Genomic DNA, 370,457 nt, shown 5'->3' with positions numbered 1-370,457 from the left:
TCCCCGGTCACTGAGCTTGTCGAAGTGCCCACGAGGACGCCTCATCGTCCCGGGCACACCTCTCCCGGTCACTGAGCTTGTCCTCCCCGGTCACTGAGCTTGTCGAAGTGCCCACGAGGACGCCTCATCGTCCCGGGCACACCTCTCCCGGTCACTGAGCCTGTCGAAGTGCGGCACAGCTCGGGGACCGAAGCGGTGCGACAGACTTCTCCCGGTCACTGAGCTTGTCGAAGTGCCCACGAGGACCCACCCCCTTCGACAGGCTCAGGGAGCAAAACTGGTCAGAAGGGCGCGGGATCGGGTTCGGTCCGATACGGCTTCCCGTCAGGTGTCGTCCACTCGAGCACCCCACCGGGACCGTGGTCGAGGTTCCACCCTGGGAGATGCTTCATCCGATGGTGATGTCGACAGAGACACGCGAGATTCCCGCCATCCGTGGCGCCGCCGTCCTCCCACGCGACCGAATGGTCGAGATCGCAGGCCCTGGCGCGTCTGCCGCAGCCAGGTGCCCGACAGGTGCCGTCCCGCAGGCGAACTGCCCGTTGCAGATCGGCCGGAATGCGGTACTGATTCCGCCCGACGGAGAGCACCGCGCCGGTCTCGGGTTGGACGAGGATCCGGGTGAAGCTCGGCGCGTTCACCGCGATGCGCGCGGCGGTCTCGGGGTCGATCGGCCCGTATCCGTCGAGCGTGGCCGGGGCGTCGAGACGCCGGCCATGGTCAGCGCTGGGACCGTGATCTGCACGGTCGGCGTGATGTGCTCCTGCACCTCGATCGGGTGCGGGACCACCGGGCTCGACATGACGTCTTCCGGCGTGACACCGGTCAGTGCGAGTGCTGCAAGGGCGTCCGCCTGGAGCTGTCCGCAGGTGCGGGAGTCGCCGGCCTGGCGTGACTCTGCGGCGGCCGCTTCGACTCGCTCGGAGATGCCCTGCGCGATGGGTGCGGTGGTGAACGAGTGCACCCACGCCATGCCGTCGGCTGCGGGTTCGAACTCGACCCGGCGGTCTGCTTCCGAGCGGGTTGCGCGGGCGGTGATGGACTCGGGGTGAAGACCCTCGCGCAGGACGCGGGCGCGCCTGCGGAGGTTCGCATTGGTCAGCTGCTCCGCGGCCGGCAATACCGCCTCCAGGAACACAGCCCGCCCGGCAGTCGGGACGTCGCCGAGTTGGTCGATGATCGTCTGCGCGTGCCGCGCCGAGATGCGGCCTGCCTCGAGTGATTCGAGCACGGCCGGCGCTTCGTTCACGAGGCGTTCCGCGTCGTTCGTCGCACGCTGCACGGTCCGCTCGGGCGTGCGGGTCGCCATCGCGAGCGCCGCACACGTCGAGCGGTGTGAGAGCGCCTGGCGCTCCGCCGGCGGGAAGATCGCCGGGACCGTGGCGTCGGCGAAGGCGTCCGCGTAGGCGGCGGAGCGGGCCAGGAGCCGGGCCTCACGCGCGTCGAGGGCCGCCCGCAGCCGATGGATCTCTGCGTACTCGTCCGAGAACTCCGCGAGCTGCGCGGCGTACTCGTCGCCGACACGGGTCGCGGTGAGGGTGGTCTCGGTCATGGGACAAGTCCATCATGGGCCACTGACATTCCAGATGCCGAGTCGAGGCGTTTGTGGAAGTGTCCTCGTGTGCCCTTCGACAGGCTCAGGGACCGGGGGAACAGCGCCGGATTCGTGAGGTTCGTCGTATGCCCTCGACAGGCTCAGGGACCGGGGAAGGCGACTCAGGGACCGGGGGAATTGGCTCAGGGACCGGCGGAGGTGGCTCAGGGACCGGGGACGGGTTCGCGGATCAGGAGGTCCGGAGCGGCAGCACACCGCGTCCAGCCCGATACGATGGAGGGCTGATGTCCGACCTCCGAATCTCCTACCCGCCCGAGCTGCCGGTCAGTGCCGCCCGCGCGGACATCGCGCGTGCCATCAGCGAGCACCAGGTCGTCATCGTCGCCGGGGCGACGGGTTCCGGCAAGACCACCCAGCTGCCGAAGATCTGCCTCGAGCTCGGTCGCGAATCCATCGGGCACACGCAGCCCCGACGACTGGCCGCGCGCACGATCGCCGAACGCATCTCGGAGGAGCTCGGCCAGGAGCTCGGTGGCATCGTCGGCTACCAGGTCCGCTTCACCGATCAGGCGTCGAAGGCGACGAAGATCAAGCTGATGACCGACGGCATCCTGCTGAACGAGATCCACCGCGACCGGATGCTGCGCAAGTACGACACGATCATCATCGACGAGGCGCACGAGCGCAGCCTCAACATCGACTTCCTGCTCGGCTACCTCAAGCAGCTCCTCCCCCAGCGCCCCGACCTCAAGGTCATCATCACGTCCGCGACGATCGACCCGGAGAGCTTCTCGAAGCACTTCGACGGAGCGCCCATCGTCGAGGTCTCCGGCCGCACGTACCCGGTCGAGATCCGCTACCGGCCGCTCGTGGCCGACGAGCCCACGGACGACGATGAGGACGCCCCCGAGTCCGAGGCCGCCGACCGCGACTACCTCGAAGGCATCAATGCGGCCCTCGACGAGCTGGCGCGGGAGTCGATGGGCGACGTCCTCGTCTTCCTGTCCGGTGAGACGGAGATCCGCGACGCCGCCGACGCCATCCGCGGGCGCAACCTGCCCGGCACCGAGGTGCTGCCGCTCTACGGCCGGCTCTCCTCCGCCGACCAGCACCGCGTGTTCCAGCCGTCGACCGTGGCAGGCCTCCGCCGGCGCATCATCCTCGCGACGAACGTGGCCGAGACGAGCCTCACGGTGCCCGGCATCAAGTACGTGATCGACGCCGGAACCGCCCGCATCTCGCGCTACAGCGTGCGATCCAAGGTGCAGCGGCTCCCCATCGAGGCGATCTCGCAGGCGTCGGCGAACCAGCGTTCGGGTCGCTCCGGCCGCACGAGCGACGGCATCGCCATCCGGCTCTACTCGGAGGACGACTTCGCGAAGCGCCCGGAGTTCACCGAACCGGAGATCCTCCGCACGAACCTCGCCGCGGTGATCCTCCAGATGATCTCCCTCGGCCTCGGCGACATCGCCGCCTTCCCCTTCCTCCAACCACCGGACGCCCGCGGCATCAAGGACGGCGTCGACCTGCTGTCCGAACTCGGCGCGATCGAGACGCGCACCTTCGCCGACGGCTCACCTCGCGGCGGCGGTCCACGCCTCACGCGGGTGGGGCGCGACCTCAGCCGCCTGCCGATCGATCCGCGGTTCGCGCGCATGGTCGTGGAGTCGAAGCGGCACGGGGTGTCGCGGGAGGTGCTCGCGATCGTCGCGGCGCTCACCATCCAGGACCCACGCGAACGACCGCTCGAGCACCGGCAGAAGGCGGACGAACTGCACCGCCGGTTCGTCGACCCCACGAGCGACTTCCTCGCCCTCCTGAACCTCTGGAACTACCTCGAGGAGAAACAGGACGAGCTGTCGTCGAGCGCGTTCCGCCGGCTCTGCAAGAACGAGTTCCTCAACTATCTCCGCGTCCACGAGTGGCACGACGTCTACCGCCAGCTGCGCCAGCTCGCGAAGCCCCTCGGCCTGACGATCAACGAGCCGGCGGTGAACCCCGACGGCATCCACAAGTCGCTCCTCGCGGGGCTCCTCTCCCACATCGGGCTGAAGGACCAGACCGTCGCTCCGGTCGTGAAGGGCCGGAACGCTCCACCCGCGACGAAGACCGCGAAGAAGGGCGACTACATCGGCGCCCGCCAGACGCGCTTCGTCCTCTTCCCCGGGTCCGCGCTCGCGAAGAAGCAGCCGAACGCCGTGATGAGTGCGGAACTCGTGGAGACGAGTCGGCTGTTCGCCCGCACCAACGCCTCGATCGACCCGGCGTGGGCTGAACAGATCGCCGGCGACCTCTGCAAGCGGTCGTACAGCGAGCCGCACTGGGAGAAGAACCAGGGTTCCGCCGTCGCCTTCGAGAAGGTGACCCTCTTCGGCGTGCCGATCGTGCCGCGCCGCCGGGTGCAGTTCGGTCGCATCGACCAGGAGCAGGCCCGTGAACTGTTCCTGCGGCACGCGCTCGTCGACGGCGAGTGGACCCACGACATCGGTCGCGACAAGCTGTTCGACTTCCACCGCGCGAACCGACGACTGCGCAAGGAGCTGAGTGAGCTCGAGGAGCGGACGCGACGCCGCGACATCCTCTTCGACGACGAAGCCGTCTTCGACTTCTACGACGCCCGCGTCCCTGCCGAGATCTCGACGACGCGGGGCTTCGAGTCCTGGTGGCGCAAGACGCGCGTCGAGCAGCCCGAGCTGCTCACGATGCGGCAGGAGGATCTCCTCCCCGAGGACGCTCCGGCGGTGGATGAGGACCGCTTCCCCGCCGAGTGGGTGCAGGCCGATCAGCGGTTGAAGCTCAGCTATCGTTTCGAGCCCGGAAGCGACGACGACGGCGTGACGGTCATCGTCCCGCTCGCCCTGCTCGACCGGCTCTCGCCCGCCGGTTTCGACTGGCAGGTCCCCGGTCTCCGTCGGGACCTCATCACGGCGATGATCAAAGCGCTCCCGAAGGCCCTGCGTCGGAACATCGTGCCTGCGGCCGACTGGGCGGCGAAGCTGCTCGCCGAGCTCCCCGCCGACGTCCCGGCGGTCGCCCCCGGCAGTCCCGCCGCCGAGGACTCGTTCGCCACCCGTCTCGCGAACGCGATCAAGCGGCTCTCCTACATGGACATCACCGCCTCGGACTTCGAGATGGAACGCGTCCCCGAGCACCTGCTCGTGACCTTCCGGGTCATCGACGAGCGCGGCCGCACGCTCGCCAGCGGCAAGGACCTCGTCGAGCTGCAGCAGCGCCTCAAGCAGCGCACGCGGGCGAGCGTCGCCAAGGTCGCGGCCGCCAGAGTGCCCAACGCCATCGAACGGTCCGGGTTCACCAGGTGGGACTTCGACGACCTCCCCCGCTTCATCGACATCCGCCAGGAGGACGGCGTGATCCGCGGCTACCCGGCGATCGTCGACGACGGCACGAGCGTGTCGATCCGGATCATGAGCACGGAGGCCGACCAGGCCCGCGCCATGCCCGCGGGGGTGCGCCGCCTCCTCCTGCTCGCGATCCCGTCCCCGACGGCCTATGTGCAGCAGCACCTCAAGGCCAACGAGAAGCTCGCGCTCGCGACGAGCCCCTACCGGTCGACGCCGGCGTTGTTCGAGGACTGCCTCGCCGCCTGCATCGACGACGTCCTGTTCCGGGTGGTGCCCGACGGCCAGGTGTTCTCCCGGCTCCAGTACGAGACGCTGCGCGACCGCGTGTCCGCCTCGGTCATGGACCGCATGTTCCAGACGGTCGCCATCGTCGCCCGCATCCTGCAGGCCGCGCGCGACACCGAGAAGGCCATGAAGGCGGCGACGAGCATGACGCTGCTCGCGGCCCTCACCGACATGCGGGGCCAGCTCGACGGACTGGTCTTCCCGGGCTTCGTCTCCCGGACGGGCTCAGCACGACTCGAACATCTGCCGCGCTACCTCGCCGGCATCCGTTACCGCGCCGAGCGACTGACGGACAACCCGAACCGCGACCGGGTGTGGATGACGGAGGCGCAGACGGCGTTGTCACGGTTCGAGGCCGCCGGCGGCACCATCCCGCTGCCCGCCGAGGCTCCGGAGCACCTCGTGAAGGCCCGGTGGATGCTCGAGGAGCTCCGGGTCAGCCTGTTCGCCCAGCAACTGGGCACGGCCGAGTCGGTGTCGTTGCAGCGCCTGCAGAAGGTCCTCGCGGGCTAGCGCTCACTGGTCCTTGAGCTTGTCGAAGGGCCCCGCTCGCGATCCCCGGTCCCTGAGCCTGTCGAAGGGCGCATCTCGACAAGCTCGATGACCGGACGCACGCACCACCCGAAACGACGGCTCAGGCTCCGGGACCCGTCGCCACCGGACGCTCCGGGTGGTTCGCCCATTCGCTCCACGACCCCGGGTACAGCACCGGTTCGAAGCCGGCCAGGGTGAGTGCGACCGCGTTGTGCGCCGCGGTCACCCCGCTGCCGCAGTAGGTCGCGACCGTCGCGTCCTCAGGCACGCCCGCGGCGAGGAACTGCTCGCGGAGGGCCTCAGGCGACAGGAATCGGCCGTCGGCGCCGACGTTGGCGGTCGTCGGCGTGCTGAGCGCGCCCGGGATGTGACCGGCCCGAGGGTCGATCGGTTCGACCTCGCCCCGGTACCGTTCGCCGGCGCGCGCGTCGAGCAGCACCCGTCCCTCGCCCGCCCACGTCGCGGCCGTGTCGATGTCGATGGTCGGCAGGACACCCGTCGTCAACGTGACCGTCCCGGGTTCCGGGACGACCTCGCCGCGCTCCACGGGCAGTCCGGCGTCCGTCCACGCCCGGAACGCGCCGTCGAGGATGCGGACGTCCGCGATGCCCGCGTTCCGCAGCACCCACCAGGCTCGTGCCGCCGACAGGCTCTTGAGATCGTCGTACACCACGACCACGTCGCCGTCGTCGACGCCCCACGATCGCGCGGACGCCTGGAGCGCTTCGCGATCGGGCAGGGGGTGACGGCCTCGGACGGCCGGTTCTCCGGTCGGCACGTGGTCGGCCAGCTCGTGGTCGAGATCGACGTATACCGCGCCGGGCACGTGCGCCTCGAGGTAGGCGGGCCGTCCGTCCGGTGCGTCGAGTCGCCACCGCACGTCCAGGACGCGCACCGGCGTCCCGGAGGCGATCAGAGCGGCGAGGTCGTCCGGGGCGATGAGGATGGGCATGCGTCCAGCGTACGCACGCGAGGTCGACGGGACCTGCGCCCGACCGGTCGGTCACCGTCACACCGGGTAACAGAGTTGCAGCTCCGGCCGGATGAGCGAAACGTAGCCTGTGCAGCGTCCACCGAATCGGCGTTGCAGCAGTCGTCCACAGCCGTTCGAAGGATCCCCCGTGAGCTCAGTCCACCCGGCAGCCGCCTCCGTGACCACCTTGCCGTCCCCCGTCGACGGTGGCGAGGTCGCCCCCGGTTTCGCCTCCCTGTCCCCCGACGACTTCAAGGCGGCGTTCCGTCAGCACCCGGCCGGCGTCTCGGTCATCACCGCGGACGACGGCAGCGGGCCGGTGGGACTCACCGCCACCTCGGTCTTCTCCGTCAGTGCGGAACCGCCGCTCCTCGTCTTCTCCGTGTCGTCGCTGTCCTCGAGCGCGCCGACGATCACCGCGTCCGACACCGTCGTCGTCCACCTCCTGGGTTCCGAGCAGCTGCACATCGCGAAGCTCTGCGCGACGAGCGGGATCGACCGTTTCGCCGACACCTCCATCTGGGACCGCCTGCCGACGGGCGAGCCGTACTTCACGGGCAACGGCGTCTGGATCCGCGGACGCATCGTCAACCGCATGGAGGCGGGCACCTCGACGGTCATCGCGGTGCACGCGCTGGAGTCGAGCGTCTCGCAGCTGCAAGCGGCCGAGGAGCCGGTCCGGGCCGAGCCTGCCGCCGAGGCGCCCGCTCCCGCCGCCCCGACGTTCAGCCCCAGCTTCGACGGCGCGCCGCTCGTCTACCACAACCGCACCTGGCACCGTCTCGACGCGAACTCGCAGATCGACGGCTGAGCGGCCTGCTGCTGGACATCTGTGCACTCGCAACCCACCGTCGGTCCACCGATCTCCGGATAGCGTGGTGACATCACCATCGTCGAGAGGACCATCATGGCTGGATCGAAAGCCCGCACCGCCGCACGTCTGCTGCTCGGAGGCGCACTCGTGTTCGCCGGCATCAGCCACCTGACCTTCGCTCGGAAGGACTTCCAGGCGCAGGTACCGGAATGGGTCCCGATCGACGAGGACACGACCGTGCTCGCCTCGGGCGTCGTCGAGATCGCCCTGGGTGCGGCGCTCGCCTCAGGCGTCAAGCGGACGGCCGTCGGCAACCTCGCCGCGGCGTTCTTCACCGCGATCTTCCCGGGCAACCTCTCCCAGTGGCTCAACCGCCGCGACGCCTTCGGCCTCGACACCGACAGCCGCCGGTTCACCCGCCTCTTCTTCCAGCCCGTGCTCATCGCCTGGGCCCTCTGGTCCACCCGCCGCTGAGCACCCGCCGTCGCTGAGTCGCCCGAATCTGCGCGTTTCCGCGTCGGATTCGAACATCCTCGGGCGAGTCAGCGGCTCGCGGCGGCTCTCCAGGTAGGGTCGAGGACACCAGAACCACAGGGAGAACGATGCTGACGACCGAAGCGACCATGGACGAGCTGCTCATCGCCGAACCCGTCGAGGCTCCGAGCGCAGGACGCAACGGTGTGGTCAGCCTGGTCGCGCTCGTCGCCATCCTCACGATCGTGGTCACCGCGATCGCGGTGCTCTTCTTCCCCGTCGTCCAGGGCGCGACCGCGTTCTTCTACTTCTTCCTCGCGGCCGGCGGCGGCCTCGGCGGCTGACGGCTCTACACGCTGAACGCACGAGGGCCGGATGGAATCGTGGATTCCATCCGGCCCTCGTGTGTTCAGCGCAGTTGCGCGGTGACTAGAAGTCCCAGTCCTCGTCTTCCGTGACCACGGCCTTGCCGATCACGTAGGAGGAGCCCGAGCCCGAGAAGAAGTCGTGGTTCTCGTCGGCGTTCGGGGAGAGCGCCGACAGGATCGCCGGGTTCACGTCCGTGACCGTCTTCGGGAACATGGCCTCGTAGCCGAGGTTCATGAGCGCCTTGTTGGCGTTGTAGTGCAGGAACTTCTTGACGTCCTCGGTGAGACCGACCTCGTCGTAGAGGTCCTGCGTGTACTGCACCTCGTTGTCGTAGAGCTCGTAGAGCAGCGAGAACGTGTAGTCCTTGACGTCGTCGCGCTCAGCCTGCGTCAGCTTCTCGAGGCCCTTCTGGAACTTGTAGCCGATGTAGTACCCGTGCACGGCCTCATCGCGGATGATCAGGCGGATCATGTCGGCGGTGTTGGTGAGCTTCGCGCGGCTCGACCAGTGCATCGGGAGGTAGAAGCCCGAGTAGAAGAGGAAGGACTCGAGGAGGGTCGAGGCGGCCTTCCGCTTCAGCGGGTCGTCACCGTGATAGCGGTCGAGGACGATGGACGCCTTCTTCTGCAGGTTCGGGTTCTCGACCGACCAACGGAACGCCTCGTCGATCTCCTTCGTGCTGCTGAGCGTGGAGAAGATCGAGGAGTAGCTCTTCGCGTGCACCGACTCCATGAACGCGATGTTCGTGTAGACGGCCTCCTCGTGCGGGGTGATCGCATCGGGGATGAGGGCGACGGCGCCGACGGTGCCCTGGATCGTGTCGAGGAGCGTGAGGCCCGTGAACACGCGCATCGTGAGCTGCTGCTCCTGCGGCGTCAGGGTGTTCCACGACTGGACGTCGTTCGACAGCGGGATCTTCTCGGGCAGCCAGAAGTTGTTGACGAGGCGGTTCCAGACCTCGACGTCCTTCTCGTCCTCGATCTTGTTCCAGTTGATCGCCTGGACGCGGTCGACCAGCTTGAGCTTCTCTGACATGAATTGGTGTCCTCTATCGGGAAGTGGGGTTGGCCCTTCGACAGGCTCAGGGACCGGTGATGCTGATGGCCCTCGACGGACCGGTGATGCTGATGGCCCTCGACGGACCGGTGATGCTGATGGCCCTCGACGGACCGGTGATGCTGATGCCCTTCGACAGGCTCAGGGACCGGGGTCGGGCTCAGGGACCGGAATACCGGTCACTGAGCCTGTCGAAGTGCAGATGACGAAGCGCGAAGCTCCTTAGAGCATGCAGCTGACGCAGCCGTCGACTTCCGTGCCCTCGAGCGCGAGCTGGCGGAGACGGATGTAGTAGATGGTCTTGATGCCCTTCTTCCACGCGTAGATCTGCGCCTTGTTGATGTCGCGCGTGGTGGCGGTGTCCTTGAAGAACAGCGTCAGCGACAGCCCCTGGTCGACGTGCTGCGTCGCCGCGGCGTACGTGTCGATGATCTTCTCGGCACCGATCTCGTAGGCGTCCTCGTAGTACTCCAGGTTGTCGTTCGTCATGAACGGAGCCGGGTAGTACACGCGACCGAGCTTGCCTTCCTTGCGGATCTCGATCTTCGACGCGATCGGGTGGATCGACGACGTGGAGTTGTTGATGTAGGAGATCGAACCGGTCGGCGGGACGGCCTGGAGGTTCTGGTTGTAGATGCCGTACTCCTGGATGGACGCCTTGAGGGCCGTCCAGTCCGCCTGCGTCGGGATCTGCACGCCGGCCTGCTCGAAGAGCTCGCGGCCACGAGCCGTCTCGGGCTCCCAGACCTGGTCGATGTACTTGTCGAAGAACTCACCCGACGCGTACTGCGAGTCGGCGAAACCGTCGAAGGTCTCCCCGCGCTCCTTGGCGATGAGGTTCGAGGCACGCAGCGCGTGGAACACCACCGTGTAGAAGTAGATGTTCGTGAAGTCGATGCCCTCGGGGCTGCCGTAGTGCACGCGCTCGCGGGCGAGGTAGCCGTGGAGGTTCATCTGGCCGAGGCCGATGGCGTGCGACTTGTCGTTGCCGTCCTCGATCGAACGCACCGAGGAGATGTGGCTCTGGTCGGACACGGAGGTGAGGCCGCGGATGGCGGTCTCGACCGTGCGACCGAAGTCGGGCGAGTCCATCGTGAGCGCGATGTTCAGCGAGCCGAGGTTGCAGGAGATGTCCTTGCCGATCTCCTTGTACGAGAGGTCCTCGTTGTAGGTGGTCGGCGTGTTGACCTGGAGGATCTCCGAGCAGAGGTTCGACATGTTGATGCGGCCCTTGATGGGGTTCGCCTTGTTCACCGTGTCTTCGAACACGATGTACGGGTAGCCGGACTCGAACTGGATCTCCGCGATGGTCTGGAAGAACTCGCGGGCGTTGATCTTCGTCTTCTTGATGCGGGAGTCGTCGACCATCTCGTGGTACTTCTCGCTCACCGAGATGTCGCCGAAGGGCACACCGTAGACGCGCTCGACGTCGTACGGCGAGAACAGGTACATGTCCTCGCCCTTCTTCGCCAGGTCGAAGGTGATGTCGGGGACGACGACGCCGAGGGACAGCGTCTTGATCCGGATCTTCTCGTCGGCGTTCTCACGCTTGGTGTCGAGGAAGCGCAGGATGTCGGGGTGGTGTGCGTTGAGGTACACCGCACCGGCGCCCTGACGCGCGCCGAGCTGGTTCGCGTAGCTGAAGGAGTCCTCGAGGAGCTTCATCACGGGGATGATGCCGCTCGACTGGTTCTCGATCTGCTTGATCGGTGCGCCGGACTCACGGATGTTCGACAGCGAGAGCGCCACACCGCCGCCACGCTTCGAGAGCTGGAGCGCGGAGTTGATGCCACGGGCGATCGACTCCATGTTGTCCTCGATGCGGAGGAGGAAGCAGGAGACGAGCTCGCCGCGCTGGGCCTTGCCCGAGTTGAGGAAGGTGGGCGTCGCCGGCTGGAACCGACCCGCGATGATCTCCTCGACGAGCGCGACCGCGAGCTGCTGGTCGCCGTCGGCGAGACCGAGGGCGGTCATGACGACGCGGTCCTCGAAGCGCTCGAGGTAGCGCTTGCCGTCGAAGGTCTTCAGCGTGTACGAGGTGTAGTACTTGAACGCGCCGAGGAAGGTCTGGAAGCGGAACTTCTTGGAGTAGGCCAGGTCGTTGAGTTCCTGGATGAAGTCGAACGAGTACTTGTCGAGCACTGCCTGCTCGTAGTACTCCTTCTCGACGAGGTAGTCGAGCCGTTCCTTCAGCGAGTGGAAGAAGACGGTGTTCTGGTTGACGTGCTGGAGGAAGTACTCCCGCGCGGCCTCACGGTCCTTGTCGAACTGGATCTCGCCGTTCGGGCCGTAGAGGTTGAGCATCGCGTTGAGCGAGTGGTAGTCCATCTGGCTCGTCGACGGTGCGTCGATCACTGAAACTGGCGCTGCTGCCAAAATGATTCCAATCCATTGTGGACGGTGGTGACATCGTCCTGGGTTCCGAAGAGTTCGAAGCGGTACAGGTGCGGGACCTTGCATTTGCTGGCGATCACGTCGCCGGCGAGCCCATAGGCCTCGCCGAAGTTCGTGTTGCCGGCGGCGATGACCCCGCGGATCAGGGAGCGGTTGGCCTCCACGTTGAGGAACCGGATCACCTGTTTGGGCACCGCTCCGTCGCCGTTGCCCCCGCCGTAGGTGGGGGTCACGAGGACGTAGGGTGCCGTGGCGTGCACGGCTTCGTCTTTCGCATACAGCGGGATCTGCAACGAGGGCAGGTCGAGCTTCTGCATGAAGCGATGCGTGTTGCCGGAAATGCTGGAGAAGTAGATCAGCCGTGGTTGCACGGGAGGCCTCCTCGTCGCCGTCCGGACGGGCGGATGGTGCGGTGCTGCTGGAGCCGGCTCATGATGACGCCTGCGACCGTGGGCTCAAGCCAGACGTGCGGCGAGCTCTTCGATCTTGTCGGGGCGGAAGCCCGACCAGTGGTCTTCCTCGGTGATGACGACCGGTGCCTGCAGGTAGCCGAGGGCCTTGACCTGCTCGAGTGCGTTCTCGTCGACCGAGAGGTCGAGGATGTTGTACTCGATGCCCTTGTTGTCGAGTGCGCGGTACGTCGCGGTGCACTGCACGCAACTGGGCTTCGTGTAGACCGTGATTGCCATAGCTCTTCGTGCCTTCCCCTCAAAATCTGGTGATTCCCGCGGCGTCCTGCGCCGGGGTTCCAATACTACATATAGTTGGCGACGTTCAGGCCAACCCCAAGGGCTAGTAGTTACAGCCCTGTAGTTTTCCACCGGGTTCTCCACCGTTTCGGGCGAGTTATCCACCGGTTCTCCACTGGGTACAACGCCCGTGGGCGACGCGAAAATCCCGGATTGACGGCCTTTTCTCCCCCGTCTGAGGGATATCTATCCACAGGTCAGATTCTCCTCCGCACCTCCGACATCCGTTGTCGGTTTGGGCGTGTCGCGGGCGTGTCGCGCGTGTCGGAACCGGTCCCTAGACTGGTGTCCTTGTGAGCAGCTACCGTGACCTTCTTCGTACCCCCGGCGTCGCCCGGATCATCGCGGCGCAGCTCACCGCACGCTTCCCGTTCGGGATGCTCTCGCTGGCCTTCCTGCTCCACATCGAGCAGGTCACCGGGTCCTACGGGGCCGCTGGGCTCGTCCTCGCCGCGACGAGCATCGGGCAGGCGATCGCCGGCCCCCTCACGAGTCGGTGGATGGGCGTCTGGGGCATCCGCAAGGTGCTCCTCCTCACCCTCGCGGTCTGTGCCGTCTCCGTCACGACCATCGCCCTCGTCACCATGACCGTCCCCGCGTACATGGCGGTCGGATTCGTCGCCGGGCTGAGCACGCCGCCCGTCCAGCCCGCGGTCCGCACCATCTACCCGAAGCTCGTCACCTCCCAGCAGCTCACCCCGTTGTTCTCCCTCGACGCCTCGGCCCAAGAGATCATCTGGGTGCTCGGGCCCGTCGTGACCACCTTCGTGTCCACCCAGGTCCGCACGGTCTGGGGCATCGCCCTGGCGGCGGTGATCATGGTCGTCGGCTGCCTGTGGTTCATCTCCTCACCGGAGGTCGGGCGCGTCCGCATCCCGAGGAGCCGTCGCAAGCTCGGGCAGGTGCTCAAGCGCCCGCCGGTCCTCCTCGCCACCGTCGTCGGCTTCCTCCTCATCGGCGCCTGTTCGGCCGTCGAGGCGGGCGTCGTCGCGACCTTCGGGCACGACGGCCTCGAGGCCGGTATCGTCCTTGCGATCTTCTCGGTCGGCTCGCTGGCCGGCGGCCTCGCCCTCGGACACACGCCGATCGGTCCCTACGCGCTGGCACGCCGCATCTTCATCGTCTTCGCCGGACTCGCCGTTGCGAGCCTCTTCCTCAACGCCTGGTGGCTGTCGGTCACCCTCTTCGTCGCCGGCATCGGTATCGCTCCGGCCCTCGCCGTGCTGTTCGCCATCGTCTCGGCGAGCGTGAAGTTCAGCGACACGGCCGAGGCCTACGGCTGGGTCGGCACCGGTCAGCTCATCGGTGCCGCGATGGGGTCGGCGGCAGCCGGCTTCCTCATCGACGGCTCCGGAGCGGTCGGCGCGTTCTGGGTCGCCGGCGTGTTCGCGCTGTTCGGCTTCGTCATCCCGTGGATCGGTCACCGGTGGCACCCCGACCTCCGCGGCCGCGACGCGAGCCCGATCCCCGACACCGAGCCGATCAACACCCACCCGTCCTGAGCCGCCCCGCTTCAGTCGGCGGCGCGCAGCGGCGCAAGGGCCCCGTCGAGTGCGGCCAGTTCGCCCAGCAGCATCGGCAACATGGTCGTCTGGCGGTCGTTGGGTGTGAACACCCCGTCGGCGATCTGCCGTGAGACGTACGGGATCTCCACGTTCGCACCGGTACTGACGAGGCCGAGTGCCTGCAGGACAGGTCGAAGCGCGACGACGCCGCGGGTTCCGCCAGACAGCCCGCCGTAGCTGACGATCCCGACCGGCTTCCGCGCCCACTCGTGCATGAGGTAGTCGAGCGCGTTCTTGAGGGCGGGCGCGTAGCTGTAGTTGTACTCGGGCGTCACGAACACGAAGGCGTCCGTCCGGTCGACCCGCTCGCTCCAGGCGATCGTGTGCGGGTGGACGTAGGCACGCTTCCGCGGGTGCGCGGGCTCGTCCATGAACGGCAACGCCAGCTCCCGGAGATCGACCGCGTCGACGGTGAACCGCTCGTCCGTCTCTGCCACGCCGGCGACCCAGTCGGCGACGGCACCGCCCACCCGCTCGGGACGGACGCTCCCGGTGACGATCATGAGTTGCGGCATGGGCTCCCTTTCGACGGTGACGGTGGCCCTGTCGAGGATACTGGTGCCATGGCAGACAGCACCCCGACCGTCCTCCTCAACGACGGGCACACGATCCCCCAGCTCGGCTTCGGCGTCTACAAGGTCCCGGACCTTGCCAGCACCGAGATCGTGCGGACGGCGCTGGAGGTCGGGTACCGCCATATCGACACCGCTTCGCTGTACGGCAACGAGCGCGGCACCGGCGTCGCGATCCGCGAGTCGGGCATCCCCCGCGACGAGCTCTTCGTCACGACGAAGGTCTGGAACACCGATCAGGGGTACGAGGAGACGCTACGCGCGTTCGACACGAGCCTCGACCTCCTCGGCCTCGACCACGTCGACCTGTACCTCATCCACTGGCCGGCCCCGCGGCAGGGCCGGTACCGCGAGACCTGGCGCGCGCTCGAGCGGTTGCGGGCCGCGGGACGTACGCGCTCCATCGGCGTCTCCAACTTCCAACGCAGCCATCTCGAACGACTCCTGGAGTCGGCGGACGTCACCCCGGCCGTCAACCAGGTCGAACTCCACCCGTTCCTCCCCCAGCGGGAGTTGCGCGCCGTCAACGCGGCACACGGCATCGCGACGGAGGCCTGGTCGCCACTCGCCCGCGGCCGCTTCTTCACGCCGTCCGCGGACGGGTCCGACGCCACCTCCGACCTCGGGGCCATCGCACAGAAGCACGGGCGCACGGTCGCGCAGGTGGTGCTGCGCTGGCACCTGCAGCTCGGCAACATCGTCATCCCCAAGTCGGCCACACCGGCGCGGATCGCGGAGAACTTCGCGGTGTTCGACTTCACCCTCGACGCCGACGACCTGGCCGCCATCTCGGCGCTCGAGAACGGCGAGCGCACCGGCACCGACCCGGATCGGCTCGACTGACGCGAGACCGTAGGCTGAACGCATGACCGAGCCCGTCGTCGACACCGCTTCCAGCCTCGCCGCCCGCACGATCACGCCCGTGGAGCTCCCGCGTCACCGCTGGGGTCGTCACGACGCGCCGGCTCGGGCGCTCGTGGTCCACGGACTCGGCAGCAACGGTCCGAGCACCTGGCGCATCTGCGCCGCCCTGGCCGATCGCGGTTGGCTCGTGGAGGCGGTCGACCTCCGCGGCCACGGTGTCGCCCCTCGTGCGTTGGACTACCGGGTCGAGGCCTACGCCGCCGATCTGCTGGCCACCAGGCCGACCACCGTGCCCGGCGTCGGGCACGCCGCGTGGGACCTCGTCGTCGGACACTCGCTCGGAGGCGCCGCCACCGCGGTCGCCGCCGCAGCCGATCCCCGATGGGCGGCGGCGGTCGTGCTGCTCGACCCCGCCATCGCGCTCGACGACCACGACGCCGAGATCATCCGGGCCAGCCAGGAGGCCGCCTTCGCCGACAACACGATCGCATCCGTCCGCGCGAAGAACCCCGAGTGGCACCCGCTCGACGTGGAGATCAAGGTCCAGGCCGTGTCCGAGGCGAGCCGATGGGCGATCGAGCAGACGAGCGAACAGAACCATCCGTGGGACGTCCGCCCCGCTGCGGCCGCTCTGCGCAACCCGACCTTCGTGATCGCCTCCGACCCGGAGGTGTACAGCCTCTTCCGCGGCGCGCTCGCTGCCGAGGTCCTCGCCAACCGCCAGGTCAGCCTGACGATCATCCAGGGCGCCGGTCACAACGTGCACCGGGATCGCCCGGCGGAGACCACGAAGGCCATCGGCGATTGGGCCGAGCTGCAACTCGAACAGCGGTCGCGTCGTCGGACCTGATCGCGACCCGCTTCCCAGGCTCCCTGCACCTCCGCGGTGCGGCCGCTCCCTCGGGTGATGCGGGTCGCGAGACCTGATCGTGACCCGCTTCCCAGGGTCCCTGCACCTCCGCGGTGCGGTGGCTCCCTAGGGTGATGCCATGACGCGCTCCGCAGTGACCCGCACCACCACCGTGTTCGTCTCCGCCGTCCTCGTCGGGCTCGTCCTCTCGGGCTGCTCGGCCGGGTCGAGTACCGAGGCCGGCAGCGACTCGCGAGCTGCGATGCCCGCGCCCGGCCAGGTCGCCGGCGACGCGCAGGTCGGCGTCGACGGCGCCGCCTCCCCCGACCTCACGCAACAGCAGGTGGTCACGACCGGTTCACTCACCGTCACTGCTGACGACCCGATCAGCACCGCGACGGACGCCACCCGGATCGTCACCGAGGCGGGCGGGCGCGTCGACAGCCGCGACGAGACTCCGGGCACCTCCGACCAGGCCGCGCAGGCGACGCTGACGGTCCGCATCCCCGCCGACGACTTCGACGACGTGCTCGCGCGGCTGCAGGCGCTCGGCACGGTGAACAACCTCTCCGTGTCCGCGGTGGACATCACCGCACAGGCCGCCGACCTCGACGCGCGGGTCACCGCCCTCCAGGCCTCGGTCGACCGCCTGCTCGGACTCATGGCGGCTTCGACCACGACGGCCGACCTCCTCGCCGCCGAGACCAGCCTGTCCCAGCGGCAGGCGGAACTGGACGGGCTCGTCGCCCAGCGCGACGCGCTCGCCGATCAGGTCGACTTCTCCTCCGTGTTCGTGAGCTTCGTGGCCCCCGGCTCGGTCGCGCCGGGTGTGCCCACGGACTTCTGGGGCGGTGTGGTCGCCGGGTGGAACGCGCTCGTCGCCGCCGCCTCGGGACTCGTCATCGTGGTCGGCGTCCTGGTGCCGTGGCTGCTCCCCCTCGCGGTCGTCGCCGCGGTCGTGGTCCTCCTCGTCAGGTCGGGCCGTCGGCGCGCTGCTCGCCGCTCGCAGACACCTGCCACCTCGGCCGGGCCCGATGCGACAATGGACCGGTGACCGCTCAAGCGCAGCACCACTCATCCGATCGATCGTTCGACCCCGCCTCGATCCTCAGTGACGGGCTCGTCGAGCGCATCCGCGAACGTGCCGCCGTGGCGGACCGCGAGAACGCCTTCTTCGACGAGGACCTCGCCGAGCTGCGAGCGTGCGGTTATCTCCGGGCGTTCGTCCCCGAGGAGTTCGGCGGCCTCGGCCTCGGCCTCGGCGAGGTCACGCTGCTCCAATCCCGGCTCGCCACCGCCGCCCCGGCGACCGCCCTCGCAATCAACATGCACCTCGTGTGGACGGGGGTCGCGCGACTGCTCCACACCCGAGGAGACGACTCGCTCCGCTTCGTCCTCGAGGGAGCTGCCGGGGACGAGCTCTACGCGTTCGGGGTGAGCGAGGCGGGCAACGACCTCGTACTCTTCGGATCCGACACCGAAGCCCGTCCGGGCCCCGACGGTTCCTATCGGTTCCACGGCCGGAAGATCTTCACCTCGCTGTCGCCCGCGTGGACCTGGCTGGGGACGACCGGGGTCGACACGACCTCGGCCGACGGTCCGAAGGTCGTCTACGGCTTCATCGATCGCTCGCGCGGCGGTTTCGAGATCCTCGACGACTGGGACACCGTCGGGATGCGCGCCAGCCAGAGCAGGACGACCCTGCTCCAGGGGGCCGAGTCGACGGCGGAGCACATCGTCCGACGCCTCGATCCGGGGCCCAACCCGGACCCCATCGTCTTCGGGATCTTCGCCTGCTTCGAGACCCTCATCGCCGCCGTGTACACGGGCATCGGCGAACGCGCCCTCCGGCTGGCGGTCGAGACCGCCCACCGGAAGACGTCGAAGAAGGCCGGTGGCGCGAGCTACGCGGCCGATCCCGACATCCGCCGTCGGATCGCCTCGGCCGCCATCGCGTACGACGGCATGCTGCCGCAGCTCGCCGGCATCGCCCGGGACCTCGACGACGGCATCGACCACGGCGCGCTCTGGTTCCCGAAGCTCGTCGGGCTCAAGGTCCGTGCGACGGAGACCGCTCGCGAGGTCGTCGATCAGGCGATCCGGGTCGCCGGCGGCGGCAGCTACTTCGCCGCGAGCGAATTGGGCCGGCTGTACCGCGACGTCCTCGCCGGGATGTTCCATCCCTCCGACGACGAGTCCGCCCACGCCACGGTCGCGAACGCTTGGCTCGGGCCCGTGTGACGGCTCGGGCCGGCCTGACGACTCGGCTCAGCCGCGGTTGTTGCTGAGCTCGAAGATCCGCAGGAGTTCGCCGACCGCGGCGTCCTTGCTGTCCCCACCCTCCTCGAACATCTGCGTGACATGCGTCAGCAGGTGGTTCTCGACGAGCAGTTTGTTGAGGGATCCCAGCGACTTCTGGATGGCGAGCGACTGCGTGATGATGTCCATGCAGTAGTCCTCGTTCTCGATCATCTTCTCGAGGCCACGCATCTGGCCCTCGAGGATCTTCGTCCGGTGCAGGGCCCGCTTCTTGATGTCTTCGATCACCGGCTCAGGGTACCACCAGGGGGTACGGTGCCCTCCTCCTCCATCGGACCGGAGGGCACGGTCGACGAGCCTAGGATGGGCGGATGACGAGCTCCCCCACACTCGAACTCACCGCCGCCGACGCGGACCGCGCGCGAGCCCTGCGCTCGATGAAGCGCCTGGCCACCGGACTGCTCCTCGTCATGGCGGTCATCTTCGCCGTCGCGTTCGCGCTCGAGGGACGCTACCCGTGGTTGGCGTATGTCAGGGCCGCTGCGGAAGGCGGCATGGTCGGGGCGCTCGCGGACTGGTTCGCCGTCACCGCCCTCTTCCGGCACCCGCTCGGCATCCCGATCCCCCACACGGCGATCATCCCGAAGCGGAAGGACGAGATCGGCGTCAGCCTCGGCGAGTTCGTGGAGACCAACTTCCTCTCCGAGGAGGTCGTGCGGCAGAAGCTCGCGTCCGTCTCCGTCTCGGAGAAGCTCGGCGGATGGTTGTCCGAGCCCGCGAACGCCGAGCGGGTCACCGCCGAGGGGTCCATCGCCGTGCGGGGTCTCCTGGAGACGCTGTCCGACGACGACGTCCGCGAAGTCATCGAGGCGTTGGCGTCCAAACACCTCATCGACCCACAGTGGGCACCGAACATCGGCCGTTGGGTCGAGCACATCGTCGGCGTCGGCGCGCACCACGACGCGGTCGACCTCCTCCTCGACCGCACGGGTGAGTGGCTCAGCACGAACCCGAAGGCGTTCGAACGCCTGGTCTCGAGCCGTCTGCCGACCTGGGTGCCATCCTTCGTCGACCGGCTCGTGGACGACAAGCTCTACCGGGAGGCCGTGTCCTTCGTCCAGGCCGTCCGCGCGGACCCCGACCACCAGCTCCGTCATGCCCTCGACGGCTACCTCGGCGAGCTCGCGGAGCAGCTGCAGCACGACGACGCGACCATCACCCGCTTCGAGAACGCCAAGCACGAGGTCATCGACAGTCCTCGTGTCCGGGAGGTCGCCGGTAAGACCTGGACGGCCGCGAAGAGCGCGTTCCTGGAAGCCCTCGACGCTCCCGACAGCGACCTCCGTGTGCGGATCTCCGGCACCATCGCGGACTTCGGCCGGCGACTGTCGACCGACCGGGCGTTCTCCACCCGCGTCGACACCCGCGTCGCGGACGCCCTGTCCTACGTCGTCACCCGCTACCGGCACGACATCGCGAGCATCATCACCGAGACCGTCGAGCGTTGGGACGCCCGCGAGACCACCCAGAAGATCGAGCTGCTCGTGGGGCGCGACCTGCAGTTCATCCGCTTGAACGGCACCATCGTCGGCGCGCTCGCCGGCCTCGCGATCTTCACGGTCGCGCAGGCGGTCCTCCGCGCGTTCTGACGACGGGACCGGTCAGCGCTTCGGGAGCAGCTCCACGGAGATGAGGTTCACGACGTCGTTCGCGAGCAGGTCGAGCGACCCCTGGTCCTTGCACGTGAAGGTGAAGACGACGAGGATCCCCATCTTCGTGAGCGACCGGACGCCCCAGTACGTGCGCTCCCCCGAGGGCTGGGTCCACGACAGGACCCGGAACTCGATGAGGCCCCCGCCACTGTTGTAGTTCAGCTGTTCCGTCGTGCCGTCCGCCTTGACGTAGTCGGCCCCGACGTACTTCGCCATGTAGGCGTCGCTCGACTTCTCGTCGTCTCCGACCGCGATCTCGTCAGGCGTCAGCGCGATGTCGCCGAGTCCGACGTCGCAGGAGGTCGCCGCGTTCCGGTAGATCTCGACGCCGTTCCGGTCCGGACCGATCGCCGCCCAGGACGAATCCAGGTCGTTCGTCAGGTAGGCCGTCCATTCGGCGGGGACGTCCTGCCCGGCCGCGAAGTCGAGGTCGGGAGGGATGGAGACGTAGGTCTTCGTCGGCTCGGGCGTCGAGTCCGTCTCGGTGGGCGTCGGCGACGCGGTCTTCGTCGGGGTGGCCGAGCGGGTGGGGCTCGGGTCCGCGACCGGTGCGCCACCCTGCGTGAGGACGAGGGCGACGACGGTGATGATCGCCGCCAACACGAGCGGGACACCGACGGCGAGGGCGATGATGAGCCCCGTCCGCTTGCGCTTCGGGGCACCGGGAGGCGGCGGCTGCTGACCGTACCCTGGAGGGCCCTGCGGTGGCTGCTGCTGGTACGGGGTCTGCTGCGGCTGATACGGCTGCTGCGGCTGCCCGCCGGAGGGGCTCTGCTGCCCGCCATACGGGTTCTGCTGGTACGGGTTCTGCTGGTACGGGTTCTGCTGGTACGGGTTCTGCTGCTGTCCGTGCGGGTTCTGCTGCTGCGGTCCCTGCCCGTACTGCGGCTGCGGCTGTCCGTATGGGTTCTGCTGCTGCGGTCCCTGTCCATACGGCTGCTGCGGCTGCTGACCGGAGGGGTGCTGCTGCTGCTGACCCGTCGGCCATTGCGGCGGGCGGCCGTCAGGCTGCTGCGGGTCGGGAGGCGGTACATCGGTCACGGGAGTGGCCTTTCGACGGAACGGCGGGCGGAGCGGGTGAACTGCCCGGCCGCACGCCTGCAGTTCGTGCCGTCAGCCTATCTGCGACGGACCGACGCCGGTGGGCACATCCTGCACCAGAATGGTGACGTGTCCACCGCCCCCACCACACCCCGCACCCGCAGCGAGCGCCTCGACGCGCTCCCGTTCACCAAGGCCCACGGGCGACTGCTCGTCGGTTCCGGCGTCGGCTGGGCCCTCGACGCCATGGACGTCGGACTCGTGTCCTTCGTCCTCGCCCAGCTCGCCGTGCAGTGGCAGCTCGGGAACACGGAGCTCTCCTGGATCGCCTCAGCCGGGTTCCTCGGCATGGCCATCGGTGCGACGCTCGGGGGCTTGCTCGCCGACCGGGTCGGTCGGCGCCACGTCTTCGCGATCACCCTGCTCGTGTTCGGCATCGCGACGGGCGCGTCGGCCCTCGCCTGGGGACTCGGCGTGCTCATCGTGCTGCGGTTCATCGTCGGCCTCGGACTCGGCGCCGAGCTGCCCGTCGCCTCGACCCTCATGAGCGAGTTCGCCCCGCCACGGATCCGCGGGCGGATCATCGTGTTCCTGGAGGCGTTCTGGGCCATCGGGTGGATCGCCGCCGCCCTCATCGGCTACCTGGTCGTGCCGACGAGCGACGACGGTTGGCGTTGGGCCCTCGCCATCGGCGCGTTGCCCGCGGTCTACGCGGCCATCGTGCGGACGCGTCTCCCAGAGTCGGTGCGCTTCCTCGAGTCGCGTGGACGTCACCGCGAGGCCGAGGCCGTCGTCCGCGAGTTCGAGGCATCGGCCGGCGTCGCCCACCCGGAAGCCGCCGACGACACCACCACCGACACCCCCGTGAGCATCGGTCTCTCCGCCGGCGAGCGCCTCCGTGGGCTGTGGGTGCCCACGCATCGCCGCGACACCGGATCGCTCTGGATCGTGTGGTTCTGCGTCAACTTCTCCTACTACGGCGCGTTCATCTGGATCCCGACGATCCTCGTCGCCTCCGGGTTCTCCCTCGTCCGGTCCTTCGGTTTCACGCTGATCATCACCCTCGCCCAGATCCCGGGCTACGCCGTCTCAGCGTGGTTGATCGAGGCCTGGGGCCGGAAGCAGACGCTCGCGACCTTCCTCGCGGGCTCCGCGGTGTCGGCGGTCCTGTTCGGCACGGCGACGACCGAACCGATGATCATCGTGTTCGGGATGTGCCTGTCCTTCTGCAACCTCGGCGCCTGGGGCGCCCTGTACGCGACGACCCCGGAGCTGTATCCGACGGCGCTCCGTGCGACCGGGGCGGGGTGGGCCGCCGGCATCGGCCGCATCGCCTCGATCATCGCCCCGCTGTCGGTCCCGGTGCTCCTCCTCGCAGGACAGGCCCTGCTCTTCTCCGTGTTCGCCGCCTTCTTCGTCGTCGCCGCGGTCGCCGCACTGTTCCTCTCGGACATGCGCGGCCGCTCCCTCGGCTGAGCCGCGTCCCACCGCTCACCCCGCACCGCCAGTCGGCCGGGTCGGTCGGCGTCGATGCGACAGAATGGGGCCGTGACCGAATCCACCAGCGCCGTGTCCCCGTCCGCCTCCGTCGACCGACGTCCGATCTCGGGACGGCGTGTCGATCTCGAGCACGGTGCGTACACCGCGTCGATCGCCTCGGTCGGTGCCTCACTGCGGTTCCTGCGACACGACGGCCGGGACCTCGTCGTCCCGTTCGACGCCGAGGAGGTCCGTCCGGCGTTCCGCGGCGCCATGCTCGCCCCGTGGCCCAACCGCGTCGTCGACGGCCGGTACACCTTCGCGGGCGTCGACCACGAGCTCGCACTCACGGAACCCGCTCGCGGTCACGCCCTCCACGGGCTCGCCGCCTGGTCGGAGTGGGACCTCGTGTCGTCGAGCATGGCGTCGGCAGCGTTCCGTGTGGTCATCGAGGCGCAGGAGGGCTATCCGTTCCGCGTCCAGGTCACGGCGACCTACACGCTCGACGACGACGGACTCCGCACCGACGTCGAGGCGCTGAACCTCGGCGACGTCGACGCACCCTACGGCACCGGACCGCACCCGTACCTCGTCGCGGGTGAGGGCCGTGTCGACGACTGGACGCTCGAACTGCCCGCCGCCGAGGTGCTCACCGTCACGCCGGACCGGCTCATCCCGGTCTCGCTGGAGCCCGTCGACACGGAGGCGACGGAGCACTTCGACTTCCGCGCACCCCGGACCATCGGCGACACCTTCATCGATCACGCGTACACGGCGCTCGATCGCGACGTCGACGGCCGGGTCACGGTGCGCGTGACGACGCCATCCGGCAGCGGCGTCGCCATGCACTGGGGTGATGGTCTGCCCTGGGTCCAGGTGCACACGGCCGATCAGCCCGTCGCGGAGCTGAACCGACTGGGGCTCGCCGTCGAGCCGATGACCTGTCCCCCTGACGCCTTCTCGACCGGGACCGATCTCGTCGTCCTGGCTCCCAATACACCACACCGGGTGTCCTGGACCATCGCAGCACTCTGACAGTCGTCGGGGCTAGGCTGGCGACATGTCACAGACTCTTGCGAAACTCACCGGTGGCCCGCTCGACAGCGAGATCATCCCGCTCGAAGACGGTCAGGACGGCGAGCTCGTCCTGCCCTACGGCGAAGGCCAGCTCATCTACCGTCCCGTCGGCGAAGCGACGAACACCGGCGACCACGACGGCCCGACGACGACCGACTACGAGTACGTCGAGTCGACGGAGGACATCTCCCCGACGAACCGTAACGGCAACGGCGACGACGACTCGATCGGCTGAACCGAACCACCCTGTTCCACCTGAACGCCGGTAGCTGAGCCTCAGCTGCCGGCGTTCGGCGTTCACTCGCCCTGGTCGTCGACCGTCACCGTGAAGGTCTGGACCCGGAGCGGAAGCACGGGTGTCATCCGGACCTCCAGGCGGAGGCGCCCCTCCGTCCCCTCGACGAACCAGACCAGGTGGTCCGGCGAATCGCAGATCGGCGTCGCGCGCCCCGAAGCCACCTCGGCGATGCCACCGACGGCGGTGACAGCGGCGTCGACCGCCTCGCGTCGCTCCTCCAGTGGCCGGTCGAGGGCGACGTTCTCAGCGAACAGCGACGTGGCGACGCGGTCGTCCCAGTGCGACAGCAGCCCGGTCGCAGTCATGGACGCCACGAGGGTCTCCGGCCAGGGGCGGATCGCCGGTTCCGGCAGCTCGCCGGAGGCCTGGGCGCCGGCGATCGCCAGCCGCAAGGCCTGTTCGGCGGGCTTCGCCACGGCCGCGTAGCCGGCGTTCTCGAAGGCGACGACGCCCAACCCGGATGTCGGGTGCCACCGCATGTGGGCGCTGTAGCCGGGGTAGCCGCCCGAGTGCGAGACGAGCGTCCCGAGGTCGGCGTCCTCCTCGACGAAGAGGCCGAAGCCATAGCCGAGCGCGAGTCTCGGCGGCACGCCGTCGAGGGTGGGCCGCGACGGAGCGAGCCGGTGCAGCTGCTGCATCTCGCGGCGGCTGGCGCTCGACAGCGGTCCGGTCTCGTCCCCGGTCCAGGCGCCGTCGAGCCAGCGCACCCATCCGATCAGGGTGGAGGCCGAGGCGAAGAGCCCGCCGATCGAGGAGAAGACCCCGGGGCCGGAGAACGGGACCTCGACGAATCGGCCGTCTTCATCGACGGCCCGTTCGCGGCGGACACGATGACCGGTCGCCGTGACCGCCCCGTCGCCTTCGGGGCGCTCGAACACGGCGCCGAGCCCGAGCGGCTCCAGCAGGAGCGAGGTCACCGCATCGATGTAGGAGCCACCGGTCACACGCTCGATGACCTGCCCGAGCAGCGCATAGCCGAGGTTCGAGTAGGAGAACGCCGTCCCGGGTGTCGTGACGCATCGGACGCCGCGCACGAGCAGCCGCCGGAACTCGTCCACGCTGATCGACTCCTGGCGGTCACCCCACGGATCGTCCGTTCCGAGCCCACCCGACATCGTCAGGAGCATCCGCACGGTCGGCCGGACGGCGATCCCGTCAGGGAGCACCGGTGCGAACTCCGGCACGAACCCGTCCACTGGCGCGTCCAGGTCGAGGCGGCCGGCATCGCGGAGGATGAGGAGCACGGCGGCGGTGAAGCTCTTCGTGCAGGAGGCGATGCGGAACAGCGTGTCGGCGTCCGGCACCGGACCGCCCAAGGCGACCCCGCCGAACCCCTGCTCGAACCGGACCCGCTCGCGGTCGAACACGGCGACGTACGATCCCGGGGCGACGCCGGAGGTGATCCGGTCCTGGAAGACCCGCGTGATGTCCGTCTCGGTGCTGTCCTCGACCAGGTGCATGCCGCCTCCTCCTCGACGGCCCTCGGCAGCCGTCCGCGATCTCGTCGCGCTTCGAGCGTACGACCATTCCGCGCCACCGGGCGCCATCGCACGGGGTGCCGGGCGTAGGGTGCTCCTCCGCCAGGACGAAGTCAAGGGGCACCGATCAGCGACGTCCGATGCCCGCCGCGGGAGTAGCGTCATCTCCCGGATCGACCGTCGACGGGACGGCCGTGGAAGGAGTCATTCCATGTCGAACACGTCGACCTCCGGGCGACCTGCCCCGGTGCGGAGCCTCGTCCCCGCCAGGATGGACCGATTGCCGTGGACCCGGTTCCACTGGATGATCGTCGTCGGTCTCGGCTTCTCATGGGTGCTGGACGGTCTCGAGATCCAGATCGTCGCCTCCGCCGGATTCCAGAAGTCGCTGGGGCTGTCGGCGGCGGAGGTCGGACTCCTCGGGACGATCTATCTGCTCGGCCAGGTGACGGGTGCCCTCGTCTTCGGCCGCATGGCGGACCGCCTCGGCCGCAAGAAGCTCTTCATCCTGACCCTCGCGATCTACCTCGTCGCGAGCGGCATCGCGGGCTTGTCCCCCACGTTCTGGTTCCTCGCCATCTTCCGGTTCTTCGCCGGCATGGGCATCGGCGGCGAGTACGCGGCGATCAACTCGGCCATCGACGAGCTCATCCCGTCGAAGTACCGCGGGCACGTCGACATCGCCATCAACGGCACCTACTGGGGTGGCGCCGCCCTCGGATCGGCGGCGAACCTGTTCCTGCTGAACACCGACTACTTTGCCGAGGACGTCGGCTGGCGCATCGGGTTCTTCATCGGGCCGGTCCTCGGTCTCGCCATCATCTTCCTGCGACGCCACATCCCCGAGAGTCCGCGGTGGCTCATGACGCACGGTCGGGAACAGGAGGCGGAGGCCACGGTCGACGACATCGAGGCGACCGTCCGCAAGCAGGGCGGGACGATCGAGCCGGTCGACGAGTCGAAGGCGCTCACGGTGCAGGCCCAGGGCCACATCCCGATCCGGACCATCTTCGGCGTCCTCTTCTCGAAATACCCGAAGCGCACCTTCGTCGGCCTCGCGATGATGATCACCCAGTCGTTCCTGTACAACGCGATCTTCTTCACCTACGCGCTGGTGCTGCAGAACTTCTACGGCACGAGCCCCTCGTCGACGCAGTACTACTTCTTCCCCTTCGCGATCGGCAACCTGCTCGGCCCGCTCCTCCTCGGCAGGCTGTTCGACACCTGGGGTCGTCGCCAGATGATCTTCCTCACCTACGGGGTCTCCGGGGCGGTCCTGGCGGTTTCGGCGGTGCTCTTCAACGCCGGTGCGCTCGACGCGACGACCCAGACGATCTTCTGGTGCGTCTCGTTCTTCTTCGCCTCCGCCGGTGCGTCCAGCGCCTACCTGACCGTGAGCGAGATCTTCCCGCTCGAGCTCCGCAGCCAGGTGATCGGCTACTTCTTCGCGATCGGACAGATCGCGGGTTCGGTCGCGCCCCTGCTCTACGGGATCCTGATCGGTGATGGCACGGACCGCGGTCCGCTCACCGTGGGCTACTTCGTCGGTGCAGGCGTGATGGTCCTCGGCGGGTTGATCGCCCTCATCTTCGGGGTCGACGCCGCGCGGAAGTCACTCGAGGACATCACGGAACCCCTGTCGATCGTGCGCGACGAGCAAGGCTCGGGACGCTGAGCCCGGTCCGCGCTCAGTCCTCGTCGGAGACGTAGACCCCGAGCGTCTCGGCGAGGCGCTCCCGCTCCACCGCCCGACGGCCGGCGCCCTTGGCGCTGGCCGTCGTGAGCGTGGCGAGGATGTGCAGGGTGAGCGCGATCCCGATCGAGGAACTCGGGTGGCCGTCCTCGGCACGGCCGAGCACGATCGTCTCGTCGGCGTACGGGGTCAGCGGGGCGTCCGGCGCGTCGGTGATGAGCACGAGGCTGCCTCCCGCCTCGGCGAACGGGACGACGGAGTCGATCGTGTACTTCCGGTACCTCTGCAGCGACACGGCGATCATGACGTCGCTCGTCCGCACGTCGCTGAGGACGTCGAGCGGCCGCACGATGGTGCCGTCGATGAGCGTGACGTTCGCGAGGCCGTAGCTGAGGTCCGCGGCGAGGAGGGACGCGTAGGTGAACGACTTCGACGCCCCGATGAGGAAACGTCGCCGCGCGGAGACGATGAGGGCCGCTGCGCGTTCGAGGGCGCCGTCCGCCTTCGCCGAGGCGAGGGACTCCTCGAACTGCTTCCGTTCCTGTTCGAGGAGCCGGTGCTTCAGGACGGACGCGGAGCGTCGTTCGAGACGCTGCTCCGGGCGTTCGCCGGGGACGGCGGTGTCCTCATCGGTGAGGAAGAGGGTGTCGTCGTTCACGCGCGGTCTCCTTCGCATGCCGTCGCCGGGGTTCGGGCCGGCGCCGTCCGTTCGTGTCGGCAGCAGCACCGACGGCCCGCCGGCAGGTCACCCGGCGAGGTTCCCTTGATGGTAGCGACGGGAAGCGCATACAGGATCTCCGGAACGACAACGATTCGGTGCACACGCGTCCGGTCGGGCGACGGTCAGCGTTCGGGCTCGTCGTCCAGGTCGGGCAGGGTGATCGAGGAGGTGAAGAGGCTCGCGCGCTGCTCGGCCTCGGCACTGCCGCTGAACAGCCCGACCGGCTCGGTGACCGGCCCGCCGCGCTTCGGCACCGGGCGAGGCTCCTGCTCGACCATCTGCACGCGGTTGCGCGGGATCGCCGACGGGTTCTGCGCGAGGATCCACTCGACCATCTGCTCGCGCACGAGGCACCGGAGGTCGAAGAGGGTCGGCGCGTCCACCGCGGTGACGAGGATGCGGATGCGCACGTAGCCGCCGACGGCGTCCGTGACCTGCAGGACCTGTGCCCGGCCGTCCCAGAGGTCGGTGCGGTCGAGGATGCGCTCCAGCTCGGTCCGCATGACCGCGGGGCTCACCCACCAGTCGAGGTCGAACTCGACGGACCCGAGCAGCTCGCTCGTGTTCCGTGTCCAATTCTGGAAGGGCGTGGAGGTGAAGTAGGTGGACGGGAGCACCATGCGGCGATCGTCCCAGATGCCGACGACGACGTAGGTGAGGGTGATCTCCTCGATCCGGCCCCACTCCCCCTCGACGATGACGACGTCGTCGACCCGGATCGCATCGCTGAAGGCGAGCTGGATCCCGGCGAACACGTTCCCGAGGACGGACTGCGCCGCGAGGCCGGCGACGATGCTCACGACCCCGGCGGAGGCCAGCACGCTCGCCCCGACGCCCTGGACGCCGGGGAACGTCAGGAGGATCGACGCGACACCGACGATGACGACGACCGCGATCGCCAAGCGACGGACGAGCGCGAGCTGTGTCTGCATGCGGCGGGCGACCTTGTTGTTCGGGACGTCGATGCGGTACCGGGCCTGGCCGAGCCCGATGACGAAGGCGAGCAGCGCGGCGACCAGCCATGTCGCTGCGGCGATGACGGCGATCCGGAAGGTCTGGTCGATGAACCCACGGGCGGTCTCATCGGGAAGCGTCGCCGCAACCGCCGGCCACACGGCGACCAGGATCACGAGGGCCCGGAAGGGGTGCCTGGCACTTCCGGCGAGCGCACCCGGCCAGTCGCTCCGCCGCGCCGCCATCCGGAAGGAGACCGACACGATCACGATGACGACGAGCGCTGCGATCAGCGCTATCCCGGCCGCTGCGGCGACACCCCACCAGCTCTGCCAAACGAACATCCATGCCTCCTCGAGCCGGTCGTGCACCATGTGTTCCTCCGCCGACCGATGCCGTACGGCGCAAGCGTCCAGCGTAGGGGCGGGTGCATGCCGCGCTCGACCGCTTGCGCGGCCTGCCACGAACCTCTCAGGCCGAGTTCACGTGGCCGGCGCGTCCCACGTGAACGGAGCGAACCTCCCCGTTCACCGAGGTGACGCGGCCCAGACTGCCCTTCGACAGGCTCAGGGACCGAGACATGGCGGGCAAACCTCTTCCGGTCACTGAGCCTGTCGAAGTGCCCACGAGGACGCCTCATCATTCCGGGCACACCTCCCCCGATCACTGAGCTTGTCGAAGTGCCCACGAACAGGCCTCATCGTTCCGATTCAGTGCGGGTGCACCTCTTCCGGTCACTGAGCTTGTCGAAGTGCCTACGAATGCTCTTCGACAGGCTCAGGGACCGGAGGGGGCCGCTCAGGGACCGGAGGGGGCTGCTCAGGGACGGCGAGGGTTGCTCGGGGACCGGAGGGGGCTGCTCAGGGACGGCGAGGGTTGCTCCTCGGGGACCGGGGTGAAGCCGGGTGCACCTCTCCCGGTCACTGAGCCTGTCGGAGTGCTCGCGAGAGGCCTCCCGGGCGGGGTGCCTCCGTCAGCGGTACACCGAGAGGCCCGCCGCGGCCCCACTGCTTGAACGGTCCGCCGAGAACCGATCAGCCCGGCAGGACCTCGTGCGGATACTCGGCCGACCGGTGCTGGAACTCGGTGATCGCCGGGTTGAGGATGACGCCGTCCTGGATCTCGACGGCCCGCTGGACGGTCAGGCTGTCAACCCAGGCGGCCGGTCCGGCCAGGACGGTGGGCAGGAACGGCAGCAACGCCTCGCTGTTCTCCCAGCTGGACGAGTTCCACAGCAGCGAGGGGCTGTGGTCGACCGCGTAGTAGTTGATCTCCCCGGGCCCGACGGTGAACATCGGGTCGTCGAACCCGGTCGTGCGCGCCCACTCGAAGGCCATCCCCTCGTCGCAGGAGACGTCCACGATGAGGCTCCCGGGCCGGAACGCACCGAGGTCGTCCTCGCGGAGGTAGAGCAGTGGTGCGTTGGGGTCCTGCAGCGTGCAGTTGACGACGATGTCACTCTCGGCCAGGAAGGGCGCGAGTGGCACGCGACCCTCGTCGGTGATGACCTCGCTCAGGTACGGGCCGTCGTCGTGGTCGAACTGGATCATGCGGGCGGAGTGGATGGGCGCCGCGACCGCCGCGACCCGGCGGTTGGTGAGCACGCGCACGTCGTGGATCCCATGGGCGTTGAGCGCGGTCACGGCACCTCGGGCGGTCGCGCCGAAGCCGATGACCACGGCGGTCAGGCGACGGCCGTAGCTGCCGGTGGAGCCGCAGAGCTCCAACGCGTGGATCACCGAGCTGTAGCCGGCGAGTTCGTTGTTCTTGTGGAAGACGTGCAACCCGAAGCTGCCGTCGGCGGCCCAGTGGTTCATCGCCTCGAAGGCGATCAGCGTGAGCCGTTTGTCGATCGCGAGCTGCGTCAGCGCGGAGTCCTGGACGCAGTGCGGCCAACCCCAGAGCGTCTGCCCGTCGCGGAGCTCCTGGACGTCCTCGAGCTGCGGTTTCGGCAGGAGGACGACGTCGGCCTGCTCGATGACCTCGGCGCGCGTCGCGAACGAGCGGACGTAGGGGGCGATCTCTTCGTCGGAGACGCCGAACCGGGCACCGTAGCCGTGCTCCACGACGATCCGAGACCGGAACTCCTCCGGGATGCGCTCGAAGTGCGCCGGGTGGATCGGCACGCGTCGTTCGTCAGGTTTCAGCGAGGTGCCGATCACCCCGAGGACGGCGTCGTGCTGCACGGTCGGTTCGGATGCTGCTGGCATGACTGCTCGTCCCGTTCACGGGAACCGAAGCGGCGCCGTGCTCCCGACCGTACAGGACGCGGGGCGCCGCCGACACGGGACAGGGAGCTGCCGACACCCGGAAACACGACAACCCCACACCGTGAGGTGCGGGGTTGTCGTTGCAGCTGGTGGACCCAAGGGGATTCGAACCCCTGACCCCCTCGATGCGAACGAGGTGCGCTACCGGACTGCGCCATGGGCCCAACTACTCGTCCAGGCTAGCAGAACCGGCGAGCCGTTTCGAACCGGCCGCGCTAGTCCTCGTAGGGGTTCGGGCCGTCGTCGACCGGCATGCTGCCGTCCTTCGGATTGGCGGCGATGAGGGCAGCGAGGTCGAGATCGCGGAACCAGCGGAGCCGCTGGCTCCGGGCACGCCGATAGTGCTCGTCGACGACCGGCTCGTCGAGGACCCGGTCGAGCTTCGCCTGGATGGCGCGCTCCAGGTCGCCCCACGCACGCTCACGAGCGGATTCCGCGATCGCCGCGACGAACTCCTCGTCCTTGCTCACCCGACGGAGTTCGGCGGCGAGCCCCGAGTACACCTCGCGGCGACGGGATAAGGCGCTCAGGTCACCCGCGCGGTAGTCGTGCTGGTGACGAGCACTCCCCCGCCGCTGGAACGCCGTCTGGCGCGCCTCCCGTGCGAGGTCGGCGTACTCCTCCTGCTCGTCAGCCATGCGACCCAGCTCGCGCCGGACCGCCGCCTGCGTCGCCTCGGCGTCGTAGGACGCGCCGTCGCGGAGTGCTCGCTCGATGATCCAGTTCGTGACCTCGACCACGGTCCAGGACCGCGCGATGAGGAGGCCCTCCTCGACCGCGTGCTCGACCGGCGGCGGAGCCACCTCAGGGGGCGCGACGTAGGGCTTCATCGGCTTCCGCCGGCTCTTCCGCCACACGCCCATGGTCACCTTTCGCGTTCCAGGGCGTCGACGAGAACCGAGCGACGAACCCCCTCCACGAGTCTATCCGTCGCCGGTGACCGGTTCATGAACGACCGGTCGGGCGCGTTCGGGGCTCAGCCCGCGGCGCGGCGACGCTGCAACAGGGTGGATCCGCCGGCGGCGATCTCGCCCTCGTCGATGACACCCATCGAGGCGAAACGGCTCGGGGCCGGCTGCGGTTCGACGCGCTCGGGCTGCGGAGCGGCGACGGGCTCCGGACGACGAACGATCGTCGGCACGACCGGCGCGAGACGCTCGGCGCGGGACGCGATGGCCTCCTGCATGGCCGCCTGGCGCAGGCGGTCGTAGGCGTCGGCCTTGGCCAGCTCGGCGGCAGCCGAGGAACCCTCGGAGAGGTGGAGCGGCTTCGGGATGGACGTCGGGGTCCACGTCTGCGCCTGCGACGCCGCCTTGACGGGCTCGTTGTACTCGAAGAGCGCCGACTCGACACGCCTGGTCGTGACCGCGACCGCCGGTACCGGCGCGACGGCACGGTGGGCGATGCGCGACATCCGAGAGAGCGCAGAGAGTGCGAGCAGACCGACGACCGTTGACGAAATACCGAGGACGAGACCGCCACCCGCGAGGAACGCGGTCACGCCGGAGCAGAACCCGATGATGGAGGCGACCAACACGGTGGTCGCGAGCAGCCTGGAGCGACGACGGCTTCGCGCGAGCTTCGCCGCTCGGGCGTTGCGCTGCACGGCACGGGATGCGGCAGCGGCCGCACGACGAGCATCCTCCGCGGCACGGGCGGCGGCTTCGGCCTGCACGGCCCTGGCCTCCTCCTCGCGGCGGATGCGATCGGCTTCGGCGAGTTCGACGCGCGCCGCGGCCTCGGCCGTCGCCTTCGTCCTGGCCTCGAGCTGCTTGAGGAGCTTGCGCTGCGCGGCGACCTCACGCGACGTCGCCTCGAGCCGGACGGCCTCCGGGACCTCAGCCGTCTCGGCGAGCACACGGAGCGTCTGCTGCAGCCGGATCGCGTTGCGCTCGCTGGCGGAGAACTGACTGTCACGCACCCACGACGGCACCAGGTACACCAGCCACAGCATCGCTGCGACCAGAATGATCACCCCACCGCTCAGGAATCCGCCGTCCATGTCCCTGACCGTAGCGGGTCGATGACCTGAGACCGATCAACAGGTGGGTGTGTCCCCGGATGGAGGGGGAAAACGGCTACCGGGTCAGCGGGTGGGGAAGGGTGCCGCGGCCGCGAGACGGTCGGCCTCGGGGATCACGCACGCGTCCTTCGGGACCTGTCCGTCCAACCACCGGTTCAGGACGCCGCCCGGGACCTCTTCACGGACGAGGCCGAAACAGAAGTGGTCGCGCCAGTCGCCGTCGATGTGGATGAAGCGGCGTCGCAGTCCCTCGTACCGGAACCCGAGCTTCTCGACGACCCGCAGGCTCGGAGCGTTCTCGGGCCGGATGCAGATCTCCAGACGATGGAGCTGCAGGGCGGTGAAGCAGTGGTCGGTGGCCAGGGCAGTCGCGATCGGTGTGGCACCGAGACCCGCGAACCGCTGGGAGACCCAGTAGCCGATCGACGCCGAGGCCAACGAACCGTAGGTGATGCCGGAGACGTTGAGCTGGCCGGCGAACTCACCATCGACCTCGATGACGAACGGGAGGCCGGCACCCGAGCGCGCGTGGTTCTGCAGCGACCGGATCGCCGCACGGCTGTCGGCCGGGACCGGGCCGTAGGGGCTCGTCGCCTCCCAGCGGCGCAACCAGGCACGGTTCTCCGCGAGCTCGCGCTCGAGCGGCCTCGCGTCACGGACCTTGATCGGCCGGATGCTCACTCGCCCACTGCTCAGAACGGGTACGACCTGCGCCACCGTGCCACCCCTCTCGCGTTCTGTGGTGAGCCTAGTGGAGCGCTCACCGATGCACCGACACGACCGCGCCCCGAGATCCGCTGCTGCGGAGCCGGGGCGCGTCGTGTGTCGTCGGGTGGACTCAGTCGAGGTCCCCGGCGAAGTCCTTGAGCCACGGACGCAGCTCGGGACCGAGGTCTTCGCGGTCGACGGCGAGCTGCACGATCGCCTTGATGTAGTCGAGGCGGTCGCCCGTGTCGTAGCGACGGCCACGGAAGATGACGCCGTAGACGCCGCCCGTGCCCTCGACGTCGGCGGCCATCTCCTGGAGCGCGTCGGTCAGCTGGATCTCGCCGCCCTTGCCCGGCTCGGTGCGCTCGAGGATCTCGAACACCTCGGGCTTCAGCACGTAGCGGCCGATGATGGCGAGGTTGGACGGGGCGTCCTCCTTCGCAGGCTTCTCGACGAGGCCGGTCACCCGCACGACGTCGGCGTCGTCGGTGGCCTCGACGGCCGCCGCACCGTACATGTGGATCGAATCGGGGTCGACCTCCATGAGGGCGATGATCGTCGCGTTCCGCTTGTCCTGCTCGTCGAGCATGCGCTCGAGGAGGACGTCGCGGGCGTCGATCAGGTCGTCGCCGAGGAGCACGGCGAAGGGCTCGTTGCCGACGTGGCGCTTGGCCCGCAGGACGGCGTGGCCGAGGCCCTTCGGGTCTCCCTGGCGCAGGAAGTGGATGTCGGCGAGCTCACTCGACTCGTTGACCTTCTCGAGGCGCTGGGTGTCGCCCTTCTTCGCGAGGTTGAGCTCGAGCTCGGTCACGCGGTCGAAGTGGTTGGCGAGGGCGTTCTTGTTGCGGCCGATGATCATGAGCACATCGGCGAGCCCGGCGCTGACGGCCTCCTCGACGACGTACTGGATGGCCGGCTTGTCGACGACGGGGAGCATCTCCTTCGGCAGGGCCTTCGTCGCCGGAAGGAACCGGGTGCCGAGACCTGCTGCGGGGATGACTGCTTTGGTAACACGAGTGGTCATGAGGGAAAACCTATCGTGTGGAGTCGGGGAAGTCGCCGAATACCCCCTCGATCGAGGGTGAAATCCCCTGAACCCCTGGACGAGGCGACGGATGTCGGCTATGACGTCGGGCAACGAGCCGGGCGCGACGACGAGCCGTTTAGAATGGGTCGCATGACGAGCCCCGCCGAACACGAGAAACGAGCGCTGCGCGCCGAGCTCCGTGAGCGGCGGGAGCTGCTCACCTCCCTGGAGAAGGAGCGGTCGACCACCGGCCTGACGGACAACCTCCGAGCCCTCGTCTCCCGCTTCGGCGCGACCTCCATCGCCTGCTACCTCTCCTCCCCGAGCGAGCCCGACACCCGTCCCTTCCTCCAGTGGGCGCAGGAGGCGGGCATCCGCATCCTGTTCCCCATCACCCGCACCGACGGGCTCCTCGACTGGACGATCGGCGAGGAGGGCATCGAGACGGTGGGATTCGCCGGCACCCCCGAGGTCGTGGGTACCACCCTCGGTCCCATCGCGATCAACGACGTCGACCTCATCCTCGTCCCCGCGGCCGCCGTCGACGCCCACGGCATGCGCATGGGCTGGGGTCGCGGGTACTTCGACAAGACGCTCGGCTCGATGGAGCGCTGCCCACCCGTCTACGCCGTGCTGTACGACACCGAGATCCTCGACGAGGTCCCGAGCGAGATCCACGACGAACCCGTCGGCGGTGCCGTGACCCCGAGCCGCATCCTCGACTTCGACCAGGTCCGACCGCGCCGCTGAGCGCGCCGACCCACCACATCCCAGGAGACCCCGTGCCCACCTACGCCTACCGCTGCACCGAGTGCGGCAACGCCTTCGACGTCCAGCAGTCCTTCACCGACGACTCCCTCACCGAGTGCCCGGCGTGCTCCGGCAAGCTGCGCAAGCTGTTCAGCGCGGTCGGTGTCACGTTCAACGGCTCCGGCTTCTACCGCACGGACTCCCGCGCCGGTGCCGTCAAGGGCTCGAGCTCCATCCCGGCCTCCTCGAAGTCCTCGGAGGGGTCGTCGAGCTCGTCCTCCTCGGACACCAAGGGCGGATCCTCCTCCTCGGGCGGCTCCTCCAGCTCCGGCTCCAGCGCCACACCGGCCTCCGCCGGGAGCGCCACGTCCTGAGCCGGTAGCGTAGCCAGGGTCCTGCCCATCCCCGATCCTCAGGGAGACCCCATGCTCAAAGGCTTCAAGGAGTTCATCCTCCGCGGCAACGTGATCGACCTGGCCGTGGCCGTCGTGATCGGGGCCGCGTTCACCGCCATCGTCAACTCGCTCGTCGAGAACATCTTCAACCCGCTGCTCGGAGCACTCTTCAAGGCGGAGAGCCTGAAGGAAGCCTTCGTCGTCTCGATCCCGACCCTCGATGGGAAGACGGCCGATCTGCAGTTCGGTGCGTTCCTCGGCGCGGCGATCCAGTTCGTGCTCGTCGCCGCCGTCGTCTACTTCGTCATCGTCCTGCCGATGAACCACTTCAAGCGCATCACGACGAAGCCGACCGTCGCCGACGAGCCGGCAGCACCGAGCGAGCTGTCGCTCCTCACCGAGATCCGCGACGTCCTGAAGACGGGCACGAGCGCTCCGCTGCCGCCCGCACGCGACGACACGACCGACGGCCGCTAGTCCGGCTCGTCCAGCAGCACCGACGTCCCGTCCCGCTCACCAGTGGGGCGGGACGTTGCGTTGCAGCTCGTCGTCGTTGCCACCGCCGCCCGCGGGCTTGGCGGTGCCACCCCAGGCGGCGTCAGTGTCCTCCGCCGCCTTGACGGGATCGGCCGGCAGCTGCGGCGCGGGATCCGTCCCGGGAGCACCGGGCCGGATCGCCCGCCTCGATCCTCGGGGACGGACGATCCGTGGCTCCTGATCGTCCTGCATGATCAGTGTCCGACCATCAGTGGCGTGGGACCTGCACGGCGATCGGCGCGGTGTCGAGGTGCTCGGTCGTGTTCAGCCCGAGCACACCGGCCACGCGCTGCGCGACCGCCTCGGCGTCGGCGAAGAGGTCGAAGCTGTGCACGCGGACGTAGTGCCAGCCGAGGCGGCGCAGGACGTCGGGACGGAGCCGCAGCGACTCCCGGAGGCTCGCGTCACCCAGTTCCTCGTCGCACTCGACGACGACGGCTCGGCCACCCCACGAGGCGACCAGGGCGAGCTTGCCGCGGTAGCCCATGTCGACCCGCATCCCGAGCGTCTCCAGGCGCGTCGCGAGGTCGACGAGCATCGGCTCGGCCTCGTGCGTCGCCTGATCCTCGGAGGCGCGTCGCGACGTGTCCGTGAGGATGCGTGCGAGCGCGAGGATGCCGTGCTGGATCCGGTTCTGGTCGAGGTCCTCGGGGCGGACACACGAGACGATCACCATGGACCGCCGTGCGCGTGTCATGCCGACCGCGAGCAGCCGGTCGCCGCCGGGCTGACCCAGCGCGCCGAAGTCGGACAGGACCCGTCCGTGCGGCGTGAGGCCGTACCCGATCGAGAAGATGACGCGGTCGCGGCTCTCGGCCACGGACTGCTCGAGCGTCAGGACGGTGAACGGTTCCGCCCGCTCGCGCAGGAGGAAGTCGGAGAGGTCGGCACGACGGGAGAACGCTGCGAGGACCGCCTGCTGGACCCGGACCGCGTGCTTGTCGCTCGCGGTCACGACCATCAGGGATTCCTTCGGCCGGTTCGAGGCGTGCTCGAGGACGAGTTCCACGACCCGTTCGACCTCGACGTCGACGCTCTCCACCGCTCCGGTGACCGGGTCGGGCATGCCGAGCCCGCCGGGCACGTAGTCGAGGCTCAGGCTGCCGTGGCCCAGGAACGAACCCGCCCAGGGCAGGGAGTCGATCTGGCCGCCGTAGAACCGCTCGTTGACGAGTTCTGCGAGGTCCTCGCCTCCCGCGCGGTAGGAGCGCGTGAGCATGAGGGTCGGCAGGACCGAGCTCAGCTGTTCGAGCGCCGACTCACGGTGCAGTTCGGCGATGTCGGCGTGCTGCTCGGGGGTCGCCTCCTGATCCGTCAGACGGATCTCGAAGGGCGACGGACTCTGCGTGACGGGGTCACCGAAGGCGACGACCTGACGCGCACGACGGATGGCGTCCACGTTCTCGGCGAGGAGCGTCGCCCCCGCGTCGACGAGGAAGACGGCGTCGAAAGACGCGCTCTCGGGGATGCGAGGCACCTCGTACGGCGAGACGAGCCAGACCGGCGCGAGGACGCGCGACAGCGTCGGGGCCGCCTGCTCGAGCTCGGCCGCTCGGAGCGGTCGATCGCGCTTGAGGAGCGATCGGAGCGCCATGCCTTCGGTGGCGTGGTCGACGAGACCGATCTTCCAGGTGTCGGCCAGGAGCGAGGCGAGGAGCTGCCCGGAGGCGGAGGCGTGCGCCTCGTCCACCAGCCGGAAGTCGGACTCGAGACGCTCGACGACGCTCGTGTTCGCGCCGAGCAGACCGCGATCCTCGGTGAGCACGAGTTCGAGCATCGACTGCCACCACGCGAGTTCGAGCTCGTCGGCGAGCCGCGTCCGCGGCACATGCCGCTGGGACAGGTCGATGATGAGCTCGCCGAGACCCTGCTCGCGGAGGCCGGCGAGGATCGCGGTGCGCTCCTGGAGGTTGTGGAGGACCTCCGACTCGGCGGCGAGTTCGGAGATCGTGCGGACGAGACTCGGGATCGCGAGGCGTCCGAGGCGGTCCGGGGTGTCGGCGATGCCGAGCGGCTGGTCGACCAGCTCGAGCTTCGCGGCGACCGTCTGGTACGCCTGCTCGACGTCCGCGATGCCGAGCGGCACCTCGGGCGGCGCGCCGGTCGTCACGTAACGCTGCCACAGGGTGCGCTGCTGCTGGATCCGACGGAGGGCGGCGTTCATGTCGGGCACGTGTGCGCCGGGCCGCAGGTACTCCTTCGCCAGGGCTTTCAGTCGCCGACGGCTCGCCGACGACATCGCGGCGGAGTCTTTCCGCGGGCTCGTCGCGACGATCAGGTCGGCGAGCGACCGGTCGAAGACGTCGGGCTGGAAGCGGTCGAGCGTCTCCCGGATGTCCGCGAGGAGTCGCAGGTAGATGCCCAGCTCGTCGATGGACTCGAACGGCCGCATCTGCGTCTGCCCGATGAGCCCGTACGCGCGCTCCAGGAGCTGCGGCAGGTCCTTACGGTGCAGGCGCTTGGCGAGGTCGTGGGTCTCCTGGGCTTCCGCGGTCGTGTCGAACGACGCGCCGTACCAGGGCGAGTCGCCCGGTCCGTAGCGGAATTCACCGAGGGCGGCCGCGCCTTCGAGCGCCTCCGCCGCGCGGGAGCGGCCCGCTGCGAGTCCGACGAGCGTCTGGCGGTCGAGTCGGACCAGGGTTCCCGGAGGGTGCGGCAGCTTGGAGAGCTTCGAGAGCGCTTCGAGTGCGTCGATGACCGAGACCCGCAGATCGGGGTCCTTCGCCTGCAGCGAGGTGCGGTAGTCGATGAGGACCCGACGCAGCCGGACGAGCGCGTCGTCGACCTCGCCGACCTGCGGCGGGATCGCCCGCTCGTTACGCGTGATCGCCTGGATGAGGTCGCGGCGGAGGGTCGACGGCGAGGCGCACAGCCCGGGCAGACCGACCTTGGTCAGGCGGTGGCGGATGCCCTCGAGCGTGGAGCGGCGCGGGCTGACGACGAGGACGCGCTTGTGCTGCGACGCGAGCACGCCGATCGCGTTCACGATGGTCTGCGTGCCGCCCGTGCCCGGAAGCGTCGTGACGACGAGCGAGTTGCCGGCACCGATCTGCGCGATGACGTTCTCCTGCTCGACGTCCGCGTCGAGCAGCAGGGTGTCGGTCGACGGCGGGCGGTCGTCCTGGCCCGGCGCGTCGACGGGCGTGAAGCTGCTGCGCACGAGGCCGACCGCACCCTCGTCGCCGGCGACGGCGTCGAGGATCGGGTGGTCGAGCTTGGCGGCATCGTCGAGCAGGGAGTGACCGACGGCGGCGAACGACGAGACGAGCAGACGCGGCTGGACGGTGAACCATTCGAGCCCCGCGGCGAGCGAGCGGAGGCGGTCGATGACGGGCTGCGGCTTGAAGACCCCGCCCGATTCGCTCAGCGCGACGAACTCGTCGGGATCGAGGACGATGCCGAACTGCTCGCGGAGGGCGCGGACGAGTTCCGGGTTCGCGGTCGTGGCGCCGCGCAGCTTGACCTCGTAGTCGCGACCGTACCGGCGGATGGCCAGCGGCCGGAGCAGGACCGGCGCGCTGAAGTCCTCACCCTGGTGCGTCCACTGGGCGAGACCGACGGCGAGGTGGACGGCGTCGATGCCGCGGACGGTGGAGAGCTCGATGCCCTTCGTCGTGATGCGGTCGGCGGCGCGCTTCGCACCGCGGAGCGCGATCTCGTCGCGGATGAGGTTCGACAGCAGCGTCGACTTGCCCGAGATGAACTGCGGCAGACCACCGGGATGCGTCGAGCTGAGCTCCACCCGGGTCGTCGGGGCGTCCACGAAGTGGAGCAGCGGCGATGGGCCGCCGACCGTGCTGAGCTGCCGACGCCAGGCGTGCAGCGCCGTGTCGACCACGCCTGCCGATGCCGCCACGGGACCCTCGCGGAGTTGCGCCTCCGCTGCTTCCCGTTCGACTCCGGACGTCACGTCGCCGTCATCCCGTCTCTTCTCTAGCCGCCACACACTTGCACCATACGTGCCCGGTAGTGGAAACACCGGGAAGCGGTGCGGTTTTTCGCCGAGTCCGCCGAGGAAATGTGCGACGCGCGCGTCGTCCGAGGGTCAGGAGACGCCGAGGAGGCCGGAGAGCACCATCACCGCGGTGCCGCGCAGGACGATGTCGGCGCCCTGCTCGCTCATCCGGATCTGCACGCCGCCGTGGAACTCGGTCATCGTGCGCGCCCGCACGGTCTCGATCGCCGCGTCGAGGAGCACGCCGGCGAGCAACTCCTCCGGGCCGCTCACGACGATCTCCGAGAGGTTCAGCGCACCGACGATCGCGGCGAGCGAGACACCGAGGCGCTCCCCCGCGGCGCGCAGGATCTCCTCGCGACGCTGCTCGACCTCCGCGGTCGGAAGATCGCTCGCCTCGGCCGCCGCGAGGAGCTCGCGCAGGTGCGGCACGGCGAGCCAGGCCTCGAGGCACCCGCGCTTCCCGCAGGCGCACAGCGGCCCGCCGTCGGTGCCGACGACCACGTGGCCGATCTCACCGGCGGCGAACCGGCTCCCGAAGAGCGGGTGGCCACCCACGAGCAGCCCCGCCCCGACGCCGTTCCCGACGCTCACGAGCATGAGGTCGCCGTCCGCCCCGCCGAAGCTGTACTCCGCGAGCACCGCGGCATTGGCGTCGTTCGCGACGAGGACCGGCACCTGGGCGACCTGCTCGATCGCCCCCTGGAGGTCGACGTCGGTCCAGCCGAGGTTCGGGGCGCTGCGGACCGTGCCGGTCATGTCGACGACGCCGGGCGAACCGACCCCGATGCCCAGCACCTCGACCGTCGCCTCCTCGACGAGGTCTGCGGCGAGCGCGACGGCCTTCGCGATCGCGTCCACCCCCGTGGCACCGTCGAGCGGCACCTCGAGCATCGTCACGACCTCGCCGTCGAGGGTCAGCACAGCACCTCTGAACACCTCGGTGTCGGAGAGGTCGAGGCCGACGATCTGGAACTCGTCGCGGTTGATGTCGATGAGCGTGGCGGGCTTGCCCGGGCGAGAGGTCTCGCGGAGGCCGACCTCGACGATGAGGTTGTCCGCGATGAGCGAGGCGACGAGGTCGGAGATGCTCACCCGGGTCAGGCCGGTGGCTCGGGCGATGTCGGCGCGACTCATGGCCCCGCTGGCGAAGAGGGTCTGGAGGACGAGCGCCCGGTTGTGACCACGGGCGTGCTCCGGCAGGACCTTCGCATTCGGCCGCAGCCGCCGCGCCGGGGTGTACGAGAAGGATTCGATCCGCTCCGACGCGATCCCGCCGCCGCTTCCGAATCCACCAGCACTCATGCGATAAGTAAAGCAGGCTGCGCCTCATCGTGCGGCACCGCGATGTCACCCGATGGTCACCGACACGTCGCCCGCCGGGCACCGCTGCGACCCGTACGACGCGGAGCATCATGGGTGTGAGGATCGCAATCGTGACCGAGTCGTTCCTGCCGCAGATGAACGGCGTCACCCACTCCCTGCTCCGCATCATGGAGCACTTCGCGGACCGAGGGGACGAGGTGCTCGTCATCGCCCCCGGCGCCGGAGCCTCGACGCCGCGACTCCACGAGGGCTTCCGGGTGGACGGCGTCCCGTCGATCCCGCTCCCCCGCTACCGGAACGTGCGGGTCGCCGCCGGCGGGGTCGGCCGGATCACGGAGCTCCTCCGCGGCTTCCGCCCCGACGTGGTGCACCTGGCCTCGCCGTTCGTCCTCGGCTGGCGCGGTGTCCAAGCCGCCGAGCGCCTAGGCGTCCCGACCGTCGCCGTGTACCAGACCGACATCCCGGCCTACGCCGGACGGTACGGATTCCCGGTCGCCGAAGCGTTGCTGTGGCAGCACGTCGAGCGCCTCCACGGCCGGTCGACGCTCACGCTCGCGCCGTCACGGCAGTCGATCGCTCAGCTGGAGGCGCACGCCATCCCGCGGGTCCGCCTGTGGGTGCGCGGCGTCGACGCCGTGCGGTTCTCCCCGGAGCGGCGCAGCGAGGCCTGGCGTCGTTCCGTCGCTCCCGGCGGCGAACGGATCGTGGGCTACGTCGGTCGGCTCGCGGCCGAGAAGCAGGTCGAGGACCTCGCTGTGCTCGGTGGGCTCCCGGGCGTCAAGCTCGTCATCGTCGGCGAGGGGCCGCTGCGTGCCTCGCTCGAACAGCGGCTCCCGAACGCGGTCTTCACCGGATTCCTGGGCGGCGAGGAGCTGGCGGTCGCGATGGCGGGACTGGACGTGTTCGTCCACCCCGGCGAGTCGGAGACCTTCTGCCAGACCATCCAGGAGGCGATGGCCTCTGGCGTACCCGTCGTCGCGACCGGTCGAGGTGGGCCGGTCGACCTCGTGGACTCCAGCCGCACCGGGTGGCTCTACGAACCCGGCAGGCTCGAACAGCTGCGCGGGTTCGTCCAGGACCTCGTTGGCGACGAGGTGAAGCGGGCGGCGTTCGGTGCCGCGGCTCGGGCAGGCGTCCTGCCGCGCAGCTGGAAGAGCGTCAGCAGCGCCCTGATCGGGCACTACAGTGACGCCATCGAGCTGCACGAGGGCGCTCGGGCACGGCGGAGTGGTCTCGACCCGCGTGTTCAGGTGCCTCGGGTCACTCGCCCGGGTACCGGACGCCGATCTGGCGCCTGACCTCGTCGAGGGTCTCCATGATCGCGACCGTCTCGGCGAGCGGCATGATGTCACCGGAGAGGCGGCCCTCGGAGGCGAGCCGTTCGAGCTCCCACGCCTGGAAGTGCATCCCACGGCCGTCCACCTCGGAACGGTAGGTCTCCACGACCTCGCCGTCGGTGCCGAACACCCGGAAGGTCGTCGCCGTGTACCAGACGCGGTCGAACTCGATCCAGCCGTCGGTCCCGACGATGGCCGCGCGGTTCGGGCCGACGGTGTTGCTCGCCGACAGGGTGTTCGCCACCTGGCCGTCCGCGTAGCCGAAGAGGGTCGCGACCTGCATGTCCGCCCCCGTGTCGCGGAGCGCGGCCGTGGCCTGGATCGTCGTCGGGGTCCCGAAGACGGACGATGCGAAGGAGACCGGGTACACGCCGAGGTCGAGCAGCGCGCCGCCGCCCAGCTCGAGGTTGTTCATGCGGTGCTCCGGGTCGTCCGAGAGCAGTTGGGTGTGATCGGCGACGAGGCTGCGCGGCTGCCCGATGACGCCGTCGGCAAGCAGCTCGCGGAGCCGGACCATGTGCGGGAGGAACCGGGTCCACATCGCCTCGAGGACGACCAGGCCACGCTCCGCGGCGAGCGCCACGACCGCCTGCGCCTCGGCGGCGTTGAGGGTGAAGGGCTTCTCGATGAGGACGTGCTTCCCGGCGTCGAGCGCCAACACCGCCTGCTCGGCGTGGAACGGGTGCGGGGTCGCGATGTAGATCACGTCGACCTCGGGGTCGGCGGCGAGTGCCTCGTACCCCACGTGGACGTTCGGGATGTCGAACTCGGCGGCGAACGAGGCGGCGGTCTCGGCGGATCGCGAGGCGACGGCTCGGACGTCGAATCCGTGCCGTCGGAGGTCGGCGGTGAAGCTCTTCGCGACGCCGGCGGGGCCGAGGATGCCCCATCGCAAGCCGGTGGACGGTTCTGCCGCGGGGGTTCCCGTTCCGGTCCGGTCGATGTCCTGCTCCGTCATGGCTCTCCTTCGATGCGCGTTCCAGCAGCCTACTGGAGGGCCTCCGGCGCTCGGGATTTCGGGGCTAGCCCTGCTCGGGCTCGCGGCGCCTCGCCGTAGGCTGAGGGTTCGACCGAGCCCCGCCGACCGCGCTGAGGCCCGGTCCATCCTGGGGGGATGCGTTGTGGGGCCGAAGGAATCGACCGGACGTCGACGTGCGCTGTCGCACGCCCGGAACCTCGCGATCGGCGTCGTCGGTCTCCTCGCCCTGAGCGGCTGCGTCTCGGAGCCGGCCCCGCCTCCGGTGACGGTCGTCGTCACCCAGCAGCCCGACCCGTCGCCCTCGGTCGCCCCGGTCCCCACCTCGACCGCGCGCGACGCCCTGCCTCCTGAACCGGCGCCGATCGTGCCGAACGCGCCGGCGGAACCGGCGGAACCCCTTCCGGAGGGCCCCGCGTTCGACCTCGGGCCGCGGGACGGCGCGCTCGGTCCGGTCGTCTCGGACGCCGATGGCAACCCGCTCACCTACACGGTGGTCGCCGGCGACGTGTTCTTCGACATCGCGCAGCGCTTCGACCTGCCGCAGCAGCAGCTGCTCCGCATGAACCCGTCGATCCCCGGCCTCGGACTCGACATCTACATCGGCGACATCGTCAACCTCGACTGGACGACCACGCGTTGAGCCTCGGCGCCCGCCGGTGTCAGCCGAACGGGATGGTGCCGACGAGCACGCCGACGACGAGCATCACGAGCGAGACGATCGCGGCGCGCCACAGGACCTTCTTGTGGTGGTCGCCGAGGTTCACGCTGGCGAGCGAGACGAGCAGGAGGATGGCCGGCACGAGCGGGCTCTGCAGGTGGACCGGCTGACCGGTGATCGACGCACGCGCCATCTCGACCGGTTCGATGCCGAAGGTCGAGGCGCTCTCGGCCAGCACCGGCAGGATGCCGAAGTAGAACGCGTCGTTGCTCATGAAGAACGTCATCGGGATACTGAGCACCCCGGTGATGACCGCGAGGAACGGACCGAGCTCCGTCGGGATGATGTCGACGATCCAGTCGGCCATGGCGGTGACCATGCCGGTCCCGTTGAGGACACCGATCAGCACACCGGCCGCGAGCACCATCGATACCACGCCGACGATGCTCGGGGCGTGTGCGACGATCTCCTTGGACTGCTGCGCGAGCCTCGGGAAGTTCACCAGGAGGGCGATGGCGGTGCCGACCATGAACACGTAGGGCAACGGGACGAGGTCGAGCACGAGCAACGTCATGACCGCGACCGTGAGCACGAGGTTGACCCAGATGAGTCGCGGGCGCAGGGTGTCGCGCTCGGGGTCGAGCATCGTGTCGGCCATGGCCGTGTCGTCGGGGCGGACGAGGGTCGCGAGGCGCCCACGGGCACTGGTCGAGAAGGTCGTCGACATGCCACCGGTGAGCGGGTGGTCGGCGGGCCCGGAACCCGAAGCCGGTGCTGCGACGCCGGAGGCACCGTCGCCGAGGAGGTCGACGCCCGCGAGGCGCTTGCGCTCCCCCAGCCCCAGGAACCAGGCGAAGGCGAACACGAGGACGAGGCCGGCGGCGAGCGACGGCAGCATCGGGACGAAGATCTCGGTGGGCGAGACGCCCAGGGCCGAGGCAGCGCGGACGGTCGGCCCACCCCACGGGACGATGTTGAGCGTGCCGTTCGCGAGCCCGGCGACGCAGGTGAGGACGACCGGGTTCATGCCGAGCCGCAGGTAGATCGGCAGCATCGCGGCGGTCGTCACGATGAAGGTCGTCGACCCGTCGCCGTCGAGTGACACCGCGCCCGCCAGGAGGGCCGTACCGACGACGATCTTCGCCGGGTCGTTGCCCAGCGCACGGACGATGAACCGGACGAGCGGGTCGAAGAGCCCGACGTCGATCATGATCCCGAAGTACATGATCGCGAACATCAACAGGGCGGCGGTCGGAGCGAGGCTGCCGATCGCCTCGATGACCATGTCGCCGAGCCCGAGTCCGGCGCCGGCGAACAGCCCGAAGACCGTGGGGACGATGATGAGCGCCACCATCGGGGTGAGGCGCTTCGTCATGATCAGCACCATGAAGGTGAGGATCATCGCGAATCCGAGAATGACCAGCATGTCGACTCCTTCGTCTGCGTGCACCGCGGTGTGCACGACGGGACGCCGCGCGGCGACACGGGCGATGGACCGAGCGCGGCGGGCGTTCCCGGAACCGTACGGGAGCGGCACGGAGCTGTCTCGCTTGTGGGCGTTCGGCTCGGATCTGCGGGTTACACCACCTTCTGCGCATTCTGCTCATCACGCGGTCGACGCCGCCCATCGCCCCGGCGACGTACGATCGGAGCCATGATCGGCGAGGAAGCGGAGCTGCCAGGTCGGCGACGGGGCGGGCGCTCCAGCTTCGCGGCGCAGGTGCTCGTGCTGCAGCTGGTCGTCGTCATCGCGGTCGTCGCCGTGTGCACGGGCGTGTTCGCCTGGATGAGCAGCGAGCGCCTCGTGCACGAAGCCCAGTCCACCGCCCTCGCGATCGCCCAGAGTGTCGCGAGCGATCCCGACGTCCGCACCGCCGTGACGCTCGAGGCGCGCACCCCGGGGACGCCGGCGGCGGCCGACCTCCGGACGGGCCCCCTGCAGGAGCTCGGCAGTGAGGTCAGCGCACGGACCGGGGCGCTGTTCGTGGTCATCACCGACGAGCGCGGGATCCGTCTGGCGCACCCCGACCCCGACCAGCTCGGGCTCCGGGTGAGCACCAGTGCGGAAGCGGCCCTGGCCGGGACGGAGTCGGTCTCGTGGGAGACCGGCACCCTCGGCCCGTCCGCGCGCGCCAAGGTGCCCGTCTTCGCCGCCGAGTCCTCCGACACCGGTGGGGCCGTGGTTTCGTCCGGCGCCGGCGAGGTCGTCGGCGAGATCAGCGTCGGGTTCGCTCCACAGCGCGTGTTCGCCGACGTCGTGGGAGAGACCCTGCTGGTCGCGGGCGCAGCGCTGCTCGCGCTGACGATCGGTTTGATCGCTTCGATGCTCATCCGGCGGCGGCTGCGGCGGCTGACTCTGGGCGTCGGACCGGAGGAACTCGCCGCGCTCGTGCAGAACCAGGCCGCGGTCCTCGGTGGGGTCGGCGAAGGCGTCCTCGGTGTCTCGCCGGACGGCATCGTGACGGTGTGCACCGATCAGGCGGCCAGGCTCCTCGACATCGGGGCGGTCGTGGGGCGCCGGTTCGGCGACCCCGACCTGCCCGAGCGACTGGTGGACCTCGTCGTGGACGACTCCGCGACCCCGACCTCGGCCCAGCTCGTCGTCGGGTCCCGCGTCCTCTTCGTCGACGTCCGGCCCGTGTCCCGGGACGGCGTCGACCTCGGGCGGGTGGTCGTCGTCCGCGACCGCACCGACGTCGAAGCGCTCACCCGGCGGCTCGACGCGGTCGCGACGATGACGACCGCCCTCCGCGCACAGCGGCACGAGTTCGCGAACCGGTTGCACGCGATCTCCGGCCTCCTCGAGACCGGGCAGGACGCCGAGGCCCGCGACTATCTCGCCAACGTGCTCGACCACGGACCGCTGAAGTACCCCGTCCAACACGCGGACCGCCTCACCGAGCCCTACCTCCAGGCCTTCCTCGGTGCGAAGGGGGTCGAAGCCGCAGAACGCGGGGTGCTGGTCACCATCGGCTCCGAGACCCTCGTCACCGGCTCCCTGTGCGATCCTGAGGACGTGACCACCGTCCTCGGCAACCTGCTCGACAATGCGGTGAACGCGGCCGTCGCGGGCCGCGTCCGACCGGCCTGGGTGGAGGTCGAGGTCCTCGACCACGGCACCGAGCTGCACTGCTCCGTGATGGACTCGGGCGACGGCGTCGCGGCGACCGGCCAGGACGACGCTCCACCCGCTGCCCCGACCATCGACCACGGCGACCTGGACGACGTCCACGGCCACGGGTTCGGTCTGCCCCTCTCACGCGACATCGCCCGTCGTCGAGGCGGGGACGTCTGGTTGGCCTCCCCCGGCGTCCGTGGCGAACACGGAGCGGTCTTCTGCGCGCGGCTCCCCGGGACGGTCGAGCCGGCGCCGTCCATGGCGGGAGACCGATGATGGCGGCCGATCTCACCGTGCTCGTCGTCGACGACGACTTCCACGTCGCCCGCCTGCACTGCCGGATCGTCGACGAGGTCGACGGGTTCCGTGCGCTCAGTCCTGCCGGGTCGGCAGCCGAGGCCGCACGGAGCATCGCCGCCGAGCCACCCGACCTCGTGCTCCTCGACGGCTACCTTCCCGATCGGAACGGGCTCGAGCTCCTCGTGGACCTCCCGATCGACACCATCGTCGTCTCCGCAGCGTCGGACGGTGCGTCCGTGCGCCGAGCGCTTCGTGCAGGAGCCCTCGGGTACCTGGTGAAACCGTTCCCGCCTCAGGTACTCCAGGACCGGCTCGCCGCCTACGCCCGGTTCCGGAACGTCCTCGACGAGGCGGTGAACGCCGATCAGGAGACGATCGAGCGCGCCCTGCGCATCCTGCACTCCGGCGACGCCGGGGCGACGACCCGGTCGAGATCCGCGACGGAGACGGCCGTCCTCGAAGCGGTGTCGGAGGCGGACGGCGAGCGCTCGGCCGCCGAAGTGGCCGAGCTGGTCGGCGTCTCACGCGCGACGGCGCAACGGTATCTCTCCGCGCTGGCCGCCCGAGGTCTCTTGACGACGCAGCTGCGGTACGGGACCACGGGGCGTCCAGAGCACCGGTACGCGCCGTCAGCCATCGGCCGCTGAGCCGTCCACACGCCGTCGGCTGGGCGATCCCCCCACGACATCGCCCAGCCCGGCACGTGAACCAACTCTTCGCCGATGGAACGCGGGATGCCCCCGCACACCGTGATCCATCCGTCGTCGCACGACGATCAGCAAAGTGAGTTAATCACCCGATTCAGTTTAGGGTGACCTCACGGCGTATGCGTCAGGGCTACCCCCTAACGTGCACCCGACCGCTCAGGCGTCCTGCGCGTCGAAGGCGGCGTCGAGGACGGCGAGCACCTCGGCCTGGCGATCCGCGACGATGACCGCCGCGATGAGGATCCGCCACATGGTGTCGACCGCGTTGAGGAGGTCGGTCCGGCCGGCCAGCAAATTCGAGATGAGCTGCGTGCCGGTGAAGAACGCGACGAAGGACCTCGCCAGTTCCGCCGGCTCGAGCGGAGACCGCAACTCACCGAGCTCGATCGAGGCCTGCACGCGCTCCTCGACGCTCGCGATCCACTGCTCGTGGAACGCGGTCGTCGGAGCCTGGATGACGCCCTGCTCGAGCGACAGCCGCAGGCCGGCGCGCGTGATGGGGTCGGTGAGCAGCTGCTCGGTGATGAGGCGGGAGGCCTGGACCAGCCCGCCGAACGGCGAGGGCGCGGTGGTCGGCGCGGTCAACGCAGCGATCGAGCGCGTGCTCTGCTCGTTGATGACGGCGATCGCCAGTTCCTCTTTCGAGGGGAAGTAGAAGTAAAGCGAACCCTGCGTCGTCCCCGCCTCGCGGGCGATGTCCGACAGGCTCGCCTGTCCGTAGCCGACCCGGTCGAACATGCGGGCGGCACCTTCGACGACGGTCTGGCGTCGTTCATGACCTCGTTGCTGCTGTGGTCGTCGTTCGGGCATGTGCGTTTCCTGCTTCTGTCATCCCCCGATTCAGGGATAAGCGTACCCACTCCGAGCTGAGAAGACGGTGTCGAACGCGGCAGAAATTCGGAACAAGTCGACCGACTTGATCGCGAGAAGATCCCGGTCGGGTCGCAAAAGGGCGCATCGAGGGTGTCATCACCGACCGCGACCGAGCGGACTCACTCGCGTCGGGTGACCAGGGCGAACCGCTCGCGGAGCTCAGGCGCGTCGGCGAACGGCCGCCAGCACAGGCCGTCGCCTTCCCGCATCGCGGCCACCGGACGGAGGGCGACGAGTCGCTCACCGAAGCGCAGGGCGTCGAGGAACAGGGTGTCGTTCCCGGCATCGATCGTCAGCGAGCGCGGGTACCAACCGCGCGCCGCGAGCGCGCCGGCCAGCCAGGCCGAGTACGCCGGGTCCTTGCCGGGCTCGGGACGGAGCAGCTCCTGGTCGGCGAGATCGGACCACTCGATGACGTCCTTCGCCGACAGCGGGTGCGCCGCGCGCATGACGACGCCGAGCGGCAGCGCAGCGATCTCCTCGGCGGCGAGCTCGGCCGGTAGCTCGATCGGGAGACGCACGATGGTGGCGTCGAGACGGCCGGTGGTGACGAGGTGCAGCTGCTCGACCGGTTCGATCGCGACGGCGACCGCCGGGACGTCGATGCGGCGGCCGGCCTCGGAGACGACCGCGTCCCACGTCGTCGGCGGCCGGCCGACCCGGATGTGCCGAGCCGGTGACGCGGGATCCATGTCGGCGACGACGTCGATGAAGGTACGGACCTTCAACAGGAAGCGCTGCCCCTCACGCGTCGGGCGGTACTCCTCCCCCAGGACGCTGAACAGCTCGACCCCGAGCGCGGCCTCGAGCCGCCGCAGCTGCTGCGCGAGACTCGGCTGCGCGACCCCGAGCAGGTTCGCCGCGGCGCCGAGTGTCCGAGCATCCGCGACGACCACGGCCGACCGCAGCTGACGAAGGGTGATGGCGTCGCGTTCGAGTTGGCGGTGGAGGTCGTGCGTCATGCTTCGAGCCTACGGCGTGCTCGCAGCCCTACCCGACATGCGAAGCCGTGCTCGCATGGACGACCGTACCTCCGATAGTGCCCCTGGAGGGACTCGAACCCCCAACCCTTTCCTTAGGACGGAACTGCTCTTCCATTGAGCTACAGAGGCTGACCCATCGAGTTTAGCCGGTCGCTCAGGCGGCAGGCGCCAGGTACTGCTCCCAGTCGGGCTCCGAGCGCTCGACGCCCCGCACCATCCACTGCGAGCCGTGCGGCGTCCCCGGTGAGACCCGGAGGCTCCAGTTCATCTCCACCGGCGTGCGGTCGCCCTTCACGTTGTTGCAGCGCAGGCAGCAGGCCACGAGGTTCTCCCAGCTGTCCACACCCCCGCGCGAGCGCGGTTGCACGTGGTCGATCGTCGTCGCAGCCTTCCCGCAGTAGGCGCAGCGGTGGCCGTCACGGCGCAGCACCCCGCGGCGGGTCACGGGCACCCTGCGTGCGTTCGGGATCCGGATGTATCTGGTGAGCAGGATGACCGACGGCCGATCGAACGATCCGCTCGTCGCCACCACGGGATGCGAGGAGTCGATCTCGACGACGGTCGCCTTGTGATGCATCACGAGCACGAGGGCCCGCTTGAACGAGACGATCGCGAGCGGCTCATAGCCCGCGTTCAACACCAGTGTGCGCATGCACGTTCCCTTCCGAAGGGCCACGACGGCTGCCGCGACCGGTCGACGATCACCACCTGCAGCGTCCCTGACGCGCCGGATCGAGTCGTTTCCGGGGAACAAAAAAGGGCACTGTCATGACGACAGCACCCTCTTGACCCACGGCGGAGCCGCGGCACGCTTGGCTGGAATGCCGCAGCACGTAGAGGCCGCGACCATTCGCGACCACGTGGCGACGTATAGCGTGCATCAGCTCCTGAACCTCTCCGAGTTGCAGAGCACCAGATTAACCCACACCGACCGGATTTCCGCACGTTGCAGGAGAATTCCCCTCCGCGCCATCTCGGCTTCGGACGACGGACATCGCATGGTCGCGAACGGTCACGGCGCATCGACGACGAATCGCGTCCCTCCGATGGAGGGACGCGATCCAGGTCGAGCGGGTCGGATCAGCCGACGCCCGGCGGGTAGAGGTAGAGCGCCACGGCGCTGGCGGCGATGGTGCGCGTGTTGTAGCTGTGACGCGCGGATCCCCAGTTGTACTCCTCCAGGGTGACCGTCCCGTCGGCGTTGACCGACTGTACGTAGGCCACGTGGTTGTAGTTGAACCATGCGACGGAGCCGGCGATGGCGTTCGTCCCCTTGTTGTACTGCCACGAGTCGGCCCAGCCGTAGGCACTGCTCGGCGGCAGGCCGTTGCCCCAGGTGAAGGCCCAGTTCCCGCTCGGCGTGCCCGCGTCGCGGTTGAGTCGCCAGGCGACGAAGTCCACGCACTCGCGGTAGTAGTAGCGCAGGGGCGAGAGCCCGCCACCCTCGTCGTCGGAAGCCTGATCGAACCAGGGGTAGTCGTCGCCCGCCTGGCGTGCACCGACCGTGATCGAGTAGGTGGCGTTGCTGGCAGCTGCAGCGGCATCGAGCTGCCGCTGGCGCTCGGCGAGCTCGTCCGGCGTCGTCGCGGAGTAGAGATCGCGCGAGATCGGAGCGTCGGCGACCTTGTCGGAAGCGACGACGCTCTGGGCACCTGAGGTCTTCAACTGCTCCGAGGCGGAGGTCCCGTACTCGGTCTGCGCGCTGCTGCTCGCCGCGTACGCGGGGAGGGCGACGGTGGCGACCAGGGCCGGCACGAGGAAGGCCATGGTGGCGACGCCACGGACGGAGCCGGGTCGGGCTCCGGACGGCTTCGGCTTGCGCACGGCGACCGTCGACGCAGTCGGCTTGATGGGGGGCTTACTGCGGGCGACGCGGTCCGCACCGGTGCGGAGCGGGGCGACGGTCGCGAACGAGGTGTCGGTGGCGGACGTCACGGTGAAGGATTGCGGGGCCGTCGGCTCCGGCGCGGCGGGCTTCGTCAGCGGCCGCTCGTCCAGACGGACCTCACCGGTCGTGACGGCCGCGTCGGCCTCCTCGACCACGGCATCGTCGAGGACGATCTCGGGGTGCTCGACGGGTGCGTCCGGTGCGACGTCGGCGACGAGCGCGTCGTCGGTTGCCGACTGGGACGGGGTGGTCGCCTCCGCCTGCGTCGCGGCCTGCTCCTGGAGTCGGAGCTGCTTCCGGGTGAGGGGGACGTTCGGGGTCGTCTCGGCCTGGTCGGGGCCGCTCTCGCCAGCTGCAGTCAAGTGGATTCCTCCGGCACCCCGCATGAGCGACGACGATCGCGGTGTGGCGATCGGCATAGCGCAGCCCCATCCGACGATTGATGTCGGTTCGTGTGGCCGAGGGACGGGCTAGGGGGTGCCTCGGTCGTCTTCCTTGAGCCAGATCATGGCCTTCAGGACGAGTGACAGCCTACGGGTTACCCCTCAGAAAGTCACGTTTCGATCACGGGAAAACGGGCACATGAGGGAATCCTCATGCGCGTCTCATGCTCACGCGGCAGGGGTCTCCACGAAGATGTGCGTCGCGAGCTCATTGGGCAGCTCGAGGCCGCCCTCGACACCGTCGATGGTGACGAGCACGTAGCCGCCCGCTGCCGCGAAGGTTCCGGCGCGACCCGGCATGACGCCGGCCTGCTTGAGCTGCAGGAGCAGTTCGGGGTCGACCTGCGCCGGTTCGCCGAGACGTCGGACCGTCGCCGTGACCGGCTCGGAGCGTCCTTCGACGAGGCCGACGATGTTGATGACGCCCTGCGAGAAGGCGACGGCGGGGCTGTCGCCGAACTCGTCGAGTCCGGGGATCGGGGTGCCGTACGGCGACTCGGTGGGGTGGTTGAGCATGTCGAGCAGCTTGCGCTCGACCTGCTCACTCATGACGTGTTCCCAGCGACAGGCTTCCTCGTGGACGAACTCCCACTCGAGCCCGATGACGTCGCTCAGGAGGCGCTCAGCCAGGCGGTGCTTCCGCATGACGTGGACCGCCTTGCGTCGGCCCGGTTCGGTGAGCTCGAGGTGTCGGTCGCCCGACACGACGACGAGCCCGTCGCGCTCCATCCGACCGACCGTCTGCGAGACCGTCGGTCCGGAGTGCCCGAGGCGCTCGGAGATCCGCGCACGAAGCGGGATGATGTTCTCCTCCTCGAGCTCCAGAATGGTGCGGAGATACATCTCTGTGGTGTCAATCAAATCGGTCATCGACGCCCTCCCTGCCCGATTGCACGTTCCCGGTAAGCCTAGTGCGCGGCGGCGACGTTCCCGCGCCAAGCCACTCCGCCCCGCGTGGACGCATCCGGGCACCGTGGCACGACGCCATGAGGCCCCCGCCTCTAGAATCGCCGTATGCCGGAGATCACGATTCCCACGTCCCTTCTGCCCGCCGATGGTCGATTCGGCTGCGGCCCCTCCAAGATCCGACCCGAGCAGATCGCAGCGCTCTCCGAGGCCGGCCTGTCCCTCCTCGGCACCTCCCACCGTCAGGCTCCCGTCAAGCAGCTCGTCGGCCGCGTGCGCGCCGGCCTGGCCGACTTGTTCCGCGCCCCCGAGGGCTACGAGATCATCGTCGGCAACGGCGGCTCGACCGCGTTCTGGGACGCGGCCGCCTTCGGCCTCATCGAGCAGCGCAGCCAGAACCTCGTCTTCGGCGAGTTCGGCGGCAAGTTCGCCAAGGCGGCGGGTGCCCCATGGCTCACCGCTCCGGACGTCCGTGAGGTACCGGGTGGATCCCGCATCGATCCCGAGGTGGTCGAGGGCGTCGACGTGTACGCCTGGCCGCACAACGAGACCTCGACCGGCGTCATGGCCCCGGTGCGACGCGTGTCCGGCGACGCCGGCGCCCTCACGGTGATCGACGCGACGAGCGCCGCGGGTGGTGTGGACTTCGACGCGAGCCAGGCGGACGTCTACTACTTCGCACCGCAGAAGAACTTCGCATCCGACGGCGGCCTGTGGTTCGCGCTCTGCTCCCCCGCGGCGATCGAGCGCATCGAACGGATCGCGGCGAGCGGCCGCTACATCCCGGAGTTCCTGAGCCTGAAGAACGCGGTCGACAACTCCCGACTCGAGCAGACGCTCAACACTCCCGCGTTGTCGACGCTCGTACTCCTCGAGGAGCAGATCTCGTGGATCAACGGCAACGGCGGCCTCGCCTGGGCATCGGCACGGACGGCCGAGTCCTCCGGCGCCCTGTACGAGTGGGCCGAGCGCACCTCCTACACGACGCCGTTCGTGACGAACCCCGACCACCGCTCGCAGGTCGTCGTCACGATCGACTTCGACGACGCCATCGACGCCGCGCTGGTCGCGAAGACCCTGCGGGCGAACGGCATCGTCGACACCGAGCCCTACCGCAAGCTCGGCCGCAACCAGCTGCGCGTCGCGACCTTCACGGCGATCGACCCCGCAGACGTCCGTCAGCTCATCGCGAGCATCGAACACGTCGTCGGGGCGCTCTGATCCGTCTCCCCCGCTGAACGCCGAACGGGCGGTCGAACCCTCTCGAGGTTCGGCCGCCCGTTCGTCTTTCTCGCGGTGTGCGAGTGCTACTCGTCCTCGAACCGGTCGTCGTCCTCGTCGGAGTCCTCGTCCTCGTCCGAGTCGTCCTCGTCCTCGTCCTCGTCCGAGTCGTCGTCATCCGAGTCGTCCGACGCCGCATCGACGTCGTCCTCGTCGTACTCGAGTTCGATGCCGTCGCGGTCGCGGTCGCGGGGGTCCCCGGACAGCGCGACATCGTCGTCGTCGAACTCGTCGGTGTCATCCGCGTCGTCGAGCGCGTCGTCAGCCGCAGCCGCTGCCGCTGCCTCCTGCGCGGCGCGGTAGTCCGCGAGGCGCTCCGACCACGGCACCCACTGCGGAGCCAGCAACGCGCCGTCGCCGGGCATCAGCTCCGTCTCGAGCACGTTGGGTGCGGCGTCGTCGGCGGTCCGCGAGAGCGTCACCGTCCAGAACCATCCGGGGTAGCCCGCCATCGTGTTCGCGAACAGCAGCGAGACGACGTGATCATCGACCACGACGTGCCCGGCCGGCTCACCGACCGTGCTCGCGGGCGTGATCTCCTGCAGCGCTTCGCGCGCGAGCTCCACGGCGGCGATCAGGGTCTCGTCCGGCACGGGTGCCGGCGTCGACTCGCCATCGGTGCCGGCGTCCGAGCGATGCTCGTCCGACTCGGCTCGTGTGTCCGTGTCGGCTGTGACGTCGCGATCCTCGACGGGGGTCTCCTGATCGGCGTCAGGCATCCAGCTCGTCCGCGACCTTGCGCAGCACAGCAGCGATCTTCGTGCTGTGACTGCTGTTCGGGTACTTGCCGCGGCGCAGGTCGCCACCGATGCCGTCGAGAAGCTTCACGAGGTCCTCGACGATGATCGCCATGTCGTCGGCCGGCTTGCGCTTCAGCTTGACGAGGCTGGGCGGTGCCTCGAGGACGCGCACGGACAGCGCCTGGGCGCCGCGCTTGCCGTCGGCGATGCCGAACTCGAGCCGCGTCCCCGGCTTCACGCCGGCCGTGCCCGCGGGCAGTGCGGAAGCGTGCAGGAAGACCTCCTGGCCGTCATCAGAGCTGATGAAGCCGAAGCCCTTCTCCTCGTCGTAGAACTTGACCTTGCCGGTGGGCATGGGAACCTCGCTGTGTGTCGTGCGCAGAAATGCAGCGCCGTGCGGTGATCGCGCAGGAAGCGCGATCGAGAGGACCATCGGTCCTCGGCCCCCAGCCTATTCGGTGCAGCAGCCGCGTGCCTCTATCCTGGGAGCGTGACTGATGAGCAGACGCCGAGCATCTCGCGGCCCGAACGGATCCTGGCCTACATGGTCGTGACGATCGTCGCCGTGTCGATCGCCGCGTTCGTCGCGGTGATGGTCGGCACCGCCACCGGCCTCGAGCAGGGCGACTTCGCCGTCGGCGTCTGGCCGGTCGTGACGATCCTGCCGCTCGTCGGACTCCCGATCGCCTTCCTGATGCTGATCACGCTCATCATCGTGGGTGCCGTACGACGGTCCCGCGAGTCCCGCGGTCAGTCGCCGCGCTGACGACCATGGGCGAGGCCTTCGCGATCGCGCGCCGCCTCCGGGAGCTCCCGGACGACGCGCTCCGCCGGCTGACGCCCGACCGCAGGGCCTCCTCCGCCCGCATAGCGGACTTCTTCGACTTCGCCGAGGCCCTGTTGGACGATGCGAGCGTCGCCCGCCGGATGGCACTGCTCGACCGGGACACCCTCGCGGTGCTCGCCGCCGCGCTGGACGGGACCGAGCGCCGATCGCTCGCGACCACGCTCGAACGCGAGCAGTCGGAGGTGGATGCCGCCCTGGAGCGGCTGGAGCGGGACATCCTCGTGCTGGACGACGGAGCCGGTCCGATCAGACCGGTGAGCGCGGTGGCCGCGGTGTTCGAGGAGTGGGCGGCGAGCGGCAGACCAGGCCGTGCAGAACTCCAACTTCCGGCGGCGGCGCCGACGTCCCACGCGACCCGCCCCTCGCCCGACACGGACGCCCTCGCGAGCGAGCGAGCGGCCGGCGCGGTCGGCATCGTCGGCGAGAGCCTCCATGAACTCGACCGCGAGCCCGCACGCCTGCTCGGCCGTGGAGCCCCGTCCATGCCGGACCTCAAACGGCTCTCAGCCGCGGCGGCGAGCACGCCCGACCAGATCGAGCTCGCCCTGTCCGTGGCGTCGGCTGCCGGGCTCACCGACGCGATCGGCTCCGCCATCCGCCTGAGCGAGGTCGGCGAGGCCTGGCTGGCGTCGGCCACCGCGGAACGCTGGCTCCGCCTCGCGACGGCCTGGCGCGACGCGATCCCGGCCACGGTCCGCGATCACATCCTGACGGCGTACCGGCGCGGTTCCGTCGACCTGGTCGAGGAGCTCAGCTGGTGGTACCCGTTGGCGGAGGATGCCGTCGTGGCGCCGACGCGGGCGGTCGACGCGGTCGCCGAGCTGCTCGGGGTCACCGTCGACGGGGTGACCAGCGGGTTCGGACGACTCCTCGTCGACGACCACGCGGCCGACGCGGCCTCGACGCTCGCGTCCATGCTCCCCGCCGAGGTGTCGCAGGTCGTCCTCCAGGACGACCTTACGGTCATCGCGCTCGGTCCCCCGACGGCGGAACTCGACGTGCGACTCCGGGCCCTCGCGGAGCCGGAGGGGCGCGCTCAGGCGTCGAGGTACCGCATCACGACCGCGAGCGTCACCCGGGCCCTCGCCGACGGAGACACCGCCGAGGACCTGCTCGCGTACCTCGAGTCGATCTCCCTGACCGGCGTCCCTCAACCTCTGCGGTATCTCGTGTCCGAGGCCGCATCCCGATTCGGCCTCGTCCGCGTCGGGACGATCCGCGCGTCGGCCGACGCCTCGGCTGACCCTGGACGCAGCAGCTACATCCGCTCCGACGACGCCGGCCTGATCGCGGCGATGTCGGTCGACCAGAGCCTCGTGGCGCTCGGTCTCCGTCCGAGCGACGAGCACCGGCTCACCAGCCGCATCGAGGCGGCGACGGTCTACTGGGCCCTCCACGACGCGCGCTACCCGGTGGTCGCGGAGGACGACGGCGGCGCACCGCTCCGGATCCGCCGGCAGCCGGTCATGCGCACCGGCCTCTCCGCTCCGGCCGCCTCGACGGAACCGGATCTGGTGTCGCGGCTCCGCGCCGACGACAGCGGCGACACGAGCAGCGCATGGTTGGCCAAGCAGCTGGAGATCGCCGTCCGCGACCACACGCCGGTCACCGTGCAGCTGCAGCACGGCGAGCGCCGATCCACGTTCACGATCGAACCGGTGAGCCTCGCCGGCGGTCGCCTGCGCGGTCTGGACCGGTCGGCCGACGTCGAACGCACCCTGCCGCTCGCGATGATCACCGAGGTCCGGATCGCCGGCTGAGCGCTCGCTCAGGGGGTTGCTCACCGGATCCGCCGGTAGACTCGACCGTTATGTCTGATGGACCACTGATCGTCCAAAGCGACCGCACCGTGCTGCTCGAGGTCGCCCACCCGCTCGCCGAGGACGCCCGCCACGATCTCTCGGTGTTCGCCGAGCTCGAGCGCGCGCCGGAGCACATCCACACCTACCGGATCACCCGTCTCGGACTGTGGAATGCACGGGCCGCCGGGCACGATGCCGACCAGATGATCGAGACGCTGGAGCGGTATTCGAAGTTCTCCATCCCCGCGTCCGTGACGATCGACATGCGCGAGACCGTCAACCGCTACGGCCGGCTCGTGATCGAACGCTCCGAGGAGGGCGAGCTCGTCCTCCGCTCCACGGACCTCCCGATCCTGACCGAGGTGGCCGGCGCCAAGCGGATCGCGCCCCTCCTCATCGGGCACCCGACGCCGGACACCTTCCTCGTCGAGCCCTGGGCACGCGGCGCGCTCAAGCAAGAACTCGTGAAGCTGGGCTGGCCCGCCGAGGACCTCGCCGGGTACACCGCCGGCACGCCGCACCAGATCGACCTGGTCGAGGACGGCTGGCACCTCCGCGACTATCAGCAGCAGGCGGTCGACAACTTCTTCTCCGGTGGTTCCGGTGTCGTGGTGCTCCCCTGTGGTGCGGGCAAGACCCTGGTCGGCGCCGGGGCGATGGCGACGGCGTCCACCAACACCCTGATCCTCGTCACGAACACCGTGTCGGCACGGCAGTGGCGCGACGAGCTGTTGAAGCGCACCTCGCTCACCGCCGAGGAGATCGGCGAGTACTCGGGGCAGGTGAAGGAGGTCAAGCCGGTCACGATCGCGACCTACCAGATCCTCACGGCCAAGCGGAAGGGCGAGTACGCCCACCTCGCGCTGCTCGACGCCATGGACTGGGGCCTCGTGGTCTACGACGAGGTGCACCTGCTCCCGGCACCCGTCTTCAAGCTCACCGCCGAGCTGCAGGCGCGGCGTCGCCTCGGCCTGACGGCGACGCTCATCCGGGAGGACGGCCGCGAGGGCGACGTCTTCTCGCTCATCGGCCCGAAGCGGTTCGACGCCCCGTGGAAGGAGATCGAGGCGCAGGGCTTCATCTCCCCCGCCGCGTGCTTCGAGGTGCGCGTCGACCTGCCTCAGGCCGACCGACTCACCTACGCCGCATCCGCCGACGACGAGCGGTACCGCCTCGCGGCGACCGCTCCGGCGAAGCTCGACGTCGTCCGCCAGCTCGTCGAACGGCACCGCGGTGAGCAGATCCTCGTCATCGGGCAGTACCTCGACCAGATCGAGGAGCTGGCAGAGACGCTGGGTGCCCCGCAGTTGACCGGCGCAACACCGGTCGACGAGCGAGAACGGCTCTATCAGGCCTTCCGCGACGGCACCGAGCAGGTGCTCGTCGTCTCGAAGGTCGCGAACTTCTCGGTCGACCTGCCCGAAGCGACCGTCGCCATCCAGGTGTCGGGTTCGTTCGGTTCACGACAGGAAGAGGCGCAGCGTCTCGGCCGTCTGTTGCGCCCGAAGTCCACGGGACTCACCGCGAGCTTCTACACCCTGGTGTCGCGCGACACGGTCGATCAGGAGTTCGCACAGAACCGGCAGCGCTTCCTCGCTGAACAGGGCTACAGCTACACGATCCTCGACGCCCACGCCCTGCAGAACGCGTGAAACAGGCTCTCAGAAAAGTCTCAAGAAACGTGCAGATAATGGTGTCATGACCGGACCCCGCATCCTCATCGTCGACGACGAACCGAACATCCGCGACCTCCTCACCACGAGCCTGCGATTCGCCGGCTTCGCCGTCCGTGCCGTGGGCAACGGCGCAGCCGCCATCTCGGCGGTCCTCGAGGAGGAGCCCGACCTCATCATCCTCGACGTGATGCTGCCGGACATGAACGGCTTCGGCGTCACCAAGCGCCTCCGCAGCGCCGGCTACACGGCGCCCATCCTCTTCCTCACCGCGAAGGACGACACCGAGGACAAGATCACGGGCCTCACCGTCGGCGGCGACGACTACGTCACCAAGCCCTTCAGCCTTGACGAGATCGTGGCGCGCATCAAGGCGATCCTCCGCCGGACGATGCAGGCCGACGAGGATGCGGTGATCCGCACCGGCGAGCTGACGATGGACCAGGACACCCACGAGGTCCTCGTCGGCGACACCCCCATCGACCTCAGCCCGACCGAGTTCAAGCTCCTCCGCTACCTCATGCTCAACCCGAACCGTGTCCTGTCGAAGGCCCAGATCCTCGACCACGTCTGGGAGTACGACTTCAACGGCGACGCCGGAATCGTCGAGAGCTACATCTCCTACCTGCGCCGGAAGCTCGACCAGTTCTCCAGCGAGCCGCTCATCCAGACCAAGCGCGGATTCGGCTACATGCTCAAGGCCGGAAAGGCGTAGCCCCCACCCGATGGCCGATTCCCTGTCCACCTGGTGGAGCAGCGTCTCACTCCGGACGAAGATCACCGGGGTGACGGTGCTCGTCCTCGCCTTCGGTCTGCTCGTCGCGGGCATGGGGACGACCCCGCTCCTCAAAGAGGTCCTCACCCAGCAGGCGAACGACAGTCTGATCACTGCCGCCAAGGGCAAGATCGTCGGTGAGATCTCCGAGGACGGACAGCTCCAGCTCGACGCCCCCTCGACGCTGTTCGTCGCCGTGTACGACACGAACGGCGAGCTCCGGGCCTCGTCCGGGTGGGACGACAGCATCGCTCCCGAACACCCGGCGCACCTCAGCGCGAACGACGTCGCCGCGAGCGGGACCCAGATCTACACGACCACCAACGCGAGCGGCACGATCGTCTACCACGCGGTCTCCGTCCCGGTCACCCTCGACGGGTTCCGCACGGGAGCGGCGTGGGTCGCCATCTCGATGCAGGGCACCGACAACACGATCGCGACCTACCTTACGATCTTCTTCGTCCTCGGCGTGCTCATCATCGTGGTCGGAGCGCTCCTCACCCGGTGGCTGGTGACCGGCACGTTCGAACCGCTCCGCCAGGTGGAACGGACGGCCGCCGCGTTCGCCGACGGCGACTTCAGCCAGCGACTCGCGGGCTCCACACCGAACACCGAGGTGGGGCGACTCAGCCGATCACTCAACACGATGCTGGCTCGCATCGACCGCGCGTACTCGGATCGCGGGAAGACCATCGAGCAGATGCGGAACTTCGTCGGGGACGCGAGCCACGAGCTCCGCACCCCGCTCGTCTCCGTGCGCGGCTACGCCGAGCTCTACCGGATGGGTGCCCTCCAGACGCCGCAGGACGTGGCGCAGGCCATGGAGCGCATCGAGAAGGAGGCCATCCGCATGGGTGCGCTCGTCGAGGACCTCCTCCAGCTCGCCCGCCTCGATGAGACGCGACCGCTGAACGTCGCCCCCGTCGACCTGCTTCCGATCGCGCGCGACGCCGCGCTCGACACCACGGCCCAGGCCCCCGGGCGTACGGTCCAGGTCGTCCGCGACGAGCGCATGGCGCGAGCCGTCGACGACGATGCCTCCGAGACCACCGGCGAGTCCCCGTCCGCTACCGACACACCAGCCCAGACGAACTCGACCGGGCCGATCTTCGGCGCGACGTTCAACCGCTTCCGGCGTCGGCCGAAGCCCTCCGGCGACGCCACCACGCCCGACACGAAGCCCATCGCCGAACCACTGACCCTGGCTGTGCCACCGATCGTCCTCGGCGAGGAGAACAAGATCCGGCAGGTCGTCACGAACCTCATCGGAAACGCCCTGCGCTTCACGCCCGCCGACAGTCCGATCGAGCTCGCGGTCGGCACGGACGCCCGTGCCGGGACCGCCAGTATCGCCATCGTCGACCACGGCGAGGGTATCCCGCCACAGATCCGCGAGAAGATCTTCCAGCGCTTCTGGCGTGCCGACAGTTCGCGGACCCGCGAGACGGGCGGCAGCGGCCTCGGACTAGCCATCGTCGCCTCCATCGTCGCGGCGCACGGTGGCACGGTCGACGTGACCGAGACCCCCGGCGGCGGCGCGACGTTCCGCGTCATCCTGCCGCTCGCACCGTCAGCGGCCACGAGCCCCATCGTCATCGCGGGCCCTCCGGCCTGACCCGCCGGCGGGCTGGCTCGACCCTCCTCCACAGGCTCCGGTCTGCTCCGGAGTGCGCGCCCGAGTCCTTCCTGGCCGGTTCCGGCCGGTGGCGAGCACCTACCGTCTCGGTAGCGGCGATGACAGGCATCGCCCGGACGAACGGAGTTCCCGATGGCCACTTTCCAGGTCGACAGCGACGCGGTCGAGCGCGCTTCCACGGCGGCACGCGTCACGATCGAGCAGATCCAGAACGAGGTAGCCCGCCTGCACACGCAGCTGGCGGCACTCGACGGCCAATGGACCGGCGCTGCAGCGGCCGCGTTCCACGGTGTCGTCGAGCGCTGGAGGGGCACCCAGCGTCAGGTCGAGGAGAACCTCGGCGAGATCAGCCGAGCGCTCGCCGTCGCGGGCACGCAGTACGCCGAGATCGAGCGGGCGAACGCGAGCATGTTCAGCGGGTGACGCTCCGGCGGCGGCTGGAACGACTCGATCGACGTCAGGCCGCCGCCATGGCCGTCGCCAGCGCGATGACCCGCTCCGTGGCCGTGAGCGACCCGTCTCCCAGCATCGACGCTCCACCGACCGTGATCGTGACCCAGGTTCCGCGGAGGTTCATCTCGAGCTCAGCCCGATCGGTGATCGTCGGACTGACGCGCACGAACGCGCTATCGCCCGTCGATCTCGACGACCGAGACGCCGGGGGCAGTTCGCTCGAGCGTCAGCGAGTCCGCAAACGCGGGTCCAGCGCCGCGGAGCGTGTCGATCGATCCGGTTCGTCCGGACTCCGCGCCGGCGAAGCCGCACGTCTGGCCCCCAGCGACGAGCACCGCACCGTAGGAGACGTTGCTGGACCGATAGCTGAAGCCCGGTTCCCAGCTGGGCGAAGTGAGATCAAGGGTGGACTCGAGCGTTTCGGCGGATACGACTTCGGCACACGTACTCGGCCAGTCAGAACGTTCCGGCGAGAGCGAGTCGTGTCATGGTTCGGGCTGAAAGACGCACTGGCCCCGTCCTGCGGGCGTCCAGTCACGGCTTCACAACGTTTCGTCCGAACATGCCGCGAGGCACATACACGCTCCAGAGCCACCTCCCCCCCCCTCCCACAGCGATGCAGGCGAAACGACGCAGGGCGCCTCCCGAAGGAGACGCCCTGCGCAGGTGTTGCTGTCGGACTTAGAAGTCCATGCCACCGGTCGGGTCGCCGGCCGGAGCCGGGTTCTTCTCCGGCTTGTCGGCGACGACGGCCTCGGTGGTGAGGAACAGACCGGCGATCGATGCTGCGTTGAGCAGCGCGGAGCGCGTGACCTTCACCGGGTCGTTGATGCCGGCAGCGAGCATGTCGACGTACTCTCCGGTCGCGGCGTTGAGGCCGTGTCCGACGGGCAGGTTGCGGACCTTGTCGGCGACGACGCCGGGCTCGAGGCCCGCGTTGAGCGCGATCTGCTTGAGCGGAGCGTCGATGGCGACCTTGACGATGTTCGCACCGGTCGCCTCGTCACCGACGAGCTCGAGCTTCTCGAACGCGGTCTTGCCGGCCTGGATCAGGGCGACGCCACCACCGGCGACGATGCCCTCTTCGACGGCAGCCTTCGCGTTGCGAACAGCGTCCTCGATGCGGTGCTTCCGCTCCTTGAGCTCGACCTCGGTCGCTGCACCGGCCTTGATGACCGCCACACCGCCCGCGAGCTTGGCGAGACGCTCCTGGAGCTTCTCGCGGTCGTAGTCGCTGTCGGTGTTGTCGATCTCCTTGCGGATCTGCGAGACACGACCGGCGATGGCGTCGGCGTCGCCGGCACCCTCGACGATGGTGGTCTCATCCTTGGTGATGACGACCTTGCGGGCACGGCCGAGCAGGTCGAGTGTGACGGTCTCGAGCTTGAGGCCGACCTCCTCGGAGATGACCTGGCCACCGGTGAGGATGGCGATGTCCTGCAGCTGAGCCTTGCGGCGGTCGCCGAAGCCCGGAGCCTTGACGGCGACGGACTTGAAGATGCCACGGATCTTGTTGACGACGAGCGTCGCGAGAGCTTCGCCGTCGACGTCCTCAGCGATGATGAGGAGCTGCTTGCCCGACTGGATGACCTGGTCGACGATCGGCAGGAGGTCCTTGATCGCGGAGATCTTCTGGTTGGCGATGAGGATGTAGGGGTCCTCGAACACCGCTTCCTGGCGGTCGGGGTCGGTCACGAAGTACTGCGACAGGTAGCCCTTGTCGAAGCGCATGCCCTCGGTGAGCTCGAGCTCGGTGCCGAAGGTGTTCGACTCCTCGACGGTGACGACACCCTCCTTGCCGACCTTGTCGATCGCCTCGGCGATGATCTCGCCGATGGTGGTGTCGCCGGCGGAGATGGAAGCGGTCGCAGCGATCTCCTCCTTGGTCTCCACCTCCTTGGCGTTGGCGATGAGCTCGACCGTGACGGCCTCGACGGCCTTCTCGATGCCGCGCTTGAGGCTGATGGGGTCGGCGCCTGCGGCGACGTTGCGGAGGCCCTCGCGGACGAGCGCCTGTGCCAGCACGGTCGCCGTGGTGGTGCCGTCGCCGGCGACGTCGTCGGTCTTCTTGGCGACCTCCTTGACGAGCTCCGCGCCGATCTTCTCGTACGGGTCGTCGAGTTCGATCTCCTTGGCGATGGACACGCCGTCGTTGGTGATCGTGGGGGCGCCCCACTTCTTCTCGAGGACAACGTTGCGACCGCGCGGCCCAAGGGTGACCTTGACCGTGTCAGCAAGAATGTTCAGTCCACGCTCGAGGCCGCGACGGGCCTCCTCGTCGAAAGCAATGATCTTAGCCATGTGTGTTTTTCGTCCCTCCCGGACGTCATGAACGTTGTTAGCACTCAATGAGTACGAGTGCTAAGTCGATTCTGGCACTCAGGGGGTGGGAGTGCAAGTGAGCACCGGCGCCCTGAGCGAACTCCCGGGAACAGCCCCGGAACGACGAACGACGCCGCCCACCGAAGTGGACGGCGTCGCAGGAATCGCGTACCTGATCAGCGGCTACGCCAGGCGCACACCCTCGGCCTGAGGCCCCTTTGCTCCAGTGCCGACCTCGAAGACGACCGCCTGGCCCTCTTCCAAGGACTTGTAGCCGCTCATGTCGATCGCCGAGTAGTGGACGAAGACATCCTGTCCACCGTCGTCGACCGTGATGAAGCCGAAGCCCTTCTCAGCGTTGAACCACTTGACGGTTCCGTTCGCCATTTCATACTCCCATTGCTGCGTGCTCGCAGGCATCGACTGTTGCCGAACCCGGACCTGCCATCCGGGATCGGGACCCCGGTGACCACCCTGCGCCGAAGTGGACCCGGGGGCGAGTCGAGACGGGACGGGATGAGCGGCCAGTTCCAGATACTAATCCGGAGCACCGCGCGGATTCACCCCGAAATCGACAAACGGGGCGGAGTGATACGACAACTCAACATGGAGGAAACACTCCGGAAACACGGCGTGCCGGCGACCCGAGCGATCGACCCGCTCCAGCCGCGCTCAGGCGGCAGGCTGGTAGTCCGCGCCGACCACGACGACGATGCGGAGGACCGGCGCCTCGCCCTCCTCGACGGGGATCGCGTACGTGTCCGTGATCTGGATCGGGATGCCGCCGAGCGCGTTCGCGATGGCGCGGGCGACGCCCTCCTGCGACGGATCCTGGTAGTAGACGCCGCTCGTCGTGACGTCCTCCGTGCTGGCGTCGCTCGTCCCGATCTGCTGCGTGAAGCCGGCAGCCGCGATCGCTGCCGCCGCCGATGCGGCGAGGCCGGCGGTGGGTGTGCCGTTCAGGACGAGGATGCTGGCCGCGGGGTCGACGACGGGGGCAGCCTCGGTCGGGGTGGGGGTCGGCGTGGGCGTGGCGCTCGGGCTCTGCGAGCCGCCGAAGAAGTCGATCCGGTCGTTCAACCCGAACAGGGCGAAGGTGCCGACCCCCACGAGTACGAGCGTGGCGACCACGGCGACGAGGAAGGCGATCCAGCCGCGTCCCTTGGGAGCAGGGGCACGGTGCGCGCCGACGCGCTTGAGGTCGGGGACCTCGTCGAAGCGGTCGGGCGGGAAGGATTCAGCCATGGTGTGGTCTCCGAGAGCTGCTCAGCCGTCGGTGCGGGGAGCCGAGGCTCCTCGCGCCGAGAGTCGGGCGTCGCGGGTGCGCTGCAGCCGCTTGATCAGCATGGGGTCGTGGGCGAGGGCGGACGGCGAGTCGATGAGCGCGCCGAGCAGTTGATAGTACCGGGCCGGGGACAGGGCGAAGCGGTCGCGGATGGCGGCCTCCTTGGCCCCGACGTGCTGCATCCAGTGGGACTCGAACTCGAGGATCTCGAGCTCGCGCTGGTCGAGGCCTCCCGTCGGCGTCGACGCGTCGTCATCGGCAGGCGTGCGCGACGCTGGCTGCATGCTCATCTCCTGCCGATCGGTGCCGATGCGGCGACCGTGGAGTCATGCTCCGGTCCGCCGTCGTCCAAGTCTATTCAGCCGATGCCCGCCGGGCCGCATCCACCCCGGCGAGGGCCGACGTTCACCGGGAAGGATCAGGCTCGGTGCAGTGTTATGGAATACGTCGGGAGCCGCATGCACGAGGCAGCCCCGCACGTAGGATGACCGAGACGAATGGAGCAGCATGACGTACGACGTGTCGAAGACCGATGAGCAGTGGCGCGAGGAACTCACGCCGGAGCAGTATCAGGTCCTCCGCGGAGCGGCGACCGAGCGGGCCTGGACCGGTGAGCTCCTCGACGAGTCGCGCGCGGGCCTCTACACCTGTGCCGCCTGCAACGCCGAACTCTTCAAGAGTGGTACCAAGTTCGATTCCGGCTGTGGATGGCCGAGCTTCTACGAGTCCGTGAACCCCGAGGCGGTGCAGCTCATCGAGGACCGCACCCTCGGCATGGTGCGTACCGAGGTCCGGTGCGCCAACTGCGGCTCGCACCTCGGCCACGTGTTCGACGACGGCTTCGGGACGCCCACCGGCGACCGCTACTGCATGAACTCGATCGCGCTCAACTTCGCCGCGGCCGACACCGCCGAGCCGACGGAGTGACCGAACCGGTCGAGCGTCCAGTCCTCGCCGCCGTCGCCGGGCGCCGTTCGTGGTCCAAGGTCACCGACGTCGCTCCGAGTGACGCGGAACTCCTCGAGGTCCTCGGGGCGGCCGGTCGAGTGGCCGACCACAGTGCCCTGCGTCCGTGGCGGGTCATCACCCTCCGCGGCGACGACCGGGTGAAGCTCGGCCGGGCGCTCGCGAAGGCGGAGGGCGACTCGAAGCCCTCGACGAAGCCGCTCCGCGCGCCCCTGTTGCTCGCGGTCGTCGTCAGCGTGAAGAAGTCGAAGGTGCCCGCCTGGGAGCAGGAGGCGGTCGCGGCCGGAGTGGCCCACATGGTCAGCCTCCTGCTCGACGACGCCGGGTGGGGCGTGTTCTGGCGCACGGGCGGCGCCACTCGCGCCAAAGCGGTCCGGAAGGCACACGGTCTGAAGAAGGGCGAGGAGCTCCTCGGCTGGTTGTACGTCGGAGGGAAGCCGGGTAACGCTCGCACAGGGCGCCGCAAGACGATCAACGCGAAGGCGCACCTCAGCTCCATGCCCTGAGGACGGAGTCGCTCACGGCATCCGACGGCTCGACTCAGTCGGCGGTTGACGATGCCGTGGGACGACGCCTGAACCGCGCCGATGCGATCGCCACGGCGGCGAACGCGAGGAGTGTCCCGATGACCGTCGCGACATGCACGCCGCCGTCGTCGGTGGGCAGGAGCACGTCGAGGGCGAGCGCACTCAGGGTCTGACCGGCCACCGTGCCGAGGCCGAGGATGAGCACGCCCGTGTGCTGCACGAGGAACGCCGCCACGGCGATGAACACGCATCCGATCGGGCCGCCGAGGTAGAGCCACCACTCCCCCGGGAGCGGTCCGGGCGGCGCCACGATGACCGCGTGGAGCACGGCGGCGATGACCAGCACGACCGTTCCCACGATGAAGTTGATGAACGTGGCGGCGAGCGTGCTCTGCGCCCGCATCTTGACCCGTCCGTTGACCGCCTGCTGCCAGCCGATCCCGATGCCGGCGAGGAGCGGGAGGACGAGCAGTCCGAGTGGGATGCTCCCGCCGAGCTCGCCCGAGACCGCGACGCCGACTGCGACGAGGGCGACGACCGCCCCGAGGACGCGCTGGACGCTGAACCCGACGACACCTCCCGGGCCGAAACCGATCCGGTCGAGCACGAGTCCGCTCGCCGTCTGGCCGGCGACGACCGCGACCGTGAAGAGGGCGACGCCGAGCGTGGCGGCGGTGAGCCCCTGCGAGAGCACGAGGAACGCGCCGGCACACCCACCGAGCACCGTCCACCAGGGCATCTCCCTGCGTCGGACGGCACCGGCCACCGTGGAGAGACCGCGACGACCGGTACGGGACAGCGCCAGTCCGACGGTGAGGATGATCAACCCGCCGCCGAACGAGATCGCAGCTGCGGTGAACCCATCGCCGAGTCGCGCGCCGAGCTCGCCGTTCAACCGGGCCTGCACCGCGATGAAGGCACCGCTGACGACGGCGATGAGGAGCGCGAGCGGCGCTGGGACACGGGTCACGGGAGGGTTCCTTCCAATGAGGAACCGCCCACTCAGCAGGCTGAGCGGGCGGTTCTCGGCTGGAGCCGACGACGGGACTTGAACCCGTAACCTACGCTTTACAAGAGCGTTGCGCTACCAATTGCGCCACGTCGGCCGACAGGGGCTGGCCCCGGTCCCGTCCATCCTACGATGACGGCGGATCAGCCGTTGGTCACGGGCGACTCGCTGGCACCCGGCGTCGGCGTTCCGGTGGAGTAGCTCTCGCTTGAGACGGCGAGGACGAAGGCCGCGAACTGCTCGGCATCGGTGAGCGAACCCGTGTACTGCTTGCCGTTCACCAGGATGGTCGGCGTCCCCTCGACCTTGGCGACGTCGGTGCCGGGCAGCGGGCCGCTGCGCGCACGGTCGGTCGAGTCCTTCACCCACGACTTGTAGGTGCCGTCGTCGATGCAGGCGTTGATCTTCTTCTCGCCGCCGGAGATGACTCCCTTGGCGATCGACTTCAGCTCGGCGTCGGTCAGGCCCTCGGTGTTCTCCTTGGGCTGGTTCTCGAACAGTGCGGTGTTGAAGGAGAAGAAGTCGTTCGGCGAGTACTCCGCGACGCAGGCGGCCGCGTTCGAAGCGCGCAGCGAGTACTGCGTCCCGAGCGACAAGTTGCTCAGCGTTGCGAGGGGGTGCACCGTGTACGTCGCGGCGCCGGCCTCGAGCCAGCCCTTGACCTGCTCCGCGTTCGTGGTCTCGAACTGACCGCAGTAGGGGCAGAGGAAGTCCTGGTAGACGGAGATCTCGACGCCGTCGGCGGCGGGGGTCTCGGTGGCTGCCGGCGTCTCAGCCGGGGCGGGCTCCGCGGGGGCGGCCGGATCGGTCGCGCTCGGCGTCGGCGTGGACGCACTGGCCGGGGCTCCGACCAGCTGCAAGCCGGCGGAGACGGTGAAGCCGTCGTTCTTCGCCGCGGTCGGGACCGGTCCGGCGGGCTTGATCGACGTCACGATGATGACCGCCACCACCGCCACGATCGCGAGCGCACCGAGCACGATGCCGCCCTGAAGCAGCACCCGGTTGCGGCGGTCGCGGCGCTTCTGCTGCTCGCGCAGCACCCGCGCCTTCTCGCGTGCCGCGTCGCGTCGTTCGTTCTTGGTCGGTCGGTTCTGCGATCCAGCGCCAGACATTGATCCTCGTTTCGGGGGGCTCGCGCTGCGGAGACGAGGCAGCGCCAAACAGAGTAATCGTAGACCTGCCGCCTGAGAGAGGCCCAAACCAGGCCGGGAGCCGGCTGTGCGTCCACCGAGAGATCCGCTGGTCGCTGGACCTTCCATTCACAGGTGGTCGTGGCATACTGGAACGGCGAACCGGCCATCGATGACGGGTTCGCGTCCATTCACAACGGATCGTCCGGCACGTACCTGCCGGTGAAGGAGAACAACCATGGCGTCTGTGACGTTCGACAACGCAACCCGTTTCTACCCGGGTGGCACTCGCCCCGCGGTCGACAAGCTGAACCTCGAGGTCGCCGACGGCGAATTCCTCGTCCTCGTCGGCCCGTCCGGCTGCGGCAAGTCAACCTCCCTCCGCATGCTCGCCGGCCTCGAAGAGGTCAACGACGGCCACATCTTCATCGGCGACCGCGACGTCACCGACGTGCCGCCGAAGGACCGCGACATCGCGATGGTGTTCCAGAACTACGCGCTCTACCCGCACATGACCGTCGCCGAGAACATGGGCTTCGCGCTCAAGATCGCCGGTGTCGGCAAGGAAGAGCGCGCCACCCGCGTGCTCGAAGCCGCCAAGCTCCTCGACCTCGAGGACTACCTGACCCGCAAGCCGAAGGCGCTCTCCGGTGGTCAGCGTCAGCGCGTCGCGATGGGTCGAGCCATCGTCCGTCAGCCCCAGGTCTTCCTCATGGACGAGCCGCTGTCGAACCTCGATGCCAAGCTCCGCGTCCAGACCCGCACCCAGATCGCGTCGCTGCAGCGTCGTCTCGGCGTCACCACCGTCTACGTCACCCACGACCAGACCGAGGCGCTCACCATGGGCGACCGCATCGCGGTCCTCAAGGACGGCATCCTGCAGCAGGTCGGCACCCCGCGGGACCTCTACGAGAAGCCGAACAACGTCTTCGTCGCCGGCTTCATCGGCAGCCCGGCCATGAACCTGTTCGAGGGTGAGATCGCCGACGGCGGCATCAAGCTCGGCGGATTCATCATCCCGGTCGAGCGCGAGATCACCGATGCCGCTCCGTCGAAGAACGTCACGGTCGGCGTGCGCCCCGAGGACATCACCGTGTCCAGCAACTCGGGCTCCGGCATCGAGGTGACCGTCGACCTCGTCGAGGAGCTCGGCGCCGACGGCTACCTCTACGGCCACACCGACGTCTCCGGCAAGCGCACCGACATCGTCGCCCGCGTCGACGGTCGCAACCACGCGCACATCGGCGACACCGTGTTCCTCGCGCCGACGCCGCACCACGTGCACGCGTTCGACTCGGCATCGGGTGAGCGTCTGGGCAACAAGCCGGTCGTGTCCTCCTCGATCTAGTTTCCCGCCGACGATGGTCGAGCGGTCGGTCTCCGATCGCTCGGCCATCGTCGTTTTCGCTTGTCCAGTCTCAGCACGACGATCCCCGAGGAGCGCTCCGCACCATGTCCGGCGCATTGAACATCACCGCTGCCACCGTCGACCCGGCGCTGCTCGACCTCCCCTGGGAGCTCCCCCTCGAGAACTGGCCGAATGAGGCCATCGCCTCGCTCCCGAAGGGCATCTCGCGCCACCTGGTCCGGTTCGCGAACCTGTCCGGCTACGTCATCGCCGTCAAGGAGACGACCGCGGAGATGGCGAAGGGTGAGTACGACATGCTGCGCACCCTGCAGCGCCTCGACATCCCCTGCGTCGACCCGCTCGCGGTCATCACGAACCGGAGCGACCGCAAGGGCCGCGAGCTGCCGAGTGTGCTCGTGACGCGGCACCTGAAGTTCTCACTCCCCTACCGTGCGCTCTTCCAGGGCACCCTCCGGCCCGACACCGCGACCCGCCTCGTCGACGCGCTCGCCGTCCTCCTCGTCCGCCTGCACATCGTCGGCTTCTTCTGGGGCGACGTGTCGCTGTCGAACACCCTCTTCCGACGCGACGCGGGCGCTTTCGCGGCCTATCTCGTCGACGCCGAGACGGGCAAGCTCTACGAGGGCGGGCTGTCGAACGGGCAGCGTGAGAACGACCTCGAGATCGCCCGGGTGAACATCGCCGGCGAGCTCCTCGATCTCGAGGCCGGCGGACGAGCCGACGCCGAACTCGACCCCGTCACCGTGAGTAACGGCATCGTCGCCGCCTACCGGTCCCTCTGGAAGGAGCTCACGGGCTCCGAGTCGTTCGACGCGTCCGAGCGCTGGCGCATCACCGAGCGCGTCCACCGCCTGAACGAACTTGGCTTCGACATCGAAGAACTCGCGATCAAGACGACCGACGAGGGCTCGACCGTGCGGATCCAGCCGAAGGTCGTCGACGCCGGGCATCACCAGCGCCGCCTCCTGCGGCTCACCGGGCTCGACGCGGGCGAGAACCAGGCGAGGCGGCTGCTCAACGACCTCGACGCCTACTCGGCCTCGTTCGGGAAGGACGGGTTCGACGAGGAGATGGCGGCGCACGAGTGGCTCATCCGCGTGTTCGAACCGGTGGTGAAGGCGATCCCCCGCGAACTCCGCGGCAAGCTCGAGCCCGCCGAGATCTTCCACCAGCTCCTGGAGCACCGCTGGTTCCTCGCGCAGAACGAGGGTCGCGACATCCCTCTGGCGGAAGCCGTCGGTTCCTACGTGAACACCGTCCTGCGGCACCGCCGCGACGAGGCGACCATGATCGTGCCACCGACCGAGGCGATCAGCATCCCCGCCGCCATGACCGGACCAGTGGACTGGCGAGACCTCGTCTGATCGGGTCCGTCACCTCGGCTGACGCCAGACAGGCCCTCGGAACGGAGATCCGTTCCGAGGGCCTGTCCTCGTTCGTGCGACGCGAGCGCCGGTCGCCTACTCGGCGTTACGGCGACGCGCGATCTCGTACAGCGTCACGCTGGCCGCGATCCCGGCGTTGAGCGATTCGGTCGAGGCCGAGATCGGGATCGACACGACCGCGTCGCAGGTCTCGGTGACGAGGCGGGACAGACCCTTGCCCTCGCTGCCGACGACCACGAGGATCGGCTGGTCGGCGAGTTCGAGCCCGGGAAGGGAGACGTCGCCGTCGCCGTCGAGACCGATCACGAAGACGCCGCGCTCCTTGAACGCCTTGAGCGTCTGGGTGAGGTTGGCGGCCATCGCGACCGGCGTCCGAGCCGCCGCGCCGGCCGAGGTCTTCCACGCGGAGGCGGTGAGGCCCACGCTCCGGCGCTGCGGCAGGATCACTCCGTGACCGCCGAAGGCTGCGGTCGATCGGATGATCGCACCCAGGTTGCGGGGGTCGGTGATGCCGTCGAGGGCGATGAACAACGGGTTCTCGCCACGGGAGATGACCTGGTCGAGCAGCTCCATGGGGTGCGCGTACTCGTAGGGCGGCACCTTGATGGCGAGGCCCTGGTGCACGCCGTCGAACCCGGCCATGCGGTCGAGCTCCGGACGCATGACCTCGAGCACCGGGATCCCGCGTCGGGTGGCGATGCTGAGCGCCTCCTTCACCCGGTCGTCCATCTCGATGCGGGTCGCGACGTACAGCGTGGTGGCGGGGATCTTCGCGCGGAGCGCTTCGAGGACGGAGTTGCGGCCGGTGACGACCTCGGACTCGTCGCTCGACTTCTGCTTGGTCCGGCCGTTCGTGGACGGGCGTCCGTTCTGTCCGGCCGCCTGCTTCGGCTTACCGGTGCCACCGGAGGCCGCGTAGCGCTCCTGCGCAGCCTTCCGCTTGCCGGCCGGGTGCCAGGCGCGGTCCTCGGCCTTGGGGGTCGGTCCACGACCCTCGAGCGCCTTGCGGCCGAGGCCACCGGTGCCCTTGGTGGGACCCTTCTTCGCTTTCTTCGGCCCGGTCGGGCGGGAAGGCTTACTTGCCACTGATACTCCAATGTGCTCCGGACGGGGTGTCTTCGATGGTGATCCCAGCCGCTGTGAGTTCGTCGCGGATCCGGTCGGCCGCTGCGAAGTCCTTGGCGACCCTGGCGTCCGCGCGATCGACGAGCAGACGCTCGACGAGTGCGGACAGGGATCGGTGAGTGACGGGGTCGGTGCCCGACGACCACGAGGGGTCGGTCGGGTCGATGCCGAGCACCCGGGTCATGTCGAGGACGGCGACCGCACGCTCGCGGGCTGTCGCCAGGTCGTCGCCGCCATCGAGGGCGGCGTTGCCGACGCGCACGGCGTCATGCAACACGGCGAGCGCGCGGGGGATGTTCAGGTCGTCGTCCATCGCCTCGACGAAGGCGGCCGGAAGCGTCGCTCGACTGGCGGCCGTGCCCGTCTCGGTGAGCAGGTCGGCGCGGGCGGCGCGATCGAGGAAGCCCTCGATTCGTCCGAGTGCGGCTTCGGCCTCGGCGAGTGCGCCCGGATGGAATTCAAGCGTCGATCGGTACTGCGCTGCACCGAGGTAGTACCGGACGACGAGCGGCCGGGCTGCTGCCAGGAGGTCGGCGGCGTAGACGGAGTTGCCGAGGGACTTCGACATCTTCTGCCCGCCCGTGACGGCGACCAGCCCGTTGTGCAGCCAGTACCGCGCGAAGGGGTCGCCGGCTGCGCTCGACTGGGCGAGCTCGTTCTCGTGGTGGGGGAACCGGAGGTCGAGTCCGCCGCCGTGGATGTCGAACTCCTCACCGAGGTACTTGGTCGACATCGCCGAGCACTCGATGTGCCAGCCGGGCCGTCCCTCGCCCCACGGAGACATCCAACTCGCCGAGCGCGGCTCCCCAGGCTTGGTGCCCTTCCAGAGCGCGAAATCGCGGGGATCCCGCTTGCCGCGCGGGTCGGCGTCGGTCGCGGCCTCCATGTGCTCGGCGCTCTGCCGGGTGAGTTCGCCGTAGCGGCTCCATGAGGCGGTGTCGAAGTAGACGTCGCCGGAGTCGTCGGGAGCCGGGTACGCGTGCCCGGCGTCGATGAGCCGCTCGATGAGCTCTTGCATCTCGGGGATGCTCGCCGTCGCGCGGGGCTCGTAGCTCGGGGGCAGGATACCCAGGGCACCGTAGGCGGCGGTGAACTCGAGTTCGTACCGGTAGGCGAGCGCCCACCACTCCTCGCCGGGCTGGGCGAAGCCGCCCTCGACGCCGGCGGCGGCGTTCGCGAGGATCTTGTCGTCGATGTCGGTGACGTTGCGGACGAGCGTCACGCGGACCCCGGAGGCCGTCAGCCAGCGTCGCAACTGGTCGTAGACGAGCGCGCTGCGCAGATGTCCGATGTGCGGAGAGGACTGCACGGTCGGTCCGCAGACGTACAGCCCCGCCTCGGCTTCGCGGAGCGGCACGAAGTCCCGGAGGGACTGCGTTTTCGAATCGTAGAGTCGGAGGGCCACGAGACCAGACTAGCCGCCGTCGTCCGGGCATGATGGTCCCATGACCACGGGACGCGACGACCAGCAGGTTCTCCGCGCGCGACTCGCGGCCCAGCTCCTCGACGGAGCCGATCACCGCTCCCCCACGGGTGTCGTCTCTCGGCTGCTCGCGATCCAGGCCCAAGACCTCGCTTCGTCGCTGTGGGCGGTCGGCGTCAGGTCGACCGACACCACGATGGACGAGGTGCTCGCGGCGCTCGAGGACGGCTCGATCGTCCGGTCCTGGCCGATGCGCGGCACCCTGCATCTCGTCGCCGCAGAGGACCTCGGGTGGCTGCTCGGACTCGGTGTCCCGCGGGTCCGCTCGACGATCGCGGCCAGACACCGTCAACTCGAGCTCGACGCTGAGACCTTCTCGCGCTCCCGCGCGCTCACCGAGGGACTGCTCAGCGGGCATCGGCGCGTGACGAGGGATGAGCTGTTGACGGCCCACACCGACGCCGGGATCCCGATCGACGGTCAACGAGGCTCACACCTCATCATGGAACTCGCGATGTCGGGTGTGGTCTGCTGGGGACCTCCCGCCGGGAGACAGCAGGCACTCGTCCTGACTGAGGAGTGGATCCGTGCACCGCGGGTGCTCGAGGCGGACGAGGCGCTCGGCGAGTTCGTCGTCCGCTATCTCACCGGCCACGGCCCGTCGACGATCGCCGACCTCACGTGGTGGTCGAAGCTCACCGTCGCCCAGGCGAAACGCGGCGTCGAGGTGGCCGCCGGTCGGCTGTTCTCCGAATCGCGCGACGGGGTCACCCGCTGGTCGACCGCCGAGGGCATCGAACCGCCATCTGCTCCACGACCACCGCGGGTGCTCGCGCTTCCCGGATTCGACGAGTTGCTCCTCGGCTACCGCGACCGCGAGCTGACGCTCCCTGCGGCGTTCGCGGACCGCATCGTGCCCGGCGCGAACGGCATCTTCCTCCCGATGATCGCCGTCGACGGGCGCGTCGTCGGCACCTGGCGCCGACGGACGAGTGCGACCGGCGTCGTCGTCACCCCGACGCCGTTCCAACCGCTGTCGCAGCGGGTGCAGGCCGGGTTCCGACGAGCCGCTGGTGAATACGGCCGGTTCCTCGGACTCAGTGCGTCGGTCGACGAGGCGACGTCCACCGACTGAGGGTCGAACCGTCAGCGGCGCTCGATGAGGGCGGTGGCGATGGCTGCGACACCCTCGCCACGGCCGGTGAACCCGAGCGCATCGGTGGTCGTCGCCGCGATACTGACCGGCCCGTGGACCAGCGCGCTCAGCACGCCCTCGGCCTCCGTCCGACGTGGCGCGAACCGAGGGCGGTTGCCGACGAGCTGCACCGCGACGTTGACGACGACGAAGCCCGCGGCGTGCAGCCGTTCGACAGCTGCTCGCAGGAAGACCTCGCCGCTCGCCCCGGCGAAGCGGGGGTCGTCGATTCCGAACATGGAGCCGATGTCGCCGAGGCCGGCAGCGGACAGCAGGGCGTCGACGATGGCATGGGCGACCGCATCCCCGTCGCTGTGTCCGGCCAGCGGCCGTTCCCCCGGCCACCTGAGGCCGGCGAGGCTCAGCTCGCCGTCGTCGGCGAAGGCGTGGACGTCGATGCCGATGCCGGTCCTGATCGAGGAGGTCGGCCGTGCGCCCACCTCCTGCTGCTGAACCCGGTCCCGGTCCGCCAGGAGTCGCTCCGCACGCTGGGCGTCCCACGGGGTCGTGATCTTGAACGCCGCCTCCGACCCGTCGACGGTGAGGACGGGGTGTCCGGCGTCCGCGTAGAGTGCCGCGTCGTCGGTGGCCGCCGCGAGGCGGTCCTCGGCGACGCGAAAGGCCGCGACGAGGGCATCACGCGGGAACGCCTGCGGTGTCTGGACGGCTCTGAGGGCGGCCCGATCCACGGTCTGCTCGACGAGGGCGCTCGCATCGACCCGTTTGATCGTGTCGGTCACCGGAAGCCCCGGTACGACCCCCCACCCCGTCCGCGCGGCGGCGTCGATCACCCGTTCGAACTGTTCGGTCGGGGTGAGTGCCCGTGCGGCGTCGTGGACGAGTACCGTCCGCACTCCCGGCCACAGGGCGGCGAGTCCGGCGAGGACGGAGGACTGTCTCGTGTCGCCTCCGACGACGACGCGGAGGTGGTCGGCCGCCTTCCCCGCGGCGCGACGACCGATCGTCTCCGCCTCACCGACGCGATCGGCGGGGACGACGACGACGACCTGGACCGCGTCCCGCAGGCGGAAGACCGGGGCGAGCGCGTGTTCGAGCACGGTACTGCCGGCGAGCGACACGAACGCCTTGGGGATCCCGGCACCGAGGCGCGTCCCACTACCCGCCGCCACGATGATCACGCCGACCGCCGGGCCGTCCAGGGATGGATCGGCGATAGCACCCGGTTCGTCGATGGCAGTCATGCCACGAGCCTACTTCTCGGGCGACACGTCCGAACGAACGCTCGGCTCAGGAGGCGAGGACCTCGTCGAGGACCGACGACGCCCGCTCCTCGTCGGTCTGCTCCGCCAGCGCCAGTTCGGAGACCAGGATCTGGCGAGCCTTCGCGAGCATCCGCTTCTCTCCAGCGGAGAGGCCTCGGTCCTGGTCGCGACGCCACAGGTCGCGGACCACCTCGGAGACCTTGATGACGTCGCCCGAGGCCAGCTTCTCGAGGTTCGCCTTGTAGCGGCGGGACCAGTTCGTCGGCTCCTCGGTGAACGGCGCACGGAGCACGTCGAACACGCGGTCGACGCCCTCGCGCCCGATGACGTCGCGTACCCCGACCAGGTCGACGTTCTCAGCCGGGACCTCGATCACGAGATCGCCCTGGGTGACGCGGAGCTTCAGGTAGAGCTTCTCCTCGCCCTTGATGATCCGGGTCTTCACCTCGGTGATGGTCGCGGCGCCATGGTGCGGGTAGACGACGGTCTCGCCAACTTCGAAGATCATGGGTCTCGGTCCCTTCAGCGTCTCCCAGAATACCACGGCACCCCTGATCAGAGCCGGGTACCGGGTGCCCAGCGAACCGGGTGGTGCACCGGCCGATCACGGGTCCACGACCCGGCCACACCCCTTCGCAGCCGTGGGCTAGACTCGAATCCGGATCCCGGGACACCTGTCACTCGTCTGCGCCCGGGGCCACCACATCTTGGAGGGTTCTGTGAAGGCGCGTCTCATCGCTTCCATCGTCGTCGCGGGTGCTGTCGCACTCGGCATGAGCGGTTGCAACCTCATCGCGCCGCAGGCGACCCTGAAGCAGTACGACGCCTCGGACGGCGTCGGTGTCACCGTCGGCTCGGTGGCTGTCCGGAACGCCATCGTCGTCTCCGACGACGGCGAGACCGGCAACCTCGTCTTCAGCGTCGCGAACCGCGACGACCGCGCCCACACGGTGCTGATCGAGATCGAGGGCAAGGACGAGCAGTTCCAGGTCCTCGCGGAGCCCGGCCTGACGACGTTCGACGGCTCGGGAGCGAACGACCCGCTGCGCATCGAGTCCCTCGGTGTCCAGCCTGGAGCCATCCTGGACGTCTTCTTCCAGTACGGCGACGAGACGGGCGCCACCGCGAGCGTCCCGGTCCTCACCGGCCAGCTGCTCGAGTACTCCACGCTCGTCCCGACGCCGCTGCCGACGGATGAGCCCACCGAGACGCCGACGCCGCTCGCGACGCCCACCACGGAGCCGACCGAATAACGCTCCGTCGCCCCACACGACCGAACGCCCCGCACCTCTTCGGAGGTGCGGGGCGTTCGTCCGTCTGGACCTGCGTCAGGCCTCGAAGCGGTAGCCGAGCCCACGCACGGTGACGAGCATCACCGGTTCCGAGGGGTTCGCCTCGATCCGGGAACGGATGCGTTTGATGTGGACGTCGAGCGTCTTGGTGTCGCCGTAGTAGTCGCTCCCCCACACCCGGTCGATCAGCTGACCACGGGTCAGAACCCGTCCGGCGTTCCGCAGGAGCAGCTCGAGCAGCTCGTACTCCTTGAGCGGCATCGGGATCGGCGCCCCGTTGACCTCGACGACATGGCGCTCGGTGTCCATCCGGACCGTGCCGGCCTCGAGCAGCACCTCCTCCTGCGCCTGGTCCGCCTCGACACGGCGTCGCAGCACCGCCCTGATCCGCGCGAGGAGCTCGCGGGTCGAGTAGGGCTTCGTGACGTAGTCGTCGGCGCCCAGCTCGAGCCCGACGACGATGTCGACCTCGGAGTCCTTCGCGGTGAGCATGATGATCGGTGTGCTCGAGACCGCGCGGATCTGACGGCAGACCTCCGTCCCGGGGATGCCGGGGAGCATGAGGTCGAGCAACACGAGGTCCGCGCCGCGAGCCGTGAAGGCCTGAACCGCCGAGGGACCGTCCTCCGCCACCTCGACCTCGTACCCCTCCCGTTCGAGCAGATAGCTCAATGGTTCGCTGAGGGACGCTTCGTCTTCGACGAGCAGGATGCGGGTCACGGGGTACTCCTTGCCGTGCCGGTGGAGAGGTCCTCCGGCGGGGTCGTTGCTCTGGGGAGGCGGATGGTGAACGTCGAGCCACGGCCCAGCTGCGACCAGACCTTCACTTCGCCGCCGTGGTTCTGGACGGTGTGCTTGACGATGCTGAGGCCGAGTCCGGTGCCGCCCGTGTGGCGGGACCGCGCCTGGTCGACGCGGAAGAACCGTTCGAAGACCCGGTCGCGGTCCTCTTCGGCGATCCCGACGCCCTGATCGGTGACGGCGATCTCGACGACGTCGTCGACCGCCCGGACGCCGACACCCACGTGCGCGCCGGTGGGCGAGTAGTGGATGGCGTTCGAGATGAGGTTGTGCACGGCGACGACGAGCATCGCCTCGTCACCGTACACCTCGAGGTTCTTGCCGCCTTTGAGGGAGAGCCCCACCCCGGTCGCCTCGGCCGGCACGCGGTTCTGATCCACCGCCGCGGCGATGACCCGATCGAGGCGGACGAGTTCCGGCTGGTGGAGGGCGTCGGCCGCCTGCAACCGCGAGAGGTCGATGATCTCGGCGGTCATCCGGGTGAGTCGCTGTGACTCGGTCGCGAGCCGGCTGGCGAACCGCTTCACCCGTTCCGGGTCGTCGGCCGCCGTGTCGAGTGCTTCCGAGAGGAGCCCGATGGCGCCGATCGGCGTCTTCAACTCGTGGCTGATGTTCGCGATGAAGTCCCTGCGGACCTCGTCGAGGCGACGCGCCTCGGTGTGGTCCTCGGCCAGGAGGAGGATGAAGCGAGAGCCGAGCGGCGCTGCCCGCACGCGCAGATGCCGGGTGGCCTCACCGAAGCGCCCGAGCGCGAGTTCCAGATCGCTCGTGACGGCCTCGCCGGTGCGTCGGACCTCGAGCGCGAGGTCGATGAACTCCTGGTTGTCGAGCACGCGGTCGCGCACCAGCCCGAGCGCGAACGCCCCCGGGGAGGCCTTCAGCACGTTGTTGGACGGGTCGACGACGATGCCCGCGCTGTCGAGGGCTTCGAGCACCTGGTCGACCCCGTCGGGCACGACCGGGTTGACGACCGTCGCGGCGCGCTCTCCGCGGCGGAAGGCGAGCGAGGTGAGGGCGACGAAACCGCCCCCGACGATGAGGCCGAGTGCCAGGGCGATCAGCACCAACCACATGGTGTCCATGGGTACTACGTTACTCAGTCCGCCGAACGCCGAACTCGCGAATACCCCGCCACTTCGACGACTGTTCACGCTTGGGGCCCCAACTGTTAACCTTGGTTCGGCATCATCGGCGGAGCGGGCATCTGCCTGCCCACCGCCAGGTCACGGAAGGACGGCACCCAGAGCCATGCGCGAGGTATTCCAGCAGTCATTGCGAGAGGTCCAGGATCGCCTGGTCGAGATCGCCGAACTCGTCACGATCTCCATCGAGAAGGCGACGCAGTCCTTCGGCAACTCGGACGTCGCGGTCGCTGAAGAGGTCATCGCCAACGACAACCGCATCGACCAGCTCGCGATCGAACTCGACGAGCTCGCCATCGACATCCTCGCCCGTCAGCAGCCGGTCGCGCGCGACCTGCGCATCGTCGTGAGCGCGCTTCGGATCAGCGCGTCGCTCGAGCGCATGGGCGACATGGCCGAGCACATCGCCCAGCTGTCGCGGTACCGCTTCCCCGACAAGGCCGTGCCGAAGGGCCTGCGGACCACCTTCGCCGAGATGGGTCGACTCGACGTCTCGATCGCCCGCAAACTGACGGAACTGCTGCGCACCCAGGACCCGCGCATCGCCGACGAGATCCGCAACGACGACGACGACGTCGACGAGCTGCACGCCAGCGTCTTCGAGAAGGTCCTCGGCGACACCTGGAAGGGTGAGCCCGTCGCGACCGTCGACGCCACCCTCGCTTCCCGGTACCACGAGCGCTTCGCCGACCACGCCGTCTCCATCGCCAAGAAGGTCCAGTACCTCGCGACCGGCGACTGGATCCCCGAGGCGACCACGCCGGTGCACCACTGACCAGCTGATCCCGGACACCCCGACGAGCGGTGTCGACCCGAGACCGGGTCGGCACCGCTCGTCCGTTCGTGCGGGACTAGCTCATCCGACGACGGGTGATCGCGCCGCCTGCCAGGAGCAGGAGGCCGAGGACCGTTGCGAGGCCGGCGAGCGGCAGGAGCTGACCCGCGACGCTGCCGGTGTCGGCGAGCGTCGGCTCAGCTGAACGCGCGGCCGAGGCCGTCGTGTTCGAGCCGGTCGAGGACGCCGCCGTCGCGGTGGTGATCACCGTGGCGGGGACCGTCGGCACGACGGGGGTCACCGGGGTGGTGGGGTCCGTCGGGTCGGTCGGGTCGGTCGGGTCCGTCGGGTCGACCGGGTTGGTGGGATCGGTCGTCCCGGGACCACCGGTCTCGCTGTCCCCGATCACGGAGATCGCGTTGCCGCCGATCGTGACCGGCAGCTCCAGGCCGAGGTCGATCTGGTTCCCACCGCCGAGGCTGTCGTCACCGCCGGTGGTCGACGTGCCGCCGCCGGACGATGCCGGAGCCGAGGCCGAGGTGCCCGTCGACTCGGAGTCGCCGATCACGCTGACGGCGTTGCCGACCACGGAGATCGGGAGCCCGACGTCGCCGAGGACCTGGTTGCCACCGGCGACACTGTCGTCACCGGTCGTCGTCGACGGCGCTGCCGGAACAGCCGCACCACCCGACGTGGCAGGTGCACTCGCCTGCTCGCTGCTCGAATCACCGAACAGCGAGATGGCGTTCCCACCGACCGTGACCGGAACGGTCACCACCGGCGACACCTGGTTCCCACCGGCGACACTGTCGTCACCGGTCGTCGTCGCCGACGCCGCCGGAACAGCCGCACCACCCGACGTGGCAGACGCACCCGCCTGCTCACTGCTCGAATCACCGAACAGCGAGATGGCGTTCCCACCGACCGTGACCGGAACGGTCACCACCGGCGACACCTGGTTCCCACCGGCGACACTGTCGTCACCGGACGTCGTCGCCTCGTCGGTGACCGGCGAGGCGGACTCCCCCGCCACCGGTCCGGACGTCGAACCCGACTGCTCGGCATCGCCGATGATCGAGATCGCGTTGTCCTCGACCGTCACCGGGATGGAGACGGGCAACTGGACCTGGTTCCCACCCGCGACACTGTCGTCACCACTGGTGGTGGCGGCCGGTGCGGGCTCGGGTACCGGTGCGGGCTCCGGCGCAGGTGCCGGCTCCGGTGCTGGTGCCGGCTCAGGCGCGGGTGCCGGCTCAGGTGCGGGTGCCGGCTCAGGCGCCGGTACCGCCTCCGGTGCGGACGTCGCCGTTGAATCGCCGACGACGCTCACCGCGGTGTCGACGATCTCGACGGGGGCCTCGAGGACCACGTCGACGAGGGTTCCGCCGAGGATGCTGTCGTCCCCGGACGTGTCGGCGTTGGCCGCCGTAGCGCCGAGGAACGTGAGTCCCGCGACGAACAGGCCACAGTAGAGGCCTTTCTTGACATACGAATTCATGATTCCTGCTCCTTGCAGAGTGACTGATGTGCTCCCGTGGTCGGGAGGCTTCGGACCGTTGAACCGCCCAGGGGGCGGGTCTCCGCCGCGAACGGCAGAGTGGTCCGGGGTCAGTCAGGAGAGGTATCGGAGGGGAACGTGGGTGAAGCCGGGAGGTCTTCGTCTCGCGCGGGTCCGCGACGGTCGTCACCGGGCGCAGGGAGGATGACGGAGATCGACTGTTCGGCCGCTGCGGGACCGCCGACGGCACCACCGGAGCCGGAAGACCCGGAGCCGCTCGGCGTGACGGCCCAGCGACCGTCGGCGTCCGGCAGCAGCGGAAGGTTCGCAGGGGTGGCGGGGAGGCTGGACGATCCGACGGTGGCGGCGGGTACGGCCGTGGTGAACGACGTGTCTTCGCGATCCTGGCCGCCCGACACGATCGTCGAGTCGCCCTGCTGGACGGACGGCGGTCCGAGGACCGTCGTCGGGGCGATCCCGCCGACGGCGGTCGAGTCAGAGGCGGACACGTCCGCTGCCGGGCCCTGCGGAAGCGCTGGGACGACCGGATCGATGATCGGCGTGCTGGGGACCGGGACCGCGGCGACGACGTCGGCGACGCCGGTCAACGTCTGGTCGACCGTTTGCACGACCGGATCGACGATCGCGGCGACGGGTGCTGCTCCGACGGTCTCCTCGACCACATCGTTCACCACCGGTACCGCTGCGACGGTCTCGTCGACGACATCGACCACCGGTTCGAGCACGGTCGTGTCGACGACGTCGACGACCTCGGCCACAGCACTGACGGGCTGTTCGAGCGAGCCGACGACCTCGGTCACCGCGCCCAGGAGCGACGGATCGGTGGCACCGTCGTCGGCATGCGCGGAGGACGGCGACCCGAAGAGGGCCACCGCCGTGAACGCTGCGGCGGCGAAGCCACCGAGCGCCAGGGCGCGCCACAGGGGGAAACGGGTGCCGTCGGTCGACTGCTCCATGCGTATCCCCCCAATCGGGTTACAGTGCAGTCACTGTACGCCCAACCCCGAGGCGGTTCAACCCCTTTTTTGCGACATGGAAAACCCCGGCCAGGAGCACTTTCGGCGACGATGTCGCCAAGCCGCACTCCCGACCGGGGTGGTGGTTTGGTGGGGTTTCCGCTACTTCTTCCCCTGCGCCGCGACGGCGGCGGCGCCTGCTGCTGCGGCCTCGGGATCGAGGTACCGGGCCGGTGCGACCGGACGGAAGTCCGCGTCGAGCTCGTAGACGAGCGGGATGCCGGTGGGGATGTTCAGCTCGGCGATCTCGTCGTCCGAGATGTCGTCGAGGTGCTTCACGAGTGCGCGGAGCGAGTTGCCGTGCGCCGTCACGAGGACGGTCTTGCCGGCAGCCAGGTCGACCGTGATGTCGGACTCCCAGTAGGGCAACATCCGGTCGATGACATCCTTCAGGCACTCGGTGCGGGGCAGTTCGCCGTCGATCCCGACATACCGGGGGTCATCGGCCTGCGACCACTCGTTGTCGTCTTCGATCGGCGGCGGCGGCACGTCGAAGGAACGACGCCAGGTCTGGAACTGCTCCGGGCCGTACTCGGCGAGCGTCTGCGCCTTGTCCTTGCCCTGCAGCGCGCCGTAGTGACGCTCGTTGAGGCGCCAGCTGCGCTTGACCGGGATCCACATGCGGTCGGCGGTCTCGAGGGCGAGGTTCGCCGTTTGGATCGCTCGGGAGAGGACCGAGGTGTACAGCACGTCCGGGGTGATGCCGGAGTCGGCGAGCAGTTCGCCCGCACGCTTGGCCTCGGTGACGCCGAGTTCGCTGAGTCGGACGTCGACCCAACCGGTGAACAGGTTCTTCTGATTCCAGTCGCTGTTGCCGTGGCGCAGCAGGACGAGGGTGTAAGTCTCAGGCATGTCCCCAGCATACCGACGGCGCATGACCGCGAGGTGGACGATGACCCTGCTCCGTGAGGGAGAATGGGTCCATGCCCGTCGGATCGATCACCCGCGGGACGACGGGTACGAACCGGCTCCGGCGGGTGGACCGCTGGATCGCGACCCACCCCTCGCTCAGACGGACGACGAACCCGCTGGTGGTGGACCTCGGCTACGGCGCGAGCGGCGTCACGGCGTTGGAACTGCACGACCGACTGCTCGCCGTCCGCCCCGACGTACGGGTCATCGGATTCGAGATCGAACCGGGGCGCGTCCGCACCGCTGACGCGCAGCTGCAGCAGGTGCGCGCTGGCACGACCCGGTTCACGCCGATGGCTGCGGTCTCCTTCGCGCGCGGCGGGTTCGAGGTGCCGACCGGCGACGACCGTCCCACGGTGATCCGGGCGTTCAACGTGCTCCGGCAGTACGACGAAGCCGAGGTCACGGGGGCCTGGCGTCTCATGGCGTCGCGGCTGCAGCCCGGCGGTGTGCTCGTCGAAGGGACGTGCGACGAGATCGGACGGGTGTCCAGCTGGATCGCCGTCGACGACCAGGGGCGTGCGGAGTCGTTCTCGATCAGTCTGCGGCTCGCCGACCTCGAGCTGCCGTCCATCGTGGCCGAACGACTGCCGAAGGCGCTGATCCATCACAACGTGCCGGGCGAACGTGTCCATGCGCTCATGACGGACCTCGACCGCGCGTGGCGGGTGCATGCACCCCTGGCGGTCTACAGCCCGGTCCAGCGCTGGTCGGCGACCGTCCGGACACTTCGCGACAACGGGTGGCCTGTGCTGGCCGGTCGCAGCCGCTGGCGCCTCGGCGAGCTGACGCTGCCGTGGTCGGCTGTCGCCCCGAATCCCTCCTCGACGGACTGAGTGTCGGGGATCGCTCCCGTCAGAGCGAGGGCAGCGCCGCCTGCGCCTCCGGCGTCGGCAGACCCGTGGCCGTGAGCAGGTCGACGAGGTACGGCCGGAGCACGAGCACGAGCGCCTGCTCGGAGACCGAGGCGTCGGGGAGGACGGCCACCGGCTCGAGGTGCTTCGCGATCTCCAGCAGGGACTGCCTCGCGACCGGCTGCTGGGCGATGTCGCCGATCGACTGCGACAGGATGCCGAGCGCGACGGAGGTCCGCGCGAGCAGGTCCGCGAGCTCGGGGCGGCTCGTGGCATCGCGCGACACGTAGTCGATGCGCCGGGCGATCACCCGGAGGTTGCGGGTCGCGAGGTCCATGCCGTCGAGCATGGTCCGCTGCCGTTCGAGGTCGAACACCGCCTTGCGGAGGAACGGCGAGATGCGCGCGATGGCGAGCCCTGAGTCGAGGGTTCCGCGCCACGCGTCCAGGGCCGGCTGGGTGGCCCGCGCCCGTGCGAGCGCGCGGTCCGCCTCCTCGAGGTCGCCGAGACGGAGGGCGGCGACGAGCGAGGCGAGGGTCCGGACATGTTCGTCGATGAGCCGCTGGCCGTCCCGGCGAGCGCTCCGGCGCGGGTCGCGCGGGATGAGCGCGGTCGCGAGCAGGGCGAAGACCCCGCCGATCAGTCCGTCGAGGGTACGCACGAACGGGCCGCCGTCAGGCACGGGCAGGAGCATGACGAGGACGGACTGCACCGCCGCCGCGATCGCGAACGACGCCGCCGGCGACAGGAACCGGGCGACGAGCAATGTGAGCACGAGCGCGACCGCGAGTTGCCACGTCCCCTGACCGAAGCCGAGGAGCAGGATCTCGGCCAGCGCGATTCCGACGCTCATCCCGACGGCCGTCTCGAGGACCCGGATCGGGCGGGCGTCGCGAACGAACCCGAGACTCGAGATCGTCACGGTCAAGGCGAGGAGTGGCACGGCGTGCCCGAGCACGTAGTGGGAGAACGCGTACGCGCCGATCGCCGTGGCGCTGACCTGCAGCACCGCCGGCACGGATCCGACGAGACGATGCCAGGCGTCGCCGAGTGCGATGCGGCGACGAACCGCGGCGGTCCATCGGTCGACCCGTACGCCCGGGTCCGAGGCGTCGTCCTTCCCCACCGGGGTCAGCGCCGGACGGCGCCGAGTCGCGGCAGCCGCGGCACGTTCGCCGTGGCCCCGGCATCCGCCGGCACGACGATCTCCTGCGACGCCGCGACATCGATGCCGTCGGCCTCCACCGTCAGCACGGCCGCCGGATCCGCGGAGCGCTTGACGATCGCCAACGCCACCGGGCCCAACTCGTGGTGGATCGCGCTCGAGGTGATGCGTCCGACGGGTTTCCGGGTCGTGTCGTCGCCGTCGCCGACGAGCACCACGTTCGAACCGGCCGGCGGCAGGACCGCGTCGGAGCCGTCGAGGAGGAGCATGACGAGGCGACGCGGCGGGTGCCCGAGGTTGTGCACCTTGGCGACCGTCTCCTGACCGCGATAGCAGCCCTTGTTCAAGTGGACTGCCGAGCGCAGCCAGTCGAGCTCGTGCGGGATGCTCCGCTCGTCGACCTCGGACTGCAACCGCGGGCGCCAGGCGGCGATCCGCAGGGCCTCGGCGGCCAGCGAACCCGCGGCGGAGAACGTCCCCGCACGGACCTGCTGCACGAGCGACCCGAGCTGCTCGCGCGCGACGATCGTCTCGGTCCATGTCCACGCTGCACCCGGGTGCTCACCCGTCGCGTACTGATGCCCGCCGACCGCGACCTCGGACCACGGATCGTGCCAGACGAGCGGCATGCCGTTCGGCGCTGCAGCCTGAACCCCGAGACCCGCCGCCGCACCGATCACGGCGTACTGCTCGGTCGCGATGGCCACCTCGACGCGCAGCATGAACCGCATCCGGTCGAGCCAGGCGTGGAGTGGCGCAGCATCGGCTGCCTCGGTGACGAGCCACGTGGTCGTGCCGTCGTCGAGCAGCTTGACCGCGTGCTCGATCCGGCCGCTCTGGTCGAGGAAGAGGGTCTCCGTCGAGATGCCGGCCGACAGCGAGCGCAGCTCCTGGCTCGTGATGGAGTTGAGCCAGCTCAGCCGATCGGGGCCGGTGACCGTCACGATGCCACGGTTCGACAGGTCGACGATCGCCTTACCGTTGGCGATGAGGCGCTGCTCGATGTTCGGGCTGCCGTAATGGGAGGGGACGCCGTGGTCGACGGCATCCGCCTGTTCGACGGCACCCGGCAGCGTGAGGAAGGGCGAGCCCGGAATCGTTTCCGGTGCGACCGCTCCGTTGGGAATGGTCACGTCAGTCGGCTTTGGCCAGGCGCGCCGAGGCGTGCGTCCGGAGGTCCTGTCCCAGGGCGGCGATGTCCCAGGCCCAGAGCAGGTGGTTCTCGACGAGACCGTACAGGCGGGTCGCGGCGGCGTACTCCTTGGCTCCAGCGGTCCGGACGACGGCGTCGGTCGCGAGGTCGATCCGCGGGCCGTCGATCTGGCCGAGGTAGAGCTCGCTCACACCGTTCGGGTGGACGATCGAGACCTGCAGGGGGAAGGCGCCGGTCGACGTACGCAGGGTCTCGACCGACTGCGCGGTGCCGAACGGGCGGGGGCCTTGCCCTGGGAGCATGCCCGGGCCCGGGTCGCCCTCGATCAGCGGGCGTTCGAGGCGCCAGTAGCCCGTCTCGGTGACGAGCGGCTCGGGCACACCGGACTCGTCCGTCGAGGCTCCGTCAGGCGCGACGTCCGCAGCGGTGTCGTCCGACAGGGCGTCCGCGTCCGTGGACGAGGCCCCCTCGGCGTCGCGCGGGGGCTGCTCGGGCAGGAGCCAGGTGTAGGAGTTGTAGTTCAAGTACGGCAGGCCGTCGTGGCTGAAGCTCACGCGCTGACCGAACTCGCGGGTCACGGTCTCGTCGCCGACCTGGTAGTCGATGACGCCGGTGCCCTCCCAGACGCCGATGAGCCACGACAGCGGGACCAGTTCGCTCGGCAGGCCGCTCGGGATCTCGATCATCGAGGGACCCGGACTAGCGCTGACCGCGGTACAGGTTCTTCAGCACGACCACCGCGGTGAACGCGATGGCGAGGCTGGCGAGGACGAGCAAGCCGATGAAGAAGATTTCGAGAGCGAGCAGCATGGGGAAAGTCTACCCCGAGGCCAGGGCGATGAGGCCATACACGGCACCGCCGATGGCGAGGATGAGGACGGCGCCGGTGACGCTCGTCGACATCCGATCGACGAATCCCACCTTCTGTCGCGTCAGCAGCTGTGCCGAGAACGCGGCCAGGGTGCAGAGGCCGAGCGTGGCCGACAGCCCGAAGAAGGTCTCCCCCGGGCTCCAGAGCAAGCCGGACACGACGACGCCGACGAGCGCGAGCGCCCAGATGGAGACGACACTGATCCAGCGCAGCCGGGGGGAGAGAGTGGTTTCGCTCACGGACCCATTGTCACAGAGCGGACGCCATCGGACCACCAGGCGGAGCCCGGTGCGACGTGGGGTGCGGTCGTTCGCCTAATATGGTTCCAAACTCAGTCGGGAGGATGCGCGTGGCGCAAATTTTGGTCTTGACCTCCATGGTCGGCACCGAGGTCCTCCCATCCCTCGGGCTCTTGAGCCACCGCACCCGGCAGATCCCCGCCGACCCCGCACAACTCGTGAACGCTCCGAGTTCGGACCTCGTCCTCGTCGACGCCCGCCAGGATCTCGCGAGTGCCAAGTCGCTCTGCAAGATCCTCGGTGCGTCCGGGCTGTCGGTCCCGCTCCTCCTCATCCTGACCGAGGGCGGCCTCACGGCCGTCAGCGCCGACTGGGGCGTGAACGACGTCATCCTCGAATCCGCCGGGCCGGCCGAGGTCGACGCGCGGATCCGGCTCGCCATCGGTCGCGCCTCGCAGGAGCACTCGGCGAGCAAGATCCAGGCGTCGGGCGTCGTCATCGACGAGGCCAGCTACTCCGCGAAGGTCCACGGCAAGCCGCTCGACCTCACCTTCAAGGAGTTCGAACTGCTCCGCTTCTTCGCGACCCACCCCTCCCGGGTGTTCACGCGCGAGCAGTTGCTGAGCGAGGTGTGGGGCTACGACTACTTCGGTGGCACGCGAACCGTCGACGTCCACGTCCGCCGGTTGCGCGCCAAGCTCGGCGACCTCGAGCAGCTCATCGGCACCGTGCGCAACGTCGGCTACCGCTTCAACGTCTACGAGGACGATCATGCCCCGGCTGACGCTGTCGGTTCGTAACGTCGACGACGCCCGCACCCGGGATGCGCTCGAGCGCGTCGTGCGCACGGCGTCGCTCGTCGACGGCCAGCCGCCGTTCAGCGACCAGTCGCTCATCGACGTCGCCTCCGGCGCCCGGACGCTGATCCTCGCCGTCGAACCACAGGACCCGCCGGTCGACCCCGACGACTTCGCCGTCGTGGGTGCGGCCATCCTCGGCCATGGCGAGCTCGAGTTCGTCGTCGAGCCCGAGTGGCGGGGTCACGGCTACGGTCGCGCCGCACTGCGCGGCGTCCTCGCCAACTGTCCCCCACAGGTGCGCATCTGGGCACACGGCGACCACCCCGCCTCCCGGGTGCTCGCACAGGAGTTCGGCTTCTCGCCGATCAGGACGCTGCTGCAGCTCCGCCTGACCAAGGCACCGGCGAGCCGCACGCGACCGGCCACCGCCGGGCACGCTGATGTCACGGTCGGCACGTTCCGGCCGGGAGTCGACGAGCAGGAGTGGCTCGAGGTCAACGCGCTCGCCTTCGCCGACCACCCCGAGCAGGGACGCATGACCCTCGACGATCTCCGCGCTCGAGAGGCCGAGTCCTGGTTCGACGCCGACGACTTCCTGCTCGCACGAGGCTCCGACGGCGACCTCCTCGGGTTCATCTGGTTGAAGGTCGAGGACACGGTCGGCGAGGTGTACGCGGTCGGCGTGCACCCTGCGGCCAGCGGCCGAGGGCTCGGGCGACTCCTGATGGAGGCCGGCCTGGCCCGCCTGCGGGATCGACGGGTGGAGGCGGTCACGCTCTACGTCGAAGCCGACAACCTCCCCGCGGTGTCGCTGTACCGCTCGCTCGGATTCACCGACCACACCATCGACGTGCAGTACGCGAGAACCGACGCCTGATCCCCTCCACAGCGGTGTGGCGCTGCGGCATTTACACAGTGTTCACCGCAGTCGTCGCGACCACCCCCGCCACGGTGTCATGATGAAGGCATGCCAGCAGACCCAACCGTGCTCGATGTCGGCCTCGATGGAGACGAAGAGGACTTCGACCCCGCCTTCGAGCGGAACGATCCCGCGCTGCCCGAACACCGCTACCTCGACCGCGAACTCAGCTGGCTCGCCTTCAACCAGCGTGTGCTCGAGCTCGCCGAAGACCCGGCGCTGCCCGTCCTCGAACGCGCCAACTTCCTCGCGATCTTCGCCTCGAACCTCGACGAGTTCTTCATGGTGCGGGTCGCCGGCCTGAAGCGCCGCATCCTCACGGGCCTGGCGGTCCCGACGAACGTCGGCAACGCGCCGGCCGACGTCCTGTCCGAGATCTCGCAGCAGGCGCACGTCCTGCAGGAACGGCACGCCCGCGCCTGGCACGACCTCGTCCGTCCCGACCTCGCCGAACGCGGCGTCACGGTCGTCACCTGGGACTCACTCGACGCAGCCGACCGCGAGTACCTCAGCGAGTACTTCAGCAACCAGGTCTTCCCGGTGCTCATGCCGCTCGCGGTGGACCCGGCCCACCCGTTCCCCTACATCTCCGGCCTGTCGTTGAACCTCGCGGTCCGAGTGCGGAACACCCGCACCGGGCGCGAGGAGTTCGCCCGGCTCAAGGTCCCGCAGATGATGCCGCGCTTCGTCCGCGTCGGTCCGGCGGAGCGCCGTTCCGCGTCGCTGGACACCGCTCCAAGCGTGCGCTACATCGCCCTCGAGGAGGTCATCGCCAACCACCTCGGCCACCTCTTCCCCGGCATGGAGATCGTCGACCACCACGTCTTCCGCGTCACGCGAAACGAGGACATGGTGATCGAGGAGGACGAGACCGAGAACCTCATCCAGGCCCTCGAGAAGGAGCTGCTGCGCCGTCGGTTCGGGCCGCCCATCCGGCTCGAGATCACCGACGACATGGACGATGTCACCCTCGGACTCCTCGTCCGCGAACTCGACATCACCGAGCAGGAGGTCTACCGCCTGCCCTCGCCGCTCGACCTCGGCGGACTCTTCAGCCTCGCCGGCATCGACCGCCCGGACCTCCAGTACCCGAAGCGCGTCCCGACCACGGCGCTGCAGTTCCAGCCCGACGAGCCGAACGGCAAGCCCGACCTCTTCCGGTCGATCGCCCGCGAGGACGTCCTGGTCCACCACCCGTACGAGTCCTTCGCAACGAGCGTGCAGGCGTTCATCGAGCAGGCCGCCGCCGACCCGCACGTGCTCGCGATCAAGCAGACCCTGTATCGGACGTCGGGCGACAGCCCGATCGTCGAAGCACTCATCGACGCGGCTGAGGCCGGCAAGCAGGTCCTGGCGCTGGTCGAGATCAAGGCCCGGTTCGACGAGCAGAACAACATCTCCTGGGCCAGGAAGCTCGAGAAGGCCGGCGTCCACGTCGTCTACGGCCTCGTCGGACTGAAGACGCACTGCAAGCTCGCGCTCGTCGTCCGACAGGAGCGCGGGGTCCTGCGCCACTACAGCCACATCGGCACGGGCAACTACAACCCGAAGACGAGCCGCATCTACGAGGACCTCGGTCTGTTCACGGCCGACGACCAGGTCGGCAAAGACCTCACCCGCCTCTTCAACGAGCTGTCCGGGTACGCGATCGAGAAGAAGTTCAAGCGACTCCTGGTCGCGCCGCGACACCTGCGCAAGGGCCTCCTCAAGCACATCGAGCAGGAGCGCACGAACGCCGAAGAGGGCAAGCCCTCGGGGATCCGCATCAAGGTCAACTCGATGGTGGACGAGTCGATCATCGACGCGCTCTACCGGGCCAGCCAGGCGGGGGTCCCGGTCGACCTGTGGGTTCGCGGGATCTGCGCGCTGAAGCCCGGCCAGCCGGGGATGAGCGAGACGATCCGCGTGCGCTCCATCCTCGGGCGGTACCTCGAACACTCGCGCATCTTCTCGTTCCACAACGACGGCGACCCGCACGTGTTCATCGGCAGCGCCGACATGATGCACCGCAACCTCGACCGCCGCGTCGAGGCGCTCGTCAGGCTCACCGACCCGAAGCACCTCGAGGCGACCGCCGCGATGTTCGAGCAGGCCCTCGACGAGCAGACGTCGTCGTGGTGGCTCGACGCCGACGGCGTCTGGACGCGCCACGCGGTCGACGCTGACGGACGACCGCTCACGGATCTGCAAGACTCCCTCATGCTCGAGACCGCGGCCCGCCGCCGGCCGAGGAACCGTCGCTGACGACTTCGCACCGCGACCCACCCGAGCACCACGACACGACGAGGCACTGACTATGACGACGACGGCAATCTATGCAGCCGGTGCCGTGTGCTGGCGCCTCATCGACGGCAAGGTCCACCTCCTCGTCATCCACCGGACGGTGTACGGCGACGTCACCATCCCCAAGGGCAAGGTCGATCCCGGGGAGACGCTCGCGCAGACGGCCGTGCGGGAGATCAAGGAGGAGACCGGCCTGAGCGTCCACCTCGGCGTGCCGCTCGGCGTCTCCACGTACCCCCTGTCGAGCGGTCGCGAGAAGATCGTCCACTACTGGTCCGCTGAGGTCACCGACCAGGCCGTCCGCGAGAGCACGTTCATCCCGAACGGCGAGGTCGCAGCGCTGGAGTGGGTCACCATCAAACGGGCACGGAGCTACCTCAGCTACGAGCGCGACGTGGAGATCCTCGACGCCTTCGCCGCGCTGGTCGACGAAGGCGTCACAGCCACCTTCGCCCTCATCGCGATGCGCCACGGGAAAGCCATGTCCCCCTCCGAATGGTCGGGCGAGGACGCGACCAGGCCGCTGGCGCCGCGCGGCGTCAAGCAGGCCGCGGGGAACGTCCCGACCCTGCTGGCCTTCGGCCCTCGCAAGATCGTGACGAGCACGGCCGTGCGCTGCGTCAGCACCGTCAGTCCGATCGCCGCGGCCGCGGGCATCGAGCCGAAACGCTCCGACCTCATCAGCCAGGACGCCTACGAGCGGGGCGAATCGGATGTCCGCCGGGTCGTCGGCCGCCGCGTCCGGGCGCTCAAGACGGCGATCCTCTGCAGCCACGGGCCGGTCCTCCCCGAGATCCTGCACGAGATCGCGCTCGCCACCGGGTCCACCCGAGGCTCCTACCTCGGCAGCGCCGCCGCACTCGAGACCGGGGCGTTCTCCATCGTGCACCTCTCCCGGACGAATCCGAGCTCCGGCATCATCGCGATCGAGACGCACGAACCCCGCGTCTGACCCGTCCGTGCGCCCCCCCCCCCCCCCTGGACAGGGGCCGTTCGTGGTGCATTCGCGGCGTCGCCACGTCGGCCGCCATGAAGCCGTCGATATCCGTTCACCCGTTGTTTACCATCACGGGGGATGCTCGTCATGCCGCGTGGTTAGCGTCACTGACGAGCCAGCACCGGCTCGCACCCACACCAATGAATGGACACCCCTGTGAAGTTCTCACGTTTCGGCCGCGTCGCGGTCGTAGCAGCAGTCGCAGCCGTCGCACTGACCTCCTGCGCGGCCAACGAAGGCGGCGCCACCGCCACGAGCGCAGCCGCCAGCGACCTCAAGGGCAGCCTCGCCGGTAGCGGCGCGTCGTCGCAGGGCAGCGCCCAGGAAGCCTGGGTCGCCGCCTTCCAGACGTCGAACCCGGACGTCACCATCAACTACTCCCCCGACGGCTCCGGCGCCGGCCGCAAGGCGTTCATCGCCGGCGGTGTGCAGTTCGCCGGTTCCGACTCGGCGCTGTCCGACGAGGAGCTCACGAGCACCTTCGCCGCATGCGCAGCGGACACCAAGGCGATCGACCTCCCGGTCTACATCTCCCCCATCGCGGTCATCTTCAACATCGAGGGCGTCGACGAGCTCAACCTCGACGCCTCGACCATCGCGAAGATCTTCGCGGGTCAGATCACCAGCTGGGACGACCCGGCGATCGTCGCACTGAACCCCGACGCGAAGCTCCCCTCCACGGCCATCACCGCCGTCCACCGCTCCGACGACTCGGGTACGACGAAGAACTTCGCCGACTACCTGGGCAAGAACGCACCCGACGTGTGGACCGCTGAGCCGGCCGACACCTTCCCGTTCCAGTCGGGTGAGGGCGCCAAGGGCACCTCCGGTGTCGTCGACACCGTCAAGGGAGGCACCGGCACCATCGGCTACGCCGACGCATCGAAGGCCGGCGACCTCGGTGTCGCGAAGATCAAGGTCGGCGAGGAGTTCGTCGAGTACAGCGCCGAGGGTGCTGCCGCCGTCGTCGAGGGCTCGCCGCTCGTCGAAGGCCGCGAGGCGAACGACATCGCCATCAAGCTCGACCGCGAGACCACGGACGCGACCCACTACCCGATCGTGCTCGTGAGCTACCTCATCGCCTGCCAGGAGTACGCCGACCCGAAGGTCGCCGACCTCGTCAAGGCGTACGCCGGCTACATCGCCAGCGACGCCGGCCAGGAAGAGGCTGCGAAGTCGGCCGGTGCTGCGCCGCTCTCCGCCGACCTCGCCAAGAAGGTCCAGGACGCGATCGCGACCATCAAGTAGTCCAACGGTCGAGCGTGCCGGGTCCTGCCCGGCACGCTCGACCTGCGTCACCAGCATCCGCAGTACCCGCTCCCCGAGCCTGTCGAGGGGCACCACCATCGCATCGAGAGAACGGGAACCAATGGCTGTCGAGGCCCTAGCTGCGAGACCCAAAGCCAAGCAACGAGTCGGCGACCGCGTCTTCTCGACGCTCTCCCTCGTCTCGGGATCACTCATCCTCGTCATTCTGGCGGCGGTCGCGATCTTCCTCATCGTCCAGGCGTTCCCCGCCCTCACGGCCGACTCGTCGTCGTTCACGGGTGCCCCGACGAGCTTCTGGGCCTACGTCGGCCCCTTCGTCTTCGGAACCATCTGGGCGGCCATCCTCGCCCTCGCGATCGCCGTGCCGCTCTCGCTCGGGATCGCCCTCTTCATCACGCACTACGCGCCGCGTCGCCTCGCGGTCGCCCTCGGCTACGTCATCGACCTCCTGGCCGCCGTGCCGTCGGTGGTCTACGGCCTCTGGGGCGCGCTCGTGCTCGCGCCGTTCGTCCAGCCCTTCTTCGCCTGGCTGTCCGAGAACCTCGGATGGATCCCGCTCTTCGGTGGCACGGTGTCCGGCACCGGTCGCACGATCCTCACCGTCGCCCTCGTGCTCGCGGTCATGATCATCCCGATCATCACCGCCATCTCCCGGGAGATCTTCCTCCAGACTCCGAAGCTCCACGAGGAGGCCGCACTCGCGCTCGGCGCGACGCGCTGGGAGATGATCCAGATGGCGGTCCTGCCGTTCGGCCGTCCCGGCATCGTGTCCGCCTCCATGCTGGGCCTCGGACGAGCACTCGGCGAGACGATGGCAGTGGCCCTCGTCCTCTCCCCCGCCGCCGTCTACTCGTTCTTCCTGCTCACCTCGAGCAACCCGAACACCATCGCGGCGAACATCGCCCTGAACTTCCCCGAGTCCTTCGGCATCGACGTGAACAAGCTCATCGCCACCGGCCTGATCCTGTTCATCATCACCTTCGTGGTGAACTTCATCGCCAGACTCATCGTCAACCGTCGTAAAGAATTCTCGGGAGCGAACTGATGACCGCCACGACCGACCGCCGTCAGGCGTCCATCGCCACGCCGTTCTCCAACTCGCTCACCGCGGGCAAGCTGCCGAAGTTCGCACCGCTCACGATCCTCGCGGGCAGCCTCATCGTCAGCGGTGTCATCTTCCTGCTGCTGCAGCAGTCGACCGCCGACAAGAGCTACAACGTCCCCGGGGCCGTCGTGCTCGGCGCCGCACTTTACGCGGTCACCGTGTACGTCGCGTCACTCATGGTCGAGGGTCGCCGGAAGGCCAAGGACCGCCTGCTCACCACCCTGGTGACCGCGGCCTTCGTCATCGCGCTCCTGCCGCTCGTCTCGGTCGCCATCACGGTGATCTCGGCCGGCGCCGCCCGGTTCGACCTCAACTACTTCTCGCTGTCGATGCGGAACGTCGTCGGTGAGGGCGGTGGCGCACTGCACGCCATCACCGGCACGCTGCTCATCACACTGGCCACGTCGGTCATCTCGATCCCGATCGGCATCCTGACCGCCATCTACCTCGTCGAGTACGGCCGTGGACGGCTGGCACAGGGCATCACCTTCCTGGTCGACGTCATGACCGGCATCCCGTCGATCGTCGCCGGCCTGTTCGCGTTCGCCCTCCTCGCGATCTTCTTCGGCCCGGGCGTCCGGCTCGGCATCGGCGGTGCCATCGCGCTGTCGCTGCTCATGATCCCCGTCGTCGTGCGGTCGAGCGAGGAGATGCTGAAGCTCGTTCCGAACGAACTGCGCGAGGCCTCGTACGCGCTCGGTGTGCCGAAGTGGCTGACCATCCTCAAGATCGTCCTCCCGACCTCGATCGCCGGCATCATCACCGGCGTGACGCTCGCCGTCGCCCGCGTCATCGGTGAGACCGCGCCCCTCCTGATCATCGCCGGCTTCACCCAGAGCATGAACTACAACCTCTTCGACGGCCCGATGATGACCCTCCCGGTCTTCGTGTACACCCAGTACGCGAACCAGGGCACCGACGGGGCCTCCTACGTGGACCGCGCCTGGACCGGCGCGCTCGTCCTCATCCTCATCGTCATGGCGCTGAACCTCATCGCCCGACTCATCGCCAAGATCTTCGCCCCCAAGTTCGGCCGATAGGCCGCGAGCAAAGGAACCCCGTGTCCAAGAGCATCGAAGTCAACGACCTCAACGTCTTCTACGGCAGCTTCATGGCTGTCGAGGGCGTCTCCCTCCAGATCCAGCCCCGCACGGTCACCGCGTTCATCGGCCCCTCCGGCTGCGGGAAGTCGACCTTCCTCCGCACCCTGAACCGCATGCACGAGGTCATCCCCGGCGCACGCGTCGAGGGTGAGGTCCTGATCGACGGCAACAACCTCTACGGCCCGGGCGTCGACCCGGTCCTCGTCCGCCGTCAGGTCGGCATGGTCTTCCAGCGCCCGAACCCGTTCCCGACGATGAGCATCAAGGAGAACGTGCTCGCGGGCGTCAAGCTCAACAACCGGAAGATGTCGAAGTCCGACCAGGACGCGCTCGTCGAGCGTTCGCTCCAGGGCGCCAACCTCTGGAACGAGGTGAAGGACCGCCTCGACAAGCCGGGCTCCGGTCTCTCCGGTGGTCAGCAGCAGCGTCTCTGCATCGCCCGCGCCATCGCCGTCTCCCCCGACGTCGTGCTGATGGACGAGCCGTGCTCGGCCCTCGACCCGATCTCCACGCTCGCCATCGAAGACCTCATCGAGGAACTCAAGCAGGAGTACACGATCGTGATCGTGACGCACAACATGCAGCAGGCGAGCCGCGTCAGCGACAAGACCGCGTTCTTCAACATCGCGGGCACCGGCAAGCCGGGCAAGCTCATCGAGTACGACGACACCACCACGATGTTCTCGAAGCCGTCCGTCCAGGCGACCGAGGACTACGTCTCGGGTCGCTTCGGTTGATCTGACGCCGGCATCACGACAGCCCCGCCCGGGAATCCCGGGCGGGGCTGTCGTCGTCTGCAGCAGGTCGGTGAGTCTGTCGAAGTCCGCGCTTCGACAGGCTCAGGGCCGAGGGAACGGACTACGCCGTCTCGATGACCATGATCGGGTCTGTGGTGGGCTGCTTGGAGCCACCCTGCGGCTCGACCGTCACGCCGACCTTGTCGCCTGCGCTCATGGCGCCGTCGAGGACCCGCCAGGTGGTGCCGTTCGCTGCGGAGAAGGTGCCGGCCGAGACCGGGCCTCCCTCGCCGATGTACCAGAGTTCGTAGACCTTGTCTGACGGCAGTGAGCCGAGTCCGTCGACGAGCAGGGCGGACTTGCCGAGCTCGCCCGACCAGACGAGGGTCGCCGTCGCATCGTCCATGGACACCTTGGCGCGCTGGACGTCGGATGCCGCGTTGATCTCCGCGAGCGCGACCGTCTGCGTGAGGGATCCGCCACCGAAGGTGTTCGCGAGTCCGACACCGCCGAAGATGAGGCCGACCGCTGCTGCTGCGCCGACGACCATGCCGACGGCACTGCGACGCCACCGTGAGGCGGCCTTGCGCTCCGCTGCGCCGGCCACCGGGGTGGTCGCTGCTGCAGGGGCCGGCGTGGCGGTCGGTGTCGACACCGGCGTCTCGTCGACCTCTGGGAGCGCGGTCGGGAGCGGCTGCACCTCGGCGACAGGAGCATCGACGGGGGCGTCAGCGGACAGCTGCGGCAGGTTCTGGATCGCGGCCATGAGCGAGTTCTTGAGCGCCGCCGACGGCTGCACGGGAGGTGCTGCGAGGTCGAGCATGGCGACGGTCTCCTCGAATTCCGCCGCTTCCTCGCGGACGGACTCGTGTTCGGCGCGCAGGCGGTCGAACCGCTCTTGCTCGCGCGGGGTCAGGGTGTGCAGCGCGTTTCCGGCTGCCAGGTCTGTTGCATCGTCTCGCTCGGTCATGTACGCACCCCCAACTCGTCTCGAAGTCTGATCATTCCGTCTCGCAACCTGGTCTTCACCGTACCGATGGGCACGCCGAGCAGGTTCGAGATCTCGCTGTGACTGTAGCCGCCGTAGTAGGCGAGCGAAACAGCCTCGCGTTGCAGCTCGCTCAACCGGACGAAGGCCCGCTTGACGCGTTCGTGCTCGATCCGGATCTCGACCGTCTCCTGCACGTTGTCGACACGCTCGTCGAAGTCGCGGATGCCGATCTTGAGATCGCGGTCACGTCCGGCCTGTGAAGCCCGCACGCGGTCGATCGCACGACGGTGGGCCATGGTGAGCACCCAGGTCGTGGCCGTGCCCTTGCCCGCCTCGAACTTCTGGGCGTTCTGCCAGACCTCCAGGAACACCTCCTGGGTGACCTCTTCGGACTGCGCGTAGTCGACGAGCACCCGCTTGACGAGTCCGAGGACCCGCGGCGCGATGTGATCGTACAGCTCGCTGAAGGCGACCTGGTCGCCGCCTGCCACGCGGATGAGGAGCGCGTCGAGCACGTTCGCCAAAGACACCTGCGGTGCAGCGTCGGCTTCCGGTCCCGTGGTCACAAGTCTTAGCTTCTCACGGACACCGGCCGTTTGCGCGACGCCCACCCGAGGTCGGGTCTGCGTGTACAGTGCGGCGGTCATACACGGAGTTCGGTGCCGACCCGGGATCCGATTGGAGGAATCGACCGGATTCGCCACCCCAGTTCCGGTGTCATCACGGAACAGGCGGCAGGAGGGCGAAGACCTCCGGAGAAAATAAGTGCCAGGCCGCAGAAACGCCTCTCGGCGCAAGGCCGCTCGAAGCGGCGATTTTTGGAGCCCGGGGTTACTGCGGCCCGGCTTGAACAGTGTAGCAAGGGATCACCTGTGGACATTCCCAGGTCGAAGGCCTTGACCAGGGCGCCTGGATCAGTCGAGGGAGTCGGTGCGCCACAGTCGGGCGCAGCCGGCGAGCTCCTCGGCGATGGTGCTGAACCGTGCGGCCTTCGTGGTGAGTCTCGCGGCGTCTGCGGGGTCGACCGCGTCCCGGTCGTTCGCGAGTGAGGTGCAGCCGACCGCGTTGATCCGGCAGAAGGACGCCGCCCGCTCGAGGGCGATCGCGAAGTCGCCGGTGTACAGCCCACGGAGGATCTGGTCGGCGAGGACGATGATCTCCTCCGGCCCGGTCGGCTCGGCCGCGCCGGCGATCACGGGGTCGACGGTGGTGATGAGCTCGGTGCCCCGCTGGAAGCTGAAGCTCGTCCCCACCGGGTCCTGCCGGATGAGCAGGCGTAGCAGGTAGATCCGCCAGAGGGCTCCGGGAAGGCTCCGCGGACTGGCGTGCGACCAGAGTTCGGCGATCGCGTCGATCCCGTGCTCGTCGGTGTACGTCACGAGGCGGTCGACCACGGCAGGGTCCGGATCCGCCCGCACCCGGGTGAGGAGGGCGACGGCCGTCTCATGGGTGATCCTCGAGACGGCCTCCGGGTCGAGACCGCCCTGGATCGCTTCGAGCATCGACGGCGGGAGCTTCGTCGGACGATGGAATCCCTCGGTCATGCCTGCTCCTCCCTGCGACGCGCTTCGCGCACCCGACAACGGTACTCGCCTCGTGGGGCGATACTCCCCCTGTGGCCCCGACCTGCTCGTCAACGGGTGCCGTCGAAATCTCGTAGAGTAGAGCGCGTATGGGCCTGTAGCTCAGTTGGCAGAGCATCGGACTTTTAATCCGCGGGTCGTGGGTTCGAGCCCCACCGGGCCCACCCATGATCCTCAGGCACAGGCCGATCTCGGACGCCGTCTCGATCCCGGTTGGCACTCCTAAAGCACTCCGACCACGAACTCGTTGACGGCCGTCCGAACATGTGGAACATTGGAGTAGTTGGCGCGCGCGAGCGTGGGAGGCCCAGGAGCCCCTGACACATTGGATCGGCATGCGATCCAAAGCGAACAGTTTTCGTGTGTGTTTGGAGAGGCGATGGATCCGACCAGCAATGTGCCGCCGACATCGGAGGCAGAAGCCGCGCTTCGAGCGTCGGAAGGCGGCTGGAGCGTGACCATGCGTTACCTCCTTCTCCTATTGGCACGGAACAAGATTTTCGCCACCGCTCCCGCGCTCGGCATAGTGCTAATGGCCACTTGGCGAATCCTGCACGGGTAGATCGTCACGGGGCCGCTCGCGTGTCGCTGCGGCGAGGGCGGACTTTCGTGGCAGAGTCCGATTGGACTAGTGAAAGAGAGCGCCCTCTTGACGGATTCAGATTTCAACGAACGCATCGAACGCGTTCGCAAAGCGGCAGAGGTGATCGGAAGTCTCCCCACCAAAGCGTTGCAGACCGAAGCATTCCACTTCCTGATCGGAACACGGTCCGGTCAGCCGACTTCGCCTGGACTTCACTTCGAGCCACACAAAGTTAACCTCGATGGCCCCGCCGCCGGAGCCACGACGGAGCAAAATCCCGATACGGCCAAGCCTGAACAGAAGAAGTCGACGCCGAAGAAGAGCAAACCCGCAAGTGTGAATCCTGATAAGCAGCTTGAGCTGTCACCTCACGGTAAGCAATCTTTTGCAGATTTCGTGGCCGAGAAGAAGCCACAGACCCACATGGAGAAGTACACTGCCGCTGTCTTTTGGATTCTCGAGATTGCAGAACAGCCGAAAGCTACAATCGCGCAAATCGTCACCTGTTACCACTCTCAGAAATGGAACTTGCCAACTGACGTTAGAAATACGGCTTCCCAAGCCGGGAAGAAGGAGCTCGATAACTCGGAAGGGCTCGACGACATCAGACTCTCCAATCTGGGAAGGAATCTCATCACCGGCCTTCCGCAGGCGGAGAAGAAGTAGGCCGTGAGCCTGGTCGAATTTCTGGCAGCCGCCGGTGCAACGACGTGGCGGGACCGTTCCCTTCTCGTTCTCTACTGGCACGCCCACTTTCGCGACCAACGAGCGCTCTCAGGTGCGCAGATCAAGGCAGCTCTGCAGGCTTCGCGCGTGCCCAAGGCCAAACAGGCGAACATTGCCGATGTCATGCTGAAGGCGGGGGCGCTCGTTGACGTTGCTTCCCACGCCCCTGGCGGCGCGCGGCTGTGGACACTTACACCAACGGGCGAAGCTGCAGTCCGAGCGATGGCCAACATTCCCGAGACACAGCCTGACATCGAACACGGCGTGGAGATGTTGCGCCGGGTGGTGTCGAAGGTCGGTGATTCCGGCGCACGGGCGTACCTCGAGGAGGCTGTCCTCTGCCTGAGCGTCAACGCGCTCCGTGCTGGCATCGTCTTCACGTGGGTAGGCGCGGTTCAGGTGTTGCAGGCGCGCGTTTGGACGCACGGAGCGCAGGCTGTGGAAGCTGCAGCACAGAAGTACTTTCCAAAGTCACGAATAGTGAAACTCGACGACCTCTCGACGCTCAGAGAGTCAACCCTCTTGGACGTTGCACGGGACCTAGGTGAGATCGATAAGGCGCAGCGCACGGTGCTGGGGCAATGCCTCGATACACGGAACCAGTGTGGCCACCCCAACAAGTACGACCCTGGTGTCGCGAAAGCTCAGGCTCACATTGAGGACGTCGTCGGCATTCTCTTCTAAAGAACGCCGATGAACGCATCGAACCGGGCTACGTGCTCGGTGTAGTCGCTGGGGTAGAGGTGCGCGTAGATGCTGTCGGTGGTGGTGATGTTCGCGTGGCCGAGCCACCGGCTCACCTCGTAGGGCTTGAACCCAGCCGCCAGCCACAGCGACGCCGCCGTGTGGCGGAGGTCGTGGACACGCATGTCTGGCATCTCTAGCGCGCGCAGAGCAGGGCGGAAGTAGTTCCGGCGGAAGCTGCCGACGTCGAGGACGTGGTCGTAGTTCAGTACGTGCGAGCCGACGTTACGTCCCGGCCACAGCAGCGCGTCGCCGTCGCCAGAGCGCGGGTGGCTCATCTTGTACCGACGCAAATCCGCGATCAGTCCGCTGTGCATGAGAGGCACGTCGCGGGTGGACCGTCGCGACTTCGGCGTTCCGACGACCCACTCCCCTGCGATCCGCTGCATCGTCTGCCGCACGGACACATGGCCGGCCGCAAGGTCGAGGTCCCGCACCCTCAGTCCAGCCAGCTCCGCCGCCCGGAGTCCGGTGTATGCGGCGAACCGCACCAGTAGGTCATACGGCGCCACAGGGTCCAGCCGGGTCGCGAGACGTTCGACCTGCACAGCCGTCAGGAACACCACTGAAGGCTCCTCGGTGGCGTGCGTCTTCGGGAGCGTTACGCCGTCGCACGGGTTGTGGTCGATGAGCCGATCGTGGAGAGCGTGCTTGAACGCCTTCTTCAGGGCGACGTAATGGTGGTGCACTGTTGCCTGCGACAACCCGTCAGCGTGGAGCTTCACTACCCAGGCCTGCACTTCGGCTCGGGTGACCGTCGAGGCGCGGCGCTTGCCGAACGTCGGCAGAATTCGATTGCGGTAGATGGTCTCGTAGCTCTGCCGAGTGCGCGGCTTCAACCCGGGAGCGCTCGCCGTCATCGAGGCGGCGACGATCTCCGCAACCGTCTTCGAATTCTTGACGAGCCGGTCGGTGCTCTGGCCTTCGGCTAGGTCCGACTCGACTTTCAGCGCAAAGCGTTCGGCCTCGCGCTTCACCTTGAACGAGCGTTGCTTGAAGCCGTTGTCGCGCCACCGGACGATGTAGCTCGGCTTCCCGCCCGCGCGCTCGACTTCCTTGACGTGCGCCATTACTTCACCGCCTTCAGGATCGGGGTCGCCGGGGCGAACTTGCCGAGGCTCCAGTCCGGTTCGACAGGGCGTTGCCAGATGTATCGACAACGCAGATAGACCTGTCCGGTCGCGCCGGTCTGGTGGACGGACGTCACTGTGGCCGGGTGCTCGTAGCTCTCCAGAACAATGTCGCCGACCCGGATCAGGTCCGCGCGGGTGGGCCGGGTCTTCGGGCGGAACGGGTTCGGCTCCGGTGGCGTAGGTTTCAGGTCGTCGCTCATGCTGATTCCTTCCATCTCCGCACAACGCCGCCGATGACCGTGTGTGTCCACTGGCCTGCGCCGGTCTGAGTGGGTGTGCCGTCCTCGTTGAGGCGGCGGGCGATAGCCGAAAGCGACAGACCAGCCGTGTGTTGCTGGAGGATGCGCGATTGAATTTCGGCTGGGACCTGGGAGGGCTTACCGAGCTGGGCACCCTCGGCCTTCTTCACGGCGAGCGCCGCCTTCGTGCGCTCCCCGATCACCTCCCGCTCGAACTGGGCGAACTGGACCATGACACCGGCGAGCATCCGCCCTACCGCAGTGCTGGTATCGAGGTCGAAGTCGAGCACGACGATGGACCAGCGCTGGCGTCGGGATCGCTCCAACAGCTCGCCGAAGTCGATGACCGAGCGTGAGAGCCGGTCGAGCTTGGCGGCAACGAGTCCGTCAGCGTTGCGCTTGCCATGGCGACGCAATGCGGCGAGCGCGGCGGTCAGGCCGGGTCGGTTGGTGTCCTTGCCGGACAGCCCGTCGTCCTCGAACCACTCAACGATGGTCCAGCCCTTCGCCTCCGCAGCTCGGGTGATCGCGCTACGTTGAGCCTCGATGCCGAGGCTCGTGTCCCGTGTGCGGTCAGCCTTGCTCACGCGAACGTAGCCGAGTACGCGCTTGTTCATAGGGTCTCCTTGTGGTCGTTCCGATCGGTGTCGTTCGTCACCGCTCTGAAGAACTCTCGTGGTCCCCCTGAGCGGTCCGCTTGAGCCACTGAGGAATCAGAGCCTGCCGAGAGAAAACGAGTCGGAATAGCCCGGTCTACCGGCCTCGGGGTGTTCTCTCGGCAGAGCTCAGACGCTGGGCTGCTCCGGTAGCAGCGCGTCGGGAGCCGGGCCAAACGCGTCGTTGAAGATGTCGTGCGCTCGATCTACGTTGCGGAGGTCGGCCTCGGGAATACGACCCTCGTCGCTCGTGCTCGATAGGACGTCCTCGATCACGTGCTTACCCCAGGCGACGTCCTGTCTCCGGGCGCTCATGCCCGGCGTCCTGTTCGCTTCTGTACTCGGCGCGGCTCGACGCGACGTTCGATAGCTCGTCGCTCCATCAGCTCGTCTGCGTCGGCTTCGTCGTTGTCGTGAACAAGCTCGGCGTCGATGATGTCCTCTTCGGTTGCGACGTCGACCAGGATCTCTGCGTCGATCGCGTCCCACTTCGATACCGATACCTCGACGCTCAGCTCTGCCTTGCTCACGAGTCCGGCTCTGTCGAGCAGGTCCCTCGCCGCCGACACACGCACAGCCGGAGGGATGGTCACGTCTTGCATCATCTGCACCAGCGCGAATGCAGCCTTGTCGCTGGCCTCCAGAATCCGCTGCTGAGCGCGCCGCTTGACCTGCGGCGCTGCCCCTCCGTGCATCCGACACACAGAGCTACCGAGCATCGGTGCGTTCCCACACGGCTGTCCGCTTCGCTTCCTGGCTGTGCATAGGGTCTTCTCGTGCATCAGGTCGTTCATGTCAGTCTCCAGTTCTCTTCTTCGTGCTTCTCCATGAGGGTGGTCAAGTCAACCCGCCTCCCTAAGGGACGGAGGCGAGGCGGGTTGGTTACCCGCCCTCGTCCCTTCTGATGCCCGGGGTCAGTGAGTCGCCTCCAAGTAGCCCCGGAACCGAGGTGACTTGATTCCCCAGGTGCCGCCTGAGGATGCGGCCCTCCGCCAGAGGAAGTCGCCTCCGCCCGGGGCGGGTTCGGGGCTGGTTGCCGCGGAGCCGGAATCAAGTCGCCTCTGAGAGAGCGAGCCGGGGTGGTCATTTCTCGGCCTCCGGGGTGAGGCGGAGCGGCGCATTACCGACACCGGACACGCGCCAGCGAGGCCGGATCTTGCCCTCGCTGCCGGGAGCGGACTCAGAGACGACCCGCCCAGCCGCGACCAGCTCGTCCCACACCTGCTTGAAGCGAGTCTCACCGACGCGGGCGCGCTCCTTCACAGCCTCCTTCACCGCCGTCACAGTGAACTCGAGGGGCTCCTGCTCCAGGAGGTGGATGATGTGAGAGGCGACGTTGTTGTCTTTCTCGGCGACGGCCGAAGACTTCGCTCCCCACGCCACGGGTGACACTGAGTAGCTGAGGTCGCCGATGTGCTCTCCGGAATCGGGGTCGAATCGGCCGAGTGACCAGTTGACGAGGTACTGCTGACCGCCCCACTGCCGCGACCCGAATGCCGCCCCGAGCGCGAACTCACCCTCGTCTACGCGTGGCGGAGTGTCGTGTTTCTGCAGAATCCAGCTGTCAGCCCACTGGCCCACACCCGACTGCGCAATGGAGTCGAGGTCAAGATCGACGTTGCCGGTCTTGCGGAAGTGGTCGGCAATCAGGAACGCGCACCCTGCCGGGACCATCTGCTGCATCTCCGGCCAGCATTGCACCGCGTGCGTACAGATTCTGAGCTTCGATCTCGGGAGGGTGATACGCGTACAACGGGTCAACGATCACAAGACCAGGGCTGTCCTCTCGCACCGCGACGTCGAACGCGGTCAGGAACTCCTCGCTCGTCAGATCGCCTGCATCGAACACCATCCGCAACGGCAACGCCGCCAGGTCCACGCCCATGGTCTTCGCGATGCGCTGCAACCGATGCTGCGTCGGCCCCTTGCCACCCTCGCCGAGATACATCAGCACCGAGCGGGGCTTGGGAACCTCGAATTCACCCAGGAACGGTTCTCCGCTCGCTACCGCCAAAGCAAAGGCCAGACCGTTGTAGGTCTTCAGGGTCTTCTTCTCCCCAGCAAGCACCCCATACGATCCCTCCGGCCACACCCCCTTTACCAGCCACCGCATCGGCGGCACAGCCTCCGCAAGCTCCGCAGCCGAGACCGTCTTGAAGCGCTCTCGGGTCTGAGACCGGAGGCGCTCCATTTCGGAGGCAAGACGCTCGGCGGTCCCGGCGTACTTCACGAAGAAATCGGTAACGTCCTCTTTCGAGTCAGGCGAGACACCGAGTCGTGTCAGGTCGAGGACGCGAGCACGCGCACCGGCCTGATTCAGCCGAGTTGCGACCTTCTCGGCTCCCGCTCGACCGGCCTCGTCCGCATCGTAGGCAACGAACACCTCTCGACCGCTGAGAGGGCTCAGGTCTCGCGGGGGCGTCTGCGCTCCGCCCGTCCCTGTTACGGCGACGTATAGACCTTCCGACTCCTGATTCGCAAGCAGTGCGTCCCACTCCCCCTCGCACAGCAACACCGGCAGCGTCGGATGGTCGGACAGGAACTCCTGCGGCCAAATCATCGACACCGAGCCCGGCGACTGATTCACGACCTTCGATGAACCATCCTCCGGATACGTGATGAACTTGATCTGGAGCCACGGGCCTCCGCCGGAAGCGCGCTGCGGAATCGTAAGCGACCGTCCGTCAGTGCCCACGTGCACCCGTTCCCAGGTCTCACGCCGGATGGCTCGTTCAGCAAGCAAGTTGCGGTGACGTTTGATGGACGAGTGGTCGCTCTGAGTGAGCTGCTGACTCCATTCGTACGGTTTGTCCTGGTTCGAATAGGGCTCACGCTCGGCGGACCGCTTTACGCTCGGAAGCTTGAAGGTGTTCGATGCCGGCAGCCGACGGAGCCTGCGGGTTGATAGCCCGGTTGCCTTCAGTCCCCGTCGAACCCCTTCACTGTCGTCGCAGCCGAGACAGTTCCACACGACCGGCAGCTTCTTTCTCGCCCGGAAGCCGAAAGACTCGTTCTCATCGGGGTGATCGGGGTTCGGGCAGTGCGCGGCCCATTGGTTCGAGCCCGTCCGCCTTGCTCCCAGAGCTTCGGCGTACGCCTTGACAGCGGATGGCGGCTCTGGCCAATCGTCGTTGTTCACCGTGGCCACCGTCAGCGCTTTGGTGCGTCGGAACGCGACCCGAGGATGTAGTTCTCGATGTCCTCGCTCGTGAGCAGCACGATCAGTCCACCGGGCCGGGCGTAACTGATTCGTCCTGACTGTACAGCCCTGCGGAACTGGCGCTCGGAAATCTCGTACTTCCTGGCAAGGGGATGCTCCGGCGCTTCGGAGAGTCGGTACACCTCGCGGTTGTTCTTACTGCTCATGGCTGATCCTGCACCTTCTATTGGGTGGGTCAGCCAGGGCAGGAGGGCACAAAAAATAGGACCTTCCTAATCCGACCAACCCTTGACTGGTTGGTTCGCGATTTCGGGGTCCTTTCCCTCACGAGTTTTGAAACTATTCAGTTATGGCAATTCCGTGGCGGGTCCTACCGCGCTTGTCACGAGAACTACTTTACCGCACCGAGCTTGTTCGCCGCTGGCCGAGACGATCCGCCGTGGCATTCGATCGAAAGAACAAATGTCGAACTTCATCGCTTCGCACTGTCGACACCTCGCCAAGACGAGCTGGGTCGATGACGATCTCATCGGTGGCCCAGTAGGACAGCAGCCCGAGGGCGTCGAGAGAAACGATGCTGCGTCCAGTCGCCATGAGGACCTGTTCCGGTTCGATGACCATGCTGTACCATCCCCACTCGGGGAGGCCAACCGTCAATATCTCGAACGCCTGATCTGGGCTGAGTCCTGTGAACCGGAACGGCTCGGTGAGGAGGGTCCGCGGGTCTGTCGTCCAAGACCACCCCGCCGCGTCACCGGCAAGAGCGTGACGATACACCCTCAACGGTCCGGTTGGGAGGGGTCGGTTGAGCGCTATTGGTCCTGTTGTAGCGAAGATCGACCGCCACATTTCAGGGCTCAGGAGCACGGTGGGAGTGAGCGTGGTGATCCACACGTGCGCGACGGCGTCGTGAAGATCGCCGATGACGCCGTCCTTTCGGTCTGCAACGAATGCAGCCAGCTCTGAGGCTAACGCTGCGAATGCAGGATGGGCAGGAGCGCACGGGGTGCCGAATCTCCGATAGATCGCAGCCACCCGATATACCCAGTGGTCGACAGACATCACATCACCTCGGATGTTCGGTCGCGCAGCCGGACGCCTCGGCGATAGCCGCTACCGTCGAGCGCGAGCGCATCAAGGGTGACAACGACGCCGTGGAGCTCGGATGTTGCGTCGACCGCTCGCAGAAGCTCCCATCCTTTCCAGCTGGTCCGTCCTGCTGTGTGCGGGTAGAAGAACACGGCGAGTCCCTGCGCCAGTTGCCATCCAGACAGATGGATACCGCGGTCGTGCCAAACGGCGATCCGCATGGCTGCCTCAATGGGCTCGCCGTACTCGGTGAATGTGATGGTGGCTGGCGTCGGAGCTGAGACACGGATCGTGGCGAGCTCGACAGGGTTCAGCTTCCGCATCGGGGTTTCTGATGGTGGCAGGATCTCGAATCGGTTGAGCGAGGCCGCCGGCACTGCCTGCCAGTAGGGGTCGATCGGTGGCGCGAGCGGGGCGCTCAGAGCCGGAAGTAGGGTAGTTGACGTGTTCATCGTGAGGCCTCCTTGGGGGTTCGCAGGGCTCCGGATTCGTCGCCGGAGCCCTGCACTGGTTTCGGGGTCAGATGCTCGGTCGCAGCATCGGATACTTCCGTGTCATGTCGACGTAGCTGCCGTAGGGGTCTTCGGCCTTCGCCTGGTGCCACGCCGCTTCGCGCTCGGAGCGTCGCAGCGCGTCGATGGCGGAGTAGGCGGCGGATCGCAGATCCTTAAGACGGCCTGCGGTGGCCGCGTCGGCGGTCGCTCCTCGCTTGTCCAGGGCATATGTGACCTGCTCTGGCAGCTGCTCACAGATTTCCTCAGCCGCCATCAGATGCACGGACTGCTCGTCGAGGAAGGCCTCTGCTGCGGCGACGATGTGGTCCTCGTACACCCGGACCTTGTCAAAGACAGCTCGGTCGACGGCGGTGACCGCGTCTTTCTCGGATTGTGTGTTCGGATAGGCGGCCTCGCGGATGCTGATGCGAAGCTGTTCGGGATCAGGGCTCAGTGCGCTGCTGCTCATGATTCGGGTCCGTTCTATCCGCGCGGAACGCGCTGGGTGTGCTTGGCAGTGAGGACGTTGATACGGTCGCGGTTCTGTTCCCGACGTTCCTGCTCGTCGAGGATCGCGATGAAGGCCTCTTCGGCGTCCGCGATCACCTTCTCTAGGGCGACAATGCTGCCCTCGTAGAGGTGACGCTGATTCTGGATCCGCTGGGCCACGGCGTTACTGCGGCGCGGAACGTAGGGTGGCAGCTGAATCGTCATGATGTTCTCCTTCGGGGTGATGCCGGTCGCTGAATCGGACGGCCAGCCGTTCTGGTGGGGTGCAGTCGCTCAGTCACTTCGGGATAAACGAGGCCGATTGAGGTCAACATGTCGAGCAGTGCCTTCCGAACGAAGGTCGCCCTGCTCTTGCCGCCTGACAACTCAACGAGTTGTGCCAGAGCGGCGTCGATCTCTGGTGTAATCGTTGTCCGCAACTCAATGTCGTTGCCGAGCGGCGTTGGCCCGCGCTTTCCCATTCGTGATGCCTCCGTACCTTGGGTAGAGAAACTTTACCGCGTAATGTTTCACTGCCGCTGCTGGGGTCAGCGGAGAAATTTGACGTTCATATTCGAGAGTCGACCTGCACCTTTCGTCGCACGATATTCGCTCGCAATCTCAACGAGTAGACGTAGCCTTTCGGGACCCACGAGAACAGGAGAAGTTATGCACCGCCGAGATGACCTCGATATCGACCCCGAGAACGCGCGCGTCTACACAGACCAGACTGAGTACGGAGGCGGCCCCCGCGAAGGCGGCCCGAAGCTCTACGACCGACTCGCCCGCGGCACCACCGCCGAACGAGCCCGCGAGATGCGCAGGCAAGGGCAGCGCGACGAGCCACCCGCTCGCGGCAGCCGCATGGGTGACGCGCCGCCCGTCGGCAAGGGCGACCGCATTCACTGGTAGCCGACAGAGAACCCCGGCGATCATCCCCTCCCAAGGACCGCCGGGGTTCTCGTGCGTCTACTCAGACAGAGCGACGCACGGTGAGCGTCCTGGGCGACGGTCGCCTCGATGTCGGTGGTGGTGAGCAGAATGTGCCTAGCGTTCGCGCTGTGCGGGCGCACTCACCCTAGGGAGCAACATGTCCATCGAAATTACCCACGTCAGATTCGGCAGCACTCCTCACACTCACGAGGCGATCGTGAAGTACAAGTGGCGCGAAATTGAGTCAGGAGACGTTGGCGAAAACGACAAGCCGTCACTCGTTGCCTGGGTCGACAAGCCCAACGCCCTCGCGTTCGTCGGGAGCGGAGCAAGTCGGGTTCGGGTCGGCAGCGTTCACCCCGACTCCGGTCAGCCTTACCTCCGCACGTATGCAGACAAGACGTGGACCAACAACCTGTTGAGCCTGCCGACCTTCTAGGCCCTCCCGAAGCACTCCACCCGCGCTCCGCCGGGGCGATCCGGACTACCCCGAACTAGTCCGTTCGCCCCGGCGGAGTATCCTGTACTCGCCTGGAATTCCGGCCTGGATCGGATCATCCCGGCTCAGATCAGATCACCACCGCACCACTGAGAACACCGTCTTTTAATCCGCGGGTCGTGGGTTCGAGCCCCACCGGGCCCACCACGACGCACGACGCCGGCGGATGAGATCTCGTCGTCACGAGGGGGACCCGTGAACGGTGAGCAGCAGCTGATTCCGGACCCGAGATTCGTGTCAGGCCCGACCCCGGTCGATCTGGCGGACCGGCTCGCGGTCGCGATCGGCCTCGACGCGGGCGACCTGCTCATCAAACGCGACGATCTCATCGGGCTCGGCGGCGGCGGGAACAAAGCGCGGAAGCTGCAGATCACCATGGGCGAGGCGTTACGGTCCGGTGCGGACTCCGTCCTTACGACCGGCGCCCCACAGAGCAACCACGCCAGGTTGACGGCCGCCGCGGCCGCCCGCGTCGGCCTCCGGTGTGTGCTGGTCCTGCAGGGAGACGCACCGCCGAGGTCGCTCGGCAACGTCCTCCTCGATGAGTTGTTCGGCGCGCACATCGTCTGGTCCGGTGACGAGTCGGCGGAAACCGTCGCCGATCGCCTCCAGACCGCGGGTTCCTTCGGATCGATCTCTCGCATCCCGTTCGGCGGGTCGAGCGCTGCCAGCGCGAAGGCGTACATCGACGCCGCCGGGGAACTCCGGAACCAGGTCCCCGACGTCCGCCACGTCGTGGTGGCTATCGGTTCCGGCGGCACGATGGCGGGGCTCGTCTCCGGTCTCGGAGCGGAGGTCGTACTCGGAGTCGACTGCGGCGCCGTGCCGGACGGACGCGCGACCGTCGCTGGACTCCTCGCCGCCATGGGCCACGGCGACCAGTATCCCGCTGAGTCCCTCCGGGTCGATCGCTCGCAAATCGGCGCAGGGTACGAACACCTCACGGACGGCACCCGAGCTGCACTCACGCTCGCCGCGGAGCGTGAAGGACTGCTCCTCGACCCCACCTACACCGGTCGTGCATGCAGCGGACTCGTCGATGCCGTCGCGCGTGGTGACATCCGGCCGGGCGAGCGGACGGTGTTCCTGCACACCGGTGGGTTGCCCGGGCTGTTCGGTCACCCGGCGTTCGCCGGATCCGACGCAGAACCGCCAGTCTGAGTTCCGTCTCGGGTCAGCACATGAAGGTCGCCGGTGTGTGGTCGTCGTTTCCTCCGGCTCGGCGCGCGTCTTTCTGGAACCATCGCCGTCGTGACGCCGGTGCTGTGCGGGTGTTCCTGTCGCAGGTAGGTTCGATGCATGGCTCAGACGCAGAACATCCAAGCGTTCCGGAAGGTGGTCGATGAGCCGTTGGCCACTTGGCCGAGTGCCTTCGTGGTGCTCCTGGCGGTGTTGGGCGTCGGCTTCGTCACGGCGGCAGCGTATGTCGGCCCCTTGGACGGCTATTCGGAGGAAGAGCTGGCGGAGACGCTGCCGATCTTCGTGTCCTCGTTCGGGGCGTTCGTCTTGGCCGCCGGGGTCGTCGTCCAGCAGGGTGCAGGAACGGTGCAAGTCCGGATCGACGCCGTCGTGCGTGCAGTGGAGCGTCTGACCGAGCCGACTTTCGCGCCGTCTCCGGGGACTCCTGCAGACGAGGCACTGCTTCGCTGCTTCGGCGCGGAGATGGCGGGGTACATCGAAACCGTGACACGGCTGCGTCGACGCCTCGGACTCGCCAAACGGACGAGCGCGGGCCTCGTCGGCAGTGCCGTGGTGATACTCGGTAGTGGTGCGGCGCTGAGTTGCTGGGCGCTACCGGTGCTCACCTGACACGAGTCCAGTGGAGGGAGGGCTGGCCGAGCCTTGCGTCGCGTCGCGCGCAGCCCGACCTAGAGGCCGAAAGCGTCCTCCCGGACGCGCGTCGCCGCTGACCGCCGCGCCTCGGGGACGATGGCGTCGATCGCGAGCCGCCACATGCGGTCCACCGACGCTCCGATGTCCGAGCGCCCGACCGTCGCCTGGGCGGTGAGCTGGACACCGGTGAAGAATCCGATCAGCGTGCGGGCCAGCTCCGGTGCCGACATCGAACTCTCCAGGTCCCCGGCCTGCAGCGCCACGTCGAGCTGAGCGGCCGTCCCCGAGATCCAATCCTCGTAGAACGCACCGGCCGGCTGGCTCAGCGAACCCTCATCGAGCGTGAGTCTGATCCCGGCACGGACCACCGGGTCGTTCTCGAGTTGATCGACGATGGCGCGCGACACCCGGATGAGCCGCTCGAGGACCCCGTCGTACTGTTCCGACACCCGTGCCATCAGGGGCATCGACCGGTCGTGCTGCTCGTGGATGACCGCGAGGGCGATCTGCTCTTTCGACTTGAAGTGGAAGTACATGGACCCTTGCGAGATCCCGGATGCTTCCGCGATCATCGACAGACTCGCGTTCCCGTAGCCGATGCGGTCGAAGACGGTCGCGGCTCCCTCGACGATCGCATCCTGCGTCACCTGTCCGCGTTCCTGCGTGGGCGTTCGTCGCGTCCCCGGCATCCTGACCTCCTCGGGCAGCCTGTGCTCCGGCTCCGATCCATCGGCGCCGTGTCCGTCGACCGTGGCCGGTCGGGGCCTCAGCCTAGAGGCTCGGAGCTCGCACAGCCGACCTCTTTTCGATAACTGGTACGAACGACTTATTCATGTCACACTGGTGGAGGTGATGCCGCCGCAGTCCACGCCTCAGTGGGCTGCGTATTCGCGACGGGGGTTTGCGACGCTCACCGCCTCGACCGGTGGGTCACGCAGGGATCGGGGGATCCAGCACTGCGTGATCCACCCGGTCACACACGCGCCGTGATCAGCGCGCGAGCAGCTCCGGGAGGCCGGCCACCGTCGCTTCGTCCGCAAGGCTCGCGTCGACCGAGACGAACGACAGGACCGTGACGGGGACGCCGAGACGCGCGGCTGCCTCCAGTTTGTGGTGGCCGTCGAGCACGATGTGCACGAGACCCGTGTGGGCGTCAGCGCTGTCGAACGGCTGCGTCCGGTCCAGCACGGAGACCGCGAGCACGGTCGCCGCTCCCCCGGTGCGAAGCCGCTCCTCGTACGAGGCCACGCGCTCGCGGTCGTTCCAACCGGGCGGCACCATCGGCACCAGGAACTCGAAGAGGGTCTCGTGATCGCCGGTCGTCCGGGTCGGGCCGCGGTAGTAGCCGGTCGCCGGGTCCTCCGGTGCACCAAGCGTGGGGTCGATGCCGCGGTGCGCGACCTGTTCCCGCGAGAAGTAGTCGTGATCGTCACCCGGAGCAACCAGGACGGGCTCGATGGACAGCAGGAGCGGCAGATAGGTCCCCTCAGGCAGGATCGTCGACACGAGGTCGCGTAACGACGGATCATCGATCGCGGGCACGCCCTCGTCCAGGTGATCGTGCAGTACGTCTGCGGCGAGCGCCCGGGCACCCTCGTCCAGACGACGGAACAGCAGCGCGCAGCTTCCGCACGGGAAGCTCAACTCGAACGCCTCTGCGCCATCGACGATGAGGTGGCGCCCACCGGGCTCGCGGAAACCAGTGAAGCGCAGTGGGGCGTCCGGTGTCCCGAGGTGGACCGGTGCCGCGCGATCGAGCAGCCCGGTTCGAGATCGGGCGGGTCCGCCGGTCATCGAGCTACTTCCGGACGGCCGGGATGATGACGCCGTCGATCACCGAGATGAGGAAGTCACGTGTCACCGGCTCCCGCAGCATGAGGACGCGATAGCTCACCATCGCCTGGCTGATCAGCGCAAGGGTCTCCACATCGGCGTCCGCACGGATCTCTCCGCGGTCGATCGCGCGCTGCAACAGGAAGCGGTTGACGGCCATGCGCGGCTCCACGATCGCCGCATGGATGGACTCGGTGAGCTCCGGGGCATCCGAGATCATCGACATCACGCCGGCGAACACGCGCATCTTGCGCTCGCCCTCGGCGATGGACGGCGCCTTGATCATCGCGACGAGGTCGCCGCGGAGTGAGCCGGTGTCGGGCAGCTTCGAGAAGTCGGGATCGATCTGCTTCATGCAGGCGACCGCGTCGATCACGAGTTCGGACTTCGACGCCCATCGGCGGTAGAGCGTCGCCTTGCCGGCCTTCGCCCGCGCGGCGACCATGTCGACCGTCATCCCGGCGTAGCCCGTGTCGGCCAGGACGTCGAGCGCGGCGTCGAGGATCTCGGCGTCCCGCGTGTGATCGCGCTTCCGGCCAAGCTTCGGCGCTGCGGGTGGGGTCTCGAGCTGCGTCATCGCGGCTCACCTCCCTTTCGTCTCCCGGAACAGCATAGTTCAGGAACTCGAACGTTCAGGAACTATTCGGTTCCGAAACTGTCCAGTTCCGTATAGAGTCCTCAGCATGACTTCGAACCTCGCCGCCGGAACCCCGGCAGTCTCCTCACGCCGCTGGTGGACGCTCGTCACCGTCGGCCTCGCCCAGCTCATGGTCGTGCTCGACGCCACCGTCGTGAACATCGCGATGCCCGCCGCCCAGGCCGACCTCGGATTCTCCGACGGCGACCGCCAGTGGATCGTCACCGCCTACTCCCTCGCCTTCGGCAGCCTGCTGCTGCTCGGCGGACGCCTGTCCGACCTCATGGGCCGGAAGCGGGCGTTCATCATCGGGCTCGTCGGGTTCGCGATCGCCTCGGCCCTCGGAGGCGCCGCGGACTCGTTCGGCACCCTCGTCGCCGCGCGGGCGCTGCAGGGCGTCTTCGCCGCCCTCCTCGCACCGACCGCGCTCGCGATGCTCACGACCACCTTCACGATCCCGAAGGAGCGCGCCCGAGCGTTCGGCGTCTTCGGTGCGATCGCCGGCGCGGGTGGCGCGGTCGGACTCCTCCTCGGCGGATTCCTCACCGAGCAGTTCGACTGGCGTTGGAACCTGTACATCAACGTCGTGATCGCCGTGGTCGCCATCGTCGGGGCGGTCCTCTTCATCACCACCCCGAAGACGACCGGCCCCCGCCCCAAGCTCGACGTTCCGGGCACCGTCCTCGTCTCAGGTGCGTTGTTCAGCCTCGTCTACGGCTTCGCCAATGCCGAGACCGACGGCTGGGACTCGCCGCTCAGCTGGGCCTTCCTCGCTGCCGCAGCCGTCCTCCTCGTCGCGTTCGTCCTCTGGCAGCGCCGGGCCGCGCACCCGCTCCTCCCGTTGTCGATCGTCCTCGACCGCAACCGCGGTGCCGCGTTCATCTCGGTCATGATCGCCGGAGCCGGCATGTTCGGCATCTTCCTCTTCGTCACGTACTACCTGCAGGCCTCGCTCGGCTACTCACCGCAGCAGACGGGCTTCGCCTTCCTCCCGATGATCGCGATGCTCGTACTCGCCGCACAGCTGGGGACCAACCTCCTCGTCCCCCGCTTCGGCCCGAAGGTCATGGTGCCGTTCGGCATGACGCTCGGGGCGATCGGCATGCTCCTCCTCACCCGACTCGACCTCGACAGTTCCTATGTCGGCAACGTCATGCCGGCGCTCATGGTGCTCGGCTTCGCGATGGGATCGATCATGCCCGCCTCGATGCAGACCGCGACGCTCGGTGTCGACCGGGCGTTCGCCGGGGTCGCCTCGGCGACGGTCAACACCAGCCAGCAGGTCGGCGGGTCGATCGGTGTGGCGCTGCTCAACACCCTCGCGGCGAGCGCCGCCACGGCCTACGTGACCGACAACACGCCGCCCACCCCCGAGGTGCTCGCGCAGGCCGCGATCCAGAGCTACCAGACCGCCTACTTCTGGGGTGCCGGGTTCTTCGCGGTGGGCGCCGTGACGGCGGCACTGCTGTTCCGCCGACGCAATCAGGGACTCGCCCTGCACCACGCCCCGGAGGCGTCCGCAGAGCCGGTGCTCGCGCACTGATCCCACCGGGTTCCGAGCACACGGCCGTCGCGCACTCGCGCGGCGGCCGTCTGCGTCATGGGAGGGCCACGCGGTCGGCGGTCAGACGGAGACGCGGAGGATCGACGTCATCTTCTTCCCCTTCGCGACCTCGTCCACGAGCTTGTCGAGCTGACGGACGCGCTGCATCAGGGGGTCCTCGATCTCCTCGACGCGGATGCCGCAGATGAGGCCCGTGATGAGCGACGCGTTGGGGTGCATCGCCGGCGCTTCGGCGAAGAAGGTCTCGAAATCCGTACCGTCGGCGAGCACCCGTTCGATCGCGGCGTCGTCGTAGCCCGTGAGCCAGGTGATGACCTGGTCCACCTCGCCCTTCGTGTGGCCCTTCCGCTCCGCCTTCGCGACGTAGAGCGGGTACACACTGGCGAAGCTCGTCGTGAAGATGCGATGTCCGGCCATACCGGTCAGTCTCCCACCGTCGCGCGTTCGGGACCAGGCCGATCACCGGCTATCCGTCGCTCGTCGTCCATCGCTCGGGGGACGCGTCCTGCGGCCACGGCTGCCTACCCTGGCAGCATGACGAATCCCGGACAGCACCCGCAGACGCCTTCGCCATCACCCTCGACGACACCGGCGTCGATGCCGGCCTCGACGCCCGTCGATCCAGCCGTGCCCCAGCGGCAGCTCGCGACGTACGACCACGCCCTCCGCGCCGCACCGGCCTGGTGGCGTGGCGCACTCGCGCTCCTCCTGCTCGTCGTCGTGTTCCTGATCCTCTCGATCGTGCTCGGCGGCATCGCGCTCATCGTGGACGTGGCCACCGGGGCGTACACGCTCGACGACGTCGCGAACGGTCTCATGACGCTGACGCCGGTGACGATGCTCGCGAACAACCTGTCGCTCGCCGCGCTCATCCCGGTGTCGATGCTCATCCAGTGGGCGATCTTCGGCGTCCGTCCACGGTGGCTGTCCTCGGTGGAGGGGCGCTTCCGTTGGCGCTGGCTCGGGCGCCTTGCGCTCATCATCGTCCCGGTGTGGATCGTGTACGTCGGAGCGTCCGTCCTGCTCTCCCCGCTCGAGCCCATCGTGATCGACGGCACCATGATCGCAATGCTCGCCGTCGTGATCCTCACGACGCCGCTGCAGTCGGCCGGCGAGGAGTACGGGGCGCGCGGCCTCATCCAACGTTCCGTCGGATCCTGGTTCAGTCGACCGATCACGGCGTTCCTCGTCGGCACGGTCGTCTCCGGCGCGGTCTTCGCCTCGGTGCACTTCGCCGGCGACCCCTGGCTCATCGCTTACTACTTCGTGTTCGGCGCCTCGATGTCCTTCGCCGCCCGCGGGACCGGTGGCCTCGAGGCGCCGGTGCTCATCCATGCGACGAACAACGTCCTGCTCCTCGTCCCCACGGCCCTCATGTCGCAGACCGACCAGGTCTTCGAGCGAGGCGAGGGCGCCGGCGGACCGTTCATGCTCATCCCGATGGCGCTCTGCGTCGCCGCAGCCGTCGTGAGCACCTGGTGGGGGCGCAGGAACGGCGTGACCGCGACGGCTCCGCTGCCGCCGAGCCGGGTGACGAAGCAGCAGGGGACGCCGCCGGCCGCCATGGCCGCTCCGGTGGCTACGCCGACGCAGCTGCCGACGACCCCGCAGGATCCGTCGGCGGCTCCACCGCGATGACCTGCCCGCCGGTCACTCGCACGAGCTCCTCGAAGGTCGTCGGGAACACCGTGTGCGCATGGCCGGCTGCGGCCCAGACCTCCGGGTAGGCAGCGAGCGCCTCGTCCACATAGGTGCGGATCGGTTCCGGGTGACCGACGGGCGCGACGCCACCGATCACCTGTCCCGTCGCCGCCTTGACGACCTCGGCGTCAGCACGCTTCAGCCGTCCACCGAGCCGCTCGCCGACCCAGGCGGTGTCGACACGGTGGGCGCCGCTCGTGAGGATCAGCGTCGGCTCGCCGTCGAGCGTGAACACGAGGGAGTTCGCGATCGCCCCGACCTCGATCCCCAAGGCCTCCGCTGCCAGCGCCGCCGTTCGTGCAGCGTCGTCGAGCCAGGTGATCTCGCCCTGAGCCCCGCGATCACGCAGCGTCTGCTCGACGACGGACACGGCCGGATGCGCTCGATCACTCATGCGACCATGCTGCCGCATCGGGCGGTCCGCGCGCGAGGTCAGTCGCCGAGCGGGACGAGCGTCACCGCGAGTCCCGCTTCCCGGAGGAGCGCGATGGTCTCGGGCGCGGCCCCGTCGTCGGTCAGGAGGGCGTCGAAGGCCTCCAGGCCGGCGATCCGGCCGAGCTGCCGCACACCGAGCTTCGAGGCATCGGCGACCACGACCACCCGCTCGGCCGCGCGAACCATCCTGGCTTTCACCTCGGCCTCGGGCAGGTTGACGTTGGTCACGCCATGGCCTGCGTCGACACCGTTGCACCCGATGAAGGCGAGATCGGCGTGGACCTGGCCGAGTAGCGAACCGGCGAGCGGATCGACGAGCGAATGCTGGAGCGGCCGAAGCGATCCACCAGTGACGATCACCGAGAACCTCGGGATCTCCGACTCGAGCTCGAGCGCGATGGTCAGGCCGTTCGTGATGACCACGACGTCGGCGAGGTCGCGGCGAGCCTTGAGCGCGCGGGCGAGGGCGAGGCCGGTGCTGCCGACGTCGACGATCACGCTCTGACCGGAGCGCACCATCGCGGCCGCCGCCTCACCGATCCGCTGCTTCGCGTGGGCCGAGGTCGCGGTCGCGAGTTCGATCGGCGACTCCACGGCGCCGCGTCCCTGCACGGGCATCGCACCTCCGTGCACGCGGACGGCCTCGCCCTGGTCGACGAGGGTGTCGAGGTCCGTCCGGGCGGTCACCCGGGAGACGCCGAAGTCGTCGGAGATGTCGGCGACGCGCACGAAGCCGCGCTCATCGAGGAGCTCGCGGATGCGGTCGCGTCGCAGTGGGGCGGGCAACTGCATCGGCTCGTCGTCGGACATGCTTGAATCTTCGCTGACTTGCCTATACTTTTCAAGGCGAAACGTTGTACGTTTCCTTTCGACAACCCATTCTGAGGATCCCCATGCCCCCACTCGACGACACCTTCGTCATCGACCCGGCGATCGCGAGCTCGACCCAGCGCCTCGCCGACGGTCGCGAACTCATCTACTTCGACGACGTCGACACGACGCTGCCTGCGGAGCGCCTGCCCGACGCACGCGAACTCGCCCCACGACCGCCGACCGCATCCATGCGCCAGGACCCGCTCACAGGTGAGTGGATCTCGATCGCCGCCGCCCGCCAGAACCGCGTGATGCTGCCACCCGCGAACCTCGACCCGCTCGCGCCCGCGAGCCCCTCGAACCCCTCCGAGATCCCCGACCAGTACGACGTCGCGGTCTTCGAGAACAAGTCGCCGTCCTTCGGACCGCTGCTCGAAGACGAGAACGCACCGGTCGACCTCGCCGACCTCGAGACGGTTGGAATCGGCCGGACGCGCACCTCGGTCGGCCGATGCGAGGTCGTGAGCTTCAGCCCGTCGAGCACTGGTTCCTTCGGCTCGCTGTCCCGCACCCGGGCGCGCACGGTGATCGAAGCGTGGGCCCGCCGGACGCACGCACTGTCGCAGATCGACTCGATCCAGCAGGTGTTCCCCTTCGAGAACCGTGGCGAGCAGATCGGTGTCACCCTCCACCACCCGCACGGACAGATCTACTCCTACCCCTACGTGACCCCGCGCACGCAGCGGCTCATCGCCGCGAGCGAGGCCTACGGTCCCGGACTCTTCGCCGACATCCTCGCCGCGGAGCAGGCTGACGAGCGCGTCGTCCTCGCCGGCGAGCACTGGACGGCGTTCGTCCCGTTCGCCGCGCGCTGGCCCATCGAGGTACACCTGCTCCCCCACCGGCACGTGCCCGACTTCGCCGCGACCTCGCTCGAAGAACGGGACGAACTCGCCGGTCTCTACCTGCGGTTGCTGCGGGGAGTCGACGCCCTGTACGACACCCCGACCCCGTACATCGCCGCCTGGCACCAGGCGCCGACCCGCGTCCACCGCGACGAGCTCCGACTCCACCTGCAGCTCACCTCCCCACGTCGTGGAGCCGACCGCCTGAAGTACCTGGCCGGCTCCGAGGCCGCCATGGGCGCCTGGATCGGCGACGTCCCGCCCGAGACCACCGCCACCGCCCTGCGCGCCGCGATCGCCGCAGCCGACGAGGAGAACCCCGTATGACCGACCTGCAGCGCACCGCCACGAGCGGATTCGAGAACGCCTTCGGCAGCGAACCGCACGGCCTCTGGACCGCGCCCGGCCGCGTGAACATCATCGGCGAGCACACCGACTACAACGACGGCTTCGTGTTCCCGATGGCGATCGACCGCCGCACCGTCGCAGCCGTCCGGCGCCGTGACGACGACCGCATCCGCGTGTCGAGCAGCTTCTCGCCCGAGATCGTCGAGGTCTCGGTGCGCGCGCTCGATCCCGACGCCTTGCACGGCTGGTCTGCCTACCCGCTCGGCGTCGCATGGGCGCTCGGCCAGTTCGGGGCACCCTTGCAGGAGGTGCCCGGGGTCGACATCTACATCGACTCCGACGTCCCGGTCGGGGCCGGCCTCTCCTCCTCCGCGGCCATCGAGGCCTCGGTCGCCGTCGCACTGACCGAGATCTGGCACCTCGACCACGACCGCCGGACGCTCGCGAAGATCTGCCAGCTCGCCGAGAACCGAGCGGTCGGTGCGCCGACCGGCATCATGGACCAGTCGGCGTCGCTCCTCGGCCAGCGTGACTGCGGCGTCTTCCTCGACTGCCGCTCGCTCGAGACCGACGTCATCCCCCTCGGCTTCGAGGAGCACGACCTCGAGCTGCTCGTCATCGACACGCGCGTCGAGCACGCCCACGTGTCGGGCGGGTACGCGGCACGTCGGGCGTCCTGCGAGGCGGGTGCCGCAGCGCTCGGCGCCGACTCGCTCCGCGACGTCACGGTCGGCGACCTCGAGCGCGCTCGTGAACTGCTCGACGACGAGACCTTCCGCCGCGTCCGTCACGTCGTGACGGAGAACCAGCGTGTCCTCGACACCGTCCGGACCCTGCGCGAGCACGGGCCGACGTCGATCGGCGAGCTGCTCGTGGCCTCCCACGCGTCGATGCGTGACGATTTCGAGATCTCGGTTCCGGAACTCGACCTGGCCGTCGAGACGTCGATGGCGGCCGGTGCGATCGGGTCGCGGATGACCGGTGGTGGGTTCGGGGGTGCGGCGATCGCGCTGGTCCCCGTCGCCCTGGCGTCGGCCGTGGCCGAGGCGGTCACGGCGGCGTTCGCCGAGGCGTCCTTCACCGCCCCGACCATCTTCCCCGTCCGCCCCGCCGCCGGAGCCACCCGAGAATCCTGACCTTCCTCCTCCCCTGCCCGCGAGGGGTCCCGAATGGCTGGTCGAACAGCCTGACCACTAGCCATTCGGGACCCCTCGCGGGCAGCTTGTGAGGAACTTCGGCGGCGGGGTCCTTTCAGTGGTCAGGCTGAGGGGATGGCTGTCCGCGACTCGTTGCCCCAACCCCTTGCCCAGCGAGCCTTCACGGCTCACGAAGCCCGCACCCTGGGCGTGACCAGGGCCCGTCTGCGAGCTGGCGATCTCCGACATCCGCATCACGGCGTTCACGTCGCTCATGATGCGAAATCGGCGCACGAACGGGCATTGACGTACGCCCCGCTCTTGTTACCTGGTCAGTTCTTCAGCCACACGTTCGCGGCCTCGCTCTGGGAACTCCCGCTGCCGCTGCCGCTGGAGAACGGTCCCATCCATGTTTCGGCAGCGGCTCCACAGCGAGCGCCGAAGGGAGCGGCGGTCGTCGGGCACAAGCTCGACCGGTCACACTGGGAGACCGCGATACTGGGCGGGGTTCCGGTTTCCACCGCTGTCGATGTCTGGTGTCAGCTCGGCAACACGCTGTCGCTCGGTCAACTCATCATGATCGGCGATGCACTGGTCGGGCGCCAGGACCCGCTCGCGACGATGCCGCAACTCATCCGTGGGCTCGCACGCATGAACGGGCGACGCGGCGCGAAGCGGCTCAGGGAGGCGCTCCTGTCGATCCGTCCGGGAACGGACTCACCGCAGGAGACCAAGCTCCGGCTGTCGCTCGTTCAAGCTGGTCTTCCCGAACCGCAGGTGAATCGCGTCATCGTCGATGACGACGGCGCCTTCATGGCGCTCGGAGACCTGGTGTATCCCGAGCACCGAGTGCTCGTCGAGTACGACGGAGCCGTCCACTTCGCGACGGAAAGCCAGGCGTTCCGGGACATCGACCGGCTGGACCGCCTGATGGCCGCCGGTTGGCGAGTCATCCGGGTGAACCGATCGCACCTCGGCACTCCGTCGCTCATCGCCGACCGTGTGGCTCAGGCCCTGCGCTCACGAGGGGTCCCGAATGGCTAGCGGCACGCCGCGCGCACCAACCAAACGGGACCCCTCGCGGGCTGGGTTAGGGGGTGGCCATGCGGACGACGTTGGCGAGGAGACCGACGCGGGTCATGGGGCCGACACCACCGGGGTTCGGGCTGATCCACGAGGCGACCTCGGCCACGTCAGGGGCGACGTCGCCGACGACCCGGGACTTGCCGGTCTCGGGGTCGGTCTCGCGGCTCACACCGACGTCGAGGACGATCACGCCGGGCTTCACGGCATCGCGCGTGACGATCCCGGGGACGCCCGCCGCGGCGACGATCACGTCGGCGGTGCGGAGGATGTCGTCGAGTCCGACCGTTCCGGTGTGCGTCAGCGTGACCGTCGCGTTGTATTCACGACGGGTGAGCAGCGGGCCGATCGCGCGACCGACGGTGACCCCGCGGCCCACGACGACGACGTGCTTGCCCGCCCAGCTGATCCCATGGCGTTCCACCAGCTCGATGACGCCCTTCGGCGTGCACGGCAGCGGCGTGTGGATCGGGCGGTTCACGTTGAGCACGAGACGACCGAGGTTGGTCGGGTGGAGCCCGTCGGCGTCCTTCTCGGGATCGATGCGCTCGAGGATCGCGTCGGTGTCGATGTGCTTCGGCAACGGCAGCTGCACGATGTAGCCGGTGCAGCTCTCGTCGGCGTTGAGCTCGTCGAGGACGGCCTCGAGCTCCTCCTGCGAGACCGTCTCGGGCAGGTCGCGTCGGATCGACTCCATGCCGACCTCGGCGCAGTCGCGGTGCTTCCCGGCGACGTACCACTGCGAACCCGGGTCGGACCCGACGAGGACGGTGCCCAGCCCGACCGAGATGCCACGCTCCTTGAGCGCGGCCACCTCGATCGCGAGTTCGGACTTGATGGCGGTGGCCGTGGCCTTACCGTCGAGGATCTGTGCGGTCATGCGCCCGCGCCCTACTGCTGGAGGCCGGGGTAGAGCGGGAAGCGCTCGGCGAGCGCGGTGACGCGCTCCCGGAGGGCTCCGGCCTCGGCACCGTTGCGCAGCGCGAGAGCGATGATGTCGGCGACCTCGGCGAACTCGGTGTCGCCGAAGCCACGCGTCGCAAGTGCCGGGGTGCCGATCCGCAGACCGGAGGTCACCATCGGCGGGCGCGGGTCGAACGGCACCGAGTTGCGGTTGACCGTGATGCCGACCTCGTGGAGGAGGTCTTCGGCCTGCTGGCCGTCGAGCTCGGAGGTGCGGAGGTCGGCGAGCACGAGGTGCACGTCGGTGCCGCCGGTGAGGACGTCGATTCCGGCGGCCTTCGACGCCTCGGAGGTGAGCGCCTCGGCGAGGAGCTTGGCACCGCGGAGTGTCCGCTCCTGCCGGTCCTTGAACTCCGCCGTGGCGGCGAGCTTGAACGCCGTCGCCTTGGCGGCGATGACGTGCATGAGTGGTCCGCCCTGCTGGCCGGGGAACACGTTCGAGTTGAGCTTCTTGGCGAGCTCCATGTCGCGGCTCACGATGAAGCCGGAGCGCGGGCCGCCGATGGTCTTGTGCACGGTGGAGGACACGACGTCGGCGAACGGCACGGGCGACGGGTGGACCCCTGCGGCGACGAGGCCGGCGAAGTGCGCCATGTCGACCCAGAGCTTCGCGCCGACCTCGTCGGCGATCGCGCGGAACGCGGCGAAGTCGAGCTGGCGCGGGTAGGCGGACCAACCGGCGATGATGACCTGCGGCTTGTGCTCGAGTGCCTTGTCGCGGACGACGTCCATGTCGACGAGGAAGGTCTCGGGGTCGACGCCGTAGGAGACGGCGTTGTAGAGCTTGCCGGAGAAGTTGAGCTTCATGCCGTGGGTGAGGTGACCACCGTGGGCGAGCTCGAGACCGAGGATGGTGTCGCCGGGGGTGGCGATCGCCGAGAGGACCGCGGCGTTGGCCGTGGCGCCCGAGTGCGGCTGGACGTTCGCGTACGCGGCACCGAAGAGGCTCTTGGCCCGCTCGATCGCGAGGGACTCGGCGATGTCGACGAACTCGCAGCCGCCGTAGTAGCGACGACCCGGGTAGCCCTCGGCGTACTTGTTGGTGAGGACACTGCCCTGCGACTGCAGGACGGAGACGGGCACGAAGTTCTCGCTCGCGATCATCTCGAGGGTGTTGCGCTGGCGACCGAGCTCCTGCTCGAGGACCGCTGCGATCTCGGGATCGACCTCGGAGAGTGGCGCGTTGAAGGTGTCGGACAAGACTGGCTCCCTTTTATGACAGAACGGATGTCGGTGATGTGCCGTTTCGGCCCAGGCGTGCGGCCGAATCCGCCCTTGTCTTCAAGGTGCAGGGTCGCTCCCCGATGGTGAACCATCTGAGGCGGAGCGGAACTCCGTCTATACGCCAGTTGCGACTGCTAGCAGCATAGCAACGGGACGCCCGACGCGCACCGTCCTGTGGAGAGGCCGGGCAACGGTGGGGGCCGGTGTGTCAGGATGGCCCGACGCTTGTTCACCCTCCGAACAAACCCCGTTCCAGCCCCCCACGATCCCGCGTCGCCGACGCCGAAGGAACCGCCCATGAGCCTGCTGCCCCGCCCCGTCTCGCAGACCACCGACGCCTCCGCTCCCCCGTTCCGGTTGTCGGCGGAGTCGGTGATCCGTACCGACCCGTCGGCGGCGACCACGGCCCGGATCCTCGCCGACGCCCTGCGCGCTTCCACGGGGTTCGCGCTCCTGGTCGAGACCGCCGGCACGGAGGAGGTCGTGGACTCCGCGGGTACGGTCATCAGGCTGTCGATCGACCCCAGCCTGTCGACGACGAGCGGGGCCTATCGATTGACCGCCGCAGCCTCCGGTGTCGAGATCGTCGGCGCGGACGCCGACGGGGTCCACCACGGCACGCAGACGCTCAGGCAGCTCCTCCCGCCGGCCAACTGGGCACCGACGGCCGGCGCACAGGACTGGATCGTCTCCGCGACCGTCATCGACGACGCTCCGCGCTTCGCCTACCGCGGCGCGATGCTCGACGTCGCGAGGCACTTCTTCACGGTCGCGCAGGTGCAGCGGTTCATCGACCAGATCGCCGCACTCAAGCTCAACCACCTGCATCTGCATCTCACCGACGACCAGGGGTGGCGCCTCGAGATCGCCGGGTGGCCGGAGCTCACCGGGATCGGTGCGGCGACCGCGGTCGGTGGAGGCACGGGCGGCTCGTACAGCGCCGACGACTACCGGGCGATCATCGAGTACGCCGCCGACCGACGCGTCACGATCGTCCCCGAGATCGACGTCCCCGGACACACGAACGCGGTCCTCTCGGCGTATCCCGAACTCAACCCGGACGGCGTCGCCCGCGAGCCGTACACCGGCACGGAGGTCGGCTTCTCGAGCCTCGACATCCATGCCGAGTCCACCTACGCGTTCCTCGAGGACGTGTTCACCCAGCTCGCCGCGATGACCCCGGGCCCCTATCTCCACCTCGGCGGCGATGAAGCGCTCGCCACCCCTGAGGCGGACTTCCTCCACTTCGCCCGTCGGGTGTCCGAGTTGGTCGCCACGACGGGGAAGACCGCCATCGCCTGGCACGAGTTCGGCGCGTCACGCGACCTCGACCCCGGCACCATCGGCCAGTACTGGAACTACGTCTCCCCCGAGGACGGTCACGCCGACAAGCTGCGCTCGTTCGTGGATCAGGGCGGGCAGGTCATCATGTCTCCGGCGGACGCCGCCTACCTCGACATGCAGTACCCCGACGTCGCGACGGCAGGCCTCACCTGGGCGGACGGCCCCACGAGTGTCGAACGCTCCGCCGTCTGGGAGCCAACCGAGATCGTCGAAGGCGTCGGTGAGCAGGACATCCTCGGCGTCGAGGCCCCGCTCTGGACGGAGACCGTGGCCGACGTGCAGACGCTCGAGTTCCTCGTCTTCCCTCGTGTCGCGTCCATCGCGGAGATCGGATGGTCGGAGCGACGCGCGCCGGACTGGAGCGACTTCCGGGTCCGGCTGGCCGAACTTGCTCAGGGATGGTCGGCAGCGGGCATCGCCTTCCACCGCTCCCCCGAGGTCAGCTGGCTCGACTGATCCGAGCGACGGTCGGAAAGGCGGCCGGGAGCGATGCTCGCCCCCGAGCACCACTCCCGGCCTGTCGACGGGTACGCACGAAGGCGCCCCCTCCCGTCGAGATCTGCAACGTTTCGGGTCCGTTGCCCGATGCACACCGGCCGTGGCGCGCATCGTGGCCGTCCGAGGACGACCCAGCCGGGTCCCCGTCGCCGGGAATCCTGCTGTTCATCCTGAGAGAGTGCATCCCGAGCAGGTCATGACGCGGTTTCCCAGAACAATCGAAACGGATCTTCCTCGGCGCCAGCGGCTGTCCGCGAGACACCTCGTGCCAAGATGAGGAATCGGCGTCATGATCCCGCTTCACCCGACTCTCTTGAGCGGGCACGGTGCCCGGTAATGCGCAGCTCGCAGACGGAGGCATCATGAGCCTGGACACATCCCCGGCTTCATCGCTCGCCGAGCGATCGGATGCCGAGCTCATCGAGCACACCCGCACGGGCTCGCAGGACGCCTACGCGGAGCTGTGGCGACGGCACTCGAACGCCGGACGGACCGTCGCCCGGTCCGTCACCTCGAGCCTCGATCCCGACGACCTCGTCTCGGAATCCTTCGCCCGCATCTATCAGGCGGTCCGCCGCGGGAAGGGACCCACCGGCGCCTTCCGCCCGTACCTGTTCACCACCATCCGGAACACGGCGGCCGCATGGGGCCGGTCGCGTCGGGAGACCTCACTCGACACCCTGGACTCCTTCGAGGACCCGGACACGAACGAGGCGTCCTCGATCGAGGCCCTCGACCGCAGCCTGAGTGCCCGAGCGTTCCGAAGCCTGCCGACCCGGTGGCAGGAGGTGCTCTGGTACACGGAGATCGAGGCGATGACACCTGCGGAGGTCGCGCCGCTCCTCGGGATGAAGGCCAACTCGGTGGCCGCGCTCGCCTACCGAGCACGCGAGGGGCTGCGCGAAGCGTGGATCCAGGCGCACCTGCAGGCCGTCGACGACGACTCGGAGCACGCCTTCACGATCAGCAGGCTCGGGTCGTACGCGCGCGGGAACCTCTCCGCCCGGGACACGGCCAAGGTCGAGTCGCACCTGGACGCCTGTCAGCGGTGCACCATCGTGGCCGCTGAGGCGAAGGAGGTCGGCTCGCGCATGGCGCTCGTCCTCCTCCCCCTCGTCGCAGGCGCCGCCGGTGCGGCCGGCTACACCGCGTGGTTGCAGACGAACGGTGCGTCGACGACCGCGGTCGCCGCGATGCCGGCCGGCGTCACCGGCGGGGTCGCACTGACGGCGCACCTGAGCACCTCGGTGGCGGCCTCCGGCGGAGCAGCGGCTTCCGGAGCAGCCGGTTCCAGCGGTGCCGCGTCGGGTGCCGGCGTCGCGTCGGGTGCGGGCGTCGCGGGTGCTGCGACGGCAGGTCTCTCCGGTGGGATCATCGCCGCGATCGGCGTCGGCGTCGTCGCGGCGGTGACCGCCGCCGCGCTCGTCCTGGGTCCGGTGGTGTTCCCGCCCGGAGCAGACTCGGCGACCTCCGTCTCGGCCGACGAGACCAGCGACCCCGTCGCCGTGCCGACACCGGGCGCGACTCCGACCACGGGTCCGACGACGTCGCCGTCCGCGCCGACGACCCCGACACCCTCGGCACCGGTGCCCACTCCCCGGCCGACGCCCGGCACGGGTGCGACGCCGCCTCCGGTGGCCGACCCCCAGGTGCCGTCGCCGACGGCTCCGCCCGTCGCCCCTCCCGTCGATCCCGTCGACCCGGTGGACCCCGTGGATCCGACGGACCCCGAGGAGCTCCCGGCGCCGACGATGGCCGCCGACACCGGTGGCGGCTTCCTGTGGCCTGCCTTCAGCGGTACCGCAGCGGCCGGCGCCACCGTCGACATCCTCGACGGAGAGGTGGTCGTCGCGTCGACGGTCGTGCCGGCCTCCGCTCGGCGGGCGTCCGCCACAGCCCCTCCCGAGACCGGGACCTGGTCGACCGGCCCGGTCGACCTCGGCCGCACGGGCACCTTCGTCCTGACCGTCCGCCAGACCCTGGGCGACGAGGTCTCCGTGTCCGCCGAACCGGCCACCATGTCGATCAGCGGGCCGGCCGTCACCGGGCTCCGGACGGTCCTGTCGGTGCAGTTCCTCGATCCGACCGGCCCGCTCGTGGTCGTCGGTGCTCCGAACGGCGCGGTCGGATACACGGTCGACGGTGGTGACGAGCAACGCGTCGCGCTCGACGCCGACGGTCGAGCGACGCTCACCGGCGCCGCCGTTGCCGTCGGGTTCCACGAGCTCAGCGTCTGGAGCGTCGACCCGTCCGACCCATCGCGCGTGGGACCTGCGACCTCCGTCGAGTACCTCTCGCTGACCGGACTCCTGAGTACCGACGCCGCCGTCGATCCGGCGACGGCCCCGCTCCCGGAAGCGGTTCTGGACACCGCACCGGAGGCGGTTCCCGCTCCGGTCCCGGTTCAGGCCGTCGTCGACCCGATCGCGGATCAGACCCCGGCCGAAGCGGATCCGGCGACGGAGACGGACGTGCCGAGTCCGACCGAGCAGGATCCGGCGACCGAGCCGGATCTGGCGACGGAGACGCCGGTGGAGACCGCGCCCGACGTCACCGCGCCGACCGATGGTGCAGACGCCTCACCGGCGCCGACGACGGACGAACCGGCTGTACCGTAAGCGGTCCCGCTCAGCGCGTCCGCAACGGCTCGTGCTCGATCAGACGGACTCGCGCTTGCGGGTGCGCAGCACGTCCGCCGCGAGGAGTGAGGTCGCGACCACGGCGAGGCACACGTACACCCACGGCAGCACGCCGAGACCGATCTCGGCGAGGAGCAACGCGCCGAGCGCCGAGCCGCCACCGATACCCGTGTTGAACGCCGTCGTGTAGAACGCGTTCGCGGTGTCGCGGATGCGCGGGCTCGCCGCGTGCAGGAGGCGCGTCTGCATGAGCGGCGGCAGCATGCCGAAGGCCGTCCCCCAGAGGAAGAACGCGACGAGTGCGCCCGGAAGCCAGCCTGCTGAGAGGGCGAGGACGCTCACCATGGCCGCCGACACGGTCAGGGCGACGAACAGGCCCGTGGTCGCACGCCTCGCGAAGACGCTGCCGGTGAGGATGAGGCCGATCGCGCCCGCGACGCCGTAGACGAGGAGGAGGATGCTGAGCTGGCCGCCCGGGACACCGACCTCGCCGATGAGGAACGGCGCGATGTAGGTGTAGAACGCGTAATGTCCCGCCATGATGACGCCGACCGCGATGCAGACGATCGCGACCGGGACGATGCTCGGATCACGGCCCGTGGCACCCGAGGCGGCCGCGTGCGACTCCTCCCGACCGACGGGCGGCAGCTTCCACCACACGACGACGGCGCCGAGGAGCATCGCCGCGGCGAGGACGCCGAACGCGAGTCGCCAGCCGAGCGCGTGCCCGAGCGCGGTGCTGAGCGGGACGCCGAGGACGAAGGCGAGCGTGCCTCCCGCGATCGTCACGGACACGGCGCGCGCGAGCTGCTCCTTCGGGACCAGGTGACCGGCGTACGCGCCGACGACCGCCCAGAAGACGCCATGGGCGAGCCCGCCGAGCACCCGGGTGGCGACGAGGAGCTCGTAGTTCGGGGCGAGCGCGCCGAGACCGGTGCTCACGCCGAGGACCACGATGACGGCCACGAGCAACGCGTGTCGCGGGACACGCCTGGTGAGGTGGATGAGCGCGGTGCTCGACAGCACTACCGTGAACGCGAACACGCTGACAAGGAGCCCGATCTGCGACTCGGTGACGCCGAGCGAGGTGCTCATCTCCGGGAGGAGGCCGGTCGGGATCATCTCGCCGGTGACGGAGAGGAAGGTGCCCGCCGCGAGCGCGATCAGGCCGACCCAGGGGAACGGCGGTGACGTCGGCTTGGAGGGTTCGGCGGCGCGCGCCGAGGAGGGCGAAGAGGAGGTCATCGGATTGCTCCAACGATGGCGTTCACTCGTCGGCTGACGTGGCGGACGAGTTCGTCTACGCGCTGATGTGCGCGCCCAGGGTCAACCGACATCCGGCGACCGCGGACGAGTCTACCCGAGGGCGGGAATGCGGAGGGCTCGATCCGACGTTGCAGCTGACGTGAAGGTGACAGAGAGGCCGCTCATGCGCATTGCAGAACTCGCTGAACGAACGGGTGTCCCGGCCACCCGGCTCCGCTCCTACGAGGAGGAGGGACTCCTGGCGCCCGTGCGCGCGTCGCACGCGCCCGAGGAGTACGAACCGTCCGCGATCGACCACGTCGTCACGGTCGACAACCTGTTCGACGCGGGGCTCACGACCCGTCTCGTGCGCGTGGTCCTCGATCTCGACGACGCACGCACCTCGCGTGCCGTGCCCGACTGCTCCCGCGCGACGGCCGAGTCGCTCCACGCGCAGATCGCCTCGATCGACGCCCGCATCGACTGCCTGCGACAGAGCCGCGAGACGGTGCGGTCGTACCTGCGGCAGTCCTCCCACGCCGACCTCGTCGACGAGCGGTCCGTCCCTGCGGCTTGAGCCGTCGGGTCCCGGTAACCTGAGTCGGTGACGAACTCGACCGATCCCTCCGCTGTGCCATCGACCACGCACGAGCGCTCCGTCCACTGGGTGCTCTCGATCATCTGCGAGGACCGGCCCGGCATCGTGCACGCGATCAGCGGTGCGATCGTCGAGGCCGACGGCAACATCACCGAGAGCCAGCAGTTCTCGAGCGATGACACCGGGCGGTTCTTCATGCGGCTCCAGGTCGAGGCGGCGGTCTCGCGCGAGCGCTTCGAGGCGGCCATCGCACCGGTCGTCGAGCGGTACGCCCTCCAGTGGCGGCTCGACGTCGTCGGTCGTCCGCTCCGGACGCTCGTCCTGGCCTCGACGGCGGCACACTGCGTCAACGACCTCCTCTTCCGTCAACGGGCCGGCCAGCTCCCGGTCGAGATCCCCCTCGTGCTCAGCAACCACGGTTCACTCCGCGATCTCGCCTCCTTCTACGGCGTGCCCTTCGAGGCGCTGCCCGTGACGGACGCCGCCTCGAAGGCGGCGTTCGAGGCCAGGGTCGTCGAGGCCGTCGAGGAGCACGACATCGAGCTCGTCGTCCTCGCCAGGTACATGCAGATCCTCTCCCCCGAGCTCTGCGAGCGCCTCGCCGGTCGCGCCATCAACATCCACCACTCCTTCCTGCCCGGTTTCAAGGGCGCGAACCCCTACAAGCAGGCGCATGCGCGCGGCGTCAAGCTCATCGGTGCGACGGCGCACTTCGTGACGAGCGACCTCGACGAGGGACCGATCATCGAGCAGAACGTCGTCCGCGTTGACCACTCCCGCTCCCCCGCGGAGCTCGTCGCCATCGGCCAGGACGAGGAGAGCCGCACCCTCACCCAGGCGGTGAAGTGGTTCGCCGAGGACCGCGTCCTCCTCGACGGTGCGCGCACGATCATCTTCCGCTGACCCGGAGCGGGCTCGCTGCCACGCGCCGTAGAATCGTGTGGTGTCTGAACGAACTCCCGCCGACGTGAAGATCGGCCCCAACGAGATCCTGCGGTTCTTCCTCGAACTCTTCGCCTTCTTCTCGCTCGGCTTCTGGGGCGTCGCGGTGTGGCCGTTCCCGCTGAACGTGGTCGTCGGGATCGCCGCGCCGGTCGTCGCGATCATCCTCTGGGCGCTGTTCCTCTCACCGCGCGCCGTGATCCGCATCGACCTCTACGGCCAGGCGGTCGTCGAGCTCCTCATCTTCGCGGCGGCGGCGCTCGCCTGGTTGCACCTCGGGCAGCCGATCATCGCGACCGTCTTCGCCGTGGTCGCCGTCGCCAGTGGTGTCGTCCGCGGACGTAAGCAGCTCGCATGAACGAGCTCCTGATCCACTCCGCCACCAAGGTCGACGTCGACGGCCACCAGGACGCCTTCTGGCTGCACGCGGTCGACGGGGTCATCCGCTCCACCGGCACCGGCGACGACTGGCGCTCCATCCCCGTCGGCGACGGCGCATCCGTCCACAACGCACACGGCGGCCACCTCACGCCGGGGTTCATCGACCTCCACGTCCACGGTGGCGGCGGGTCGTCCTTCGACGACGGACGCGACGCCATCGGACGCGCACTCGCGGTGCACCGGGCACACGGGACCACGAGGACACTCATCAGCCTCGTGTCGAACCCGGTCGACGCCCTCGTCGCGAGCCTCGAGGGGATCGCCGACCTCGTCGCCGAGGATCCGCTGGTCCTCGGAGCCCACCTCGAAGGTCCGTTCCTCTCACCGGTCAAGAAGGGCGCGCACGACCCCGGTGCGCTCATCGACCCGAGCCCGGCGGTCGTCGAACGCCTCATCGACGCGAGCCGAGGCACGCTGCGGCAGATCACGATCGCCCCTGAGCTGCCGAACGCCCTCGAGGCGATCCAGGTCCTCGTCGAGGCCGGCGTCATCGTCGCCGTGGGTCACACCGACGCCGACGAGGCACTGACGAAGACGGCGTTCGATCTCGGCGCCCGGCTCGTCACCCACGTGTTCAACGCGATGAACGGGATCCACCACCGCGCGCCCGGACCGATCATCGCCTCCTTCGCCGACGAGCGGGTCACGGTCGAGCTCATCCTCGACGGCGAACACGTGCACCCCGACGTCGCCAAGCTCGCCTTCGAGCAGGCACCGGGCCGTGTCGCACTCATCACCGACGCGATGGCCGCAGCAGGCTCCTCCGACGGCCGGTACCTCCTGGGAGCCCTCGAGGTCCAGGTGACGGACGGTCTGGCGCGGCTCGTGGAAGGCGACTCGATCGCCGGCTCCACGCTGACGCTCGACCGGGCGCTCCGACTCGCCGTCGCGAGCGGTGTCGCGGCGGACGCGGCGGTCGGTGCCCTCACGAGCACCCCGGCCCGCGTCCTCGGCCTGGCCGAACGCTTCGGTCGGCTGGCCCCGGGATACGCCGCGGACGCCGTCCTCCTCGACCACCAGTGGAACGTCCAGGCGGTCTGGGCCGACGGATCACCCCTGCCGCGATGACGACGCCTCCCGTCCTCGACGCCCTCCGTGACGCCCTCGGCGACGCGGTCTCGACGACGGACGCCGTCCTCGCGGACGCACGGTCCGACAAGTCCGGACACGTGTCGGACGCCCCGCCCCTCGCCGTGGTCTCCGCGCGTTCCATCGAGGATGTCCAGACGGTGATGCGTATCGCCACCGCGACCGGGACGCCGGTCGTGACACGCGGTGCCGGTACCGGACTGGCCGGCGGCGCGCTCGGCGGCGCGGGCGAGATCGTCCTGTCGACGCTCGAGATGCAGCGCGTCCTGGAGATCAACGAACCCGACCTCCTCGCGGTCGTCGAACCAGGCATCATCAACGGTGCCTTCAACGACCTCCTGCTCGCCCGAGGACTCTGGTTCGCTCCCGACCCGGCGAGCCGCGCGATCTCGACCGTCGGCGGGAACATCGCGACCGGTGCCGGCGGCCTGCTCTGCGCCAAGTACGGGGTGACGCGCGACGCCGTCCTCGCCCTCAAGGTGGTCCTGGCCGACGGACGACTCATCAGCGTCGGGCACCGGAGCGTGAAGGGGGTCACCGGCCTCGACCTCACGAGTCTCATGGTCGGCTCCGAGGGCGTCCTCGGCGTCATCGTCGAGGCGACCGTCCGCATCCGGCGCGTGACGCCGGGCACCGTCGCGACCATCGCCGGCTACTTCCCGAGCGTGGTCTCGGCAGCGGAGGCCACCGCCGCCGTCACCGCGTCCGGTGTCCAGCCGTCGATCATGGAACTGCTCGACCCCGTCGCGCTCGTCGCCGTGCACCGCTACCTGCAGCTGCCGACTCCGACCAGCGGCGAGGCGCACGTCGTGATCCAGACCGACGGCCCGAACGCCGAGGCGGAGGCCGCCGCGATCCTCGATGTGCTCCACGCCGGCGGCGGGCGTGCCGAGATGTCCACCGACCACGCGACGGGTGAGCACCTGTTGGCCGTCCGCCGTGCCCTGCACCCCTCGCTCGAGCAGTTCGGCACCCCGCTCATCGAGGACGTGTCGGTCCCCCGCAGCCAGTTGGCGGCGATGTTCACGGCGATCGGCGAGATCGAGCGCCGGTACGGCATCTCCATCCCGACGGTCGCGCACGCGGGCGATGGCAACCTCCACCCGAACTTCGTCTTCGAGGGTGTCGAGGTACCAGACCTCATCTGGCAGGCCGCCGACGACCTCTTCACCACCGCGCTGCGGCTCGGCGGTACCCTCACCGGCGAGCACGGCATCGGCCTGCTCAAGAAGCGCTGGCTCGGCGACGAGCTCGGCGAGGATCAGCTCGCGCTCCAGCACGGGATCAAGCGGCTCTTCGACCCCGAGAACCTCCTCAACCCGGGCAAGATGTTCTGAGGCCCTTCGACAGGCTCAGGGACCGGAGGCTGGCTCAGGGACCGGAGGCTGGCTCAGGGACCGGAACGGGCTCCGGGAACGGCGACAGGCTCAGGGTCCGGACGGATCCGGTCCCTGAGCCTGTCGACGGGCGTTACGCGAGCGATGCCTGTCGGGCGACGACCTGCGCGAGCACCGCGGGAGCCAGCGGGTGCTCGGGAGCGAGGCCGGTGACCTCCTCGACGAAGGTGCCCGGCGCGAGCTCGTGGAGCTTCGCTTGCAGGTGGACACTCTGCTCGTCGTCGGCGACGTCGAACTCGAGCGCGGCGCCGATGGCCGAGACGAGGGCGTCGTGGGCCATGCCGCGCTCCGCCAGCTCTGCGGCGGGTCCGATGAACCGCTCGGTCCGGCTCAGCTTGCGCAGCGGCTGCCGACCGACGCGCTCCACGGTGTCGGGCAGGTGCACGTTCGCGAAACGACGGAGGATCGTCTCGCGGTACTCGCGTTGCGCGTCGACGTCGAGCCCGTGCTTGGCGACGAGCAGCGCGGAGGTCTCCTCCAGCACCGCGCCGACGGCCGCGGCGATCGACGGCTCGGCGAGCGCTTCGGCGATCGTCCCGATACCGGCGCGCGCACCGAAGTAAGCGACGGAGGCGTGGCCGGTGTTCACGGTGAAGAGCTTCCGCTCGATGTACGGCGCGAGCTCCTCGACGAAGTGGGCACCGGGGATCGACGGCAGCGAGCCGTTGAACGCCGGGGTCTCGATCGCCCACTCGTAGAAGGTCTCGACGGTCACGTCGATGCCCTGCCCGGCGGGCTGGCCCGGGACGATGCGGTCCACGGCCGTGTTCGCGAACACGGCCCGGGTCGACAGCGACGCCCAGGCCTCATCGCCGACCGCCTGGCGCACCTCGGTGGCGAGGAGGTCGGTGGCGTTGATCGCGTTCTCGCAGGCCATGACGGCGAGCGGAGCGGCGTCGGCCGGACGGGCGGCGATCCCCCGAGCGATGACCGGAGCGACGAAGCGCAGGATGGTCGGCCCGACAGCGGTGGTCACCACGTCGGCGGTGGCGATCTCCTGAACCAGGGCCTCCTCGTCGGTGGCACTGTTGATCGCGCGGAACCCGGTGACGACCGTGTCCTTCGCGCCGTCGCCCACCTCGTGCACCGTGTAGCTGTCGGCCGCGGCGATCGCATCGATGAGCTCGGCGTTGACGTCCGCGAAGACGACCTCGTAGCCACCCTCGTGGAGGAGCAGGCCGACGAAGCCGCGCCCGATGTTGCCGGCGCCGAAGTGGACGGCTCGCATCACTCGTTGACCTCGCTCAGGAGCGCGTAGAGCTCCTCAGGCGTCTCGGCTGCGAGCAGCTTGGCGACCTCGTCGTCCTCGGAGAAGATGATGGCGATCTTGGAGAGGATCTCCATGTGCCCGCCGTCCTTGCCGGCGATGCCGACGACGAAGCGGACCTCGTCGCCGTCCCAGTCGATGGGGGTCTCGTAGCGGGTGAACGACAGGGCGGAATCGCGGACCGCCTCCTTCGCGTCGTTCGTCCCGTGCGGGATGGCGAGGAGGTTGCCCATGTAGGTCGACACGGACTGCTCGCGGGCGAGCATGGCCTCGAAGTACTCGTCGGTCACGGCTCCGGCTGCTTCGAGGGCGTCGGCAGCGCGGCGGATGGCCTCCTCCTGCGTCACCGTCCCGGTGACGATGGTGATCCGATCCTGGGTCAGTACCTGCGACATGTCTTCCTCTGCATTCGTCGTGCGGGGCTCCGCCGGTGCGGTCCGGAGCCGGGTGAAGGGCGGTGGATGGAGCCCCGGGGCGCACGCCCTTCGCGTGGGCCCCGGGATCGTTCCGTTGCTAGTGTGCTCCCTCTCCGCGGAGCAACTCCACCACTTCGTCGTACTTCGGAGAGTTCATGAAGTTGTCGACCGACATGTGCACGGCACTCGGGGTCTTCTCCTTCGCACGCTCCGTCAGCTCGCGCTGGGTGATGACGAGGTCGACGTCGTCGGCGAGGTTCGCGATCGCCTTGTTGGTGACGGTGATCTCGTCGATGCCGGCCTTCTTGATCTTGTTGCGGAGCACCGAGGCGCCCATCGCACTCGAACCCATACCGGCGTCGCAGGCGAAGACGATGTTGCGGATCGGGCCGCGCTCGAGCGTCGTGACGACGCCCTCGTCGACGACGTCCGCACCGGCTGCGGCGCTTCCGGCGGAGAGGTTGCCGAGCACGCTCGACTTCTTCCCCTTGGCGGCTTCGGTCGCGGCGACGGCAGCCGAGAGGTCACCGGCGTTCTCGTTCTCGAGGTCGCGCTTCCGGCTGGCCCGCAGGATGATCGCGGAGATCGCGAACGAGACGGCTGCTGCGACGATGACCGACAGGATCACGCCGAAGTAGCTGTCGGGAGCCGTCTGGATGAGCACGGCGATGATGCTGCCGGGCGAGGCCGGGGCACGGAGACCCGTGTTGAACGCGACGTTCGTCGCGACACCGGCCATACCGCCGCCGATCGCAGCCAGGACCAGCATCGGCTTCATGAGCACGTACGGGAAGTAGATCTCGTGGATGCCACCGAAGAACTGGATGATGACCGCGCCGGGAGCCGACGCCTTCGCGAGACCGATGCCGAAGAAGCAGAACGCGAGCAGGATGCCGAGGCCCGGGCCGGGGTTCGCCTCGAGGAGGAACAGGATCGACTTGCCGGTCTCCTCGGACTGCTGGACACCGAGCGGGGTCAGCACACCGTGGTTGATGGCGTTGTTGAGGAAGAGGATCTTGCCGGGCTCGATGAAGATGCTCGCGATCGGCAGGAGCGAGTTGGCGACGAGCCAGTCGACGATGCCCTCGAGGAAGCTGCTGAGCGCGGTGACGATCGGTGCGATACCGAAGAACCCGCCGATGGCGAGGAGGGCTCCGAGGATACCCGCGGAGAAGTTGTTGACCAGCATCTCGAAGCCGGCCTTGATCTTGCCGTCCCAGATCCGGTCCACCTGCTTCATGAGCCACGCGGCGAGCGGGCCCATGATCATCGCACCGATGAACATCGGGATCGCACTGCCGACGATGACACCCATGGTCGCGATGGACGCGACGACGCCGCCACGCTCACCGTAGATCATGCGGCCACCGGTGTTCGCGATGAGCAGCGGGAGCAGGTACGTGATCATCGGGCCGACGAGGCCGACGTACTGCGGGAAGGTCGTACCGTCGTCGGCCTGCGCGAGCGCCGTCGCGGCACCCTGCCAGCCGATGAGGTCGGCGTTGCCGAAGCCGCCGAGGATCCCGTTCGGGAACCAGCCGGTCGCGATGAAGAACGCGGTGATGAGGCCCCAGGCGATGAAGGCCGCGATGTTCGGCATGACCATGCCGGAGAGGAAGGTGCCGAATCGCTGTACGCCGACTCGTGCACCTCCCGGCTTCTTGGGAGTAGACGTCGTTGTCATGATGATGTTGCCTCTTTCATTTCGGGAGTCGTTGCAGCGGTGGCCGCTGCCCTGGCTTCGGCCGCACCGTCGGCGGCCAGTGCTGCTGCCGCGATGCGCCGTGCATCGTCGAGCGTGTACTGCTGGAGGGAGTGACGGACGTCGGCGAGCGCCGACGGTGACATGGACAGGGTGGTGGCGCCGAGTCCGACGAGGACGACGGCGAGGAGCGGGTCGGCTGCTGCTTCGCCGCAGATGCCGACCGGCTTGCCGTGGTGCTGGCCGGCTTCGCCGACGAGCTGCACGAGACGGAGGACCGCCGGGTGCCACGGGTCCTGGAACGCGCCCACGGAACCGAGCAGGCGGTCCGCGGCGAGCGTGTACTGCGTGAGGTCGTTGGTCCCGATCGACGCGAATCCGGCGTGGGCGAGGACGCGGTCGGCGAGGAGGGCGCTCGACGGCACCTCCACCATGACGCCGGGCGTCTTCAGCCCGTACTCGGCGGCGATCGCCATGAAGTACTTCGTCTCCTCGACGGTCGACACCATCGGGGCCATGACCCAGAGGTCGGCGTCCGTCGCGGCGTCGGCCTGGGCGAGCGCCGTGAGCTGCTCGCGCAGGATGTCCTCGCTCGCCCGCAGTGCACGGAGGCCGCGGAGTCCGAGCGCCGGGTTGTCCTCGTGCGCGTCGTTCAGGAACGCCAACGGCTTGTCGGCACCGGCGTCGAGGACGCGCACGACGACCTTCTGGCCGGGGAAGGCGTTCAGGAGCTTCTCGTAGTGCGCGCGCTGCTGCTCGACCGTCGGCGCGAGCGCCTGGTCGAGGAAGAGGAACTCGGTGCGGAACAGGCCGACGCCCTCGGCGCCGAGCTCTGCAGCCGCGGCGGCGTGCTCGGCGGAGCCCAGGTTCGCGAGCAGCGGCACCGGCGTGCCGTCGGCCAGTGCACCGGGGACGACCGGTGCGTTGACGAGCGCGAGGCGGTCGGCGATGCGTTGCTCGGTGGCGGCGACGAGCTCGGGGATCGGATCGACCGTGACCTCACCGGCTGCCGCGTCGACGACGAGCGTCGTGCCGTCGGTCAGTTCGGCTGCCCCGACGACGCCGACGATCGCGACGATCGACTTCTCGCGGGCGAGGATCGCCGTGTGCGAGGTCGGGCCGCCGTCGCTCGTGACGAGGCCGAGGACCAGGTCGAGGTCGAGGAGTGCGGTGTCGGCCGGCGCGAGGTCGCGGGCGACGAGGATGAACGGGTGGCCGGGCGAGGGGACGCCGGGGGCCGGCACGCCCATGAGGTCGGCGATGACCCGCTGCGACACGTCGTCGAGGTCGGCGGCGCGCTCCCCGAGGTAGCCGCCCATCGCGGCGAGCTGGTCGCGGAACGAGGCGAACGCCGCGTGGACGGCCCACTCGGCGGTCTTGCCGTCCGCGAGCCGCGTGGCGATCTCCTCGGCGAGGGTCGGGTCCTCCGCCATCATCGCCTGGGCCTCGAGGACGTCACGAGCAGCACCACCGGCGGCAGCGCCTCGGGCCTCGAGCTCGCGGGCGACCGCGGCGAGGGAGGTGTTCGCGCGCTCGGTCTCGGTCGCGAGGTCGAGGGTGCTGGCGACGTCGGCGGGCGCGGGGAGCGGGTCGGCCATGCGGGCCACCGGGCCGACGGCGACGCCCTGGCCGATACCGATGCCCTGGAACGCGGTCATCGGACTACTGCTCGTCATGGTCGGTCACCAGGAGCTCGGAGAGCGTGTCGAGGGTGCCCTCGGCTGCGGCGCCCTCGCCGTCGACGGACAGGGTCACGTAGTCGCCGTGCTCGACGGCGAGCGCGATCACGCCGAGGATGCTCGCCGCGTTGACGGGCTTGCCGCTGCCCTTCGCGATCGTCACCGGGACCCCGGCGTCCTTCGCAGCCTGCGTGAACAGCTTCGCGGGCCTGGCATGCAGGCCGTGCGACGAGCCGATGCGGACGGTTCGAGTTGCCATGGGGTTACCTCCTGGTTGGTGATTGGATCGAGAGGACGAGTTCGAGGGCTCGCGCGCCACCCTCGACGCCGAAGACGTCGCCGGGCAGGACGGCGACCGCGGTGCCGGTGGGCTCGGCCGCTGCGCGCAGCGCGGCCTCGTGGTCGGCGAGGTGAGCGCCGACGAGCAGGACGTCGACACCGTCGAGGGCGATCGTGCCGCTGAGGACCTGTGATTCGGCACCGGCCGCGACGGAGACGTCGATCGATCGGTCGGCTGCTGCGCGACGCAGGCGTTGGGCCATGAACGTGCTCGACGCACCCGCGCCGCAAATCACCAGGATCTTCATCGAACCTTCTCCAGAACCGCCGATTGCCTACCAACCCATCATTCCGTCGCGCCCCTCGCGGCTCCACCAGAAGCTCTTCCGCCGGGGCGGAAAGGTCGTCGAACGCGCGGAAGCAGCCGGGAAGGTGGTTGACTCGGTGGAGCGGTTCGCCCGGACCGCGCGACGGCCGACCGACGGAGAGGGCATCGTGGCACGCGAGAAACACGACCGCATGCTCGGCTACCTCGCGGGACGGGACGGCTGGACGACGGCCACGGAGGTCGCGGAGGTGCTCGGCGTCACGCCGCGCAGCGTCCGCAGCTACGTCACGGCGGTCAACACCCGCACGGCACCGCACGACGTCGTCGAGTCCGGGCCGAACGGGTATCGGCTGAACGCCGACGGCTATGCGGTCTACCGGCGACGAGCCGCATCGGCGTTCGAATCGGAGACCCCGCGGGATCGGCTGTACGGGCTCGTCCGGCTGCTCATCAGCGCCCCCTCGGGAATCGACGTGCACGAGACGGCACAGCGGCTCCACGTCAGCGAGTCGACCGTCGAGGGCGACCTGGGCCGGGTCCGCGCCATGCTCGCCGACACCGCCCTCACGCTCGACCGTTCCGGATCGACGGTGACGATGGCGGGCGGTGAGACCGAGCGGAGACGTCTCCTCAGCCGGATGTTCCGCGACGAGACCGATCGCGGCATCGTCGAACTCGAGGCGCTCCAACGCGCGTTCGCGCCGAACGAGTTCAGCCCGTTCAAGGGCGAGCTGCTCGAGGCGTTGACCGCGCGCGGGTACTACGTGAACGAGTACGGCATCGCGAACGTCCTCCTCCACATCGCGATCGCCATCGACCGGGTCACGAAGGACCGTCCGGCGGAGCCCGCAGACCATGCTCCGCGCACCCCGGAGGTCGAGGCGGTCGCGGAGGATCTGGCGCGGCTCGTCGACGCCCACTTCCACGTCGCGCTCGGCGAGGGCGACCTCGTGTACCTCAGCTACCTGCTCGTGACACGGGTGGTGACGCCGGGCAGTGGGGCTCCCGCCGAAGTCCTCGTCGACGACTACGTCAACCAGGACGACCTCGCCGCGGTCCGTCAGGCCGTCGACCGTGCCGGCCGCGAGTACCTCGTCGACCTCTCCGACGAGGACTTCATCGTCCGGCTCACCCTCCACGTCCAGAACCTCATCCGTCGTGCACAGGACCAGTCCTACTCACGCAATCCCCTGACCCGCTCGATCAAGACCTCGTACCCGATGATCTACGAGCTCGCGGTCTTCATCGCCAGCCAACTGCAGCGGCACGGCTCGATCATCATCAACGACGACGAGATCGCCTACATCGCGATGCACGTCGGCGCCCAGCTCGAGCAGAAGGCCCGTAAGGAGGCCCTGCTCGGCTCCACGATCGTGTCCGCCGGCTATTACGACATGCACGAGGTGCTGCGCCGACGCGTCGAATCGCAGCTGGGCGACGTCCTCGACGTCCGGTCCGTCATCACCCGCACCGACGTCGACTGGGCCGCCATCGACACCGACCTCGTGCTCACGACGATCGAGCCACCGGCCCCTGCCGACGGCATCGTCGTCATCCAACCGTTCCTCACCGCGGCCGACGTGGAGCGCGTCCGCACCGCGGTCAGCCGCGTCCGTCGATCGTCCCGCTTGTCTGAGATCACCGACGAACTGCTGCAGTACTTCCACCCGGACCTCTTCCTCCGGAACGCGCATGCCGAGGACGAGGAGGGCATGATCCGCTTGCTCGGCGAGCGCATGATCGCCCGGGGGATCATCGACGAGAGCTACCTCACCGCGGCGATCGAGCGGGAGCGCATGTCGTCGACGGCGTTCACCGACACCTTGGCCGTCCCGCACGCCATGGCGATGACCGCGCACTCGACGGCCATCGCGATCGCCGTGAACGAGACGCCGATGGAGTGGGGCGGCGCCCGGGTGAGCGTCGTCGCACTCGTGGCGTTCAGCGAATCGGGTCGTGCCGCGTTCCAGACGGTGTTCGACCAGTTCGTCGAGGTGTTCTCGGAGCGCTCGAGCGTCGCCCGCATCATCCGCCGTTCCGAGGACTTCGCCGGCTTCATCGACGAGCTCGTACACGTCATCGACGGCTGAGTGCTCCACGGGCGCGAGCACCTCTCGGTCATCTACTCATATTTCAGTAGGCTGGGACCTCATCGACAGGAAGAGTCCCATGGCCCCCTCACGCCTTCGCGTCCCGCGCTCCACGCTCCGCACCGCCGCCCTGCTGGTCGGGTGCATCGTCCTCGTCTCCGGTCCGTCGACAGCCGCCCTCGGCACCCCCTCCAGCGCCGCGGCGCCAGGGGACGAACCCACCCCGGTCGACACCCCCGCCGCCGAGCCCGAGCCCTCCCCGGAGTTCTCCGTCGACGGCGAGCTCACGCAGGGTGGGACGACCACCTCCAATCCCCCGGTGTTCACCGGGACCGGAACGCCGGGTGCCGCCGTCGCGATCGATGGCGCCTGGGGCTCCCAGCTCGGACGGACGACGGTGGAGCCCGATTCCACCTGGTCCATCACCTGGAACAAAGTGGTCATGCCCGGACAGTACTCAGGTGGCCACGTCACCCATAACGACGGGAGGACCATCTCCACCGATCAGTACGATTTCACGGTCGTCGACACGCTCGGCATGCCGTTCACGCTGGGCGGCGGCATGACCGACGGCGTCACGACGACCGAGAACCCTCCCCTCATGTCCGGCACCGGCACACCCGGGGCGCGGATCGAGGTACAGGGGGACTGGGGCTCCTTCCTCGGCCGCACGACGGTCGAGGCCGACGGCACCTGGGAGGTCCGATGGTGCCGCGTCGTGGTCAATCGCAGGTACAACTTCACCAAGGTCATCCAGAACGACGGCAGCTGGCGCGTCCAGGTCATCAAGCCCGACTTCACCTTGAACGATCCAACCGGAGGAGCGAAGGGCGACCCGTCGGCCCCAGCGTGTCAGCGGTGACGGTCAGCCCGGCTCGCCGTCCCGCTTCAGACGTGCTCAGTGACCACCACGGCGGTCGTGCCCGGCTCGAGCGCCTCGAAGACGTGCGGCACGTCCCCGGCGTGGGCGAGGTAGTCCCCCGGGCCGAGTTCGACCTCCTCGCCGACGGGCCCGATGGACGCGCGACCGGTGCTGAGGATCCAATGCTCGACGACGCCCGGCATGTGCGGCTCCGAGCGCCTCGGCTCCCCCGGTTCGACGACGATGCGGTAGATGTCCCGTCGGGCGTTCGGCGGGCAGGCCGACAGCACCGTCGCGACGTAGTCCGCCCCGGACGCGGCGAGGGTCGGCCCCTCACCGGCACGGATCACCTGGACCGGTCGCCGCACCGGCTCGACCAGGCGGGCGAACGGGACGTCGAGGGTGACGCTGAGTGCCCAGAGGGTCTCGAGACTCGGGTTCCCGAGACCCGCCTCCAGCTGCGAGAGGGTCGACTTCGCAATCCCGGCTCGACGGGCCACCTCCGCGAGTGACAGGCCGGTGCGCTGCCGCTCGCGGGTCAGCGCCGCCGCGACCGCGGCGTGCGGTGCTCCATCGTCGGATGGTTCGACCTGCGTCATGCGTTCGCTCCAAAGTGTTACGCGTTCGATTTGACGAACGCTTGATCGGCGTTCAATATAGTGTACGTGCGTTCGATATGGAGTCACCTCGGTCGGCCGACCACGCGGGCCATCGCGCTGGTCTGCATCGCCGACGGGCTGGTCGGCATCTCCTACGGAGCCGTCGCCGTGCACTCGGGCATCCAGCCCTGGGTCGTGCTGTCGCTCGCCCTGCTCGTCCTCGCCGGCGCATCGGAGATCCTGTTCGTCGGGATCGTCGCGGCCGGCGGGAGTCCGCTCACCGCCGCCCTGGCAGGGTTGCTCGTGAACGCCCGTCACCTGCCCTTCGGCCTCGCGATCCACGAGGTCGTCGGTACGGGCTGGCGTCGCGTGCTCGGGACGCACCTCCTCAACGACGAGTCCGTCGTCTTCGCGCTCGACCAGGACACCCTGGAGCGGAAGCGCGCCGCGTTCTGGGCGTGTGGCCTCGGCATCCTCCTCTGCTGGCCGGCGGGTGCAGCACTCGGAGCGTTCGCCGGCACCGTGATCGAAGACACGGACGCCTTCGGACTCGACGTGATGTTCCCCGCCGTCCTGCTCGCCCTCATCTTCCCTGCCCTCCGCGAGCGCCGCACACGCCGAGCCGCGCTCGTCGGCGCCGTCGTCGCCGTCGCCGCGACGCCGTTCCTCCCGGCGGGGATCCCCGTCCTGTTGTCGCTCGTCGGTCTCCTGTTCGGTTTCGGCCGGAAGCAGCCGAAGCCGGAGGTCACCGCATGAACCAGTCGATGCTCGTGCTGGTCGGGATCCTGGTCCTCGCGGTGGGCACCTACACGTTCCGCCTGGCCGGGCCACTCCTGCGCACCCGCGCCGAGGTCTCGGAACGGGTCGAGACGCTGCTTGCGGACGCCGCCATCGTCCTGCTCATGGCGGTGCTCACGACCACGGCCCTGACCCAGGACCAGCAGTTCGCGGGATTCGCGCGACTCTCGGGCGTCCTGGTGGCCGGTGTCCTCGCCTGGAGGAACGCACCGTTCGTCGTCATCGTCCTCGCAGCAGCGCTCGCCACAGCGCTCCTCCGCCTGGCTGGCGTCGCCTGAGCCGTCAGATGCCCTGCCAGACGGGCTTGTTGGCGTACGCGTAGCGGTAGTAGTCGGCGTGCTGCAGCTCGGACGCCGCCGCTTCGTCGAGGACCACCGTGGCACGCGGGTGCAGCTGCACGGCCGAACCGGGGAGGTTCGCGGAGAGCGGTCCCTCGAGCGCGGCGGCGATCGCAGCGGCCTTGCCCGCACCGAAGGCGAGGAGGACGAGGTGTCTCGCGCGGAGGATGGTGCCGAGCCCCTGGGTGATGCAGTGCATGGGGACGTCGTCGATCGAGTCGAAGAACCGTGCGTTGTCCCGGCGGGTCTGCTCCGTCAGGGTCTTCACGCGGGTGAGTGACGCGAACGACGAGCCCGGCTCGTTGAACCCGATGTGGCCGTCGGTCCCGATGCCGAGGATCTGCAGGTCGACGCCACCGGCGGCCTGGATCGCCGCTTCGTAGTCGGCGCCGGCGTGCTGGATGGTCTCGGCCGCACCGTTCGGCACCTGGATGCGCTCGGGCACGAGGCCGAGCGGCTCGACGACCTCACGCGTGATGACGGAACGGTACGACTCGGGGTGCCCGGCCGGCAGGCCGACGTACTCGTCGAGGGCGAACCCGCGGACCTGGGAGAGGTCGAGGCCGCGGGACCGGGTCGCGAGGGCCTCGTAGACGGGGAGTGGTGTCGAACCCGTCGCCAGCCCGAGGACGGCGTCTGGACGGTCCTCGATCAGGGAGACGATCGCCTCCGCGACGAGGGCGCCTGCGGCACCGCTGTCCCCCACGATCACGACTTCAGCCATGCGACGGTTCTCCTCTTCCCACGAGCGCTGCGCCGATCGCCGCGACGGGGGATCCCGTCGGCACGAGGCGCACACGCTGTTCCAATTGCAATGATGCGACGAATCGAGACCCGGCGGCGGATTCGGCCAGAGCCTCGCGGATGACGACGAGCAGTCGCTCGCCGAGAGCGGTGAGTCCTCCTCCGAGGACGATGTCGTCGGCGTCGACGGTGAGGGTCAGGATGCGGACGGCCGCGGCCGCACCGTGACCGAGGCGTGCGCGGAGGGCGATGGCCCGCGGGTCCCCGGCGTCGGCGTGGTCGAAGAGGTCGAGCACCGGCAGCGCCACGTCGGCTCCCCAGGCGGCGGAGACCGCACCACCGGCGGCCATGGTCTCGACGCACCCGCGCTGTCCGCACCCGCAGCGGTCGCCGAGCGGATCGACCGACAGATGCCCGACCTCGCCGGCGACCCCGCTCGAGCCCTGCCAGAGCCGACCGTCCGTGACGATGCCGGCGGCGACGCCCGTGCCGAGGTTGAGGTAGGCCATCGTGCCGGAACCGTCGAGCAGTTGCCAGGCGCCGAGGGCGGCCGCCTTCACATCGTTCTCCACGGCGACGGGGACCCTGAGTCGCTGGGCGAGGATCGCGCCGAGCTCGAGTTCCTCCACGTCGAGGTTGACGGCGTGGGTCACCCGGCCGGTGCCGGGGACGGTCAGGCCGGGGATACCGACGCCGACCGAGGTGAAGGCGTCGATCGGGCGGGCGATGGCGTCGGCGAGGCGACTGACGGCGTCGACGGCGGTTTCGACGACCGCGTCGGGCCCGCGACCGGTGACCAACCTGAGCCGATGCAGGAGCGCGCCGTCGTCCGTCACGACGACGGCATCGGTCTTCGTGCCGCCGATGTCGAGTCCCACCCTCACGCGGTTCGTCTCCGGAGGGCGTCGTGGCGCGTCTGCATGCTGTGGTTCCTTCGATCCGTGGTGCGACCCGCTCGCACCACCGGTTTGTTCGCCAAGCTTACAAATAAACGGGGCTCGCGTCCATGCCGACGACGACCGCACACGATGATCGGGCCGCGCACGCCTGCGGGTGGCGGGCTCCACCGGGTAGCCTGGAGGCCGACCCGCAGCGCGCGGGCGGGCCCGCCACGGGCACCGAACACGGGGGAATCACACCACCATGAAGAAGAACGCAGCAGCATTCCTCGGCGCGATCGCCGTCTCGGGCCTGCTCCTCACCGGCTGTGCCGGCGGCGCCCAGAGCAAAGAGGATGCGTGCAAGCTCATCCAGTCCGAGGTGACGGAGTCGGCTTCGCAGCTGCAGTCGGGCCTGAGCTCGCTGTCCTCCGACCCTGAGGCGGCCGTCACCCAGCTCGACGACTTCTCCGGAACGTTCAAGGCGGCGGCCGACAAGGTCACGAACGAGGAGGTCAAGACCGCGGCGAACGACTCGGTGAAGGCGCTCAACGACTTCATCGATGTCGCGAAGACGGCTGTCGACGACCCGCAGAACGTCGACCAGACCGGGCTCACCGATTCACTCACGAAGCTCCAGGACGAGTTCACGACGCTCGGCAACACCTGCAGCCTCTAGCTCGACACGACTGACGACGGGCCCCGGATCGACTGATCCGGGGCCCGTCGCCGTCTCCGGGCCGACGGCTACTTCACGGATCCCTCGGTGAGCCCGCCACGCCAGAAGCGTTGCAGCACGATCATCGCGATCGCCAACGGGATGATCGACAACAGCGCGCCGCCGGTCGTCAGCTCGTAGAACTCCGGCAGGCGATCGACCTGGCTCCGCCAGTTGTTGAGGCCCAAGGTGATCGGGTACAGCGTGCTGTCGGACAGCATGACGAGCGGCAGGAAGTAGTTGTTCCAGATGCCGACCAGCTGGAAGAGGAAGACGGTCACGAGCGCGGGCGTGAGGATCTTCAGCCCCACGGTGTGGAAGATCCGCAGCTCGCTCGCGCCGTCGATCCGTGCCGCCTCGATGAGCGAGTCGTCGATCGTCGCGTCGGCGTAGATCCGGCAGAGGAACAACCCGAACGGCGAGACGAGCGACGGCAGGAGCACCGACCAGTACGTGTTCGCGAGCCCCATCTGGCTGAAGAGCAGGAACAGCGGGAGCGCGGTGGCCGTCCCCGGCACGAGGACCCCGCCGAGGATGGCGCCGAAGACGAGGTTGCGCCCGCGGAACCGGTACTTCGCGAGCGCGTACCCACCTGCGGCGGCGAGGTACGTCGCGATGAGTGCTCCCACGCCCGCGTAGAGCACCGAGTTGCCGAACCAGCGGACGAAGATGCCGCCGTCGTAGGTGAGCACCTCGTGGAGGTTCGACCACAACGAGAACTCGGAGCCGAGGAGGAAGCCGTTGCTGCCGAACAGATCCTCGGTGCTCTTGGTCGCAGCGATCACCACCCAGTACACGGGCACCAGGAAGTAGACCGCGACGACGACGAGGATGCCCGTCACGAGCACCCGCATCCCCCTGGACCCACCGGGTCGTCCCGGCTGGTCGCTCAGCCGCCGGGCTCGCTTCGACGAGGTCGCGGTCGTGATGCTCCGGGTCTCGCTCATGATGCCCTCCTCGACGTCAGGCGCAGGAAGATGAACGACAGCGCGAACGCGACCACGGCGATGAGCACCGCCTGCGCTGCGGCGACGTTGTAGTCGTTGTAGGCGAAGGCGGTCGTGTAGGCGCTGAGGTTCGGCGTGTACTCGTTGTCGATCGCGGGCGACACGGTCTGCAGCACCTGGGGCTCGGCGAAGAGCTGGAGCGTGCCGATGATGGAGAACACGGTCGTGAGGATGAGCGCCGGCCGGATGAGCGGGAGCTGGATGCTCATCGCGACTCGGAACGGCCCGGCGCCGTCGACCTTCGCGGCTTCGTACACCTCGCCGGGGATGGCCTTCAGCTGGGCGACGATGATCATCATGTTGTAGCCGGTGTAGGTCCACGTCACGATGTTGGCGATGGACCAGAGCACGGTGCCTGCGCCGAGGAAGTCGAGCTCGATCCCCATCGCCCCGGCGATGTCGATGATCGGGCTGAGTCCCGGGACGTAGAGGAACGACCAGAGGATCGTCGCGATCACGCCGGGGATGCCGTAGGGCAGGAAGTACACGGCCCGGAAGAATCCCGGCCACTTCGCGGAGGCGGACTCGAGGAGGAGCGCCAGCAGGGTGCACAGGGCGATCATGACCGTGACCTGCACGACCCCGAAGAGGAGCATCCGGCCGATCGAGGCGATGAAGTTGCCGTTCTCCAGGGCCTGGGCGTAGTTGGAGAACCACGCGAACTCGGTCGTGACACCCTCCTCGCCGAAGACGCCCTTCCGTGAGACCCGGAGGAAGCTGCTGCCGATCGCGACGATGATCGGCAGGATGAAGGTGAGGACGAAGAGCGCCAGGAACGGCCCGAGGAGCACCCACGGAGCCGCGACCGAGGTCCGGCGTCGGCGCTGCGCCCCTGACCGCGACGGGTCGTCCGCCACACCGCGCGCCGGGCGTTCCGTGACGGCGCTCACGACGCCGCCTCGATCCGGAGGCCCTTGTTGCGGAAGGCGGTGATGACGTCGCGCTGTCCCTGGACCACGGCGTCCACGAGGGTGCCGCCCGAGGCCTTGGCTCGGAACCCGTCGGCGAGGATGTTGAAGGTCTGCTGGGTGAGTGGCCACCACTGCCACTCGTTGTTCTGTTCCTTGGCCGCCGGCACGAAGACCTCCTCGTTGTAGTTCTGGCCGCCGAAGAACTCGCTCGGTTGCTGTCGGCGGGCACCGATGTAGGCGTCGTTCGGCGACCACCCGATACCGGAGTGCTCGATCATGGCGTCGATGCCGGCGTCGCTCGTGGTCATCCACACGGCGAATTCGAGCGCCTCCCTCGGGTGGGCGCTGTTCGCCAGGACGGCAGCCGTGGATCCGCCCTGGAAGGTCGAGCCGTACCCCTCGCTCCCCCACCGGGGCAACGGCGCGACCCGCCACTTGCCCTCGGCCCCCGAGACGCCCTGCAGGAGGGCGTCTCCCCAGCTGGCTCCGGCGAGCGACGCGATCGAGTCCTTCGCCGCAGCGGCGAACCAGGCCGGTGAGAACTGGCTGTAGGAGGTGGTCATGACGCCCTCGTCGATGGCCCTGTCGAAGAATCTGGCCGTCTCCAAGGTCGCGTCGTCCGTCATGTCCACGATCCACCGGTCGCCGTCGACACGGAACCAGGACGCGCCGGCCTGGGTCGCCATGGCCGCGAACCACGACGCGTCGTCGAGGGCGAAGCAATCCAGGTACATGTCGGCCTCGCGCACCGCACCCGCAACCTGGAACCACTCGTCCCAGGTGGCCGGGGGCTTCGCGCCCACCCGGTCGAGCAGGTCCGGTCGGTAGTAGAGCGCCATCGGACCGGAGTCCTGCGGGATGCCGTAGACCCCGTCGACGTAGGAGACCTGGTTCCAGAGGGTCTCGTTGTACCGCGAAGCGACCTCGTCCGCGCCGTAGCGCCGGAGGTCGACCAAGCCGTTCACGAGCAGGAACTCGGGGAGCGTCCGCATCTCGACCTGCGCGAGGTCCGGACCACCACCCGCGGCGAGCGCCGAGTAGAGCTTCTGATACCCGCCGTCGTTGCCTCCGGGGATCCACACGGCCTCGACCTGCACGTTCGGGTGGTCGGCGTTCCAGACGTCCGCGACCTTCTGGAGGTCCTTCAACCAGGCCCAGTACGTGAGCGTGATCCGTTCGCCGGCGGCGGCCGGGGCGATCGTCGGACCGGTGTTCGGCGACACCGTCCCCGGGGTGGAACAGCCCGCCAGGAGCGCGGTCGCACCACCCGCTGCAGCCCAGGCGAGCAACTGTCTTCTCGTCATCGGTGACATCGATGGTCCTCACTTCGTCGTCGAGGTGGTCCATCGACGCTAACACGACCGTTCACACCGGCGTCGAGACCCGAACGACGGACGGGGCCCGGGAGCATGTGCTCCCGGACCCCGTCCGTGTGGTGCTGGTGTCGGTCAGGCCGACGTCATCAGGCCAGGCGTGCCTTGAGGTTCGCCGAGATGGTCTCGAGGAACTCCTCGGTCGTCTGGTAGGCCTGGTCGGGGCCGACGAGGAGCGCGAGGTCCTTCGTCATGGCGCCGGACTCGACCGTCTTGATGACGACGTCCTCGAGGGTCGCCGCGAACTCGATGAGCTCCTGGTTGCCGTCGAGCACGCCTCGGTGCTGCAGGCCACGGGTCCATGCGAAGATCGAGGCGATCGGGTTCGTCGACGTGGGCTTGCCCTGCTGGTGCTGGCGGTAGTGGCGCGTGACGGTGCCGTGTGCGGCCTCAGCCTCGACGATCTTGCCGTCGGGCGTGGCCAGCACGCTCGTCATGAGGCCGAGCGAGCCGAAGCCCTGCGCCACGGTGTCGGACTGCACGTCGCCGTCGTAGTTCTTGCAGGCCCAGACGTAGCCGCCCTCCCACTTCATGGCCGAGGCGACCATGTCGTCGATGAGGCGGTGCTCGTAGGTGATGCCGGCAGCCTCGAACCGCTCCTTGAACTCCGCGTCGAAGATCTCCTGGAAGATGTCCTTGAACCGGCCGTCGTAGGCCTTGAGGATGGTGTTCTTCGTGGAGAGGTACACCGGGTAGTTGCGGTTCAGGCCGTAGTTGAGGCTCGCCCGGGCGAAGTCGCGGATCGACGCGTCGAGGTTGTACTGCACCTGTGCGATGCCGTCGCCGGGCGACTGGAAGACCTCGAACTTCTGCGGCTCCGAGCCGTCGTCGGGCGTGAACTCGACCGTGAGCTTGCCCTCGCCCTTGAACAGGAAGTCGGTCGCGCGGTACTGGTCGCCGAAGGCGTGGCGGCCGATGATGATCGGCTTGTTCCATCCGGGCACGAGACGCGGGATGTTCGAGATGATGATGGGCTCGCGGAAGATGACGCCGCCGAGGATGTTGCGGATGGTGCCGTTCGGGCTCCGCCACATCTTCTTGAGACCGAACTCCTCGACACGTGCCTCGTCGGGGGTGATGGTCGCGCACTTGACGCCGACGCCGTGCTTCTGGATGGCGTGCGCGGCGTCGATCGTGATCTGGTCGTCCGTCTCGTCACGCTTCTCGATGCCGAGGTCGTAGTACTCGAGGTTCACATCGAGGTAGGGGTGGATGAGCGAGTCCTTGATGAACTGCCAGATGATGCGAGTCATCTCATCGCCGTCGAGTTCGACGACGGTGCCTTCGACCTTGATCTTCGACACTGGTTGTCCTTTCTGATGCCGCCCTGAGCCGAGCGGCCTACGGAGGTGCGCACGCGGTGGAGTGCTCCGCATGGCATGGAGGAGACCGCATCCGAAAGGTGGACGGCACGGCCACGCCCTAGCTTACAAGACCTGCCAGGTCTCTTGACATCGAGACAGTTGCGGATGGCCAGGTTCCGTCCCCGACTCCAGCTGTGGGTCGGCCGTGGAAGTCGGCGGTCACCGCGTGTCGCCCGGGGGCCGGACTATCCGCGGTCGGCTCGACCGGTTAGCCTAAGGACATGGCTGAGCTGCGTCTGGAAGAACTGTCCGCATCGACGATCGTGGCGGTCAACGCGCTCACCATGAAACCCGGGCAGGAGCAGTTCATCGCCCCGGTGTCCTACGCGGTGGCGGCTGCGGTCGTGAACCCCGCCACCTCCTGGCAGCGCGTCGTCCTCGACGGCGACGAGGTCGTCGGCTTCGTCTCCGCCAACTTCGACCACGAGTCGACGCAGGAGGAGTTCCGCTCCGCCCTGTGGCGCATCAACGTCGACGCAGACGACCAGGGTCGCGGCGTCGGCCGGTTCGCGGTCGCCTCGCTCATCGAAGAGGCCAAGCAGCGCGGCTTCGACCACGTCAACGTCATCTACGAGCCCGGCGACCTCGGTCCCGAGGCGTTCTTCCTCCGCGTCGGGTTCTCCCCGGTCGGCGAGACCCAGTACGGCGAGACCATCGGCAGCATCAGCCTCTGAGGCCGTGAGCGGGTCGTCACCGACGGACTCGGCTGAGGCGTTCGCCGAGGCCGTGCTGGCCGTGGTCGCCGACATCCCCGAGGGTTGCGCCCTGAGCTACGGCCAGGTCGCCTCGATCATCGGGTCGAAGTCCGCGCGTGGCGTCGGTCGCGTGATGGCGCAGTACGGGCACGCCGTGCCCTGGTGGCGGGTCGTCCGGTCGGGCGGTCTCCCTCCGACGGGGCACGAGGATCGCGCGCTCGAGCACTACGAGGCCGAGGGCACACCGATCGTCCGGATGAGCGGCGGGCGGTACCGCCTGGGCCGCGAGGCACTGCTGCACTGACCGGCTTCGCGCCGGATCAGCAGGGAAGGTGGATCGAGACGACCGTCCCGGCACCGACCGGGCTCTCGACGCGCATCGTCCCGCCGACGGCGTCCACCCGGTCCGCGAGACCGCGCAACCCGCTCCCCCGCGCAGGATCGGCGCCGCCGACCCCGTCGTCCGCAACGACGACCCGGAGCCCGCCGTCGGGGTCGTCGGAGACGACCACCTCGCAGCTGGACGCCCCGGAGTACTTCGTGACGTTGGCCAGGCACTCCGACACGACGTAGTAGACGGTCGCCTCGATGAGCTGCCCGGGCCGCTCGCGCAGCTCGACGGTGACCTTGGTGACGACGGTGCACCGGCGCCCGAGTTCGGCGATCGCCGGCACCAGTCCGCCCTCTGCCAGGAGCGCCGGATGCAGCCCTCGGGCGAGTTCGCGGAGCTCCTTGATGGCGCTCGCGAGTTGATCGATGGTGGTCTCGAGGCCGTCGGCCAGGGCGAGTTGACCGTCGGCGCGTGCCGCGTCGCTCGCCATCCGGAGCCGCAGCGCGACGGAGAACAGCTGCTGCTGCGAGCCGTCGTGCAGGTCTCGCTCCGCCCGCCGTCGCGCTTCGTCGGCCGCCTGCACGATGCGCAACCGCGACCGACTCACCTCGCGCAACGAGTGACGGAGTTCAGCGGTGAGTCGTTCGTTGTCGATCATGATGCGCAACGACGCCGACACCGACCGGAGCAACTGCGGATTGTCGAGCAGAGCCGCGTCGTGCTCGATGTACACGAGCGGCGCGTCCGCATCGCCGACGCTCGACATCGCCCGCCCGCGTGGGTCCCGGTCGGCGGTCCGCTGCGATCCCGGCCAGACGAGCCGGGCGGTGCGGTCCCCGAGGACGGTCTTCACCGCACCGTCCCAGCGGTCGTGGCCGGTCTCGCTCAGTTGTCCGGTCTGCACCAGGTCGACGGCCCTGGCGCGGATCGTCCGCATCCGGATGAGACCCGTCGCGTACGCCGCGGGAACGAGCACCACCGAGAACGCGTTGAGGTCCTCGACGACGAGCCGGAGGTGCTCCGGCCATCCCCCGAGGCGGACGAGGGACCACGCCACCCCGATGACGAGCCACAACACGAACGCGACCGGCATGATGAAGGCCACCTGTCTGGCCGCTCCGCTGCTCCGCGCCCATCGCAGGAGCACGACACCCGCGACCACGACCGCGAAGGCCCCCATGACACCCGCATGGACCCGACCGAGCACGTCGGCCACGTCTCCGGTGGCGAGGACGGCGTACCGACTCCGCTCGTGGCTCGCGTCGAGCACGTGGTTCGGCGTCACCAGGAGTGTCACGATCGCATAGGTGACGAGGTAGACCGAGGCGGTGATGACGAGCCGCCGATCGAAGCCGCGCCGCAGCCGCCCGGCGGGGAAGGCCAACGCGAGCCACACCAGCGCGACCCCCGGGAGCACGGAGATCGACATGAGGAGCGGCCAGAGCCAGCCTGCGTCGACGCCGTACGCCCACATGTAGGCCGTCTCGGCCAGCGCGTACCCGACGATCACCCAGCCCGGAGTGGCCGTCGGAGCCAGCCACCAGATCAGCCCCGCCGCCACCAGCGCCGCGAGGTGGCCCACCAACCAGGGCAGACCGTTGCCGTCGGCGACGCCCGGCTGGACGACGCCGAACACGACCGACAGGACGCACACGAGCGCGGCGGCGAGCAGGATGCCGAGTCGCAGCGGCCACGGCAGTCGACCGCGGCCGGCCGGCGCCGGGATCGGCAGCGATGTCGCCCGTCCGTGTGGGCGACCGTCAGCCATCCGTGTGTTCCAGCCATCGCACGACCGCGAGGACGCGGCGGTGGTCCGCCGGTGAGTCCTCGAGTCCGAGCTTGGCCAGGATGCGGCTGATGTGTGCTTCGACGGTCTTCAGACTGACGACCAGCGCCTTCGCGATGCCGGAGTTCGAGCGCCCCTCGGCCATGAGTGTGAGGACTTCACGTTCCCGCTCCGTGAGGTGGTCGAGTCCGTCGGATCGGGTCCGCTCCGCGACGAGGAGGGAGACGACCTCCGGATCCACGACGGACTCACCTGCCGCCACGCGCTCCACGGCGTCGACGAGCGTCCCGGAGTCGGCGACGCGATCCTTCAGCAGGTACCCGGTGCCACCACCGGAGCCGAGCGCGCGGACCGCGTAGGACGGCACGGCGTAGGTGCTCAGCAGGAGCACCCCGGCGGCGAAGCCCGACGCCCGCAACTGCTCGAGGGCGACGATGCCCTCGTCGGTGTGGGTGGGCGGCATCCGGATGTCGAGCACGACGGCGTCGAGCTGCAGCCCCGCGTCGATGCGATCGACCAGGTCGACCGCCGAGCCGAACGAGCCGACCACGTCGTGACCGCCCGCCTTGAGGATCTGCGCGACACCCTCACGGAGGAGCACCGCGTCGTCCGCGACGGCGACACGCAGCGAACGCGGTTCCAGACTGGTCATCCGCTCATTGTGGCAGGTCGACGACACGAGGTGTAGTGCCCACGGGGCCACTCCGTCACCGGAGGACCCCGTGGACACGCCTGCGCGGTCCGGATCAGCCGACCGAGGACCGCCAGGCGGCGTGCATTGCGGCGAACCGACCCGTCCCACCGATGAGCTCCGCGGGCGCGCCGTCCTCGATCACCCGGCCGTGCTCCATCACGAGCACCCGGTCGGCGATCGCGACGGTCGACAGCCGGTGCGCGATGATGATCGCGGTGCGGTCCGCGAGGAGGGTCTGCAGCGCCTCCTGGACGAGTCGCTCGCTCGGGATGTCGAGCGAGGCGGTCGCCTCGTCGAGGATCAGCACAGCCGGATCCGCGAGGAACGCCCGTGCGAACGACAGGAGTTGCCGCTGGCCGGCCGAGACCCGACCACCGCGCTTGTTCACGTCGGTGTCGTAGCCGTTCGGCAACGCCTCGATGAAGGTGTGCGCGCCGACGGCCTTCGCTGCGGCGGTGATCTCCTCGATCGTTGCGTCGGGCTTGCCCAACGCGATGTTGTCGGCGACCGAGCCGGAGAACAGGTAGGCCTCCTGCGTCACCATGACGATCGCCCGACGGAGGTCCTTCGGGTGCAGGTCGCGCAGGTCGATGCCGTCGAGGCGCACCGCACCGTCGGTCGGGTCGTAGAACCGACTGATGAGCTTCGCGAGCGTCGACTTGCCCGCACCGGTCGTGCCGACGAGCGCGATGGTCTGCCCAGCCGGGATCTCGAGGTCGAACTTCGGGAGCACCACCCGGTCGGCGGCGTACGCGAACGTCACGTCGTCGAAGGTGATCCGTCCCTGCGACGTCCACAGGTCGACCGGCGCGACCGGGTCTGGCACGCCGGGACGCTCCTCGAGCACGCCGGAGATCTTCTCGAGCGCCGCAGCGGCCGACTGATAGGAGTTGTAGAACATCGCCATCTCCTCCATCGGGTCGAAGAACCGACGCGTGTAGAGGAGCGCCGCGAGCAGCGCTCCGATCGCGAGCTGTCCGTCCGCGACCCGGAACCCGCCGACGAGCAGCACCACGGCGACGGAGACGTTGCCGATGAACACCAGTCCGGGATCGAACACCCCGAACAGCTGGATGACCCGGGCGTTGGTATCGCGGTACTGCTCCACGAGCTCGCCGAACGCGCGCTCGTTCCGCCGCTCCTTCCGGAACGCCTTCACGGCACGGATGCCGGTCATCGCCTCCACGAAGAACACGATGAGCTTCGCCGACCGGACCCGCGATTCGCGGAACATCCGCTGCGAGCGGAGCTGGAACCAGCGCGTGAGCACGAACAGCGGGATGAGCGACCCGAGCAGCACCAGCCCGCTGACCCAGTCCACGAGGACGAGGGCCACGGCCGTGAACCCCATGTACAGCACGCCGGACACGAGCTGGTTGATGCCGGAGTCGAGCAGCTCGCGGATGGAGTCGAGGTCGCTCGTCTGCCGGGAGATGATGCGACCCGAGGTGTAGCTCTCGTGGAAGTCGAGGCTGAGCCGCTGCGTCTGCAGGAACACGCGCTTCCGGAGGTCGATCAGGATCGCCTGGCTGATCCGTGCGGCGAGCACGGTGTACCAGGAGATGAGCGTCGCTCCGAGGGCACCCGTCAGCAGGTACGCGCCGACCACGAGGAAGGCCGGCATCCAGTCGGCGCGTTCCAGGACGGCCGGCAGGGCGCGGTCGATGCCGAGGGCGATCAGCGCGGGCCCGGCGACCTGGGCGGCGGTCGACACCACGACGATGGTCATGGCGGCGATGACGCGCAGCCGCAGGGGCGCGAGCAGCGATCCGAGCAGTCGCAGCGAACGGCGCCGGATGTGCGCGGACTCGTCACGGGTGAGGTCGTCGCGCTCCTCACCCTCCACTCCGTGGACGGTCGTCGGCGGGGTCACAGGTTCACCTCCTGGCGGTTGGACTCTCGTTCGTCGTCTTCCAGACTCGAGATCACGTAGCGGTAATGGGCGTTGTGCTGCAGCAGCTCGGTATGGCGACCCACTGCGGTGATGCGACCGTCCTCGAGGAGGGCGACGCGGTCGGCGAGGGTGACGGTGCTCGGTCGGTGCGCGACGATCAGCGCCGTGGTCGAGGCGAGCACTCGGCGGAGCGCAGCCTCGACGAGCGCCTCGGTGTCGACGTCGAGCGCCGACAACGGGTCGTCCAGTACGAGCACCTCCGGCCGCGCGGCCACCGCGCGGGCGAGTGCGAGCCGCTGACGCTGCCCACCGGACAGGCTCAGCCCCTCCTCACCGACCATCGTCTCCACGCCGTTCGGCAGTTCGTCGACGAACCCGGCCTGGGCGATGTCGAGCGCCTCGCGCAGGATCCGATCGGCCTCCGCGGAGTCGAGGTCGATATCGTCCCGCCCGAGGAGGACGTTCTCCTTCACGCTCGCTGAGAAGAGGGTCGCATCCTCGAACGCCATCGCGATATGGCGGCGCAGGTCCTCCCGGGTGAGCGCACGGATGTCGACCCCGTCGAGCAGGATCCGCCCGCCCGTGACGTCGTACAGGCGGGTGGTCAGTGCCGTGATGGTCGACTTCCCGGACCCCGTCAGACCGACGAGTGCCATGGTCTCCCCCGGCTCGAGCCGGAGGTCGACGCCGTTCACCACGTCCGCGTAGCGGTCGGGTGCGTCCTGGTAGCGGAAGTGCACGTCCTCGAACACGAGCTCACCGCGCGGCTCGCGGATGCGCTCAGGGTGCTCGGGGTCGGTGATCGTGTTGACCGAGTCGATGACCTCGAAATACCGGTCGGTCGCCGTACGGGTGTCGAAGGTCATCGCGAGCAGGAAGCCGATCGACTCGATCGGGAACCGCAGGATCGTGGCCGTCGCGAAGAAGGCGAACAGCTGACCGACGGTGAGTTCGCCGATCGACGCGAGCCAGACCCCCGCCAACAGGCAGAGCGCGAAGGCGACGTCCGGCAACAGGACGAGCCAGAACCAGATCCCCGCGATGGCCTTCGCCTTCTCGATCTCGGTGCCCCGCAGGTCCTCGGCGCGCGACGCGAAGCTCCGCAGGGCGTGTTTGCCTCGACCGAACGCCTTGAGCACCCGGATGCCGTGGACGGACTCCTCGACGGCGGTCGCCAGGTCACCGGCCTGGTCCTGGCTGCGCCGGGCGATCACCGAGTACCGCCCCTCGAAGGTGAACCCGAACACCCACACGGGGATGGCGAGCGCGATGAAGATGAGCCCGAGCAGCCAGTTCCAGGTGAACAGGATGACAGCACCGATGACGATCGTGACGCCGTTGACGATCAAGAGCACGAAGCCGAACGAGATCCACCGGCGGATGAGTCCGAGGTCGCTGACGGCGCGGGAGAGCAGCTGGCCGCTCTGCCAACGGTCGTGAAAGGTCACGGGGAGGTCCTGCAGCTTGGCGAACAGCGCGTTGCGCATCCGCGCCTCGACGTGCGTCCCAGGAGTCAGGACGAACCAGCGGCGCAGCGCGATCATGACCGCCTCGAGGACGCCGAGCGCGAGGACCACGAGCACCGCCGGCCAGATCTGCGACGAGTCGCCCGTCGAGAGCGGACCGTCGACGAGGGCCTGCAGCACGAGCGGGATCGCGAGCGCCACCAGGCCCGCGACGAGCGCGGCGACCATGCCGAGCACGATCCGCGGCATGGCCGTCTTCGCGAACGGGTAGATCCGCATCAGGGCACGGAAGGTGCTCTGACGCGGTTGGACAGGACGGCGTTCATCGCCGAGCGGAGTCATTACGGGGATTCCTTGCGAGAGCGTCGGTGACGTCGATCACCGACGGGATGATGGTCGTGGAACGGCCGGACGGCGAGGTCGCTGTGCGAGGTCGCAGCATCCGGTGACGGGCCCGGACGAGGCCGGACGGATGGTGAGGTGGACTGCCTGGCGCTCGTGCTAAGCGTCGGCGTCCGCTGCGGCGCGTCCGGCTGGCGCCGGGACGACCACAGGGCGGCGGCTCGAGGCGGAGCGGGCACGATCGACCGTCGGCGCGAGCGCGGTGTGGTTCGAGAGCGTCATGGCATCCTCCTCATCCTGTGGGGCGAGAGCCGCGGGCCGGGTGCACAGGTCGCACTCGAACGCGGGCGGCGACCGATCACGGTGAACGAGGTTCGGCGCAGCAGACCAGACTATGGGAATCGACCGTCAAGCTGCAAGGGATCCATGCGGTTGCACGCACCGGACCGAATGGGCTCGTCCTCAGGAGGTCGGTTCGTCGACGATGCCGACGAAGGCTCCGATGCCGTCGACCTCGCGCCGACGGGCGCCCTCGGGCACCGGCGGCAGCTCGTCGGCGCCGTGCCAGGAGCAGCTCACCATCGAGAATTCCGGCCACCACTTCTTCGGGCGGAGCGTCTCGCTCGTGCCACAGATGGTGCAGCGCAGCTCGACCCAGACCGGCCGCTTCCCGGTCCGGTTCGCGCGGGACTGCACGTACCAGGCCGGCGGATCGGCAAGGAACGCCGCCAACTGGTCCGCCGACCAGAACGGCGGGATCCCGTGGTGTCTGGCCATCTCGAGCGGGATGTCCAGTCGCTGCGCGACGGTCCTCCGGCTCAGATCCCGACCGCCGCGCGCTCCAGCCTGCTGCTCCATGATCGGCTCAGCTGACCCGCACGGACAGGCAGGTCACGCAGCCCTCGAGCTTCTCGAACTCGCTGATGTCCACCTGGACCACGGTGTAGCCGCGGTCCTCGAGCAGCGCAGCCGTCTTGGGAGCGGCTGCGGAGATGAGCACGGTGTCCTCCGCGAGTTCGACCACAGCGACGCCCTCGCGCTCGGGCACGACGAGGTGGCGACCGAAGAAGGACGGGTCCTCGACGAGGTCGGGGTGGACGAGTACGGTCCCGTCGGGGAGCGCGGTGACCGTCGACTTCAGGTGGAGGGCGGTCGTGACGGGGACCGCGACGACGTCGAACCCGAGCGGTGCGAGGATGGCTCGGAGCTGCCGGACGCCTTCGGCGTTGGTGCGGCCGCTGCGACCGACGTAGACGGTCGTGCCGACCCGGAGGACGTCGCCGCCCTCGAGGGTGCCTTCGCCCTCGATCCGGTGGATCCGGAGGCCCAGCTCACGGGCGGTGGTCTCGGCTGCGACGACCTCGGGGCGACGGCTCTCGGCGCCCGGTCGGGTCACGACGGCGACGTCGCCGATCACGATGACGGCGTCCTCGATGAAGACGGAGTCGGCGAGCTGGTCGGCCCAGGAGACCTCGGTGGTGTCCCAGCCGGCGGCGTCGAACGCTGCGACGTACGCGTCCCACTGCTTGTCGGCGAGCTCGGTGTCGATCGGCGTGCGCTCCAGGTGCGTCACGAGGCCTTCGGCGAGGTTGGAGGCGGGCATCCGCACGAGTGCGATGCGGCGTCCGTCGTCGAGCACGGCGTCCTGCGTGCGGACGACCATCCAGTACACGGGGTATCCGATGAATGCCGCGGAGAGCGCGACGACGACCACGAAGACGAGGTTGAGGCTGATGAGGGTCGCGACGATGCTGCCGAGGACGGTGCTGTCGATGGGCTGTCCGGTCGTCGCCACCTGGACGATGAGCCCGAGGAGCGCGCCGATGACGGCGAGGGCGGCGCCGCCGAGCAGGGCGAGGAGTCGGTACCGGTAGAGGCCGACGACGCCCACGATGAGCAGCAGCACGAAGGTGATGATCGTGCTCTCGAAGAAGTACGGGCTCGCCTGGGCGAAGATCGTCCCGGCGAACTGGTAGCCGACGAACGTGACGAACATGACCCCCAGGAAGCCCACGACGATGGTCGCGACGGCGGCGGCGGCGGATGCGATGAGCTTGCGGCTCCAGGTGGCAGTCATTCGACAACCGTATCCCAACGACACAGCGGCGTCGGGCCACGAGGGCCCGACGCCGCTGGGAGATCACCACGAGCCTGCCCAGAACCCCCACAGGGGCGGGCGGCACGGCCTAGTGGAAGAAGTGACGCTCCCCCGTGAAGTACATGGTCACGCCGGCGGCTTCGGCCGCAGCGATGACCTCTTCGTCGCGGACGGAACCACCGGGCTGCACGACCGCGCGCACGCCGGCGTCGAGCAGGACCTGCAGGCCGTCGGCGAACGGGAAGAAGGCGTCCGAGGCCGCGACGGAACCCGCGGCGCGGTCACCGGCTCGGCTCACGGCGAGGTGGCAGGAGTCGACGCGGTTGACCTGGCCCATCCCGACGCCCACGCTCGCGCTGCCCTTGGCGAGCAGGATGCCGTTGGACTTGACCGAGCGGCACGCTTTCCACGCGAAGATGAGGTCGAGCAGGGTGTCGTCGTCGGCAGGTTCGCCCGTGACGAGCGTCCAACCCTTGGCGGTGTCCTGGGGGTCGTCGGCGAAGCGGTCCGCGTCCTGGTAGAGCAGGCCACCGGAAATCTGCCGGACCTCGCGGTCCTCGCGCACGAAGTCCTCCGGCAGCTGCAGGAGCCGCAGGTTCTTCTTCGTCTTGAGCACCTCGAGCGCGGCGTCCTCGAAGCCCGGGGCGACGAGCACCTCGGTGAAGATCTCCTTGACCGTCTCGGCCATGCCGAGGGTCACGACGCGGTTGGCGGCGATGACGCCGCCGAAGGCGGATACCGGGTCGCACTCGTGCGCCCGACGGTGGGCCGAGGCGATCGGGTCGGGTGCCTTCGGGTTCGCGAAGGCGATACCGCACGGGTTCGCGTGCTTGATGATCGCGACGGCGGGGTTGGCGAAGTCATAGGCCGCGCGGACTGCCGCGTCGGCGTCGACGTAGTTGTTGTACGACATCTCCTTGCCGTGCAACTGCGTCGCCTGGGCGATCCCGGCACCGCCAGGACGGACGTACAGCGCCGCGGCCTGGTGCGAGTTCTCGCCGTAGCGCAGCACCGCCTCGCGACGACCGGTGACGGTCAGCGTGCTGGGGAAGGCCTCCGCCTCGGTCGTCTCCGTGCTCGCGAACCACGCGGACACCGCCGCGTCGTAGGAGGCGGTGTGGTCGAAGGCCTGCGCGGCGAGCGAGCGGCGCTGAGCGAGCGTGGTGCCGCCGGCGGCGACGGCCTCGGTGATCAGCCCGTAGCGTTCCGGAGAGACGACGATCGCGACGTTGGCGTGGTTCTTCGCCGAGGCGCGCACCATCGCCGGCCCACCGATGTCGATCTGCTCGACGACGTCGTCACCGGCGGCGCCGCTCGCGACCGTCTCGACGAAGGGGTACAGGTTCACGACGACGAGCTGGAACGGCTCGATACCGAGCTCGGCGAGCTGGGCTTCGTGGGACTCGAGCCGCAGGTCGGCGAGGAGCCCCGCGTGCACCGAGGGGTGCAGGGTCTTGACCCGACCGTCGAGCGACTCGGGGAATCCGGTGACCTCGGACACGTCGGTCACCGTGTGGCCCGCACCGCGGATGGTCGCGGCGGTGGACCCGGTGGAGACGATCTCGACGCCCGCTGCGGCGAGTGCGCCGGCGAGCTCGAGCAGCCCGGTCTTGTCGCTGACCGAGATCAACGCCCGGCGGACGGGGACGAGGTCGCGTTCGCGGTAGAGGCTGTGGTCGTGGCTGGGACCGCTCATGACTGGGGTGCTCCTTCTGCTGGCGGGCGGGACGCCGTGGAGAGCGCCTCGAGGTCGATGGTTCCGGTGGCGAGGTCGCGGACGGCCTGGACGAGGAGCCGACGCTCCACGGGCTTGATCCGCTCATGGAGGCTGTGCTCCGTGTCGTCGGGCAGCACGGGGACGCGCTCCTGCGAGATGATCGGGCCCGCGTCGACGCCGTTGTCGACGACGATGATCGATGCCCCGGTCTGCGAGGCTCCTGCCGCCAGGGCGTCCCGGACGCCATGCGCACCCGGGAACTCGGGGAGGTACGCGGGGTGCGTGTTGATGATGCGCGGCGAGAGGGCGTCGACGACCACGGGTGGCAGGAGGCGCATGAGGCCGCTGAGGACGAGGACGTCCGGGTTCCAGACCCGGATCTGCTCGAGGAGGGCTGCGCCCCACTCCGCCCGTGAGTCGAAGGACGAGTAGGGGACGGTGAACGACGGGATGCCGAACTCCTCGGCGTGAGCGAGACCGTCAGCCTCCCGATCGGCACCGACGGCGATGACGCGAGCGGGGAAATCCGCGTCGCGTGAGGCTTCGAGGAGGGCGCGGAGATTGGATCCGCCACCGGAGATCAGCACGACGAGTGACAGCACCAGAGCATCCTATCGGTCGCGGGCACCCCGGCCGCTCGGCTGGGCGTGCAGCTCCGGGAGGCGGTCCTCCTCGGCGAGATGCGTCGGACCGGCCGCCATGCCGACCACGGCTGCGATCCCGACCGTCAGGGTGGTCCACAGGCCCGTCGCCCAACCGTTCGGGCCGACCTCGATGAGGCGACCTGGGCCTGCCGCGCCCGCCGAGAGGGCGGCGAGGACACCGACGATGATGCCCGCGGTGACCCCGACGCCGAGACCGACGACCGCCAGTCGTCCGAGCCCGCCACGCCCGTCGAGGTCGACGAGCAGACGGCGGCGCAGCACCACGGCGGCGGCGAATCCGATGACGACCGGAACCACGAGGACCGCGAACCCGAGCGGGCTCTCCCCCGTCGGGATGGCGCCGAGGACCGGCACGGCCGGCATCGGCCCGACGAGCGTGCCGATCGGCGAGATCGCCGTGCCGCTCCCGATGGCGAAGCCCGCGCCGGTGATCCAGCTCATGGCCCAGATCACGAGGTTCGGGAGGTACAGGAGTTCGGCGCCGGTGACGATGGCACCGCCCAGGACGCCGAACTGCGCGCTCTCGTGCAGGGAGATGATGGCACCGTAGCCGACGGCGATGAGGATGGCGGTCAGGACCGCGGAGACCGCCACGAGTCCGGTGGCGGCGAGTGCTCCACCGCGCAGCGCCGCGACGACCATCGACCAGGTCACGTCCGGCATCCGGTCTCGCATCGCGCGGAGTCCGTCGAGGATCGGATCGGCCGCGTCCTGCTCACGGAACCGGACCCACAGCGCGGCGACCACGACCCCGCCTGCGAAGCGCACGGTCGGCGCGAGGGTCCCCTGGACGATCGAGGGACGCACCGCCGGGTGGAGGGCGGTGAGGGTCACGAGGAACGACAGCAGGGCGAACACGAGCACCGACAGCACGACGGCACCCTGCCACCAGGTGCTGCGTGCCGCGCGCGCCCCGGTGCGCAGGCCGAACAGGACCGTGCCGATCGTGAAGGCGAGGGGCGCCAGGGAGACGAGGAACGGCTCCATCCCGGCCGGCAGTCCGAGCTGGGTGACGAGGGCCGTGTCGAGGGTGATCCGCATGCTCGAGCCGTTGCCGAGCGCCCAGATGTCGACGGCCCCCCGCCAGAGCGCGGCCGGGTCGACGTCCAACTGGAAGTGCAGGGCCCACAGGGCGAGGAGCGGGACGAGTGCGACACCGATGCCGATGGCCACGGCGAGGGTGGCATCGAGGGCGGCGAGGAGGGCGACGGTCAGACGGTTCATGCGTCTTCGACCCTACCTGGAGCCGCGCGTGCGGACGGTCAGGCGCACGGCGTGCGTGGGCCGAAACGCCACGACGCGACGCCCGATCCGGGCGCCGCGTCGTGGTCGCAGTCGAGCTGCGGGTGTTACAGCGAGGCGATGATCTCGCGCATGAGGTCGGCGGTCTCGCTCGGCGTCTTGCCGACCTTGACGCCGGCGGCCTCGAGGGCCTCCTTCTTCGCCTGCGCGGTGCCTGCGGAGCCCGAGACGATCGCGCCGGCGTGGCCCATCGTCTTGCCCTCGGGCGCGGTGAAGCCCGCGACGTAGCCGACGACCGGCTTCGTGACGTTCGCCTTGATGAAGTCGGCCGCGCGCTCCTCGGCGTCGCCACCGATCTCACCGATCATGACGATGGCCTTGGTCTCGGGGTCGGCCTCGAACGCGGCGAGCGCGTCGATGTGCGTCGTGCCGATGATCGGGTCGCCGCCGATGCCGATCGCCGTCGAGAAACCGATCTCGCGCAGCTCGTACATCATCTGGTACGTGAGGGTGCCCGACTTCGACACGAGGCCGATGGGGCCCTTGCCGGCGATGTTCGCCGGCGTGATGCCGACGAGGGACTCGCCAGGCGTGATGATGCCGGGGCAGTTCGGGCCGATGATGCGGGTCTTCGAGCCCTTCGACTGGGCGTAGGCCCAGAACTCGGCGGAGTCGCCGACCGGCACACCCTCGGTGATGATGACGAGCAGCGGGATCTCGGCGTCGATGGCCTCGATGACCGCGTCCTTGGTGAACGCCGGGGGCACGAAGGCGATCGACACGTCTGCGCCGGTCTCCTCGATGGCCTCGGCGACCGTGCCGAACACGGGCAGCTCGACGCCGCCGTCGTGGGTCACGGTCGTGCCGGCCTTGCGGGCGTTGACGCCACCGACGACCTGGGTGCCGGCCTTCAGCATGAGCGCCGTGTGCTTGGTGCCCTCGCCGCCGGTGATGCCCTGGACGATGACCTTGGAGTCCTTGTTGAGGAAGATTGACATGCTTGTGCGATCCCTTACTTCGAAGCCAGCTCGGCGGCCTTGTCGGCGCCTTCGTCCATGGTTGCGGCGAGCGTGATGAGCGGGTGCGCGGCGGCGGCGAGGATCTCGCGGCCCTCCGCGACCTTGTTGCCGTCGAGGCGGACCACGAGCGGCTTCGTCGCTGCGTCACCGAGGATCTCGAGCGCCTTCACGATGCCGTTCGCGACGGCGTCGCAGGCAGTGATGCCACCGAAGACGTTGACGAACACGCTCTTCACCTGGGCGTCGCCGAGGATGACGTCGAGGCCTGCGGCCATGACCTCGGCCGAGGCGCCGCCGCCGATGTCGAGGAAGTTGGCCGGCTTCACGCCGCCGTGCTGCTCGCCCGCGTAGGCGACGACGTCGAGCGTGGACATGACGAGCCCAGCGCCGTTGCCGATGATCCCGACCTCGCCGTCGAGCTTGACGTAGTTGAGGTCGTTCTCCTTGGCCTTGAGCTCCAGGGGGTCCTCGGCTGCGGTGTCTTCGAGTTCGGCGTGGTTCGGGTGACGGAAGGCGGCGTTCTCGTCGAGCGAGACCTTGCCGTCGAGGGCGACGATGCGCCCTTCCTCCGTGAGGACGAGCGGGTTGACCTCGACGAGCGTCGCGTCCTCGCCCTTGTAGACGTCGTAGAGCTTCACGAAGACGTCGGAGACCTGGTCGACGAGCTCCTCGGGGAAGTTCGCAGCCTTCGCGATCTCGACCGCGGCCGCCTTGTCGACACCGGTGAGCGGGTTCACCTCGATGCGCGCGAGCGCCTCGGGCTTCTCGACCGCGAGCTGCTCGATCTCCATGCCGCCCTCGACGCTCGTGAGCGACAGGTAGGACCGGTTGGCGCGGTCGAGCAGCACCGAGAAGTAGAACTCCTGGGCGATGCGTGCGCCGGCCGCGACCATCACGCGCTTGACGACGTGACCCTTGATGTCGAGTCCGAGGATGGCCTTCGCCGCCTCGTAGGCCTCGTCGGGGGTCTTGGCGACCTTGACGCCGCCGGCCTTGCCGCGGCCTCCGACCTTCACCTGGGCCTTGACGACGACCACGCCGCCGAGACGCTCGGCCGCGGCACGCACCTCGTCCGGGGTGTCGGCGATGATGCCGGCGAGGACCGGCACCTCGTACTGCTCGAACAGGTCTCGTGCCTGATACTCGTAAAGATCCACGTGTCATTCCCATCCGCGCTTCGCGCGTTCTGCTGTGATTGTCGTGGCGATTTTCGGCCGCGCGTTATCTCGGCGGCGAGAGAAAAAGGGCCAGTGACGACTCTACCCCCAGCGCTGCGCCGCAACCGGACGTTCACAGTGAACGACTAAGGTCGGGTCCATGACCGGCATGGCGGACCTCGCTCGCGAGGGCATCCTCGTCGCCGGCGCCGGACGGGCCATCCTGCTGCAGATCGCGGACCCTTCGGTCGCCGCCGGCGTGGCGCGGCACAGCGACTTCGGATCCCGTCCGCTCGACCGGCTGCACGCCACCCTCACCTTCGTCTACGCGCTCGCCCTCGGCGCGCCGGACGAGCAACGCAGTGCGGCCCGACGGGTGAACCACGCCCACGCGCCGGTCCGTGCCCGGCCGGGCGAGGCCGCTCCGGGGTACTCGGCCTTCGACCACGACGCGCAGCTCTGGGTCGCGGCCACACTGTACGACACCGCCGTCCAGGTCTACGAGCTCGTGTTCGGCGCGCTCGACGAGGAGTCCCGGGAGCGCTTGCACCGTGAGTACGCGATCGTGGGGACGAGCCTGCAGCTCCCGCCCGATCGTTGGCCTCCGACCCGGGCCGCGTTCGACGAGTACTTCGCAGGCCGGGTCGCGGGACTCCACGTCACCGAGGAGGCGCGTGCCGTCTCGATCGAGCTCCTGACCGCTCGCGCGGCGCCGCTCCCCGTCCGGTGCCTGCTCCCGCTCGTCCGGCTCGTGACGGCGGGACTGCTGCCCGACGACCTACGGAGCGCCTACGGGTTCCGTTGGACGCCGCGGCAGCAGCGTCGCTTCGCGCGGCGGGTCGCCGTCGCGCGGGCCGTCTGGCCGCGTCTTCCGCAGCGACTCCGTGCGGCACCCTCCGCCTGGTACCTCCGGGCGATGCGAGAGCGGGATCGCACGGAGGCGGCCCGCCACCTCGGCTGACGACGTTCCAGCACCGCCCTCCACAGCCCATTGGCGGAGCCGTCCCGTCCACATTCGGATTCCCGCCCGGCTTACCGAGGCACCGCGGTTCGCACGATGGGGGCATGACAACACACCACCTCCCCCAGACCGGCCGCCTCCTCGGCGGCAGACCGCGGATCCTCCGGCTCCTGGCAGCCGTCCCGATCCTGCTCACGCTCGTCCTCGGCATCGTCCTCGGCGGCGCGACCGCATCCTCCGCACTGACCGCGACCGGCGCCGCCTACGGCCACCGCGACGCCTCGAACGGCCGCCGGCTCGGCTCGTGGGCCTTCGACGACGGGACGGTCGGGTTCTGCATCAATCTCGACCTCCCGATCCCGCCGGGTCACGCCTACGAGCACGTCGACGGATCATCGCTCGGGTGGTTCACCCCGGAGGACGCCGCCCGCCTGGCCTACCTCTCGCGGCACTGGGGTGCCAGCCAGGACGCCGACGAGGCTGCCGCGGGCCAGCTCGCCACCTGGATCATCACCGGCCTGAACGGGTGGACGCCGGCGCAGATCGCCGCTCGGGCAGGAGCGAGTGCCGACCGCGTGCTCTCCCTGGCCCATCAGATGCTCGCCGAGGCCGACGGGCCCGGCGGCGCGAGTCGGGAAGCGAGCGCCACCATGTCCATCGAACGCGGCGAGGACGGATTCGACCTCGTCCGAACGGAACTCGCCGTCGACTTCATCTCATCCGGCGTCACCACCCTGCCACCGGGCACCCACACCGGCACGGTCACCCTCGACGGCGCGACCTTCGAGGACGGCACGTCCGAACGAGCCGTCGGGAACGGTGAGAGCCTGCGGATCCTGCCGAGCACCGATGCCGCCGTCGTGGCGTTCTCAGCGAACGCCACCTTCGGTGAGCTGCCCTACGGGGCCGGCCTCACGATCGCTCGAAGCGCCGCCAACGTGCAGAGTGTCCTCATCGCGCGCCCCATCACGGTCTCGGCCGGGGCGAGTGCCGACCGGGAACGGCCGACGCCACTCCCGTTCCAGCCGATCGTCGCCACCACGACCTCGCACGCGACGTCGACTCCGGGAGCGGAGATCACCGACCGGCTGTCGGTCGGGATCGCGACCGGCGCCGGCCTGGCCTCGGAGTGGGGCCTCTTCGGCCCGGAGGGCGGACCGTACACGCCGATCCCGGTGACCGTCCGAAGCCAGCTGCTCGGTCCCTTCGCGGAGCGCCCGGTCGAATCGCCGGACGTCCCGCTCGGAGCTCCGGTGGTCTGCGAGGTCGAGACGCTCGTGGATGCAGGCCCCGGCGAGTACACGACGCCGTCCTGCGTCCTCCCCGAGGACGGCTACTACGTCTGGGTCGAGCGCATCGAGCCGAGCGACACCCTGCCGGAGAACGGCGGCACGATGATCCGACCCTGGCGATCCGCCTTCGGGGTCGCCTCGGAGATCACGCTCGCCTCCACGCCGACCGTGCCCGAAGCGCGCCTCGCCGAGACCGGCGCCGACGACCGCTCCCTGCTCCTGGCCGGCTCTGCGGCGATCGGAGCGCTCGCGCTCGGCGGCATCCTGCTCGCTCTCCGTCGGCGGATCACGCCGAGTGGAGCGGGAGCGGCGCTCAGCGCACGTCGAGGAGGGGTGCGAGCTGGGCGCGGTCGACGTCCAGCCACGGCGCCGCAGGGTTCACGATGATCCCGGTGATGCCTTCGTCGCTGCGGAGCGCGGCCGCGAGTTCCGCGGCGGTCACGGGATATGCGTCGTCGCCGCGGCCGAGCGCCGCGATCTCGATGGGCGAGGTGAAGACCTCGAGTAGGCGGCGGTCGCCGAGTCGGGTCTCCGCGATGCCGACGGTCTTGCGGTTGCCGTCCTCGTCGACCTCGGCGCGACCGGCTACGAACCCACCGTGTGCGGCGAGTGCCGCCACCAGCTGCTGGAGGGCGTCGGCGTCGCGTGGCTGGGCGAGCGCCTGCTTGGCGAGATCGTTGTTCCGGCCGTCGCCGAAGAGCCGGGCGATGAGCGTCTTCGGGACGACGGCACTCGCCTTCCCGTCGGCGGGGTTCAGCACGATACCGGCGTATCCTTCACCGGCCGCCTGACGCAGTGCCCACACCGCGTCCACCGCGACCCCGGAGACGGGCCCCTCGGCAGTCCGCGTCTTCTCGAGCTCTCGCGGCGAGGTGAAGGCGAGGAGGTAGACGGCGCCCTCCGGGTCGCGGTGGACACCGAGCGGGACGCGTCCCGCGGCCTTGTCCTCCTCCGAGACGCCGTCGAGGCTCGTGGACAGCAGGAGCTTGCCCTGGATGCTCTGGCGCAGGACGTGCATCATCGCGCGCTCGTCGCCTCCTTCAGCCAGGGCGGTGAGCGCCTGGGCGAGGTCGACGTTGGTGTCGGGCTCCCCGGCCGCGGGCGCCGGAGCGGCCGCCGGGGCGGCCGGCACCGACACGGGGGCCTCAGGTGTCCGTGCCGCGGAACTGACCGTCGTGACCGAGATGGGCACGTGCGGAACCGATTCGGCGACCGCGGGGGTCGTGTCCTCCTCGGTTTCCCGGGCGGAGGTCGCTGCCTCCGCCGCTGCGGATCGGGCATCGGACGCGTTGCGCTTGGAGAACAGAGCCATGATGCCTCAGCCTAGAGGCTTCGCCCGGACTGGGGAACCTGATCCCGCCGGGGACGGCCGACGGGACCGGGGTTCACTCCACCTTCTCGATCGGGGCGATCTTGATCAGCAGCTTCTTGGCTCCCGCCGACTCGAACTGCACGTGGGCGATGCGTTTCGCGCCCTCGCCGGTGACGGCGTTCACCCGCCCCACACCGAAGTCCGCGTGGGAGATGCGGTCGCCGGGGACGAGCTCGAGATCGCCGTTGTCGCGGACCTTCGCCGTGATGCGGTTGGCCCAGGCCGTCTCCGGCTTGCTCGAACCGCCGGAGACCCGGGTGTCGCCGGCGGAGGCGCCCTCGGGGAGCGAGCGGACCGACCAGCGGTCGCTGGAGGGGGCACGGCGGGCGTTCAGGGCACGCGACTGCGTGCCACCACGACCGTTGACGTTGCCGGGCGACTGACGCCACTCGATCAGTTCGGCCGGGATCTCCTGCAGGTAGCGGCTGGGCATGGCGACGGCCGTCTCGCCGTACTGGGCACGCGTCATCGCCAGCGAGAGGTACAGGCGCTTGCGGGCGCGGGTGATGCCGACGTAGAACAGGCGTCGCTCCTCGGCCGGGCCGCCAGGCTCGTTCGCCGACATCCGGTGCGGGAGGAGGTCTTCCTCGATGCCGGTCAGGAAGACTGCGTCGTACTCGAGGCCCTTCGCCGTGTGCAGGGTCATGAGCGACACGCTGCCCGTCGCGTCGTCGAGGTCGTCGGCCGCGGCGACGAGCGAGACCTCCGTCAGGAAGTCGACGATGCCGCCGTCGGGGTTGTTCTTGGCGAACTCCTTGGTGACGGCGATGAGCTCGTCGACGTTCTCGGCGCGTGCCTCATCCTGCGGGTCGCGACTGTTGCGCAGCGAGTCGAGGTAGCCGCTCTTCGTCACGAGGAGCGACAGGACGTCGCCGACGGCGGTCGCGGACGCCGTCGGGCGGTCGGCTGCAGCGGCCTCGTCGAGCGCAGCCTGCGCTTCGTCGAGGAGGGCCGACAACTGCAGGATCGCGCTCGTGACCTTCGGCCCGAGCCCGAGGGCGTCGGCGCGCCGCATGGCCTCGCGGAAGGTGACGCCGTTGTTCTCGGCGAAGCTCGCGAGTGCCGTCTCCGTCGCCGGCCCGATGCCACGTTTGGGCGTGTTCAGGATGCGCCGCAGCGCCATGATGTCGGCCGGGTTCGCGACCGACACGAGGTAGGCGAGGGCGTCCTTGATCTCGGCGCGTTCGTAGAACTTGGTGCCGCCCATGATCCGGTACGGGAGGGCCGCGCGGATGAAGATCTCTTCGAGCGCACGGGTCTGGGCGTTGGTGCGGTAGAACACGGCGATGTCGCTGTAGGCCGTACCGGCGTTCCGGAGCTTCTCGATCTCGTCGGCGATGAACTGCGCCTCGTCGTGGCCGGAGTACCCCGTGAAGCCGACGATCTTCTCCCCGTCGCCGACGGCCGTCCAGAGCTTCTTGTCCTTGCGGTCGAAGTTGTTGGAGATGACCGCGTTCGCCGCCGAGAGGATGTTCTGCGTGGAGCGGTAGTTCTGCTCGAGCAGCACCACCTTGGCGCCCGGGAAGTCGCGCTCGAACTCGGTGATGTTCCGGATGTCGGCCCCGCGGAACGCGTAGATCGACTGGTCCGAGTCGCCGACGACGGTGAGCGAGGCACCCTCGGTGCGGGTGACGGCGAGCTGATCCGTGCCGGCCTCAGGCGCGCGGGTGAGCTCCCGGATGAGCGAGTACTGGGCGTGGTTGGTGTCCTGGTACTCGTCGACGAGGATGTGGCGGAACCGCTGCTGGTACTGCGCGGCGACGTGCGGGAACGCCCGGAAGAGGAACACCGTCTGGCTGATGAGGTCGTCGAAGTCGAAGGCGTTCGCGTCGGCCAGCGCGCGCGTGTACTTCCGGAAGACCTGCAGGAACACGAGTTCCTGGGGGTCGTTCGTGTTGATCGTGCGGGAGTACGACTCGACGTCCGACAGCTCGTTCTTGAGCTTCGAGATCTTCGCCGAGGTGTTCGACGGCGTGAAGCCGTATGCGTCGGCCTCGAGCTCCTTGATGATGCGCTTCAACAGGGCACGTTGGTCGCCGCTGTCGTAGATCGTGAAGTTCTTGGTGAAGCCGAAGTGCTCGGCCTCGCGGCGGAGGATGCGGACGCAGGCGGAGTGGAAGGTGGAGATCCACATGCCCTGAGCGGCCTGGCCGACGAGCGCCTGCACCCGCTCGCGCATCTCGGCGGCAGCCTTGTTGGTGAACGTGATCGCCAGGATCTGGCTCGGCCAGGCCTCTCGTTGCTCGAGCAGCAGCGCAACGCGGCGGGTGAGCACACTCGTCTTGCCGGACCCGGCACCGGCGACGATGAGCAGGGCCTGGCCCCGGTACTCCACCGCGATCCGTTGCTGGGGGTTGAGCCCCTCCAGCAGCCGACTCCCGCCGGCACGCTCGTCGGAGGACGACTCGGGGACGGTTGCCGTGGGCCAGCCGACGATCACCGGTTGCACGGCGTCGGCGTTCGAAGAAGGAGAGCTCGCCATATCGCCTGCAAGTCTAGGCGCTGCCCCCGACATCGCTCGGCCGAGCACCGCCGTCGCGGTGATCCGCACGGTCGCCGGCCGCCGACCGCGCGGCGACACCGAGGTCGGCCTGGTCGACGAAGAAGCCGTCGACCCCCGAGGAGAGCACCAGGACGAACTCTTCGAGCCAGCGGCCGACCGCCGCCGGATCGGCCCCGTCCCGGAAGGGTGGCGCGAGGAACCGGTTCTCGGGGCGGAGCGTCCAGGTGTAGACGCGCAGGCCCGCCGCGTGGGCGCGCTCCACGAGGTCCGTCGGGTGGGCGCCGTCGTCGTCGCCCAGGTCGATGAGCATCGCCTTGTCCACGCTGATGGCGTCGACCTCGAGGGCGAGCGCCGCGAGTCCGGCGTCGGTCATCGCGTCGGCGTAGGACGGGGCCGAATCCCCCAGCCGGGCGACGAGATCGCTCGGCCTGCCGGACCGCTCGATGAGGTACACGAACTCCGCCTGCACCCGACGGGCCTGCAACGCCATGAGGACCGACTGCTCGAACGACTCGATGATGAGCGGCTCGGCATCGGGATCGGTGCCGAACTCCAGGGCGGCGAGCTCCTCGGCCAGGAGCCGATCGAGCGGGAGGCCGATCGACGCGAAGTAGTCGGCGTGCTTCACCTCGGCCACGATGCCGACGGGTCGTCGGTGCGCTTCGGCCGCACTGCGCACGACCGCGACGAGGTCGGCGAACCGCAGGATGCCCTCGCTGCCGTCGAATCCCGCACTCACCGTCCGTACCTCGGGAATCCGCTCACGTGCGGTCAGGGTCGACAGCTCGGCCCAGGTGAAGTCCTCGGTGAACCACCCGGTCAGCTCGTGGCCGTCGACGCGCTTCGTCGTCCGCCGGTCGGCGAACTCCGCTCGGGCGGCGACGTCGGTCGTCCCGGAGATCTCGTTCTCGTGTCGGACCACGAGGACTCCGTCCTTCGACGCGACGAGATCGGGCTCGACGGCATCCGCACCGAGCGCGACGGCCAAGCGGTAGGAGGACTCGGTGTGCTCGGGGCGGTAACCGGGAGCCCCGCGGTGTCCGATGACGAGCGGGTTGGGCAGGGAGTCGATGCGCACGCCATCAGCCTAGGACGACGCTCCGGCGTGCGCGCAGGGTGCCGGCTGTCAGCCCGCCGCGAACATCGGCGTCCGTTCGGGGTTTTCCACGCGCGACCCGGCTGATTCAAAGGGAACTCGGATACTCTGGGTGTCAGCAGCGCCGCTTGGCGCGACACAGCCTCCACGACTGAGAGTAGGAATCAGCCATGGCCCTCGACAATCCCGCGTTCTCGAAGAACCCGGCATTCGCGAAGCAGGGAGGCGGGACGCTGCAGGCAGCTCAAGCAGCGAACCCCTCGCTGACCGCCGAACAGCTCCGCAAGATGTACGAGCAGCCCACCGCACCGGCGGGCGTCGGCACCGCCGACCGCATGACGATCGAGAACACGCTCGTCAAGACGCTCGGCTCGTTCGCCGTCCTCGTCGTGTTCGCCGTCATCTCCTGGATGTGGACGACCTCCCTCCTGCAGGCAGGTAGCGGCTACGCCCTCCCCATGATCATCGGCATGATCGGCGGCCTCGGCCTCGGTCTCGTCAACTCCTTCAAGAAGGAGCCGGTCCCCGCGCTCATCCTCGGGTACGCCGTCTTCCAGGGACTCTTCGTCGGCGGCATCTCGCGCGTCTTCGAGGCGAACCCGGCCTGGTCCGGCGTCGTCGTCCAGGCGGTCCTCGCGACCCTCGCCGTCGTCGGCGTGACCCTCGCCCTCTTCGCGAGCGGTAAGGTCCGCGCCTCGAAGAAGCTGACGAAGGTCTTCCTCGTCGCCATCATCGGCTACGGCGTCTTCCAGCTCCTCAACCTCGTGCTCATGTTCACGGGCGTGCTGAACAACCCGTTCGGCCTCTACGGCGCGACGATCTTCGGCATCCCGCTCGGGATCGTCATCGGCATCTTCGCGGTGCTGATGGGTGCGTACTCGCTGGTGCTCGACTTCGACTTCATCCAGCGCGGCGTGCAGAACCGCGCACCCGCCAAGTACGGCTGGACCGGCGCCTTCGGCATCATGGTCACGGTCATCTGGATCTACGTCGAGATCCTGCGTCTGCTGGCCATCTCCCGCAACTAGGAGCGCACGCATTGCGAGGCCCGTCCCGTTCGCGGGGCGGGCCTTCGTCGTTCGAGGAACCGGCCGGTCGAGGGACTGCCCTTCGACAGGCTCAGGGACCGGACCCCTCGCACCGGGCACCATCCCCCGTCCCTGAGCCACCCACCCCGGTCCCTGAGCCACCCACCGCGGTCCCTGAGCCTGTCGAAGGGCGCGGACGACGGAAGGCCGCCCCGCGAACGGGACGGCCTTCCGATGACTCAGGGAGCGATCACTCCCACTCGATGGTCCCCGGTGGCTTCGACGTGACGTCGAGCACGACGCGGTTGACGTCCTTCACCTCATTGGTGATGCGGTTGCTGATGCGCGCGAGGACGTCGTACGGCAGGCGGGTCCAGTCGGCGGTCATGGCGTCTTCAGACGAGACCGGTCGCAGCACGATCGGGTGGCCGTAGGTGCGGCCGTCGCCCTGCACGCCCACGGAACGGACGTCCGCCAGCAGGACCACGGGGCACTGCCAGATCTCCTGGTCGAGCCCGGCCGCGGTCAGTTCCTCGCGGACGATCGCGTCGGCGTCGCGGAGGAGGTCGAGACGCTCGGCCGTGACCTCACCGACGATGCGGATACCGAGTCCGGGACCGGGGAACGGCTGACGGCCGACGATCTCCTCCGGGAGGCCCAGCTCGCGACCGATCGCCCGGACCTCGTCCTTGAACAGGGTGCGCAGGGGCTCGACGAGTTCGAACTGGAGGTCTTCCGGCAGGCCGCCGACGTTGTGGTGGCTCTTGATGTTGGCCGTACCGGATCCGCCGCCGGACTCGACGACGTCCGGGTACAGCGTGCCCTGGACGAGGAAGCGGATGGGCTCCCCCTCGCTCTGGGCCTCCTTCACGAGGTCGATCTCGGCCTGTTCGAAGGACCGGATGAACTCGCGGCCGATGATCTTGCGCTTCTGCTCCGGGTCGCTGACGCCGGCGAGCGCCGACAGGAACTGCTCGCGGGCGTCGACCGTGACCAGCCGGACACCGGTCGAGGCGACGAAGTCCTCCTCGACCTGGCGTCGCTCGTCCTTCCGGAGCAGGCCGTGGTCGACGAAGATGCAGACGAGCTGGTCGCCGACGGCCTTGTGCACGAGCGCCGCGGCGACGGCCGAGTCGACACCGCCGGAGAGTCCGCAGATGACCTTCGCGTCGCCCACCTGGGCGCGGATGCGGTCGACCTGTTCGGCGATGACGTTGCCGCTGTTCCAGTCGGCCGGGATGCCGGCCGCCCGGTGGAGGAAGTTCTCGAGCACCTGCTGGCCGTAGGCGGTGTGCTTGACCTCGGGGTGCCACTGGACGCCGTAGAGGCCGCGTTCCGCGTTCGCGAAGGCGGCGACCGGGGTCGAGGCGGTCGAGGCGAGGACCTCGAAGCCCTCGGGGGCCTTGGAGACGGAGTCGCCGTGGCTCATCCACACGTTCTGCTCGGTCGGGACGCCGTGCAGGAGTGTGCCAGGGACGTCGACGACGCTGGTCGCGTCGGTCGAGCCGTACTCCCGGAGACCGGTGTGTGCGACCTCGCCACCGAGCTGCTTGGCCATGACCTGGAAGCCGTAGCAGATGCCGAACGTCGGGACGCCGAGCTCGAGGATGCCCTCGTCGAGCGAGGGTGCGCCCGGCTCGTACACGCTGGACGGGCCACCGGACAGGACGATCCCGACCGGGTTCTTGGCGGCGACCTCGGCGGCGGACACGGTGTGCGGCACGATCTCGGAGTACACGCCGGCCTCGCGGACGCGACGCGCGATCAGCTGTGCGTACTGCGCACCGAAGTCGACGACGAGGACCGGTCGGGCGGCGGTCTGCTCCGCTGCGGCTGCGGGGGTGGTTTCACTCACTGCATGGACTCCACGGGTTCGGCGGCCGCTGCTGCTTCGCGGCCGGAGAGGTAGCCCTTCACTTCCCGCGGGATGCGGCTCTCGAAGAAGAAGGACAGGAACGGGATGATGCCGCCGAGCGCGAGCCAGAGCAGACGCAGGACGTTCCACCGCATGAGGCTCCAGAGCCGGAACGCGGCGAACAGGTACACGACGTAGAACCAGCCGTGGATGATGAGGATGCCCGTGCTGAGGTTGACCGCTGTGGCGGTGCCGGAGGGCACGAAGGCGAGGAAGCCGTAAGCACCGCCGAGCTCGAGCTCGAGGCCGAACGCGTACTTCATGAGCATCTCGGCGCAGAGCGAGAGGAGCAGCACACCGGTGATGGGGGCGGCCACCTGGTAGAACTTCAGCGCGCCTCGGATCGCGGGAAACGTCGAGGGTTTCGGCTGGAGGGGCATGCCCCCATCTTACCCGCGGCCGCCAGGCGTCCGGACATCACTGACGGAGCGCTGCGGCCTCTTCCTCGGCGTCCTCGAGCTCCTCGATCTCGCGCTCCCAGGCGTCCTTGGCGAGCCGGAACCAGAGGAACACGGCGAAGCACGCGAAGACGACCCACTCGGCCGCGTAGAAGATGTTCAACCAGTTGAGCTGGATCTCCTGGCTGGGCGCGGGTGACGAGATGGGCTCGAGTCCGTCGACGGCCACGTCGTCCACGACGAACGCGCTGAACACCCGCAGGCCGTCGGCGTCGTTCCAGCGGTTCAGCAGAGCGGCGACCGACATGTTGTCGAGGTCGGTCGGTGCGGCGTCCGCAGCCGGCTCCTCCGGGCCCTCCGGCGGGTTCAGTCGCCCTTCGAGCTCGACGGCGCCGGTGGGGGCGTCCTCGTTCAGGGCCTCCGCGACACGGTCGGCGGTCTCGCGGTCCTTCGTCCACCCGAGCGCGACGGCGAGACCGGCGTGGTCGGGGCGGTCGGTCGCCAGGTGGCCCGTCACCCAGTACCCGAGCGTGCCGTCGTTCACCCGGTTGCCCACCACCAGGTAGTCCTCCGGTACCCACGTGCCTGAGACGCTCACCCGCTGGCCGGCGTCCGCCTCTCGGATGCCGACGCCCGGCTCGAGGACGTCTGCGAGCGGCCGGACCGACTCGGTCTCGGTCGGCACCACCTGCCCGGATTCGATGGCGCGTGCGAGTTGCCACTGCCCGAGCGCGGCGAACGCGCCCGCGACGGCGAGACAGAGGACGAGGACGCCGATCCACCGGGGACGGAGCATGACGGAGCGGAGCGTCGGACGGGCCTGTCCGTGGTCGTGGGGGCCTGGTGCCGACGGGGCGGTGCTAGTAATCGGGCTCTCGCTTTCGTGCTGGTGGTTCCTTGTCGTTCATCGCCTGTTCGACGAGTCGGTCGATGGCCGCCTGATCGGTGTCGACGGACGTCGTGTCCTGGTCGTCGCCCGCCCCCTCGACGAGCGTGATGGCCTCGTCCGCCGTCGTGTCGATCTGCTCCGCTCGGCGCGCCTTCCGGCGACGCGGACGCAGGATGACGGCGCCGATCTGCTCGGACCGACCGGCGACGATCGGGCCCATCACGGCCATGATGAGCACGTAGAGCCCGGCGAACGGTTGGATGAGCGGGTTGAGCCCCGCGCTCAGCGAGAGCGTGGCGAGGATGAGGGCGAACTCGCCGCGGTTCTGCAGGATGACCGCGGCGTTGATACCCGCCTGTGGCCCGAGTCCGTTGAGCCAGGCGACGAACTGACCGGCCAGGACGTTGAGGACCACCGTCATGAGGACGGCGAGGAGGACCGGGACGAGGACGCTGCCGAACTTCGTCGCGTCGAGCGCCAGTCCGAAGTTCAGGAAGAAGAACGCACCGAACACGTCGCGCAGCGGGATCGCGATCTGCTCGATCTTGTTGCGGAACCGGGTGGCGCCGAGGACCAGGCCGATGAGGAACGCGCCGATCGCGTCGGTGACTCCGAGGAGCTCGCCGATGCCGCCGAACGCGACCGCGAGGCCGAAGAACAGGATCGTGAAGAGCTCGTCGTCCTTGGTGCGGAACAGCCGCGACACGAATCGCCCGCCGAACCGCGCGATCGCGAACATCACGAGGATGAACGTGAAGGCGATCGCGAGCTTGCCGATGACGGGCCACACCTCGGTCTCGCCGCTCAGGACGACACCGACGATGGCGAGATAGATCGCGATGAAGATGTCCTCCACCACGGTGACGCCCAGGATCATCGGCGTCTCGTCGTTCGTCAGTCGTTTGAGCTCGATGAGGAGCTTCGTGACGATCGCACTCGAGCTCGTCGCCGTGATGCCGGCGATGATGAGCGCCTCCCGCGTGCCCCACCCGACCAGGAACCCGAACATCAGCCCGGCGGCCATGTTGACGAGGATGTAAGAGCCACCGGAGACGATGAGTTTCCCGGCGTTGCCGAAGAACTCGTCCTGATCGAACTCCAGGCCGAGGTTGAACAGCAGGAGCACCAGGCCGAAGACGGCGATGAGTTCGATCTGCGCGCTGGCGAAGTCGAGCGGGAACCAGCCCGTGTACGGACTCGCGAGCAGGCCGACGAGCATGTAGACGGGGATCGACGGGAGGCCGATCAGCTTGCCGAGGCGGCCGAGGATGTAGGCGATGACGAACAGGACGCCGAGGATGAGCAGATCCTGGCCGAGGTGGGGGTTGTCGGTCGCGGCGTGCAGCATGCCTACCCTCCGGGCGGAGCGTCGACGGCGACCTTCTTGACGGCGCCCGAACGGAAGTAGGCGAAGGCCTTGGCGACCTTCTCGGGGCTGCCCGCGACGACGAGGGTGTCTCCCGGGAAGACGCGGAAGTCCGCCGCGGGGGCCGGGTTGGCGGAGTCGCCGCGCACGACGGCGACGACGGTCAGCCCGACCATGCCCTTCTCGGCGGGGTTGCCGAGCGGCTGCCCGGCGATGTGGTCTTCGTAGTCGACGGTGAACCAGTCGATGCTGAGGCCGGGGATCTGGTCGAGCGCGCTGAGCGACTCGGTGATCTGCGTGCCACCGAGGAGTTCGGCCAGCGTGTGCGCCTCGTCCTCGTTGAGCCGGAGCGACACCTTGCCGGCATCGGCACCGTCCTCGTGGTCGGCGAAGGTGATGAGGTCGCTGTGGCCGGACCGGTGGGCGATGACGCCGACCTTGCCGCCGTCGTCCGTGACGAAGGTGTGGAGCACACCGACCCCGGGAAGTTTGACCCGCCGAACATCCACCATGGCTGTACTCCTCAGGCTTGTTGTGGCAGTCCTCCTAGTCTATCCGCCACACCTGGCCCGCTCGCCCGAGGCGCCCGCAGCCGTTCCGCTGCGGGCGATCACCGCCGGTTCAGGCCCCTGGGACGATGTCCGGTGCCTCCAGGCGCACGCGGTCGGCGGCCTCGTCGTTCGGCTGCTCCTGCGAGGCCCGCTCCGCCGCGACGCGCGTGAGGTAGTACGAGACCTCCTTCTCGATGCGCTCTTCGTCCCACCCCAGGACCCCACCCATGAGCTTCGCCGCGACCGGAGCCGCCGAGACACCGCGGTCCCAGGCCTCGATGGAGATGCGGGTGCGACGGGCGAGGACGTCGTCGAGGTGGAGGGCACCCTCGTGGGAGGCCGCGTAGACGACCTCCGCCCCGATGTAGTCGTCCGCGCCCGGCAGCGCTTCGGCGAGCGTCGGGTCCTCCTTGATGAGGTCGAGCAGTTCGTCCGTCAGCACGCCGTAGCGGTTCAGCAGGTGCTCGATGCGAGCCGTGTGCACCCCGAAGGCCCGCGCGATCTTGCCACGCTTGTTCCAGGCCGCCTGGTACCCCTCGGCTCCGAGGAGGGCGATGTTCTCCGTCGCACTGGCCGGGATCTTGCCGTCGAGTGCATCCACCGCGGCGTCGATCGCGTCCTTCGCCATGACCCGGTAGGTGGTCCACTTGCCGCCGGCGATGACCACGAGACCGGGCACGGAGTGCGCGACGAGGTGCTCACGCGACAGCTTCGACGTCTGCTCCGATTCGCCGGCCAGCAGCGGACGGAGGCCGGCGTAGACACCCTCGACGTCCTCTCGGGTCAGCGGCACGGCGAGGATCGTGTTGACGTGGTCGAGCAGGTAGTCGATGTCGGCCGCGGTCGCCGCCGGGTGCGCCTTGTCGAGGTGCCAGTCCGTGTCCGTCGTGCCGATGAGCCAGTGCCGGCCCCAGGGGATGACGAAGAGGACGCTCTTCTCCGTGCGGAGCAGGAGGCCCATGTTCGACTGGAAGCGGTCGCGCGGGACGACGAGGTGGATGCCCTTCGACGCGCGGACCTTGAACTGGCCCCGCTCCCCCACCATCGACTGCGTGTCGTCGGTCCACACCCCGGTCGCGTTGACGACCTGCTTGGCGCGGATCTCGAAGCGCTCGTCGGTCTGCAGGTCGTGCGCCTTGACGCCCACGACGCGCTGTCCGACCTTGACGAACCCCTCGACCCGTACGCGGCTCGCGACGTGCGCGCCATAGGCCGACGCCGTCCGCGCGAGTGACGAGACGTATCGGGCGTCGTCGACCTGGGCGTCGTAGTAGGTGAGTCCGCCGACGAACGCGTCCGACTTGAGGCTCGGGATCGAGGTCAGGACCTGACGCTTGGACAGGTGCCGGTGGTGCGGGACGCCTGGTGGACGGCCACCGCTCCAGCTGAAGAGGTCGTAGAGCAGCATGCCGGCGCCGATGTAGAGGCGCTCGAAGACCGGCTTGTTGAGCGGGTACAGGAAACGGACCGGCTTCACCAGGTGCGGCGCGATGCGCTGCAGCAGCAACCCGCGCTCGATGAGCGCTTCTCGGACGAGTCGGAAGTCGAGCTGTTCGAGGTAGCGGATACCACCGTGCACGAGCTTCGAGGACCGGCTCGAGGTGCCGCTCGCCCAGTCGCGTGCCTCGAGCAGACCGGTGCTCAGACCGCGCGTGACGGCGTCGAGCGCGGCACCGGTACCCACGATGCCACCACCGACGACGAGGATGTCGAGCTCTTTCGACTTCAACGCTTCGATCGCGGCGTCGCGCTCCTCCATCCCCAGCTTGGTGGAACGTGACACGTTGTTGTGGGTGGTGGCCATCGTCGAACTCCGCTCGCTGGAACCGCCCTCGCGATGATCCTGCCGGAGGCAGGTGCTCGTCCACGAGGCTCTGCCTCAGAGGCTAGTCGGCGCGATGCGACCCGACAACCGCTTGCGGAAGCGACTCGCTTCCGGCAGGGCTAGGCGCCCTGGTACGGCGCGACGACGACCTCGACCCGCTGGAACTCCTTGAGGTCGGAGTAGCCGGTGGTGGCCATCGAGCGACGGAGCGCGCCGATGAGGTTGGCCGTGCCGTCCGACTTCGGCGACGGGCCGTAGAGGATCTCCTCGAGGGTGGCGACGGTGCCGACCTCGACACGGCGTCCGCGCGGCAGGTGCAGGTGGTGCGCCTCGGCACCCCAGTGCCAGCCACCGCCGGGTGCGTCCGTGGCACGGGCCAATGCGGTCCCGAGCATGACGGCGTCGGCACCCATCGCGACGGCCTTGACGATATCGCCCGAGGTCCCGAGACCGCCGTCGGCGATGACGTGCACGTAGCGGCCGCCGGACTCGTCGAGGTAGTCGCGACGCGCACCGGCGACGTCGGCCACTGCGGTCGCCATCGGGGCGTGGATGCCGAGCGAGGCCCGCGTGGTGGAGGCGGCACCGCCACCGAAGCCGACGAGGACGCCCGCTGCACCGGTCCGCATGAGGTGCAGGGCCGCGGTGTACGTGGCCGCGCCACCGACGATCACGGGGACGTCGAGTTCGTAGATGAACTTCTTGAGGTTGAGCGGCTCCTGGTTCTTGGAGACGTGCTCGGCGGACACGGTGGTGCCGCGGATGACGAAGAGGTCGACTCCTGCGGCGACGACCGTCTCGTAGAGCTCCTGCGTGCGCTGCGGCGAGAGGGCGGCGGCGACGGTGACTCCGGCCGCGCGGATCTCGGCGAGCCGGGCGGTGACGAGTTCGGGCTTGATGGGCTCCGAGTAGATCTCCTGCATGCGCGCGGTCGCACGGCCGACCGGCAACGACCGGATCTCGGCGAGCAGCGGCTCGGGGTCTTCGTACCGCGTCCAGAGGCCCTCGAGGTCGAGGACGCCGACGCCGCCGAGCTGGCCCATCATGATCGCGGTCGTCGGCGAGACGACGGAGTCCATCGGTGCTGCGAGCACCGGGATCTCGAACTGGTAGGCGTCGATCGACCAGGACACCGAGACGTCCTGTGGGTCGCGGGTCCGCCGCGACGGGACGACGGCGATGTCGTCGAACGCGTAGGCGCGCCGTGCGCGCTTTGACCGGCCGATCTCAATATCCATGCTCACCGCACCAGCCTACCGGTCAGGTCGCACGTGGACCGTGTCCAGGGCTCACACCCAGTGGCCCGAGTGATATATATGAGGATTACTCCGCTGTCTGGGGCGGATGGGAACGGTGAAGTGGGGATCACATGGATGGTCGGTCTGGAAGCGTTCGGCGGCCCCTTCCTCGGCGGGAGGGACGTCGGAAGAGACGCTCTCGCATTCCTCGAATCATGCGGACGAGCATCTTCTTCGGCGCTGCGACGTTCGCGATCATCGCCGTGATCAACCGTTTCGATGTCGCGGCCGCTGTCCTGGGCGCGATCGTCTTGGCGTTGGTCGCCATCGCGGCGTGGGGCGTGCTGAGACGTATCGATCACCGACTGGGGCGCTGACCCGATACGCCGACGGCCCGGCAGGCGGAAGCCTGCCGGGCCGTCGGCGTTCGTGCGGGTGCCTACTTGCGGTAGTTGGGCGCCTCGACGACGATCTGCACGTCGTGCGGGTGCGACTCCTTGAGGCCCGCCGAGGTGATGCGGACGAACTTGCCCTTGGCCTTCAGCTCGCCGATGTTGCGCGCGCCGACGTAGAACATGGACTGACGCAGCCCGCCGATGAGCTGGTACGCGACGGCCGACACCGGGCCGCGGTAGGGCACCTGGCCCTCGATGCCCTCGGGGATCAGCTTGTCGTCGCTCGGGACGTCGGCCTGGAAGTAGCGGTCCTTCGAGTACGAGGTCTTCTCGCCACGCGTCTGCATGGCTCCGAGCGAGCCCATGCCGCGGTAGTTCTTGAACTGCTTGCCACCCACGAACACGAGGTCGCCGGGGCTCTCGTCGGTGCCGGCGAGGAGCGAGCCGAGCATGACGGTGTCGGCACCCGCGACGAGTGCCTTGGCGATGTCGCCCGAGTACTGCAGACCGCCGTCGGCGATGACCGGGACGTTCGCCTCGCGCGCCGCGAGTGACGCCTCGTAGACGGCGGTGACCTGCGGGACACCGACACCCGCGACGACGCGCGTGGTGCAGATGGAGCCCGGACCGACGCCGACCTTGATCGCGTCCGCGCCGGCCTCGATGAGGGCCTGCGCGCCGGAGCGGGTCGCGACGTTGCCGCCGATGACGTCGACACCGGCGAACGCCGGGTCGGCCTTGAGCTTGCGGATGATGTCGAGCACGCCTGCGCTCTCACCGTTGGCCGTGTCGACCACGATGACGTCGACGCCGGCATCGAGCAGCTGGCCCGCACGGGACCAGGCGTCGCCGAAGAAGCCGATGGCCGCACCGACCCGCAGACGACCGGTGTCGTCCTTCGTGGCCAGCGGGTACTTCTCGCTCTTGTCGAAGTCCTTGACGGTGATGAGGCCCTTGAGCTTGCCCGCCTCGTCGACGAGAGGCAGCTTTTCGATGCGGTGCTGTGCGAGGAGCGCCATCACCGCGTTGCGGTCGGTGCCGACGGGGGCGGTCACGAGACCGGTGCTCGTCATGACCTCGCTGACGCGGGTCGTGGCCTTCTCGAAGGGCGACACGAAGCGCATGTCGCGGTTCGTGATGATGCCGACGAGCACACCCTTGTCGTCGACGACCGGGAGGCCCGAGATGCGGAACTGGCCGCACAGCTCGTCGACCTCGGCGACGGTGGCGTCGGCCGTGGTGGTGATCGGGTTCGTGATCATGCCCGACTCGCTCCGCTTCACGCGGTCGACCTGTTCGGCCTGGTCGGAGATCGACAGGTTGCGGTGCAGGATGCCGATGCCGCCCTCGCGAGCCATCGCGATCGCCATGCGAGCCTCGGTCACGGTGTCCATCGCGCTCGACAGCAGCGGCGTGTTCACGGTGATCCGCTTCGTCAGGCGGGACGAGGTCTCCGCCTCGCTCGGGATGACGTCGGTGTGCCCGGGCAGCAGCAGCACATCGTCATACGTGAGTCCTACGAATCCGAACGGATCAGGCTGGTCCATTTATCCCTCTCATAGCCACGAACACACCGGAGAAACGCAGACCTGCCGGTATCACCATCGTAACCGAGCAGGGCCTACCCCTATTCCACGATCCCGACAAATCGATGCGGAGAAATACGCACGGGCGAAACATGTAGGCAATAATCAGGTTCTATCGTCGAACAGCGTTGTCCGACGCAGGAGAACGGTTCACGGAAGTGGCCCGGCACTGGAGGTGCAGTGAAGTTCGCTGGAACGACCCGAAACCCGAGACTGGCACGGAGATTCGTGCTCCTCATCGCCCTGTTGTTCGGGGCCATCACCCTCACGTCCGTCATGAGCGCCGTCCCGGCTCATGCTGACGAGGTGGGCGAGGAGTACGACTTCTACTTCGCTGGGAACGTCAAGTACGACGACAAACCACTCGAAGGCGTGAACATCACGGTCGACGGCAACGGCTACAAGGCCGATGTCGACACCGACGCCGACGGCAAGTGGAAGATCGGCGTCCCCGAGAAAGGTACGTACAAGGTAACGCTCGACGAGGAGACCCTCCCGAAGGGCGTCATCGTCGCCGAGGGCGGCTCGACCATCGAGGCGAAGTTCGGCCTCACCCAATCGAAGTCCGTGAACTTCTTCCTCGGCGAGGGCGTCCGCGTCACCGTCAGCTTCTGGGATCAACTCGCAGAACGACTCGTCAACGGCTTGAACTTCGGGCTCATGCTGGCCCTGGCGGCCATCGGAGCCTCCCTGGTGTTCGGCACCACCGGACTCAGCAACTTCGCCCACGCGGAGATGGTGACCTTCGGCGCGATCATGGCGCTCGTGTTCGGGGTGTTCCTGCAATGGCCGATCTGGTTGGCCATCATCATCGCCCTCGCCCTGAGTGCCGCGTTCGGCTTCGCGCTCGACGCCGGCATCTGGAGACCCTTGAGACGCAAGGGCGTCGGCATCGTGCAGGTGATGATCGTCTCGATCGGCCTGTCGCTGGCGCTCCGCTACGTCTTCCTCTACTTCATCGGCGGCGGGACGTTCCAGCTGCCCGGTTCGGGAGAGGAGAACATCAAGCTGTTCGGTACGGTCTCGCTCAGCGTCACCGACATGATCAGCATGGCGGTCAGCGTCGTGGTGCTCCTCGGCGTGGCCTGGTGGCTCATCAAGACGAAGACCGGCAAGGCGACGCGAGCCATCTCGGACAACCCGAGCCTGGCAGCGGCCAGCGGTATCGACGTCGACCGCGTGGTCCGCATCGTCTGGATCCTCGCAGCGACGCTCGCCGGCCTCTCCGGCATCCTGTGGGCGTACTTCCGACCGGGCATCAAGTGGGACATGGGAGCGCAGCTGCTCCTCCTCATCTTCGCGGCCATCACCCTCGGCGGGCTCGGAACCGCCTTCGGCGCCATGGTCGGCGCCCTCATCATCGGCATCCTCGTCGAGGTCTCGACGCTCTGGATCCCGTCTGACATCAAGTACGTCGGCGCCCTCGTGGTGCTCATCGCGGTGCTCCTCGTGAGACCGCAGGGCATCCTCGGACGTCGCGAGAGAATCGGTTAGGGGCACGCGCATGGACTGGGGAAGCATTCTCTCGAACACGCTCGCTTGGGTCATCAGCCCGGAGACGATCGCGTACGCGCTCGCAGCACTCGGCTTGGCCGTGCACTTCGGCTACGGCGGTCTGTTGAACTTCGGTATGGCGGGGTTCATGGCGCTCGGCGCCTATGGCTACGCCATCTCGATCCTGAGCTTCAACCTCCCGTGGTGGGCGGGCATCATCGTCGGCTGTCTGGCCTCGGTGGTCTTCGCCTTCATCCTCGGCATCCCGACCCTGCGGCTGCGGGCGGACTATCTGGCCATCGTCACCATCGCGGCGGCCGAGATCGTCCGACTCCTCTTCACGACGCAGGTCTTCGACGAGTTCACCAACTCGGCCGACGGACTCGGCAACTACCACGAGGGCTTCCGCGCGGCGAACCCGATCCCGGAGGGCATCTACGGCTTCGGCCCGTGGGAGCTCAACGCGAACCAGTGGTGGGTCCGCATCTTCGGCATCCTGCTGCTCGCCGTCGCCGCGCTCCTCGTGTTCCTCCTCATGCGCAGCCCCTGGGGCCGCGTGCTGAAGGGCATCCGTGAGGACGAGGACGCCGTGCGCGCCCTCGGCAAGAACGTGTTCGCCTACAAGATGCAGGCGCTCGTCGTCGGTGGTGTCTTCGGCGCACTCGGCGGGGTGGTGCTGGCACTCCCCTCCGCGGTCGTGCCGAGCGTGTACGTCACGAGTCTCACCTTCTTCATCTGGACGATCCTCCTCCTCGGTGGAGCCGCCACGGTCTTCGGGCCACTGCTCGGCTCGGTGATCTTCTGGGTGATCATGGCGTTCCTCTCGAACGTCCTCCCGGCGCTCGTGAAGGCGGACGTCCTGCCGTTCATGAGCTCGACGCAGGCCTCGACGCTCCGCTACGTGCTGGTCGGTGTCGCGCTCATGCTGATCGTCATCTTCAGGCCGCAAGGCATCCTCGGAAACAAGAAGGAGCTGACCTTTGTCAAGTAACAGCTCACCCACCTCGCGACCGGTCAAGACCACCGGCCTCCACGTCGGCGAGATCGTCCCGGGCGTCAAGAAGGTCGACCCGATCCTCATCGCGGACCAGGTCACCCGGACCTTCGGCGGCCTGCAGGCGGTGAACGTGGAGCACCTGGAGGTGCCCCGCAACGCGATCACCGCCCTCATCGGCCCGAACGGTGCGGGTAAGACCACGCTGTTCAACCTGCTGACCGGCTTCGACAAGCCGAACACCGGGACGTGGAACTTCGACGGCAAGAGCCTCGGAGGCGTCCCGGCGTTCAAGGTCGCCCGCATGGGTCAGGTCCGGACCTTCCAGCTGACGAAGGCGCTCGGCTTGCTCACGGTGCTCGAGAACATGAAGCTCGGCGCGACCGGCCAAACCGGGGAGGGCATCTTCTCCAGCCTGGTGAAGCCGCTCTGGCGGAAGCAGGAGGAGGACCTCGAGGTCAAGGCGATGGACCTCCTGCGTCGCTTCAAGCTCGACACGAAGCGTGACGACTACGCCGCCAGCCTGTCCGGTGGGCAGCGGAAGCTCCTCGAGATGGCGCGGGCGCTCATGAGCGATCCGAAGCTCGTCATGCTCGACGAGCCGATGGCCGGCGTCAACCCGGCGCTCACGCAGTCACTACTCGACCACATCCTGGCGTTGAAGGACGAGGGCATGACCGTGCTGTTCGTCGAGCACGACATGCAGATGGTCCGGCACATCGCCGACTGGGTGGTCGTCATGGCCGAGGGTCGCGTCGTCGCCGAGGGCCCGCCCGACACCGTCATGGAGGATCCCGCCGTCATCGACGCCTACCTCGGGAGCCATCAGGACGTCGACCTCGGGGTCGTGACCGGCAGGATCGCCGGAGAGGACAGCGCTGCGGCCGAGGAGCTGCTCGCCGAGATCGAGGACGAACGGCTCGCGGCTGGTGCCGAGCCCGAGGAGGAGCGGAAATGAGCGACGTGAAGGGTGCGCCGGTCGGCGGCACCGCGGTCAAGACCGCCGAGATGGTCGTGGAGGTCACCGATCTGACCGCCGGGTACCTCCCCGGCGTGAACATCCTGAACAGTGCCAACCTGACCGCCCGGAAGGGCGAGCTCATCGGCATCATCGGACCGAACGGTGCGGGCAAGTCGACGCTGTTGAAGGCGATCTTCGGACAGGTCAAGGTGCGCAGCGGACAGGTGCTGCTGAACGGCGAGGACATCACGGGGCTCCGGGCGAACAAGCTCGTGGCCCGCGGCGTCGGGTTCGTCCCGCAGACGAACAACGTGTTCCCGAGCCTCACCATCGAGGACAACCTCAAGATGGGGCTGTTCCAGAAGCCGAAGCAGTACAACGAGCGCCTCGAGTTCGTCACCGGGATCTTCAGCGAACTCGGCAAGCGGCTCAAGCAGCGCGCTGGTTCGCTGTCGGGTGGTGAGCGCCAGATGGTCGCGATGTCGCGGGCCCTCATGATGGATCCGCATGTGCTGCTCCTCGACGAGCCGTCCGCGGGGCTGTCACCGGTCCGACAGGACGATGCGTTCATCCGCGTCTCGGACATCAACAAGGCCGGCGTCACCACGATCATGGTCGAGCAGAACGCACGCCGCTGTCTGCAGATCTGCGACCGTGGCTACGTGCTCGACCAGGGTCGTGACGCCTACACCGGGACGGGCCGCGAGCTCCTCTCGGATGACAAGGTGATCGGCCTCTACCTGGGCACGCTCGGCCAGGACGAGGACTGATCAGGGCGATCCCCACTCGCGGGTCGGCGGGTACTTCGGTACCCTCGAACATGCTCGTCCCGGCCACGTGCCGAGCGACGGGCCAGAAGCCACCGGATCCCGACCGGTGATCGAACCACAACTCCTCCCTCCCCCGAGGGGCACCGTCGTACCAAGACGGCCTCCTGAGACGGGGACGGAGGAGTTGTGCATTCCCCCTCCCCCTTTCGCCAGCGCGGTGCGCTGACGCGAGCGCGGTCCTGGCGCGTGAGCGCGGGTCTCCGGAGGTGCGCGCTCACGCGCTGGACCCGCGCTCACGCCGAGTCATCACCACTGCGGCACAGCGACCCGCGCTGAGGCCGACGACCCGCGCTGGCGTCAGCGCACCGCGCTGGGTACTACTCCACCCTCGCTCCACCGCAGGCTGGATGGGAGCAGTTCTCCACATCGCTTCCACGACACGAGGTGCCGGCGGACGCGAACGGGCACGGTGAGGCGATGGAATCCTTCGATCTCAACCTGCTCCTCCGCCCGAACGGACTCCTCCTCGTCCGCGACGCACGTCGGGTCGGTGCCGAGCGCCTGGTGAGCGCCGCCCACCGCGACGGCGACCTGGTGCGTCTTCGGAAGGGCATCTACGTCCCTGAACCGATATGGAGTTCCCTGTCCCCCGATGACCGCTACCGTGTCCGGATCGATGCGGCGGCCGTCGCGCTCCGCAAGGACGCTCTGTTCAGCCACTACTCGGCAGCGCGGTTGTGGGGACTCCCGATCGTGGGCCCGTGGCCTCCCGAGGTGCACACGCTGACGAGCGGTGATCGCGGAGGGCGTTCGGCACCCGGCATCATCCGTCACACGACGCAGGGCTCCGTCGCCCGACGGATGCGGTACGGGCTCGCGGTCACGGACCCGGCTCGGACCGTCGTCGATCTCGCTCGGATCGCCCGCCTCGAGGACGCCGTCGCCGTCGCCGACGCTGCCCTCCGGCTCAAGCTCACCGACGAGACGGCGCTCCGCTCGCTCGCACGAGACCTGCCGGGCCGTCGGGGAGGACGGCAGGTGCGCTTTGCGATCGAATTCGCGGACCCCCTCGCCGCGAACGGTGGCGAATCGAAGATGCGGGTCGTGATCGCGCAGCTCGGTTTCGCCCTGCCGGTGCTGCAGCAGGCCTTCTCCGACGCGGACGGACCAGTCGGCGTGGTCGATGCGGTCTGGCCGGACGAGCGCATCATCCTCGAACTCGACGGCCGGCAGAAGTATGTGCGGGAGGATTTCACGCAAGGACGGGACGTGGCCGACATCGTCCTGGCGGAGAAGCATCGGGAGGACCGGCTGCGCGCGCTCGGCTACACCGTCGTCCGCGCCACCTGGGAGGACCTCGTCCATCCGAGCCGGCTCGCCGCGAAACTCGAGCGCGCGGGACTGCAACGCGCGTTCCGTTGACTGACCCGGGCGCCCAACTGGTCGCTGTCGGCGCGGTGCGCCGATGTGACCGCACCGCACCCTCCGTCAGCGCGGTGCGCTAGCAGGAGCCCCTTACGTCGCCAGCGCGGTGCGTCGGCGTGAGCGCGCCCCGCTGTGCCGCCTGGGCTCGGAATCGGCGTGAGCGCGCCGCAGGCGCGTGAGCGCGGGTCTCTGGAGACCCGCGCTCACGCGCTGGACCCGCGCTCGCGTCAGCGCACCGCGCTGGCGCCACACACGGCACACCACACGCGGGGCAGCGGGCAGAGATAGGGCCGGACACGACGAAGGCCCCGGATCACTCCGGGGCCTCGTCAGTCGCGAGGGCGACTAGTTGGTGCGGGTGTACTTGTTGTCGTCACCGTACTGGTAGATACCGATGGTCGCCTCGGTCGGGTCACCGTTCTCGTCGAACGTGATCGGACCGGAGTTGCCGTCGTAGTCGATCTTCTTGCCGTCGGCGATGGCCTTCGCACCCTCTTCGAAGGTGGTCACCTTCTCGCCCTTGTCCTTACCACCGGACACGGACTGGAGCTCGGCCGCCATGTCGGCACCCTCGGTCGAACCGGCCTGCAGCGCCGCGAGGGCGAGCAGGATGACGGCGTCGTAGGATTCAGCCGCGTAGCTGTAGTCCTTGAGCGGCTCGCCACCCTCGTCCTTCACGAACGCCTGGAGGCGGTCGGTGAAGTCACCGAGCTTCGCGGTGTCGAGACCGGGCAGCGTGCCCTTGGCGCCCGTCAGGGTGCCCGGAGCGAAGTCCGCGCTGTAGTCGGCGAGGTTGCCGTCGACGAAGTAGAGCTTGTCCGACGGGAAGCCGGCGAGACCGGGGACGATCGTCTTGGTCTCCTCGAACGCGATGATCGCGATCGCGTCGGGGTTCTCCGCCTTGACCGCGCTGATCTGCGCGTCGAACGAGGTGTCACCGGTGTTGTACGACTGCTCGGCGACCACTTCACCGCCGGCACTCTCGAACGCCTCCTTGGTGAACTTCGCGAGGCCGGTGCCGTACGAGTCGTTCAGGTAGATGATGCCGAGGGTGGCGTTGCCGTCCTCCGCGATCAGGTTCCCGAGGACCTCGCCCTGCAGCACGTCGGACGGCGCCGTCCGCCAGTAGAGACCGTTGTCGTCCCACGTCGTGAAGTCCGCGGAGGTGTTCGCCGGGGAGAACTGGATGACGCCTGCGCCGGTGACTTCGTCGATGAAGAGCTTCGACACACCCGAGGACGCTGCACCGATGATGGCCGTGACGCCCTCGGAGAGCAGACGGGGGACCTCGGTCGCGTACGCCTTGTTGTCGGAGTCACCCGAGTCGCCGAGCGTCAGGTCGATCTTGATGCCGAGGTCGGCGTCGTTGACCTCCTTGACCGCGAGACCGACACCGGCCTCCTCGGGCGGGCCGAGGAACGCGAGGTTACCGGTCTGCGGCAACGCCGTGCCGAGCTTCAGGGTCAGGTCGCCAGCAGGCTTGCTGCTGCTGCCGCTGTCGCCGCTACCACTCGAGGCGCAACCGCTCAAGACCAGCGCGCTGGCTCCGATCAGTGCGATACCACCGAGAACGATGGAACGTGGGCGGGAGCGAGCGGCCGTGGCCTTCGAAAAGACGCTCATGGTACTCCTTGCTTGTCAGAAGAGTGGCAGCTCCAGGGGCTGCCGTTGAGTCAAGTTATCCGCTGCACGTGCGCTGGACAATGTCGTTGACGTTACAAGCGTGTAACACGACCAAATCGTTACCTCAGGAGGGCCTGTTTCGCGCTTTTCCTGCAGTGGTCGCGCGATCAGCGCTGGAATCCGCTGTTCAGACCCGCGTGGAGCGGCGCCGTTCGGCCCCGGCGGCCCGACGACCCCGCGTTGAGGCGACGAGCATGTCGACGGTGAGGATCGCGAGCGCCAGCCACACGAGACCGAAGCCCAACCAGCGCTCCGGCGGCATCGCCTCGTGCAGGACGGCGACACCGACGACGAACTGGATGATCGGTGCGAAGTACTGGATGAAACCCATCCAGGTGAGCGGGAGGCGGCGGGCAGCCGCCGCGAACAGCAGGAGCGGGACGGCGGTGATGACGCCGGCGCCGACGAGCAGCAGGGCGTGCCCGACACCCGCGGTGCCGATGGTCAGCCCACCGGTCACGCCGACCGCGATGAGCTGGGCGATCGCGACCGGCATCAGCCACACGGTCTCGAGCGTCAACCCGGACACGGCGTCGACCGAGCCGCCCACGAGTTTCTTGATGTAGCCGTAGAGGCCGAACGAGAAGGCCAGGATGAGGGCGATCCACGGGACGCTGCCGTGCCCGATCGCGAGGACGAGGACCGCGATCACGCTCACGACCACCGCGGCCCACTGGGCCGGACGCAACCGCTCGCGGAGGAAGAAGACGCCGAGGAAGACGGTCACGATCGGGTTGATGAAGTACCCGAGCGATGCCTCGACCACCTGGCCGTTGAGCGCACCGTAGACGTAGGTCTGCCAGTTGACGTAGATGAGCGCTCCGGCGAGACCCATCGTCAGGACGATGCGGCGCTGGCGGAGGATGCCGAACAGTCGACGCCAGGAACGGGTCGCCAGGATGAGGACGGCGCAGAAGACGAGGGAGAAGAGGATCCGCCACGCCACGACCTCGAAGGCGCCGGCCGGTGCGAGGGCGATGAAGTAGAGCGGGAGCGCTCCCCAGAGGCAGTAGGCGGCGACCGCCGAGAGCAGTCCGGACCGGCTCCCCTGCTGGGGTACGGCCACACTCGCACGTCGGTCGTCTCCCCCGTCGACGGTGACGGGGTGGATGTCGACGTCGGCTGGATCGCTGGGGTTCTGCACTGGTCCAGGCTAGACCCGCGACTCCCCGCGACACCCTCCGGAAACGGACACAGCCCGAACGGCGAATGCCATTCGGGCTGTTGAGCGGCCTGGGCCGCCGGATCCGTGCGCTGGTGACTAGCGGACGACGACTGCGAGGACGTCGCGCGCGGACAGGACGAGGTAGTCCTCACCGGCGTACTTGACCTCGGTGCCACCGTACTTGGAGTAGATCACCTTGTCGCCGACGGCGACGTCGAGCGGGACGCGGTTGCCGTTGTCGTCGATGCGACCGGGTCCGACCGCCACGACCTCGCCCTCCTGGGGCTTCTCCTTGGCGGTGTCGGGGATGACCAGACCGGAAGCGGTGGTCTGCTCTGCCTCGACCTGCTTGATGACGATGCGATCCTCGAGCGGCTTGATGGAGACCGACACGGTTGACCTCTTTCTTGAAACGAAGACGTGGTTAGCACTCACACTGCGAGAGTGCTGATTCCAGTGTAGGCATCTTCTGGCACTCATGCAATGCGAGTGCCAATCAGCGGCTGCTACCGTTGCCGGATGCATCCAGCTCTGCCCGAGGCCCGCTGACCATGGACCGTTCGGAACTCGTCGAACTCCTCACTGCCGACGGCCTCAGGCTCCTCGACTCCCTGCCGCCCTACCCGACGAAGGACGAGGCCGTCCGCCTGGTCGGGCGCCTGCGCAAGGAGGGCCACTCCCCCGAGCTGGTCGCGGCGGTCCTCACGCAGTCGCGGCTCAGGCAGAAGGCCGTCGGCAAGTTCGGTCCGTTCGCCGGCCGCATGCTGTTCACCGAGGCCGGGCTCGAACAGGCCACGCGCCTTCCCGTCGCCGCGCTGCACGCCGGGCGATTCGCCCGGGCCGGCCTCACGCGCATCGCCGACCTCGGCAGCGGCATCGGCGCCGACTCGATGGCCATGGCCTCGCTCGACCTGGAGGTCACGGCGGTCGACATCGACGAGGTCACCGCGGCCATCGCCAGCTACAACCTCGCTCCGTTCCCCACGGCGACCGTGCGGAACGCCGCCGCCGAGGACGTCTCCCTCGACGACTTCGACGCGGTCTGGTTCGATCCCGCGCGGCGCACCGCAGGACACGTCGACACCGCGCGGCTGTCGAGTGCCGCCGACTACACCCCGTCCCTCGATCTGGTCTTCGGTGCGGCGACCCGCCTTCCCACAGGCGTCAAGCTCGGGCCCGGATTCGACCGTTCCCTCATCCCCGACGACGCCGAGGCGCAGTGGGTGTCGGTCGACGGACAGCTCGTCGAGATGGCGCTCTGGTTCGGCCCGCTGGCCCGTCCGGATGTCCGACGGTCCGCGCTCCTCCTCGCGGACGGCGTCCACCACGAGTTGCACGCCGAGGCCGACGCCGACGACGCCCCAGTGCGGGAGCTCGGCGACTACGTGCACGAACCCGACGGATCCGTGATCCGGGCCCGACTCATCGGCGACCTCGCCATCCGGTTGGAGGCCGGCATGCTCGGCCAGGGCATCGCCTACCTGACCTCCGACACCGCGACGAGCTCGCCGTTCGCCACGACCTTCCGAGTCCTCGAACGGCTGCCGATGGACGAGAAGGTCCTCAAGCGCACCATGCGTGATCGCGGGATCGGCGTCCTCGAGATCAAGAAACGCGGCGTCGACGTCGACCCCGCGGCGTTCCGGAAGCGTCTCGCACTCAAGGGCGACGGCTCGGCCACGATCATCCTCACGAGGATCGCCGGCAAACACAGTGCGCTGCTCGTCGAACGGGTGACGCCGGCCGCCGACGCCTGACCCGACGGCGTCCGCCGGGCCGCAGCGCCTGTGGAGGATCAGGTCGAGACGTAGCCGATGATCACGACGACACTGTAGACGAGCCAGCCGACCGAGCAGGCGAGGCCGACGAACCCGGTCACGAGGCCGGTGAGGGCGCGACCTCGGCCCTGCGGCTCGCGGCGCCTGGCTCCGAACCCGAGCACGATCGCGGCGATCGACAGGGGGAAGCCCCAACCGACGAAGACCGACACGACGAGCCCGACGACACCGGTGATGAGCGACCAGGTGCTCCGCGAGGTCCCGGTCGACGCGGCAGGGGTCTGCGTCTGCGACTGCTGGTACGCGGCGTAGCCACCCTGGCTCGGCGCTTGGTAGACCGCCGTCGGCACCGTCTGGAGATAGGTCGCGTGATCGCCCTGCCAACCCGCCGGAGGCGCCGAGGGGGACGCCCCCTGCTGGGCAGGGTGCGTCGGCGGCGTGACGGGCGCGCCGGCGCCGCGCTGCCAGTCCGTGGGTGGCGGGGAGGCCTGACCCTGAGGCTGGTGCGGCTGCTGCTGGCCGTAGGGCTGAGGCTGGTACGGCTGCTGCTGGCCCTGCGGCGCGACGCCGGCCTGCTGGGAGGGCTGTGGCGGCTGGTACGGCGACCAGGGCTGCTGGGCCTGGGGCTGGGGCTGCTGCCCCCACGGCTGCTGCGGCTGCCCGTTCGGCTGCTCGGCTTGCGGCGGGCGCGACTGCCCGTCCACCGCACCGTCCTGGTGCTGAGGTCGTCCGTCGGGGTGCTCGTGCTGATCCATCGCCGCTCCTTCGATCCGTGACCGGGTACCGGCCCATCCTATGCGCCGAGGTCTGCGCACCCGGTCGACGGCCGCGAGACGGCTCGTCGAGCGGTCAGTGCACCTGGATCTCGGTGACCGGCAGGGTCGAGTCCGCGCCGAAGTCGAGCGACGACGGCTCGTGTCCGGCGGAGATGAGCTGCGCGGCGAGCGCGGCGATCATCGCACCGTTGTCCGTGCACAGCTGCAACGGCGGGATGCGGAGTTCGATCCCGGCCGAGGCGGTGCGTTCGGCCGCCACCTCGCGGAGCCGCGCGTTCGCGATGACGCCGCCCCCCAGCAGCAGGCGGGGCACGCCGAGCTCGGTGCACGCCTTGACCGCCTTCGAGACGAGCACGTCGACGACGGCCTCGCGGAAGCTGGCGGCGACATCCGCGACGGGGACCGGCTCCCCGGCATCCTGCTTCGCCTCGACCCAGCGTGCCACGGCCGTCTTCAGGCCGGAGAAGGAGAAGTCGTAGCGATGCCGCTCCATGTCCTTCGGCAGGCTGAGTCCGCGGGGGAACCGGATCGCCTTCGGGTCGCCGCCGACGGCCGCCCGGTCGATCTGCGGCCCGCCCGGGTACGGCAGACCCAGGATGCGCGCGACCTTGTCGAAGGCCTCGCCCGCCGCGTCGTCGATGGTCTCCCCGAGGAGTTCGACGTCCGACACGAGGTCCCGCACGAGGAGCAGGGAGGTATGCCCGCCGGACACGAGCAGGGCGATCGTCGGGTACTCGATCGTCCCGTCTTCGGAGTCGAGGACGTCCGCGCCGACGTGCCCGACGAGGTGGTTCACGGCGTACAGCGGTTTGCCCAGGGACACGGCGAGCGCCTTCGCTGCACCGACGCCGACCATGAGTGCGCCGGACAGGCCGGGGCCACTGGTCACCGCGACGGCGTCGAGGTCGGCCAGGGCGATGCCGGCCTCGGCGAGCGCCGCCGCGAGCGTCGGCTCGAGGGCCTCGAGGTGGGCGCGAGCGGCGACCTCCGGGACGACGCCGCCGTACCGTGCGTGCTCGTCCATGCTCGAGGCGATGGTGTTCGCCAGCAGGTGGTGTCCGCGGACGATGCCGATCCCGGTCTCGTCGCAGCTCGTCTCGATGCCGAGGACGAGCGGTTCTGCACGGTTCACGCGATGCTCCCGGGGTGCTGGTCGGTCTGGTCGAGCGGGGACTGGCCGTGGGCGGGCATGGGCGGCCTCGGCTGGACCGTGAGTCGCATGACGATGGCGTCGACGTCGTCCGGCTGGTAGTAGCCGGGGCGGACGCCGAGTTCCTCGAAGCCGAGACTCCGGTACAGCGTGATCGCCACGGGGTTGTCGGCCCTGACTTCGAGGAAGACCTGGGTGACGTCCTGCTGCCGGGCCTGATCGATGAGCGCCTGCATGAGGAGTCGTCCGAGCCCTCGTCCTCTAGCGTGCTCGGCGACGGCGATGGTCTGGATGTCGGCGTCGTCGGACCGGGACGGTGCGAAGAGACCGCCGTAGCCCGCGAGTGTCGCGTCGTCGGCGTCGACCTCCGTCGCGACGAGATAGTACCCGTGCGGCGACGACAGTTCGGCGCGCATCATGTCCGCCGACCAGGCGTCATTCACGAAGACGGTGTGCTCGAGCTCCATGATCGCGTCGAGGTCGGCGACACCGGCGCGGCGTAGCGACCAGCTCACGCCGTCACCCGCTTGGCGCCCGCGGACATCGTGACGTCGGGTGAGCGGAGGTACAACGGCTCCTCCCCCGCGAATCCGCCATCGGTGGCGAGGAGTGCGGCGGCGACCTGTCCCAATGCCCCGGCGGGGACGACCAGCGCGTCGAGGCGCACGGACTCGGAGGTCGGGAGGTCGTCGGGTTTCGCGAGGGCAGGCCCCTGGACGCGGACCGGGAGGCCGGCTGCGTCGAGTCCGGCGTAGCTCGTCCAGTAGCGTTCGCGACGGCGGGCGTCGGTGACGACGAGGAGCGTGGCGTCGGGTGCGGCGGAACCGGAACGGTAGGCGTCGAGCGCGATCGCATCGTGGCTCACCACGGGGTGCACCGGGAGGCCTGCGCCGATCCCGAAGCTGCGGGCCGCGGCGATCCCGATCCGGAGTCCGGTGAACGGCCCTGGTCCCATACCCGCGACCAGCCCGGTGAGCGCGGCGACCTCGATCCCGGCGTCGTCGAGGCATCCGGCGATGAGCGTCCCGATGACCTCGGCGTGCCGCATCGGGTCGTCGGAGGACCGTTCGGCCAGCACCTCGCCACCCAGGGTGACGACGGCGACGCTCGAACCCGCGGATGTATCGATCGCCAACAGCACGTCGTCCAGCCTACCCGGCGTCGATGGCGGGGTGCCGCGAGAGCGTGAGGGTCCGGCGCTCGATCGGCTCCTCGCCGGCGTCGTCCGTGGCGGGCTCGTCGCCGGCTCCGGTCGGACGTTCGATGACGAGCTCGAACCAGGTGGGGACCACGCCGTCGAGCAATCCGGCTCCCCACTCCACGACGACGACGGACCGGGCGAAGTCGATGTCGAGGTCGTCGAGTTCGAGCGCCGAGCCGAGCCGGTAGGCGTCCACGTGGACGAGCGGCGGACCGCCGACGAGGCTCGGGTGCGTCCTGGCGAGCACGAAGGTGGGGCTGGTGACGGGGCCGCGGACCCCGAGGCCCTCGCCGATCCCTCGCGTGAGGGTCGTCTTGCCTGCTCCGAGCGGCCCGGTCAGGACCAGGAGCTGCCCTGCACGAAGTTCCGTGCCGAGTCGGACGCCGTACGCGTGCATCTCCTCGGGCGTCGCCACCTCGACGGTGCCCGGGGTGAGGACGTGATCGGTCATGACCGCTCCCTGGTCGTCCGGACCACGCGCGGCCCGATGCGGGTGACGAGTTCGTAGTTGATGGTGCCGGCGGCCTCCGCCCACTCCTCGACACGCGGCGCGCCGGACGCCGGATCGCCGAAGAGCACGGCGTCGTCACCCACCGCGACCGCGTCGTCGCCGACGTCGACGACGAACTGGTCCATCGCGATCCGCCCGCACACCCGGTAGCGGCGTCCGTTGATCACGACCGGACCGGCGTTCGAGGCGCTCCGCGGCACACCGTCGGCGTATCCGAGCGGGATGAGGGCGAGCGTCGTCGCCGTGCTGGTCCGGTAGCTGTAGTCGTAGGACACCCCGGCGCCCGGCTCGACCCGACGCACGGCGGCGACCGTCGCCCGGAGGGTCATGACGGGCCGGAGGCCGAAGGCGTCGGCCGAGCGGTCGGCGTCCTCGGTGGGCTCGAAGGGTGACAGGCCGTACACGGCGAGTCCGAGGCGGACGGCGTCGTACCGGAGGGACGGCTCGCCGAGTGCTGCCGCCGACGCGGCGAGGTGCAGACTCCGCGGTGCGAGACCGGCCTCCCTGGCGAGGGCGACCCCGCGTTCGAAGCGGACGGCGGCGGCCCGGTCGTCGGCGGTGGAGGTGTTGGAGACGTGCGAGAACAGCCCGTCGACCCGGACGAGCCCGGCGGCCTCGGCGGCTGCGGCGGTCTCGAAGAGCGCCGGCCAGTCGGCTTCGGCCGCGCCGTTCCGGCTGAGCCCGGTCTCGAGTTTGAACTGGACGACCGGCACGACGGACGGCCGATCCCGAGCGGCCTCGATCACGCGGTCGAGCTGCGCCACCGACGACAGACCGAGGTCGAGCCCGGCGTCGAGTGCGGCGCCGAACCCCGCTTGTGGGCCGTGCAGCCAGGCGAGGATCGGTGCCGTGATCCCGGCGGCACGCAGCGCGACGCCCTCGGTGATGTCGGCGACGCCCAGGCGATCGGCCCCGGCCTCGACCGCCGCGCGGGCGATCGCCTCGGCACCGTGCCCGTAGGCGTCGGCCTTGACGACGACGATGAGTTCACCGACGTCGGTCAGTTCGCGCAGACGACGGACGTTGTGGCGCAGGGCGTCGAGGTCGATGATCGCCTCGCGGGTCGGTCGCTCATCGTGCTCGGACACGGGCGTCATCCCTCCCGCTCCGCGACGACGAACGCGACGGCGACCCCGGCGTCGTGCGTCATGGTCAGGTGCATGCTGGTGATCCCCCGTTCAGCCACGACACCCGCCGTGACGCCGGACAGGGCGAAGTCAGGCTTCCCCTCGGGGCCGTTCACGATCGCCATCTCCTGCCACCGGATGCCGTCCGAGGAACCCAGTGCTTTGATGAGCGCCTCCTTGGCGGCGAACCGCCCGGCGAGGGACCGCAGCGGGAGGTCGCGCTCCGACGGGACGAAGAGCCTGGCCAGCAGGTTCGGGGTGCGCGTGATCGCCCGTTCGAACCGTGCGAGGTCGACCAGGTCCACCCCGATGCCGATGATCATCCCTCTACTCTACGGCCGTCGTGTGCGGCCCGGAGGCCCGCACGACGGGCCACCTCGGACCCCGCGGACCGCCCCTACTCGACCGTGACGGACTTCGCGAGGTTGCGCGGCTGGTCAACGTCGAGGCCCTTCGCCGTCGCGAGCTCCATCGCGAAGATGTGCAGCGGGATGACGGCGAGCAGGGGCTCGAACAGCGGACCGGCGAGCGGGATCGGGATGACCTCGTCGGCCGAGGGCAGGACGGCGGCGTCGCCCTGCTCCGCGATCGCGATGACCCGGGCACCACGTGCGCGGATCTCCTCGATGGTCGAGATGACCTTCGGGTGCAGGATTGCCGAGCCACGCGGGCTCGGGACGACGACGAAGACGGGCTGGCCCGGCTCGATCAGGGCGATCGGGCCGTGCTTGAGCTCGCCACCGGCGAAGCCTTCAGCGTGGATGTACGCGAGCTCCTTGAGCTTCAGCGCACCCTCGAGCGCGATCGGGTACCCCACGTGGCGGCCGAGGAAGAGCACGGCCCGGGAGTCGGCCATCCAGTGGGCGAGCTGCGCGATCTTCTCGGAGGCCCCGAGGATGCTGGCGATCTTGTCGGGCACGGCCTGCAGCTCCTCGACCTGCGACGCCAGGAACGCCGGGGTCTGCGTGCCGCGGACCCGCGCGAGGTGCAGCCCGAACAGGTACAGCGCCGTGATCTGAGCGGTGAACGCCTTCGTGGACGCGACCGCGACCTCGGGCCCCGCGTGGGTGTACACCACGGCGTCCGACTCGCGCGCGATCGTGGCGCCCTGGGTGTTGCAGATCGACAGGGTCTTCGCGCCGGACTCGCTCGCGAAACGCACCGCCATGAGCGTGTCCATGGTCTCGCCCGACTGGCTCACCGAGATGACGAGCGTGCGCGCGTCGATGACCGGGTCACGGTAGCGGAACTCGTGGCTCAGCTCGACGGTGACCGGGATCCCGGCCCAGCGCTCGATCGCGTAGGTGCCGACCGTGCCCGCGTAGGCGGCGGTGCCGCACGCGATGATCACGATGCGGCTGATGTCGAGGAAGAGCTCATCGAGACCGGCGAGTTCGGGGATGACGACCTGGCCGCCCTCGACCCGCCCGCGGATCGTGTTCGCGACCGCGTCGGGCTCCTCGCTGATCTCCTTCGCCATGAAGCTCGACCAGCCGCCCTTGTCGGCCGCCGAAGCGTCCCACTGGATCTCGAACGGCTCGGTCACGACGTGGTTGCCGGAGAAGTCGGTGACCGTCACGTCGTCGGGCGTGATGACGACCATCTGGTCCTGGCCGATCGCGACCGCGCGCTGGGTGTACTGCACGAACGCGGCGACGTCCGACCCGAGGAAGTTCTCGCCGTCGCCGAGCCCGATGACGAGCGGCGAGTTCCGACGCGCACCGATGACGACGCCGGGCAGGTCCTGGTGCATGGCGAGCAGCGTGAAGGCACCGTCCAAGCGGGCGACGACGCGACGGAAGGCTTCGGTGAGGTCGCCGGTGGAACGGTACTCGCGGCCGATGAGCACGGCGGCGATCTCGGTGTCGGTGTCGCTCTCGAAGGTGAAGCCGTCCGCGAGGAGCTCCGCGCGCAGTTCGGCGAAGTTCTCGATGATGCCATTGTGGATGAGCGCGAGGCGTCCTTCGTCACCGAGGTGCGGGTGCGCGTTGCGGTCCGTCGGTCCACCGTGGGTCGCCCAACGGGTGTGTCCAATACCGGTCGAGCCCGGCGCGATGGGGTTCGCGGCGAGGTCCTCGGTGAGGACGGCCAGCTTCCCGGCGCGCTTCCGGGTGTTCAGCGAACCCGTCGCGTCGAGCACGGCGATCCCGGCGGAGTCGTACCCCCGGTACTCGAGCCGCTTGAGTCCGCCCATGAGGACGTCCACCGTCTTGTCGTTCCCGACGTACCCTACGATTCCACACATGTAGAGCAGCATAATCGCGCGATTTTGCGAGGATCCTGCACCAACCTCGAGGCGCCGACGCTCAGCCTGGGAGCAGGACGGTCTTGCTGAGATCCACCGGTTCCCGGGTCCTTCCCCTGCCGCTGCTCAGAGCTTGCGGAGCAGCACCGAGGACACCGTGTGATCGGAGTCCTTCCGCAGCACCAGCTTTGCGCGTGAGCGGGTCGGGCGGATGTTGTCGATGAGGTTCGGTTCGTTGATCGAGCGCCAGAACCCGCGCGCCTGATCGGCCGCCTCCTCGTCGGAGAGCTCGGCGAACACGTTGAAGAAGGAGTTCGGGTTCGAGAACGCGCCCCGCTTGAGCGCCATGAAGCGGTCGACGTACCAGGACTCGATGTCGCGCGTCCGTGCGTCGACGTAGATGCTGAAGTCGAACAGGTCGCTGATCGCGAGTCCGCTCGCCGTCGCAGCCGGCTGCAGCACGTTCAAGCCCTCGACGATCAGGACGTCGGGGCGCCGGACGACGACCTGTGCCGTCGGGATGATGTCGTAGCGCAGGTGCGAGTAGAACGGTGCCCGCACCTCGGCGGCACCGCTCTTCACCGCGGTGATGAACCGCAGGAGCGCGCGCCGGTCGTAGGACTCGGGGAAGCCCTTGCGATCCATGATGCCCCGCCGCTGGAGCTCCTCGTTCGGATAGAGGAAGCCGTCGGTCGTCACGAGTTCGACGTGCGGGGTGTCCGGCCAGCGCGACAGCAGTTCGCGCAGCAGCCGCGCGATCGTCGACTTGCCGACGGCCACGGAACCCGCCACACCGATTACGAACGGCGTCCGGAGCGCCTGGTCGCCGAGGAACCGGCTCGTCGCGCGCCCGAGGTCCTGGGTGCCCTTCGCATAGAGGCTCAGCAGCCGGCTGAGCGGCACGTAGACCTCCTCGACCTCACGCATGTCGAGACGGTCGCCGAGGCCACGGATCTGCACGACCTCGGTCTCGCTGAGCGGTGTGGCCGTCTCCGGAGCGAGTCGCGCCCACTCGGCACGGTCGATCTCCACGTAGGGCGTCGGCTGCCCGGAGGCACCGCCCGTCGTCGTCGAAGTCATGCGATCACTCTTCCACAGCTGAGGTGCCGACCCGCCGCCGGACGACTCAGATGGCGAGTCGCTCGCGGACGACGTCGGCGAGGCGGTGCGCCAGGCGATCGGCGGTCGGCTGGTCGGCCGCCTCGACCATGACGCGGACGAGCTGCTCGGTGCCGGACGGCCGTAACAGCACGCGTCCGTCGTCTCCGAGCTCGGCTTCGGCAGCTCGTACGGCAGCGTCGACGACCTCGTCGCCGACGAGGCGCGTGCGGTCGACACCGGTGACGTTGACGAGGATCTGCGGATACACCTGCATCACGGCGGCGAGCTCCGCGAGCGTCTTCCCGGTGCGCGCCATCTCGGCCACGATGTGCAGACCGGTGAGGATGCCGTCGCCCGTCGTGGCGTAGTCGGCCATGATCACGTGGCCCGACTGCTCACCGCCGAGCGAATAGGCGTTCGCGTTCATCGCCTCGAGGACGTAGCGGTCGCCGACCCCCGTCTGGACGACGTTGATGCCGTGCTCGCGCATCGCGACGTGCAGGCCGAGGTTGCTCATCACCGTGGCGACGAGCGTGTCGTCCTTGAGCTTGCCGCGCTCCTGCATCGAGACCGCGAGGATGGCCATGATCTGATCGCCGTCGACGACCTTGCCCGCAGCGTCGACCGCGAGGCAACGGTCGGCGTCGCCGTCGTGTGCGATGCCGAGGTCGGCACCGTGCTCGAGGACCGCCTTGGACAGGAGGTCGAGGTGCGTGGAGCCGACGCCGTCGTTGATGTTCATGCCGTCGGGGTCGTTGCCGATGATCGTGACCTTGGCCCCGGCGTCGCGGAAGGTCTCCGGCGACACACCCGCGGCCGCGCCGTGCGCGCAGTCGAGGACGACGTGGATGCCGTCCAGGCGGTTCGGGAGGCTGCCGAGCAGGTGGAGGACGTAGCGGTCCTCGGCGTCGGCGAAGCGGATGATCCGGCCGACGTCGGCGCCGGTCGGGCTGAGCTTGGGGCGGTCGAGGTACTCCTCGATCCGGCGTTCCACCGCGTCGGGGAGCTTCGTGCCGCCGCGGGCGAAGATCTTGATGCCGTTGTCGGGCGCTGGGTTGTGCGAGGCGGAGATCATCACGCCGAAGTCGGCGTCGATGTCGGCGATGAGGAACGCCGTCGCGGGCGTGGGCAGCACGCCGGCCTCGAGCACGTCGACGCCCGAGGACGCCAGGCCCGCCGCGACGGCGGCGGACAGGAACTCGCCGGAGATACGTGGGTCGCGTGCGAGCACGGCGACCGGGCGCTTCCCGGCGGCACGGCGGGCCTCAGCACTACGGCCTTGCCCAAGCACCACTGCGGTGGCTTGGGCAAGGCCGAGAGCGAGGTCTGCCGTCAGGTCGGCGTTCGCGAGTCCGCGTACGCCGTCGGTACCAAACAGCTGAGGCATCGAGCTTCGCTTGTCTTGAGAGCGCTTAGCGCTTCGAGAACTGCGGAGCCTTACGGGCCTTCTTGAGTCCGGCCTTCTTGCGCTCCTTGACGCGAGCGTCACGGGAGAGGAAGCCGGCCTTCTTCAGGGTGGCACGGTTGTTCTCCTCGTCGATCTGGTTCAGCGAGCGAGCGATGCCGAGGCGCAGCGCGCCGGCCTGGCCCGAGGGGCCACCACCGGAGATGCGTGCGATGACGTCGTAGCCGCCGGCCAGGTCGAGGACGGTGAACGGGTCGTTGATGAGCTGCTGGTGCAGCTTGTTCGGGAAGTAGTCCTCGAGCGTGCGGCCGTTGACCGTGATGGTGCCGCTGCCGGGGACGAGACGCACGCGGGCGATGGCCTGCTTGCGACGGCCGACGGCTGCGCCGGGGACGCTCAGCACGGCGCGAGGCGCGGTGACTGCTGCTTCAGGAGCCGACTCGGTGGAGTAGCTCTGCGGGGTCTCTTCGATGGAATCTGCGATGTTCGCCACTGTGTAATCCTTTTTTCTTGTCCGGTGCTTACTGGGCGACCTGGTCGAGCGTGAACGGCTTGGGCTGCTGAGCGGCGTGCGGGTGCTCGCTGCCCGTGTAGACCTTGAGCTTCTTCAGCTGGTCGCGGCCGAGCGTGTTCTTCGGCAGCATGCCGCGGATCGCCTTCTCGACGGCGCGGATCGGGTTCTTCTCGAGGAGCTCGGCGTAGGTGACGGCCGAGAGCCCACCCGGGTAACCGGAGTGGCGGTAGGCCTTCTTCTGCAGGAGCTTGGCGCCGGTGAGGGCCACCTTGTCGGCGTTGATGATGATGACGAAGTCGCCACCGTCCATGTGGGGGGAGAAGGTCGCCTTGTGCTTGCCGCGCAGGAGCGCTGCAGCGTGGCTGGCCAGGCGGCCGAGGACCACGTCGGTGGCGTCGATGACGACCCAGTCGTGCGTGATCTCACTGGCCTTCGGGGAATACGTGCGCGTCACAATAGTGCTGCTTTCTGGTCGGAGTTGGTCGTTCGTGAATCCCGCTCCTGTTGGGTGTTCCGAACGGAACGCCCGAGGTGGAGGGCTCAACTTCGGGTACCGCGCCGCAGAAGGCGCAGGCACCAACGGGAGAGTCTACGCGACGACGTCCCGGCGGTCAATTCCCACCGGGAACCTCACTCGGCGCTCGCTTCCACGTGCTCGTGGCTCCGCCGCTGTCGGGTCTCGGCGGCCCGCGCATGCAACAGCCCCGGCTCGGGGTACCCGACCTCGACGAGGGTGAGTCCGCGCGCCGGCATCACCCGGAAGTCGATCTCGCGGCGTCCGCCGTCGCGGAGCCGGACGACCTCGTCGAGCGACATGCGCCCCTCCCCCACGGCGACGCAGGCGCCGACGAGCGCCCGCACCATGCTGTGGCAGAACGCGTCGGCGGTGAGGCTCGCCACGAGCACGCCCGCCTCGTCCCGCTCCCAGCTGAAGGACTGCAGGGTCCGGATGGTCGTCGCGCGCGGTCTCGGTTTGCAGTACGCCTGGAAGTCGTGGAGCCCGACGAGCGAGGTGGCCGCCCGGTGGAGCAGCTCGACGTCGAGCGACGCCGTCGTCCAGCTCGTCGTCCGCCGGAGGATCGGGTCCTTGCGGACGTCGGCGTCCGCGAGGCGGTAGCGGTAGTGACGCCAGACCGCCGAGAAGCGCGCGTCGAAGCCCTCCGACGCCGGTTCCGCCGTGTGGATCACGACGTCGCGGTCCATCCCGAGCACGCCGTTCAGTCGACGCACGAGGAGGGAGCTCGCGGTCTCGTTCCGCGGCGTCCCGTCGTGGAACTCGGCGTGGCGCCCCTGCAATCGCGTGATCTTCGCGAGCTGTGGCTCGGTGAGGTCGAGGTGGGCCACTTGACCGGCCGCGTGCACCCCGGCATCCGTCCGTCCGGCCACCACGAACCGTGGCATGGGCGGGACGGTCTTCCCGAGCACGCGATACAGCGCCTCCTCCAGGACCCCCTCGACCGTCCGGAGCCCCGGCTGCTTCGCCCATCCGGCGAAGTCCGTGCCGTCGTACGCGATGGCGAGCCGGAACCGCTGGGTCGGGAGAACCTCCGCTGCCGCGACCTGTTCAGCGCTCACGGACGTACGCCAGATCACGCGTCGTCGCGACGAAGCCCTGTCGTTCGTACAGCCCGAGTGCACCCGTGGGGCTGGCCGTGTCGACCTCCAGCGTCGCCCGCTCGAGGCCGGCTGCCTGGATCCGACGAAGCGCCGTGGCCAGCAGAGCCGGTGCGAGTCGTCGGCCACGCCAGTCGCGCACGGTCCCGACGAGGGCGATGTACGCGCTGGTGAACCCCTGCGCGGACCAGCTGTCCTCGTCCACCTCGGCCAGCGTGAAGCCGACGACCCGTCCGTCGTCGTCGATCGCGACCACCGAGAGGTCGGCTCGGAAATGGGACCCGCCGACGAACTGCTCCCACATGGCCGGGACCGTCTCCAGGCTGCCCCAGTGGTCCCGGAACGAGTCGTTCCGAGCCTCCCTCGTGCGTTCGGCCACGTCCGGGTGGTACGCCTCGAGCCGGACACCGTCGGGCACGTCGATCTCGTCGACGGGCGCGGAGAGATCGCGTTCCATGATCGTGAAGTACCGCGCCACGGCGAAGCCGAACCGCTCCAACAGGCGCGCCGCCCCCGGGTTCCGTTCGTCGACGTAGGCGCGGGACGAAGCTGGAGCACCAGTCTCGACGGAGGCCAGCTGCTGCTCGGACCGTTCCAGCGACCACGCGAGCAGCGCTCGGCCGATCCCCCGCTCACGCCATGCGGGATGCACGCCGCCGAAGACGTACGAATACACGGACACGTCTCGTGAGGGCGACAGGATCACCATCGCGTAGGCGACCAGCGTGCCGTCGGCGGCGATCGCCAGCAGGCTGTCCGCAGCCATGTCGATCCACGCGTGGTCGAACTGGTCCGCGATCTCGTCGCGGCTCGTCACCCGGTGGGGGTTGTCGAACGGATCCATGGCGCGGCACAGCGCCACGATGTCGTCGATGTCCGCGCGGACCGCCGGACGCCATTGGTCGACGTCGGGGTGCTGTGGCAGGGCCGGCTGGCCGGCCGGAACGGCGGGAGTGGTACTCATGTCTCCAGCCTAGGACACCGTCGCAGCGCCGCCAGAAACGACGGAACCCCGCCCTCCAGGTGGAGAGCGGGGTTCCGTTCGTGTAGTCGCTGAACCTACTTGGCGTCCTTCGCGGGCGCCTCGTCGGTGGTCTCGCCGGCGTCGACGGACTCGCCGTCGGTCTCGGTCGCCTCGACGGCTTCCGTCGCCTCGGCGTCGGCCGAGGTCTCGGCGGGGGTCTCCTCGGCCGGAGCCTCGTCGACCGGCGCTGCGGCGTGCTTCGCGGACTGCTTGGCCGGCTTCGCCTTCGGCGTGACGGGCTCGAGGACGAGCTCGATCACGGCCATCGGAGCGTTGTCGCCCTTGCGGTAACCGGTCTTGATGATGCGCGTGTAGCCACCCTGACGGTCGGCGACGAGGGGCGCGATCTCCGTGAAGAGCTCGTGGACGACGCTCTTGTCGGTGATGGTCGCGAGCACCCGACGGCGGGCGTGCAGGTCGCCGCGCTTCGCGAAGGTGATCAGGCGCTCAGCGAGCGGACGCAGGCGCTTCGCCTTGGTCTCGGTGGTCTGGATGCGCTTGTGGGTGAACAGCGCAGCAGCGAGGTTGGCGAGCAGGAGACGCTCGTGGGCAGGTCCGCCTCCGAGGCGGGGTCCCTTGGTGGGAGTAGGCATTCTTGTCTCTCTTCAGGTTGGAAAGTCGTCAGGTGGATCGCGTGCTAGGAGACGGTCTCGTCGTCGTAGCCGCTGTAGAAGTGGGCGCCGTCGAACCCGGGAACCGAGTCCTTCAGGGAGAGGCCCATTTCGGTGAGCTTGTCGCGAACTTCATCCACCGACTTCTGTCCGAAGTTGCGGATGTTCATGAGCTGCGTCTCCGACAGCGCGACGAGCTCGCTGACGTTGTTGATGCCCTCGCGCTTGAGGCAGTTGTACGAGCGCACGGAGAGGTCGAGGTCCTCGATCGGGATCGAGAGCTCGCCCGGCAGCACGGCGTCGACCGGCGCGGGGCCGATCTCGATGCCCTCTGCGGCGGTGTTGAGCTCGCGAGCCAGGCCGAACAGCTCGGTCAGCGTGCGACCGGCCGACGCGATGGCGTCGCGCGGCGTGATGGCCGGCTTCGACTCGACGTCGACGACCAGGCGGTCGAAGTCGGTGCGCTCACCGGCACGAGTCGCCTCGACGCGGTAGGTCACCTTGAGGACGGGCGAGTAGATCGAGTCGACGGGGATCTGACCGGCTTCACTGAACTCGTTGCGGTTCTGCGTGGCCGACACGTAGCCGCGGCCACGCTCGATCGTGAGCTCGAGCTCGAACTTCGCCTTGTCGTTGAGGGTCGCGATGACGAGGTCCGGGTTGTGGACCTCGACGCCGGCCGGAGCCGAGATGTCCGCTGCGGTGACCTGGCCTGCGCCGGTCTTGCGGAGGTACGCCGTGATCGGCTCGTCGTGCTCGCTGGAGACGACGAGGCCTTTGATGTTCAGGATGATCTCGGTGACGTCTTCCTTGACACCGGGGATCGTGCTGAACTCGTGCAGCACGCCGTCGATGCGGATGCTGGTGACGGCTGCACCCGGGATGGACGACAGCAGGGTGCGACGGAGCGAGTTCCCGAGGGTGTACCCGAAGCCTGGCTCGAGCGGCTCGATGATGAACCGGCTGCGGAACTCCGAGATGGATTCTTCGGTGAGCGTAGGGCGCTGTGCGATGAGCACTATGGATTCCTTTCGGCTAAGTGTCCGCTATATGACACTTGCGTTGGCGAGGTAGTGAATGGTGTTCGCTGGCCCTGGTCACCAGGACCATGCCGTGATCCGTCCGCGGCGATCAGACGATCGCTACGGACGGATCACGGCCGGTGAACCGAAGGAATTAGACGCGGCGACGCTTCGGGGGGCGGCAGCCGTTGTGTGCCTGAGGCGTGACGTCGTTGATCGAGCCGACCTCGAGGCCTGCGGCCTGGAGGGAACGGATCGCGGTCTCGCGGCCGGAGCCGGGTCCCTTGACGAAGACGTCGACCTTCTTCATGCCGTGCTCCTGCGCCTGACGCGCAGCCGACTCGGCGGCGAGCTGTGCGGCGAACGGGGTCGACTTACGCGAACCCTTGAAGCCGACGCCACCGGACGAAGCCCAGCTGATGACCGCACCCGAGGGGTCGGTGATCGAGACGATCGTGTTGTTGAACGTCGACTTGATGTGGGCCTGGCCCACGGCGATGTTCTTCTTTTCCTTCTTACGCGGCTTCCGAACGGCCGACTTTGGTGCTGCCATGAATATCTCCTGAGTCCTATGACGAGGCGACTAGGCGGGGCCTAGCGAGCCTTCTTCTTGCCGGCGACGGTGCGCTTCGGGCCCTTGCGGGTGCGCGCGTTGGTCTTGGTGCGCTGGCCGCGGACCGGAAGTCCACGACGGTGACGGATGCCCTGGTAGGACCCGATCTCCACCTTGCGGCGGATGTCGGCGGCGACCTCACGGCGGAGGTCACCCTCGACCTTGAAGGTGCCCTCGATGTAATCGCGCAGGGCGATCAGCTGGTCATCGGTGAGATCCTTCACGCGGATGTCTCCGCTGATGCCGGTGTCGGCGAGGGTCTTGAGTGACCGCGTGCGGCCAACACCGTAGATGTACGTCAGTGCAACTTCCACGCGCTTGTCGCGTGGGATGTCTACGCCGGCGAGACGTGCCATGGTGGCTTCTCCTAGGAGTTGTGGAGGTGTGGAGCAGTTCCGGTGCTCGGGCCTCCGACCCGAGGTGTCACCCGCGGCGCACGATGTGCTGCGGGATCTGGAACTGCCGTTAGAGGGGTGGTGCTGTGTTGCTCAGGGCTGCGTGCTGCAGATCCTCTGAAATCAACCCTGGCGCTGCTTGTGGCGCGGGTTCTCGCAGATGACCATGACGCGGCCGTTGCGACGGATGACCTTGCACTTGTCGCAGATCTTCTTGACGCTGGGCTTGACCTTCATAGTTCTCTCTTTTCGCTGTCATCGTGCCGGGCCCACCACCGGATGGTGGCGGCGCGTCCGGCCGTTACTTACAGCGCGACCTACTTGTAGCGGTAGACGATCCGACCACGGGTCAGGTCGTAGGGGGTCAGTTCCACGATCACGCGGTCCTCTGGGAGGATGCGGATGTAGTGCTGACGCATTTTGCCCGAAATGTGGGCAAGTACCTTGTGTCCGTTGGTCAGCTCAACGCGGAACATCGCGTTGGGCAGAGCCTCGACCACTTGGCCCTCGATCTCGATGACGCCGTCTTTTTTGGCCATAGCCTCACTGTCGCTCAGGTTGAGTCGCACTGGTCGTGCGGATGGATTGCGGTGCGGATGTCGGCTCGCCGAAGGCATGCAGAAAGCACCAAAGATCGATTCTATGCTATGTTTCCGGGTTTCGCCAACTCAACGTCGGCCAGGGCCCGTCAGTCGGTGCGGGAGCGCAGCGCGTCGTTGATCTGCGCCGTGAGACCGGCGTCCATCGGCAGCGGACGCCCGTCCACGCCACGCACCGGCGCGGCCAGTCGGACGCTGGAGAGCAGCCAAGCCGCCTCCGCGTCGAGCACGTCCTCCGGTGTCAGCATCCGGTACTCGTGCGGGAGCCCCTGCTCCTCGAGACGGGCCCAGAGCGCGAGCTGCGTGGTGCCGGGCAGGATGCCACTCGACGGAGGCGGTGTCACGAAGGTGCCGCCGATCCGCACGACCACGGTGGAGGTGGGTCCTTCGAGGACGAAGCCGTCGCTGCTGACGAAGAGCACGTCGTCCGCTCCACGTCGGTGCGCCTCACGGAGCGCGGCCATGTTGACCGCGTACGACAGCGTCTTGGCACCGGCGAGCAGCCACGGCGAACGCTCCTGCACGTCGCTCGCGAGACCGCGGTCGAGCAGGACGACCTCGATGCCGTTCTCGCGCTCGGGGAACCCGTCAGCCGGCGTCGCCGAGATCCACGCGGTCGGCCGTCCGCCACTCCCCCGCGTCACGACGAGTCGGACGGCGCTCTGATCGACGTCGGGGAGTTCCGCGACCGCGCGGGCGATGGCGAGCCGCCACTGTGCGTGGTTCGGCGCGGGCAGATCGAGGATCGCCGCCGACTCGGTCAGTCGATCGAGGTGCGCCTCGACCGACTGCGGGTGCCGGCCGACGACACCGATCGTCTCGAAGATCCCATCCCCCCGCGCGGGGCCCAGGTCGAAGACGCTCAAGACACCGGACCCGTCGCCGGCCGGCGTGATCGTGGCCGCGAGGTCGGCGTCGTCGATGACGGTGTCTGCGGGGAGGACGTCGAGAAGGAACACGATCGGCACGCTCATGCCGAGCAACTCTACCGGGACGGAGGAGGTCCGGCCGGCGACCAGGCGGCCGCGCGGTCAGGCGGGACGGACCGGGGTGACGCCGAAGGCGGCGAGGGCGGCGGCTCCGCCATCGTGAGCGGTCAGGACCCAGATGCCGTCGCGGTGCACGGCGACGCTGTGCTCCCAGTGCGCCGCCGAGCCGCCGTCGAGGGTGGCGACGGTCCATTCGTCGTCGCGGACGAAGGTGTCTGGGCTCCCGGCGACCACCATGGGTTCGATGGCCACCACGAGTCCGGGCTTCACTTCGGGTCCACGCTGACGGACCCGGTAGTTGAACACCGGCGGTGCCTCGTGCATCGTGCGTCCGATGCCGTGCCCGACGTAGTCCGTGAGGATCCCGTAGGGCTTCCCCTCGGGTGAGTGGTCCTCGACGTACTCCTCGATCGCGGCACCGACCTGGTTGAGGTGTCGGGCGGTCGCGAGCTCGGCGATCCCGGCCCACAGCGAACCCTCCGTCAACGCCGAAAGGCGCTCGCGCTCGGTGATGAGCTCCGGGCGCGTGGGATCGGGCAGCACGACGGTCATCGCGGAGTCGCCGTTCCAGCCGTCGATCTCGGCGCCGCTGTCGATCGACACGATGTCGCCCGCCTGCAGCACGCGAGACCCGGGGATGCCGTGGACCACGTCCTCGTTGACCGAGGTGCAGACCGTGTGGCGATAGCCGGGCACGAGCTTGAAGTTGGAGTGCCCGCCGGCCGCGACGATGGCCGCCTCGGCAGCCGCGTCGAGTTGCAGCGTCGTCACCCCGGGGGCGACGAGCGCGCGCACCGCATCGAGCGATGCCGCTGTGGCCAGCCCCGGCGCGATCATGGCGCGGATCTGGTCAGGGGTCTTGTAGATCGACTTCCGGAACACCGTGGTGGACGTGTCGGTGCGTCAGACGGCCGGAACGATGATGCCGCGGGCGGCGAGGGCCGCGTCGATCCGAGCGGTGACCTCGGCGACCTCGCCGAGACCGTCGACGGCCACGACGAGTCCACGAGCGGTGAAGACCTCGATCAGCGGGGCGGTCTCCTGCGCGTAGAGCTCCAGCCGGTGACGGATGACCTCTTCCGTGTCGTCGGGACGACCTTCGGCTTCTGCACGCTTCAGCAGCCGCACGACGACCTCTTCGGTGTCGGCCTCCAACAGCACGACGGCGTCCAGACTCGCTCCGCTCTCGGCGAGCAGCGCGTCCAGCGCGACGACCTGGTCGGTCGTCCGCGGGTATCCGTCGAGCAGGAATCCGTCGATCGCATCAGGCTCGTGCAGACGGCCCCGGACGATCTCGTTGGTGACCGAGTCGGGAACGTACCCGCCCCCGCGCACGAGCTCCTGGACCTGCTTGCCGAGCGGTGTGCCGCCCTTGATGTGAGCGCGGAAGATGTCGCCCGTCGAGATCGCGGGGATGCCGAAGCGCTCCGAGAGGAAGGCCGCCTGCGTGCCCTTGCCGGATCCCGGAGGACCGACGATGAGCAGACGGGGCTTGCCGGCCGCGCTCAACGCAGGAGCCCTTCGTAGTGGCGCTGCTGGAGCTGCGAGTCGATCTGCTTGACCGTCTCGAGCCCGACACCGACGATGATGAGGATCGATGCGCCGCCGAACGGGAAGTTGGCGTTCGCGCCCACCAGCGCCAGGGCGATGAGCGGCAGGAGGGCGATCAACCCCAGGTAGATCGATCCGGGCAGGGTCACGCGGGTGAGGACGTAGTCGAGGTATTCGGCCGTCGGGCGTCCGGCACGGATGCCGGGGATGAACCCGCCGTACTTCTTCATGTTGTCGGCGACCTCTTCAGGGTTGAAGGTGATCGCGACGTAGAAGTAGGTGAAGCCGACGATGAGCAGGAAGTACATGAGCATGTACAGCGGGTGGTCGCCCTTGGTGAGGTACTGCTGGATCCACAGGACCCAGGGTGCCGGGGTGCCGGTCGTCGGCTGGTTGAACTGCGCGATGAGGGCCGGCAGGTACAGGATCGACGACGCGAAGATGACGGGCACCACACCGGCCATGTTGACCTTGATGGGGATGTAGGTGTTGTTGCCGCCGTACGTCCGGCGTCCGACCATGCGCTTCGCGTACTGCACCGGGATGCGACGTTGCGACTGCTCGACGAAGACGACGAGTCCGACGATCACGAGGCCGACGGCGAGCACGAGGAGGAAGACCTCGGGGCCCTTCGCGGTCCAGATGGCGGCCAGCGAGCCCGGGAAGGTGGCTGCGATCGAGGTGAAGATGAGGAGCGACATGCCGTTGCCGACGCCGCGCTCGGTGACGAGCTCGGCCATCCACATGACGAGGCCGGTGCCCGCGGTCATGGTGACGACCATGAGGAGCATGCCGTACCAGGTGCCGCCCTGGGCGGTGATGAGGTCGGCGCAGACGCCGCCCTGGTTGCCGAACAGTGCGCCGCTCTTGGCGACGGTGATGAGTGTCGTCGACTGGAGGATGCCGAGGAAGATCGTGAGGTAACGAGTGTACTGCGTCAGCTTGCCCTGGCCGGACTGGCCTTCCTTGTGCAGGGTCTCGAAGTGCGGGATGACCACGCGGAGGAGCTGGACGATGATCGACGCGGTGATGTAGGGCATGATGCCCAGCGCGAAGATGGAGAGTTGGAGGAGCGCGCCACCACTGAAGAGGTTGACGAGCTCGTAGAGGCCTGATGCGCCGGCGGCCTGCTGGTTCGCGAGGCACTGCTGCACGTTCGGGAAGTTCACGAACGGAGCGGGGATGAAGGACCCCAGCCGGTAGATGGCGATGATCCCGAGCGTGAACCCGATCTTGCGACGAAGATCCGGGGTCCGGAAGATCCGGCCGATGGCGCTGAACAAAAGGGGCCTCCTGTGAGATGTTGCGGGGTCGGCCCGGGTGACCGGCATGATGCCGGCCACCCGAGTGAGCTCCTGTGCGGAGCCGGCCGAGGGCTACTTGACGCTGCCCCCGGCTGCCACGATCTTCTGCTCAGCTGAGCCGGAGACCTTGTCAACCGCGACATTCAGCTTAACCGAGATGTCACCGTTTCCGAGAACCTTGACCTTCTCGTTCTTCCGGACGGCACCCTTGGCGACGAGGTCCACCGTGGTGACGTCGCCACCCTTCGGGTACAGCTCGGCGAGCTTCTCCAGGTTCACGACCTGGTACTCGACGCGGAAGGGGTTCTTGAAGCCACGGAGCTTCGGGGTGCGCATGTGCAGCGGCATCTGCCCACCCTCGAAGCCGACCTTGACGTTGTAACGCGCCTTCGTACCCTTGGTACCACGACCGGCGGTCTTACCCTTGGACGCCTCACCACGGCCGACACGCATCCGGGACTTCTTGGCCCCGGCTGCCGGACGCAGGTGGTGCACCTTCAGGACCTGCTCGCGCTTCTCGGCGGGCTCGTCCTTCGCGGGCTTCTTGGCGGCAGCAGCCTTGGGGGCTGCCTTCGCCTTGGGCTCGGCCTTCGCGGCAGCCGTCTTCGGAGCTGCCTTCGCAGCGGCCTTGGGGGCCTTCTCCTCAGTGGTTTCGTTCTTCTCAGCCATTAGTCGATCTCCTCAACCTGTACGAGGTGAGCAACAGTGTTCACGTAGCCGCGGTTCTGCGCGTTGTCCGGGCGGACGACGACAGCACCGATGCGACGGAGACCCAGGCTGCGAAGCGTGTCGCGCTGGTTCTGCTTCTCACTAATTCTGCCCTTGATCTGGGTGATCCTCAGCTGGGCCATCAGGCACCTACCTTCGCAGCAGCGGCCGCCTGAACGGCCTCTGCCTCTGCACGGAGCAGGCGGGCCGGAGCGACCTGGTCGAACTCGAGACCACGACGGGCTGCGACGGCACGAGGTTCCTCGAGCTGCTTCAGCGCCGTGACGGTCGCGTGGACGATGTTGATCGTGTTGGACGAACCGAGCGACTTGCTCAGCACGTCGTGGATGCCGGCGCACTCGAGGACGGCGCGGACGGGACCACCGGCGATGACACCGGTACCAGCGGCGGCGGGGCGCAGGAGCACCACACCGGCTGCTGCCTCACCCTGGGTGGGGTGCGGGATGGTCGAGCCGACGCGCGGGACGCGGAAGAAGTTCTTCTTCGCCTCTTCGACGCCCTTCGCGATCGCGAGCGGGACTTCGCGAGCCTTGCCGTAGCCGACGCCAACCATGCCGTTGCCGTCACCGACGACCACGAGGGCGGTGAAGCTGAAGCGACGACCACCCTTCACGACCTTCGAGACACGGTTGATGGTCACGACGCGCTCCAGGAACTGGCTCTTGTCGCTGTCGCGGCTACCGCGGTCGCGGTTGGGGTTGCGCTCGCGGCCGCCGCGGCGCGCCTCGCGCGGCTCGCGGTCGCCGGTGGGCGCCGTCGATGCCGCGGTCTCGACCGGGGCCTCGGCCACGGTCGCCACAGGCTCTTGCTGCTGCTTGTTGTCTTCGCTCACAGGTTCAATCCGCCCTCTCGAGCACCATCGGCAATTGCTGCCACGCGACCTGCGTAGCGGTTGCCTCCACGGTCAAATACGACATCGTCGATGCCGGCTGCCTTGGCACGCTCGGCGATGAGTTCGCCGACCTTGCGCGACTTGGCGGTCTTGTCGCCGTCGAACGTCCGGAGGGTGTCCTCCATGGTCGAGGCGGAGACGAGGGTGTGACCCTTCGTGTCATCGACAACCTGCACGAACACGTGACGGGCTGAACGGTTGACGACGAGGCGCGGACGGACCGCGGTGCCCTCGACCTTCTTGCGCAGACGCGTGTGGCGACGGCCACGTGCGGCAGTCTTCGTTGGACGAGCCATGGTTACTTACCAGCCTTTCCGGCCTTGCGACGCACGATCTCGCCGGCGTAGCGCACACCCTTGCCCTTGTACGGCTCGGGCTTGCGGATCTTACGGATGTTGGCGGCGACCTCGCCGACGGCCTGCTTGTCGATACCGGCGACCGTGAGCTTGTTGTTGCCCTCGACGGTCAGCGTGATGCCGACCGGCGGCTCGACGGTGACGGGGTGCGAGAAGCCGAGCGCGAACTCGACGGCGCTGCCCTTCTGAGCGACGCGGTAACCGGTACCGACGACCTCGAGGCCCTTGGTGTAGCCCTGGGTGACGCCGATGATCTGGTTCGCGATGAGCGTGCGGGTCAGGCCGTGGAGCGAGCGCGAGTTGCGCTCGTCGTCGGGACGCGTGACGAGCAGCTGTGCGTCTTCGAGCTTGACCTCGATGGGGCTCGCGACGGTGAGCTGGAGCTCACCCTTCGGGCCCTTGACGGTGACGTTCTGACCGGCGACGTCGATGGTGACGCCTGCCGGGATGTCGATGGGGAGTCTTCCAATACGAGACATGACTGGCTACCACACGTAGGCGAGGACTTCCCCACCCACGCCCTTCTTCTCGGCCTGGCGGTCCGTGAGGAGGCCGCTGGAGGTGGACAGGATGACGACGCCGAGGCCGCCGAGGACCTTGGGGATCTCGTTCGACTTCGCGTAGACGCGGAGGCCGGGCTTCGAGACGCGCTTGATGCCGGCGATGGAACGCTCGCGGTTCGGGCCGAACTTGAGGCTCAGCGAGAGCGTCTGTCCGACGGCCGCGTCAGCGACCTCCCAGCCGGAGATGTAGCCCTCGGACTTGAGGATCTCGGCGATGTTCACCTTGAGCTTGGAGTGCGGCATCGACACGGTGTCGTGGTGCGCCGAGTTCGCATTGCGCAGTCTGGTCAGCATGTCTGCGACCGGATCTGTCATGGTCATATCGAGTGTTTCCTTTGTTCACCAGGTTTCGACATCCTGTGCAAGGGTGCCGACCTGTGGTGGTTGAACCGTTCTGGGCAGGAGTGCCCCGAACGGGCGGAAGCCCGGTCCTCGACATACACCGAGGACCGGGCAGAAGCTCAGCCTACTTGGACTCAGCCGCCTTGAACGGGAAGCCGAGCGCCTTGAGCAGCGCGCGACCCTCGTCGTCGTTCTTGGCCGTGGTCACGACAGTGATGTCGAAGCCGCGGACACGATCGATCTTGTCCTGGTCGATCTCGTGGAACATGGACTGCTCCTGGAGACCGAAGGTGTAGTTGCCGTTGCCGTCGAACTGCTTGTCCGAGAGACCGCGGAAGTCGCGGATACGCGGAAGAGCGAGGCTCAGCAGGCGGTCGAGGAACTCCCAAGCGCGGTCGCCACGAAGCGTGACGTGAGCGCCGATAGGCTGACCCTCGCGCAGCTTGAACTGCGCGATGGACTTGCGTGCCTTGGTGACCTGCGGCTTCTGGCCGGTGATCTTGGTGAGGTCCGAAACAGCGCCGTCGATGACCTTGCTGTCGCGAGCGGCCTCGCCCACACCGGTGTTGACGACGACCTTCACGAGTCCGGGCACCTGGTGCACGTTCGTGAAGCCGAAGTCCTTCTGCAGCTGCGGAAGGATCTCAGCGCGGTACTTCTGCTTGAGACGGGGCTGGATTTTGCCAGTCGCCACTTCTGTGTCGGTCATTACAGGTCCTTACCTGACTTCTTGGCGTAACGAACGCGGACCGTCTTGGTGACGCCGTCCTTCGTGACTTCCTCGTTGCGGTGGCCGACCTTGGTCGGGCCCTTGGTCTCCGGGTCGACGAGCGCGACGTTGGAGATGTGGATCGAAGCCTCGACGGTCTCGATGCCGCCGGTCTTCGTTCCACGCTGGGTCTGGCCGACACGGGAGTGCTTCGTGACGTAGTTGACGCCCTCCACGATCACCCGGTTCTTGTCCGCCAGGACCTCGATGACGCGACCCTGCTTGCCGCGGTAACCACCGCGGTCCTGCTTCGGGCCGGAGACGACCTGAACCAGGTCGCCCTTCTTGATCTTTGCCATGACTTAGATAACCTCCGGCGCCAACGAGACGATCTTCATGAACTTCTTGTCACGAAGCTCGCGACCGACCGGTCCGAAGATGCGGGTACCACGGGGGTCCCCGTCAGCCTTCAGGATGACAGCGGCGTTCTCGTCGAACTTGATGTACGAACCGTCGGAACGACGGGTCTGCTTGCGGGTGCGGACGATGACCGCCTTGACGACGTCGCCCTTCTTGACGTTGCCACCGGGGATCGCGTCCTTGACGGTCGCGACGATGGTGTCACCGAGGCCCGCGTAGCGGCGGCCGGAGCCACCGAGCACGCGAATGGTCAGGAGCTCCTTGGCGCCGGTGTTGTCGGCGACCTTGACTCGTGATTCTTGCTGAAGCATTGTTCGCTTTCCTCTCAGTAAGCCGCGAGGCCTACTTGGCCTTCTCGAGAATCTCGACCAGACGCCAGCGCTTGGTGGCGCTGGTGGGGCGGGTCTCGCTGATCAGGACGAGGTCGCCGATGCCGGCGGAGTTCGCCTCGTCGTGAGCCTTGACCTTGGAGGTGCGGCGGATGACCTTGCCGTAGAGCGGGTGCTTCACGCGGTCCTCGACCTCGACGACGATGGTCTTCTCCATCTTGTCGCTGGTCACCAGACCACGGCGGGTCTTGCGGTAGCCACGAGCAGCGGCGTCCTTGACGTCGTGCTCGGCCGACTCGTGACCCTCGGGGGCCTTGTCAGTAGCGGTAGCCATGTCTAGGCCTCCTTCGTGGTCTCGGCGTCGGCTGCAGCGGTGTCCTCGGACTTCGGTGCGGCCTTGGCCTTCTTGGTCTTCTTCTCGGCCTTGGCCTCGACGACCTCGACGGTCGGCGTGGCCCGGATGCCGAGCTCGCGCTCACGGATGACCGTGTAGATGCGAGCGATGTCGCGCTTCACGGCGCGCAGGCGGCCGTGGTTCTCGAGCTGCCCCGTGGCCGACTGGAAGCGCAGGTTGAACAGCTCTTCCTTGGCCTTGCGGAGCTCCTCGATGAGGCGCTGGTCTTCAAAGGTGTCGAGCTCGACGGGGGTGAGCTCCTTGGATCCGATCGCCATTATGCGTCGCCCTCCTCGCGCTTGATGATGCGTGCCTTGAGGGGCAGCTTGTGGATTGCACGGGTCAGCGCCTCGCGGGCCAGGGTCTCATCGACTCCGGCGACCTCGAACAGCACACGACCCGGCTTGACGTTCGCGACCCACCACTCGGGCGAACCCTTACCGGAACCCATGCGGGTTTCGGCGGGCTTCTTGGTCAGCGGACGGTCGGGGTAGATGTTGATCCACACCTTTCCGCCACGCTTGATGTGACGCGTCATGGCGATACGAGCGGACTCGATCTGACGGTTGGTCACGTAAGCGGGCGTCAGGGCCTGGATACCGTACTCACCGAACGACACCTTGGTGCCACCGGTCGCCTGGCCGGAACGGCCGGGGTGGTGCTGCTTCCGGTGCTTGACTTTGCGTGGGATCAACATGGTTATGCCTCAACTCCTGCGGCGGCGGGCGCCTCAGCAGCTGCCTTGGGGGCGCTGCTCGGACCGGCGTTCCGACGGGGGCGGTCGCCACCGTCGCGACGTTCCGGACGCGTCGACTTCTGGTTGGCCTGCTCGCGAGCAAGCTCCTTGTTGGTGATGTCGCCCTTGTAGATCCAGACCTTCACGCCGATGCGGCCGAACGTGGTCTTCGCCTCGTAGAAGCCGTAGTCGATGTTCGCGCGGAGCGTGTGCAGCGGCACACGGCCTTCGCGGTAGAACTCGGAACGGCTCATCTCGGCGCCGCCGAGGCGGCCGGACACCTGGATGCGGACACCCTTGACGGTGGACGTGCGCTGAGCGCCCTGCAGGCCCTTACGCATCGCGCGGCGGAAGGCCACACGTGCGGAGAGCTGCTCGGCGATGCCCTGCGCGACGAGCTGAGCGTCGGCCTCGGGGTTCTTGACCTCGAGGATGTTCAGCTGGATCTGCTTCTTCGTGAGCTTCTCGAGGTCGGCGCGGATGCGCTCGGCCTCGGCGCCACGGCGACCGATCACGATGCCCGGACGGGCGGTGTGGATGTCGACGCGGACGCGGTCACGGGTGCGCTCGATCTCGATGCGGCTGACACCAGCGCGGTCGAGCGAGGTCGCCAGCAGACGGCGGATCTTGACGTCTTCCGCGACGAAGTCGCTGTAACGCTGACCCTTCTTCGTGCTGTCGGAGAACCAACGCGACACGTGGTCGGTCGTGATTCCCAGACGGAAGCCGTATGGATTGACTTTCTGACCCATTACTTGCTCACCTTCTTGGCCTTGGCAGCGCCGGCAGTCTCATCAGGCGTCGAGAGCTCGACGGTGATGTGGCTGGTGCGCTTGAGGATGCGGAACGCGCGGCCCTGTGCGCGGGGACGGAAACGCTTGAGGGTTGCACCCTCATCGACGTACGCCTTCGCGATGTACAGGTCCTGCTCGTCAAGGAACACGTTGTCCTTGTCGGCCGTGACGCGAGCGTTCGCGATGGCCGAGGCAACGAGCTTGTAGATGGGCTCGCTGGCGCTCTGTGGTGCGAACTTCAGGATGGCCAAGGCCTCCTGAGCCTGCTTGCCACGGATGAGCGCGACGACACGACGGGCCTTCTGGGGGGTGACGCGGATGTGTCGCACGCGGGCGATCGACTCCACCATTTCTCTTCCTCCTTCACGTCACCGCGTTAGCGGCGACGGCCCTTCTTGTCGTCCTTCACGTGTCCACGGAAGGTGCGGGTGGGCGCGAACTCGCCGAGCTTGTGCCCGACCATCGTCTCGGTGACGAACACCGGGATGTGCTTGCGACCGTCGTGGACGGCGATGGTGTGACCCAGCATCGCCGGGATGATCATCGATCGACGCGACCAGGTCTTGATCACGTTCTTGTTGTTGGCCTCGTTCGCCGTGACGACCTTGCGGAGCAGGTGGTCGTCGACGAAGGGGCCCTTCTTGAGACTGCGTGGCATCTTCTCTTACTCCTACTTACGCTTCTTGCCGGCGGTACGACGACGAACGATGAGCTTGTCGCTTTCCTTGTTGGGGTGGCGCGTGCGGCCTTCCTTCTGGCCCCACGGGCTGACCGGGTGACGTCCACCGGAGGTCTTGCCCTCACCACCACCGTGCGGGTGGTCGATCGGGTTCATCGCGACACCACGGACGGTCGGGCGGACGCCCAGCCAGCGCTTACGGCCGGCCTTACCCCAGTTGATGTTCGACTGCTCGGCGTTGCCGACCTCACCGATGGTGGCGCGGCAGCGCAGGTCGACGTTGCGGATCTCGCCGGACGGCAGGCGGAGCTGCGCGTACGGGCCGTCCTTCGCGACGAGACGCACCGATGCACCCGCGGAGCGGGCCATCTTCGCGCCGCCGCCGGGACGGAGCTCGATCGCGTGGATGACCGTACCGGTGGGGATGTTCTTCAGCGGCAGGTTGTTTCCGGGCTTGATGTCCGCGCCGGCACCCGACTCGACCACGTCGCCCTGGCTGAGCTTGTTCGGAGCGAGGATGTACCGCTTGGTGCCGTCCACGAAGTGGAGCAGCGCGATACGCGCGGTGCGGTTGGGGTCGTACTCGATGTGAGCGACCTTGGCGTTGACGCCGTCCTTGTCGTTGCGACGGAAGTCGATCAGACGGTACTGGCGCTTGTGGCCACCACCGATGTGACGCGTCGTGATGCGGCCCTGGTTGTTGCGACCACCGGTCTTCGACAACGGACGAAGCAGCGACTTCTCCGGCGTGGTGCGGGTGATCTCCGCGAAGTCCGCGACAGACGAACCGCGACGACCAGGAGTCGTGGGCTTGTACTTACGAATAGCCATTTCTTATTCCTCTTCGTTCCCGGCCGTCTTAGCCAACAGCCGTGAAGATGTCGATGGAACCCGACTTGAGCGACACGATGGCGCGCTTGGTGTCCTTGCGCTTGCCGGTGCCGAACTTGGTGCGACGGGTCTTGCCCTGACGGGTGAGGGTGTTGATCGAAGCGACCTCGACACCGAAGATCTTCTCGATGGCGAGCTTGATCTCGGTCTTGTTCGAGCGCGGGTCGACGAGGAAGGTGTACTTGCCCTCGTCGATCAGGCTGTAGCTCTTCTCGGAGACGACCGGCGCGAAGATGACGTCGCGGGGGTCCTTGTTGATCGCGGTCATGCCGAGACCTCCTCGGTTGCGGCCGTGTTGCCGGTCTTGCTGGCGACGAATGCCTCGAAGGCGGCCTTGGTGAAGACGATGTCGTCGGAGACGAGCACGTCGTATGCGTTCAGCTGGTCGTACGACAGCACGTGCACGTTCTGCAGGTTGCGGACGCTGCGGAGGCTGAGCTCGTCGTCGCGCTGGAGGACGATCAGGACGTGCTTCGAGGAAGCGACGTTCGTCAGGTACTCGGACACGGCCTTCGTCGACGGCTTCTCACCGATCGAGAGGGAGTCGACGACGTGCAGGCGGCTGCCGCGTGCGCGGTCGGAGATGGCGCCGAGGAGAGCCGCGGCGATCATCTTCTTGGGGGTGCGCTGTGCGTAGTTGCGGGGCACTGGACCGTGGACGATGCCACCGCCGGTCATCTGAGGTGCACGGATGGAGCCCTGACGAGCGTTACCCGTACCCTTCTGCTTGAACGGCTTGCGGCCGGCACCGGACACTTCGCCGCGGCGCTTGGTCTTGTGCGTCCCCTGGCGGGCGGCAGCGAGCTGCGCGACGACCACCTGGTGGATGAGCGGGATGTTGGTCTGAACGTCGAACACCTCGGCAGGAAGGTCGACGGTGCCGGCCTTCTTGAGCTTGGTGTCGAGCACGTCGAGAGTAGCGATAGCCATGGAACTACGCTCCCTTCACTGCGGTGCGGACGAATACGATGCGGCCACGAGCGCCGGGAACGGCACCCTTGACGAGCAGCAGGCCCTTCTCGGCGTCGATGGCGTGAACCCGGAGGTTCAGCACGGTGACGCGCTCGCCACCCATACGACCGGCCATGCGCATGCCCTTGAAGACACGGCTCGGGGTCGAGGAGGCGCCGATGGAGCCCGGCTTGCGGTGGTTGCGGTGAGCACCGTGAGATGCGCCCGTTCCCTTGAAGTTGTGACGCTTCATGACACCGGCGAAACCCTTACCCTTCGAAGTGCCGACGACGTCGACCTTCTGGCCGGCCTCGAAGACACCGTCGACGGTGAGCTCCTGGCCGAGCGAGTACTCGGATGCGTCGGCAGTGCGGACCTCGGTGAGGTGGCGACGCGGCGTCACGCCGGCCTTGTCGAAGTGACCCGCGTCAGGCTTGCTGACCTTGCGGGGATCGATCTGGCCGTACGCGATCTGCACGGCGTCGTAGCCGTCGACCTCGGGGGTGCGAACCTGCGTGACCACGTTGGGCGTGATCTCGATGACGGTGACGGGAACGAGCTTGTTGTTCTCGTCCCACACCTGGGTCATGCCGAGCTTGGTGCCGAGCAGACCCTTGCTGGTCTTCGTGTTAGACATGTCTTCCTTCCGTCTCTACCGAGCTCAGAGCTTGATCTCGATGTTGACGTCCGCCGGCAGGTCGAGACGCATGAGCGAGTCGACGGCCTTCGGGGTCGGGTCGATGATGTCGATCAGACGCTTGTGGGTGCGCATTTCGAAGTGCTCCCGGCTGTCCTTGTACTTGTGCGGCGAACGGATCACGCAGACCACGTTCTTCTCCGTCGGAAGCGGCACGGGGCCGACGACGGTTGCGCCTGCACGGGTGACCGTGTCGACGATCTTGCGCGCCGAAGTATCGATGACCTCATGGTCATACGACTTCAGTCGGATGCGGATCTTCTGTCCCGCCATGTGTGACTCACTCTCTGTCTCGCGTCGTGCGGATCGCTCCGTATTGGACGCATATCGTGCGCTTTGCAACGTTCGGTTGCTCCGCGCCATTGGCACTACTGGTGTCGCACCACTGTTCTGCTGTCAACGACCACTCGTGTCCTGCGACCCTCGTGGTCATCCACCGGCTTCCACCCCGACTCGTGGTCGGCGCTGGGCGTAGCACTGCTACGACCTGGATTGCGATGAAGTGATTGGTGTTCTGCTACCCGCGGCCTAGGCTCGATCCCTGTCGCGTTGCCGCGTCTGGGAGCTCCTATGCACTACCTGGCAGTGATCCGCCGGAGCGCGCACAGGCACGCTCGTCCGAAGTACTGAACTGGACTAGTTTGCCACGGATCCACCATGCGTGCAACCCGGGCGTGTCGCGGGCGTCGGATGGTCAGGATCCGCTCAGTCTCGGGCGTCGTGAGCACCGAGGCGCCGCTGCTCAGCAGGGCTCGACGACGTTGTCGACCTCGACCGGACGCACCCCCGGGGTGCCCAGGAACCGCACCGCGTCGACCGTCGCGCCGGACACGTCCGCATCGACGTCGAGTGTCACCGTCGCGCCCGGCGCGATCGTCACCACCACGTAGGCCACGGGGCGTCCGTCGTCCGATCCGGCCGTGTACGGGGCCTCGGCGCCGTCAACGCGAACCGAGCGGATGTCGGCACCGTCGGGCGCGTAGGCCATGACCCGCAAGCGCATCCACCCACGCGGGAGCCCCTCACGCTCGTGGAACCCCGCGATGTAGTCGAACGCCTCCGTGTCGAGCTCCGGCTCCGTGTCGATCGTGTTGGAGAGCTCGGACGTGACCATCACCGTGCGGGTCCCGTCGACGTCGCACGACGCCGCACGGACACGGACCCGCTGTCGGAGGTAGTACTCGAGTTTGGACCCGACCGCGTCCGAGAGGTACAGCCCGAACGGCACCGAACGAGACGAACGCTCGGGCAGGGCGCCGCCGACCCCGGCGAGCACCAACGCCCGCTCCTCGACGCGGTCGGGACTCCAGGCGAGCAGACGCCGCTCGTCGACCGCCTGCACCCAGCCGTCGATCGCACGGGGCACCACCATGGAGCCCGCCTGCAGCTGCGAGGTGAGCGCCTGCACGACGGCGGTGAAGGTCGCGTCCTGCGCCCGGTTCGCCTCGTCGCTGAGACCCGGGTGGTCTCGGTACACGCCGTTCAGGAGCTCGTCGACCACCGTCTCGCTCGACAGCTCCGTACCGTCGTCCAGCACGACGGGGCCGGTCGCTCGCAGCAGATGGGAAAGCGCGACCGGGTCCACGGCGAGCACCAGGTCGGGCGTGACGCCCTGACTCTCCTGCCACAGCCGCGAAGCCACCTGCGCACCGTACGGGAAGTCCGGCCGCGCCGTCACCTCATGGATGGAGGTGCCTGCGGCAGCGTAGCCCTCGGTCCGGTAGAGCGCGTCGGCATCGGCCGGGAGGGGCACCACCGGATCGGCGTGCGACACGAAGTCCGCGCCGCCGAGGGTCCTGGTCACGCTCAGCGCGCCCTCCTCGACGTGTACGAGCGCCGAAGCTCCCGCGATGCCGCCGAGGGCTCGGCTCTCCGCCGAGTTCTGGAACAGGACGACCACGTCTCGCGGCCCCTCCTCCCCCAGGAACCCGGGCAGCGCTCGCAGCACCGGTGCGAGCCGCGAGGCGAGCGATGAGGCCTCGCGCAGCGGTCCGTCGAGTCCGACCAACGCCGACGCCACCTGCGGCAGGAGCACCGACCGGTCGAGGCGGTCGAGGCGCGCGACCTGCTCCTCGAGTCGCTCGAGCGCGCGCGCCGAGGTGCGCGCCAACCGCCCCACCCGCTCCGTGTCCAGTCGCCCGTCGACCGCGAGTCCGTCGACGGACAGGGCGAGGACCGGCTCGACGACCTCGTCGACGACCACATGGGCCGCCTCGACGGCCGTGCGCACCGCGACGAAGTTCGCCCCGGAGACGGGCACGCGTTCGGCGAGCCACCAGTCAGGCCGCCGGGTCGACGTCAGGGCCCGCTCGACCGCGTCACCGGCGCGCTGCACGACGGCAGGATCGATCGCGTCGGCGCCGTCACCGACGACGCCCGCACGGATCGCCTCGAGCTCAGGCAGGACCGACGTGAGTTCCTCCCGGACGGACATGGCCTCCACCGCCGCCGACACGGTGGCTCCAGCGATGCCGAGCAGGACGGACAGGGCGACGATGCTCGGGATCAGGACACGTGGGCGCGACAGGCGACGCGGACGGATGGACGAACGGAACACGATCACCTCGGGCGGCTCGATGCAGAATGGGTCGCCCGATATCTTACATATGAGCCGCCGGGGTCCCGACCGTCCGACGGCACGCACGACGAAGGGCCCGGAGCGAAATGCTCCGGGCCCTTCGTGTGGAACCGTGTCGACCCTGCGGTCGATCAGGGGTTCGCGTCAGCGGATGCTTACGCGAGCACCTTGGTGACGGTGCCGGCGCCGACGGTGCGGCCACCCTCACGGATGGCGTAGCCGAGGCCGACCTCCATGGCGATGGGCTGGATCAGCTCAACGGTCATGTCGGTGGTGTCGCCGGGCATGACCATCTCGGTGCCCTCGGGCAGCGTGATGACGCCGGTGACGTCGGTGGTGCGGAAGTAGAACTGCGGACGGTAGTTCGCGTAGAACGGGTTGTGACGCCCACCCTCATCCTTGGACAGGATGTACGCGGTGCCCTCGAAGTTCGTGTGCGGCGTGACCGAACCCGGCTTCACGACGACCTGGCCGCGCTCGACGTCTTCACGCTTCGTGCCACGGAGCAGGAGACCACAGTTCTCGCCGGCCCATGCCTCGTCGAGCTGCTTGTGGAACATCTCGATACCCGTGACGATCGTCTTCTGCGTCGGGCGGATGCCGACGATCTCGACCTCGGAGTTGATCGCGAGCGTGCCACGCTCGGCGCGGCCCGTGACGACGGTTCCACGACCGGTGATCGTGAAGACGTCCTCGATCGGCATGAGGAAGGGCTTGTCCTTGTCGCGCACGGGGTCGGGGACGTTGGCGTCCACGGCGTCCATGAGGTCGAGGATGCTCTGCACCCACTTCTCGTCGCCCTCGAGCGCCTTGAGGCCCGAGACGCGGACGACCGGTGCGTCCTCAGCGAAGCCCTGCGAGGCGAGCAGCTCGGAGACCTCGAGCTCGACGAGCTCCAGGATCTCCTCGTCGTCGACCATGTCGGACTTGTTCAGCGCGACGAGCAGGTAGGGGACGCCGACCTGCTTGGCGAGCAGCACGTGCTCACGCGTCTGAGCCATCGGGCCGTCAGTGGCGGCGACGACCAGGATCGCGCCGTCCATCTGCGCAGCACCGGTGATCATGTTCTTGATGTAGTCAGCGTGACCGGGGGCGTCGACGTGCGCGTAGTGGCGCTTCGGGGTCTCGTACTCGACGTGCGAGATGTTGATCGTGATACCACGCTGACGCTCTTCCGGCGCGGAGTCGATCGACGCGAAGTCGCGCTGCACGTTGGTCGCGGACGGGAACTTGTCCGCCAGGACCTTCGAGATCGCCGCGGTGAGCGTGGTCTTGCCGTGGTCGACGTGACCGATCGTACCGATGTTGACGTGCGGCTTGGTCCGCTCGAACTTGGCCTTTGCCACTGTGAGTCCTCCTCAGGACGTTGTGCGGGACGCCGGGCACCATTCGATGCCCGACGCACTGCAGGGATGTGTATTCATGTTACGCGATCCGCCCGGGTGTTCGCACACCCGGCCGGACCGCGGTGAAGAGAGAGTGAGTGACTACTCGCCCTTGTTCTTCTGGATGATCTCGTCGGCGACAGCCTTCGGGACCTCCGCGTAGCTCTCGAACGTCATCGAGTACACGGCACGACCAGAGGTCTTCGACCGGAGGTCGCCGATGTAGCCGAACATCTCGGAGAGCGGCACGTTGGCACGGATGACCTTGACGCCGGTGGCGTCGTCCATGGACTGGATCTGTCCACGGCGCGAGTTGAGGTCTCCGATGACGTCGCCCATGTACTCCTCAGGAGTACGCACCTCGACCGCCATGAGCGGCTCGAGGAGGACGGGGTTGGCACGCGAGTAGGCCTCCTTGAGACCCATCGAGCCGGCGATCTTGAACGCCATCTCCGAGGAGTCGACGTCGTGCGCCGCACCATCGGTGATGATCGCCTTGACACCCACGACCGGGTAGCCGGCGAGGCCACCGACCTGCAGGGCGTCCTGGAAACCGGCGTCGATCGACGGGATGTACTCGCGCGGGATGCGACCACCGGTCACGGCGTTCACGAACTCGTAGGTCGTCTCCGGAGTGACGTCCATCGGCTCCAGATCGAACTGGATCTTCGCGAACTGACCCGAACCACCGGTCTGCTTCTTGTGCGTGTAGCCGTACTTCTCGACCTTGCGCTTGATGGTCTCGCGGTACGCGACCTGCGGCTTGCCGACGTTGGCCTCGACGTTGAACTCGCGCTTCATGCGGTCGACGAGGATGTCGAGGTGGAGCTCGCCCATGCCCTTGATGACCGTCTGGCCGGTCTCGGTGTTCTGCTCGGTGCGGAACGTCGGGTCCTCTTCGGCCAGCTTCTGGATCGCGGTGCCCAGCTTCTCCTGGTCGGCCTTGGTCTTCGGCTCGATCGCGACCTCGATGACGGGCTCCGGGAAGCTCATCGACTCGAGGACGACCTGGTGCTGCGGGTCGGACAGGGTGTCACCGGTGGTGGTGTCCTTCAGGCCGATGACCGCGTAGATGTGACCGGCGGTGACGAAGTCGACCGGGTTCTCCTTGTTGGCGTGCATCTGGAAGATCTTCCCGATGCGCTCCTTCTTGCCCTTGGTCGAGTTGATGATCTGCGCACCGGAGTCGAGACGACCCGAGTAGACGCGGACGTACGTCAGGCGACCGAAGAACGGGTGCACCGCGACCTTGAACGCGAGCGCGGTGAAGGGCTCGGTCGAGTCGGGGTGACGCTCCACGACCTTCTCCTCGTCGCGCGCGTCGTGGGCCTCGATGGCCGGGACGTCGAGCGGGGAGGGGAGGTAGTCGATGACGGCGTCGAGCATCGGCTGGACGCCGCGGTTCTTGAACGCGGAGCCACAGAGGACCGGGTACATGGTGCTCGTGATGGTGAGGTGACGGATCGCGGCCTTGATCTCCGCGACGGTCAGCTCTTCGCCACCGAAGTACTTCTCCATGAGTGCGTCGTCGGTCTCGGCGACGGCCTCGAGGAGCGCGGTGCGGTACTCGGCCGCCTTCTCCTTGAGGTCTTCCGGGATCTCCTCGATGGCGTACTTGGCGCCCATCTCGACGTCACCCTTGGCGTCTCCGCGCCAGGTGAGCGCACGCATCTCGACGAGGTCGACGACGCCCTCGAAGTTGGACTCGGCACCGATCGGCAGCTGGATGACCAGCGGCTTCGCGCCGAGGCGGCTGATGATCGTGTCGACGGTGAAGTAGAAGTCGGCGCCGAGCTTGTCCATCTTGTTGACGAAGCAGATGCGCGGCACGTCGTACTTGTCGGCCTGACGCCAGACGGTCTCGGACTGGGGCTCGACGCCCTCCTTGCCGTCGAACACCGCGACCGCGCCGTCGAGGACGCGGAGCGAACGCTCGACCTCGACCGTGAAGTCGACGTGGCCGGGGGTGTCGATGATGTTGATCTGGTTCTTGTTCCAGAAGCAGGTCGTCGCGGCGGACGTGATGGTGATGCCGCGCTCCTGCTCCTGCGCCATCCAGTCCATCGTCGACGCACCGTCGTGGGTCTCGCCGATCTTGTGGTTGACGCCCGTGTAGAACAGGATGCGCTCGGTGGTGGTGGTCTTGCCGGCATCGATGTGGGCCATGATGCCGATGTTGCGGACCTTGTTCAGGTCGGTGAGCACGTCTTGTGCCACGGGGTCCTCCGGGGATAGGTAGGGGTGAGCTGATTCACTCGGTGACGCGAGGGCGGGCGGATCGCCCGCCCTCGCATCGGGCGGCGACTACCAGCGGTAGTGCGCGAACGCCTTGTTCGACTCGGCCATCTTGTGCGTGTCTTCACGACGCTTGACGGCTGCACCGAGACCGTTCGATGCGTCGAGGATCTCGTTCTGGAGACGCTCGGTCATCGTCTTCTCGCGGCGGCCCTTCGCGTAGCTCACGAGCCAGCGCAGGGCGAGGGTGTTGGCGCGGTGAGGCTTGACCTCGACCGGCACCTGGTAGGTGGAACCACCGACGCGGCGCGAACGCACCTCGAGGGTCGGGCGGACGTTGTCGAGCGCCTTCTTGAGCGTGACGACGGCGTCGCCCTGGTTCTTGGCGGTGACGCCTTCGAGTGCGTCGTAGACGATGCGCTCAGCGAGGCCCTTCTTGCCGTCCAGCAGGATCTTGTTGACGAGCTGGCTGACGATGGGGGCGCCGTAGACGGGATCGGCGACGACGGGACGCTTCGGAGCTGGACCCTTGCGAGGCATTACTTCTTCTCCATCTTCGCGCCGTAGCGGCTGCGAGCCTGCTTGCGGTTCTTGACGGCCTGCGTGTCGAGGGCGCCACGGACGATCTTGTAACGGACACCCGGGAGGTCCTTCACACGACCACCACGGACCAGGACCAGCGAGTGCTCCTGGAGGTTGTGGCCCTCACCGGGGATGTACGCGGTGACCTCGGTGCCGTTGCGCAGCTTCACGCGGGCGACCTTGCGCATCGCCGAGTTCGGCTTCTTCGGGGTGGTGGTGTACACGCGGGTGCACACGCCGGCCTGCTGGGGGTTGCTCTTCAGGGCGGGCGCCTTGGTCTTGACGACCTTGGGGCTGCGGCCCTTCCGAACCAACTGCTGAATGGTTGGCACTACTTGCTCCTTGATGATGACTGCACGGTGACAGTGGTACTGCAGCATTCGTGGACCGGTCTCCCGGATCACGAGGTCGTATGGACCCACCGGCGCCGCGCGAGTGCGCGTCGCTTTCGTGGTGGGTATGCCGTGGGGGCGATCGGCAACCGGGACCAGCCCGGCGGGGATCAACCCGATGGTGCAAGACTGCTGTCCACTCCCCCGAGCCAGGCTCCGGAGAACGTGGACAGCACGAGAGCGCACGACAGCGCGCACACCCAACCAAGACTAGCCCGCCGACAGGCTGTGGTCAAACGACGACGGCCCCCGGGAGCATCGCTCCCAGGGGCCGTACAGCTCGGCGTCTACGGGGACGGGACGAAGGTCGCGCCCTCGTCGGTGAAGCCCTCGATCGTGCCACCGACGACGAAGTCGACCGGGTTGATGCTGTAGCCCGGGCCGGTCTGGCCGGTGGCCGGGTCGGTCAGCGTGCAGGTCATCGACATGCGTCCGACGGTCTCGGAGTCGACGGTCCAGCCGCCGCCCGCGAAGTCGCCGATCGTGAAGGTCGGGCGCGTGTCGAACTTCCAGGTCACGCCGGAGGGGGTGAAGCCGGTGTCGTTGCGGATCTCGAAGGGGCACCCCTCCGGGGCGAGCTCCGTCGCCGCACCGCAGCCGTCGATGTACGCGTTGACGGCCTCCTCGACGGCGGTCGTCCCGGCGTCGGTGAGGGCGACGGCGAGCGTCGCGGGTTCCGCGGCCTGACCGAAGCCCACGGCCGTCGTGGTCGTCGCCTCGGCGGTGTACCAGTCGCTCTCACTGAGGGCGACGTCGTAGGTGCCAGGGAGGGCACGCAGCTGGTACGAACCCTCGGCGATCGGTTCGACGTCGGTGAGGTCGACGCCGCCGACCGTCGCGACCGCGTCCTCAGGGGCGACCACGTCGACCTGGACCGTGCTGAGTTCGGGAGCCTCGAGCTTCCACTTGTCGAAGAGCACGGCGTCCTTGCCGACCTTGGTGAGCGTGAACTCCTGGTCGACGCTCTCGCCACCCTGGGTGAGACGGGCCTCGACGGTCGCGGTGTTCCCGCTGGTCGTCGTCTTCCCGATCGTGTAACCGGAGACCTTGCCGGACGCCGCCTTGTACGCGTCGTCGGTCAGCAGCACGTCGGCCGCCGACACCTCGGTACCGGAGAGCTTGAGCGCCTGTTCGGCGTCGCCCGACTTGAGGGCGTCGAGGTAGCTCTTGACCGTCACCTCCGGGGCGTGGAGGGCGTTACCGACGCTGACCCCGACGATGCCACCGACGATGATGAGGAGGAGGGCGCTTCCGCCGGCGATGATGCCGGTGAGCCCCTTCTTCGAGAGCTTCTTCTTGGGCGGCTGCTGGCCGCCGCCGTAGCCGCCCTGCGCGTACGGCGCCTGGCCGTACTGCTCGGTGGGCTGCTGGCCGTACTGACCGGTGCCCTGCTGACCGAACTGCTCGGTCGGCTGCTGGCCGTACTGCGCCGTCTGACCGTATTGACCGGTCTGCTGGCTGTACTGACCGGTCTGCTGGCCGTACTGACTCGTCTGCTGGCTGTGCTGGCCGGACGACTGCTCACCGTACTGGCCGGACTGCTGCCCGTACTGCCCTGACGGCTGGGTCGGCGACTGCCCGTACGGCGACTGCTGTCCGTACTGACCCGTCTGCTGCTGGCCTGAGCCCGACTGCTGTGGGCCGTTACCCTGCCATCCCTGCTGCGGGTCGGGCTGGGCGGGCGGTCGCTGCCACTGGGGCTGCTGCGGGTTCTGATCTCCGGGATCGGTCATGGTGTTGCGCCCCCAATGAGCATGGATCGTGCTGATGACAAGTGCTCGAAAGTATAGTGACGGGTGTCGGACAGCACGATGGGGAGATCTCCCCTCCTGCGTTCGGGTGTGCCCCGACGGCTACCAGGGCGAGGTGGGGGAATCGAGCTCGAGCGCGAGGTCGTCGAGGAGCGCGGTGACCTGCGGTTCGACGTACCGCTCGACGGCGTCGTGGATGGCGAGGCGGTGCCCGACGAGCAGTTCGCAGATGCGGCGCCCGGTCTCGTTCGCGCACTGGTCGGCGAGGGCGATCTCGGTGCGCAGCGCCTCCTTCGCGTCGTCGGACAACGGCGGGGGTGGTGGGACGGTCCTCGCCTGGGACTCGCCGAGCTCCGCGAGGGTGAAGAGGTAGGGCTGCTCGGGATCCGGGTCGGGGTCGAGCTGCAGGCCGTCGAACTCCGGGTCGAGCCCCTCCCCCGGACGGTAGGAGCGCTGCGCCTCGCGCAGGTCGGCGGCACGCAGTTCGGCACGGAGGACGGGGAGGTTCTGCTCGGTGTATTCCGCCACCGCGTGGTCGACGAGGGCCTTCATCCGGGTGGCGAGACCGTGCTGCACCTGGTGCGGGACGTCATCGACGAGGCCTGCTGCGCGCAGGATCGGGGAGCCGATGCACCGGCGGCAGATCCGGGTGCGTCCGCGGTGGGCGGCGGGGTGCCAGCGCGGCAGCCACCGGAGCCAGGCGTCGACGGCCTGGCTCACGCTGGTCTCGAGCGAGCGCTCCATACTCACCGAGGGTAGCGCCTCGGCGGCTGTATCGGCCTCAGCGACCTCCGGTGGCGCGCTGGTCGCGTGCTGCTCGCCGGGCGAGCGAACCGGACGGCTGCAGCCGACTCACGAGACTGCGTTTCGCGCGGTAGCGGAACCGGCTCCGCTGGCGGGCGAACCAGCCGAGCGCTCCCTGCGCCCGTGACGCCTCGGCCTCCGACCGCTGCCACAGCTCGTCGGCCGTCGTATCGTCCACGTCACGACCGGAGAAGACGACGTCGTCGGTCGTCCCCGCGAGCGCGGTGAGCGTGGTCGCGCCCTCCGGTTCCTGGGCTCCGAGCGCGGATGCCGTGGTCGACCGCGTGGCGGCCGCGGGCACCGTGTACCCGAGCTCGGCGTAGCGGTCGATCAGCTCGTCCCACGCACCGGCGGCACTGCGATCACCACCGCCCGCGCGGCGACGCTTCGTCCGCCGACGCTTCGCACCCGAGATGGCGAGGAGCGGGATGAAGTACAGCGACACCGGGACACCCACGATCAGCGCGAGCCACCACACCCATTCCGGGATCACGAGTCCGTCGTTCTTGTCCTTGTCGTCGCCGTCGTCGATCGAGGCCTCGGTGAGGAGGCTGTCGTCGAGGTTGTCGCTGCGCGGCGGCTGACGCACCTGCGGCTGCGGCTCGGTCTTGGGCTTGGGATCCTGGTCCTGCGGGATCTCGGTCTCGTCGGGGGTCGGTGAGAACGCCACCCAGCCGTAGCCCTCGAAGGGCACCTCGACCCACGCCGTCACGTCGTCTCCGACGACCTGCACCGAACCCTGGCCCTCGGTCACCTCGGGCGCGAAGCCCATGACGACTCGCGCGGGGTAGCCGAGCAAGCGAGCCATGAGCGCGAACGCCGACGCGTACTGCTCCTCGTCGCCGACCATCGGTGTGCGGGTGAACAGCTCCGACATCCGGTCGGCACCGTGGCCGGCGCGTGACGGAGAGCTGTCCGAGGCGAGCCCGTGGCTGAGGAACCCGGTGGTGCGGAGGGTCTGCTCGATCGCGCGCAGCTGCCCCATGGGCGTCGTCTCGGTGCCGACGAACTCCGAGGCCTTCGCGACCACGATGTCCGGGATGTTCGTGACGGGCGGCAGCTCGACCGCTGCGGTCGGCGTCGTCGCGAGGGCCGTGTCGCTCGGGACCGCCTGCGTGGTGGTCCGCTCCTCGTAGTCGTCGCCCGTGCCGATGCCCGAGGTGATGACGGCCGCGCCACTCTCGGCGTTGTAGCGGATGTCCTCGGATCGCTCCGCCGCCTTGCCGTCGAGGGTGAGCGCGCTCGGGTACCCGACGCTGGGCACCCAGATGTCGTCGTAGCCGGTGATGTCGATCGACACCCGTCGGTCGCTGCCCGGTGTCATGAGCTGCGGTCCGGGAAGGTGATCGCCGACGAGCTCGAAGGCACCGGAACCGTCGGTCGCCGTGGAGGGCCCGGAGACGGTCCACAGACGGCCGTCGTAGCTGTCCATGGCCGCCAGACGGATCCGATCCCCCGGCTCGAGGCCGGTGGCGGTGAAGAGCTTCGTCTCGGCGAGGTCCTTCGTGTACTCGCGGAACCCGGCGAGCGGGCTCGGGTACTCCAGGGGGTCGAACGGCGGGGTGACGACCTCGCGGAGGACGAACCGGGAGTCCGCGGGTGGCGAGGCGACGACGGCCGCGCCGCCGCCGACGACGACCGCGACCGCGGCGAGGACCGCCGTACCGATGATCTTCTTGCGACGGAGGACGGCGGTGGTCGACGCTGCCGCGTTCTCGCCACGACCGGCACCCGGCCGCCACCCGAGCCAGAGGAGGGCGATGAGCGCGAACGCGATCCCGCGGACGGCCGCCAGGAAGGGCGTCTGCGTACCGAGGAGGACGCCGAGGGCGTACAGCACGGTCGGGCCGACGAGCACGATGGCGCAGCGGACGGCGACCTGCGGACGCCGCGGCAGCCAGCGGACGGCGAGCACGGCGGAGACGACACCGACGAGCAGCCCCGCAACGTAGGGCAGCGTCATGATGTACGCGGGCGCGCTCAGCGGGGTCTGCAGGGTGACGAAGTCCTTCCACCCGAACACGGCGCCGATGCTGATGCCACCGAGGGTCCGCAGGTTCGGGAGGACCGCGAACGTCGCCACGGACGGCATCGCCAGGGCACTGCCGAAGACGTAGAAGACGAGGACGGTCGAGAGGCCGGTCAGGAGCGCGTTCAGCCGGAGGGCGTGGGAGGCGACGCCCACCGCCATGCCGAGCGCGAGGCCACCGAGACCGGCGAGGAGGAACCCGGTGCCGCTGAGCGCCGCACCGAAGCCGAGCAGGCCGAGGGCCGCGAGGACGAAGACGACCACGAGGTCGATCCAGGAGCGGCCGGGCAACGGCCACGGCGCGACGAAGGTCGGGACGATGCCCTGGACGTCGACGTCCGCGGCGGACCCGGCGGCCGCGCGTGGCGGGCGCACCGTCGTGCGCTCGTCGACCCCGCTCACAGCGCCCTCGACATGACCTTGGCGAGGTCGCTCAAGGCTCCGACCGTCATGACGTTCATCCCGGCGACGTCCTTGATGCCGGCCCGTGCACCGCGTTCGACGCGGATGCCGAACACGTTGACATCGGGACCGAAGAGGCGCTGGATCCCCCGGTACTCCTGTGCCTCGAGTCGCGAACCGGCGACGATGATGACGACGCTCGGTGCCGGCAGGCGCTTCGTGGTCTCCCGGGCGAAGGTGCGCGGGGTGTCGAAGGTGCCCTCGGCGAGCTGCAGACGGCAGCTGTCGTCGAGGAAGGAGGTCACGGTGTGGGTCCGCAGCGCAAGCCGGTCGGTCACGACGCTGATCGGGACCTGGTCGAGGATCACCTGGGTCGCGATCGACGCGGTGAGCGACACCGCCAACTCGAACTCGTCCTCGTCGTCGGCGTAATAGCGCGAGTCGGTCGTCATCACCATGGTGAGCTGCGACCGCCGCGTCTCCTCGAACTGCCGCACCATGAGCTGGCCCGTCTTCGCGGAGGACTTCCAGTGGATGTAGCGGCGGTCGTCGCCGGGGACGTACCCGCGGAGCGCATGGAAGGAGATGTCGTTGTTCGTGATGGTCTTCGTGACGAGGCCCTCGAGGTCGCGGATGAGACCGGCGGCCGTCGGGTGGAGGCGCGTGGTCTCGGGATGCACGAAGAGCTCGACCGGTTCCGTCCAGCGCACCTCGCGGCGCAACAGGCCGAGCTGGTCGCCACGGACCGACACGGCGGGCCCGGCTGGGATGACGGCTCGCCGGTTCGTCGGAACGGCGAACAGTTCCTCGTGTTCGCCGTCCTTCGGGATCGCCGGAATGGCGAACTCCGCGAGGCCGTAGCCCACGGGGACCTCGAGGCGCGTGGGCGTCGTGGCGCGGTTGCCGGGGTTGGCGATGAGGACCTGCCCGATCGCGCGCTCGCCGACGGTCACCCGGGTGGGGTTCAAGTGGATGGAGATACGGAAGGTCGACCGCCCGAAGAGGTAGGCGACGGAGGCCAGCAACGCGGCCAACGGCACGAAGCCGAGGAACACGAGTTCCGTCCATCCCAGGATGAAGCCGGCGACGGTCGCGATGACGCCGATCGCCAGGACGACCCAGCCGAGGCCGCTGACCACAGCGAGCACGGGTTGCGCAGCCGACCAGACGACCCGGGCCCAGGGCACGACGACGGCACTGATGCCGTCGAGCGCGCTGCGGAACGGGTTCGGCCGCCGAGCGGGAGCCTGCGCACCGTCGACGTGCGCATCGGGGCCGTCGGCGCCCGCCTCGGCAGGCGCGCCGACCGTCGCCGTGCGGACCGGATCGGGTCCGTCCGGCGCGGCGGCGGCGCGCTGCTCGAGGGTCTCGCTCATGCTGCGCGGTACGCCGGCGGAGCGATGCTGACGAGGACCCGGGCGACGACGTCCTGCGCGGTCACGCCGGCGAAGTCGGACTCGGGGTCGATGATGATGCGGTGCGCGAGGACGGCCTGCGCGAGGTCGTTGACGTCGTCGGGGGTGACGTAGGTGCGTCCCTGTGAGATCGCCCAGGTCTTGACGGCGCGCACGAGGGCGAGCGCACCACGCATGCTCACACCGAGCGCCACGTCCTGGTCGTCCCGCGTCGCCGCGACGACGTCGGCGACGTACTCGAGGATGCTGCCGTCGACGTGCACCTCGGTCGCGAGCTGCGCCATGGTGACGACCGCGCTGGAGGCGATGATCGGTTGCACCTTCGTCGCGCGTGCCCGGTTGGAGGCGTCGAGCAGCAGGTTCACGGAGGTCTGGCGGTCGGGGTAGCCGAGCGTCGTCTTGATGAGGAAACGGTCGAGCTGCGCCTCGGGCAGCTTGTAGGTGCCCGCCTGTTCGATCGGGTTCTGCGTCGCGATGACCATGAAGGGCTGGCCGGCCTCGTAGCTCGTGCCGTCGATCGTGACGATGCCCTCCTCCATGACCTCGAGGAGTGCCGACTGCGTCTTCGGCGAGGCACGGTTGATCTCGTCCGCCAGCACGATGGAGGCGAAGATCGGCCCCTTGTGGAACTCGAAGATCCCCTTGCCCTGGTCGTAGATCGTCACACCGGTGACGTCGGACGGCAGGAGGTCGGGCGTGAACTGGATCCGCGAGCTCGTGCCGTCGAGCGTGTTCGCGAGGGCCTTCGCGAGCACGGTCTTGCCGGTGCCCGGGTAGTCCTCGAGGAGCACGTGGCCCTCCGAGAGCATGGCCGTGACGACGAGCTTGATGACGTGCTCCTTGCCGAGGATGGCCTGCTCGACGTTGCCGACGAGCTTGCCGAACGCGTCGGCGAACCAGGTGGCCTGTTCCTGCGTGACAGTCATGGAGGTGTTGGATGCTTTCGTGTAGGAGGGAGAGGTGGAAGGTCGAGCCGCTACATCGCGTTCCATGCGGCTGCTGAGGTGGCCCCGATGCTGAACGTCTCGCCCGTCGCCGTGTTCCGGAAGAACGCGGTGATCGTCTCACCGGCGGGGATGACGCCCAGGTGGTTGTTGTGGACGAAGCTGCCCGTCCCGCTGGCGTTGATGTTCGAGGTCGAACCCACCGCCGAGCCATTGCGCTGGATCTGCACGTCGTAGTTGCCGTTCGGGACGTCGGCGTAGCGGACTCCGACGTCGTAGCAACCGGTACCGCCGCTCTGACACGCGTGCGGTTGACCGGATTTGTAGAGCGAGCCGCTCGGCTTCGGCGGCGGCGGATTGTTCACCGTCACCTCGGCCGGCCCGCCTTCAGGTCCGGTACCTCCGGGACCCTCCGCAGAGACGTAGACCTGGTAGGTACCGGCGCCGATGCCACCCACCGAGTCGCTGGTGCCACCCGTCGTCCCGGTCTGCACCGTGCTGGAGCCGCTCATGATCCGCCAGTGGTACTTGTCGACCTGTCCGCCGGTGTCGGCGGGGGCGTTCCACCGCATGGTCAACGTCGCCGGCGCATCCCCTGACGACTTCAGCGAGACGTTCTGTGGCGCACTCGGCACGCCGTAGGCGGTCGCCGAGATCTCGTTCGAACCTGCGCTCGGACCCACGGCGTTGTGGGCATAGGCGGTGAAGGTGTAGCTCTGCCCGTTCGTCACGTCGAAGGTGCAGTCGTTGCCGGGGGCGCACTGCTTCTCCCCGCCGCCGCTCCACTTCACCGCGTGGTAGTCGATGGGCGAGCCGTTGCTCGCCGGCGAACCGCCGACGACGACGGTGATCTTGCCGCTCTTCGCACTCTTCAGGCTGAGCGACGGTGGATCGGGCACGTCCTTCACGATGACCGTGATGCGACCCTGGACCTTCCGGTTGGGGTCGTTCGTCGCGTCTTGGACCGTGTAGATGACGCTCACGGTCCCGCTCTTCGACGAACCGGGGGTGACCGTTACCGTGCCACCGGAGAACGTGGCCGTCGCCCCACCGGCCGGCGCGCTCTCAACGGTGGCGTCGACGATCTTGAGCGGGGTGTCGGGGAACGGGTTGTAGTCGTTCGCGAGCACGCTGATCGACTCGGCCTTGTTCTTGCGGCCCTCTTCGACGCGGTCGTCGATGGCACGTGGGAGCGGCCTGGTCGAGGAGACGACGCGGACGTTGATCGACCCCGGGACGGAGTACTCCTTGTAGTTCACGGTGAACGTCAGCGTGGCCGAGGTACCGGGTTGCGTCCCCTGCGGGGCGGAGATCGACACCTGCGAACCGGAGAGGCTGCCCTGGACGCCCGCGGTCGTGCCACCGAAGCCCTGGTAGGTGAGCGCCGCGAGGATCTTCGGGTTCGGGTGGTCGCTCGACGCCCGCAGGTCGACGGTCACCGGAGCCTCGCCGGCCTCGATCGTCACCGTCGGCGGGGTGAACGTCGGCGGGACGTCTTCGAGGTTCGGGTCGCCCACCGTGATCGGCAGCGTGAGCAGTTTGCTCTCTCGGCCGTCCGTGGCCTCGAAGCTCACCGAGGCGGGTCCGCGGTAGTCCTTCGCCGGGGTGAAGGTGATCGTGGCGTCGTCGACGTAGCTCGACGTGCCGTTGCTCCGGAAGTTGACGACGCTGCCCTCGGAGGCGATCGTGACCGGCTTGCCCGAGGGCGCCTCGGTGATGTCGGAAAGCTTCCAGGTGCGCGTCTCGTTGACCTTGACGATCTGCTCCGGCAGCGGGCTCTTCATCCGCGGTGGCTCGCCGTCCGTCGCGGCCGGCACGATGATGAACGCGGCGCCACTCAGCTGCGTGACCGGGTCCGTCAACCGGTAGGCGATCGCCTGGCGTCGGTCGGTGAGGGTCACCCGGATGGTGCCACCGTCGCGGACCTCGCCGGAGGCGGCGTTCACACCTTCGAGGCTCGGCTTCAGGTCGTCGATCAGCCCGCCGGGGTTCTGCGCGCCGTCGAGCACGTCGATGTCGATGGTCTTCTTGCCGACGATGTCGGCGTCCTCGAGGACGTGGTCATCCGCCTCGGGGAACTGCGGCTTCGCGTCCTTCGTGACCTTGACCTGGATGTAGGCGCTGTCGATGCCACCCTTGCCGTTGGTGATCTGGTACCGGACGGTGAAGAACGCCTCCTCCTCCGGCACTTCGATGACGACGCGGCTCTTGCTGACCTCGGCGGTGAGGCCGTCGTCCACCGAGAGCAGCTTCGGTTCGAGTTTGAGCTTGTACCCGTTCGGATCGGAGTCGTTCGAGAGCACCGGTACGGAAGCGACCTTGCCCGGGAGGACCTCGATGTAGTCGTCGACCGCGTTCGGCTGGCCGTCGACCTCCGGGCGTCCGATGACCCCGATCTTGATCGTGCCGACGGCGACCGCGCCGTAGGTGTCCTTCACCCGGTACTGGAAGGTGTCGGTCCCGGAGGAGTCCGGAGCCGCCTCGTAGACGAACCACGTACTCCCCTGCTCGATGACCCGACCGAGCAACGGTGCCGAGGCGATGTCGTCGACGACGACGGAGTCACCGTTCGGGTCCAGCCCGTCGAGCGGGACGTCCACGCGGACCGTCGCACCCGCGAACACGCGCGAGGTGAGCAGCTGCGGCACGGGCGGCTGGTTGTTCTTCTTGTCCTCGCCGACCACGTTGAACGTGACCGTCGCCGTGTCGGCCTCACCGAAGGTGTCGTACACGCGGTACGTCGTCGTGTAGGTGCCCGGTTCGCTCGGCGCCTGGAAGCGGACCTCGTCGTCGTCGACGAACGCGAGGCCGGCGGTCGGATCCTCGACGAGCTCGCGATCGACGAGCATGACCGCCGCGTCCGGGTGGTAGTCGTTCTCGAGCACCGCGACGTTGGCGATGTCGCCCGCTCGGACGACGACCGCGTCATCGGTCGCGACCGGTGCCTGATGCTTCGGCAGCGGTGGCACCGGCACGACGGTCACGGCCGCCGTCGCCGACGAGGTGCCGTCGGACACGACGTAGGTGAACTGCAGCTGCTGTTCGATCGGCGCGGACGAGGAGACGCGGATGACCGCGCTGTCGAGGACCTCGACGGACAACGAGGTCGACTCGTCGGGAACGGAGACGGACTGCACGGCGAGCACCTGCCCGCCCGGTGACTCGTCGTTGGCGAGGACCGGGATCGTGATCGTCTCGTTCGGCCGGAGATATCCCTCGTCCTTCACAGCGACGGGGGGCCGCACGTCGGTGGGCTTCTCGAGGACGTCGACGCGGATGAGCCCGATGCTGGAGGCGATTCCGGCGCCGAGTGTGTACTTCAGGTAGTAGGTGCCGGGCTCGTTCGAGGACACGGTGACCGACTGCTTCTCGAGGCTCGGCGAGGACACGAGTCCGCCCTGCAGGGCCTCGACACCGATGAGGCCGAGCGGGGCCCCACTCGGGGACTGGTCGTTCGCCAGCGGTTGGACGAGCGCGGACTCGCCGACGAAGGTCGAGACGAAGTCGGGTGTCCCGATCGGGCTCAAGGCTCCGGCGGGCTGCACGTCGACCTTGAGGGTGCCCTCCGCCGAGGTGACCCCGTCGGACACGACGAACTTGACGTCGCGCGGACCCATCTCGGGCGAGGCGTGCGTGAACGTCACGAACCCATCCGGGGTGAACCGGACGAGGTCGCTGGACGCCGGCGACGCCGACTGGAGGAAGATGTCGTCGCCGTCGGGATCACGCCAGTCGGCGAGCACGTTGTAGGTGACCGTCTGCCCGGCCTCGACCGACACGGCGGCCTCGCGATGGGACGTCGGCGGCTCGTTGACCTCGGGCGGTTTGATGGCGATGCTCACGTTCGCTTCGGCCACGCCGCCTGGGCGGCCGTCGTTGACGGAGTAGCGGAACGACGTCGTCCCGGCCACGAACCCCTCGGCCGGGGTGAACTGGAGCGCACGCCCGCCGTCGATGTACTCCAGCTTGCCGGTCTCCGCCGCGACGTCGCTGGTGTTCTGGATCGTCAGGACGTCGCCGTCCGCATCGGAATCGTTGTCGAGCAGCGGCAGGACCGTCGCGCGACCCGGACGGACGCCGAACGCGTCGTCGCGGGCGATCGGCGGACGGTTCTCCTCGGTGCGCTCGGCGAGCGTGTCCTCGAAGGACTGCTCGGACGCCTTCTCGTCGCCGTCCTCGCCGTCCTCCTCCTGCGGGGGTGTCACCTCGTCCCAGTTGTCGACGAGGCGCATGTTCGCCTGGACGAGCCAGGAGTTGCCGGTCTGGACGTTGTTCAGGGCGATGACCGAGCGGTTCACCCGGAAGACGAGCTGCTGGCCGATGGTCTCCGGGTTGATGTCCTCGATGACCGGCTTCTTGTCGGCGCACTCGGCTGCGTACCGACTCGAGGAGGCCCAGGCTCCGTGCATGCAGCCGTCGAGGTTGACCGGTGCCGTGACCTCGGCCGCACTCGTCGCCGCTGTGGTGACGTCCGCGTCGAGCACCTCCGGGTCGCCGCCGCCGAGTGGGACGCGGACGAGCGAGTCACCGGTCGCGATGACGGCGGCGTCGTCCGATGCCGACGGCTCCTGGATCTTCAGCGGCTTGCCCGGCAGCTCGACGACGGAGCCGTCCTGCTTCACGAGGTCGCCGGACTTCAGGTCGAGGATGACCGCCTGCTCACCGGCAGCACTCAACTGGTAGTCGTCGAGCTTCGGGAGCTTCGACTCGGTCTTCGTGCCGTCGGGCAGGATGCGGTAGAGGCGCCCCTTCGCGGGTGCGACCGCGAGGATGGTGCCCGTCGAGGTGACGACCGCTTGACCGGCTTTGCCGATGGAGACGATCGGCTTCGTCTCCGTGGGGTCGAAGCGGAGCTCCCCCGCGGCATCGACGGACCAGAGCTTGCCGGTCTCCCCCGCCACGACCGAGAGTCGGTCGCCGCCGTAGTGCACCGTCGCGCCGGTCGGCAGCGAGACACGCTGGATGAGGCTCGTGAAGGCCGGATCGATGCGTTCGAGCGAGGAGAGCGCCTTGTCCTGGAGGAAGACGTCGTCGCCGTCCTGCAGCACGTCGGCGTTGTTCGACGCCGTCGACACCGCTCCGTCGAGTTCGGAGATCTGATCATTGAGCCGCCCCGCGAGGAGCGACTCGCCGTTGGTGACCCAGACGTCGCGGGACTCGAGGTCGACCTCCGTGACCGGGAAGCCCTGGTGGATGAGCGCGGCGGTCACCGGCACGGCGACGAGGACCGACAGGGCCGTGATCGAGGCCGCGGTCTTGCGTTTGCGCAGCCAGGCACTCCAGTTGCTCACGATCCCCCAGGTGAAGTGTTCGGTCAGGCGGCCGCCATCATGCCACGGTCGCCGCTGAGTCTAGCAAAGTTGCGAGTCAGTCTCATCGACAAGAATGACATACATCAGATGTCGCGCTCGTTAACGGCCGGGGCCGACCTCGCCGGCATCCGCCTGATCGGCGTGGTCGAGGAGCGGGAGGTCGCTGGCGTCCACGAGACGGGTCGAGACCGCGTACTCGACGAGCCGTGCACGACGGCCGGTCGCGAGTTTCCCCGGCCCGCCGCGCAGCCCCTGGACACCGAACTTGTCGAGCTTGTCGCAGACGTTGTCGAGCTTGCGGTTGAAGGTGGTCTGGCTCCAACCGAGGCGGGCGGCAGCGGCGGCGGACGCCGGGATCTCGCCGCGACCGGGCGACGCCTGGCGCAGGACGTCCTCTGCCAGGGCCACGATGAGGAGGCGCTGGCTGCTCGTCAGGTGGATCGGCCCGACCGTCGTGGTTCCGGCGGTGGTCGTCGAGAGCTGCGACGGACTGAAGTACTCGAGGTCCGAGGTGATCGTGAAGTCGTAGGTCGTCGTCCCGGCACTGAACAACACCTGCAGCTCGGGGAACACGATCGGGAGCCGGGCACCGGGCGCGAGCCACGCCTGCACGTTGCCGGTCGTGTCCGTCACCGTCGCGGAGAGGGTGTTCCCGATGTTCGTGAGCCACCAGAGCCCGGCATCGAAGGTCACGCTGAGGAAGGTCCGGTGCAGGAAGGGGTTCTCGTCGACGACGAGGTCACCCTCGCGCCCGATCAGGAACGGCTTGCGTGCGTCCACGGCGTACTCCTCGCCGCAGAACTCGACGCGCACCGCCGTCTTCGTCGTCGCCGCGTCGGTCGCCTCGTCCGTGGTCATCGTCTGGTCCCCCTGTGGTCGGTCATCGTCTCGCTCCCGCTACTGCTGGGAGCACATCTCGAGTGGATCGGGTGAGGTGACGCCGCCTCGGACGATCACCACCTCGATGCACAGCTGCGCGCCCGGAGCGCTCGGCTTCAGGTCGACCGCGTAGGTCGAGGTCGGTACCTTCGGCGAATTCTTGCCGCTGCTCGTCACCTGGTAGATGTACGAGTCGCCGTCCTGCGGGTCCGGGTTGTCCCAGATGAAGGTGACGACGCTGCCGTCCTCGCTGATGTTCACGCCGAACGGCTTTGGCGAGGGGACGTCGCTCAGTTGGATCGGCGCCCCGGTCGCGGCGGCCGTGGGCTTCGGGTCGGCGGCCGCCCCCTGCCAGATGATCCCGGCCGCGATGCCGCCGACCGCCAGCACCGCGACGGCGCCCACGACGAGGAGGCGGGTCAGTCGGCGACGTCTGCCTCGTCCGGCCGCATCGGCATCGGGGTCCTCCGTGGGAACTGCAGCGGCGGTCTCGAGGCGGTCTCGGCGGATCGTCTCGGAGGGCAGCGAGGCCGCTCCGACGATGATCGGGGCCGAGGGCTGGATCGGCTGCACGAGCGGTCCCGCCGAGCGGACGACCGTCTCGTCGCCGACCGACGGCTGCACGCTCGGCACGCTGGGTCGGGGCTGGGCCTCGACCGTCGGGACCTGTCGGACCCGCGTCTCGTCCGACGCACTGCTGGACGTGTCCGGTCGGGGGGCCTGCGACTGCGGCTGCACGAGGTTCGGGATGTCGATGGGCGTCGGCGCGTAGGCCAGCTCCATCTCGACGCGCTGCAACGCCCGAGCGAAGTCGACGGCGCTCTCGAAGCGGTTGGCGCGATCCTTCGCGAGGCCCTTCTGCAGCGTCGCGACGAGGGAAGCCGGTGCGTCGTCGCGCCCGAGCGGGGTGACGGTCCCACGCTCGATCCGGCTGATGAGGTCGGCCGCACCGTTCGACTGCCCGGGGATCTCGAACGGCGTCCGTCCGGCGAGCAGCGTGTAGACCGTCGCGGCCAGGGAGAACACGTCGGACCGGACGTCCGGATGCGGCTCGTCCTCGAACATCTCGGGCGGCGACCAGGGGATGGAGAGACCGACCGTCTGCGTGCCCGAGGCACCGGTGGAACCGACGTCGCCAGGGCGCCCGGGGCCGGCGGTCGTCGGAACCTCGAGTTCGACGGCCTGCGAGATGCCGAAGTCGGTCAGCGCCGGCCAGCCGTACGCGTTGGTGAGCACGTTGGCCGGTTTGATGTCGCGGTGGAGGATGCCGGCCGCGTGGGCGGTCGCCACCGCACTGGCCAGGCGGACGCCGGTGCGCAGTGCATCGGCGACGGCGAACCGCCGCAGCTTCGCCTGCTCGGCGAGACTCGGCCCCGCGCAGTACTCCATCGCGAGGTACGGTCGTCCGTCCGGAGCGACGTCCGCCGTGTAGATCGTGACGATGTAGGGGTGCGCGGAGAGCTGCGCCATGAGGTTCGCCTCGGCGACGAAGGCCTCGCGGGTCTGCTCGCTGAGGTGCTCGGCGAGGAGTACCTTGACGGCGACTTGACGCCTCGGCAGCTGCTGCTCGTACAGGAAGACGTCGGAGAACCCACCGGCTCCGAGCTGTCGTTCGAACCGCAGCCCGGGGATGGCCGGCGGTTGCGAGGGTGAACGGCGCACGTCAGCCCTCTCGGACGCGCAGCGCGACGCCGCCGCCGAGGTCGATGACGGTCCCGACGATCACCGGCGTCGGCTCCCCTGGTCGCAAGGACTGCGGTGCCTGACCGGGCAGGACGACCTGCGTGCCGTTCCGCGAGTGGAGGTCGGTGACGACGACCGTGCCGCCCTCGACCGCGACGCGCACGTGGCTCCGCGAGATGTCGTCTCCCGTGAGCGTGACCAGCGTCGGGACGACGGACGCCGGGACCTGCGAGACGCTCGGCGCCCGGCCGAGGACGACGGGCGAGGCGAGCGACTGGCGAGTGCCGCCGGGGAGCTCGAGGTAGGTGAGCGGCGTGGCCGACGGGGTGGACGACCGTGCGGGCGGGGTCTCGGCCGCGCGACGCGCACGCAATGCGGCGAGATCCTCGGCGAGGATCGTGTGGCCGTCGTGGTCGCCGAGGTCCGATGGTCCGGCTGCTGCGGGTTCCGGTGCGGCGACCGCGGTGGCTGCCGCCTGCTGGTGCGCCGACGCCTCGGCCGCCGCGCGTTCGGCGTCGCCCGCCTCGTCGACCGCCGCCGCACCGACCGGACGGAGCACGGTCTGGCCGAACAGGAAGTCGTAACCCTCGTCGACGGGCTCCTCCGGGGTCGACGGGGTCTCGTCCGGGTCGTCCTCGTCGTGGAAGAACTGGGTGTCGGAGACGGACGGCACGACGTGGAGCGGCTGAACGGGCTCGACGTGCGCAACCGGGGTCGCCTCATCGCCGTCCGTCTCGTCGTCCGCATCGTCCGAGGTCGCCGCGGATGCAGCGGGCTCGGCGGGGGCCGGGACGGGCGGGGCCGCGAGCTGCTCCGCCGCGGTCGGCGTGCTCGTGGACGACTCGGTCGGCCGGCGCTCGTCGGTGGTCGGAGTGGCGAGGGAAGCCGTGGCCTCCTCGTCGAGGGTCGCCGTGATGGAGGTCGTCCAGACGGCTCCCGACCCGAGCGGGAGGCGCACGCCGGACGGGTTCGGCTGGTCGCTCCGGAGCGTGACGCTCACCGCGTCGGCGTGGTGTTCCTCGACCCAGGTGGTCGCGCGGGCGCCCAGGACCGTCTCGGTCCCGGCGGCGCTCGTCACGACGGCGGCCGCGAGCCCGCGCACGATGACCGTCGCGCCCGATCCGTCCCAGACGGCCGCGGCGAACGCGGGCGTGTTCGAGAGACCGCCGGCCGCGAGGCGGTCGACGATCAGCGACAGCGACGCGTCGCCCGGGAGGTCCGCGGCGAATGCGGCAGCGGCGGTGTCGTCTCCCTGGGCGTCGACCAGCACCAGTCTGCCGGGCCCCGCCACAGCGAGCCAACGGCGGACCTCGGCCGGTTCCATTTCGTACGAGTACACGGCCACTCCTCTAGCCTCGCGGCATCGTCTCTTCAAGATACCCGAGACCACCCGCGTCATCGTAGCCGGGGCCGCTGGACATCAGCGAGGTCGACACGACGTCGACGACGAGCGCGGTCACGTTGTCCCGCCCTCCCGCAGCCAGTGCGAGCTCCACGAGGCGGTCTGCGGCTCCCTCGAAGCCCTGCGACAGGACCTCGGCGATCCGCTCGTCGGACAGCTCGCCGGTGAGCCCGTCGGAGCAGAGGAGGAACCGTTGCCGCCCGGCGACGGGGAGGAGCCAGACATCCGGGTCGATGCCGGCCTCGACCCCGATCGCCTTCGTCACGATGTTGCGATCGGGGTGTTCGCGCGCCTCCGCCTCCGTGATGGAACCGGCGTCGACGAGTTCCTGCACGGCCGAGTGGTCGACGGTGATCCGACGGAGTGCGCCGTCGGCCCAGGTGTAGACCCGGGAGTCCCCCACGTTGAACACCATCCAGTGGAGGTCGGTCTGCGGCGACAGCGCCACGAGCGCGAGGCCCGCGACGGTCGTGCCGATGACCCCGTTCGGCGTGGGGATGCTGCGGATGACCGCGTTGGCGGCGACGATCGTGGTCACGACCGCCTCGGTCGTCGTCGGCATGCCGATCGGGATGCCGCGTTCGAGCGCCGCCGCGACCTCACGGCTCGCGACCTCGCCGCGTTCGTGCCCGCCCATGCCGTCGGCGACCACGAAGGCGGGCGCGCCGGCGTAGAACGCGTCCTCGTTCAGGCGTCGGACCAGCCCGGTGTCGGTCCGGCCCTCGCTGCGCAGGGTGTGCGTGGACCGCGCGGTCTCGATCGTCGTCATCCCGCACCGCCCAACGCGGCGGGGAGGGTCGGTACCTCGCCCGGCCAGCTTCCGTACCTCGCTTCGAGGTCGGAGCTCGAGAGCTCCACGGAATCGCCACCGGCGTACTGCTCGGAGGCGATGTCCAGCGTCGCGAGGATGGCGATCGTCGACTCGACGGTCTGTCCGGGCGCGTCGAAGGCGAATCGCACGAAGCGCCCGCGGTCGACCTCGTCCTGGGAAGCGAGCTGCGCGAGGGAGTAGTCCACGAGGGCACCGGGGTCGCCGGTGAAGGCGTCGGTCGCCGAGAGCGTCGCGGTGACGTACGCCGTCGTGCCGTCCCAAGCGCGGGCGGCCCTGAAGTCCGCCCCGGGGATCTCGGCGACCGCTTCCTCGACGGCGGCCAGCGTCCGGTCCGAGGTGCGGGCCGGGGTGCGTTGCGCCGTCGGCGCTGCGGTCCCGCAGGCGGTGAGGAGCCCCAACAGGACGACCGACACGGCGCCGGATCGGACGATGGTGCTGATGCGCATGGAAGGCCTCACGGTCGGGAACGGGCTGTGGACGGGCGACCCGGTGTCGGGCCGCGGTCGATCATCTCCGCGTAGGACTGTAGTCGGTCACCTGTTGATCACCGCTGAAGAAGCCGCTCGCCGAGTCCAGGTAGGCGTCGACGCTCGGGTCTCCCGACGACGACGTCTCGTCCGCCATCATCTCGTACCGCTGCGCGTTGTGGGCACTCGCGATCCCCGGATCCTGCTGTTCCGGGTTGACGCCGCCCAGTCGCGGGGCGTCACCCTGGATCGTCGTCCAGTTGGCCGAGTCCGGGTTCCCCTGTCCGTCGAGCCGGGCGACCGGATCCTCGTTGAACTCCATCGAGAGGACCTGCACGTCGTCGGGGATGTCGAAGCGTGCGATCGGCGAGCCCGCCGTGACGACGTGCGTGACGTTGTAGCCGAAGTCCGGGTCCGAGGCCAGCGACCCGGCCGTGATCCCGCCGAGGCTGAAGCCCTCGAGCATCACCGGGTCCGTCGGAGAGATGCCGGCGGCGGCCATCGCGTCCTTCACCGCCTGGCCGAGCGCCGTCTGTTCACCCTGCATGGCGGCGATGTCCGAGGTGAGGTCGTTCGAGATCGCGCCACCGTGCGGATCCCAGACCTGCGTGCTCGGGATCTGCACGATCCAGCTCGGCGGCGGTCCGGCCGACTGGATCACGCGGATGTTGCTGAGCTCCTCCTCACCCTTGTCGATGTCCGCCGAACCCTGCAGGAGGTCGCCGAGGTCGGTGACGGTTCGGTCCCGAGGCACGGCGAGCGGCTGTGAGGGGTCGTCGGGATCCATGGCGAGGCCGCCCTGCCCATCGTCGAAGAGGCCGAACCGGCCGCCACCGGTGGCGATGGCGTCGATCGCCTGCTCATAGGTGAGCGGCGGCCAGCCCTGGCCGGTGACGACCGACATGAGTCCGTTGAAGCCGGGCAACAGCCCGGGCAGGAAGGTGAGGCCGGCCAGGAGACCTGGGGCACCGTCCGTGAGGATGTCCTCGATCCACGCGTTGTCGCCCAACCATTCGTTGGCCGCCTGACCTGCGATCGGAGCGAGTTCCTGCAGTCTCGCGAGTGCGTCCGCATACGTCGCGGCGGTCCGATCGATGACCTCCTGCGGAGAGTAGGCGGCGATCGAGTTGGCGGTGAACAGTCCCGCGACGCCGGCCGGCGACAGCAGCAGCCAGGGGTTGTCGCCGATCTGGTCGAGCGTCTGCTGGGCACCCTCGACGAGCGAGTCGACACCCTCGACCACGATGTTGACGCCTGCCACGGTGAGCATCCACGCCCCGCCCACCACCGCCACGCCCGCCGCTGCGACGAGGCCGACCGGCACCGCGAGGACGCCGATGACGAAGGCGACGCCGTTGTGGAGGGCGACCGTCGCCGCGGCGATCAGTTGGTCGGCGGTCTCGTAGGCGACGACGGCGCCCTCGAGGAAGACGGCGGAGACGCCGGTCTCGGTCGCGACGAGGAGGAGGGAACCGGAGGCGAGGACGATGGCGCCTTCCGCGGCCGCCCCCGTCACCGGGGACAGGATCATGGACTCGAGCAGGTCGCCGTCCACCGCCTTCGCAGCGGCCGTGCCCGAACGCCCGATCAGCTCGGTCGACAACGTGGCGAGTTGCTGCGCCTGCAGTCGCATGTCGTCGAGCCTCGCGCCGACGCCGCCGGCTCCACCGGAGACCGTGATGCCGCTCATGCCCGTGCTCCCTGGATGGTCGCGGCGATCGCCAACACCTCGGCGACGATGTCCGCGCGACGGACGGCCCGGAGCGAGACCCGGGTCCCCTCGGCGACGGTGGACGGGTCCATACCCGCCGCTTCGACGTCCGGAGTGTCGACCGCCACGGCGACCCAGCCGTCGGCACCACGGAGCCACGTGTCCGTCCACCGTCTCATGGGCTCCCCGCTCCGGGAGAGTGCGTCGAGCCGGAAGCCGCCGTCGATCCGCTGGGCGACGCCGCCGAGGAGCACTGCGGCCTGCGGGCTGTGGAGCTGTTCGACGACCGCGCCGACGACGTCCGGTCGGTCCTGGCGGAGCGCGAGGACGAGCGCCTCGGCGTCCGCGAGCGGGAGGACGACCACGTCGGTCGAACGACCCCGCGCGTCGGGGACGTCGTGGAGCGCGGAGAGGGGTCGCAGGAGTTGCTGGGCCAGCCCGGCGGTGTCGAAGGCGCGGATCTCGACGGCGTCCTCGTCGCGCGCGGCCGTGCCGTGCTCGGCGACTGACGCATCCGAGTGGTCGACCCGCTGCGTCCGCAACAGCGCCAGGGCGTGCGCGCCGATCACGGAGACGGACTGGATCGCCGTCCGGTCGAGGGTCCAGCAGGAGGCGTCGACGGCCGCCGTCGCGAACTGCGGCATCGACAGGAAGGCGGCGAAATCGGGGTCGACGTCAGCGGTGAGGTCGTCCGGGAGGCTGTCGTCGCCGCGGGCGAGGAGTCGCCGCTCCCGGAGCCGCGCGACGGCTCGCTGCTCGCGCTCACGGACTTCGGCGGGCGACACGTCCGAACCCCATTCGGTGTGGAAGGCGGGTGGCAGCACGATGTGCGGGGTGCGGTGCTCCAGGACGTGGAGTTCGTCCGCGGTCAGCAGGAAGGCTGCCGCGGCGGGAGCCGGGCGGGTACGGGTCATGGGCATCAGGGGGTCCATCCTCGGCTGCGGTAGAGGTCTGCAAGGTCCAGCCAGCTGCGGTCACCGGGTGTCGGAAGCGATGGCGTGGAGGCGACGATGTCCTTGGCCTGGTGCACGAGGAAGTCCGGGACCTCCTGGCCGAAGAACTCGAACACCTTCGCGGCGCCGTCCTTGACGGTCTCGACCGCGCCGGAGACGAGGTTCACCGCGTCGTTCCAGCGGTCGCCCACCCAACGCGCGGCATCTTCGATGAGCTGCTTCACGTGTTCGACGGCGGTCGCGTGCGCGTCGAGCTTGTCGGCCGCGTCGTCGAGCTGCGTCGCCGAGTTCTCGAGCGAGACCGCCCGGGTGCCGAGCTGCTCGATGAAGGTCTCCGCCGCGGTGGAGGTCCACGCGAGCTCGGCGGCTGAGCGGAGGTCCCCGGCGCGGCTACGGACCTCGGTCGCGAGGGTTCGTAGCTCCGTCGCGCGGAGGCGGATCTGTTGGGTGTCGCCGTACACTGCTCGCTCCTCGTCGCGTGGTGCTGCGTCGCTGTCGCCGTGGGTCGCCTTCGCCGGAAAACCCGCGCGCCCTCACCGACACCTGGTCGGGAGGGCGCGCAGAGCGAAGCCGACGGTGGTGACTACTGGCCGGCGCCGGCAGCGAGGGCTGCGTCGGTCTGCTCGAGCGTGGTCACGGCGTTGTTGAGGTAGCCCGACAGCTTGTCGAGGTGCTGGATCGTGACCGTCGCGCTCTGCGTGAAGGCCGTGTAGGTCTCGTTGAAGGTGCCGGACGCGGTGTCGGTCTGGAACCCGGAGGACACGAGGTTGTTGATGAGGGTCTGGAGGCGGTTGAGCGTGGTCTCGACCTCGCCCTTACCCGTCGTCAGGTTGACGGCGGCCTGCTTGATCTCGCTGTAGTTGACGTTGATGTTGGCCATGAGTCTTGCTCCTTCGTTGTGGTCACCGGCACCGTCGGTGCCTTCATCATGTAACCACAACGCCTCGCGGGAGCACATGGGGAGCACTCCCCATGCAGTCCCCATCCGGGGACGACGCCGCTCAGGAGACGGGGAACTCGGGCGCGATCGGCAGCTGCACGCGCGACAGCGCACCGCGGTTCGCGTACATTCCGCGCCCCTGCGGGAAGTCCTTGCGTGCGAGCCGGGGGAAGGTCGTCCGGAGGACGAGGTCGCCCTCCATCTGCTCCGGCTGCAACAGGATGCCCCGCCTGGCGCTCTTGATCTCGCCCATGAGCGGCCAGGACGACGACCAGCCCGACACCTCGTTCTCGGCGATCACGAGATGGTCGCTGCGCTTGATGGCCTTGATGAGCTCCACGAGCGGTGGGTCGGCGATGCCGTTGAGGTAGTCCGACAGCGTCTCGATGACGACGACCGTCCGGCCGGTCACCGTCTCGGCCGCGATCGCCGCGGACAGCGCCTTCGCCTGCTCGGCGATCGTCTCGGGGGTGACGGCCGACTCGTCGAAGCGAAGCTCCCGCAGCAGTTCCGAGCGCTTGGAGCCGAAGTAGACGAAGCGCGTCGCCGGATCGAAACGTCGCATGGCGCCGACCAGGGATGCGACGGCGTTCGTCCGACCGCTGCCGGGAGGGCCGCCGACGAGGAACGCCCCGGACGGGTCGAACCCGATCGGTGCGAGGTCGGCGTCGCCGATCCCGAGCACAGGGCGGTCGCCGACGCGCTCGGGCAGCTCGCGCGCCTCGATCTCCTTCGGCAGCGCGCCGATCGGCGGGGCCGTGATCGTGGCTCCCGCGCGCGACATCGCCTCCGCGAGCCGGACCGTCGCGACCGACTGGTCCGAGAGCACCGGCGAACCACCGAGGATCGCGACCTGGACCTCGAGGCCGTCGACGATCGCCCGGCCAGCGGGCGACTCGGGGCCGAGGATGTCCTTCGGCACGCCGAGGAGCTGGTAGCCGGTCTCGTCCGCGAGGCGCAGCACCACGCGCCGCTGCACACCGGAGCTGATGTTCGTCGGGACGGAGCCCGGGCGGTCGGCCGAGAACGCGATGTTCACGCCGAGCTGCCGGCCGTCGGTGATGAGCTGCTGGAACAGCGTGTACCAGGAGGACAGGCCGAGCGTCGTCTCGTACTCCTGCCGGAAGGACTGGAAGCCGTCGACGAGCAACAGGATGCGGCGTTCGTCGTTGCGACCCGAGACGCGGCGGTAGTCGGTGATCGAGGACGCGTTCGCCTCGGCGTACCGGACGCTGCGCTCGTCGACGATCTCCTTGATCCGGCGGAGCAGTCGGATGACGCGCTCCTGGTCGTCGCCGGGGATGATCGAGCCGACGTGCGGCAAGGCCTCCAGCATGCGGAGGCTGCCCGCGCCGAAGTCGAGGCCGTACACCTCGACCGGACCGCCACGCGGCGTGATGCCGGCCGCCGTGGCGAGGGTGCGCAGGACCGTGCTCTTGCCCGATCCGCCGGTGCCGAACACGGCGATGTGGCCGTCGACGTCCGGCCGGAAGTAGACCGGGCGCTGCTCCTGCGAGTCCGGGAGGTCGGCGACACCGATGAGCAGTTCGGCGTCGGACCGCTGACGGAGCTTGCTGAGGTCGTAGACGGGCGCCAGCTCGTCGAGCCAGGGCCGTCGTGGCGCCGGGATCGATGCCCGGTCGGCTGCGGCGATGATGCTCGCGACGAGCCGCTGCTGGTCGGTGGGGCCGAGGTCGCGCTCCTCCTCGGCGTCGGCAGCGCGGGGCTCCTCCCAGCGCGTCTCGCCGCCGAAGCGCAGCTCCCGGACCTCGATGTCGGAGCGCTTGGGCTCGTCGCTCGTCCAGCCGCCCGCATAGCCGGACTGGAAGATGCTCAGGCGGCCGGGACCGGTCTTCGCGATGCCTCGCCCGGGGACACCCGGGTCGAAGTGCGCCGCGTCCTTGACCCCGACCACGTCCTGGCTGTCGGACTCGTCGGCCATGCGCAGCGCGACGCGGAGGTTGGTGTTGGCGCGCAGATTGTCCTTGATGACGCCGGCGGGCCGCTGGGTCGCCATGATGAGGTGGATCCCGAGCGAGCGACCACGCTGGGCGATGTCGACGACGCCGTCGACGAACTCCGGGACCTCGCCGACGAGGGCCGCGAACTCGTCGATGACGAGGACGAGGGCGGGCGGCGAGTCCGGGTCGCCCCGCTTCTCGAGCTCGAGGAGGTCCTTGGCCTTCTTCCGGTTGAGCAGGTGCTCGCGGAAGTGCAGCTCGGCGCGGAGGCTCGTGAGCGCCCGCCGGACGAGGTGCGGGCTGAGGTCGGTGACGAGTCCGACGCAGTGCGGGAGGGTCACGCAGTCCGCGAAGGCCGAGCCGCCCTTGTAGTCGACGAAGAGGAACGAGACGCGGTCGGGGCTGTACTCGGCCGCCATCCCGAGCACCCAGGCCTGGAGGAACTCGCTCTTACCGGCACCCGTCGTCCCGCCGACGAGGGCATGGGGGCCCTGGGCGCGGAGGTCGAGGTGCATGGCGTCGACACCGCCCGATCCGACGGTCGCGCGCAGCTGGCCGGCCCGGCGAGGCTTCGGCGGGAGGCCGGGCGTGCGGTCGTGGATCGAGGAGTTCTGGCGCCAGCGGTCGACCACGGCGTCGCTCGAGGTCGTGAGCTCCGGGCCGAGCAGCGTCACCATGGACACCGACCGCGGGAGGTCGCTCGAGTCCTCGACGAGGGCACCGGCGTCGATCACGGACGCCATGCGTCGCGCGTAGTCGAGGGCCGTCACCGGGTCGACGAACTCCGGGCGGGCGTCGTCGACGGAGTAGCCGAGGCGGACCATGCCGACCGTCGCCAGTGCGTCGACGCCGGCCCCGGACTCCGGGACCTGCAGGAAGGTGCGGCAGGCGGCGGGAAGCGAGACGACGTCGTCGGCGATCCAGATCGGGAAGACACCCGCGTCCGCCGCGATCTCGGCGAGCTGGACGAGGCGTGCGCGGTCGACGCCGACGTCGTCGGAGATGAGCAGGACGATCGCGGGGATCGGGGACTTCGTGCCGGTGTCATTGGAGCTCTTGGTCCCGATCTCCGCGCCGCGCTCCTGCGCCGCCTGCTTCTCGGAGATGGCTCCGCGTCGGGCGTCGCCGGCCCGGGCCGCCTGCAGGCGGGTCTGGACGAGTTCCTCGATCGCGGCCAGCAGTAGGTTGCCGCTCGACACGCTGTCGGCGAGGTGACCGACGTCGAGCGGGCTGTTGGGCGAGGACGCGTGCGGCAGCCACTTGACCCACGAGAGAGCGTTCGACCAGGCGGGCGAGACGATCGCCGAGACGACGACCTCGGCCGGCGAGTGGAGGGCGGTGAGCTGGACGAGGATGCCGTTCACGGCTCCCCCGGCGGTCTGCGGTGAACCGGCGATGCCGAGCGCGCCGGCATCGTAGAGGTTGTCGATGATCGGCACGTCGGCGACGGTCGCGTACTGGTCCTTGAGCTGCTCGAGTCGTTCCTGGAACTCCGGCAGGAAGCTGTCGCGGGCCTTCGCCGAGACCTCGTTGCGCGACGGCATCGTGCCGACGCCGAGCCGGAGGTTCAGGAAGGACCAGTGCTCCGGGCGCCTGGTCCACAGCAGCGGCCCCCGCGTGAGCGCGTGCTTGAGCGCCTCCGAGGTGGACGGTGCCTCACGCATGCGGACGTCGTGCTCGATCTCCCGCTCGGCCGCGAGCTGCTTCCCGAGGGACTCGAGCCGTTCGTCGAAGATCTTGATCTGCTGCTTGAGCTTGCGCTTGTTGCGCCCGCGACCGGTGAAGTAATTGCCGATGAGCATGAGCGGCGTCATGGCGATGAAGATGAGCGACAGCGGGTTCTTCGTGAAGAAGTACATCGCGCCACCGAGGAGCATGGGCGTGAGCATGCCGAGGAGCGGGAACGGCTGGTTCTCGCGCTCGGTCGGCGGCTCGGGGGCGGGGAAGGTCTCCCCCGCGTAGCGCTGTTCGACGCGCGGCGAGCGGTTGAAGTACACCGGTCCGGCCTTCGGGACGACGCCCGCGCGACCGACGGTCCCGGCGAAGCCGATCTCGACCTCAGTGTCGCCGATGAGCACGCGCTCCGGCTCGATGACCTTGAGTCGTGGGACGATGCCGCCGTCGACGACGATGCCGTTGGCCGCGCCGAGGTCGACGAGTTCGATCTCGCCGCCGACCTCGAGGCGTGCGTGACGCTTCGAGACGAGCGGATCGTCGAGGACGATGTCGCAGCTCGCCTCGCGACCGATGGTCCAGCTGCCGGCCGGCAGGGTGAACTCACGGCCGGCGTCGTCGCCGGAGAGGACCCGCACGACGGCGACGGCAGGCGCCTGGCCGGTGCGCGCCGCGGAATAATACACACCCGCGTCGGCGAGCTCGATGACGGCACCCGAACCGACCCACGCCTCGCCGATGGGAGCCTCCGGCGGGAGCGGCAGGGTCTCGGTCGAGCCCGGCAGACGCGCGTGCAGCGTGAAGTCGGCGTTCGCGGAATCGGGCCCCTGCGGGTCGACGCGCGCGATGGTCGACGCGACCTCGGCGATGCTCGCCGCCGCGTCCGTCGTCACGACGATGTCGGCGGACGACCCCGACGGCCTGGTCAACGTCAGCTTGATGCGCATGCAGGATCCCCTTGGAAGTGCGGGCCGCTCGACGCGACCTCGATCAGCCTAGCGACGACGGAGCGAGCCAGGATCCGGAGTGCGCCGTGTCCGACGTCCGACCAGATCAGTCGGTCTGTGGGCGGACGATCTGATCGACATCCGTCACAGAAGACTCCTTCGGGGCCGGATCGAACAGCCCGACGGCGGGATCAGCAGTCGCGCAGTCGAGGTTCGGCAAGCCGACGATGGCGTCGAGGACGGTCCGGCCGTCCTCGGTGCGCTCGAGGCGGTACTCCGCTCCGGCCGTGTCGAAGGATTCCGGAGGAGTGCCCTGGGGCGACGACCAGTCGAGCGCGACGCATGCCTGGACGCTCGCACTTCGACCGTCCGCCGACACCTCGACGCTCTGCGGTTCCAGCGGCTGCGGTCCGGGGTGCACGTCGGTCCGCTCTCCGGCCTCGACACGATCCCGCGCGCCGCGCCAGGCGGCCGACCGCACCTCGTACGTCGTGGATTCGACCAGCTCCGGCAATTCGAAGTCGTTGCGGTTCTGTGCCACAGCGAGGGCGGTCAGCGCCGACCGAGCCGCTTGAACCCAAGCATCCTGTTCGAATTCGCCCGAAGGCTCTCCGTCAGCCCAGACGACCTCCGGGACCCCCTGATCCGACTGTTCCGCCGGAGTCGGCGTGCAGCCGGCGAGCGTGATGAGCAGCGCGACGGCTGCGGCCGAGCCACCGATCCTCACTCCGGCACTCATCCGGCCTCCGCCGCGCCACTCGCCCGACCGTAGGCGAGGTCGTAGACCCCGGCCAGTGTGTCGTAGGTGGTTCCGCTGGACAGCGGGTCCAACGCCCGGTTCAGCGCGACTTCGTTCGTCCTGAACCAGGCGTCCAGCTCGTCCGCATCCATGCCAGTCGGGTCGGGCACTCCGTCAGGCTGCCTGACGGACCACACCAGCTGCGCAGTTTGGATTCGGAGGACCTGGCGATCGGCGACTCCCCCCTCACCTTGGGCCTCAGAAAGCTCCGCATGGTTGGTGGCGAACGTCGAGACGTCGTGGGCTTCTGCAGCATCGATGAGCTGACCGAGCAGATAGTCCTGCGCGATATCGGCGGCACCGCCGAGCCCAGGCACGGGGATCAGGCCCACGGCGTCCGCCAGTAAGCCGATCGCTTCCTCAACGGCCTCATCTTGACGGGTCGCCTCGCCGAGCGCAGCGCCGTCCGCTGCACCGTCGAGCATGCCCTGGAGAATGGCGATGCGTTGCGTGAGGCCGGGCACCGATGCGTTCTCTGCGGTTGCTGCTTCGGAGAGGCCCACCTGATAGTTCGTCACGACGGTACTCAAGGCTTCTGCGCCCGCAGCGTGATCTCCCGCTACGCCGAAGACCTCAGCGAAGATTTCTCGCGACACCCTCGCATACTCCCGAGGGTCGCCGGATCCGAAGACGGGGGACTCGAGTGTTGAACCCCCGTCATCGCCCATGCCCGACAGCGGATCCTCGACGAAGCCGGGAATCTGCGGCGCCAAAGCCGCAACCATCTTGACCGAAGCGATCTCGCTAACGTTCTCGGTAACGAACTGCTCGTTCCTTGCAAGCGCCTCCATGATGTCATGCGTCAGCTGTGCGCTGTCGTGCCAGACCTGCGGTGAATTGTTCGTTCCGTCCGGCAGTGTGACGCTGCCGTCACCAGGTCCGCCCGGCGCATGTTGCGAGCCGGCCCACAGACCGGAAGGGCCCTCGAACTGGTCGTACGTCGACCAGTCCCGCTCTCCATACCAGTAGTCGACGCGGTTCTCGCCGAGCTTGCCTTCGCCGGTGACGCCGTCGTCCTCGGCGCTCGTCAACCACTCGAGCGCTTCAGCGGGGTATGCCCCGAGAGTCTCCAACACCCGCCCCGCCATGTCGACGACCCGGAGCCCGGAAAGCCCCGTCTGTTCCTCCTCGAGCAGCGCGAGCGTCGTGCCGCCGGGCAGTGGCGACGAGTCCTGCCAGATCTGGTAGTTCCCGCGTTCCGCGGCATCGATCATGTCCGCGAGCGCGAGGGTGGTCGTAACACCGATCGGCGCGTTGGTGGGGTCACCGAAGAGGAAACCGATCGCAGCGGGGTCACCGCCGACCATCGTGCTCGCTTGGGACATCATCTCCTCGGCGAACTCCTGCCCGGTGAGCGGGGTCCACCGTTGCGAGCCGACGGACAACCCGCCGCGGACACTCTGGGCGAGCGCCAACGCCGCGGCGGCCGGGACGCTGCCGTCCACCACACCACGGCCAAGCTCGTCGATGAGGCTGACGACGTTCTCGCCGCCCATGTCGCGATTCATCTGGGCCATCACCTGCGGGTTCTTGCCGTACAGGTCGTAGAGCGTCTGCAGGTTCGAGACGTCCGCCTCGGAATAGTCGCCGGAGGCGATCTGGTTCCCGAGCTCGGCCATCGCCTGTGCCACCGCGCTCGGCGTCAGCGAGCCGGAGTCGGTGATGCCGATGGCGGCGAGTGCCTGACGCTGTGCCTCCCAGGCGGTGGCGTTCGGCGGGGTCAATGCGAGCACCAGGGTGCTGTCAGCCAGGGTGCGCTCATCGGCCAACCCCTCGAGCGCGTTGCGGGCCAGCGTGAGGTCTCCCATCGCCGCCTGTTCCTGCAGCTGGCGGTGCTGCGCCTGCTCCGGCGTCGGGCCACCTGCGGGGTCCGCGTATTGGCGGTTGATGACCTGGTTCGACTCGAACATGGTCTGCTTCACCGACGTCGCACGTGTGGCGATTCCGGACACGGTCTCGGAGTACGCGCCGATGGCCGTCCGAGCTGCGCTCAGGGCGGTGGTGACCGCATCGATCGTGGCCACCGGAGTGTCGAGGGAGGCCGTCCAGGTGACCGGGGCGTCTCCGCTCCAGACCTCCGCGGTCATGCCCGCCTGCGAGTTGGTCGTGACCGTGCGAGCCTCGCCGAGCGTCGTCTCCACGGTCTGCAGGCCGGTCGCGGCCGTTCCGAGCGATCCGGCGTCGAAGAGTCCCGGATCCTCCCTCGTCCAGTTACCCATCAGTTGGCTCCTTCATCCAGCAGTGCCTCGGTCTCCTGCCACGTGGCCGCGGCGTCCCTGGCGATCTGCGCAGCGTTCGTGATCTGACCCGACGCGAGCATCGTCTGCACCGTCGCCCACATGGCGAAGCTCTCCGCGGCACCAGAGACACTCGAGCTGGAGCTGCCACTCAGGTCGACGGCAACCTCGGTCGGAAGGCTGTATCCGCTCGTCTCCAGTCCGGACGCGATCGTCCGAATGGCTTCGACGTCGACGAAGAGCTGATCCCCGGCCATAGTTCCCCTTGGGTCGTCACTGAATCGGCGACCGTCTGAGAGTCACCGACAGCGGGTTTCGCCCCGCCGGCCACCAGCGTATCCGAGAGCTCGGGAGGCGACGATGGGGAGCACTCCCCATGCCCGACGACGTTCTCAGCCGACGACGACGCGGATCGGGAACTCGCCGATCCCGATGGTCGACCCGGCTTCCGCGACGTAGGCCTCGCCTGGCTGGCAGACGGTGACCGCGCCGGACGCGTCCGTGATCGTCGTGCCGTTCGTGGAGTGCAGGTCCGTCACGCGGAGCGACCGTCGTCCGGGTACGACGACCGTGTGCGTCTTCGAGACGGACATCCGTGGGTCGACGAGTGAGCGGAGCTCGGCGTCGGGCTGTTCCGGCCGTGCCGAGGGGTTGCGTCCGAGCAGGAGTGGCCCCCGGAGCGGGATGCGCTCGCCGTCGGGCAGCTCGAGCGCGAAGTCCCCGGCTCGCAGCGACGCCGAGACGACGGTGGCACCGAGATCTGCTTCCGGCGTCGGGATCACGGCGTCCGCCACCGGCCGCGCCGGCGCCGGCGCGTTCGGCTCCGGCGCACCCGGGGATGCCGGTGCACCGGCGAACAGTCCCGGGGGAACGGTGATCTGCAGCTCCGGAGGGACCGAGGACGTCGATGCGGCCGGGGCGCGTGTCTGAGCGGGTGCGACCGGCGGCTCGCGGAACTGCGGCTCGGCAGCAGGTGGCTCGACGACGACCGGCGTCGGTTCAGGCGCGGAGCCCGCGGGAGCCCACGTCGGTTCGGGAGCCGGAGCTGCGGGAGCCGGGGCCCCAGGGACCGAAGTCTCGGGAACGGCACGCTCGGGAGCCGGCACCTGAGCAGCCGGAGCCTCGAAGACCGGAACCGGCTCGGCGGACGTCGGGGTCGAGACGGCAGGGGATGGTGTCGGCGCATCGGCGGTCATCGGACCCCATCCCGGGGAGACCGGTCCGTCCGTGACGGGGACGTATGTGGGCGCACCTGCAGGAGACGCTTCTGCGCTCGTCGGCGCCGCTGCGGGACGCGGAGCGAGGACGGTCCGAGCGCCGTGCACGCGCAGGGTGGCGGAGGCGCCGGGGTCGGACTCGGTCGCCAGCTCGGCGAGCGCGCGCAGGAAGGTCAGGAACGGCTCCTGTCCGAGCAACGAGCGCTGACGCCGGCGCTTCTGGACGCCGTGCTGCATGATGAACGTCGCGGCGGCCGTTCCCCGTGCGGACGGGGCGGTCGTGATCGCGAACGCGAGCAGTGGAGCCGGATCGTCGACCGAGACGACCCGCAGGCGGATGTCCGCGCTCGTCCCACCGTCGATCGCGACGTAGTGCCTGGTCTGCTGCGCATCCTCACCGGAGGCGGCGACCGCACGTTGGACGAGCGCGACGACGTCGTCGGCGGTCCCCGCGAGGTCGAGATCCAGACCGGTGTCGGTCAGGTCGGGTGATCTCATCGGTGGTTCCTCCCCAAGCGCCGTCGGCCGACGACGGCAACGGATCGATTATCGCCTACGCCGTCGCCCTCGTGGGGAGGGACGAGAGGCGCACCTCGCGCGAACCGGGGCGGACGTCGCATCGGCTCACTGTGCGTCGTGCTCCCACGGCCAGCGCGGGGTCGGACGTCGGCCGGTCGACGACGTCGCGACGGCGGCGGCAGCGAGGACGATGACGACCGCCAGCACCCCGACGGTGACCGAGAACGGCCCGGTCAGTGTCGTCACGGCGAAGGCGGCGGCGTCCGCTCCGTCCCGGCTCGCGATCGCGTCGAACACGCCGCCGCTCAGGCCGTACGCGAGCCAGGCGAGGAGCCCCGCGAGGACCGCGGAGCCGACCGAGACGCGCAGCGGTGTGCGGCGCGTCTCACGGATGATCGCCCAGAGGACCACGATCGTGGCGACCACGACCATGAGCGGACCGGTCAGCGGGCCGGCATCCCGGTCGGTCACGACGTCGAGGTCCGCCAGCAGGCTGATGAACCCGAACGCGCAGACGACGAGCGCCACGTAGGTGACCGCCGCGAACGGGGCGATCCACCAGGGACCGCGCGCTCCGTCCGCGTCACCGGTCATGCTCAGCGGGCGGTCGTCGGTCCGGCTTCGAGGACGCGCTCGTACTCGGCGCGGGCCTCGAGGTTCGCCTCGCGCACCTTGCGGCCGCGGGCGGCGATCCAGCCACCGAGCCAGACGGGGATCTCGCGGGCGACGACGAAGGCGAGGACCGGCCCGAAGGTGAAGGCGACACCCGTGACTTCGGCGAGGATCTCGTCGACGCTGAGGGTCCACGCGCGCTCCTGGATCAGGAACCCGCCGACCCACGCGAGGAAGACGACCAGGCCGATGATGAAGCCGCCGAGCACCCAGTGCACCCAGCCGGAACGGTTCACGATGGTCGCCGTGACGACCCAGGCCAGGAAGAAGCCTGCGGCGGCCATGAGGAACGGCCAGCTCGTGGCGATCTGGATGAGGTTCTCGACGAACGTGCCGTCGCCTTCCAGCACCAGCTGAAGGCCCGCGACGGCTGCTGCGTAGAGGGCGGCGAAGATGATGGTGCCGAGGAGACCGATGAGGATGCCGAAGCCGCGGTTGCCGCGGACCTCCGGCTCGGACGGCGCCTGGACGTACAGCGGGAAGGCCTGCTGCTGCTCGGTCTCCGCTGCGGTGGCGGTCTCGGTCGCGCCGGAGCGGGCGACCGGCTCGTATGCGGCGGCGGGGTACGGGTGGGCACCGGTGTCGGCCTGTCGGGTGGTCGCCGTCGACGTCGGGGTACCGGAGGTGTCGTCGTCGAAGTCGATGTTCGAGTACGCGCGCTGCGGCGTGTGCGGCTGGTACGGGCGGGTCTCCCGCACGCCGGCATCCGACGCCGTGTCGTCGCGGTCGGCGACCCGACGGTCGTCGACGACCGGGTCCGCTCCGACGCCGTCCGCCGTGGTGATGATGTCCTGCTGCACGGTGTCCTCGGAGAGGATGTCCCGCTCAGCTCCGGGCCGCTCGGCCACGGACTGCTCGGACGCGGTCGCCGGACGCTCGGAGCCAGCCGCGGTCTGGGCAGCCGCCGGAGTGCTCGGGTCGGTCGGCGATCCGGGCTCGGGGTTCTGGGTGCTCATCGCGTACTCCTTCGGCGGAAGCCAGTTCAGGAGCGCCCTCACGGCGCTCCGCTCGCCACGGTAGCAAGCCGGGGCACCGATGCCCGGCAAGCTCGCCGGGACTCGCGCACTCCCGTCGACGCGATTCAGGTCTGATTCATATCCGGAGGAAACGGTCTCCTCAGCTCCGCGCGCTTGAGTGGGAGCGATAACAGACACCTGTCGGATCACTGCCGATCCCGCGACGCCGATCCCCCGACGGCGCATCCCCCGGAAAGGCCCCATGCCCGAGCAACTCCCCCACGACCGTCACATCGAATCCCGCTCCCCCTTCAAGCGGCTCTCCTCCCGCTACCGCGCCCTCCCCCTGCGCGGGCGACGCGTGGTCGCCGGTACCGCTGCCGGAGCCGTCCTCCTCCTCGCCACCGCGGTGATCACCCCGGTCGCGCTGCAGCACTCCGACGCGACCGGATCCGAGTCGGCCGCGCAGGCTCTGGACGGGACGACGTCCACGGTCCCTGCCTCCACGGTCAACGCCACGGCGGTCACCGCGATCTCCGCCACGACCGGACCCGTCGCAGGCGGGAGCACCCTGACCGTGAGCGGTGTCGACGTGGACGGCGTGACCCGCGTCGTGTTCGGCGAGGAGGAAGCCCGGATCCTGTCGGCGACGAGCACCGAGGTGACCGTCGCCGTGCCGGCAGCCACCGGCTTCTCCCCCGCCGACGTCGGCATCGCCGTCTACGCGGACGATCTCCGGGTCGACGGTGATGCGCTGAGCTACAGCTACGACATCACGAGCCCCGTCGACGCGCAGATGGCCTACGTGTTCACGCACTGGAACGACTACAACCTGGCTGAATACGGCTCACTGGTCGACACCGACTGCGCGAACTTCGCCAGCCAGAGTCTGCTGGAACGCGGGTGGACGATGGACGAGGACTGGTGGGCCGAGGGGACCGGCGACGACTTCGACTTCTCGAAGGCCTGGGTCAGCTCGACGTTCTTCATGAACTACGTCGAGGAGCACCCCGAGCTCGCCACCGCTCTCGACGACACGCAGCGCAACCAGGTCAAGGTCGGTGACATCGTGCAGTTCGACTGGGACAACAGCGGCGACCGCGACCACACGGGCATCGTGTCGAAGGTCGAGACCACCGACGCCGGCACCCAGGTGTACTACGCGGGGCACACCGACGACACCGACTACCGCACCGTTGACGAGGCGATCACCGTCATCCACCCCGGCGCCTCCGTGTACTACTGGAGCATCGCCTAGCCCGCCCGCTCGGTTCACAACTCAGGACGTCATCGGCATGTCGGCCCCGCTCACACTCGTTCGAGCGGGACGCGCCGGACTCGTCCTGAATTGCGAACGGGACGCCGGGGTCAGGCGGGGAAGAGCGTCGAGACGATCGCCTGCGTCCAGCCGCTGATGTTCGTGTTCGACCAACGCGTGGCGATCCAGGTACCGTTCCGCACGAAGTGACGTTCGCCGTACGTACCGGCGTCCTCCGAGACCTCGGTGAAGCACATCGTTCCGCCGGTCTCCTCGGAGCAGGTGAATCCTGCCTCGTTCATCCGCGCGATCACCGACGCCTGGGTCGCAGCGTCGATGGAGAGGACGTTGGTGGTGATGCCGACGTCGCCGCCACCGCTCGCCTTCACCAGGGCACAGTTCAGACGGTCGGTGTTCGAGGAGATCACGGCCACGAGGGCGCTGTCGTTCGAACCGAAGAAGTCGGTGGCGAGTTCCGGCAGTGACCATTCCGGGTTCAAGGCGAGGAAGCCGTCTGCCGTGAGTGAGTCGATGTAGCCCGCCGGGAAGAGCTGAGTGCATTCGGTCGGACGCACCGGTGCAGCAGGGGTCTCGGCGGCGTCCGTCGTGGTCGGAGCAGGAGTGGAGCCGGCGGTCGCCGTCGCGCTCGGTGTGCGGGTCGAATCGGCTGCGGGAGTGCCGCCTGGGCCGACGACCAGGAGTCCGATGACCACGACGAGCGCGATCGCCAGCACGCCGGCGAGCACACTCAGGCCGATGACGACCGGATTGCGCTTCCGCTTGGGTGCCGGAGCACCGTAGCGGACGTCCGGCTGCGCCGGGGTCGTGTCCGGCTCCAGCGGCTGGAACTGGCCGGTGGGCTGCTCGGGCTGATCACTCATCGGACCAGCATGTCGTGCGGAGACCCGCCACACAACTCACCGGTGCCCCATTCGCTCGCCCAGGAATGGGCGAACGAACGACGGAGGGCCCGTCCCGATCGAGAAACGATCGGGACGGGCCCTCCGGGTGAGTCGTTCAGCCCTAGTTGTAGTTACCGGGGGTGAAGTCGTCGGAGCTGAAGCTGTCGAAGTCGACGAAGCTCAGGTCGGACTCGTTGAACGCGCCGTCCTCACCGAAGATGCGGTTCGGGTAACGCTCCGCCTTCGCCTCCTCGGTGGCCTCGACCGTCACGTTGCGGTAGCGCGCCAGGCCGGTACCGGCCGGGATGAGCTTACCGATGATGACGTTCTCCTTGAGGCCGACCAGCGGGTCGCTCTTGCCTTCCATGGCGGCCTGCGTGAGGACACGCGTGGTCTCCTGGAAGGAAGCGGCCGACAGCCACGACTCGGTCGCGAGGGACGCCTTGGTGATACCCATGACCTCCTGGCGAGCCGATGCGGTGCGACGACCCTCCGACACGGCCGAGCGGTTGAGCTCGGCGTAGCGCAGGCGGTCGACGAGCTCACCAGGCAGCAGGTCGGTGTCGCCGTGGTCGACGACGGTCACCTTCCGCAGCATCTGGCGCACGATGACCTCGATGTGCTTGTCGTGGATCGGGACACCCTGCGAGCGGTACACGCCCTGGACGCCACCGACGAGGTGCTTCTGGACCTCGCGGACGCCCTGCACGCGCAGCACCTCCTTGGGGTCGACCGCACCGACGTGGATCTTCTGACCGAGCTCGACGTGCTGTCCGTCCTCGACGAGGAGGACCGCACGCTTCAGCACCGGGTAGACGACCGGCTCGTCGCCGTTGTCGGGCGTCAGGATGACCTTACGAGCCTTGTCGTTCTCGTCGATCGTGATGCGACCGGCGGCCTCGGCGATCGGGGTCGCACCCTTGGGGGTACGAGCCTCGAACAGCTCCTGCACGCGGGGCAGACCCTGCGTGATGTCGTCCGCCGATGCCGAACCACCCGTGTGGAAGGTACGCATCGTCAGCTGGGTACCGGGCTCACCGATCGACTGGGCCGCGATGATGCCGACGGCCTCGCCGATGTCGACGAGCTTGCCCGTGGCGAGCGAGCGGCCGTAGCAGGCTGCACACACACCGACGGTCGACTCGCAGGTCAGGACCGAGCGCACCTTGATGTTCTCGACACCCGCGGAGACGAGCTTGTCGATGAGCACGTCACCGACGTCCTCGCCGGCCTCGGCGACGACCTCGCCCTTCGGGTTGACCGCAGCAGCGGCCAGCGAACGGGCGAACACGGAGTTCTCCACGTTCGGGTCGCGCACGAGCTCACCGGAGCTGTCGACGTTCGCGATTGCGAGCTCGAGACCCTTGGTCGTGCCGCAGTCGTCTTCGCGGATGATGACATCCTGCGAGACGTCGACGAGACGACGCGTGAGGTATCCCGAGTCGGCGGTACGGAGCGCCGTGTCGGCCAGACCCTTACGAGCACCGTGGGTCGCGATGAAGTACTCCGCGACCGACAGGCCCTCACGGTAGGAGGAGATGATCGGGCGAGGGATGATCTCACCCTTCGGGTTGTTCACCAGGCCTCGCATACCCGCGATGTTGCGGATCTGCAGCCAGTTACCACGAGCACCCGACGACACCATGCGGTTGATGGTGTTGTCCGCCGGGAAGTTCGCGCGCATGGCCTCGGCGACCTTCTCGGTGGCCTCCGTCCAGATCTTGATGAGCTCCTGACGACGCTCGGCATCCGTGGTCAGACCCTTGTCGAACTGGCTCTGGACCTTGGCGGCCTGCTTCTCGTAGCCCTGCACGATCTCGCGCTTGTTCGGCGGGGTCAGGACGTCGCTGAGCGCAACGGTCACACCGGAACGCGTCGCCCAGTGGAAACCGGCGTCCTTGATGTTGTCGAGCGTGGCGGCGACGACCGTCTTCGGGTACCGCTCCGCGAGGTCGTTGACGATCGAGGACAGCTTGCCCTTGTCCGCCACGTCTTCCACGTAGGGGTAGTCCGCCGGCAGCGCCTCGTTGAAGAGTGCGCGACCGAGGGTCGTCTCGACGAGCGCGACACCCGAACCCTCGTAGCCCTCGGGACCCGTGCCCTCGGCGAACGTCACGTCGGTCAGACGGATGCGCACCTTGGCGTTGAGGTCGAGCGAGCCCTGGTCCTTCGCGAGGATGGCCTCGGCGACGGACGAGAAGGCACGGCCCTCACCCTCGACACCCTCCTTGAGGGTGGTCAGGTGGTGGAGACCGATGATCATGTCCTGCGTGGGCAGGGTGACCGGACGGCCGTCGGACGGCTTCAGGATGTTGTTCGACGCGAGCATCAGGATGCGCGCCTCGGCCTGGGCCTCGACGGAGAGCGGGAGGTGGACAGCCATCTGGTCGCCGTCGAAGTCCGCGTTGAACGCGGCACAGACGAGCGGGTGCAGCTGGATGGCCTTGCCCTCGACGAGCTGAGGCTCGAACGCCTGGATGCCGAGACGGTGCAGCGTTGGCGCACGGTTCAGCAGCACGGGACGCTCGCGGATGATCTCCTCCAGCACGTCCCAGACCTCGGGACGGCTGCGCTCGACCATGCGCTTCGCGGCCTTGATGTTCTGAGCGTGGCTCAGGTCGATCAGGCGCTTGATGACGAACGGCTTGAAGAGCTCCAGCGCCATCTGCTTGGGCAGACCACACTGGTGCAGCTTCAGCTGCGGGCCGACGATGATGACCGAACGGCCCGAGTAGTCGACGCGCTTACCGAGCAGGTTCTGACGGAATCGACCCTGCTTCCCCTTCAGCATGTCGCTGAGGGACTTCAGGGCACGGTTGCCGGTACCGGTGACGGGGCGACCACGACGACCGTTGTCGAACAGTGCGTCGACGGCCTCCTGCAGCATCCGCTTCTCGTTGTTGACGATGATCTCGGGAGCCCCGAGGTCGAGCAGACGACGCAGACGGTTGTTGCGGTTGATCACACGACGGTAGAGATCGTTGAGGTCGGAGGTCGCGAAGCGACCACCGTCGAGCTGCACCATCGGGCGGAGCTCCGGCGGGATGACCGGGACCACGTCGAGCACCATCGCGGCTGGCGAGTTGCCGGTGATGAGGAACGAGTTGACCACGCGCAGACGCTTGATGGCGCGGATCTTCTTCTGACCCTTGCCCTCCGCGATCTGGTGGTGGAGCAGCTCGGACTCGGCCGCGAGGTCGAAGGACAGCAGGCGCTTCTTGACCGCCTCGGCACCCATGTAGGCCTCGAAGTACAGGCCGAAGCGGTCCTGCAGCTCGTGGAACACGGAGTCCTCGGGCTTGAGGTCGCCGACCTTGAGGTTGCGGAAGTCCTCCCAGACGCGCTCGAGGTGAGCGATCTGCTCGTCGTAGGACTTGCGGGTCTGGCTCATCTCCTTCTCAGCGGCGTCCTTGGTGCGACGCTTCTGCTCGCTCTTGGCGCCTTCCTCCTCGAGGGCGACGAGGTCGTCCTCGAGCTTCTTCAGGCGGTCTGCGATGCGCGAGTCGCGCTGGTCGCCGAGCGTCTTGATCTCGAGACGGAGCTCGTTCTCAAGGCCGGGCATGTCCTGGTGACGTGCGTCCTCGTCCACATCGATGACCATGTAGGCCGCGAAGTAGATGACCTTCTCGAGGTCCTTGGGCGCCATGTCCAGCAGGTAGCCGAGGCGCGAGGGGACACCCTTGAAGTACCAGATGTGCGTGACCGGGGCGGCGAGTTCGATGTGGCCCATGCGCTCACGGCGCACCGACGACTTCGTGACCTCGACACCGCAGCGCTCGCACACGATGCCCTTGAAGCGGACCCGCTTGTACTTGCCGCAGGCGCACTCCCAGTCGCGGGAAGGACCGAAGATCTGCTCACCGAACAGACCGTCCTTCTCGGGCTTGAGGGTGCGGTAGTTGATGGTCTCGGGCTTCTTGACCTCTCCGTGCGACCAGGCACGGATGTCGTCTGCGGTGGCCAGACCAATGCGAAGCTCGTCAAAAGTTGTGACGTCGAGCAATGTATCTCCTATGAAAGGTTTCGTCAGTCTCTACAGTGGTCAGGCTTAGATCTCGTCGATGGACGACGACTCGAACCTGGAGGAAATGTTGATCCCGAGCTCCTCGGCGGCGCGGAACGCGTCGTCGTCGGTGTCGCGCAGGCTCACCGCGGTGCCGTCGGCCGAGAGGACCTCGACGTTCAAGCACAGCGACTGCATCTCCTTGATGAGCACCTTGAAGCTCTCGGGGATACCCGGCTCCTGGATGTTCTCGCCCTTGACGATGGCCTCGTACACCTTGACGCGGCCGAGGATGTCGTCGGACTTGATGGTCAGGAGCTCCTGGAGCGCGTACGCGGCTCCATAGGCCTCGAGGGCCCAGACCTCCATCTCACCGAAGCGCTGTCCACCGAACTGAGCCTTACCACCGAGCGGCTGCTGCGTGATCATCGAGTAGGGACCCGTCGAACGCGCGTGGATCTTGTCGTCCACGAGGTGGTGCAGCTTGAGGATGTACATGTAGCCGACCGAGACCGGCGCCGGGAACGGCTCGCCGGAGCGGCCGTCGAACAGACGGGCCTTTCCGGAGGAACCGATGAGGCGGTCGCCGTCGCGGGTGACGTTGGTCGAGTCGAGCAGACCGGCGATCTCCTCCTCGGAGGCGCCGTCGAACACCGGGGTCGCGACCTTGGTGTTCGGCTCGGCCGAGTGCGCGGCAGCCGGGAGCTTCTTGGCCCAGCTGGGCTTGCCCTCGACGTTCCAGCCCTGCTTCGCGATCCACCCCAGGTGGATCTCGAGGACCTGACCGAAGTTCATTCGACCGGGGATGCCGAGCGGGTTGAGGATGACGTCGACCGGCGTGCCGTCCTCGAGGAACGGCATGTCCTCGACGGGCAGGATCTTCGCGATGACACCCTTGTTGCCGTGACGGCCGGCGAGCTTGTCGCCCTCGGTGATCTTGCGCTTCTGGGCGATGTAGACGACCACACGCTGGTTGACGCCCGAGCCGAGCTCGTCGTCGCCGTCCTGTGCGTCGAACACCTTGACGGCGATGATCGTGCCGGCTTCACCGTGGGGAACCTTCAGCGAGGTGTCGCGGACTTCGCGGCTCTTCTCGTTGAAGATGGCGCGGAGCAGGCGCTCCTCGGCGGAGAGCTCGGTCTCACCCTTCGGCGTGACCTTGCCGACGAGGATGTCGCCGGGGCGGACCTCGGCACCGATGCGGATGATGCCGCGCTCGTCGAGGTCCTTGAGCAGCTCCGGGCTGACGTTCGGGAGATCACGGGTGATCTCCTCCTTGCCGAGCTTGGTGTCGCGGGCGTCGACCTCGTACTCCTCGATGTGGATCGAGGAGAGGACGTCGTCCTTCACCAGGTTCTGGCTGAGGATGATCGCGTCCTCGAAGTTGTGACCCTCCCACGTCATGAAGGCGACGAGGAGGTTCTTGCCGAGCGCGAGCTCGCCGTTCTCCGTGGCGGGGCCGTCGGCGATGACCTCGCCGGCCTCGATGCGTGCACCCTCGGAGACGATGACGCGGTTGTTGTAGCTCGTGCCCTGGTTGGAGCGGTCGAACTTGCGCAGGTAGTAGGTCTGCGTGCCACCCTCGTCGAGCTGGACGGTGACGGACTCGGCCGACACCTCCTGGACGACGCCGGCCTTGTCGGCGGTGACGACGTCACCCGCGTCGATGGCTGCGTAGCCCTCCATACCGGTACCGACGAGCGGCGAGTCCGACATGAGGAGCGGGACGGCCTGACGCTGCATGTTGGCACCCATGAGTGCGCGGTTCGCGTCGTCGTGCTCGAGGAACGGGATGAGGGAGGTCGCGACCGACACCATCTGGCGCGGGGAGACGTCCATGTAGCCGATCTCCTCGGACGGGATGAGGTCGACCTCGCCGCCCTTCTTCCGGGCGAGGACGCGGTCCTCCTGGAAGTGGCCGTCGCTCTTCAGCGGAGCGTTGGCCTGCGCGACGATGTAGTTGTCCTCTTCCATCGCGGTCAGGTAGTCGATGTCCTCGGTGACCCGGCCGTCGACGACGCGGCGGTACGGGGTCTCGATGAAACCGAACGAGTTGATCCGCGCGAACGATGCGAGCGAACCGATGAGGCCGATGTTCGGGCCTTCCGGGGTCTCGATCGGGCACATGCGGCCGTAGTGCGACGGGTGGACGTCTCGCACCTCGACGCCTGCACGCTCACGCGACAGACCACCGGGGCCGAGCGCCGAGAGGCGACGCTTGTGGGTCAGACCCGCGAGCGGGTTGTTCTGGTCCATGAACTGCGACAGCTGCGAGGTCCCGAAGAACTCCTTGATCGCGGCGACGACGGGGCGCACGTTGATCAGGGTCTGCGGCGTGATGGCCTCGATGTCCTGCGTGGTCATGCGCTCGCGGACGACGCGCTCCATGCGGGACAGACCGGTGCGGACCTGGTTCTGGATGAGCTCGCCGACGGCGCGGATGCGACGGTTGCCGAAGTTGTCGATGTCGTCCGTGTCGAGACGGAGGTCGACGGGCTTGCCGTTGCGGACACCCGGGAGGGTGGCCGTGCCGCGGTGCAGGGCGACGAGGTACTTGATCGTGGCGACGATGTCGTCGGTCGTCAGGACGGAGTCGCTGAGCGGCTTGTCGAGACCGAGCTTGTTGTTGATCTTGTACCGGCCGACCTTCGCGAGGTCGTAGCGCTTCGAGTTGAAGTAGAAGTTGTCGAGGAGCGCACGCGCGGCCTCGGCTGCGACCTGCTCGCCCGGACGGAGCTTGCGGTAGATGTCGCGGAGCGCGTCCTCCTTGGTGAGGATCGTGTCCTTCTCGAGGGTGAGCTCGATCGACTCGTAGCCCTTGAACTCCTCGAGGATCTCCTCGCTCGTCATGCCGAGCGCCTTGAGGAACACGGTGACGGACTGCTTGCGCTTGCGGTCGATGCGGACGCCGACCTGGTCGCGCTTGTCGATCTCGAACTCGAGCCAGGCCCCGCGGCTCGGGATGACCCGAGCGGAGAAGATGTCCTTGTCGGAGGTCTTCTCCTGAGCCGACTCGAAGTACACGCCCGGGCTGCGGACGAGCTGCGAGACGACGACACGCTCGGTGCCGTTGATGATGAAGGTACCGCGCTCGGTCATGAGCGGGAAGTCGCCCATGAAGACCGTCTGCGTCTTGATCTCACCGGTGAGGTGGTTCATGAACTCGGCCTCGACGTAGAGCGGGGCCGCGTACGTCTTGCCGCGCTCCTTGCACTCGTCGATGGAGTACTTCTCGGGCTCGAGGTACGGGTTGGCGAAGGAGAGCTGCATCGTCTCGCCGAGGTCCTCGATGGGCGAGATCTCCTCGAAGATCTCGTCGAGGCCGCTCTTCGTGGGCAGGTCCTGTCGGCCGGCCTGGGTGGCTTCTGCGACGCGTGCCTTCCACACGTCGTTGCCGACCAGCCAGTCGAAGCTCTCGGTCTGCAGAGCCAGGAGGTCTGGAACCGTGAGCGTGTCGGTGATCTTCGCGAACGAGAGGCGGGATGCTCCGCGGCCGTTCTTGGGTGAGTTGGTGGTTGCGTTGCGCGCAGCAGCCAAGGGGATAACCTCCGGAGGCCTGTTGGGGGCCGAGTTACTGGTCGTCAGTGGAGTTACTCACCAGAAAGGGAACATGTGGCGGGTTGGACCCGCACACCAGCCGACCGCAATATGAAGGCATAGAGATTCTGGGAGCGCAAAGAACAACTATATGCCGGAATCTTCGGCGTGTCTACTCTTTCCTTGACGAGTTTTCGACTTTCCGGTATAACCGCCGCGTCGCCCCCGATGTTCCCGTCAACCCGTGCTGAACCGGAGGCGCTGACCGGGGCGGAGCTGCGCCAGGAGGTCACGGTCCGCGGCGCGCACGACCGCGATGACCGGATACCCGCCGGTGACCGGGTGGTCGGCCGACAGGATCGTCGGCAGACCGCTCGGCGGCACCTGGACCGCCCCGGCGACCATGCCCTCGCTCGGCAGTTCCCGACCGGGATCGAGTCGCTCGAGCGGCGGCCCGTCGAGGCGCATCCCGATGCGATCGGCGTCGGCCGTCATGCTCCACGGCTGCTCGACGAGGCGTTGCAGGGAGGCGTCGTCGAACCAGTCCCGGCGGGGCCCCGGCGAGACCCGCACGAGACGCTCCCCGGCGTCGGGCCGCGTCCACGGGGCGATGTCGAGCGGAGGGACGCGGCGGCGAGGGGTGGGGAGGACGGGGAGTCGATTGCCGGCGTCGACCGGTGCCGGACCGAGGCCGGCCAGGGTGTCGGTCGACCGCGAGCCGAGGACTTGCGGGCCGTCGAAGCCGCCGCGGACGGCGAGGACGTACCGGAGCCCGTGGGTCGCCGAGCCGAGTTCGAGCCGGGAACCGGCCTGCACGAGGACGGCGCGGTGCCCGTCGGACGGCCTGCCGTCGACGGTGATTGGACCCCACGCACCGGTCACGGCGATCCAGAGGTCGACGTCGGGGACGGCCACGAACGGGCCCAGGACGACCTCGAGCGCCGCACGGCCCTCCGGGTTGCCGACGAGACGGTTGGCGAGGCGCAGGGCGCCGCGGTCGAGCGCGCCGGACGGACTGACCCCGAGGGCCGCGGCCCCAGGTCGACCCAGGTCCTGCACGGTGGTCGCCGGTCCCGCCGCCTCCACGAGCAGGGTCCCGCCCATCATGCGGCGACCTGCACGAAGCGCACCCGGCCGCCGGGGACGAGGAGGGCGGGCGGGTCCGCTGCGTCGTCCCACAGCACGGCGTCGGTCGTCCCGATGATGCGCCACCCGCCCGGGGAGGCTCGCGGGTAGACGCCGCTGAACGTTCCGGCGAGCGCCACCGAACCGGCGGGGACGGTCGTCCGCGGCACGCTCAGGCGCGGGATCTCGAGTGGCCGGCCGATCGCCTCGTCCTCCCGCTCCGGCACGAGGTACGCGAATCCCGGCGCGAAGCCGCTGAAGGCGACGGTCCAGGCGTGAGCGGTGTGCCAGGCGATGAGACCGTCGGCGTCCATGCCGAGCAGCGCCGCCGTCTCGGCGAGGTCCTGGCCGTCGTAGCGGACGTGGATGAGGACGTCCGGCCGCCCCACCTCCTCTTCGACAGCGCCCGTCGAGCCTCCCGCGCCGGGTGCGAGCGCCCGTTCCGCGGTCGCGAGCAACCAGGCCCGCACCGCGGCGAGCGCCGGGCCCCGCGCGTCCGTCGCGGCGAGCACGGTCCGGGCGGCCGGGACGAGGTCGACCAGCCCCGCCGGGCGTGAAGCGGCGAGCGCCCGGTGCACGAGCAGGACGTCCTCGAGCGATCCGAGTTCGAGGAGTACGGCCTCCTCCCCCATCGCTCGGAGCACGGGGCCGGTCGAGGTGTCCGCGTTCACCACGGCGCGACCAGTTCGACGCCGGCGTCCAGCAGGGCAGCCCTGACCGCCGTGGCGAGCGATACGGCCCCGGGGGTGTCGCCGTGCACGCAGAGCGAGACCGCGTCGAGTTCGACGTCTGCACCGTCGACACTGGTGATGCGTCGGTCGAGGACGAGGGAGACGGCGCGGCGGGCGGCGGCCGCCTCATCGGTGACCAGTGCCCCGGGGGTATCGCGCGGGACGAGCGAACCGTCGGAGCGGTAGCCGCGGTCGACGAAGGCCTCCGCGACGAAGCGGAGTCCGGCGGCGAGGGTCTCGCGTTCGATCACGGAGCCGGGCATCCCGAGCACGGGAAGTGGTCGCCCGAGCTCCTCGGAGGCCGTGACCACCGCCCGGACGACCGCGCGCGCCTGGACCCGGTCGTGCGCGATCCGGTTGTAGAGGGCGCCGTGCGGCTTCACGTAGGCCAGCCGTGCGCCGGCCCCGTCGGCCTCGCCGACCTCGTCGACCTCGTCGACCGCTCGCTGCAGGGCGCGGAGCTGCTCCAGGACCTCGACCTCGAGCACCTCGGCCGGTACGTCCTGGTCGCGTCGACCGAAGCCCGCCTCGTCCCGGTAGGAGGGGTGGGCGCCGAGCGACACCCCGTGGGCCATCGAGCGGCGGACGGCGTCGCGCATGGACGCGTCGTCCCCGGCGTGGAAGCCGCAGGCGATGTTCGCGCTCGTGATGAGGGCGAACATGGCGTCGTCGTCGGCGGTCGGCGCACCGCGCCAGACCTCGCCGAGGTCGCTGTTGAGGTCCGCCTGCGCCACGGCCGCACCCCTTCCGCTCCGCCTCCCACCACTGCGGGAAAGTCTAGGGTGGGGGTATGGACGAGGCACAGGTACGACTCGGCGTCAGCGGATACCTGGCCAGGATCGAGGCCGACCGCTTCGTGCCGGGCACCTATCAGCTGGTGGTCGACGGCACGCCGCAGTCGCACGTCAACCTCGATCAGCCCGAGGAACTCTTCTTCGAGTACATCCAGCGGATCGGTCACATCATCGACGAGATCGCCGATCCCGGTCAGCCGATCACGGCGGTGCACCTCGGTGCCGGCGCGCTCACCCTCCCCCGCTACGTGGAGGCGACGAGGCCGGGCTCGCGGCAACAGGTCGTCGAGCTCGAGCGCGAACTCATCGATCTCGTGCGCGAGCACCTCCCCTGGTCGAAGCGCGCCCAGATCCGCGTCCGCTACGGCGACGCCCGCGAGATCGTCGCGAAGCTGCCGCCAGGCCTCCGCGGCACCGTCGACCTCGTCGTCGTCGACATCTTCAGCGGCGCCAACACGCCGGCCCATGTCACGAGCACCGAGTTCTACGCCTCGGCGGTCGAGCTGCTGTCGCCGACCGGCGTCATCGTCGTGAACGTCGCCGACGGCCGCGGACTCGCGTTCGCCCGCGGACAGGCCGCGACGCTCGCCGACTCCGTGTCGCACGTCGCCGCCCTCGCGGAGACGCAGATCCTCAAAGGCCGCCGCTTCGGCAACGTCGTCCTCGTCGGATCGAACACCGCCCTCCCACTCGACTTCCTACCGAGGCTCCTCGCGGCCGGCCCCCACCCCGCCAAGGCGGTGGCGGGCCCCGAGCTGCGCGCCTTCATCGCAGGGGCACAGGTCGTGACGGACACGACCGCCGTCCCCTCCCCGAACCCCGCCCAGGGCATCTTCCAGACGAAGGGCTGACCATGGCCACCACGCAGACGCCGCGACGACGGGGCCTGCGTGCGCCCGCCTCGCTCACCACTCTGCTCGCCGCCACCGCCCTGGCGCTCGTGGCCTGCACCGACGGGGAGCCACGATCACCGGGTACGGCCTCCCTCTCGCCCTCCCCTGCGCCGAGCGCGTCCGCGTCGACGCCCACATCCGCGGTCCCCACCGGACCGGTCGCCCCGACCGGTGAGGCCACCACGGTCGTCGGTGGCCTCGATGCGCCCTGGTCGATGGTGCGACTCGCCTCGGGCAGCACGCTGGTGAGCCAGCGTGACGCGGGCGACGTCCTCGAGGTCGTCAGCGGCGGCGCGGTGCGGCAGGTCGGCGTGGTCCCCGGGGTGGCCGCGGGAGGCGAGGGCGGGCTGCTCGGGCTCGCCGTCCTCACGCCGGCGGGATCGGAGACCGCGGGAACCTGGCTCTACGCCTACCTGACGACCTCGTCCGACAACCGCATCGTGCGGTTCCCGCTCACGGGAGCGGCCGGGTCGTACGCGCTCGGCGGCGTCGAGGAGGTCCTCGTCGGCATCCCCCGGGCCGGGAACCACAACGGCGGACGCATCGCGTTCGGACCGGACGGCATGCTCTACGCCACCGCGGGTGACGCCGGTGACCGCAGCCTGGCTCAGGACGTGGACAGCCTCGGCGGGAAGATCCTGCGGCTCACACCGGAGGGTGCGGTGCCGGGCGACAACCCGTTCCCGGGGTCGCCCGTCTACTCCCTCGGCCATCGCAACCCGCAGGGCATCGCGTGGGATCGCGACGGCGGCCTGTGGGCGAGCGAGTTCGGGCAGAACACCTGGGACGAGCTCAACCGGATCACCCCCGGTGGCAACTACGGCTGGCCGGTCGCCGAAGGCATCGCCGGAGCACCGGGCATGATCGACCCGGTCGCGCAGTGGGCCACGGAGGACGCGAGCCCGAGCGGTCTCGCGATCATCGACGACACGATCTTCATGGCCTCGCTCCGCGGCGAGCGCCTGTACGGCATCACCGACGGCGTGCACGTGCCGGCGGGGAGCAGCGCGCTCGTGGGCGTGATCGACGCGGTGCCCTACCTCGTCGGCGAGTTCGGACGGATCCGCGACGTCGTGGCCGGCCCGCCGGGGACCGCCTGGATCCTCACGAACAACACCGACGGCCGGGGCTCGCCCGGAACCGAGGACGACCGGATCGTCGAACTCCCCCTCGCCCCGCTCGCGGCCCGCTGAGGGCGACCGCCACACCGGTGGGTCATCCCGCTCCTGCGGTCCGGTGTCGGTCGCCGGGAGTACCATCCAGGCATGGCAGAACTCAGTCGGGTCACGGCGTGGGCACAGGCGCTCATCGTGCTGCACCTCGACCCGACGGTCTGGACCTTCGGCTTCGACAACGCCAAGCGACGCGCCGGCCTGTGCAACTTCACGACGAAGCGCATCACCGTCTCGCGCTATCTCGCTGCACGCTACGACGACGACGAGATCCACCAGATCCTCCTCCACGAGGTCGCGCACGCCCTCGCCGGGGCGCGCGCCGGGCACGGACCCAAGTGGCGCAAGGTCGCCGAGGAGATCGGCTACGAGGGCTCGCGTCTCCACGAGGGCCAGACGGCCGACGAACTCGCTCCGTGGGTCGGCACCTGCCCCTCGGGCCATGTCCTCTACCGGCATCGGCGCCCGAGCCGGGCCACCTCGTGTGGCAAGTGCTCGCGCTCCTGGGACGAACGCTTCCTCCTCAGCTGGGTGCACCGGGAGGTCACGCCGGCCATGCGGCGTCGGGCGGCCGCGTTCGACGGGTCCACCCCGCCCGAGCCGGGCATCGGGTCATGACCGGCGGCGCGGTTCCCACCGACAGCTGGATCGCACTCCTGCGCGGGGTCAACGTCGGCGGCGTCACGATCCGCTCCGCCGACCTCGCCGAGGTGTTCCGATCGGCCGGGTTCTCGGGAGTCCGCACCGTCCTCGCGAGCGGCAACGTCGTCTTCGACGACCCCGAGCACGTGCCAGGCGAGACGTCGCACGATGCACGCGGTGCGCTGAAACGGCGCATCGAGCAGGCACTCGCGGAGGCCTTCGGATACGAGGCGTGGATCGTGCTCACGCATCAGCGCGCACTCGCCGACGTCATCGAGGCCTACCCCTGGCCGGAGGCCGAGCAGGTCCAGCCGTACGTCATGTTCTCCTCCGAGCAGGCCTCACTCGACGCCCTGCTCGCGTTCTCGGCGGAGGCCGGGGAGCAGCCCGACCGCGTGGCATCCGGCGACGGCGTCCTCTACTGGGAGGTCCCGAAGGGGTCGAGCACCGACACCGCCTTCGCGAAGGAGTCCTCGAAGGCCCGGTTCAAGCCGCACGTCACCACGCGCAACCTGCGGACGCTGCGCAAGCTCCTCTGAGCAGGCCGTTCCACGGCACCGGCGCAAGCCCCTGCGAGGTGCACCGAGGTGGCGTACGCTGAATTGATCAGCTAGCTGCACAATTCTGGAGGCATGCGTCATGACCGGCACCGATTCACCCACCACCGCGGACCGCGTCCGGCAGATCGCCGTCGCCGTCAGCGCGGTCCTCGCGATCATCGGCTCCTACATCGGGTCGGGAGCCGCCGGGGGGACGCAGGTCCAGAACGCGGCGAACGGCGCATTGAGCGCCTCGTCGACGCCGATCGCACCGGACGGGCCCGCGTTCTCCATCTGGAGCGTCATCTACCTCGGGCTCGTCGCCTATGCGGTCTGGCAGTTCCTGCCCTCGCAGACGACCCGTGAGCGCCACCGTCGTCTCGGCTACTGGGTCGTGGCGAGCCTGCTGCTGAACGCGGCGTGGATCCTCGTGGTGCAGGCGGGCTTCCTGATCCTGAGCGTGTTCGTGATCATCGCCCTCCTGGGTATCCTGGCCCGCATCTTCGTGCTCGTGCTCCGGACCAGGCCGTCCGGCGTGGTCGACACGATCATCACGGACGGCACGATGGGCCTCTACCTCGGGTGGGTGTGCGTCGCGACGGCGGCGAACATCACCGCTGCGCTCGTCGGATCCGGGATCGGGACCGCGGACGGCCCGGCTGCCGGTGTCTGGGCGATCATCGTCCTCGCGGTCGCCGGCGCGGTCGGGATCCTGCTCGCGGTCGTCGGCCGTGGACGGATCGCCCCCATGCTGTCGCTCTGCTGGGGGCTCGCGTGGGTGGCCGTGGGCCGATTCACCGGCGAACTGCTCTCGACCGAAGCCGGGGTCACGGCACTGATCGTCGCGGTCGTGGTGGCCGTCGTCACCGTGGTCGTCCGGGTCTCGCGGGGACGCGACCGAGCAGCGCTCGTCGGCGCCTGACGCTCCGTACGCTCGACGGCCGCGGCGCTACTCGCCGGTGCGGCCGTCGAGCTGTTCGCGGAGGACGTCGAGGTGCCCGAGATGCCGGGCCGTCTCCTCGATCATGTGGAGCTCGATCCACCGCAGCGTGAACCGCTGGTCGTTGCCGAGGCAGACATCGTCGAGCTGATACCGCGACGCCACCTCGCGGGACTCCGCACAGGCCGCCTCGTAGTCGGCGATGATCTCGGCCAGGCTGTCGTCGGCCGTGACGCGCCATTCGCCGTCGGGGTCGTCGTCGGTCCACCGCGCCGGGACGTTTGACTGCCCGTCCATGTCCTCGCGGAACCAGCTGCGCTCGACATCGGCGAGGTGTCGGATGACGCCCGAGACGGTCGTGATGCTCGGCAACAGTCGCTTGGCCGCGAGCTCGTCGGTGAGTCCGCGTGCCTTCCAGACGATGCTGGCACGCTGCAGATCGAGGAAACCCTCGATCGTCTCGCGCTCGCCACCGCGCTCAGGCGGCTGCGGACGGTCGCCCCAGTCGGCCATCAGTCGACGACCTCGACCTCGTTCCCGAAGGCGACGTAGCCGGAGAAGTCCTTGCCGACGCGGTCGAACGCGGTCGGATACGGGGTCGGGTACGACCAGGCCACATCGGGCTTGACCTCGCCGCCGTCGGTGACGCCCCAGTACTGGGCATCGCCCTTCCACGGGCAGTGGTACTGGGTGTCGGTCTCGACGAAGCGCTCGCGGTTGAGGCTCGACGGCGGGAAGTACCAGTTGCCCTCGATCTTGATGAGCTCCGATTCGGGGGCTTCGGCGAGGACGGTGGTTCCGAGGAGTGCGCGCATGCGCCGAGACTACGCCCGGAACACGGCTCCGTCCAGGACCGGGACGACGCTTGACACGTCGACCTCGCGTGCCGCCTGCACGTGCTGTGTGGCACCCGCCTGCGCGAGCTGCTGGGCGGTGGCGGACGCGGACAGCAGGTGCCCGACGCCGTTGCGCAGGCCCTCGTACGCGGCGGCAGCGGCGGCCGCTTCCGGTGAGGTGAAGTCGATGCCGCGGAGCCCCAGCGCCTCGATCACGGCACCGGCCCCGAAGAGGTCCTCGACGGCGAACCGGGTCTCGGCCGTGTCGTCGAGTTCGCCGACCGCGATGACGACGATGCTGGTGCGCCGACCGAGCTCGGCCTGCTTCGCGATGATCCAGTCCGCGACCGCCGACCGGTTGCGCAGGCACCCGGCGACGACCGTCGCACCCGCGTCGGCGAGGAGCGTGGCGATCTGCGCCGTCTCACCGCGGTCGTCCAGCTCGGCGACGGCGACGGTCTCCCCGCCGCTCACGCGCTGCTCGACGGAGGTCGTCGCGTGGAGCACGTCCACGACGACCGCGACGTCCGCCGTCTCGACCCGCCCGGCTCCTGCGACGCCCCAGTCGAACCTGACCTGGTACTTGGTCTGGGCGAACGGCGGGTGGACGGGCGGCGGTGTGGCGGCTGCGGTACTCACCCGTTCATCGTATCCACGCGCACCCACCCACCCCACGACTGTTGCGCCCGAAGACCTCCGTGGGGGGTGGTCGCCAGCGCGGTGCGCTGACGCGAGCGCGGGTCATCGGACGTGAGCGCGGGCCTCCGGAGGGGCGCGCTCACGCGCCAGACCCGCGGTGACGTCAGCGCACCGCGCTGGCGTCAGGGCAGCAGGGGGTCAGCGGGAGGCGGTGGGGAAACGACGGTCGTCGGGGTGGGGCGGGCGCATCTCGGTGCGGATGAGCTCGAAGTCGTGACGACTGAGCTCGAGGAAGCCCCGGCGGAGCTGGACACCCCAGTTCCGGGTGAAGCTCGTGAAGTCGAGGAGCGCGAGCATCGGACGGATGGGCGCCTCGACCGCATCCGGGTACCAGTCGACACTCCGCCGCCAGGGCCGCCAATCGGCACCGTCCGGTCGCGGCACGGCCGCCTGGTAGACGGTGTCGTCGGAGACCCGCCCGATCGCGGTGAACGCCTTGAGCGGCTCGCCGTCCGGAGTGCTGACCCGCGGCGAGTAGTACACGAACCCGTCGGACTCCCGCATCTGGTCGAGACCGCCGCGCTGCCCGTGGTTGATCTGCACGAAGCCGTGACGGACGCCGAGGACGACGTGATCCCGCTGGATCACGCCCAGCCAGTACCGGATCGCCATAGGCACAGTCTTCCCTACCGGCGCACCCCCTGCAGCCGCCGAGCCGCACATGCGACACTGAGGCATGCGCGTGATGCTGAAACTCGTCCTGGACTGTGATGTCGACGTCGCCTGGCGGGCACTCCGCTCCCCGGCCGTCCTGCGGGAGCTCTACAGCCCCGTCATGGGACTCGAGGCGCTCGACGCCGACGGGTTCCCCACCATCTGGGAGCCGGGAGCGCACCGCGTCCGCGTGAAGGCCGCCGGCGCGATCCCGGTCGGCGACCAGATCATCGACCTCGAGTTCATCGAGCGCCGCGACGGCACCCGCATCCTCCACGACCAGGGCGACCCGGTCAGCGGGCCGCTCAGCAAGCTCGCCGGGTGGGACCACCAGATGGCCGTCGCCCGCGACAAGCACGACCCGACGAAGACCCTGTACCGCGACCGACTCGTGATCACCGGCGCTATCGCCCCGCTCTACTGGTACCCGCTGTGGGCGACGTGGCAGTGGCGCGGTGCCCGCATCAAGGCGCTCGCGCCGAGCTGGGCCTACGACCCGCCGCTCCCCGGCGACGAGGAGGACGACGAGGTCGGCGCCACGATCGAGGGCGCCATCTGACGCCTCGCCGTCCGGAGGCCCGGCCAGCCGTCCGTCAGCGCTGAGCCGCCTCGCCCCAGTGCGTCGACTCGCCCGCGGGCGCGACCGTGCGCGGGACACCCGTGGCCGACGAACGCAGCACCTCCGGCAGGAACCGGTCCGGCATGTTCTGGAACGCGACCGGCCGCAGGAAACGGGTGATCGCAGCCGTCCCCACCGAGGTGCTCGAGTCGTTCGTCGTCGCCGGCCACGGTCCGCCGTGCTGCATGGCGGGCGTGACGGCGACCCCGGTGGGCCAACCGCCGAACAACACCCGGCCGGCGTGCGCCGAGAGCTGCTGGACGAGCTCCACGAGGTCGTCGCTCGTCTCGTCGGCACCGGCGTGCAGGGTGGCCGTCAGGTTGCCCTCGCAGAACTCCGGCACGAGGGGCGCGAACGCCGTACCGGCCGGGACCTCGACGAGGATCGACAACGGACCGAAGGCCTCGTCGAGCAGGGCGTCCCGACCGGCCCGCAGCGCGTCGAGTGAGACCGCGACGATCGTGGGGGTCGCCCAGCCGTCGCCGTCCTCGTCGACCCGCAGCGAACCCTCGGCGATGACCCGCACGCCGTCGGTGCCGAGGATGGCGTCTCGCCTCGCCTCGTACCCGGCCGTGATGCGGTCGTTCAGGAGTCGGTGCTCGGGGACGGCGGCAGCAGCCTCACGGATCGACTCGTCGAGCCCCGCGCCGTCCGGCAGGTAGACGAAGCCGGGCTTCGTGCACAGCTGACCCGCCGAGCCCGCGACACTCGTGACGAATCCCGTCGCGATGGCCGTTGCGGACTCGTCGAGGGCGGTCTGCGTCACGAACACGGGGTTGACGCTGCCGAGCTCGCCGAAGAACGGGATCGGGACGGGCCGTGCCGCCGCGAGGTCCGCGAGGATCCGGCCGGCCCTCAGGGAGCCCGTGAAGGAACCGGCCCGGACGCGCTCGTCCTGCAGGGCGACGACGCCGGCCTCCTGGCCGATGATCGTCTGGAACACACCGTCAGGAGCCCCGGACGCGCGGAGCGCGGCCTCGACGACGGCCGCCGTCGCGAGCGAGAGCCGCGGGTGGCCGTCGTGCACCTTGAGGATCACCGGGCATCCGGCCGCGAGGATCGACGCGGTGTCACCACCGGCGACGGAGAAGGCGAACGGGAAGTTGCTCGCCGCGAAGTTGAGGACCGGGCCGAGCGGCACGAGGACGCGGCGGAGTTCCGGGCGCGCGCCGAGCGCGAAGTCCGGGTCGGCCTCGTCGATCCGGACGTCGAGGTAGGAGCCGTCGACGATCGTCTCCGCGAAGAGCCGCAGCTGCACGGCGGTGCGGAGGAGCTCGCCGCGGAGCCGGGCCTCGGCGAGACCCGTCTCCTGCATGCCGACGGGGACGAGCTCGTCCGCGTGGGCCTGCAGGGCGTCGGCGACGGCGACGAGCGCTCGCGCACGGGCGTCCGCCGGCGTCGCGGCCCACGCGGGTGCCGCCGCGGCGGCCCGCTGGAGGACCTCCTCGAGCTGCTCGGGGGTGGTCTCAGCGATGGTGGCGTCGGGGGCTGGCATGGTCGTCATGTGATCCTCCGGGATCGTGGTGCGGTTCAGAACTGGAAGCCGGTCGGGAACGGATCGGCGGGGTCGAGGAGGTAGGAGCCGATGCCGGTGACCCAGGCCCGACCGGAGATGGTCGGGATGACGGCCGGCCTGCCCGCCACCGTCGTCTCGGCGATCAGCCGGCCGGTGAACCGGCTGCCGATGAAGGACTCGTTGACGAAGTCCTGGTCGAGCGGCAGCTCACCGCGGGCCCAGAGCTCGGCCATGCGCGCCGAGGTTCCGGTGCCGCATGGCGAGCGGTCGAACCACCCCGGGAAGATGGCCATCGCATGCCGGGACAGCACGGCGTCGGATCCCGGTGCGATGAACTCGACGTGGTGGCAGTGGTCGAGCCCGGCGATCTCGGGGTGCACGGGCGGCGCCTGCTCGTTGATCGCCGCCATGATGCGCAGTCCTGCGTCGAGGATGTCCTGCTGGCGGTCGCGGTCGAAGGGCAGGCCCACGTCGTCGAGGTCGACCATCGCGTAGAAGTTGCCACCGAACGCGAGGCTGTACGGCACGGCGCCGAGGCCCGGCACCTCGATCGTGGCGTCGAGGCGGTCGACGTAGCTCGGGACGTTCTCGATCGTCACGCGGTCGGCGTGCCCGTCGCTGACGTCGACCCGCGCGATCACGAGTCCGGCGGGGGTGTCGAGCCGGATCGTCGTGACCGGCTCGACCACCTCCACCATCCCGGTCTCCACGAGGACCGTCGCGACCCCGATGGTGCCGTGCCCGCACATCGGCAGGCATCCGGACACCTCGATGTACACGACGCCCCAGTCGCAGTCCGCACGCGTGGACGGCTGCAGGATCGCCCCGCTCATCGCCGCGTGACCGCGGGGCTCGTTCATGAGGAAGAGCCGCAGGTCGTCGAGGTGCTCCATGAAGTGGAGACGCTTCTCGTTCATGGTCGCGCCGGGGATCACGCCGACCCCGCCGGTGACGACGCGGGTCGGCATGCCCTCGGTGTGCGAGTCGACCGCACTGATCATGCGGGAGGACTTCATGGTGTGCCTCTCAGGACTGGTGGTCGTGGTCGGGGTGTCGCGTCGGCCGCCAGGCTCAGCGCGCGGCGAGGTAGTCGAGCGCGCGACGCGTCTGCGTCGTGACCTGCTCCGTCTGGAGCGCGTTCAGCGGACCGCGCGGCGGACGCGTCGGACCACCGTAGCTCTCGCCGGCGATGTCGATCGACAGCTTGATGGCCTGGACGAACTCCGTCTTCGAGTCCCACCCGAAGACGGGCACGAGCTCGCGGTAGAGGGTGCGGGCCTCGTCGACACGTCCCGAGGTGACGAGCGTGTACAGCTCGACAGCCTCGCGCGGGAAGGCGTTCGGGTAGCCGGCGAACCAGCCGACCGCGCCGGCGACGAGGGACTCGAAGAGGAGGTCGTCCGCCCCCGCGATGACGTCGAGGTCGGTCTTGTCCTGGATCTCGAGCACACGACGGATGTCGGCCGAGAACTCCTTCACGGCGACGACGTGCTCGAGCTTGGCGAGCTCGACGAGCAGGTCGGGCGTGAGGTCGACCTTGGTGTCGATCGGGTTGTTGTAGGCCATGATCGGCAGGCCGACCTCGTCCACGCGGCTGTAGTGCTCGATGACCTCGTCGTCGTTCGCCCGGTAGATGGTGGGCGGCAGGAGCAGGACGCCGTCCGCGCCGTCCTCCTTCGCGTACTCGGCCCACTGCTGGGCCTGGTGCCAGCCGACGCCGTGCACCCCGGCGACGACGAGGCCGCGGTCGCCGACGGTGTCGACCGCGACCTGGATGACCTTGCGACGCTCGGCGTCCGTCAGCGACGAGTACTCGCCGAGCGAGCCGTTCGGGCCGACGCCGCGGCAGCCGTTCTCGATGAGCCAGTTGCAGTGCTCGGCGAAGCGGTCGTAGTCGACGGCGAGGCCTGCGGGCGCCGAGGCGTCCTCCTTGAACGCGAGGGTGGTCGCGACGATGACGCCGCCGAGGTCGAACTGCTTGGCCATGGGTGGTTCCTTTCCGAGGGAGTGGTGCGGAGACCGGTCGGTCATCCTGGGTGTTCGGCCGTCGGGGTCGACGGCGGTTCGTGGGGAGGGTGTCCCGGTGACTGCGCGGCGAGTTCGCCGATGCGCAGCGGGGAGGCGATGGGCCGGCGGTCGCTCGAGACGCCGTCGATGAGGCCGTCACCGCCGGATTCGGAGGCGACGCGGTGGAGGAGCTCCTCGACGGTGCGACCGCACATGCGGCCCTGGCAGATCCCGAGCCCGGCACGCGTGCTGAGTTTGAGCGAGCGCAGGCCGGTCGCGCAGGTGGCGGTCGCCGTCGCTCGCAGGGAGCCGTAGTCGACCTCCTCGCAGCGGCAGATGGTGGTGTCGTCGTCGAGCCAGTCGCTCCAGCCGGCGCGGATGCCGTGGGCGCGTTCGAGCCGGTCGGCGAAGGCGAGGAACGTGTCGCGTCGACTCACGGCGGCACGGATCCCGGAGGCACCGGGGAGTCCGCCGGCCGCGGCGTGTCCCGCGATCGCGCCCTCGGCGAGCGCGGCGTCGACGCCCCCGATCCCGGTGATCTCGCCGGCCGCGAAGACGGTCGGGACGCTCGTGCGCTGCTCGGCGTCGACCTGGACGAACCGGGCGTCGGTGAGCGCGCAGCCGACCGCGACGGGCAGTTCGAGCCGCGGGGTGAACCCGTGGCTGACGCACACGGCGTCCGCTTCGACCGTGCGCTCGGTCCCTGGGATCGGCGACCAGTCGGCGTCGACGGCGGCGATGGTCACACGCTCGACCCGGTCGGTGCCGTGCGCGGCGACCACGGCGTGACCGACGCGGTACGGGATCCGGTGGCGGAGGTGGCCGCCGACGTAGCCGAGCAGCTCACCGGCCTTCCCGGTCACGCCGAGCAGTTGCCAGGGCTTGGGGAGCCAGCCCCTGGCGAGTCCGCCGACGGTCGTGGCCTCGTAGACACCGAGTACGCGTGATCCGGTCGCGGTCAAGGACGCGGCCACCGGCAACAGGAACGGTCCGGCGCCGGCGACGACCACCCGCTGACCGACGGTGACCCGCTCGCCCTTCGCGAGGGCCTGGGCGGCACCGGCCGAGAAGACGCCGGGGAGGTCCCAGCCGGGGAACGGCAGCGTGCGGTCGTGCGCGCCGGTCGCGAGGACGAGCGCGTCCGGCCGGAGGGTGAGCGGCGTGCGGTCGGCGCCGTCCGGTGGTCCGACGAGGACGTGCAGACGCAGGCCGGTCGCCCCGGACGTGTCGTCGGACCCGTGGTCGGCGGCGGCACGGTCGACGTCGATCGCCCAGACCTGCGCCTCGGTGATCACCGTGCAGCCGTCGTCGGCGTCGAGCGCCGCACGCATGGCGACGAAGCGCTCGAACCCGTGATGCAGCGAGGCCTCGGCTTCCGACGGCCGGCTGGCCGGCAGGTGCCGCCAGTACTGACCGCCGAGCTCGTCCGAGGCGTCGAGCAGCGTGACGGCGGCGCCGAGCGCCCGGGCGGCGAGCGCGGCCTGGAGGCCGGCTGGCCCTGCGCCGACGACGACGACCTCGCGCTGCCGGGCGCTCATGTCCGGTCCCCGAACGGGTCGTTCTCCGTCGTGGGTTCCGGGAGGGCGTCGTGCTGTGTCTCGATGCGGTCGCCGTCCGCGGCGCGACGCTGGCAGGCACGGACGTCCCGCTGGCCGTTCACCGTGACGATGCAGTCGAAGCAGACCCCGATGCCGCAGAAGACGCCGCGTGGCTTCCCGGACCCACTGGTGCGGCGCCAGGCGAGGACGCCGGAGCCCAGCAGGACACCGGCGATCGTCTGTCCACGGAGTCCGTCGACGGGCGTCCCGTCGAGGTCGATGCGCAGCGCGTCCGCCGTACCGGGCACGATCCGGTCGTTCGTCGCGGGCAGTCGTCTCGAGACCATCAGGCCACCTCCGCCGGCCGGTCGACGCGCAGGTGCGGGGCGAGCCCCGGGCGGTCGAGTTGGAACGGAGCGTCGTCGAGGTCGGCCGATCCGCCGAGCAGGCGGGCGGCGATGAGCTCGGCCGTCGCGAGGGCCAGTCCGATGCCGGCGCCCTCGTGGCCCGTCGCGTGCCACAGGCCGTCGACGCGGTGGTCGGGGCCGATGACCGGGAGGTGGTCGGGCATGTACGGCCGGAAGCCGCCGTAGCTGCGCATGACCGAGGCGTCGCGGAGGAACGGGAAGAGGCGCAGCGACTTCGCCGCGACCTCGCGGAGCACGTCGACGTCGAGGCGCGCGTCGAATCCGATCTGCTGCCGGCTCGAGCCGATGAGGACCGTGCCCGCGGCGGTCGACTCGACGACGCTCGAGGTCTGGAGCGAGGCGTCGCTCGACTGCGTGGCCCCGAAGTAGTCGCCGTCGTAGACCTTGTGGTGCACGCGGTGCGGCATGCGGGTGGTGACGAGCACCATGCCGCGACGGGGACGGACCGGGACGGGTGCGCCGAGCGCCTCCCCGAGTTCCGCCGACCACGGTCCGGCGCAGACGAGGACCGCATCGCCCGAGACGTCGCCCATGGAGGTCCGGACCCCCGTGAGGCGACCGGTCGCGCTCCGGACGCCACCCGTCACGGTGACGCCGGTGCGCACGACCGCGCCCGCCCGCCGGGCCGAGGCGAGCAGGGCCTCCGTGGCGATGACGGGCTGGACCTGTGCGTCCTCGGGATAGTGGACGGCCGCCGTGGACGAGCGGGTGATCGACGGCTCCGCCGCGAGCAGCTCGTCCTCGGTGAGGGGTCTGGCGTCGACACCGGCGGCGCGCTGGGCGGCGGCGAAGTCGAGCAGGGGCTGGGCGCCGGCCTCGGTGGTGGCGACCACGATGCCGCCCTTGCGCTCGAACTCGATGCTCGGGAAGGTCGGTCCCAGTTCGGCCACGAGTTCGGCGGTGACGACGGGCCAGAGGCGCGAGGCGTACCGGGCGAGGTCGAGTTCGGGGCCGGGCCCCTTGTCGGAGACGAGGAGGTTCCCCTCCCCCGAGCCGCTCGTGCCGCCGGCGGCCGCCGAACGGTCGAGCACGACGACCTCGGCGCCGCGGCGGGCGAGGATCCGCGCGCAGGCCGCACCGACGATGCCGGCGCCGACGATGACGATGCGGGTCACGTGCGGTCCTCTCGGTCGGTGCGGGGAAGGGCTTTCAGTAATGTGTCACACATTCACTGAACAGGCAAGCGTGCACGATCGCGGATCCTGGTGGAGGTCCGCGCACGCACGCCCGGGGCTACTCGGCGTCGGATTCGGGCTTGCCGGCCCACCAGCCGGTGGTGTGCCCGATGTGTCGGTGCATGAGCTCGCGAGCGGCGACCCCGTCACCCCGCTCGAGGGCGTCGAGGAGCTCGTGGTGCTCCACGGCCGAGCGGTCGAGCTGCTGCGAGTCGAGCATGGCGGCCAGTCCCACGAGCCGGGTGCGTCCGCGGAGGTCCGCGACGAGCTCGACGAGCAGCGGGTTGCCGAGTTTCGCGGTGAGCGCGAGGTGGAACGCCTGGTCGGCTTCGAGGTACCGGGTCAGGTCGCCGTCGCGGGCACCGGCCACGATGTCGTCCGCCTGCTGCCGGAGCTCGGGCAGCGACTCGTGGTCGAAGACCTCCGCCAGGTCCGCCATCGCGGGCGGCTCGAGGAGCTGGCGGATCTGCGCCGTGTTGCGGAGCGAGGCCTCGCTCACGACGGTGACGCGGAACCCCTTGTTCCGGACCGCCTCCACGAAGTCGCGCTTCTCGAGATCGAGCATCGCTTCGCGGACCGGGGTCGCCGAGACGTTGAACTGCACCGCCAGCGTCGGTACCGAGATCATCGTCCCCGGCGCGAGCTCGCCCGAGATGATCGCCGCGGACACCGCCCGCTCCACCTGCGCCCGCAGGCTCAGCCGTTCCTCGGCCGGTCGGATCGCCGACATGCTCATCGCGACTCCCATCCTTCGTCTCCCACCACGGTCCGCTCAGGTTACTGGGCGCGCATCCACGCTTCGATGCCCGACGCGTCGATGGGCAGCGCATCCGACAGCACCTCGGCGCCGTCGGCCGTCACGAGCAGGTCGTCCTCGAGCCGGACGCCGATGCCGCGCAGTTCCGGTGGAACCGTCTCGTCGAAGGCGTGGAAGTACAGCCCCGGCTCGACCGTGAGCACCATGCCGGGCGCCATCGAGCCGCCCTGGTAGGCCTCGTAGGAGGACTTGGCGCAGTCGTGGACATCGAGGCCGAGGTGGTGACCGATGCCGCACACGAGGTACCGCCGATGCTGTTGCCCGATCGGGCTGAGCGCCTCGTCGACGGACACCGGCAGGAGGTCCCAGTCGTGGAGCCCTTGCGCGATGACCTCCATGGCCGCGTGGTGGAAGTCGGTGAAGTCGCGGCCCGGCCGCACGGCGGCCATCCCGGCGCGGTGGGACGCCTCGACGAGGTCGTGGACCCGACGCTGCTCCGGGCTGAAGGTGCCCGAGACGGGGAAGGTGCGGGTGACGTCGGCCGTGTAGAACGCACGCGTCTCCACGCCCATGTCGAGCAGGATCGCGTCCTCGGGGCGGACCGGGCCGTCGCAGCGCACCCAGTGGAGCGTGGGTGCGTGCGCGCCGCTCCCGACGATGGTCGAGTAGCCGGGGCCGTTCCCCGTGGTGCGGGCGTGCCGGTCGAAGGTCCCCTGCAGCCAGCGCTCACCGCCGCCGGCGACGGCCGTCGGCAGCTCTCGGATCACGGCGGAGAACCCGCCGACGGTCGCGTCGACCGCTCGCCGCAGCTCCGCGATCTCCCAGTCGTCCTTGATCATGCGCAGTTCCGAGAGCACGCGGCCGAGTTCCGGCGCGACCGTCAGCGGCTCGAGCGCGCGATGCCGCGAGGTCAGGGTCCCCGCGAGGAGCGGTCGTTCGACGCCTCGGAGCGCGTCGGGCAGCGCGGCGAGCACCTCGACCCGGAGGTCGAGGACCGCCGACCAGTCGGCCGGCCCCGGCGCCGAACCGACCCAGAGCTCGCCGTGGTTGGCGTCCGCGAAGAAGCCGGTCTCGCCCGGGTGCGCCGGTGCCGGGATGAACAACGTCGCGTCGTGACCGGCACCACTCGGACGCAGCATGAGGACCGCGTCCTCGGCGGAGCAGCCGGTGAGCCAGAAGAAGTCGCTGTCGGGGCGGAAGTCGTAGTTCGAGTCGTTGGCACGGACGGGCGCGCGACCGGCGGCGACGACGAGTGTCCGCCCGACGAAGGCCTCGCTCAGCCGACGACGGTGCTCGGCTGCGGCTGCGGGGATCCCGGGCTCGACCGGCGGCGTGCGGTCGGGGGTGCCCCAGCCGGTGCCGAGGAACTCGCGGAACGCCGGCACCTCGGCCAGGCGGGGCAGCTTCGGGTCCGGGTTCGCCGGGCGCGGCATGGACGTGGCGGGTGCCTCCGTGGTGGCCGGCGCGAGGCCCGCCGTCTGCTCGGGTGCCTGCTGCTGCGTGTCGGTCATGCCTGCTCCTCATCCGCGCGACGGCCGCCGCGCTCGTCCACCATCGAGAACAGGCGGCGCACCACGGCGGCGTCCTGGATCCCGTCGTGCTCGTACTCGTTCGTGACCCAGGCGGTCGCCCCGCCGACGGCGTCGACCGTCTCCAACTGCAGCTGCGCGTCCACATACATGTCGTCGAAGTACACGGCCGCGGCGAGCGGCACCGTGCTCGCCTCCAGGACCGCGGGGTCGTACAGCGGGTCCCAGTCGGTCTTGGCCGCCAGTCGCTCCACTGCACCCTGGAAGGGCCGGAGCGAGCGGATCTCCTCGAACATCCAGGGGTAGACCATCTCGCCCGTGAACAGCAGCGGCCTGGCCGTCTCGGCGAACGCCGGCCGTGCATCGCGCTCGGCCTGCGCCGCCCACGCGGTCGCCCCCGCGCCGGCGGCACCGTAGATGCTCTCCTGCAGGGCGATGAAGAGGGGGTTGTCGACGTAGGACGTCCTCCCCCAGACCTGCGCCAGGAAGGTGTCGCTCAAGCGGTCGCCGCTGTCGAACGCCTCGTCGAGCAGCCAGTGGAGACGCTCGTAACCGGGCTTCATCCCGAAGTCGATCCCGAGGTTCTGGAAGCGCCGCACGGTGAGTCGGTCGCCGTCCGGCAGGAGCACCTCCTCGGCGGTGAGTCGGTCGGCGATCCGCGCGACGGTGTCGACGTCCTGGGGGTACCGCTCGGCGAAGGCCCGGTTCTTGCGCTCCGTGCGCGGATAGGTGCGGCGGTAGACCTCAGCCGCCGACGGGTGGATGCCCGCAAGACCGCCCGTGACGTAGCAGGCTGCCAGTCCCTCCGAGGCTCGTGAGAGGTAGGTGAGGGTGAGGAACCCGCCGTAGCTCTGACCGAGCGTCGACCAGCGACGGCCACCGAAGACGGTGCGGCGCAGGTACTCGGCGTCGTCGACGATCGAGTCGGCCCGGAAGCGTTCCAGGTACTCGGCCTGTGCGGCAGCGTCACCGACGGCCGCGATGGACCGCCCGTCGATCCTGGTGCTCCGGCCGGTGCCGCGCTGGTCGAGCAGCACGAGCCGGAAGGTGCGGAGGGCCTCGGCGACCCAGCCGTCCCTGGACACCGGACGCGGGCCTTTGCCGCCCGGTCCGCCCTGGAGGAACACGAGGACCGGGAGCTGCTCGTCGCGACGCAGGGGGTCGACGAGTTCGCGGGCGAACAGGCTGATCGTGCGGCCGTCGTCGGGCCGCCGCCAGTCGAGCGGGACGTCGACCGTGTGGTCGGTGACGTGGATCCCGGGCAGCAGGGAGGTGGTGGTGCGATGGGTCATGCCTCTGTCCTTCCGGCGGCCGATCCGTGCGTCCGCTCCTGTTCGAGCATGGTGGCACGCGCGGCCTCCCAGCTCGGGTCGATCGTGGGCACGGCGGCGAGCAGGGTCTTCGTGTACTCGTCCTGCGGGTGGTCGAAGATCGCCTCGCGGTCACCCTGCTCGACCACCTTGCCCCGGTGCATGACGGCGACGTCGTGGGCGATCTGCCGCACGACGGCGAGGTCGTGCGCGATGAACAGGTAGCTCAGGCCGCGCTCGGCCTGCAGGTCGCGCAGCAGGTCGATGATGCGTGCCTGCACCGACACGTCGAGCGCCGACACCGCCTCGTCGCAGATCACGAGCTTCGGGGAGACGGCGAGCGCCCGGGCGATCCCGATGCGCTGGGCCTGGCCGCCGGAGAACTGCCGCGGGTAGCGCTGGAGGTGGTCGGGGTTCAGGCCGACGCGGTCGAGCAGGTCGCGCACGAGGGCGCGCTTGCCCTGCTTCGGGGTGATGCCCTGGTAGTCGAGCGGTGCCGACACGATGCGCTCGACGGTGTGCCTCGGGTTGAGGGAGGAGAACGGGTCCTGGAAGACGACCTGCACCTTCGTCCGGAACGCGGCGAGCGCCGGCCCACGCGCGGCGGTGACGTCCTCACCGTCGAAGGTGATCGTGCCGGCGGTGGGTTCGATGAGCTTCGCGATCATCCGCGCGGTCGTCGACTTGCCGCTGCCCGACTCTCCGACGATGCCGAGCGTCTCGCCGGAGCGGACGGTGAACCCGACGTCGTCGACGGCGCGGAACTGGGTGGTGCGTGCGCGGAACGCCCCGTCCCCCTTGGTGGTGAAGTCCTTCGTCAGCCCGGTGGCCTGCAGGAGCACGGGTGCGTCGTTCATGCCTGTCCCTCTCCGGTCGTGGCGGGTGCCGTCGGCCGCTCGGTGAACGGGTCGTCGATCCGCGGAAGGGCGTCGAGCAGTGCCCGGGTGTACGCCGCCTGCGGCCGGGAGAAGATCTGTTCGGCGGTGCCCATCTCGACGGGGTCGCCGCCGCGCATGACGAGCACGTCGTCGGCGACCTGACTGACGACGGCGAGGTCGTGGGTGATGAAGATCATGCCGGTGCCGGTCTCCCGTTGCAGCTCGGAGAGCAGGTCGAGGATCTGCGCCTGGACGGTGACGTCGAGCGCCGTCGTCGGTTCGTCCGCGATGAGCAGGTCGGGTTCCAGGCAGAGCGCCATGGCGATCATGATGCGCTGCCGCATGCCGCCCGAGAACTGGTGCGGGTAGTGGTCGACTCGCCTGGAGGCGTCGGCGATGCGGACCCGTTCGAGGGCTTCGATCGTGACGGCCCTGGCGGCCTTCCGGGAACCGCCGCGATGGGCGCGGTACGCCTCCTCGATCTGCAGCCCGACGGTGTAGTACGGGTTGAGCGAGGAGAGCGGGTCCTGGAAGACCATCGCGATCCGGTCGCCGCGCACACGGCGCATCTCGCGGTCGCTGCGCCCGACGAGCTCGTGTCCGCTCAGCCGGACGCTGCCGGTCGTACGCCCACCGTTCGGGAGCAGCCCCATGATCGCGAGCGAGGTCATGGACTTGCCGGAGCCGGACTCGCCCACGATGCCGAGGGTCTGGCCGTGCTGGACCGCGAACGACGCCTTCCGCACCACATCGACGTCGCCGGAGGTGGTCGGGAAGGTGACGGTGAGGTCGTCGACCTCGAGCAGCGCTGCGCCGGGGACGGGCAGGGAGATGGTCCTGGTGACGGTGGGGCTCATGCGCTCTTCACTCTCACTCTCGGGTCGAGGAACGTGTACACGACGTCGACCACGACGTTGCCGATGACCACGAAGAACGCGGCCAGGAGGGTGACGCCCATGATGACGGGCTGGTCGTTCTTCGCGATCGAGTCGGCGGCGAGCTTGCCGACGCCGTTCAGTCCGAACACCGTCTCGGTGATGAGGGCGCCTCCGAGGAGGCCCGCGAAGTCCATGCCGAAGAGCGTGACGACGGGCGTGAGCGCGGGCCGCAGCGCGTGGCGGCGCAGGATGAGGGGCGCGGGCAGGCCCTTCGCCCGGGCGGTCCGCATGAAGTTCTCACCGAGGGTGTCGATGACGTTCGCCCGGACGAGCCTCGCGTACATCGACGCATAGCCGAGGGCGAGCACGATCCACGGCATGAGGTAGTTCTGGAACCACCGGACCGGGTCCTCGGCGAAGGGCACGGCCTGCGGGAACGGCAGGATCTGCAGTTGCACCACGAGGACGTACTGCAGGAGGAGCGCGAGGAAGTAGTTCGGCAGGCTGATGCCGGCGAGCGCGACCATCATCGCCCCACGGTCCCAGCCGGTCCCCTGCTTGACGGCGCTGAGCAGGCCACCGCTGACGCCGACGAGCAGCCAGAGGACCGCCGCACCGATCGCGACCGTCGCGGTCACGGGGAAGCGCGCGGTGATCATGTCCATGACGGACTCGTTGGTCTGGAAGCTGAAGCCGAGGCACGGCGCCGCGCAGGAGACCGCCGAGGCGCCCTCCCCGTAGCTCCGGCCCATGACGATCCCCCGGATGAACTCGAGGTACTGCTGCCAGAACGGCTGGTCGAGCCCGAGCTGCGCCCGGATCTGGTCGATGCGGTCGGGGGTGCAGGTCTTGCCGCAGATCTGCACCGCCGGGTCGGGCGACAGCAGGAAGAAGATGACGTAGGTGAAGAGGCTGATGAGCAGCAGGATGCCGATCGCCGACGCGATCCGGCGCAGGAGGTAGAGGGTCATGAGGCGGCGTCTCCCGAGTCGAGGGCCTTGCGCAGGCGGTCGCCGAGCACGGTGAAGGACAGCACCGTGAGGAACAGGAAGGTGCCGGGGATCAGGAAGTACATCGGGTCGACCGCGTACCAGCCGACCGCGGTCGCGATCATCTGACCCCAGCTCGGCGTGGGCGGGGTGACGCCGACGCCGAGGAAGGAGAGGCCCGCCTCCGTGCCGATGTAACCGGGAACGGCGAGGGTGGCCAGGACGATGATGGTGCCGCGGAGGTTCGGCAGGATCTCGCGGAAGACGATGCGGATGCCCCCAGCGCCCGACGCGCGCGCCGATTCGACGAACTCGCTCGTCCGCAGCGACATCGCCTGACCGCGCACCACCCGGGCGGTGTACGGCCAGCCGAAGAGGCTCAGCACCACGACGAGCAGGACCGGTCGGTTGCCGGCGGGCAGGGCCGACAGGAGCGCGATCATGAAGATGAGCGACGGGAACGCCATGAGGAAGTCCATGACGCGGGAGACGACCTGGTCGACCCACCCGCCGTAGAAGCCGGCGAGCATGCCGAGCACGACGCCGAGCACGGTCGTGACGATCGTCGCCGAGACGGCGATCGACAGCGACACCTGCGCACCGAAGGCGATGCGCGCGAAGATGTCGCGTCCGTTCCCGGGTTCGACCCCGAACCAGTGCTCGGCGGAGATCCCGCCGAGGTTGCCGATCGGCACGCCGCCGAGGTCGGAGTCCACCGCCGACTTGTCGAAGGTGTACGGACCCCAGCCGCTGATCGCGGTGATCAGCGGGGCGAGGATCGCGAGCAGCACGACGAGCACGATGAACGCGACGCTGAGCAGCACCGGTGGGCTGGAACGGAGGGTGGCGATCACCCGCCGCGCGGGGGTGGGCGCACCGACCGGCGCACCCACCTCCTCGGCGACGGTGGTCAGCTCACTGGGAACGGACGACGACATCTGCGGCTACCGGCTTTCCGACTACTTGCCGGCCGAGGACAGGCCGACGGAGACGTAGTCGATGCCACCGGAGTACCCGGCGTGCGAGTACGCACCGGCGACGTTGGCTCCGACGACCATGACCGTCTTCTCGAACAGCAGCGGCACCGTCGGCACGAGCTTCTGGATCTGCTCGTCGAGCGCGCCCCAGGCGGCGTTGGCCTCGTCGGTGTCGGTCATCGCGCGGATCTCGGCGATGCGCTCGTTGACGGCGGGGTCGTTCAGCTGCGCGATGTTCGAGTTGCCCTTCGGGAAGATCTGCGAACCGTCGAAGAGCGGCGGCAGGAAGGTCGAGCCCGAGGCCCAGTCCGGGCACCAGCCGGTGATGGCGGCGTCGTTCTGCTGCGACGTCGTGCCGATGACCTCGTAGTAGGTCGAGGTGTCGATGAGGTTGAAGTTCACCGTGATGCCGGCCTTCGCGAGCGCCTGCTGCACCGCCTCGGCCTGCGCCTGCATCTTGGGCTGGCTGCGGATGTCGAGCGTGAAGGAGAAGCCGTCGGGGAGGCCCGCCTCGGCGAGGAGTTCCTTGGCCTTCTCCGGGTCGCCTGCGTTGTCCTTGCTCGGGTAGAGGTCGAACTCGGTGTGACCGGCGACGGTGGGCGGCAGCATGGTGGTCGCGATGTCCGCGAGCTGCGATCCGCCCGAGGCGTCCTTCACCGACTCGCGGTCGATGGCGTAGGCGATGGCCTGGCGGACCAGCGGGTTGTCCATGTTCGGCTTGGTCGTGTTCAGGCCCATGTACGTGGTGCAGCCCTGGAGGCCGGCGATGGTCCGTGCCTTGAGTGCCGGCGTCTGGATCCGGGAGATGGAGGCCGCCTGGACGGACCCGGCGATCGCGTTCGCGTCGTCACCCTGGCCGGCGATCATGCGCTCGTCGATGGTCGAGGCGTCGAGGCCGAAGGTGAAGTCGAAGCCGTCCGGGTAGGCCTTGCGGACGTCGTCCGTCTTCGGGTCCCACGAGTCGTTGCGGACGAGCTTCAGCTGCGAACCGCGCTCGTAGCTGTCGACCTTGTAGGGGCCGGAGGCGATCGGCATCTTGTCGAGGCTCGTCGTCGTCACCCGCTCGGTGTCGGCGGGGAAGGGCGTGAAGCTGTTCTGCCCGACGACGCTCGCGAAGTCGGCGAACGGCTCCTTGAGCGTGAAGACGATGGTCTGGTCGTCCGGCGTCTGGATGGACGGCAGGTCACCCGTGATGTACGGGCCCTCGTACGAGTCCGTCCCGGCGATCGTCAGGCGGGCGTAGGGCGATCCGACGGCGATGGCCGGGTCGAAGGAGCGCTCGACGCCGAACTTGACGTCCTTGCTCGTGATCGGCGTGCCGTCCTCGAACTTGAGGTCGTCCTTGAGCGTGAACGTCCACTGGAGGCCGTCGTCGCTCACCGTGCCGAGGTCGGTCGCGAGGTCGGGGACCATCTCGGTGCCCTTGGCGCCCTCGCCCGTGGACTGCGTCGTCAACGTGCGGTAGATGAGGCGGTAGAAGTTGTTCACGCCGCCGTCGAAGCCCTGGACCGGGTCGAGGTGCGAGAAGTCCGCGTTGAGGAGGACGTCGACGGTGCCGCCCTTCACCGGGGTGCTGGACGGGCCGTCACCTCCCGAGCCCGAACCCGCGGAGGTACACCCCGCGAGGAGGAGGACGGCCGCCGCCGCGAGGGCGGGGATGGAGAATCGTTGCTTCATGACGCTCTGCTTTCGTGTCGATCGGGCGGGTCGCCCGCGGGTGGAGAGGGTGGAGCGGGGTCGAGGGGCGGGAGGAGGTCAGCGGGCGCGGAACCAGACGCGCATGGCACCCGGTTCGCGGTTGCCCCAGAGGGCGTAGGGGATGAGGGTCGCGGTGGTCTGCGTCACCGAGGCCGTCGTCTCGGTGTCGGCGAGCGGTGCCGCGGCCGGCTCGGCCTCGGGCGCACCGGAGAGGACCGGGTAGAGCACGGCCGGAGCGGGGGCGTCGATCACCGCCGGGACGAGGAGCGCGACGGCGTCGATCCCCTCCCGGTCCAGGATCCGACGGTGCTCGACGACCGCGCGATCCGCGTCGGCTCCGGAGAACCGCAGGAGGTCGAGGTCCGCCGTCGTGTCCTGCTGCTCGGCGCAGGAGACGATCGGTCCGCGGACGAAGGCGATCGAGCCGCGGAGGGCGTCGACGGAGGGGTGCGCACCGTGCGCCCGGACGGGCATCGGGAGGTCGAGTTCCACGGTGTCGCCGGCACGCCACCACCGCCGGACACGGATCCACCCGTCGACGGGTTCGAGCGGCGCGGTCGATCCGCCCACGCGGATGGAGCCACCGACGACCCACGCGGGGATGCGGATGGCGAGCTCGACCTCGTCGTCGGCGGCGGTGTCCACCGTCACGGTGACCGCTCCGTCCCACGGATACGCGGTGTCGACGGTGACGGAGAGTCGCTCGGTCGTGATCGACGCCGCGGTGAGGTGGGCGACTTCGACACCGGCGGGGGTCGACGTCGCGAGGTGATCCTGCAGCTCCGCGGTCCAGCGCACGATGTTCGGCGGGCAGCACGGGCAGCCGAACCAGCTCCGCCTGAGGAGTTCACCGTCCGCCTCCGCCCCCGACCGCTGGAGGTGGTCAGGGCGACGCTGCAGTGGGTTGTCGTAGAAGAAGGCCATGCCGTCCGCGGAGAGCCCGGCGGCGTAGGCGTTGTAGAGGACGGTCTCGACGGTGTCGAGGACGGCCGCCGACCCGGTCGCGAGGTACAGGCGCCAGCCCCACTGCATCACGGCGATCGCGGCACACGTCTCGCTGTAGGAGCGTTCGGACGGCAACTCGTAGCGGTCGCCGATCGCCTCGTCGGAGTGTCGACTCCCGAGGCCGCCCGTGAGGTAGAGCTTCGTCTCCACCATGTCGTCCCAGAGCCGCTGCAGCGACGCGAGCAGCTCCTGGTCGCCGCGTTCGAGGGCGACGTCGGTCGCTCCGGCTGCCAGGTACGCCATGCGGACGGCGTGTCCGGTCACGGAGTCGAGGTCGCGCAGTGGGGCCGAGTCCTGGAAGTACTCGGCGGGGAAGACCCGGAGCTCGACCGTGCCGTGGCCGCGTCGGTCGATGAACGCGCTCGCGAGCTCGAGGTAGGACGGCTCGCCGGTCTCGCGAAAGAGCTCCACCAGGGCCATCTCGACCTCGGGGTGCCCGCACACCTGCGGGTCGCCGTCCGGTCCGAACCGTTCGACGGCGAGGTCGGCGAAGGCCCGTGCGACGTGCAGCAGACGGTCGTCGCCGAGACGACGCTTCGCGGCGACCGCCGCCTGGATGAGGTGCCCGAGGTTGTACAGCTCGTGGCCCCAGGCGAGGTCCTCCCAGGGTTCCTTCTCGATCTCCGGAGCCTGGAAGTAGGAGTTGAGGTAGCCGTCGTCGCGCTGCGCGGCTTCGATGACGCCGACGGCCTCCTCGTAGAAGTCGCGGACGTCGCCGGGTGCCGCCCCGACGACCTCGTCCTCGGCGAGCAGGTAGGCGAGGCCTTCGAGGGTCTTGAAGACGTCCGTGTCGAGGAACGGGTAGCGTCCGCGGAAGCGTGACGTGCCGTCCCCCGGGTCGGCGATCCGGGCGAGGTTGTCGAGGTTGCCGGCCAGGCGGAGCTGCTCGATCGAGTGCGGGACGGTGGCGTCCCGGTTCCGACGCTGCCACGCACCGAGTTCGCCGTCTCCCAGCGCGACCTGTCCGGCGCCCAGCGGGATGCGGACTCCTGCGATCGGTGCGACGGCGGCGTACCGGCCTCCCGCGTGCACCGCGGTGCTCGCTGCTCGGGCGTCTTCGTCGAAGCTCATGGGCGACAGGCCTTTCTGTACCGTGTGACACAGTACACGGATCCGGGTTTGTGGTGGGTGACACATTACTCACCTGTTCCAGCGGACTGTCAAGCGCCGACGACCGATTCCAGGAGATGGAAACACAGCCGTAACGCGCCACTCCCAGCAGACTCCTCGCCGGATGCGCTACGCTGGAGGAACTTGCGTGCGATCGCACCCTCCGGTGCGGTACTCGCTTGCGTCGTAGAACGCTCCCTCTCTCCCCTGCGCGGCACCCAGCGGTGCATGCCAGGGTCGATGACACTTCATACGGCGAACGGATGCGCGACCTGCGCCTTCGCCACCTCCCACCAGCGACGACGCCGACGGAAGCACGCCGTACCACCCACGTGAGTCATCACGTGCGTGGTCATCCCGGCAGTGCCCGCTACCGCACACGAGTGCGCCGGCAGCCGTCATCGAAGCTCGTGGCCGTGCCTGAAAGAGACACACACCCATGACCGAAGCAACCATCACCTTCGACGCCCTCGGCGTCCCGGCACCACTCGTCGCCTCCCTCGCGAAGGACGGCAAGACGAGCGCGTTCCCCATCCAGATCGACACGCTCCCCGACACCCTCGGCGGACGCGACGTCCTCGGCCGCGGCAAGACCGGCTCCGGCAAGACCCTCGCCTTCAGCATCCCGATGGTCGCCCGTCTCGGCGGCGCCCTCGCCGGTGGCAAGCGCCGCCCGGGTCGCCCGCTCGGACTCGTCCTCGCACCGACGCGCGAGCTCGCCACCCAGATCGCCGCGGTCATGCAGCCGCTGGCCGACGCCTACTCGCTGAAGACCACCACGATCTTCGGCGGCGTCTCGCAGAAGCGTCAGGAAGAGGCGCTCCGCGCCGGCGTCGACATCGTCATCGCCTGCCCGGGCCGCCTCGAGGACCTCATGAAGCAGGGCTTCGTGAACCTCGACGCCGTGGAGATCACCGTCCTCGACGAGGCCGACCACATGGCCGACCTCGGCTTCCTGCCGGTCGTCACGCGCATCCTCGACAAGACGCCTCGCGGCGGGCAGCGTCTGCTCTTCTCCGCGACGCTCGACAACGGCGTGGACAAGCTCGTCCGCAAGTTCCTGCAGAACGAGGTGCTCCACTCCGTCGACGAGGCGAACTCGCCCGTCGCCGCGATGACGCACCACGTCTTCACGACCCCCTCGGTCGAGTCGAAGAAGGACCTCATCCAGGCCCTCGCCTCGGGTAGCGGCCGTCGCATCCTCTTCATGCGCACGAAGCACCACGCCAAGAAGCTCGCGAAGCAGCTCACCGACTCCGGCATCCCCGCGGTCGACCTGCACGGCAACCTCTCGCAGGTGGCCCGCGACCGCAACCTCGCGGCCTTCAGCGCCGGGACCGCCAAGGTCCTCGTCGCCACCGACGTCGCCGCCCGCGGTGTGCACGTGGACGACGTCGAACTCGTCATCCACGTCGACCCGCCGACCGAGCACAAGGCGTACCTGCACCGCTCGGGCCGCACGGCTCGTGCTGGCAGCGCCGGTGACGTCGTCACCCTCGCGATCCCCGGCCAGATGGAGGACCTCAAGAAGCTCCTCCGCAAGGCCGAGATCAACGTCACCCCGCAGGCGGTCACCGCGACCTCCCCGGCGGTCCTCGAGCTCATCGGCGACGTCGCCGCCTACGTGAAGCCCGCGCCGCGTGCGGCCGTGCAGCAGCAGGGTGGCGGTGGTCGCTCGCAGGGTGCCAACGCGCAGCGCAAGCGCGCTGCCCGCGACGGCAACGGCCTCGGCAACGGTCACCGCGACCGCGACGGCGCCCGTGCCGGCGCGAGCCGCGACAGCGCTCCTCGCGAGGGCGGCCAGGGCGGCGGCGGTCGTCGTGGCGGTCGTCCCGCCGGCGGCAACGGTGGTCAGGGCGGACAGCGCTCCGGCGCCGGTCGCTCGGGCGGTGCCCGTGCAGGTGCCGGTGCCGCCACCGGTGGCAGCCGCACGCATTACAGCACCGGCTACGCTGCGAACTCGGGCGCTCCCGCCGAGTCCTCGCGCCCCCGGACCAACCGTCGCGCGTCCAGCGGCAACTAGCAGCGAACCGCTCGAACGAAGCGCCGTCCACCGCAGGGTGGGCGGCGCTTCGCCGTTCGCGGACCCGCTCGATTTCGCGAGACGGGGGCGCTCGGGATACGGTTCCACCATGAACGTCAACGCAGTCGTCCGCCCCGTCCGCGACGTCGATGCCGAGTCCCTGGGACGCGTCCACGCCACGTCCTGGCACGAGACCTACGACCACCTCATCAGCGCTGCGACGCTCGCGAAGCTGTCGCCGCGTCGCATGGCCGAACTCTGGACCCACTGGGCCGCACAGGGCCCCGAGTACACGCACTTCGCGGCCCTCGTCGACGGCGAGATCGTCGGGTTCTCCGGTTCGGGTCCGGCCCGCGAGGAGGACGCACCCCGCGAGCGCGAGCTGTACTTCATCTACCTGCTGGACGCGTGGCACGGCACCGGGATCGGTCAGCAGCTGTTCGACGCCGCCATCCCCGACGGTCAGCCCTCGTTCCTGTGGGTCGCCGCGGACAACCCGCGCGCGCACCGCTTCTACCAGCGCAACGGGTTCGTCCTCGACGGTGGAGCCAAGACCGAGCCGTTCCTCGGCGAGATGATCGACGAGGTCCGCTACACCCGCTGACGCGCCCCGGTCCCTGAGCCTGCCGAAGGGCCGGTCCCCGAGCCGCTCCCCCGGTCCGTGAGCCGCTCCCCGGTCCCTGAGCCTGTCGAAGGGCCGGTCCTTGCCCCGGTCCCTGAGCCGCTCCCCCGGTCCCTGAGCCTGTCGAAGGGCTAGCGCAGCCGGCCGACGGAGGCGAGGGCCGCGCGGAGGAGCGTGCCTCGGCCGCCCTCCATCTCGGCGGCGATGGCGTCGGAGGACGCCGCCTCGGGCGTCATCCACGTGAGTTCGAGCGCGTCCTGGCGGGGTTCGCAGGTGCCGGTCACCGGGACGACGTACGCCAGCGCGACGGCGTGCTGCCGGTCGTCGGAGTACGGCGACAGGCCCGGCAACGGGAAGTACTCGGCCACCTGGAACGGCACGGGCGACGCAGGGAGCAGCGGGAACGCCATCGGACCGAGGTCCTTCTCCAGGTGACGGAAGAGCGCGTCGCGGATCGTCTCGCCGTACATGACGCGACCGGAGACGAGCGTGCGCGTCATCTCGCCGAGCGCGGTGGCCCGGAGCAGGACGCCCACCTCGGTGACGACGCCGAAGCCGTCGACGCGGACCGGCACGGCCTCCACGTACAGCAGCGGGAGCCGGCGGCGGATCTCCTCGAGTTCGACGTCCGACAGCCAGCCCGGATTGGAATTGCCGGGGAGATCGGGTTCCGGGTTGGGATCAGGGGTGCGAACGCTCATAGCTCCTTCATACCGTATGGAGCCGAGCGGCGATCCAGGTGGGCGGCGGTTCGACCGGACACCGCGCCCGACCCGCGGCGGGATCATACGGGGCCACGCGGCCGCGCGCGACGCCGGTCGCGGTGTCGGTGGGGTGCAGGATGATGGAACCCATGACCGAGGTGCTCGAGCGCTTCTCCCCCGCGACGCGCGACTGGTTCGAGGGGGCGTTCGTCGCGCCCACGCCGGCGCAGGCGGGTGCCTGGGACGCGATCTCCCGCGGCGCCAACGCCCTCGTCGTCGCGCCGACCGGTTCGGGCAAGACCCTGTCAGCGTTCCTCTGGTCGATCGACCGCCTGCTCTCCGAGGCCATCGCCGAGCACGCCGTCCGGCCGCGCACCGGCGTCCCGCTCACCGGGCTCGAGGCCGACGAAGCGGAGGCCGCCGCCGCCCAACGTGAGCGCTCCCGCGGCACCCGTGTCCTCTACATCTCGCCGCTGAAGGCCCTCGGCGTCGACGTCGAGCGCAACCTCCGCACCCCGCTCGTCGGCATCGCCCAGGCGGCACGCCGCCTCGGCACCGAGCCACCCACCATCAGTGTCGGCGTCCGCTCGGGCGACACCCCGTCCGCCGACCGCCGGGCGATGGCCAAAGAGCCACCGGACATCCTCATCACCACCCCCGAGTCACTCTTCCTCATGCTCACGAGCGCGGCGCGGGAAACCCTCCGCACGGTCGACACCGTCATCATCGACGAGATCCACGCCGTCGCCTCGACGAAGCGCGGCGCGCACCTCGCGGTGTCGCTCGAGCGGCTCGACGCCATGCTCGAGAAGCCCGTGCAGCGCATCGGGCTCTCCGCCACGGTGCGCCCCGCCGAGGAGGTCGCGCGGTTCCTCGGAGGCCGCGCACCGGTCGAGATCGTGGCCCCGCCGGCCGCGAAGACCTTCGACCTGCACGTGGTCGTCCCGGTCGACGACATGACCGACCCCGACGCCGGCATGCGGACACCCGGCGAGGCCGACGACGACGGCAGCGGTGGCGGGTTCACCGGGTACACCCCGAACAGCGACGGCGGCGGCGAAGACCGCGTCGGCAGCATCTGGCCGCACGTCGAGGAGGCGATCGTCGACCGCGTGCTCGCGCACCGCTCCACCATCGTGTTCGCCAACTCCCGTCGGCTGGCGGAGCGGCTCACGGCCCGGCTCAACGAGATCAACGAGGCCCGACTCAGCGACGCCACCCTCACGACCCCCGGTGCCGGGCGTCCACCGGCGCAGCTCATGGCCCAGAGCGGCCAGACCCGAGGCTCGACGAGCGTCGCGGCCGCAGCCGCCCGGCCGGCAACCGAGGAGAGCGACGACGACATCCCCCTCCTCGCACGCGCCCACCACGGATCCGTCTCCAAGGAGCAGCGCGCGGGCATCGAGGAGGACCTCAAGTCCGGACGCCTGCGCTGCGTGGTCGCGACCTCGAGCCTCGAGCTCGGCATCGACATGGGCGAGGTCGACCTCGTCATCCAGGTGGAGTCCCCGCCGAGCGTCGCGAGCGGCCTGCAGCGGGTCGGCCGCGCCGGCCACCAGGTGGGCGAGGTCTCCCGCGGCGTCCTGTTCCCGAAGCACCGCGCCGACCTCATCAGCACCACGGTCGCGACCGAGCGGATGGAGGCCGGGCTCATCGAGGCGATCGAGGTCCCCTCGAACCCGCTCGACATCCTCGCGCAGCAGACGGTCGCTGCGGTCGCGCTCGACGAACTCGGCGTGGAGGACTGGTTCGAGACGGTCAAGCGCAGTGCCCCGTTCGCCTCCCTGCCCCGCTCGGCCTTCGAGGCGACGCTCGACCTCCTGGCCGGGCGCTACCCTTCCGACGCCTTCGCCGAACTGCGCCCGCGGATCGTCTGGGATCGCGACGCCGGGGTCCTGACCGGTCGGCCGGGAGCCCAGCGCCTCGCCGTCACGAGCGGCGGCACCATCCCCGACCGCGGGCTCTTCGGCGTGTTCATGGTCGGCGAGTCGGGCGCCGGCGCGCGAGTCGGCGAGCTCGACGAGGAGATGGTCTACGAGTCCCGCGTCGGCGACGTCTTCGCCCTCGGCGCCACGAGCTGGCGCATCCAGGAGATCACCCACGACCGCGTGCTCGTGACGCCGGCGTTCGGCCAGCCGGGGCGACTGCCGTTCTGGAAGGGCGACGGCATCGGTCGCCCGGCCGAGCTCGGTCGCGCCATCGGCGCCTTCGTGCGCGAGCTCGACACCACCGGAACGGGCTCCACCCCACGTCTCGAAGCGGCCGGCCTCGACGAGCGGGCCATCAGCAACCTCGTCGCCTACGTCCGCGAGCAGCGCGAGGCGACGGGCGTCGTCCCGAACGACACGACCCTCGTCGTCGAACGTTCACGCGACGAACTCGGCGACTGGCGGGTCATCCTCCACTCCCCCTACGGACTCCGTGTGCACGCCCCCTGGGCGCTCGCGGTCGGCGCCCGGGTGCAGGAGCGGCTGGGGGTCGACGGCTCGGCGGTGGCGAGCGACGACGGCATCATCGTCCGCCTACCCGACACCGAGAGCGAGCCGCCGGGAGCGGAACTCTTCGTCTTCGAACCGGAGGAGCTCGACGCCCTCGTCACGCAGGAGGTCGGCGGCTCGGCATTGTTCGCCTCGCGGTTCCGCGAGTGCGCCGCCCGTGCCCTCCTGCTCCCAAACTACTCGCCGCAGAAACGCTCGCCCCTCTGGCAGCAGCGCCAGCGGTCGGCGCAGCTCCTCGAGGTCGCGAAGCAGTACCCGACGTTCCCGATCATCCTCGAGACGCTCCGCGAGTGTCTGCAGGACGTCTACGACCTCCCGGCCCTCGACCACCTCGCGCGCGAGCTGCAGTCGCGCGCGATCCGCATCGTCGAGACCACGACCGATCAGCCCTCGCCGTACGCCCGTTCGCTCCTGTTCGGCTACGTCGGCGCGTTCATGTACGAGGGCGACAGCCCGTTGGCCGAGCGCCGGGCCGCGGCGCTCGCGGTCGACAGCACCATGCTCGGCGAGCTCCTCGGCCGTGTCGAACTCCGCGAACTCCTCGACCCGGGCGTCATCGAGCAGACCGCGCTCGAGCTGCAGCGTCTCGACCCCGAGCGACGACTCAAGGGGATCGAGGGCGTCGCAGACGCGCTGCGAATGCTCGGCCCGCTCACCATCGACGAGATCGCGGCCCGGACGACCTTCGACGGCGTCACCGTCTCCGCCGACGGCGAGGCGAGTCGCGGCGACGACCCGCAAGGCTGGTCCCCCGATCCGGCTCGCTCGGCGGCCGCCGTCGCCGAACTCGAACGCTCGAAGCGCGTCATCCGCGTCCCGATCGCCGGCGAGGAGCGCTTCGCCGCGATCGAGGACGCAGGCCGACTCCGCGACGCGCTCGGCACCCCGCTGCCCATCGGCGTACCGGTCGCGTTCACCGAGCCGGTCGCCGATCCGTTGGGCGACCTCCTCGCCCGCCACGCGCGCACGCACGGGCCGTTCACCACCGGACAGACGGCCAGGCGCTTCGGTCTCGGGACCGCGGTTGTCCAGCACACGCTCGCCCGGCTGGCCGACGCCGGCCGCGTGGTCAAGGGTGAGTTCCTCCCCGCAGGCCGGCAGCAGGTGGGCGAGGACGACGACGCCGACCGCAGCCCCACCGATGCGACGGAGTGGTGCGACGCCGGCGTGTTGCGCAAGCTCCGCATCCGTTCGCTCGCAGCCCTGCGGCACGAGGTCGAGCCGGTCGAGCAACAGGCGTTCGCCCGGTTCCTGCCGGTGTGGCAGCACCTCGGCGGGACCCTCCGCGGCGTCGACGGCGTCGCGACGGTCATCGACCAGCTCGCCGGCGCGCCCATCCCGGCGTCGGCCTGGGAGTCGCTGATCCTGCCCTCGCGCGTCGCCGACTACAGTCCCGCGATGCTCGACGAGCTCACCGCCACGGGCGAGGTCGTGTGGTCGGGCAGCGGTTCGATCCCCGGCAACGACGGCTGGGTCGCGCTCCACCTCGCCGACACGGCACCCCTCACGCTGCCGCTGGCTCCGACGCCGCACACCCCCGACGCCCTGCAGACCGAACTGCTCGCGACACTCGGAGGGGGCGGCGCGTACTTCTTCCGGCAGCTCGCGGAGTCGGTCGGGTCGACGGACGACAAGCTCCTCGTCGACGCCCTCTGGGAGCTCGTGTGGGCCGGGCTCGTCACCAACGACACCTTCTCACCGCTCCGCACGCTCGTCGGTTCCGGCTCGGGGAACTCGGCGCACCGGGTGCAACGGCAGACCCCGCGCTCGAAGCTGTACCGCGGGCGCAACCTGCAACGTCCCTCGATGTCGACGCGCGCGAGCCAGACCCTCGGCGGCCGGTGGTCGATCCTGCCGCTGGCCGAGCAGGACGCCACCATCCGTGCCGTCGCCACGGGCGAGACCCTGCTCGAGCGCTACGGCGTCGTGACGCGCGGCTCCGTCGTCGCGGAAGGCGTGACGGGCGGCTTCGCCCTCGCCTACCGCGTGCTGAAGCAGTTCGAGGAGAACGGCCGCTGCCGTCGCGGGTACTTCGTGGAGCGCCTCGGCGGGGCGCAGTTCGCTTCCTCCGGCACCGTCGACCGCCTGCGCGGGTTCATCCGGACCGACGACGAACCACCGCTCGACGCCGTCACGCTCGCCGCGACCGACCCGGCGAACCCCTACGGCGCGGCCCTCGGGTGGCCGGGCCAGGAGGTCACCGGGGTGAAGCACCGGCCAGGACGGAAGGCGGGTGCGCTCGTCGTCCTCGTCGATGGAGCACCGGTCTACTACCTGGAACGCGGTGGCAAGACGGCGCTCGTGTTCTCGGAGGAGGACGACCAGCTCCGCGCCGGGGCGCGTTCCCTGGCGGCGACGGTGCGGGCCGGTCGCATCGAGAAGCTCGGCATCGAGCAGGTCAACGGTGCCTTCGTGCTCGGCACCCCGACCGGACACGCCCTGCGCGACGCCGGATTCGTCGAGACGCCACGTGGATTGCGGCTCCGGCGTGGGTGAACCGGCGCACGGCCGTCCCGCCACGGGTTGCGCCGGACACCGTGCCGGTGGCACCGTAGCCGGAACGGACGGAGCGGTTCATGCCAGAGGGTGACACGGTCTTCCAAGCCGCGCACCGGTTGCGGCAGGCGCTCGCCGGTGAGGTCGTGACCGGCTTCGACCTGCGGGTGCCCGCCTTCGCGACCGTCGACCTCCGGGGCGACGTCGTCCACGACGTCATCCCGCGCGGCAAGCACCTCCTGCACCACATCGGCGACCACACGCTCCACACGCACCTCAAGATGGAGGGGTTGTGGCACGTCTACCAGCCGGGCGAGCACTGGCGGCGGCCGGCTTGGAAGGCCCGCGCGATCGTGTCGACGCAGCACTGGGTGACGGTCGGGTTCGAACTCGGCCTCGTCGAGGTGTTCCCCTCCAGCGAGGACGAGGAGCGCTTCGGCTGGCTCGGTCCCGACCTCCTCGGTCCGGACTGGGACGAGGAGCGCGCCATCCACAACCTCGAGGCCGACGGCCGCGAGATCCATGTCGCGCTGCTCGACCAGCGCAACCTCGCGGGGCTCGGCAACGAGTACGTCAACGAGCTGTGCTTCATCCGTGGCGTCCTCCCGACGAGGCCCACCACCGAGGTCGACCTACCGGGCGCTGTCCGCCTCGGCTACCGGCTCATCAACGCCAATCGCGACCGCCGCAACCGGGTCACGACGGGCGACACTCGGCCCGGCCGGAAGACGTGGGTGTACTCACGCGACGGCCAGCGCTGCCTGCGGTGCGGCACCCGGATCCAGCGCGGCAAGCTCGGCGCCGACCCGACCGCCCTCCGTGACACCTACTGGTGTCCCCACTGCCAGACCTGACCCGACTGCAAGCTGCCGGTCCCTGAGGCACCATCCCCGGTCACCGAGCCCACCACCACCGGTCACCGAGCCCACCACCACCGGTCACCGAGCCCACCACCACCGGTCACTGAGCCTGTCGAAGTGCAACCCCACCCGACGCACCCCACCCTTCGACAAGCTCAGGGACCGGAACACGCTCACGGACCGAAGGGTCCCCGGTCCCCGAGCCACCACCACCGGTCTCCGAGAGCCATCATCATCGGTCACTGAGCCTGTCGAAGTGCAGCACCACCCGACTCGCCCCACCCTTCGACAAGCTCAGGGACCGGAATATGTTCACGAACCAGCAGGTCACCGGTCTCCGAGAGCCATCATCACCGGTCTCCGAGAGCCATCATCATCGGTCTCCGAGAGCCATCATCATCGGTCACTGAGCCTGTCGAAGTGCAGCCCCGCCCGACGCACCCCACCCTTCGACAAGCTCAGGGACCGAAACACGCTCACGGACCGAAGGGTCCCCGGTCCCCGAGCCACCACCACCGGTCTCCGAGAGCCATCATCATCGGTCACTGAGCCTGTCGAAGTGCAGCACCACCCGACGCACCCCACCCTTCGACAGGCTCAGAGACCGGAAGGTTCCCCGGTCCCTGAGCTTGTCGAAGGGGCGTCCCGGTGCCGCCGGCCACTGATCCACCCGATCGGGAGCGACAGCAGCAGGAGGTAGAGCGCCTGGGCGCCGAGCCCCGGCACCGTCGCGGCCAGGATCCCGGCGAGCACCATCAGGCCGATCGGGAACCACACGAGCACCCATGGTTGGCGTGGCGCGGCTGCCGCCTCGTCGCTGAGCAGCCCGTCCCGCTCGACGACCACCTGCTGGAGTCGCACCGCGACCATCGACACGAGCATCGTCGCGATGTAGAGCGTGGGGGCGCCGCGGTCGTCACCCGTCCCGTCGAAGAGGAGCACCGTCGGGAGCGGCAGGAACACGATCCCGGCGAGCCAGAGGAAGTTCAAGGTCACGAGCCGCGTCGAGTACTTGGCGGTGCGCTCGAACAGGCGGTGGTGGTCGCGCCAGAAGTTGGCGATGACGACGAAGCTCAGAGCCGCTGCGGCGAGCCCGGTCCAGTTGTCGCCGAGGAACACGGCCACCGGGCCGCCGTCGTCCTCCTGCGCGAGGTCGACGAGCGGCAGGATGATGAGCGTGATCGCGATCGCGACGACGGCGTCGCTGAAGTTGACGACGCGGTCGAGCCCTCGCTCCGTCGTCGGACCGGGTCGACGGCGGCCCGTCGGACGCCCATCCTCGCCGGCCATCGTCAGCTCACGTCGGCGTCGTCGGTCGCGGTCCCCTGCACCATGGCGACCCAGCGGGCCAGGAAGGCCGCACCCGCCTCGTCGTGGATGAGCGTCGGGTGGGTCAGCACCGGGTACGGCTTCTCGGGGACGCCGTCGGCGGGGCGGACGTCGACGTGCGCGACCTCGTACCCGTGCTCGAACAACCAGTCGGCCATCGCGTAGTCGCTCCGGGAGTCGCCGACCGTGCGCCAGGCGAGCGGGAGCGCACCGCCGTCGGCCTCGAGGAGTTCGAGCGCGCGCTCGGCGCCGAGGTCCTTGCCGAGCCGGACCGACTCGATGTCGGTGGAGATGATCGTCGGGTCGATGCGGTACTGCACGAGGCCGGCGTCGTCCGGGTAGCGGCCTGGGGCGTGCTCGACCCCGAACCCGCGACGGGCGAGCTCGGCCCGGGCGTCGTCGTCGAAGTGCTTCCGCACGACCGCGTAGTCCGCTGCCGGCACCTCGACGTGCTGCTCGACCGAGACCATCGCGCGCTTGGTGTGGTCGAAGAACACCGTCTCGGCGTACCGTTCGTCGACGAGGCGCTCGATGACGTCGCCGTAGCCCTCCGGCATCGCGACGTCCTGATCGAGGCTCAGCTCGTCAACCCCGGCCGCCGAGAACCCGAACCACACGGCGCCCTTCTCGCAGATGCCGTAGAGCCGGACGTCGTCCGCGAGCCCGGCAGCCAGGAGCGGTGGGACGACCACCTCGCGGAGGAACGCGTCGCTCCGTCCGGTGTTGAAGGCGATCGGGACCCCGGCGTTCGCGAGCGTCGCGAGGTCCTGCGCGATGCTGGGGAGGTTGATCGTCCGGGTGATCGGACTGGCGATGGGGCCGTCGACGTCGAGCAGGAGACCGAGGATGGGGCGGGACGCGTTCACGGGTTCAGCCTAACGAGCACCCGGCGTGGATAGACTCACTCCACCATCACCGGTGTTCGAAGGAGATCACTCGTGTTCATCAGCCCGCATCCCGACGTCGAGATCCCCGACCTGAGCGTCTACGACACCCTGTTCGGCGGCATCGCCCCGAGCGACCTCGACCGCATCGCCCTCCGCGACGGCACGACCGGCGCCGAGACGAGCTATCGACAGCTCATCGGCCAGATCAACGCCCTGGCCGGCGCCCTCGCGGCGGCCGGCATCGGGGTCGGCGACGTGGTGGCCCTCCACGCGCCGAACGTCCCCGCCTTCGCCACCGTGTTCCACGGCATCCTGCGCGCGGGCGCGACGGCGACGACGGTGAACGGCCTCTACAACGCCGAGGAGATCGAGGCGCAGCTGCGCGACGCCGGCGCGACGATGCTGTTCACCGTCTCCCCGCTGCTCCCCCAGGCCTGGGCTGCGGCGAGCGCCTGCGGCATCCCCTCCGACCGCGTCGTCGTCCTCGACGGCGCGGAGGGGCACGCGTCGCTGAGCGACCTCCTCATGCGCCGCCTCCCCGCGCCGGACGTCTCGTTCGATCCGGCCACGCACGTGGCGGTGCTGCCCTACTCCTCCGGCACGACGGGTCGGCCGAAGGGCGTGATGCTCTCGCACCGGAACCTCGTCGCCAACGTGCAGCAGTCGATCCCGCAGCTCGGCATGGTCGCCGACGACCGGATCCTCGCGGTCCTGCCGTTCTTCCACATCTACGGCATGACGGTGCTGCTCAACCTCGCGCTGTCGCGGCGCGCCTCGCTCGTGACCATGCCGCGGTTCGACCTGGCTGAGTTCCTCCGGATCATCCAGGACTTCCGCTGCAGCTACGTGTTCATCGCCCCGCCGATCGCGGTGGCGCTGGCGAAGCACCCGCTCGTCGACGAGTTCGACCTCTCGAGCGTCCACACAATCTTCTCCGGTGCCGCGCCCCTGGACGCGACGCTCGGGCGGGCGGTCGAGGAGCGTCTGGGCTGTCGGATGCGACAGGGCTACGGCATGACCGAACTCAGCCCGGTCAGTCACGCGATCGCGTTCCAGGCCGAGGGGGCGTCCCTCGACAGCGTCGGCACGACGCTGCCGAACATGCAGTGCCGGATCGTCGATCCCGAGACCGGCGCCGAGGTGGACTACCCGGCCGAGGGCTCGGACGAGGAGAGCGCAGCGGGCGAGCTGCTCTGCGCGGGGCCGAACGTCATGCTCGGGTACCTCGGCAACGAGGAGGCCACTCGCGAGACCCTCGAGGCCGACGGCTTCCTCCACACCGGCGACATCGCGACCGTCCGCGGTGACGGCACCGTGCGCATCATCGAGCGGTTGAAGGAGCTCATCAAGTACCACGGCTACCAGGTGGCGCCGGCGGAACTCGAAGCGCTGCTGCTCGGCCACCCGGCGATCGCCGACGCCGCCGTCATCGGGGTGCTCGACGATGAGGGCCAGGAGGTGCCGAAGGCGTTCGTGGTCCTGCAAGCGGGCCAGGACGTCACCGCCGAGGCGCTCATGGCGTGGGTCACTGAGCGGGTCGCCCCGCACAAGAAGATCCGGCGCGTGGCGTTCGTCGACGCCATCCCGAAGTCGGCGTCGGGGAAGATCCTCCGGAAGGACCTCCGGGCCGCGGAGGCCGCCCCCACCGGTTCCTGAGCCGGTCGAAGGGCGCCCTTCGACACTTCGACAGGCTCAGTGCGGCGCAGCTCAGGGACCGAAGGCCGGTCAGGATCGAGGGCAGCTCAGTGACCGACGGCGGCGACCATCCGGTCGAAGGCCGCGTCGAGCTCCGGCTCGGCCGGCTGCCAGTGCGGGTTCGCGTCGTGGAACGCGACCATCTCCGCCGCGCCGTCCCAGAACGGGATGGTGGGCCGGAACTCCGGGACGAGACTGCGGATGCGGGTGTTGTCGAAGACCATCGGGAACGCCTTGTCGCCGAGGAGCGTCGGCCCGAGCGGTGGGTGGACCTCCGCGATGACGTCGGACGGCACGTGCACGATGTCGGCCTCCACGCCGGCCGCCTCCGCGATCCACCGGGTGATGTCGTTCCAGCTCGGTGCGTGGTCGCCCGTGATGTGGAAGGCCTCCCCGAGCACGTCGCGACGACCCAGCAGGCCGACGAACCCGACCGCGAAGTCCTCGGTGTGGGTGATGGTCCAGCGGGTCGTCCCGTCGCCGTGCACGACCACCGGCTTGCCCGCGCGCATGCGGTCGAGGTCGGTGCGTCGGCCCATCGTCGGGATGAGCGTCCGGTCGTAGGTGTGCGACGGGCGCACGATCGTGGCCGGGAACCCCTGCTCGCGGTAGGCGTGGACGAGGACGTCCTCGCAGGAGATCTTGTCGCGCGCGTACTGGGAGAACGGGTTCCGGAGCGGCGTCGACTCGACGACGGGCAGGCGCTGCGGCGGCTTCTGGTACGCCGAGGCGGAACTGATGAACACGTACTGGCCGATCCGCCCGGCGAAGCGGTCGATGTCCGCCTGCACCTGCGGTGGCGTGAACGCGGTGAACTGCGCCACGACGTCGAACTCACGCGAGCCGAGCGTCTCGGTCACCGCATCGGTGTCGCGCACGTCCGCGCGGAGGAGCTCGACCTCCTCGGGGAGGGGACGGACGTGGGACAGGCCGCGGTTCAGGACGGTGACGTCATGGCCCAGCGACACCGCTCTGGCGACCGACGCCGAGGAGATGATGCCGCTGCCGCCGATGAACAGGATGCGCTTCGTCGTCATTGGTCCATCCTCGCGCACCAGAGACCGACTCGCCCAGGCCTGGACAGGATAGGGAGGTCCCTTCTGGCACTTCGACAAGCTCAGTGACCGGGAGAGGTCTACCCGGACTGGGTCAGCGCTCGCGCTTGACGAACGCCATGGCACCGACGACGAGGGCGAGCAGCACCCCGGAGACGAGTCCCCACACGACCGGCGCCTCGGGTCCGAGGATCAGGAGCATCAGCAGCGCGGCGAGCGCGAGGACCCCGGCGACGACGAGCGCCGTCGTCCATTCGTTCCATCGCATCCCACCAGCCTAGGCTCCCGTCGCCCAGGCCGGGTGGCGCGGGAGCCGCTGCGGTGAACCGGCGGGACCGCTCAGCGGTGCTCGGCGAGCAGCTCCTCGGTCCGTTCCCAGAGCCCGCGGGCGAGAGCGACGTCGTCGGCGAGCTTGTTCGTGCGCGCGGGCTTGCGCTTCACGAAGTAGCCGCCCGAGGTCCAGTCGAGTCCCGGCTGACTCTCGGCCAACCAGAAGAGTGTGTCGGCGCCCTCCTCGGGGGTGTTCAGCAGGCGACGACCGAGCGGGTTCGCATAGAGGAACCGCATCGCGCCGTCGGGCGCGCTGGAGAAGTTCGTCGAGATGACCCCCGGGTGGAACGCCGCCGCGGACAGTCCACGCGGACCGTACCGACGGTCGAGCTCCTTCGTGAAGAGGATCTGCGCCAGCTTCGCGTTGCCGTAGGCGCGCGTGGGCGAGTAAGACCGTTCGGCGTCGAGGTCGTCGAGGTCGAGCTTCCCGAACAGGCGGTTGGCGACACTCGAGGTGTTGATCACCGTCGCTTCGGACTCGACGAGGCGGTCGAGCAGGAGATGGGTGAGGAGCGCGGGTGCCAGGTAGTTGATCTGGAACGTCTGCTCATGGCCGTCCGTCGTGACCTGGCGGTCGGCACCGAAGATGCCGCCGGCGTTGTTGGCGAGGACGTCAATCCGCGGGTACTGCTCGAGGAGCTGTTCGGCGAGGAGCCGCACCTGCGCCAGTTCGGCGAAGTCGGAGATGAACGAGGCGGCCCCGATCCGCCGCGCGACGGCCGCGGTCTTCTCCGGTGACCGCCCGACCACCACGACCTGCTCGCCCGCGTCCGTCAACGCCTTCGCGGCCGCAGCACCGATGCCGTCGCTCGCGCCGGTGAGGACGATCACCCGGTCGCTCACGCGGACGACTTCCGGGGGCGGGGCTCGCTGACGTTGGTCGGGCGCGCCCGCTCAGCGATGTCGGGGACCTCACGGCCGATCGCGAGGTCGCCGGTCTTGTTGGCGTCCTGCATCATCGACTCGAGCCAGCTGCGGTTGAGCTCCGGACGCTCCTCCTGGTCGAACTCGAACTGCAACGAGATCGACGGGTGCACCCAGATCGTCACGCGTCCGCCACCGGTCTCGAGCGAGCGCGGCCAGGAGATCGTGAAGGACTCGTTGCGCCGCAGCTTCATGACCGCGATCGACTTCACGTGCGCGAGCATCCGGTCGTCGAGTTCGAGTTCTCGCGATGAACTCCCGTAGATCAGCTTTCCCACCAGATGTCTCCTCTTGTGCCGGTCGTCCTCGCGCACCCGGGAATCAGGGCGACGCGACGCCCGAGCACACCGGGCGTTGCCCCCATCGTAGGCGACCGAGGGATCGCCGTCGTGCCGGTTGACGGGCGGGCGGCGGCCCAGTTCAGGGGGCCGCGGTGTTGTCCCCCACGGCCTCGCGAATACGTCAACTTCCGCGGAAAATCAAGGGATTTCGGCGCTGTTTCGTGAACCTGGCAAAGCCCTGGGCGGCGGCGGAATCGACCAAACCGCGGTTCACGCCGCCCCCGAACGGCGTGCATGACCGTGAAGCCCGAATCTTCCGTCGTGCACCCGAGCCAGCCGTCCGTCCCCGAACGATCCATCGCTCCGGGAACGCGTCCCCACCGTGCACGCCAGCCGTTGCGTCTCCCCAAGCTCGTCTCCCAGCTGGTCACCTTCGGCCTCGTCGGTGGCACCGCGTTCGTCGTCGACGTCGGTGTGTACAACCTCCTCCGGTTCACCGTGCTCGACGACAAGCCGATCGGCGCGAAGGTGATCTCCGTCGCCGTCGCCACGATCGTCGCGTGGCTCGGCAACCGGGCGCTGACGTTCCGGACCGAGCACCGCCGCGCGGTGTGGAAGGAGGGCGCGCTCTTCGCGCTCATGAACGTCCTCGGCCTCGGGATCGCCGCCGGGTGTCTCTTCGTCTCGCACTACGTCCTCGGCTACACCACGCCGCTCGCAGACAACATCGCGGGCAACGGCGTCGGTCTCGTCCTCGGCATGGTGTTCCGATTCCTCGCCTACCGGTTCGTCGTCTTCCGGCCCGCCGAGTCGGCGACCGATCGCCGTCGGAGCACGACGACGCAGGAAGCGCCCGTCTCGAACCCGGCCGCATCGGCACCCGCCGCCGCACCGCGCACCACGACCCCTCGTCGCCCCGCACCGACCCACGCACTGCCGACCTCTGGAGGCCTGTCCTGATGGCACCCGCACTCGCACCGCTGCTCGGAGCGCTCGCGCTCATCCCCTCCCGCCCGTTCGCCGCCGCGGACGAGCCCGCTCCCCTGCTGACCCCGCAGCCCGCGGCACCCACGGAACCGCTGCCGAACCGCGGCACCCTGGTGGACCCGACGTCGGCGGCCGACCCCGGCTCCTGGAGCATCGGTGAGTGGCTCGGCTACGGCACCATGCTGCTGTTCGCCGCCGCGCTGACGATCATCGCCGTCACCACCCTCTACTGGATGCTCCACGCGTGGCGGTCGACCGGCCATCTGAAGAACACCGGGTTCGCCGCAGTCCCGCTGCCCGCCAAGCACTCCTTCACCCTGCTCGTCCCCGGTCGGCATGAGGAGGAGGTCATGGGCCAGACCCTCGACCGCCTCGCCGAACAGGACCACCCCGACTTCGAGATCATCGCGATCGTGGGCCACGACGACCCGGGGACCGAGCGCGTCGTCCGCGAGGCCGCCGCACGGCACCCCGATCTGATCAAGGTCGTCGTCGATGACAGCGTGCCGAAGAACAAGCCGAAGGCCCTCAACCGGGCGCTGCAGATCGCCCGCGGCGACGTCGTGGGCGTGTTCGACGCCGAGGACGAGGTGCATCCGCGCCTGCTCACGCTCGTGGACTCCCGCTTCACCGAGAGCGGCGCCGACGTCGTCCAGGGCGGCGTGCAGCTCATGAACTTCCAGTCGAGCTGGTGGTCGCTCCGGAACGTGCTCGAGTACTACTTCTGGTTCCGGTCGCGCCTGCACTTCCACGCGAACTCCCGCTTCATCCCGCTCGGCGGCAACACGGTGTTCGTGAAGAAGACCTGGCTCGACTGGTCGGAAGGCTGGGACGACGGCTGCCTCGCCGAGGACTGCGAGCTCGGCGTCCGACTCTCGAGCGCCGGCGCGACGGTCGTCGTGGCCTACAGCCCGGAGGTCGTCACCCGCGAGGAGACCCCAGGGACCCTCAAGTCGCTCTACAAGCAGCGCACGCGCTGGAACCAGGGGTTCCTCCAGGTGCTGAAGAAGGGCGAGTGGCGCAAGCTGCCGACGTTCCGTCAGCGCATGTTCGCCCGGTACCTCCTCTCGATGCCGTTCCTCCAGGCGGCGACCGGCCTCCTCATCCCCGTCTCGGTCCTGCTGGTGCTGTTCGCGAAGGTCCCCGCGCCGATCGCGCTCCTCACCTTCATCCCGCTCGCGCCGACGATCGTCACCCTCGCGGTGGAGGCCTCCGGGCTCGGTGAGTTCGGCCGCCTCTACGGCCAGAAGGTCCGCCTCCGCGACTACGCCCGGCTGATCCTCGGCACCTTCCCGTACCAGATCTTCCTCGGCCTGGCCGCCGTCCGTTCCGTCTTCCGCGAGTGGAAGGGCGACCACTCCTGGGAGAAGACGGAGCACACCGGCGCCCACCGCAGCGAGGAGGTCGCCGAAGCCACCGAGGCCGCTCCCGTCTCCGTCGACCTGCCCGACCGCGCACCCGAGCTCGTCCTCCAGAACGGAGCAACCCGATGACCGGCATCCTCGAACGACCGGCCGCCCCCGGCCGACCAGAGCTCCACCTGGAGAGCGACCGCCTCGGCTGGCTCACCTCAGGGCCACCGGCACAGCGAGGCCCCGGCGTCGTGCGCCGCTGGCTCTCGCGCCACGGTCGCACCCTGGCCTTCCTCCTGCCCGTGCTCGCCATCGCCGCCGTCGTGCAGGCCATGAATATGGGCGGATCCCCGCAGCGCATCGACGACGAGGGCACCTACACCGCCCAGGCGTGGAGCGTGCTGAAGCTCGGCGAACTCGCCCACTACACCTATTGGTACGACCACCCGCCGCTCGGCTGGCTGCAGATCGCGGCCTACACGGGGCTGACCGGTGCGTTCGACCGCTACGACATCGCCGTGGTCGCGGCACGTGAGGCCATGCTGGTCGCGACGCTCATCTCCGTCGTGCTCGTGTGGGTCCTCGCCCGCCGCCTGCACCTCAGCCGGTCCATGGCCGCCGTCGCCGCACTCGTGTTCGCGATCTCGCCACTCGCGGTGCAGTTCCACCGCACCGTCTACCTCGACAACGTCGCGGTGCCCTGGCTCCTCGGTGCCTTCATCCTCGCGACGAGCCGCAAGCACCAGCTCGTCGGCTTCGCGGGTTCCGCCGCCGCGTTCGGCATCGCCGTGCTCAGCAAGGAGACCTTCCTGCTCGCCCTGCCCTTCCTCGCCTGGACCATGTGGCGCGCGGCTCGGAAGGAGACCCGCCGGTACACGCTGCCGGTCGCCGCGACGATCGTCGTCGTCATCGGTTTCACGTACGTGCTCTTCGCCGCCATCAAGGGCGAGCTCATCCCCGGCCCTGACCGGGTGAGCCTCCTCGGCGGCGTCTTCTTCCAGCTCGGATCGCGCGTCGCCAGCGGCTCCCTCTTCGACCCCGAGAGCCTGTCGGCCAAGACCCTGAGCATGTGGTGGCAGTTGGACGCGGCGCTCCTCGTCACCGGGGCGGTGGCCGCCGTCGCCGGACTCTTCATCTCGCGGCTGCGTGTCATCGCCGCGATGACCGTCTTCCTCGGCCTGTTCATGCTGCGCCCGGGCGGCTACCTGCCGGTGCCGTACGTCATCATGCTGCTGCCGTTCATGACGATCCTCATCATGGGGGTGACCGGCGCGGCCATCCGCCGGTTCCGTCGCCGCTCGACCGTCGAGGCCGGTGCACCGCGCCGTCGTCTTCTCGGCGGACGCGCGGCCGGAGCCGTCTGGGTCGCCGCCGTGCTCGCAGCAGCCGTCGTCGCCGTCCCGAACACGGCGACCCAGCTCCGCGGCTTCCTCCTCGCCGACCTCGACAAGCCGGTCCGGCAGGCCCAGCAGTGGGTCCAGACCAATGTGCCGAAGGAGTCCCGCGTGATCGTCGACGACGCGATGTGGGTCGACCTCGTCGAGAGCGGCTTCGATCGCGACAACGTCATCTGGTACTACAAGATGGACACCGACTCGGCCGTCCAGGCCCAGTCCCCCAACGGTTGGCGCGACGCCGACTACATCGTCACGACCGACTCGATGCGGACCTTCCCGACCACTTTCCCCGAGGTGAAGGGTGCGATCGACAACTCCGAGCTCGTCGCGACCTTCGGCTCCGGGACGCAGGCCGTCGAGGTCCGCCGCATCGACGCCGACGGTCTGGACGCTGCGGCCGATCAGGCTGCCGGACGCACGGCGGCTCGGGCGGCGCTCGGCGCGCAGCTCCTGCTGAACCCCTCGCTCAGCGTCTCGGCGGAGGCCGCGCAGACCGTGAGCGATGGCCAGCTCGACTCCCGCGCCCTGCTGGCCCTCGGACAGGTGCTCGCTACGACGCCGGTCCGGCTCGAGAGCACCCCGGTGCTCGACGGCGAGACGGGCGACGTGCGCCGGACGATGGTGCTCCGCACCGGCACCGAGGCGGGCGACAGCCGTCTGGCCGACTCCATCCGCTCGATCCAGGGCGACTACGCGGCCGACCGGGTCGAGCAGACGGCGGCCGGCGTGCGGGTCACCTACTCGGTCGTCGAACCCGACGTCGTCCGCTGACCACCGTCCCGAGCACCGGCTCGAGCCGGACACCCGGGCTACCCGAACCCCCGAACCACCCGAAGAACAGGAGTTCCACCATGCGAACCACCACCACGAGGCGAATCGCCCTCAGCGGCCTCGCCGCCGTCGCGACGGCAGCACTCATCGGCTTCGGCACCACCGCCGCGAGCGCCGCCACCACCGATGCCGCAGGCACCGGCTGGATCCGCGTCGGCCACCTCTCCGCCGACACCAAGACCGTCGACGTGAAGCTGTCGGCACTCTCCGGCGGCGCGACCGTGTTCGAACTCGACGACGTCGCCTACGGCCAGGTCTCCCCCTACACCGACCTCGCCGCCGGCACCTACGTGGTGTCGATGGTGCCCGCCGGGTCGCCCGACAGCACGAAGCCGGTCATCAGTACGAACGTGACCATCACGGCTGGGGAAGCGGCCACCGTCGCCGCCTACGGTCCCAACAAGGACCTGCAGACGAAGGTGTTCGAGGACGACCTCACCGGTCCGACCGAGGGTGCGGCGCGCATCCGGCTGATCCAGGCGTCGACCGACGTCAAGAGCGTCGACGTCAGCACCTCGACCGGCATGCCGATCGCGAAGGGCGCCACCACCGGAACGGCGACCGACTACGCGAGCGTCCCAGCCGGCCCGTGGGATCTCAAGCTGACCGGCGGCAAGCAGGCGGCCGAAGCCTCGGTGAACCTCGCGCCCGGCACGGTGAGCACACTCTTCGTGCTCGACAACGCCGCAGGTGGCGTCACCCTCATGCCCGTCCTCGACAGCTCAGCGGCCGGTGACGCTCCCGAGGGTCCGGTGGAGACCGGTGGCGGTGGACTCGCCAAGGAGTCGTCGACGCTGCGGGGCGTCCTCGACGACCTCGACGCGAAGCTCGCCCGGCTCGTGCGCGACCTCGGGACGGCGGTGAGCTGACCATGAGCGCCAAGAAGACGATCGGTATCGCTGCGACCGCGGTCGCCGCGGTCACCGCGACCGCCGTGATCGCCTCCCTGGCTACCGGGTTCCCGGCGAACCTCCTCCAGGGCCCGACCGCGGCGTCACCCGGCACCGCCGACACCGACGGTCAGCCTGGCCCGACCTCGACGGTCACGGACCGGACCACCACCGAGGCCGCAGACGCGTTCCTCGCCGACTGGGTCGACGACGGCCGCGTCGTGCGCCGGGACCAGGGTGACGACACGGTCAGCGAAGGGCAGGCCTACGGACTGCTCGTCGCGGCCGGGGTCGGGGACGAACAGTCCTTCACCGAGATCTGGGACTGGACCGAGCGGCACCTGCAGCGCCCCGACGGGCTGCTCGCCTGGCAGTGGCGCGATGGCGAGGTCGTCGACGACGAACCCGCCAGCGATGCGGACCTCGACGCCGCCCGCGCGCTCGTCATCGCCGGTACCCGCTTCGACGAGCCGCGGTTCACCGATGCCGGCGTCACGCTTGCCGGTGTGATCGCCGACCGCATGACCGCCGAGACCGCCGCGGGCCGGATCCTGCTGCCCGGCGTCTGGGCCGCAGCGACCGAGCCCTACGCGTACAACCCGTCCTACGCCTCCCCTGTCGCCTTCTCGGTGCTGGGTGCGGCGACGGGTGACCCGCGGTGGGCCGAACTGCAGGCGGGTTCCGCTGCGGTCACGACCACCCTGCTCGACGAGAGCCCGCTCCCGCCCGACTGGGCGCAGGTGCACGCCGACGGCACCGTCGACGCCATGCCCGGCGCGGCAGGGACCGGGCAGAGTGTCCGCTACGGCTACGACGCGGCCCGACTCCCGATCCGCTACGCCGAGTCCTGCGACACCGCCGACCGGGCGACGGCCGCCCGCCTCGCCTCGACCCTCGCGCGGTCGAAGGAGCTGCGGGCGGAGACCGACCTCGGCGGATCTCCGCTGACCTCGGACGTGCACCCGCTCGCCCTCCAGGCCCGAGCGGCCGCGCGTGCCGCGGTGGGCAACCTGCCGGAGTCGGCGGACGACCTCCGAGCCGCCGACGAACTCGCGCAGGAGGTGCCGAGCTACTTCGGCGCCGCCTGGGCAGCCCTCGCGCCCATGATGCTCACGACCGGTGAGCTGGACGGGTGCCCGCCGCTCACCGAAGGAGCCACCTCATGATCCGCGCACACCGCCGGACGATCGGCACGCTCGCCGCGGCCGGAGCACTCCTCACGGCGCTCGCCCTCTCGGGCTGCGCCACGACGCACGCCGGGCAGACGCCGACCTCGCCGAACGCCGCCGACGGGCCGATCACCTCCTCGGAGGCGACCGACCGTGGCGCCGCCGGTGCGAAGCAGGACCCGGTCGCCCAGGCGCCGGCCGCCGATGTCAGCGCGCTGAGCGTGAGCCGGGTCCAGATCCCGTCGATCGGGGTCGACGCGGCGGTCGAACCGCTCGAGCGCGATGCGTCCGGTGTCCTCCTGCCGCCCGTCGAGTGGGAGGACGCCGGGTGGTACCGCGCCGGCGTCCTGCCCGGCCAGGTGGGGCCCGCGGTCATCGCCGGTCACCTCGACACGACCCTCCGCGAGGCTGTGTTCGTCCACCTCAAGCAGCTCGTGGCGGGCGACCAGGTGACGGTCACGATGTCCGACGGCTCGACCGCCACCTACGCCGTGGACCGCGCCATCGACGTCGAGAAGAAGACCTTCCCCACCGAGGAGGTCTACGGGCCGACGCCCGACGCGCAGCTCCGGCTCATCACCTGCAACGGCCCCTTCGACGACGCCGCGAACACCTACGCGAACAACTATGTGGTCTTCGCCTCGCTCGTCAGTACGACCCCGTAGCGCCGCTCCCCACCCCCGGTCCCCGAGCCCCATCAGCCTGTCGAGGGGCCGCTCCGCTCCGAACCACTCCCAACGACCCGAAAGGAACCGACGTGAACCGCTCCCTCGTCGTCATCCCCACCTACAACGAACTCGACAACCTGCAGCCGATCGTGAACCGCACGCTCGCCGTCGCCGGGGTCGACATCCTCGTCGTCGACGACTCCTCCCCCGACGGCACCGGGTTCCTCGCCGAGCAGCTCGCCGCACAGCACCCGCAGGTGCACGTGTTCCACCGGGCCGTGAAGGACGGGCTCGGTGGGGCCTACCTCGCGGGCTTCGCCTGGGCGCTCGCCCGCGGCTACGAGGTCATCGTCGAGATGGACGCGGACGGCTCCCACCACCCCGAGGACCTGCCCCGCCTGATCGCGCTCCTCGACGATCACGACCTCGCGCTCGGCTCGCGCTGGGTCCCGGGTGGCGTCGTCGAGAACTGGCCCGCGCACCGACTCGCGCTGAGTCGCGGCGGCAACCTCTACACGCGACTCGCCCTCGGGATCGGTGTCGCCGACGCGACCGGCGGGTTCCGCGCGTTCCGCAGCGAGGCACTGCGTCGCATCGACCTCGCCGACGTCGCGTCGCAGGGGTACTGCTTCCAGGTCGACCTCCTCTGGCGGGCGCTGCAACGCGGGCTCCGGGTCGTGGAGACGCCCATCGTCTTCACCGAGCGGGTGTCGGGCGAGTCGAAGATGAGCGGCGGCATCGTCTCCGAGTCGCTCAAGAAGGTCACGATGTGGGGCGTGCGTCGCCGCCTGCAGGAGGTCCGCGCGCTGCTGCAGGGCCACCCGCTGCCCTCCGTGCGCGTGCTGTCCACCCGCTGAGACCAGGTGGCGCGGCCGGCGACGACCACGGGCCGACGAGGGCTGCACATCTTCCCAGGTCCTTGCGGTTCCGCCGCCCTCCCCGGAGTCGTAGCGTGAGGGTATGACCAATCGCACGCGCACCCCGCAGCACCCCATCGGTTCCGGCTTCGGCCACTCGAGCACCGCGGCGGAGGTGCTCGAGGGCATCGACCTCAGCGGCAAGCTCGCCATCGTCACCGGCGGCTACTCCGGTATCGGCCGCGAGGCCGTCCGCGCCCTGGTCGGCGCGGGTGCCCAGGTCATCGTCCCCGCACGACGCCCGGAGACCGCTCGCGAGGAGCTCGCCGGCATCGACGGCGTGGAGGTCGATGAACTCGACCTGGCCGACCTCGCGAGCGTCGAGGCGTTCGCCGACCGCTTCCTCGCCACGGGCCGGGGCATCGACCTCGTCATCACGAACGCCGGTGTCATGGCGGCTCCCGAGACGCGCGTCGGTCCCGGCTGGGAACTCCAGTTCGCGACGAACCACCTCGGCCACTTCGCCCTCGTCAACCGCCTCTGGCCCGCCATCGTCAAGGGCGGCTCATCACGGGTCGTCGCGTTGTCCTCCAGCGGCCACAAGCGCTCAGGGATCCGCTGGGACGACGTCCAGTTCGAGCACGGCTACGACAAGTGGGAGGCCTACGGGCAGGCGAAGACCGCCAACGCGCTCTTCGCCCTCCAGCTCGACACGCTCGGTGCCGAGGAGGGCGTCCGCGCGTTCTCCGTCCACCCCGGTGGCATCCTCACGCCGTTGCAGCGGCACCTGCCGCGCGAGGAGATGATGGCGCTCGGCTGGGTCGACGCCGAGGGCAACCTCCTCGTCTCGGGGTTCAAGTCGCCCGAGCAGGGTGCCGCCACCGAGGTCTGGGCCGCGACCTCGCCGTCGCTCGACGGCCTCGGCGGGGTGTTCTGCGAGGACTGCGACATCGCCGGCCCTGCCGAGACCGCGGTCTCCCCGGCCTCCGGTGTCGCCGACCACGCGACCGATCCGGAGGAGGCGGCCCGACTCTGGGCGCTCTCCGCCGAACTCACCGGGGTCGACGCCTTCGCTGCGCGCGACTGATCGGCCGGCGCCACCCCTTGCAGCCACCCGCCCACGGACCTACCGTGAGAGCGGATCAGCGCGACGATGCGCGAGACGGAGACCGCCCCAAGCGGATCTCGGAAGGAGCACCCCATGAGTGACCAGAACGCCGACATCAACAACCCGGGCCCACACGACGAGGCCGTCGACGACGCGGCGGCCGAGCGCGTGGCGTCCACGACGAACCCCGGCCCGCACGTCGCCGCCGACGACCCGGCGGCGAGCGGCGAGGCCGACATCACGAACCCCGGTTCGGAGACCGAACGCGACGCTGCGGCCGAGCGCGAGGCGGAGCGCGTCGCGAACATCACCAACCCCGGCCCAAGCTCCTGACCCCACCGACCCTTTCTCAGGAGTTCGCTGGCGCGTCGATCCGTTTCCCGGGCGGCGCACCGGAGGACTCCTGAGAAAAGTCACCCAGCTCTAGCGGTCGGCGCGAGGCGGAGTGCGTCGCCGACATCACCAACCCCGGCCCAAGCTCCTGACCCCACCGACCCTTTCTCAGGAGTTCGCCGGCGCGTCGGTCCGCCCACCGGGCGGCGCACCGGAGGACTCCTGAGAAAAGTCACCCAGCTCTAGTGGTCGGCACGAGGCGGCCGCAAGCGCGTCTCCTCGATGTCGAGCATCGTCTGCGCCTCGGCGAGGATGCGCGACGGGTACGCACCGCGTGCCCGGGCGTCGAGGAGCCGCTCACGCTCGGCCTGCACGACGGCGAGGCGCAGCTGGCGGTAGAGCCGGTGCGGCGTCTCGGCGTGCGTCTCACTGGGTGAGACCGACTCGCGCGAGCGTTCCCAGGCGGCTTCCGCCCGCAGGAACGTCGACTGCCTGACGCGTTCGAGCAGATCGGGGTCGATCTCCTCCTCGATGCCGACCGCCGACGCCGGATCCTCCAGCACACCGATGCCCGCGTAGCTGATCTCGTCGAGGAGGGTCGCGAGCTGTCGGCGGTCCTCGGACTCGTCGATCCCCTGCACCTTGAGCAGCCGGATGAGCCACGGCAGCGTGCCGCCCTGGACGACGAGCGTCACGACGGCGACCGTGAAGGCGATGAGGACGAGCTGCTCGCGGTACGGAGTGCTCTGCGGCAGTGACTGTGCGGCGGCGAGCGTCACGACGCCGCGCATGCCCGACCAGCTGAGGATGACGCCACCCCGCCAGTCGATCTGTTCCAGCCGCAACTGCTCGAGGTCGGCGCGCTGCCGCTCGTAGGCGCGCTCCCGCCGCCGCCGTCGGTGCCATCGGCGGTTCTGTCTCGGGAACCGTTCCGAGTACCCCATCGACAGCCACCGTTGCAGGGTCTGCCGCTCGGCCCAGCGTTCTCGTGCACGGAGCCCGAGCACGAGCGGCCCCACCCACAGGAACCGCAGCGCGATGAGCGCGGCCGTCGCGACGAGACCGATCCCGATGGACTCCTCGACGGACAGGATCTCAGCGTCGACGGCGCCGATGAGCGTCCGGATCTCGAGTCCGATGAGGAGGAACACGGCGTTCTCGAGCAGGAACTGGATGGTCCGCCAGTTGATGCGGTCGCTGATGCGCGCCTGCGCCGAGAACGCGGCCGAGCTCGCGTGCCCCGTGTACAGGCCGGCGATGACGACGGCCAGCACGCCGGACCCACCGAGCGCCTCGGTCGGCATGAACGCCACGAACGGGACGGCGATGGAGATCGCGGTGTCGAGGACGGAGTCGTTGAGCTTCGACCGCAGCCAGACGGTGACGTACCCGGCGATGAAGCCGACGATGATCGCCAGGACGACCGCGTAGACGAAGTCGCCGACCGTCGCCCACGGCGTGAGCATGCCGCCGGCCGCCGCAGCGCTCGCCGATCGGAGGAGCACGAGCGCGGTCGCGTCGTTCACGAGCCCCTCGCCCTCCAGCACGGTCAGGAGGCGGGGCGGGAGGCCGAGACGGCGTCCGATGGACGTCGCCGCGACCGCGTCGGGCGGGCTGATGATCGCGCCCAGGGCGATGGCGGCGGCCAGGTTGAGGTCGGGCAGGAGGCTGAAGAGGAGGAAGCCGGCACCGAACGCGGTGACGATGACGAGCACGACCGACAGACTCGTGATGGTGGCGAGGTTGCGGCGGAAGTCCATGATCGGGACGCTGATCGCCGCGGCGTAGAGGATCGGCGGCAGGACGACGTCGAGCACGAGTTCCGGTTCGACCTCGATCTCCGGGACGCCCGGGAGATACGAGAGCCCGACACCGACGATCACGAGGATGATCGGCGCGGCGACGCCCAGCTTGCGGGAGAAGGCAGCGACGGCGACGATCACCGCGATGCCGACGACCGCATACACCCCGAGTTCCATAGCGATCAGGCTATCGGTCGCTCGACCGGCCCCATCCCGACGGCTGTCGTGGGTGCCGGGAAGCTATTCGAGCAGGCCCCGGATGTCCTCCGCAGTGAGCGCCTGGCTGAAGACCGCGTCGTCGTCGAGGACCGCAGCGAAGAGCTCAGACTTCTTGGCTTGGAGCGCCATCACCTTCTCCTCGATGGTGTCGGCGGCGACCAGTCGATAGACCATGACGTTCTCCGTCTGGCCGATGCGGTGCGTGCGGTCGATGGCCTGCGCCTCTGCTGCCGGGTTCCACCACGGGTCGAGCAGGAAGACGTAGTCCGCCTCGGTCAGGTTGAGGCCGAACCCGCCGGCCTTCAGGCTGATGAGGAAGACGGGCGCGTCACCGGTGCGGAAGCGGTCGATGACCTCACCCCGACGACGGGTGGACCCGTCGAGGTACTCGTACGCGATGCCCTGCTCCTCCAGCCGACGAGCGGCGGTGCCGAGGAAGCTCGTGAACTGGCTGAAGATGAGCGCCCGGTGGCCCTCGGCGACGACGTCATCGAGCTGCTCGAGGAGTGCGTCGAGCTTGCTCGAGGGGATGCCCGCGTGCTCCTCGGCGTCGATGAGACTCGCGTCGAGGCTCAGCATTCGCAGCAGGGTGAGTGAGCGGAACACGATGAACCGGTTGCGGTCGAGGTCGTCGACGAGTCCGAGAAGTTTCTGCCGTTCGCGCTGGAGGACGAGGTCGTAGAGCTTGCGGTGGGCCGGCGCGAGCTCGATGCGCAGCACCTGTTCCTGCTTCGGCGGCAGTTCGGGCGCGACCATCTCCTTGGTGCGGCGCATGAGCAGCGGTCGGATACGTCGGCGCAGGGTCTGCAACCGACTCGAGTCGAGGCCCTTGCCGATCGGCTTGACGTAGTGCTCGGTGAAGCGCGGCGCCGAGGCGAACAGGCCCGGTGCGACGATCGACAGCAGTGACCAGAGCTCCATGAGGGTGTTCTCGATGGGCGTGCCGGTGATCGCGAGCTTGAACGGTGCCCGGAGGTCGACGGCGCACTCGTGCAGCTTGGCGCGGTGGTTCTTCACGAACTGCGCCTCGTCGAGGATGAGCCCCGACCACTCGACCGCCTGGTACGCCGGTGCGTCGAGCCGGAACAGCGCGTAACTGGTGACCACGATGTCGGCGCCCGCCGAGATGTCCGCGATCGACGCGCTGCCCTTCGCCTGCGTGGTCGCGATGCTGCGGACGACGAGGTCGGGCACGAAACGCGCGGCCTCGGCGACCCAGTTGGAGACGACCGACGTCGGGGCGACCACGAGGAACGGCGGTGCCGTGGTCCCGGTGGTCTCGCGCGCGTGGGCGACGAGGGCGAGGGTCTGCAGCGTCTTGCCGAGCCCCATGTCGTCGGCCAGGATGCCGCCGAGTCCGTGCTGCCAGAGGAACGCGAGCCAGCGGAAGCCCTCGACCTGGTAGGGCCGGAGGTCGGCGTGGAGTCCCGACGGCAGCGGGGTGTCGGGGACCGCTTCGATCGCGTTGAGTCCGGCTGCAGCCTCGCGCCAGGAGACGGCCTGCTCGGTCTCGTCGGCGAGGTCTTCGAAGTCGGCCCAGAGGCTCGCCTGGTAACGGCTGATGCTCGGCTTCGTCTCCCACTCCTTGAGCGCGGCCGCCTCGGTGAGCAGCTCGCGCAGGCGGTCGAAGGCGGGGTGCTCGAGCGAGAGGTAGGTGTGGTCGACCATGAGCAGCTTGGTGCGCCCCTTCGAGAGGGCCTTGAAGAGGGGCTCGAAGGGGACGCTGTACTCGCCGATGTGGATGACGATCCCGAGGTCGAACCAGTCGCGCTGCTCCGTCTCCACCGTGGTGACCGAGATGTGGGGCGTGCCCGTGAGTTCCCGGTACTCAGGGCGGTCGCCGGACACCTCGACGAGGACGTCGTCGAGCGATTCGAGCACGGGCAGGGTGCGCTCGGTGACGAGTGCCGCGTCGAACTCCGTCAGGACCTGCGGCCTGGGCGGCCAGACGCCAGGGGTCGTGAGCTCGTCGAACGAGCCCGCGGCGAGTGCCCGGCGTTCCGGTTCCGCTGCGGCGGCGATGGCGGCACCGACCCGGTCGAGGATGGCCCGCTCCGAGCGTTCGTCGCGGAGGACCTCGGCAGCGGGACCTCCGGTGGCGGCGTCGGTCGGCACGCCGTGCGGCACCGTCGACACGAGCGGCCGTCCTGCGGCGAGCGCCGGGGTGCCGCCACCGATCGGGACGCGCTGCGCCGGGGCGTACTGCCAGAACCAGGCGAGGCGCAGGGTCTGCTTCGGTTCGAACGAGGCCGTGAGCACGAGGACCGGCGGCACGATCTCGGGCAGGGCCACGGTGCCGTCCGTCGAGCTCAGCGAGATGCTGCGGCGGAGTCGTGGGACGTAGTGCTCGAGGAACTCTGGCACCTCGGCTTCGGGGACGACGACGGGCTCGCCCGGCCCGAGGAGTCCGCGGGCCTCGTCGGTCAGCGGTTCGGCGAGCGGTGCGAGCACGATCGCCTGCTGGGGTTCGAGCGTGTAGTGGTAGAGCCCATGGTCGCCCAGGGCTCCGCTCGTGGCCGCGTCGACGTCGGTGCCGTCGATCGTCACGACGGGTCGGAGGACGACGCCATCGTCGTCGTGCGCGGCGTCCAGCCGGATGGCGGCTGTGGCTCCGAGGGTGACCGTGCCCTTGCGCGTACCGACGAGTTCGATCCCGAGTTGGGACGCCTCCTCGAAGAGATGCCAGAGGACGGGGCTGCCGAAGTCGTCGAGGACGAGCCAGTCGGAGTCACCGGCGCCGGCGTAGGCACCGGCTGGCGGACGGGTGGCACGCAGGAGCGCCTGGAACTGCGTGAACCACTGCTGATGCGCCGGATCGAGCGATAGCCGGTGGCCCTGGTGCGTGAAGGAGGTCCAGGAGATCGTCGACTTCACGAAGCCGCCGCCGGCCTTCTTGACGACAGGTCGGACGGCGATCCGGCGGGGGTGCCGAGGCTCGGGCGGGCCGTCGGCCGTGCGGGAGGTCGGTCCGCGCCAGCGTTCGGCGGTGCGCGGGATGCTTTCGCGGACCTCGAACTGCAGGCCCATGGCCGTCGGTGCTGTGGCGCGACCGGCGTCGCCGGCGAGGGAGTCGAGTCGGTTCCGCCAGCTGGGCGGCGCCGGCGGCGTCTGCGGACTCGGCGTCCATCGCGCTGCTCGCCGTTCCGCCTCCGGACGCCAGGAGGCGGGGAGGTCGTCGAGCTCGTCGAGGGCGTACATCGGCTGGTGCTCGGCCGGTTCGTCGAGCGCGGGGTCGTTGATGGGTGCGGTCCAACGCCGGTCGGAACGCCAGGACGCCTCCTTCCCCGAGGGCGGCCGCTGTGGGGCCACCCACCGGTCGGAGCGACCCTCGGCCCGGAGGTGGGCCGCGTTGCTGTGCAGCAGGGTGGCGACGATGTGCTTGCAGTCACCGCGGAGCGGGCAGGAGCACGCGCTGCCTTCGATCCGCGCGAACCCGCCGGTGTCGTCGCCGAGGTCGATGATGCAGGCGTACGGGACGTCGGTGGAGCCTTCGACGATCCCGCGAAGCCGACGCTTGTCGGGGTCCCAGTCGGCGGCGGTGACCCGGCCGTCCCTCGCGTAGACCCTGCCGCGGTCGAACGCCACCCGCCCGACGAGCCGGACGAGGTCGGCCACGTCGACCAGTGGTGCGGGCTCGGGAGTCATCGCCCCATGGTCTCACGCACGACGGACACCCTTCCCTCCGGCCAGCGCGGTGCGCTGACGCGAGCGCGGGTCTCCCACGTGAGCGCGCCCCTCCGGAGGGGCGCGCTCACGCCTGCGGGTCGCGGTCGGTCCAGCGCCCCGCGCTGACCACAGCACCGCCCGAGGCACGTCCGGCGGCTCGTAGAATGAAGCAATGACCTCTCTCCCCCACGACGAGCCTGCGAACCACGCTCCCGGCGACGACGAGGGCATCGATCCCACCGATCTCGAGGTCACGCTGCGCGTCCTTCAGACCATGGCGACGATGGACGAGGAGCACCCCGACTACCTCCAGGTGCGCCGCGCCACCGCCAAGATGTTCAAGGCGGTCAAGAAGGAGCGCCGACTCGACCGTCGGGCCCGGATCGCCGACGCCGACCGCGCCGTGATCGCCGCCACCGCGACGGGCGCCCCCGACCGCATCGACGACGAGACGCGAGGCATCCCGCTCGCCACCACCACGACGGCTCCGACCGCCGGCGAGCTGCTGGTGCCGCGCAACTGCTACATCTGCAAGCAGCCGTACACGACGGTCGACGCCTTCTACCACCAGCTCTGCCCGCAGTGCGCGGCGATGAGCCACGCGAAGCGCGACGCCCGCACCGACCTCACCGGCAAGCGCGCCCTCCTCACCGGCGGCCGCGCGAAGATCGGCATGTACATCGCGCTGCGACTCCTGCGCGACGGCGCACACACCACCATCACCACGCGATTCCCACGCGACGCAGTCCGCCGCTTCAGCGCGCTCCCCGACAGCGCCGAGTGGCTGCACCGCCTGCGCGTCGTCGGCATCGACCTCCGCGACCCGGCCCAGGTCATCGCCCTCGCGGATTCCGTGGCCGAGCAGGGTCCGCTCGACATACTCATCAACAACGCCGCGCAGACGGTGCGCCGCACGAAGGGCGCGTACCAGCCGCTCGTCGACGCGGAGCTCGCCCCGCTGCCCGACGGCCCACTGCCCGAGCTCGTCACCTTCGGCCACACGAACGACGCACACCCGCTGTCGCTCGCGGCGTCGGTGTCCGCCCACCCGATCCTCGCCGCTGCGGCCGCCAAGGCCGATGCGCTCACCGAGGCGGCCATGACGGCCGGGTCGTCCTCGCTCGAACGCCTCGCCGCCGGCACCGCGATCGACGCCGGCGGACTCGTGCCCGACGTCGACCACAGCAACAGCTGGGTGCAGAACGTCGACCAGGTCGAGCCCATCGAGATGCTCGAGGTCCAGCTGGCGAACGCGACCGCCCCGTTCATCCTCATCAGCCGGCTGCGTGCCTCGATGGCGGCATCCGAATTCCCGCGCACCTACGTGGTCAACGTCTCCGCGATGGAGGGCGTCTTCGGTCGCGGGTACAAGGGCCCGGGCCACCCGCACACGAACATGGCGAAGGCCGCACTGAACATGCTCACCCGGACGAGCGCACGCGAGATGTTCGAGACCGACGGCATCCTCATGACGAGCGTCGACACCGGCTGGATCACCGACGAGCGCCCGCACCCGACCAAGGTGCGACTGGCGGAGGAGGGCTTCCACGCCCCGCTCGACCTCGTCGACGGCGCGGCGCGGGTGTACGACCCGATCGTCCGCGGCGAGGCCGGCGAGAACCTCTTCGGCGTCTTCCTCAAGGACTACCGCCCGAGCTCCTGGTGAGGTTCGACTCGCGGTCGTGGTCGAGGACCCGGCGATGATCGGTCCGGCGGCCGTCCGCTTCCTCCGGGAGGCACCGCTCGGTTCGCGGGTCGTCGTGCGCTTCGCACTGCCCGAGGGCGCTGAGGCGGGTGCGACCGATGCCCTCGGTGAGCTCGTCGAGCGGTCGGACACGAGCTGCACGGTCGAGACCAGGCGCGGACCGATCGTGATCGCCGACGCCGACGTCATCGCGGCGAAGCCCGTCCCACCTGCGCCGGCACCACGGGAACGCCGCCGCTCGCCCTAGGCTGGGCCGATGAGCAGCGAAGTCACCCAGGACCCGTCGCCGACGCAGCATCGCGTCGAAGTGACTCTCCGACGCCCCTGGTACGGCGCCTTCCAGCGTCCGACGGTGGTGTTCGACGGGCGCGGCCAGCCGGCGCAGTGGGGCACGGGGAGCTGGCAGGTCGGCGGGACGGACGTCTCCTTCGAGGTCTTCCTCTTCAACCGGGTCTGGCGGTACGGCGCGGCCAGGACCACCTTGACCGCCGGCGTCGACACGTCGCTGATCTACCGCGCCCCGCTCCTGCCGTTCCTCCCCGGTCGGTTCACAGCGAGCTGAGCGGTGGCTCGGAAGCCCGTCGGCGGCCGCCCCTAGGCTGGCCGGATCACCCCTTCACGCACGGGCATCGGGAGAACACGGCATGGCGAAACGCACCGGAACGACGGCACCACGGCTCGACCCCGTCCGTCTCATCGGATTGACCGACGGCGACGAGGGAGCCCTCGACGCGCACGACAGCGTCGAAGGCCTGCGGTTCGCCGACCTCGACCTGTCGCACCGTGACCTCTCGGGCATCACGATCTCCGAGTCCTTGCTCGCGGGTGTTCGAGCCGATCAGACCGACTTCCGGGCGGCGTCGTTCCTCGACTCCCGGCTCGAGCGGTGGGACGCGCCCATCCTCCTCGCCCCACGGAGTCGGCTGCGCGATGTCGAGCTGGAGGGCTCCCGGGTCGGTTCCGCCGACTGCTATGACGCGAACTGGCAGTCGGTGCGGGTCACCGGGTGCAAGCTCGGGTTCGTCAATCTGCGCGGGGCCGTCCTGCAGGACGTCCTGTTCGAGGACTGCACGATCGACGAGCTCGACCTCGCCGATGCGACGGCCACCCGGGTGCGCTTCGTCGACTGCACCCTCAACAGTCTCGACGTCACGCGGGCGAGGCTCACCGACGTCGACCTCCGGACGCTCGAGCTCCGGCGCATCGCGGGCATCGAGCACCTTCGGGGTGCGACGATGACCCCGTTCCAGGTCGGCGAGCTCGCCGCGATGTTCGCCGAGCAGTTCGGCATCCGAGTCGAGGACTGACCTCCCGGGTTGCGCCAGCGCGGTGCGCTGACGTCACCGCGGGTCTGACGCGTGAGCGCGGGTCTCCGGAGACCCGCGCTCACGCGTGCACCCCGCGCCCACGCCGGTTCCCCCGCGCTCGCGCCAGCGCACCGCGCTGCCGCCCGATGACCCGCGCTCACGCCAGCGCACCGCGCTGGCACCCGAGCCACCGGCACCCGCTACCGGGGCAGACGGACCCCGATGCGCTCCAGGTGTGCGTTCGAGAAGGTGCCGGCCGGGTCCAACTCCTCGAAAAGGTCCCGCGCGTCGGCCAGCCGCGGCACGACCTCGGCGATGCGCTCGGCGGTCAGGAGGTTGAGCTTGCCCCAGTGCGGGCGGGCACCGAAGGGCGCGAGCGCCTCCTCGATCGCGGGCAGCACGGCCCGGACCTCCTCGGGCAGGTTGCGCCAGGTGAAGTGCACGGCGAGCATCTCCCGGTGGTACGCACCGCTCAGCCAGAGCTTGTCGGGCGCCGCCGTGCGCAGTTCGGTCACGAGCAGCAGCGGGGCGATGCGGTCGCCGAGCGCGCGCAGGGCCGTGATCGCGGCGGGTCCGTCGGCGCGGTCGATGAAGTACTCGGTCTGGATCTCGTCGCCGTTGCTCGGCGTCGACTCGAGCCGGAAGTGCGGCAGCCGCTCCCACCAGTCACCGGGGACACCGCCCTGCAGCGTGAGGTTGTCGGGGTCAGTCTCGACGAGGTTGCCGGCAGTCAGGGAGTCCCGCTGCACGCCGAGCCACGACTCCGGGACCACGGGCAGCTCGTCGTTACCAGCGGCCAGGCGGGTCTTCCACCAGATCTGCTCGACGGTGTCGCCGAGCCAGTTCGTGAAGATGCTGACGCTGTAGGCACCACCGGTGACGCCCTCGAAGTCGGCGAGGACGGCGTCCCACGGGACGTCACGGTAGACGTCCTGGCGCACGCGGTAGGCGGGCTGCACGTCGACCGTCACGCGCACCACGATGCCGAACGCGCCGAGCCCGACGACGAGGCCGTCGAAACCGGGGTCCCCACGACGGACGTGGACGAGTTCGCCCGTGGCGTCGACGTACTCGAGACCGCTGACGGCTGAGGACAGGATGCCGTTGTCGTTGCCGGATCCGTGGGTGCCGGTCGCGATCGCGCCGCCGATGGAGATGTGCGGGAGCGAGCCCATGTTGTGGAAGGCGAGGCCCCGTTCGGCGAGCCAGGCGGCGGCGATCCCGTAGCGCGTCCCGGCTCCGATCGTCACCGAGCCGGCAGCCTCGTCGAACACCGGGTCGGCGGGGAGGTCGAGCACGGTGATGAGCGTGCCGTCGGAGTCGGCGAGGTCGGTGAACGAGTGTCGGGTGCCGAGGGCGCGGACGCGCGTGCCCGTCCTGGCGGCCTCCGCGACGAGTGTGCGGACCTCGTCGATCGACGTGGCGTTCACGATCCGCGGCGCTGCGAAGGTGTGTGTACCGGCCCAGTTGCGTTCAAGCGTCATGAGCGCAAGCTTGCCAGAGCCGGGACGACCCGCAGGCGTTCCCGAAACATTTCCGATCAGGCGGGCGGGGCGGCGTGCTTGTTCTCGAGCAGGACACCGACGGAGACGAGCACGACCGCGCCGAGGAACTGCGCGATGATCCAGGGGATGCCGCTGAACGGGAGCGGGAGGACCGGGTTCCACACGATCGCGACGAGCAGCGTCGGGATCATCCAGAGCGGCTGCTTGGCCTGCCAGGCGAACACGGCCATGATGAGCGCGAGGATGCTCACCACGAACAGCACGATCGTGAAGGCGTCGAGCTCGAGCAGCGCGAGCCCGAGCATGAGCGCGACCGCACCCATGATGCCCGGGATGAGCGCCGGGCGAAGGGCGAAGGGTGCGGGTGCGGGGGTCGGACTCGGCATCCCACGAGTTTACGTGGAGCGGCGGGGCGTCGCCGAGCGGTGCGGCGGGGCCGATGCGGCACAATCGCTGCATGGGGGTTCTCATCTACGGTGCCGGAAGTCACTACGACTTCGACGACCGCGTGCTCGCCCACCTCCGGGCGGCGATCGGCAACAAGCTGCGTCGTCGGGAGTCCTTCTTCGTCGAATGGACGAAGGGGGCCGTGGACGGCGGTGGGCGGGTGAGCCTCTGGATCACGAGCGACGTCCCGTTGCAGTTCCGGTTCGCGCAGCCGGAGCCCTCGGTCAACCAGGCGTGGGTGCGCGCCCTGCTCGACTCCTCCTACACCCCGGGTGGCATGATCCTGACGCCCGAACCCGACGCATCGGCCGCATGATCAGGACCGCCCACACCCGATGATGACCGGTCAGTCGGCGTCCTCGACGCGGGCGAAGCGCGGTCCCTCGTAGCCGTCGCGCGAGACGGGCTCGACGAACATCGCGAGCGGTCGCACCCACGACGTCGGCGGGGTCGTGGTCGTCCGATAGAAGACGTACGGCTCCTCGGTCTCGCTGTGGCGTCCGACGCCGATGACCTCATACCGCGCGCCCTTGAAGTGCCGGTAGGTGCCGGGCTCGACGCCGAAGGACTCGCCGTCGTCGGTGCTGGCCGTGCTGTCGTCGCTCATGCCGCGATTCTAACCAGCGGGCGTCGCGGAGTCAGTGCTCTCCTCGTCGGCGCGGAGCTCGGACACGTGCTGCACCAGACCCTGCATCTGGCGGGGAAACGCCTCGCCGATGTCGATGCCGAACCGGTCGGCGAGCACGAGACACGACCAGACGGCATCACACAGTTCGTGCTCGAGCTGTTCGAGTCCGATGCCGTCGATGCGACGCGTCCCTTCGAGCGTCATCACGATCTTGGCCAGGTCACCGACGTCGCCGACGAAGCCGAGGGCGACCTCCTGGTTCGTCCACGGACGTCCGATCCGCTTCGTGCTGAGATCGTCGTAGGCGGCGGCGACCTCCATGGCGTGGGCGTTCAGCGTTGCGAAGTCCTGAGTCATCCCCAGAGCCTAGTCAGCGCGCAACGAGGATCCCAGGCACTCACCCGGCGGTCGGCACCACGTCCCAGTGCTCGCGGATGAGCTTGTCGTCGACCCGGAAGATGTCCGCCGCCAGAACCGGGTCGTCGGCCTTCGCTCCAACGCTCTGTGAGAACGTCCACACGAGGTCACCGTCGCTCAGCGAGATGACCGACTCCTGCGGCGGGAAGGTCGCGGATCCCGAGAAGAACGACTTGAGCGCTGCCGTGCCGTTCGGTGCGACCGGGTTGTGCTGGAGGTAGGCGGGGTCGAAGGCCTTGTCGAGGATCGAGACGTCCTGGTCGCGGAACAGCGTGTTGTACGCGCTGACCGCGAACGTCCGGTTCTGTTCCTCCTGCTTCTCCGACGGCGCGACCGCGGGCTTCGCCGGGCTGTAGAGGTCGCTGAACATCGTGTTGGTGTTCCCGCTCGCGGGCGTCCCGGTCGCGATCGGCTGATCGAATGCCCAGCGCTCGACGACGGCGCCGTCCCGCACCCGGAACAGGTCGACGGCGGCCTCGCCCGTCCGTTCGTCGGCCGGGTCGGAGGCGACCTGGTAGTGCACGGCGACGAGGTCGCCGTCGGCGGCGGTGTGCTTGACGACCGCCTGCGCCCCGGGGACCCGCGTCCGGTCGGCGGTGAACTCCGCCAGGAGCCCGCTCGGACCGGACTTCTGCCCGGAACCGTGCGCGACGGCGTCGGCCGCGACGAGCTTGTCGGTCGTGGCCACCGCCTTCGAGGAGGCGGGGTCGGGGAAGGCGTCCGTGTAGAGCTTGAGCACGGCGGCGAGGTTCTTCTGCTCGGTCTTCGAGTCGCTGCGGTCGCCCGTCGAGCCGCCGTCGGCACTTCCCTTCCGCGCCGTCGAGACCGAGGACGACGGATCAGGCACGGCTGCCGAGGTGGCCTGGCACCCCGCAAGCAGTGAGACGCCGGCGAGGACGGCGGCGGTGCGGACGAGGGGGACGACGAGGGCGCGTGATCTGGTCATGGAATCACTGTGCGACGGCGTTCTGAACCTCAGGTGAGGTGTCCCTGGGCTTCGCTGGGAATCCGTGTCTTTCAGTTCCGCTGCGGTTGAAACCACCCGCAGTCTGCTCTCGCGGCTCGCATCCGCTCGCACCGTTCTCTACCCTGGGTGCAACGACCGTGACATCCGGGGGATGCATCGTGGGCCTGATCCAAGACGTGGGCGGTGGGCTGCTGCTGGCGCTCGGACTCCTGCTCGCCGGGCTCGTGGTCTTCCTCGTCCTCGCCCTAGGCACCCAGTACGTGCGGATGCGCCGCCGACGGCCGCGGGGGAAGGAGGCTCGTGCCGACGCCGAGCTCCGAGCGCAGTTGCTTGATGAGGGCTTCACCACGAGCGAGGCCGCGGATGCGATCCGGTCCAGCGATCCTGCCCTGGACTCGGAGAAAACTCACCATGACTGAGTCATGGCTCCTGGTCCTGATCCCCATCTGCAGCGTCCTCGCGATCTGGTCGGCACTGCAATTCCTAGCGGGAAGCAAACGGGTCAGCGTCGGGGTCCTCGTCACCATCGTCTGTGTCTACCTGCTCGGGGCCCTCATCGTGCTGTTCGGTGGGCCGTTTCTGGCGCAGATCGACCCTTCATCGGATGAACTGACGGCTCCCTCCATCGACGGAGGTCTCGTGATGGCGTACCTCGGCCTGGTCGCTGGCGCACCGGCTGTCATCACAGCACTCGTGCTCCTTGCCGGGTACTGGGCTCTGGCACGGCTCTCACAGAGGACCGCTGGGGTTTCGGGTGGGCAGATGTAGCGCGACTCGTAACGCCCCGACGGCGAGACGACCGCGAACTGCTACTCGCGACCCTGCCTGTTGGTATCGTCGCTGCCCCCCCTCCCCCCGTTACGGGCGGCACATCGACGAAAGCCCCTCCATCCCAGCGGCCTCATAACCGTCGGAAATCGGAAACGATCGAAGAGCGTCTCAGGTGTGCACATTTTCGCGCGCTGCGCCTGGCTAAGCTCGCCCCAGGTCTTACGAGTTCTGGTACATATCCCTGCCGTCGGGGCAACGGTTCAGGGGTGAGTCGGAGGAAGATGCGGCGAACCGTGAACTATCTGAACTCGTTGACCGTGGGTGGGAGCCGGTGAACGCGACCCGTCCGGGAGCGATTGGACCGATCGGGTTCCTGCTGCGGAAGGAGAAGTGATGAACGATCGCACGCCGCCGGGTGTTCCGAAGGAAAAAGCGAGCCGTCCAGCGAAAATCGTCGCGTGGGTTGCCGTGATCGTGTTGGTGGCACTAGTCGTGTGGATTGCGGTGAACACTGCAGGTTTGGTGTGACATGTCGAGTCGCTCGGAGCAGCACTACCCCGCCGCGCCGCAAGATCTCGGGAGCAGGTCGTCACACACGGAATGTGCGGCCTCGAAAGAGAAGAAGCCCCCTCCGTCCCGGTGTTGCTCGGGGATGGAGGGGGCTTCTTCGTGGCGGTACCGGTGGGATTTGAACCCACGGTGCTCTTTCAAGCACACAACTTTTCGAGAGTTGCACCTTCGGCCGCTCGGACACGGTACCGGGGTCGAGTGTAATAGAAGACGAGCCCCGACGCGAATTGAGCGATGCCGGTCATCCACAGGCGGCGCGGAGGGCCGGCGGTGTCGGCGGGCGCGCTTAGGCTGGCCGCATGGCCAAGGCACCCTCCCCCGCATTCCGCTGCACCGAATGCGGCTGGACCACCGCCAAATGGGCCGGCCGATGCGGCGAATGCCAGCAGTGGGGCACGGTCGTCGAAGCATCGGCTCCCACCGGTGTCCTCGGCAAGCTGACTCCGATCCGCGCCACGGACGAACGCGCCGCACGCCCCATCACGCAGGCCAGCGCCGACGAGGCTCCACGCTGGTCGAGCGGCATCGCCGAGTTCGACCGGGTGCTCGGCGGCGGCATCGTCCCCGGCGCCGCGATCCTCCTCTCCGGCGAGCCGGGCGTCGGCAAGTCGACCCTGCTGCTCGAGGTCGCGTCCCGCGCGGCGAAAACCGGTGCGCGTGTCCTCTACGTCAGCGCCGAGGAGTCGGTCAGCCAGGTCCGCCTCCGCGCCGAACGCACCGGGGCCCTCCACGACGACCTCTACCTCGCCTCCGAGACCGACCTCGCCACCATCCTCGGCCACATCGACCAGGTGCAGCCCAAGCTCCTCATCGTCGACTCCGTCCAGACCGTCTCCTCCTCGCAGTCCGACGGCCTCGCCGGACAACCCGGCCAGGTCCGCGAGGTCTCCGCCGTCCTCACCCGCATCGCCAAGGAACGCGACCTCCCGGTCCTGCTCGTCGGCCACGTCACGAAAGACGGCTCGATCGCCGGCCCCCGGCTCCTCGAGCACCTCGTCGACGTCGTCTGCCAGTTCGAGGGCGACCGCCACACCGCGCTCCGCTTCCTCCGCGCACAGAAGAACCGCTTCGGCGCCACCGACGAGGTCGGCTGCTTCGAGATGGCCGGCGACGGCATCGCCGAGGTCCCCGACCCGAGCGCCCTCTTCCTCAGCCAGAACGAACCCGTGGCCGGCACCTGCGTCACCATTGTCATGGAGGGACGCCGCGCGCTGCCCGTCGAGGTCCAGGCGCTCATCAACAAGACGCAGGCACCGAACCCCCGTCGCGTCACCAACGGCGTCGACCCCTCCCGTGTCGCGATGATCCTCGCGGTGCTGCACGGCCGCTACTCCTACGACCTCACCGACCACGACGTCTACATCTCCACCGTCGGCGGCGTGAAGATCAGCGAACCGGCAGCCGACCTCGCGATCGCCCTCGCCCTCGTCTCCGTCATACGCGACCTCGCCCTCCCCCGCGACCTCGCGGCCTACGGGGAGATCAGCCTCAGCGGCGAAGTGCGCCCGGTGAGCGTCGCGAAGCAGCGCGGCTCGGAGGGCAACCGCCTGGGCTACAAACTGCTGCTCAACTCCGACGTCAGCAACGACCTCAAGTCGGTGCTGGGCATCGCGAAGACCGCAGCCGAGGCCGCACGCCCCGCCCGACGCGAACGCGAGCTCGACGCCGCCTTCTGAGCGGACCCGCCCACCTGCCTGCTCCAAGAACCAGAGCAGGGGCATGCTGTTCACAACTCCTGCGGACTGGTCCCGCAGGGCCCCAGAAGCAGACCTGTCCGCGTTCGGACGACGACGTGCAGGAGTTGTGAACCGCGGACGCCGCCGAGAGCAGGACCTGCGGTCGGGGTCGGGCTATTCGGCGGCCGGCGCCTCGAGCTCGAGGACCCGCAGCAGTTCCTCCGGCGACGCCTGCAGCGAGTGCGGACCCGCGACGTCGAAGAGCACCGTCTCGATGTCGTCGCCGTAGGTGCGGAGGAAGCTCGCCAGCCAGGTGCCGTCGTGCAGGCCGACGTAGGGAGGCAGGGCGGCCGGCTTGTTCTTCGCATCGGAGAAGAGGAGCAGCGCGAGCCTCGCGGTCTCGGGCTGACGGAACATCCAGACCTCACCGGTCTCCGTCGGCTTGTCGGGGTTGCCCGGCTTCATGAGCGGGACGACGAACCGGCCGTTCCGCAGCGCGAGTGCCACGGCCACCATGTCGCCGGCGGCGAGGGCTGCGGCCAAAGGCTCGGAACGGAACTCGGGTCGCTTCTGCTTCGCCATGCGTCCATTGTCGCAGGCCGGTGCGGGGCTGCGGGTCGAGCACTTCGACAGGCTCAGTGACCGGGGAGGGAGCGGCTCAGTGACCGGGGAGGGAGCGGCTCAGTGACCGGGGAGGGAGCGGCTCAGTGACCGGGGCGGGAGCGGCTCAGTGACCGGGGGGCGGCTCAGTGACCGGAGCGGCTCAGCAAGCAGGTTTCGTCAGTTGAGCAGGAACTGCGCGCTGTCGGCGGAGGCGAAGCCACCGATCGACGTGTTCAGGTGGTACGAGGCGCCACCGGCGGGCACCGGGTCGCGCGGCTGGTCGCAGGTGTCGGGCGCCGACCGCGTGCGGTCCCAGGTGATCGGGGGGTTCGACGAGACCGTCTTCCCCGGCTCGAGGAGCACCTGCTGGTCACTCGGTGCCGTCTGGCAGTCGGTCGACGTCCAGTACGGCTCCTCACCGCTCGACACCGTGAAGACCTGCTGACTTGTGCCGGCGTTCATCGTGCACGCGGCCGAACCGGTGTTCGTCACGCTCAGCGAAAGCTGCGGGAGTTCGTCCGCCGCGAAGCTCGTCCCGTTCACGACCGCCTCGACGCGGATCTGGTCGGCGGTGCACGCGGCCGCCGAACCGGGGTCGGTGGTCGCGGCCTCATCGATCGGTGCGGTCGTCGACGCCTCAGGAGCCGGCGTCGGCGCGGGGGTCGCGGTGGGCGTCGGGGTCGTCTTCGCGGCGGTGTTCTCGGTGCCCGGACCCGACGCGAGCCGGACGATGAGCACGATGACCAGGACGATGACGGCGAGCAGGACGCCGAACACGATCAACCTGCGTCGCCAGTAGACGGCGGGCCGCTCCGGTCCGCGGGGATTCGTGAGGCTCGACATGCTCACAGATTAAGTGCAGTGGCGCGGAAACGCCCGATGCCCCGCCGTCGGTGCGGACCGTGGTCCGACCGATGACGGGGCATCGGGATGATGCTGGGTGGTGCTGGGTGGTGCGAGCGCCTAGAGCTGCTGCGCCGAGCGACGACGGGCGATCACGAGCGCGAGACCACCGACGAGGAGCAGAGCGGCGAGCGCCGCGTTCCCCCACGGCTCGGCACCGGTCTTGCTCAGGCTTCCGTCCTGGCTTCCGCCGGCCGTACCCGAACCGGTCCCGCCGCCCGCACCGGGCTGGGTGCCGGGGTCGACCGCCGCAGCCTGCACGACGATGTCCTGCCAGCCGATGACGTTGCCGTCGGCGTCCTGGACGACGAGGCGGTGGGCACCGACCGGGGCGTCCTCAGGAACCGTGACCTGCACGTTGCCATCCGCGTCGACCTGCACGAGGCCGTCGCTGACGAGGATCGGGTCGGAGTGCAGCCAGACGCTGACCCAGGTGCCGGCGTACTCCTTGCCGACGTGGATCGTGGCGAGCTTGCCGATGATGAAGTCGGTGATCGCCTTGATCAGGTCCTTGAGCGCCTGGATGAGCGCGGACTCCGGTGCGGGCGTCGGCGGCGTGACCACCGGCGGCGTCGCGACCGTGAGCGGTACCGTCAGCGTCGTCCCCGACTCGAGTGCCGTGAGGCGCACCGTCGCCGCGCCGTCAGCGGTACCCGCCGGGACGGTGAAGGACACTGTCGCGGCCCCCGCGGTGACCGGGACCGTCCCGATCGGCGAGCCGTTGAGTTCGATCGCCAGCGAGGTGTTCACCGGGCTGCCGGTCGAGGTGAGGTCGAGCTTCGCGACGTCGAACGAGACCGTCTTCCCAGCGGCGACCGCTGCGGTCGGCGCATTCGTGACCTGCACGCTCTGGCGGGCGAAGTCCGGGGACACCGGGCTGTTCGCCGTCAGGTAGGCGATCCACGCGTCGCGGTCGACGAGACCGGAGTCGCGCGTGTCCGTGCCGTTCGCGAACTCACGGAAGTTGTCGCCACCCTGCAGCAGGAAGCTGAAGGAGCCGATCCGGTAGCTCTTGCTCGGGTCGATCGGCGCACCGTTCACCGTGATGCTCGTGATGCGCTGCCCCTGGGCCTTCGTGGGGTCGAACGTGTACTGCACGTTCGACGACAGTCCGAGCTGCAGGTACGGACGGGACGGGACGTTCCCGGCCGCGTCGAGCTGCCACTGCTGCTCGAGCACGGTCTTGAACTGCGCACCCGTGAGCGAGGTCGTCCACAGGTTGTTGAGGAACGGCAGCACCGCGTTCGCCTCGGCGTACGTGATGTCGCCCGCGAGGATCTCCTCACGCATGCCACCCGGGTTGACGATGCCGATGTCGGCTCCGCCCCGGTCGGCACTCGAGAGCGAGGCGCGGAGCGAGTCGGCGACGAGCGCACCGAGCGTCGACTCGGCGCCGCGGTCGTCCTTCACCCCGTTGTTGAACGCGCGGGTGATGTCGGCCTTCGCCTCACCGATCTTCTGGTTGCCGATCTCCGCCGCGACCGCGAGGGCCTTGTCGGTGATCGTCTTGACCGTCGCGACCGCCGGGAACTGCTTGACCAGGTCGGCCTCGGCCACCGTGGTGCGTGCGACGTTCTTCGCCGTGTAGGCGGTGACGTCACCCGACGCGCGGTCGACGGTCAGCGTGATCTGACCGATGAACTCGCCGTAGCTGCCGGTCTGGAGCACCGGGCGGGTCTTGCCGGTCACGCCGGGGATCGGAGCGTCCCACGCGTACTGCTTGTGCGTGTGGCCGGTGAAGATGGCGTCGACGTCCGCGCTCGTCGTGGTGACGATCTCGGTGAAGGCGCTCTGTTCGGCGAGCTCCTGCTCGAGGGTCGCGCCGTCCGGCGTGCCGGCTCCGGCACCCTCGTGGTACTCGGCGACGATGACGTCCGCCTCACCGTTGGACTCGTCGCCGTCGGTGAGCTGCGCCGCGACGCGGTTCACAGCCTCGACCGGGTCCCCGAAGTCGAGGTCGGCGATGCCGGCGGGCGACACGAGCGTCGGCGTCTCCTGGGTGATGGCACCGACGACGGCGACCTTCACTCCGTCGATGTCGAGGATCGTGTACTCCTTGAGCGCCGGGTTCTTCGTGCCCTTCTGGTACACGTTGGCCCCGAGGTACGGCCAGGCGGCGTTCTTCCCGTCGGCCATGACGCGGCCGACGAGGTCGCCGTAGCCCTGGTCGAACTCGTGGTTGCCCACCGCGGAGGCCTTCAGGCCGAGTGCGTTGAGCACGTCGATCGTCGGCTGGTCCTGCTGCGACGAGGAGGCGAAGAGCGAGGCGCCGATGTTGTCACCAGCGGAGATGAACGCCGTCTGGTCGGGCGCGAACATCGCCTTGAGCTGCTCGATCGTGCCCGCGAACTTCGTCGTGTTGGCGTCGATCCGACCGTGGAAGTCGTTGATGTTGAGCAGGTTGACGGTCGCGGACTCGCTCGCGTCGGCGCTGATGCCGACGATCACGGGGTCGTGGTCGCTCGAGCGGAACATGTCCGGCAGGTTGAAGTCGGTCACGTTCGCGTTGTAGCGGGAGTACTCGAGGGCGATCGACTCGACGGAGTTGATGTTCCACACGTCGGCACCGGTGACACTCTGGTCGGCTTCCGGCGACGCGAAGATGTGGTCGAGGGATCCGACCGCGCCTTCGTACGCGTAGGTGTACTCGCCGGTCTTGGCCTCCTGGCTGATGTAGCCGGCGTCGCGGAGCACGTCCAGCGGGTCCTCGGCGTCGTAGGAGTTGAAGTCACCGACGAGGAAGACCTTCTTCGTTCCGATGTCCTTCGAGACCGTGTCCGCGAAGCTCACGAGGGCCTTGGCCTGACGCGTGCGGTCGCCGGTGAAGGCGCCCTGACCGGTGTTGGCGTTGTCGCCGGTGGCTGCTGCCGAGGTGCTCTTCGACTTGAAGTGGTTCGCGATCACGAGGAACGTCGCCGCGTCGTCAGCACCCTTGGGCTTGAACGCCTGCGCGTCGGGCTCGCGGGCGTTGTCGAAGGCGGTCGAGTCGAGCAGGATGCGCGATTCGCCGACGGTCTCGACGGTGGCGGACTTGTAGATGAAGGCCGTGCGGATGACGTCCTCGTCCGTGGGGACCTTCGCAGGCGACGGGACGAACGTCCAGGTGCCCTCGCCGGCATCGGCGTTGAGCGCCGCGGTCAGCGTCTTGAGGGCGTCGTCGCGGTCGAGGCCGATCGAGGCGGAGTTCTGGATCTCCTCGAGCGAGACGACATCGGCGTCCAGGGCGTTGATCGCCGAGACGATCTTCGCCTGCTGGCGAGCGAGGCTCTCGGCCGTCGCCGCACCTCGGACACCGCAACCGGCGGCGTCGGAGTTGTTCACCGTGGTCTTGCCGCCCTGACGGTCGGTGTAGAAGGTGCACCCGGTGCGGGAGTCGCCGGTGGTGGCGAAGTAGTTGAGGACGTTGAAGGTCGCGAGGGACACGTCACCACCGACACCGCGAGGCGAGGTGGAGCGCGTGTTCTCGAACGTGGCCGGCTGCACGGTCGCCGTGTTGGCACCGGTCAGCTGCTGCGTGGGCTGGAACTTCCAGTTGCTGTTGCGGAAGTCGAAGACGACCGGAGCGGTGAAGTCGACGGCGGCACCGACCCGGACGGGCGCGGTGGTCGAGAGGTACGGCAGCGGGGTGCCGGTGTTCTCCGCCTTCGAGAAGTCGACGGTCGCGCCGTCGTCGAGGACGACCTTCTCCGCCGGGACCCGTGCCGCGGCTGCGAGAGCCTCAGCGGAACCGGGCTTGCCGAGGACCGTCGGCGTGACGAACGGCGTCGTCGATGCCGCGAGCGCGATCTCGCCGTAGCGGTTCGTGCTGTAGTTGTCGGTGACCGTGTAGTCGCCGGCGGGGTCGAGCAGCATGCCCTCGAGGCGCTCGCGCTCCTCGTCGGTCGCCGGGAAGGCGACACTGGCGGCGGTCGGCGCGGCGACGCCGGTGGCGTCGAGTGCCGTGACGGCGGCCGCGTCCGTGACCTTCAGCTGCGTCAGTCCGTAGTACTCGTCCACGACGCCGGTGACCTGCAGGTACTGGCCGACGGTGACGGTGCCGACGGTCGCCGGCGAGTAGACGAAGACGCCGTCGGACGCGAGGTGCGTCGCCGGGTCGATCGCTCCACCGGTGCCCGCGGTCTGCAGGTAGTAGCCGTTGAAGCCGCCGGTCGGGAAGCTCGCGGTGACGAAGCCCGTGGTGGTGACCGTCTGGCCGACCATCGTGCTCGCGGCGCCGGTGCCCTGGATCTCCGCGATCGTCGCCGTGCCGGGCTCGACCGGGGTGGTCGGGTCGGTGGGCTCGGGAGTCGGCTCCGGGGTGGGCTCAGGGTCGACCGGGGTGTCGCCCGCGCTGTTCTGCGGCGTGACCGTGTCGCTGAGCGTGAAGTCGGCGGCGTTGCTGTCGGTGTCGGCGAAGGCGGTGCGCACGATCGACTGCGGCACGTTGTTCGCTGATGGGGCGGGCGACACGGCGGTCTCGAAGGTGTTCGACGTGCCGTAGCCGAGAAGGTCGACGACGGCGGGGTCGCCGACGACGGAGCCGGCTGTGAGGGTCACTGAGGAGGTCGAGGCGACGAGGGCGATCGTGCCCTTGGAGCCCGACGCGTTCAGCTCGCTGGCCACGTCGGGTGTCGGCAGAGCCGCGCCGACCGCGCCGTTGCTGCTGCCCGAGACGAGGAAGTAGCCGCCGGCCGCGATCTTCCCGGTGAGCGGAACCGTCGTCGACGACGCCGCGGTGCTGGTCGCCGAGCGGTACTGGATCGACCAGCCGCTGACGTCGACTGCCGCGTCGCTCGGGTTGTAGAGCTCGACGAACTTGTTCAGGTAGGGCGCATTCGCGCTCCCGCCCGAGAGGTAGGCCTCGTTGATGACGACGCCGAGGCCGTCGGTCGAGGCGACGGCTGGTGTCGCCACGAGGGGTGCGGCGACGAGCCCGGCAAGGGCGGCGAAGGCGGACAGCCTCCACGGGTGTTTGAACGACATGTGGCTCCGAATCGAGGGCCGTCCTCGTTCGGAGCGCGCGACAACGCACCCCCCATTCGAGGCACAGACGATGGGTAGTGCCTCACAAGCTAACCGACATGCGTGACGGAAGACCACCGCGAATGTGAACGGCACGTAAATCCGGGCCTGCTCATCTGAGCACGGGCTTCGCGTTGGAAACGTGCGAAATCGCTGATCAGCGAGGTATTGTGAACGGTCTCATCGGTCACTCCGACGAGCGCCAACCTTCAAGCTGTGGTTCAGAGCAGCTTGAGCATGCGGGTGTTACCGAGCGTATTCGGCTTGACCCGCGCGAGGTCGAGGAACTCCGCGACACCTTCGTCCGACGAGCGCACGAGCTGTGCGTAGACCTCGGGTGGGACGATCTCCTCGCCGATCTCCTGATAGCCGTGCTTCGTGAAGAAGCCGGTTTCGAAGGTCAGGCAGAACAGGCGACGCAGGCCGAGCTCGACCGCGTCGTGCTCGAGGCGCTCGACGAGCGCGTGACCGACCCCGGTGCCGAGGTGGTCTGCGGAGACGGCGAGCGTGCGGACCTCACCGAGGTCCTCCCAGATGACGTGCAGCGCGCCGCAGCCGATGAGTTCGCCGTCGGGTGTCTCGGCGACGCGGAACTCCTGGACCGCTTCGTAGAAGACGACGTCGTCCTTGCCGAGGAGGATGCGCTGCTGCACGAGTGGTTCCACGAGCGCCTGGATGCGTCGGACGTCGCTCGTGCGGGCGCGACGGACGACATACCCCTGCTGAGCCTGCTCGACCATCCCGCCTCCTCCTGTCAGAACCTCCGAGAAGTCTACTGACGCCAGCGCGATGCTCCCGACCGAGCGCGGGTTGGTGGGCGTCAGCGCGGTGCGCTCGAGCGAGCGCTGCCGAAGCGGCGTGAGCGCTACCCAGCCGCGTGAGCGCGGGCCTCCAGAGGGGCGCGCTCGGTCCGGTGGGGCGCGCTCACGTCAGCGCACCGCGCTGGCGCCGGACATCGGAGTGACGGCACCGGATCACGAGGGGCGGATCAGTGCCAGGACCTCGGGCCCGCGGTGCCGGCCGGGTAGGTGTCGATCGACACCTCGTCCTTGCGCCACGCCTTGAGGACGGGCGCCACGATCCGCCAGCACTGCTCGGCGACGTCACCGCGCACCGACAGGGTCGGGTCTCCCTCGAGGATGCTCGACAGGACCTCGCCGTAGGCACTGAGCTGTCCGGCCTGGAGTTCGGCGTGGAGGGCGACCGGGTCAAGTTCGAAGGGGTCGTCCTCGCCGTTGATCATCAGGTCGAGGTCGAGCGACGCCGGCTTCAGGCCGATGCGGAGCCGCGCCGGGGTCTTCATGCCGTGCAGGCCGGACGGGAGGTGCGGCACCGGCTTGAAGGTGAAGACGATCTCCTGACGGGTGTCCGCCAAAGCCTTCCCGGAGCGCAGCACGAACGGGACACCGGCCCAACGCCAGTTGTCGATCGCGAGCGTCATCTCGGCGAGCGTCTCCGTGTGGTGCGACGGGTCCACGCCCTGCTCGTCGACGTAGGCGGGCAGCTTGCGGTCGCCGATCGTCCCGGCGCCGTAGCGTGCACGCCGACTCTCCGTGCCGTTCGCCTTCCACGGTCGGGTCGCTCGCAGCACCTGAGCCATGCCGCCGCGCAGATCCTCCGCGTCGACGCTCGCCGGTGGCTCCATGGCCGCGAACGCGAGGACGAGGAGCAGGTGACTCTGGATCATGTCGATCAGGGCGCCCGCACGGTCGTAGTACCCGGCGCGGCCCTCGAGCGCCAACTGCTCGTCGAAGACGATGTCGACGCGTTCGACGTTGTCGGCCGAGAGGAGCGGCTCGAAGATGCGGTTCGCGAAGCGCAGGCCCAGCAGGTTGAGGACCGTCGACTTGCCGAGGAAGTGGTCGACGCGGAACACCTGCTCCTCCGGCACCAGGTGCTGGAGCAGACGGTTGAGCGAGCGGGCGGAGGCGTAGTCGGTGCCGAACGGCTTTTCGAGAGCGAGCATGATGCCCTTGGGGAGCTCCAGCTTCCGCAGCGCCTTGCAGGCGAGCAGGGTGATGGCGGGCGGCAGGGCGAAGTAGAGGGCAACGTTCGCTCCCGCGGCCGCGAGGACCCGTTCGAGCGACGCCGGGTCGGAGACATCGGCCTGCACGTAGGTGGTCTCGGCGACGATCGTCTCGGCGAGCTTCGACGGGGCGTCCGCGAAGGCGGTCCTGACGCGCTTCCGCCAGGCCTCGTCGCTCGACTCGGACCGGTCGACCCCGATGAGGCGCACCGCCTCGCCACGCGGGGAGGCGAGGAGCGATGCGAGTCCGGGCAACAGGAGTCGGGCCGTGAGATCGCCCCCGGCACCGAGGATCACGAGGGTTCGAGGGGCGGAGGATTCCGAGGTGGCGGCGGTCATGCGGCGATCCTACGCGGTGGGCCGACGAGGTCGCGCGGCCTTGCGCCCTCCCGAGGTCCATCCCGGTCCAGCGCGATGCGCTGACGCGAGCGCGAGGGTGTGGGCGTCAGCGCGGTGCGCTGACGCGAGTGGCGCGGTATCGGCCTCACCGCGGGTCAGGGACGTGGGCGCGCCCCTCCGGAGACCCGCGCTCACGCCCTGGACCCGCGCTCACGTCAGCGCACCGCGCTGGCGACCGACCACAGCACACCCGGGCGGGCAGGCAGTACTGTGAGCGCATGCGACTCGGAGTCCTCGACGTGGGATCGAACACCGTCCACCTGCTCATCGTCGATGCCCACCCGGGAGCGCGGCCGATCCCCCAGTCGTCGCACAAGTCGGTGCTGCGACTCATGCGATACCTCACGCCGGATGGATCGATCAGCGAGGAGGGCGTCGCGGTGATCCTCGAGTCGATCGGTGCAGCGGCGGCGATCGCTCGCGAGAGCGGCCTCGACGAACTGCTCTCGATGGCGACCTCGGCCATCCGCGAGGCGACGAACGGGCCGGAGGTCCTCGCCCTCGTCGAGGAGCGGACCGGCATCGCCCTACAGGTCCTCTCCGGTGACGACGAGGCGAAGCTCACCTTCCTCGCCGTCCGCCGCTGGTACGGCTGGTCGGCCGGCGAGATGCTCCTCCTCGACATCGGTGGCGGCTCACTCGAGATCGCGGCCGGCGGCGACGAGTACCCCGATGTCGCGATCTCCCTCCCGCTCGGCGCCGGACGCTCCACCGTCGGCTTCCTCCACGACGACCCACCGACCGCCGCACAGCAGGAGGCGCTCCGCCTGCACGCCCGCGAGGTGCTCGCCGAAGCACTCCCCGCGTTCGCCGAGGAGCCCGACGCCCATCACGTGGTCGGGTCATCCAAGACCATCCGCTCCCTCGCACGCCTCGCAGGATCGGTGGCCGACGGCATCGGTGGCACCGAACGGTCGCTGCTCCGGCGCAGCCAGCTCGACGACTGGATCCCGCGCCTCGCCCGCATTCCGGCTGAGGCCCGCCCCGCGCTCCCCGGGATCACCGCCGACCGCACCTTCCAGATCGTCGCCGGCGGCATCGTCCTGTCCGAGGCGATGGCCGCCTTCCGCGTCCGCGAGCTCGATGTCTCCCCCTGGGCGCTCCGCGAGGGCATCATTCTCCGCTACCTCGACCGCCTCGGCTGACCGCCGCTGTTCGTTCGCCCAGGTTTGGGCGAATGAGCGCCGAATCGCCCGAAGATGGGCGAACGAACACTCCCGACACGACGAAGGCCCCCACTCCGCGGAGTGGGGGCCTTCGGTGACTCGGGACTACTCGCCCGTGATCGCGAGGTCCGGCGTGGCCGAACCCGTACCGAGCGACGCCTGCGCGTTGACGCCGGCACCGACCGACTCACCGCGAGCCGAGGTCGTGAAGGCGAACGCGCCGTTCACGAAGTCGACGTGCACGTGGTCGCCGGCGTTGAGCTCGCCGTGGAGGATCTGCTCGCTGAGCTGGTCCTCGACCTCGCGCTGCATCGCACGACGCAGCGGACGAGCACCGAGGGTCGGGTCGAAGCCGACCTCGATGAGGCGCTCCTTCGCCGGCAGCGTGAGCTCGATCGTCATGTCGCGGTCGAGCAGACGCTCCGAGAGACGCTTCGTGAACAGGTCCACGATTTGCAGGAGTTCCGGCTTCGACAGCTGCGGGAACACGATGATGTCGTCGACACGGTTCAGGAACTCGGGCTTGAAGTGCTTCTTCAGCTCCTCGTTCACCTTGCCGCGCATGATGTCGTACCCGGTCGAGGCGTTGCCCTCGATCTGGAAGCCGACCGGACCACCGGCGATGTCACGAGCACCGAGGTTGGTGGTCATGATGATGACGGTGTTCTTGAAGTCGACGACGCGACCCTGACCATCCGTCAACCGGCCCTCTTCCAGGATCTGGAGGAGAGAGTTGAAGATGTCGGGGTGGGCCTTCTCGATCTCGTCGAAGAGCACGACGCTGAACGGCTTGCGGCGGACCTTCTCGGTGAGCTGGCCACCCTCTTCGAAGCCGACGAACCCGGGAGGAGCACCGAACAGTCGCGAGACCGTGTGCTTCTCGCCGTACTCCGACATGTCGAGGGAGATCAGCGCGCCTTCGTCGTCGAACAGGAACTCGGCGAGCGCCTTCGCGAGCTCGGTCTTACCGACACCCGTGGGGCCGGCGAAGATGAACGAGCCCGAGGGACGCTTCGGGTCCTTGAGGCCGGCACGCGTGCGGCGGATGGTCTTGGAGAGCGCCGAGATGGCCTCCTCCTGACCGATGACCCGCTGGTGCAGCGCCTTCTCCATGAAGACGAGTCGCGAGGACTCCTCCTCCGTGAGCTTGAAGACGGGGATGCCGGTCGCCTGGGCGAGCACCTCGGCGATCAGGCCCTCGTCGACCTCGGCGGTCGTCTTGACGTCGCCCGAGCGCCACTGCTTCTCGAGGCGCAGACGCTCGCCGAGGAGGTTCTTCTCCTCGTCGCGGAGGGACGCCGCCTTCTCGAAGTCCTGCTCCTCGATGGCCGTCTCCTTGGCCTCGCGGACGCCGGCGATCTTGTCGTCGAACTCGCGCAGCTCCGGCGGGCTCGAGAGGATCGACAGACGCAGGCGTGCACCGGCCTCGTCGATCAGGTCGATGGCCTTGTCGGGCAGGAAGCGGTCGGAGATGTACCGGTCGGCGAGGTTCGCCGCCGAGACGAGCGCACCGTCGGTGATGGACACCTTGTGGTGTGCCTCGTACCGGTCGCGCAGCCCCTTGAGGATGTTGATCGTGTGGGGCAGCGACGGCTCCATGACCTGGATCGGCTGGAAGCGACGCTCGAGTGCGGCGTCCTTCTCGAAGTGCTTGCGGTACTCGTCGAGCGTGGTGGCACCGATGGTCTGGAGCTCACCGCGGGCGAGCAGCGGCTTGAGGATGGAGGCCGCGTCGATCGCGCCTTCGGCGGCACCGGCACCCACGAGGGTGTGGATCTCGTCGATGAAGACGATGATGTCGCCGCGGGTGCGGATCTCCTTGGTGACCTTCTTCAGGCGCTCCTCGAAGTCACCGCGGTAGCGGCTACCGGCGATGAGCGAGCCGAGGTCGAGCGAGTACAGCTGCTTATCCTTCAGCGTCTCCGGGACATCGCCCTTGACGATCGCCTGGGCGAGACCCTCGACGACGGCGGTCTTGCCGACGCCGGGCTCACCGATGAGGACCGGGTTGTTCTTCGAGCGACGGGAGAGGATCTGCATGACCCGCTCCATCTCCTTGTCGCGACCGATGACCGGGTCGAGCTTGTTGTCGCGCGCGGCCTGCGTGAGGTTGCGGCCGAACTGGTCGAGGATCTGCGACCCGCCCTGCGCCTGCTGCTCACTCTGGTTGCCGCCGACCGGGGCTGCTTCCTTGCCCTGGTAGCCGGACAGCAGCTGGATGACCTGCTGGCGCACGCGGTTGAGGTCGGCGCCGAGCTTCACGAGGACCTGGGCTGCGACGCCCTCGCCCTCGCGGATGAGGCCGAGCAGGATGTGCTCCGTGCCGATGTAGTTGTGGCCGAGCTGCAGCGCTTCGCGCAGGCTCAGCTCCAGCACCTTCTTGGCGCGCGGCGTGAACGGGATGTGTCCCGTCGGCTGCTGCTGGCCGGTGCCGATGATGTCGGTGACCTGCTCGCGCACGGCATCGAGGGAGATCCCGAGGGACTCGAGTGCCTTGGCGGCGACTCCTTCTCCCTCGTGGATGAGGCCGAGCAGGATGTGCTCGGTCCCGATGTAGTTGTGGTTGAGCATCTTGGCCTCTTCCTGGGCCAGGACGACGACACGACGCGCACGGTCGGTGAATCTCTCGAACATGATCACTCTCCTCCGGCACCGGGCAGGGTGGTGATGCCGTTAGTAGGAGCGTAACGACCGCCGCAGCTCTCTTCGCCCCTGTTCGCCGTGGGCGTGATGCGCGGCCACCGGGAACGCCGCAGCGCACGTGCACCGGGCACGTGCGCTGCGGGTGTCGGCTGATCGCGGCTCGGTCAGACCGGGAACCGGACGGTCGCCGCGAGGGCGCCCCCACCAGGGACGTCGTCGGCACGGACGGCGAGGATCCGGGCGTCGGAGAGCAGCGCCCGGCGGAGGATCTCGTCGATCACGCCGTAGTTCGTCGCGTCGGCATCGTCGGCGAGCGTGACGACACCGGTGGTCTCGTCGACCGTGCCCGGCAGGTTGCTGTCGATGTCGACGAACAGGGTGTCGACCGCGTTCGCCGTCGCGGCGCGTGCCACGTCGCCGAGGTCGGTCACGGCACGGCCGTTCGACGCGCGGGTGCCGAACTCCTCGCACAGCGCGTGCAGCTCCGCGGCGTACAGCTCGTCGAGGATCGGGCGGGCCGCTGCGGCGAGCTGCTCGTCCGAGCGCTCCTGCTGGTTGCCCTCGATCTCGGGCTTCACAAGGTGCTTGTAGCTCGAGACGGACCGGAAGATCCCCGTCATCGGTTCGGCGCCCGCGAGGATGAGCGGCTCCTTCGAGCCGGCGAGCACCGGCGACAACGCCTTGTTGATCGCCTGCGCGTACTCCTGCATCCGGACCTTCTGTCCTTCGGAACCCTGGATGCGTCCCTGGGGGCTGCGTCCGTCGGAACCGCGACCCCGGATCGAGTCGACACCCGCGGCCGCGGCCACGTCGGCGGGGACACCCTCGAGCTCGATGCTCGTGGCCGGCAGATCGCGCGAGACGGCGACGAGTCGCACACCGCTCTGCGCGAGCGCCAGGACATAGGCCGATTGCGGGAAGGTGAGCGCACGCATCAACGGCTTGATGAAGAAGCGGTCCGAGACCTCCGTGCAGGACTGGAGGATGTTCGGGACGCGGAAGTAGCGCGTGAGGCTCGGGCTGATGTACAGCGCGAGACTCGACGACAGGTAGCGGAGGAAGTCCGGATCCTCCTGGAGGTCGTCGACCTGCTGCGTGAACGTCGCGATCGCCGCCCGGTCTGCTCCCGCGGCCGTCAGCTGCTCGACCGCCACCTTCACCTGGTTCTTGAGGTCCAGGCGGATATGGCTCGTATCCGAGGGGTTGGTGCTCGTCGCGAGGATGATCGACACGCTGCCCGGCTCGCGAGCGGTGGCGAGCTCGACGATGTCGGAGCGGGTCGGAATATCGGTGTGGTGCACTGATGCCTCCTTCGATCGCGTCAGGCGAAGGGTCGACCGGGAGCAGGCGACGCCGTCGTGGGCCTGACTTGACCCCAGTATAGGGAGCGCCCACCCCTCGATCCGGGGTCGATTCTGCGGACATTCGGAGCCGGGTCGGGCCGCGGGACCTCGATCCCGCGGCCCGACTCACGGCCTCGTCACTCGGTCGTGACCGAGCTGTCCGTCGGCTGCTCCGATGCGACGAGGCGTCGCGTCCGCCGCAGCGCGAGGACGAGCAGACCGGCGACGACGAGCAGGCCGGCCGCGAGGAGGGCGCCGGTCGTGAGCCCGGCGCCGGTGACGGCGAGCGGACTCGCGGTGTCCCGGCTGGACGTGCCCTCCGGCGCACCCGGCGTCGCGCCCGGCTGTTCCGGCTCCGGGCCGGTCCCGGGGTCGGTCGCGATGAGACCGCCGTTCCAACGGAGGTCCTCGCCGTCGGCTCCGCTCGGCGACGGGTCGGCGATCACGATGTCCGGCATGACCCACTCCGCAGGGTCGATCGCGGAGTTCCGGAGATCGTCGTCGCCGACCCGAGGCGACGTGGCGTCGGCCACCAGGTCGTCCGGGAGTCGCACGTCGATCCGGTAGGCACCGGAGAGGACCGCGTCGAACCGGTACCGTCCGTCGGCGTCGGTCATGGCGGTCCGGGTGACCGGCTCACCGCGCTTGTCGGTGCCGGTCAGTTCGAGCTCGACGTCTGCGACACCAGGCCCCGGCGTCCCGTCGAGCCCGTCGTCGTCGAGCCCGTTCGCGTCGAGATCCCACCAGATGCGTTCGCCGAGCGCCGAGCTCACCAACTGGGCCGCGACCTGAGGCGATTGTGCGCCGAGCGATTGCGTCGCGGAGTGCACGACGGCGTCGTTCACGAACCGCGCGTCGACCGCGGCACCGGTGGTCGCCAGCTCGTAGGCGACGACCACGGGCGCGAACGGCGCGAGCTCGGCGACGGTGGCCTCGATCGCGGTCGCCTCCGCGATGGACGCCGGGCAGCCGGTCATGCCGAACTCGTCCGCCCCGCACCACCGCGCTCCGTCCGGCAGGGTGCCGAAGCCGTCGTCGACGACGGGGTCGATGTGGCTCGCGACCGCGTCACCGGGCGCCGCCGTGTAGCGGAGGTCCGCTCCGTCCGACGAGGCCGGACCCGCCAGGACGCCCTGCCCGGTCGAGCCACGTTCGTCGCCCGGGTACGGGAGGACGTCGATCATCCGCACCTCGCGCTGCACGGCCCCGGCGCTCATGTTGCCGAAGACGACGTCGACCTCGACCGCGTCGCCGAATTCGACGACGGACCGGGCGACGTGCTTGTCGATCTGTAGCCCGGAGGGGGTGGTGACCACCATCGACTGCCAGGAGTAGTGGGAGTCGAGTCGTCCTGGCTCCGCGGGGAAGTCCGTCAGGGACCCCGGGTCGTCCGGACTCGCGACGATCGCACGATTGAGGAACTGTCCGACGGAGAACCGGTCCGAGACCGCGGTGTAGGCGATCACTGGCTCGGCTCCCTGTCGGATCCGCCCGAGGTCCCAGGTGAGGAGCGTGCTGCCGTCCGCCTGCGGGACCACGGTCGTGGCCGCCGGGGTCGCCGAACCCTCGTCGAAGAGGAACCCGGCCGGCAGGGAGTCCGTGACCGTCACGGCGTCAGCTCGATCGGCCACCCCGTCGGGGGTGATGATCTGCGGACGCACCTCGAAGGTGATGGGTGAGCCAGCCGCGATCGGTGCCGGCGCGCCTGGCGCGACCTCCGGCGAGATGGCCCGCTTGTTGAGCGTGACCGCCGCGTTCGCGGCGACCAGCTGATCACCACGGGGGTACTGTGCGTTACCCTCGGACGCGCGATACCGGCCGTGCCACCATCCGTCCTCGACCCAGGCGGTCGCCGACTCCCGGTCCGGACCGTTGCCGGAGGACTTGATGCTGTAGGTCTCGGTGATCATGGTGCCCACGTCGAGGCCCGGTTTGGCCTGTAGTTGCACCCACAGGGTCACGCTCGTGCGGGGCGGGAGCTCGCCGTCGACGGGACGAAGACGGACCTTCGTGATGTCGTCGGTGTCGACGAGTGACGGGTCGGAGACCCACGTGTCGTCGGCGTCGTCGCAGGTGGTCGCATCCATCTGCGACTGCCGGGTCTCGGCGTCGGCCGCGGCGTCGACACTGGGCGTCGTCCCGTACTCGACGATCACGGCCCCGGCCGTGGAGCGGAACTCCGCCGGGTCACCACCGCCGGGACGCTCACCGACCTGCTGGGTGGCCGGGTCGAACACCGCGCAGAGCACGGCGCCGGTCAAGGCACTCGTCGTGGTGTTGTTCCAGGCGACGGTCTGCTCGAACCGCTGGCCGCCGGCGACAGGCCCGTCGCCGGAGCCGGCCGTGCTCTGTCCGGGCACCATGCGGTTGTCGGTCCGGCGGTCGGAGTACCGGCTCGCGTGGTCTCCGCCGCCGGTGCGCTGCGCGATCGTCGCCGTGGCGCCGTTGTCCGCCAACGGCTCCGGAACGTTCGGCAGGGGCGTCCCGTCGGCAGCGACACCCGTCACACGGAGATCGACGAGGTCCAGCCGCACGGGCAGGGCGCCGTTCGCCGGGACGTCGTCCTCGGGCACGAACACGCCGAATCGTCCAATTGCGAGGTAGCCCTGCGCCGTGATCGCGGAGCCGGAGGCGGACCGCGACGGGATGTGGTCGCCGCTCAGGTCGGCCCCACTGACCGTGACGAGGACGGAGCGGCCGTCGGCTGCCGGCTCGCAGGTCCAGGTCCCGGAATCCGAGACCGCGTCGTCGCCTCCGCCCGCCGCCTTCGGGAAGACCGCGGAGTCGAAGGCTCCGGTGAGACAGCTCTGAGGCACTGGCCTCCCCTCAGGGTTGACGGTCGCGAGCCGCGCGCCGGCTGGATACCCGTTGAGATCGATGACGAAGGTGACGTCGCCCACGACGTTCCCGGATCCGCGAGCGCCGCGTCCCTCGTCGGTGCCGAAATCGGTGATCGAGAGGTAGGTGTCGTGTGCGATGTACCAACCCACCGTGCCGTCCTGCTCCTGCACGCCGTCGACGACCGGCCCCCGTCGGACGCCGACGTTGACGCGCGGGCCGCTGCTCACCACCAGATCCGGTGCGGTCGTGCTGGCCCGGATCTCGGACCCGTCGGCGGCGTCGGCGGCGATGATCTCGATGCCGTCCTGCGGTGCGCTGATGACGGTGCCGTTCGCCGGCGCGGTGGTGAGCATCGCGGTGAGCTCGATGGCGCTCACGGAGTTCGGGAGGACGTCGGAGCGGACGCAGTCGAGGACGGCGCGATCGGGACTGACCGTCGATCCGGCGACGCAGTACCCCGGCAACTGATCGACGGTGGGCCACTGCAACCCTTCGGGCAGCCGCTGTCGGACGACCACCCGGTTGTCGCGGGCGGCACCGCGCAGCTGCGCCTCGATCGTGTACGTCACGGCGTCGTGGGACCGCAGCACCGCGTCGTCGGGTGAGACGTCGAGCCCCGGACCGGGCGCCGGATCGAAGGGAACGCTCCCGGTGGCGGTGCGCTGCAGTGACGTGTTGAGGCCGAGCGCCTGGGTCGAGGCGGCAGCGGGAGTCGAGGTGGTGTCCGGTGCCGTGACCGGCAGCATGGCGCCGCCGGTGACGGCGACGATGGACAGGGCGCCGAGCGCCCTGCGGAAGAGGATGGTGTTCACGTGGGTCCGACCTTCTGGAGGAGAGGGGGCCGTCACACGATACACAAATTGGTCGACTGATATGTGGGATATTCAACTTTTATTGCGATGCAGGACGACTGTCGGGGACGGGCGCGACATCCGGAGCACGACGAAGGGGGCCGACCGCGATGCGGTCGACCCCCTTCGATGGGATCACTCGGCCGTCGTCTCAGGCTCCATCCGACGACGGCGGGCGAGGACGAGACCGGCTCCGATCGCAAGGAGCAGCGCGGCCGTCACGGCCCCCGCGAACACCCAGGCCGTACCGGTTTCGGCCAGGTCGCCGCGGGTGGTCTTCGCGGTAGCTTCGTCGACCTTCGGAATGCCGGGCGGATCCACGGGCGCAACCGGGGGCTCGGCTCCGACGACCAGCCCACCGTTCCAGGTCAGGTCCTCACCGTCCCCACCGGTGGGTGAGGGATCGACGATCGTGATGTCCTCCATCACGCCCGCAGCGGCGTCCACAGCGGAGTTCAGCAGGTCGTCGTCGCCGACGCGGAAGGTGGTCACACCCGCGTTCGCCGGGACGTCCACGACGATCGCGTATTCACCGGACACGAGACCCGAGAACCGGTAGGAGCCGGTCGAGTCGGTCCCCGTCTCGGCCTCGACGACTTCACCGAACTTGTCGACTCCGGACAGGCGCATGGGCACGTCGGCGACGCCCTCACCGGGCGCCCCCTCCGGGCCGTCGTTGTCGAGACCGTCCTCGTTCGTGTCCCACCACAGACGCTGACCGATCGACGAAGACACCACGCGGGTGCTCACAAGCGGCGACCGGGCCCCCAGGGTCTGGGTCGCCGAGCGGACGGTCGCGTCGTTCGAGAAGGTGGCACCGCTCGGCGCACCCTGTGAGACGAGGGTGTACCGGACCTCGAGGCGCTCCAGGGCCGCGAGCGAATCGACGTCCATCCGGATCGCGGTGACGTCGGCGAAGGACGCGGCACAGCCCTCGGCACCGAGCTCGGACGCGGTGCACCAGGCCGAACCGGCCGGGAGCTCACCGTATCCGGCACTGCCGTCGACGACGGATGCCGCGGCGACGGCCGCCGGATCGGCGTCCGTGTACCGGACCGTGACACCGGACGGCGCCTCGACCGCTGCTGCCAGCACACCCTCGACGGACGAGGAGCGTGCATCACCGGCGTAGGGCAGCACATCGATCGACGAGGCGTCCTGCTGCGGGGTGTCGGCGTTCATGTTCGCGAACGCGACGGTGTAGTCGATGTCGTCGCCGGACTCCACCGCCTGCTGTGCCACCGACTTCTCGATGCGCAGCCCGCCGGGGGCACTGAGCGAGACCGTCTGACGGGAGTAGTGCGCGTCGGAGATCGTCGGGGAGGCCGGGATCTCCTCGAGGGACGACGGATCGTCGGAGCTCGAGACGATGACCTGGTTGACGAGGTCGCCGACGATCGTCGAGTCGGTCTTGGCCCAGTAGGTGATGACGGGCTCGCTCCCGCGGTCGATCCGCTCGAACGACCAGGTGAGCTCGGTGGTGCCGTCCTCCGCGGTCACCACCGAGTCCGGAGCGGACGAGACGTCTGCAGGGTCATAGGCGAGCCCCTTCGGGAGTCGGTCGACCACGACGACGTCGCGCGCGGCGTCCGCGAGGCCGGACTTGCTGGCGATCTGCGGGGTCAGTTCGAACTGCACGCGCTCTCCTGAGGCGACGTGCGCCGGCGATCCTGCATCGACGGCGGGTGCGATCGCGCGCTTGGCGATGGCGACGGACCCCTCCGAGACGAGGAGGCGGTCTCCACGGGGGAAGTCCTTGTTCGTCGACTGCACCGGGTTGTACTTCCCGTGGTACCAGGCGTCCTCGATCCAGTGGGTCGGTGCATCGGCGTCGTCGCTGTACATCGAGGTGGACTTCACGGAGTAGGTCTCCATGATGGTCTCGCCGACCGGCAGACCATCGCGGAGCTGCAGCGTGAGCGACCCGTTGAACTGCGCTCCCGCAGACAACTCGCCGCCGACGGGACGGTAGCGCACCCGCGTGACGTCCTCGAGATCGAGCGACTGCCAGTTCGCGGTCCAGGTGTCGTCGGAGTCGTCGCACGTCGCGGCGTCGAGGCCGCCCCAGCGGGTCTCGTCGTCGGCGGTGGCGTCGACGACCGGCGTCGTGCCGTACTCGACGATGACCTGACTCGGATTGAACCCGTCGGCCGCCCCACTCGCCCGGACGGTGACCGGAGGCGCGCTGGCACCCGCGGTCGCGACGAACTGGGTCTTGGGGTCGAAGACCTGACACACGATCGCGCCCGTCATCGGCGCCTCCACCGAGGAGTTGATGACGGCCGTATGTGCGACGAAGGTCTGCCCGCTGGTCACCGGACCGTCTCCGGAACCGACCGTGCTCTGGCCGGGGACCTTGGTGAGGTTGGACGCGCTGTCGAGATACCGCGTGCTGTGGCCCGTTCCCACGCGTCGGGTGAGGCGCGTCGTCACGGCGTTGTCACTCAGCGGCTCCGCACGGTTCGCGATGGGCTCACCGGCTGCGTTCTCGCCGAACGCGACGAGGTCTCGCATGGTGACGAGCGCGTCGATGCTTCCGTCGGACGGGACGTCGGTGTGCGGCACGAAGACCGCGAACTTGCCGATCGCGACGTAGCCCCGGGTGGTGATGTTGGCGCCGGAGGCGGTCTTCGTCGGGACGTGATCCGCGCTGAGGTCGGCACCGGAAACGACCACGTGGATCAGCTGCGGGTTCGCCGCATCGGCTGTGCACGTCCAGGTACCCGAGTCGGTGACGGTGTTCTCCGCACCGCCGGCGCTCCACGGGAACGCATTGCCGTCGTAGGGGTTCAGCGCGCACCGCTGCCCGGCCAGATCGACGGCTTCGGCATGGTCGCTGAAGTCGGACAGATCGATGTCGAACGTCACGTCGCCGACGATGGCCGACTGGCCCCGTGCGCCGAGTCCGCCGGCTGCGTTGTAGTCGGCGAGGTCGAGGAACGTGTCGAAGTACACGCGGTACCCCCTGACCCCCTCCGCGTTGACCGCGACCTGGTCGGTGGTGTGCCGCTTGACGCCGAGATTGAGGCGGGGACCTGTGCTCATGACGAGGTCGTCCGGCGTCACCGTCGAAGACGCGGCCTGCCCGCTCGTCGCGTCGGCGGCCGACACCTGGATGGCGTCGGCCGGAGCCGGCAGGACGGTTCCGTCGGGCAGTGCCGTGCTGGCGGAGGCGATCAGGTCGTAGGTCGACACGGAGTTCGGCGCGACCTCGTGCACGACGCAGTCGACGGTGCGCGCATCGTCGCTCACGACCGAACCGTCGCCACAGTAGCCGGGCAGCGACCCGACGGCAGGCCAGGTCATGCCCGAAGGGAGCTCCTGACGGATCGTCACCACGCCGTCCTGAGCCGTGCCGTTCACCTGGACCTCGATCCGGTACGAGACGGTGTCGTGCGAGCGGACGATGAGATCCTCGCCGCTGGTGTCTCGACCAGGCCCTGCATCGTCGTCGAAGGGCGCTGTACCGGTGACGGAGCGCTGCAGCTTGGTCAACAGGGTCAGCGGTCCCGCGTCGGGCACGACCGCCGTCGGAGCCGCGGGCTCAGCGTCGGGCGCCGCCGGCGCCTCGGGAGACGCCGACGAGGTGTCGTCGGTCGTCGGCGGATCGGTCGCGGCCGACGCAGGCACGATCGCGCCGAAGCCGATCACAGCTGCTGCCGCAACGGCGGTACAGGCCGCGAGTGCGCGCGGCGGGGACAACAGAAGTGACATGGAGTCGCTTTCTCGAGGGGGTCAACCCTGCGAGAATATCAGAGAGATATTTCTGTTGAAAACAACACATATCAGTTATCTCACTGTCTGACTATTGCAACGCGGACGTCAATCTGGCGAGATTGTCGAGCACCGTCGAGCGGAGGGGCTGCTTCAGCCACTCCGCGAGCGTCAGTTCCTTGCTGATCTCCCGGTACCCGTCCTCGACGCCGCGCATCTCCTGGACGAACTCGCGCCCGCGGACCATGAGCGAGACCTCCAGGTTGAGACCGAAGGAACGCATGTCCATGTTGCTCGACCCGATCACGGCGACGTCGTCGTCGATCGTGAAGTGCTTCGCGTGCAGGATGTACGGCGCCGGGTATTGGAAGATCCGCACACCGGCCCGCAGGAGCGCCTCGTAGTAGGAGCGCTGCGCGTGCCAGACCATCGCCTGATCGCCGATCTCCGAGACGAACAGGTCGACCGGCACACCACGCTGGACCGCGGTCGTGACCGCTGCGAGCAACGACTCGTCGGGCACGAAATACGGACTCGTGATGACGATGCGCCGCTGCGCCGCATAGATGAGCGTGAGGAACAGCTTGAGGTTGTTGTCCCCGTCGAACCCCGGCCCGCTCGGTACGACCTGCAGTTCGAGGTCGCCCACCGGTCGGGCCTCGAGCAGGCCGACCTCGTGGGACAGGACATCGCCGGTCTCGCTGTACCAGTCGCTCAGGAAGATCGTGTTGATCCCCGCGACCCCGGGGCCCTCCACCCGCGTCATGAGCTCCTGCCACTGGAGACCCCGCTTGATGTTGCCCGGCTTGTTGTAACTCCGGTCGATCATGTTCTGCGAGCCCATGAACGCGACCGCGCCGTCGACGATCACCATCTTGCGGTGGTTCCGGAGGTCGGGACGTTGGAACTTGCCCTTGAACGGTTGGAGCGGCAGCATGAGCGCCCACTGGGCCCCCATCGTGGTGAGGCGCTTCACGGTGTGCTTGTAGTCGGGGGTCCGCCAGCTCGCGAAGTGGTCGAGCAGCACCCGGACCGTGACGCCGCGAGCCACCGCCCGCTCGAGCGCGTCGAAGAACGGCTTCGTGGTGCGGTCGCAGGTGAGGATGTAGAACTCGACGTGCACGAACTGCTCGGCACGGTCGACCTCGTCGGCCATGGCGTGGAGCGAGGCCTCGTAGTCGCCGATGAGACTGGCGGTGTTCCCGCCCTGCAGCGGCATCGACCCGAGGTTGCGGTTCAGCGTCACGACCGACCGGAACCAGGCCGGCGCGTTCGACGTCAGGTTCGCCTTGACGAGGTCGCGGGTCGTCTGGCGGATGTAGACGTTGATGTCGTACTGCTTCCGCCGGCGCACCCGTGGGAGTTTCGGGTTGCCGATGAGGAGGAAGGCGATGACACCGACGTACGGGATGAGGAAGATCGCGAGCAGCCAGGCCATCCCCGCGGTCGGGCGCCGGTTGCGCGGGACGACGATCACCGCGATGACACGGATGATGAAGTCCAGGACGAGGGCCGTGATGCCCAGCCAGTTCCAGGAGAACTCGATCGTCATGTCGCCCATCCGCTCAGCTGCCGAGGCTCCAGCCTACTGACCATGCCGGACAGCTGTGGGGTGACCTCGCCACGTGATACGGGCGGGTCAGACCTCGCGAGGTGCGGAGGGCTCGACCGGCGGGAGACCGAGCTTCGCGCGCTGCTCCGCTTCGACCTGCGCGTACGCCTTGCGCTCGTTGCGGTCGGACCGCAGGATGGCGCGCATGACGACCCAGAAGATGATGCCGACGACCACGGTGGGCAGCAGCGACCAGAGCGCGTTGAGCCAGTAGTCTTCGATCACTCGTCAATCGTACCGCCCTTCGACAGGCTCAGGGACCGGAGGGTTCGCTCAGGGACCGGAGGGTTCGCTCAGGGACCGGAGGGTTCGCGCAGGGACCGGAGGATTCGCTCAGGGACCGGAACGAAGTGGTCGCCCGATGCCGAACGAGCGCGCAGCGGCCTCAGGAGCCTCCGGCGAGGGCGCCCCACAGACCGCTGACGACGAGGTACAGGCCGATCCCGCTGACCACGATCCAGATCGTGATGCGCGCCGTCGTCGGCCCCTGCTTCTTCGGGTCCTGGTGGTCGCCGGGGTCCATCATGCTCATCGTCGCGCCTGACTGTCGGTGGTCGTGCTGCCGGGTGGCCGCTACTTGACCAGGGGGAAGAGGATCGTCTCGCGGATACCGAGGCCGGTCAGCGCCATGAGGAGTCGGTCGATGCCCATCCCCATGCCGCCGGACGGCGGCATCCCGAACTCGAGCGCCCGCAGGAACTCCTCGTCGAGACGCATGGCCTCGACGTCGCCCTGTGCGGCGAGCTTCGCCTGCTCGATGAAGCGTTCGCGCTGCACGACCGGGTCGACGAGCTCGGAGTAGCCGGTGGCGAGCTCGAAGCCGCGGACGTAGAGGTCCCACTTCTCGACCGCGCCCTCAATGGAGCGGTGGGCGCGCACGAGCGGGCTCGTGTCGACCGGGAAGTCCATGACGAAGGTCGGGCGCTCGAGGCCACCCTTGACGAAGTGCTCCCACAGCTCCTCGACGTACTTGCCGTGGATGGGGTGCGGGACCTCGACGCCTTCACGCTCGGCGAGCGCCTTGAGCTCCTCGATCGGCGTCTGCGGCGTGATCTCCACACCAGCGGCGGCCGACAGGCTCTCGAACATCGAGATGCGGTCCCACTCGCCACCGAGGTCGAACTCCGTGCCGTCGGCCCAGGTGACGACGTGGCTCCCGCTCGTCGCGAGCGCGGCGTTCTGGATCAGGGTCTGCGTGAGGTCGGCCATGGTGCCGTAGTCGCCGTAGGCCTCGTACGCCTCGAGCATGGCGAACTCGGGGCTGTGCGTGGAGTCGGCGCCCTCGTTGCGGAAGTTGCGGTTGATCTCGTAGACGTGGTCGATGCCGCCGACGACGGCGCGCTTCAGGTACAGCTCGGGCGCGATGCGCAGGTAGAGCTCGGTGTCGAACGCGTTCGAGTGGGTGACGAAGGGGCGGGCCGAGGCTCCACCGTGCATGACCTGGAGCATCGGCGTCTCGACCTCGACGAAGTCGCGCTCCGTGAAGGTCTGGCGGAGGCTGGCCACCGTCTTGGCCCGGTCGAGCACGTTCTTGCGCGCCTGGTCGCGGGCGATGAGGTCGAGGTACCGACTGCGGACCCGGGTCTCCTCGTTCAGCTCGTTGTGGAGGTTCGGCAGGGGCAGGATCGCCTTCGCCGCGATGGTCCACTCGGCCACCATGATCGACAGCTCGCCACGACGACTGGAGATGACCTCGCCGGAGACGAAGACGTGGTCGCCGAGGTCGACGAGCTCCTTCCAGGCCGCGAGGTGCGCGTCGCCGACGCTG

The 370,457-nt window shown here is 69.1% G+C and carries 347 protein-coding genes, 5 tRNA genes and 1 riboswitch (1 of these 353 cut by a window edge); of the genes, 112 read left to right on the top strand and 240 right to left on the bottom strand.

Annotated elements, in window-relative coordinates; all coding sequences use genetic code 11:
• Positions 1-281: 281 nt before the first annotated feature.
• Together ITJ66_RS20130 and ITJ66_RS07770 are read right to left on the bottom strand one after the other, a co-directional pair.
• Positions 282-590, bottom strand: coding sequence for an HNH endonuclease signature motif containing protein (locus ITJ66_RS20130; RefSeq protein ID WP_370582638.1), 309 nt, complete (start codon positions 588-590; stop codon positions 282-284).
• A 47-nt stretch (positions 591-637) separates the two neighbouring features.
• Positions 638-1,552 (bottom strand): DUF222 domain-containing protein, encoded by a 915-nt coding sequence (locus ITJ66_RS07770; RefSeq protein ID WP_194644291.1) that lies wholly within the window; start codon positions 1,550-1,552, stop codon positions 638-640.
• 287 nt (positions 1,553-1,839) lie between these two features.
• Between ITJ66_RS07770 and hrpA the strand changes: the two genes are divergently transcribed.
• A complete protein-coding gene (gene hrpA, locus ITJ66_RS07765; protein ID WP_194644288.1) occupies positions 1,840-5,715 on the top strand; it encodes an ATP-dependent RNA helicase HrpA in 3,876 nt (1,291 codons plus the stop codon).
• Positions 5,716-5,836: 121 nt separating this feature from the next.
• Here hrpA and ITJ66_RS07760 read toward each other — a convergent pair whose 3' ends face one another.
• On the bottom strand, positions 5,837-6,688 hold the full coding sequence (locus tag ITJ66_RS07760) for a sulfurtransferase (RefSeq protein ID WP_194644286.1): 852 nt from the start codon (positions 6,686-6,688) through the stop codon (positions 5,837-5,839).
• 208 nt (positions 6,689-6,896) lie between these two features.
• Between ITJ66_RS07760 and ITJ66_RS07755 the strand changes: the two genes are divergently transcribed.
• The 3 genes from ITJ66_RS07755 to ITJ66_RS07745 all read left to right on the top strand — a co-directional run bounded on the left by ITJ66_RS07755 (position 6,897) and on the right by ITJ66_RS07745 (position 8,341).
• Positions 6,897-7,520, top strand: coding sequence for a flavin reductase family protein (locus ITJ66_RS07755; RefSeq protein ID WP_199862174.1), 624 nt, complete (start codon positions 6,897-6,899; stop codon positions 7,518-7,520).
• A gap of 96 nt (positions 7,521-7,616) precedes the next feature.
• Entirely contained in the window at positions 7,617-7,997 is a 381-nt protein-coding gene (locus ITJ66_RS07750; RefSeq protein WP_079705419.1) for a DoxX family membrane protein, read from the top strand.
• 128 nt (positions 7,998-8,125) lie between these two features.
• On the top strand, positions 8,126-8,341 hold the full coding sequence (locus tag ITJ66_RS07745; RefSeq protein WP_194644284.1) for a hypothetical protein: 216 nt from the start codon (positions 8,126-8,128) through the stop codon (positions 8,339-8,341).
• Positions 8,342-8,426: 85 nt separating this feature from the next.
• On the opposite strand, the gene nrdF is transcribed toward ITJ66_RS07745, so the two are convergent.
• The gene (nrdF, locus tag ITJ66_RS07740) at positions 8,427-9,401 is read right to left on the bottom strand and encodes a class 1b ribonucleoside-diphosphate reductase subunit beta (protein WP_056007612.1); all 975 of its coding nucleotides are present in this window, start codon (positions 9,399-9,401) and stop codon (positions 8,427-8,429) included.
• A gap of 59 nt (positions 9,402-9,460) precedes the next feature.
• Between nrdF and ITJ66_RS07735 the strand changes: the two genes are divergently transcribed.
• Positions 9,461-9,628 (top strand): hypothetical protein, encoded by a 168-nt coding sequence (locus tag ITJ66_RS07735; protein WP_194644281.1) that lies wholly within the window; start codon positions 9,461-9,463, stop codon positions 9,626-9,628.
• Positions 9,629-9,644: 16 nt separating this feature from the next.
• Here ITJ66_RS07735 and nrdE read toward each other — a convergent pair whose 3' ends face one another.
• The 3 genes from nrdE to nrdH form a co-directional block, all read right to left on the bottom strand.
• Positions 9,645-11,750 carry a class 1b ribonucleoside-diphosphate reductase subunit alpha gene (gene nrdE / locus ITJ66_RS07730; protein WP_079706251.1) on the bottom strand — a complete coding sequence of 702 codons (2,106 nt, stop codon included), beginning with the start codon at positions 11,748-11,750 and terminating at the stop codon, positions 9,645-9,647.
• A gap of 23 nt (positions 11,751-11,773) precedes the next feature.
• Positions 11,774-12,187, bottom strand: a complete 414-nt coding sequence (nrdI, locus tag ITJ66_RS07725) for a class Ib ribonucleoside-diphosphate reductase assembly flavoprotein NrdI (RefSeq protein WP_064296523.1) — start codon at positions 12,185-12,187, stop codon at positions 11,774-11,776.
• A gap of 84 nt (positions 12,188-12,271) precedes the next feature.
• Positions 12,272-12,505, bottom strand: coding sequence for a glutaredoxin-like protein NrdH (gene nrdH / locus ITJ66_RS07720; protein ID WP_056007615.1), 234 nt, complete (start codon positions 12,503-12,505; stop codon positions 12,272-12,274).
• Positions 12,506-12,858: 353 nt separating this feature from the next.
• Here nrdH and ITJ66_RS07715 point away from each other — a divergent pair, with 353 nt between their 5' ends.
• On the top strand, positions 12,859-14,067 hold the full coding sequence (locus ITJ66_RS07715) for an MFS transporter (RefSeq protein ID WP_194644279.1): 1,209 nt from the start codon (positions 12,859-12,861) through the stop codon (positions 14,065-14,067).
• 11 nt (positions 14,068-14,078) lie between these two features.
• Here the strand turns inward: ITJ66_RS07715 and ITJ66_RS07710 are convergent, their stop codons facing one another.
• Positions 14,079-14,645 carry an NADPH-dependent FMN reductase gene (locus ITJ66_RS07710; protein ID WP_194601986.1) on the bottom strand — a complete coding sequence of 189 codons (567 nt, stop codon included), beginning with the start codon at positions 14,643-14,645 and terminating at the stop codon, positions 14,079-14,081.
• Between the two features lie 48 nt (positions 14,646-14,693).
• Between ITJ66_RS07710 and ITJ66_RS07705 the strand changes: the two genes are divergently transcribed.
• From ITJ66_RS07705 to ITJ66_RS07690, 4 genes are all read left to right on the top strand, one after another.
• Positions 14,694-15,545 (top strand): aldo/keto reductase, encoded by an 852-nt coding sequence (locus ITJ66_RS07705; RefSeq protein ID WP_194644277.1) that lies wholly within the window; start codon positions 14,694-14,696, stop codon positions 15,543-15,545.
• A gap of 22 nt (positions 15,546-15,567) precedes the next feature.
• A complete protein-coding gene (locus tag ITJ66_RS07700; RefSeq protein WP_194644275.1) occupies positions 15,568-16,416 on the top strand; it encodes an alpha/beta fold hydrolase in 849 nt (282 codons plus the stop codon).
• A 139-nt stretch (positions 16,417-16,555) separates the two neighbouring features.
• Positions 16,556-17,470, top strand: a complete 915-nt coding sequence (locus ITJ66_RS07695; protein ID WP_194644273.1) for a DUF4349 domain-containing protein — start codon at positions 16,556-16,558, stop codon at positions 17,468-17,470.
• A complete protein-coding gene (locus ITJ66_RS07690) occupies positions 17,467-18,657 on the top strand; it encodes an acyl-CoA dehydrogenase family protein (RefSeq protein WP_194644271.1) in 1,191 nt (396 codons plus the stop codon). Before ITJ66_RS07695 ends, ITJ66_RS07690 begins: the two co-directional genes overlap by 4 nt.
• Before the next feature lie 27 nt (positions 18,658-18,684).
• Here ITJ66_RS07690 and ITJ66_RS07685 read toward each other — a convergent pair whose 3' ends face one another.
• Positions 18,685-18,963: a metal-sensitive transcriptional regulator gene (locus tag ITJ66_RS07685; RefSeq protein ID WP_064296530.1), complete on the bottom strand. Its 279-nt coding sequence runs from the start codon at positions 18,961-18,963 to the stop codon at positions 18,685-18,687.
• Between the two features lie 83 nt (positions 18,964-19,046).
• Between ITJ66_RS07685 and ITJ66_RS07680 the strand changes: the two genes are divergently transcribed.
• The gene (locus tag ITJ66_RS07680) at positions 19,047-20,324 is read left to right on the top strand and encodes a DUF445 domain-containing protein (protein ID WP_175116194.1); all 1,278 of its coding nucleotides are present in this window, start codon (positions 19,047-19,049) and stop codon (positions 20,322-20,324) included.
• Positions 20,325-20,336: 12 nt separating this feature from the next.
• Here the strand turns inward: ITJ66_RS07680 and ITJ66_RS07675 are convergent, their stop codons facing one another.
• Positions 20,337-21,428, bottom strand: a complete 1,092-nt coding sequence (locus ITJ66_RS07675; protein WP_194644269.1) for a hypothetical protein — start codon at positions 21,426-21,428, stop codon at positions 20,337-20,339.
• A gap of 129 nt (positions 21,429-21,557) precedes the next feature.
• On the opposite strand from ITJ66_RS07675, the gene ITJ66_RS07670 reads away from it, so the two are divergent.
• The 3 genes from ITJ66_RS07670 to ITJ66_RS07660 all read left to right on the top strand — a co-directional run bounded on the left by ITJ66_RS07670 (position 21,558) and on the right by ITJ66_RS07660 (position 24,219).
• Positions 21,558-22,904 carry an MFS transporter gene (locus tag ITJ66_RS07670; protein WP_194644267.1) on the top strand — a complete coding sequence of 449 codons (1,347 nt, stop codon included), beginning with the start codon at positions 21,558-21,560 and terminating at the stop codon, positions 22,902-22,904.
• Positions 22,905-22,976: 72 nt separating this feature from the next.
• Positions 22,977-23,942, top strand: a complete 966-nt coding sequence (locus ITJ66_RS07665; RefSeq protein ID WP_307783505.1) for an aldose 1-epimerase family protein — start codon at positions 22,977-22,979, stop codon at positions 23,940-23,942.
• A gap of 25 nt (positions 23,943-23,967) precedes the next feature.
• Positions 23,968-24,219 (top strand): response regulator, encoded by a 252-nt coding sequence (locus ITJ66_RS07660; RefSeq protein ID WP_079001938.1) that lies wholly within the window; start codon positions 23,968-23,970, stop codon positions 24,217-24,219.
• 62 nt (positions 24,220-24,281) lie between these two features.
• On the opposite strand, the gene ITJ66_RS07655 is transcribed toward ITJ66_RS07660, so the two are convergent.
• Positions 24,282-25,742 carry a serine hydrolase gene (locus ITJ66_RS07655; RefSeq protein ID WP_194644265.1) on the bottom strand — a complete coding sequence of 487 codons (1,461 nt, stop codon included), beginning with the start codon at positions 25,740-25,742 and terminating at the stop codon, positions 24,282-24,284.
• 229 nt (positions 25,743-25,971) lie between these two features.
• On the opposite strand from ITJ66_RS07655, the gene ITJ66_RS07650 reads away from it, so the two are divergent.
• The gene (locus ITJ66_RS07650) at positions 25,972-27,435 is read left to right on the top strand and encodes an MFS transporter (RefSeq protein WP_191940708.1); all 1,464 of its coding nucleotides are present in this window, start codon (positions 25,972-25,974) and stop codon (positions 27,433-27,435) included.
• 13 nt (positions 27,436-27,448) lie between these two features.
• Here the strand turns inward: ITJ66_RS07650 and ITJ66_RS07645 are convergent, their stop codons facing one another.
• The 8 genes from ITJ66_RS07645 to galU form a co-directional block, all read right to left on the bottom strand.
• On the bottom strand, positions 27,449-28,111 hold the full coding sequence (locus tag ITJ66_RS07645) for a MurR/RpiR family transcriptional regulator (RefSeq protein WP_197977484.1): 663 nt from the start codon (positions 28,109-28,111) through the stop codon (positions 27,449-27,451).
• 185 nt (positions 28,112-28,296) lie between these two features.
• Positions 28,297-29,472, bottom strand: a complete 1,176-nt coding sequence (locus ITJ66_RS07640) for a mechanosensitive ion channel family protein (protein ID WP_086474686.1) — start codon at positions 29,470-29,472, stop codon at positions 28,297-28,299.
• Positions 29,473-30,162: 690 nt separating this feature from the next.
• On the bottom strand, positions 30,163-31,338 hold the full coding sequence (locus ITJ66_RS07635; protein ID WP_194644263.1) for a N(5)-(carboxyethyl)ornithine synthase: 1,176 nt from the start codon (positions 31,336-31,338) through the stop codon (positions 30,163-30,165).
• 147 nt (positions 31,339-31,485) lie between these two features.
• Positions 31,486-31,562 (bottom strand) — tRNA-Ala (locus ITJ66_RS07630).
• A 51-nt stretch (positions 31,563-31,613) separates the two neighbouring features.
• Entirely contained in the window at positions 31,614-32,267 is a 654-nt protein-coding gene (locus ITJ66_RS07625; RefSeq protein ID WP_137242059.1) for a hypothetical protein, read from the bottom strand.
• Positions 32,268-32,374: 107 nt separating this feature from the next.
• A complete protein-coding gene (locus ITJ66_RS07620; protein ID WP_194644261.1) occupies positions 32,375-33,400 on the bottom strand; it encodes a hypothetical protein in 1,026 nt (341 codons plus the stop codon).
• Positions 33,401-33,484: 84 nt separating this feature from the next.
• Complete coding sequence (locus ITJ66_RS07615) at positions 33,485-34,138, bottom strand: GNAT family N-acetyltransferase (RefSeq protein WP_064296541.1); 654 nt, start codon at positions 34,136-34,138, stop codon at positions 33,485-33,487.
• 121 nt (positions 34,139-34,259) lie between these two features.
• Positions 34,260-35,153: a UTP--glucose-1-phosphate uridylyltransferase GalU gene (gene galU / locus ITJ66_RS07610; RefSeq protein WP_192005327.1), complete on the bottom strand. Its 894-nt coding sequence runs from the start codon at positions 35,151-35,153 to the stop codon at positions 34,260-34,262.
• Positions 35,154-35,306: 153 nt separating this feature from the next.
• On the opposite strand from galU, the gene ITJ66_RS07605 reads away from it, so the two are divergent.
• From ITJ66_RS07605 to mscL, 3 genes are read left to right on the top strand one after another with little or no spacing between them, the layout of a single operon-like run.
• Entirely contained in the window at positions 35,307-35,906 is a 600-nt protein-coding gene (locus tag ITJ66_RS07605) for a 5-formyltetrahydrofolate cyclo-ligase (protein WP_085511023.1), read from the top strand.
• 32 nt (positions 35,907-35,938) lie between these two features.
• Positions 35,939-36,280, top strand: coding sequence for an FmdB family zinc ribbon protein (locus ITJ66_RS07600; protein WP_194644259.1), 342 nt, complete (start codon positions 35,939-35,941; stop codon positions 36,278-36,280).
• Positions 36,281-36,331: 51 nt separating this feature from the next.
• Positions 36,332-36,778: a large conductance mechanosensitive channel protein MscL gene (gene mscL / locus ITJ66_RS07595; RefSeq protein ID WP_175116206.1), complete on the top strand. Its 447-nt coding sequence runs from the start codon at positions 36,332-36,334 to the stop codon at positions 36,776-36,778.
• A gap of 36 nt (positions 36,779-36,814) precedes the next feature.
• On the opposite strand, the gene ITJ66_RS07590 is transcribed toward mscL, so the two are convergent.
• The 3 genes from ITJ66_RS07590 to ITJ66_RS07580 form a co-directional block, all read right to left on the bottom strand.
• A complete protein-coding gene (locus ITJ66_RS07590; RefSeq protein WP_079705393.1) occupies positions 36,815-37,030 on the bottom strand; it encodes a hypothetical protein in 216 nt (71 codons plus the stop codon).
• Between the two features lie 16 nt (positions 37,031-37,046).
• Positions 37,047-40,748, bottom strand: coding sequence for an AAA family ATPase (locus tag ITJ66_RS07585; protein ID WP_228501525.1), 3,702 nt, complete (start codon positions 40,746-40,748; stop codon positions 37,047-37,049).
• A 135-nt stretch (positions 40,749-40,883) separates the two neighbouring features.
• Entirely contained in the window at positions 40,884-42,098 is a 1,215-nt protein-coding gene (locus ITJ66_RS07580) for an ROK family transcriptional regulator (RefSeq protein ID WP_194644255.1), read from the bottom strand.
• 116 nt (positions 42,099-42,214) lie between these two features.
• On the opposite strand from ITJ66_RS07580, the gene ITJ66_RS07575 reads away from it, so the two are divergent.
• Positions 42,215-43,417, top strand: coding sequence for a glycosyltransferase family 1 protein (locus tag ITJ66_RS07575; RefSeq protein ID WP_085511022.1), 1,203 nt, complete (start codon positions 42,215-42,217; stop codon positions 43,415-43,417).
• Here ITJ66_RS07575 and ITJ66_RS07570 read toward each other — a convergent pair.
• Positions 43,380-44,414 (bottom strand): Gfo/Idh/MocA family protein, encoded by a 1,035-nt coding sequence (locus ITJ66_RS07570; RefSeq protein WP_192018282.1) that lies wholly within the window; start codon positions 44,412-44,414, stop codon positions 43,380-43,382. The genes ITJ66_RS07575 and ITJ66_RS07570 overlap by 38 nt on opposite strands.
• 163 nt (positions 44,415-44,577) lie before the next feature.
• On the opposite strand from ITJ66_RS07570, the gene ITJ66_RS07565 reads away from it, so the two are divergent.
• Positions 44,578-45,075, top strand: coding sequence for a LysM peptidoglycan-binding domain-containing protein (locus ITJ66_RS07565; RefSeq protein ID WP_161578542.1), 498 nt, complete (start codon positions 44,578-44,580; stop codon positions 45,073-45,075).
• A 19-nt stretch (positions 45,076-45,094) separates the two neighbouring features.
• Here the strand turns inward: ITJ66_RS07565 and ITJ66_RS07560 are convergent, their stop codons facing one another.
• On the bottom strand, positions 45,095-46,519 hold the full coding sequence (locus tag ITJ66_RS07560) for a CitMHS family transporter (RefSeq protein ID WP_137242074.1): 1,425 nt from the start codon (positions 46,517-46,519) through the stop codon (positions 45,095-45,097).
• 228 nt (positions 46,520-46,747) lie between these two features.
• Between ITJ66_RS07560 and ITJ66_RS07555 the strand changes: the two genes are divergently transcribed.
• Complete coding sequence (locus ITJ66_RS07555) at positions 46,748-48,487, top strand: ATP-binding protein (protein WP_194644253.1); 1,740 nt, start codon at positions 46,748-46,750, stop codon at positions 48,485-48,487.
• Positions 48,487-49,158 (top strand): response regulator, encoded by a 672-nt coding sequence (locus ITJ66_RS07550; RefSeq protein ID WP_137242078.1) that lies wholly within the window; start codon positions 48,487-48,489, stop codon positions 49,156-49,158. The genes ITJ66_RS07555 and ITJ66_RS07550 overlap by 1 nt, the downstream gene beginning before the upstream one ends.
• 216 nt (positions 49,159-49,374) lie before the next feature.
• Here the strand turns inward: ITJ66_RS07550 and ITJ66_RS07545 are convergent, their stop codons facing one another.
• The 6 genes from ITJ66_RS07545 to ITJ66_RS07520 form a co-directional block, all read right to left on the bottom strand.
• Positions 49,375-50,028, bottom strand: a complete 654-nt coding sequence (locus ITJ66_RS07545) for a ScbR family autoregulator-binding transcription factor (protein WP_137242079.1) — start codon at positions 50,026-50,028, stop codon at positions 49,375-49,377.
• Positions 50,029-50,210: 182 nt separating this feature from the next.
• Positions 50,211-51,053, bottom strand: a complete 843-nt coding sequence (locus ITJ66_RS07540; RefSeq protein ID WP_194644251.1) for a LysR family transcriptional regulator — start codon at positions 51,051-51,053, stop codon at positions 50,211-50,213.
• Between the two features lie 78 nt (positions 51,054-51,131).
• Positions 51,132-51,203, bottom strand: a tRNA-Arg gene (locus ITJ66_RS07535).
• A 25-nt stretch (positions 51,204-51,228) separates the two neighbouring features.
• The gene (locus ITJ66_RS07530) at positions 51,229-51,726 is read right to left on the bottom strand and encodes an HNH endonuclease (RefSeq protein WP_194644249.1); all 498 of its coding nucleotides are present in this window, start codon (positions 51,724-51,726) and stop codon (positions 51,229-51,231) included.
• A 428-nt stretch (positions 51,727-52,154) separates the two neighbouring features.
• On the bottom strand, positions 52,155-53,324 hold the full coding sequence (locus ITJ66_RS07525; protein WP_194644247.1) for a CHAP domain-containing protein: 1,170 nt from the start codon (positions 53,322-53,324) through the stop codon (positions 52,155-52,157).
• Between the two features lie 249 nt (positions 53,325-53,573).
• Positions 53,574-54,275 carry a metal-dependent transcriptional regulator gene (locus tag ITJ66_RS07520; protein ID WP_064296556.1) on the bottom strand — a complete coding sequence of 234 codons (702 nt, stop codon included), beginning with the start codon at positions 54,273-54,275 and terminating at the stop codon, positions 53,574-53,576.
• 144 nt (positions 54,276-54,419) lie between these two features.
• Between ITJ66_RS07520 and serC the strand changes: the two genes are divergently transcribed.
• Complete coding sequence (gene serC, locus ITJ66_RS07515) at positions 54,420-55,532, top strand: phosphoserine transaminase (protein ID WP_086474368.1); 1,113 nt, start codon at positions 54,420-54,422, stop codon at positions 55,530-55,532.
• 86 nt (positions 55,533-55,618) lie between these two features.
• Here the strand turns inward: serC and ITJ66_RS07510 are convergent, their stop codons facing one another.
• Together ITJ66_RS07510 and ITJ66_RS07505 are read right to left on the bottom strand one after the other, a co-directional pair.
• Positions 55,619-56,311 (bottom strand): DUF3027 domain-containing protein, encoded by a 693-nt coding sequence (locus ITJ66_RS07510; RefSeq protein ID WP_194644245.1) that lies wholly within the window; start codon positions 56,309-56,311, stop codon positions 55,619-55,621.
• Entirely contained in the window at positions 56,304-56,687 is a 384-nt protein-coding gene (locus ITJ66_RS07505; protein ID WP_079705376.1) for a cold-shock protein, read from the bottom strand. The genes ITJ66_RS07510 and ITJ66_RS07505 overlap by 8 nt, the downstream gene beginning before the upstream one ends.
• Before the next feature lie 135 nt (positions 56,688-56,822).
• Between ITJ66_RS07505 and ITJ66_RS07500 the strand changes: the two genes are divergently transcribed.
• The 6 genes from ITJ66_RS07500 (at position 56,823) to ITJ66_RS07475 (ending at position 63,488) form a co-directional block, all read left to right on the top strand.
• Entirely contained in the window at positions 56,823-57,098 is a 276-nt protein-coding gene (locus tag ITJ66_RS07500; RefSeq protein WP_124768896.1) for a multidrug ABC transporter ATPase, read from the top strand.
• 5 nt (positions 57,099-57,103) lie between these two features.
• Positions 57,104-58,939: a helicase-associated domain-containing protein gene (locus ITJ66_RS07495; protein ID WP_194644243.1), complete on the top strand. Its 1,836-nt coding sequence runs from the start codon at positions 57,104-57,106 to the stop codon at positions 58,937-58,939.
• Positions 58,940-58,989: 50 nt separating this feature from the next.
• On the top strand, positions 58,990-60,633 hold the full coding sequence (locus ITJ66_RS07490) for a DNA repair helicase XPB (RefSeq protein WP_137242086.1): 1,644 nt from the start codon (positions 58,990-58,992) through the stop codon (positions 60,631-60,633).
• A gap of 46 nt (positions 60,634-60,679) precedes the next feature.
• Positions 60,680-61,369: a response regulator transcription factor gene (locus ITJ66_RS07485; RefSeq protein ID WP_056007716.1), complete on the top strand. Its 690-nt coding sequence runs from the start codon at positions 60,680-60,682 to the stop codon at positions 61,367-61,369.
• Positions 61,370-61,379: 10 nt separating this feature from the next.
• A complete protein-coding gene (locus tag ITJ66_RS07480; RefSeq protein ID WP_194644241.1) occupies positions 61,380-63,044 on the top strand; it encodes a HAMP domain-containing sensor histidine kinase in 1,665 nt (554 codons plus the stop codon).
• Between the two features lie 153 nt (positions 63,045-63,197).
• Positions 63,198-63,488 carry a WXG100 family type VII secretion target gene (locus tag ITJ66_RS07475; protein WP_064296564.1) on the top strand — a complete coding sequence of 97 codons (291 nt, stop codon included), beginning with the start codon at positions 63,198-63,200 and terminating at the stop codon, positions 63,486-63,488.
• A gap of 34 nt (positions 63,489-63,522) precedes the next feature.
• Here the strand turns inward: ITJ66_RS07475 and ITJ66_RS07470 are convergent, their stop codons facing one another.
• The 5 genes from ITJ66_RS07470 to ITJ66_RS07450 all read right to left on the bottom strand — a co-directional run bounded on the left by ITJ66_RS07470 (position 63,523) and on the right by ITJ66_RS07450 (position 67,409).
• On the bottom strand, positions 63,523-63,684 hold the full coding sequence (locus ITJ66_RS07470; RefSeq protein ID WP_161578545.1) for a hypothetical protein: 162 nt from the start codon (positions 63,682-63,684) through the stop codon (positions 63,523-63,525).
• 515 nt (positions 63,685-64,199) lie between these two features.
• Complete coding sequence (gene groL / locus ITJ66_RS07465; protein ID WP_064296567.1) at positions 64,200-65,819, bottom strand: chaperonin GroEL; 1,620 nt, start codon at positions 65,817-65,819, stop codon at positions 64,200-64,202.
• A 204-nt stretch (positions 65,820-66,023) separates the two neighbouring features.
• Complete coding sequence (locus tag ITJ66_RS07460; RefSeq protein ID WP_079705369.1) at positions 66,024-66,227, bottom strand: cold-shock protein; 204 nt, start codon at positions 66,225-66,227, stop codon at positions 66,024-66,026.
• Between the two features lie 285 nt (positions 66,228-66,512).
• On the bottom strand, positions 66,513-67,085 hold the full coding sequence (locus tag ITJ66_RS07455; RefSeq protein WP_192018290.1) for a LytR C-terminal domain-containing protein: 573 nt from the start codon (positions 67,083-67,085) through the stop codon (positions 66,513-66,515).
• Positions 67,086-67,106: 21 nt separating this feature from the next.
• Positions 67,107-67,409, bottom strand: a complete 303-nt coding sequence (locus tag ITJ66_RS07450; RefSeq protein WP_086474690.1) for a DUF3263 domain-containing protein — start codon at positions 67,407-67,409, stop codon at positions 67,107-67,109.
• A 223-nt stretch (positions 67,410-67,632) separates the two neighbouring features.
• Between ITJ66_RS07450 and msrB the strand changes: the two genes are divergently transcribed.
• Both msrB and ITJ66_RS07440 read left to right on the top strand, forming a co-directional pair.
• On the top strand, positions 67,633-68,052 hold the full coding sequence (msrB, locus tag ITJ66_RS07445; RefSeq protein ID WP_085510334.1) for a peptide-methionine (R)-S-oxide reductase MsrB: 420 nt from the start codon (positions 67,633-67,635) through the stop codon (positions 68,050-68,052).
• Positions 68,049-68,597: a nitroreductase family protein gene (locus ITJ66_RS07440; protein ID WP_085510333.1), complete on the top strand. Its 549-nt coding sequence runs from the start codon at positions 68,049-68,051 to the stop codon at positions 68,595-68,597. The genes msrB and ITJ66_RS07440 overlap by 4 nt, the downstream gene beginning before the upstream one ends.
• Positions 68,598-68,631: 34 nt before the next feature.
• On the opposite strand, the gene ITJ66_RS07435 is transcribed toward ITJ66_RS07440, so the two are convergent.
• The 3 genes from ITJ66_RS07435 to ITJ66_RS07425 form a co-directional block, all read right to left on the bottom strand.
• Positions 68,632-69,588 (bottom strand): DMT family transporter, encoded by a 957-nt coding sequence (locus tag ITJ66_RS07435; RefSeq protein ID WP_229940440.1) that lies wholly within the window; start codon positions 69,586-69,588, stop codon positions 68,632-68,634.
• Positions 69,589-69,648: 60 nt separating this feature from the next.
• Positions 69,649-69,724: transfer RNA gene (locus ITJ66_RS07430), tRNA-Thr, on the bottom strand.
• Positions 69,725-69,770: 46 nt separating this feature from the next.
• The gene (locus ITJ66_RS07425) at positions 69,771-70,739 is read right to left on the bottom strand and encodes a thioredoxin domain-containing protein (RefSeq protein WP_191940693.1); all 969 of its coding nucleotides are present in this window, start codon (positions 70,737-70,739) and stop codon (positions 69,771-69,773) included.
• A gap of 256 nt (positions 70,740-70,995) precedes the next feature.
• On the opposite strand from ITJ66_RS07425, the gene ITJ66_RS07420 reads away from it, so the two are divergent.
• Positions 70,996-72,105, top strand: coding sequence for an ABC transporter ATP-binding protein (locus tag ITJ66_RS07420; RefSeq protein ID WP_079705359.1), 1,110 nt, complete (start codon positions 70,996-70,998; stop codon positions 72,103-72,105).
• A 104-nt stretch (positions 72,106-72,209) separates the two neighbouring features.
• Positions 72,210-73,490, top strand: a complete 1,281-nt coding sequence (locus tag ITJ66_RS07415; RefSeq protein WP_064296363.1) for a DUF4032 domain-containing protein — start codon at positions 72,210-72,212, stop codon at positions 73,488-73,490.
• A 96-nt stretch (positions 73,491-73,586) separates the two neighbouring features.
• On the opposite strand, the gene rlmB is transcribed toward ITJ66_RS07415, so the two are convergent.
• Together rlmB and cysS are read right to left on the bottom strand one after the other, a co-directional pair.
• Positions 73,587-74,597, bottom strand: coding sequence for a 23S rRNA (guanosine(2251)-2'-O)-methyltransferase RlmB (gene rlmB, locus ITJ66_RS07410; RefSeq protein ID WP_194644239.1), 1,011 nt, complete (start codon positions 74,595-74,597; stop codon positions 73,587-73,589).
• Positions 74,587-76,041 (bottom strand): cysteine--tRNA ligase, encoded by a 1,455-nt coding sequence (gene cysS / locus ITJ66_RS07405; protein WP_191940692.1) that lies wholly within the window; start codon positions 76,039-76,041, stop codon positions 74,587-74,589. Before cysS ends, rlmB begins: the two co-directional genes overlap by 11 nt.
• A 40-nt stretch (positions 76,042-76,081) precedes the next feature.
• Here cysS and ITJ66_RS07400 point away from each other — a divergent pair, with 40 nt between their 5' ends.
• Entirely contained in the window at positions 76,082-77,194 is a 1,113-nt protein-coding gene (locus tag ITJ66_RS07400) for a winged helix DNA-binding domain-containing protein (RefSeq protein ID WP_194644237.1), read from the top strand.
• 11 nt (positions 77,195-77,205) lie between these two features.
• Here the strand turns inward: ITJ66_RS07400 and ispD are convergent, their stop codons facing one another.
• Complete coding sequence (gene ispD, locus ITJ66_RS07395) at positions 77,206-78,456, bottom strand: 2-C-methyl-D-erythritol 4-phosphate cytidylyltransferase (RefSeq protein WP_194644235.1); 1,251 nt, start codon at positions 78,454-78,456, stop codon at positions 77,206-77,208.
• A 46-nt stretch (positions 78,457-78,502) separates the two neighbouring features.
• Complete coding sequence (locus tag ITJ66_RS07390) at positions 78,503-78,985, bottom strand: CarD family transcriptional regulator (protein ID WP_137242096.1); 483 nt, start codon at positions 78,983-78,985, stop codon at positions 78,503-78,505.
• A 211-nt stretch (positions 78,986-79,196) separates the two neighbouring features.
• Here ITJ66_RS07390 and ITJ66_RS07385 point away from each other — a divergent pair, with 211 nt between their 5' ends.
• Positions 79,197-79,730, top strand: coding sequence for a hypothetical protein (locus ITJ66_RS07385; RefSeq protein WP_191940689.1), 534 nt, complete (start codon positions 79,197-79,199; stop codon positions 79,728-79,730).
• Positions 79,731-79,805: 75 nt separating this feature from the next.
• Here the strand turns inward: ITJ66_RS07385 and ITJ66_RS07380 are convergent, their stop codons facing one another.
• Both ITJ66_RS07380 and ITJ66_RS07375 read right to left on the bottom strand, forming a co-directional pair.
• A complete protein-coding gene (locus tag ITJ66_RS07380; protein WP_064296370.1) occupies positions 79,806-80,489 on the bottom strand; it encodes a response regulator transcription factor in 684 nt (227 codons plus the stop codon).
• Positions 80,486-81,652: a cell wall metabolism sensor histidine kinase WalK gene (locus tag ITJ66_RS07375; protein WP_137242097.1), complete on the bottom strand. Its 1,167-nt coding sequence runs from the start codon at positions 81,650-81,652 to the stop codon at positions 80,486-80,488. The genes ITJ66_RS07380 and ITJ66_RS07375 overlap by 4 nt, the downstream gene beginning before the upstream one ends.
• 166 nt (positions 81,653-81,818) lie before the next feature.
• On the opposite strand from ITJ66_RS07375, the gene phoU reads away from it, so the two are divergent.
• Positions 81,819-82,487 carry a phosphate signaling complex protein PhoU gene (gene phoU / locus ITJ66_RS07370; protein ID WP_064296372.1) on the top strand — a complete coding sequence of 223 codons (669 nt, stop codon included), beginning with the start codon at positions 81,819-81,821 and terminating at the stop codon, positions 82,485-82,487.
• A 76-nt stretch (positions 82,488-82,563) separates the two neighbouring features.
• Here phoU and ITJ66_RS07365 read toward each other — a convergent pair whose 3' ends face one another.
• The 3 genes from ITJ66_RS07365 to ITJ66_RS07355 form a co-directional block, all read right to left on the bottom strand.
• Entirely contained in the window at positions 82,564-83,985 is a 1,422-nt protein-coding gene (locus ITJ66_RS07365) for a chaplin family protein (protein WP_194644233.1), read from the bottom strand.
• A 110-nt stretch (positions 83,986-84,095) separates the two neighbouring features.
• On the bottom strand, positions 84,096-84,962 hold the full coding sequence (locus ITJ66_RS07360) for a hypothetical protein (protein ID WP_194644231.1): 867 nt from the start codon (positions 84,960-84,962) through the stop codon (positions 84,096-84,098).
• Between the two features lie 162 nt (positions 84,963-85,124).
• A complete protein-coding gene (locus tag ITJ66_RS07355) occupies positions 85,125-85,874 on the bottom strand; it encodes a phosphoglyceromutase (protein WP_194644229.1) in 750 nt (249 codons plus the stop codon).
• A 71-nt stretch (positions 85,875-85,945) separates the two neighbouring features.
• On the opposite strand from ITJ66_RS07355, the gene ITJ66_RS07350 reads away from it, so the two are divergent.
• The gene (locus ITJ66_RS07350; protein WP_194644227.1) at positions 85,946-86,770 is read left to right on the top strand and encodes a class I SAM-dependent methyltransferase; all 825 of its coding nucleotides are present in this window, start codon (positions 85,946-85,948) and stop codon (positions 86,768-86,770) included.
• 19 nt (positions 86,771-86,789) lie between these two features.
• Here the strand turns inward: ITJ66_RS07350 and ITJ66_RS07345 are convergent, their stop codons facing one another.
• The 4 genes from ITJ66_RS07345 to ITJ66_RS07330 all read right to left on the bottom strand — a co-directional run bounded on the left by ITJ66_RS07345 (position 86,790) and on the right by ITJ66_RS07330 (position 90,216).
• Entirely contained in the window at positions 86,790-87,914 is a 1,125-nt protein-coding gene (locus ITJ66_RS07345; RefSeq protein ID WP_137242101.1) for an FUSC family protein, read from the bottom strand.
• A gap of 5 nt (positions 87,915-87,919) precedes the next feature.
• A complete protein-coding gene (locus tag ITJ66_RS07340; RefSeq protein WP_370582587.1) occupies positions 87,920-89,086 on the bottom strand; it encodes a folate-binding protein YgfZ in 1,167 nt (388 codons plus the stop codon).
• Between the two features lies 1 nt (position 89,087).
• On the bottom strand, positions 89,088-89,792 hold the full coding sequence (locus tag ITJ66_RS07335) for an FABP family protein (protein ID WP_194644225.1): 705 nt from the start codon (positions 89,790-89,792) through the stop codon (positions 89,088-89,090).
• A 133-nt stretch (positions 89,793-89,925) separates the two neighbouring features.
• Positions 89,926-90,216 (bottom strand): hypothetical protein, encoded by a 291-nt coding sequence (locus ITJ66_RS07330; protein WP_064296602.1) that lies wholly within the window; start codon positions 90,214-90,216, stop codon positions 89,926-89,928.
• A 110-nt stretch (positions 90,217-90,326) separates the two neighbouring features.
• Between ITJ66_RS07330 and ITJ66_RS07325 the strand changes: the two genes are divergently transcribed.
• The 8 genes from ITJ66_RS07325 to pstB all read left to right on the top strand — a co-directional run bounded on the left by ITJ66_RS07325 (position 90,327) and on the right by pstB (position 99,429).
• Positions 90,327-91,016, top strand: a complete 690-nt coding sequence (locus tag ITJ66_RS07325; protein ID WP_175116223.1) for a response regulator transcription factor — start codon at positions 90,327-90,329, stop codon at positions 91,014-91,016.
• On the top strand, positions 90,988-91,893 hold the full coding sequence (gene mshD / locus ITJ66_RS07320) for a mycothiol synthase (protein WP_192018298.1): 906 nt from the start codon (positions 90,988-90,990) through the stop codon (positions 91,891-91,893). The genes ITJ66_RS07325 and mshD overlap by 29 nt, the downstream gene beginning before the upstream one ends.
• A gap of 90 nt (positions 91,894-91,983) precedes the next feature.
• Positions 91,984-94,179, top strand: coding sequence for an RNA degradosome polyphosphate kinase (locus ITJ66_RS07315; protein WP_079705346.1), 2,196 nt, complete (start codon positions 91,984-91,986; stop codon positions 94,177-94,179).
• A 52-nt stretch (positions 94,180-94,231) separates the two neighbouring features.
• A complete protein-coding gene (locus tag ITJ66_RS07310; RefSeq protein ID WP_191940681.1) occupies positions 94,232-95,170 on the top strand; it encodes an NUDIX domain-containing protein in 939 nt (312 codons plus the stop codon).
• A gap of 201 nt (positions 95,171-95,371) precedes the next feature.
• Complete coding sequence (gene pstS / locus ITJ66_RS07305) at positions 95,372-96,463, top strand: phosphate ABC transporter substrate-binding protein PstS (protein ID WP_342365660.1); 1,092 nt, start codon at positions 95,372-95,374, stop codon at positions 96,461-96,463.
• A gap of 121 nt (positions 96,464-96,584) precedes the next feature.
• Positions 96,585-97,529 (top strand): phosphate ABC transporter permease subunit PstC, encoded by a 945-nt coding sequence (gene pstC / locus ITJ66_RS07300; protein WP_064296608.1) that lies wholly within the window; start codon positions 96,585-96,587, stop codon positions 97,527-97,529.
• Positions 97,529-98,629: a phosphate ABC transporter permease PstA gene (pstA, locus tag ITJ66_RS07295; protein ID WP_137242105.1), complete on the top strand. Its 1,101-nt coding sequence runs from the start codon at positions 97,529-97,531 to the stop codon at positions 98,627-98,629. The genes pstC and pstA overlap by 1 nt, the downstream gene beginning before the upstream one ends.
• Before the next feature lie 20 nt (positions 98,630-98,649).
• Complete coding sequence (gene pstB / locus ITJ66_RS07290; RefSeq protein WP_056007815.1) at positions 98,650-99,429, top strand: phosphate ABC transporter ATP-binding protein PstB; 780 nt, start codon at positions 98,650-98,652, stop codon at positions 99,427-99,429.
• Between the two features lie 121 nt (positions 99,430-99,550).
• Here the strand turns inward: pstB and ITJ66_RS07285 are convergent, their stop codons facing one another.
• The 3 genes from ITJ66_RS07285 to ITJ66_RS07275 all read right to left on the bottom strand — a co-directional run bounded on the left by ITJ66_RS07285 (position 99,551) and on the right by ITJ66_RS07275 (position 101,964).
• Positions 99,551-100,399, bottom strand: a complete 849-nt coding sequence (locus ITJ66_RS07285) for an anti-sigma factor domain-containing protein (RefSeq protein ID WP_194644223.1) — start codon at positions 100,397-100,399, stop codon at positions 99,551-99,553.
• Positions 100,396-100,986 carry an ECF RNA polymerase sigma factor SigK gene (gene sigK, locus ITJ66_RS07280; RefSeq protein WP_370582586.1) on the bottom strand — a complete coding sequence of 197 codons (591 nt, stop codon included), beginning with the start codon at positions 100,984-100,986 and terminating at the stop codon, positions 100,396-100,398. Before sigK ends, ITJ66_RS07285 begins: the two co-directional genes overlap by 4 nt.
• 348 nt (positions 100,987-101,334) lie before the next feature.
• The gene (locus ITJ66_RS07275; protein WP_086474394.1) at positions 101,335-101,964 is read right to left on the bottom strand and encodes a DNA-directed RNA polymerase subunit beta; all 630 of its coding nucleotides are present in this window, start codon (positions 101,962-101,964) and stop codon (positions 101,335-101,337) included.
• Positions 101,965-102,094: 130 nt separating this feature from the next.
• Between ITJ66_RS07275 and ITJ66_RS07270 the strand changes: the two genes are divergently transcribed.
• The 3 genes from ITJ66_RS07270 (at position 102,095) to ITJ66_RS07260 (ending at position 103,996) form a co-directional block, all read left to right on the top strand.
• Positions 102,095-102,167, top strand: a tRNA-Lys gene (locus ITJ66_RS07270).
• 467 nt (positions 102,168-102,634) lie between these two features.
• Positions 102,635-103,252: a hypothetical protein gene (locus ITJ66_RS07265; protein WP_194644219.1), complete on the top strand. Its 618-nt coding sequence runs from the start codon at positions 102,635-102,637 to the stop codon at positions 103,250-103,252.
• 3 nt (positions 103,253-103,255) lie between these two features.
• Positions 103,256-103,996, top strand: coding sequence for a hypothetical protein (locus tag ITJ66_RS07260; RefSeq protein ID WP_194644217.1), 741 nt, complete (start codon positions 103,256-103,258; stop codon positions 103,994-103,996).
• On the opposite strand, the gene ITJ66_RS07255 is transcribed toward ITJ66_RS07260, so the two are convergent.
• The 12 genes from ITJ66_RS07255 to ITJ66_RS07200 all read right to left on the bottom strand — a co-directional run bounded on the left by ITJ66_RS07255 (position 103,993) and on the right by ITJ66_RS07200 (position 111,541).
• Positions 103,993-105,126, bottom strand: coding sequence for a tyrosine-type recombinase/integrase (locus tag ITJ66_RS07255; protein ID WP_194644215.1), 1,134 nt, complete (start codon positions 105,124-105,126; stop codon positions 103,993-103,995). The genes ITJ66_RS07260 and ITJ66_RS07255 overlap by 4 nt on opposite strands.
• Positions 105,126-105,389: a hypothetical protein gene (locus ITJ66_RS07250; protein WP_194644214.1), complete on the bottom strand. Its 264-nt coding sequence runs from the start codon at positions 105,387-105,389 to the stop codon at positions 105,126-105,128. Before ITJ66_RS07250 ends, ITJ66_RS07255 begins: the two co-directional genes overlap by 1 nt.
• Positions 105,386-106,045: a recombinase family protein gene (locus ITJ66_RS07245; protein WP_194644212.1), complete on the bottom strand. Its 660-nt coding sequence runs from the start codon at positions 106,043-106,045 to the stop codon at positions 105,386-105,388. Before ITJ66_RS07245 ends, ITJ66_RS07250 begins: the two co-directional genes overlap by 4 nt.
• Positions 106,046-106,213: 168 nt before the next feature.
• Entirely contained in the window at positions 106,214-106,399 is a 186-nt protein-coding gene (locus tag ITJ66_RS07240) for a hypothetical protein (protein WP_194644210.1), read from the bottom strand.
• The gene (locus ITJ66_RS07235) at positions 106,396-106,878 is read right to left on the bottom strand and encodes an HGGxSTG domain-containing protein (RefSeq protein WP_194644208.1); all 483 of its coding nucleotides are present in this window, start codon (positions 106,876-106,878) and stop codon (positions 106,396-106,398) included. Before ITJ66_RS07235 ends, ITJ66_RS07240 begins: the two co-directional genes overlap by 4 nt.
• A 289-nt stretch (positions 106,879-107,167) precedes the next feature.
• Positions 107,168-107,767 carry a hypothetical protein gene (locus ITJ66_RS07230; protein WP_194644206.1) on the bottom strand — a complete coding sequence of 200 codons (600 nt, stop codon included), beginning with the start codon at positions 107,765-107,767 and terminating at the stop codon, positions 107,168-107,170.
• Positions 107,691-109,232 (bottom strand): AAA family ATPase, encoded by a 1,542-nt coding sequence (locus ITJ66_RS20125; protein WP_370582585.1) that lies wholly within the window; start codon positions 109,230-109,232, stop codon positions 107,691-107,693. The genes ITJ66_RS07230 and ITJ66_RS20125 overlap by 77 nt, the downstream gene beginning before the upstream one ends.
• Positions 109,233-109,234: 2 nt before the next feature.
• A complete protein-coding gene (locus ITJ66_RS07220) occupies positions 109,235-109,450 on the bottom strand; it encodes a hypothetical protein (RefSeq protein ID WP_194644202.1) in 216 nt (71 codons plus the stop codon).
• A 190-nt stretch (positions 109,451-109,640) separates the two neighbouring features.
• Positions 109,641-109,865 (bottom strand): hypothetical protein, encoded by a 225-nt coding sequence (locus ITJ66_RS07215; protein ID WP_194644200.1) that lies wholly within the window; start codon positions 109,863-109,865, stop codon positions 109,641-109,643.
• A gap of 440 nt (positions 109,866-110,305) precedes the next feature.
• Positions 110,306-110,785 (bottom strand): hypothetical protein, encoded by a 480-nt coding sequence (locus ITJ66_RS07210; RefSeq protein WP_194644198.1) that lies wholly within the window; start codon positions 110,783-110,785, stop codon positions 110,306-110,308.
• 67 nt (positions 110,786-110,852) lie between these two features.
• The gene (locus tag ITJ66_RS07205; protein WP_194644196.1) at positions 110,853-111,296 is read right to left on the bottom strand and encodes a hypothetical protein; all 444 of its coding nucleotides are present in this window, start codon (positions 111,294-111,296) and stop codon (positions 110,853-110,855) included.
• A gap of 14 nt (positions 111,297-111,310) precedes the next feature.
• Entirely contained in the window at positions 111,311-111,541 is a 231-nt protein-coding gene (locus ITJ66_RS07200; protein WP_194644194.1) for a hypothetical protein, read from the bottom strand.
• A 444-nt stretch (positions 111,542-111,985) separates the two neighbouring features.
• On the opposite strand from ITJ66_RS07200, the gene ITJ66_RS07195 reads away from it, so the two are divergent.
• From ITJ66_RS07195 to ITJ66_RS07180, 4 genes are all read left to right on the top strand, one after another.
• Positions 111,986-112,228 (top strand): hypothetical protein, encoded by a 243-nt coding sequence (locus ITJ66_RS07195; protein WP_194644192.1) that lies wholly within the window; start codon positions 111,986-111,988, stop codon positions 112,226-112,228.
• 178 nt (positions 112,229-112,406) lie between these two features.
• On the top strand, positions 112,407-112,688 hold the full coding sequence (locus tag ITJ66_RS07190) for a DUF3892 domain-containing protein (protein WP_194644189.1): 282 nt from the start codon (positions 112,407-112,409) through the stop codon (positions 112,686-112,688).
• 294 nt (positions 112,689-112,982) lie between these two features.
• Positions 112,983-113,909 carry a pyridoxal-phosphate dependent enzyme gene (locus ITJ66_RS07185; protein WP_370582584.1) on the top strand — a complete coding sequence of 309 codons (927 nt, stop codon included), beginning with the start codon at positions 112,983-112,985 and terminating at the stop codon, positions 113,907-113,909.
• Between the two features lie 138 nt (positions 113,910-114,047).
• Positions 114,048-114,557 (top strand): hypothetical protein, encoded by a 510-nt coding sequence (locus tag ITJ66_RS07180; protein WP_194644188.1) that lies wholly within the window; start codon positions 114,048-114,050, stop codon positions 114,555-114,557.
• A gap of 59 nt (positions 114,558-114,616) precedes the next feature.
• On the opposite strand, the gene ITJ66_RS07175 is transcribed toward ITJ66_RS07180, so the two are convergent.
• The 3 genes from ITJ66_RS07175 to ITJ66_RS07165 form a co-directional block, all read right to left on the bottom strand.
• Positions 114,617-115,270: a ScbR family autoregulator-binding transcription factor gene (locus ITJ66_RS07175; protein ID WP_194644186.1), complete on the bottom strand. Its 654-nt coding sequence runs from the start codon at positions 115,268-115,270 to the stop codon at positions 114,617-114,619.
• 301 nt (positions 115,271-115,571) lie between these two features.
• Complete coding sequence (locus ITJ66_RS07170; RefSeq protein WP_194644184.1) at positions 115,572-116,375, bottom strand: hypothetical protein; 804 nt, start codon at positions 116,373-116,375, stop codon at positions 115,572-115,574.
• A 4-nt stretch (positions 116,376-116,379) separates the two neighbouring features.
• Complete coding sequence (locus tag ITJ66_RS07165) at positions 116,380-116,991, bottom strand: TetR/AcrR family transcriptional regulator (protein WP_064296613.1); 612 nt, start codon at positions 116,989-116,991, stop codon at positions 116,380-116,382.
• Between the two features lie 106 nt (positions 116,992-117,097).
• Between ITJ66_RS07165 and ITJ66_RS07160 the strand changes: the two genes are divergently transcribed.
• Positions 117,098-118,594 (top strand): MFS transporter, encoded by a 1,497-nt coding sequence (locus ITJ66_RS07160; protein WP_194644182.1) that lies wholly within the window; start codon positions 117,098-117,100, stop codon positions 118,592-118,594.
• Positions 118,595-118,675: 81 nt separating this feature from the next.
• On the opposite strand, the gene ITJ66_RS07155 is transcribed toward ITJ66_RS07160, so the two are convergent.
• Positions 118,676-119,032 (bottom strand): DUF2200 domain-containing protein, encoded by a 357-nt coding sequence (locus ITJ66_RS07155; protein ID WP_192018304.1) that lies wholly within the window; start codon positions 119,030-119,032, stop codon positions 118,676-118,678.
• A gap of 117 nt (positions 119,033-119,149) precedes the next feature.
• Between ITJ66_RS07155 and ITJ66_RS07150 the strand changes: the two genes are divergently transcribed.
• On the top strand, positions 119,150-120,253 hold the full coding sequence (locus tag ITJ66_RS07150; RefSeq protein ID WP_194644180.1) for a CPBP family intramembrane glutamic endopeptidase: 1,104 nt from the start codon (positions 119,150-119,152) through the stop codon (positions 120,251-120,253).
• Here ITJ66_RS07150 and ITJ66_RS07145 read toward each other — a convergent pair.
• Both ITJ66_RS07145 and ITJ66_RS07140 read right to left on the bottom strand, forming a co-directional pair.
• Positions 120,195-120,710 carry a YbaK/EbsC family protein gene (locus ITJ66_RS07145; RefSeq protein ID WP_194644179.1) on the bottom strand — a complete coding sequence of 172 codons (516 nt, stop codon included), beginning with the start codon at positions 120,708-120,710 and terminating at the stop codon, positions 120,195-120,197. The genes ITJ66_RS07150 and ITJ66_RS07145 overlap by 59 nt on opposite strands.
• A 38-nt stretch (positions 120,711-120,748) precedes the next feature.
• Positions 120,749-121,561 carry a DeoR/GlpR family DNA-binding transcription regulator gene (locus ITJ66_RS07140; RefSeq protein WP_064296618.1) on the bottom strand — a complete coding sequence of 271 codons (813 nt, stop codon included), beginning with the start codon at positions 121,559-121,561 and terminating at the stop codon, positions 120,749-120,751.
• Between the two features lie 83 nt (positions 121,562-121,644).
• On the opposite strand from ITJ66_RS07140, the gene galT reads away from it, so the two are divergent.
• The 3 genes from galT (at position 121,645) to ITJ66_RS07125 (ending at position 124,997) form a co-directional block, all read left to right on the top strand.
• The gene (gene galT, locus ITJ66_RS07135) at positions 121,645-122,796 is read left to right on the top strand and encodes a galactose-1-phosphate uridylyltransferase (RefSeq protein ID WP_194644177.1); all 1,152 of its coding nucleotides are present in this window, start codon (positions 121,645-121,647) and stop codon (positions 122,794-122,796) included.
• Complete coding sequence (gene galK, locus ITJ66_RS07130) at positions 122,793-123,953, top strand: galactokinase (RefSeq protein ID WP_194644175.1); 1,161 nt, start codon at positions 122,793-122,795, stop codon at positions 123,951-123,953. Before galT ends, galK begins: the two co-directional genes overlap by 4 nt.
• 135 nt (positions 123,954-124,088) lie before the next feature.
• On the top strand, positions 124,089-124,997 hold the full coding sequence (locus ITJ66_RS07125; RefSeq protein ID WP_194644172.1) for an endonuclease domain-containing protein: 909 nt from the start codon (positions 124,089-124,091) through the stop codon (positions 124,995-124,997).
• Between the two features lie 46 nt (positions 124,998-125,043).
• Here the strand turns inward: ITJ66_RS07125 and ITJ66_RS07120 are convergent, their stop codons facing one another.
• Together ITJ66_RS07120 and glyA are read right to left on the bottom strand one after the other, a co-directional pair.
• Positions 125,044-125,916, bottom strand: a complete 873-nt coding sequence (locus ITJ66_RS07120; protein WP_085510300.1) for a bifunctional methylenetetrahydrofolate dehydrogenase/methenyltetrahydrofolate cyclohydrolase — start codon at positions 125,914-125,916, stop codon at positions 125,044-125,046.
• Positions 125,917-125,927: 11 nt separating this feature from the next.
• Complete coding sequence (gene glyA, locus ITJ66_RS07115; RefSeq protein ID WP_064296623.1) at positions 125,928-127,199, bottom strand: serine hydroxymethyltransferase; 1,272 nt, start codon at positions 127,197-127,199, stop codon at positions 125,928-125,930.
• 42 nt (positions 127,200-127,241) lie between these two features.
• A riboswitch (ZMP/ZTP riboswitch) is annotated at positions 127,242-127,360 on the bottom strand.
• A 160-nt stretch (positions 127,361-127,520) separates the two neighbouring features.
• Here glyA and ITJ66_RS07110 point away from each other — a divergent pair.
• Both ITJ66_RS07110 and ITJ66_RS07105 read left to right on the top strand, forming a co-directional pair.
• Complete coding sequence (locus ITJ66_RS07110) at positions 127,521-129,023, top strand: beta-N-acetylhexosaminidase (RefSeq protein ID WP_194644170.1); 1,503 nt, start codon at positions 127,521-127,523, stop codon at positions 129,021-129,023.
• Positions 129,024-129,427: 404 nt separating this feature from the next.
• Positions 129,428-131,683 (top strand): sigma-70 family RNA polymerase sigma factor, encoded by a 2,256-nt coding sequence (locus tag ITJ66_RS07105; RefSeq protein WP_194644168.1) that lies wholly within the window; start codon positions 129,428-129,430, stop codon positions 131,681-131,683.
• Between the two features lie 39 nt (positions 131,684-131,722).
• On the opposite strand, the gene ITJ66_RS07100 is transcribed toward ITJ66_RS07105, so the two are convergent.
• Positions 131,723-132,949, bottom strand: a complete 1,227-nt coding sequence (locus ITJ66_RS07100; protein WP_194644166.1) for an MFS transporter — start codon at positions 132,947-132,949, stop codon at positions 131,723-131,725.
• A gap of 184 nt (positions 132,950-133,133) precedes the next feature.
• On the opposite strand from ITJ66_RS07100, the gene ITJ66_RS07095 reads away from it, so the two are divergent.
• The 5 genes from ITJ66_RS07095 to ITJ66_RS07075 are packed head-to-tail and all read left to right on the top strand — an operon-like array spanning position 133,134 to position 137,356.
• On the top strand, positions 133,134-133,526 hold the full coding sequence (locus ITJ66_RS07095) for a MerR family transcriptional regulator (RefSeq protein WP_191940665.1): 393 nt from the start codon (positions 133,134-133,136) through the stop codon (positions 133,524-133,526).
• Between the two features lie 27 nt (positions 133,527-133,553).
• Positions 133,554-134,450, top strand: a complete 897-nt coding sequence (gene purU, locus ITJ66_RS07090; protein ID WP_370582583.1) for a formyltetrahydrofolate deformylase — start codon at positions 133,554-133,556, stop codon at positions 134,448-134,450.
• Positions 134,451-134,490: 40 nt separating this feature from the next.
• On the top strand, positions 134,491-134,847 hold the full coding sequence (locus ITJ66_RS07085; protein ID WP_234993927.1) for a YrdB family protein: 357 nt from the start codon (positions 134,491-134,493) through the stop codon (positions 134,845-134,847).
• Positions 134,844-135,998 carry an N-acetylglucosamine-6-phosphate deacetylase gene (nagA, locus tag ITJ66_RS07080; RefSeq protein ID WP_194644164.1) on the top strand — a complete coding sequence of 385 codons (1,155 nt, stop codon included), beginning with the start codon at positions 134,844-134,846 and terminating at the stop codon, positions 135,996-135,998. Before ITJ66_RS07085 ends, nagA begins: the two co-directional genes overlap by 4 nt.
• Entirely contained in the window at positions 135,995-137,356 is a 1,362-nt protein-coding gene (locus ITJ66_RS07075; RefSeq protein ID WP_194644162.1) for an FAD-binding oxidoreductase, read from the top strand. The genes nagA and ITJ66_RS07075 overlap by 4 nt, the downstream gene beginning before the upstream one ends.
• A gap of 133 nt (positions 137,357-137,489) precedes the next feature.
• On the opposite strand, the gene ITJ66_RS07070 is transcribed toward ITJ66_RS07075, so the two are convergent.
• From ITJ66_RS07070 to ITJ66_RS07045, 6 genes are all read right to left on the bottom strand, one after another.
• Positions 137,490-138,644: a mannitol-1-phosphate 5-dehydrogenase gene (locus tag ITJ66_RS07070; protein WP_194644160.1), complete on the bottom strand. Its 1,155-nt coding sequence runs from the start codon at positions 138,642-138,644 to the stop codon at positions 137,490-137,492.
• Positions 138,644-139,078, bottom strand: coding sequence for a PTS sugar transporter subunit IIA (locus ITJ66_RS07065; protein WP_064296632.1), 435 nt, complete (start codon positions 139,076-139,078; stop codon positions 138,644-138,646). Before ITJ66_RS07065 ends, ITJ66_RS07070 begins: the two co-directional genes overlap by 1 nt.
• Before the next feature lie 118 nt (positions 139,079-139,196).
• Complete coding sequence (locus ITJ66_RS07060) at positions 139,197-140,783, bottom strand: PTS mannitol transporter subunit IICB (RefSeq protein ID WP_137242126.1); 1,587 nt, start codon at positions 140,781-140,783, stop codon at positions 139,197-139,199.
• A complete protein-coding gene (gene ptsP / locus ITJ66_RS07055) occupies positions 140,780-142,459 on the bottom strand; it encodes a phosphoenolpyruvate--protein phosphotransferase (protein WP_137242127.1) in 1,680 nt (559 codons plus the stop codon). Before ptsP ends, ITJ66_RS07060 begins: the two co-directional genes overlap by 4 nt.
• 4 nt (positions 142,460-142,463) lie before the next feature.
• Positions 142,464-142,739, bottom strand: coding sequence for an HPr family phosphocarrier protein (locus ITJ66_RS07050; RefSeq protein ID WP_064296634.1), 276 nt, complete (start codon positions 142,737-142,739; stop codon positions 142,464-142,466).
• A gap of 4 nt (positions 142,740-142,743) precedes the next feature.
• The gene (locus ITJ66_RS07045; RefSeq protein WP_194644159.1) at positions 142,744-143,067 is read right to left on the bottom strand and encodes a PTS sugar transporter subunit IIB; all 324 of its coding nucleotides are present in this window, start codon (positions 143,065-143,067) and stop codon (positions 142,744-142,746) included.
• A 187-nt stretch (positions 143,068-143,254) separates the two neighbouring features.
• Between ITJ66_RS07045 and ITJ66_RS07040 the strand changes: the two genes are divergently transcribed.
• Together ITJ66_RS07040 and ITJ66_RS07035 are read left to right on the top strand one after the other, a co-directional pair.
• Complete coding sequence (locus ITJ66_RS07040) at positions 143,255-145,177, top strand: PRD domain-containing protein (RefSeq protein ID WP_342450815.1); 1,923 nt, start codon at positions 143,255-143,257, stop codon at positions 145,175-145,177.
• A 79-nt stretch (positions 145,178-145,256) separates the two neighbouring features.
• Positions 145,257-146,039: a hypothetical protein gene (locus ITJ66_RS07035; RefSeq protein WP_137242128.1), complete on the top strand. Its 783-nt coding sequence runs from the start codon at positions 145,257-145,259 to the stop codon at positions 146,037-146,039.
• 26 nt (positions 146,040-146,065) lie between these two features.
• On the opposite strand, the gene ITJ66_RS07030 is transcribed toward ITJ66_RS07035, so the two are convergent.
• Positions 146,066-146,638, bottom strand: a complete 573-nt coding sequence (locus ITJ66_RS07030) for a helix-turn-helix domain-containing protein (RefSeq protein WP_071259444.1) — start codon at positions 146,636-146,638, stop codon at positions 146,066-146,068.
• A 66-nt stretch (positions 146,639-146,704) separates the two neighbouring features.
• Here ITJ66_RS07030 and ITJ66_RS07025 point away from each other — a divergent pair, with 66 nt between their 5' ends.
• Both ITJ66_RS07025 and ITJ66_RS07020 read left to right on the top strand, forming a co-directional pair.
• Positions 146,705-147,394, top strand: a complete 690-nt coding sequence (locus tag ITJ66_RS07025; protein WP_193555821.1) for an AzlC family ABC transporter permease — start codon at positions 146,705-146,707, stop codon at positions 147,392-147,394.
• Positions 147,391-147,714 carry an AzlD domain-containing protein gene (locus ITJ66_RS07020; protein ID WP_137242129.1) on the top strand — a complete coding sequence of 108 codons (324 nt, stop codon included), beginning with the start codon at positions 147,391-147,393 and terminating at the stop codon, positions 147,712-147,714. Before ITJ66_RS07025 ends, ITJ66_RS07020 begins: the two co-directional genes overlap by 4 nt.
• Positions 147,715-147,718: 4 nt before the next feature.
• Here the strand turns inward: ITJ66_RS07020 and ITJ66_RS07015 are convergent, their stop codons facing one another.
• Together ITJ66_RS07015 and ITJ66_RS07010 are read right to left on the bottom strand one after the other, a co-directional pair.
• The gene (locus ITJ66_RS07015; protein WP_194644157.1) at positions 147,719-148,498 is read right to left on the bottom strand and encodes a glucosamine-6-phosphate deaminase; all 780 of its coding nucleotides are present in this window, start codon (positions 148,496-148,498) and stop codon (positions 147,719-147,721) included.
• Positions 148,491-149,402: an ROK family protein gene (locus ITJ66_RS07010; protein ID WP_194644155.1), complete on the bottom strand. Its 912-nt coding sequence runs from the start codon at positions 149,400-149,402 to the stop codon at positions 148,491-148,493. Before ITJ66_RS07010 ends, ITJ66_RS07015 begins: the two co-directional genes overlap by 8 nt.
• 259 nt (positions 149,403-149,661) lie before the next feature.
• On the opposite strand from ITJ66_RS07010, the gene ITJ66_RS07005 reads away from it, so the two are divergent.
• Positions 149,662-150,075, top strand: a complete 414-nt coding sequence (locus ITJ66_RS07005; RefSeq protein ID WP_191940654.1) for a hypothetical protein — start codon at positions 149,662-149,664, stop codon at positions 150,073-150,075.
• Between the two features lie 68 nt (positions 150,076-150,143).
• On the opposite strand, the gene ITJ66_RS07000 is transcribed toward ITJ66_RS07005, so the two are convergent.
• The 4 genes from ITJ66_RS07000 to ITJ66_RS06985 form a co-directional block, all read right to left on the bottom strand.
• The gene (locus ITJ66_RS07000) at positions 150,144-150,968 is read right to left on the bottom strand and encodes a carbohydrate ABC transporter permease (RefSeq protein ID WP_228501806.1); all 825 of its coding nucleotides are present in this window, start codon (positions 150,966-150,968) and stop codon (positions 150,144-150,146) included.
• An 89-nt stretch (positions 150,969-151,057) separates the two neighbouring features.
• The gene (locus ITJ66_RS06995) at positions 151,058-152,011 is read right to left on the bottom strand and encodes a carbohydrate ABC transporter permease (protein ID WP_370582582.1); all 954 of its coding nucleotides are present in this window, start codon (positions 152,009-152,011) and stop codon (positions 151,058-151,060) included.
• Positions 152,008-153,345 (bottom strand): ABC transporter substrate-binding protein, encoded by a 1,338-nt coding sequence (locus ITJ66_RS06990; protein ID WP_192004695.1) that lies wholly within the window; start codon positions 153,343-153,345, stop codon positions 152,008-152,010. The genes ITJ66_RS06995 and ITJ66_RS06990 overlap by 4 nt, the downstream gene beginning before the upstream one ends.
• Before the next feature lie 149 nt (positions 153,346-153,494).
• Positions 153,495-154,709: an NADP-dependent isocitrate dehydrogenase gene (locus ITJ66_RS06985; RefSeq protein WP_064296642.1), complete on the bottom strand. Its 1,215-nt coding sequence runs from the start codon at positions 154,707-154,709 to the stop codon at positions 153,495-153,497.
• A 281-nt stretch (positions 154,710-154,990) separates the two neighbouring features.
• Here ITJ66_RS06985 and ITJ66_RS06980 point away from each other — a divergent pair, with 281 nt between their 5' ends.
• Positions 154,991-155,443 carry a GNAT family N-acetyltransferase gene (locus ITJ66_RS06980; protein ID WP_191940650.1) on the top strand — a complete coding sequence of 151 codons (453 nt, stop codon included), beginning with the start codon at positions 154,991-154,993 and terminating at the stop codon, positions 155,441-155,443.
• A gap of 4 nt (positions 155,444-155,447) precedes the next feature.
• Entirely contained in the window at positions 155,448-155,768 is a 321-nt protein-coding gene (locus ITJ66_RS06975; protein ID WP_194644151.1) for an MGMT family protein, read from the top strand.
• A gap of 16 nt (positions 155,769-155,784) precedes the next feature.
• On the opposite strand, the gene ITJ66_RS06970 is transcribed toward ITJ66_RS06975, so the two are convergent.
• From ITJ66_RS06970 to sucC, 12 genes are all read right to left on the bottom strand, one after another.
• Positions 155,785-157,563: a histidine kinase gene (locus ITJ66_RS06970; RefSeq protein ID WP_194644149.1), complete on the bottom strand. Its 1,779-nt coding sequence runs from the start codon at positions 157,561-157,563 to the stop codon at positions 155,785-155,787.
• Positions 157,556-158,233 (bottom strand): response regulator transcription factor, encoded by a 678-nt coding sequence (locus ITJ66_RS06965; protein ID WP_123539688.1) that lies wholly within the window; start codon positions 158,231-158,233, stop codon positions 157,556-157,558. The genes ITJ66_RS06970 and ITJ66_RS06965 overlap by 8 nt, the downstream gene beginning before the upstream one ends.
• A gap of 94 nt (positions 158,234-158,327) precedes the next feature.
• Positions 158,328-160,148 carry an ABC transporter ATP-binding protein gene (locus ITJ66_RS06960; protein WP_194644147.1) on the bottom strand — a complete coding sequence of 607 codons (1,821 nt, stop codon included), beginning with the start codon at positions 160,146-160,148 and terminating at the stop codon, positions 158,328-158,330.
• Positions 160,145-161,977 (bottom strand): ABC transporter ATP-binding protein, encoded by a 1,833-nt coding sequence (locus ITJ66_RS06955; RefSeq protein WP_137242134.1) that lies wholly within the window; start codon positions 161,975-161,977, stop codon positions 160,145-160,147. The genes ITJ66_RS06960 and ITJ66_RS06955 overlap by 4 nt, the downstream gene beginning before the upstream one ends.
• 159 nt (positions 161,978-162,136) lie before the next feature.
• A complete protein-coding gene (locus ITJ66_RS19995; RefSeq protein WP_255528002.1) occupies positions 162,137-162,259 on the bottom strand; it encodes a hypothetical protein in 123 nt (40 codons plus the stop codon).
• A 180-nt stretch (positions 162,260-162,439) separates the two neighbouring features.
• Positions 162,440-162,835 (bottom strand): hypothetical protein, encoded by a 396-nt coding sequence (locus tag ITJ66_RS06950; protein ID WP_194644145.1) that lies wholly within the window; start codon positions 162,833-162,835, stop codon positions 162,440-162,442.
• A gap of 7 nt (positions 162,836-162,842) precedes the next feature.
• Positions 162,843-164,054 (bottom strand): dimethylargininase, encoded by a 1,212-nt coding sequence (gene ddaH / locus ITJ66_RS06945; protein WP_159877999.1) that lies wholly within the window; start codon positions 164,052-164,054, stop codon positions 162,843-162,845.
• 109 nt (positions 164,055-164,163) lie between these two features.
• Positions 164,164-165,771 carry a bifunctional phosphoribosylaminoimidazolecarboxamide formyltransferase/IMP cyclohydrolase gene (gene purH / locus ITJ66_RS06940; RefSeq protein WP_137242136.1) on the bottom strand — a complete coding sequence of 536 codons (1,608 nt, stop codon included), beginning with the start codon at positions 165,769-165,771 and terminating at the stop codon, positions 164,164-164,166.
• Complete coding sequence (purN, locus tag ITJ66_RS06935) at positions 165,768-166,394, bottom strand: phosphoribosylglycinamide formyltransferase (protein WP_064296651.1); 627 nt, start codon at positions 166,392-166,394, stop codon at positions 165,768-165,770. Before purN ends, purH begins: the two co-directional genes overlap by 4 nt.
• A 9-nt stretch (positions 166,395-166,403) precedes the next feature.
• A complete protein-coding gene (locus ITJ66_RS06930) occupies positions 166,404-167,681 on the bottom strand; it encodes a DUF6350 family protein (protein ID WP_194644143.1) in 1,278 nt (425 codons plus the stop codon).
• Between the two features lie 125 nt (positions 167,682-167,806).
• Positions 167,807-168,697 carry a succinate--CoA ligase subunit alpha gene (sucD, locus tag ITJ66_RS06925; protein ID WP_194644141.1) on the bottom strand — a complete coding sequence of 297 codons (891 nt, stop codon included), beginning with the start codon at positions 168,695-168,697 and terminating at the stop codon, positions 167,807-167,809.
• A gap of 14 nt (positions 168,698-168,711) precedes the next feature.
• Entirely contained in the window at positions 168,712-169,875 is a 1,164-nt protein-coding gene (gene sucC, locus ITJ66_RS06920) for an ADP-forming succinate--CoA ligase subunit beta (RefSeq protein WP_124768842.1), read from the bottom strand.
• Positions 169,876-170,035: 160 nt separating this feature from the next.
• Between sucC and ITJ66_RS06915 the strand changes: the two genes are divergently transcribed.
• Both ITJ66_RS06915 and ITJ66_RS06910 read left to right on the top strand, forming a co-directional pair.
• On the top strand, positions 170,036-170,836 hold the full coding sequence (locus tag ITJ66_RS06915) for an oxygenase MpaB family protein (RefSeq protein ID WP_137242139.1): 801 nt from the start codon (positions 170,036-170,038) through the stop codon (positions 170,834-170,836).
• 104 nt (positions 170,837-170,940) lie between these two features.
• Positions 170,941-172,515, top strand: coding sequence for a thioester domain-containing protein (locus tag ITJ66_RS06910; protein ID WP_194644139.1), 1,575 nt, complete (start codon positions 170,941-170,943; stop codon positions 172,513-172,515).
• Here the strand turns inward: ITJ66_RS06910 and ITJ66_RS06905 are convergent.
• The 3 genes from ITJ66_RS06905 to ITJ66_RS06895 all read right to left on the bottom strand — a co-directional run bounded on the left by ITJ66_RS06905 (position 172,442) and on the right by ITJ66_RS06895 (position 177,075).
• Entirely contained in the window at positions 172,442-173,440 is a 999-nt protein-coding gene (locus ITJ66_RS06905; RefSeq protein WP_194644137.1) for an SseB family protein, read from the bottom strand. The genes ITJ66_RS06910 and ITJ66_RS06905 overlap by 74 nt on opposite strands.
• Positions 173,441-173,513: 73 nt before the next feature.
• Positions 173,514-175,982, bottom strand: coding sequence for an ATP-dependent helicase (locus tag ITJ66_RS06900; protein WP_194644135.1), 2,469 nt, complete (start codon positions 175,980-175,982; stop codon positions 173,514-173,516).
• Positions 175,983-175,995: 13 nt separating this feature from the next.
• Positions 175,996-177,075, bottom strand: a complete 1,080-nt coding sequence (locus ITJ66_RS06895; protein WP_194644796.1) for a glycerophosphodiester phosphodiesterase family protein — start codon at positions 177,073-177,075, stop codon at positions 175,996-175,998.
• 194 nt (positions 177,076-177,269) lie between these two features.
• On the opposite strand from ITJ66_RS06895, the gene ITJ66_RS06890 reads away from it, so the two are divergent.
• Positions 177,270-178,127 (top strand): Bax inhibitor-1/YccA family protein, encoded by an 858-nt coding sequence (locus ITJ66_RS06890; protein ID WP_064296659.1) that lies wholly within the window; start codon positions 177,270-177,272, stop codon positions 178,125-178,127.
• A gap of 250 nt (positions 178,128-178,377) precedes the next feature.
• On the opposite strand, the gene guaA is transcribed toward ITJ66_RS06890, so the two are convergent.
• The 7 genes from guaA to ITJ66_RS06855 all read right to left on the bottom strand — a co-directional run bounded on the left by guaA (position 178,378) and on the right by ITJ66_RS06855 (position 186,309).
• A complete protein-coding gene (gene guaA, locus ITJ66_RS06885; RefSeq protein WP_137242143.1) occupies positions 178,378-179,982 on the bottom strand; it encodes a glutamine-hydrolyzing GMP synthase in 1,605 nt (534 codons plus the stop codon).
• Positions 179,979-180,422, bottom strand: a complete 444-nt coding sequence (locus ITJ66_RS06880) for a DUF3817 domain-containing protein (RefSeq protein WP_056778703.1) — start codon at positions 180,420-180,422, stop codon at positions 179,979-179,981. Before ITJ66_RS06880 ends, guaA begins: the two co-directional genes overlap by 4 nt.
• 37 nt (positions 180,423-180,459) lie before the next feature.
• Positions 180,460-181,236: an SURF1 family protein gene (locus tag ITJ66_RS06875; RefSeq protein ID WP_194644133.1), complete on the bottom strand. Its 777-nt coding sequence runs from the start codon at positions 181,234-181,236 to the stop codon at positions 180,460-180,462.
• A gap of 64 nt (positions 181,237-181,300) precedes the next feature.
• A complete protein-coding gene (locus tag ITJ66_RS06870; protein ID WP_194644131.1) occupies positions 181,301-182,677 on the bottom strand; it encodes a cation:proton antiporter in 1,377 nt (458 codons plus the stop codon).
• Positions 182,678-182,679: 2 nt separating this feature from the next.
• A complete protein-coding gene (locus ITJ66_RS06865) occupies positions 182,680-183,207 on the bottom strand; it encodes a cation:proton antiporter regulatory subunit (RefSeq protein ID WP_056008027.1) in 528 nt (175 codons plus the stop codon).
• Between the two features lie 109 nt (positions 183,208-183,316).
• Positions 183,317-185,050: a glycerol-3-phosphate dehydrogenase/oxidase gene (locus tag ITJ66_RS06860; protein WP_191940639.1), complete on the bottom strand. Its 1,734-nt coding sequence runs from the start codon at positions 185,048-185,050 to the stop codon at positions 183,317-183,319.
• A gap of 140 nt (positions 185,051-185,190) precedes the next feature.
• Positions 185,191-186,309, bottom strand: a complete 1,119-nt coding sequence (locus tag ITJ66_RS06855) for a GuaB3 family IMP dehydrogenase-related protein (protein WP_064296664.1) — start codon at positions 186,307-186,309, stop codon at positions 185,191-185,193.
• A 215-nt stretch (positions 186,310-186,524) separates the two neighbouring features.
• Between ITJ66_RS06855 and ITJ66_RS06850 the strand changes: the two genes are divergently transcribed.
• Positions 186,525-186,686, top strand: a complete 162-nt coding sequence (locus ITJ66_RS06850; protein WP_194644129.1) for a hypothetical protein — start codon at positions 186,525-186,527, stop codon at positions 186,684-186,686.
• A gap of 62 nt (positions 186,687-186,748) precedes the next feature.
• Here ITJ66_RS06850 and guaB read toward each other — a convergent pair whose 3' ends face one another.
• A complete protein-coding gene (gene guaB / locus ITJ66_RS06845) occupies positions 186,749-188,251 on the bottom strand; it encodes an IMP dehydrogenase (RefSeq protein ID WP_079705279.1) in 1,503 nt (500 codons plus the stop codon).
• Positions 188,252-188,566: 315 nt separating this feature from the next.
• Between guaB and ITJ66_RS06840 the strand changes: the two genes are divergently transcribed.
• The 5 genes from ITJ66_RS06840 (at position 188,567) to ITJ66_RS06820 (ending at position 193,931) form a co-directional block, all read left to right on the top strand.
• Positions 188,567-189,784: a branched-chain amino acid ABC transporter permease gene (locus tag ITJ66_RS06840; RefSeq protein ID WP_192018385.1), complete on the top strand. Its 1,218-nt coding sequence runs from the start codon at positions 188,567-188,569 to the stop codon at positions 189,782-189,784.
• Between the two features lie 10 nt (positions 189,785-189,794).
• Entirely contained in the window at positions 189,795-190,775 is a 981-nt protein-coding gene (locus tag ITJ66_RS06835) for a branched-chain amino acid ABC transporter permease (protein WP_086474449.1), read from the top strand.
• On the top strand, positions 190,765-191,736 hold the full coding sequence (locus ITJ66_RS06830) for an ABC transporter ATP-binding protein (protein WP_064296668.1): 972 nt from the start codon (positions 190,765-190,767) through the stop codon (positions 191,734-191,736). The genes ITJ66_RS06835 and ITJ66_RS06830 overlap by 11 nt, the downstream gene beginning before the upstream one ends.
• Positions 191,733-192,509 (top strand): ABC transporter ATP-binding protein, encoded by a 777-nt coding sequence (locus ITJ66_RS06825; protein ID WP_064296669.1) that lies wholly within the window; start codon positions 191,733-191,735, stop codon positions 192,507-192,509. Before ITJ66_RS06830 ends, ITJ66_RS06825 begins: the two co-directional genes overlap by 4 nt.
• A gap of 477 nt (positions 192,510-192,986) precedes the next feature.
• Entirely contained in the window at positions 192,987-193,931 is a 945-nt protein-coding gene (locus ITJ66_RS06820) for a hypothetical protein (protein ID WP_194644127.1), read from the top strand.
• A gap of 348 nt (positions 193,932-194,279) precedes the next feature.
• On the opposite strand, the gene ITJ66_RS06815 is transcribed toward ITJ66_RS06820, so the two are convergent.
• The 3 genes from ITJ66_RS06815 to groES all read right to left on the bottom strand — a co-directional run bounded on the left by ITJ66_RS06815 (position 194,280) and on the right by groES (position 197,175).
• Positions 194,280-195,557, bottom strand: a complete 1,278-nt coding sequence (locus ITJ66_RS06815; RefSeq protein WP_079001731.1) for an ABC transporter substrate-binding protein — start codon at positions 195,555-195,557, stop codon at positions 194,280-194,282.
• Between the two features lie 187 nt (positions 195,558-195,744).
• Positions 195,745-196,683: an EamA family transporter RarD gene (gene rarD / locus ITJ66_RS06810; RefSeq protein ID WP_137243117.1), complete on the bottom strand. Its 939-nt coding sequence runs from the start codon at positions 196,681-196,683 to the stop codon at positions 195,745-195,747.
• Positions 196,684-196,878: 195 nt separating this feature from the next.
• Positions 196,879-197,175 carry a co-chaperone GroES gene (gene groES, locus ITJ66_RS06805; RefSeq protein ID WP_056008047.1) on the bottom strand — a complete coding sequence of 99 codons (297 nt, stop codon included), beginning with the start codon at positions 197,173-197,175 and terminating at the stop codon, positions 196,879-196,881.
• 158 nt (positions 197,176-197,333) lie between these two features.
• Here groES and ITJ66_RS06800 point away from each other — a divergent pair, with 158 nt between their 5' ends.
• Positions 197,334-198,539, top strand: coding sequence for a class I SAM-dependent methyltransferase (locus ITJ66_RS06800; protein WP_194644125.1), 1,206 nt, complete (start codon positions 197,334-197,336; stop codon positions 198,537-198,539).
• Between the two features lie 38 nt (positions 198,540-198,577).
• On the opposite strand, the gene ITJ66_RS06795 is transcribed toward ITJ66_RS06800, so the two are convergent.
• From ITJ66_RS06795 to ITJ66_RS06445, 71 genes are all read right to left on the bottom strand, one after another.
• Entirely contained in the window at positions 198,578-199,315 is a 738-nt protein-coding gene (locus tag ITJ66_RS06795; RefSeq protein WP_194644123.1) for a DUF4190 domain-containing protein, read from the bottom strand.
• Positions 199,316-199,409: 94 nt separating this feature from the next.
• Complete coding sequence (gene tsaD / locus ITJ66_RS06790) at positions 199,410-200,468, bottom strand: tRNA (adenosine(37)-N6)-threonylcarbamoyltransferase complex transferase subunit TsaD (RefSeq protein ID WP_194644121.1); 1,059 nt, start codon at positions 200,466-200,468, stop codon at positions 199,410-199,412.
• Positions 200,465-201,001: a ribosomal protein S18-alanine N-acetyltransferase gene (gene rimI, locus ITJ66_RS06785; protein WP_370582581.1), complete on the bottom strand. Its 537-nt coding sequence runs from the start codon at positions 200,999-201,001 to the stop codon at positions 200,465-200,467. Before rimI ends, tsaD begins: the two co-directional genes overlap by 4 nt.
• On the bottom strand, positions 200,998-201,627 hold the full coding sequence (gene tsaB, locus ITJ66_RS06780) for a tRNA (adenosine(37)-N6)-threonylcarbamoyltransferase complex dimerization subunit type 1 TsaB (RefSeq protein ID WP_194644119.1): 630 nt from the start codon (positions 201,625-201,627) through the stop codon (positions 200,998-201,000). The genes rimI and tsaB overlap by 4 nt, the downstream gene beginning before the upstream one ends.
• 10 nt (positions 201,628-201,637) lie before the next feature.
• Positions 201,638-202,138, bottom strand: a complete 501-nt coding sequence (tsaE, locus tag ITJ66_RS06775; protein ID WP_124768828.1) for a tRNA (adenosine(37)-N6)-threonylcarbamoyltransferase complex ATPase subunit type 1 TsaE — start codon at positions 202,136-202,138, stop codon at positions 201,638-201,640.
• Entirely contained in the window at positions 202,135-203,295 is a 1,161-nt protein-coding gene (alr, locus tag ITJ66_RS06770; RefSeq protein ID WP_124768827.1) for an alanine racemase, read from the bottom strand. Before alr ends, tsaE begins: the two co-directional genes overlap by 4 nt.
• Positions 203,292-203,648 carry a holo-ACP synthase gene (locus ITJ66_RS06765; protein WP_064296680.1) on the bottom strand — a complete coding sequence of 119 codons (357 nt, stop codon included), beginning with the start codon at positions 203,646-203,648 and terminating at the stop codon, positions 203,292-203,294. Before ITJ66_RS06765 ends, alr begins: the two co-directional genes overlap by 4 nt.
• A gap of 74 nt (positions 203,649-203,722) precedes the next feature.
• Positions 203,723-205,570 (bottom strand): glutamine--fructose-6-phosphate transaminase (isomerizing), encoded by a 1,848-nt coding sequence (gene glmS / locus ITJ66_RS06760; RefSeq protein WP_194644116.1) that lies wholly within the window; start codon positions 205,568-205,570, stop codon positions 203,723-203,725.
• A 126-nt stretch (positions 205,571-205,696) separates the two neighbouring features.
• Positions 205,697-206,650, bottom strand: coding sequence for a type I pantothenate kinase (gene coaA, locus ITJ66_RS06755; protein WP_064296681.1), 954 nt, complete (start codon positions 206,648-206,650; stop codon positions 205,697-205,699).
• Positions 206,651-206,696: 46 nt separating this feature from the next.
• Positions 206,697-208,058: a phosphoglucosamine mutase gene (glmM, locus tag ITJ66_RS06750; protein ID WP_194644115.1), complete on the bottom strand. Its 1,362-nt coding sequence runs from the start codon at positions 208,056-208,058 to the stop codon at positions 206,697-206,699.
• A 25-nt stretch (positions 208,059-208,083) separates the two neighbouring features.
• On the bottom strand, positions 208,084-208,569 hold the full coding sequence (rpsI, locus tag ITJ66_RS06745) for a 30S ribosomal protein S9 (protein WP_064296683.1): 486 nt from the start codon (positions 208,567-208,569) through the stop codon (positions 208,084-208,086).
• 28 nt (positions 208,570-208,597) lie between these two features.
• Positions 208,598-209,044, bottom strand: a complete 447-nt coding sequence (rplM, locus tag ITJ66_RS06740) for a 50S ribosomal protein L13 (RefSeq protein ID WP_071259493.1) — start codon at positions 209,042-209,044, stop codon at positions 208,598-208,600.
• 176 nt (positions 209,045-209,220) lie between these two features.
• Positions 209,221-210,165: a tRNA pseudouridine(38-40) synthase TruA gene (gene truA, locus ITJ66_RS06735; protein WP_194644113.1), complete on the bottom strand. Its 945-nt coding sequence runs from the start codon at positions 210,163-210,165 to the stop codon at positions 209,221-209,223.
• A complete protein-coding gene (locus ITJ66_RS06730; RefSeq protein WP_194644111.1) occupies positions 210,155-211,168 on the bottom strand; it encodes a GNAT family N-acetyltransferase in 1,014 nt (337 codons plus the stop codon). The genes truA and ITJ66_RS06730 overlap by 11 nt, the downstream gene beginning before the upstream one ends.
• 95 nt (positions 211,169-211,263) lie before the next feature.
• On the bottom strand, positions 211,264-211,821 hold the full coding sequence (gene rplQ, locus ITJ66_RS06725) for a 50S ribosomal protein L17 (protein WP_085510253.1): 558 nt from the start codon (positions 211,819-211,821) through the stop codon (positions 211,264-211,266).
• Between the two features lie 44 nt (positions 211,822-211,865).
• The gene (locus ITJ66_RS06720; RefSeq protein WP_056008091.1) at positions 211,866-212,858 is read right to left on the bottom strand and encodes a DNA-directed RNA polymerase subunit alpha; all 993 of its coding nucleotides are present in this window, start codon (positions 212,856-212,858) and stop codon (positions 211,866-211,868) included.
• 157 nt (positions 212,859-213,015) lie between these two features.
• Positions 213,016-213,414, bottom strand: a complete 399-nt coding sequence (gene rpsK, locus ITJ66_RS06715; RefSeq protein ID WP_056008094.1) for a 30S ribosomal protein S11 — start codon at positions 213,412-213,414, stop codon at positions 213,016-213,018.
• A gap of 41 nt (positions 213,415-213,455) precedes the next feature.
• The gene (gene rpsM, locus ITJ66_RS06710; RefSeq protein WP_064296688.1) at positions 213,456-213,830 is read right to left on the bottom strand and encodes a 30S ribosomal protein S13; all 375 of its coding nucleotides are present in this window, start codon (positions 213,828-213,830) and stop codon (positions 213,456-213,458) included.
• Between the two features lie 162 nt (positions 213,831-213,992).
• Positions 213,993-214,106 (bottom strand): 50S ribosomal protein L36, encoded by a 114-nt coding sequence (gene rpmJ / locus ITJ66_RS06705; RefSeq protein ID WP_021759549.1) that lies wholly within the window; start codon positions 214,104-214,106, stop codon positions 213,993-213,995.
• A gap of 80 nt (positions 214,107-214,186) precedes the next feature.
• Positions 214,187-214,408, bottom strand: a complete 222-nt coding sequence (gene infA, locus ITJ66_RS06700; RefSeq protein WP_017885304.1) for a translation initiation factor IF-1 — start codon at positions 214,406-214,408, stop codon at positions 214,187-214,189.
• Between the two features lie 149 nt (positions 214,409-214,557).
• Positions 214,558-215,442 (bottom strand): aminodeoxychorismate lyase, encoded by an 885-nt coding sequence (locus tag ITJ66_RS06695; RefSeq protein ID WP_213014296.1) that lies wholly within the window; start codon positions 215,440-215,442, stop codon positions 214,558-214,560.
• A gap of 57 nt (positions 215,443-215,499) precedes the next feature.
• A complete protein-coding gene (map, locus tag ITJ66_RS06690; protein ID WP_194644109.1) occupies positions 215,500-216,339 on the bottom strand; it encodes a type I methionyl aminopeptidase in 840 nt (279 codons plus the stop codon).
• A 21-nt stretch (positions 216,340-216,360) separates the two neighbouring features.
• Entirely contained in the window at positions 216,361-216,966 is a 606-nt protein-coding gene (locus tag ITJ66_RS06685; protein ID WP_124768820.1) for an adenylate kinase, read from the bottom strand.
• Positions 216,963-218,291 (bottom strand): preprotein translocase subunit SecY, encoded by a 1,329-nt coding sequence (gene secY, locus ITJ66_RS06680; RefSeq protein WP_085510249.1) that lies wholly within the window; start codon positions 218,289-218,291, stop codon positions 216,963-216,965. The genes ITJ66_RS06685 and secY overlap by 4 nt, the downstream gene beginning before the upstream one ends.
• A 93-nt stretch (positions 218,292-218,384) precedes the next feature.
• On the bottom strand, positions 218,385-218,981 hold the full coding sequence (gene rplO / locus ITJ66_RS06675; RefSeq protein WP_079705265.1) for a 50S ribosomal protein L15: 597 nt from the start codon (positions 218,979-218,981) through the stop codon (positions 218,385-218,387).
• Positions 218,981-219,163 (bottom strand): 50S ribosomal protein L30, encoded by a 183-nt coding sequence (gene rpmD / locus ITJ66_RS06670; protein ID WP_079001710.1) that lies wholly within the window; start codon positions 219,161-219,163, stop codon positions 218,981-218,983. The genes rplO and rpmD overlap by 1 nt, the downstream gene beginning before the upstream one ends.
• On the bottom strand, positions 219,163-219,831 hold the full coding sequence (gene rpsE, locus ITJ66_RS19755; RefSeq protein ID WP_229939737.1) for a 30S ribosomal protein S5: 669 nt from the start codon (positions 219,829-219,831) through the stop codon (positions 219,163-219,165). Before rpsE ends, rpmD begins: the two co-directional genes overlap by 1 nt.
• A 38-nt stretch (positions 219,832-219,869) precedes the next feature.
• Complete coding sequence (gene rplR, locus ITJ66_RS06660) at positions 219,870-220,229, bottom strand: 50S ribosomal protein L18 (RefSeq protein WP_064296693.1); 360 nt, start codon at positions 220,227-220,229, stop codon at positions 219,870-219,872.
• 2 nt (positions 220,230-220,231) lie between these two features.
• Positions 220,232-220,768, bottom strand: coding sequence for a 50S ribosomal protein L6 (gene rplF / locus ITJ66_RS06655; RefSeq protein WP_064296694.1), 537 nt, complete (start codon positions 220,766-220,768; stop codon positions 220,232-220,234).
• A 6-nt stretch (positions 220,769-220,774) separates the two neighbouring features.
• The gene (rpsH, locus tag ITJ66_RS06650) at positions 220,775-221,173 is read right to left on the bottom strand and encodes a 30S ribosomal protein S8 (RefSeq protein ID WP_064296695.1); all 399 of its coding nucleotides are present in this window, start codon (positions 221,171-221,173) and stop codon (positions 220,775-220,777) included.
• A gap of 145 nt (positions 221,174-221,318) precedes the next feature.
• On the bottom strand, positions 221,319-221,903 hold the full coding sequence (gene rplE, locus ITJ66_RS06645) for a 50S ribosomal protein L5 (RefSeq protein ID WP_056008119.1): 585 nt from the start codon (positions 221,901-221,903) through the stop codon (positions 221,319-221,321).
• Positions 221,903-222,262 (bottom strand): 50S ribosomal protein L24, encoded by a 360-nt coding sequence (rplX, locus tag ITJ66_RS06640; RefSeq protein ID WP_056008121.1) that lies wholly within the window; start codon positions 222,260-222,262, stop codon positions 221,903-221,905. The genes rplE and rplX overlap by 1 nt, the downstream gene beginning before the upstream one ends.
• Before the next feature lie 3 nt (positions 222,263-222,265).
• Positions 222,266-222,634, bottom strand: a complete 369-nt coding sequence (rplN, locus tag ITJ66_RS06635; RefSeq protein ID WP_064296696.1) for a 50S ribosomal protein L14 — start codon at positions 222,632-222,634, stop codon at positions 222,266-222,268.
• A 31-nt stretch (positions 222,635-222,665) separates the two neighbouring features.
• On the bottom strand, positions 222,666-222,986 hold the full coding sequence (rpsQ, locus tag ITJ66_RS06630; RefSeq protein ID WP_056008125.1) for a 30S ribosomal protein S17: 321 nt from the start codon (positions 222,984-222,986) through the stop codon (positions 222,666-222,668).
• Positions 222,987-222,988: 2 nt separating this feature from the next.
• Positions 222,989-223,324 (bottom strand): 50S ribosomal protein L29, encoded by a 336-nt coding sequence (rpmC, locus tag ITJ66_RS06625; RefSeq protein ID WP_064296697.1) that lies wholly within the window; start codon positions 223,322-223,324, stop codon positions 222,989-222,991.
• A complete protein-coding gene (gene rplP, locus ITJ66_RS06620; protein WP_056008131.1) occupies positions 223,324-223,743 on the bottom strand; it encodes a 50S ribosomal protein L16 in 420 nt (139 codons plus the stop codon). Before rplP ends, rpmC begins: the two co-directional genes overlap by 1 nt.
• A 2-nt stretch (positions 223,744-223,745) precedes the next feature.
• Positions 223,746-224,534: a 30S ribosomal protein S3 gene (gene rpsC / locus ITJ66_RS06615; RefSeq protein ID WP_064296699.1), complete on the bottom strand. Its 789-nt coding sequence runs from the start codon at positions 224,532-224,534 to the stop codon at positions 223,746-223,748.
• Positions 224,534-224,926: a 50S ribosomal protein L22 gene (gene rplV / locus ITJ66_RS06610; protein ID WP_056008137.1), complete on the bottom strand. Its 393-nt coding sequence runs from the start codon at positions 224,924-224,926 to the stop codon at positions 224,534-224,536. The genes rpsC and rplV overlap by 1 nt, the downstream gene beginning before the upstream one ends.
• A gap of 26 nt (positions 224,927-224,952) precedes the next feature.
• On the bottom strand, positions 224,953-225,234 hold the full coding sequence (gene rpsS / locus ITJ66_RS06605; RefSeq protein WP_064296700.1) for a 30S ribosomal protein S19: 282 nt from the start codon (positions 225,232-225,234) through the stop codon (positions 224,953-224,955).
• Positions 225,235-225,246: 12 nt separating this feature from the next.
• Positions 225,247-226,086 (bottom strand): 50S ribosomal protein L2, encoded by an 840-nt coding sequence (rplB, locus tag ITJ66_RS06600; RefSeq protein ID WP_064296701.1) that lies wholly within the window; start codon positions 226,084-226,086, stop codon positions 225,247-225,249.
• Positions 226,087-226,114: 28 nt separating this feature from the next.
• The gene (gene rplW / locus ITJ66_RS06595) at positions 226,115-226,414 is read right to left on the bottom strand and encodes a 50S ribosomal protein L23 (protein WP_056008147.1); all 300 of its coding nucleotides are present in this window, start codon (positions 226,412-226,414) and stop codon (positions 226,115-226,117) included.
• Complete coding sequence (gene rplD / locus ITJ66_RS06590) at positions 226,411-227,076, bottom strand: 50S ribosomal protein L4 (RefSeq protein WP_124768819.1); 666 nt, start codon at positions 227,074-227,076, stop codon at positions 226,411-226,413. The genes rplW and rplD overlap by 4 nt, the downstream gene beginning before the upstream one ends.
• A gap of 4 nt (positions 227,077-227,080) precedes the next feature.
• On the bottom strand, positions 227,081-227,734 hold the full coding sequence (gene rplC / locus ITJ66_RS06585; RefSeq protein ID WP_056008154.1) for a 50S ribosomal protein L3: 654 nt from the start codon (positions 227,732-227,734) through the stop codon (positions 227,081-227,083).
• Between the two features lie 24 nt (positions 227,735-227,758).
• Complete coding sequence (gene rpsJ, locus ITJ66_RS06580; RefSeq protein WP_005050520.1) at positions 227,759-228,067, bottom strand: 30S ribosomal protein S10; 309 nt, start codon at positions 228,065-228,067, stop codon at positions 227,759-227,761.
• A gap of 469 nt (positions 228,068-228,536) precedes the next feature.
• Positions 228,537-230,357 carry a DUF4012 domain-containing protein gene (locus ITJ66_RS06575; RefSeq protein ID WP_194644106.1) on the bottom strand — a complete coding sequence of 607 codons (1,821 nt, stop codon included), beginning with the start codon at positions 230,355-230,357 and terminating at the stop codon, positions 228,537-228,539.
• Positions 230,358-230,527: 170 nt separating this feature from the next.
• Positions 230,528-231,718, bottom strand: a complete 1,191-nt coding sequence (tuf, locus tag ITJ66_RS06570) for an elongation factor Tu (RefSeq protein ID WP_064296705.1) — start codon at positions 231,716-231,718, stop codon at positions 230,528-230,530.
• A gap of 141 nt (positions 231,719-231,859) precedes the next feature.
• Positions 231,860-233,974: an elongation factor G gene (fusA, locus tag ITJ66_RS06565; protein ID WP_064296706.1), complete on the bottom strand. Its 2,115-nt coding sequence runs from the start codon at positions 233,972-233,974 to the stop codon at positions 231,860-231,862.
• 87 nt (positions 233,975-234,061) lie between these two features.
• Positions 234,062-234,532 carry a 30S ribosomal protein S7 gene (gene rpsG, locus ITJ66_RS06560; protein WP_064296707.1) on the bottom strand — a complete coding sequence of 157 codons (471 nt, stop codon included), beginning with the start codon at positions 234,530-234,532 and terminating at the stop codon, positions 234,062-234,064.
• Positions 234,532-234,906: a 30S ribosomal protein S12 gene (gene rpsL / locus ITJ66_RS06555; RefSeq protein ID WP_056008169.1), complete on the bottom strand. Its 375-nt coding sequence runs from the start codon at positions 234,904-234,906 to the stop codon at positions 234,532-234,534. Before rpsL ends, rpsG begins: the two co-directional genes overlap by 1 nt.
• A 347-nt stretch (positions 234,907-235,253) precedes the next feature.
• The gene (locus ITJ66_RS06550) at positions 235,254-236,699 is read right to left on the bottom strand and encodes a hypothetical protein (RefSeq protein ID WP_137242160.1); all 1,446 of its coding nucleotides are present in this window, start codon (positions 236,697-236,699) and stop codon (positions 235,254-235,256) included.
• Positions 236,700-236,819: 120 nt separating this feature from the next.
• Positions 236,820-237,461: a spermidine/putrescine ABC transporter substrate-binding protein gene (locus ITJ66_RS06545; RefSeq protein ID WP_137242161.1), complete on the bottom strand. Its 642-nt coding sequence runs from the start codon at positions 237,459-237,461 to the stop codon at positions 236,820-236,822.
• Positions 237,462-237,498: 37 nt separating this feature from the next.
• On the bottom strand, positions 237,499-239,952 hold the full coding sequence (locus tag ITJ66_RS20120) for a transglutaminase-like domain-containing protein (RefSeq protein WP_194644104.1): 2,454 nt from the start codon (positions 239,950-239,952) through the stop codon (positions 237,499-237,501).
• Positions 239,949-241,328, bottom strand: a complete 1,380-nt coding sequence (locus ITJ66_RS06535) for a DUF58 domain-containing protein (protein WP_194644102.1) — start codon at positions 241,326-241,328, stop codon at positions 239,949-239,951. The genes ITJ66_RS20120 and ITJ66_RS06535 overlap by 4 nt, the downstream gene beginning before the upstream one ends.
• Positions 241,325-242,293: a MoxR family ATPase gene (locus tag ITJ66_RS06530; protein ID WP_191940624.1), complete on the bottom strand. Its 969-nt coding sequence runs from the start codon at positions 242,291-242,293 to the stop codon at positions 241,325-241,327. Before ITJ66_RS06530 ends, ITJ66_RS06535 begins: the two co-directional genes overlap by 4 nt.
• 50 nt (positions 242,294-242,343) lie before the next feature.
• Positions 242,344-247,602 (bottom strand): Ig-like domain-containing protein, encoded by a 5,259-nt coding sequence (locus tag ITJ66_RS06525; RefSeq protein ID WP_194644100.1) that lies wholly within the window; start codon positions 247,600-247,602, stop codon positions 242,344-242,346.
• 120 nt (positions 247,603-247,722) lie between these two features.
• Positions 247,723-248,481 (bottom strand): hypothetical protein, encoded by a 759-nt coding sequence (locus ITJ66_RS06520; RefSeq protein ID WP_137242165.1) that lies wholly within the window; start codon positions 248,479-248,481, stop codon positions 247,723-247,725.
• Between the two features lie 39 nt (positions 248,482-248,520).
• Positions 248,521-250,164, bottom strand: a complete 1,644-nt coding sequence (locus ITJ66_RS06515; protein ID WP_137242166.1) for a serine/threonine-protein kinase — start codon at positions 250,162-250,164, stop codon at positions 248,521-248,523.
• A gap of 1 nt (position 250,165) precedes the next feature.
• Positions 250,166-251,524 (bottom strand): FHA domain-containing protein, encoded by a 1,359-nt coding sequence (locus ITJ66_RS06510; RefSeq protein ID WP_192018642.1) that lies wholly within the window; start codon positions 251,522-251,524, stop codon positions 250,166-250,168.
• Positions 251,525-251,534: 10 nt separating this feature from the next.
• The gene (locus tag ITJ66_RS06505; RefSeq protein ID WP_137242168.1) at positions 251,535-252,356 is read right to left on the bottom strand and encodes a PP2C family serine/threonine-protein phosphatase; all 822 of its coding nucleotides are present in this window, start codon (positions 252,354-252,356) and stop codon (positions 251,535-251,537) included.
• Positions 252,353-252,865: a hypothetical protein gene (locus ITJ66_RS06500; RefSeq protein ID WP_194644098.1), complete on the bottom strand. Its 513-nt coding sequence runs from the start codon at positions 252,863-252,865 to the stop codon at positions 252,353-252,355. Before ITJ66_RS06500 ends, ITJ66_RS06505 begins: the two co-directional genes overlap by 4 nt.
• Positions 252,866-252,926: 61 nt before the next feature.
• The gene (locus tag ITJ66_RS06495) at positions 252,927-254,576 is read right to left on the bottom strand and encodes a hypothetical protein (RefSeq protein WP_194644095.1); all 1,650 of its coding nucleotides are present in this window, start codon (positions 254,574-254,576) and stop codon (positions 252,927-252,929) included.
• Entirely contained in the window at positions 254,573-255,517 is a 945-nt protein-coding gene (locus tag ITJ66_RS06490; RefSeq protein ID WP_194644093.1) for a hypothetical protein, read from the bottom strand. The genes ITJ66_RS06495 and ITJ66_RS06490 overlap by 4 nt, the downstream gene beginning before the upstream one ends.
• Entirely contained in the window at positions 255,517-256,011 is a 495-nt protein-coding gene (locus tag ITJ66_RS06485) for a hypothetical protein (RefSeq protein WP_124768805.1), read from the bottom strand. The genes ITJ66_RS06490 and ITJ66_RS06485 overlap by 1 nt, the downstream gene beginning before the upstream one ends.
• Positions 256,012-256,133: 122 nt before the next feature.
• Positions 256,134-256,430 (bottom strand): WXG100 family type VII secretion target, encoded by a 297-nt coding sequence (locus tag ITJ66_RS06480; protein ID WP_056008215.1) that lies wholly within the window; start codon positions 256,428-256,430, stop codon positions 256,134-256,136.
• Positions 256,431-256,551: 121 nt separating this feature from the next.
• Entirely contained in the window at positions 256,552-261,072 is a 4,521-nt protein-coding gene (locus ITJ66_RS06475) for an FtsK/SpoIIIE domain-containing protein (protein ID WP_194644091.1), read from the bottom strand.
• A gap of 106 nt (positions 261,073-261,178) precedes the next feature.
• A complete protein-coding gene (locus ITJ66_RS06470; RefSeq protein ID WP_194644089.1) occupies positions 261,179-261,811 on the bottom strand; it encodes a hypothetical protein in 633 nt (210 codons plus the stop codon).
• Positions 261,808-263,958: a hypothetical protein gene (locus tag ITJ66_RS06465; RefSeq protein WP_194644087.1), complete on the bottom strand. Its 2,151-nt coding sequence runs from the start codon at positions 263,956-263,958 to the stop codon at positions 261,808-261,810. The genes ITJ66_RS06470 and ITJ66_RS06465 overlap by 4 nt, the downstream gene beginning before the upstream one ends.
• Positions 263,959-264,089: 131 nt before the next feature.
• Positions 264,090-264,365, bottom strand: a complete 276-nt coding sequence (locus tag ITJ66_RS06460) for a hypothetical protein (protein WP_085510231.1) — start codon at positions 264,363-264,365, stop codon at positions 264,090-264,092.
• A gap of 135 nt (positions 264,366-264,500) precedes the next feature.
• Positions 264,501-265,823 carry an FHA domain-containing protein gene (locus ITJ66_RS06455; RefSeq protein ID WP_191940613.1) on the bottom strand — a complete coding sequence of 441 codons (1,323 nt, stop codon included), beginning with the start codon at positions 265,821-265,823 and terminating at the stop codon, positions 264,501-264,503.
• Between the two features lie 126 nt (positions 265,824-265,949).
• Positions 265,950-266,438 (bottom strand): DUF6121 family protein, encoded by a 489-nt coding sequence (locus ITJ66_RS06450; RefSeq protein WP_191940612.1) that lies wholly within the window; start codon positions 266,436-266,438, stop codon positions 265,950-265,952.
• Between the two features lie 2 nt (positions 266,439-266,440).
• Entirely contained in the window at positions 266,441-267,472 is a 1,032-nt protein-coding gene (locus ITJ66_RS06445; RefSeq protein WP_194644085.1) for a hypothetical protein, read from the bottom strand.
• Between the two features lie 262 nt (positions 267,473-267,734).
• Here ITJ66_RS06445 and ITJ66_RS06440 point away from each other — a divergent pair, with 262 nt between their 5' ends.
• Complete coding sequence (locus ITJ66_RS06440) at positions 267,735-268,730, top strand: amidase domain-containing protein (RefSeq protein WP_194644083.1); 996 nt, start codon at positions 267,735-267,737, stop codon at positions 268,728-268,730.
• A 110-nt stretch (positions 268,731-268,840) separates the two neighbouring features.
• Here ITJ66_RS06440 and ITJ66_RS06435 read toward each other — a convergent pair whose 3' ends face one another.
• From ITJ66_RS06435 to ITJ66_RS06410, 6 genes are all read right to left on the bottom strand, one after another.
• Positions 268,841-269,611: a hypothetical protein gene (locus tag ITJ66_RS06435; protein WP_194644081.1), complete on the bottom strand. Its 771-nt coding sequence runs from the start codon at positions 269,609-269,611 to the stop codon at positions 268,841-268,843.
• A 142-nt stretch (positions 269,612-269,753) separates the two neighbouring features.
• The gene (locus ITJ66_RS06430; RefSeq protein ID WP_079001673.1) at positions 269,754-273,635 is read right to left on the bottom strand and encodes a DNA-directed RNA polymerase subunit beta'; all 3,882 of its coding nucleotides are present in this window, start codon (positions 273,633-273,635) and stop codon (positions 269,754-269,756) included.
• A gap of 45 nt (positions 273,636-273,680) precedes the next feature.
• Positions 273,681-277,172: a DNA-directed RNA polymerase subunit beta gene (rpoB, locus tag ITJ66_RS06425; RefSeq protein WP_079001671.1), complete on the bottom strand. Its 3,492-nt coding sequence runs from the start codon at positions 277,170-277,172 to the stop codon at positions 273,681-273,683.
• A 237-nt stretch (positions 277,173-277,409) separates the two neighbouring features.
• Positions 277,410-278,279, bottom strand: a complete 870-nt coding sequence (locus ITJ66_RS06420) for a biotin-dependent carboxyltransferase family protein (protein ID WP_194644079.1) — start codon at positions 278,277-278,279, stop codon at positions 277,410-277,412.
• Entirely contained in the window at positions 278,276-278,971 is a 696-nt protein-coding gene (locus ITJ66_RS06415) for an allophanate hydrolase subunit 1 (RefSeq protein ID WP_240043939.1), read from the bottom strand. The genes ITJ66_RS06420 and ITJ66_RS06415 overlap by 4 nt, the downstream gene beginning before the upstream one ends.
• A complete protein-coding gene (locus ITJ66_RS06410; RefSeq protein ID WP_194644077.1) occupies positions 278,965-279,762 on the bottom strand; it encodes a 5-oxoprolinase subunit PxpA in 798 nt (265 codons plus the stop codon). Before ITJ66_RS06410 ends, ITJ66_RS06415 begins: the two co-directional genes overlap by 7 nt.
• A gap of 56 nt (positions 279,763-279,818) precedes the next feature.
• Between ITJ66_RS06410 and ITJ66_RS06405 the strand changes: the two genes are divergently transcribed.
• From ITJ66_RS06405 to ITJ66_RS06385, 5 genes are all read left to right on the top strand, one after another.
• Positions 279,819-280,673 (top strand): spermidine synthase, encoded by an 855-nt coding sequence (locus ITJ66_RS06405; protein ID WP_194644075.1) that lies wholly within the window; start codon positions 279,819-279,821, stop codon positions 280,671-280,673.
• A 2-nt stretch (positions 280,674-280,675) separates the two neighbouring features.
• Positions 280,676-281,908, top strand: coding sequence for a sorbosone dehydrogenase family protein (locus tag ITJ66_RS06400; RefSeq protein ID WP_194644073.1), 1,233 nt, complete (start codon positions 280,676-280,678; stop codon positions 281,906-281,908).
• A gap of 72 nt (positions 281,909-281,980) precedes the next feature.
• On the top strand, positions 281,981-282,505 hold the full coding sequence (locus tag ITJ66_RS06395) for a SprT-like domain-containing protein (protein WP_064296385.1): 525 nt from the start codon (positions 281,981-281,983) through the stop codon (positions 282,503-282,505).
• A complete protein-coding gene (locus ITJ66_RS06390) occupies positions 282,502-283,068 on the top strand; it encodes a DUF1697 domain-containing protein (RefSeq protein WP_194644071.1) in 567 nt (188 codons plus the stop codon). Before ITJ66_RS06395 ends, ITJ66_RS06390 begins: the two co-directional genes overlap by 4 nt.
• Positions 283,069-283,168: 100 nt before the next feature.
• Positions 283,169-283,990 (top strand): TspO/MBR family protein, encoded by an 822-nt coding sequence (locus ITJ66_RS06385; RefSeq protein WP_192018655.1) that lies wholly within the window; start codon positions 283,169-283,171, stop codon positions 283,988-283,990.
• Between the two features lie 27 nt (positions 283,991-284,017).
• On the opposite strand, the gene ITJ66_RS06380 is transcribed toward ITJ66_RS06385, so the two are convergent.
• From ITJ66_RS06380 to ITJ66_RS06365, 4 genes are all read right to left on the bottom strand, one after another.
• Entirely contained in the window at positions 284,018-284,521 is a 504-nt protein-coding gene (locus ITJ66_RS06380) for a DinB family protein (protein WP_192018656.1), read from the bottom strand.
• On the bottom strand, positions 284,521-284,823 hold the full coding sequence (locus tag ITJ66_RS06375) for a DUF427 domain-containing protein (protein ID WP_085510219.1): 303 nt from the start codon (positions 284,821-284,823) through the stop codon (positions 284,521-284,523). The genes ITJ66_RS06380 and ITJ66_RS06375 overlap by 1 nt, the downstream gene beginning before the upstream one ends.
• A 9-nt stretch (positions 284,824-284,832) precedes the next feature.
• Positions 284,833-285,483: a 2-phosphosulfolactate phosphatase gene (locus ITJ66_RS06370; RefSeq protein ID WP_194644069.1), complete on the bottom strand. Its 651-nt coding sequence runs from the start codon at positions 285,481-285,483 to the stop codon at positions 284,833-284,835.
• A gap of 198 nt (positions 285,484-285,681) precedes the next feature.
• Entirely contained in the window at positions 285,682-286,155 is a 474-nt protein-coding gene (locus ITJ66_RS06365) for an EVE domain-containing protein (protein WP_194644067.1), read from the bottom strand.
• Between the two features lie 73 nt (positions 286,156-286,228).
• Between ITJ66_RS06365 and ITJ66_RS06360 the strand changes: the two genes are divergently transcribed.
• On the top strand, positions 286,229-286,756 hold the full coding sequence (locus ITJ66_RS06360; protein ID WP_228501518.1) for a hypothetical protein: 528 nt from the start codon (positions 286,229-286,231) through the stop codon (positions 286,754-286,756).
• 34 nt (positions 286,757-286,790) lie between these two features.
• Here the strand turns inward: ITJ66_RS06360 and ITJ66_RS06355 are convergent, their stop codons facing one another.
• From ITJ66_RS06355 to ITJ66_RS06285, 15 genes are all read right to left on the bottom strand, one after another.
• Entirely contained in the window at positions 286,791-288,320 is a 1,530-nt protein-coding gene (locus ITJ66_RS06355) for an aldehyde dehydrogenase (NADP(+)) (RefSeq protein WP_194644063.1), read from the bottom strand.
• Positions 288,321-288,346: 26 nt separating this feature from the next.
• Complete coding sequence (locus tag ITJ66_RS06350) at positions 288,347-289,348, bottom strand: proline racemase family protein (RefSeq protein WP_194644061.1); 1,002 nt, start codon at positions 289,346-289,348, stop codon at positions 288,347-288,349.
• Between the two features lie 55 nt (positions 289,349-289,403).
• Entirely contained in the window at positions 289,404-290,318 is a 915-nt protein-coding gene (locus ITJ66_RS06345) for a dihydrodipicolinate synthase family protein (RefSeq protein ID WP_064294275.1), read from the bottom strand.
• Positions 290,319-290,359: 41 nt separating this feature from the next.
• Positions 290,360-291,877, bottom strand: coding sequence for an FAD-dependent oxidoreductase (locus tag ITJ66_RS06340; RefSeq protein WP_194644059.1), 1,518 nt, complete (start codon positions 291,875-291,877; stop codon positions 290,360-290,362).
• Positions 291,874-292,224 carry a (2Fe-2S)-binding protein gene (locus ITJ66_RS06335; RefSeq protein ID WP_194644056.1) on the bottom strand — a complete coding sequence of 117 codons (351 nt, stop codon included), beginning with the start codon at positions 292,222-292,224 and terminating at the stop codon, positions 291,874-291,876. The genes ITJ66_RS06340 and ITJ66_RS06335 overlap by 4 nt, the downstream gene beginning before the upstream one ends.
• Positions 292,224-293,420, bottom strand: coding sequence for an FAD-dependent oxidoreductase (locus ITJ66_RS06330; RefSeq protein ID WP_194644054.1), 1,197 nt, complete (start codon positions 293,418-293,420; stop codon positions 292,224-292,226). Before ITJ66_RS06330 ends, ITJ66_RS06335 begins: the two co-directional genes overlap by 1 nt.
• Positions 293,421-293,538: 118 nt before the next feature.
• Complete coding sequence (locus tag ITJ66_RS06325) at positions 293,539-294,216, bottom strand: GntR family transcriptional regulator (protein ID WP_192018663.1); 678 nt, start codon at positions 294,214-294,216, stop codon at positions 293,539-293,541.
• Between the two features lie 41 nt (positions 294,217-294,257).
• Entirely contained in the window at positions 294,258-295,748 is a 1,491-nt protein-coding gene (locus ITJ66_RS06320; protein ID WP_370582580.1) for an aminopeptidase P family protein, read from the bottom strand.
• A complete protein-coding gene (locus ITJ66_RS06315) occupies positions 295,745-297,058 on the bottom strand; it encodes an alpha/beta fold hydrolase (RefSeq protein ID WP_194644052.1) in 1,314 nt (437 codons plus the stop codon). Before ITJ66_RS06315 ends, ITJ66_RS06320 begins: the two co-directional genes overlap by 4 nt.
• Positions 297,055-297,933 carry an ABC transporter ATP-binding protein gene (locus ITJ66_RS06310; protein WP_194644051.1) on the bottom strand — a complete coding sequence of 293 codons (879 nt, stop codon included), beginning with the start codon at positions 297,931-297,933 and terminating at the stop codon, positions 297,055-297,057. The genes ITJ66_RS06315 and ITJ66_RS06310 overlap by 4 nt, the downstream gene beginning before the upstream one ends.
• Positions 297,930-298,811 carry an ABC transporter ATP-binding protein gene (locus tag ITJ66_RS06305; protein WP_191940594.1) on the bottom strand — a complete coding sequence of 294 codons (882 nt, stop codon included), beginning with the start codon at positions 298,809-298,811 and terminating at the stop codon, positions 297,930-297,932. The genes ITJ66_RS06310 and ITJ66_RS06305 overlap by 4 nt, the downstream gene beginning before the upstream one ends.
• Positions 298,808-299,803: an ABC transporter permease gene (locus tag ITJ66_RS06300; RefSeq protein ID WP_079705218.1), complete on the bottom strand. Its 996-nt coding sequence runs from the start codon at positions 299,801-299,803 to the stop codon at positions 298,808-298,810. The genes ITJ66_RS06305 and ITJ66_RS06300 overlap by 4 nt, the downstream gene beginning before the upstream one ends.
• Positions 299,800-300,735: an ABC transporter permease gene (locus tag ITJ66_RS06295; RefSeq protein WP_064294392.1), complete on the bottom strand. Its 936-nt coding sequence runs from the start codon at positions 300,733-300,735 to the stop codon at positions 299,800-299,802. Before ITJ66_RS06295 ends, ITJ66_RS06300 begins: the two co-directional genes overlap by 4 nt.
• 45 nt (positions 300,736-300,780) lie before the next feature.
• Positions 300,781-302,475, bottom strand: coding sequence for an ABC transporter substrate-binding protein (locus ITJ66_RS06290; protein WP_079705216.1), 1,695 nt, complete (start codon positions 302,473-302,475; stop codon positions 300,781-300,783).
• 78 nt (positions 302,476-302,553) lie between these two features.
• Positions 302,554-304,572, bottom strand: coding sequence for a glycoside hydrolase family 127 protein (locus ITJ66_RS06285; RefSeq protein WP_194644048.1), 2,019 nt, complete (start codon positions 304,570-304,572; stop codon positions 302,554-302,556).
• Positions 304,573-305,050: 478 nt separating this feature from the next.
• Between ITJ66_RS06285 and ITJ66_RS06280 the strand changes: the two genes are divergently transcribed.
• Positions 305,051-306,634, top strand: a complete 1,584-nt coding sequence (locus ITJ66_RS06280; protein ID WP_194644046.1) for a DEAD/DEAH box helicase — start codon at positions 305,051-305,053, stop codon at positions 306,632-306,634.
• 109 nt (positions 306,635-306,743) lie between these two features.
• Complete coding sequence (locus ITJ66_RS06275) at positions 306,744-307,238, top strand: GNAT family N-acetyltransferase (RefSeq protein WP_085511004.1); 495 nt, start codon at positions 306,744-306,746, stop codon at positions 307,236-307,238.
• 149 nt (positions 307,239-307,387) lie between these two features.
• On the opposite strand, the gene ITJ66_RS06270 is transcribed toward ITJ66_RS06275, so the two are convergent.
• Positions 307,388-307,957, bottom strand: coding sequence for an NUDIX hydrolase family protein (locus tag ITJ66_RS06270; RefSeq protein WP_064294286.1), 570 nt, complete (start codon positions 307,955-307,957; stop codon positions 307,388-307,390).
• A gap of 152 nt (positions 307,958-308,109) precedes the next feature.
• Here ITJ66_RS06270 and ITJ66_RS06265 point away from each other — a divergent pair, with 152 nt between their 5' ends.
• Both ITJ66_RS06265 and ITJ66_RS06260 read left to right on the top strand, forming a co-directional pair.
• On the top strand, positions 308,110-312,954 hold the full coding sequence (locus tag ITJ66_RS06265; RefSeq protein WP_194644044.1) for an ATP-dependent helicase: 4,845 nt from the start codon (positions 308,110-308,112) through the stop codon (positions 312,952-312,954).
• A gap of 80 nt (positions 312,955-313,034) precedes the next feature.
• Positions 313,035-313,808, top strand: a complete 774-nt coding sequence (locus ITJ66_RS06260; protein ID WP_194644042.1) for an Fpg/Nei family DNA glycosylase — start codon at positions 313,035-313,037, stop codon at positions 313,806-313,808.
• Between the two features lie 603 nt (positions 313,809-314,411).
• On the opposite strand, the gene ITJ66_RS06255 is transcribed toward ITJ66_RS06260, so the two are convergent.
• Both ITJ66_RS06255 and ITJ66_RS06250 read right to left on the bottom strand, forming a co-directional pair.
• Complete coding sequence (locus ITJ66_RS06255) at positions 314,412-315,104, bottom strand: TMEM175 family protein (RefSeq protein ID WP_194644040.1); 693 nt, start codon at positions 315,102-315,104, stop codon at positions 314,412-314,414.
• A 2-nt stretch (positions 315,105-315,106) separates the two neighbouring features.
• Positions 315,107-316,009 (bottom strand): hypothetical protein, encoded by a 903-nt coding sequence (locus ITJ66_RS06250; RefSeq protein WP_191940586.1) that lies wholly within the window; start codon positions 316,007-316,009, stop codon positions 315,107-315,109.
• Positions 316,010-316,081: 72 nt separating this feature from the next.
• Between ITJ66_RS06250 and ITJ66_RS06245 the strand changes: the two genes are divergently transcribed.
• Positions 316,082-317,686 (top strand): AMP-binding protein, encoded by a 1,605-nt coding sequence (locus tag ITJ66_RS06245; protein ID WP_229940514.1) that lies wholly within the window; start codon positions 316,082-316,084, stop codon positions 317,684-317,686.
• Positions 317,687-317,772: 86 nt separating this feature from the next.
• On the opposite strand, the gene ITJ66_RS06240 is transcribed toward ITJ66_RS06245, so the two are convergent.
• The 4 genes from ITJ66_RS06240 to ITJ66_RS06225 form a co-directional block, all read right to left on the bottom strand.
• Complete coding sequence (locus ITJ66_RS06240; protein WP_192018672.1) at positions 317,773-318,762, bottom strand: SDR family oxidoreductase; 990 nt, start codon at positions 318,760-318,762, stop codon at positions 317,773-317,775.
• A 112-nt stretch (positions 318,763-318,874) separates the two neighbouring features.
• Positions 318,875-319,048, bottom strand: a complete 174-nt coding sequence (locus ITJ66_RS06235) for a hypothetical protein (RefSeq protein ID WP_194644038.1) — start codon at positions 319,046-319,048, stop codon at positions 318,875-318,877.
• Between the two features lie 71 nt (positions 319,049-319,119).
• A complete protein-coding gene (locus ITJ66_RS06230) occupies positions 319,120-319,953 on the bottom strand; it encodes an SDR family NAD(P)-dependent oxidoreductase (protein ID WP_194644036.1) in 834 nt (277 codons plus the stop codon).
• Entirely contained in the window at positions 319,950-320,312 is a 363-nt protein-coding gene (locus ITJ66_RS06225) for a hypothetical protein (RefSeq protein WP_137242204.1), read from the bottom strand. Before ITJ66_RS06225 ends, ITJ66_RS06230 begins: the two co-directional genes overlap by 4 nt.
• 297 nt (positions 320,313-320,609) lie before the next feature.
• Between ITJ66_RS06225 and ITJ66_RS06220 the strand changes: the two genes are divergently transcribed.
• The 9 genes from ITJ66_RS06220 to ITJ66_RS06180 all read left to right on the top strand — a co-directional run bounded on the left by ITJ66_RS06220 (position 320,610) and on the right by ITJ66_RS06180 (position 329,907).
• A complete protein-coding gene (locus ITJ66_RS06220) occupies positions 320,610-321,275 on the top strand; it encodes a GtrA family protein (protein WP_137242205.1) in 666 nt (221 codons plus the stop codon).
• Positions 321,275-322,795, top strand: coding sequence for a glycosyltransferase family 2 protein (locus tag ITJ66_RS06215; protein ID WP_228501517.1), 1,521 nt, complete (start codon positions 321,275-321,277; stop codon positions 322,793-322,795). Before ITJ66_RS06220 ends, ITJ66_RS06215 begins: the two co-directional genes overlap by 1 nt.
• On the top strand, positions 322,792-324,822 hold the full coding sequence (locus tag ITJ66_RS06210; protein WP_194644034.1) for a glycosyltransferase family 39 protein: 2,031 nt from the start codon (positions 322,792-322,794) through the stop codon (positions 324,820-324,822). Before ITJ66_RS06215 ends, ITJ66_RS06210 begins: the two co-directional genes overlap by 4 nt.
• An 80-nt stretch (positions 324,823-324,902) precedes the next feature.
• Entirely contained in the window at positions 324,903-325,751 is an 849-nt protein-coding gene (locus ITJ66_RS06205) for a DUF4397 domain-containing protein (RefSeq protein WP_194644032.1), read from the top strand.
• Between the two features lie 2 nt (positions 325,752-325,753).
• On the top strand, positions 325,754-326,938 hold the full coding sequence (locus ITJ66_RS06200) for a glycosyl hydrolase family 8 (RefSeq protein WP_194644030.1): 1,185 nt from the start codon (positions 325,754-325,756) through the stop codon (positions 326,936-326,938).
• Entirely contained in the window at positions 326,935-327,606 is a 672-nt protein-coding gene (locus tag ITJ66_RS06195; RefSeq protein ID WP_194644028.1) for a class F sortase, read from the top strand. The genes ITJ66_RS06200 and ITJ66_RS06195 overlap by 4 nt, the downstream gene beginning before the upstream one ends.
• A gap of 92 nt (positions 327,607-327,698) precedes the next feature.
• Positions 327,699-328,466: a polyprenol monophosphomannose synthase gene (locus ITJ66_RS06190; protein ID WP_137242210.1), complete on the top strand. Its 768-nt coding sequence runs from the start codon at positions 327,699-327,701 to the stop codon at positions 328,464-328,466.
• A 103-nt stretch (positions 328,467-328,569) separates the two neighbouring features.
• Positions 328,570-329,553 carry an SDR family NAD(P)-dependent oxidoreductase gene (locus ITJ66_RS06185; RefSeq protein ID WP_194644026.1) on the top strand — a complete coding sequence of 328 codons (984 nt, stop codon included), beginning with the start codon at positions 328,570-328,572 and terminating at the stop codon, positions 329,551-329,553.
• A gap of 114 nt (positions 329,554-329,667) precedes the next feature.
• On the top strand, positions 329,668-329,907 hold the full coding sequence (locus tag ITJ66_RS06180; RefSeq protein WP_086474520.1) for a hypothetical protein: 240 nt from the start codon (positions 329,668-329,670) through the stop codon (positions 329,905-329,907).
• A 242-nt stretch (positions 329,908-330,149) separates the two neighbouring features.
• Here ITJ66_RS06180 and ITJ66_RS06175 read toward each other — a convergent pair whose 3' ends face one another.
• Together ITJ66_RS06175 and ITJ66_RS06170 are read right to left on the bottom strand one after the other, a co-directional pair.
• Positions 330,150-331,886: a sodium:proton antiporter gene (locus ITJ66_RS06175; RefSeq protein WP_194644024.1), complete on the bottom strand. Its 1,737-nt coding sequence runs from the start codon at positions 331,884-331,886 to the stop codon at positions 330,150-330,152.
• A 63-nt stretch (positions 331,887-331,949) separates the two neighbouring features.
• On the bottom strand, positions 331,950-335,573 hold the full coding sequence (locus tag ITJ66_RS06170; protein WP_194644022.1) for a DEAD/DEAH box helicase: 3,624 nt from the start codon (positions 335,571-335,573) through the stop codon (positions 331,950-331,952).
• 193 nt (positions 335,574-335,766) lie between these two features.
• On the opposite strand from ITJ66_RS06170, the gene ITJ66_RS06165 reads away from it, so the two are divergent.
• The 4 genes from ITJ66_RS06165 to ITJ66_RS06150 all read left to right on the top strand — a co-directional run bounded on the left by ITJ66_RS06165 (position 335,767) and on the right by ITJ66_RS06150 (position 338,606).
• Positions 335,767-337,260, top strand: a complete 1,494-nt coding sequence (locus ITJ66_RS06165; RefSeq protein WP_194644020.1) for an SDR family NAD(P)-dependent oxidoreductase — start codon at positions 335,767-335,769, stop codon at positions 337,258-337,260.
• A gap of 16 nt (positions 337,261-337,276) precedes the next feature.
• Positions 337,277-337,546: a hypothetical protein gene (locus ITJ66_RS06160; RefSeq protein ID WP_370582579.1), complete on the top strand. Its 270-nt coding sequence runs from the start codon at positions 337,277-337,279 to the stop codon at positions 337,544-337,546.
• A 9-nt stretch (positions 337,547-337,555) separates the two neighbouring features.
• Positions 337,556-337,861 carry a hypothetical protein gene (locus tag ITJ66_RS06155; protein ID WP_159877855.1) on the top strand — a complete coding sequence of 102 codons (306 nt, stop codon included), beginning with the start codon at positions 337,556-337,558 and terminating at the stop codon, positions 337,859-337,861.
• An 82-nt stretch (positions 337,862-337,943) separates the two neighbouring features.
• Entirely contained in the window at positions 337,944-338,606 is a 663-nt protein-coding gene (locus tag ITJ66_RS06150; RefSeq protein WP_194644018.1) for a pentapeptide repeat-containing protein, read from the top strand.
• Between the two features lie 200 nt (positions 338,607-338,806).
• Here ITJ66_RS06150 and ITJ66_RS06145 read toward each other — a convergent pair whose 3' ends face one another.
• Both ITJ66_RS06145 and ITJ66_RS06140 read right to left on the bottom strand, forming a co-directional pair.
• The gene (locus tag ITJ66_RS06145) at positions 338,807-340,090 is read right to left on the bottom strand and encodes an FAD-binding protein (RefSeq protein ID WP_194644015.1); all 1,284 of its coding nucleotides are present in this window, start codon (positions 340,088-340,090) and stop codon (positions 338,807-338,809) included.
• A 56-nt stretch (positions 340,091-340,146) separates the two neighbouring features.
• Positions 340,147-340,497, bottom strand: coding sequence for a DUF6804 family protein (locus tag ITJ66_RS06140; protein ID WP_138946469.1), 351 nt, complete (start codon positions 340,495-340,497; stop codon positions 340,147-340,149).
• A 71-nt stretch (positions 340,498-340,568) separates the two neighbouring features.
• Here ITJ66_RS06140 and ITJ66_RS06135 point away from each other — a divergent pair, with 71 nt between their 5' ends.
• Positions 340,569-340,874: a hypothetical protein gene (locus ITJ66_RS06135; RefSeq protein WP_137242219.1), complete on the top strand. Its 306-nt coding sequence runs from the start codon at positions 340,569-340,571 to the stop codon at positions 340,872-340,874.
• Positions 340,875-340,904: 30 nt separating this feature from the next.
• On the opposite strand, the gene ITJ66_RS06130 is transcribed toward ITJ66_RS06135, so the two are convergent.
• Genes ITJ66_RS06130 through ITJ66_RS06120 form a run of 3 tightly spaced genes read right to left on the bottom strand, consistent with a single transcriptional unit; the run spans position 340,905 to position 342,549 of the window.
• Positions 340,905-341,165 carry a DUF1653 domain-containing protein gene (locus ITJ66_RS06130; RefSeq protein ID WP_192018684.1) on the bottom strand — a complete coding sequence of 87 codons (261 nt, stop codon included), beginning with the start codon at positions 341,163-341,165 and terminating at the stop codon, positions 340,905-340,907.
• Positions 341,166-341,174: 9 nt separating this feature from the next.
• Positions 341,175-341,543, bottom strand: coding sequence for a nucleotide pyrophosphohydrolase (locus tag ITJ66_RS06125; protein ID WP_199862232.1), 369 nt, complete (start codon positions 341,541-341,543; stop codon positions 341,175-341,177).
• Positions 341,544-341,583: 40 nt separating this feature from the next.
• A complete protein-coding gene (locus ITJ66_RS06120) occupies positions 341,584-342,549 on the bottom strand; it encodes a nuclear transport factor 2 family protein (RefSeq protein ID WP_194644013.1) in 966 nt (321 codons plus the stop codon).
• A gap of 179 nt (positions 342,550-342,728) precedes the next feature.
• Here ITJ66_RS06120 and ITJ66_RS06115 point away from each other — a divergent pair, with 179 nt between their 5' ends.
• From ITJ66_RS06115 to ITJ66_RS19990, 3 genes are all read left to right on the top strand, one after another.
• Entirely contained in the window at positions 342,729-342,989 is a 261-nt protein-coding gene (locus tag ITJ66_RS06115) for a hypothetical protein (protein WP_194644010.1), read from the top strand.
• Positions 342,982-343,338 (top strand): hypothetical protein, encoded by a 357-nt coding sequence (locus tag ITJ66_RS06110; protein WP_137242224.1) that lies wholly within the window; start codon positions 342,982-342,984, stop codon positions 343,336-343,338. Before ITJ66_RS06115 ends, ITJ66_RS06110 begins: the two co-directional genes overlap by 8 nt.
• 396 nt (positions 343,339-343,734) lie before the next feature.
• Positions 343,735-343,869: a hypothetical protein gene (locus tag ITJ66_RS19990; protein WP_255528001.1), complete on the top strand. Its 135-nt coding sequence runs from the start codon at positions 343,735-343,737 to the stop codon at positions 343,867-343,869.
• A gap of 142 nt (positions 343,870-344,011) precedes the next feature.
• Here ITJ66_RS19990 and ITJ66_RS06105 read toward each other — a convergent pair.
• Positions 344,012-344,101: transfer RNA gene (locus ITJ66_RS06105), tRNA-Ser, on the bottom strand.
• A gap of 109 nt (positions 344,102-344,210) precedes the next feature.
• On the opposite strand from ITJ66_RS06105, the gene radA reads away from it, so the two are divergent.
• Entirely contained in the window at positions 344,211-345,587 is a 1,377-nt protein-coding gene (gene radA / locus ITJ66_RS06100) for a DNA repair protein RadA (protein WP_085510174.1), read from the top strand.
• Positions 345,588-345,761: 174 nt separating this feature from the next.
• On the opposite strand, the gene ITJ66_RS06095 is transcribed toward radA, so the two are convergent.
• The 5 genes from ITJ66_RS06095 to ITJ66_RS06075 all read right to left on the bottom strand — a co-directional run bounded on the left by ITJ66_RS06095 (position 345,762) and on the right by ITJ66_RS06075 (position 354,459).
• A complete protein-coding gene (locus tag ITJ66_RS06095) occupies positions 345,762-346,169 on the bottom strand; it encodes an SseB family protein (protein ID WP_079705172.1) in 408 nt (135 codons plus the stop codon).
• A 198-nt stretch (positions 346,170-346,367) separates the two neighbouring features.
• The gene (locus tag ITJ66_RS06090; protein ID WP_137242227.1) at positions 346,368-347,033 is read right to left on the bottom strand and encodes a hypothetical protein; all 666 of its coding nucleotides are present in this window, start codon (positions 347,031-347,033) and stop codon (positions 346,368-346,370) included.
• Between the two features lie 120 nt (positions 347,034-347,153).
• A complete protein-coding gene (locus tag ITJ66_RS06085; RefSeq protein WP_194644008.1) occupies positions 347,154-352,055 on the bottom strand; it encodes an ExeM/NucH family extracellular endonuclease in 4,902 nt (1,633 codons plus the stop codon).
• A gap of 260 nt (positions 352,056-352,315) precedes the next feature.
• Complete coding sequence (locus tag ITJ66_RS06080; protein WP_191940570.1) at positions 352,316-352,834, bottom strand: amino-acid N-acetyltransferase; 519 nt, start codon at positions 352,832-352,834, stop codon at positions 352,316-352,318.
• A gap of 248 nt (positions 352,835-353,082) precedes the next feature.
• A complete protein-coding gene (locus ITJ66_RS06075) occupies positions 353,083-354,459 on the bottom strand; it encodes a glucose-6-phosphate dehydrogenase (protein ID WP_194644006.1) in 1,377 nt (458 codons plus the stop codon).
• A 278-nt stretch (positions 354,460-354,737) separates the two neighbouring features.
• Here ITJ66_RS06075 and ITJ66_RS06070 point away from each other — a divergent pair, with 278 nt between their 5' ends.
• The gene (locus tag ITJ66_RS06070; protein WP_194644004.1) at positions 354,738-355,664 is read left to right on the top strand and encodes a Ppx/GppA phosphatase family protein; all 927 of its coding nucleotides are present in this window, start codon (positions 354,738-354,740) and stop codon (positions 355,662-355,664) included.
• Between the two features lie 126 nt (positions 355,665-355,790).
• Here the strand turns inward: ITJ66_RS06070 and ITJ66_RS06065 are convergent, their stop codons facing one another.
• The 8 genes from ITJ66_RS06065 to lysS all read right to left on the bottom strand — a co-directional run.
• On the bottom strand, positions 355,791-358,319 hold the full coding sequence (locus ITJ66_RS06065) for an ATP-dependent Clp protease ATP-binding subunit (protein WP_064294324.1): 2,529 nt from the start codon (positions 358,317-358,319) through the stop codon (positions 355,791-355,793).
• Between the two features lie 173 nt (positions 358,320-358,492).
• Positions 358,493-359,629, bottom strand: coding sequence for a hypothetical protein (locus ITJ66_RS06060; RefSeq protein ID WP_137242232.1), 1,137 nt, complete (start codon positions 359,627-359,629; stop codon positions 358,493-358,495).
• 179 nt (positions 359,630-359,808) lie between these two features.
• Positions 359,809-363,324, bottom strand: coding sequence for an SdrD B-like domain-containing protein (locus tag ITJ66_RS20115; RefSeq protein ID WP_194644002.1), 3,516 nt, complete (start codon positions 363,322-363,324; stop codon positions 359,809-359,811).
• A 174-nt stretch (positions 363,325-363,498) separates the two neighbouring features.
• Positions 363,499-367,077, bottom strand: a complete 3,579-nt coding sequence (locus ITJ66_RS06050) for an SdrD B-like domain-containing protein (RefSeq protein WP_194644000.1) — start codon at positions 367,075-367,077, stop codon at positions 363,499-363,501.
• Positions 367,078-367,168: 91 nt separating this feature from the next.
• On the bottom strand, positions 367,169-368,638 hold the full coding sequence (cls, locus tag ITJ66_RS06045; RefSeq protein WP_194643998.1) for a cardiolipin synthase: 1,470 nt from the start codon (positions 368,636-368,638) through the stop codon (positions 367,169-367,171).
• Between the two features lie 78 nt (positions 368,639-368,716).
• The gene (locus ITJ66_RS06040) at positions 368,717-368,914 is read right to left on the bottom strand and encodes a hypothetical protein (protein ID WP_194718988.1); all 198 of its coding nucleotides are present in this window, start codon (positions 368,912-368,914) and stop codon (positions 368,717-368,719) included.
• 160 nt (positions 368,915-369,074) lie between these two features.
• Positions 369,075-369,221, bottom strand: a complete 147-nt coding sequence (locus ITJ66_RS06035) for a hypothetical protein (protein ID WP_157579829.1) — start codon at positions 369,219-369,221, stop codon at positions 369,075-369,077.
• Positions 369,222-369,262: 41 nt separating this feature from the next.
• Positions 369,263-370,457, bottom strand: the 3' portion of a protein-coding gene (lysS, locus tag ITJ66_RS06030; protein WP_194643996.1) for a lysine--tRNA ligase. It continues 326 nt past the right edge of the window; the window shows 1,195 of its 1,521 coding nt (coding positions 327-1,521); the start codon falls outside the window, past its right edge; its stop codon occupies positions 369,263-369,265.

The sequence above is a fragment of the Plantibacter sp. VKM Ac-2885 genome (assembly GCF_015351205.1).
GTDB lineage: Bacteria > Actinomycetota > Actinomycetes > Actinomycetales > Microbacteriaceae > Plantibacter > Plantibacter auratus.
The sequence above is the reverse complement of the archived record's forward strand: the minus strand, read 5'-3'. Positions and strand labels throughout refer to the sequence as shown.

Bases quoted from the DNA above. Each gene is read 5' to 3' on its own strand.
- ITJ66_RS06350 (WP_194644061.1), bottom strand. From the start codon at position 289,348: ATGAAGTCCTCCCGCATGATCAGTGCGGTCGACTCGCACACCGAGGGC.
- ITJ66_RS07070 (WP_194644160.1), bottom strand. From the start codon at position 138,644: ATGCGAGCCGTCCACTTCGGCGCCGGCAACATCGGGCGCGGCTTCGTC.
- ITJ66_RS06695 (WP_213014296.1), bottom strand. From the start codon at position 215,442: ATGAGCGTGCCGATCGTGTTCCTTCTCGACGTCCTCCCCGCAGACACC.
- ITJ66_RS07605 (WP_085511023.1), top strand. From the start codon at position 35,307: ATGACGAGCCCCGCCGAACACGAGAAACGAGCGCTGCGCGCCGAGCTC.
- rpsC (WP_064296699.1), bottom strand. From the start codon at position 224,534: ATGGGTCAGAAAGTCAATCCATACGGCTTCCGTCTGGGAATCACGACC.
- ITJ66_RS07365 (WP_194644233.1), bottom strand. From the start codon at position 83,985: ATGAATTCGTATGTCAAGAAAGGCCTCTACTGTGGCCTGTTCGTCGCG.
- coaA (WP_064296681.1), bottom strand. From the start codon at position 206,650: ATGACTTCGACGACGACGGGCGGTGCCTCCGGGCAGCCGACGCCCTAC.
- ITJ66_RS06765 (WP_064296680.1), bottom strand. From the start codon at position 203,648: ATGATCATCGGCATCGGGGTGGACCTGGTCGACCTCGCACGGTTCGAA.
- ITJ66_RS06260 (WP_194644042.1), top strand. From the start codon at position 313,035: ATGCCAGAGGGTGACACGGTCTTCCAAGCCGCGCACCGGTTGCGGCAG.
- rpsJ (WP_005050520.1), bottom strand. From the start codon at position 228,067: ATGGCGGGACAGAAGATCCGCATCCGACTGAAGTCGTATGACCATGAG.
- ITJ66_RS06235 (WP_194644038.1), bottom strand. From the start codon at position 319,048: ATGCGATGGAACGAATGGACGACGGCGCTCGTCGTCGCCGGGGTCCTC.
- ITJ66_RS06050 (WP_194644000.1), bottom strand. From the start codon at position 367,077: ATGTCACTTCTGTTGTCCCCGCCGCGCGCACTCGCGGCCTGTACCGCC.
- nagA (WP_194644164.1), top strand. From the start codon at position 134,844: ATGAACGAGCTCCTGATCCACTCCGCCACCAAGGTCGACGTCGACGGC.
- ITJ66_RS07420 (WP_079705359.1), top strand. From the start codon at position 70,996: ATGGCGTCTGTGACGTTCGACAACGCAACCCGTTTCTACCCGGGTGGC.
- ITJ66_RS06315 (WP_194644052.1), bottom strand. From the start codon at position 297,058: ATGACCCATCGCACCACCACCTCCCTGCTGCCCGGGATCCACGTCACC.
- ITJ66_RS07360 (WP_194644231.1), bottom strand. From the start codon at position 84,962: ATGGAGCAGTCGACCGACGGCACCCGTTTCCCCCTGTGGCGCGCCCTG.
- ITJ66_RS06980 (WP_191940650.1), top strand. From the start codon at position 154,991: ATGGCTGAGCTGCGTCTGGAAGAACTGTCCGCATCGACGATCGTGGCG.
- ITJ66_RS07735 (WP_194644281.1), top strand. From the start codon at position 9,461: ATGCTGATGGCCCTCGACGGACCGGTGATGCTGATGGCCCTCGACGGA.
- ITJ66_RS07705 (WP_194644277.1), top strand. From the start codon at position 14,694: ATGGCAGACAGCACCCCGACCGTCCTCCTCAACGACGGGCACACGATC.
- ITJ66_RS06095 (WP_079705172.1), bottom strand. From the start codon at position 346,169: ATGGCGAAGCAGAAGCGACCCGAGTTCCGTTCCGAGCCTTTGGCCGCA.
- ITJ66_RS07745 (WP_194644284.1), top strand. From the start codon at position 8,126: ATGCTGACGACCGAAGCGACCATGGACGAGCTGCTCATCGCCGAACCC.
- ITJ66_RS06905 (WP_194644137.1), bottom strand. From the start codon at position 173,440: ATGGCTCTGTTCTCCAAGCGCAACGCGTCCGATGCCCGATCCGCAGCG.
- alr (WP_124768827.1), bottom strand. From the start codon at position 203,295: ATGACGCCCGTGTCCGAGCACGATGAGCGACCGACCCGCGAGGCGATC.
- ITJ66_RS06880 (WP_056778703.1), bottom strand. From the start codon at position 180,422: ATGCCCCTCCAGCCGAAACCCTCGACGTTTCCCGCGATCCGAGGCGCG.
- ITJ66_RS07520 (WP_064296556.1), bottom strand. From the start codon at position 54,275: ATGACCGATTTGATTGACACCACAGAGATGTATCTCCGCACCATTCTG.
- ITJ66_RS06970 (WP_194644149.1), bottom strand. From the start codon at position 157,563: ATGGCTGACGGTCGCCCACACGGACGGGCGACATCGCTGCCGATCCCG.
- ITJ66_RS07770 (WP_194644291.1), bottom strand. From the start codon at position 1,552: ATGACCGAGACCACCCTCACCGCGACCCGTGTCGGCGACGAGTACGCC.
- ITJ66_RS06815 (WP_079001731.1), bottom strand. From the start codon at position 195,557: ATGAGCGTCTTTTCGAAGGCCACGGCCGCTCGCTCCCGCCCACGTTCC.
- ITJ66_RS06965 (WP_123539688.1), bottom strand. From the start codon at position 158,233: ATGACCAGTCTGGAACCGCGTTCGCTGCGTGTCGCCGTCGCGGACGAC.
- ITJ66_RS06395 (WP_064296385.1), top strand. From the start codon at position 281,981: ATGGCAGAACTCAGTCGGGTCACGGCGTGGGCACAGGCGCTCATCGTG.
- ITJ66_RS06385 (WP_192018655.1), top strand. From the start codon at position 283,169: ATGACCGGCACCGATTCACCCACCACCGCGGACCGCGTCCGGCAGATC.
- ITJ66_RS06305 (WP_191940594.1), bottom strand. From the start codon at position 298,811: ATGAGCCCCACCGTCACCAGGACCATCTCCCTGCCCGTCCCCGGCGCA.
- ITJ66_RS07635 (WP_194644263.1), bottom strand. From the start codon at position 31,338: ATGCCAGCAGCATCCGAACCGACCGTGCAGCACGACGCCGTCCTCGGG.
- ITJ66_RS06435 (WP_194644081.1), bottom strand. From the start codon at position 269,611: ATGAGTGATCAGCCCGAGCAGCCCACCGGCCAGTTCCAGCCGCTGGAG.
- ITJ66_RS06825 (WP_064296669.1), top strand. From the start codon at position 191,733: ATGAGCGACGTGAAGGGTGCGCCGGTCGGCGGCACCGCGGTCAAGACC.
- ITJ66_RS07550 (WP_137242078.1), top strand. From the start codon at position 48,487: ATGGCGGCCGATCTCACCGTGCTCGTCGTCGACGACGACTTCCACGTC.
- ITJ66_RS06155 (WP_159877855.1), top strand. From the start codon at position 337,556: ATGAGCAGCGAAGTCACCCAGGACCCGTCGCCGACGCAGCATCGCGTC.
- ITJ66_RS07655 (WP_194644265.1), bottom strand. From the start codon at position 25,742: ATGCACCTGGTCGAGGACAGCACCGAGACGGACATCACGCGGGTCTTC.
- ITJ66_RS07710 (WP_194601986.1), bottom strand. From the start codon at position 14,645: ATGCCGCAACTCATGATCGTCACCGGGAGCGTCCGTCCCGAGCGGGTG.
- ITJ66_RS07215 (WP_194644200.1), bottom strand. From the start codon at position 109,865: ATGGTCATCGAACCGGAACAGGTCCTCATGGCGACTGGACGCAGCATC.
- msrB (WP_085510334.1), top strand. From the start codon at position 67,633: ATGACGTACGACGTGTCGAAGACCGATGAGCAGTGGCGCGAGGAACTC.
- ITJ66_RS06290 (WP_079705216.1), bottom strand. From the start codon at position 302,475: ATGAAGCAACGATTCTCCATCCCCGCCCTCGCGGCGGCGGCCGTCCTC.
- ITJ66_RS06185 (WP_194644026.1), top strand. From the start codon at position 328,570: ATGACCAATCGCACGCGCACCCCGCAGCACCCCATCGGTTCCGGCTTC.
- ITJ66_RS06265 (WP_194644044.1), top strand. From the start codon at position 308,110: ATGACCGAGGTGCTCGAGCGCTTCTCCCCCGCGACGCGCGACTGGTTC.
- ITJ66_RS07760 (WP_194644286.1), bottom strand. From the start codon at position 6,688: ATGCCCATCCTCATCGCCCCGGACGACCTCGCCGCTCTGATCGCCTCC.
- ITJ66_RS07005 (WP_191940654.1), top strand. From the start codon at position 149,662: ATGAAGAAGAACGCAGCAGCATTCCTCGGCGCGATCGCCGTCTCGGGC.
- ITJ66_RS06170 (WP_194644022.1), bottom strand. From the start codon at position 335,573: ATGACTCCCGAGCCCGCACCACTGGTCGACGTGGCCGACCTCGTCCGG.
- ITJ66_RS07335 (WP_194644225.1), bottom strand. From the start codon at position 89,792: ATGATCGAGATCCCGAGCGGCCTGCCGAGCGAACTGGTCCCGCTGTCG.
- rplR (WP_064296693.1), bottom strand. From the start codon at position 220,229: ATGGCTCGTCCAACGAAGACTGCCGCACGTGGCCGTCGCCACACGCGT.
- ITJ66_RS06140 (WP_138946469.1), bottom strand. From the start codon at position 340,497: ATGCCGAGTCCGACCCCCGCACCCGCACCCTTCGCCCTTCGCCCGGCG.
- glmS (WP_194644116.1), bottom strand. From the start codon at position 205,570: ATGTGTGGAATCGTAGGGTACGTCGGGAACGACAAGACGGTGGACGTC.
- ITJ66_RS06375 (WP_085510219.1), bottom strand. From the start codon at position 284,823: ATGCGCGCACTCCTCGGAACCACCGTCCTCGCCGAAGCCCCCGAATCG.
- ITJ66_RS06420 (WP_194644079.1), bottom strand. From the start codon at position 278,279: ATGATGGGCGGGACCCTGCTCGTGGAGGCGGCGGGACCGGCGACCACC.
- ITJ66_RS06550 (WP_137242160.1), bottom strand. From the start codon at position 236,699: ATGACCGATCCCGGAGATCAGAACCCGCAGCAGCCCCAGTGGCAGCGA.
- ITJ66_RS06205 (WP_194644032.1), top strand. From the start codon at position 324,903: ATGCGAACCACCACCACGAGGCGAATCGCCCTCAGCGGCCTCGCCGCC.
- ITJ66_RS07485 (WP_056007716.1), top strand. From the start codon at position 60,680: ATGACCGGACCCCGCATCCTCATCGTCGACGACGAACCGAACATCCGC.
- rpmD (WP_079001710.1), bottom strand. From the start codon at position 219,163: ATGGCCCAGCTGAGGATCACCCAGATCAAGGGCAGAATTAGTGAGAAG.
- ITJ66_RS07400 (WP_194644237.1), top strand. From the start codon at position 76,082: ATGACCACGGGACGCGACGACCAGCAGGTTCTCCGCGCGCGACTCGCG.
- ITJ66_RS06440 (WP_194644083.1), top strand. From the start codon at position 267,735: ATGCCCGAGCAACTCCCCCACGACCGTCACATCGAATCCCGCTCCCCC.
- ITJ66_RS06240 (WP_192018672.1), bottom strand. From the start codon at position 318,762: ATGACGACGAAGCGCATCCTGTTCATCGGCGGCAGCGGCATCATCTCC.
- ITJ66_RS07245 (WP_194644212.1), bottom strand. From the start codon at position 106,045: ATGAACAAGCGCGTACTCGGCTACGTTCGCGTGAGCAAGGCTGACCGC.
- ITJ66_RS07475 (WP_064296564.1), top strand. From the start codon at position 63,198: ATGGCCACTTTCCAGGTCGACAGCGACGCGGTCGAGCGCGCTTCCACG.
- ITJ66_RS19995 (WP_255528002.1), bottom strand. From the start codon at position 162,259: ATGACGCTCTCGAACCACACCGCGCTCGCGCCGACGGTCGATCGTGCC.
- ITJ66_RS07220 (WP_194644202.1), bottom strand. From the start codon at position 109,450: ATGAGCAGTAAGAACAACCGCGAGGTGTACCGACTCTCCGAAGCGCCG.
- ITJ66_RS06200 (WP_194644030.1), top strand. From the start codon at position 325,754: ATGAGCGCCAAGAAGACGATCGGTATCGCTGCGACCGCGGTCGCCGCG.
- ITJ66_RS07230 (WP_194644206.1), bottom strand. From the start codon at position 107,767: ATGCAGCAGATGGTCCCGGCAGGGTGCGCGTTCCTGATTGCCGACCAC.
- ITJ66_RS06130 (WP_192018684.1), bottom strand. From the start codon at position 341,165: ATGAGCGACGACAGCACGGCCAGCACCGACGACGGCGAGTCCTTCGGC.
- ITJ66_RS07095 (WP_191940665.1), top strand. From the start codon at position 133,134: ATGCGCATTGCAGAACTCGCTGAACGAACGGGTGTCCCGGCCACCCGG.
- nrdE (WP_079706251.1), bottom strand. From the start codon at position 11,750: ATGGACTACCACTCGCTCAACGCGATGCTCAACCTCTACGGCCCGAAC.
- rplB (WP_064296701.1), bottom strand. From the start codon at position 226,086: ATGGCTATTCGTAAGTACAAGCCCACGACTCCTGGTCGTCGCGGTTCG.
- ITJ66_RS07250 (WP_194644214.1), bottom strand. From the start codon at position 105,389: ATGAGCGACGACCTGAAACCTACGCCACCGGAGCCGAACCCGTTCCGC.
- ITJ66_RS07200 (WP_194644194.1), bottom strand. From the start codon at position 111,541: ATGACGATTCAGCTGCCACCCTACGTTCCGCGCCGCAGTAACGCCGTG.
- ITJ66_RS06065 (WP_064294324.1), bottom strand. From the start codon at position 358,319: ATGTTCGAGAGATTCACCGACCGTGCGCGTCGTGTCGTCGTCCTGGCC.
- ITJ66_RS06530 (WP_191940624.1), bottom strand. From the start codon at position 242,293: ATGACTGTCACGCAGGAACAGGCCACCTGGTTCGCCGACGCGTTCGGC.
- ITJ66_RS07310 (WP_191940681.1), top strand. From the start codon at position 94,232: ATGACGACGACGGCAATCTATGCAGCCGGTGCCGTGTGCTGGCGCCTC.
- ITJ66_RS06445 (WP_194644085.1), bottom strand. From the start codon at position 267,472: ATGAGCACCCAGAACCCCGAGCCCGGATCGCCGACCGACCCGAGCACT.
- ITJ66_RS07495 (WP_194644243.1), top strand. From the start codon at position 57,104: ATGGGCGAGGCCTTCGCGATCGCGCGCCGCCTCCGGGAGCTCCCGGAC.
- ITJ66_RS06475 (WP_194644091.1), bottom strand. From the start codon at position 261,072: ATGCGCATCAAGCTGACGTTGACCAGGCCGTCGGGGTCGTCCGCCGAC.
- ITJ66_RS06220 (WP_137242205.1), top strand. From the start codon at position 320,610: ATGACCGTGAAGCCCGAATCTTCCGTCGTGCACCCGAGCCAGCCGTCC.
- ITJ66_RS06120 (WP_194644013.1), bottom strand. From the start codon at position 342,549: ATGACCAGATCACGCGCCCTCGTCGTCCCCCTCGTCCGCACCGCCGCC.
- groL (WP_064296567.1), bottom strand. From the start codon at position 65,819: ATGGCTAAGATCATTGCTTTCGACGAGGAGGCCCGTCGCGGCCTCGAG.
- ptsP (WP_137242127.1), bottom strand. From the start codon at position 142,459: ATGACCGCGTTCCAGGGCATCGGTATCGGCCAGGGCGTCGCCGTCGGC.
- ITJ66_RS06085 (WP_194644008.1), bottom strand. From the start codon at position 352,055: ATGTCGTTCAAACACCCGTGGAGGCTGTCCGCCTTCGCCGCCCTTGCC.
- rpsH (WP_064296695.1), bottom strand. From the start codon at position 221,173: ATGACCATGACAGATCCGGTCGCAGACATGCTGACCAGACTGCGCAAT.
- ITJ66_RS06910 (WP_194644139.1), top strand. From the start codon at position 170,941: ATGACAACACACCACCTCCCCCAGACCGGCCGCCTCCTCGGCGGCAGA.
- ITJ66_RS06865 (WP_056008027.1), bottom strand. From the start codon at position 183,207: ATGGTGGATGTTCGGCGGGTCAAACTTCCCGGGGTCGGTGTGCTCCAC.
- ITJ66_RS07170 (WP_194644184.1), bottom strand. From the start codon at position 116,375: ATGACCGGCGGACCCGCCCGATCTCGAACCGGGCTGCTCGATCGCGCG.
- ITJ66_RS06075 (WP_194644006.1), bottom strand. From the start codon at position 354,459: ATGACCGCCGCCACCTCGGAATCCTCCGCCCCTCGAACCCTCGTGATC.
- rplD (WP_124768819.1), bottom strand. From the start codon at position 227,076: ATGGCTATCGCTACTCTCGACGTGCTCGACACCAAGCTCAAGAAGGCC.
- ITJ66_RS07205 (WP_194644196.1), bottom strand. From the start codon at position 111,296: ATGAGCAGCAGCGCACTGAGCCCTGATCCCGAACAGCTTCGCATCAGC.
- ITJ66_RS07490 (WP_137242086.1), top strand. From the start codon at position 58,990: ATGTCTGATGGACCACTGATCGTCCAAAGCGACCGCACCGTGCTGCTC.
- ITJ66_RS06340 (WP_194644059.1), bottom strand. From the start codon at position 291,877: ATGAGCGCCCGGCAGCGCGAGGTCGTCGTCGTCGGCGCAGGGCCAGCC.
- rplF (WP_064296694.1), bottom strand. From the start codon at position 220,768: ATGTCTCGTATTGGAAGACTCCCCATCGACATCCCGGCAGGCGTCACC.
- rplN (WP_064296696.1), bottom strand. From the start codon at position 222,634: ATGCTTCAGCAAGAATCACGAGTCAAGGTCGCCGACAACACCGGCGCC.
- nrdF (WP_056007612.1), bottom strand. From the start codon at position 9,401: ATGTCAGAGAAGCTCAAGCTGGTCGACCGCGTCCAGGCGATCAACTGG.
- ITJ66_RS06335 (WP_194644056.1), bottom strand. From the start codon at position 292,224: ATGGTCTCGAGACGACTGCCCGCGACGAACGACCGGATCGTGCCCGGT.
- ITJ66_RS07030 (WP_071259444.1), bottom strand. From the start codon at position 146,638: ATGACGCAGGTCGAACCATCCGACGATGGAGCACCGCACGCCGCGGTC.
- ITJ66_RS07695 (WP_194644273.1), top strand. From the start codon at position 16,556: ATGACGCGCTCCGCAGTGACCCGCACCACCACCGTGTTCGTCTCCGCC.
- ITJ66_RS07275 (WP_086474394.1), bottom strand. From the start codon at position 101,964: ATGACCGAGGGATTCCATCGTCCGACGAAGCTCCCGCCGTCGATGCTC.
- ITJ66_RS06490 (WP_194644093.1), bottom strand. From the start codon at position 255,517: ATGCCCATGACCCGTACCCGCCCGGCTCCCGCCGCGGCAGCCTTCCTG.
- ITJ66_RS07050 (WP_064296634.1), bottom strand. From the start codon at position 142,739: ATGGCAACTCGAACCGTCCGCATCGGCTCGTCGCACGGCCTGCATGCC.
- hrpA (WP_194644288.1), top strand. From the start codon at position 1,840: ATGTCCGACCTCCGAATCTCCTACCCGCCCGAGCTGCCGGTCAGTGCC.
- rplQ (WP_085510253.1), bottom strand. From the start codon at position 211,821: ATGCCTACTCCCACCAAGGGACCCCGCCTCGGAGGCGGACCTGCCCAC.
- ITJ66_RS06300 (WP_079705218.1), bottom strand. From the start codon at position 299,803: ATGACCCTCTACCTCCTGCGCCGGATCGCGTCGGCGATCGGCATCCTG.
- galT (WP_194644177.1), top strand. From the start codon at position 121,645: ATGCCCCCACTCGACGACACCTTCGTCATCGACCCGGCGATCGCGAGC.
- ITJ66_RS06535 (WP_194644102.1), bottom strand. From the start codon at position 241,328: ATGAGCGAGACCCTCGAGCAGCGCGCCGCCGCCGCGCCGGACGGACCC.
- infA (WP_017885304.1), bottom strand. From the start codon at position 214,408: ATGGCCAAAAAAGACGGCGTCATCGAGATCGAGGGCCAAGTGGTCGAG.
- galU (WP_192005327.1), bottom strand. From the start codon at position 35,153: ATGACCACTCGTGTTACCAAAGCAGTCATCCCCGCAGCAGGTCTCGGC.
- nrdH (WP_056007615.1), bottom strand. From the start codon at position 12,505: ATGGCAATCACGGTCTACACGAAGCCCAGTTGCGTGCAGTGCACCGCG.
- ITJ66_RS07510 (WP_194644245.1), bottom strand. From the start codon at position 56,311: ATGCCTGACGCCGATCAGGAGACCCCCGTCGAGGATCGCGACGTCACA.
- ITJ66_RS06835 (WP_086474449.1), top strand. From the start codon at position 189,795: ATGGACTGGGGAAGCATTCTCTCGAACACGCTCGCTTGGGTCATCAGC.
- ITJ66_RS06275 (WP_085511004.1), top strand. From the start codon at position 306,744: ATGAACGTCAACGCAGTCGTCCGCCCCGTCCGCGACGTCGATGCCGAG.
- ITJ66_RS06990 (WP_192004695.1), bottom strand. From the start codon at position 153,345: ATGTCACCGATGACGAGAAGACAGTTGCTCGCCTGGGCTGCAGCGGGT.
- ITJ66_RS06380 (WP_192018656.1), bottom strand. From the start codon at position 284,521: ATGGCCGACTGGGGCGACCGTCCGCAGCCGCCTGAGCGCGGTGGCGAG.
- ITJ66_RS06150 (WP_194644018.1), top strand. From the start codon at position 337,944: ATGGCGAAACGCACCGGAACGACGGCACCACGGCTCGACCCCGTCCGT.
- ITJ66_RS07210 (WP_194644198.1), bottom strand. From the start codon at position 110,785: ATGAACACGTCAACTACCCTACTTCCGGCTCTGAGCGCCCCGCTCGCG.
- ITJ66_RS07180 (WP_194644188.1), top strand. From the start codon at position 114,048: ATGGCTCAGACGCAGAACATCCAAGCGTTCCGGAAGGTGGTCGATGAG.
- rpsK (WP_056008094.1), bottom strand. From the start codon at position 213,414: ATGGCAGCACCAAAGTCGGCCGTTCGGAAGCCGCGTAAGAAGGAAAAG.
- ITJ66_RS07580 (WP_194644255.1), bottom strand. From the start codon at position 42,098: ATGAGTGCTGGTGGATTCGGAAGCGGCGGCGGGATCGCGTCGGAGCGG.
- rpsG (WP_064296707.1), bottom strand. From the start codon at position 234,532: ATGCCTCGCAAGGGTCCAGCTCCGAAGCGTCCCGTCGTCGCCGATCCC.
- ITJ66_RS07160 (WP_194644182.1), top strand. From the start codon at position 117,098: ATGACTTCGAACCTCGCCGCCGGAACCCCGGCAGTCTCCTCACGCCGC.
- ITJ66_RS06135 (WP_137242219.1), top strand. From the start codon at position 340,569: ATGGGGGTTCTCATCTACGGTGCCGGAAGTCACTACGACTTCGACGAC.
- rpmJ (WP_021759549.1), bottom strand. From the start codon at position 214,106: ATGAAGGTCAAGCCCAGCGTCAAGAAGATCTGCGACAAGTGCAAGGTC.
- guaB (WP_079705279.1), bottom strand. From the start codon at position 188,251: ATGGACCAGCCTGATCCGTTCGGATTCGTAGGACTCACGTATGACGAT.
- rplE (WP_056008119.1), bottom strand. From the start codon at position 221,903: ATGACCGACACAGAAGTGGCGACTGGCAAAATCCAGCCCCGTCTCAAG.
- ITJ66_RS06455 (WP_191940613.1), bottom strand. From the start codon at position 265,823: ATGAGATCACCCGACCTGACCGACACCGGTCTGGATCTCGACCTCGCG.
- rpsS (WP_064296700.1), bottom strand. From the start codon at position 225,234: ATGCCACGCAGTCTCAAGAAGGGCCCCTTCGTCGACGACCACCTGCTC.
- ITJ66_RS06500 (WP_194644098.1), bottom strand. From the start codon at position 252,865: ATGCGCATCAGCACCATCGTCCGATCCGGCGCCGTGTCGGTCGTCCTG.
- ITJ66_RS07680 (WP_175116194.1), top strand. From the start codon at position 19,047: ATGACGAGCTCCCCCACACTCGAACTCACCGCCGCCGACGCGGACCGC.
- ITJ66_RS07020 (WP_137242129.1), top strand. From the start codon at position 147,391: ATGAACCAGTCGATGCTCGTGCTGGTCGGGATCCTGGTCCTCGCGGTG.
- ITJ66_RS06405 (WP_194644075.1), top strand. From the start codon at position 279,819: ATGGACGAGGCACAGGTACGACTCGGCGTCAGCGGATACCTGGCCAGG.
- ITJ66_RS07315 (WP_079705346.1), top strand. From the start codon at position 91,984: ATGCCAGCAGACCCAACCGTGCTCGATGTCGGCCTCGATGGAGACGAA.
- ITJ66_RS06800 (WP_194644125.1), top strand. From the start codon at position 197,334: ATGGACCGTTCGGAACTCGTCGAACTCCTCACTGCCGACGGCCTCAGG.
- ITJ66_RS06210 (WP_194644034.1), top strand. From the start codon at position 322,792: ATGACCGGCATCCTCGAACGACCGGCCGCCCCCGGCCGACCAGAGCTC.
- ITJ66_RS07425 (WP_191940693.1), bottom strand. From the start codon at position 70,739: ATGTCTGGCGCTGGATCGCAGAACCGACCGACCAAGAACGAACGACGC.
- ITJ66_RS19990 (WP_255528001.1), top strand. From the start codon at position 343,735: ATGAACGATCGCACGCCGCCGGGTGTTCCGAAGGAAAAAGCGAGCCGT.
- ITJ66_RS07060 (WP_137242126.1), bottom strand. From the start codon at position 140,783: ATGACAACGACGTCTACTCCCAAGAAGCCGGGAGGTGCACGAGTCGGC.
- ITJ66_RS07240 (WP_194644210.1), bottom strand. From the start codon at position 106,399: ATGAGCGCCCGGAGACAGGACGTCGCCTGGGGTAAGCACGTGATCGAG.
- rplC (WP_056008154.1), bottom strand. From the start codon at position 227,734: ATGTCTAACACGAAGACCAGCAAGGGTCTGCTCGGCACCAAGCTCGGC.
- ITJ66_RS07190 (WP_194644189.1), top strand. From the start codon at position 112,407: ATGTCCATCGAAATTACCCACGTCAGATTCGGCAGCACTCCTCACACT.
- ITJ66_RS07045 (WP_194644159.1), bottom strand. From the start codon at position 143,067: ATGAAGATCCTGGTGATTTGCGGCGCGGGTGCGTCGAGCACGTTCATG.
- ITJ66_RS06890 (WP_064296659.1), top strand. From the start codon at position 177,270: ATGGCCCTCGACAATCCCGCGTTCTCGAAGAACCCGGCATTCGCGAAG.
- ITJ66_RS07285 (WP_194644223.1), bottom strand. From the start codon at position 100,399: ATGACCGAGCGAGACGATGCAACAGACCTGGCAGCCGGAAACGCGCTG.
- ITJ66_RS06730 (WP_194644111.1), bottom strand. From the start codon at position 211,168: ATGAGTACCACTCCCGCCGTTCCGGCCGGCCAGCCGGCCCTGCCACAG.
- ITJ66_RS07570 (WP_192018282.1), bottom strand. From the start codon at position 44,414: ATGACGGAGCAGGACATCGACCGGACCGGAACGGGAACCCCCGCGGCA.
- ITJ66_RS07660 (WP_079001938.1), top strand. From the start codon at position 23,968: ATGTCACAGACTCTTGCGAAACTCACCGGTGGCCCGCTCGACAGCGAG.
- ITJ66_RS06165 (WP_194644020.1), top strand. From the start codon at position 335,767: ATGACCTCTCTCCCCCACGACGAGCCTGCGAACCACGCTCCCGGCGAC.
- ITJ66_RS06855 (WP_064296664.1), bottom strand. From the start codon at position 186,309: ATGGATATTGAGATCGGCCGGTCAAAGCGCGCACGGCGCGCCTACGCG.
- ITJ66_RS07650 (WP_191940708.1), top strand. From the start codon at position 25,972: ATGTCGAACACGTCGACCTCCGGGCGACCTGCCCCGGTGCGGAGCCTC.
- ITJ66_RS07015 (WP_194644157.1), bottom strand. From the start codon at position 148,498: ATGGCTGAAGTCGTGATCGTGGGGGACAGCGGTGCCGCAGGCGCCCTC.
- ITJ66_RS06285 (WP_194644048.1), bottom strand. From the start codon at position 304,572: ATGAGCTTCGACGAAGACGCCCGAGCAGCGAGCACCGCGGTGCACGCG.
- ITJ66_RS06215 (WP_228501517.1), top strand. From the start codon at position 321,275: ATGGCACCCGCACTCGCACCGCTGCTCGGAGCGCTCGCGCTCATCCCC.
- galK (WP_194644175.1), top strand. From the start codon at position 122,793: ATGACCGACCTGCAGCGCACCGCCACGAGCGGATTCGAGAACGCCTTC.
- ITJ66_RS07125 (WP_194644172.1), top strand. From the start codon at position 124,089: ATGGCTGTCCGCGACTCGTTGCCCCAACCCCTTGCCCAGCGAGCCTTC.
- rplV (WP_056008137.1), bottom strand. From the start codon at position 224,926: ATGGTGGAGTCGATCGCCCGCGTGCGACACATCCGCGTCACCCCCCAG.
- ITJ66_RS06195 (WP_194644028.1), top strand. From the start codon at position 326,935: ATGATCCGCGCACACCGCCGGACGATCGGCACGCTCGCCGCGGCCGGA.
- ITJ66_RS06520 (WP_137242165.1), bottom strand. From the start codon at position 248,481: ATGACCACGGACGAGGCGACCGACGCGGCGACGACGAAGACGGCGGTG.
- ITJ66_RS07350 (WP_194644227.1), top strand. From the start codon at position 85,946: ATGCCCGTCGGATCGATCACCCGCGGGACGACGGGTACGAACCGGCTC.
- ITJ66_RS07545 (WP_137242079.1), bottom strand. From the start codon at position 50,028: ATGCCCGAACGACGACCACAGCAGCAACGAGGTCATGAACGACGCCAG.
- ITJ66_RS07700 (WP_194644275.1), top strand. From the start codon at position 15,568: ATGACCGAGCCCGTCGTCGACACCGCTTCCAGCCTCGCCGCCCGCACG.
- ITJ66_RS07155 (WP_192018304.1), bottom strand. From the start codon at position 119,032: ATGGCCGGACATCGCATCTTCACGACGAGCTTCGCCAGTGTGTACCCG.
- ITJ66_RS07355 (WP_194644229.1), bottom strand. From the start codon at position 85,874: ATGCCTGAGACTTACACCCTCGTCCTGCTGCGCCACGGCAACAGCGAC.
- ITJ66_RS07120 (WP_085510300.1), bottom strand. From the start codon at position 125,916: ATGACCGCACAGATCCTCGACGGTAAGGCCACGGCCACCGCCATCAAG.
- ITJ66_RS07255 (WP_194644215.1), bottom strand. From the start codon at position 105,126: ATGGCGCACGTCAAGGAAGTCGAGCGCGCGGGCGGGAAGCCGAGCTAC.
- ITJ66_RS06365 (WP_194644067.1), bottom strand. From the start codon at position 286,155: ATGGCGATCCGGTACTGGCTGGGCGTGATCCAGCGGGATCACGTCGTC.
- ITJ66_RS07000 (WP_228501806.1), bottom strand. From the start codon at position 150,968: ATGCGGGTGCTCGTGACGGGCATCCTCGTCGTCGTCGCGGTCTACTTC.
- ITJ66_RS06355 (WP_194644063.1), bottom strand. From the start codon at position 288,320: ATGACGACCATGCCAGCCCCCGACGCCACCATCGCTGAGACCACCCCC.
- ITJ66_RS07455 (WP_192018290.1), bottom strand. From the start codon at position 67,085: ATGGCTGAATCCTTCCCGCCCGACCGCTTCGACGAGGTCCCCGACCTC.
- ITJ66_RS06270 (WP_064294286.1), bottom strand. From the start codon at position 307,957: ATGAGCGTTCGCACCCCTGATCCCAACCCGGAACCCGATCTCCCCGGC.
- ITJ66_RS07235 (WP_194644208.1), bottom strand. From the start codon at position 106,878: ATGAACGACCTGATGCACGAGAAGACCCTATGCACAGCCAGGAAGCGA.
- ITJ66_RS06280 (WP_194644046.1), top strand. From the start codon at position 305,051: ATGACCGAAGCAACCATCACCTTCGACGCCCTCGGCGTCCCGGCACCA.
- ITJ66_RS07145 (WP_194644179.1), bottom strand. From the start codon at position 120,710: ATGAGTGATCGAGCGCATCCGGCCGTGTCCGTCGTCGAGCAGACGCTG.
- ITJ66_RS06310 (WP_194644051.1), bottom strand. From the start codon at position 297,933: ATGAACGACGCACCCGTGCTCCTGCAGGCCACCGGGCTGACGAAGGAC.
- ITJ66_RS07530 (WP_194644249.1), bottom strand. From the start codon at position 51,726: ATGCGCACACTGGTGTTGAACGCGGGCTATGAGCCGCTCGCGATCGTC.
- ITJ66_RS07150 (WP_194644180.1), top strand. From the start codon at position 119,150: ATGACGAATCCCGGACAGCACCCGCAGACGCCTTCGCCATCACCCTCG.
- ITJ66_RS07460 (WP_079705369.1), bottom strand. From the start codon at position 66,227: ATGGCGAACGGAACCGTCAAGTGGTTCAACGCTGAGAAGGGCTTCGGC.
- ITJ66_RS06320 (WP_370582580.1), bottom strand. From the start codon at position 295,748: ATGACCGACACGCAGCAGCAGGCACCCGAGCAGACGGCGGGCCTCGCG.
- ITJ66_RS06840 (WP_192018385.1), top strand. From the start codon at position 188,567: ATGAGCGCCGTCCCGGCTCATGCTGACGAGGTGGGCGAGGAGTACGAC.
- ITJ66_RS06450 (WP_191940612.1), bottom strand. From the start codon at position 266,438: ATGACCGGTGACGCGGACGGAGCGCGCGGTCCCTGGTGGATCGCCCCG.
- ITJ66_RS06460 (WP_085510231.1), bottom strand. From the start codon at position 264,365: ATGGCCGGGGATCAGCTCTTCGTCGACGTCGAAGCCATTCGGACGATC.
- ddaH (WP_159877999.1), bottom strand. From the start codon at position 164,054: ATGACTGCCACCTGGAGCCGCAAGCTCATCGCATCCGCCGCCGCCGCC.
- tsaE (WP_124768828.1), bottom strand. From the start codon at position 202,138: ATGACCGATCACGTCCTCACCCCGGGCACCGTCGAGGTGGCGACGCCC.
- ITJ66_RS06145 (WP_194644015.1), bottom strand. From the start codon at position 340,090: ATGACGCTTGAACGCAACTGGGCCGGTACACACACCTTCGCAGCGCCG.
- ITJ66_RS06875 (WP_194644133.1), bottom strand. From the start codon at position 181,236: ATGCTCCGTCCCCGGTGGATCGGCGTCCTCGTCCTCTGTCTCGCCGTC.
- ITJ66_RS06900 (WP_194644135.1), bottom strand. From the start codon at position 175,982: ATGGCGAGCTCTCCTTCTTCGAACGCCGACGCCGTGCAACCGGTGATC.
- ITJ66_RS06080 (WP_191940570.1), bottom strand. From the start codon at position 352,834: ATGGTCGAGCAGGCTCAGCAGGGGTATGTCGTCCGTCGCGCCCGCACG.
- mshD (WP_192018298.1), top strand. From the start codon at position 90,988: ATGCCCCGGCTGACGCTGTCGGTTCGTAACGTCGACGACGCCCGCACC.
- ITJ66_RS06495 (WP_194644095.1), bottom strand. From the start codon at position 254,576: ATGAGCGGCATCACGGTCTCCGGTGGAGCCGGCGGCGTCGGCGCGAGG.
- rpmC (WP_064296697.1), bottom strand. From the start codon at position 223,324: ATGGCGATCGGATCCAAGGAGCTCACCCCCGTCGAGCTCGACACCTTT.
- rpsQ (WP_056008125.1), bottom strand. From the start codon at position 222,986: ATGGCTACCGCTACTGACAAGGCCCCCGAGGGTCACGAGTCGGCCGAG.
- ITJ66_RS07555 (WP_194644253.1), top strand. From the start codon at position 46,748: ATGATCGGCGAGGAAGCGGAGCTGCCAGGTCGGCGACGGGGCGGGCGC.
- ITJ66_RS06110 (WP_137242224.1), top strand. From the start codon at position 342,982: ATGACTGAGTCATGGCTCCTGGTCCTGATCCCCATCTGCAGCGTCCTC.
- ITJ66_RS07195 (WP_194644192.1), top strand. From the start codon at position 111,986: ATGCACCGCCGAGATGACCTCGATATCGACCCCGAGAACGCGCGCGTC.
- ITJ66_RS06180 (WP_086474520.1), top strand. From the start codon at position 329,668: ATGAGTGACCAGAACGCCGACATCAACAACCCGGGCCCACACGACGAG.
- purH (WP_137242136.1), bottom strand. From the start codon at position 165,771: ATGAGCGGTCCCAGCCACGACCACAGCCTCTACCGCGAACGCGACCTC.
- ITJ66_RS06860 (WP_191940639.1), bottom strand. From the start codon at position 185,050: ATGGCCACCACCCACAACAACGTGTCACGTTCCACCAAGCTGGGGATG.
- ITJ66_RS07620 (WP_194644261.1), bottom strand. From the start codon at position 33,400: ATGGACGGCGGATTCCTGAGCGGTGGGGTGATCATTCTGGTCGCAGCG.
- rplW (WP_056008147.1), bottom strand. From the start codon at position 226,414: ATGACCGCGATCAACAAGGACCCCCGCGACGTCATCTTCGCGCCGGTC.
- rplO (WP_079705265.1), bottom strand. From the start codon at position 218,981: ATGGCTGAGAAGAACGAAACCACTGAGGAGAAGGCCCCCAAGGCCGCT.
- ITJ66_RS06400 (WP_194644073.1), top strand. From the start codon at position 280,676: ATGGCCACCACGCAGACGCCGCGACGACGGGGCCTGCGTGCGCCCGCC.
- ITJ66_RS07165 (WP_064296613.1), bottom strand. From the start codon at position 116,991: ATGACGCAGCTCGAGACCCCACCCGCAGCGCCGAAGCTTGGCCGGAAG.
- ITJ66_RS06325 (WP_192018663.1), bottom strand. From the start codon at position 294,216: ATGAGCATGTCGGCGATCCGACCGGCCGAGGAACGGCTGAGCCTGCGG.
- ITJ66_RS06070 (WP_194644004.1), top strand. From the start codon at position 354,738: ATGCGACTCGGAGTCCTCGACGTGGGATCGAACACCGTCCACCTGCTC.
- ITJ66_RS06820 (WP_194644127.1), top strand. From the start codon at position 192,987: ATGGAATCCTTCGATCTCAACCTGCTCCTCCGCCCGAACGGACTCCTC.
- rplX (WP_056008121.1), bottom strand. From the start codon at position 222,262: ATGGCAAAGATCAAGAAGGGCGACCTGGTTCAGGTCGTCTCCGGCCCG.
- ITJ66_RS06850 (WP_194644129.1), top strand. From the start codon at position 186,525: ATGCGGACGAGCATCTTCTTCGGCGCTGCGACGTTCGCGATCATCGCC.
- ITJ66_RS07450 (WP_086474690.1), bottom strand. From the start codon at position 67,409: ATGCAGCCAGCGTCGCGCACGCCTGCCGATGACGACGCGTCGACGCCG.
- ITJ66_RS06345 (WP_064294275.1), bottom strand. From the start codon at position 290,318: ATGGCCAAGCAGTTCGACCTCGGCGGCGTCATCGTCGCGACCACCCTC.
- ITJ66_RS06125 (WP_199862232.1), bottom strand. From the start codon at position 341,543: ATGACTCAGGACTTCGCAACGCTGAACGCCCACGCCATGGAGGTCGCC.
- ITJ66_RS06930 (WP_194644143.1), bottom strand. From the start codon at position 167,681: ATGAACCGTCTGACCGTCGCCCTCCTCGCCGCCCTCGATGCCACCCTC.
- ITJ66_RS07590 (WP_079705393.1), bottom strand. From the start codon at position 37,030: ATGCAGGACGATCAGGAGCCACGGATCGTCCGTCCCCGAGGATCGAGG.
- ITJ66_RS06175 (WP_194644024.1), bottom strand. From the start codon at position 331,886: ATGGAACTCGGGGTGTATGCGGTCGTCGGCATCGCGGTGATCGTCGCC.
- sucD (WP_194644141.1), bottom strand. From the start codon at position 168,697: ATGTCAATCTTCCTCAACAAGGACTCCAAGGTCATCGTCCAGGGCATC.
- ITJ66_RS07560 (WP_137242074.1), bottom strand. From the start codon at position 46,519: ATGCTGGTCATTCTCGGATTCGCGATGATCCTCACCTTCATGGTGCTG.
- ITJ66_RS06870 (WP_194644131.1), bottom strand. From the start codon at position 182,677: ATGCTGCACGCCGCGACCGACAACCCCCACCTCGGCCAGGATCTGCTC.
- mscL (WP_175116206.1), top strand. From the start codon at position 36,332: ATGCTCAAAGGCTTCAAGGAGTTCATCCTCCGCGGCAACGTGATCGAC.
- pstC (WP_064296608.1), top strand. From the start codon at position 96,585: ATGGCTGTCGAGGCCCTAGCTGCGAGACCCAAAGCCAAGCAACGAGTC.
- ITJ66_RS07100 (WP_194644166.1), bottom strand. From the start codon at position 132,949: ATGACCTCCTCTTCGCCCTCCTCGGCGCGCGCCGCCGAACCCTCCAAG.
- ITJ66_RS06390 (WP_194644071.1), top strand. From the start codon at position 282,502: ATGACCGGCGGCGCGGTTCCCACCGACAGCTGGATCGCACTCCTGCGC.
- ispD (WP_194644235.1), bottom strand. From the start codon at position 78,456: ATGACTGCCATCGACGAACCGGGTGCTATCGCCGATCCATCCCTGGAC.
- ITJ66_RS06950 (WP_194644145.1), bottom strand. From the start codon at position 162,835: ATGGAGCAGCAGGCTGGAGCGCGCGGCGGTCGGGATCTGAGCCGGAGG.
- ITJ66_RS06470 (WP_194644089.1), bottom strand. From the start codon at position 261,811: ATGAGTGCCGGAGTGAGGATCGGTGGCTCGGCCGCAGCCGTCGCGCTG.
- ITJ66_RS07035 (WP_137242128.1), top strand. From the start codon at position 145,257: ATGGCCCCCTCACGCCTTCGCGTCCCGCGCTCCACGCTCCGCACCGCC.
- ITJ66_RS06465 (WP_194644087.1), bottom strand. From the start codon at position 263,958: ATGACCGCGGAGGTCTGGAGCGGAGACGCCCCGGTCACCTGGACGGCC.
- ITJ66_RS06955 (WP_137242134.1), bottom strand. From the start codon at position 161,977: ATGACTCCGCTCGGCGATGAACGCCGTCCTGTCCAACCGCGTCAGAGC.
- ITJ66_RS07075 (WP_194644162.1), top strand. From the start codon at position 135,995: ATGACGACGCCTCCCGTCCTCGACGCCCTCCGTGACGCCCTCGGCGAC.
- pstA (WP_137242105.1), top strand. From the start codon at position 97,529: ATGACCGCCACGACCGACCGCCGTCAGGCGTCCATCGCCACGCCGTTC.
- ITJ66_RS07505 (WP_079705376.1), bottom strand. From the start codon at position 56,687: ATGCCCACCGGCAAGGTCAAGTTCTACGACGAGGAGAAGGGCTTCGGC.
- cls (WP_194643998.1), bottom strand. From the start codon at position 368,638: ATGGGCGACATGACGATCGAGTTCTCCTGGAACTGGCTGGGCATCACG.
- rpsM (WP_064296688.1), bottom strand. From the start codon at position 213,830: ATGGCACGTCTCGCCGGCGTAGACATCCCACGCGACAAGCGCGTGGAA.
- phoU (WP_064296372.1), top strand. From the start codon at position 81,819: ATGCGCGAGGTATTCCAGCAGTCATTGCGAGAGGTCCAGGATCGCCTG.
- ITJ66_RS07065 (WP_064296632.1), bottom strand. From the start codon at position 139,078: ATGTCGCAGGTACTGACCCAGGATCGGATCACCATCGTCACCGGGACG.
- serC (WP_086474368.1), top strand. From the start codon at position 54,420: ATGCCGGAGATCACGATTCCCACGTCCCTTCTGCCCGCCGATGGTCGA.
- ITJ66_RS07480 (WP_194644241.1), top strand. From the start codon at position 61,380: ATGGCCGATTCCCTGTCCACCTGGTGGAGCAGCGTCTCACTCCGGACG.
- ITJ66_RS07140 (WP_064296618.1), bottom strand. From the start codon at position 121,561: ATGTCCGACGACGAGCCGATGCAGTTGCCCGCCCCACTGCGACGCGAC.
- rplP (WP_056008131.1), bottom strand. From the start codon at position 223,743: ATGTTGATCCCACGCAAAGTCAAGCACCGGAAGCAGCACCACCCCGGC.
- ITJ66_RS07540 (WP_194644251.1), bottom strand. From the start codon at position 51,053: ATGACGCACGACCTCCACCGCCAACTCGAACGCGACGCCATCACCCTT.
- ITJ66_RS06480 (WP_056008215.1), bottom strand. From the start codon at position 256,430: ATGGCCAACATCAACGTCAACTACAGCGAGATCAAGCAGGCCGCCGTC.
- ITJ66_RS07390 (WP_137242096.1), bottom strand. From the start codon at position 78,985: ATGATCTTCGAAGTTGGCGAGACCGTCGTCTACCCGCACCATGGCGCC.
- ITJ66_RS07375 (WP_137242097.1), bottom strand. From the start codon at position 81,652: ATGGACACCATGTGGTTGGTGCTGATCGCCCTGGCACTCGGCCTCATC.
- glmM (WP_194644115.1), bottom strand. From the start codon at position 208,058: ATGCCTCAGCTGTTTGGTACCGACGGCGTACGCGGACTCGCGAACGCC.
- ITJ66_RS06505 (WP_137242168.1), bottom strand. From the start codon at position 252,356: ATGACGACGATCGAGACCGCGCGGTCCACGCACACCCTGCGCAGCGAG.
- ITJ66_RS06090 (WP_137242227.1), bottom strand. From the start codon at position 347,033: ATGTCGAGCCTCACGAATCCCCGCGGACCGGAGCGGCCCGCCGTCTAC.
- radA (WP_085510174.1), top strand. From the start codon at position 344,211: ATGGCCAAGGCACCCTCCCCCGCATTCCGCTGCACCGAATGCGGCTGG.
- ITJ66_RS07105 (WP_194644168.1), top strand. From the start codon at position 129,428: ATGAGCCTGGACACATCCCCGGCTTCATCGCTCGCCGAGCGATCGGAT.
- ITJ66_RS06545 (WP_137242161.1), bottom strand. From the start codon at position 237,461: ATGGAGCGCTCGCTCGAGACCAGCGTGAGCCAGGCCGTCGACGCCTGG.
- ITJ66_RS07640 (WP_086474686.1), bottom strand. From the start codon at position 29,472: ATGTTCGTTTGGCAGAGCTGGTGGGGTGTCGCCGCAGCGGCCGGGATA.
- ITJ66_RS06255 (WP_194644040.1), bottom strand. From the start codon at position 315,104: ATGGCCGGCGAGGATGGGCGTCCGACGGGCCGCCGTCGACCCGGTCCG.
- ITJ66_RS06035 (WP_157579829.1), bottom strand. From the start codon at position 369,221: ATGAGCATGATGGACCCCGGCGACCACCAGGACCCGAAGAAGCAGGGG.
- ITJ66_RS06795 (WP_194644123.1), bottom strand. From the start codon at position 199,315: ATGGATCAGCACGAGCACCCCGACGGACGACCTCAGCACCAGGACGGT.
- ITJ66_RS07750 (WP_079705419.1), top strand. From the start codon at position 7,617: ATGGCTGGATCGAAAGCCCGCACCGCCGCACGTCTGCTGCTCGGAGGC.
- ITJ66_RS07110 (WP_194644170.1), top strand. From the start codon at position 127,521: ATGAGCCTGCTGCCCCGCCCCGTCTCGCAGACCACCGACGCCTCCGCT.
- ITJ66_RS07415 (WP_064296363.1), top strand. From the start codon at position 72,210: ATGTCCGGCGCATTGAACATCACCGCTGCCACCGTCGACCCGGCGCTG.
- ITJ66_RS07175 (WP_194644186.1), bottom strand. From the start codon at position 115,270: ATGCCGGGGACGCGACGAACGCCCACGCAGGAACGCGGACAGGTGACG.
- ITJ66_RS06915 (WP_137242139.1), top strand. From the start codon at position 170,036: ATGACCGGCATGGCGGACCTCGCTCGCGAGGGCATCCTCGTCGCCGGC.
- ITJ66_RS06360 (WP_228501518.1), top strand. From the start codon at position 286,229: ATGCTGAAACTCGTCCTGGACTGTGATGTCGACGTCGCCTGGCGGGCA.